Raw genomic sequence first — 459,463 nt, 5'->3', positions numbered from 1 at the left:
CGACGACCAGGATCACGTCGGGTCGGTCGCCGGCCGGGTCCATCTCAGGCCCCGGTCGTCGCACGTTCCGCCAGGCCGCGCAGCCGGCGGACCGCCTCGGCCGGGTCGTCGGCGCCGTAGACCGCGGTGCCGGCCACGAAGGCGTCGGCGCCCGCGGCGGCGGCCTGCTCGATGGTGTCCGCGGCGATCCCGCCGTCGACCTCGATGCGCAGCTCCAGGTGGCCGCTCGCGATGTGCTGCCGGGCGGTGCGCACCTTGTCGAGCAGTTGCGGGATGAACCGCTGGCCGCCGAAGCCGGCCTTGATCGTCATGATCAGCAGCGTGTCGAAGCTCGGCAGCAGGTCCAGGTACGGCTCGATCGGGGTGTCCCGGTCGATCGCCAGCCCCGCCTTCGCCCCGGCCGAGCGCAGGTCCTTGGCCAGGGCCACCGGGTCGTCGCACGCCTCGGCGTGGAACGTCACGTTGTACGCGCCGGCGTCGGCGTATCCGGGCGCCCACCGGCGCGGGTCCTCGATCATGAGGTGCACGTCGAAGGGCAGCTGGGTCGCCGCGCGCAGGCTCTGCACCACCGGCAGCCCGATGGTCAGGTTGGGCACGAAGTGGTTGTCCATGACATCCACGTGCAACCAGTCCGCGGCGTGCTCGACGGCGCGGACCTCGTCGGCGAGGCGGGCGAAGTCGGCGGCCAGGATGCTGGGCGCGACGATCAGCGGCGGTACGGTCACCGGGCCAGTGTACGAAGGCGGTCACCCGCCGTCCGCAGCGCGGCACCGCCGGAAGCCCGCTGTGACCCGGCCGTGACCCGCGGTGCAGAATCGGCCGGTCCGGCGCGGAAAGTCGGCACGAATAGGCATTCGCGACTGGCCGATCGCTCGAAACAGGGCGAAACTCCTACAGGGACTGTCACGTATGCTGCACGCCCGGCCGCGGGGAAACGTCGCACGGGCCGCGGCGACCGGCTGTCATCTCCCGGGAAGGGCGGACGATGCGACGGTGGCTCCTGGCGCTGGCGCTGGCCGGCACGGCGACGGTGGCCCTGACCGGCTGCGTCCCACCGCACCGGGCGGACGGCGACCTCACCGACGACTGGGCCGCGCTGCCGGCGCCGCGCCTGTTCGTTCCCGCCACGGACGCCTGCCTGCCCCGCCTGACCGCCGTGGTGCAGGCCGCCACCTACGAGACGGTCGACTGCGCGGGCAGCCACCTGGCCGAGTCGGTGCACGTCGGCACCTTCACCGGGCCGGCCGCGCAGGGCGCGCGGCCGGAGCCGGGCTCGCCCGCGCTGCGCACCGCCCGCGCCGAGTGTGACCAGCGCGCCCGCGAGGTGATCGGCGGGGACTGGCACTCCGCGCGGCTCACCCTGAACATCGCGCTGCCCCCGGTGACCGCCTGGGTGGCCGGCGCCCGCTGGTTCCGCTGCGATCTGGCCGAGACCGACAGCATCGACAACACCCGGCCGATCAACCGGGTGGGCAGCCTGCGCGGCGCCATGGTGGGCGACAGCCCGCTGGTGCACCGCTGCTTCGACCCGAAGCTGATCGGCGACAACCTGAACTACATGGCCCCCGTGCTGTGCACCGAGCCGCACCGCGCCGAGTTCGTCGGTGTCTTCGAGGAACGGGACATGAGCTGGGCGGACTTCACCCGGGCCGCCCCGCAGGTGCACCGCCGGTGCATGGCGCTGATCGCCGCCTTCGCCGCGGTGCCGAACAACGCCGAGCTGCCCTACCGGGCCGGTTCGATCTTCTACCCGCCGTCGCAGCGGGAGTGGGAGGAGGGCGACCGGGGGGTGCGCTGTTTCCTGTGGAGTGACGACCGGAAGCTGACCCGGTCGATGCGCGGGGCGGGTCCGGAGGGACTACCCGTCGGTTGAGCCGCCGGTGCCGTATGCTGCACCGCCGAGGCGTACCCGGCGCTCCGCGCCGGTGGGGCGACCAGGGACGACGGGGAGGTCGGTCGCGATGCGGCGATGGTGGGCGGCGGTCGCCGTGGGGGTCACGGCCGCGCTGGCGCTCGGCGGCTGCGGCGCGCCGGCCGGGGTCGACCGCGACCTGGCCGACGACTGGCCCGCCCTCGGCGCCCCGGTGGCGTTCGTGCCCCAGGCCGACGCCTGCCACACCACCATCCAGGACGTCGGCTACCTCAGCGGCTGGAACCCGGTCGACTGCTCGACCGCGCACCGCGCCGAGACGCTGCACGTGGGCACCCTGACCGGTCCGGACGCCGGCCGGGGCGCTCCCCCGCGCGCCGGGTCGGCCGGCATCCGGACCGCCCACGCCGAGTGCGCCAAGCAGGTCGACAAGGCGGTCGGGGCCGAGTGGCACTCGGGGCGGCTGCGGCTGTCGGTGGTCTTCCCGTCGGCCCTGGCCTGGACCGGCGGGGCCCGCTGGTTCCGCTGCGACGTCTCCGAGGTGGCCAGCCTGGACGACGGCAGTGTCGTGGCGCGCCACGCCAGCCTGCGGAACGCGTTGAAGGCCGGCTCGCCGCTGGCGCTGGGCTGCTTCAACCCGAAGCTCCGCAAGGACCACGTGGAGGAGATGAAGCCGGTCGCCTGCACCGCCAAGCACCACGCCGAGTTCGTCGGGGTCTACCACTTCCCCGACATCAGCTACGCCGAGTTCGACCGCACCCCGCTGCGGGCGCACAAGGGCTGCCGCGGGCTGATCGCGAAGTACGTCAAGGTGCCCGACAACGGCGACCTCGTCTACCGGGCCGGCACGATCATCTACCACCCCTACAAGGAGGAGTGGGCGGACGGCGACCGCGGCGTGCAGTGCTTCCTCTGGGTCTCGGACCGCACGCTGACCCGCTCGCTCAAGGGCGGCGGCACCAAGGCGCTGCCGATCACGTGAGCGCGGGCGGGGCGGGCCCGCGGGCCCACCCCGCCCGGGTCGCTCAGCCGACCTGGAGCGTCACGTCGTCGACGACGAAGCTGGTCTGGAGCGAGGCGTCCTCGACCCCGGTCCACTTCAGCGTGACGGTCTGCCCGGCGTACGCGGCCAGGTTGAAGCTGCGCTGCGCGTAACCGCTCGCCGCGTTGAGGTTCGAGTACGTCGCGAGGGTGGTCGAGCCGACCTGCACGGTCAGCTTGTCGTACGCGGTGCTCGTGGTGGTCTCGGCCGTGTCGATGTGCAGCCAGAACGACAGGGTGTAGCTGGCGCACCCGGCCGGGATGCTCACCGACTGCGACAGCGTGTCCGTGTGGGTGCTGCCGTAGCCGTCCAGCCAGGCCTTGTAGGAGCCGGTCCGGGCCGCCTGGCTCGACGAGTTCGTGACCACGCCCGAGGTGGCCGTCCACGAGGTGCTGCCCGACTCGAAGCTGCTGTTGGCGATGAGCTGGCCGCCGGTGCAGCCGCCGGTGCCGGTCACCGTGAGGGTGTAGCCGGCGCTGCGGGTGACCGAGCCGGTGCCGGTGACCGTGACGGTGAAGGTGCCGGTGGTGGCCGTCGCGGAGGCGGTGACCGTCATGGTGGCCGAGCCGCCCGAGGTGACCGAGGACGGGCTGAAGCTCACCGTCACCCCGCTCGGGGCGCCCGTGGCCGACAGGCTGACCGTCTGGGCGCTGCCGCTGGTGGTGGCGGTGCTGACCGTGGCCGTGGTGGAGCCGCCCCGGGCCACGCTGCCCGAGGTGGGGCTCACCGCGACGGAGAAGTCGTTGGTGGGGGTGCCGCCGCCGACCGCGAGCTGCCAGATCGCGTACGCCACACCGTCGGCGCTGCGGTTGAGCACCGTCGCGCTGATGTTGCTGGTCGTGTCGCAGGAGCGGTGGTAGCAGGAGTCGTACGCGGAGTTGGCCGTGCCGCCCCACTTGGCGGCCTGGGCGGTGGTCTTGCGGGCGCTGGCGCCGGCCGCGTAGCCGGAGGTGGGGATGCCGGCCTGCTGGAAGGAGTAGTCGTCGGAGCGGCCCTGGCCCTCGACGTTCTCCTCCGGCTGGAGGCTCAGCGAGTCCCAGTACGCCTTCAGGGGCGCCGCCGTGGTGGAGGTGAGCCGGTTGATGAAGTAGCCACCGTTGGTCGAGCCGACCATGTCGAAGTTGTAGTAGCCCTTGATGTAGCCGCGCTGGGTGGCGCTGAGCGAGTTGACGTAGAACTCCGAGCCGTTGAGGCCCTGCTCCTCGTCGGTCCACCAGGCGAAGCGGACCCGCTTGGTCATGCTCGGGTTCTGCTGGGCGAGGACCAGCGCGTTCTCCAGCAGGGTGGCCGAGCCGGAGCCGTTGTCGTTGATGCCCGGGCCGGCGGAGACGCTGTCCAGGTGCGCGCCGAACATGACCACCTGGTCGGCGGGGCCCTGCGGCCACTCGGCGATCAGGTTGTTCGACGGGTAGGTGCACGCGGAGCAGTACTGCTCGGTGACCGTGTAGCCGGCGGCCTGGAGCTTGGCCTTCACGTAGCTGACCGAGGCGGTGTAGCCCGCCGAGCCGGCCCGCCGGTTGCCGCCGTTGCTGGTGGCGATGCTGTTGAGCTGGGTGAGGTGGGCCTGGACGTTGGTCACCGAGATGTCCGGCGCGGCGGCGGCGAGCGCGGGGGCGGCGCTGACGGGCGCGGGGGCGGCGCCGGCCGGTGCGGGGGCGGCCAGGGTCGCCGTCACGGCGGCGAAGAGGGCGAGCGCGAGGCCCGCGGTCGGCGTTCTGCGTCTCATGGAGACTCCTCGTGGGGGTCGGCGGGACGTGCTGGCGGGGTGGCGCGACCCGTGGGCCCCGGTGGGAGCCCCGGCGTCGGCGGACCGGTGCTCGGACAGTTACATGTATCAATGTAAGAGTCAACGGGGATGTCACATGACACAAAGCGGGACCGGCGTCGCCGGTCCCGCTTTTGGGTTCACCTGTGGACATTCGGCCCGTCGGCCGCGTAAGCGCTCAGCCCTTGCGCAGCACCGCCAGGAACATCGCGTCCGTGCCGTGCCGCTGCGGCCACAGCTGGACCGTGGGGCCGTCGCCCAACCCGGGCATGCCGGCCGGCAGCAGCGGGCGGGCGTCGACGAAGTCGACCGGGAAGCCGCACCGGCGCGACGCCTCGGTCACCGTCACGTGCGTCTCCACCGTGTGCGGCGAGCAGGTCACGTAGGCGACCAGGCCACCGGGCCGGACCGCCCGCAGCGCGGCGGTGAGCAGCTCCCGCTGCAACCGGGTCAGCGGCGGCAGGTCCGAGGGCTGGCGGCGCCAGCGCGACTCGGGCCGCCGGCGCAGCGAGCCGAGGCCGGTGCAGGGCGCGTCGACCAGCACCCGGTCGAAGTGCCCCTCGGGCAGCTTCGGATCGGCACCGACCGTGCGTCCGTCGGTGTTCACCACGGCGACCGGCAGGCCCCGGGTGGCCTGGGCGACCAGCCGGGCGCGGTGCTCGGCGACCTCGACCGCGGTGAGCCGGGCGCCGCGCTCCGCGGCCAGGGCGCCGAGCAGGCCGGCCTTGCCACCCGGACCGGCGCACAGGTCGAGCCAGCGGCCGTCCGGGCCGTCCAGCGGCGCCACCGCGAGGGCGTTCGCCACGAGCTGGGAGCCCTCGTCCTGGACGTGGGCGCGCCCCTCGGTCACCGCCGCCAGCTCACCCGGCGCGCCGCCGGCCAGGTAGACCGCGTACGGCGAGAAGGCGCCCGGAGCCCCGCCGACCTCGTCGGCCAGCGCCACCGGGTCGGCCAGCCCCGGCCGGGCGCACAGGTGCACGGGCGGGCGCTCGTTGTCCTCGATGAGCAGCCGGGCGGTCTCGCGCAGGTCGCCGCCGAGCGCCTCGGCGAAGGCCCGGACGATCCACTGCGGATGGCTGTACGCCAGCGCCAGGTGGCCGATGGGGTCGGTCTCCTCGGACGGGGCGAGCTTGGCCACCCAACCGTCGATGTCCCGGCCGGCCACCTCGCGGAGCACCGCGTTGGCGAACCCGGTGGCGCCGGGCCCGACGGTCCGGACCAGGTCCACCGTGGACGACACGGCCGCGTGCGCCGGCACCCGGGTGTGCAGGAGCTGGTAGGTCCCGAGCCGCAGCGCGTCCCGCACCGGCGGGTCGATCCGCTGCACGTCCCGGCCGGCCGCGTCGGCGATGATCGCGTCCAGGGTGCCGGTGTGGCGCAGCGTGCCGTAGGTCAGCTCGGTGGCGAAGGCGGCGTCCCGGCCGGTCAGCCCCTCGTCGCGGAGCATCGCGGGCAGCACCAGGTTGGCGTACGCGTCGTCCCGGTGCACCGCGGCGATCGCCTGGTAGGCGACGTGCCGGGGCAGGTCCACGGCCGGCCGGGCCGGCCGCCGTGCGCCGCCACGGCGGTCGGCGCCGAAGCGCCCCTCGCGCGGCGGCCCGTCACCCCGGCGCGCGGGACGGTCGCCGCGCTCCGGCCGGCCGCGTTCGCGGGACCCGTCGCCGCCCGTGAACCGCCCGGCGTCGCCGGAACGGCCGCCGCGCGGACCGTCGGAGAAACGCCCGGGCTCGGAGGGCCCGGTCACGCGAGCACCTCGCCGGCGGCGACCCGGGCGCCGCGCGCCCAGTCGCCGGCCGACATGGCCCTCTTGCCGGCCGCGCGCACCTCGCCGAGCTGCACCGGGACGGTGCCCGTGCCGGCCAGCACGCGGGACTTCTCCACCAGCAGCTCGCCGGGCTTCAGCTCCGGGCCGTTGGCTACCGCGATGACCGGGCCGAGCTTGACCCGGTCGCCGCGGAAGGTCGTCCACGGGCCGGGCGCCGGGGTGCAGGCGCGGATGCGGCGGTCCACCGCGAAGGCCGGGTCGGCCCAGCGGACGCGGGCGTCCTCGACGCTGAGCTTCGGCGCGAGGGAGACCCCGTCGGCCGGCTGCGGCTCGGCCCGGGCCGTGCCGGCCGCCAGCGCGTCGAGCACGGCCACCAGCAGCCCGGCGCCCGAGTGGGCGAGCCGCTCCAGCAGGTCCCCGGAGGTGTCGGCGGGCCGCACCTCGTCGGTCACGGTGCCGTAGACGGGGCCGGTGTCCAGGCCCTCCTCCAACTGGAAGACGCTGGCCCCGGTCAGCTCGTCGCCGTGCAGCACGGCGTGCTGCACGGGTGCCGCGCCACGCCAGGCGGGCAGCAGCGAGAAGTGCAGGTTGATCCAGCCGAGCCGGGGGATCTCCAGCGCCGCCGGCGGCACCAGCGCGCCGTAGGCGACCACCGGCACGCAGTCCGGGGCCAGCTCGCGCAGCCGGTCGAGGAACTCGGGCTCGCGCGGCCGCGCCGGGGTGAGCACCTCGATACCGTGCGCGTCGGCCCACGCCCCGACCGGGGAACGAACCAGACCCCTCCCCCGGCCGGCGGGCGCGTCGGGGCGGGTGACCACGGCGAGCAGCTCGTGACCGGAGGCGGCGATGGCGTCCAGCGCGGGCACGGCGACGGCCGGCGTGCCGGCGAAGACCAGGCGCATCCGGGTCACCGCCCCAGGCCGAAGGGGTTGCCGGCGGCGTGCGGGCTGAGCTTGACGGTGGGCGGGGCGGCCTCGTCGTACCACTCGGCCTGGCGGATCGCCTTCATGGCCTCCTTGCGGCCGGCCGGGTCGAGCCGGTCGACGAAGAGCACGCCGTCGAGGTGGTCGGTCTCGTGCTGCACGCAGCGGGCCATGAGGCCGGTGCCGACGATCTGCAGCGGGTCGCCGTAGCCGTTGAAGCCCTTGGCGATCACGTTCTGCCGGCGCTTCGTGTCGAAATAGAGCCCCGGGATGGACAGGCAGCCCTCCGGGCCGTCCTGCTCCTCCTCGTCGGGGAACTCCAGCACCGGGTTGACCAGGTGGCCGAGGACGTCGTCGACGTCGAAGGTGAACACCCGCAGGCCCACCCCGAGCTGGGGCGCAGCCAGGCCGGCGCCGCTCTGCTCGCGCATCGTGTCGGTCAGGTCGGCGATGAGCTTGCGCAGCTCGGCGTCGAAGTCGACCACCGGGTCGGCCGGCGTGCGCAGCACCGGATCGCCGAACAGACGGATGGGCTGGACGGTCACGCGGAGTGGCTCCTTGTCTGGGACGGGTGGTGCCGTACCAGTCTACGGAGTCGATCCGGTCGCCCCGGCCGGCGTACCGCGATCGGTGACCCGCGACGCCCCGTCACCGACGGTGACCGGCAGGGTGGCGTAGCCGCGCAGGGTGAGCCGGATCCGCCGCTCGCCCGGCCCGGCCAGGGCGAGGCCGGGCAGCCGGCGCAGCAGCAGCGGGAACGCGACCTGCGCCTCCAGCCGGGCCAGGCCCGCGCCGAGGCAGTAGTGCGGACCCGCGCCGAAGGACAGCGGGTGCACCTGGGGGCGCCAGGGGTCGAACCGCGCCGGCTCCGGGTAGCGGCCGGGATCCCGGTTGGCCGCACCGAGCAGCACGATGAGCCAGCTCCCGGCGGGCAGGTCCACCCCGCCGTAGCGGGTGGGTTCGGTGCTCATCCGGGAGGTGAGCTGCACCGGCGAGTCGTAGCGCAGCAGCTCCTCGACGTAGCCGGGGGCGAACTCGGGGTGCTCCCGCAGGGCCGCGGCCGCGGCCGGGTGGTCGAGCAGCACCACGAGGCCGTTGCCGAGCAGGTTGGTGGTGGTCTCGAAGCCGGCCACCAGCAGGACGACGAGGTTCGACAGCAGCTCGTCGCCGGAGAGCCGGTCGCCGTCGGCCCTCATTCGGTCCGTAGCGCCGCCTGGCGGCGCGGAGGCCGAATTATGGCCGCCCGCGTCGTGGGCCTGCACCAGGGCCGTGGTCAGGTCGTCGGCCGGGGCGCGCCGCCGGGCCGCTACGAGGTCGGTGAAGTAGTCGCGCAGCTCGGTGGCGCCCCGGTCGGCGAGGGCCAGCTCGTCCGGGCTGATCTCCGGCTCCAGGACCCCGGTGAGGTCGGTGGCCCAGCGCCGGAACAGCGGCCGGTCCGCGGCCGGCACGCCGAGCAGCGCGCAGATCACCGCCACCGGCAGGGGGTACGCGAACTCGGCCATGAAGTCGACCGGCTCCCCCGCCCCGGCACGGGCCAGCATCCGGTCGACCAGCTCGTCGGCCTGCGCCTCCACGACGTCGCGCATGGCGGCGATCCGGCGCGGGGTGAAGGCGCCGGCGGCCAGCCGGCGCATCCGGCTGTGGTCGGGCGGGTTGGTGCGCAGCATCGAGCGGGAGATCGAGGCGACCGCCGGGCTCTCCCGCCAGCCGGGGAGGAACTGGTCGCGCAGGTCGTCGTCCATCACCCCGAACCGGGCGTCCCGCAGGATCGCATCGGCCTCCGAGTAGCCGGTGACCAGGTGGAACGCCGGCCCCGCCGGGACCACCGGGCCGTGGCCACGCAGCCGCTCGTAGGTCGGGTAGGGGTCTATCCGCCCCTGGGGGGACAGCAGCAGGGCGAGGGCGTCGGCAGGGTCCACGATTCGGCCTCCCCGGGCGTCGGAAGCCTCCATCATGCTCCCGCCGGCCCGATCCGGCGATCCCCCGGCCCGCCGGGGCGGCGCGCTCAGGCGCCGGTGCCCGGCTCCCCGGCCAGCACCGCGTCCCCGCCCAGCAGGGCGTGCTCGGGCAGCGGCAGCGCGAGGCCGTGCGCGGCCTCCCAGTCGTGGATCAGGCTGGGCCGGGCCTGGGCGGCAAAGAAGTCGACCGCGCTCAGCCCCCCGACCACGGGCTCGTCGACCTCGGCGACCAGCCGGGCGGGGACCAGCGGGAAGCCGCTCTGGAGGGCGGCGCTGAGCCGGCGGTGACCGTCGACCACGAAGAAGTACTCGCCGGTGTAGCCGATGGTCAGCGGCTCCAGGGCCTCGTCGCCGGACCCGGCCACGTCGCCGACGAACTCCGAGTCCCACAGCCCGCGCAGGGTGGCGATGTCCTCGGTCGGGTAGACCCGGGCCGGGTCGAGCAGCAGCAGCGGCTGGCCGTCCCGGAGCACGTCCGCGCCGATCCGCCCCTCGTAGACGTCGATGACGTGCTGGATCACCTGCTCCGGGGTGGCCCGGGTGGTGTCGCAGATCAGGTCGTAGTTGCGCAGCCGGGCCTTGTCGACGCCGTAGCGCACGATGAACCGGCCGCGCTCGCTCTCGCTGCGCTCGCGGAGCTTGGCCTTCGCCTCCTCCAGCGAGGTGTAGCTCTCGGCCGGGCCGGACGGGCGGGCCAGAACCCGCCGAGCCGCCTCCGTCGGCTCGGTGATCATGTGCACCTTGAGCGCGTTGGTGAAGAAGTGCCAGGCCAGCCGGCTGTCCATCACCAGGCTCTCGCCGGAGGCGGCGATGTCCCGCTGGAGCTGGTCGACGTAGCCGTCGACGGCCTGGTCCAGCTCGGCGTGCAGGTTGAGCTGGAGGGCGGTCATCTGCCGCTTCTGGGCCATCTCCCGGTAGAGGTCGCCGACGCTGACCCGGCGCAGCCCCAGCCGCTTGGCGATCTCGACGGAAACGGTGCTCTTACCGCTGCCGAGGTCACCGTTGAAGACGATCGACTGACGAACGGTCACGACTGGTCCACCCCTGATCACCGGCTGATTGACATCATCGAATCCGCGTCGGCTCGACGCACCCCCTGCGCCGCGCCGCGCCCGGGAGCCGTCGTGCGCCTGGGCATGACGGGCGATGCTATCACGCGTCTTCCACCCATTTGCCGGACGAGGTGTGCGGCAAACCCCAGCTCACGACCGTACGCGACGGCCCGGGTGCGCCACGTCACGGGTGGCGGGCCGGCTCAGAACAGGCTGAGCGGGTCGATCTGGAGCCGCACCGGGTCGGCCGCCTTGCGGGCGCTGCGCTGCCCGGCGGCCGCGTGCAGCGCACCGGCCAGGGCGGCGGCGCGGGCCCGGGGCACCCGGACCAGCATCCGCTCCCGTCCCTCGTCGGCCGGCACCGGGCCGAGCACCTCGGCGTCGTCCGGCAGCCGGGTGCCGGCCAGCAGGTCCGCCACCGCGTCGGCCACGCCGGTGACGCTGGCCATCCGCACCGCCGGCGGGAAACCCAGCTCGCGGCGCTCGGCCAGCTCCCGCGTGGCGAACCAGGCGGAGTCCCAGCGCAGGAGCGCCTGCACCGGCGCGAGGGCGCCGTCGGCGACCACCACGACCCGGCCGCCGGCCGACCCGGGCCGGGCCAGCGCGGCGGCGGCCAGCCAGCGCCGCAGCGCCTCCTCGCCGGCCCGCAGGTCGGCCCGGGTGAGCAGGGCCCACGAGTCGAGCAGCAGCACCGCCCCGTAGCCGCCCTCCGCGACCGGTTCCGCGCCGGGGGTGGCGATCACCAGGCCGGCGCCACCCGGCACGGTCGCGAGCACCTCCTCCCGCCCCGAGGTGCGCACGGGTACCCCCGGGAAGGCCCGGCCCAGCTCCTCGGCGGTCCGCCGGGCGCCGGTGACCGACGCCCGCAGCCGCCGCCCGCCGCACTCGGGGCAGGCGTACGCGGCGGCGACCCGGCCGCACCAGCGGCAGGCGGGCACCCCCTCGGCCGAGGGCAGGCCGAGCGGCCCGGCGCACTGCGGGCAGCGGGCCGGGGCCCGGCAGTCGGCGCAGGCCACCGAGGGCAGGTAGCCGCGGCGGGGCACCTGCACGAGCACCGGCAGGTCGGCGCGGAGCGCGTCCCGGGCGGTGGTCCACGCCAGGCTGGGCAGCCGGGCGGAGGCGGCACCGGGATCGCGGGCCAGGTGCGGGTCGTCGCCCGTCGGCGCGATGGCCGGCATCCGGGCCCGCACGGTCGCCCGGTCGGCGACCACCTCGCGGGCCCAGCCGGTCTCCACCAGCAGCTGGGCCTCGGCGGTGCGGGCGTGGCCGCCGACGAGGGCGGCGGCCCCGGCGAGCTGGGCGCGGGTGAGCAGCACCTCCCGGGCGTGCGGGTAGGGCGCCCGGGGCTCGGCGTGCAGGTCGTCGCCGTCGTCCCAGATCGCCACGAGGCCGAGCCGCTCGACCGGGGCGAACATGGCCGCCCGGGTGCCGATCACCACGGGCACGTCGCCGCGGCGGGCCGCGAGGAACGCGCGGTAGCGGCGGGCCGGTCCGGCCGCGGCGGACAGGCAGGCGTGCCGCCCCGGCCCGAGGACGGCGGTCAGGGCGGCGTCCAGGCGCTCCAGGTCCCGGGCGTCGGCCACCACCACCACGGCGCCCCGGCCGCCGGCCACGGTGGCGGCCACGGCGTCGGCGTACCGGTCGGCCCAGTCCTCGCCGGGCAGCGCGGACCAGACGGCGCGGGGGGCACGGCCGGCGGTGAGCGCGCGCAGCAGCGCCGGCCCGGCCGGGTAGTCCCGCCAGCCGCGCGGGTCGACCGGCCCGGCGGCGTTCGGGCCGCCGTCCACGGGCGCGGCCGGCGGGGCGTCGGCGGGGGCCGCGTCGGTCGCCGTCACGTCCTTCTCGACGCGGGCGTGCCGGGGCGGGACGGCGAGCCGGAGCACGTCGGCGAGGCTGCCGGCGTAGCGGTCGGCCACCGCGCGGGCCAGCGCGGCAACCTCCGGCGCCAGCACCGGAACCGGGGAGACGACCTTCTCCAGGTACGCCAGCTTCGGGTGCGCGGACTCCGCCACGCGCTCCAGCAGCCAGCCGTCGACGAGCTGGCCGGCGAAACGGACCTTCACCCGCACCCCGGGCCGGGCGTCGGCGTCCAGGGTGTCGGGCACCAGGTAGTCGAAGGGGCGGTCGAGGTGCGGCAGGGGCACGTCCACGCAGACGCGAGCGACCGGCGACCCCTCGGCGGGTCGCCGGTCGCCGCGCCTGGTGGCGGTCAGGCTCCCGCGGCCGACTTGAGGTCGGCGGCCCGGTCGGTGCTCTCCCAGGTGAGGTCCGGCAGCTCACGGCCGAAGTGGCCGTAGGCGGCGGTCTGCTGGTAGATCGGGCGGAGCAGGTTCAGGTCCCGGATGATCGCGGCCGGGCGCAGGTCGAAGACCTCGGCGACGGCCTTCTCGATCGAGGCGACCGGCACGGTCTCGGTGCCGAAGGTCTCGATGAACAGGCTCACCGGGTGGGCCTTGCCGATCGCGTAGGCGACCTGCGCCTCGCAGCGCTCGGCCAGGCCGGCGGCGACCACGTTCTTGGCCACCCAGCGCATGGCGTACGCGGCGGAGCGGTCCACCTTGGACGGGTCCTTGCCGGAGAACGCGCCGCCACCGTGCCGGGCGTAGCCGCCGTAGGTGTCGACGATGATCTTCCGGCCGGTGAGGCCGGCGTCGCCCATGGGGCCGCCGATCTCGAAGCGCCCGGTCGGGTTGACCAGCAGCCGGTAGCCCTCGGTGTCCAGGCCGAGGCCCTCCAGCTCGGGGGTGATGACGTGGTCGCGGACGTCCGGGGTGAGCAGCGACTCGAGCGAGATGTCCGCCGCGTGCTGGCTGGAGACCACCACGGTGTCGAGCCGGACGGGGCGCAGCCCGTCGTACTCGATGGTCACCTGGGTCTTGCCGTCGGGCCGCAGGTAGGGGATCGTGCCGTCCTTGCGGACCTGGGCCAGGCGGCGGGCCAGCCGGTGGGCCAGCGCGATCGGCAGCGGCATGAGCTCGGGCGTCTCGGAGCAGGCGAAGCCGAACATCATGCCCTGGTCGCCGGCGCCCTGCGCGTCGAGCGCGCTCTCCGACGAGCCGGTACGCAGCTCGAACGCGTTGTCCACGCCCTGCGCGATGTCCGGCGACTGGGCGCCGATGGAGACGCTCACGCCGCAGGAGGCGCCGTCGAAGCCCTTCTTCGACGAGTCGTAGCCGATCGACAGGATCGTGTCCCGCACGATGGTCGGGATGTCGGCGTACGCCTTGGTGGTCACCTCGCCGGCGACGTGCACCTGGCCGGTGGTGATCAGGGTCTCGACCGCCACACGGCTGTGCGGGTCCTGGGCGAGCAGTGCGTCGAGAATGCCGTCACTGATCTGGTCGGCGATCTTGTCCGGGTGGCCTTCCGTGACCGATTCGGACGTGAAGAGACGTGTCACGGCACTCCTAAGCATGTGAAGACTTTTAAAGGTCGCTCGGCGGCAGTTTAGCCATCGTGCTCCCAGGGTGACCCGGGGAACCGAGGGTGACCAACCGTCAGGATTGCTCACCTAGTCGAGCGACCACGAGATCCCAGACGGCGTCGGCCAGATCCTCCTTGGGCTGCTCGGGCATCCGGTGCACGGACCCGTCCGCCCCGATCACGGTGGCGGCGTTGGTCTCGGCCCCGAAGACCTTGTCCACGCCGACCTCATTGATCACGATGAGGTCGGCGCGCTTGCGGGCGAGCTTGGCGCGGCCGTTGGCCTCGGCGTCGCCGGTCTCGGCGGCGAAGACCACCAGCACCTGCTCCGGCCGCCGGCGCCGGCCCAGCTCGGCCGCGATGTCGGGGTTGGTGACCAGCTCGATGGTGGGCGCGCTGCCGTCGTCCGACTTCTTGATCTTACCTGGCGCGTAGGTCGCCGGGCGGAAATCGGCGGGCGCGACGGCCATCACCACGGCGTCGGCGTCGGCGGCCGCCTCCAGCGTCGCCTTGCGCAACTCCTCGGTGCTGCCCACCCGGACCAGGTCGGCGCCGGCCGGGTCGGCGAGCGCGACGTTGGCCGAGACCAGGGTGACCCGGGCACCCCGGGCCACTGCGGCCCGGGCGAACGCGTAGCCCTGCTTGCCGGAGGAGCGGTTGCCGAGGAAGCGGACCGGGTCGAGCGGCTCCCGGGTGCCGCCCGCGGTGACCACCACGTGCCGGCCGGCCAGGTCGGCGGGGGCCGCGCCACCGCGCGCGAGGGCCCGGCGGGCGACCGCGAAGATCTCGGCCGGGTCGGGCAGCCGGCCCTTGCCGGTGTCCTTGCCGGTGAGCCGGCCGACCGCGGGTTCGATCACGACGACGCCGCGGGACCGCAGGGTGGCCACGTTGGCGACGGTGGCCGGGTGCTCCCACATCTCGGTGTGCATGGCCGGCGCCAGCACCACCGGGCAGCGCGCGGTCAGCAGGGTGTTGGTGAGCAGGTCGTCGGCGAGGCCGTGGGCGGCCTTGGCGAGCAGGTCGGCGGTCGTCGGCGTCACCACGACCAGGTCGGCGTGCTGCCCGAGGCGGACGTGCGGCACCTCGTGCACCTCGGACCAGACGTCGTCGGCGACCGGCTGGCCGGAGAGCGCGGCCCAGGTCGGCGCCCCGACGAAACGGAGCGCCGACGCGGTCGGCACGACCCGGACCCGGTGACCCGACTCGGTGAAGAGCCGGAGCAGCTCACACGCCTTGTAGGCGGCGATGCCGCCGCCGACCCCGAGGACGATCTCGGCGGCCATCGGGGCGGGCGGGGCTTACGGCTGGTCGGTCGGCTCGGCGGTGAGCAGACCCGCGTTGATCTCGCGCATGGCGATGGAGAGCGGCTTCTCCTGGGGGGTGGTCTCCACCAGCGGGCCGACGTACTCCAGCAGGCCCTCACCGAGCTGGCTGTAGTAGGCGTTGACCTGGCGCGCGCGCTTGGCGGCGAAGATCACCAGCGCGTACTTCGAGGTGGTCTTCTCGAGGAGCTCGTCGATCGGCGGGTTGGTGATGCCTTCGGGGTTGGCGATGGATCCCACGAAATAACCTCTGCGTCGTTGTGCACCGCCCGGGGGCGGTGGCCTCTCAACCGCTCGGGCGCGGTCGGGCCGGAGCCAGGAAGGAAGAACCGAGCAAGCCTACCAGCTCATCGGCCGCGCGCTCGGTGCGGTCGTGCACCACGGCGTGTGCGAAGGCGGCCGCGAGGGCCGGGTCCGGCCGGTACGCGGGCGGGACGAGCAGCACCAACCGCGCGTCGGGCACCACGGCCCGGACCGCGAGCGCGCCCGGCAGGTCCAGCGGGAGCAGCACCGGCCGGCCCTCGGCGAGCCGGGCCCGCACGCCCGCGCGCGGCACCCCGCGCCGGTACGGCCCGACCCGGCTCCACTCCAGCAGCTCGTCGGCCGCGACCATCCGGTCGAAGTCGCCCGCGTCGAGGAAGAGCCGGTCGACGCCGTCCACCTCGCCGGGGCAGGCCGGCCGGGTGGTGGCGGCCACCGGCACCCACACGGACGGAAAGCGCGCCCGGACAAGCTCGACGACACTCTCCCCGCCGGCCCCCGAAGGTCCGGCCAGGACAGTGAGCCGAGCCGCCGGGCGCGCCTCGTCATCCGTGCTCACCGCTTGTTTCTACACGGTGGGCCGTTCAGTTGGCGGCGAACTCTCCAAGCAGCGCCTTGCGCTGCTGCTCGCCCAGGCCACGCAGCCGGCGGCTGTCGGCGATCTTGAGCTTCTCCATGATCTGGGTGGCCCGGATCTTGCCGATGCCCGGCATCGCCTGGAGCACGGCCGAAACCTTCAGCTTGCCCACGACGTCGTCGGACTCGGCCCGCTCGAGGACGGTGGCGAGGGTGGTCTTGCCCTGCTTGAGCTGCTCCTTCAGCTCAGCACGGGCCTTGCGGATCTCCGCGGCCTTCTCCAGCGCGGCAGCGCGCTGCTCGGGGGTCAGTGACGGGAGCGGCACCAGTTCTCCTCAGGTCCCTAGTACGGCGGGCGGGGCGCACCACCGCAGCTGTGAAACGTGGTGTCGCTGGCAACCAAAGGGGTCCGTGGTTCCCAGCGCGGGGAAAACTAGCGGTCAACGGCGTTTTCGGCAACGTGGACGCGCGAAGATCAACGGAAAGTGACCGAGCCGTCAGTCAGTCACGCGGTGGCCAGGGCGGCCCGGCACTCGCCCAGCACGCGGTCGGTGGCGGCCCGCAGGGCGGCCTCGTCCGGCCCCGCACCCAGCACCTCGCGGGAGTACGACGGCAGCACCGTGGGTAGGGCGGAGCCGAAGACGGTACGCAGGTCGGCGGCCGTCGCGCCCTGCGCGCCCAGCCCCGGGGCGAGCAGCGGACCGTTCACCGCGGCGAGGTCGTGACCGGTGTCACCGATCGTCGCGCCGACCACCAGCCCGAAGCTGCCGAGCGGCTCGGCACCCCGGTTGAGCTGGGAAATCTCGTCGATGACGGTCTGCGCGACGGTGCGCCCGTCGGCCCCCACGGCGCGCTGCACGGCGGCGCCCTCCGGGTTCGAGGTGAGCGCCAGGACGAAGACGCCGCCGCCGTGGGCGGCCGCCAGCTCGAACATCGGCGCGAGCGAACCCACCCCCAGGTAGGGACTCGCGGTGACCGCGTCGACATACAGCGGGCTGGATGGATCGAGGTACGCCGAGGCGTACGCGCTCACCGTCGAGCCGATGTCGCCGCGCTTGACGTCGAGGAGAACGAGCGAGCCCGAATTTCGCAACTGTCGGATAGTTGACTCAAGAATTCCGACACCACGGGACCCGAAGCGCTCGAAGAACGCCGACTGGGGCTTGACCACGGCCACCCGGTCGCCGATGGCCTCCACCACGATCCGGCAGAACCGGTCCAGGCCCTCGACGTCGTCAGGCAGCCCCCAGCGGGCCAGCAGCCCGGGGTGCGGGTCGATGCCCACGCAGAGCGGTCCCCGCTCGGCCACGGCCCGGTGCAGGCGGGCGCCGAAGGTCTCCATCGCGTCTCTCCCTCTCCTGGCGCGGCGTCGGGCCGCGTCGTGTCCGGCGGCGGCGTCCCGCCGCCGGTGGTGCCGTCCACCGGCCGGCGCGGGCGCCGTCCGGGGGGTGGAGTGGGCCGGCTCAGCCGGCCTTGACCGCCGCGGCCACGCCGGCCGCGATCCGCGCCACGTCCGCGTCGTCGCAGACGTAAGGCGGCATGGTGTACACGAGGTCCCGGAACGGCCGCAGCCAGACGCCCTGCGCCACCGCGGCGGCGGTCGCCCGGGGCAGGTCCACCTCGTGGTCGAGCTGCACCACGCCGATCGCGCCGAGCACCCGCACGTCGGCCACCCCGGGGGCGTCCCGCAGCGGCGCCAGGCCGGCCCGCAGGCCCTCGGCGATGTCCGCCACCCGGCCGGCCCAGTCCCCGGCCCGCAGCAGGTCCAGGGAGGCGTTGGCGACCGCGCAGGCGAGCGGGTTGCCCATGAAGGTCGGGCCGTGCGCCAGCACCCCGTCGGCGGAGATGGCCCGGGCCACCTCGGGGGTGCAGAGCGCCGCGGCCAGGGTGAGGTACCCGCCGGTGAGCGCCTTGCCGACGCAGAGCACGTCCGGGGCGACGCCGGCGTGCTCGGCGGCGAACATGGTGCCGGTCCGGCCGAAGCCGGTGGCGATCTCGTCGAAGACCAGCAGGATCCCGTGCGCCCGGGTCACCTCGCGCAGCACCCGCAGGTAGTGCGGGTTGTGGAAGCGCATCCCGCCGGCGCCCTGCACCACGGGCTCCACGATGACCGCGGCCAGCTCGCCGGCGTGCCGTTCGACGGCGTCCACCAGCGCCGCCTCGTACGCCGGGTCGGGCGGGGTGTCGAAGCCGGCGGGCGGCACCGGGGCGAACACCTGCCGGGGCAGCACGTCGCCCCAGAGGTGGTGCATGCCGCCCTCCGGGTCGCAGACGCTCATGGGGTGGAACGTGTCGCCGTGGTAGCCGCCGCGCCAGGTGCCCAGCCGGCGGCGTTCCGGCCGTCCCAGGGCCCGCTGGTACTGCAGGCACATCTTCACGGCCACCTCGACGCTGACCGAGCCGGAGTCGGCCAGGAAGACGTGCTCCAGGCCGTCCGGGGCCAGTTCCACGAGGGTCCGCGCGAGGCGTACCGCGGGCTCGTGGGTGAGGCCGCCGAACATCACGTGGCTCATCCGGCCGAGCTGGTCGGTGACGGCGGCGTCGAGCACCGGGTGGCGGTAGCCGTGGATGGCCGCCCACCAGGACGACATCCCGTCGACCAGTTCGCGGCCGTCGGCCAGCCGCAGCCGCACGCCCTCGGCACCGTCCACCACGTACGGTGGGCTGGCCGGCGGCAGGGCCGCGTACGGGTGCCAGACGTGCCGGCGGTCGGCGGCGAGGATCTCCTCGGGCGTCACGGTTCTCCTTCGTGGTCTCCGAGCGGTCAGCGCCGGGCGGCCGCCCGGGCCACCGACCGGACCAGGGCCGGGCCCCGGTAGATGAAGCCGGTGTAGAGCTGGACGAGGCTCGCGCCGGCGTCGAACATCCGGGCCGCGTCGTCCGGGTCGAGGATGCCGCCGACGCCGATCACCGGCAGCCGGCCGCCGGTCTCCCGGTGCACGAAGGCGACCATCGCACGGGCCCGGTCGGTCAGCGGGCGGCCGGAGAGGCCGCCCGTCTCCGCGCCCCGCGCCCGGTCGGCCGGGGCCAGCCCGTCGCGGGCCAGGGTGGTGTTGGTGGCGATCACCCCGGCCGCGCCGCGGTCGAGGCAGACCTCCAGCAGCTCGGCGACGGCCGGCTCGGTGAGGTCGGGGGCGATCTTCACGAGCACCGGCTTCTCCCCCACCAGAGCCGCGAGCAGCGCGTCCAGGTGGGAACGGTCCTGAAGGGACCGCAGCCCCGGGGTGTTCGGTGAGGACACGTTGACCGCGAAGTAGTCCCCGTGCCCCTTCAGGGCCCGGTAGGAGGCCAGGTAGTCCTCGACGGCCTCGTCCAGCGGGGTCACCTTGGACTTGCCCAGCGAGATGCCCAGCGGCACGCCGAGCGGGCGCGGCAGCGCCCCCAGCCGGGCCGCGAGGGCCTCCGCGCCCGCGTTGTTGAAGCCCATCCGGTTGACCACGGCCTCGCTGTCGCGCAGCCGGAACAGCCGGGGCCGGGGATTGCCCGGCTGGGCGTGCGCGGTGACGGTGCCGACCTCGACGAAGCCGAAGCCCAGAGCGGGCCACGCCGGCAGCGCCACCCCGTTCTTGTCCATCCCGGCCGCCAGCCCGACCGGATTCGGGAACTCCACCCCGAACACGGTCCGCGGCGCCGCACGGAAGTACCGCGCGTGCAGGGCGGCGAGAGCGGCCGGCCGCCGAGCCACCGAGGCCAGCCGCTCCAACGTCCACTCGTGCGCCACCTCAGCGTCCCCGCCCCCGAGGCGGAACAGCCGAGGCCGCACAACCCGCTCAAAGATCACCCCCGCCTCCCCGGGCCGGCTGCGGTGATCATGAGGTTGGCGGCGAAGTCGATCTCCTCGGCTGCCGCCAACCTCATGATCGACGGGATCAGGGCGGTCGGGGTGGTCACTCGCCGGCCCGGAGGGCGGCGTGGAGTTCCTGGAGGGGGCGGACGCGCATGTCTCCGCGGATTCGCGCTTCGATGCCCATCACCGCGGCTGCGGCGCCGGGCACCGTGGTGACGCAGGGGATGTCCGCCGTCACGGCGGCGCTGCGGATCTCGTAGCCGTCGGAGCGGGCGCTCGCGCCGGAGCCCTGCGGGGTGTTCACCACGAGGGCCACGTCGCCGCCGAGGATCAGCGAGACGGCGTCCTCGCCCTCGCCCGACTCGTAGTGCTTGCGGATCTGCTCGCAGGCGATGCCGTGCCGGCGCAGCACCTCGGCCGTGCCGGTGGTGGCGACGATCTCGAAGCCCAGGTCGGCCAGGCGCTTGATCGGGAAGATCATGCCGCGCTTGTCCCGGTTGGCCACCGAGACGAAGATCTTCCCGGCGGTCGGCAGCGACCCGTACGCGGCGGACTGCGACTTGGCGAAGGCGTGCCCGAAGTTGGTGTCGATGCCCATCACCTCGCCGGTGGACTTCATCTCCGGGCCGAGCAGCACGTCGATGCCCTTGCCGGACGGGGTGCGGAACCGCTTGAACGGCAGCACCGCCTCCTTGACCGCGATCGGGGCGTCGGCCGGCATGGTCCCGCCGTCCCCGGTGGGCGGCAGCATCCCCTCGGCGCGCAGCTCGGCGATGGTGGCGCCGAGCGCGATCCGGGCCGCCGCCTTGGCCAGCGGCACGGCGGTGGCCTTGGACACGAACGGGACCGTCCGGGAGGCGCGCGGGTTGGCCTCCAGCACGTACAGCGTGTCGCCCTGGAGCGCGTACTGGACGTTGAGCAGGCCCTTCACCCCGACGCCGCGGGCGATCTCCTCGGTGTAGCGGCGCACCTGCGCCAGGTGCGAGCCGGCCAGGGTGATCGGCGGCAGCGCGCAGGAGGAGTCGCCGGAGTGGATGCCGGCCTCCTCGATGTGCTCCATGACGCCGCCCAGGTAGACCGCGCCGTCGGCGTCGACCAGGGCGTCCACGTCGATCTCGATGGCGTCGTCGAGGAAGCGGTCCACCAGCACCGGGTGGTCCGGCGAGATGTCGGTGGCCCGGCCGATGTAGTCGCGCAGGGTGGCGTCGTCGTAGACGATCTCCATGCCCCGGCCGCCGAGCACGTACGACGGGCGGACCAGCACCGGGTAGCCGATCTCGTCGGCGATCGCCTTGGCCTCGTCGTACGACGTGGCCATGCCGTGCGCCGGGGCGCGCAGCCCGGCCCGGGACAGCACCGCGCCGAACGCGCCGCGCTCCTCGGCCAGGTGGATCGACTCCGGGGACGTGCCGACGATCGGCACACCGGCGTTCTTGAGCCGCTGGGCCAGGCCGAGCGGGGTCTGCCCGCCCAGCTGCACGACCACCCCGACCACGCCGGGGCCGCCGGCCGCCCGCCCGGACGAGTCCTCGGCGTGCCAGACCTCCAGCACGTCCTCGAAGGTGAGCGGCTCGAAGTAGAGCCGGTCGGCGGTGTCGTAGTCGGTGGAGACGGTCTCCGGGTTGCAGTTGACCATCACCGTCTCGTAGCCGACCTCCCGCAACGCCTGGACCGCGTGCACGCAGGAGTAGTCGAACTCGATGCCCTGCCCGATCCGGTTCGGCCCGGAGCCCAGGATGAGCACCTTCGGCCGGTCCGAGGGCCCGACCTCGGTCTCCTGGTCGTAGGTCGAGTAGTGGTAGGGCGTCGTGGCCTCGAACTCGGCCGCGCAGGTGTCCACCGTCTTGTAGACCGGACGGATGCCGAGCCGGTGACGCAGGGTGCGGACGCCGTCCTCGGCGGCCAGTTCGGGGCGCAGCGCGGCGAGCTGCCGGTCGGACAGGCCGGCCCGCTTGGCCTGGCGCAGCAGCTGGGCGTCGAGCACCGGGGCGGCCACGATCTCGGCCCGCAGCTCCACGAGCGCGGCGATCTGGTCCAGGAACCAGGGATCGATCCCGCCCGACGCCTCGGTCACCTCGGCGATCGACGCGCCCAGCCGCAGCGCCCGCTCGACCGTGTAGATCCGGCCGTCGTGCGGCATGCGCAGCGCCGCGAGGGTGTTCTCCCTCGTGGCGCCGGCCGGGTCGGGCCGGGTCCAGAAGCCGCCGCGCGTGGTCTCCATCGAGCGCATGGCCTTGTTCAGCGCCTCGGTGAAGTTGCGCCCGAGGCTCATGGCCTCGCCCACCGACTTCATGGTGGTGGTCAGCTCCTGGTCGGCGCCGGGGAACTTCTCGAACGCGAACCGGGGGATCTTCACCACCACGTAGTCCAGGGTCGGCTCGAAGGCCGCCGGAGTCTTCAGGGTGATGTCGTTGGGGATCTCGTCGAGGGTGTAGCCGATGGCCAGCTTCGCGGCGATCTTGGCGATCGGGAAGCCGGTGGCCTTCGACGCGAGGGCCGAGGAGCGGGACACCCGCGGGTTCATCTCGATCACGACGATCCGGCCGTCGGCCGGGTTCACCGCGAACTGGATGTTGCAGCCGCCGGTGTCGACGCCGACCTCGCGGAGCACCGCGATGCCGAGGTCGCGCAGGCGCTGGTACTCGCGGTCGGTCAGCGTCATGGCCGGGGCCACGGTGACGCTGTCGCCGGTGTGCACGCCCATCGGGTCGACGTTCTCGATCGAGCAGACCACCACCACGTTGTCGTGGCGGTCGCGCATGAGTTCGAGCTCGTACTCCTTCCAGCCGAGCACGCTCTCCTCGATGAGCACCTCGTGCACCGGGCTGGCGGCCAGGCCGGAGCCGGCGATCCGGGTCAGGTCCTCGTCGGTGTGCGCCATGCCGGAGCCGAGGCCGCCCATGGTGAACGACGGCCGGATCACCACCGGCAGGCCCAGCTCGCCGACCGTCTCGCGGACCTCGTCCATCGAGTGGCAGACCCGGGAGCGGGGCACCAGCGCCGACGGGTCGGAAAGGCCGAGGCGTACGCCGGCCTTGGCCACGATGTCCTTGAACAGCTGCCGGTCCTCGCCCCGGTTGATGGCGTCGATGTTGGCGCCGATCAGCTCGACGCCGTACTTCTCCAGGACGCCGGCCTCGTGCAGCGCGACCGCGGTGTTGAGCGCGGTCTGCCCGCCCAGGGTGGGCAGCAGCGCGTCGGGGCGCTCCTTGGCGATGACCAGCTCGACGAACTCCGGGGTGATCGGCTCGACGTACGTGGCGTCGGCGAACTCCGGGTCGGTCATGATCGTCGCCGGGTTGGAGTTGACCAGGCTGACCCGGATCCCCTCGCTGCGCAGCACCCGGCAGGCCTGCGTGCCGGAGTAGTCGAACTCGCAGGCCTGGCCGATCACGATCGGGCCGGAGCCGATCACCAGGACGTGCTTGAGGTCGGTCCGCTTAGGCATCCTTGCGCCCCTCACTCTGCTTCCGGTCGAGGCCGCGGCCTTCGATCAGCTCGGCGAAACGGTCGAAGAGGTAGTCCGCGTCGTGCGGGCCCGCCGCCGCCTCCGGGTGGTACTGGACGGTGAAGGCGGGCACGTCCTTGGCCCGCAGCCCCTCGACCACGTTGTCATTGAGGCAGACATGGGAGACCTGGACGCCGCCGAACTCGGTGTCGATCACCTGGTCGGGGACGACCACGCCGTGCGCCGCGCCCGGCACCTCGACGGCGAAGCCGTGATTGTGGCTGGTCACCTCGACCTTGCCGGTGGCCCGGTCGAGCACCGGCTGGTTGATGCCCCGGTGGCCGTACCCCAGCTTGTAGGTGCCGAAGCCGAGCGCGCGGCCCAGGATCTGGCTGCCGAAGCAGATGCCGAACAGCGGGATCCGCCGGCCCAGCACCTCGCGCGCCAAGGCGACCGGCCCGTCGGCGGTGGCCGGGTCGCCCGGCCCGGGCGAGAAGAAGACCGCGTCCGCGCCGGTGGCCAGCAGGTCCTCGATCGAGGAGCCCGCGGGCAGCACGTGGGTCGTGACGCCGCGGGCGGCGAGCCGGCGCGGCACGTTGCGCTTGATGCCCAGGTCCAGGGCCGCGACGGTGAAGCGGTGCTCGCCGACCGCCTCGACGACGTACGGCTTCTCGGTGGTCACCTCGGCGGAGAGATCCGCGCCGACCATCTGCGGCGCGTGGCGGACCCGGTCGAGCAGGGCGGCCGGGTCGTCGTCGACGCTGGAGATGCCGACCCGCATGGCGCCGCGCTCGCGCAGGTGCCGGGTGAGCGCCCGGGTGTCCACGCCGCTGATGCCGACCACGCCCTCGGCGGCGAGCCGGTCCTCCAGGCCGCCGGTGGCCCGCCAGTTGGAGCCGATCCGGGCCGGGTCGCGCACCACGTAGCCGGCCACCCAGATCCGGCCGGACTCGTCGTCCTCGCCGTTGACGCCGGTGTTGCCGATGTGCGGCGCGGTCTGCACCACCACCTGGCGGTGGTACGAGGGGTCGGTGAGGGTCTCCTGGTAGCCGGTCATGCCGGTGTTGAAGACCGCCTCACCGAAGGTCTCCCCGACGCTGCCGTACGCCTCGCCGTGGAACGTGCGCCCGTCCTCCAGGACGAGGATCGCGCTTCTGCGCTTCGCCATTTACTTGACAGCCTTTCCGTCCAGGACCGTCGGCTCGCCGCGCAGGAAGGTCGCCACGATGCGACCCGGCAGCGTCATGCGGGCGTACGGGGTGTTGCGACTGCGACTGGCCAGTTCCGCCGGCTCGACGACCCGGCGGGCGGCCGGGTCGACAAGGGTCAGGTTGGCCGGCACGCCGGGGGCCGGGTCGAGGCCGTGGCCGTCCAGCCCGGCGATCCGGGCCGGGGCGCGGGACATCCGCTCGGCGATGAGGTCCCACTGCGGCCCGAGCACGTCCAGCGCGATGGAGAGCGCCGTCTCCAGGCCGAGCATGCCCGGCCGGGCGTACGCCCACTCGCACTCCTTGTCCTCCACGGCGTGCGGCGCGTGGTCGGTGGCCACGATGTCGATCACGCCCTCGGCCAGGGCCGCCCGCAGCGCGGCGACGTCGGCCGCGGTGCGCAGCGGCGGGTTGACCTTGTAGACGGGGTCGTAGGAGGCCGCCTTCTCGTCGGTCAGCAGCAGGTGGTGCGGGGTCACCTCGGCGGTGACCTTCACCCCCCGCGCCTTGGCGTGCCGCAGCACCTCGACGCTGCCGGCCGTGGAGACGTGGCAGATGTGCAGGCGGCTGCCGACGTGCTCGGCCAGCAGCACGTCGCGGGCGATGATCGCCTCCTCGGCCACCGCCGGCCAGCCGGTCAGCCCGAGCCGCGTGGAGACCTCGCCCTCGTGCATCTGCGCGCCCTCGGTGAGCCGGGGCTCCTCGGCGTGCTGGGCGATCACCCCGTCGAACGCCTTGACGTACTCCAGGGCCCGGCGCATCAGCTTCGGGTCGGCGACGCAGTGCCCGTCGTCGGAGAAGATCCGCACCCGGGCGGCGGAGTCGGCCATGGCGCCCAGCTCGGCCAGGCGCTCGCCGGCCAGGCCGACGGTGACCGCGCCGATCGGCTGCACGTCGACCAGCCCGGCCTCCCGGCCGAGCCGCCAGACCTGCTCGACCACGCCGGCCGTGTCGGCCACCGGCGAGGTGTTCGCCATGGCGCACACCGCCGTGTAGCCGCCGAGCGCCGCGGCCCGGGAGCCGGACTCCACGGTCTCGGCGTCCTCGCGGCCCGGCTCGCGCAGGTGGGTGTGCAGGTCGACCAGGCCGGGCAGGGCCACCAGGCCGGTGGCGTCGAGCACGGTGGCGTCCGGCGCGGCCAGGCCGGCGCCGGTCTCCGCCACGACGCCGTCGCGGATCAGCAGGTCGGTCGGCGCGCCGCCGACCACACTCACGTTCCGGATCAGGTACGCGGTCACCGGTTGTTCCCTCCGAGCAGCAGGTAGAGGACGGCCATCCGCACGGAGACCCCGTTGGCGACCTGTTCGACGATGGTGGAGCGGGGCGAGTCGGCCACCTCGGGGGTGATCTCCATCCCCCGGTTCATGGGGCCGGGGTGCATGACGATCGCGTGACCGGGCAGCCGGCGCATCCGCGGCCCGTCCAAGCCGTAGCGGCGGGCGTACTCGCGGGCCGAGGGGAAGTAGGAGTCGTTCATCCGCTCCCGCTGCACCCGCAGCATCATCACCACGTCCACACCGGGAAGAACGGCGTCGAGGTCGTAGGAGACATCGGTGCCGGGAGCGAGGGCCGGCGAGATGTCGACCGGGATGAGGGTCGGCGGGCCGACCAGGGTGACCTTCGCGCCGAGGGTGGAGAGCAGGAGAACGTTCGAGCGGGCCACCCGGGAGTGCAGCACGTCGCCGACGATCGCCACGTGCAGGCCGTCCAGGCGGCCCAGCCGGGAGCGCATGGTGTAGGCGTCGAGCAGCGCCTGGGTGGGGTGCTCGTGGGTGCCGTCACCGGCGTTGACCACCGAGCCGTCCACCCAGTTGGCCAGCCGGTGCGGCGCGCCGGAGGCGGGGTGCCGGACGACCACCGCGTCGGCCCCCATGGCCTGGAGGGTGAGCGCGGTGTCCTTCAGGCTCTCCCCCTTGGCCACGCTCGAGCCCTTGGCGGAGAAGTTGATCACGTCAGCGCTGAGCCGCTTCGCGGCCGCCTCGAACGAGATCCGGGTCCGGGTGGAGTCCTCGTAGAAGAGGTTGACCACGGTCCGCCCGCGCAGCGCGGGCAGCTTCTTGACCTCGCGGCCGGCCACGGTGGCCATCTCGGCCGCGGTGTCCAGGATCTCGGTGGCGGTGGCCGCGTCCAGGTCGGCCCCGGAGAGCAGGTGGCGGATCATGCGGCGCCTCCGTGGAGCCGTACCTCGTCGGCACCGTCGGTCTCGGCCAGGGTGACCTTGACGCTCTCGGCGAGCGCGGTGGGGATGTTCTTGCCGACGTAGTCGGCGCGGATCGGCAGCTGGCGGTGCCCCCGGTCGACCAGGACGGCGAGCTGCACCGAGGCCGGGCGGCCGACGTCGCTGAGCGCGTCCAGGGCGGCACGCACGGTGCGGCCGGAGAAGAGCACGTCGTCGACGAGGATCACCCGCCGGCCGTCGATCCCGCCGGGGGGCAGCTCGGTGGGGCCGACCGCGCGGGTGGCGTGCCGGCGCAGGTCGTCGCGGTAGAGCGTGATGTCCAGCACGCCGACCGGGACGGTCACGTCCTCGAAGGTGCTGATCCGGGCGGCGAGCCGCCGCGCGAGCGGGACCCCGCGGGTGGGGATGCCGAGCAGCACGGTGTCGGCGGCGCCCTGGGTCTTCTCCAGGATCTGGTGGGCGATGCGGTCGACCACGCGCGTCACGTCGGCGGCGGCGAGGATCACCTTCACCGAGGGTTGTCGCGGCGGCGACGAATGGGCAGCCGGTGGGTAGGCCACGGCGGACCTCCTTCCCCGCCTCACGGGACGGGTCGTTAAAGGACGTCTGATCGACTCCGGCGGGCCGTGGAGGGCCCGGACCGGGGCTTCACGCCACGTTACCAGCGGTCACCGGACCGGCCGCCGCCGGTCCTGACCGGCGGGTCAGCGTGGAGAAATGCGGACAAGCCGTACGCCGGGACGACCGGGGACGTCACGAACACTTGACCGCGTGTCGCAATCCCCGTACCGTCACGCTCCGTAGCGATAGCTGGGAGAACCCCGAGCAGCACTGGGAGTGTCCGAATGCCCTCTGAATACGCCAAGTCGCTGGGCGCCCGCCTGCGCTCCATCCGCCAGCAGCAGGGCCTGTCCCTGCAGGGGGTGGAGGAGAAGTCGAACGGGCGGTGGAAGGCCGTGGTGGTCGGCTCGTACGAGCGTGGCGACCGCGCCGTCACCGTGTCCCGCCTGGCGGAGCTGGCCGACTTCTACCGCGTGCCCGTCTCGGAGCTGCTGCCCGACGGCAGCGGGGTGCGCCACGAGCCCACCAGCAAGATCGTTCTGGACCTGGAGCGGCTCTACGACGAGGCCTCCGAGGACCTGGCCTACGTCGCCCGGTACGCCCGCGCCATCCAGCAGCAGCGCGGCGACTACAACGGCCGGGTGCTCTCCATCCGCGCCGACGACCTGCGTGCGCTCGCGATCGTCTACGACGCCTCGCCGTCGGGCCTGATCGAGCGGCTGACCGAGCACGGCGTGCTGGTCGCCGACCCCCGGGCGTTCTTCGCATCCTGATCCGTTCACGACGAAGGGCCCGCGCCGTGTCGGCGCGGGCCCTTCGTCATGTCGGAGCCTCAGCGGGTGGCGTACTCGGCGATCCGGCCGAGGATGCCGTTGAGGAAGCGCGGCGAGTCGTCGGTCGACATCTGCCGGGCCAGCTCGACGGCCTCGCTGATCGCCACCGCGTCGTCGATCTCGTCGACGTAGAGCAGCTCGTAGACCGCGATGCGGGCCAGGTTGCGGTCGACCGCCGGCATCCGGTCCAGCGTCCAGCCCTCGGCGTAGCTGGCGATCACCTCGTCGATCCGGTCCAGGTGGGCCGCGACGCCCTCGACCAGGCCGACGGCGTAGCCGACGTGCTCGGGGCGGGGCTTCTCGATCCGCTCCAGGTAGCCGGCGAGCACCTCGGCCGGCGGCCGGTCCCGCAGGTCGGCCTCGAAGAGCACGTCCAGCGCCCGCTTGCGCGCCTTGCGGCGCGCCGGCATCTGCTGCTTGGGACCCTCAGCCATCAGGCTCGGCCGAGGTAACGGCCGTCGCGGGTGTCGACCTTGATCTTCTCGCCGGTGGTGATGAAGAGCGGCACCTGCACGGTCGCGCCGGTCTCGACGGTGGCCGGCTTGTTGCCACCGGTCGACCGGTCGCCCTGCAGGCCCGGCTCGGTGTAGGTGATCTCGAGCACGACCGAGGTCGGCAGCTCGATGTAGAGCGGCACGCCCTCGTGGGTGGCGACGGTGGCCTCGGCCTCGGGGAGGAGGTAGTTGGCCGCCTCGCCGACGGTGCCGCCGGGAACGGTGATCTGGTCGAACGTCTCCAGGTCCATGAAGACGTAGTCCTCGCCGTCGGCGTAGAGGTACTGCATGGTGCGCTTGTCGACGGTGGCGGTCTCGACCTTGGTGCCCGCGTTGAAGGTCTTGTCGACCACCTTGCCGGACAGCACGTTCTTCAGCGTGGTACGCACGAACGCACCGCCCTTACCGGGCTTGACGTGCTGGAACTCGACGACGGCCCACAGCTCGCCGTCGAGGTTGAGTACCAGGCCGTTCTTGAGGTCGTTGGTGGTGGCCATTTCCTGCCTTGATCATCAATTGGCGGACAGACCTGTGAAGTCTACTAGCTGTGTCGAACCGGGTCGCCGTGCTGCGCACCAGCCCCGACGTGCGGAACGTCACGCAGCGCAACCGAGCTGTGCGCCCCGGACCCACCCGCCGCCGCCTTTGCTCTGCAGCCATCGGCGCAGCGGTGACGCTCCGCGATCAGCGGCCACCGCGCTCCGCCCGACCAATTTCACGCCACCGCAGGTCAACCGCCCTGTGCGCCCATGGCTGCAGAGCAAAGCGAGGAGAAGGGCAGCGGGCCGGGCGGCGAGGAGTATCACCGTGGGTGACGTAGGAAACAAACACGGAGAGCCACAAACCCGGCCGCGGCTCACCCTGCCGGGACGGGACCCGCACCGGGACCGGCACGGGAACCGGTCGTCAGGCGGCCCCGTCGGCCAGGCGCTGGGCCAGGTGGTGCAGGGCCAGCCGGTAGCCGTCCACGCCCAGCCCGCAGATCACCCCGGTGGCCACCGCGGAGACCACCGAGTGGTGCCGGAACTCCTCGCGGGCGTGGATGTTGGAGATGTGCACCTCGACCAGCGGGCCGCGCAGCATGGCGCAGGCGTCCCGCACCGCGATCGAGTAGTGCGACCAGGCGGCCGGGTTGAGCACCACGGCCGCACCCTCGTCGGCCGCCTCGTGCAGCCAGCCCAGCAGCTCGTGCTCGGCGTCGGTCTGCCGGACCACCACGTCCAGGCCCAGCTCGCGACCGGTCTTCTCGCACATGGTCACCAGATCGGCGTAGCTGGTCACGCCGTAGACGTCGACCTGGCGGGTGCCGAGCCGGCCCAGGTTCGGCCCGTTGAGCACGTGGACCCTCATGCGCTGATCTCCTCGTACGCCCGCGCCAGCAGCTCGTCCGACGGCGCCTCCAGGATCGCCGGGCGGGCCAGGCCGTCCAGCACCACGAAGCGCAGCCGGCTGCCCCGGGCCTTCTTGTCCACCCGCATGGCGGCCAGCAGGTCCGGCCAGGCGTCGGCCCGGTAGCCCGTGGGCAGGCCGAGCGCCGCCACCACGGCCCGGTGCCGCTCCGCGGTCGCCGCGTCCAGCCGCCCGGCCAGCCGGGCCAGGGTGGCCGCGTAGACCAGGCCCACCGCGACGGCGTGACCGTGCCGCCAGCGGTAGCCCTCCACCTTCTCGATCGCGTGGCCCAGCGTGTGCCCGTAGTTGAGCACCTCGCGCACCCCGGACTCCCGCAGGTCACCGGAGACCACGTCCGCCTTGACCCGCACCGCCCGCTCGATCAGCTCGCGGGTCACCGGCCCGGCCGGGTCCAGCGCGGCGGCCGGGTCCCGCTCCACGAGGTCGAGGATCACCGGGTCGGCGATGAACCCGCACTTGACCACCTCGGCCATCCCGGCGGCCAGGTCGGCCGGCGGCAGGCTGTCGAGCGTGGCCAGGTCGCAGATCACCCCGGCGGGCGGGTGGAAGGCGCCGACCAGGTTCTTGCCGGCGGCCGTGTTGATGCCGGTCTTGCCGCCGACCGCGGCGTCGACCATGCCGAGCAGGGACGTCGCCACCGGCACCCAGCGCACCCCGCGCAGCCAGGTGGCCGCCACGAACCCGGCCAGGTCGGTGACCGCGCCACCGCCCACCCCGACCACCGCGTCGGTGCGGGTGAAGCCCGCCTCGCCGAGCCGGTCCCAGCAGGCCGCGGCCACGTCGACGTGCTTGCCCGCCTCGGCGTCCGGCACCTCCATGAGCAGCGGGGCCACCCCGGCCGTGCGCACCCGTTCGGCCAGCTCCTCGGCCAGCCCCTTGAGCGGGGGCGCGTGCAGGAAGGCCACCCGCTCGGCGTCGGGCAGCAGCCGGGGCGGCGGGTCGAGCAGGTCGCGTCCCACCAGCACGTCGTACGGCCGGTCGCCGCCGACCGGAATCCGGGTCACCTCGTCCATCGCGGGCAGCCTAGTCGAGCGGGCGGCGCCGGGGCGGCGTCTGTCCACTCCGTGGCCGGAGTCGGCATCACTGAGGGTTGACCGGACGGATGCCGACGGTAACTGTGGACGGAACCCCCAACGGCGGAAGGTGCAGGCATGACCCGACCAACCATCGACGGCGCGGACATCCGGGTGCCGGCCACGATCCTCGGGGTGGGGCTCGGCGGTTTCGCCGACGGCATCCTGCTCCACCAGTTGCTCCAGTGGCACCACATGCTCAGCAGCACCGACAGCGACCGGGTCGGGATCCGGCCCTACCCCGTCGACACGGTGCCGGGGCTGCAGATGAACACCGTCTGGGACGGGCTGTTCCACACGGTCACCTGGGTGGCGGTGCTGACCGGCCTGGCACTGCTCTACGCCCGCGTCACCCGGTCCCGGGGCCGGCTGTGGCGCTCCCCCGCGCTGTGGGGCTGGGCGCTGGTCGGCTGGGGCCTGTTCAACGTCGTCGAGGGGCTCGTCGACCACCAGATCCTCGGCATCCACCACGTGCACGGCGGCCCGCAGCAGCTCTGGTGGGACCTCGGCTTCCTGGCCCTCGGCGTGGTCCTCGTCGCGGTCGGCTGGGCGGTGCAGCGGAGCGCCTCCGCCGTCGACCTCTGCGCGCCGGAGCGGCCGTGAGCCTCGCCCACGCCGGGCACGCGGCCAGCGGCTTCCCGGCCGCCGCGCTCGTACCCCCGGTGCTGTTCTGGGCCTACCTGGCCGCGGCGCTGCGGCAGCGCGACCCGGGCCGGCCCGGGTGGGACCATCGGCGGACGGCGAGCTTCGGCCTCGGGGCCGCGCTGCTCGCCGCCGGGCTGCTGCTGCCCACCGGGGGCCTGCCGGGGCACATGGCGCAACACCTGCTGCTCGGCATGCTGGCGCCGCTGGCCCTGGTGCTCGGCGCGCCCGGCACGCTGGCGCTGCGGACGGTGGGCCGGCGGGCCGGCCGGGCGGCGCTGCGGCTGCTGCGGCAGCCGGCCCTCCGGGTGCTCGCCCACCCGGTGACCGGGTTGCTGCTCACCGCGGGCGGGCTCTGGCTGCTGTACCTCACCCCGCTCCACCGGGCCACCCTGACCCGTCCGGCGCTGCACGGGCTGGTGCTGCTGCACTTCGTGCTCAGCGGCTACCTGTTCACGTGGTCGATCGCCGGGCCGGATCCGGGCCCGCACCGGCCCCGGGTCCCGGTCCGGCTGGTCGTGCTCGGCGTGGGCGTGGCGGCGCACGCCGTGCTCGCCCAGCTCCTCTACGCCGGCGCGCTCGTGGACGTGCCGGCGACCGGAGACGAGCTGCGGGCGGGCGCCACCGTCATGTACTACGGCGGCGACCTGGCCGAGATCCTGCTCGCCCTCGCCCTGCTCGTCACCTGGCGGCCGGAGCGGGCGCCCCGGCCGGTCCCGGTCAGGGCTTGAGCAGGGCGGCGATCTCGCCGGCGATCTCCTCCGGGGTGCGCCCGTCGGTGAGCACGGTCGCGGTGGCCACCTCGGCGTAGAGCGGGCGGCGCTGCTCCATGAGGTGCTTGAGGGTGGCCCGCGGGTTGAGCGCCAGCAGCGGCCGGCCCGACCCGAGGCCGACCCGCTTGACCGCGTCGGGCAGCTCCACGGACAGGTGCACCACGGTGTGCCCGATCAGCGCGGCGCGGTTCTCCTCGGCGAGGACCGCGCCGCCGCCGAGGGCGAGCACCCCGGCGTGCGAGGCCAGGCCCGCCGCCACGGCGGCCCGTTCGAGGGTACGGAAGTGCTCTTCCCCCTCGTCCACGAAGATCTCCGCGATCGGCTTGCCGGCGAGCTGCTCGATGTCGGCGTCGGTGTCCCGGAACTCGACGCCGAGCGCCGCGGCGAGCGCCTGCCCCACCGTGGTCTTGCCGGAGCCGGGCGCCCCGACCAGCACGCAGACCGGCCGGGCGCTCACCGGATCACCAGGGCCTCGAGGTAGCCGGACAGGTTGCGGCGCATCTCGGCGACCGAGTCGCCGCCGAACTTCTCCACCGCCGCCTCGGCCAGCACCAGGGCCACCATGGCCTCGGCCACCACGGCCGCGGCCGGCACGGCGCACACGTCGGAGCGCTGGTTGATGGCGGTGGCCGGCTCACCGGTGAGCACGTCGACGGTGGACAGCGCCCGGTTCAGCGAGGAGATCGGCTTCATGGCCGCCTTCACCCGCAGCGGCTCGCCGGTGGTGATGCCGCCCTCCAGCCCGCCGGCCCGGTCGGTCACCCGGCGCACGCCCGTGGCGGTGGGCAGGATCTCGTCGTGCGCCTCGGAGCCGCGGGAGCGCGCCTGCTGCCAGCCGTCGCCGATCTCCACGCCCTTGATGGCCTGGATCGACATGAGCGCGGTGGCGAGCCGGGCGTCGAGCTTGCGGTCCCACTGCACGTGGCTGCCCAGGCCCGGCGGCACCCCGTACGCCAGCACCTCGACCACGCCGCCGAGCGTGTCGGCGGCCTTCTTGGCGGCGTCGACCTCGGCGACCATCCGGGCGCTGGCCTCGGGGTCGAGGCAGCGCAGCGGGTCGGCGTCGATCCGGGCGGCGTCCTCGGGAGCCGGGCGCAGGCCGGGCTTCACGGCGATCGGGCCCAGCTCCACCACGTGGGAGACGATCTCGACGCCGAGCGCCTGCCGGACCAGGGCCTTGGCGACCGTGCCCACGGCGACGCGGGCGGCGGTCTCCCGGGCGCTGGCCCGCTCCAGGATCGGGCGGGCGTCGGTGTGGCCGTACTTCTGCATGCCCGCCAGGTCGGCGTGCCCGGGGCGGGGGCGGGTGAGCGGGGCGTTGCGGGCCTGCCCGGCCAGCTCCTCCGCGTCGACCGGGTCGGCGGCCATCACGGTGCGCCACTTCGGCCACTCCGAGTTGCCCACCCGGATGGCCACCGGGCTGCCGATGGTCACCCCGTGCCGGAGCCCGCCGATGATCTCGATCTCGTCCTGCTCGAAGGACATCCGGGCGCCCCGGCCGTAGCCGAGCCGGCGCCGGGCCAGCTCGCCGGAGATCTCCGCGGTGGTCACCTCGATGCCGGCGGGCACCCCCTCCAGCAGCGCGACGAGGGCGGGTCCGTGCGATTCACCTGCAGTCAGCCAGCGCAACACAGCGGTCAGTCTGTCACGCCCGGTGTCCGAGACCTCGCACTGCCCACCGCGTCCCGCCCTGCGGACGCCAGCGCGGCGCGCATCGCCTCCCGAGGGGCGGACACGCCGGTGAACTGCTCGAACTGGCCGACCGCCTGGGCCAGCAGCAGGTCCAGCCCGGAGACCACCCGGCAGCCGGCGGCCAGCGCCGCCGCGGCGAGCGGGGTGGGCCACGGGTCGTAGACCACGTCGAAGAAGACCGTCGCCGGCCGCCAGTCGAAGTTGTCGGCGAGCGGGTCGGCCACGCCCCTGGGCACCGTGGAGACCACGAGGTCGGCCCGGGCGTGCGCCGGGTCGCCGTCCCAGGGCGCGCCGGCCAGCGGGATCCCGAGCGCCTCGGCCGTCGGAACCAGCTCCCGCACCGCCTCCGGGCGGCGGGCCACCACCGTCACCTCGGCCGCGCCGATCCGGGCCGCCGCCGCGACGGCCGCCCGGGCGGTGCCGCCCGCGCCGAGCACGGTGACCGTGGCGCCCGAGGCGCATCCGGCGGCGGTGAGCACGTCGACCATGCCGGCGACGTCGGTGTTGTCGGCGTACCAGGTGCCGTCCGGCCGGCGTACCAGCGTGTTGGCGGCGCCGACGGCGGCGGCGACCGGCGAGGCCTCGTCGGCCAGCGCGAGCGCGGCCTCCTTGCCCGGCATGGTCACCGACAGGCCGGCCCACTCGGGGCCCAGGCCCGCGACCAGGCCGGCCAGCTCGTCCGCCCCGCACTCGATCCGGGTGTACGACCACCCGGTCAGCCCGGCCGCGGCGTACCCGGCGTTGTGGATCACCGGGGAGAGCGAGTGGGCGATCGGCCGGCCGACCACGGCGGCCTTCATCAGGTGCAGTTCTCCCCGGTGAGCACCTTGTTGTCGCACATCTTCCGGATCAGCTGGCGGAACTCGGCGTCGTTCGAGCCGTAGCCCATCGTGCCCTTCTGGTCGATCGTCATGAAGAAGATCCAGTCACCGGGCGGCGGCTCCAGGGCGCCCTTGAGCGCGGCCTCGCCCGGGTTGCTGATCGGGGTGATCGGCAGGCCCGCCACGTTGTGCGTGTTGTACGGGTTCTTCAGGTCGTTGATCTCGCTCTGCAGCAGGTCGTCGGAGTCCTTCGGATCCTTGCCCTGAAGCCGGAGGTAGTAGTTGATGCCGCTGTCGATGCCGAGGCACTTGCAGCCGATCTTGCCGGCGTAGACCCGGTTGTAGATCACCCGGGACACCTTCGGCAGGTCCACCGCGTTGACCGACTCGGCCTCGGCGATGGAGGCGGTGATCAGCGCCTCGTACGGGGAGATCTTGCGTTCCTTCTGCGCCCGGTCGACGAAGTCGAGCTGCTGCGTGACGCGCAGGAACTCGTCCACCATCATCGACAGGATCTGCTCGGCGGTGGCCTTCGGCGGGATCTCGTAGGTCGACGGGTAGAGGAAGCCCTCGATGCTCTTCGGGCCCTTCTTGCCGTCCTCCCGGTTGAACCAGAAGGCGGGGACGCCCAGCTTGACCGGGTCCTTCGCGGCGTCCTGGAAGTCCTTGACCGGGATCTTCGTCTGCTTCGAGAGGATCTGGTAAATGTTCAAGGTGATCGTGCCCTCGGGGATGGTCACCCCGTTGATCACCCGGCTCTTCGGGTCGAGCATCAGCGTGATCACGTCCGCGGCCTTCATCTGCTTGCGGACCTTGTAGCGGCCGACCTGGATGTTCTTGCTGCGGGAGTTCGCGTCGGCGGCCTCGATGAAGGCCTTGGTGCTCTTGACCACCCCGGCGTCGTAGAGGCTGTTTCCGATGTCGGTGAGGGTGTCGCCGGCCTTCACCTCGACCAGCGCCTCGCCCGTGCCGGGGCCGTCGTAGTCGGGGGTGACGAAGTGGTTGCGGATCCGGTCGAAGCCGACGTAGGCGCCGCCGCCGATGCCGCCGAGCAGTACGAGCGCCATCAGCAGGGCGAAGATGGTCTTGCCGCGGCCGCCACCCGACTTGCCGTTGCGCTTGCGCACGGCGCTGCGGCGGTGCCGGCCCTTCTCCCCCCTCTCCGCCTCGTCGAAGCCCAGATCAAGATCGTCGATCATTGCGTCCGCCTCCGCTGCGCGTCCAGCCAGCTCTGCAGAATCTCCACCGCGGCGGCCTGGTCGACCACCGCCCGTTGGCGCTTACCCCGGACGCCCCGTTCGGCCAGCCTACGACTCGCCACGACGGTCGACATCCTCTCGTCCGTCAGCGTCACCGGAATCGTCCCCATTACATCGGCCAATCGGTCAGCGTACGCCGAGACGTTCGCCGCGGCCGGGCCATGCTTTCCGGCGAGGTTGACCGGCAGCCCCACCACGATCTCGACCGCCTCGTGCTCGGCGGCCAGCCGGACCAGCTCGGCCATGTCGGCGGGGACCGTCTCCGGCGCGGCCGTAAGGTCGCGGGCCAGGGTGACCAGCGGGGTGGCCAGGATGCCGTGCGGGTCGGAGCGGGCCACCCCGACCCGGACCTGGCCGACGTCGACGCCGAGCCGGACACCACGGGACACTTCAGCCATCTACCGGACACCTTTCCCCCGGTACGGGCCAGGGCGGACCGAGCGGTCCGCCCTGGCTTCCATCGGTGCGCACATCAGGCGTCGGCGATCGCCTTCTCCACGGTGGCCAGCAGGTTCGGCGCCTCCGCGGCGGGCAGGCCACCGCCCTGCGCGAGGTCGTCGCTGCCGCCGCCGCGGCCGGAGAAGGCCGCCTTCACCAGGTCCTTCGCGGTCAGGCCCCGGCCCCGGGCGGCCTGGTTCACGGCCACCACGAGGGACGCCTTGCCGCCCGCGCGGGCGGCCACCGCCACCACGGCCGGGCGGGCCGGGTCGATCCGGCCCCGGATCTCCTGCGCCAGGGTCCGCACGTCGTTGCCGGCCGCGCCCTCGGGCGCCTCGGTGCCGACGTAGGCGACGCCGCGCACGTCCTTCGCCTGCGCCGCCAGGGCCGCAGCCCCGCCCAGCACGAGCTGGGCGCGGAGCTTCTCCAGTTCCTTCTCCGCGTCGCGGAGCTGGGTGACGGTCTGCTCCACCCGGTCGGCGACCTGGTCGCCGGGGACCCGGAACAGCTCGGCCAGCCGGGAGACCAGCAGGTGCTCGCGGGCCAGGAAGCCGAAGGCGTCCATGCCCACCAGCGCCTCGATCCGGCGCACGCCGGAGCCGACCGACGCCTCGGAAAGGATCTTGACGAGGCCGAGCTGGGCCGAGCGGGCCACGTGGGTGCCGCCGCACAGCTCGCGGGCGTAGTCGCCGACCTCGACGACCCGGACCCGCTCGCCGTACTTCTCGCCGAACAGGGCCATGGCGCCGATCCGGCGCGCCTCCTCCTGCGTGGTGATGAAGGCGTGCACCTCCAGGTCGGCCAGGAGCACCTCGTTGACCTGCTGCTCCACGTCGTGCAGCACGCTCGGCGCCACCCCGGTCGGGGTGTTGAAGTCGAACCGCAGCCGGCCCGGCGCGTTCAGCGAGCCCGCCTGCGTGGCCGACTCGCCGAGAAAGTTGCGCATGGTCTGGTGCACCAGGTGGGTGGCCGTGTGCGAGCGGGAGATCGCCCGCCGGCGGGACACGTCGATCTCGGCGTAGCCGGTCTCGCCGGCGCGCACCTCGCCGCGCAGCACCTTGGCCCGGTGCACGATCAGACCGGGCACCGGCTGCTGCACGTCGAAGACCTCGAGCTGGCCGCCGCCGACCGTGATGAGGCCCTGGTCGGGCTGCTGGCCGCCGCCCTCGGCGTAGAACGGGGTGGTGTCGAGCACCAGCTCGACGGTGTCGCCCTCGACCGCCGCGGCCACCTGGGCGCCGCCGGCCAGCAGCGCGCGCACCCGGGACTCCCGGGTCAGCTCGGTGTAGCCGGTGAACTCCACCGCCCCGCCGCCGTCGAGCACCGACCGGTACGCCGACACGTCGGTGTGCCCGGTCTTGCGCGCCTGGGCGTCGGCCTTGGCCCGGCTGCGCTGGTCGGCCATCAGCCGGCGGAAGCCCTCCGCGTCGACCTGGAGGCCCTGCTCGGCCGCGATCTCCAGGGTCAGGTCGATCGGGAAGCCGTACGTGTCGTGCAGCTGGAACGCCTTGTCGCCGGAGATCGAGGCCTGCCCGGCGGACTTGGTCTCCGCGATGGCGGTGTCCAGGATCGTGGTGCCCGCCCGCAGGGTGGCGAGGAAGGCGTCCTCCTCGGCGTACGCGTACTGGGAGATCCGGCCGAAGTCCTCGGCCAGCTCCGGGTAGGACGGCGCCATGCAGTCCCGGGCCACCGGCAGCAGCTCGGGCAGCGCCCGGTCCTGGTAGCCGAGCAGGCGGACCGCCCGGATGGCCCGGCGCATGATCCGGCGCAGCACGTAGCCGCGGCCCTCGTTCGACGGGGTCACCCCGTCGCCGATCAGCATGAGCGCGGTGCGCACGTGGTCGGCGATCACCCGCAGCCGCACGTCGTCCGGGTGCGACTCGCTGGCCACGTGGCCGGAGTGCGCGCCGTAGCGCTTGCCGGTCAGCTCGGCGGCCCGGGCCAGGATCGGCCGGACCTCGTCGATCTCGTAGAGGTTGTCGACGCCCTGGAGGATGGAGGCCATCCGCTCCAGGCCCATACCCGTGTCGATGTTCTTCGCGGGCAGCTCGCCGAGGATCGGGTAGTCCTCCTTGCCGGTGCCCGGCCCCCGCTCGAACTGCATGAAGACGAGGTTCCAGAACTCCATGTAGCGGTCCTCGTCGACCGCCGGGCCGCCCTCGCGGCCGTACTCGGGGCCGCGGTCGTAGAACAGCTCGGAGCAGGGGCCGCAGGGGCCCGGGATGCCCATGGACCAGAAGTTGTCGGCCTTGCCCCGGCGGACGATCCGCTCGGCGGGAACGCCGACCGACCGCCAGATCTGGAACGCCTCGTCGTCGTCCAGGTAGACCGTCGGCCAGATCCGCTCCGGGTCCAGCCCGAAACCGCCCGCCTCGACCGGCTTGGTGACCAGGTCCCAGGCCAGCGGGATGGCGCCGTCCTTGAAGTAGTCGCCGAAGGAGAAGTTGCCGTTCATCTGGAAGAACGTGCCGTGCCGGCTGGTCTTGCCGACCTCGTCGATGTCCGGCGTCCGGATGCACTTCTGCACGCTGACCGCCCGCCGGTAGGGCGGGGTCTGCTGGCCCAGGAAGTAGGGGACGAACTGCACCATGCCGGCGTTGACGAACAGCAGGTTCGGGTCGCTGATGGCGGGCAGCGGAGCGGACGGCACCACGGCGTGGCCGTTGGCCTCGAAGTGGGCGAGGTACCGCCGCTTGATCTCCGCCGTCTTCATCGCTGGTGCTCCTCCGGGAAAATCTCTCGGTCACCGAACCGCGGGTCCTCCCGCAGCTCGGCGAACTGGTCGTCGTACGCCTCGCCGCGGGCGAAGGCCTCGTGGATCTCCTGCTCACGCTCGGCCATGCCGGCCCGGACGTCGTCCACGAAACTGCGGACCGACTCGACGAGACCGCCGGCCGACTCGGACAGCCCGCTGGCGATACCCGCCGGCGTGTACGCCTGCGCGGTGCGGGTGGCCTTGCGGACCACCAGCACGCCCACGGCAAGCCCGATGCCGAGCCAGAACAACCGCCTCATGCTCTCATCCTCCCGCTGTTCGCCGGCCGGGTCAGCGGTTGCCGCGCCTGGCGGCCCGGCGCTGCTGCTTGATGGTGTCGCGCACCTCGCGCTCGGTCTCCGCGTGCCGGCGGGCGGCGGCGGCCTTGCGCACGCCGTAGCCGAATGCGGCCACCTTGACCAGCGGGTTCGCGGCGGCGGCGGAGACCACGGCAGCGAGGTTCGCCACGTTGGCGGTGACGTTCTGCGCGTGGGTGGTCATGGTGTCCACCTTGGCGAGTTGCAGGTTGACCCCGTCGAGGGAGGTCTGCACCTGCTCCAGGGCGACGTTGACGTTCTTCACCGTGGTGTTGACGTCGGTGAGCAGGGGGGTGGTGCGGTCGTTCAGCTCGGTGATCATGCGGGTCGTCGCGTCGACGGTGTGCCGCAGCCGCAGGATCGGCACCGCCAGCACGAGCACCAGCATCAGGAACGCGCCGGCCAGGATCAGCCAGGCGATTTCTCCGCCACTCACGCGCATGTCCTCCTCAAGCAGGGTCCCGGGGCCCGACGCCCCGGGACGCGCGACCGTACCTACCCGGTCCGCCGCACGCCGACCCGGGACCGGTCAGCAGGCGCGGGCGGGCCCGCCAGCCCCAGACCCTACCGTCCGTGATGGAAACCGGCTCACGACGGTGACGCTGTCGGTTCACCGAGCGGGTCGTCGGTGAGGGTCGGGTACGGGTCCTCACCGGTGAGTGACGGATCGGTGGTCGGCTGCGGTCCGGTCCGCTCGTCGTCGATCGCGTTGCGCACCTTCACCGACACCAACGAGCCGGCGCACTCACCCGCTGCGGGCTCGGGCGCCGGAGACGGCGGGGCCGCACCCTCCGCCGCCGGCGGCACACAGGTGGGTTCGCGCACCCAGAGGTCGAGGGTGAGCTCGTCCCGCCGCCAGCAGGTGTAGCTGCCCTTGACCTTCTGCTCCGGGCAGCGGTCCACCTTCCAGCGCCGCCAGCCGTCCTCGGCGAGGGCCGCCTCGTAGGCCTGTGCGGTCTCCTTCCAGGCCTTCTCCGACTCGACGGTGCGTTCCCGCAGCCGACAGTCCTGGAGACACCACCGGCTCCCGCTGACGTTGTCCACCGTCTTCGTCGCCGCCCAGGCCGGCACGCTCAGCGCGTCGAGGGTGTCGAACACCGGGTCGTGGCTCAGCGTGCGCAGCCCGAAGTAGAGCGGCACGGCGCCGAGCAGCAGCACGCTGACCAGGGCGAGGATGCCCATCCGCAGCCGCCGCCGCTCACGCATCTGCCGGCGCAGCTCGGAACGGGCGCCCCGCAGGCCGCCCGCCGCGTCGTCGGCCTCCCCCGGCGCGGCCTCGGCCCGGCGCAGCGTCGGTCCGGCCCCGTCACCCGGTCCCGCCGGCTCCCCCGGCGGCACGACGGCGGCGGCCCGCGCCACGGCCGGCTCCCCCGGGGGTACGACCGCCGCGGCCCGCGCCACCGCGGGCGCGCCGGGTCCCTGCGGCACGCCGCCCGGCCCACCGGGGCCGGGCCGGGTGGGCTCCGCCGCGGACGGGTTCGGGCGGCCACCCGGCCGCTCGTCCGGCCCGGCGGGGCGAGCCACCGGGGCGGCCGCCCGGGCCACCGCCGGCCCACCGGCTGCGGCGTGCGGCTCGCCGGCCGGGTGGAGGTCACCGGCCCGCGCTCCGCCGGCCGGGCGGGCCGCGCCACGGGCGGGACCGCGCGCGTCGCCGCCGGCCGGACCCGCTCCGGCGCGTCCAGACGCGGCGGGGCGCCGGCCGACGTCGGGTCCCGTCCGCTCCGGCTCACCGCCGGTCGGGAAGCCACCGGTCCGGGCCGGGTCGCCGGTGGCGAAACCACCGGCACCGGCCGGACCAAGCCGGCCGGACCGATCGCCGGCCGGCAGGCCGCCGGTGCGCGCCGGGTCACCGCCGGCGGGGAACCCGCCGGTGCGCGCCGGGTCGTCGGTGGGCGGGCGTCCCCCGGGCCGCGGGCCGGCGGGCGGCAGCCCCCCGGTGGGGTCGCGGTCCGGCCGGGCCGCGCCGCGGGTGCCGTCGCCGTAAGCGGCCGGGGCGCCCGGCCGGGCCGCGCCGCGGGCGGGACCGGTCTGGTCGGGCTTCACCGGCGGTGCGGCAGCGCCACGGTCGGGGCCGGCCGGCCCACCGCGCCGCGCGGCGGCCGGATCGTCGGCGGGGCCGCCGGGGCGGTGGACGGCCGGATCCTCGGCGGGGCCGCCGGGGCGGCGGACCGCCGGCATGGCGGGGTCGCTGTGCGAGGTGCGGCCGGCCTGTCGAAGCCAGTCGGCGGGCCGCTCGGGCCGCTGCGGCCGGGTCTCGTCGGGGGCCTCGCGGGCCCCGCGTCGCGGGGCCGGCGGAGCGTCGCCGGGCGCACCGGATCCGGCCGGGGCGTCGGGGGCGGCACGGCGGCCGGCCGGGGCGTCGGCAGCGGCACGGCGACCCGTCGCCGGCGCATCGGCGGCGGCACGGCGGCCGGCTGCGGCGTCGGGGGCGGCATGGCGTTCGGCCGGCGCATCGGGCGCCGCACGGCGGCCCGGCCCCGGCGGGACGTCGCCGGGGGCCCGGCGGCCGGGTGCCGTGCCGTCGGGAGCACTCCGGCGGCCCGGCGCCGTCGCGTCGTCGGCGGCAGCCCGTCGGCTGGTCGGCATCGCCGTCTCGTCGGGAGCGGCCCGGCGGCCTCGGGGCGTGGCCGCGCCGTCCGGCCCGCCGCGCCCGGCGGCCGGTGGCGCGGTGTCGTCGGGAGCGCCCCGGCGACCGGGCGGGACCGCCGGGTCGTCGGGAGCCGCGCGGCGGCCCGGCGGGGCGGCACCGTCCCGCCGGCCGGCCGGCGGGACGTCGGCACCGGGGCGGGGGCCGGATGCGGCGCCGGCCGCGGCGCGGCGCGGGGTCGCGGTGGGGCCGTCGGGTCGGCGGTCGGCGTCGGGACCGGCGCCGGGCACCGACGGGGCGTTCCCGCTGCGCGGCACCACCGGCTGGTCCGGTTCCGAGGCGCGACGGCGGCCACCGGGTCGACCGCCGGCACCGTCCACGATGGGCGCGCCGGCGGTGGACGGATCGGGGCGCTGCGGGGCGCGGCCTCGGCGCGGCTGCGGGTCGCCGGGCTGGAGTCCTCCGGTCACCGGGTCGGTGGGGCCGCCGACGCCGGGCGCGGCGGCGCGCGCCGGGGGCACGCCGGTGCGACCGGGCTCGCCGGCGGCGCGCCGGCCGGCGCCGGAGACGGGCCGGACCGCGGGGTCGCCGGCGCCCGTGGCGGCCGGGCGGCCGACGGCGGGCGGCGCACCCTCGGGCGCCGCCCGTCGGCCACCGCCGGACACCGGCCGGACACCGGGGTCGACCTCGGGTGCGCCGCGACGGCCCGGTGCGGGCGCGCCGCCGTCGGGGGCTGACCGGCGACCGGCGCCGGAGACCGGGCGGGCGCCCGGGTCGGCGTCGTCGGGCAGGGCCCGCCGGCCGCCGCCGGAGACGGGGCGCGCCGCCGGGTCCACGCCAACGGGACGGGGGCCGGCCGGGCCGGCGGGCGCCTCGGCGCCGTGCCGGCCGCGCGGGGTGGGCGGAACCGCGTTCCGGGCACCGTCCGGGCCGGGCCAGGCGGGGTTCGGGCCGCCGTAACCGCGTTCGGGGACGGGGCCCTGCCCGGCACGGCCGGGCATCGGGCCGGCGGGTGGCGCGACGCGCGGACCGGTCGGGCCGCTCACCCGGCCGGCAGCCGGCGGCTGCTGGCCGGTCGGCGCGTCCGGGTTGCGGCGCGGCGGGCGGGACGCCTCGGCCGGGCCGCGGGTGGGCTCGGCGGGGCGCCGGGTCGGTTCGGGTGCGCCGGGCCAGGGGCCGTCGACGGGGCGGCGGGGGGCCGCCGGATCGGGGCCGCCAGGTCGGGGCGTGGCGGGCCCGGCCGGGCCGGCCTCGGGGGCACGGCGGGCGGGCGGGGTCTCCGGCCCGGGCCGGCCGGCTCCGGGCGGTGCCGCAGCGCCCGGGCGGGCAGCCGCGGGCGGTGGCGCCGCGGCCGGGTGGGCGGCCCCGGGCGGTTGCGGCGCGGCCGGGCCGGGCCGCGGCGCCGGAGCGGCGGGCGGCGGTCCGCCCCGCGCGGGCGGCACGGAGCCGGGCGCCTCTCCGTCCGGGCCGAGGTCGCTGCGCTGCTGCTTGGCCGTCCGCAGGTCGTCGATCCAGCCGAACTCCTCGCCGGCGGTCGCCTCGGCCGGCTCGGCGTCGGTCCTGCCCCGCCCCCACCGGCGGCCCTTGGCACGTGGGTCCCGCCGCTCGTCGGGGCCGTCCGCCGGCCGCTCCGGACCACGCGCCATCACTGCTGACCCTCCCCGACGGCGTCGCTGCCGCCCTCGTTCACGCCGTCGGCCCGCGCGGCGTCCGCCGGGCGGCCGCCGCTCACCGCGGCCTCGGCCCGCGCCGGCGGCGCGGGCAGCCCGCGCACGATCCGGCGCAGCAACGGGAGCCGGGTGGCCACCGCCCGCTCCGCGCCGTGCCCGCTGGGCTGGTAGTAGTCGGTCCCGACGAGGTCGTCCGGGACGTACTGCTGGGTGACCACCCCACGCTGGTCGTCGTGGGGGTAGCGGTAGCCGGCGCCGTGTCCGAGGCCCCGGGCGCCGGCGTAGTGGGAGTCGCGCAGCCCGCGTGGCACCGCCCCGCCGCGGCCGGCCCGCACGTCGGCGATGGCCGCGCCGATGGCGGTGGTGGCCGAGTTGGATTTCGGGGCGGTGGCCAGGTGGATGACCGCCTGGGCCAGGTTCAGCTGGGCCTCGGGCAGGCCAACGTATTCCACGGCGTGCGCGGCCGCGGTGGCGACGGTCAGCGCGGTGGGGTCGGCCATGCCGACGTCCTCGCTCGCGAAGATCACCATGCGCCGGGCGATGAAGCGGGCGTCCTCCCCGGCGACCAGCATCCGGGCCAGCCAGTGCAGCGCGGCGTCCACGTCCGAGCCGCGCATGCTCTTGATGAACGCGCTGGTCACGTCGTAGTGGGCGTCGCCGTCGCGGTCGTAGCGGACGGCCGCCACGTCGACCGCCTGCTCGGCGACGGCGAGGTCGATCCGGTCGGCGCCGCGCGCGGTCGCGGTGGCCGCCGCCGCCTCAAGCGCGGTGAGCGCCTTGCGGACGTCGCCGCCGGCGAGGCGGACGAGGTGGTCCTCGGCGTCGGTCGCCAGCGTGAGGGCGCCGCCCAGCCCGCGCTCGTCGGCGACCGCGCGGCGCAGCAGGCCGCGGACGGCGTCGTCGTCCAGCGGCTGGAGGGTCAGCAGCACGCAGCGGGACAGCAGCGGCGAGATGACCGAGAAGTACGGGTTCTCGGTGGTCGCCGCGAGCAGGGTGACCGTGCGGTCCTCGACGGCGGCGAGCAGGGAGTCCTGCTGCGTCTTGCTGAAGCGGTGCACCTCGTCGATGAAGAGGACGGTCGGCGGGCCACCGGCGCGGCGCTGGCGGCGGGCCGTCTCGATGACCGCCCGGACGTCCTTCACCCCGGCGGTCAGCGCCGACATGGCGACGAAGCGGCGGTCGGTGGCCCGGGCCACCAGGTGCGCGATGGTGGTCTTGCCGCTGCCGGGCGGCCCCCAGAGGATCACCGACATCGGGGCGGCGGACTCGACCAGCTGGCGCAGCGGCGCGCCCGGGGCGAGCAGGTGGTCCTGACCGACCAGCTCGTCGATGCTGGCCGGCCGCATCCGGACGGGCAGCGGCGAATCCGCCGCGGCGGCGGTGAACCCGTCGACGCCGCCGGAACCCGCGGAGGCGCTGGGCGCACCGGCGGGCTCGCCGAGGGTGAAGAGGGCGTCGGATTCCATCACGAGAACAGTACCGGGCCGGGCCGACGGCGCTGGAATCGCGCCGCCGGCCCGGCCCGGGTGGTCGTTTCCGGTCAGCCGCGACCCGGGCGCCGGCCCCGATACCAGCGGCCGCCGCCGGCGCCGCGCGGGCCGGAGCCCACCCCGGCCAGGTAGAGGGAGAGCAGCAGGAAGCCGATGAGCATGAGGGTGTGGGTGTTGAACAGGTCGGGCGCGCCGAGATTCGTGTTCAGGAAGTCGATCAACAGGGCGAAGCCGAACACGATGGCCGCGAGAATGGCGAGCATGGTCGTTCCTCCGGTGGGGGGTCCCAGTAGGTCGGCGACGGATGTACCCAATCGGTCTGTTCGTCAATCTCCACCGTGGAACGCCCGCTCGGCGGACAGCGGGTCGCGTCAGCGGTCGGTGGCGAGGATCGCGTACCGGGCCGAGTCCCACCAGGAGCCGCGGACCAGCAGGTGGTCCCGGCTGATCCCCTCCGGCCGCAGGCCGGCCTTCTCCAGTACCCGGACCGAGGCGACGTGGTCGGGCCGGGTGGTCGCCTCGACGCGGTGCAGGCCCACCTGCTCGAACGCGAGCCGCAGCAGCAGGCCGGCGATCTCGCCGCCGAGACCCCGGCCCCAGTGGTCGGCGTGCACCACATAGCCGATCTCCCCGCGCCGGTGCTGCGGGCTCTCCACGGTCAGGGTGCCCATCCCGACCAGCCGGTCGCCCTCCACGGCGGCCAGCCGGTACACCGGTCGCGGGTCGCCGTCGGCCTCGGCCCGCCACGCCGACACGGCGTCCCGGAGGTCGTCCGAGGAGGGCGGCTGCTCGTCGAGCACCCGGTCGAAGACGCGCGGGTCGGTCATCAGCGCGTACAGCGACGCGACGTCGGCGTCACCCAGTTCGCGCAGCACGCAGCGGGAACCGGGCAGCCGCACCGGTCGTACGGAGCGGACGGGGGTCATGGAAATCTCCTCTCGTAGGCTGGCCGTATGATCACTGCCGACCAGGTCCTGCGGGGCCGGGACACCCTGCTCGCCGCCACCGGCCACCACCCGTACGCCCGGCACGCCCTCTGGCGCGACCAGGAGGCGCGGGGCTGGCGGCGGGACGGCGCGGTCGGCTGGCTGCTCCCGCCGGAGCACGGGCCGGCCGGCGGTGCGCTCGGGGCGCCCGGGCCGGCGCTGGACGTCTTCGCGGGCCTGGTGGCGGACGGGACGCTGCGGGCCGGCCAGTGGCTTCACCTGCCGCGGACGGACCCCGCGGAGGTGGCCGACCGGCTCACCGTGGCCCGGCTCGACGAGTGGGACTTCCTCTGGACCACCGCCGCGCCGCCGGAGCAGCCGGAGGAGGAGCGGGTGGTCCGCCTCGCCGAGGCCGACCACCCCGCGCTGGCCGCGCTGATCGAGGAGGCCTTCCCCAGCACGACCTCCCGCCCGGGCGACCCGCGCGTCGTCGACTGGTACGGCATCCGCGACGGCGACCGCCTGGTGGCCTGCGGCGCCGACCGCAGCCGGGGCGACATCGGCTTCCTGGCCGGCCTGACCGTGGCGCCCGACCGCCGGGGTCGCGGGCTCGGCGCGGCGCTCACCGCCGGGATGACCCGTGCCCTGCTGGCCCGGCACGGCCAGGTGGCGCTCGGCGTGTACACCGCCAACGTGGGGGCGATCCGGCTCTACCGCCGGCTCGGCTACGCCGGCACCGAGCCCCGCACCTCGGTCCACCTGGGCTGACCCGCCGGCCATATCGCCCTGCCCGGCCGCGGCGTCGGTATCCACCCGCCGCCTCCGCTCAGTCCGACCGCGCGGGTGCCGCGGCGGCGGCCGGGACCGGGTCCACCGGGCCGGCGGGGTCCAGCGCCGGGCCGGGGAGCCCCGGGCCGGCGGCCGAGTCACCGGGCCGCTGCTCGGCCGCGCCGGGCTCCGCCGCCCGGCGCCCGGCCCGCCAGGCGGGCAGGTAGAGCGGGGCGGCCACGGCGAGCACCACGGCGCCGACCAGCATGGCGACGGTGACGCTGGTGGCGTCGGCCAGGGCGGTCAGCACCACGGCGCCGAGCGCGCCGGCCGGCTGGCCCATCATCGAGTTCAGCGAGAGCACGCTGGTCCGGTAGGGACCGTCGACCTGCCGGTGCAGCAGCCCCATGTGCAGGGGGTTCGACGCGCCGTGCACGGTGTAGCAGGCCAGGTAGGCGATGAGCACGCCGACCGGGCCGGCGAGCAGGCCCATCCCGACCACGGTGACGCCCTGGAGGATCCGCATGAGCGCGGCGGCGGGCGCGGCGCCGAGCCGGCGCAGCAGCAGCGGGGTCAGTGCGGCGCCGGCCGCGTTGGCCAGCCAGGCCGCCGAGCTGGCCGGGCCGAGCAGCGCGGCGGCCCGGTCGGCGCCGCCGACCACCTCGGCCAGGCGCACGGGCAGCAGCGACTCGAAGGTGATCATGCCGAAGCCCCAGAACAGCTCGACGGCGACCAGGGCGAGCAGCACCCGGTTGCGGCGCAGCAGGCCGACGGCCTGGCCGACCATCCGGGGCGCCTCGGCGACCGAGGCCCGCACCGCGGCGGCGCCCCGGGCCGGCCGGTGTTCCACCAGCAGCACGGTGAGCGCGACCAGCGCGGCGGCCTGGAGGGCGATGGCCACCAGCACGGGCAGGGTCAGCGCGCTGAGCGGCCCGACCGGCCCGAGCGCGACCAGGCCGCCGCCGAGCAGCGCGCCGGCGCCGATGGCGACGCCGATGACGGTGCCGGCCCAGCCGAGCCCGCGCTCGTACTCGGCCTCGGGGTCGGCGGCCAGGGTGGCGTCGACGTACCAGGACTCGAGCGGGCCGCTGTCGAGCGCCCGGTAGATCCCCTGCAACGCCCAGACCAGGAAGAACATCCAGAAGGTGTCGGCCACCGCGAAGAGCACCAGCGAGGCCAGGCAGACCACCCAGGCGACGACCAGCACCGGCTTGCGGCCCAGGGCGTCGGCGAGGCCGCCGGTGGGCAGCTCCAGCGCCAGCACGACGAGGCCCTGCGCGGTGGCCACCAGGCCGATCTGCGACAGCGACAGGCCGCGCTCCTGCATGAGCAGGATCATCACCGGGGTGAGCAGGCCGGTGGGCAGCCAGCGCAGGCCGTAGAGGGTGAGGTAGCGGAACCGGACCTGGCGTACGGAGAGCGCGGTCACCGGAACTCCTTGGGCAGCGGGTAGGTGGCGAGGAAGATCTGGACCGGCTCGGCGCCGGGCTCGGCCGGGTCGGCCTCGGCCCGGTGGCGTTCGAGCAACGCCCAGACCTCGGCGGTGATCGCCTCCAGCCGGTCGGCGGGGACGGTCATGAAGATGTCGCTCATGCCGAAGGCGTCCCGCCAGGCCGGCGCCCACTCGTGCTTGGTGGCGAACCACTGCTCGGCGTGCTGCGCCAGGAGACGCACCTGGTCACCCTGGATCCAGTCGATCGCGGCGCGGGCGTCCGGGTCGTCGTCGAAGTCGGTCGGCTCCCAGTTGGTGACGTCGTGCGCGGCGCGCCACCAGCGCTGCCGGCCGGTGCCCCGGTCCGGGTCCTCCACGACCAGCCCCACCTCGGCGAGCTGGCGCAGGTGGTAACTGGTGGCGCCGGTGTTGGTGTCGAGCATCCCGGCCAGCGCCGTGGCGGTGGACGGGCCCTTCACCCGCAGCGCGCCGACCAGGCGCATCCGCAGCGGGTGGGCCAGCACCCGCGCCTGTCGATGGTCCAGCCGCACCTCGCGCGGCTCGGGACGCGAGCCCTCGTTCTCCATGCACTGCACAGTATCTGTGCACAATTTCTGTGCACAAGAGTTGTGCACAGAAATTGTGCATGAGGTTAGGCCAGCACCTCGGTGATCCCCCGCAGCCGGGTACGCAGGAACCCGGCCGCCCGGGACGAGTCGAGGCGCACCTCTCCGGGGTGTTGTCGGCCCAGCGCGGCGGTGGTGGTCGTGGCGAGCGCGCCGGCGTCGAGACCGAGCTGACGGGCCACGAGCAGCCCCATCCCGGCGCGGCTGACCGCCTCCGGGCCGGCCACGTTGAGCGGACCGGCCAGGTCGGTGGGCACCAGTTCGAGCACCGCCGCGGCGAGGTCGGACACGTGCACCGGGCAGCGGGCCTCGTCGGTGAAGAGGACGGCACGGCCGGCCAGGGCGTCCCGGCAGAGCTGGATCTGCTTGCTTCCCTCCCCCACGATCAGCGAGGTCCGCACCAGCAGCGCCCCCGGATCCACCGCCCGCACCGCCGTCTCGGCGGCCGCCTTCGCCGCGCCGTAGGCGTTCACCGGCGTGGGCACGTCGTCGTCCAGATAGGGCGTCGGCCGGCCGGCGTGCAACGCGTCGCTGGACAGGTGCACCAGCCGCGCCCCCACCTCGGCGGCGGCGCACGCGATGTGGGCCGCCCCGTCCGCCGTGACCGCCCAGTCGCCGTACCGGTAGGGGGTGGCCACGACGGCGTCGGGGCGTACCTCGGTCAGCAGCGCGCGGACCGCGGCCCGGTCGGTGACGTCGAGCCGGCGCGCCGCGACGCCCGGCACCGCGACCGCGGCCGAGTGGTACGTGCCGACCACCCGGTGCCCGGCCGCGACCGCCTGCCGGCACACCTCGGCGCCGAGGAAGCCGCTGGCCCCCACCACGAGCAGGTTCATCCCGTCCTCCAGACGTCGAAAGCCCGCGCCATCATGGCGCGGGCGCTTCATCGAGTGAGGATCAGGTCGGCCAGCGGGCGCGCGGCGAGGTGCGGGCGACGCCGCCGAGGCCGACGCGACGTGTCCCGCGGCTGGCTCGTTGGTGCGGCGAGGGTGGACGGAGGCGACGATGGCGACGGGACGAGGTGCCGGCCTGCTGCGCCCTCCCGCGAGTTCGGGTCGTGCCACCTTCCTGGAACTCTTCTTCGACCTGGCCTTCGTCGTGGCCCTCACCCGGGTCACGCAACGGTTCGTCGACCTGAGCGATGACACCGGCTGGGCGCTCGTCGCGGGGCTCGGCCGCACCCTGCTGCTCTTCCTGGCGCTCTGGCTGATCTGGTCCCACACCGTCTGGATCACCAGTCGCTACGAACCAGAACGGTCGATCATCCAGGCCGTCGTCGTCGGCACCATGTTCGCCGGCCTGGTCATGGCGGTGACGCTGCCACGCGCCCTGGAGGAGCGAGCGCTGCCGTTCGCGGCCGCGTACCTGGTGGTGATGGTGGTGCGACCGCTGGTGGTCGCCGCCGCGCTGCGTGGCCACCCGCGACGTCTGGTGCCGTTCCGGCTTGCCGCATGGGCCGCGGCGAGCGCGCCGCTCTGGCTGGCCGGCGCGTTGGGCCCCGACGCACTTCGCCTGCCGCTGTGGGCTGCCGCCCTCGCTGTCGATTACCTCGCCTGGGCCCTGGGCTGGCCGGTGCCGCGGCTCGGAGCCTCGGCGGTGCACCGCTGGCGGATCGCCGGGACACATCTCGCCGATCGCCACCAACAGATGTTCCTCGTCTCACTCGGCGAGACGATCCTGGTCATCAGCATGGTTTTCGGCGGCACGGACTACTCCCCCGTGCGGGCCGCGGCCTTCGGGGTCGCGTTCGCCACCAGCGCGCTGCTCTGGCGGATCTACTTCCACCGCGCCGGCCTGCTGCTGCCCGAGGCGTTGGGCCGGGCGGGAATGCCCGGCCGGCTGGGCACGGTGTCGGAACGGGCGCACCTGCTGATCGTGCTCGGCGTGCTCGTCACCGCGGTCGGCTACGAGTTGGTGATCGATCATCCGTTCGGGCCGCCGCGGCCCGGTCTGCTCCTGTTCGTGGTCGGCGGCCCGGTGCTGTTCCTCGTCGCCCGTACGCTGCTGGAGTACGAGATCTTCGGCCGGGTCTCCGAGTCCCGGGTGATCGGCCTGGCGGCCCTGCTGCTGTTCACGCCGGCGTTGGCCCGCTGGGCACCGATGGTCGGGCTGAGCGTGGTGGCCGGAGTGCTGGCCCTGGTCGCGTTACTCGACGCGCTGCTGAGCCGGGGACGGCCGCTGGAGCCTTCCGCCTCGTCGGTCGCGCGGGAGGAGTCGGCGTCCGGCGATCGCGACTCCGAGGCGTGACCCGGCGACCTGCGGTCAGCGGCCGTTCGCCGGGTCAACTCACCTTCGCGGCGCGGCCGAGGCGGACGGCCGAGATGAGGAAGAAGATGGCGCCGGGGACGGCGTAGCCGATCGCGTTGGCCAGCGCCGGGTTGTCCGCCGAGGCGGCCGCGACGAACGACCCGCCGGCGAGCACGGAGAGCCCACCGCTGATGATCATCGGCCACTGGCCGCCCATGCTGCGACGGGTCACACCCACGATCAACTGCACCAGCCCGGCGACGATCGCCCAGCCACCCCAGACGCGCAGCATCGCCGGGATGCCGGACGTGCCGGCGACGGCCAGGCCGATCGCGGCGAGCAGGCTGACCACGATGTTCACGTACAGCAGGGCGGGCGACCCGGTGGCACGCGACGCGCGGGCGTCGACGACGGCGGCGGCCACGTCGAACAGCGGGTAGATCACGAAGAGCGTGACGGCGAGAGGGTCGAGGTCTCCGGCGAGCGCAAACGCCACGCCGGCCCAGACGACGGCGAAGGCGAAGCGGACGAAGTACAGCCGCCGCAGGGCGGACGCCGTCGTCGAGATGCCGGGGGCGGCAACGGTGGTCATGGTCATCCTTTCGGTGGCGCCGGAGGGGGCCGCGACCGGGAGGGCGGGCGGCCGGAACACCACCAGGTAGAACGAACGTTCTGTCTCCTGGTCAAGGTAGCGACCGGACGGCGCCTCGTCAAGACCGAACGTTCTACCCACCTGCCGGTCGGGAGCGGGGACCGAACGTTCTGTTCGTTAGGGTGGGCTCATGGCACGCAGTGAATCCGGCGCCCGCCCGTCCGAGGCGCGGCAGCGGCTTCTCGCCACCGCGACCAGGATTTTCTACGCGGAGGGAATCCACTCGGTCGGTGTCGATCGGATCATCGCCGAGGCGAAGGTGACCCGGGCCACGTTCTACCGCCATTTCCCGGGCAAGGAGGATCTCGTCCTCGCTTATCTGCGGGCGGCCGATCACGCCATTCGTAACCAGGTGGACCTGGCCCTCGCCGCCGACCTGCCGGCGACCGACGCCCTCCGGGCCGTCGCGGAGTCGATCGCCCGGGACATCCGGTCCGCCGGCTTCCGCGGCTGCGCCTTCCTGAACGCCGTGGCGGAGTATCCCGACCCGGACCATCCTGTGCACCAGGCCGTCCTCGCGCACCGACAGTGGTTCCTCGACACGATCAACACGGTGCTGGCGAGGATCCAGGAAACCGAGGCCGAGGCGGCCGCGCGGCAGTTCGTCATGCTCCGCGACGGCGCCATGGCGGCCGGCTGCCTCTTCGACCCGGCGCTGATCTCCGAGACCTTCCTCCGCGGTGTCGAGGGACTCATCCGCGCCCACTCCGCACGCCGGCCGTCCTGAGCTGCTCGGCTCTCCCGACCACCCCTCGCAGACGCCGATCATGAGGAGACCGGGACGGCCCCGGCCAACCTCATGATCGACGGCGAGGAGTGGCGGATCAGGTCGGGTCGGCCACCGGGGCGGCCGGGCCGGCGGTGCCGGCGTGCGGGCCCGTCGGGGCCTTCGGCTTGGCGTCGATGCCCGCCTCCGCGCGCTGCTGGGCGGTGATCGGCGTCGGCGCGCCGGTCAGCGGGTCGAAGCCGCCGCGGGTCTTCGGGAAGGCGATGACCTCACGGATCGACTCGGCGCCGGCCAGCAGCATGCAGACCCGGTCCCAGCCGAACGCGATGCCGCCGTGCGGCGGGGCGCCGTACTTGAACGCCTCCAGCAGGAAGCCGAACTTGTCCTGCGCCTCCGCGGCGGTGATGCCGAGCAGGTCGAACACCCGCTGCTGCACGTCGCCGCGGTGGATACGGATCGAGCCGCCGCCGATCTCGTTGCCGTTGCAGACGATGTCGTACGCGTAGGCCAGCGCCCGGTCCGGCGCCTCCTCGAACCGGTCCACCCACTCGGAGTTCGGCGAGGTGAACGGGTGGTGGACGGCGGTCCAGCCACCCTCGTCCGTCTTCTCGAACATGGGCGCGTCGACCACCCAGCAGAACGCCCAGGCGCTCTCGTCGACCAGCTTGGCCCGCTTGGCGATCTCGATGCGGGCCGCGCCGAGCAGCTCCTGCGCTTCCCGGGCGTTCGTGCCGGCGGCGAAGAAGACGGCGTCGCCCGGCTTCGCGCCGACCGCGTCGGCCAGGCCGGCCAGGTGCGCCTCGGAGAGGTTCTTGGCCACCGGGCCGCGGGGCTCACCGGTCTCCGCGTCGAGCACCACGTAGGCGAGGCCCCGCGCGCCGCGCGCCTTGGCCCAGTCCTGCCAGCCGTCCAGCTCCTTGCGGGTCTGGCTCGCGCCGCCCGGCATGACCACGGCGCCCACGTACCCGCCCGCGTCGATGGCGCCGGCGAACACCCGGAACTCGGTGCCGCGCAGGTAGTCGGTCAGCTCCGTCAGCTCGACGCCGTAGCGCAGGTCCGGCTTGTCGGAGCCGTACCGGGACATGGCGTCGTGCCAGGTGATCCGCGGGATCGGCCGGGGGATCTCGTAGCCGGCCAGGTCGGACCAGAGCGCCGACACGATCGCCTCGCCGAGGTCGATCACGTCGTCCTCGGTGACGAAGGACATCTCGATGTCGAGCTGGGTGAACTCCGGCTGCCGGTCGGCGCGGAAGTCCTCGTCCCGGTAGCAGCGGGCGATCTGGTAGTAGCGCTCCATGCCGCCGACCATGAGCAGCTGCTTGAACAGCTGCGGCGACTGCGGCAGCGCGTACCAGCTGCCCGGCTGGAGGCGCACCGGGACCAGGAAGTCGCGGGCGCCCTCCGGGGTGGAGCGGGTCAGCGTCGGCGTCTCGATCTCCAGGAAGTCCCGCTCGTGCAGCACCGCGCGGGCGAGCTGGTTGGCCCGCGAGCGCAGCCGCATGGCCTTCGCCGGGCCGCCGCGGCGCAGGTCGAGGTAGCGGTACTTGAGCCGGATGTCGTCGCCGGCCTCGATCTGGTCGTCGACCGGCAGCGGCAGCGCGGCGGCCTCGGAGAGCACCTCCAGCGCGGTGGCGGTCACCTCGACCTCGCCGGTCGGCAGGTCGGGGTTCTCGTTGCCCTCGGGGCGGCGGGTCACCTCGCCGGTCACCTTGACGCAGAACTCGTTGCGCAGCGCGTGCGCGTCCTCCTCGCGGAAGACCACCTGCACGACGCCGGAGGCGTCGCGCAGGTCGACGAAGATGACACCGCCGTGGTCGCGCCGGCGGGCCACCCACCCGGCGAGCGTCACCGTCGAGCCGGCGTCCGCGGCGCGCAGGCTTCCGGCATTGTGGGTACGGATCACGGCTTGCGTCTCCTCATCTGGTCCACGTCTGCTCCCCGCATTCTGTCAGGGCGGGCGGGCCGGCTCCCGGGCACCCGGCGGGACGGGCCGGGACGAACCCCGGGCCGGGGCCGGTCCGGGCGGTTACGGTGGCCGGGTGCGTGCCGTACCGAGCTGGGCCGTGGCCACGGCCGCTGCGGCGCCCGTCCTGCTGGTGGCGGGCTGGACGGTGGCCGGCGCCCGGCAGCCGCCCGGCTACGACCCGGTCCGCGACACGATCAGTGAGCTGGCCGGCGAGGGCGCCACCGACTCGTGGCTCATGGCGGGCTGCCTCGTGCTGCTCGGCTGCTGCTACCTGGGCACGGCGCTGGTCCTGCACGCGGCCGGGCTGCCCAGCCGGTTCCTGCTGGCGCTCGGCGGGATGGCCACCATCGCGCTCATCGCCTTTCCCCGCCCGCAGGTGGGCGGTTCACCGGCGCACGGGACGGTGGCCACGATCGCGGTGCTCGCCCTGTCGCTCTGGCCGGCCGGGTCGGCGCTGCGGCTGCCCCGGGCCGTGCCGCGCGGCGTGGCCGCCTCGCCCGCCGGCACACCGCCGTGGGCGTTCCGCCGCCCGGTGGCGCTGGCCGCGACCGCGCTGCTGCTGGTCCTCTTCGGCTGGTTCGTCGTCGAGGTGACCGGCGGCTCCCGGACCGGGCTTGCCGAGCGGGTGGCCGCGCTCGCCGTCGCGCTCTGGCCGCTGGCCGCCGTCCTCTCCGCCCGCCGGGCGCACCGCCGCTGGTCGGCACGGCGACCGGACCCGCCGGTGACCGACCCCGCCCGGCCGGACGCGCCGGTCACCTGACCCACCCCGCCGGCGGGGTGCGGTGCCGGTGGCCGGAGACGCGGAACGGGCCGCCGGTCGCCCGGCGGCCCGTTCGCGTGCGGTCGATCAGTAGACGCTGACGCCGTAGCGGCTCAGCACCTCGGTGACCGGCTGGAAGTAGGTGGTGCCGCCGGAGGAGCAGTTGCCGCTGCCGCCGGAGGTGAGGCCCAGCGCGGTGCTGCCGGCGAAGAGCGAGCCGCCGCTGTCACCGGGCTCGGCGCAGACGGTGGTGCGGATCAGGCCGGAGACGCTGCCCTCGGCGTAGTTGACGGTGGCGTTGAGCGCGGTCACCGAGCCGCTGCGCACGCCGGTGGTGCTGCCGGAGCGCCGCACGCTCTGGCCCACGTACGCGTTGCCCGCGGCGGTGATGTCCTGGTAGCTGCCGTTGTAGAGGTAGACGTTGCCCGGCTGCGCGGTGGTCTGGTTGCTGTACCGCACGATGCCGTAGTCGTTGCCGGGGAAGCTGGTGCCGTAGCGGCTGCCCAGCAGGCTGGTCTGGGCGGAGTTGCTGTACCAGCTCGACGAGATGTTGGTGCAGTGCCCGGCGGTGATGAAGTAGTAGGTGCTGCCGGCGCGCACGTTGAAGCCGAGCGAGCAGCGCCCGCCGCCGCCGGCGTAGATGGCGTTGCCGCCGGAGATCCGGGTGCTCAGCACGCCGGCCTCGGCCTCGATCCGGACCGCGCCACCGGTGCGGGCGGCGGCGGCCTTGACCCGCTCCAGCTTGGCGCCGGTGACGGTGCTGTCGACGGAGACGACGACCTGGTTGGTGGCCGGGTCGGTCCACCACGCGGTGCCCGGGATCTTGGCGGACCGCTCCAGCTCGCTCGTCGCGGCCCTGAGCTTGTCGGCGCCCCGGGTGACGAGCTTCGGGGTGGCGCCGGCGGCGCGGACCTGGCGGGCGGCCGCGGCGTCGGTCACCGCGACGACCATGGTGCCGCTGCTGTCGGCGTACGCGCCGGCGGCCCGGTCACCGAGCTTCGTGGCGAGGGCGGCGGCGGCGTCGGGGGACGCCGGCGAGGCGGGGGCCGCCTGGGCGGGTGCGCCGAGGAGCGATCCGGTGACCAGGGTGCCGGCCACAGCGACGACAACGGCGCGGCGGAGCGTGGACCTCGTGGGTCGCATGTAACAACCTCCGGATGGGGGTGACGGGCACTGTCATGCGGACGTGCCCGGGGACAACCCGGCCGACCTGGGGAAACCGGCCGGGCGACCCAAGTATTCACATATTTAAGATCGTAAGCAAGACGTGGCTTTGCCCGAATTCGCGGGGCCGCACGATGTAACCGCGAAGCAACATCATCGACATCGGCTGTCAGAGCCGGCCGATGCGCTCAGCCCCGGCGGCGGGCGCCCGGGCCCGGGCGCGGCAGCACGTCGCGCGGGTCGGTCACCTCGTGCCCCTCGGCGCAGCGCAGCGCCACCCGGACCTCGGCGCCGCAGTCGCGGTGGGCCACGGCCAGCGGCGGCCCGTCGGGGTCGGCCAGGTAGCGGTCGCCCCAGCCGAGCACCGCCACGAGCACCGGCCAGAGGTCGAGGCCCTTGTCGGTGAGCCGGTACTCGTGCCGCAGCCGGCTGCCCGGCTCCCGGTACGGCTCCCGGCGCAGCACCCCCTGCTCGACCAGCATGGCCAGCCGGTTGGTGAGCACCTGCCGGGGGATGCCGGTGCGCACCCGCATGTCGTCGAAACGGCGCACGCCGTTGAAGACCTCCCGGAGCACGACCAGGGTCCACCGCTCGCCGAGGACCTCCATGGCGCGGGCGATCGTGCAGTTCTCCACCGACCAGTCCAGTGCCGCGGGTCTCATGCCGACCAGGCTAGGTCTGATTGACAGACTCAGCAACGCGCTGCGAGGCTGAGTCCATGACACAGACGCAGGAGCGCAGCCGCACGTTCACCTGGTCCGACCCGGTCGCCGGGGCCGCCCACATCGGCCGGCGCGGCGGCCTGGAGCTGCTGCGCGCGATGATCGCCGGGGAACTCGCCGCGCCGCCCGTCATGCACCTCATCGACATGTCCCGGATGGAGGCCGACGAGGGCCGCGTCGCGGTCGAGCTGGTGCCGCAGGAGTTCCACTACAACCCGCTGGGCACCGTGCACGGCGGCGTGCTCTCCACGCTGCTGGACACCGCGGCCGCGTGCGCCGTGCACACCACCCTGCCGGCCGGCGTCGGCTACACCTCGCTGGACCTGAACGTGAAGTTCCTCCGCCCGGTCACCGTCGCCAGCGGCACCCTGCGCTGCGAGGGCACCGTGCTCCAGCGGGGCCGCCGCACCGCCCTGGCCGAGGCCCGGCTGACCGACGCGCGCGACCGGCTGGTCGCCCACGCCACGTCGAGCTGCCTGCTCTTCCCCCTCGACCAGCCCGCCTGAGCCGCCCGCGCTCAGCGCGCCGCGGCGAGGCGGGCGTCGCGGGCCGCGCGCTTCTCCTCGAACCGGGCCGCCTGGGTCTCCAGGCTCTCCAGCTGGGCGGCGATCTGGTCGCGGGCGGCCTCGCCGTCGGCGTCCAGCCCGGTCGCCTCGAACAGGTTCCACTGGCGCAGCACCGGGACCACCACCTCGTCCCGGTGCTGGCGCAGGTCGTAGATGCCGGCCAGGGCGATCGCCACCGACTTGCGGGCGAAGCCCTCGATGCCCACACCCGGCATCTGGAAGTCGGCCAGCACGTCGGCCACGGCCCGCATGGCCTGGCTCGGGGCCAGCTCGAAGGCGGCGCCGAGCAGGTTGCGGTAGAAGACCATGTGCAGGTTCTCGTCGGCCGCCACCCGGGCCAGCAGCGCCTCGCAGACCGGGTCGCCGGTCGCCCGGCCGGTGTTGCGGTGGGAGATCCGCGTCGCCAGTTCCTGGAACGAGACGTACGCCAGCGAGTGCAGCACCTCGTCGTCGTGGGCGTTCACGTAGCCGGCCGACATGTGCGTCATCCGGGCCCGCTCCAGGGCCACCGGGTCGACCGCCCGGGTCACCGTCAGGTAGTCACGGATGGCCGTGCCGTGGCGGCCCTCCTCGGCGGTCCACCGGTGCACCCAGGTCCCCCACGCGCCGTCCCGCCCGAACAGCGTCGCGATCTCGTGGTGGTACGAGGGCAGGTTGTCCTCGGTGAGCAGGTTGACGATCAGCGCGGTGCGGGCCACCTCGGGCAGCGTCGAGTCCGCCTCCGTCCACGGCTCGCCGTCGAGCGGGCCGGCGAAGGTCCGCCCCTCGCTCCACGGCACGTACTCGTGCGGGAACCACTCCTTGGCCAGCGACAGGTGCCGGTCGAGGTTCTTCTCGACGACGGGTTCGAGTTCGAGGAGCAGGGCGGTCTGGCTGAGCACGGTCACGGCGATCTCCCTACGGTGGCGTAACTTACGCCACCGTAGGTCCAATCGTCGTCAGGCGCCAGCGGCGGCCGGCCCCACCAGCGGCTTCAGGTCGGCCCGGGGCGGCGTCCACTCCCCCGCCGCGGCGGCCACCTGCTCGCCCGAGCGGATGTCCTTCACCTCGTCGCCCTCGGCGCCGGGGAACCAGACGTACGGGATGCCGCGCCGCTCCGCGTACCGGATCTGCTTGCCGAACTTGGCCGCGCTCGGCGACACCTCGGTCGGGATGCCCCGGGAGCGCAACGCCTCGGCGACCTTGTTGCTGGCCGCCCGCTCCTCCTCGGCGTTCACCGCGACCAGCACGCAGGTCGGCACGTCCCGGGAGACCGACAGTGCGCCCGCGCCGAAGAGCAGGCCGAGCAGCCGGGTCACCCCGATCGAGATGCCGACGCCGGGGAAGCGGACGTTGCCGGAGCTGGCCAGGTTGTCGTACCGGCCGCCGGAGCAGATCGAGCCGAACCGCTCGTAGCCGATCATCTGCGTCTCGTAGACCGTGCCCGTGTAGTAGTCCAGGCCCCGGGCGATCCGCAGGTCGGCCACGCAGAGACCGGGCGCGTGCGCGGCGGCGGTCTCCACCACCGCGGTCAGCTCGGCGATGCCCTCGTCGAGCAGCGGGTCGGTCACCCCGAGGGCGCGCACCGCGTCGGCGAACGAGGCGTCCGGCGCGGAGATCTCGGCGAGGGCCAGGCACGCCTTGGCCTGCGCCTCGCTCGCCCCGGCGGTCTCCGCCAGCAGCTCGGCGACCTTCGCCGGGCCGATCTTGTCGAGCTTGTCGACGGCGCGCAGCGCCGCCTCCGGATCGGTCAGCCCGACGCCCCGGTAGAAGCCCTCGCAGATCTTGCGGTTGTTGACCTGGATCCGCACCGGCGGGATCGGCAGCGAGCGCAGCGCGTCACCGATCACCAGCGGCATCTCGGCCTCGTAGTGGGCCGGCAGGGTGTCCCGGTCGACGATGTCGATGTCGGCCTGGAGGAACTCCCGGTAGCGCCCCTCCTGCGGGCGCTCGCCCCGCCACACCTTCTGGATCTGGTAGCGGCGGAACGGGAACTGGAGCTTGCCGGCGTTCTCCAGCACGTACCGGGCGAACGGCACGGTCAGGTCGAAGTGCAGGCCGAGCGCGTCGTCGCCGGCCGGGCCGTCGGTGTCGGCCTGGAGGCGGCGCAGCACGTAGACCTCCTTCGAGGTCTCCCCCTTGCGCAGCAGCTGGTCGAGGGGCTCGACCGAGCGGGTTTCGAGGGGCGCGAAGCCGTACAGCTCGAAGGTGGCCCGGATCCGCTCGAGCACGAACTGCTCGATCATCCGCTGGGCGGGCGTCCACTCCGGGAAGCCGGAGATGGGCGTGGGCTTGCTCATGGCGTACTCCTTGCGTCCCGCGCGGACCGCGCGGGGAGGTCGTGGGTGCGGCTACAGGCCGCGGGCGGGCGCGGCCGGGCGCGCGCCGCCGGTGCCCGACACCTCGACGAGGTACGGGTTGGTCGCGCGCTCGCGGCCGATGGTGGTCTGCGGGCCGTGGCCGGGCAGGACGACGGTGTCGTCGGCCAGCGGGAGGACCTTCTCCCGGAGGCTGGCCAGCATGCGGGGCATGCTGCCGCCCGGCAGGTCGGTGCGGCCGATCGAGCCGGCGAAGAGCACGTCACCGGAGAGGCAGATCTGCTCGGCCTCCCAGGGCGAGCCGGCGCCGGGCAGCCGGAACAGCACCGACCCGCCGGTATGGCCGGGAGCGTGGTCGACGGTGATCTCCAACCCGGCCAGCGACAGGGTCGCGCCGTCGGTCAGCTCCGCCACGTCGTCCGGCTCGGCGTAGGGCAGCCGCCCGCCGAAGAGCTGGGTGAGGTCCATCGAGAGCGCCTTGGCCGGGTCGGCCAGCAGCTCCCGGTCCTCCGGGTGGACGTATGCCGGGATGCCCCGCGCGCCGCAGACCGGGGCCACCGAGAAGGTGTGGTCGAGGTGGCCGTGGGTGAGCAGCACGGCGGCCGGGTGCAGGCGGTGCTCGGCGAGCACGGCGTCGAGCCGGTCGAGCACCCCGATGCCGGGGTCGACCACCACGCACTGCTCCCCCGGCGCGGTGGCCACCACGTAGCAGTTGGTGCCGAAGGCGTCCGCGGGAAAGCCGGCCACGAGCACGTCCGCTCCCCTTCCGTCCGGTTTCGTCGTCCCTGTGTGCAGCCTAGCCGCACGGGCGACCGGGTTTCGCCGACCACCGGCCCCAGTCGCCCCGGCAGGCACAGTGACAACGCCCGATAAACCGAGGCCGGACCTCGTACACCACTTTCCCAGCCGGTACCCGTACACTCTGGCGGGCGTGTGGCGTGGCGCACCCCCGCGACCGCGGGCGGGCAGCGCCCGGCGCCGGCGAGGACCAGGGTAGAGGAAGGGGAGCACGGGTGGCTTCCAGCAGGGACCGGCAGCGCAAACTGGCGCGGGCCAAGCTCGACCGGCAGCTCGCCCGGCGGGCCGCGGCCGCGAAGCGCCGCCGGCAGATCCAGGCCGGCGTCGGCGCCGCCGTGGTGCTCGCGCTCATCGTGGTCGGTTCGGCCTGGGCGCTCGGCGCCTTCGACTCCGATCCGAAGAAGCCGGCTGCCGAGGAGACCTGCCTCTGGACGCCGCAGGACGCCACGGCCAACACCAACCTCAAGGACGTGGGCACCCCGGCCACCACGGGCCTGCCCACCTCCGGCACCCGCACCATGACGGTCACCACCAACCAGGGCGGCCCGATCACCGCCGACCTGGATCTGGCCGCCGCCCCGTGCGGCGCGGCGAGCATCTCGTTCCTGGTCGGCAAGTCGTTCTTCGACAACACCAAGTGCCACGAGATCACCACCGAGGGGGCGCTGCGCTGCGGTGACCCGAGCGGAAGCGGCCTGGGCGGCCCGACCTACTCGTTCTACAACGAGAACGTCCCCACCACGCCGGAGGCCAGCCCGTCCGCCTCGCCGGCGCCGGCCCAGCCCCCGGCGTACCCGAAGGGCACCGTCGCCATGATCGGCAACCCGCCCGGCAGCAACGGCAGCCAGTTCCTGATCTTCTTCAAGGACTTCGCTCCGGCCACCCCGGCCTACACGGTCGTCGGCAAGGTCACCGGAGGCCTCGACACGCTGGAGAAGATCGGTGCCCTGCCGACCGTGGACAATGGGAGTGGCGCCAAGGTCAAGCCGAAGACGGACGTGGTGATCCAGAGCCTCACCGTCGGCGAGCCGAACGCCGCACCGGCCGCCACGAGCGCGCCTGCGGCGAGCCCCAGCGCCGGCTGACCCCGCCCCACCCTGAGCAGCGGCGAGCACCGCCGTACCCGAGAAGCATGTGAGGAGTGACCGTGACGTCCACGAGAGAGCGGCAGCGCGCGGCGGCGCGGGCCCGCCTCGAGCGGGAGATGGCCGAGCGCGCCACCAAGGCCCGCAAGCGCCGGCAGACCCAGGCCATCGTCGGCGCCGCGGCCGTGCTGGTGCTCGTCGTGGCGGGCACCGTCTGGCTCGCCACCTCGCTCGGCGGTGACGACAACAAGCAGAACACCGCGGGCGCCGAGGGGTTCTCCCAGTGCGCGTACAACGAGGTCCCCAAGGAGGGGCGCCCGAAGCAGATCAAGGACGTCGGGCTGCCCACGACCCAGCAGGCCAACAAGGGCACCCAGACGATGACGATCGACACCAACCTGGGCCCGATCACCGCGAAGCTCGACCGCAGCCTGGTGCCGTGCACCGCGGGCAGCTTCACCCACCTGGCCAGCAAGGGTTTCTTCGACAACACCAAGTGCCACCGGCTCGTCACCGAGGGCATCAAGGTGCTCCAGTGCGGCGACCCGAGCGCGACCGGCAACGGCTGGCGGGAGACCGACGGCACCGGCGGCCCGAGCTACAACGTGGGCGAGGAGAACCTGCCCACCGACAAGCGGCCCCCGTACCCGGAGGGCGTCATCGCGATGGCCAACTCCGGCCAGCCGGGCAGCACGGGAAGCCAGTTCTTCATCGTCTACGGCGACTCCCAGCTCGACCCGAACTACACGGTCCTGGGCACCATCACCGGCGGTATGGACCTCGTGAAGCAGGTGGCGGCGGCCGGTGACGACGGCGCCTTCGCCCAGCAGGCCGGTGGCGGTCACCCGAAGAAGGAGATCGTCATCAACAAGCTGAGCATGAGCGACATCCAGGGCGCCTGACCCGCCCGCACGACGACGAAGCGCCCGCCGGCATCCGCCGGCGGGCGCTTCCTTCGTGTGTGCCCTGGGTCAGGCGCCCGAGGTGACCCGGTAGGCGTCGAAGACGCCGTCGACCTTGCGGACCGCGGCCAGCAGGTGCCCGAGGTGCTTCGGGTCGGCCATCTCGAAGCTGAACCGGCTCACCGCCACCCGGTCCCGGGTGGTGGTGACCGTCGCGGAGAGGATGTTGACCCGCTCGTCGGAGAGCACCCGGGTCACGTCCGCGAGGAGCTTGTGCCGGTCGAGGGCCTCCACCTGGATCGCCACCAGGAAGGTCGAGGCCGAGGTGAGCTTCCAGCTCACCTCGACCACCCGCTCGCTCTGCGCCCGCAGGTCCTCGGCGTTGGCGCAGTCGTCCCGGTGCACGCTCACCCCGCCGGAGCGGGTGACGAAGCCGAACACCGCGTCCGGCGGCACCGGGGTGCAGCAGCGGGCCAGCTTGATCCACACGTCGCTGACCCCCCGGACCACCACGCCCGGGTCGGCGCTGCTCTGCCGGCTGCGCGGCGGCCGGGTGGCGACGGCGGTCTCGGCGATATCCTCCGCCGCGCCCTCCTCGCCGCCGTACGCGGCCATCAGCTTCTGCACCACCGACTGGGCGGAGACCTGGCTGTCGCCGACCGCCGCGTAGAGCGACGCCACGTCGGCCAGGTGCAGGTCCCGGGCGATCGCCATGAGCGCGTCGGAGGTGAGCATCCGCTGCAGCGGCATGCCCTGCTTGCGCATCGCCTTGACGATCGAGTCCTTGCCGGCCTCGATCGCCTCCTCGCGCCGCTCCTTGTTGAAGTACTGGCGGATCTTGGTGCGGGCGCGCGGGCTCTTGACGAAGCCGAGCCAGTCCTGCGTCGGGCCGGCCGTGTCGGACTTCGACGTGAAGATCTCGATCACGTCGCCGTTGGACAGCGTCGACTCCAGCGGCACCAGCTTGCCGTTGACCCGCGCCCCGATGCACTTGTGCCCGACCTCGGTGTGCACCGCGTACGCGAAGTCCACCGGCGTCGACCCGGTCGGCAGCGGGATGACGTCACCCTTCGGGGTGAAGACGTAGACCTCCTGGCTGGACAGGTCGAACCGCAGCGCGTCGAGGAACTCGCTCGGGTCGGCCGCCTCCCGCTGCCAGTCCAGCAGCTGGCGCAGCCAGGTCATCTCGTCGATGTGCGCCGGCGGGCCGACCACCGGGGTGCCCTTGTGCTCCTTGTACTTCCAGTGCGCGGCGATGCCGAACTCGGCGGTGCGGTGCATCGCGTAGGTGCGGATCTGCATCTCCACCGGCTTGCCGGTGGGCCCGATGACCGTCGTGTGCAACGACTGGTACATGTTGAACTTGGGCATGGCGATGTAGTCCTTGAACCGGCCCGGCACCGGCTGCCAGTTGGCGTGGATGACGCCCAGCGCCGCATAGCAGTCGCGCACCGTGTCGACCAGGATCCGCACCCCGACCAGGTCGTAGATGTCGTTGAAGTCGCGCCCCCGCACGATCATCTTCTGGTAGATCGAGTAGAGGTGCTTCGGCCGGCCGGTGGTCTCCGCCTTGATCTTGGCGGCCTTCAGGTCGGTGGACACCTTCTGGGTCACCTGGCGCAGCAGCGCCTCGCGCTGCGGCTGGTGCTCGCCGATCAGCCGGTTGATCTCCTCGAACCGCTTCGGGAACAGGGTGCCGAAGGCCAGGTCCTCCAGCTCCCACTTGATCGTGTTCATACCGAGGCGGTGGGCCAGCGGGGCGAGGATCTCCAGCGTCTCCTTGGCCTTCTGCTCCTGCTTGGGGCGGGGCAGGAAGGTCAGGGTGCGCATGTTGTGCAGCCGGTCGGCCAGCTTGATCACCAGGACCCGCGGGTCCTTCGCCATGGCCACGACCATCTTGCGGATCGTCTCCGCCTTGGCCGCGTCGCCCAGCTTGACCTTGTCGAGCTTGGTGACGCCGTCGACCAGCAGGGCGACCTCGCCGCCGAAGTCGGCGCGCATCTGGTCGAGGGTGTACTCGGTGTCCTCGATCGTGTCGTGCAGCAGCGCCGCGACCAGCGTGGTGGTGTCCATGCCCAGGTTCGCCAGGATGGTCGCCACGGCGAGCGGGTGGGTGATGTAGGGGTCACCGGACTTGCGGTACTGACCCGAGTGCCAGCGCGCGGCCGTGTCGAAGGCGCGCTGGAGCAGCCGGGCATCGGCCTTCGGGTGGTTCTCGCGGTGGGTGGCGATCAGCGGCTCCAGCACCTCGCTGACCTGCGAGGTCTGCCAGGGCGCGTTGAACCGGGCCAGCCGGGCGCGCACCCTGCGGCCGGTCGGCGCGTTGGAGAGGGCGAAGCCGCCGGCCGGCGTGGGGTCCGCCGCGCCGTCGGTCGGGAACGGCACCACGACCGCCCCGCCGTCCGCCTTCCCGTCGGGCGCGGTCAGCGGTGCCGGCGAGTTGCCGCTCCGCTCGGTCACCGAGCCGTCCGCGTCGCCTGTCGGGTGCACCGTGCCCTCCACCGGAGGGACGACATCGTGGGACACCGGCCTCCTCACCGCTCGCCGGGGTGCGCCGGCCGTGCGGCCGACGTCCTGTCCAACCGGCCGAGGGGCCGGAGTTGTTCCGCACCGGGCATCGGAACCTCGCGGCCCCGGCAGCCCCGCGCGCTGACCGGACGGTCACCCGGCCGGTCAAGCAAAGGGCAATGCTACCCGTACGCAGGGTACGCCGCCGCTCCGCCGGACGGACCGCACCGGGTCCGCCCGACGGGCCGGTCGGCTCAAACGGTCAGCAGGGCATGGACCGGACGCGGGGCGAGCCGCTCCCGGCCCTTGAGGAAGCCCAGCTCCATCAGCACGGTGAAGCCGGCCACCGTGCCGCCGGCCCGCTCCACCAGGTCCAGGGTGGCCTCGGCGGTGCCGCCGGTGGCGAGCACGTCGTCGAGGACCAGGACCCGGTGGCCGGCCGTGAAGGCGTCCTGGTGCACCTCCAGGGTCGCCTCGCCGTACTCCAGGGCGTAGGAGGCCGAGTGGGTGGCCCGGGGCAGCTTGCCGGCCTTGCGCACCGGCACCACGCCGACCCCGGTCGCGTACGCGACGGCCGCGGCCAGCACGAACCCGCGCGCCTCGATGCCCACCACCGCGTCGAACGAGTCCCGCCCGTGGTACGCGATGATCCCGTCGATCACCTCGCGGAAGGCGGTGCCGTCGGCGAACAGCGGCATGAGGTCCTTGAACATGACCCCGGGCTTCGGGAAGTCCGGCACGTCCAGCACCCGGCTGGCGACCAGTCGGGCGACCTCCGGGCCGCTGTCTCCCCGTACCCCGGCGGTGTGGGTCTCCGTCACGTGCGTCCCCATGTCCTCTCGAACGACGGCGGCGTCCGTCATGCCGCTTTTCACAGCATGGCGGACGCCGCCGGGTCGATCTCTACCGGGTGGGCGGTCAGCGGCGCTTCGCGCCACCGGGCCGGTTGCCCCCGCCGCCGGCGGGACGCCCGCCCCGGGCGCCGGTGGGGCGCTTGCCCGCCGGCCGGGCGCCGACCTTCGGGGCGGCGCCGGCCAGGGCGGCCGCCTCGGGGTCGATGGCCTCGTCGGCGGTGGCCGCCGCGGCCCGCGGCGCACCCTTCGGGGTGACCTCGCCGCGGGCGATGGCGCCCCGGCGGGCCAGCACCCGCTTGTTGTGGGCACTGATCCGCGGGTCCTGGTTCTTCAGCAGCACCAGCAGCGGGGTGGCCAGCAGGATCGAGGTCAGGAAGGCCACCGCCATACCGACGAAGAGCACCAGACCCAGGTCCTTCAGGGTGCCCGCGCCCAGCAGGCCGGCACCGATGAAGAGCAGGCCGCCGACCGGGAGCAGCGCGACCACCGAGGTGTTCAGCGACCGCATGAGGCTCTGGTTGAGCGCCAGGTTGGCGGCCTCGCCGTAGGTCTGGTTGTTGTTGGCGGTGATGCCCCGGGTGTTCTCCTGGACCTTGTCGAAGACCACCACCACGTCGTAGAGCGCGAAGCCCAGGATCGTGAGGAAGCCGATGATCGTCGACGGGGTGACCTCGAACCCGACCAGCGAGTAGATGCCGGCCGTGAGCGCCAGGTTGGTGAAGAGCGATGCGATCGCGGCGGCCGCCATCCGCCACTCGAAGCGGAGGATCAGGTAGACCGCGACCACCGCGAGGAAGATGAGCAGGCCGAGCAGTGCGCGCTCGGTGACCTGGCCGCCGAACGACGCGCTGACCTGGCTGGCACCGACCTGCTCGAACTTGAGCCCGAACTTCTGGGCGATCTCGGTCTTGACCTCGTTCGACTGGGTGGGCGTCAGCTCCGAGGTGCGCATCTCGTACAGGTCGGCACCGGTGCCGCCGACCTTCTGCGCGGTGGCCACCTCCGCCCCGCCGGCCTTGGCCCGCAGCACGTCGTTGACCTGCCGCTCGGTCTCATCCAGGGAACCGACGCTGGCCGGCACCTGCAGCGAGGTGCCGCCGGCGAACTCGATGCCGAGGTGGAAGCCCCGGACGGCGAAGCTGAGCACCGCGATCAGGACCAGCACACCGGCGACGGCGAACCACAACTTGCGCCGGCCGACGATGTTGAGATCGGCCTCGCCCCGGTAGAGCCGGGACGCCAGACCACTCTTAGCCATCTCAGGCCTCCTTGACGCGCGGGTTGCGGGCGGCGCCCGGCTCGGCCGACCGGGCCGGCAGGGCCCGGCCGAGACCGCTGACCCGCGGGGACAGGAACGCCCGGGTCCGGGCGAACATGGTCATGATCGGGTGGCGGAAGAGGAACACCACGACCAGGTCGAGGACGGTCGCCAGGCCGAGCGCGAAGGCGAAGCCCTTCACCGTGCCGACCGAGACGATGTAGAGCACCACGGCCGACATCAGGGTGATGGCGTTCGCCGAGATGATCGTCCGGCGGGCCCGGATCCACGCCCGCGGCACCGCGCTGCGGGGGCTGCGGCCCTCCCGGATCTCGTCCTTGAGCCGCTCGAAGTAGATGACGAACGAGTCCGCCGCCACACCGAGCGAGACGATCATGCCGGCGATGCCGGCGAGGGTGAGGGTGAAACCGATCGACCGGCCGAGCACCACCAGCGCGCCGAAGACCAGCAGCGCCGAGAGCACCAGGCTCAGGAAGATGACCGAGCCGAGCAGCCGGTAGTAGAAGAACGAGTAGATGATGACCAGCAGCATGCCGATGCCGGCCGCGAGCAGACCGGCACGCAGCTGGCTGTCACCCAGGGTCGCGGTGACGTTCTGCGACTCCGCCTGGTTGAAGGTCACCGGCAGGGCGCCGTAGCGCAGCTGGCTGGCCAGCTCGTTGGCGCTCTTGTTGTCGAAGCTGCCGGTGATCTGCGAGTCACCGGTCAGCACGCCCTGGATCTCCGGGGACGAGACGATCTCGTTGTCCAGCACCACGGCGACCCGGCACTTGCCGTCCTGGCCGAGCGCGGTCTGGTCGCAGGCCTGACCCTCGTTGTTGAACGCCTCGCGGGTCAGCGCGGTCCACTTCTCCTGGCCCTTGCCCGTGAAGTTCAGGCTGACCACCCAGGAGCTGGTCTGGTCGAGCACGGCGTTGGCGTCGTCGACGTCGGTGCCGAGAACCTTGGCCTTGTCGAGCAGGTACTTGGCGCCGGACTCACAGGCCACGGCCTGCTGGTTCTCGTCCTTGATCGACGCGGCGGGCCGCTTGTCGAGCTGGGCGCAGGTGATGGTCGGGACGTTGAACTGCATCCCGACCGGCAGCACCGCGATCTCCTGCGGGGAGAGCGTGCCGAACGGCTTGAGCTTGTCGGCCAGCGACGGGTCGGCGGTGAGGTCGGCCGGCGCCTGGAGGCCCGAGGCGGCGACCCAGGCGGGCGCGCCCACCTTCTGCTCGACGGCCTTGCGCTGCTGCTCGATGCTCTGCGGCACGGGCTCGGCGCTGGCGCTCGGGCTCGGCGCGGCGGCGCTCGGCGTGGCCGACGGGGTCGGCGCGGCGGCGCTGGCGCTCGGCGTCGGGGCCATACCGCCCTGGCCGCCGGCGCTCGGCGACGCGGTGGCCTTGGGCGCGGCGCTGCCGGACGGCTGCGGCGTCGCGCTGCCGGACGGGGCCTGGGTGGCGCTGCCGGAGGGAGCCGGGGTGGCGCTGGCGGTCGGGGCCGGCGTGGCGGCGGCGCCGCTGCCGTCGGTGGCCTTGAGCACCTTGCGGAAGCGCAGCTCGGCGGCGCTGCCGACGTCGGTCAGATCCCGGTTTTCACCGGGCAGGGAGATGACGATGTTCCGGTTGCCCTCGGTGACCACCTCGGCCTCGGCCACGCCGTAGGCGTTGACGCGGTTCTCGATGATCTGGCGCGCCTCTTCGAGGTTGGCGGCAGTCGGGGGCTTGCCGTCCACGCTGTTGGTGGCCTCGAGCGTCACGCGGGTGCCGCCGATGAGGTCCAGGCCGAGCCGGGGCTCCAGCCGGTCCTTCCAGCCACCGCTGGCGCCGCCCGAGAAGAACACCAAAAGATAGAGGACGACGAAGATGAACCCGAGCACGGCGAGCTGCCGTCCGGGGCGCATCTGTCCCTGAGGTGGTGCCACGGCTGTCCTGTCTCCCTGTACGGTCGCGCCGCTTCGGCAGCGGCGAGATGGTCGGGCCGGGGGTGTCCGCCCGACTGCTCCGGCGGGTCGGCGCCGCCGGACGGCACGCCTCCCCGGCGCACGACGCGGCGGCGTCGCGCGGGGTGCCTCGCGTGCCGGCGTCGAACGCCGACCCAACTATCCACTTGTGTGAGTGAATCCGCTGCCCCGTCCGGGGCCGGTGGTCACTCCTTGACCGGCTCGGCTTCCTCGGTGATCGTCTCGGCCTCGGGGGCCTCGACCCGCTTCACCACGCGGGCGATCGCCGGGCGCGCGTACCGGGTCTGCACGCCCGGGGCGACCTCGAGCAGGACGGTCTCGTCCTCGACCCCGGTCACCGTGCCGTAGAGACCGCCGATGGTGACCACCTCGTCGCCCACGCCGAGCGCCGACTGCATCTGCTCGGCCTCACGGCGACGCTTCTGCTGCGGGCGGATCATCATGAAGTACATGACGCCGAAGAGCAGAGCGATCATGAGGATCGGCGTCAGACCGCCGGCTCCCCCGCCACTCGCTGCTGCGTAAAGCACGGTTGTCGACCTTCCCATTGGCCTCCGCAACGCCCCGTGGGGCACCGGAGCGGAGGCGAGTTCTCACGTCCTGTACAAACCGCGGCGAAGTCTAATCCCTGCACCTGAGAACACCGAATGCGGCACAGATCACGTTCGGATCACGGCTGATCGGTCTGCGCCGAGAACAGATCGGGCACCGGAGCGGCATCCGCACCAAATGTACCATTCGGCGGGGTACGCCCCAGATGGTGCCAGGCGGCTGCCGTGGCGACCCGGCCGCGCGGCGTACGCGCCAGCAACCCGGCCCGGACCAGGAAGGGCTCGCACACCTCCTCGACCGTGTCCGGCTGCTCCCCGACCGCCACGGCGAGCGTGGAGAGCCCCACGGGGCCGCCCCGGAACGAGTCGACCAGGGCCGTGAGCACGGCGCGGTCCAGGCGGTCCAGGCCGAGCGCGTCGACGTCGTAGACGGTCAGGGCCGCCCGGGCCGTCTCCAGGTTGACCACGCCCTCGGCGCGGACCTCCGCGAAGTCCCGGACCCGGCGCAGCAGCCGGTTGGCGATCCGGGGCGTGCCCCGGGACCGGCCGGCGATCTCCGCCGCCCCCTCCTCCGTGATCGGCACGCCGAGGATCCGCGCCGAGCGGTGCAGCAGCGCCTCCAGGTCGGCCGGTGAGTAGAAGTCGAGGTGCGCCACGAAGCCGAACCGGTCCCGCATCGGGCCGGTGAGCAGGCCGGACCGGGTCGTCGCGCCGACCAGGGTGAACGGCTCGACGTCGAGCGGGATGGCGGTCGCCCCCGGCCCCTTGCCGACCACCACGTCGACCCGGAAGTCCTCCATGGCGCTGTAGAGCAGTTCCTCGGCCGGCTTGGCGATCCGGTGGATCTCGTCGATGAAGAGCACGTCGCCCTCGGCGAGGCTGGTCAGGATGGCGGCCAGGTCGCCGGAGCGCTCGATGGCCGGGCCGCTGGTCACCCGGATCCCCGAGCCCAGCTCGGCGGCCACGATGTTGGCCAGGGTGGTCTTACCGAGGCCGGGCGGCCCCGAGAGGAGGATGTGGTCGGGCGGGGAGCCACGCCGCATCGCGCCCTGAAGCAGCAGGTCGAGCTGGTCGCGGACCCGGTGCTGGGCGATGAACTCCTCCAGCCGCCGGGGCCGGACGCTGGCCTCCGCGTCCCGTTCCGCGTCGCTGACGTACGCCGAGACGAGGTTCTCGTTCGTCATCGGGTGCGGCCCAGGAGGCGGATGGCCTGCTTGAGCAGGACCGGCACGGGCGGGGTCTCCCCGTCGACGGTCTCCGCGACCGCGGCCACCGCCTGCTCGGCCTGCGCGGCGGTCCAGCCGAGCCCGACCAGCGCCTGGCGGACCTGCTCCGGCCAGGCGCCGCCGGTCACCCCGGCCGCGCCGTCGGCGCCCACCGGCACCGGGCCGATCCGGTCCCGCAGTTCGAGCACGAGCCGCTCGGCGCCCTTCTTGCCGATGCCGGGCACCCGGGTCAGCGCCGCGGTGTCGGCGTTGGCGATGGCCTTGCGGACCGCGTCCGGGGTGTGCACGGCCAGCACCGCCTGGGCCAGCCGCGGCCCGACCCCGCTGGCGGTCTGCAGCAGCTCGAACAGCTGCTTGGCGTCGTCGTCCGGGAAGCCGTAGAGGGTGAGCGAGTCCTCGCGGACCACCAGGCTGGTGGCCAGCCGGGCGGGCTGGCCGACCCGCAGTTCCGCGATGGTGCCGGGGGCGCACTGCACGGCCAGGCCGATGCCGCCCACCTCCACCACGGCGTGGTCCGGACCGGTCGCGGTCACCGTGCCGCGCACGCTGGCGATCATCGCACTCCTCCTCGTCGGGCCCGCTCGGCCGCGGCGGCCAGCTTGGACCGGGTGCCGCCGCGCCAGACGTGGCAGATGGCCAGGGCCAGGGCGTCGGCGGCGTCGGCCGGGCGGGGCGGCTCGGGCAGCCGCAGCAGCCGGGTGACCATGGCGGTCATCTGCGCCTTGTCGGCCTGGCCGGAACCGGTCACCGCCGCCTTCACCTCGCTCGGGGTGTAGGTCTGCACGGGCAGCCCGGCCCGCGCCCCGGCGAGCACGGCGATCCCGCTGGCCTGGGCGGTGCCCATCACGGTGCGGACGTTGTGCTGGCTGAAGACCCGCTCGACGGCCACGGCGTCGGGGCGGTGCTCGGCGACCAGGTCGGTGAGCGAGCGGTCCAGGTGCAGCAGGCGCAGCGGCAGGTCGTCGGCGGGATCGGTGTAGACCACGTAGTAGGCGACGAGGGTGCAGGGGCGGCCCGGCACGCCCTCGACCACGCCGACCCCGCACCGGGTCAGCCCCGGGTCGACGCCCAGCACGCGCACGCCGCCTCCTCCCCGAGCTCCAGCAGTACGTGTGTTCGACACCCTACTGGTGCGCCCCGACGCCCGACCGGCCGGACACGCCGGGAGCGGCGGACACGATCCGCGCCACACACTGAAGCGGTCGAGTATGTGTCGCCGCCCCATGTGCCGCCGGCCACACAGCTCGTAACTTCTTGCGCCATGACGGCAGAACCCGTGGCGGTCCCCCACGTCGTGAACGTCGACCTCTCCGGTCGCGCCGCGCTGGTGACCGGTGGTGGCAGCGGCATCGGACGGGCCTGCGCCCTGCGCCTGGCGGCGGCCGGCGCGGCGGTGCTGGTGGTCGACCGCAACGTGGAGGCGGCCAAGGCGGTGGCCGCGGAGGCGGGCGGCCGGGCGGAGGGTGTCGACCTGGCCGACGCGGAGGCGGTGGACCGGCTCGACGTCGACGTGGACATCGTGGTCAACAACGCCGGCCTCCAGCACGTCGCGCCGGTGCAGGACTTCCCCGTCGAGCGCTTCGAGTACATCCAGCGGGTGATGGTGGAGGCGCCCTTCCTGCTGATCCGCCGGGCGCTGCCCCGGATGTACGCGAACGGGTGGGGCCGGATCGTCAACATCTCCTCGGTGCACGGGCTGCGCGCCTCGCCGTACAAGGCGGCGTACGTCTCGGCGAAGCACGCCCTGGAGGGGCTGTCGAAGGTGGTGGCGCTGGAGGGCGCCGCGCACGGGGTGACCGCCAACTGCATCAACCCGGCGTACGTGCGGACCGCGCTGGTGGAGAGCCAGATCGCCGACCAGGCGGCCAGCCACGGCATCGGCGAGGACGAGGTGGTCGAGAAGATCATGCTGGCCCGGGCGGCGATCAAGCGGCTGATCGAGCCGGAGGAGGTGGCGGAGCTGGTCGCGTACCTGTGCTCGCCGCCCGCCGCGTTCATCACCGGCGCGTCGATCGCCCTCGACGGGGGCTGGACGGCCAACTAGTGGCCTCGCGCACAATGTCGGTCATGTCGTCGCCGGTCGAGTTCCTGGAGCTGCTGGCGCGGGAGGCCGCCGCGGTCGAGTTCGAGGGGCCGCTGGTCGCCGCCCGCGCCGCCGGCCTGCCCGCCGAGCGCCTCGCCGAGCTGGAGCAGGCGAAGCTGGTGGCGCTGCGGGTGCGCGCGCTGCTGGAGCGGCGCCGCCGCCGGGAGACCGAGCTCTCCGGCCTGTACGACACGGCCAGCGACCTGGCCGGGCTGCGTGACCTGGACGACGTGCTGCGGGCCATCGTGCACCGGGCGCGGATCCTGCTCGGCACCGACGTGGCGTACATGACGCTCAACGACGACGAGCGCGGCGACACCTACATGCGGGTGACCGACGGGTCGATCTCGGCGCGGTTCCAGCGGCTGCGGCTGGAGATGGGCGACGGCCTGGGCGGTCTCGTGGCGCAGACCGGCACCCCGTACGTCACCTCGAACTACCAGGAGGACGACCGCTTCAAGCACACCGGCGAGATCGACGGCGGGGTGGGCGAGGAGGGCCTCGTGGCCATCCTCGGTGTCCCGCTGCGGCTGGGGTCGAGCGTGATCGGCGTGCTGTACGCGGCCAACCGCTCCGCCCGGCCGTTCGCCCGGGAGGAGGTGTCGCTGCTGGTCTCGCTGGCCGCGCACGCCGCCGTGGCGATCGACACGGCCCGGCTGCTGGCCGAGACCCGGTCGGCGCTGGAGGAGCTTTCGGCGGCGAACAGCACGATCCGGGCGCACAGCAGCTCGGTGGAGCGGGCCGCGGCCGCCCACGACCGGATGACCGCCCTGGTGGTGCGCGGCGGCGGGATGGAGGACGTGGCGGCGGCGGTCACCGAGGTGCTCGGCGGGGCGCTGCTGGCGCTGGACGCCGAGGGGCGGCGGCTGGCCCGGGTGGGCGAGATCGAGGAGCCGGACCGGGCGGACATCGTCGAGGCGGTGGCCGCGTCCCGCACCGAGGGGCGCAGCGTCCGCCGGGGGCCGCTCTGGTACGCCGCCGTGGTGGCCGGCGCGGAGAACCTGGGCGCGCTGGTGCTGCGCCCGGACGGCGAGCTGGTCGACGCCGACCAGCGGATCCTGGAGCGGGCCGCACTGGTCACGGCGCTGCTGCTGCTGTTCCGCCGGACGGTGGCGGAGGCGGAGGGGCGGGTCCGGGGCGAGCTGCTGGACGACCTGATCGCCCGGCCGCTGCGGGACGCCGACGCGCTGCGCAGCCGGGCCCGCCGGCTCGGGGTGGACCTGGACGCCCCGCACGTGCTCGTGGCGGTCGGCGACGACGCGATCGCCGCCACCGGCTCGGCCCGGCAGCGGGTGCTGTCCTGGGCCACCACGTACGCCTCGACGCGGGGCGGGCTGGCCGCGGCGCGCGACGGGCGGGTGGTGCTCATGCTGCCCGGCCAGGACGCGGGCGGCGCGGCCCGGGCGGTGGCCCGGGACCTCTCCCGGGTGACCGGCCGGCCGGTGACCGCCGGGTCGAGCGGGCCCTCGACGGGGCCGGCCTCGCTGGCGACCACGTTCGCCGAGGCGGAGCGGTGCCTGACGGCGCTGGGCGCGTTGGGCCGGGCCGGGCAGGGGGCGAGCACCGCCGAGCTGGGCTTCGTCGGGCTGCTGCTGGGTGCGGTGGGCGACTCGGGCGACCGGGACGTGGCCCGCTTCCTCACCGCGACGGTGGGGCCGGTGGTCGACTACGACGCCCGGCGCGGCACGGCGCTGGTGAAGACCCTGGAGGCGTACTTCGGGGTGGGCGGCAGCCTGGCCCGCGCGGCGGAGCTGCTGCACGTGCACGTCAACACGGTGACCCAGCGGCTGGAGCGGGTCGGGCAGCTGCTCGGCGCGGACTGGCAGAAGCCGGAGCGCGCCCTTGAGGTGCAGCTCGCCCTGCGCCTGCACCGCCTGCGCACCCCGGCCGCCTGACGCGAGCGGCCGGGGCCCGGGGTCAGCGGGCGCGGAGGCCTTCGAGGACGCTGTCCACGACGCGCTCCGGAAGGATCCGCTCGTCCAGCTCGGGGTGCCAGCGCAGCACCCGCTGGAGCACCATGGGGCCGCTGAGCAGCGCCATGGCCAGCTCGATGTCGAGGTCGGCGCGGAGTTCGCCGCTGTCCACCCCGCGGCGCAGCACCTCCCGCATCAGCTGCCGGCGCGGCGCCACGATGTTCTGGTAGAGCTGGTAGTGGTCGGGGCTGCGGTTCACCTCGGGCACCAGGCAGGGCATGATCTTGGCGGCCCGCGGGTCGACGTTGTGGCCGACCGCGCCCACGAGCAGCACCAGGTCGTCGCGGACGGATTGCCCGGCGGGCTGGGGCGGCACCCCCTTGAGCCGGCGCAGCGCGTCCATGAGCAACGCGTCCTTGCCGGACCAGCGGCGGTAGATGGTGGCCTTGCCCACCCCGGCGCGGGCGGCGATCGCCTCGATGGAGAGCGCCTCGATGGTGCTGCCCTCGGCGAGCAGGTCGAGGGTGGCCTCCACGATCGCCTCGTCCGCGCGGATGCTCCGCGGTCGCCCGGGCGACCGCGGAGCATCAGCTGTGGAAGTCATGTCAGACATTGTCGCCGAACCTACGCGGTCCCGGCCAACTCCGGCTCGGTGGCCGGCTGGGCCTCGGGCTCGAGCACCGGTCGGCCCGGCATCCAGCGCAGCACAATGCCCATGCCGAGCAGCGCCACCAGCGCGGAGATCCCGGCCGCCCAGTGCATCGCCGAGACGAACGAGTCGTTCGCCGCGTCGATGAGCCGGGGCGCGCCGGCCCCGAGCCGGCCGGCCACGGCGTACGCCCCGGAGATGGACTCCTGGGCCGCGTCGCGGACGGGGGCGGGCAGGGCGGACACGGCCGAGGCCACGTCGTTGCGGTAGACGGCGGAGAGCACCGAGCCGAGCACCGCCACGCCGAGCGCGCCGGCCACCTGGCGGACGGTGTTGCTCACGGCCGAGCCCACGCCGGCCTTCTCCCGGGGCAGCGCCGACATGATCGACTCGGTGGCGGGCGGCATGATGTTGGCCATCCCGGCGCCCTGCACGAAGCCCAGCGCCGAGAAGATCCAGATCGGGGTGTCCGCGTCGATGAGCACGAACGCGCCGAGCGCGGCGGCGGTGAGCAGCAGCCCGACCCCGGCGACCGCCCGGCCGCCGTAGCGGCGGACCATGGCGGCGCTGCGCGGCGCGAAGATCAGCTGGGCGGCCGCGAAGGGCAGGAAGAGCAGGCCGCTCTCCAGCGGGCTGTAGCCGCGGACCAGCTGGAGGTAGAACGCGCCGAAGAACATCACGCCCATGGCCGCGAAGAAGACCAGGCCGACCAGCGCCACCGGGGCGGCGAACCGGGGCACCCGGAACAGCCGGACGTCCAGCGACGGGTGGTCGCTGCGCAGTTCGTGGGCCACGAACCAGCCGAGCACCGCGAGCCCGCCGACGACCGCCAGCCAGACCCGGGCCCGGTCGAAGCCGTGCTCGCCGCCGTCGATGATGCCGTAGGTGAGGGCGACCAGGCCGACCACCGAGAGCAGCACGCCGAGGAGATCGACCCGGCCCGGCCGGGGGTCCCGGGACTCCGGGACGAGGGCGGCGACGAGCACCACGCCGAGCGCCACGACGGGCACGTTGATGAGGAAGACCGAGCCCCACCAGTAGTGCTCGAGCAGGGCGCCGCCCAGCACCGGGCCGATGGCCACGGCCAGGCCGACCGCACCGGCCCAGACGCCGATCGCCTTGGCCCGCTCCCGCGGGTCGAAGACGTTGGAGATGATCGACAGGGTCACCGGCATGATGGCCGCGCCGCCGACACCCATCAGGGCGCGGGTGGCGATCAGCTGGCCCGGGTCCTGGGCGTACGCGGAGAGCAGCGAGGCCAGCCCGAACAGGGCCAGGCCGACCATCAGGAAGCGCTTGCGGCCGAGGCGGTCGCCGAGGACGCCGAAGGTGAACAGCAGCCCGGCGAAGACCAGGGTGTAGGAGTTGATCGCCCACTCCAGCTCGCCCTGGCTGGCCCCGAGGCCGTGCACGGGGTCGGCGAGGGTACGCAGGGCGACGTTGAGGATCGTGTTGTCGAGGACGACCACGAGGAGGCTGATCACCAGCACCCCCAGGATCGCCCACCTCCTCGGGTGTCCGGTGTTCTCGTGCGGTTCCACTCGGGTTCTCCCCCCGACTCACCCGCGTCAAATACGATACGGGACAGACTCGTAACGCAGACGAGCGTAGGTGAGAAGGTTTCGATACGGAACCGATCCGTATCGTTTGTGTCCCGCATCACCCCCCGTCGGGGACGTCGGCCGCGGGAGTCACCGCCCGCTCGGCACGTCTCCGGTGGACCAGCCAGAGCGCGGCGAGCGCGAAGAGCACCAGCACGGTCAGCGAGTAGGAGTCGGCGGCGAGCCACTTCGCCCGCCCCTCCATGTGGGCCGAGTTCCAGATCAGGCCCCGCGGGATGGTCTCGCCGGTCGGGATGGTGCCCGGCCACAGGAGGAAGGGCAGGGTCGCCGCGACCGCGACCACGCCGGCGACCACACGGGCCACGCCTCGCGAGCGCCGCACGACGTCGATGAGCACCACCGCCATCGGAGCGGTCCAGAGCCAGTAGTGCGACCAGCTCACCGGCGAGATGAGGAGCATCGTGCAACCCACGACCACGAGGGCCATCGCCTCCTCGCCGTTGCGCTGCAGCGCGGTCGCGAGTGCGAGCCCGGCCACCGCCACGACGACCACGGACAACATCCACCAGCTCGTGTTCAGCTCGTTGGTGTCGAGCTGACGGGCGACGAGACCCTGCAGGGACTGGTTGCCGGCGTACCGCGGGCCCGACCCGCCGAGCATCGGCTGGTTGTCGAACGCCCGGCCGGTCACCCAGTAGTCGAACGAGTTCCGCGGCTGGATGATCGCGCCCAGCAGGGTGAGGCCGGCGAAGGTGCCCGCCGCGACGACGGCCGCGCGGATCCGTCGCGTCAGCAGCAGGTAGACGACGAAGAGGCCCGGCAGCAGTTTGGTCGCGGTCGCCGCCCCGATGCCGATCCCCTTGAACCGGCTCCGGTCGGGCAGGGCGAGGTCGACCACGACCAGCAGCATGACGAAGATGTTGATCTGACCGAGGTGGAAGTTGCGCTGCAGAGGCTCGGTCCACAGCAGCACCGCGAGCACGGCGGCGGCGACACCGAGCCGGCCGCGGACGCCCTCGTAACCGGTCATCCTGGTGGTCAGCCAGACCACGGCGAGCATCGCCAGCAGGCCCGCGACGCTCCACACGTAGAGCGCGACGTTCTCGTCGAGCCAGGTCAGCGGGATCAGGAACGTCATCGTGACCGGCGGGTACGTGTACGGCAGGTTCAGCCCGGTGTAGCCGGCCCGGTAGACCGGATCACCGTCCAGGAACGTCCTGGTCGCTCCCAGGTACATGCGGAAGTCGGTCCCGGCCAGCGAATGGTCGCGCAGGTACAGGCCGTAGAACGCGAGCGAGACGGCCAGCGACGCCAGGCCGGGAACGAGTAGCCAGTTCGGGACGCGGACCCGCGGACGAGCCGGCTGCTCCGCCGGAACCTCGAGGGCGAGTCGGCGGATCTGCTGAATGATCATGGTGTCCGGATAGTAGCCCGCAGGCCGTCGCGGCGGGGTCCCGGCGCACCCGGCACCCCGCCGCCGACCCGCGCCGGGCTATCCCCGCCGCCGGGGGCGCCGCCAGCGCAGCGCCAGGGCGGCCACGCTGCCCCAGATGCCCCGCCGGAACAGCAGCACGACGAGCACGAAGATGCCGCCGGTGACCAGGCCGATGGCCTCGAAGCCGGAGAACGACAGCCAGTCCTCCAGGCGGACCACCAGGGCCGCCCCGAGCACGCCGCCCCAGAGGGTGCCGATGCCGCCGAGCACCACGACGATGACCGCCTTGCCGGACGTGGTCCAGTGCAGCACGTCCAGCGAGACGAACCGGTGGCCCACCGCGAAGAGCCCGCCGCCCAGCCCGGCCAGGAAGCCGGAGAGGACGAACGCGGTCAGCTTGTAGCGGTGCACCGGGTAGCCCAGCGCGCGGGCCCGGGCCGGGTTGTCCCGGATGCCGACCAGCACCCGGCCGAACGGCGAGTGCACGATCCGCCAGGCGGCGAGCAGGCCGAGCAGCACGATCGGCAGGATCGCGTAGTAGAAGTAGTAGTCGTCGGTCAGGTCGACCCCGAAGAAGGAGCGGGGCACGCCCTGGAGGCCGTTCTCGCCCTGGGTGACCGACCGCCACTCGTTGGCCACGTAGTAGACCATCTGGGCGAAGGCCAGCGTGACCATGGCGAAGTAGATGCCGGTGCGCTTGACCGCGAGATAGCCGATCGGCAACGCGAGCAGCGCCGCGGCCAGGGCGCCGGCCAGCACGGCCGCCGGGAACGGCAGGCCGGCGTGGATCGCCACCAGCCCGGTCACGTACGCCGAGGTGCCCCAGAACGCAGCGTGCCCGAAGGACATCAGCCCGGTGAAGCCGAGCAGCAGGTCCACCGAGACGGCGAAGAGCGCCCAGCACAGGATGTCCACGGCGACCGCCGGGTAGATGCCCCTGGGCAGCCAGAGCGCCACGATCAGGCCGGCGGCGAGCAGGGCGTACCGGACCCAGCCCGGTGCCCGGGCCACGGCGAGCAGCCCGGACGGCGGGGCGGGACGGGCCGCCTCCTCGGCGGGCGTGTCGACGGCACTTGTCATGCCGGTGCCTCCTCACGGCCGAACAGGCCGGCCGGCCGCCAGAGCAGCACCGCGGCCATCACCACGAACACGACGGTCTGCGACACGATCGGGAACTCCGACAGGTACGCCTCGCCCCAGGCCTGGATGAGGCCGATGCCGAAGCCGGCGGCCACCGAACCGAAGATCGAGCCGAGCCCGCCGATCACCACCACCGCGAAGACCACGATGATCAGGTCGGCACCCATGAGCGGGTTCACCGCCCGCATCGGCGCGGCGAGCACCCCGGCCAGCCCGGCCAGGGCGATGCCGAAGCCGAACACCGGGGTGACCCACCTCCCCACGTCGATGCCGAAGGCCCGGGTCAGCTCGGGACGCTCGGTGGCGGCCCGGACGACCATGCCGACCCGGGTCCGGCCGAGCACCCACCAGACCGCGACGCAGAGCAGCACGGTGAAGCCCAGGATGAAGACCCGGTAGGTGGGGAAGTCGAAGAGTCCGAAGTCGACCGTCCCGCTCAGCTCGGCCGGGGTGGCGTACGGGCTGGACTGCACGCCGTACCGGGACTTCACCAGGTCCTGCAGGATCAGCGTGAGGCCGAAGGTGAGCAGGAAGTTGTAGAGCGGGTCGAGCCGGGTCAGCCGGTGGATCACCGCCCGCTCCAGCACCATGCCGAGCAGGCCCAGCGCCAGCGGCATGATCACCAACGCGGCCCAGAACGGCACGCCCGCCTCGGCGAGCAGCACGTACGCCCCGAAGGCGCCGAGCATGTAGAAGGCGCCGTGGGCGAAGTTCACCACCCGGAGCATGCCGAAGATGACCGCGAGCCCGAGGGCGAGCAGGGCGTAGAACGCCCCGCCCACCAGCCCGTTGAACGTGTTCTGCAGGAAACCTGACATCAGCTCGTCACATCTTGCAGTCGGCCGACGGCGCACGGAACGCCTCAGCCGCCGGGATGGTCTTGAGGATCTTCACGTAGTCCCACGGCTCGCCCACCTCGGCCTGCGGCTTCACCTGGGCCAGGTACGCGTCGTGGATGACCCGGTGGTCCTCGGCGCGGATCTTGCCGTTGCGCAGGAAGAGGTCGTTGACCTCCTTGCCCTCCAGGGCCTTCACCACGGTGTCCGCGTCGTCGGTGCCGGCGGCCTGCACGGCCTCCAGGTACTGCATGGCCGCGGAGTAGTTGGCCGCGTGGGCGAAGGACGGCCGGGTGCCGGTCTCCTTCTGGAACTTGTCGGCCCACTCCCGGTTCTGCTGGTCGAAGTTCCAGTACCAGGCGTCGGTGTAGGTGGTGCCGGCGAGCGCGGCCGGGGTGAGCGAGTGGATGTCGGTGATGAACATGAGGCCCACGGCCAGCCCGACGCCCTTGTCCCGCAGCTTGAACTCGTTGTACTGCTTCACCACGTTGACCAGCTCGGCGCCGGCCTGCATGGTGCCGAGCACCTGCGGCTTCGGGTTCAGCGTCGGGGCCTTGAGCAGGAAGGAGGAGTAGTCGCCGCTGGTGTTCGGGAACGGCGCGCCGTCCTTGCCGACGACCTGCCCACCGGCGGCCGTGATGGCGGCGGAGAAGCTCTTCTCCATGTCCTGCCCGAACGCGTAGTTCGGGTAGAGGATGTACCAGTTCTTGCCGACCTGCTCGGTGGTCACCGTGCCGGTGCCGTGGGCCAGCATGTAGGTGTCGTAGGCGTAGTGGAACGTGTACTTGTTGCAGCTCTTGCCGGTCAGGTCGGTGGTCGCCGCGCCGATGTTGAAGTAGAGCTTCTTCTTCTCCTTGGCCACGTCCGCGACCTTGAGGGCGGCCGAGGAGGTCGGCACGTCGAGGATCGCGTCGACGCCCTTCCGGTCGTACATCTCCTGGGCCTTGCTGTTGGCCACGTCCGGCTTGTTCTGGTGGTCGGCGGTCTCCACGCTGATGTTCTTGGTGACCGCCTTGTCGCCGTACTTGGCCTTGAAGTCGGCGATGGCCATCTCCACGGCCTTGACCGAGTTCCGCCCGGACAGCTCCGAGTAGGCCCCGGACTGGTCGTTGAGGACGCCCAGCACGATCTTGTCGCCGGTCAGCTTCTGGTCGCCGCCGGACTGCGGGCCACCGCCGCCGCAGCCGGCCACCACGAGCACCGCCGCCGAGGCGGCGGCCACACCCACGCTTCTCCGCATGTCGAAATCCCTTCATACCGCGCGGTCCGCGCGGGTCAGCCGTCGTTTCAGATGCCGAGGTACGCCAGCAGCTCGCGCTCCCGCGAGCGCACCTCGGAGTTGTCCATCGCCTCCGCGATCCGTCCCTCGGCCAGCAGGTAGTGCCGGTCGGCGACGCCGGTGGCGAAGTGCAGGTTCTGCTCGACCAGCAGCACGGTCACGCCGTGCTTCTTGGCCTCCCGCAGCAGGTCGCCGACCTGCTGCACGAGCAGCGGCGACAGGCCCTCGGTGGGCTCGTCGCAGAGCAGCAGCCGGGCGCCCATCCGCAGCACCCGGGCCAGGGCGAGCATCTGCTGCTCGCCGCCGGAGAGCATGGTGGCCGCCGAGTCCCGCCGGCTGTAGAGGGCGGGGAACGCCTCGTACACCCGCGCAAGCGGCCACGGGTCGGGGCCGACCCGGGGCGGCAGGGTCAGGTTCTCGGTGACGGTCAGGGTGGCGTACGCGCCCCGGTCGTCGGGGACCCAGCCGAGCCCGAGCCGCGCCCGCTTGTACGCGGGCAGCTTCGTGACGTCGCGGTCCGCGAAGGTGACCCTGCCGCGCTGGCCGGCGTGCAGCCCCATGACGGAGCGCAGCAGGGTGGACTTGCCGGCGCCGTTGCGCCCGACAAGGGTGACCACCTCGCCGGCCGCCACCTCCAGGCTCACCTCCCGCAGCACCTGGGCCTCGCCGTACCAGGCGGAGAGGTTCTCAATGCGCAGCATCGGCGGCTCCCAGGTAGGCGGTGATGACCCGCTCGTCGGCGCGGACCTGCTCGTACGGCCCCTCGACCAGGACCTTGCCGGCCTGGAGGACGGTGACCGTGTCGGCCAGCCGGCCCACCACGCTCATGTTGTGCTCGACCATGACCACGGTCCGGCCCTCGCGGACCCGGGCGATCAGGTCGACGGTGCGGTCCACGTCCTCCAGGCCCATCCCGGCGGTGGGCTCGTCGAGCAGCAGCACCTTCGGGTCGAGGGCGAGCGCGATGGCCAGCTCCAGGGCGCGCTTGCGCCCGTACGCGAGGGCCTCGGCCGGGGCCTCGGCCAGCTCGGCGAGGCCGACCATGGCGAGCAGTTCGTCGGCCCGCTCGCGGTAACGGCGCATCAGCTTCGCCGAGCGCCAGAACCGCCAGCCCAGCCCGCTGGAGGCCTGGAGGGCCAGCTCGACATGCTCCCGCGCGCCGAGCTGGGGGAAGAGGCTGGTGATCTGGAAGGAGCGGGCCACGCCGAGCCGGGCGACCCGTTCCGGGGGCAGGCCCGTGACGTCCCGGCCGGCCAGCTCGATCCGGCCGGCGCTGGGCGGCAGGAAGCCGGTGAGCAGGTTGAACAGGGTGGTCTTGCCGGCGCCGTTGGGCCCCACAAGGGCGTGCACGGTCTCCGGCGCCACGTCGAGGTCGACCCCGTCGACCGCCCGGAAGCCCCGGAAGTCCCGGGTCAGCCCACGGGCCGACAGGATCGCTTGCCCGGCCATCGCCTCACCCTCCGCAGGTCCGTCCCACGCCGGCCAGGTCGGTGACCGGGGTCACAGGGCCGACGCGTGCAGGAAACCTACGGCGCACCGGCAGAGTCGAGCCATGTCGATTCCCCACACATTCACCCCCATTGGGACGGGCCCGCTCCCCATAGGGGGCGGGCCCGTCCGCCGGCCTCCGGGCGGATCGGCGGGTGTCGACATGTGGTGGCGCCACCGTCACCGGGCGGCCGCGTACTCCGGCAGATCGAGACCGTCGGCCTTGCTGAAGAACAGCCGGGTGGCGAGCCCGCGCAGCGGCCGGGAGGTCATGGCCCGCATCGACGCGTCGCGCATCCGGATCGCGGCCCGGCTCTCCGGCAGGAAGCCGCCGATGCCGCCGCCCGGCAGCTCCTGGCCGCGGGTCACGTGCGGTCGCAGCAGCTCCTCGTAGCGGCGGTAGGCCACCGCGTGGTCGCCCCGCGCCGCGCCCAGCTCGCCCGCCAGCAGGTACGCGCCGACCAGGGCGAGGCTGGTGCCCTGCCCGGTGAGCGGGGACGGGCACCAGGCGGCGTCGCCGAGCAGCGCCACCCGCCCGGTGCTCCACGAGTCCATCCGCACCTGGCCGTACCGGTCGAAGTAGAAGTCGCCGGCGTCCGGCGCGGCGGCCAGCAGGTCGGCGGCCCGCCAGCCGACGTCGGCGAAGCGCTCGGTGAGCAGCCGCTGCTGGGCGGCCCGGTCCCGCCGGTCCACGTCGAGTTCGCCGGAGCGGAAGCTGAAGAAGGCGGCGGTCCGGCCGTCGCGGGTCGGGCGGGTGCCGACCACCCGGCCGCCGGGGGCGTTGTGCAGCAGGAACCAGCCGGTCTCGTCCCGGTACGGGGTGGAGAAGTAGGCCAGGTACGCGCCGAGCGGCCGGACGTACGCCGACTCGGGGCCGAACGCGAGCGCCCGGGTGTGCGAGTGCGAGCCGTCCGCGCCGATCACCAGGTCGACGGTGCGCGGGGCGGACCGGGCGAAGGTGAGCCGCACCCCGTCCCCGCTCTGGTCCAGCGTCTCGATCGAGTCGTCGAAGACGTACTCGACCTCGTCCCGGGTGGCCTCGTACAGCAGCCGGGCCAGGTCGCCCCGCTCGATCTCGATGTCGGCGACGATCCCCTCCCCGTCGAAGGCGTGCACCGGCAGCCGGGCGCGCGTGGCGCCCCGCTCGTCGACGTACGCCATGCCCTTCTCCCGGACGGTCTCGGCCCGGATCCGGGCGGCCAGCCCCATCCGGTCGACCACCTCGCGGGCGGTTCCCCGCACGTCGACCGCCTGCCCGCCGGGACGCAGCCCGGGGGCGCGTTCCACCACGGTCACGGCGAAGCCGTGCCGGCGCAGCCAGAAGGCGAGGGCGGGGCCGGCCACGCCGGCGCCGGAGATGAGCACGGTCCTGTCGTTCATGGTGTTCTCCCGAGTTCGCGCGTACACCGTCCATCCGGTGCGGGTAGGACGCTAGGGTCCAGCGCGCCTGGACGCTCCCGGCGACCTAGTACGCTGCCCGTTCCGGCGTGTCCCACAGGGCGGGTGTACTAGTACGCTGCGGGGATGTCCGAGCGTGGCCGCGGCGAGGAGCCGCCGTACCGGCGGATCGCCGCGGAGATCCGCCGCCGCATCGACCTGGGCGAGCTGCGGCCCGGCGACCGGGTGCCCTCGGCCCGGCAGCTCACCCGCGAGCACGGGGTGGCCATCGCCACCGCGACCCGCGTGCTCGCCCTGCTCCGCGCCGAGGGGCTGGTGCTGACCCGGCCCGGTGCCGGCACCGTGGTCGCCCCGACACGGCGGGAGCCGGCGCGGGGGGAGCCGGAGCTGAGCCGGGAACGGGTGCTGCGCACCGCGCTGGCGCTGGCGGACGAGGGCGGCCTGGCGGCGGTGTCCATGCGGCAGATCGCCGCCGAGCTGGGTGTGGCCACCATGTCGCTCTACCGGCACGTGCGCGGCCGCGACGAGCTGATCCTGGCCATGGCCGACGCGGTGCTGGCCGACGCCCCGCTGCCGGTCGCCGAGCCGGCCGGCTGGCGCGCCCGCCTAGAGGTGCTGGCTCGGGCGCAGTGGGCCGTCTACCGGCGGCACCCCTGGGTGCCGCACGTCATCTCGATCGCCCGGCCGCAGCCGCTGCCGCACGGCATGGCGCACACCGACCGGGCCCTGCGGGCCACCGCGGGGCTGGGCCTGGACCGGCAGGTGCGCTGGCACGTGGCGATCACCCTGATGGCCTACGTGAAGGGCATCGCGACGAACCTGGAGATGGGCGCGCAGGCGGAGCAGGACACCGGCCTCACCCACGACCAGTGGGTGGAGCGCCAGCAGGCCACGTTCCAGCAGCTGATGGCCGGCGGCGGGCTGGCCACCATGGACGCCCTGACCAGCGGCGGCGTCGACGTGGATCTGGAGACGGTCTTCGACTTCGGCCTGCGCCGGCTGCTCGACGGGATCGCCGTGCTGATCGAGGGCGGGCCCGAGGTCAGTCCGGGAAGGTGACCACCCAGCGGGCGCCCTCGCCCCGGGCGAGCCGGTCCAGCGCCGCGGGCGCCTCGTCGAGGGGGATGGCGCCACTGACCAGGGGCGCCAGGTCCAAGCTGCCGTCGGCGAGCGCGGCCGCCAGCTCCGGCACCTCCCGGTCCGGGTCGGAGGAGCCGTAGACCGAGGAGCGCAGCGTGCGGGCCGAGTGGAAGATGTCCAGCGCCGACAGGCTCACCAGGTCATCCTTGCCGCCCATGCCGACCACGGTGACCGCTCCCCCGCGCCGGGTCGACCGCCAGGCGGCCCGGATGGTGACGGACCGGCCGACGCACTCGAAGGCGTGGTCGACGCCCCGGCCCTCGGTGCGCGCCCGGACCTCCTTGGCGAGGGTGTCGTCGGAGCGGAGGAAGTCGGTGGCTCCGGCGGCGAGGGCGAGGTCCCGCTTCGCCTCGGCCACGTCGACGGCGAGGATCGGCCCGGCGCCGGCCCGCCGGGCAGCGGTGAGCACGGCGAGGCCCACCCCGCCGAGGCCGATCACCACCACCGACTCGCCGGGGGCGACCCGGGCGGTGTTGCGGACCGCGCCGGTGCCGGTGAGCACGGCGCAGCCGAGCAGCGCGGCCTGCTCCGGCGGCAGGCCGGCCGGGACCTCGATGGCCGCCCGCTCGGGCACCACCACCTCCTCGGCCAGCGCGCCGAGACCCAGGGTCACCTGGAGCGGGCCACCGTCGGCGGTCTCGCCCCGGGCCACCGAGGCCCCGGTGTTGGCGGCGCAGAGCCAGGGCTCGCCGTGCCGGCAGTGCCAGCAGGCCCGGCAGGCGGGGGCCCAGTTGAGCACCACGGGCGTGCCGACGGCCAACCGGGTGCCGGGGCCGGCCTCGGCCACCACGCCGGTCGCCTCGTGCCCGAGCACCAGTGGGTACGCGGGCGCCACCGTGCCGTCCACCATGGCCAGGTCGGAGTGGCAGATGCCGGCGGCCCGGATCCGGACCCGCAGCTCGCCGGGGCCGGGGGCGGGCAGGCGGACGTCCTCGACGGCGGGGGTGGCGCCCCGGCCGCGGACCACGAGCGCCCTCACCGCTGGATCGCCTTCAGCTCGGTGAACTCCTCGATGCCGTAGCCGCCGAGTTCGCGGCCGAGCCCGGACTGCTTGTAGCCACCGAACGGGGCGAGCGGGTTGAACGCGCCGCCGTTGACGTCGACCTGGCCGGTACGCAGCCGCCGGGCCACGGCCAGCGCGGCCTCCTCGTCGGCGGACCAGACGGCGCCGGCCAGGCCGTACCGCGAGTTGTTCGCGATGGTGACCGCCTCGTCGGTGTCGGCGAAGGGGATGACCGCGAGCACCGGGCCGAAGACCTCCTCCTGCGCGAGGACGCTGTCCGGGTGCACGTCGGCGAAGACGGTGGGCGCCACGAAGTGGCCGCGCGGCGGCAGCGGCGCGTCCGGTCCGCCGGCGACGAGCCGGGCGCCGTCGGCGAGGGCGCGGTCGACGTGCCCGCGGACCCGCTCGGCCTGGGCGGCGGAGACCAGCGGGCCGAGCCGGGTGGCCGGGTCGAACGGGTCGCCCGGCCGGTAGCCGGCCACGGCCGCCGCCACCAGGTCGAGGGCCTCGGCGTAGCGGTCGCGGTGGACCAGCATCCGGGTCCAGGCGGTGCAGGTCTGGCCCGAGTTGAGCAGGGCGTTGCCGACCCCGACCTTGACCGCGGTGGGCAGGTCGGCGTCGGCGAGGATCACGTTGGCCGACTTGCCGCCGAGCTCCAGCGCGACCCGGGCGATCCGGTCGGCGGCCAGGTGGGCGATCCGCCGGCCGGTGGCCGTGGAGCCGGTGAACGAGACCAGGTCGACGTCGGGGTGGGCGGCCAGGGCCTCACCGACCACCGGCCCGGTGCCGGGCACCAGGTTGACCACCCCGGGCGGCAGCCCGGCCTCGGCGATCGCGTCGAAGAGCAGGTACGCCGTGAGCGGGGTCAGTTCGCTGGGCTTGAGCACCACCGTGCAGCCGGCGGCGAGGGCCGGTGCCACCTTGGCGACCACCTGGTGCAGCGGGTAGTTCCACGGCGTGATCGCGCCGACCACGCCGACCGGCTCGCGGACCACGAGGGAGTTGCCGACGGTCCGCTCGGCCGGCGGGTTCGCGGCCAGGTCGACCATGCCGCGCAGCACGGTCAGCGGCAGGCCGGCCTGCACCCGGGTGGCGAGCTTGAGCGGGGTGCCCAGTTCGAGCGCCACGGTGCGGGCGATGTCGTCGGCCCGGGCGGCGAGCGCGGTGTGCAGCCGGTCCAGGTGGGCGGCCCGCTCGGCGGGGGCGGTGGCGGCCCAGCCGGGGAAGGCGGCCCGGGCCGCGGCGACGGCCCGGTCCACGTCGGCCGGGGTGCCGGCGGGGACCTGCCCCACGATCTCGCCGGTGGCCGGGTTCTCGACCGGGATCGTCCCGCCGTCCGCCGGGTCGACCCAGTCTCCGGCGACGTGCAGGTGGCGGCGGACCAGCAGGGCGGGGGGCGCGTCGGCGAGATCCATGGCGTCCCTTCGGGGGCGGGAAACTAGCAGTGGGAGTTTTGACGCTACCCCGGACCGGTGCCGCGTTCCAGAGGGGTCACCGTCCGGGCGTACTCGGCGGCGAGGCCGTGCAGCAACGCGTCCAGGCCCAGGGTGAACGCGCCCTCGTCGACACTGCGCTGGTGGCCGCGGAGCCGGTGCGCCTGCGTGAGGTGCGGGTGGGCCGCGTAGAGCTCCGGGTCCTCGACGAAGCCGCGGGCGAACGAGCCGAGGGCCGAGCCCGCCACGAAGTAGCGCAGCGCGGCGCCGATGTGCGTGGCCCGGGCCGGCGGCCAGCCCGCCCGGACCAGGGCGCCGTAGACGGCGTCGGCCATGGCCAGGGCGGCCGGGCGCCGCCCCGGCCCCTGCGCCAGGTACGGGACGATGTTCGGGTGGACGGCCAGGGCCGCACGGTAGGACCGGGCCCAGCGACGCAGCGCCTCGGCCCAGTCGTACCGGTCGAAGACACCGACGTCGACGGACGCCGTGACGCTGTCGGCCACCGCGTCGAGGATCTCGTCCTTCGTGGCGAAGTGGTTGTAGAGCGAGGGGCCCTGCACGTTCAGCGCGGCGGCCAGCCGGCGGGTGGAGAACGCGCCGAGACCGTCGGCGTCGATCAGCGCGAGCGCGGTCTCGACGATCCGCTCGCGGTTCAGCAGGGCCTGACGGGGACGGGGCACGGTCAGACCACCCACGCCGGGCCGCGCGCCCCTCGCCGGTCGAATCCCGCCACGCCGCCTCCCCGTCGGAACACCTGCTCACGCACCCTAACCGGGGCCGGGGCCGCCGGACCTCACCGCGACAGCCGGAGAAGGGGTCTGGACGGATTAAAACTTACACCGCTAGTTTAAGAGCGACCGCCGCCGCCCGCGCCGGTCGCCACGCCGACCTGAGGGAGCAACGTGGACTTCGCACTGTCCGAGGAGGAACGGGCCGTCCGGGACACCGTGCGCGCCTTCGTCACCCGCGAGGTGCTGCCGCTGGAGCAGGAGGTGCTGCGCCGCGAGCGCGCCCACCAGCCCGGCCTGGACCGTTCCGAGCTGCGCGAGCTGCAGCTCAAGGCGAAGAAGTTCGGTTTCTGGGGCCTGGCCACCCCCGAGGAGTACGGCGGGATGGACCTGCCCGCGGTGCTCCAGTCGCTGATCTGGACCGAGCTGGGCCGCACCTTCGTGCCGTTCCGTTTCGGCGGCGAGGCGGACAACATCCTGTTCCACGCCAGCGAGGAGCAGAAGCGGGAGTTCCTCGTCCCCACCATCGAGGGGGAACGGATCTCCTGCTTCGCGATCACGGAGCCGGGCGCCGGCTCGGACGCCGCGAACATCAAGCTGCGCGCCCGCCGCGACGGCGACGACTGGGTCCTCGACGGCGAGAAGACGTTCATCACCAACGGCAACGACGCCGACTTCGCCATCGTGGTGGCCGTGACCGACCCGGAGAAGGGCGCCCGCAACGGCGGCGCGACCGCGTTCCTGGTGGACCGGGCGATGGGCTGGCGGTCGGAGTTCATCCAGACCATGGGCGAGGGCGGGCCGGCGTCGCTGATCTTCGACGGCGTACGCGTGCCGCACCGCAACATCCTGGGCGAGATCGGGCAGGGCTTCACGCTCGGCATGGAGTGGATCGGCAAGGGCCGCTACACGATCCCCTCGCACGCCATCGGCATCGCCGAACGGGCCCTCCAGATGGCCATCGACCACGCCAACACCCGGGAGACCTTCGGCGCGAAGATCGGCACCAACCAGGCGATCCAGTGGATGATCGCCGACTCGGAGACCGAACTGGAGGCGGCCCGCTGGCTGGTGCTGAAGTCGGCCTGGACCGTCGACCAGGGCCTGGACCCGCGGCACGCCTCGTCGATGGGCAAGCTCTACGGTGCCGGCATGGTCAACCGGGTGGTCGACCGGGTGCTCCAGATCCACGGCGGCATGGGCTACACGCGGGAACTGCCGATCGAGCGCTGGTACCGGCAGGTCCGGCTCTACCGGATCTTCGAGGGCACCGACGAGATGCAGCGGCTCATCATCTCGCGCGACCTGCTGCGCGGGTACACGAAGATCGGCGGCCACCTGGCCTGAGCCCCGGGGGTGGCTCCCGCCCGGTCCCGGGGCGGAAGCCACCCCCGGCCTCAGCCGGTGAGCGCCGCCAGGGCCAGGTCGACGTCGTCCTCGGTGGTGTAGAGGTGGAACGCGGCCCGGACCCGCCCGGCGCGGACCGCCGCCCGCACCCCGGCCCGCGCCAGCTTCTCCTGCGCGTCCGGCACCTCGACGACGACGATCGCGCTGTCGCCGGGCGGGCGGCCCAGCCCGGTGAGGAACCGGTTGGCCAGCGCCACGTCGTGGGCGTGCACGGCGGGCAGCCCGATCTCGGCGAGCAGTTCCAGGGCCGGTGCCGCGCCGACATAGCTGAACCAGGCCGGCGAGATGTCGAAGCGCCGGGCGTCGTCGGCCAGCCGCAGCGGCGGGCCGTAGTAGGACGACTGCGGGTCCTGACCCGCGTACCAGCCGGCCGCGTCGGGCCGCAGCCGCTCGCGCAGGGCCGGGGCCAGGTAGGCGAAGGCCGCGCCGCGCGGGGCCATCAGCCACTTGTACGCCGCCACCGCGACCACGTCGGCCAGCCCGGCGTCGAAGGGCAGCCAGCCGGCGGCCTGGGTGGCGTCGACCGCGACGAGGGCGCCGTGCGCCCGGGCCGCCGCGACGATCGTCTCGTACGGGGCGACGGTGCCGTCCGAGGACTGCACGAGGCTGAACGCGACCAGGTCGGTGTCGCCGTCGATCGCGTCGACCAGGCCGGCGAGCGGCACGGTGCGGACCCGCACGCCTCGCCCCTCCTGGACCAGCCAGGGGAAGAGGTTGGAGGTGAACTCCTCCGCGGGGACGACCACCGTCGCGCCGGCCGGGAGGGCCGCCGCCACCGGGGCGAGCAGCTGCGAGGCCGTGCTGCCGATCGCCACGTCCGCCGGGGCCACCCCGACCAGCCGGGCGAACGCGGTGCGGGCCCGGCCGACCGACTCGCCCCAGCCCTCGAAGGAGACCCGCCCGGCCCGCCAGTCGGCGAGCACGTCCTGCACCGCCGTCCAGGCCGGGTCGGGCGGCAGCCCGTAGGTGGCGGTGTTCAGCCAGCCGGGCTCCGGCTGCCACAGCTTCTGTGCCTGTTCCAGGTCCATGCCACCGACGCTAATGATCGTGGTCGGGCACCGGGACGGCCAATTCCCGCCTGGTGGTCCCACCCGGTCACGCCGGCCGGCCCGCCGGTCGGGTCCGACGGGCCGGGGTGGGCGGTCGGCTCAGGCCGGCGCGTCGGCCAGTGCGCCGGGACGCCCGGCCGGCTCGGCGCCCTCGTCGTCCGGCTCGTCGTCGAGCATGGTCGTCTCGTCGAACGGACGCTGCCCGCTGAGCACCGCCTGGGCCTGGGCCCGATCGAACTCGCCCGTCCAGGTGCCGACCAGCACGGTGGCCACCGCGTTGCCGGCGAAGTTGGTCAGTGCCCGGGCCTCGGACATGAAACGGTCGATGCCGACGATCAGGCCGACCCCGTCGACCAGGTCCGGCCGGTGCGACTGGAGGCCGCCGGCCAGGGTGGCCAGGCCGGCGCCGGTCACCCCGGCGGCGCCCTTCGAGGCGATGACCATGAAGGCCAGCAGGCCGATCTGCTCGCCGATCGCCATCGGCTTGCCAAGCGCGTCGGCGATGAACAGCGCGGCCATCGTCAGGTAGATGGCCGTGCCGTCGAGGTTGAAGGAGTAGCCGGTGGGGACGGTGATGCCGACCACCGGCTTGCTGACGCCGAAGTGCTCCATCTTGGCGATCAGGCGGGGCAGCGCCGACTCCGACGACGAGGTGGACAGGATCAGCAGGAACTCCCGGCCCAGGTAGCGCAGCAGGCCGAAGATCGAGACACCCGACACCAGGCGCAGCAGCGCGCCGAGCACCACGATCACGAAGATCAGGCAGGTGGCGTAGAAGCCGAGCATGATCTGGGCCAGGCTGGTCAGCGCGTCCACGCCGGTGGCGCCGACCACCGCGGCGATCGCGCCGAACGCGCCGATCGGGGCCACCCACATGATCATCGCGAGCACCTTGAAGACCAGGCGCTGGACGACCTCCACCGCACGCAGCACGGGCTCCCCGCGCCGGCCCATGGCCTGCACGGCGAAGCCGACCAGCAGGGCGACGAGCAGCGTCTGGAGCACCGAGCCCTCGGTGAGCGCGGAGAACAGCGAGGTGGGGATGACGCCGAGCAGGAACTCGACGGTGTCACCGCTCTCGCCGCCCGCGGCGGACTTGCCCGCGTCGGCCACCTCGGGGCCGAGGTTCAGGCCCGAGCCGGGATGGACGATGTTGCCGACCACGAGGCCGATGGCGAGCGCCACCGTCGACATGAGCAGGAAGTAGCCGAGCGCGAGGCCGCCGACCTTGCCGACCCGGGCGGCCTGCCGGACGGACCCGACGCCGAGGACGATCGTGCAGAAGATGACCGGGCTGATCATCATCTTGATCAGGTTCACGAAGCCGGTGCCCAGCGGCTTCAACTCCTTGCCGACCTCGGGCGCGGCGAGGCCGACCACGATGCCGGCGACGACGGCCACGATGACCGCCAGGTAGAGGAACCGGGTCCGGTCCCGGCGGGCCGGCCGGGCGGTCTCGGGGGTGGGTGTGGTGGTGGTCTCCATGCCCACAATGTGAGGCCGATCTCACTACGGGGCACGCTTGCGTTCATTCTGTTCACCCGCACAGCACACGGCCGAAACCGCACCGGCGGGTGCGCCAGACTTGCCGACGACCGGCGGAGGGAGGAGGGGAACGTGGCCCGACGGCAGTGGAGCATCGCGGGGCAGCTCTTCGCCCTCCAGGCGGTGGTGGTGACGCTGCTCGTGCTGGCCGGCGCGGCCGGCGCCGTCTGGCTGGCGCGCAGCGACTCCCAGCAGGCCGCGGAGGACGAGGTGCTGGCCGTCGCGCAGGCCGTGGCCGGCTCCCCCAACGTCCGCGCGGCCCTCACCGCGGCCGACCCGTCGGCCGCCCTCCAGCCCTACGCGGAGGCCACCCGGGTCGCCACCGGAACGGACTTCGTGGTGGTGATGGCCCCGGACCGGACCCGCTACTCGCACCCGAACCCGAAGCTCATCGGGCAGCCGTTCATCGGCGACATCGGCCCGGCGCTCTCCGGCGACCCGTTCACCATCACCAACGTCGGCACGCTCGGCGAGTCGGTGCGCGCGGTGGTCCCGGTGTACGACGGCGGGCACCGCATCATCGGGCTGGTCTCGGTGGGCATCACGACCAGGGCGATCAACCGGAAGCTGCTCGCCCAGGTGCCGGTGCTGCTCGGCGCCGCCGCGCCCGCCCTGGCCCTCGCGGCCACCGGGTCCTGGCTGCTCAGCCGCCGGCTCCGCCGGCAGACCCACGGCCTCGGCCCGAGTCAGATGACCCGCATGTACGAGTACTACGACGCCGTCCTGCACTCCGTCCGCGAGGGGTTGCTGGTGCTGACCCGGGACCGCCGGGTGGCGCTGGTCAACGACGAGGGCCGGCGGCTGCTCGGGCTGGCCGACGACGCCACCGTGACCGACCGGCCGGTCACCGGGATCGACCTGCCCCCGGCGGTGGCCGAGCTGCTCGACTCCGGCCGGGACGCGCACGACGAGCCGATCCTGGCCGGCGACCGGGTGCTGGTGGCCAACCAGCGGACCACCCGATTCGAGGGCGCGGTGCTCGGCACCGTGCTGACCCTGCGCGACCAGACCGAGCTGCGCAACCTGGCCAGCGAGCTCGACTCGGTCCGGGCCCTGACCGAGGCCCTGCAGGCGCAGACCCACGAGTCGGCGAACCGGCTGCACACCGTGCTCACCCTCGTGGAGCTGGGCCGCACCGACGAGGCCGTCCGGCTGGCCACCCGCGACCTGGCGATCGCCCAGCAGCTCACCGATCGGGTGGTCGGAGCGGTCACCGAACCGGCGCTGGCCGCCCTGCTGCTCGGCAAGTCGGCGCGGGCCGGCGAGCGCGGCGTGGACCTGGTGATCGACCCCGACTGCCGGCTCGACGACAGTCCCCTGCCCACCACCGACCTGCTCACCGTGGTCGGCAACCTGGTCGACAACGCCCTGGAGGCGGTCGCCGGCACCCCGCCGCCGCGCCGCGTGCAGATCTTCGTCGGTACGGTCGGCGGCGACCTGGTGGTCCGGGTCGGCGACAGCGGACCCGGGCTCGACCCAGACCGGGTGGCGGACGCGTTCCGGCGCGGCTGGTCCACCAAGAGCGCCGGCCGGGGGCTCGGCCTGGCGCTGGTCGGGCAGGTGGTCCGCCGGCACGGCGGCACGTCGGAGGTGGTCCGCACCGGCGACGGGGAGACCGTGTTCACCGTCCGGCTGCCGGTGGCGGGGGTGGAAGGATGAACGACGTCCGGGTGCTCGTGGTGGAGGACGAGCCGCTGCTGGCCGAGGCGCACCGGGCGTACACCGAAAGGGTTCCCGGTTTCGTGGTGGTCGGCGTGGCGCACACCGCGCGGGACGCGATGGCGGCGCTGCGCCGGCGCGGCGGCGCGGACGTCGACCTGGTCCTGCTCGACTTCCGGCTGCCCGACCTGCACGGCCTGGACGTGTGCCGGGCCCTGCGGGCGGCGGGCAGCAGCGTCGACGTGCTCGCGGTGACCTCGGCGCGCGACCTCGCGGTGGTCCGCACCGCGGTGTCCCTCGGGGTGACCCACTACCTGCTCAAGCCGTTCACCTTCGCCGCCTTCCGCGACAAGCTGGAGCGCTACGCCGAATACCGGCGGCAGGCCCTGGCCGACGGCGAGGTGGCCGCCCAGCACGAGGTGGACCGGATGTTCGCCACTTTGCGCGGCGCGACCCGGCACACCCTGCCCAAGGGCCTGGACGAGCAGACCCTGCACACCGTGCTGGCCGCCCTCGGCGACGGCGGGCTCTCCGCCACCGAGGTCGGCCACCGCACCGGGATCTCCCGGGTGACCGCCCGGCGCTACCTGGAGTACCTGGTGTCCGCCGACCGCGCCGTCCGGGCACCCCGCTACGGCACCCCGGGCCGCCCGGAGGTCGAGTACCGGCCGGTCTGACGCGGGGTGGAGCGCAGGGGCCGGGACGGCTAGCGTCAGGCCCTCAGCCACTCCGGAGGTCGTCGATGATTCTCGAGATCCGCACCTACCGCCTGAAGCCCGGCACGATCGACGAGTTCGTCCGGGTGATGCGGGAGGAGGCCGCGCCGCTGCTCGGCCGCTTCGGCATCCGGGTGGTGGCCGGCGGGGCGTCCCTGGCCCGCGAGGACGGCCACGAGGAGGCGTACCTGATCCGGGGTTTCCCGTCCCTGGCCGTGCGGGACGCGCAGGAGGAGGCCTTCTACGGCAGCGAGGCCTGGCGCGACGGCCCCCGCGACGCGATCCTGTCGCGCATCGAGAGCTACCACACCGTGGTGCTGGAGACCTCCGACGCCGCCGCCGACGTCCTGGGCGGTCAGCGGCTCTGAGTCACCCCTTCCCGCCGCGGCGACGCAGCAGCCGGCGCAGCCGACCGGCTTCGGCCTCCACCACCGAGGCCCGCGCCGGATCCGCCGGGTCGATGCCCGCATTCTCCAGTCGCTGTTCCAGCGCCTCGAGACCGTGCGCGTGGCGGAACGTCTTCTCGGCCCTGGTGATGGGCAGCAGCCAGAGCACCCGGACATGACCCTCGGGGAAAGCGCAGACCTCCAGCTCGGGGCCCCACAGGTACGGCAGGCTCACCAGCAGGTGGTCGCAGCGCGACCCGGGCTGCCACGGCCGCCCGATCGGGACGGTGTGTCCCAGGTCCAGCGTGTTCCGGCCACCCGCGGCGTGGTAGTACGCGTTCATCGTCACCGTCTCCACGTGCCGGTCGGACGGCTCAGCGGTGTACAGGACGAACTCGAGACCGTGTCCGTGGTGCTGGGTCGCATCCCACAGGCCGGCGCTCACGTACAGCCAGCCGCCCTCCCCCGGCCCCGGCGCGAGGCGGAAGACGTGGAAGTCGGGAACCCGCAGATGAATGGGCCCGGCGGCCGGCGGCAGCACGTCCAGCACCCGGGTGGGGAACAGGTTCCGCAGATGGTCCCGAAGGTGGACTGCGGAGGGCGGCAGTTCATGATCCACCGGCCGATCCTGCCACCGGACCGCCTCCGGTGGGAACGGGCAGGCCTGCCAGCGCGCCGCGGAGCTCCGCCCGGACCCGGGCCAGCGACCAGGAGGCGATCTCCGGCAGTGGATGGCGCTCCCGCAGCCGTCGCACCGCCGCCAGACCCACCAGGTAGCCGCAGCGCTTGGGCAGGTCCCGGGCGACCGGCGAGTCGCGCATGAGGAAGTAGGCCGCGTAGTGCTCCGGGTCGGTGGCATCGAGGTCGGCCGCGACCCGGCGCAGGATCTCCGGCCAGCGCCGGCGACAGTCGTCCAGCCACGAGCGGTGGCCGGGGTGGCCGAACCAGAGGTAGTCCTCGTCGGGCCGTCCGGGGTCGACCTCCGCCGACACCTGGGTGGCCAGTCCCTCGGTGAGCAGCCCGTTCGCCACCCCGTGCTCGGGCCAGTCGCGGATCCCGGCCCGGCGGTCGTGTACGACGTGCGCGGCCTCGTGCAGCACCAGAAGCCCGTCGTCACCGGGCGGACCCAGTTGCTCCACCGCGAGGAAGAGCGCGAACCGGCCGTCGAGTTCATCGGCCCAGCCGTTGGCCCGGTGCAGCCCGACCAGCACCACACACTCGACCGGGTCCCCGGCGTCCGACCAGTCCAGCGCGTCGCAAACCGCCGCCACGCCGGAGGGCAGCAGGGCGCGTACCGCCTCGGCGTGGGTGGTGAGATCCGCGGCCCGGTCGCGGAGCCTCAGCAGCACGTCCGCCAGATCCGACGCGCTGGACCAGGAGCCGTCCCTGTCCAGCGTCCGAAACACGTCCGGGTGCCGGCCCACGTAACGGCAGCGCCAGTGGTCGGACCAGTGTGACAGGGGTGCCTCGGCACACTCGTCGAGGCAGGCGAGGAAGTCCGGCACCAGATCGCGCACCCGGAGCAGATCGGTGGTGGGCACGTGCCGATGCTGCCGGGCCGTGCCCGGACCCGCCACCCCGACCGGGATGGGATCAGTCCGAACGCGGGGACTGTGGCGACCGGAGTCAGGCGGCGACGGGTGCCAGGAATCGGCGGAACACGGCGGTGACGAGCGCGATCAGCGCGGCGCTGAGGACGTTCACGGCGACGGCGATGAGTACCTGGCTCACGGGATGCTCCTGGGTCCGGCGGGCGGCGCACCGGGCGGCACGCCGCCGCCGAACCTAGGGCTCCCAGATGAAGTCGCCGTTTACTCTGCGTTATATCTGCTGGTCGCAGTCCTTCGCTGACTCGGTCAGCTCACGTTGGCCGGGCCGAGGACGCTCTTCAGGTCGCCCATGAGCGCGGTGGTGGCCGCCACCCGGAACGGGCCCAGGCGCAGCGTGGTGACCTTGCCGCCGTTGAGCAGCTTGACGTGCACCTCGGTGTCCCCCGGGTGCAGCACCAGGGTCTCCTTGAGCTTCTCGACCAGCGGCGGTGTGCAGCGGTGCACCGGGATGGTGAGGGTGACCGGCTTGTTCGCCGGGTTGCTGCTGATGTCGGGCATCTGCATGTCCATCGCCATGATCCGGGGCGTGTCGTCGCGGCGGTCCACCCGGCCCTTCACCACGACGATGGCGTCCTCGGCGATGTACTGCCCGATCACCTCGTAGGTGTTCGGGAAGAACAGCGTCTCCACCCCGCCGGCCAGGTCCTCCAGGGTGGCCGACGCCCAGGCCCGGCCCTGCTTGGTGACCCGGCGCTGCACCCCGGAGAGGATGCCGGCCAGGGTGACCACCGCGCCGTCGGGCACGCTGCCCTCCTCGGAGAGCGCCGTGATGGTGGTGTCCGCCGCCGCGCCGAGCACGTGCTCCAGCCCGAAGAGCGGGTGGTCGGAGACGTACAGGCCGAGCATCTCGCGCTCGAAGGCGAGCTTGTCCCGCTTGTCCCACTCCCCCTCGCCGATGACCGGCATCACTGTGGTGCTGCCGCCGGTGTCCGCGTCGCCGAAGCCGGCGCCGAACAGGTCGTACTGGCCGACGGCCTCCTTGCGCTTGACGTCGGCGTACGCGTCGATGGCGTCGGCGTGCACGGCGAGCAGGCCCTTGCGGCTGTGGCCCAGGGAGTCGAAGGCGCCCGCCTTGATCAGCGATTCGATGGTCTTCTTGTTGCAGGCGACCGCGTCCACCTTGGACAGGAAGTCGTAGAAGTCGGCGTAGTCGCCCTTCTCCTCGCGGCACCGCATGATCGCGGCCACCACGTTCGCGCCGACGTTGCGCACGGCGGCCAGGCCGAACCGGATGTCCTCGCCGACCGGGGTGAACGGCCCGGCCGAGGTGTTGACGTCCGGCGGAAGGACCTGGATGCGCATCCGGCGGCACTCGGAGAGGTAGAGCGCCATCTTGTCCTTGTCGTCGCCGACGGAGGTGAGCAGCGCCGCCATGTATTCGGCCGGGTAGTGCGCCTTGAGGTACGCGGTCCAGTACGACACCAGGCCGTAGGCGGCGGAGTGCGCCTTGTTGAACGCGTAGCCGGCGAACGGGACGAGGACGTCCCACACCGCCTGGATGGCCTCGTCGGAGTAGCCGCGCTCGCGGCAGCCGTCCCGGAACGGGATGAACTCCTTGTCGAGGATCTCCTTCTTCTTCTTGCCCATGGCGCGGCGGAGCAGGTCGGCCTGGCCGAGGCTGTAGCCGGCGAGGATCTGCGCGGCGCGCTGCACCTGCTCCTGGTAGACGATCAGGCCGTAGGTGGGGGCGAGGATCTCGCGCAGCGGCTCCTCCAGCTCCGGGTGGATCGGCGTGATCTCCTGGAGGTTGTTCTTGCGCAGCGCGTAGTTGGTGTGCGAGTCCACGCCCATGGGGCCGGGCCGGTAGAGCGCCAGCACGGCGGAGATGTCCTCGAAGTTGTCCGGCTTCATGAGCCGCAGCAGCGAGCGCATGGGCCCACCGTCGAGCTGGAACACACCCAGTGTGTCGCCGCGGGCCAGCAGCTCGTAGGCCGCCTGGTCGTCCAGCGGCAGGCCCAGCAGGTCCAGCTCCTTGCCGTGGTTGAGCTGGATGTTCTTGACCGCGTCGTCGATGATCGTGAGGTTGCGCAGGCCGAGGAAGTCCATCTTCAGCAGCCCGAGCGACTCGCACGTCGGGTAGTCGAACTGCGTGATGATGACGCCGTCGGAGTCCCGCCGCATGAGCGGGATGTGCTCGATGATCGGCTCGGCGGACATGATGACGCCGGCGGCGTGCACGCCGGTCTGCCGGATCAGGCCCTCGATGCCCTTGGCCGTCTCGATGACCTTCTTGACGTCCGGGTCGGACTCGTAGAGGCCGCGGATCTCGCCCGCCTCCGCGTAGCGCGGGTGCTTCGGGTCGAAGATGCCGGACAGCGGGATGTCCTTGCCCATCACGGCCGGGGGCATCGCCTTGGTGATCCGGTCGCCCACCGCGTACGGGTAGCCGAGCACCCGTGCCGAGTCCTTGATCGCGGCCTTCGCCTTGATGGTGCCGAAGGTGGCGATCTGCGCAACCTTGTCCTCGCCCCACTTGTCGGTGACGTAGCGGATCACCTCACCGCGCCGGCGCTCGTCGAAGTCGATGTCGACGTCCGGCATCGAGATGCGCTCGGGGTTGAGGAACCGCTCGAAGATCAGGCCGTGCGGGATGGGGTCCAGGTCGGTGATGCCCAGGGCGTACGCGACCAGCGAGCCGGCGGCCGAGCCCCGGCCCGGGCCCACCGCGATGCCCTGGCTCTTCGCCCACTGGATGAAGTCGGCGACCACGAGGAAGTAGGACGGGAAGCCCATCTGGATGATGACGCCCAGCTCGTACTCCGCCTGGACGACGTGGCCCTCCGGGATGCCGTTCGGGTAGCGGCGCTTCAACCCCGCGAAGGTCTCCTTGCGGAACCACGACTCCTCGGTCTCGCCCTCGGGGATCGGGAACCGCGGCATGAGGTTGTGGAACTCGAACATCCCGGCCGGGTCGACCTTCTCGGCCACCAGCAGGGTGTTGCGGCAGCCCTGCTGCCACAGCTCGGACGAGTCGACGGCGCGCATCTGCTCGGCCGACTTGACGAAGTAGCCGCCGCCCTCGAACCGGAAGCGGTTGGGGTCGGCGACGTTGCTGCCGGTCTGCACGCAGAGCAGCACGTCGTGCGCCTCGGCCTGCGCCTCGTGGGTGTAGTGCGAGTCGTTGGTGACCACCGGCGGGATGTCGAGCTTGCGGGCGATCTCGGTGAGCCCGTCGCGGACCCGGCGCTCGATGTCGAGGCCATGGTCCATGATCTCCAGGAAGTAGTTGTCCTTGCCGAAGATGTCCTGGTAGGCGGCGGCGACCTTGAGCGCCTCGTCGAACTGGCCGAGCCGCAGCCGGGTCTGCACGGCGCCGGAGGGGCAGCCGGTGGTGGCCATGATGCCCTCGGCGTGCTCGGCGATGAGCTCCATGTCCATGCGGGGCCACTTGACGTAGTGGCCCTCCATGGAGGCCCGCGAGTTCAGCTTGAACAGGTTGTGCAGGCCGTCGCGGTTCGCCGCCCACATGGTCATGTGGGTGATGGCGCCGTTGCCGGAGACGTCGTCGCTCTTCTGCTCGGGGCGGCCCCACTTGACCCGCTGCTTGTGGAAGCGCGACTCCGGCGCCACGTACGCCTCGACGCCGAGGATCGGCTTCACCCCGGCGGCCATGGCCTGCTTGTAGAAGTCGTTCGCGCCGTGCATGTTGCCGTGGTCGGTGATCGCCACCGCCGGCATGCCGAGCCGCGCGGCCTCGGCGAAGAGGTCCTTGAGCCGGGCCGCCCCGTCGAGCATCGAGTACTCGGTGTGTACGTGCAGATGCGCGAACGAATCGCCCATGCGTGGCGCCCCCCAGCTATGGATCTTGGGCGGTCGGAACCGACCGGGACCCACCCTACCGAGGTCAACTCCGCGGCTCCACCGGCCGCGCCGACGGTGGTCGACGTCTCCCCCACAGCGTTGTGCGCGGCACGACGCTATGCCGCTAGACAACAGTGTGTGCCACACAGTATCGTGTGATGCATGGTCGCCGACGAGATCCTCCGGACCCACCTCCAGGAACTGCGTCGGGGCACCGTCGTGGTGGCGAGCCTGGTCGCCCTGCGCCGCCCCGACTACGGCTACGCACTGCTGCAACGGCTCACCGGCCACGGCTTCCCGGTGGACGCCAACACGCTCTACCCGCTGCTGCGCCGCCTCGAGGAGCAGGGGCTGCTGACCAGCGAGTGGAACACCGAGGAGAGCCGACCGCGCAAGTTCTACCGGACCAGCGACGAGGGCGAGAGCCTGCTCCGGCGACTCCTCGACGACCTGGCCGCCGTCCAGACCTCTCTCACCAGCCTGATCGAAGGAGCGGAGCGATGAGCTCGCTGACCGACCGTTACCTGGCCGCCACCCTCCGGACGGTGCCGGCCGCCCGGCGCGCCGAGATCGAGACCGAGCTGCGCGGCTCGATCGAGGACATGATCGACGGCCGCCGCGCCGACGGCCGGGATGCCGACACCGCCGAACGCGAGGTCCTCACCGAGCTGGGCAACCCGGCGCAGCTCGCCGCCCGCTACGCCGACCGGCGCCTCCAGCTCATCGGCCCGACCTACTACCTGGCCTGGGAGCGGCTGATGAAGCTGCTGCTCAGCTTCGTCCCGGCCACCGTGGGGATCATCGTGGGCCTGCTGGAGGCCACCGACGGGAAGAACCCCGGCGGCGCGGTCGGCGCGGGCGTCGCCACCGCCATGGAGGTCGCGGTCCAGATCGCCTTCTGGGTCACGCTGGTCTTCGCGGTGCTCGAGCGGACCAACACGTCGCTGAACCTGCCGGCGTGGAGCGTCGACCAGCTCCCCGAGGTGCAGGCCAACCGGCAGATCACCCTGGTCGACGTCACCGCCGCGATCGGCTGGCTGGTGCTGGTCATCGCCTACCTGCCGATCCAGCACTTCCACTCGTTCGTGCCCGCCGGCGGCGACGACAACCTGCCGATCCTCGACCCGGCACTGTGGAGCTTCTGGCTGCCGTTCCTCATCGCCGTGCTCGTCGCCACCATCGGCCTGGAGATCGCCAAGTACCGGGCCGGGCGGTGGACGTGGCCGCTGGTCGCCGTGAACGCGGTGCTCGACCTGGCGTTCGCGGTGCCGGTCGTCTGGCTGATGTCGACCGACCGGCTGCTCAACCCCGACTTCGTCGACCGCTTCGAGTGGCTCGGGCGCGAGGAGAACCTGAACACCGTCGCCACGATCGTGGTGGCCGGCACCGTCCTGGTCGTGGTCTGGGACATCGTCGACAGCGCGATCAAGGCCTACCGCAACCGGCACTGAGCCCGGCGACCGGTGCGGCCCGGCACCCACGCGGGTGCCGGGCCGCGCCGGTTCAGTCGTTGGCGGATCGGGCCCGCCACTCGCGGTCGAGCAGGGCGTACACGGCCTCGTCGGTCCACTCGCCCTTGACGAACTCGTTCTCCCGCAGGTGCGCCTCGCGGCGCATGCCGAGGCGCTCCAGCACGCGGGCCGAGGCGGTGTTGCGGGCGTCCAGCCGGCCGACGATCCGGTGCAGCCCGAGGCCCTCGAAGCCGAGCCGCAGCATCTCCCGGGCGCCCTCGGTGACGTACCCCCGGCCGGTGTGGTCCGGGTGGGCGACGTAGCCGATCTCGCCCTGCCGGTGCTCACCGCTGGTCCAGCTGAGCAGCACGTCGCCGACGAACTCCCCGGTCGCCGCCACGACGAGGGCCAGGTTGAGCACGTCACCCGGCGCGCGCAGCGCGGTGCGCCGCACCATCCGGTCCACCGCCGCCCGCGCGGCGGCGTCGTCGTAGGGCTCGTGGTAGAGGAACCGGGTGACCTCCGGCCGGCCGCGGTAGTCGCGGACCACGGCCAGGTCGTCGGGGGTGAAGGCGCGCAGCAGCAGGCGGTCGGTGCGCAGCGGCAGGTCGGGAACGAGCATGCCGGCAGGGTACGGGCGCGCTGGCCGGCCGGTCAGCCGGGTTTCCCCGGTGGGCGGCCCAGAGTTGCGTCGGCTGCCGGACTCGTCCGGGGCGTCCGGGCGGCGGCGGGAATAGCCTGGAGGCCCGGCCCACCGGCGAGCACTGGACGAGCTGATGCCTCTCCCGGACGGTACCGACGCCCTGGCCCGGTCGGCCGCGCGCGGCGACCCGCGGGCGCTCGACGCGCTGCTGGTCGCCGTGCGGCCCGAGGTGCTGCGCCAGTGCGCCCGCCTGCTGCCCCACCGGCAGGACGCCGAGGAGGCCTGCCAGGACGCGCTTCTGGCACTGGCCCGGGGGATCACCCGGTTCGAGGAGCGGTCGTCGTTCCACACCTGGCTCTACCGGCTCACCGCCAACCGGGCGCGCTCCACCTACCGGGTCCTGCGCCGGCGCTGGCAACTGGAGGCCGGCGGCGTGCCGCTGCCCGACCCGCCCGATCCGCGGCGGACCAGCGTGGTGGCCGGCACCCGGATCGACCTGCTCGACGCGCTCGACGCGGTCCCGCCCGAGCTCGCCGAGGCGGTGACCCTGCGGGACGTGCTCGGGCTGAGCTACCGCGAGATCGCCGGCCTGCTCGACCTGCCCGAGGGAACCGTCAAGTCCCGGCTGCACGAGGCCCGCCGGCAGGTCCGGCAACGGATGTCCGATGGCTGAGCCGCCGCGCCGGGACGAGGTCCGCGCCAAGCACCAGGCCCGCGGATCACGAGCCGCCGCCCTCGCCGCCCTCGCCGTCCTCGGCGCTGTGCCGGGCTGCGCCGACCGCCCGGTCTCGCCGTTGCCGGTCCGGCCACCGACCCCCGCCGCCACCACCGTCGGCGCCGCCGCGCCGCCCACGACCGCCGGTCCCGCCCCGGCGCCGTCGACGGCCGCGCCACCGACCCGGAGCCCCGCGCCGACCCGGAGCCGGACGCCCCGGCCGACCCCGTCGTCGGCGTCGGCCGCGCTGCCGGGCGCCTGCCTCGGGGCGGTGCGCTACGACCTGGTCCTCGCCGAGACCGAGCTGGCACTGCTGAAGTCGCTCTGTCTCGCGACCGGCGGGGTGCTGCGCATCCGCGGCATCGGGCCGGGTCAGGTCACCGTGGACCGGGAGGATCTGGTGTCCCGCAGCTACGAGGCCGGCGTGGTGGACATCCGGTTCGTGCGGGCCGGCACCGTCGTGGTGACCATCCCGCAGGAGGGCCGGGCGTACCCGATCACGGTCGTGGTGGTCTGACCGGGCGCCCTACCGGACCCGCACCCCGGCGAGCAGGGCGTCGACGAAGTCCGCGCCGCTGCCCCGCGGCGGGGTGAGCTGCACGTAGAGCAGGCCGGCCGGGCCGGCCGCCCGCCCGGCGGCCTCGACGACCAGCGGCCGGCCGACGGGGCAGGCGAACGCGGCGATCACCCATTCGACGCCGCCCTGGCGGCTGCGCCGCACCGGTGCCGCGGCGCAGTCCGCGTGCGGGCGTTCGGCGAGGAAACCCTCGGGGGTGGTGCGGCGGGCCGTGCCGGCGGAGAGTCCGACGAAGGCGCCGGGCACCGCCGGATCCGCCGCCCAGCGGCCCGGGTCCGGTGACACCACCAGGGCCGGTTCCAGCTCGCCGTCGTCGCCGTACTGTCCGGCCCAGCCGGTGCCGCCGGCCCGCCAGCCGGCCGGGAGGGCGACGGTCAGCGGCCCGCTGCGTCCCACGGCCGGGGTGTGGCCGGCGGCGTCGCCCGCGGTGGCGACCGGGGCGACGAGCAGCACCGCGACCGCCGCCGAGGCGGCGAGCCGCCGCCGGCGCCGCCGGGGCGCGGCGCCACCGGCAGGCCCGGCGGCGGTTGCCGCGGCCTGCCCGGTGGGGGCCGTCGCGGCGTGCCGGAGGGCGGCCCGGAACGCCGCCGCGTCCGGGTAACGGTCGGCCGGCCGCGCCGCGGTGGCGGTACGGAGCACGGCGGCCACCCCCGGCGGCACGCCCACCCGCAGCCGCGGCAGGGCCCTCCCGGCGCGCCGGTCGTCCCGGACGGGCGCCGGCACGGTGGCGTCGCCGAGCAGCCGGAGCCCGAGACGCCCCAGCCCGAACACGTCCGCACGGGTGTCGACCACGGCGAACGGGTCGTCCTGCTCCGGCGCCATGTAGCCGGGGGTGCCCGCCCGCGCGGTCAGCCCGGAGGCGGCGGCGAGCGCCTTGGCCAGACCGAGGTCGGCGATGAGCACCCGCTCGTGGCCGGGCCCCGTCCGGAAGAGGATGTTGCCCGGCGTCAGGTCACGGTGCACCACCCCGTGCCGGTGCAGCACCGCGACCCCCGCCGCGATCTCGTCGAGCAGCGTCACGGCCTCGGCCACCGGCGGTGTGCCACGGGCCAGCCGGTCCCGGAGGCTGCCGCCGTCCGCCCAGGCCAGCACGGCGTACGGGCGGCCGTCGGGCAGTTCACCCACGGCGTGCACCCGGACCAGGCGGTCGTGGTCGAGCCGCCGCAGCAGCCGGGCCTCGTCCAGGAAGCGTTCCCGTACCCGCAGGTCGTGGCTCCAGTTCTCGGCCAGCACCTTGATGGCCACCCGGCCGTCGAGCACCGGGTCGTGCGCGAGCCAGACCGTGGCGAAGGACCCCGCCCCGAGCAGTCGTTCCACCCGGTAGGCCCCGATCCGCGTCGGCGCGGTCATCGCATCACCCCCGGGATCGTCACCCCGGCCGCCCGTCGACTCGACGGTAGACGCCGCAGCCGGGCGGCGGCACTCCCGGAACGCCGCAGCCGGGCGACCGGCGGTCGGGAACCCGACGAACCGAATCCGCCGGACCGGAGACCAAGAGGGCAGGAGAACCGCACGGAAGGAGACCCACCATGAACCAGCTCTGGCCCACCATCCTCGCCGGGGTGCTGGCCCTCACCGCCATCCCGGTCACCGTCACCGCTCCGCCCGCAGCCGGCGCCCCGGCGGCCCGGGCGACCGCCGCCGCCCCGGCGGCCCGCGCGACCACCGACCGCGCGCCGGCCGACCGCCCGGCGGCCGCCAGGAAGGTCGCGGTGCTCAGCGTCGGGGGCGCCGGACCGTACCGGATCGGCGCCCGGCTGGACCGGCTCGCGGCGGCCGGCCTGATCGACTGGACGGCGCCGGGCTGCACCGGGGTGCTCACCGCCGGCGCGACCGGGGCCTGGGCCGGGGTGATCATGCTGGCCTTCCGGGACGGCCGGCTGGTGTCGGTGGGCACGGCCACCGTCCCGCCCCGCTCTCCGGCCGGCGCGTCGGTCGGGATGTCCTTCGCCGAGCTGGAGCGCATCTACGGGCCGCGCGGGGGCCTGATCCGCAACGACGCCGGGGACGCCGAGGCGTACCTGGTGCGGTTCGGGTCCAGGGTGGAGCTGTTCACCGGCCACCCGATCCGCCCGGGCGTCGGCTGGTACGAGGCCGGGGTGGCTTCCCACGTCGAGCGGGCCTTCCGGCAGGGGACGTCCTGCTGAGCGGGGCCGGAGACGAGGTCGCGCCGGGCGACCAGGTCGCCCGGCGCGAAGCGCGTACGCGGTCGGGTCAGCCGACGGCGGCCATGACCTCGTCGGAGACGTCGAAGTTGGCGTAGACGTTCTGCACGTCGTCGCAGTCCTCGAGGACGTCGATCAGCTTGAAGATCTTGCGCGCGCCCTCCTCGTCCAGCGGCACGTTGACGCTGGGGATGAGGGACGACTCGGCCGACTCGTACTCGATGCCGGCGTCCTGCAGGGCGGTGCGGACCGGGATGAGGTCGGTCGGCTCGGAGACCACCTCGAACGCCTCACCGAGGTCGTTGACCTCCTCGGCGCCCGCGTCGAGCACGGCCATCATGACGTCGTCCTCGGTGGTGCCGGCCTTCGGGACGATCACGACGCCCTTGCGGGAGAACATGTACGACACCGAGCCGGCGTCGGCGAACGAGCCGCCGTTGCGGGTGAGCGCGGTGCGCACCTCGGTGGCGGCGCGGTTGCGGTTGTCGGTGAGGCACTCGATGAGCAGCGCGACGCCGTTCGGGCCGTAGCCCTCATACATGATCGTCTGGTAGTCGGCGCCGCCGGCCTCCAGCCCGGAGCCGCGCTTGACCGCGCGGTCGATGTTGTCGTTCGGGACGGAGTTCTTCTTCGCCTTCTGGATGGCGTCGAAGAGGGTCGGGTTCCCGGCGGGGTCCCCGCCGCCGGTCCGGGCCGCGACCTCGACGTTCTTGATCAGCTTGGCGAACATCTTGCCGCGCTTGGCGTCGATGACGGCCTTCTTGTGCTTGGTGGTCGCCCACTTTGAGTGGCCGGACATCTCATACCTCCGTCTGTTGACTCACGCCTGCGTCGACTGTCCGCGCCCGCGCCGAACCGGGACCGCCGGGCGGTCGGCTGGGGGGCGGCGGCGGGCGGTGAGCCCTGCCGAACCGCCGCAATCCTACCGAGGTCGCGTCCCCGCATGTCACACCCGCACCCGGGGCGGGGCCGGGGGCGCCGCCCGAGGAGACCCGAACCGTCCCGGAGGAATGCCGCAACAAGGCGAAAAGGTGGCGGCGTAACGGTCAGGCGGCGGCCCGGACCAGGTCCACGAAGTAGCGGTGCAGCCGCAGGTCGCCGGTGAGTTCCGGGTGGAACGAGGTCGCCAGCAGGTGGCCCTGCCGCACCGCGACGATCCGGCCGGCGGCCGGCCCGGACGACGACTCCAGCCCGGCGCGTCGGACGCCAGGCTGCGACCTGGAGTCGTCCTCGGTGACCCGGCCGAGCACCTCGACGCCCGCGCCGACCCGCTCGACCCAGGGGGCCCGGATGAAGACCGCGTGGAACGGCTCGCCCTCGACGCCGGTGATCTCGACGGGCGCCTCGAACGAGTCGACCTGCCGGCCGAACGCGTTGCGCCGGACGGTCATCTCGATGCCGGCGAAGCCACGCTGGTCGGGGCGGCCGTCGAGCACCTCGGCGGCCAGCATGATCATGCCGGCGCAGGACCCGTAGACCGGCATGCCGCCGGCGATCCGCTTGTCGATCGGCTCGCGCATCTCGAAGATGTCCGCGAGCTTGCTCATGGTGGTCGACTCGCCGCCCGGGATCACCAGGCCGTCGACCGCGTCCAGCTCGGCCGGGCGGCGCACCGGACGAGCGTCCGCGCCGGCCCCGGCCAGGGCGGCCAGGTGCTCGCGCACGTCGCCCTGGAGGGCGAGCACACCGATGACGGGTGTGGTCACCTCTCGCTCCTCTCGCTCGTCGGACGGGGCCCGGTCCGGGCCCCGTCCGGTCGCCGTCACCAGCCGCGCTCGGCCAGCCGGTGCGGCTGCGGGATCTCGTCGACGTTGATGCCGACCATCGCCTCGCCCAGGCCGCGGGAGACCTTGGCCAGCACGTCGGGGTCGTCGTGGAAGGTGGTGGCCTTCACGATCGCGGCGGCGCGCTGGGCCGGGTTGCCCGACTTGAAGATGCCCGAGCCGACGAAGACGCCCTCGGCGCCGAGCTGCATCATCATGGCCGCGTCCGCCGGGGTGGCGATGCCGCCAGCGGTGAACAGCACGACCGGCAGCTTGCCGGTCTCGGCGACCTCCTTGACCAGCTCGTACGGCGCCTGGAGCTCCTTGGCGGCCACGAACAGCTCGTCGGCCGGCAGCGACTGGAGCCGGCGGATCTCCTTGCGGATCTTCCGCATGTGGGTGGTGGCGTTGGAGACGTCGCCGGTGCCGGCCTCACCCTTCGAGCGGATCATGGCGGCGCCCTCGGTGATCCGGCGCAGCGCCTCGCCCAGGTTGGTCGCGCCGCAGACGAAGGGGACGGTGAAGGCCCACTTGTCGATGTGGTTCTCGTAGTCGGCCGGGGTCAGCACCTCGGACTCGTCGACGTAGTCGACGCCGAGGGCCTGGAGGACCCGCGCCTCGACGAAGTGGCCGATCCGGGCCTTGGCCATCACGGGGATGGAGACGGCGTTGATGATGCCGTCGATCATGTCCGGGTCGCTCATCCGGGAGACGCCGCCCTGGGCGCGGATGTCGGCGGGCACCCGCTCCAGCGCCATGACGGCGACGGCGCCGGCGTCCTCGGCGATCTTGGCCTGCTCGGGGGTGACCACGTCCATGATCACGCCGCCCTTGAGCATCTCGGCCATGCCCCGCTTGACGCGGGCGGTGCCGACGACCGGGTTGGCGTTGGTGTTCGGGGAGGTGGATTCGGGCACGGGTCATCGCTCCTTGGACGGGCTCGGGGGTGGCTGCCAGAAGGCTACGACGGGGTCAACGCCGGTCCGACAGCCAATCAGACCCCCGGTGGCCTGCTCTGTGGTCGGCGTCACCGGGGGTTCCGTCCCGCCCGCTCAGCCGGTGGTGACGTCCGTCCGTGGGGTGAGCGTGGGGTCGTCGACGTCGAAGTAGCGGGGCCACTCCCGGCCGCGCCCCATCCGCAGCAGGCGGACCAGCGGGCGGCTGCGGGCCGCCCGGGCGTCGCGGACCAGGTCGGTGTGCACCTGCCGGGCCAGGGCCAGCCGCCGGCTGGCCGCGATGACCGCCTCGCAGGCCGGGTCCTCCGGGTCCAGTTCGACCGTGCGCAACTGCCGGGTGAGGTCGTTCTCCGCGGCCTCCCGCTCCTCGCCCACGGCGTCCAGGGCGATCCGGGCGGCCGAGTACAGCTCCACGCCGTAGCGCTGTTCGGCCAGCACCGCGGCGGCGGCCGCGCGGCGCAGCAGGTGCGCGTCGAGCGCCCGGGCCGCCGACTCCGCGCGGGCCTGCAGGCGCTCGACCCGGCCGGCGGTCCAGATCAGGTACGCCGAGACCAGCCCGAGCACCAGCGCGCCGCCCACCACCCACCACATGCCCGGCATCGTAGTGCTGCTCCTCATCCCGCCCGGCCGGCGCGGGCACCGGTCGACGCGCTCGTCACAGCGGCCCCACCGGCCACCGGGTTCAGCCCAGCCCCGCCCATTCCTGGTCCATGACCCGGCCGTCGGTGGCCTCGATCGCCGCTGCGTATACCTCCAGAACGCGGCGGGCAACCACGGGCCAGTCGAAATTCGCCACCACCTGGTCGCCGGCGGCGGTCAGCCCGGCCCGCTGCCCCGCGTCGTCGAGCAGCTCCGCCACCGCCGTACGCAGCGCCGCCGCGTCCCCGGTCGGGAAGAGCCGGCCGGCCCGCCCGCCGTCCAGCACCCGGCGGAACGCGTCCAAATCGCTGGCCACCACGGTGGTGCCGGCGGCGAGCGCCTCGGTGAGGATCATCCCGAAGGACTCCCCTCCGGTGTTCGGTGCGACGTAGAGGTGCAGGCTGCGCAGCATGCGAGGTTTGTCGGCCTCGGAGACCATGCCGAGGAAGGTGACCCGGTCCCGCAGGTCGGCCGGGAACTGGTCGTAGAGGTCGTCGGCGTCGCCCGGCCCGGCGACCAGCAGGCGCAGCCCGGGCCGGTGCGGGGCCAGCGCGACGAAGGCGTCCCGCAGGATCGGGAAACCCTTGCGCGGCTCCGTGAACCGGCCCAGGAAGCCGAGCGTCCCGCCGCTGCCGGGCGGGCACTCCCCCGGCCACCCCGGCAGCGGTTCGACGCCCGCGAACTTCGCCACGGCCACGCCGTTGGGGATCTCCACGGCGCCGCCGTCCATGTGCTCCACCTGGACCTTGCGGGCCAGCGCGCTCACGGCGATCCGGGCGGTGATCCGTTCCAGCAGGATCTGGAGCACTCCCTGCGCGGCGGAGAGCACCCGCGACCGGGTCATCGCGGTGTGGAAGGTGGCCACCACCGGGCCCCGGGCGCAGAGCACGGCCAGCATCGACAGGCTGGGGGTGAGCGGCTCGTGCACGTGCAGCACGTCGAAGTCGCCCCGGGTGATCCAGCGCCGCACCCGGGCCGTGGAGACCGGGCCGAAGGCGATCCGGGCCACCGAGCCGTTGTACGGCAGGGGCACCGCCCGGCCGGCCGACACCACGTACGGCGGCAGCGGCGAGTCCTCGTCGGCCGGGGCCAGCACGCTCACCTCGTGGCCGAGCCCGAGCAGCGCCTCGGCCAGGTCCATGACGTGGTTCTGCACCCCGCCCGGGACGTCGAAGGAGTACGGGCACACGATGCCGATCCGCATTGCGCCCCGCTCCCTCAGATCGTCCCGGTGGTGGCCGGCGGCTGCGACATGGTGCCGTCGGTGCGCTGGTCCAGCCACATCCGCTGCAACATGTGCCAGTCTTCCGGATGCCGGGCGATGCCCGCCGCAAGACGGTCGGCAATCCGCTGGGTCACCTCGCGCACCCGGGCGTCCAGCGGGGCGCTGTCGGGATCGGGCAGCTCCAGCGGGCCCTCGATGGCGGCGTGGGCGCGGTCCGGCGCGTACCACAGCGAGGCCACGTAGAGCGGCGCGCCGGTACGGATGGCCAGCAGCGCCGGGCCGGGCGGCATCCGGGTCCGGCCGCCGAAGAACTCGACCTCCACGCCCCGGGCGGAGAGGTCCCGGTCGGCGAGCAGCGGCACCACGGCGCCCGCCCGCACCCGGTCCAGCAGCACGTCGAACGCCGGCCGGTCACCGCCGGAGGTGGGCAGGATCTCCATGCCGAGGCTCTGCCGGAAGGCGAGGAAGCGCTCGTAGAGGCCCTCCGGCCTGAGCCGCTCGGCGACCGTGGTGATCGGCCACCCGGTGGCGGCCACCCAGGCGCCGGCGGCGTCCCAGTTGCCGGCGTGCGGCAGCGCGACCACCGCGCCCCGGCCGGCCGCCACGTCGGCGCCGAGCTTCTCCTCGCCGTCCAGGTGGAACCCGGCGAGGATCTCCTGCCGGCTCAGGCTGGGCAGCCGGAACGCCTCCAGCCAGTACCGGGCGTACGACCGCAGGCCGGCGCGGACCAGCCGCTCCAGCTCCGCCTCGGGCAGGTCGGGGCCGACCACCCGGCGCAGATTGTCCCGCAGCCGCCGCGTACCCCGGCCGTTGCCCCGGTGGGCGCGGTCGGCGCCCGCCCGGAAGGCGGCGGCGACCACGGGCCGGGGCAGCGCCCGGACCAGGCGCCACCCGGCGACGTAGCCCGCCTCGGTGAGGTTCACTCCCGGCCGACCAGCTGCGCCTGCCGGTACACGTGGGCCATCCGCTGCCCGACCGTGAAGATCGAGACGGCGGCGAGCAGCCAGAGCGCGATCTCCAGGGCCGGGTCGACGCCGAGGCCGGTGAGCAGGCCGCCCACCCCGACGATCAGCAGCCGCTCGGTGCGCTCGGCGATGCCCACGTTGCAGGTCATCCCGAGCCCCTCGGCGCGGGCCTTCACGTAGGAGACCAGGCCGCCGGCGGCCAGGCAGAGCAGCGCGGCGGCCACCCCGGAGTGGTCGTGCTGGCTGGCCAGCCAGTAGGCGACCGCGCCGAAGACCGCGCTGTCGGCGATCCGGTCCATGCTCGAGTCGAGGAAGGCACCGAACCGGGTGGAGCCGCCGCTCATCCGGGCCATCGTGCCGTCGAGCAGGTCGGTGAGCGCGAAGACCGTGACGATCAGCGCACCGGCGACGAGGTGACCGCGGGCGCCGAAGCCGAGCGCGCCGACGAGCACGCCGACGGTGCCGGTCACCGTGACCGCGTTGGGGGACACACCGGCGCGGAGCAGACCGCGCGCGACCGGCTCCACGACGCGGGTCATCCCCGCGCGGGCCGACACTTGGAAGATCTTCGCCATGGCGGTCCCACGATAACGGCCGGCAGCGACCGGGAACACAGCCGGTCGTCCCGACCCGCCAGGCGCTCTTGTGCCGGCCCCGTTACGGGTGTGAGATCGAGCGTGGAAGGTGAGCCAGCTCACCGGATCACCCGTCCGCCCACCCGTCGTCCAGGAGATCACCGGAAGATATCGCCGCGGTGCCCGCCCGGGCCGCTTCCCCGTCGCGCGCGGCGGTCGCCACCACCACCGGTTGAGGGAGGTGCGCCGCGATGGCGCAGAAGAATCAGGAGAAGGGTGTCACCGGCGGCGCGCCGGTGGTGACCGAGCCCGGCAGGGTTCGCAACGTGGTGCTCGTGGGGCACTCCGGAGCGGGCAAGACGACGCTGGTGGAGGCGCTGCTCGCCGCCAGCGGCACGATCGGCCGGGCCGGCAGCGTCACCGAGGGCACCACCGTCTGCGACCACGATCCCGCCGCCGTGCGCCAGCAGCGCTCGGTGAGCCTGGCCTGCGCCCCGCTGCTGCACCGCGACGTCAAGGTCAACCTCCTGGACACCCCCGGGTACGGCGACTTCGTCGGCGAGCTGCGCGCCGGGCTGCGGGCCGCCGACGCGGCGCTGTTCGTGGTCTCCGCCGTCGACGGCATGGACGCCGCCACCGCCGCCCTCTGGGAGGAGTGCGCCGCCGTCGACATGCCCCGCGCCGTCGCGGTGACGCGGCTGGACCACCCGCGCGCCGACTTCGACGAGGCGGTGGCGCTCTGCCAGCGGGTCTTCGGCGACAACGTGCTCCCCCTCTACCTGCCGATGCTGGGCGACGACGGCGAGTCGGTCGCCGGCCTCATGGGCCTGATCACCCGCCGGGTCTTCGACTACTCCCAGGGCCTGCCGGCGGCGGTACGCGAGCCGGACCCGGAGCACCTGCCGGCCATCCTGGAGTCCCGCAACGAGCTGATCGAGGGGATCATCGCGGAGAGCGAGGACGAGACCCTCATGGACCGCTACCTCGGCGGCGAGGAGATCGACACCGAGGTGCTCATCACCGACCTGGAGACGGCGGTCGCCCGCGGCCACTTCTACCCGGTGGTGCCGGTCTGCGCGGAGACCGGCGTCGGCCTGGACGCGCTGCTGGACGGCCTGGTGGCCGCGTTCCCGTCGCCGCTGGAGCACGAGCTGCCCGCGGTCACCGGGGTCGACGGCTCGCCCCGGCCGCCGCTGGCCTGCGACCCGGACGGGCCGCTGGTCGCCGAGGTGGTCAAGACGACGGTGGACCGGCACGTCGGCCGGGTCTCCCTGGTCCGCGTCTTCTCCGGCACGCTCCGCCCCGACCAGGTGGTCCACGTGTCCGGCCACGGCATGGCCGAGCGCGGTCACCCCGACCACGACGCCGACGAGCGGGTCGGCCACATCTACAGCCCGCTCGGCGCGACGCTGCGCGAGGTGCCCACCGCGGTGGCCGGCGACATCTGCGCGATCACCAAGTCGGGCAGCGCGGAGACCGGCGACACCATCTCCGCCAAGGAGGACCCGCTGCTCGTCGCCCCGTGGGAGATGCCGGAGCCGCTGCTGCCGGTGGCCATCGTGGCGAAGAGCCGGGCCGACGAGGACGCCCTCGCCCGCAACCTGGCCCGGCTGGTGGCCGGCGACCCGACGCTGCGGCTGGACCGCAACCCCGAGACCCACCAGCTCGTGCTCTGGTGCATGGGCGAGGCGCACGCCGACGTGGTGCTCGACCGGCTGCGCGCCGGCGGGGTGGAGCTGGAGACCGAGCCGGTGCGGGTGGCGCTGCGCGAGACGTTCACGGTCGCCGCCAAGGGCCACGGCCGGCACGTCAAGCAGTCCGGCGGCCACGGCCAGTACGCGGTCTGCGACATCGACGTGACGCCACTGCCCCGGGGCGCCGGCTTCGAGTTCGTGGACAAGGTGGTCGGCGGCGCGGTGCCGCACAACTACATCCCCTCGGTGGAGAAGGGCGTCCGGGCACAGATGGAACGCGGCCTCGTCGGCGGCTACCCCGTGGTGGACCTGCGGGTCACCCTGTTCGACGGCAAGGCGCACAGCGTCGACTCCTCCGACGCGGCCTTCCAGACCGCGGGCGCGCTCGCCCTGCGGGACGCCGCCGAGAAGGGGCAGCCGACGCTGTTGGAGCCGGTCGACGAGATCACCGTCCGGGTGCCCGACACGTCGGTCGGCGCCGTGATGGGCGACCTGTCCGGCCGGCGCGGCCGCGTGCTCGGCACCGAGCCGGACCCGGAGGCCGAGGGCCGCACGCTGGTCCGCGCCGAGGTCCCCGCCACCGAACTGCTGCGCTACGCGGTCGAGCTGCGCTCGATGACCGCCGGCACCGGCACCTTCCGCCGCGAGTTCGCCCGTTACGAGCCGATGCCCGCCCACCTCGCCGAGCAGGTCCGGAAGGAGGCCGGCGCCCGGTCCTGACCGCGACAGCGGCGGTCCCGACCGCCGCACCCCCCGGCCCGTCCCGCCCCTGCGGGTGGCGGGTCAGGGGCGGGCTGCGGGGACGGGCGGCATGGGCCAGTGCGGGCGGTCGGCGTCGCGCAGGGCGGCCGCGCGCAGGGCGGCGAGCTGCCGCTCCACCTCGGCGAACTGGTCAGGGGCGAGCGGGCCGCGGTCCAGCGCGGCGGCGTTCTCCTCCACCTGGGCGACCGTGCGGGCGCCGGGGATCGGCACGGCCCGGCCGCTGCGCGCCCAGATCCAGCCGAGCGCGCCCTGGGCGAGGGTCCGGCCGTCGGCGGTCAGGGCGCCGCGGACGGCGGCGACCCGGCGCAGCCACTCCGGGGCGGGCCGGCCGCTGCGGAACCACTCCAGCCAGTTCGGGGCGGTGCCGCGCACGTCGTCGCGGGGCAGCGTGGACTCCGGGGTGTACTTGCCGGTGAGCAGCCCCATCCCGAGCGGCCCCCGGGCCACGCTGGCCAGGTCGTGCTTCTCGCAGACGGCCAGCATGGCCGGGGCGTCCCGCAGCACCGACAGGCCGTGCTGCACGGCGGCGGCGCCCCGGGCGACCTGCGCGAAGGCGGCGGCCCGGTCGGCCCGGTCGGTGCTCCAGCCGTACGCCCGGACCAGGCCGTCGGCGACCAGGTCCTCCAGGGCGCCGATCAGCGCCTCGGCCCGGGGCACCGGCAGGTCGGCGAGGTGCAGCTGGTAGAGGTCGATCCGGTCGGTGCCCAGCCGGCGCAACGAGTCGACGACCGCCCGCCGCAGGTACTCCGGCGAGGCGTCCTCCCCGGTGGCCTGCCGGGTCCGCTCGTCGAAGGTGTAGCCCCACTTGGTGGCGATCACCGCCTCGTCACGCCGGCCGGCGAGGGCCCGGCCGAGGATCCGCTCGCCGTGCCCGGCGCCGTAGGTGTCGGCGGTGTCGAAGAGGGTCACCCCGAGGTCGAGGGCGCGGCGGACCGCCCGGATCGACTCGTCGTCGTCCACGGCGCCCCAGCCCAGCGGCCGGGAGCCCTCGGCCCACGGGCCGCCGATCGCCCAGCAGCCCATGCCCAGGGCGCTGACCGCGATGCCGCTGCGGCCCAACGGCCGCGTGCTCACTGCCATCGCCGCATCCTGCCACCTTCCCGTGAGCCGTGGGCGGCTTCCTCACCCCGGGTGCCGGGCCGACCGGCACACGGTCAGCGGGCGCCTGGCTGCCCGGGTCGCCCGCGCGCCCGGCCGCGCCGGCGGGCGGTCAGCGGGCGTAGGCCAGCAGCACCGGGTCGGCCTGGCCCGCCCAGGAGCCGGTCAGCCGGGCCGGCGCCGGGGCGTCGGCCGGGGCCGGCCGGCGGACCAGGGCCAGCTCCACGCCACCGGCGCGGATCAGGGTCGGGTCGCCGTCGACCACCTCGTCGACCGTGCCGAACGCCGGCGCGGTGTCGGCCCGGCCGCCGGTCAGGGTCACGCTCGGGGCGCGCACCTCGCGCCGGCCGTCGACCTCGAAGTACTCCTCCGCCTGGCCGGCGTCGGCGAGGACGGCGGCGGCCAGGGCCGGCGCGTAGACCGGGTCGCCGCAGGCGTCGTAGACCCAGCGCGGGCCGAGCACGGAGTGGTCGGTGGTGCCGACCAGCCACCGCTCGGCGCCGGCCAGCGGTGCGGCCCGGTAGGTCAGCGGCACCTGGAGGACCGGCCCGTCCCCGGCCCGGACCAGGATGGTCTCGATGCCGACCTCGCCGGCCGGGTCGTCGAACCGGTAGGACGCCACGCGGGTGGCCTCCGCGCCCGGGGTGCCGGCGAACCAGGGCCGGCCGGGCAGCCAGGCGGTGAGCAGGTCGAGCTTCGAGGGGCGCAGTTCCGCGCGGTGCAGCAGGGCCATGCGCAAGATCGTACTGTCCGCGGGCGGGTTGCCGGTGTCGCCGACCTCGGCGGCCCGCGGCGGTCAGGCCGGCCAGGCCTTGGCCAGCAGGTCCCGGGTGTCGGCGAGCAGCTGCGGCAGCACCTTGGTGCGGCCGATGACCGGCATGAAGTTGGCGTCGCCGCCCCAGCGCGGCACCACGTGCTGGTGCAGGTGCGCGGCGATGCCCGCCCCGGCCACGCCGCCCTGGTTCATGCCCAGGTTGAAGCCGTGCGCGTTGGAGACGTGCCGGACCACCCGCATGGCGTCCTTCGTGAACGCGGCCAGCTCGGCGGTCTCCGGCGCGTCCAGCTCGGTGTAGTCGGCCACGTGCCGGTACGGGCAGACCAGCAGGTGTCCCGGGTTGTAGGGGTAGAGGTTGAGCACCGCGAAGACGTGCTGGCCCCGGGCCACCACCAGGCTCTCGTCCGGCGGCAGGCCGGGGGCGAGGCAGAACGGGCAGCCGGCCGGCTTCTCGTAGCCGCCCTCGGGCCGGTCCTCGCCCGAGATGTAGGTCATCCGGTGCGGCGTCCAGAGCCGCTCCAGCCCGTCCGCCAGACCGTTGTCGCCGCCGCTGCCGGCGCCGTCGAAGTGCCGTTCCGCCCCAGTCACACGCCGATCCTACGGTCACCGCGCCGTCTCCCACCCGTCCGGACCGGCCGGGTGGGAGACGGGTGGCTCAGGTGTTGGGCGTGCCCTCCGCCGACGGGCCGGAGTTGGTGCGGGACTCGGCGACGTCCCGCACGTGGGCCACCGCCTCCTCGATCGGCACGCCGTTGCGCTGCGACCCGTCCCGGTAGCGGAAGGACACCGTGCCCGCGGCCACGTCGTCGTCGCCGGCGATCACCATGAACGGGATCTTCTGCTGCTGGGCGTTGCGGATCTTCTTCTGCATCCGGTCGTCACCCGCGTCGACCTCGGCGCGGATGCCCTGCTTCCGCAGGGTGGTGACGAAGTCCTGGAGGTAGTCGGTGTGGTCCTCGCGGATCGGGATGCCGACCACCTGCACCGGGGCGAGCCAGGCCGGGAACGCGCCCGCGTAGTGCTCGGTGAGCACCCCGATGAACCGCTCGATCGACCCGAACTTGGCGCAGTGGATCATCACGGGCTGCTGCCGCGTGCCGTCGGCCGCCTGGTACTCCAGCCCGAAGCCCTTCGGCTGGTTGAAGTCGTACTGGATGGTCGACAGCTGCCAGGTGCGGCCGATGGCGTCCTTGGCCTGCACGGAGATCTTCGGGCCGTAGAAGGCCGCGCCGCCCGGGTCCGGCACCAGGTCCAGCCCGGTCTCCCGGGCGCACTGCTCCAGCACCGCGGTGGCGGTCGCCCAGTCCTCGTCCGAGCCGACGAACTTGTCGAGCCGGGCCTCGTCGCGGGTCGACAGCTCCAGGTAGAAGTCGTCGATGCCGAAGTCCTTCAGCAGGCTCAGCACGAAGTTGAGCAGGTGCTTGATCTCGGCCGGCGCCTGCTCGCGGGTGCAGTAGGAGTGCGAGTCGTCCTGGGTCAGCCCGCGCACCCGGGTCAGCCCGTGCACCACACCCGACTTCTCGTAGCGGTAGACCGACCCGAACTCGAACAGCCGCATCGGCAGCTCACGGTAGGACCGTCCGCGCGACCGGTAGATCAGGTTGTGCATCGGGCAGTTCATCGCCTTGAGGTAGTAGTCCGCGCCCTCGAGCTCCATGGGCGGGTACATCCCGTCGGCGTAGTACGGCAGGTGGCCCGAGGTGTGGAACAGGCCCTCCTTCGAGATGTGCGGGGTACCGACGTACTGGAAGCCCTCCTCGATGTGCCGGGTCCGGACGTAGTCCTCCATCACCCGCTTGAGCACGCCGCCCTTGGGGTGGAAGACCGCCAGGCCGGAGCCGATCTCGTCGGGGAAGCTGAACAGGTCCAGGTCCGCGCCGAGCTTGCGGTGGTCGCGCCGGGCGGCCTCCTCCAGCAGCCGGAGGTACGCCTTCAGCTCGTCCCGGGTCGGCCACGCGGTGCCGTAGACCCGCTGGAGCTGCGGGTTCTTCTCCGAGCCCCGCCAGTAGGCGGCGGCCGAGCGCATGAGCTTGAACGCGCCGATGAGCCGGGTGTTCGGCAGGTGCGGGCCGCGGCACAGGTCCGACCAGCAGACCTTGTCCTCGGTGGCGGCGAGGTTGTCGTAGATGGTCAGCTCGCCGCCGCCCACCTCCATCACCTCGGAGGAGTCCAGCCCCTCACCCTTGACCTCGATCAGCTCCATCTTGAACGGCTCGGCGGCCAGCTCGCCGCGCGCCTCGTCGAGGCTGTTGAAGCGGCGCCGGCGGAACCGCTGGCCGGACTTGACGATCTCCTGCATCCGCTTCTCGAGCTTCGCCAGGTCGTCCGGCTGGAACGGCTTGGCCACCTGGAAGTCGTAGTAGAAGCCGTTCTCGATCGGCGGGCCGATGCCGAGCTTGGCCTCCGGGAAGACGTCCTGCACGGCCTGGGCCAGCACGTGCGCGGTGGAGTGGCGCAGCACGTTCAGCCCGTCCGGGCTGTCGAGGGCGACCGGCTCGACAGCGGTCTCCTCGGCCGGCTTCCAGTCCAGGTCGCGCAGCACGCCCTGCGGGTCACGGACCACCACGATCGCCTTCGGACCGTTCATCGGCAGCCCGGCCGCGGCCACCGCGTCGGCCGCCGTCGTCCCGGCGGCGACGACGACGGGGTCGGCCACGATCGGGGTACGGGGTGCGGACACGGTGACTCCTGTCGTCGACGGGTTCGGATGTGCCGGGTACCGGCCCCTGCGATGCTATCGGTCGCCCCGACCCGCGCCGTCGGCGACGCCGCGCTCCCCCGGCGATCAGTTCCGTCCCGCGTTGAACCTTTCCGTCCCCGCGCCCGAACTACCGGGTGGGGCCGGAGCCGGACCGGCCGCGTCGACACGGATGGGGACGACCATGACCATGACCCGTCGGGGCCGGTGGTGGGCGATCGCGCTGCTGGCCGCCGCGGTCGGCGGCACGCTGGGCTGGCCCGGCGCCGCGAGCGCCGCCGAGGTGACCGTCACGACCTCCCCCGCCCAGGTGCACCAGGGCGACGCCATCGAACTGGCCGTCGTGCTGCCCGAGGAGCGGGCCGGCAGCCGGACCAGCCGGATCGAGCTGCGGATGCCCGCGGACGCCCCGATCGGCGAGGTCTACCCGCTCTCCGTGCCGGACTGGGCGCCGTCCATCACGACCCGCACCCTCGACCGGCCGGTCGCCGGCATCCACTCGTCGGAGCTGAACCAGGTGACCGACGCGGTGACCTGGATCCGGATGCCCGGCACCACCGGGCCGGCCCGGCTCTCGCTCGGCATGGGCCCGATGCCGGCCACCGACCGGCTGACCTTCACGGTGATCCAGACCTACGCCGACGGCACCGTGGTCCGCTGGACCGACCCGCCCGGTGGCGCCCACCCCGCCCCGACGGTCGCCCTGCTGCCCCCGCCGCCGGGCGCCGCCGTCCACGGCGACCCGGCCGCCGGGCCGCCCGGCCACGCCGGCCACGGGAACCCGGCCCCGGGGGCGCCGGCCGAGGCGGCCACCCCGGCGCGACCCGCCGACGACGGACCGAGCGCCGACCTGCTGCTGGGCGGCGGGCTGCTCGCCGGGCTGGCCGGCGGCGCGGCCCTGGGCTGGCTCCTGAGCCGCCGCCGCGCCGCCCTCGCGCTGCCACCCGACCCCTCCGCGCCGACCGGCGGCGACCCCACCCCCGCCGGCGACACCTCCGAGGAGGACCCTGCCGAGCCGTGCCCCGCCGCCACGAAAACGGCACCCCTGACGGCCTCGGGCTCCCGCTGAGCGCTCCGCGCGCGGAGATCTTGGCGACTTGCCGTTCGTGGCGAACGACAACTCGCCAAGATCCGGAAGCCACAACTCCGGACGGCGCGCTGGCCGCTGCCGGTCGCGCGGTTCCTACCCGGGCAGATCCACCCGGACCCGATGCGGGACGGGCCGCGGGTGCGAGGTCGCGGGGGCGGTCAGGCGGGGGCGGTGAGCCAGGGCGGGAGGGGTTCGCGGGCGGCGAGCCAGCCGTCCGGCACGCCGCCCGGGGTGCCGACACCCGTGTGAGCGGCGACCACGCCACCGACGATCGCCGCCGTGGTGTCGACGTCCCCGCCCGCCTCGACGCAGGCGCGGATCGCGGCCGGGTAGTCGTGCAGGTGGGTCGCGGCGGCCCAGAGCGTGAAGGGGACGGTGTCCTGCGCGGTCACCCGGGAGCCGTTGCCCAGCGTCTCGGCGACCTCCCCGGCCGGGTGGCCGAGCAGCGCGGCGGCCCGGCGTATCCCCCGGTGCACCTCGCCGGCCGGGTCGAGGGCGCCGGCCACCACGGCGAGCAGGCGGGCCGGCTCGGGCCGGTCCCCGTCGAGCCGGGCCCGGGCGGCCAGCGAGGCGGCCACCGCCACGGCGACCGCCCCGGCGACCCCCTCCGGGTGGGCGTGGGTCACCTCGGCGGAGGCGCGGGCCTGGTCGGCGGCACGCCGGGTGGAGTCGGCGTACCAGGCGCCGAGCGGGGCCACCCGCATGGCGGCGCCGTTGCCGCAGGAGCCCTGCCCGTCGAACGCGGACGCGGCGGCCACCGGCCACGGCGTGCCGGCGCGGATCAGTTCGAGCAGTTCCACGGCGCCGGCGCCGTAACGACGGGCCGGGTCGTAGTGCGCCGCGAAGGCGAGCGCGAGGGCGTCCCGGTCCACCCGGCCGTGCGCGGCGAGCACGGTCAGCACCGAGCAGGCCATCTCGGTGTCGTCGCTCCACGGCCACGGGCCGGGCGGCAGCGCGTCGGCCCAGGCGGCGACCGCGCTGCCCGGGACGAAGAACCGCGCGCCGAGGGCGTCGCCGACCGACAGGCCGGCCAGCGAGTCGCGCGCCAGCGTCAGGCGGGTGTCGGGGTAGAGAGTGAACGTCATCGTCGTCCCAGCTTGCCCGGTTCGCAGGAGCGCCGCAACGCGATCAACTTGCCACGCCGAGTACGGTGCTGACGTGGCAACCGTCCTCCTGGTCGAAGACGATCACGTCGTCCGCGGCGCGATGCTGCGGTCCCTGACCGACCGGGGGCACGCCGTGCACGCCGTCGGCACGGCGCTGGACGCGCTGCGCCGGGTCGCCGCCGAGACCCCCGACCTCGTGGTGCTCGACCTCGGCCTGCCCGACCTGGACGGCTCCGACGCGCTGCGGATGCTGCGCGGCATCACTGACGTGCCGATCATCATCGCGACCGCGCGCGACGACGAGCAGTCGGTGGTGCGGCTGCTCCGCGCCGGCGCCGACGACTACATGGTCAAGCCGTTCACGGGCGCCCACCTGGACGCCCGGATCACCACCGTGCTGCGCCGGGCGGGCCGGGCCAGCCGGACCGTCCAGCCCGCCGTGCACACGGTCGGCGGCCTGCGGGTCGACGTGGGTGAGCGCAGCGCGGTGCTGGACGGTGAGCCGCTGGCCCTGACCCGCAAGGAATTCGACCTGCTGGCGTATCTCGCCGCACGTCCCGGCCGGGTAGTGTCCCGGCGGGAACTCTTGGAGGAGGTATGGCGGCAGCCCTCGGTCGGCGAGGACCAGACCATCGACGTTCACCTCTACTGGCTGCGCCGCAAAATGGGCGAGTCCGCGGCGAAGCCGCGCTACCTGCGCACCGTGCGGGGGGTCGGCTTCCGGCTGGTGGCGCCGGACTGAGGCGGGCGCTGGCCTGGCTCACGGCCGGCATGTGCAGCCTCGTCGCGCTCGCCTTCCTCATCCCGCTCGGGATCACCCTGTCCGACCAGGCGCGCGAGGAGAAGCTGGCCGACGCGGCCCGGCGCAGCGCGCTGGTCACCGGGGCGCTCGCCGTCAGCACCGACCCGGAGATCGTCCGCCGGGCCGTGGCGGCCAGCGGCGACGACCCGGCGCTGCGGCCCGTCGTACACGGGATCGGGGTCGACGAGGGCGCGGGCCGTGCCGACGCGGCGGCGCTGGACCGGGCGGCCGCCGAGCGGCGCTCCGTGATCACCGACGTGCCCGGCGGTGTCCTCCGGCTGGACCCCGTGGTGCTCGGCGACCGGGTCGCCGTGGTGGAGGTCTTCGTCCCCGAGGAGGTGCTCGACGAGGGCGCCGGCGGGCGGTGGCTGCTGCTGCTCGCCGTGGCGGTGGCGCTGGTCGGCGCCGCCGTGATCGTGGTCGACCGGGTTGCCGCCCGGGCCGTCGACGCGACGGGCGAGCTCGTGAAGGCGGCCCTCGCGGTGGGCGACGGCGAGCTGGGCGTCCGGGTCGAGCCGACCGGGCCGCGGGAGCTGGCCGAGGCCGGGCACGCCTTCAACCGGATGGCGGAGCGGCTGGTCGCGCTCCGCGCCGACGAGCGCGAACTCGTCGCCGACCTGTCGCACCGGCTGCGGACGCCGCTGACCGCGCTGCGGCTGGACGCCGAGGCGCTGGAGTCCGACGACACCAGCATCGGCACGTTCAGCGAGGCGGAGCTGGACCGCCGCCGCGGCATCCGGCGGATCCGGCAGGCCATCGTGACGCTGGAGGGCGAGGTCGACCAGCTGATCACGACCACCCGCAAGGCGGTCAGCCAGGAGACCGGGCCGGCGACCTGCGACGTCAGCGAGGTGGTCCGGGACCGGATGGTCTTCTGGTCGGCCCTCGCCGGCGACCAGAACCGGCCGCACCGGGTGGTCGGCGCGCAGCTGCGGATCCCCGCGCCGGTGCCCCGGGCCGAGCTGGCCGCGGCGCTGGACGCCGTGATCGGCAACGTCTTCCGCTACACGCCGCAGGGCACCGCGTTCGAGGTGGCGGTGAGCCGGCGGGACGGCTGGGTGGCGATCCGGATCGACGACGCCGGCCCGGGCATCACCGACCCGGACCGGGCGCTGCGTCGCGGCGCCAGCGACCAGGGCTCCACCGGGCTGGGGCTGGACATCGCGAAGCGGGTCGCGTTGCAGGCCAACGGCTCGGTGAGCATCGACCGGGCCCGGCTCGGCGGGGCCAGCGTCGTGATGCTGCTGGCCGATCCGGAGGCGACGCCCCGGCAGGTCAACCGCTTCGGCCTGGTCGGGCGGATGGCGCGCGACGCCCGGGAGCCGAAGGCCGGCCGGCGCTGGCCGCGCCCGCGCTGAGCCGGCGGTTGTGGGCCGGCGCAAGTCTTCCTTAGGAGTCGGTTAACGACGGCCGCGGCGGCGGGCCGGGCTGTCAGGATCAGGACCGAACCCATCGGTTCCGTCGGCCGGGACGCCCCGTAACACCTCCGGTCGGCGGAGCAGTGCGCGCGGCGGGAGTTCGGTCCCCCCACACCTCGCTCCCGCCGCGCGCCGCTTCTCCCCGCCGAGCCGCACCCCGGGCGTGAGGTGACCGTGATGACGCCACGCGTGAGCCGCCTGCTCCGCTGGGCCGCCGTGATCGGCCTCGGCGTCGCCCTCACCCTCGCCGCCTGGCAGGACCCGGTGCTCGCGGCCGGCCCCGACCGGTCCGCCGACGACCTGCCCGCCACCGCCGTCGCGGTGGCCGCGATGGCCGGGTTCGGGCTGGCCCTGGCCGGGCGGCGCCGGCCGCTGCGGGTGTCCCGGCGGCCGGTGCCGTCCCGTCCGCTCAGCGCGTCGCGCCCGCCAGATAGGCGTCGATCTCGCCGCTGATCCGGGCCCGCTCCCCCGGCTCCAGGAACGCGGCGGTGACCGCGTTGCGAGCCAGTGCCGCCACCCCGGCCGGGTCGAGGCGCAGCAGCCGGGCCGCCACGGCGTACTCGTCGTTGAGCGTGGTGCCGAACATCGGCGGGTCGTCGGAGTTGACGGTGACCAGCACGCCGGCCTCGACGAGCTGGGGCAGCGGGTGCTCCTCGATGGTGGCCACGGCCCGGGTCCGCACGTTGGAGGTGGGGCAGACCTCCAGCGGGATCCGCCGCTCGGCCAGGTGGGCGAGCAGCGCCGGGTCGAGGGCCGCGGAGATGCCGTGCCCGATCCGCTCGGCGCCCAGCTCGCGCAGCGCGTCCCAGACGGTCTCCGGGCCGGTCGTCTCGCCGGCGTGCGGCACCGACCGCAGCCCGGCCGCGCGCGCCTGGTCGAAGTACGGCTTGAACTGCGGCCGCGGCACCCCGATCTCCGGGCCGCCCAGGCCGAAGCTGATCAGCCCGTCCGGCCGCTCGTCGAGGGCGATCCGCAGGGTCTGCTCGGCGGCCGGCAGGCCGGCCTCGCCGGGGATGTCGAAGCACCAGCGCAGCGCGATGCCGAAGTCGGCCTCGGCCCGCTTGCGGGCGTCCTCGATCGCCTCGCAGAACGCCGGCGCCGGGATGCCCCGGTGCACGTGGGAGTACGGCGTGACGGTCAGCTCGGCGTACCGGACCTGCTGGCGGGCCAGCTCCCGGGCCACCTCGTGGGTGAGCAGCCAGACGTCCTCGGCGTCGCGGATCAGGTCCACCACGCTCAGGTAGACCTCGATGAAGTGGGCGAAGTCGCGGAACGCGAAGTAGTCGGCGAGCGCCTCCGGGTCGGCCGGGACGGGGCTGCGCCCCTCGTGGCGGGCGGCCAGCTCGGCCACGATCCGGGGCGAGGCGGAGCCGACGTGGTGCACGTGCAGCTCCACCTTGGGCAGTCCGGCGATGAAGGTGGGCAGGTCGGTCACAGATTCTCCTCTGCGCGGGCGCCGGTGCGGGCCACCACGAAGATCCGGCGGAACGGGAAGTACACCTGACCCTGCCGGACCGGGTACGCCTCGGCGAGGCGTACCCCCAGCTCGGCGCGGAAGTCGGCCCAGCCGGCGTCGTCGAGCGCGGCGCGGACCGGGCGCAGCGCCGTCCCCTCCATCCAGGCCAGCACCGGATGGTCGGCGCCGGCGGCCGGGAGCAGGTGCACGTAGGTAGTCTCCCAGGCGTCGACGGCGCAGCCGGCACCGACCAGCAGCGCGGCGTAGTCCACCGGCTCCTCGACCGGGGCCTCGCGCAGCAGCGGGGCGAGGGTGTCCCGCCACCGCTCCCGCCCGGCCACCTCGCGCAGCGCCCGGTGCGACGGCGCGGCGAAGTTGCCCGGCACCTGGAACGCCAGCGAGGCGCCCGCCGGCAGCGCGCCGGCCCAGCGGGTGAGCAGGTCCTGATGGCCGGGGACCCACTGGAGCACCGCGTTGCACACGACCACGTCGACGTCGGGCTCCGGCTGCCAGTCGCGCACGTCGCCGACCGCGAAGGCGACCGGCTCCAGGACCCCGGTTCCGGCGGCCAGGCCGCGGACCCGTCCCAGTGCGCGGGCCCGCGCGATCATCTCCGGTGAGGAGTCCAGGCCGCTGATCCGGCTGTCCGGCCAGCGGCCGGCGAGGGTCGCGGTCAGGGTGCCGGGGCCGCAGCCCAGGTCGACGACCGCGCGGGGCCGCTCCGCCGGGACCCGCGCCACGAGGTCGTGGAAGGGGCGGGAGCGTTCGTCGCCGTAGCGCAGATAGGTGCTCGGATCCCACATGGCCGCCTCCAAACCGTACGTACGTCTTGTTGGAAGATACGGCCCGGCGAGCGTCCCGGCAAGCGGCTCACTAGGCTCGACCGGGTGGAACAGCGCAGCTTCGACCGGCTCGGCCGGCACGTCGGCATCATCGGACTCGGCGCGTGGCAGCTCGGGGCCGACTGGGGCGAGGTCAGCGAGAGCGCGGCCCTCGACGTGCTGGGCGCCGCCGTCGACTCGGGCGTCACCTTCCTGGACACCGCCGACGTCTACGGCGACGGCCGCAGCGAGCAGCTCATCGGCCGCTTCCTGCGCGAGCGCCCCGGGCACGGCCTGACCGTGGCCACCAAGATGGGCCGGCGGGTGCCGCAGACGCCGGAGGCGTACACCCTGGACAACTTCCGGGCCTGGACCGACCGGTCCCGGGCCAACCTCGGCGTGGACACCCTCGACCTGGTGCAGCTGCACTGCCCGCCCACCGCGGTCTTCGCCGACGACCGGGTCTTCGACGCGCTGGACACCCTCGTCGCGCAGGAGCGGATCGCCGGGTACGGCGTCAGCGTCGAGACCTGCGACCAGGCGCTCACCGCCATCGCCCGCCCCGGCGTGGCCAGCGTGCAGATCATCCTCAACGCGGTGCGGCACAAGCCGCTGGAGCGGGTGCTGCCCGAGGCCGCGAAGGCCGGGGTCGGCATCATCGCCCGGGTGCCCCTGGCGAGCGGCCTGCTCTCCGGCCGGTACGACGAGCGCACCACCTTCCCGGCGGACGACCACCGGAACTTCAACCGGCACGGTGAGTCCTTCGATGTCGGCGAGACCTTCTCCGGGGTCGACTACGACCTCGGCCTGTCCGCCGTGCGCCGGCTCGCGCCGCTGGTCGGCGAGGGCCGGACCATGGCCCAGTTCGCGCTCCGCTGGATCCTCGACCAGCCCGGCGTCACCGTGGTCATCCCGGGCGCCCGCAACGCCGAGCAGGCCCGGCGCAACGCCGCGGCGGCCGGCCTGCCGCCGCTGACCGAGGTGGAACTGGCCGCCGTGCGCGCCACCTACGACGAGCTGATCCGGCCGCAGGTGCACGACCGGTGGTGATCCCGGACCGGCGGCCCCCCGGCGCGGCGTCGCCGCGGGCCGGCGCCCACGGGCATGCTGGAGCGGGGCGCGCGTCGGCGGAGGGGGAACGATGAGGGGCTGGTTCCGGCTCACCGTGGGGCTGCTCGCCGTCGTGCTCGGTGCCCTGTGGACCGTCACGGGCCTGGGTTACGTCGACGGCAGCGTGCTGACCGACCAGCGGATCTGGGCGGCCGTCGGCCCGGTGCTCGTCCTCATCGGACTCGTCGCGCTCTGGTTCGGCATGCGGGCCCGGCGCCGGCGCGGCTGAACACCGGGAGTCCACAATGCGGAAAAGCCCCGCCTCCCGGAAGGGACGCGGGGCTTCTGCACACCGGCCGGCGCGGCCGGTGCTCCGACAGCTCAGATGGGGCGGACCTGCTCGGCCTGCGGACCCTTCTGACCCTGGGCGATCTCGAACTCCACCCGCTGGTTCTCCTCCAGCGTGCGGTAGCCGCTGGTCTGGATGGCCGAGAAGTGGACGAACACGTCAGCACCCCCGCCGTCGACGGTGATGAAGCCGAAGCCCTTGTCAGCGTTGAACCACTTCACGGTTCCCTGCGCCATGTGTATCTCCTTCTAAAACTGGCGGCCGAGCACGCCGTGCGGCCGATTGGCCGTTTTCGAGCAGCGGCGCCTGAGGCGGCCCCCATCGAAGGAGACTTCTCTCAACCCACGCGTCTCTCAACAGCGTGAGACAGCAAACCACGTACGCAAAAACTTCGCACAGCCTACCCGACGAAATTCTCCGACATGTGACCTGACGGTTGCGGCAGAGCCACTGGCCGGGCCGGCCGGGCCATGCGAAAGGCCCCTGTCCGACGAGGCGGAAAGGGGCCTTTCGTGCGTATGGAATCAGTCGGGCCAGCGGCCGGTGAGCCGGCGTACGCCGACCGCGCCGCCACGGTCCACGGCGGCACGGACGACCGCGAAGATCGCCCCCTGCAACGCCGCAGCGGCGAGGATCTCGCCCCAGCGGCGGTCCTCGTCGGTGGCGCTGGGCGCCTCGCCGTCACCGGCCGTGATCTTCCAGACCTGCCGGAAGATGACCCCGGCGACGGTGCCGGCGGCCAGACCGAGCAGCACCCCCACGGGCTTGTAGGCGGCCTTGCCGATCCTGTTGCTCACCTGCGCCTCCCCCGGATGATCAGCAGCACCACCGCGGTGGCCAGGGCACCGGCCGCGACCGTCGCCCACGGCACCGGGTTGCGCCCGACCGCGCCGCCCTTGTCGTACGCCTGCGCCCGGACCAGCCGGGCCTTCTCCGCCGCCTGCCCGCGCACCCGGGCCACGGTCAGCGCCGCCTGCTCGCGCATCCGCACCTTCGCCTGCTCGGCGGAGTGCCGCACCAGCGCCTTGACGTCTGCCCTGGCGGCCAGCAGCTCCATCGTCTCACCCAGCTCCACCCGGGTCCGGCGGATCTCCTCCCGGAGCGCCGCCACGTCCCCGGTCCCGTTGCCGGTCATGCCCGCCTCCCGTCCTTCACCGCGGCGGTGACGGTGTCGACGTCCGCCCGGACGCTGCGGACCGTCGCCTCCGGCACCGGCGGGACGGCACGGCTGACCTGCTTCTTGCCGACGAGCGCCAGGATGCCGGCGAGCAGGAAGAGCGCGACCGCCACGATCAGCGCGGCCAGCCACGCCGGCATGACCAGATCCAGCAGCAGGATCACCGTGGCGACCAGCGCGCCGGCGCCGTAGAGGGCCATCACCCCGCCGCCGCCGAACAGACCGATCCCGATCCCGGCGTGCTTGCCCTTCTGCGTCAGTTCCGCCCGGGCCAGCGCCAGCTCGTCCCGCACCAGGCGGGTGACCTGTTCGGTGGCCCGCTGCACCAGCTCCGCGGTGGACGGCTCGTGCCCGGTCCGGGACGCGCTGCGACTCGCGACGTCAGCCATGCTGTCCTCCTTTCATCATCACCGCGCTGTATGCCCGGAGTCGCCGCCCGTCAATCCTGCGCGGAGCGGCCGGTCGGCCCGGCCGCGCACCATCGCCTCTCCCGGCCGCCGGGCGGCGGCCGGATCCGGGGCGTGCGCAGCAGGTCCCCCGTCATGCGCCGATCAAACGCGGACGGCCCGAACGGCCGCGGTGGCGCCGCCGTTCAGGAGGTGCAACGGGCCGGCCGAGGGCGAGGTCACGAGGACGCGGCCGACGCGCGGAGCCCCCGGCGCCACGTTCGACCATGATTCGGCCTCCGCGCCGCCAGGCGGCGCTACGGACCGAATGAGGGTCGGCGGCCGGGGGCTCCGGAACGGGGGTACGCGAAGTCAGCGGCGGGCGTCGGCGTGCTCCTCGCGGCCGACGAACGCCTCGCTGCGGGCCTCGCCGTCGTCGCTGCCGCCGAAGACCCGCGCGTCGTCGGGTACCTCGGTGTCGGGCCGCCGGCGGGCCGGCCGGCGTGGCTGCACCGCCTGCCAGGGCAGGGGGCCGCCGGTGTCACCCACCTCGGCGCGCAGGCGGGGCAGGGCGGTGGGGCGCTGGTCGCGCACCCAGGCGACCAGGTGTTCGCGCACCAGGCAGCGCAGGTCCCACAGGCTGCCCGCGTCGGCCGCGCTGACCAGGGCCCGGACCTTGACCATGCCGCCGGTCGCGTCGGTCACCTGGAGCACGCAGACCCGGCCGTCCCAGAGCTCGGTGCCCTCGCACAGCCGCCGCAGCTCCTCCCGCATGGCCTGCACCGGGATGGCCCAGTCCAGGTCGAACTCGGCGGTGCCGAGCACGGCGGCCTCGGTCCGGGTCCAGTTCTGGAAGGGGGTGCTCGTGAAGTAGGAGGTGGGCAGGATGAGCCGCCGGTCGTCCCAGATCTGCACCACCACGTAGCTGAGGGTCAGCTCCTCGATCCGGCCCCACTCCCCCTCGACCACCACCACGTCGTCGAGGCGTACGGCGTCGCTGAAGGCGAGCTGGAGGCCGGCGAAGACGTTGCCCAGCAGGCTCTGCGCGGCCAGGGCGGCGACCACACCGACCACACCGGCGCTGGTCAGCACGCCGGCGCCGATGCCGCGGACGGCGGGGAAGGTCATCAGCATCACGCCGAGGGCGAGCACCACGATGACCGCGATGGTCAGCCGGCGCAGCAGCACCACCTGGGTACGCACCCGCCGGGCGTGCCGGTTGTTCGGCACGTCCACCCGGAACCGGGCCAGCGCGGTGTCCTCCGCCACGACCAGCAGCGAGGCCACCAGCCAGGCGGTCGCGGCGATGAGGGCGAGCACCAGGGCGTGCAGGACGACCTGCCGCCACGGGCTGCCCACGGCGTACAGGGTGGTGAACCGGACGGCGAGCTGCACGGCGAGCACGGTGGCGGCCACCTGGAACGAGCGGTGCGAGTGCTCGGTCAGCTCGGTCATCAGCAGCGAGCGCCGGCCGAGCCGGCGGGTGGCCCGGTGCACCACCTCGACCAGCAACAGCGCGACCGCCGCCGCGGCGAGCGCGGCGGCGGCGGTCACGAGGTAGGTCTGCACGTTCTCTACTCTCCCTCCGGCCGGGCGGGAATCGGGCAAAGGCCCAATGGTGCCCGGACTATCGCGTATCGACCAGGATCACACCCGGCGGTAGCGCGACTGGAAGAAGCAGTAGACGCCGAAGGCGGCGATGCCCAGCGCCATGAGCGCCAGCAGCACCGGCCCGTACGACTGGTCGCGGAGGGTACGCAGGGCCGCGTCCAGGCCGCGGGCCTTCTCCGGGTCGTACTTCACGGCGGCGGTCACGATCAGCAGGCCGGCGATGGCGAAGACGGCGCCGCGGGCGGCGTACCCGGCCATGCCGAGGCGGCGGGTCAGGGTGCGCGTCCTCGGGCTCATCTCGCCGGTCTTCAGGTTGCGCTCGAACTCCTTCTTCAGCCCGTAGATCACCATGCCGATGCCGACGGCGGCGAGCACGAGGCCGGCCAGCCCGACCAGCCACCGGCCGCCCTCGGAGGCCATCAGCTTCTCGGTGAACTGCTGCTGCTGGTCGGCGGCGTTGCTGCTGGCGTCCTGGAAGACCTTGATGGCGGTCCAGCCCAGCCAGACGAAGACGATCACGCGGACGACGGAGGCGATCCGCTCGAAGAGCTTCTCCCTGCCACGCAGGAAACGGTGGCCGATGACCGCCTCGAACGCCTGCCAGATGGCCATGGCGAAGAGCCCGATGGCGATGGCGACGAGGAGGAACTTGCCGAGCGGCTGGGCGCCCAGGGTGCGCAGGGCGCCGTTCTGGTTGCCCTCCTCCCCCGACTTGCCGAAGGCGATCTGCACGGCCAGCCAGGCGAACAGGAGGTGCACGATCCCGTAGCCGATGAAGCCGGCCCGGGTCAACAGTTCGAGCCACCTGCTGTTCGCGGCCTGGGCGGCGGTGGCTCCGGCGTTCCGGGTGAGAGACATGGCGCCTCAATCTCCCGGTGCGAAGATTTCCAAACGTGGGCCGCCGCCGCCCGGCCCCGCGATCAGCTGTTGGGGTCGTGCGCCACCCGGATGACGACCTGCTGGTCGGTGACGCTGTCCAGGGTCACCGAGAAGCCGCCGACCTGGGTGGCCTGCTGGCCGACGGTGAGCGAGAGCTGCTCCCCGGCCACCTCGACGGTGACCTGGTCGCCCTCGGCGCCGACCAGCTTCGCCTCGACCCCGAGGACGGTGGCGCTGGCGTCCACGCCCCGGTCGAAGGTGACGGTGCAGGCGTCCAGGCCGCAGTCGGTGGAGGCGTTCTCCGAACTGCAGCCGGCCAGCAGCGCGGCGCCGAGCGCGAGGCCGGCCAGCAGGCCGGCGGCCCGGCGGGTGGGGGTCAGCAAGGGGGAAACGCGTCGGTTCGTCACCCGGCCAAGGGTACGAGACGCCGGCCACAGCGCCACCCGCCGGTGACCGTTGCGGGGCGGGTTAGGGTCCCGGCATGCCCTTCGACATCGCCCGCACCCGGGCCGCCTACCCCGCCCTGACCGAGGGTTTCGCCCACTTCGACGGCGCCGGCGGCACCCAGACCGCCCGGCCGGTGATCGAGGCGGTCGCCGCCGCCATGACCGCCGCCACCGGCAACCGGAGCACCGCGTTCGTACCGGGCCGGCGGTCGCTGGATCTGGTGGCCGCGGCGCGCGCCGCGGTGGCCGACCTGCTCGGCGCGGAGCCCGGCGGCGTGGTGCTGGGTCCGAGCGCCACGGCGCTGACGTACACCCTGGCCCGGACGCTCGGCGCGGGCTGGCGGCCCGGCGACGAGGTGGTGGTCTCCCGGCTCGACCACGACGCCAACGTCCGGCCGTGGGTGCAGGCGGCCGAGGCCGCCGGTGCGACGGTGCGCTGGGCCGAGTTCGACCCGGCGACCGGTGACCTGCCCGCCGGCCAGTACGCCGACCTGGTCACCGAGCGCACCCGGCTCGTGGCGGTGACCGCCGGCAGCAACGCGATCGGCACCGTCCCGGACGTGGCGGCGATCGCCAAGACCGCGCACGCGGCCGGCGCGCTGGTCTGCGTGGACGGGGTACACGCGGTGCCGCACGGGCCCACCGACCTGGCGTCGCTCGGCGCGGACTTCCTGGTGACGAGCGCCTACAAGTGGTCCGGGCCGCACCTGGCCGCCATGGCCGCCGACCCGGCCCGCTGGGCGGCGCTGCGCCCGGCCAAGCTCATCCCCTCCTCCGACGCGGTCCCGGACCGGTTCGAGTACGGCACGCCGAGCTTCCCGCTGCTGGCCGGGGTGGTCGCGGCGGTGGACCACCTGGCCACCCTCGACCCGGCCGCGACCGGCAGCCGCCGGGACCGGGTCCGGGCCGGGCTGGCCGCCGCCCAGGCGCACGAGGAGGCCGTCTTCGAGCGGCTGCTCGCCGGCCTGGCCGACCGCCCCTGGATCGCCGTCCACGGCTCGCCGGCCCGGCGCTGCCCCACGGTGTCGTTCCGGGTGGCCGGGTCGGCCCCGGCGGAGACCGCCGCGGCGCTGGGCGCGGCCGGTGTCTGCCTGTCCTCCGGCGACTACTACGCCTACGAGTACTTCCGGACCATGGGCCTGCGGGACAGCGGCGGCGCGGTCCGGGCCAGCGTCTACCACTACAACACCGCCGAGGAGGTGGACCGCTTGCTGGCCGAACTCGACCGGCTGGCGGCGACCGGGGAGAGAATGGCCGGGTGAGCTTCCTGGTCGAGGAGAACCCCGCGCGGCACCGCTTCGAGATCCTGGTCGACGACGCGCTGGCCGGGTCCACCGAGTACGTGCCGCGCGGGGAGGTGCTGGTCTTCACGCACACCGAGGTGGACAAGCGCTTCCAGAACATGGGGGTGGGCTCGGCGCTGATCCGGGGCACACTCGACCAGATCCGCGAGCGGGGCGGTCGCGTCGCCACGCAGTGCCGCTTCATGGCCGCGTTCATCGAGCGCCACCCCGAGTACGCCGACCTGGTGGTCCCCGAGCCCTGACCGGCGCCGGGCCCCGCCGGGGTCAGCGGGCGCCGGCGAGCAGCTCGGCGGTGGCGAGGGCGGCGGCCCGGGTCGCGCCGTGGGTGGCCACGTGCACCGCGCCGGTGACCAGCTCGGGCACACCCAGCTCGACCACCACCGCGTCCGGGCGGCTGGCCAGGGCGTGGGACACGGCGTCCCGCATCCAGTCGTGCCGGTGCAGGTCCCGCACCACCAGCACGAGTGGACGGCCGGCGGCGCCGGCGGCCGGGTCGGCCGGGACCTCGTCCCGGGCGTACCGGGCGGTCGTGGTGCCGGGCGCCAGGTCGGTCAGGGGCACGGCGATCCCCCACGGGGTCTCGTCGCCGATGGCCATGTTGTGCGGCGGGGCGAACTCCACCACGTGCGCCGGGCCGGCCAGCGGCAGCAGCCCGCCCGCGGTGGCGACCACCCGCAACGCCCGGCGGGCGGCGGCCAGCCCGATCGCCGAGCCGGCCTCGCCGGGCCGGACGCCGGTCCGGTCGGCGCGGGCGGCGACCGCCCAGGAGGCGAGCTGCCCCACCCGCTTGGCCGCCTCGGCCAGGCGCTCCTCCGGCAGCTCCCCGGCGATCACGGCGGCCACGATGGCGTCGCGCAGCTCGCGGGCGTCGGCCTCGGTGGCCCGCTCGCCACCCACGCAGATCGCGTCCGCACCGGCGGCGAGCGCGCGGACCGCGGCACCCGCGAAGCCGTACCGGTCGGCGACCGCCCCCATCTCCACGGCGTCGGTCACCACCACGCCGCCGAACCCCAGCTCCTCGCGGAGCAGGCGGCCCAGGATGCGCGGGCTCAGCGTGGCCGGCAGCTCCGGATCCAGCGCCGGCACCAGCAGGTGCCCGGTCATGATCGCCTGCGCCCCGGCGGTCACCGCGGCCCGGAACGGGGCCAGCTCGACCGCGTCCAGCCGGGCCCGGTCGCCGCCGATGCGGGGCAGATCGTGGTGGGAGTCGACCCGGGTGTCGCCGTGTCCCGGGAAGTGCTTGGCACAGGCGGCGACGCCACCGGCCTGCAGGCCGCGGATCCAGGCGGCGGTGTGCCGGGCGACCAGGGCCGGGTCGGCGCCGAACGAGCGGACCCCGATCACCGGATTCTCCGCGTTCGAGTTGACGTCGGCGTCCGGGGCGTAGTTGAGCGTGACGCCCACCGAGGCCAGCTCGGCGCCCAGGTCCCGGGCCACCTCCTCGGTCAGGGCCGGGTCGTCGACCGCGCCGAGGGCGAGGTTGCCGGGCCGGGAGCTGCCCCGGGCCGACTCGATCCGGGTGACGTCGCCGGCCTCCTCGTCGATCGCGACGATCACGTCGGACCGCTCGGCGCGCAGGGTGGCGGTGAGCGCGGCGACCTGCTCGTGGTCGACGACGTTGCGGGCGAAGAGGACCACCGAGCCGAGCCCCTCGCCGAGCCAGCGGCAGACCCACGGCGGCGGCGTGGTGCCGACGAACCCCGGTTGCAGGACGGCGGCCGCCAGGGCCGCCAGGTCACCGGTCGCTCCCACGATCCGCTCGCTCATGCGCTGTCGTACCCCCGTCTTCCCCACGGCCCGCCAGCCCGGCGGTGCTGCCATGGTCACACCGCGTCCCGAAATAGTCAACAATCCTTACTGTTAGCGGCTGGCACCGCCGGACGACCCGTGGGAGAGTGCGAGCATGCCTCCCGCCCTGCTCGCCGACGCCACCAGCGCCGCGGACATCCCCGGCGTACGCCTGCTCGGCCTGGTGGTCGGCGGGCTGTTCCTGCTGATCGCCATCCGGGCGATGTTCCGGCGCTGACCCGCCGCGTTCGGACCACGTCTCCCCGGGGTAGGGCTCTCGTTGTCCGTGCGTGCGCCCGGCACGCGGACGCGGCGAGGGGGAACGATGAAGATCGGCTACTTTCTGTCCAGTGAGGAGTACACCCCGGCGGAGCTGCTGGACCAGGCGCGCGGCGCCGAGCGGGCCGGCTTCGAGGCACTGTGGATCTCCGACCACTACCACCCGTGGGTCGACGCGCAGGGCCAGAGCCCCTTCGTCTGGTCGACCATCGGCGCCCTCAGCCAGGTCTGCCGGCTGCCGGTGACCACCGCGGTCACCTGCCCGACCGTCCGCATCCACCCCGCGGTGATCGCCCAGGCCGCGGCCACCAGCGCGGTGCTGCACGAGGGGCGCTTCGTGCTCGGGGTGGGCAGCGGCGAGGCGCTGAACGAGCACATCTTCGGCGACCCGTGGCCGCAGGCCGACGTCCGGCTGGAGATGCTGGAGGAGTCGATCGAGGTGATCCGCAAGCTGTGGGCGGGCGACTTCGTCAACCACCACGGCAAGCACTACGCCGTCGAGCACGCCCGGATCTACACCCGGCCCGACACGCCCCCGCCCATCTACGTCTCCGGCTTCGGCGCGAAGTCGATCGAGCTGGCCGCCCGGATCGGCGACGGCTACGTCAGCACCATGCCCGACGCCGACATGGTGCGCCGGTTCCGCGACTCCGGCGGCGGCGACAAGCCCTGCCAGGCCGGGTTCAAGGCCGCGTACGCCGACAGCGAGGACGAGGGCGCGCGGATCGCGTACGAGCGGTGGCCCAACGCCGGCGTGCCGGGCGAACTGTCCCAGGTGCTCCCGTCGCCCCGCCACTTCGAGCAGGCCGCGCAGCTGGTCAAGCCGGAGATGATGAAGGAGTCGTTCGTCTGCGGCAAGGACGCCGACGCGCACCTGGAGATGATCGACAAGTACGCCAAGGCCGGCTTCGACGAGATCTACGTGGCCAACACCGGCCCGCACTGGCAGGGCCTGTTCGACCTCTACCAGCGCGAGGTGCTGCCCCGGCTGCGCTGAAGCTGCTCAGGTCGGGGCGCCGGAATTTCGGGTGCGAGTCGCCGCGCCAATTCCGATCATGGTGGGCGTGCATTCCGCCCTGACGGTGACCCCGGCCGAGCTGCCCACGCTGCTGCTGCACGTGGCGGTGGTCCGGCCCGTCTTCGTCTGGGGACCGCCCGGCATCGGCAAGAGCTCGCTGGTGCAGGCCTTCGCCGACTCGCTCGGCCTGCCCTGCGTGACCCTGGTCGGCACCCAGCTCGCCGCGGAGGACCTGATCGGAGTGCCGGAGCTGCGCGACGGGCGCAGCCGGTTCGCGCCGCCCGAGTCCATCGCCCGCGACGAGCCGTACTGCCTCTTCCTGGACGAGCTCAACTCCTCCAGCCCGGAGGTGCAGAAGGCGTTCTACTCGCTGATCCTGGACCGCCGGATCGGCTCGTACGAGCTGCCGGCCGGATCGATCGTGATCGGCGCCGGCAACCGGGCCACCGACAACGCGCTCGCCCGGCCGATGGCGTCCGCGCTGGTGAACCGGCTCGTGCACGTGCACCTGCGGGCCTCGGCGACGGACTGGCTGGCCTGGGCGGCCGGCGCCGGGGTGCACCCGTGGGTGCGGGACTACCTGACCGAGCGCCCGGACCAGCTCTGGGTGGCCCCGCCGAAGACCGAGGAGGCCTTCTCCACCCCGCGCAGCTGGCACATGCTCTCCGACGCGCTGCACTCGTTCGGCGACGACGTCGACGAGACGACCGTGCGGCTGCTGGCCGGTGGCACCCTCACGGGGCAGCACGCCGCCGGCTTCGCCGCATACGTCAAGACGGTGCGCCACCGGTACGGCCTGGACGCCATCGTGCGGGGTGACACGGGCTGGCCGCGGGCCCCGCACGACCGGGACCTGCTCTACTTCTTCGCCGAGGCGTTCCGGGCCCGGCTGGTCAAGGAGCTGCCCGCCTCCCGGGAGCACGCCTCCCCCGCGGTGCGGGACTTCTCGATCCGGGCCAAGGGGCTGCTGGTGGAGCTGGCCGAGATCTCCCTGGAGTGCGCCCAGCTCGTCGTCGCCACCGATGACGACGGCATGCCGGTGCTGCCGGCCTGGTTCCTGGTCGAGGTGACCCGGGACCTGCCCCGCCTGGTCGCGGCCCGGGCCTGAGCGGTGGCGACACGACGCCGGGGCGGACGCCGGCCGGACCCGAACGAGGAGGCGTTCGACCAGGCCGCGAAGCGCGCGTACGACCATCCGATGTTCCGGCCCCTGCTCGCCGACGGCTATCCCCGCGCCCGGTTCCGCTGGATCGACGGCGACGCGCCGGCGGACGGGCGGGGCTGGGCCCGGGTGGCCGCCGACGGCGAGATCCGGGTCCATCGGCGGCGGCGCGCAGACGCCGACGAGTGGTGGTGGGTGGTGGCCCACTGCCTGCTGCACCTCGGGTTCGGTCACCTCGAACCGGACCGCGCCGGCCGGACCGACCAGGCGGCGGAGGTCGCCGCCTGCGTGGCGGTGAGCCGCTTCCAGCTCGACGCGAAGCTGGGCCGGCCGCCCCGCCTGCTGCCTACCCCGCTGCCCGGCGGGGCGGAGGAGCGGCTGGCCGCCGACTGGCGCCACCGCGGCATTCCGCCGGAGTACCTGGACTGCGGCGTCGCCGGCCACGGCGGCGACCTGGCGGTCCCCGCCGCGCCCGCCCGGTCCGGGGCCCCGACCGTCACCGGCTTCAGACAGCAGACCTGGCCGGAGCGCTTCGCCGTGGGCCTGGCGGCGGCCGCCACGGCGGCCGTGGAGGCGGCGGGCGCCCCGAAGCCGGGACCGGGCGGGGTCACCCGCGACAATCCCTGGGAACGGGCCCGGCGCTGGTTCGTCTCGTCGTACCCGCTGCTCGGCGCGCTGGCCGCGGGGTTCCGGATCGTCGCCGACGTGGAACTGGCGCGCTCGTGGGACATCGCGGTCGCCGCCGTGAACGCCGACGCCGGGGAGATCTACGTCAACCCGCTCCGGGTGTTGCCGGAGGCACAGTGCCGTTTCGTGCTGGCGCACGAGATGCTGCACGCGGCGCTGCGGCACGGCGACCGGGTGGCGCACCGCGACCCGTACCTGTGGAACGTCGCCACCGACTACGTCGTCAACGGCTGGCTCGTGGAGATGGCGGTCGGCGAGATGCCCGAGGGCCTGCTGTACGACCCGCAGCTGCGCGGCCTCTCGGGCGAGGCGGTGTACGACCGCCTCGCCACGGACCTGCGCCGCCACCGCAAGCTCGCCACCCTGCGCGGCCCGGGGCGGGGGGACATCCTGGGCCACGGCACGCCGGGACCGGGCGAGGCCCGTCGCGGCGTCGACCTCGACGAGTACTACCGGCGGGCGCTCACCGGCGGGCTCGCGTACCACGAGTCGGCCGGGCGAGGGCTGCTCCCGGCCGGGTTGGTCGCCGAGATCCGCGTGCTCGACGAACCCCCACCGCCGTGGGACGTTCAACTAGCCCGCTGGTTCGACGAGCGGTTCCCCGCGCGGGAGCGGGTGCGCTCGTACGCCCGGCCGTCGCGGCGGCAGGCGGCCACCCCCGGCATCCCGCGTCCCGGCTGGCACCGGCCCGAGGTGGAGGAGCGCCGGCCGACCTTCGGTGTGCTGCTGGACACGTCCGGGTCGATGGGCACCCGGCTGATGGGGCGGGCGCTCGGCGCCGTCGCCGCGTACGCCCTCGCCCGGGACGTGCCCGCCGCTCGCGTGGTGTTCTGCGACGCGGTGGCCTACGACGCCGGCTACCTGCCGGTGGAGGAGATCGCCGGGCGGGTGCGGGTGCGGGGCCGCGGGGGCACCGTGCTGCAGCCGGGCGTCCGCCTTCTGGAGAATGCCGCCGACTTCCCGGCCGACGGTCCGATCCTGGTGATCACCGACGGCGAGTGCGACGTGCTGCGGATCCGCCGGGATCACGCGTTCCTGGTGTCCCGCGGTGCCCGCCTGCCGTTCACGCCTCGCGGCCCGGTGTTCCGGATGACCTGATGGACGCGGTTTCGGCGGTGATCGGCAGGGGTACCTGCGGCCACTGATGAAACTGACCAGGCACTCGACGACCCTGCGCCGCGCGGCCAAGAGCCTCTTCGGCTGGACCGCCCTCCGGCCCAACCAGCTGGCCGCCATGCGGGCGGTCATGAAGCGCCGCGACGCCCTGGTGGTGCTCCCCACCGGCGCGGGCAAGTCGGCGATCTACCAGATCCCGGCGAGCCTGATCCCCGGTCCCACGGTGGTCATCTCCCCGCTGCTCGCCCTCCAGCAGGACCAGATCGCCGCGCTCAACGAGCGGCAGCGCCCCGAGCTGCGGGCGGTCCGGATCAGCTCCGACGAGAGCGCGGCCCAGCAGGCCCAGGCGATCGAGGAGATCCGGGCGGGCCGGGCCGAGTTCCTGTTCATCACCCCGGAGGCGCTCAGCAACCCGGAGCGGCTGGCCGAGGTCCGGGCGCTACGGCCGGCGCTGGTCGCGATCGACGAGGCGCACTGCATCTCCGCCTGGGGCCACGACTTCCGCCCGGACTACCTGGCGCTCGGCCACCTGATCGAGGGCCTCGGCCGGCCGCCGGTGGTGGCGCTCACCGCCACGGCCTCCCCGCCGGTGCGCGACGACATCGTCGCCCGGCTGCGGCTGCGCGACCCCGAGGTGGTGGTGTCGGGGCTGGACCGGCCCAACCTCTTCCTGGAGGTGGCCCACTGCCCCACCGACGACTACCGGTGGCGGCGGCTGGTCGCCCTGCTCCGCGACGACGAGCGGCCGGGCATCATCTACGTGCCGACCCGGCGGGCGGCCGAGGAACTCGCGCAGCGGCTCACCGACGCGGGCTTCCCGGCGCAGTACTACCACGGCGGGATGCCGACCGGTGCCCGCAACGAGCTGCACGAGGCGTTCCTCGCGGACCAGGTGCCGATCATGGTGGCCACCTCGGCGTTCGGCATGGGCATCGACAAGCCGAACATCGCCTGGGTGGTGCACATGGCGCTGCCCGACTCGCCGGACAGCTACTTCCAGGAGATCGGCCGGGCCGGCCGGGACGGCGCGCCCGCCCGGGTGCTGCTGCTCTGGCGCGCCGAGGACGTCGGCCTCCAGCGGTACTTCAGCGGCGGCCTGCCCGACGAGAAGGAGCTGGCGGAACTCGCCGCCCTGCTGCGCAAGCAGGCCCGCACCAAGAAGGAGCTGCGCGAGCTGACCGGCCTCGGGCCGCGCAAGCTCGGCCAGTACCTGTCCCTGCTGGAGCAGGTGGGCGCGGCGGAACCCCGGGCCCGGCAGCGGATCGCCGCGCCCCGGTACGCTCCGGCGGCCGCCGAGTCCGGCCGGGCCGCGCTCGCCGAGGCGGAACGGCAGCAGACGGTGACCCGGTCGCGGACCGACATGATGCGCGCCTTCGCGGAGACCACCGGCTGCCGGGGGCAGGCGCTGCTGGCGTACTTCGGCGAGCAGATGCACGAGGTCTGCGGGCACTGCGACAACTGCCACGCCGGCACCAGCGTCGCGGCCGACGGCGCGGTCGGGCCGTTTCCCGTGCACAGCCAGGTGCGCCACCCGGAGTGGGGCGCCGGCCTGGTGCTGAGCTACGAGGAGGACCGGATGACGGTGCTCTTCGACGAGGTGGGCTACAAGACCCTGTCCGTCCGCGTGGTGTCCGAACAGGGCCTGCTGGAGCTGGACTAACCTGACCCGGGCGCCGCGGAGGCGGTGCCCGTCGACAACGACCACCACGGCGAAAGGGGCTTGATCGTGATCGAGCAGCCGGCGTACACCGGGTTCGGTTTCTCCGACGAGGAGTGGGGGCTGCTGGTCGGGCTGCCGCAGTCGGTCCTCGCCGCGGCGGCCGCGGCCGAGTCCGACGGCACCCGGCGCACCATGGCCGAGAACGCCGCCGGGCTGGAGACCATCGCGGCGGGCCGCGAGTCGGCCAGCCCGCTGGTGGCCGCGGTCGCCGGCGAGGTCGTCTCCCGGGTGGGCGACCCGGAGATCGGCGCCGAGCTGCCGGTCATCACCCCCGACGACCCGCAGGCGATGATCGACGACGTGCTCGCCCGGGCCGGGCAGGCGTCGGCGCTGCTGGCCGGCAAGATCGACGAGGGGCAGGCCGGCGCGTACCGGCACTGGCTCGTGGAGATCGCCGAGCAGGTGGTGGGCGCCGCGTCCACGGGCGGCATCCTGGGCCTGGGCGGCGACGTGGTGAGCGACTCGGAGCGGCGCTTCCGCGACCGGCTCGCCCACGTGCTCAACGACTGAACGGCCTGTTAACAGAAGATTTCACATCCGTCAATGTCGGATATGTCACGCCCCACGAGTGCCAACTCCCGGCCTCGTGGGGCGTCCTGCTTCATGGAGGGGTGACGAACCAGCGGGGGTTGGCCATGGACACAGAACTGAAGCGGCAGGTCTTCGACACGGAGCAGGTGCCCGCCGCCGAACGCTTCGGGCTGTGGCTGGACATGCTCGCCAGCACGCCCGGCCTCATGCGGGTCCGCACCGAGCACGCCGACAACTTCGTGGCGCGGTCGGAGTTCCTCGACCTGGGTCCGATGCAGCTGGTCCGCCACCGTTACCCCTCGCTGGACGGGGTCCGGACCCGGAAGCTGATCCAGCGCACCGACGCCGACTACTACGTGCTCGCGTTGACGCTCGCCGGCACCGGCATCGCGGACCAGGAGGGGCAGCGCGGGATCTGCCGCCCCGGCGACTTCACCTTCTACGACTGCGCCCGGCCGCAGGAGCTCAGCCACCACGGCGACGACGGCGACCAGCCCCTCAGATCGATCGTGGCCTTCATCCCGTACGAGGCGCTGCCGCTGCCGAACCGCCGGCTCGCCCCGCTGTTCGCCGGGCGGATGTCCGGCACCGACGGGATCGGGGCCCTGCTGGCCGACTACCTCATCCGGCTCACCAACCACCCCGAGCAGTACCATGCGGCGGACGCGGAGCGGCTGGGCGGGGTCGGGCTCGACCTGGTGTCCACCATGCTGGGCCGGCACCTGGTCAGCGAGGACGCGGTACCCACCGAGGTACGGCGACGGGCCCTGCTGGCCCAGGTGCGCTCGCACGTCCGCCAGCACCTCGGCGACGCGGCGCTGACCCCGCAGTCCATCGCCGACGCGCACCACGTCTCGGTCCGGTCGCTGCACCGGCTCTTCGAGGCCGAGGAGACCACGGTGGCGGCGTACATCCGGGACGAGCGGCTGGAGCGGTGCCGGCGCGACCTCGCCGACCCGGCGCTGGCCGACCGGCCGATCCAGCTCGTCGCCGGCCGCTGGGGCTTCCGGGACAAGGCCCACTTCAGCCGGGCGTTCCGGGCCGCGTACGCGGAGACTCCGCAGGCGTACCGGGCGCGTCACCTCGAAGCGGCACGGATCGTCAACACGGCGGCGTCCGCAGTCAACTCCGGCCCGACATACTGAATGCGGGCCGGCAGCCGGGCGACCGGCGCGGCCCACTGGTATCGGGGGGCCGCGGCGAGGCGCCCGCGGCGGTTGGCCGCGGGCGGCCGCCCGGTGGCGACCCCCGGCACGGCCGTCGGCGGCCGACACCGGTTTCCGACCCCGCCGTCGTGGTTCCCCCCCAGGACCGACGGCGGGGCCGGTCAGCCCGCCTCCTCCTCCTCCAGCAGCACCAGGACGGCCTTCTCCGCGGCCTCGCGCGGCATGTCCGGCTCCACCGGCGCCAGCACCCCGTCGTGGTAGAGGTCGACCACCCGCGGGTCCACGTAGGACGTGCGGGCCACCGTGGGGGTGTTGCCGAGCAGCTCGGCGACCGAGCGCATGACCGCCGCCACCGCCCGCCTGCGGGCCGTCGTGGAGCGCTGCGGGCCGACCGTGGCCAGCTCGGTGGCGGCCAGCACCGTGGCGTGCCAGGTGCGGAAGTCCTTGGCGGTCATCTCCCCGCCGCTGGCCTCGCGCAGGTAGTCGTTGACCTCGTCGCTGCGCACGTCCCGCCAGGTCCGGCCGTCCCAGTAGCCGAACAGGCGCTCCTCGGCCCGCCGGCGGCGGCGCAGGTTGGTCAGCACCCGGCACAGCTCCGGGTCCTCGATCCGGCGGACCTGCTCGATACCGCCCTTCGCGGGGAACTCGAAGACCACGCAGCCGCCCCGCGACCGGGCGTGCTCGGGGCGCAGCGTGGAGACGCCGAAGGTGGCGTCCTCGCCGGTGGCGTACTGGTCGTTGCCGACCCGGAACGTGCCCATGTCGAGCAGCCGGGCGACGGTGGCCAGGATCCGCTCCCGCCGCAGGCCGCGCAGCGCGAGGTCGTGCTCGACCCGGTCGCGCAGCACGGGCAGGCGGTGGGCCACCTCCAGCACGTGGTCGAACTTGGCCTCGTCCCGCTTCTCCCGCCACTTCGGGTGGTAGAGATACTGCTTGCGGCCGGCCGCGTCGATCCCGGTGGCCTGGATGTGCCCGTTCCGGTGCGGCGAGATCCACACGTCCTGCCAGGCCGGCGGGATCACGAGGTCGCGCAGCCGGGCCAGCTCTTCCGGGTCGCGCACCGGTTCGCCCTTCGCGTCGACGAAGAGCCAGCCCTTGCCGCGCCGCCGGCGTCCGTACCCCGGCCGGCCCGGATCGCTACGCCGCAATCGCACCGGACACCCGCACCGCCCGTTCCGCCTCGTCCACGGCGGTCACCACCTCGTCGACCTCGATGGCCGCCAACGTCGGGTGCGTTCCTACCCCGCCGGGGCCGGGCCAATCCCGGTCCGTCCCGGCCCGGCCGGCGACGCCGAGCACCCGGTGCCGGGGCCGGTCGGCCGGCGGGCCCCAGTGCGCCGGCGGCACCGGCCCGAAGAGCACCACCGACGCCGTGCCGTAGCCGGTGGCCAGGTGGGCGACCCCGGTGTCCCCGCTGACCACCAGCCGGGCGTCGGCCACCAGGGCGGCCAGCTCGGCCAGGCCGGTGCGGCCGGCGAGCACCGCGTCCGGTGGCAGCCCGGCGTCCCGGGCCACCCCTGCGGTCAGGTCCCGCTCGTCGGTCGAGCCGGTGAGCACCACCCGGTGCCCCCGGTCGGTGAGGATCCGGGCCAGCGCGGCGAAGCGGTCCGCCGGCCAGCGCTTCGCGGGGATCTTGCTGCCGGGGTGCAGCAGGGTGGCCCCGGCCGGGACGGCGGCGGCGGGCGGGCGGCGCAGCGCCAGGTCGCCGGGGTCGGCCGGGAGGCCGTACCAGTGCAGCAGCCGGCACCAGCGGCGCACCTCGTGCTCGTCGTCGTCCCAGGCCGGTCCGGCGACGTGCCCGGCCTCGGCGTTGCGGTAGGCGAGGAGCCGACCGGGCCGGGCGGCGGCGAGCATCCGGTGCGACTGCGGTCCGCGCCCGTGCAGGTTGACGGCCACCTCCGGCGGCGGGTCGGGCCAGGCCGGCCGGTCGGTCAGCCCGGTGGTGGGCAGCACCCGGTCGACCGCCCCGGTCAGCTCGGCCAGCGGCGCCAGCCAGGCCGGCGCGGCCAGCACCAGTTCCCGGCCCGGGAAGCCGGCCCGCAGGCCGCGCAGCACCGGGACGGCGGTGGCCAGGTCGCCGACCCCGAGCGCCCGCAGCACCAGGATCACGGGTACGAGGACTCCTGCTCCGCGCAGACCACCATCTCGCGTACGGCGCAGCCGGCCGGCTGGGAGAGGGCGAACATCACCGCGGCGGCCGTGTCGGCGGGCTCGTTGAGCACGGCGTCCGGGCCGGGGCGGTACTGGGCGTCCCGCTGGTCGAAGAAGGCGGTGCGCATGCCGCCGGGGATGAGCAGGGTGACCCCGACCGCGCCGGCCAGTTCGGCGGCGAGCGCCCGGGTAAAGCCGACCACACCGAACTTCGCCGCGCAGTAGGCGGTCGCGTCGCTGACCGCCTTCACGCCGAGCGTGGAGGCGATGGTGACGATGCTGCCCCGGGACGCCTCCAGGAAGGGCAGCGCGGCCCTGATCACGGCGGCGGTGGCGAGGAGGTCCACGGCGACGATCCGTTCCCAGGTCTCCGCCGGCACGTCGATGAGCTTCCCCGGCACGTCCATCCCGGCCGCCGTGACCACGGCGTCGAGCCCACCGGAACGTTCCGCGAGGTCCCGGGTGGCGGCCTCGGCGGCCCGGGTGTCGGCCAGGTCGCACTCCACCCAGGGCACCCCGTCGGCGGGCCGCTGCCGGTCCAGCACCAGCGGGCGGCCGCCGGCCCGGGCCACCGCGGCGACCACCGCCGCGCCGAGCCCGCTCGACCCGCCGGTGACCAGCACGGTGGGGCCGGCCCCGGGTGGACTGCTGCTCATGCCGCTCCCTCCGCCGTGGACCGGACGATCGCCGGAACCCCGGACGCCGGCCAGCCCGCCGTGCCGCGCCCGGCACGGGCCGCCGCGATCATGTCGGTGGTGGACCGGCCGTCCAGGTACGGCACGACCACCGTGTGCCCGCCCCAGCGGGCCAGGATCTCCGCCTCCGGGAGCGTCTCCGCGCCGCCGCCGCTGGCGTAGTCACCACCCTTGACCCAGATGTCCGGCCGCAGCCAGGACAGCGCCGCGTGCGGGGTGGGCTCGTCGAAGATCAGCACGGCGTCCACGCAGCCCAGCGCGGCGAGCAGGCGCCCCCGGTCGCCCTGCGGCACGACCGGCCGCTCCGGCCCCTTCAGCCCGGCCACGCTGGCGTCGGAGTTCAGGCAGACCACGAGACAGTCGCCGAGCTGCCGGGCCGCCTGGAGGGTGGCCACGTGCCCGGCGTGCAGCAGGTCGAAGCAGCCGCCGGTGGCCACCACGGTGCCGCCCGCCGCGCGTACCCGGGACACCACCTCGCCGGCCGCGGCGGCGCCGATCCGGTCCCCGCCGCCGACGACCACCGCCGGGGCGGCGGTCCGGACCGGGGCGGGCAGCGCGGTGGCCACTCCCCCGCCGGCCACGTACGCGGACGCCTCGGCCACCGCCTCCTGCACCGCCTCGGAGACCAGCGCGCCCCGGGCCAGCGCCAGGGTGGCCGCGGCGGCGAACCGGTCCCCGGCGCCGCAGGTGTCCCCCTCGGCGGCCGGGGCGGGCACCACCAGCGGGGTGGAGCCGGCGTGGCAGAGCAACGCGCCGTCCCCGCCCAGGGTCACCGCCACCGCGCCGGCCTGCCAGCGCCGGCGCAGCGCCTGCGCACCCCGGGAGGCGGTGACCAGCCGGGACGAGCCCGGCGGCGCCTTGGCCAGTTCGCGTGCCTCGGACTCGTTCGGCGTGGCCAGGCTGACGCCGGGCACCGCGGCCGGGCCGCGCGGGTGCGGGTCCCAGACCACCGGCGCCCGGGTCGCGGCGAGCGCGGCGCGCAGTGCCGGGTGCCGGGCGACGCCCCGGCCGTAGTCGCTGACCAGCACGGCGGAGGCCGTGGCGAGCAGGCGCAGCACGGCCTCGCTCGGCTCGCCCGGGTCGCCGGCCGGGCCGCCCCGGTCGTGGCGCAGCAGCACCCGGCCGCGGGCGTGCAGCCGGATCTTCTCCGGGGTGGCCCCGGCCAGCGGCAGCGCGTACAACTGCACGCCGGCGGCGGCGAGCAGGGTGCCCAGGCGGGCACCGCCGGCGTCGTCGGCGACCGCGGTGACCAGCGCGACCTCGGCGCCCTGCGCGGCGGCGAAGACGGCGGCGAGGCCGGCGCCGCCGGGGCGGTCGACGTGCGTGGTCTCCTCGAGCACCGGCACCGGGGAGTCCGGGCAGAGCCGGTTCACCACTCCCTCGACGTCCCGGTCCAGCAGCGTGTCACCGAGCACCACCACGGGTCCCGTCATGCTCGACCTCCTCATCGGGCCTGCACCTTCCCGTCCGGGCCGTCGCCGAGCACCACCTCGACGCCGGCGCGCACCGTGTCGGCCGGCGCCGGTTCGGCCGCGCGGGCGGCGAGCGCCGCCGGCAGCGCCCGGTCGACGTACTCGCAGAGCACGTGGGTCGCGACCAGGTGCAGCTCCTGCACGACCTGGCTGTCCGGCGAGTCGATGGCGAGGGTCTCGTGGCAGGACCCGGCGAGCGGGTTGGGGGCGGGGCCGGTGAAGGCCCAGCAGCGCAGGCCGGTGTCGTGGGCGGCCTGGGCGGCGGTGAGGAGGTTGGTGCTGGTGCCGCTGGTGGACAGGAGCAGGAGGATGTCGTCGGGTCGGCCGTGGGCGCGGACCTGGCGGGCGAAGACCTCGTCGTAGCCGTAGTCGTTGCCGATGGCGGTGAGGGCGGAGGTTTCGGCGTGCAGGGCGATGGCGGAGAGGGGTTCGCGGTCGTCGCGGAGTTTGCCGACGAGTTCGGCGGTGAGGTGCTGGGCCTCGGCGGCGCTGCCGCCGTTGCCGGCCACCAGCAGCCGCCCGCCGGTGGCCAGCCGGTGCGCCAGCTCCCCGCCCCAGCGGGCCAGCAGCTGCTCCGCGTCGCGCAGCGGCAGCAGCGCGGCGGCCAGCCGGGTGAGGTGGTCCTCCAGCACCGTCCCCCCGACGGCCGGTGTGGGCGCCGCCATCAGGCGACCACCCGGGTGGGCCGACGCACGGTGGCCACCTCGGCGTACAGCGCGCCGAGCCGATCGGCCGTGGTGGACCAGGAGTAGCGGGTGCGGGCCCGCTCCAGGGCCGCGGTGGCGTAGGCGAACCGGCGGATCCGGTCGCCGAGCAACGCGCGGATCGCCGCGCCGAGAGCCGCCGGGTCGCGGGCGGGCACGAGGTCGCCGGTCCGGCCGGGCACCACCGTGTCGATCAGCCCGCCGACGGCGGTGCCGATCACGGGTACGCCGCACGCCATCGCCTCCAGCGGGGTGAGCCCGAACGGCTCGTACCAGGGTGCGGCCACCAGCACGTCCGCCGACCGGTACCAGCGGCCCATCTCCTCCCGGGGCACCGCCCCGATCAGCTTCACCCGGTCGGCGATGCCACGGGACCGCGCGAGCGCGCGCAGCCGCAGCGCGTACGGGTCGGTCTCCAGCAGCCCGGCCGGCGGGCCGCCGACCACCACGCACTCGGCGTCCGGCACCAGGGCCGTGGCCCGGATGACGTCCTGGAAGCCCTTGCGCTCGACCAGCCGCCCGACGGTGAGGATCCGGGGCCGGGCGCCGTCCCGCTCGGCGACCGGGCCGAGCGGCGCGAAGGTGGACAGGTTCACCCCCGACGGCACGACGGTCATCCGGGACCGGGGCACGCCCATCCGGACCAGCTCGGCGACCTCGTCCTGGCACTGGGCCACCACCCGGTCGACGGCGCGGCCCAGCCGGCGCTCGTGCGCGACCCGGCCCGGCGGGCTGGTGTCCTGCGCGCCCTGGTGCCGCCGCTTGACCGTGCCGAGCGCGTGGTAGGTCTGCACCACCGGCACTCCGGTGCGCCGCGCGGCGGCCAACCCGGCCAGGCCGCTCATCCAGAAGTGCGCGTGCACCACCTCGGGCTGCCAGTCGCCGCTGCGCCACCGCTCGGCCAGCCACTCCCCGAACGCCGGCATGTACGGCAGCAGGTCGTCCTTCGCCACCGGCTCGGCGGGCCCGGCGGGCACGTGCACCACGTCGTACCCGTCCGGGGTGCGGACCGTCACCGGCAGGTCCACCGCGTCGAGCCGGGTGTACACCCGCACGTCGTGACCGGCGGCCGCGAGCGCGGCGGAGAGCTCCGCGACATGCGTGTTCTGGCCGCCGGCGTCCTCCCCGCCGAGGACGGCGAGCGGGCTGGCGTGTTCCGAGATCATCGCGATGCGCATACTTCCTCCTCCAGCAGCCGGTCCCAGTCGGCGAGGAAACGCTCCAGGCCGTAGCGGTCGCGGGCGGCGGTCCGGGCCGCGGCGCCCGCCCGGCGGGCCGCCGCCGGGTCGTCCAGCAGGCCGCGGGCCGCCTCGACCAGCACGTCGACCCGGGTGGAGAGGGCGCCGGCGGACGGCGGCACCGCCTCCACGGCCTCGGTGGTGGCCAGCGCGACCACCGGCATGCCCATAGTCATGGCCTCGACGAGGCTCAGCCCGAGCGAGGTCCACCGGCACAGGTGCAGGTACGCCCGCCGCTTCGCCAGTTCGCCGTGCATGGCGTGCTGCGGCACGTCGTCGTGGCTGGTCAGCCGGTCCGCCGGCAGGCCCAGGTGGTCGGCGAGCCCGGCCACCTTCATGCCGTAGACGTCCAGCGGGGCCAGCTCGGCGAACCGGGCCAGCAGGTCGGTTCCGGTGACCCGCCAGCGGCGGACCGGCTCGTTGATGACCACGGCGAGCCGGTCCAGCTCGCCGGTCCACTCGACGGCCGGGGCGACCACCCCGTGCTCGACCACGGCGGTGCGGGTGCCGCCGTTGTCCCAGAACAGCTCGTTGAAGTGGGTGACGTGGGTGAGCAGCAGGTCGTCCCGGTCGGCCATGGGATGCCGGCTGTTCGGCACGTCGCCCTTCGGGGTGTTGTGCTCGACGTAGATCGCCGGCACGTCCCGGCCGACCCGACGGCCCAGCCACTCGCAGGCCAGGTCGAACTCCTCGGGCCGCTGGAGCAGCACGACGTCCACGTCGGCGCGGCGCAGCTCCGCCGGGGTCACCTCGACGGCGCTGTCCGGCCAGGGGTAGGTCCGCGCCCGGCCCAGCCCGTACGCGCCCCGGTCCGGGGTGACCGGCACCAGGTAGCGGTGCTTACCGTGCACGAACGACGTGGTCCAGGACCCGTGCACGTGCCACACGAGGATGTTCATCCGACCACCCCGCCGGGGACGGTGACCAGCGGCTCCGGCGCGTCGGCGGGCACCCCGAGCAGCCGCAGGGCCTCCAGCACCCGGCCCGGCTCGACGGCGGAGAGGCAGGGGTGGCCGGGGACCGGGCAGCGCATGGCCCGGGTGTCCCGGCAGGCCGCCCCGGCGTCGCCGAGCCGCACCGTGGGCACCCGGTAGGGTCCCCACTGTCCGAACGGGACGGTCGGGGCGAAGAGGCTCACGACCGGCACGCCGAGCGCCGCCGCCAGGTGGGCGGGCCCGGTGTTGCCGACCACCAGCGCGCCGGCCCGGGCGACCACGGCGGCCAGCTCACCGAGGCCGGTGCGCCCGCCCAGGTCGAGACCGCCCGCGGCGGCCACCTGCGCGGTCAGCTCGCGCTCGTCGGGCCCGCCGGTGACCACCACCCGGTAGCCGGCGGCGCTGAGCACCCGGACGATCCGGGTGGCCAGCTCGAACGGGCAGGCCCGGGTCTCCACCGAGGAGCCCGGGTGCAGCACCACGTAGCCGGGCTCGCCGGCCGCGGGCGCGGGCGGCAGCCGGTCGGCGCGCAGCCGCAGCCCCGGCTCGTCCCCGGCCGGCAGGGCGAAGCCCGCGGCCGCAGCGAGCGACAGCGCCCGCTCCGGTTCGGGCACCCCGACCGGCACCCGGTGTCGCACGTCGAGCAGGGCGCCCGGGTAGTCGTCGCTGATCGCGCTGATCCGCGGTACGCCCGCCATCCGCAGCAGCAGGGCGAGGGGCAGCGCCGACTGGTGGAAGGAGGTGAAGACGACCGCCTCCTCGGCGCGGGCCGCGGCGATCCGGTCGACCAGGGCGCTCATCCGGGCCGGGTCGACCCGCGGGGCCGGGGCGTCGATCCACGGCAGCGGCCACTCGATGATCTCGTCGACGCCGGGCAGCAGCTCCGCCGCGGCCCGGCCGCGTGGCCCGCAGAGCAGCACCACCCGTTCCGCCCCGGCCGCCACCGCGCGGATCCCGGGGCCGGTGACCAGCACGTCGCCGGCCGCGTCGCTGCGCGCCACCAGCACGGTGCCCCGCCGGGGCGCCGGCTCCGGCGCGGCCACCAATCGCATCCGGGCGAGGATGGTGCCCACCGCGTCCGGCAGGTCGGCGGCGACGGTCGGCGCCGCGGCCACCTCGGCGGCCCGGGTGGCCGGGGTGGGGACCAGGATCCCGGCGGCGCCGGCCGCCGCGGCGGCGGCCATGTCGGCGCCGATGTCACCGACCAGCACGCAGCGGGTCGGCGTGGTGCGGAGCGCCCGGGCGGCGGCGTGCACCAGCCCGGGGGCCGGTTTCCGGCAGGCGCAGCGGTCCGGCTCACCGTGCGGGCAGATCTGCCAGGTGTCGAAGGGGCCGAGCAGCTCCTCCACCCGGGCGTTGACCCGGCGCAGGTCGTCGGCCGTGAAGCAGCCCCGGGCCAGGCCGGACTGGTTGCTGACCACCGCGAGGCGCAGCCCCGCCGCGCGCAGCCGGTCCAGCGCCTCCCGGGCGCCGGGCACCGGGCGGACCTTCTCCGGGTCGCCGTTGTACGGCACGTCCTCGATGAGCGTGCCGTCCCGGTCCAGCAGCACCGCGTCGTACAGGCCGGACGGGAACCGGTCAGCACCCGGGTCAACCCGGGCTGACCTGCACTGATCCCGCTCGTGGTCCCGTCGCACGGGCGGCGGGTTCCCGACCCCCCGAGGAGTAAACATCAACTTCGGCGGAGCCGCCTCCGCCGGTGCCGCACGGCCGGTCCGCACCGCGCTTCCCACCGGCCCGGTCCGGCGTTACCCGCCGCCCCTGAGAAGCTAACCCGACCGTCCGTTAGCGGCGACCGGGGCGGGGGTATGGGGTTCCGGTGGCGATTGTGGAGAAAGTGATCGACGCGCCCCCGCAGCAGGTCTTCGACGTGCTCGCCGACGGGTGGACGTACAGCGACTGGGTGGTGGGCACGGTGCACGTCCGGGACGTGGACGACACCTGGCCCCGGGTGGGCAGCCGGCTGCACCACAAGGCCGGCCCGTGGCCGCTCTCGCTCCAGGACACCTCCACCGTGCTGGAGTGCGACGCCCCCCACCGGTTCGTGGTGCGGGCCGGGTTGTGGCCGGCCGGCGAGGCGATCGTGGTGTTCCAGCTGCAACCGCTGGGCGACGGCCGGACGCGGGTCACCATCGGCGAGGACTTCGCCGCCGGGCCGCTGCGCTGGATCCGGAACAAGCTCAACGACCTGGTGCTGCATCAGCGGAACAAGGAGACGTTGAGCCGGCTCTCCGACATCGCCACCCGGCAGAAGGCGGACCAGTGACGCAGCGGGTCGTGATCACCGGGGCGAGCGCGGGTGTCGGCCGTGCGGTCGCCCGGGCGTACGCGGCACGCGGCGCGCGGCTGGCCCTGCTGGCCCGGGGCGCGGCCGGGCTGGCCGCCGCGGAGCGGGACTGCCGCCGGCTCGGCGCCACCGACGTGCGGACCTACCGGGTGGACGTCGCCGACGCGGGTGCGGTGCAGCGGAGCGCCGACGACGTGGTGCACCACTACGACGGGATCGACGTCTGGGTGAACGACGCGATGGTCTCGGTCTTCGCGCCGGCCTGGGAGATCACCGCCGCCGAGTTCCGCCGGGTCACCGAGGTCAACTACCTGGGCACGGTGCACGGCACGCTGGCCGCGCTGCGCCACATGCGCGCCCGCGGCCGCGGGGCGATCGTGCAGGTCGGTTCGGCGCTGGCCTACCGGGGCATCCCGCTGCAGTCGGCGTACTGCGCGAGCAAGCACGCGGTGCAGGGTTTCAACGACTCGCTCCGGGCCGAGCTGCTGCACGACTGCCCCGGGGTGAAGCTGTCGATGGTGCAGCTCCCGGCCGTCAACACCCCCCAGTTCTCCTGGGTACGCACCCGGCTGCCCCGGCATCCGCAGCCGGTGCCGCCGATCTTCGCGCCCGAGGTGGCCGCGCGGGCGGTCGTCTGGGCGGCCGACCGCGGGCCGCGGGAGCTGAACGTGGGCGGCCCGACCTGGCAGGCCCGGCTGGGCAACGTCCTCTTCCCCGGGCTGCTGGACCGGAAGCTGGCCCGGGACGGCTACGACAGCCAGCAAACCGACGAGCCGATCGACCCGGCCGCCTGGCGCGACAACCTGGACCGGCCGGGCGACGACGAGCAGGACCGGGGCGCCGAGGGCGCCTTCGCCGACCGGGCCAGGGGCCACTCCGCGGCACTGTGGGTGAGTACGCACAAGCGCGCGGTGTCCGTGCTGGCGCTCGGCGGGTTGCTGACGGCGGCGGGCGGGCTGACCCGTCGGCTACGGTGACCGCCCGTGCCGGCGGATGCTCCAGAATCCTCCGCCCGGGCGTCTGTGCGGACCGCGCGGAGAGGACTGGCTACCCTCTCAGGTGAACCTGTCGGCCGACCGAGGATGTCCGTGATGATCGAACCCGTGCAGTTGCCCTCCCCGTGGCGCGACGCACGCCTGACCGTCGTCGTTCCGACCTACAACGAGGCGGGCAACCTCCCGCTGCTGGTCGAGCGCCTCCTCGCGCTGCCGCTGCCCGGGTTGAAGGTGCTCGTCGCGGACGACAACTCCCCCGACGGCACCGGCGAGGTCGCCGACAAGCTGGCCATCGAGCACCCGGACCGGGTGCTCGTGGCGCACCGCCCGGGCAAGGAGGGCCTCGGCCGGGCGTACGTGGACGGCATCGGGCGGGCGCTCGACGACGGCGCCGAGTACGTCGCACAGATGGACGCCGACCTGTCGCACCCGCCGGAGGCGCTGCCCGGCATGCTCGGCGCGCTGCTCTCCACCCAGGCCGGCGTGGTCATCGGCTCGCGCTACGTGCCGGGGGGCGAACTGGACGAGAACTGGCCGCTCTACCGGCGCGCCCTCAGCGGCTGGGCCAACCTCTACGTGCACACCCTGCTGCGGGTGCGGATCCGCGACCTCACCGCCGGCTTCAAGATCTGGCGGGCCGACGCGCTGCGCGACATCGGCCTGCAGCGGGTGCAGTCCAACGGCTACAGCTTCCAGGTCGAGATGCACTACCTGGCCACCAAGCTGGGGCACACCATCCTGGAGGTGCCGATCCGCTTCGAGGAGCGCCGCGAGGGTGCCTCGAAGATGACCACCGCCACCAAGATCGAGAGCGCGCTCATGCCGTTCAAGCTGCGGACCCGCCACCGCAACCTGGACACCTGACCCGCGCTCGCCGTTCGCACGGACACCGGCCTCACGCTGCGTCGTTGACGCAGCGTGAGGCTTCCGGCCGCAGAGCAAAGGCGGCGTGGGCGGGGTGCCGGCCGGCGGGCATCGGTCACCAACGGTGACGAGAAGCGAAGCGTGGTCCTGCCGGGTGGCCGGTCACCGGTAGACGGTGCGGTGCGCCGCGCCGATCACGCCCGCGTACAGGTCGCCGGTGAGGGCCCGGTCGCGGGCCAGGGCCGCCCGGGCGGCGTTCGCGCCGGGCGCGCCGTGCACGCCGCCGCCGGGATGCGCCGAGGCGCTGGCCAGGTAGAGCCGGTCCACCGGGGTGTCCGCGCGGCCCAGGCCGGGGATCGGCCGCAGGAACAGCTGCTGGTACGCGGCCGCGGTGCCGCCGCCCAGCGCGCCGCCGACCAGGCTCGGCTCGGCGGCCTCCAGGTCGGCCGGGCCGGCCACGTGCCGCCCCACGATCAGCGAGCGGAAGCCCGGGGCCGCCTCCTCCAGCACCTCCTCCATCCGCTCCACGTGCCCGGCGACCTCCTCGGCGCGCCAGTGCCGGCGGAACGGCAGGTGGGTGTACGACCAGAGCGACTCCGTGCCCGGCGGGGAGTGGCTCGGGTCGGCCACCGACATCTGCCCCACCAGCAGGAACGGGTCCCGGGGCACCTCGCCGCGGGCCAGCTCCCCCGCGTACGCCGTGAGCCCGTTCAGGTCGGCGCCGAGGTGCACCGTGCCGGAACCGGCCACCGCCCGGTTCTTCCACGGCACGGGCGCGGAGAGCGCCCAGTCCACCTTGAGCGTGGAGCCGTCCCAGCGGAAGTGCGCCAGGTCCTCGACCAGCCGGGGCGGGAGTGCCGCCGGGCCGACCAGGTCCAGGTAGAGCGCCGGGGCGGGCACGTCGGCGAGCACCGCCCGCCGGGCCCGCCAGTCGGTGCCGCCGGCGGTGCGCACCCCCATGGCCCGGCCCCGGGCGGTGAGCACCCGGTCGACGCGGGCGCCGTACTCGATCCGGCCGCCCCGCTCGACGAGCCGGGCGACCAGCGCGTCGGTGATCCGCTGCGCGCCGCCGACCGGCACCGGCCAGCCGACCTGCTGGCCGAGCATGGCCAGGAGCCAGCCGTACACCCCGGAGCCGGCCTCCTCGGGCGACAGGTCGGTGTGCAGCGCGCAGCCGGCCAGCAGCGCCGGCCCGCCCTCGCCCGCGAAGAGTTCGTCGCCGAGCTTGCGCACCGGCACCACGAGCCGGCGGCCCAGCCGCAACGCGCCGGAGACCTTGAGCCGGCGCAGCAGGGCCAGGCCACCGCGCACCGGCGGGAAGGGGCTCGTGATGGTGTCGAGCATCGGCTCGGCCACCTGGCACCAGTCGGCGTACGCCTGCCGCCAGCGGTCGCCGTCGCCGGGCGCGAACGTCTCCAGCGAGGCGGCGGTGACGTCGAGGTCACGGTTGACCACGGCCGCGCGGCCGTCCGGCAGCAGGTGGGCCAGCACGTCAGGGGCGTGGGTCCAGGACAGCCCGTGCCGCTCCAGGCCCAGGCCGCGCAGCACCGGCGAGGCGTAGCCGAGCGGGTAGAAGGAGCTGTAGAGGTCGCTGAGGTAGCCGGGGGCGGTCACCTCGGCGGAGCGCACCGCCCCGCCGGGGACCTGCGTGGCCTCCAGCACCAGCACGTCCCAGCCCGCGTCGGCCAGCAGGTTCGCGGCCACCAGCCCGTTGTGCCCGGCGCCGATCACGACGGCGTCCGCGGTCGAAATCATCCGATCCGCCTACCCGGCCGGTTACCGGGCGAAACGCGTTTGCCTCGCCCGGGTCGGGGCATCCACTGCCGCATGTACACGGTTGCGCAGCTCATAGGTGGAGTCTGGGGTGCCGGTGGTGAGGGGGGCGAGCTGGTCGTACACGATCCGGTCGACGGCTCCCCGGTGACCACCGTGCCGGTCGCGACGGCGGACGAGGTGGGCAAGGCGGTCGAGGCGGCCCGGGGCGCGGCGGCCGAGTGGGCGGCGACGGCCCCGGCGGAGCGGGCGGCGGCGCTGCACCGCGCGGCGGACGCGGTCGAGGCCGTCGCCGACGAGCTGGCGCAGGCCACCACGGCCGAGATGGGCAAGCCGCTGGACGACGCGCGCGGTGGCGTGGCGGCGGGCATCGGCACCCTGCGACAGTACGCCGAACTCGGTCCGGTGCGGGGCGGTCGGACGCTGCACGGCGCCCATTCCGCGCTGGACTTCATGGCGCCCGAGCCGCGCGGCGTGGTCGCCGCGATCACCCCCTGGAACGACCCGGTGGCGGTCTCCTGCGGCCTGCTCGGCGCGGCCCTGGTCACCGGCAACGTGGTGCTCTACAAGCCCAGCGAGCGCACCCCGGCGACCGGCTGGCTGCTGGCCCGGGCCCTGGACTCGGCGCTGCCGGCCGGGGTGCTGTCCCTGCTCACCGGCGGCGCCGACGTGGGCGCGGCGCTGGCCGGGCAGGAGGTGGACGTGGTCGCCCACGTGGGCTCGACGGCCACCGGCCGGGCGATCGCCGCCGCGGGCGCCCGCACCGGTGCGAAGGTGCTGCTGGAGAACGGCGGCAGCGACCCGCTCGTGGTGGACGCGGACGTGGACCCCGTGTGGGCGGCCGAGCAGGCCGCGCTGGGTTGCTTCGCCAACGCCGGGCAGATCTGTGTCGCCGTGGAGCGGATCTACGTGCACCGGGACGTGGCCGAGGACTTCGTCGACGCGCTGGTGGAGCGGGCCGAGGCGCTGGTCATGGGCCCGGGCCGGGACCCGGGGACCCAACTCGGGCCGCTGGTGGACCGGCGTCACCGGGACCACGTGCACGGGCAGGTCACCGCGGCGGTGGCCGAGGGCGCACGGCTGCGCACCGGCGGCCTGGTGCCGGACGGTCCGGGCGTGTTCTACCCGGCGACGGTGGTCAGCGACTGCCGGCACGAGATGGCGCTGGTCCGCGAGGAGACCTTCGGACCGGTCGCCCCGGTCGTCGTGGTCGACTCGTACAGCGAGGGGCTGCGCTGCGCGGCCGACTCCCCGTACGGGCTGGCCGCCACGGTGCTGACCGGCTCGATGAGCCACGCCCACCGGGCCTGGCGGGAGCTGCCGGTGGGCACCGTGAAGGTCAACGCGGTGTTCGGGGGCGCGCCGGGCGGTGCCGCGCAGCCGCGCCGCGGCAGCGGCCAGGGCTTCGGGTACGGCCCGGAACTGCTCGACGAGTTCAGCACGGTGAAGGCCGTGCACATCGAGGCGCCGGGCGGCGGACACTGGTGAGCCGCACGACGGGAGCCCGGGACCTGGGCGGTCCCGGGCTCCCGTGTCGTCGCGGGCCGGTCAGCGGCCGCCGCGCGCCTCGCGGGTGGCCTTGTCGTTCGCCTTCTCGATCGCCTTGACCAGCTCCGGCTTGGTCATCCGGGACCGGCCCGGCACGTCGAGCTTCTTCGCCACCTCCATGAGGTGTTCCTTCTTGGCGTTGGCGTCCACCCCGGCGGCCGTGGGAGCCCGCCGGGCCGGGCCGCCGCCGGCCGCCTGCCGGTCGCTGGGGCCCTTGCGCCCCTTCGGCTCCCAGTGGTCGCCGACCTTCTCGAACTCGTGCTTCACGGCGGCGAAGGCGGTGCGGTGCGCCCGCTCCCCCTCGCCGTACGTCTCGACCGCCGAGTCGTGCGTCTTCTCCCAGGTCCGCTGCGCCTTGTCCGGAGAGCGCTTCAGCGTGCTGGGCAGTACCTCGCGCCCGGGCATCTCGTCCTCCTCCGTCTCCGTGGGATCCACTACGAATTCCCGCACCGGTCCGCGGCAAACCGGCCCCGGTTTGTCGGCTTCCCCCACCGGGTACCGCCCGGCCACCTGCCGGAGGTGCGCCCGGCGGCGCGGAGGAGGCGGTCATGACGGCGACGGATGCGGCGGCCGGCGGCCGGCAGCGGGCCCGGATCCCCCGGCGGGTACGCCAGTTGAGCTGGGCCACCTGGCGCGGGGTGCTGGTCCGCTCCGCACGCAACTTCGTCAAGGACAACTGCGCCGACTGGGCCGCCGCGCTCACCTACTACGGGGTGCTGGCGCTCTTCCCCTCGACCATCGTGGTGGTTGCCCTGGTCGGGCTGGTCTCCGACGGGCCGCGCACGGTGGACACCGTGATCGACCTGGCCCGGGAGATCGGCGCCGGCTCGGTGGTCGGCAACGACGCCTTCGTCACGGTGGTACGCAACGTGGTGGAGCAGCAGGGCTCGGCGAAGGTGCTGCTGAGTTTCGGCCTGCTCGGCGCGCTCTGGTCGGCGTCCGGCTTCATCGGCGCGTTCACCCGGGCCTCCAACGCGATCTACGGCGTGGAGGAGGGGCGGCCGTTCTACCGGCTGCGGCCGGTGCAGATCGGGCTCGCCGGGGTGTCGCTGGTGCTGCTCGCCGTGGTGGCCCTGGGGCTGATCGTCAGCGGCCCGGTCACCGACTTCGTGGGTGACCGCCTGCACGCCGGGGGGCTCACCCGTCAGGTGTGGACGGTGGCGAAGTGGCCGCTGCTCGCCCTGGTGGCCATGACCCTGCTGTCGCTGCTGTTCTGGATCGCCCCGAACGTGCGGCAGCCCCGGTTCCGCTGGCTCACCCCGGGCGGCGCGCTGGCCCTGCTCGCCTGGGTGCTCGCCTCGTTCGGCTTCGGCCTCTACGTGGCCAACTTCGGCTCGTACGACGTGACCTACGGCAGCCTCGGCGCGGTCATCGCCTTCCTGGTCTGGCTCTACCTGTCCAACTGCGCGCTCATGCTCGGCGTCCAGGTCAACGCGGAGCTCCAGCGGGGCCGGGTCATGCAGGCCGGTGTCGAGGAGCCGAGCGAGCCCGTCCTGCCGCCCCGCGCCCCGGCCGATTCCTGACCGGCTTCGCCCGGTTCGGGGGGCGATGACCGGACCGGCTGACCGCCGTCGGTTTACCGGCGGCCCCCTCGGGCATGTCTGACGGCATGGAACGAGTCAGCAGCAAGCACTCGCCCAGGGTTGACGACAACATGGCTCAGGACGTCAGCGGCCTGGTCCAAGGACCGGGTGCCGGTGGCTCGCGCGTCGAGGAGTCCCGCCAGCCGGAGCCGGCCGGCGAGGACCAGCCGGAGCCGAAGACCATGACGGCCGGCGCGAGCCGGGGCGGCAACCCGCAGGGAATGAGCATGGACGACGTCGAGGGACGCAGTCGGCTCGGCCGGTTCATCACCATGAGCGCCCTGCCCGGCGACCGCGACACGCTGGTGGCCAACGCACGGGAGAACCAGGCGCCGGCCGACATCGTCGCCGCCCTGGAAGGACTTCCCGAGGGCACCCGTTACCAGACGGTTTCCGAGGTGTGGGCCGCGCTCGGGCACAAGAACGAGACGACGCGCTGGTGAGCGGACCGGCCCGCGGTCCGCGAGCAGCACCGGCGGGACAGGAGGAACACTGATATGAGTGGCGTTATGGAGCACGTGGACGTGGCCGTCCCCGTCCGCACCGCATACGACCAGTGGACGCAGTTCGAGGAGTTTCCGCACTTCATGGAGGGTGTGCAGGAGGTCCGGCAGCTCTCCGACACGATGACCCACTGGACGGTGGAGATCGCCGGCGTGAAGCGCGAGTTCGACGCCGAGATCACCGAGCAGTTGCCCGACGAGCGGGTGGCCTGGCGCTCCACCGGGGGCACCCAGCAGGCCGGTGTGGTGACCTTCCACCGCCTGGACGAGGGCAACACCCGGGTCACGCTGCAGATGGAGTTCGAGCCGCAGGGCGCGGTCGAGAAGGCCGGCGACAAGCTGGGCGTGGTCGACCGCCGGGCCAAGGGCGACCTGGCGCGGTTCAAGCAGTTCATCGAGCGGCGCGGTCAGGAGACGGGCGCCTGGCGCGGCACGGTCGACCGGCCGACCCCCTGATCGTCCCCCGAACACGGACCCCGATGGCCGCCGGAGCACCGGCGGCCATCGCCGTGTCCGAGGTCGTTTGCGATCATCGGGCCCGGGTACCGCAGGGGAATGACCGACAACGACAGTCACGTGTGGCGCGACGAGGAACGCACTCCCCTGCACGAGCTGGACCGGGCGATCGCCCGGTCGACCCTCGACGGGCAGGCGGACGACGCCACGGGCAACGACGCCGGCGAGGAGGCGGCGTTCGGCCACGGCCCGGAGGCGGTGGACCGGGGCGCCGGCCCGGAGGCCGAGCGGCGGGAGATGACCGACGCCGACCGGGCGTACCGGCCGTCGACCACCGGCCGGACCGGCCCGGACAACATGTGAGCTCGCCCGGGACGACCGGGTTCAGCCGGGACGGCGGGCCTGCCGGGCGCCGGCGGCGTGCAGGGCGATGAGCCCCACGGCGAGCGCCACCAGCGCCGGGCCGAGCGCGGCCACCGAGACCCGGGCCAGCAGCAGCCCGACCGCGGCCGGCACCAGGGCAGCGCCCAGCCCGGCCGCGCCGATCTGGAGGCCGATGGTCCGGTCCGCGTGATCGCGGCCCACCCGTTCCGCCGTGGTGAGGGTGAGCAGCGGGAAGACCGGCGCCGCCGCGAAACCCACCACGAGCAGGCCGGCGACGGTCACCCAGCCCGGGGCGGGCAGCGCGATCAGCACCGCTCCCGCGGCCATGCCGAGCAGGCTGCCCCGCAGCACGCGGGCGCTGCCCAGTCGCTCCGCCACCAACCCCTGCACCACCCGCCCCACGAAGAGGCTCCCCCAGTAGCCGGAGACGCAGAGCCCGGCCACCCCGGCGGAGAGCCCGCGCCCCTCGGTGAGCAGCAGGAAGGCCCACAGGCCGGTGGACACCTCGATCGCCACGTAGACGGCGAAGGCCGCGCCGCCCAGCCACACGGCCGGCAGCCGCAGCGTCGCGCCGATCGAGGCCCGCCGCGCCGGCGCGGCCGGGGCGGGCTCGCCGGGAACCACCTGCGGCGCGATCGGATCGGGCGGCAGGGCCGCGCCGGGCGCCGGGTCGCCGCGCCAGAGCCGCACGGTGAGCGCGAACGCGGTGGCCAGGGCGAGCTGGGCGACGGCCACCAGGGCGTATCCCCAGCGCCAGCTCAGGCCGGCGCCGAGCACCCCGGTCATGATGAGCGGCCCGATCGCCACCCCGAGCCCGAAGAACGCGTGCATCCAGTTCATGTGCCGGGGGCCGAAGGCGGCGGCCGCGTACGCGTTGAGTCCGGCGTCGATCGCGCCGGAGCCGAGCCCGAGCACCAGCGCGAAGCCGACCATGACGGCGAGCGCGGGGGTGGACGCGTACCCGGTCAGGGCGACTCCGGCCAGCAGGGTGCTGCCGGCGAGCAGCCAGCCGACGCCGAGCCGGGCCAGGGTGAACCCGGCGAGCACGCTGGAGGTGAGGTACGCCACGGTGCCCGCGGTGAGCACCACGCCGACCGCCTCGGTCGGCACGTCCAGGTCGAGCCGGATGGAGGGCCAGCCCACACCGATGAGGCCGTCGGGCAGCCCGAGGCTGACGAAGGCCAGGTAGGCCAGGAGCAGCAGGGACGGGCGCGGCGGAGCGGGGGCGTGGGACACGAGGCACCATCCTGCCGAAGCCCGCACCGGCCCTTGCGGACCGGTCGGACGGCCGGTGACGTGGCGCTCAACCGAACCGACAAAAAGTAAGATACGGACGGTTGGGAAAACGGACAGCCCATCCAGAATCGGCCGAACGGCTGACGGCGATGCCCCTGGCCCGCGTAAGACTTTCGGGATGCAACAGGGCTCCGGTTTCCTCTCCCAGCGTCAGCGCCGCCTGGCGTGGCTCGGCTTCCTGCTCGCCGCGATCCAGGCGCCCGTCGCCGCCAAGCTGGTCGACGACAGCTCCTGGCTGTTCAGCCTCGTGGTGGCGCTCATGGTGGCGACCGTGATCATCGCCGACGACGGCGTACGCCGCACGGCGCAGGCCCGCTCCTCCGACTGATCAGCCCTCGGCGGGGCGCGCCTCGTGCCCCGGCCGCCCCGGGCTCCGGCGGCGTTCCTTCATCTCCGCCTCGTAGAGGTGCCGCCGGCCGCCGACCAGCTCGTCGCGGGCCCGCCGGTCCAGCTCCCGGAAGAGCGCGTAGTACCCGTCGTCGAAGTCCTCGACGATCTGGAAGGTCCAGCGTCCCGCGATGACGTTGCGGCCGAGCAGGTCCTCCTCGATCCGCCCGGCCAGCTCCGGGTGCCCGGCGGAGCGGAAGAGCGTCACGGCGTCGTCGAGCATGAGGTCGGCGTGCCCGATCAGCTGGTGCAGCGAGTAGAGGTGCCCGCGAGCCCGCTCGACGCACTCCAGTGCCTCGCTGAGCTTGCCCAGGGCCTCGACCGTGGCGTCGCTCACGCCCGCCGGCCGGCGGTGCGCCCGGTCCGGTCCGTCGACCTGCTGTCCCATTCCGTTCCTCCACGGGGTCGGCTGCGCCCTCTGCGCGGTTTCCCTTCTGCCCCGGGACGCACGGCTCAATCCCGGCGGATGGGGCAGGGCGTCACCAGGACGACCCGGGCATCGGCCGGTCGGCCGAGGTCGGCCCGCTCCCGGCGGGGCTAGCCTCGGTCACCATGCGTGTGCCGAACAACCGGGTGGCGACCCGTTCCGCGGCGGTGGCCGCGAGGTCCAGCCTCACCACGCTCACCGCCTCCGTCGGCACCGCCGGCCTCGCCGCGGCCGCCGCCAACCCCGGCCTGCTCGCCGCGGTCGACCAGCACGCCGCCGGCGTCCGCGACAGCCTGGACGGCGACCGCCGCCCGCTGACCGTGGCGGCGCTGGCCGGCTACGCCGACGGGGTGCGCGACGCGGCGCGGGAGCACGGCTGGGAACCGCCGGCCGAGCCGGTCGACTGGGCCGAGCCGGACTGGGTGCTCACCCGCCTGCTCGCGGTCTGCCTGCTGACCCGCGCGCTGGACCCCCGCGACCTGGCCTGAGACACGGCGAAGGGTGCCCGCGATCGCCCCGCGGACACCCTCGTCGCCCCTGTCTCTCAGCCGTTCGGCCGGCGGAACTGCTGGGTCTCGTCGCCCACGTTGCCGGACCGGTACGTGCCCTGCGCCCCCGACATCGACGTCTGCGGCGCGGCCGGTGCGGGCTGACCGCCCCGGTCGGCCATCTGCCGCTCGTAGTCGCTGCGACCGGCACCCTGCGCCTGGCGCTGCTGCTGGAACGCCCGGGACTCCTCGGCGGCCCGGTTGAGCCACCCCTCCCAGCGGTTCTGCATCGGCTTGATGAGACCACCGCCCACGCCGACCACCAGGATGCCGGCGATGGTGCCGAGGAACGCGATCAGCACCGGCGTGGTGACCGTGGTGGCGATGCCCACCTGGTTCAGCGCGGCGATCACGCCGAGCGCCAGGATGAAGACCGCCGTCAGGTCGGCCAGCACCCGGCCGTACGAGAGCCCACCGAGGGCACCCGAGACCAGGTCCCGCACCGCGTTGGCGATGGCGGCGGCGATGACCACGATGACGATCGCCACGAAGGCCCGCGGCAGCCAGGACACCACACCCCGGATCAGGTCACTGATCGCGTTGGGTCCCCACACCCCGAAGGCGAACTGCAGGGTGAACAGCAGGACCGCGTAGTAGGCCAACTTGGCCAGGATGTCGCTGGCGTCGTATCTCGTGCGTTCGAGCGCGCGTTTGATGCCGCCACGTTCGACGGCGCGGTCGAATCCCACCCGTTCCAGTGCCGCGTCCACGATTTTGAGGACGGCTCGGGCGATGAGCCAGCCCACCACGAGGATCGCGATGAACGCGATGGCCCTCGGGATGAAGAGCAGCACCGACCTCCAGAAATCGGTCAGGGCGTCACCGATGTCGGCCTGCCCGACCGCGAGGGTTTTCGGCATGTTGTCCCTCCTGTCGCGTGAACTGCGCCGCCCGCATACCCGGTCGTGTCGGCGGCACGCCGAGCCGACCCGGGGCAATTTCCCGACATGCCCGGTCTAACCGGCCTTGACCTGCCGTAACACCCGCTCGCGGGCCGCGCGGCCGCCGACGCGCGCGCGTGCTCGAAACCTGACCGCCAGGCTCCGGTTAGGCTGCGGTCATGCCAGGCACCGTCGGGCGGGTCCCCTCGCCATCAGCGCCCACCCCGGGAGCGCCCGCCGGACCGGGCGGAACCGGGTCCGGCGCGGCCGCCGTCCTGGCCCATCCGTGGGCGGACACGCCGCTCGGCCCGCCGGACAGCTGGGACCCGGCGGTCCGCGCCGTGGTCGACCTGGTGCTGGCCTCCCCCGTGCCGATGGCCCTGCTCTACGGCGAGGACCTGGTCCTGCTCTACAACGACGGGTACGCGGAGCTGATCGGCGAGCGGCACCCGGCGGCGCTGGGCCGGCCGGCGGCGGAGGTGTTCGCCGACCTCTGGCACGATCCCGACGTCGGCGAGGTGGTCACCCGGGTCTACCAGCGGGGCGAGCCCTACCTGGCGCGGGAGGCGGTGCTGCCGGTCGACCGGCAGCAGGGGGGTCCCGCCGAGCCGGCGGTCTTCACCCGCGGCTACTCCCCGATCCGCGACTCCACCGGGCAGATCATCGGCGTGCTCACCGTGGCCGCCCAGACCACCCAGGTCACCCAGCAGCTGCAGAGCCTGAGCGACTTCGCGGCGGCGCTCTCCGGCACCCTCACCCTCGACGACGTCGCCCGGGTCACGCTGCGCTACTGCCTGCACTCCTTCGACGCCGACCGGGTCTCGTTCGTGGTCGACGAGGGTGCCGCCTGGCGGATGGTCCGCCGGGTCCGGGGCGAACTGCTGGACGAGGCCGACGAGCGGCTCCCGCCGCTGTGGCGGCGGCCGCCCGCCGAGGGGCTCCCGATCGTGGTCACCGCCCGCAGCGGTGTGTCGTCCTTCATCACCGACGGCCAGCCGCTGCGGGACGCCGCGGCGGACCGGCACGACCAGAAGATCCGGGCGCTCGCCTCGCTGCCGCTGCGCTCGACCGTCGTCCGCGGCGCGCTGACCGTCGGCTACCAGACCGCACACCCCTGGTCACCCGCGGAACGCGCGCTGCTCGCCGCCTCGGCGGAGCTGGTCGGCCAGGCCGCCGAGCGGGCCCGCCGCTTCGAGACCCAGCACGGAACGGCCCAGCTGTTGCAGCGCAGCATGCTCCCGGAGCAGCTGCCCGACCTGCCCCGGCTGCGGATCGCCGCCCGCTACGACCCGGGCGTCGACGGCAACGCCGCCGGTGGCGACTTCTACGACGCGTTCGTGCTGCCCACCGGCGCGCTCGGCGTCGTTCTCGGCGACGTGGCCGGGCACGACGTGCAGGCCGCCGCCCGGATGGGCCAGGTACGCGCCGCGCTGCGCGCGCTGGCCCTCTCCGACCCCCGGCCGGACGCGGTGCTCGGCGGCCTGGACCGGCTGGTCGCAAGCCTGGGCACGGAAGGTGGCACCCAGGAACTCTTCGTGACCGTGGTGTTCGGCGTGATCGAGGCCGACCGGGAGCGGATCGTCCTGGCCAGTGCCGGGCATCCCGCCCCGCTGATCCGGCGCTGCCCGGCCGAGGGCGAGCCGGCCGCCGAGTACGTCGAGGTGCCGCCCGCGCCGCCGCTGGGCCTCGGGGGCCACCCGCGGACGGTCACCGTGCCCTTCCGCCCCGGCGACACCCTGCTGCTGTTCAGCGACGGGGTGGTGGAGCGGCGCTGGCAGGATCTCACCGCCGGGCTCACCGGGCTGGGCGCCGCCGTGACCGCCGCGAGCAGCGGCGACCCCCGGGCGCTCTGCGCGGTGGCGACCGCCGCCGTGCCCGGCGCGACCGAGGACGACGTGGCCGTGCTGGCCGTCGAGCACGCGGTCCGGCCGAGCCGGTCGGCCAGCATGGAGGTGCCGGCCGAGCCGACCGCGCCGAGCCGGGTCCGGCACTGGATGACGGCCCAGCTCACCGACTGGCAGGTGCCCGAGGCGGTGGTGGGCGCGGCGGTGCTCTGCACCAGCGAGCTGACCACCAACGCGCTGCTGCACGCCGGCACCGCCGCCCGCGTCGAGATCGACCTCAGCTCGGAGCGCCTGCTGGTCTCGGTCGCCGACTACGGCACCCGCGGTCAGGTGACCCGGGCGCAGACCGACACGCTGAGCAGCCGGGGGCGCGGGCTGGGGCTGATTGAGGAGCTGAGCGACGCCTGGGGCACCGACCCCACGGTGCGCGGCTCGACGGTCTGGTTCGAGATCCTCATCCCCGCGGACTGAGGCACGCGTCGCCGCGGACCCGGGCGGGTAGGAGGAGTGCCATGCCTGACGACAACCGCTGCGGCGTCCTGTTCGACGTGGACGGCACCCTGGTCGACACCACGTACCTGCACACGGTGAGCTGGTGGGAGGCGCTCCGCCAGGGCGACCACCGGGTGCCGATGGCGCGGATCCACCGGGCCATCGGGATGGGTTCGGACAAGCTCCTCGACCACCTGCTCGGCGCGGAGCGGGACCGGGACGCGGACGGCAAGCTGCGCGACACGCACGACGCGCTGTACGCCGAGTACTGGGAGCGGCTGGTGCCGCTGCCCCGGGCCGTGGATCTGCTGCGCGCCTGCGCGGCGCGCGGGCTGCGGGTGGTGCTGGCCACCTCGGCGGCCGAGCACGAGGTGGCCGCGCTGCGGGCCGCCCTCGACGCGGACGACGTGATCGACACGGTCACCTCCTCGGCGGACGCGGAGGAGAGCAAGCCGGCGCCGGACATCCTGGAGGCCGCGCTGGCCCAGTCGGGGCTGGCCGCCGAGCGGGTCGTCTTCGTCGGCGACTCGGTCTGGGACGTCGCCGCCGCCGGCAAGCTGGACGTGCCCTGCATCGGTCTGACCTGCGGCGGCACCAGCCGCGGTGAGCTGGCGGGCTCGGGCGCGGTGGCCGTCTACGACGACCCGGCCGCCCTGCTGGACGGCCTCGCCGACAGCGCGATCGCCGCCCTCACCGACCCGGCGAGGTCGGTGCGGGCCCCCCGCCGGGCCGGTGCGACGGTGACCGGTCCCACCGGGGAGAAGACGGACGCGGAGGCATAGCCGGCACCGCTTCGGGGCACTGGTGACCACCTGCCCGACACCGTGGGCGGCGGAAGGGTGGTGCCGTGGAACCGGTCGATGTCGCGTTCGCGCTGCTGGGCGTCGGGGCGCTGCTGGCGGGCATCCTGCCCCGGCTGCTGGAACGCCGGCCGCTGTCGATGCCGATCGCGTTCCTCGGCCTCGGCATGGTGGTCTTCCTGCTGCCCACCGGGCTGCCGACCCCCGACCCGCTGCGCTGGCCCGAGCTGACCACCCACCTCACCGAGGTCGGCGTGATCGTCGCGCTGATGGGCGCCGGCCTCAAGATCGACCGGCCGTTGAGCTGGGCGCGCTGGTCGTCGACGTGGCGGCTGCTGGCGATCGCCATGCCGCTGTGCATCGCCGCCGTGGCGGTGCTCGGCTGGTGGTGGGCCGGCCTGGTGCCCGCCGCGGCGCTGCTGCTGGGGGCCGCACTCGCCCCGACCGACCCGGTGCTCGCCTCCGACGTGCAGGTGGGCGAGCCGACCGACGTGGAGGACTCGGAGGACGAGGTGCGCTTCGCGCTCACCTCGGAGGCCGGGCTGAACGACGGCCTGGCCTTCCCCTTCGTCTACGCGGCCATCGCGATCGCCACCACGAGCCTCGCCCCGGCGGACTGGCTGGCCCACTGGCTCGCCGTCGACGTGCTCTACAAGCTGGCCGTCGGGGTGGGCGGCGGGCTGCTCGTCGGCTGGCTGCTCGGCAAGCTCTTCTTCCGGGCCCCCAGCAACCTGCGGCTGGCCCGGCACGCGGAGGGCTTCCTGGCCCTCGCCGCGACCTTCCTGGCGTACGGGCTCGTCGAGGTGGTCGGCGGGTACGGCTTCCTGGCCGTCTTCGTGGCCGCCCGGGCGATCCGGGCCGCGGAACGCACCCACGAGTTCCACTCCGTGCTGCACGACTTCGCCGAGCAGGTCGAGCGGCTGCTCACCGTGCTGTTGCTGCTGCTCTTCGGGGGCGCGGTGATCGGCGGCCTGCTCGCCCCGCTGACCTGGCCGGCGGCCCTGGTCGGGCTGGCCCTCGTGTTCGTGGTCCGGCCGCTGGCCGGCTGGCTGTCGCTGCGCGGTGCGCCGGGCCGTCCGGCCGAGCACTGGGTGATCTCGCTGTTCGGCATCCGCGGCGTGGGCTCGTTCTTCTACCTGGCGTACGCCACCAGCAGGACCGAGTTCCCGCAGGCCGAGCTGGTCTGGGCCACCGTCGGCCTGGTCGTGGTGGTCTCGGTGGTGGTGCACGGGATCGCCGCCACCCCGGTCATGCAGCTGCTCGACCGGGAGGGCGAGCGGACCCGGGACGCCTCAGAGCGGGGTCGGACGGACGAACCCGCCCTGGACGGCGTCCGGGGCTGACCGCGGCGCCGGCACCCGGGCGGCCGGCAGCTCCAGGTGCAGCCGCACGGTGGTGACCCCGTCGGCGACGTGCACGTCCACCAGGTCGCAGAGCCGGTGCACCAGCAGCAGGCCCCGGCCGCGCACGCCGGTCGGCGGCGGCGGGATCCGGCCGGCCAGAGGATCGGTCAGCTCGCCCGGGCCGCTCACCTCGCAGACGAGGTCGCCGGCGGCGGCCCAGCACCGGGCGGTGGCCGGGCCGGTGCCGTGGGTGAGCGCGTTGGAGGCCAGCTCGGTGACGGCGATCCGCAGGTCGTCGACCCGTTCGGCGGCGAGCCCGGCGGCCTCGGCGACGGCGGCCACCGCGGCGCGCAGCGACCCGAGGCGCTCCGGCCGGACGGGCTCGGCGAGCGCGTCGCCGGGCGGCGGGGGCAGCGGGCGGGCCAGCCGGCGCAGCACGGACCGGGGCGGCCGGTAGCCGGCGCTGAGCCGGGCCACTCCCCCGCTGACCAGCCAGGGATGGGTCCCGGCAACGTCCGCCAGCGTCCCGGCCGGCAGCCGGGACCGGTCGAACAGGCAGCGCAGTGTGAGCGGCTGGTCGGCGAGGCCGAGGTTGATGATCGCTTCGTGCTCGACGCAGTGCCGGTACGCGGCCGGCCGCCGGCCGGGCCAGAGCGACTCCGCGACGACGCGGACCCGGCGGCCCGGGAACCGGTGGACGAAACTCCGCAGCGTGGTGGCGATGATGGCCGCCGGGTTCCGCCCGATCACCGCCATGTCGGCCAGCTCGACACCGTCGAGCGGGTCGACCACTGGCCGGACCAGGGGCAGCCGGTCGGTGGGCACGGCGACCAGCACCGGCTCACCGACGGCCCGGCCGGCCTCGACGAACTCCTCGACGGCGGCGCGGTAGTCCCGGTCACCGGCGTAGAACAGCGCGTCGTGGCGCAGCCCACCGTCCGGGAACGGAGACCGGTCCACCCCGGTCGTGCCGTCCCCCGGCCGACCGCCGGCACCGTTCACTGCGCGTACACCTCCGCGACGAAGAATACCCGTGGGTGACGGGCCGCCTGCGCGCAGTGGCACCGGTCAGCCACGGTCCGCGAGGAGTCGGGCGGCCAGGGCCCGGCCCAGGTCGCGGCCGGAGCGCCAGGCGCCCTGCACCCGCGGCCGCCCGAAGGCGTCGCCGGCCAGGCCGATCCCGTCGTCGTCCAGGTGGTAGGCGCCGTCGCCGCCGGTGGCCGGGCGGGCGTACGTCCAGCGGTGGACATGGGTCAGCTCGGCCGGCTCGGGCAGGCCGAACAGGTCGCGGACGGCCTGCTCGATCGCCGGGCCGGCGGCGGTGGGCTGGAGCAGGTGCCCGGCGGCGAACTCGGAGGTGGTGTGCGCGACCAGCACCGGGGCGCCGTCGCCGCGCCGGTCGCCGTCGTCGCACACCGAGCTCAGCACGGGATGCCCGTTGACGAACGCGCCGCGGAAGCCGGGCCAGCGGCGGGCCGGGAAGCGCAGCACCCCGGCCAGCGCGGAGGACCAGCGCTGGGCCGCGACCGCCCGGGTGGCCGCCTCGAGCGCCGGGTCGAGCAGCAGGGCGGCCTGCGGACCCGGCATGGCGAGCACCACGGCCTCGGCGGCCCGCCCGTCCACCCGGGGGCCCGGCTCGACCGTCATGACCAGCCGGTTGTGTGCCACCGGCAGGTCACCGGCCAGGTGCTCCACCAGCGAGCGGAGCCCCCGCGGGGCCGCCCAGCGCACCGGCCCGGTGACGTCCTCGCGCCCCTGCGGCCCGTACGCGACCAGCGTGTCGGTCCACTCCCGGGCCAGCCCGGCGGCGCGCCATGCCTCGACCACGGCGGCGAAGTCGGGGTCGTCGACGGTGAAGTAGGCGGCGCCCAGGTCGGCGGGGCGGCCGTCGAAGCGCTTGCTGGCCATCCGCCCGCCGGTCACCCGCGCCCGTTCCCGGACCTCCACCGGGATGCCGGCCCGGGCCAGCTCGGTCGCGCAGGCCACTCCGGCGATGCCCGCGCCGACCACCACCACACCCGCACGGTCCGCCGTCACGCCGATGATCGTAGGCGGCGGCCGGCATGAAGGGCGCGGGACGGGGGTAGTGGTACACGTGTTCGAGGAGAGGTGATCACCATGGCCGACCGCAACAACGGCAGCAAGGCCCCCGTCAACCCGGACGCCGCCGTCAAGGATCCGGACGACTGGGTCACGGGCGACGAGCCGCCGACCGCGGCGCAGGAGTCGTACCTGCACACCCTGGCCCGGGAGGCGGGCGAGGAGGTGCCGGACGGGCTGACCAAGGCCGAGGCGTCCCGCCGGATCGACGAGCTCCAGGCGGAGACCGGTCGGGGCCGGTGAGATCAGCGCGGGGGCAGGCGGTGCAGTTCGACCCGGTCGAGCCGTCCCGCCGCCACCCGCGCGGTCAGGTAGGTCGCGTGGGGCTGGGCCCGCCGGTCGGTGGGCGAGCCGGGGTTGAGCAGCCGCAGGCCACCCGGGGCCACCGTGTCCCAGGGGATGTGGGAGTGCCCGAAGACCAGCAGGTCGCAGTCACCGAAGGCGACGGCGCAGCGCTCCTCCCGGCGGGTCTTCGGCCCGGTCTCGTGCACCACGGCGACCCGCAGCCCGTCCAGCTCGACCCGGGCCACCTCCGGCAGCCGGGCGCGCAGCGGCGGGCCGTCGTTGTTGCCGTACACCCCGACCAGCCGGCGGGACCGGGCCTCCAGAGCGTCCAGCAGGGACACGTCCACCCAGTCGCCGGCGTGCAGCACCACGTCGGCGGCCTCGACCGCCGCCCAGAGCGGTGCCGGCAGGTCCCGCGCCCGCTTCGGCACGTGCGTGTCGGCCATGATGACCAGCTCCATCCCCCGATCCTGCCCGCCGCCCGCCCCGCTGTCGCGCGGGCGCGCCCCACCGTGGCCGGGCGCCGAACTCACGCGCCGGGCATGAAGCCGCTCGGCACGGCCGACCGGCCGCCGAGCCGCGCGGCGGCCGCGGTGATCCGGCCCGCGGCGTCGATCAGCCCGATGTGCGAGAAGGCCTGCGGGAAGTTGCCCAGCTGCTCACCGGTGGCCTCGTCGACCTGCTCGGCGTAGAGGCCCAGGTCGTTGACCCGCCCGGCGAGCTGCGCGAACAGCCGCCGGGCCCGGTCCAGCTCGCCGGCCTCGGCGAGGCCGGCGGCCAGCCAGAAGGAGCAGATGAGGAAACCCGCCGGGTCGTCGTTCCAGCGGCGCAGCAGGCCGTTGCGGGACAGCCGGCGCTCCACCACGTCGATCGTGGCGCGCATCCGCGGATCGGAGGCGGGCAGGAAGCCGACCAGCGGCATGATCAGGACCGAGGCGTCCAGTTCGTCGGAGTCGAAGGCGCCGGTGTACGCGCCGACCCGGTCGTTCCAGCCCCGGCGGAGCACCGCCGCGCGCACCTCGTCGCGGGCGGCCGCCCAGCGCGCCAGGTCGGCGGGCGCCCCGATCCGGGAGCCGAACCGGACGGCCCGGTCCAGCGCGGTCCAGCACTGCACCTTGGACGACAGGTAGTGCCGCTCGGCGCCGCGCGCCTCCCACATCCCGGCGTCGGGCCGGCGCCACTGCTCGGCCGCCTGGTCGGCGAGGGCGTGCAGGAGCTGCCGAACGTCCGCCGACATGGGGTCGAGGTAGTGGCGCATCAGCCACGCCGCGTCGAGGACCTCGCCCAGCACATCGCTCTGCCGCTGCCGCCAGGCGTCGTTGCCGACCATGACCGGCCGGCTGCCGGCGTACCCGGCGAGGTGGTCGAGGTCGTGCTCGGTGAGGTCCCGCTCGCCCTCGACGCCGTACATGATCGGCACCGGCGCGTCGTCGATCCGGCCCATCGCCCGGGCCACCCAGGTGAACTGCCGGTCCGCCTCGTCCGGGCAGGCCGCCAGCCAGAGCGCCTGGAGCGTGAGGCTGAAGTCGCGCAGCCAGACGTAGCGGTAGTCGTAGTTGCGGTCGCCGCCCAACTCCTCGGGGATCGAGGTGGTGGCCGCCGCGACCACCGCCCCGCTGGGCCCGTAGGTCATGCCCTGCACCACCATGGCGCTGCGGCGGACCAGGTCGCGGTAGTCACCGTCGTACTGGTGCAGGTCGGCCCAGGACCGCCAGCCGGTGACGGCGTCGGCCAGCACCTGGTCGGCGTCGGGCAGGGCCGGCGCGCCGCCGCGGTAGGTCGGGGCGTACCCGAGGGTGAAGTGGTGGGTGCTGCCGGCGCGGGCGGTGAACCGCCCGGAGGCGGCGCCCGCACCGCAGGTCAGCGGCACGTTGGCGCGCAACTCCAGCCGGCATCCGCCGGCCGTCGCTCCGATCACCCCGTCGTCCTCGCTGAGGTAGGCGTTGACCCGGCCGTACTCGAAGCGCGGCGCGTAGTCGACCCGCATCGGCACCTCACCCGCGAGCCCCTCGACCACCCGGGCGAGCACCCGCGGCGACCGCCGCCCGATCTCGTGCCCGCGCGCGCCGGGCTCCAGCGCCAGGGCGTCGGTGACGGCCGCCGTCCCGGTGGCGGTGGTGAAGACGGTACGCAGCACGAGCGTGTCGTCCAGGTAGGACCGCGTGCTGGTGAACTCGCCCAGGGGCCGGATGCTCCAGTGCCCGGCCGTGTCGTCGAGCAGCCGCCCGAACACCGACGGCGCGTCGAAGCGGGGCGGGCACCACCAGTTGACCGAGCCGGCGGAGTCCACGAGGGCCGCGCTGTGCCCGTCGGCGAGGAATCCGTGGTCGCTGATCCGTCCGGTCCGCACCCGGATGGCTACCCGGACCGGCGGCCACCATGCGCGGCCATCGGTCGGCGCGGGCGCGTTACCGCCCGACGGGGGTGGGAACGCGGCGGGTTGACGAAGGAGGATGCTCATGACCAGTTCCTCGAGTCCGACCGCGGCCTGGCGGCCCGGGATGCCGGGCAGCGACAACCTCCCGTCCGGTCCGGGCGGCCGTCCGTTGCCGCCGAGCGGGGACGGACACGGGCCCCAGACCGGCCCGCCGACCGTCACCATCGGGTCGTACCCGGACTATCCGTCCGCCCAGCGGGTGGTGGACTATCTGGCGGACAACCGTTTCCCGGTGGAACGGACCGCCATCGTGGGCACCAACCTCACGCTGGTCGAGACCGTGATGGGCCGGCTGACCACGGGCCGGGCCGCCCTGGTCGGCGCGGGCACCGGCGCGTGGTTCGGCCTGTTCATCGGGTTGCTGTTCGGCATCTTCACCGCGGGGAACTGGCTCGCGGTGATCCTGGTGGGCCTGGTGATCGGCGCGATCTGGGGCGCCGTGTTCGGCGCGGTCGCCCACGCCATGACCGGGGGCCAGCGGGACTTCACCTCGGCCAGCTCACTGCGGGCCAGCCAGTACGCGGTCACCGTCGACGCGGACGTGGCCGACCAGGCCCGGCAGCTGCTCGGCCGGATGCACCTGACCCCGACCGGCACCACCGCCCGCTGACCGGTCGGCCCCGACGCCCCGGCGCACCGTCGCGCCGGGGCGTCAGCCGTTTCCGTGGTACGACCGCTCGCCGGCGCGGATCGGCACGTCGACCCGGTTCTCCGGCGGGGCCAGCGGGCAGGCCCAGCGGTCGTCGTAGGCGCAGCTCGGGTTGTATAGGTAGTTGGCGTCGAGCCGCACCCGGTTGCCGGGCAGCACGGTCAGGCCGCGCCCGAAGGTGCCCTTCACCGTGTCGGTCAGGTAACGCCCGCCGCCGTACGCCTCCGCGCCGCAGGTGGCGTCGCGCACCGGCAGGAACAACCCGCCCCCGTACGCCTCGATCCACCACAGGGTGAGCGGCCCCCAGGGCGTCTCGGCGACCGCCACCCGCCGGTAGCGCACCACGCCGTCGGGGCCGCCGGTGTCGATGGTCTCGGTGCCCGAGGCGGGGCGCAGCGGCGCCTCGACCACGGCCCCCGGGTCGGGCGGGAACCAGCGCAGCCCGGTGAAGGCGGGCCGGTCGGCGGCCGGCACGGGGCTGCTGGGGTGGCTGCGGAACAGCTCGTCCCGGGCGGCCCGGAAGCCGGCCAGATCGAGGTCGGAGAGGTAGAGCCGGGCCACCCGCTCACGCCAGTCCTGCACGTCGAGATCATCCACACTCCGACCCTAGCCCGGCATCCTGGTTCAGAGTCGAAAATCACCGCCGGACGACACCAGTGTTGCGCGGCTCACCACCGCGCTGGAGGTCTTGTTTAAATTTTAAATAGTGCTAGTCTCGTGGCCATGACGGAGAGCCTGGACGCCGAGCGGCTGGCCTGCTGGCGCGCCTACATCGAGGCGAGCCAGCGGCTGTTCACCCAGCTCGAGGACGACCTGCGCGACGACAGCCGGCTGAGCTTCGCCGACTACCACGTGCTGGTGCTGCTCTCCGAGGCGCCCGGGCAGCGGTTGCGGATGGGCGAGCTGGCCGGCCGGCTGGTGTTCTCGCCGAGCCGGCTGACGTACCAGATCTCCTCGATGCAGAAGCGCGGCCTGGTGGCGCGGGAGTCCTGCCCGGACGACCGGCGCGGCAGCGAGGCGGTGCTCACCGCCGCCGGGCTGCTGACCCTGCGCGAGGCCGCGCCGCACCACCTGCGCTCCGTGCGCGCCCACCTCATGGACGACCTCGACGACGCCGAGGTCGCCTGCCTCACCCGGGTCTTCGAACGGCTCGGCCGGCGCCTGCGCGCCGACCGGAACGTGTCGTCCACCCCGGCCGACAAGTAAGGAGTCCCGAGATGCCCGCGATCACCGTCGACGACGTCCTCGTCCTGCCCCGCCTGCCGGAGCTCGGCGAGTCCACCACCTACCGGCCGGTCCGCCGGCTGACCACCGCCCCCAGCGGCTTCGAGGGCGAGGGCTTCCCGGTCCGCCGGGCCTTCGCCGGGGTCCCGATGACCGAGCTCGACCCGTTCATCCACCTCGACCAGATGGGCGAGGTCGACTACGCCCCGGGCGAGCCGAAGGGCACCCCGTGGCACCCGCACCGGGGCTTCGAGACGGTGACCTACATGATTGACGGGATCATGGACCACCAGGACTCGCAGGGCGGCGGCGGCACCATCACCGACGGCGACACCCAGTGGATGACGGCCGGGCGCGGCCTGCTCCACATCGAGGCGCCGCCGGAGCACCTGGTGATGAGCGGCGGCCTCTTCCACGGCCTCCAGCTCTGGGTCAACCTGCCCCGGGTGGCGAAGATGAACCCGCCGCGCTACCAGGACATCCGCGGCAAGGAGTCGGCGCTGCTGACCACGCCCGACGGCGGCGCGCTGATCCGGGTGATCGCGGGCGAGATCGCCGGGCACCGCGGCCCGGGCTCCACCCACACCCCGATCACCATCGCGCACGTGACGCTCCAGCCCGGGGCCGAGCTGAGCCTGCCCTGGCGGCCGGACTTCAACGCGCTGGTCTACGTGCTGGCCGGCCGGGGCACGGTGGGCACCGACCGGCGGCCGGTCCACCTCGGCCAGCTCGCCGTGCACGGGCCGGGCGACGCGCTGCGGGTCACCGCGGACGCGCGGCAGGACGCCAACACCCCGGCGCTGGAGCTCTACATCATGGGTGGCCAGCCGATCCGTGAGCCGGTGGCGCACTACGGCCCGTTCGTGATGAACACCCGGGCCGAGCTGGTCCAGGCGGTCGAGGACTACCAGGCCGGCCGGCTCGGGGTGATCCCGGCCGAGCGGATGCCGCACAGCGGCGGCGAGGGCGACCGCCCCTGACCGTTCGATCCGGCGGGCGTCCCGGTTCTCCGGGGCGCCCGTCGGCGGTCTCAGGAGACGGCGAAGATGCCGGCCACCCCGAGGATCACCATCAACAAGACCGCCACGAGCGCCCCCCGTTCCCCCTCCACCGCCTGCTCGCGGTATTCGGTCACGGTGTTCGGCGTCTCGGCGGGCATGCTATGGCCTCCTCGGTTTCGCGATCCAGGGGTCGGTGCACCCCCACGCGAGCGCCCCGCCGACCGAAACGGTCGGCGTGCGGGGCCGTGCCGGGGGTCCTACCGTGAGGACGTTGTCGACCTCGGGGGGCTGGAACGTGACGATGCGACAGTGGTTCCTCTCCGCACAGGAACGCGCCAACCCACGGTCTGAGTTACCCGTCTGGACGAGCGGAAACCTCGCCGAGCCGTTAATTCACGGCGGCGCGTACTTCGACCGGCTGGTGAGCGAGGTGGAGCAGCTCCGGGCCGGCGACCACCTCTTCTTCACCGACTGGCGCGGTGACCCGGACGAGCGGATGCGGCCGGACGGCCCCACCGTGGTGCAGCTGTTCGCCCAGGCCGCCCAGCGCGGGGTGGTCGTCAAGGGCCTGATCTGGCGCTCCCATCTCGACGCGCTCTCCTACAGCGAGGAGGAGAACCGCGACCTCAGCGAGGCGATCTGCGCCGCCGGCGGGGAGGTGCTGCTCGACCAGCGGGTCCGCCGCGGCGGCTCCCACCACCAGAAGCTCGTGGTGCTGCGCCGCCCCGGCGCCCCGGAGCGGGACATCGCCTTCGCGGGCGGGATCGACCTCTGCCACAGCCGGCGCGACGACGCGGCGCACGGCGGCGACCCGCAGGCCGTGGCCATGTCTCCCCGGTACGGCCCGCACCCGCCCTGGCACGACGTCCAGCTCGCGCTCCGCGGCCCGGTCGTCGGGGCGCTGGACACCACCTTCCGGGAGCGGTGGACCGACCCCATGCCGCTGGACTCCGAGAACCCGATGGCCTACCTCCGGGACCGGCTGCGCGGCTCGGACCTGAGCCCGGACCCGCTGCCCGACCAGCCCGCCGACCCGCCGCCCTGCGGCCCGCACCACGTGCAGGTGCTGCGCACCTACCCGGCGGTCCGCCCGCGCTACTCGTTCGCCCCGGACGGCGAGCGGACCGTGGCCCGCGGCTACACGAAGGCGGTCCGGCGGGCCCGCCGGCTGATCTACCTGGAGGACCAGTACCTCTGGTCGACCGAGGTGGCCGACCTCTTCGCCCGGGCCCTGCGCGAGCAGCCGGAGCTGCACCTGGTGGCCGTCGTCCCCCGGCACCCGGACGTGGACGGCCGGCTGGCGCTGCCACCCAACATGGTCGGCCGCGCCCAGGCCCTCGCGCTCTGCCACCAGGCCGCCCCGGACCGGGTGCACGTCTTCGACGTGGAGAACCACGACGGCATCCCGGTCTACGTCCACGCGAAGGTGTGCGTGGTGGACGACGTCTGGGCCAGCGTGGGCAGCGACAACTTCAACCGCCGCTCGTGGACCCACGACAGCGAGCTGTCCTGCGCGGTGCTGGACGAGACCCGGGACGAGCGGGCCCCGGCCGACCCGGCGGGCCTCGGTGACGGCGCCCGGGTGTTCGCCCGGGAGCTGCGGCTGCGGTTGTGGCGCGAGCACCTGGACCGGGATCCGGCCGGCGGCGAGGACCACGACCTGCTCGACCCGGCCGACGCGGTCGCGGCCATCACCTCGGCCGCCGCCGAGCTGGAGCGGTGGCACGAGTCCGGGCGGGTCGGGCCCCGCCCGCCGGGGCGGCTGCGACCGCACCGGCCGGAACGGCTGCCCTGGCGCACGCGACTCTGGGCGCTGCCGGCGTACCGGCTGGTCTACGACCCGGACGGCAGGCCGCTGCGCGCCCGGCGTGCCGGCACCTGGTGAGCCGCCGCGACCGGTTCCGCCGCGGGCAGCGGCTCGTCCAGCGCGTTCGGTCGCGCCGGGTACGCGAACGACACCCGGGGCGAGTAGAAGCCCCAGCAGACCTGTAGCGGGTTGGCCGGCCGGAGCGCGTAGACCGGGTGCTCCGGGGCGAGGAACTCCACCGACTCGACCTCGAACGGCGACACCGGCTCGGCCACGTACGGGTAGTCCGCGACGATCAGCTCGCCGTCACGTGCCGTGAGGTAGCGGTGGTGGCCGTTGTGCGCCTCCGTGCCGGTGTGCCCGACCCGGGCGGTGACCTGGATGAGCGGCCGCCCGTCGGCCCACGTCTCGGCGGTGAGCCGCCCGCCCCGGACGTCGAGCAGGGTCTCCCCCGGCTCCGCCGGGGCGCCCCGGGCGGACGCGTACTGCCGGACGCGCGGGCTGGAGGCGAGGTAGTGCGTCCACCAGCCGCCGGGCGTCTCACCGTCGGGCGGGTCCATGTCCGTGAGTGAGACACCGAGGAAGGTGAGCGAGTACGCGCCGAACCCCGAGGTCTGGGTCTCGTCGTCCACCACGTACTGGCAGAGGAACACCTCACGGTCGGGGTGCGGGCGGAGGCCGGCCGGGACGAGCGCCGCGACCGCGTCGGGGTCCGCCGGGAGCCAGCTGAACAGCAGCGTCCGGGCGTTGACGACGAGTTGCGGAGCGGCGGGATCCAGCACGGTGCCTCCGTAGACGTGTACCACCCTGGACGCTACGGAGGTCCCGTCAGTGGGACAACGACGGAAAGGCGACAGTCTGAGCCGACTGTCGGGTTTCACGTTGACCGGTCGGCCCCCGGGTTCATCCGTCCGGTCAACCGGCCCCGACGGCCACCTGAAGGGCTTCTGTCCTTCTTCGTGGGCTTTAAGACTGAGACACGGCTTAAGTACATCGTACTTTCGGCTAGATTTCCTCCGGCCGATCAGGTTAAGGTGGCTTCCGAACGGCCTAACTGAAGCTAAACCGAAGCGTCACGTCTTTTTTGTTTCGCGGACGAGGTGCAGGGAGGACCACCCATGACCGCGCACACGCTCAGCGAGCCGGCGACGACAACGCCGTCCACCTCCGAGAAGCTCGACCCGAGGGCGCTCACCGACAGCGCCGCCGACCTGCTCAACGCGATGGCGGCCCTGCCCGCCCACCACCCCTCGCGCGCCGCCCTGCGCGACCGGGCGATCGAGGCCTGGCTGCCTCTCGCCAACCACCTGGCCCACCGCTACAGCGGCCGGGGCGAGCCCACCGACGACCTGGCGCAGACCGCCGCCGTCGGCCTCATCAAGGCGATCGACAAGTTCGACCCGTCCCGCGGCGTCGACTTCGCGGGCTACGCCATCCCGACCATCATCGGCGAGCTGAAGCGCCACTTCCGCGACCGCACCTGGGACATCCGGGTGCCGCGCCGCCTCCAGGAGCTGCGGCTGGCCATCTCCGACGCCAACAGCACGCTGCTGCAGACCCTCGGCCGCTCGCCGACCGTCGCCGACATCGCCGGCCACCTCAACCTCACCGAGGAAGAGGTCCTGGAGGGCCTGGAGGGCGCCCGCGCCTACAACGCGGTGTCGCTGTCCACCCCGACCGGCGACGGCGACCGGGCCACCGAGCTGGGCGACATGCTCGGCGGCGAGGACGGCGAGTTCGAGCTGGCCGAGCTGCGCGTCGCCCTCGGGCCGGCGCTGGCCACCCTCGACGAGCGCGAGCAGAAGATCCTCACGCTGCGCTTCTACGGCAACCTCACCCAGTCGCAGATCGCCGAGCAGATCGGCGTCTCCCAGATGCACGTGTCCCGGCTGCTGGCCCGGGCACTCACGAAGCTGCGGGGGCAGCTCGACGGAACGTACTAGGGGGTGGCGGCGGTGGCCGGGTCGGCGGGCCCGGCCACCGTTCGACGTCCACTCCGGCCCGGTCGGCGGTGCGCCGGCCGGGCCGTTCCGTTCAGCGCAGCACCAGCAGGTCCAGCGCGTCGACCACCGGGGCGTCCGGGGTCCGCCGCGCCGCCGCGCGCAGCCGGCGCATCCCCCGGTCGTAGTCGGCGTCGTCGAGCAGCGCCAGCGGGGTGTGCGCGGCGCGCCGCAGCCCGTCGGCCGCCGCCGCGAGCGAGGGGGCGGTGACCTGCGGCACCGGCTCCAGCGCGACCGGGGCGAACCCGGCCGGCTCGAACGCCGCGCAGACCTCGGCCACCGACGGGTAGGCCTCCAGCACCCGCAGCGCCTCCGGGAACCAGCGGAACAGCGTGACGCCACCGCCCCGGCCGGCGAAGACCGACCGGATCAGCACCGGCGCGCCGGGCCGCAGCACCCGGCGCAGCTCGGCGGCGACCGCGGGCAGGTCGGACAGGTGGTGCACCACGGTGGAGAGCCACGCGCCGTCCAGGCCGGCCGCCGCGAGGGGCAGCGCCTCCGCCCGACCGGCCACCATCCCCGGGTACGCCGAGCGGGCCCGCATGGCCGCCGCCGGCTCGATCGCCAGCACGCCCACCCCGTACCAGGCCCGGAAGGCGGCGGCCCACGCGCCGGTGCCCGCGCCCACGTCGAGCACCCGGTCACCGGGCCCGACGGGCAGGTGCCGGGCCACCGCGGCGCGCCAGCTCGCCAGGCCGCAGGCCGGCACGTGCCGGGTCGCCGCGAAGGCCTCGGCCGACGTCTCGTCGTACGCCATCATCGCCATGACCGTCACTCCACGCGAGGCAGCGGTCACGGTCAAGGTGAGAAATCGAACAGGACCCGACGCCGGACGCCCGGCCCGGGGTGCGAGAGTGGGTCCGTGCTCTCCGACGTCTCGCTGGACCTGCCGGTCCGGCCGGTGCTGCCGGCGCTGGTCGAGGCGCTGGACGCGGCCGGCGCGGCGGTCCTCGTGGCACCGCCGGGCACCGGCAAGACCACCCTCGCGCCGCTCGCGGTGGCCGACGAGGTTCCCGGCCGGGTCGTGATCGCCCAGCCCCGCCGGGTGGCCGCGCGGGCCGCCGCGCACCGGATGGCCGCCCTGCTCGGGGAGCGGGTCGGCGACCGGATCGGGTACGCGGTGCGCGGCGAGCGCCGCGTCGGTCCGCGGACCCGGATCGAGGTCGTCACCACCGGCCTGCTGGTCCGCCGGCTGCACCACGACCCGGAGCTGCCCGGCGTCGGCGCGGTGCTGCTCGACGAGTGCCACGAGCGGCAGCTCGACGCCGACCTCGCACTGGCGTTCAGCGTGGAGGCCCGCGGCACGCTCCGGCCGGATCTGCGGCTGCTGGCCATGTCAGCCACCCCGCAGGCGGACCGGTTCGCCGCGCTGCTCGGCGGTGACGCCGCCGCGCCGGTGGTCCGGGCCGAGGCCGCCCTGCACCCGGTGGACCGGATCTGGGCGCCCCCGCCGCGCCCGGTCGCCGCGCCCGGCGCGGGCCGGGTCGACCGCGGGCTGCTGGACCACGTGGCCGCGACGGTGCGCCGGGCGCTGCGCGAGCGGGACGGGGACGTGCTGGTCTTCCTGCCCGGAGCCGGCGAGATCACGGCCGTGGCGGGCCGCCTGGCCGACCTGCGCGACGCGGTCGCCGTGCTGCCCCTGCACGGCCGGCTCCCGGGCGCCGCGCAGGACGAGGCACTGACGCCGCTGCCGGGCCGGCGCCGGGTGGTGCTGGCCACCGCCGTGGCGGAGAGCAGCCTGACCGTGCCGGGGGTCCGCGTCGTGGTGGACGCCGGGCTCAGCCGCGTGGCCCGCACCGACCTGGCCCGCGGGCTGGGCGCGCTGGTCACCGTGCCGGTGTCGCGCGCGGCGGCCACGCAGCGGGCCGGTCGCGCGGGGCGGGAAGCGCCGGGCGCGGTCTACCGGTGCTGGTCCGAGGCGACCCACGCCCGGCTCGCCCCGCAGCCCGAGCCGGAGATCGCCGCCGCCGACCTGACCGGGTTCGCGCTGGAGCTGGCCGCCTGGGGCACCCCGGACGGGGCCGGCCTGGCGCTGCCCGATCCCCCGCCGCCGGCCGCGCTGGCCGTCGCCCGGGACACGCTGGCCACGCTCGGCGCGGTCGACGCCGACGGCCGGATCACCGCCCGGGGGCGCGCCATCGCGGCCGCCGGCGCGCATCCCCGGCTGGCCCGTGCGCTGCTCGACGGCGCGGAACGGGTCGGCGCCGACCGGGCCGCCGAGGTCGTGGCGCTGCTCGCCGAGGAGACGCTGGGCGGCGCCGGGGACGACCTCACCGCCCTCTGGCGCCGGCTGCGCACCGGCGTCGACCCGGCCGCCACCGCCCGCTGGCGCGCCGAGGTACGCCGCCTGCGCACCGCCGTTCCCGCCGCTCGCCCCGGGCCGGACCGCCTGCCCGACGATCTCGCCGCGGGGCTGCTGGTCGGGCTCGCGTACCCGGAGCGGTTGGCGCGGGTGCGGCGGGCGGGCGGGTCCGCGTACCTGATGGCCGGTGGGACCGCCGCGGAGGTGGCGGCCGGGTCGGGGCTGGTGGGGTCCGAATGGCTGGCGATCGCCGTGGCCGACCGCTCCCCCGGCGCGCCGACCGCGCGGGTCCGGCTGGCCACCCCGGTGGACGAGGCGACCGCCCGGGAGGCCGGTGGGCCGCTGCTGCGCGACGCCCGCGAGGTCGGTTGGTCCGGTGGGGACGTGGTGGCCCGGGAGGTGGTGCGGCTCGGCGCCATCGAGCTGGTCGACCGGCCCCTCACCGCACCCGATCCGGCGCGGCTCGCCGAGGCGGTGCTCGCGGGGCTGCGCCAGGAGGGCCTGGCCCTGCTCACCTGGACGCCGGAGGCCACGACGCTGCGCCGGCGGCTGGCCTTCTGCCGGCAGGCGCTCGGCGACGAGTGGCCGGACGTCTCCGACGCCGCTCTGCTCGCCGCGGCGCCGGCCTGGCTCGGCCCCGAGCTGGCCCGCGCGCGCCGCCGGGCGGACCTGGCCCGGGTCGACGTGGCGGCGGCGCTGCGCCGGCTGCTGGACTGGCGGCAGGCGGCGCGGCTGGACGAGCTGGCGCCGGAGCGGCTCCCGGTGCCGAGCGGATCGCGGATCCGCCTCGACTACGCCGACCCGGCCGCCCCGGTGCTGGCGGTGAAGCTCCAGGAGACGTTCGGCTGGCCGGCCGCCCCGCGGATCGCCGACGGCCGGGTGCCGGTGCTGCTGCACCTGCTCTCCCCCGCCGGCCGGCCGGTGGCGGTCACCGCCGACCTGGCGTCGTTCTGGCGGACCGGCTACCCGCAGGTGCGGGCCGAGCTGCGCGGGCGCTATCCGCGCCACCCGTGGCCGGAGGACCCGGCCGGCGCCGAGCCCACCCGGCGGGCCAGCCCGCGCCGGCGCTGACTCCGGCTATTCCTCGACCACGTCCGCGATGACCACGGTGACGTTGTCCGGGCCGCCGGCCCGCAACGCCAGGTCGATCAGCTTGGCCGCGCATGCCTCCCGGTCGGGTTGGCCGCCGAGCACCTCGGCGAGGGTGTCGGGACGGACCACGTTGGAGAGCCCGTCGCTGCACAGCAGCCAGCGGTCGCCGGCCCAGGGCACCATCGTCGCGTAGGTCGGGGAAACCTCGTCGCCCTGCAACGCCTGGGTCACCACGGCCCGGCGGGGGTGGCTGCTCGCCTGTTCGGCGGTGATCACGCCCTGGTCGACCAGCATCTGCACGAAGGTGTCGTCCCGGGTGACCTGCTTCAGCACGCCCTCCCGGAACAGGTAGGCCCGGGAGTCGCCGACGTGCGCCAGCGCCAGGCAGCTGCCCGTGCGGGCGAACAGCAGCGCCGTGAGGGTGGTGCCCATGCCCTGGCGTTCCGGGTCCTCCTCGACCGCCTGCCGGATCCGCGCCGTGGCCAGCTCGATGCCGCCCTGGAGGGCCGCGACCAGCCCGTCCTCGGGGGTCTCCACGTCCAGCGGCGTGACCGCGTCCATCGCGATGCGGCTGGCCAGGTCACCGGCCGCCATGCCGCCCATGCCGTCGGCCACGGCGACGAGCCACCTGCCGGCGTGCTGGGCGTCCTGGTTGCCACTGCGGATCAGCCCACGGTCGCTCGCCCCGACGGAACGAAGCTTCAGGGTCATGGGACGCAGCCTGCCAGTTGGAGGGTTCGGTTGTCTCTAGGAGATCAGGACCATGCTACGTGGCGCGGTGAATCTCACTGTCGGCGCGGCACGCGTCCATCGGACCGGATCGATTGACAGCGGTCGAGCGCGCTGGGAGCATCGATCCGACATTGGGAGCGCTCCCAGCTTCCGGACCCGTCCCCCGCGCACGGAAGGAACCTCCGTGACCCCATCCCGACGCCGGCTCACCGCCCTCGCCGCGGCCACCACCCTCGCGCTCGCCGGCGGCCCCGCCGCTCCGGCCCGCGCCGAGGTGCCGCCGGACGCCCCCGAACAGCTGCGCAACGGCGACTTCAGCGCCGGCACCTCCCCCTGGTTCTCCTACGGCACCGGCGAACTCGGCGTCACCGACGGCCGGCTCTGCACCACCGTCCCCGGCGGCCTGGCCAACCCCTGGGACGCCGGCATCGGGCAGGACGCCGTGCCGCTGATCGCCGGCGCCGAGTACGCGCTCTCCTTCGACGTCTCCGCCACCCCCGGCGCGGCGCTCCGGGCGGTGCTCCAGCTCGGCAGCGCGCCCTACACGACGTACGCGAGCGTGGACGCGACCGCGACCGGCGCCGCCCGGCACGTCACCACGACGTTCACCGCCCCGGCCGACAACGCCGGCGCCCAACTGATCTTCCAGGTCGGCGGCAGCGCGGAGGCGCAGGCGTTCTGCCTGGACAACGTGTCCCTGCGGGGCGGCGAGGCCGCCCCGCCCTACGAGCCGGACACCGGGCCGCGGGTGCGGGTCAACCAGGTCGGCTACCTGCCCGGCGGGCCGAAGCACGCCACCGTGGTCACCGACGCCGCCGAGGCGCTGCCGTGGCAGCTGCGGTCGGCCGCCGGGACCGTCGTGGCGGAGGGGAACACCACGCCGCGCGGCGCCGACCCGGCGTCGGGGCAGCCGGTGCAGACCATCGACTTCTCCGCGTACCGCACCCCGGGCACCGGCTACACCCTGGTCGTCGACGGGGAGGCCAGCCACCCCTTCGACATCTCCGGCACCCTCTACGACCGGCTGCGCGCCGACTCGCTCCAGTTCTTCTACGCCCAGCGCAGCGGCATCCCGATCGACGGTGACCTGATCGGCGCCGGCTTCGCCCGCCCGGCGGGCCACCTCGGCGTGGCACCCAACCAGGGCGACACCGACGTGCCCTGCCAGCCCGGCGTCTGCGACTACTCCCTCGACGTGCGCGGCGGCTGGTACGACGCCGGCGACCACGGCAAGTACGTGGTCAACGGCGGCGTCGCCACCTACCAGCTGCTCAACGCGTTCGAGCGGACCAGGACGGCGGAGACGGCGGCCGGCGGCGCGGCGCTGGGCGACAGCACCCTGCGCGTGCCCGAGCGCGGCAACCAGGTCCCCGACATCCTCGACGAGGCCCGGTGGGAGCTGGAGTTCCTGCTGCGCATGCAGGTGCCGGCCGGGCAACCGCTGGCCGGGATGGTCCACCACAAGATCCACGACCGGAACTGGACCGGCCTGCCACTCGCGCCGCAGGACGACCCGCAGCCCCGCGAGCTGCACCCGCCGTCCACCGCCGCCACCCTCAACCTGGCCGCCGTGGCCGCACAGTGCGCCCGCCTCTTCGCCCCGTACGACGCCGCGTTCGCGGCCCGCTGCGGCGCCGCCGCGAAGACCGCGTACGCGGCGGCCAAGGCCCACCCGGCGGTCTACGCCCCGGCGACCGACAGCACCGGCGGCGGCGCGTACGACGACACGAACGTCACCGACGAGTTCTACTGGGCGGCCGCCGAGCTGTGGCTCACCACCGGCGGATCGCCGTACCTGGCCGACCTCACCGCGTCGCCCCTGCACACGGCCGACGTCTTCGCTCCGGGCGGCGCGTTCGGCTGGCAGAGCGTGGCCGCGCTGGGCCGGCTCGACCTGGCCACCGTGCCCAACGGCCTGCCGGCCGCCGAACGGACCCGGATCCGCGCCTCGGTGACCGCCGCCGCCGACCGCTACCTGGCCACGCTGCGGGACCAGGCCTACGGGCTGCCGCTGCCCGGCGCCGCCGACGCCTACGTGTGGGGCAGCAACAGCAACGTGGTCAACAACGCCATCGTGCTGGCCACGGCGTTCGACCTGAGCCGGGACGCGAAGTACCGGGACGGGGCGGTGCAGAGCGCCGACTACCTGCTCGGCCGCAACGCGCTGAACATGTCCTACGTGACCGGCTGGGGCGAGCAGCACGCGCGCAACCAGCACAGCCGGATCTTCGCCCACCAGCTGAACCCGGACCTGCCGAACCCGCCGGCCGGCTCGCTGGCCGGTGGCCCGAACGCCGCCCTCCAGGACCCGTACGCGGCCAACCTGCTCGCCGGCTGCGCACCGATGTTCTGCTACGTCGACGACATCAACTCGTACGCGACCAACGAGGTGGCGATCAACTGGAACTCGGCGCTGGCCTGGCTGGCGTCGTTCCTCGCCGACCAGGGCGACGCGGGCGCCGTGCCGGCGCCGACCTGCGCGGTCGCGTACACCACCCACGGCAGCTGGCCGGACGGCTTCACCACCCAGGTGACGGTGCGCAACACCGGCCCGTCGGCGGTGAACGGGTGGAGCCTGCGGTGGGCCTTCACCGGGGACCAGCGGGTCGCGAGCTACTGGTCGGCGAAGGTCACCCAGGCGGGAGCGACGGTCACCGCGCGCAACGAGTCGTGGAACGCGCGGATCGCGCCCGGCGGCACGGTCACCTTCGGCCTCAACGGGTCGACGGCCGGCGGCCCCAATCCCCGCCCCGACCTGGTCACCCTGAACGGCACCGCCTGCGCGATCTCCTGAGATGGTTGTGGCGCCGTCCCTCCGGCCGGCGCCACAACTCCATGACTCCCGTCGCCCCGGTACGGTCCCGGGATGGCGTACGTGTTCCTGCTGGCCGCGATCACCGCCGAGGTGATCGGCACCAGCCTGCTCAAGGCGACCGACGGCTTCACGCGGCTCTGGCCGACGCTCGGCCTGGCGGTGGCGTACCTGTCGGCGTTCGGGTTGCTCTCGCTCGCGGTGAAGGACATCCCGGTCGGGGTGGCCTACGCGGTCTGGTCCGGGCTCGGCACGGCGGCCATCATGGCGATCGGCGCGGCGTTCCTGGGTGAGCCGCTGAGCGTGGCGAAGGTCGTCGGGGCCGGCCTGGTGATCGCGGGCGTGGTCGTGCTCAACCTCGGCGGGGCGCACTGAATTTCCGCGAGCGTGTCGGATCGGGGCGGCGGCGTGCGTAGCAGGGGTGAACGGCGGCCCGCGGGGGCCAGCCCACGACAGGAGATGATCCCGATGGCGCAGTACCTGATGTCCGTTCTCAACGAGACGGCCCTTCCCACCGACGAGGAGCAGGCCGCGATCGATGTCTTCAACGACAGGCTCCGGGCCGACGGCCACTGGGTGTTCGCCGGCGGCCTCGCGTCGCCCGCCACCGCCACCGTGGTCGACGGCCGCGACGGGGATCCGGTGTTCACCGACGGGCCCTACGTGGAGTCGAAGGAGCACGTCGTCGGCTTCTGGATCATCGAGGCGCCCCACCTCGACGTGGCGCTCCGGCTCGCCGCCCTCGGGTCGAGGCACTGCAACCGCCGGGTCGAGCTCCGGCCGTTCCTGGGTTGATGACCGACGTCGGTGAGGTGCTCACCCGGGTCCACCGCGAGGAGTGGGCCCGGGTGGTCGCGACCCTGGCCCGGCGCCTCGGCGACCTCGACGTCGCCGAGGAGATGGCCGCCGAGGCGTTCGCGACCGCCGTCGAGCGCTGGCCGGCCGACGGGGTCCCGCCGAATCCCGGCGCCTGGCTCACCACCACCGCCCACCGCAGGGCCATCGACCGCCTCCGGCGGGAGGTCAGGCGCGAGGAGTGGCACCGGGAGGCGCTCATGCTGGCCGACACCCCCGAGCCGCTCGGCGCCATCGACGACGACCGGCTCCGCCTCGTCTTCACCTGCTGCCACCCCGCCCTCGCCATGGAGGCGCGGATCGCGCTGACCCTGCGGATGGTCGGCGGGCTCACCGTGCCCGAGATCGCCCGCGCGTTCCTGGTCCAGGAGGCCGCCATGGGCCGGCGGATCACCCGCGCCAAGGAGAAGATCAGGGCGGCGCGGATCCCCTACGGCGTACCGTTGCGCGAGGATCTCCCGGCCCGCGTCACCGGGGTGCTCGCCGTCCTCTACCTGATCTTCAACGAGGGCTACCTCGCCTCCGACCCCGGCAAGGAGGCCGTCCGGGGTGACCTGACCGCGGAGGCCATCCGCCTGACCCGGCTGGTCCGGGCCCTGCTGCCGGCGGACGGCGAGGTCGCCGGACTCCTGGCGCTGATGCTCCTGACCGAGGCTCGCCGGGCCGCGCGGGTCTCGGCGAGCGGTGAGCTCGTCGCGCTGGGCGAGCAGGACCGCGGCGCGTGGGACCGCGACCTGATCGCCGAGGGCCACGCCCTGGTCCGCGCGCGCCTCGCCACCGGCCAGCCGCCGGGCCGCTACCAGGTCCTCGCCGCGATCAACGCCGTCCACACCGACGCCCGCGACGTCCGGGACACCGACTGGTCGCAGATCGTCGCGCTCTACAACCAGCTGGTGCGCCTCGACCCCTCACCCATCGTGCGGCTCAACCGGGCCATCGCGGTCGCCGAACTGGACGGCCCGGAGGTCGCCCTGGCTCAGGTGGACGGTCTGCCGCTGGAGGGCTACCACGCCTACCACGCCACCCGCGCCGAGCTGCTGCGCCGGCTGGGCCGGAGCGACGAGTCGCGGGCGGCGTACGACCGGGCCATCGAGCTGGCCGGCAACACCGCCGAGACGGCGTACCTCATCCGCCGCCGCGACCAACTGGCCCGCCCGTGAACCCACCACCCTCCGGCGACGGCTCCTACCCCGGTCGCCGTTGAAGCGGGGTCAGCCGACCGTCCGGCGCATGGCGATGCGCTCGGCGGGGTCCAGCCCGAGTGCCGCCTCGGCGGCCAGCAGCCCGGCCAGCCCCGGGGTCACCTCGACCCCGGTCAGCTCGCGGAACCCGCAGCGGGCGTAGTACGGCCCGTTCCACGGCACGCTGCGGAACGTGGTCAGGGTCAGCGCCGGCAGTCCCGCCCCGGCGGCCCACCCGGCCACCTCGTCGAGCAGGCCCCGCCCGATCCCCCGCCGGGCGTACGCCGGGTCGACGCTGAGCTGCTGCACGTGCGCGCAGCCGTCGACCAGGTCGAGCACCGCGAAGCCGACCGGCCGGTCGGTGGCGTCGACCGCCACCCTGACGCGCCCGTCGCGCTGGGCGGCGGCCAGCACGTCCAGCGGCAGTGGTGGCATGTCGGCGACGTCGGTCATGCCGATCTCCCGGAACGGGGCGCCGGAGGCCACCTCGATCCGCTGCACCTCGGTCAACTCGTCGGCCCGGGCGGTCCTGCTGTGCGTCACGGCCCCGACCCTGGCAGAGCCCGCACGCCCGGGCGAGCGGATTACCGCCCGCCGGGTGTGACGGGGGTCGCCCGGTTCGGGACCGCCGGCCCGGCGAGGCTCTGCCTAGGGTCGAGATCATGACCATCGGCGTAGATCTCGGCGCGGTGCGGGCCGCCGTCGCCCGGCAGGCCGCCCGGGTGACCGAGGGCATCGCCGACATGGAGCGCTACCTGGCCGCGCAGGTGGCCGACGAGTCGCACCGGGAGGTGACCGGGCCGCTGCTGCCGGGCACCGGGGCGAGCGGCGTGATCCGGCACCGGGGCGAGGTGCTCGCCACCTGGGGCGACCCGGCGACGCCGGAGATGCTGTTCAGCGGCACCAAGGCCGTCGTCGCCACCGTCGCCGGGGTCGCCTTCGACCGGGGCCTGCTCGACCCGGACGCGCCCGTGCGGGACACCGTCGACCACCCGTTCCTCGCGGGGCTCGGGATCGACGGGATCACCTGGGCGTACCTGCTCCAGCAGACCAGCGGCTGGACCGGCGAGCTGTGGGGCAAGCCGACCGCGGTGGACGCGCAGAGCCGCCGCGAGGGCTTCGAGCGGGAGGGCGCGCCCGGCACCGGCTGGGCCTACAACGACGTACGGGTCAATCTGCTCTGCCTGGCGCTGACCCTGCTGTTCCGGCGGCCGCTCGGCGAGGTGCTGCGCGAGGCCGTGCTCGACCCGCTCGGTGCCTCGCCGTCGTGGTCCTGGCACGGGTACGCGGACGCGGTGGTCGACGTCGACGGCGTCCGGGTGCCGGTGGTGAGCGGCGGGGCGCACTGGGGCGGCGGGCTCTGGATCTCCGCGGCCGACCTGGCCCTGCTCGGCGAGGTCCATCGGGGCGGCGGGGTGTGGGAGGGCCGGCGGCTGCTGAGCGCCGAGTGGATCCGGCGGGCCTGGTCACCGTGCCCGCTGAACGCCGACTACGGCTACCTCTGGTGGCGCAACGACTCGGGAAGGGTGCAGCCCGGCGCGCCACGGACGGGGCGCTGCGCGCGCGGCAACGGCGGCCGGCACCTGCTCTGGGTCGACCCCGACCGGGTCCTGGTCATCGCCTCGCACTGGGGCGACCGGGTCGCCCAACTGCTCACCGAGGTGTCCGAGGCGGTCCCACCGGTCCACCGGTCGGTGTGATCAGGTGCCGGATGGCAGCATGACCGGCATGACGGACCAGCAGACCATCGCCATCCGCCCCGGCGGGCCGGACGACGCCGCCACCGTGCTGCGTCTGCTCGACAGCGCCACCGCCTGGCTGGTGGCGCGCGGCCGGACCGGCCAGTGGGGCACCGAACCCGCGTCGACCGACCCGCGCCGGATCGCCCAGACCGACGTGTGGACCACCGGCGGCGGGCTGTACCTGGCGATGCTCGGCGACACCGAAGTGGGCGCCCTCGTGGTGGGGTCGGCCACCGCGTACGTGCCGCCGGCCACCGAGCCCGAGCTGTTCGTCAACCTGCTGGTGACCGACCGGGCGTACGCGGGGCACGGGATCGGGGCGCGCCTGCTGGCGTACGCGGCGGAGCTGGCCCGGGAGCGCGGCCTGGGGCTGCTCCGGGTGGACTGCTACGGCGGGGACGACCGGGCGCTGGTCCGGTTCTACGAGGGCTGCGGGTTCACCGCGACCGACCGGTTCACGGTCGAGCGCCCGGGCCGGGAGCCGTGGCCGGGGCAGGTGCTGGAACGCCGCCTCGGCTGAGCGGTCAGCCGATCTCCTCGTCGACGAAGCACCAGCGCCAGGCCTCGCCGGGCTGGACCGAGCGCATCACCGGGTGCCCGGTCGACGCGAAGTGCTTGCTGGCGTGCTGGTAGGGCGAGGAGTCGCAGCAGCCCACGTGCCCGCAGGTGAGGCAGCCCCGCAGGTGCACCCAGTCGTCGTTGCCGATGGCCACGCAATCCGGGCACTCGGTCGTGGTCGCGAACTCGGCGTCGCCCGCCTCGGTAAGGTGTGCACAGCTCACTCGTCGGCCTCCTGTCGCAGCAACGACTCCTCCAGGTCCAGGTCGCGGTAGGCGCGGACCAGCACCTCCTCCGGGATCTTCCCGGAGTCGCGCGCGGCCCGGAACACCTCCCGCTCCGCGTCGATCATCTCCTGCCGCAACCGACCGTACGCCCGGGAGGGGGTCTCCCGCTCCTCGCCCCCGAGCCGTTCCCACGCCAGGTTGGTGCGGCTCTGCACCAGCCCGCGCAGCCGTTCCACGACGGCGTCCGGCGCCCCACCGGCGAGTTCCTCCAGCCGGTCCCGGGCGGCCCGGCTGGCCTGCTGCTGCACGGCGGCGGCGGACAGCGCGTCCTGCACCGGGTCGTCCGGCGGCAGTTTCGCCGCGCGGGCCACCGCCGGCAGGGTGGCGCCCTGCGCGACAAGGGTCACCACGATCACCGCGAACGCCAGCCAGATGAACAGCTGCCGCGGGTAGGCCCGGTCGTCGGCCAGGGTGAGCGGCAGTGCGAGCGCGGCGGCGAGGGTGACCACGCCGCGCATCCCGGCCCAGCCGATGACGAGGGGGACCTGCACCGGGGTCGACGTCTCCCGGCGGCGCGCGCGGGGCACCAGCCGGCCCAGGTAGGTGGCCGGGAGGAGCCAGACGAACCGGGTCAGCACGACGGCGGCCAGCACCGCGGCGGTGATCCCGACCAGCCGGCCGGCGGGCTCGTCCAGGTCGCGGAGCACCTCGGGCAGTTGCAGGCCGACCAGCAGGAACACCAGGCCCTCCAGCAGGAACTGGATCAGTCGCCAGAACGCGCCCACCTGGAGCCGGGAGGCGGCCGACATGAGCAGCGGCTGCTTGTGCCCGATGCCCAGCCCGGTCACCACCACGGCGACCACGCCGGAGGCGTGGATCTCCTCGGCGGCGAAGACCACCGTGAACGGCACGATCAGCGACAGCGCGTTGTCCAGCACCGGGTCGGTGATCCGCTTGTGCAGGGCGCCGAAGACCACCACGCCGAGCAGCCCGACGAGGACGCCGCCGCCGGCCGAGACGAGCACCTCGCGGGCCACCGCGCCGACGCCGACGTGACCGCCGGCCGCGGTGGCCGCGGCGACCGCCACCCGCAGCAGCACCAGCGCCGTGGCGTCGTTGACCAGGCTCTCGCCCTCCAGGATCGTCACGATCCGCCGGGGCAGGCCCACCCGCCGGGCCACCGCGGTCGCGGCGATCGCGTCGGGCGGTGCCACCACCGCGCCGAGGGCCAGGCAGATCGAGTACGGCACCTCGGGCAGGATCAGGTGGACGACGGTGCCCACGACGAGCGCGGTGAAGAGCACCAGCCCGACGGCGAGCAGCAGGATCGGCCGGAGGTTGAGCCGGAACGCGGGAACCGACGTCTTCAGCGCGGCCACATAGAGCAGCGGCGGCAGGATGCCCACCAGCACCAGTTCCGGGTCGAGGCGGACCTGCGGGAAGCCGGGCACGAAGGACAGGCCGAGGCCGAGCACGACCAGCAGGATCGGCGCCAGCAGGCCGAGCCGCCGGGCCAGCGCCGCGCCGAAGGTCGCGATCGCGAGAAAGACCACGACCTCGATCAGAGCTTCCATGGGGTACGAGCCTAGGCGGCCGGGGGCCGCGGCGTGATCACGAGGCGGTACGGAGTTTCGGCAGCACCTCGGTGCCGAACGCGTCGATGAAGGCGCGCTGCTCCTGCCCGACGTGGTGCAGGGCGATCTGGTCGAAGCCCAGCGCCACGTACCCCTCCAGCCAGCCGACGTGCCGGCCGAGGTCGGCGGAGACGTTGACCACCGAGGCGACCCTCTCCATGGGCACGTCCTCGCTGACCTTGTCGAAGTGGTCGGCCAGTTCCAGGTCCCAGCAGACCGGCGGGGCGAAGACGTTGCTGCGCCACTGGTCGTACGCGACGGCCTCGGCCTCGGCCTGGTCGGGGGCCCAGCTCACGTGCACCTGGAGGTGCAGTGGCCCGCGCCCGCCCGCGTCGCGGTAGGCGTCGATCATCCGCCGCAGGTGCGCCACCGGCGCGTTGACCGTGATGAGTCCGTCGGCCCACTCGGCGCACCACCGGGCGGTCTCGACGCTGACCGCCGCGCCGATCAGGGCGGGCGGCTGCTCGGGCCGGGTCCACAGCTTCGCCCGGTCGACGGTGACCAGGCCGTCGTGGCTGACCTCCTCGCCCGCGAGCAGCGCCCGGATCACGTCCACGCACTCGCGCAGCCGGGCGGCACGGACGTCCTTGCGCGGCCAGCCGGTGCCGGTGATGTGCTCGTTGCTCGCCTCGCCGGTGCCGAGGGCGGCCCAGAACCGGCCCGGGTACATGGCGGCGAGGGTGCCGATGGCCTGCGCGATGATGGCCGGGTGGTAGCGCTGGCCGGGCGCGTTGACCACACCGAACGGCAGGTTGGTGGCCTGGAGCGCGGCGCCGAGCCAGGACCAGGCGAAGCCGGAGTGGCCCTGCCGGGCGCTCCACGGCGAGAAGTGGTCCGACGACATGGCGGCGTCGAAGCCGGCCCGTTCGGCGTGGGTCACCGCCGCCAGCAACTTCGCCGGGTGGATCTGCTCGTGGGACGCGTGGAAGCCGAACACCGTCATGGGCGGATGTCCTACCCATGACGGTGTCCGGCCAATCGCGACTACTCGGAGTGCGCCCCCGCTCCGGCGCCGACCTTCCCCTCGCCGACCCAGACGGTCTTGGTGTTGCAGAACTCGCGCATGCCCACGGCCGACAGCTCGCGCCCGTACCCGGAGTTCTTCACACCGCCGAAGGGCAGCTCCGGATAGGACGTGGTCATGCCGTTGATGAAGACGTTGCCGGCGTCCAGGTCGACGGCGAAGCGCTCCTGCTCGGCCGGATCGGTCGTCCAGGCGTTGGAGCCGAGGCCGAAGTTGGTGCCGTTGGCGACCTCGATGGCCTCCTCGTAGGAGCCGACCCGGTAGAGGCCGGCCACCGGCCCGAACACCTCCTCGGACCACATCCGCATGCCCGGCCGCAGGTCGGTGACCACGGTCGGCGGGTAGTACCAGCCGTCGCCGGACGGCTTCTCGCCGCCGCAGAGCACGGTGGCGCCGTTGTCGACCGCGTCCTGCACCTGGGCGTGGATCTCGTCCCGGCCGCCCTCGCTGGCCAGCGGGCCGACGTCGGTGTTCCCGTCCATCGGGTCGCCGACACGCAGCGCCGACATCCGGGCGGCGAACTTCTCGGCGAAGGCGTCGAAGACGTCGGTGTGCACGATGAACCGCTTGGCGGCGATGCAGGACTGGCCGTTGTTCTGGCAGCGGGCCGTGGTGGCCACCTCGGCGGCCTTGTCCAGGTCGGCCGAGGGCATCACCACGAACGGATCGCTGCCGCCCAGCTCCAGCACGGTCTTCTTGAGTTCCCGCCCGGCGGTCTGGGCGATCGAGCGGCCGGCCCGCTCGCTGCCGGTGAGCGTGGCGGCCCGGACCCGGGGGTCGCTGAGGATCCGGTCCACGGCGTCGGAGCCGACCAGCAGGGTGGTGAACGCGCCCTCCGGGAACCCGGCGCGGCGGAACAGCTCCTCCAGGTAGAGGGCCGTCTGCGGGACGTTGGAGGCGTGCTTGAGCAGCCCGGTGTTGCCGGCCATGAGGGCCGGCGCGGCGAACCGCATCACCTGCCAGAGCGGGAAGTTCCACGGCATCACGGCGAGCACCGGGCCGATCGGCTGGTGGCGGACGTACGCCCGCTTGGCCTTGACCGCGACGGCGTCGGCGGGCTCGTCGGCGAGCATCCGCGGGGCGTTGTCGGCGTAGAAGCGGCAGGCGACGGCGCACTTGGTGACCTCCGCCTTCGCCGCCGCGTACGTCTTGCCCATCTCGGTGGTCATGAGCCGGGCGGTCTCGTCCCGCTCGGCCTCCAGCAGGTCGGCCGCGGCGATCATCCACCGGCCGCGCTGGGCGATCGTGGTCTCCCGCAACTGCCGGAAGGCCAGGTCGGCCCGTTCGATCGCCGCGTCGATCTGCTCGTCCGACATCGGGTCGTACGTCTTGAGCACCTGTCCGGTGGCGGGATTGGTGGTGGCGATGGGCATGTCGTACTCCTGTCACTCGAACAGCGAGTGCCGCACGCCCGGCTCCTCGCGGCGGCGCGCGGCGCGGCGGCGCTGGATGACGAACAGGTCGACCACGGCCACGACGGCGAGGATCGCGCAGACGACGCCCAGCCAGGTCACGCCGGCGGCGAACGCGAGCACCGCGAAGACGGTCATGATGACCAGGCCGAAGAGGGCGAGGGCGAGCCGCAGGTTCAGCGCGCTGTACGCGTGGCCGACCGTGCCGCGGGCACGGCGGGGCTGTGATCGCGTCATTCCTCCGGCCTACCCCGGCACGGCCCGCGCTAACCGGCTCCCCGCGCGCGGCCGGTGATCCCGCACACGAAGCGGGTACGCGCCGGATGCGTCCGACCCGGCCGTGCGTTACACCGGTCTGCCCGGACCGGCGGAGATCCCGGCGGCGGCGGAGAGGATGGGCATGACCACGACGCACGCGGTACCCGTGACCGTCGCCGTCTCGCGGCGCGCCGACCCGGCGCGCACCGACGAGATGGTGGCGTGGATGCGGGCCGGTACGGCGCTGGCCGAGAGCTTCCCGGGATTCCTCGGTGCCGGGTTCGTCCGCAGCGCACCGGGCTCGCCCGAGTGGCACGTCATGTACCGCTTCGCGAACCAGGACACGCTGCGCGGCTGGGAGGACTCCCCGCAGCGGCACTGGTGGCTCAGCTCGGCGCAGGGCATCGTCGAGCACACCCGGGTCGAGCGCCGCACCGGCATCGAGGGCTGGTTCGACCCGCCGGTGGACCACGTGGTCGAGACGTTCGCGGCCGGCGACGCCGAGCCGGCGGCCACGCCGGCCGCGCCGGCCGCGCCGCCGCGCTGGAAGCAGGCGGTCACCATCTGGCTGGCGTTCTTCCCGCTCAGCCTCACCACGACCCTGCTCACCGCGCGGTTCCTCGCCGACGTGCCGCTGGCGGCGCGGACGCTGCTCATGACGCTGTGCCTGACGCCGCTCATGACCTACCTGGTGCTGCCCCGGATCACCCGCGCGCTGCACTGGTGGCTGCACGGCCAGCCGGCGCCCTGGCGGCGCTGACGCCCGTTCACGAACCGTCCGCCCGACGGCGGGCGTCGGTGCCGGAAGGGCCGTCCGGCGCGGTCAGGGGCGGCGCGGGACGGGCAGCTGGCGCGGGCCGCCCCGGTAGAGGGCGCGGGCCCGGTCGGCGAGATCCCTGGTGGCCGACGAGTTGGCCCAGGTGCCGAGGATGATCGCGGCGCCGGGGATCACCTTGGCGAACAGCCGCTTGGCGGCGCGTACCCCGGCCATCCGGGCCAGCCGGACGCCGAGCTGGAGCATCACCCGGCCAAGCGGGTTCTGCCCGCCCATGCCGAACAGCGCGCCGGCCCGTTCCCGACCGGCGGCCACCCCGAGGGCGAGTCGGGCGCTCTCGGCGACCTTGTGCACCCGCTGGAGCACGAGCAGGTCGGTGGCCCGGTCGGGGTGGACCGGGTCGACGCCGTACGCGGCGGCCACGTGCAGCACGAGCCGGGCCTGGGTCCAGGCCAGCACGCCCACGTCGATCACCGCGCCGGGCAGCCCGGCCGCCCCGGAGACCGCGCCGGAGAGCCGGGCGTGGTTGACGAACTTGCGCACCGCCTGGTCGGCCAGCTCGTCGGCGGGGACGTCCGGCCGCTGCGCCCGCTCCCGCTCGGCCCACTGCGCCGCCTCCGGCCCGAGCCGGCGCACCGCCTCCAGGGCCAGGTGCTCCGGCGCGTACTGCGGGTCGTCCCGCATCCGGTCCCAGAGCCGGGCCGGCGGCGCCTCGGGCGCCTCCACCGGCGCGGCCGGCTTCGGGGGGACGGTGGGTTCGCCGTCGACGGGGGCGGAGTCGGTCACGAGGGGGCTCCCGGGGGTCGTTGCTGCGGGGGCGGAGCGGTCAGCGCCGGCGGGACGACAGCCGGTTGGCGAGCTGCTTGAGCTTCGCCTGGTTCTCCGGCTTGGCCAGCTCGCGCCGGCCACGGTCGACCAGCTGCTGACCGCGGGGTGACCGCAGGAAGGCGCTGAGCCGTTGCATCAGTGACATGACGTCCTCCTGTCCGCGGTCCCCCCTCATGTGTACCCGGGACCGGCAAGTCCCTGGTACCCGGATCGGCCCCGCGGCAACCCGGGACGTGGTCAGCCCAGGATCTCCTTGACGACCTCGTTGGCCCGCCACTCGTGCTGCGCGTACGCGTCCGGGAACGCCGAGACCTGGACGGCCTGGGCGGCGACCGTGAGCGGCAGGTCCTGCCAGCCGGGGATCTCCTCCAGGGCGGAGAGGAACGCCTTGGTGGCGTACTCCGGGTCCATCAGTTCCTCGACGGTGCCCCAGCCGCTGCTCGGGCGCTGCTGGAACAGGCCGACCGAGTCGTGGTCCCAACCGATGGCCTGGTGCGGGTAGTTCTGCGACTCGGGCAGCACGGCGCTGGCGTAGTTGAGCAGGGTGCTCTCCTGCATGGCGGTGGCCACCGCGATGACCAGGCCGCGACGCGGCACGCCCATCTCCCGGCCGGCCTGCACGATCTTCTTGGCGTTGTTCATCTGGGTCTGGTCCAGGCCGGCGACCGGGACGATCCGGCGGGGCTTGGGCTTCGCCTTCGGCTTCGGCTTCGCCGTGGCCGAGGGGGTGGACGAGGGGCTGGCGCTCGGGGTGGTCGGGGCGGTGCTCTCGCGGGCCAGGCCGCGGGAGGCGGCGTCGACGGCCGCGCGCTCGGCCATCTCTGCCGAAGCGGCCGGGTTCGGGGTGTCGCCGGCCGGGCGGGCGCCGATCTGGGTGAAGCCGCCCACCAGGCCCAGGCAGCAGACCGCGCCGGTGGCCATGGCCATCTTCGTCCGGCCGGGCCGGGCCGCGAAGGGGTTCAAAAGGGCGTTGAAGCGGGTACGCAGGGAACCGCGGGCCGTGGGTGCCTCGGTGCAAGCGGTCGACTGAACGGGCGAGGGGGTATCGTCCGAACGGTCAGCCGAGCCGTCGAGGCCGTACTGGTCGTCGAGGGTGCCGTCGTCACGCATTCGACGAGGCTAGGCAGGGCAAACCGGGATCACCCAGGCTCATCGGGTGGCCCTCGCCACAGTTCGTGCCCACCGAACCGGACATCGGTCGCCGTCGCGGGTCGCCCGGTGACGGACCTCGCGACCCGGGAATACCTCCGGTCCGGCCAGCCTCGCACCGCCCCGGGCAGGAACCTCGCAGCCTCCGCCGGGTCGCCCAGTGATCGACTAACTCGTCCTTTCGGTGGATCCCCACCCGGACCGGGAGGTGGAGCCGATCCGGGGCCGTCGCCGAATTGTGATCATCAGTCGGCCCGTAACGGAATGGACCACGACGGCCGGTACGTTGGCCGAACGGGGAGCCGTGCACGCACGGCCCACCCGTACGCGTCGACAGGAAGGTCCGAACCGGTGCTCGACCCACACGAGCTCTACGAACTCACCGACGATCTGCCCGATCTCGGCCAACCGGTGCTGATCCAGGCGCTCACCGGCTTCGTCGACGCCGGCAGCGCCACCCGGCTGGCCCGGGAGCAGCTGCTCACCTCCCTGGAGGCGCGGCCCATCGCCCGCTTCGACGTCGACCAGCTCTTCGACTACCGCTCCCGGCGGCCCGTGATGACCTTCGTCGAGGACCACTGGGCCGAGTACGACGCCCCCGCACTGGAGCTGCACCTGCTGCGCGACGACGACGAGACCCCGTTCCTGCTGCTCACCGGCCCCGAGCCGGATCTCCAGTGGGAGCGCTTCGTGGCCGCCGTCGCCGCGCTCTGCACCCGGCTCGACGTCCGGCTCACCGTCGGGCTCAACTCGATCCCGATGGCCGTCCCGCACACCCGGCCCAGCGGCGTCACCGCTCACGCCACCCGGCGGGACCTGATCTCCGGCTACGAGCCCTGGCTCCAGAAGGTCCAGGTGCCCGGCAGCGTCGGCCACCTGCTGGAGTACCGCCTCGGCGAGCAGGGCCGCGACGCGCTCGGCTTCGCCGCGCACGTGCCGCACTACGTCGCCCAGACCGAGTACCCGGCCGCCGCCGAGGCGCTGCTCGCCGCGGTGTCCCGCAGCACCGGCCTGCTGCTGCCCCGCGACGGCCTGGGCGCCGCCGCCGAGGTGGTGCGGGTGGAGATCGACCGCCAGGTCGCGCAGACCGAGGAGGCGGCCACCCTGGTCCAGGCCCTGGAGGAGCAGTACGACGCGTTCGCCCGCGGCCGCGGCGAGAAGAGCCTCCTGGCCCCGGAGACGGGGCCGCTGCCCACCGCCGACGAACTCGGCGCCGAGCTGGAACGCTTCCTCGCCGAGCAGACCCGTCCCGGAGACACCGACACCCCGCGGGGGTGACCCGGCGGGGTGGCCGCGGATGGGGCAGGCTGGAGACATGCGCCTGGCGACCTGGAACGTCAACTCGGTGAAGGCCCGCCTCCCCCGCCTGCTCGACTGGCTGGCCACCACGAAGCCCGACGTCGTCTGCCTGCAGGAGACCAAGTGCCCCGACGGGGCCTTCCCGGTCGCCGAGGTGGGCGAGCTGGGCTACGAGGCGGCCAGCCACAGCGACGGCCGGTGGAACGGCGTGGCCATCCTGTCCCGCGTGGGCCTGGCCGACGTGGCGGTCGGCTTCCCCGGCGAGCCGGGCTTCCCGCTGCCCGAGGCCCGCGCCATCTCGGCCACCTGCGCCGGCCTGCGGGTCTGGTCGGTGTACGTACCCAACGGCCGCTCCCCCGACGACCCGCACTACGTCTACAAGCTGGCCTGGTTCGCGGCGCTGCGGGACGCCCTGGAGCCGGAGGTGGCCGGCGGGCTGCCGCTCGCGGTCTGCGGTGACTTCAACGTCGCACCGACCGACGACGACGTCTGGGACCCGAAGCTCTTCGTCACCTCCACCCACGTCACCCCGCCCGAGCGGGCCGCCCTGGCCGCACTGCGCGACCTCGGCCTCAGCGACGTGGTGCCGACCCCCATGAAGGGCCCGCACCCCTACACCTACTGGGACTACCGGGCCGGCATGTTCCACCAGAACAAGGGCATGCGGATCGACCTGGTCTACGCATCCGCGCCGTTCGCCCGCGCGGTCACCTCCGCGTACGTGGACCGGGAGGCCCGCAAGGGCAAGGGCCCGTCCGACCACGCACCGATCGTGGTCGACGCCGACCTCGTGCCGGCCGTCGAGACGTTCTGAGCCGGATCGTTAGGGTGGAACCATGGCAGTCGTGAAGATCAACGCGATCGACGTCCCGCCGGGTGCCGGCGAGGAGCTGGAGAAGCGGTTCGCCGCCCGGGCCGGCGCGGTGGAGAACTCCCCCGGCTTCCTCGGCTTCGAGCTGCTCCGCCCGGTCGCCGGGGAGAACCGGTACTTCGTCTACACCCGCTGGGAGACGGAGGAGGCGTACCAGGCGTGGGCGCAGGGGCCGTCCCGGGCCGCGCACGCCGGCGGCGAGGGCGGGGAGCCCCGCAAGCCGGTCGCCACCGGGGCCACGCTGCTGGAGTTCGAGGTCGTCCAGCACGTCCCCGGCAAGGGCTGACCACTCCTACTTCTGGAACATGGTCGACGCCACGTCGGCCATGAGCTTGAGGGCCCAGTCGAGCTGTGGGCAGGTGTCCCGGTCGCGGCACTCCAGGCAGCCACCGGCCCGCCACGGCTGGTCGAGGGCCCGGGTCCAGTGCGTGTCGATGATCCGCATCATCACGAACAACTCGTCGGCGGGCGTGATCTCCCCTTCATCCATCGGCATGGCCGACGCCTTTCACCAGATCCAGGTGGTGCTTCACGGCACGGCCCCAGCGTTTGCCGAACGAAGGACCCGCTGCCGGACAGCTTAGAGACCTTTAGTACCTAAGGCAATGTTGGTGTTGAAGGTGGATGCCGCTCATGATCCGATGGGAGGTGCCGAACGAAGGAACCTCCACATGCCAATCCCCACCACCGGCTATCGCGAGGTGGCCGAGGACATCGCTGCCCGCATCAGGAGCGGCGAGTACCCGCCCGGCGAGCGGCTGCCGACCTACAAAGAATTCGCTGACCTCTACAGCGTCAGCGTCACGACCGTGCAGCGGGCGATCATCATCCTCCAGGATCGCGGACTGGTCGTCGGGCTCCAGGGCCGCGGCCTCTGGGTCGCCGAGCAGACACCCCGCTGACCGCCGCCGGCGCGATCCTTTCGGATCTTGGCGAGTTGCCGTTCGGTGCTGACGGAAGGTCTCCAAGATCTCGTGCGCCGTCCGGGTTCGGTGGCTGTCGGCGCGCGCGGCGGCTCTGAGTCGTTGCCGACATCAGCTCGAAAGGCGCCCGCGGATGCCCGCCCCGGTCGCCGCTCCCTCTCCAGCGCCTACGAACTTGATGTCGCAGATGGATCAGCCTGGTGCTGCTGCCGCCAGAGGTGACTCGTCCACGTCATCAAGTTCGTAGCGGCTCGTGGACCATCGCCGACCCGCCACGGCGCCGATCGCGGCCCGGCGCGCAGGATCCGCGTCAGGGATTGCGGGTGTCGAGCAGGGAGGCGAAGGCGATCACGTTGTCCTCGTAGCCGGTGTGGCCGCCCACCCACTCGCCGCCGCAGGTGATCAACCGCAGCTCCGCGGGGCCGGACTCGCCGTAGACGCGGTCGGCGGGGAGGTTGGCCTTGTCGAAGTACTCGACGGTGTCGACCTTGAAGGTGACCACGCTGCGGTCCGACCGGGTCACCTCGATGCGGTCCCCCGGCTTCAGGTCGTGCAGCCGGTAGAACACGGCCGGCCCGCTCTTGGTGTCCACGTGCCCGACGATGATCGCCCGTCCGGGGTCGCCGGGCACCGACCCGCGGTTGTACCAGCCGGTCTGGTTGTGCTCGGTCAGCGGCGGGACGTCGATCGAGCCGTCGCGCGCCTGGCCGACCGGGGTGACCGGGGCGGTGACCTTGATGGCCGGCACGGCGAGGCGGACCGGGAGGCTGGCGGGCTCCCGCGCGCGGGCCGGCTCCGCGGTGCGCCGGCTGGACCCGGTCGCCACGTCGGCCCAGTCGAACGGCCCGGCGGTCCGGCCCAGCCCGGCGCCGGTGGCGAAGACCCCGACCAGCACCAGCAGCACGGCGAGCGGCACCGACCACGGGCTGCGGCCGGCCGTCCGGGCCGACCGGGTGGTGGACTGGGCCGCCCGGGTGGCGGGCTGAGGGGTGGGGTCCGTGGCCATGGCGGGGCTCAGCGCCGGGCGGCGCCACGGAGGAGACGGGGCTGTCGGCGGGACGCGACCACGCCGACCACCGCGCCGGCCACGGTCAGCGCGAGCCCGACCGGCACGAGCAGCCCGCCGAACCCGCCGCCGGCGGTGCCGCCGAAGCCGGTCGCCGGGCCTCGGCTGGGCTGCACCCGCTTGACCACCTGGAGCATGGTCGACGCGGTCTGCCCGCCCGGGCACTCCAGCTTGACCCGGTAGTTGCCCGGTCGCGTGCGGTCCCGGACCATCGGCGAGGCGGTGAGCAGGCCCCGCTGCGGCTGCACCTGGACCCGGCCGAACGCGTCGGAGACCACGGTGGCCGGCACCGAGTTGTCCCGGCAGCTCGCCCGGATGCCGACCAGGAAACCGGCCTCGACGGTGCTCGGGGTCACCTCCACGAAGATCACGTCGGCGGGCGACGGCTGGGTCTCCGGCTGGCCGGGCACGGGCTCGGCGGCGACCACCGAGCCGGCAGACCCGAGGGCGGCAGACCAGAGGGCGGCAGCGGGCGGGGCGGCGTGGGCGGGCACCGCGCCGACCAGGGGGGCGGTGCACGCGGCGGCCGCGACCAGCAGCGCCGCACGTCCGGTGACTGACACCATGCCCCCTCCCGGCCTCAGCGGTGTCGGGCGGCGGGCCACCCGTCCTGCCGTACGGGATGAATCCTCTCACCCCCGGCCGTCCGTCACATCCGATCCGCTCCGCCGGTCGCGTACGCTCGGGTCGCTGTGACCTCCACCGACTTCAGCGCCGCGCCGCCGGCCCACGCCTCCCGTATCCGCACCTTCCACCCGCGGCGCGGGCGGATGAGCGACCGGCAGCGCGACGCGCTGGCCCGGCTCTGGCCCGCGTACGGCCTGGAGATCGACGACCTGGACGGGCCGTGCGATCCGGCGGCGCTGTTCGGACGGCGGGCGCCGCTGGTGCTGGAGATCGGCTCCGGCATGGGCGACGCCACCGCGGCGATGGCGGCCGCCGACCCGGACCGACACTATCTGGCGGTTGAGGTGCACACGCCCGGAATCGCCAACCTGCTCGACCTGGTCGAACGGCACGGCCTGGACAACGTGCGGGTGGCCAAGGGCGACGCGCTGGACCTGGTGCGGGCCATGCCGGAGGGCTGCCTCGACGCGGTCCACGTCTTCTTCCCCGACCCGTGGCCGAAGACCCGCCACCACAAGCGGCGGATCATCCAGCCGGCGCACGTGGCTCTGCTGCGCTCCCGGCTGGTCCCCGGCGGGACGCTGCACTGCGCGACCGACTGGGCCGAGTACGCCGAGTCGATGCGGGAGACGCTGACCGCCGACCCGGAGCTGATCGACGTGCACGGCGGTTTCGCGCCCCGCCCGGCGCACCGGCCGGTGACCAAGTTCGAGCGGCGGGCGCTGACCGCCGGGCGGGAGATCTTCGACCTGGTGCACCGGCGGCGCTGAACCCGGTTGGCGCGGCGGCCCATGATCCAGGCACGATGGGAGCCGCCATGACTCTCACCGCCGCGCTGCCGAAGAGCGCCGACCCCGACACCCTCTACGACGCGTTCGCCGGCTGGGCGTCCGAGCGCGGCTTCGCCCTCTACCCCCACCAGGAGGAGGCGGTCATCGAGATCGTCTCCGGCGCGAACGTGATCATGAATACGCCGACCGGCTCGGGCAAGAGCCTGGTGGCGATCGCCGCGCACTTCGCCGCGCTGGCCGACGACCGCACCACCTTCTACACCGCGCCGATCAAGGCCCTGGTCTCGGAGAAGTTCTTCGCCCTCTGCGAGGTCTTCGGCGCGGAGAACGTCGGCATGCTCACCGGCGACGCCAGCGTCAACGCCGACGCCCCGATCATCTGCTGCACCGCGGAGATCCTGGCCAACCTGGCGCTGCGCGAGGGCGCCCGGGCCGACGTCGGCCAGGTGATCATGGACGAGTTCCACTTCTACGCCGAGCCCGACCGGGGCTGGGCCTGGCAGGTGCCGCTCATCGAACTGCCGCAGGCCCAGTTCGTCCTGATGTCCGCCACGCTCGGCGACACCACCCGCTTCGTGGACGACCTGACCCGGCGCACCGGGCGGCCGACCGCCGTCGTCCGCTCGGCCGAGCGGCCGGTCCCGCTCCTCTTCTCGTACGCGATGACGCCGCTGCACGAGACCCTCGAGGAGCTGCTGAACACCAAGCAGGCCCCGGTCTACGTCGTGCACTTCACCCAGGCCGCCGCGCTGGAGCGCGCCCAGGCGCTGATGAGCGTGAACGTCTGCACCCGGGCCGAGAAGGACATGATCGCGAGCGCGATCGGCAACTTCCGGTTCACCTCGGGCTTCGGCAGGACCCTGTCCCGGCTGGTGCGGCACGGCATCGGCGTGCACCACGCCGGCATGCTGCCCAAGTACCGCCGCCTCGTCGAGACCCTGGCCCAGGCCGGGCTGCTCAAGGTCATCTGCGGCACCGACACGCTCGGCGTCGGCATCAACGTGCCGATCCGCACCGTGCTCTTCACCGGCCTGTCGAAGTACGACGGCACCCGGACCCGGCTGCTCAAGGCCCGCGAGTTCCACCAGATCGCCGGCCGGGCCGGGCGGGCCGGGTTCGACACCCTGGGCCGGGTCGTGGTGCAGGCCCCCGAGCACGTCATCGAGAACGAGAAGGCCCTCGCCAAGGCGGGCGACGATCCCAAGAAGCGCCGCAAGGTGGTGAAGAAGAAGCCGCCGGAGGGCTCGATCGGCTGGGGCGAACCCACCTTCCAGCGCCTGGTCGAGGCCGAGCCCGAGCCGCTGACCTCCAGCTTCCAGGTCAGCCACTCGATGCTGCTCAACGTCATCGGCCGCCCCGGCGACGCGTTCGCGTCGATGCGGCACCTGCTCACCGACAACCACGAGGACCCGGCCGCGCAGCGCCGGCACATCCGCCGGGCCATCGCCATCTACCGGGCGCTGCGGGCCGGCGGCGTGGTCGAGGAACTGCCCGAGCCGGACGAGCAGGGCCGGCGGGTGCGGCTCACCGTCGATCTCCAGCTCGACTTCGCGCTCAACCAGCCGCTCTCCCCGCTCGCCCTGGCCACCGTCGAGCTGCTCGACCGGGAGTCCCCGTCGTACGCGCTCGACGTGCTCAGCGTGATCGAGTCGATCCTGGACGACCCGCGTCAGGTGCTCTCCGCACAGCAGTTCAAGGCCCGCGGCGAGGCGGTCGCCGCCATGAAGGCCGAGGGCATCGAGTACGAGGCCCGCCTCGAACTCCTCGACGAGGTGACCTGGCCGAAGCCCCTCGCCGAGCTGCTGGAGTCGGCGTACGAGATGTACCGGCAGGGCCACCCCTGGGTCGCCGACCACCAGCTCTCCCCCAAGTCCGTGGTCCGCGACATGTACGAGCGGGCCATGACGTTCACCGAGTACGTCCAGTTCTACGGCCTGTCCCGCTCCGAGGGGCTGGTGCTGCGCTACCTCGCGGACGCGTACAAGGCGCTGCGGCAGACCGTCCCCGAGGACGCCCGGACCGAGGAGCTGGCCGACCTCATCGAGTGGCTGGGCGAGCTGGTGCGCCAGGTCGACTCCAGCCTGATCGACGAGTGGGAGCGGCTGCGCAACCCGTCCGACGTCGCGGAGGTGGCCGCGTCGCTGGACGACCGGCCGCCGGCGGTCACCCGCAACGCCCGGGCCTTCCGGGTGCTGGTGCGCAACGCGCTGTTCCGCCGGGTCGAGCTGGCCGCGCTGCGGCGCTGGGACCTGCTCGGGGAGCTGGACGGCGAGAACGGCTGGCACGCGGACGCGTGGGCGGACGCGCTGGAGCCGTACTTCGAGGCGTACGACTCGATCGGGGTGGGGCCGGACGCGCGCGGGCCGGCGCTGCTGATGATCGAGCAGGGCCGGGAGAAGTGGACCGTACGCCAGATCCTGGACGACCCGGAGGGCGACCACGACTGGGGCATCAGCGCTGAGATCGATCTCGCGGCCTCCGACGAGGCGGGCGCCGCCGCCGTCCGGATCACCGACGTCGGGCAGCTGTAGGCCAGCGCCCGGACGGCCGCCCTACGAGCAGAACGGTGGGGGGTCGTCCGGGTCCTTCGGGATGCCCAGCGTCGCGCAGTCGAACGCGCTGCCCTGCCCGTGCACCCGCCAGCCGTGGCTGGTGCTGTACCGGAACAGGTACATGCCGTCGCCCTGCTGGTGAGGGTCCCAACCCGTGGCCCAGCCCTTCCAGCAGTCCACGGTGTCCGCGGCGATCCGGTAGCCGCCCGGCAGCCCGGGCACCCGATCCAGCGTCGCCGCCGTGACCGGGCAGCCACCCTCGGGACGCTCACTCGCCGTCGTGGTGGGCGGCCCGGACGGGGACGTCGACGCCGGACGGGACGGGGACGGTGACGTGGAGGTCCGGTGCGGCGAGGGCTCGGTGGTGGGGGCAGCCGGCGGTGCGTCGGCGCCCGGTGGCGGGGTGGGGCCGGGGACGCCGGCCGACAGGGCCGCGCCGGTGACGACCGCCGCCACGCCGGCGGCTGCGGCGGCCCCCGTGGCGATGGCGCGGCGCCGGCGCAACCGGCGGGACGTGTGCAACGCGCGCTCGTACAGGTCGGGGCTGCCGCCGTGCTCGGCCAGCTCGTTCATGGCGCCGCGCAGCCGGGTGAAGTCGTCGGTCATCGGGACCCTCCCTTCGGCTCCGCGGCGGGCAGCAGCTCGGGCGCGACCGTCCGCAGCCGTGCCAGGGCCTTGCTCGTCTGGCTCTTGATCGTGCCGACCGAGCAGGACAGCAGGTCGGCGGCCTCGGCCTCGGTGCGGTCCTCGAAGAAGCGCAGCACCAGCACCGCGCGTTGGCGGCGGGTGAGCTGGGCCAGTGCCCGGTGCAGCGAGATCCGCAGGTCGACGCGACCCGCGTGATCACTGTCCGGTTGGGCCAGGTCGGCCAGTTCTCCGGGCAGGCTCTCGGCGAGCCGGGTCCGCCGCCAGCGACGGATGTGCAGGTGGTACATCGCGGTGCGGGTGTAGGCCTCGAAATGTCCCTCGTCGGCGAGCCGGTGCAGCGCCCGATGGGTGCGTGCCAGCGCATCCTGCACCAGGTCCTCGGCGAGGTGCCGATCGCCGGTCAGGAGGAACGCCGTGCGCTGCAGCGCCGGCGTCCGGGCCCGGACGAACGCGCAGAAGTCGGCCTCGGCCGGATCCTCCGGTCCGATGCGCTTCCTCATCATCGGGGCAACCCGATCCGCCGCTGGTCGGCCACCATCGCTCCGGTCCGCCGTCGTCGGAACACGCACGGACATTGAACTATCCCCGCACCACTAGCCGCCGAACGAGCAGAACGGTGGGGGGTCGTCCGGGTCCTTCGGGATGCCCAGCGTCGCGCAGTCGAACGCGCTGCCCTGCCCGTGCACCCGCCAGCCCTGGCTGGTGCTGTACCGGAACAGGTACATGCCGTCGCCCTGCTGGTTCCGGTCCCAACCCGTGGCCCAGCCCTTCCAGCAGTCCACGGTGTCCGCGGCGATCCGGTAGCCGCCCGGCAGCCCGGGCACCCGATCCAGCGTCGCGGCCGTGACCGGGCAGCCACCCTCGGGACGCTCACTCGTCGCCATGGTGGGCGGCCCCGACGGCGAGGTCGACGCCGGACGGGACGGGGACGAGGACGGTGCCGGTGGCGCGGAGGCGTCCGGCCGGGCGACGGTGCAGCCGGCCGCCGCGGCGACCGCGACGAGAGCAGCGGGTACGAGAATCCGTGAGCCGATGAGGTGCGTCATACCCCTGTCCAGCCCTCGCGCGCCCGAAGGGTTGCCGGCCCGGAACAAGATTTTCCGCCGCCTTCTGAGAGCCCGCCTCCATCCCTGGGCGATGTCAGACCCGTCGATTAGAATGTATGTACTAATCGAGCTTTTGACCTGGGAGGATGCTCGTGACCGCGCCCACCTCCGCCGCCCCCGTCACCCCCTACGCCACCCTCCTCGGGTTCACCCGCTACGTGGACCGCACCGGGCCCACCAAGGCCACCTTCGTCGGCGGCCTGCGCAAGCAGCGGGCGAGCCGGCACGGGTTCAACCCGCACGGCCAGTTCGTCAAGGCACTCAAGGCCGACGTCGCCTTCCACACCGGCGGCACGCACCTGGCCCAGGTGGCCGACCTGGTCAAGCCGCGCTGGCGCCCGCTCTACGAGGCGCTGGTGCCCGGTGCGACCACGTGGCTGCACTCGCTCGGCGAGCCGGCCGGCGTCGACCTGGCGCAGACCCGCGACGCCCTCGCGATGCTGGGCGACCTGCCCGTGAAGATCAACCCGCAGTTCGGCGTGCGCTACGCCGACGGTCGCGCCGAGGCGATCCGTCTGCACTTCGACGAGGCCCCGCCGAGTGAGGAGACCACCCTCGCGACCCTGCACCTGATGGCCCGGCACATGGACGCGGTCCTGCCGCACGCCGAGCCGGTGCTGGTCGACGTCCGGCGCGGCGAGTCCCACCGGATGCCGGCCGACGTCAAGCCGGAGCAGGTCGAGCAGTGGCTGGCGGGCGAGGCCGCGGCGTTCCGCGCCATCTGGTCCACCGCCGCCTGACCCCGCACCGCGCCCGGCGCCGTCACCGGCGCCGGGCGCGGTGCAGCAGGTACGCGGTCACCAGGCCACCGGCCAGCACGGCCGCCGCACCCACGGTCTGCCCGGTCTCCAGTGCCACCCGGAAGGCATCCCGGACGAGCGCGCGCTCGCCGTCGGTGCCGGCGGCGGCCAGCGCGGCCGGGAACGAGCCGGCCCCGGCCACCGCGGCGGGCAGCAGGGCGGCGAAGCGCGCGTTCAGCACCGCGCCCAGCACCGCGACACCCAGGCTGCCGCCGACCTCGGTCATCGTGCCGTCGACACCCGCCCCGGCGCCGGCCCGCTCCGGCGGCAGCGCGCTCACCACCGCCTCGACGATCGCCGGATTGGCCAGCGCGCAGCCGGAACCCATGAGCAGCAGGCCGCCGAGCAGCACCGGATACCCGTCGCCGGGGGTGTACGTGACGGCCAGCAGGCCGACGGCGAGCAGTGCCATCCCGACGGCGACCGCGGCCGGCCGTCCCATCCGGCGGATCAGCGCGGCGGCCACCCCGGTGAGGTTGAGCACCACGATGGACAGCGCGAACGGCGCCATCCGAAGCCCGGCCTCCCAGGCCGGATAGCCGCGGACGAACTGCAGGTGCTGGGTGAGCAGGAACAGCGCGCCGGTCGCACCGAAGGTGATCAGCACGACCCCGGAGACCGCGCCGGTGAACCGGGGGTCGCGGAACAGCCCCATGTCCAGCATCGGGTCGCTGACGCGGTGTTCCCAGGCGACGAAGAGGCCGAGCAGCACGGCGCCCGCGACGGCCGCGGCGAGCACCGCCGGAGCGACCCAGCCCTCCTCCGGCCCGGCGGTGATCGCCCAGACCACACCGGTGAGCCCGGCCGTCGACAGCAGCACGCCGAGCACGTCGAGGCGGCCGGTGACCGCCTTACGGGACTCCGGCACCAGCAGCCGGACGGCCACCAGGCAGACCAGCACCACCGGCACGTTCACCAGGAAGATGGCCTGCCACGGCAGGTGGGCCAGGATGGTCCCGCCGACCGGTGGCCCGACCGCGAAGCCCAGCGCGCTGGTCGCCGCCCAGACCCCGATGGCCCGCTGCCGCGCCGGCCCCTCGAACACCTGCACGGCCACCGCCAGGGTGGCCGTGACCAGCAGCGCGCCGCCGACACCCATCCCGGCCCGGGCCGCGATGAGCTGGCCGGTGGTGGTGGCCAGCCCGGCCGCCAGCGAGCCGGCCCCGAACAGCACCAGCCCGGCCAGCAGCATCCGCCGCCGGCCGTACCGGTCGGCCGCGCTGCCGGCGCTGATCAGCAGGCCGGACAGGACCAGGGCGTACGCGTTGATGATCCACTGGACCTCGCTGGTGCTGGCGCCCAGCTCGGTGGTGAGCACCGGCACGGCCACGGTGAGCACGGTGTTGTCGAGCACCACGGTCACCTGGGCCAGGCAGAGCACGGCCAGGATCCACCAGCGGTGCCGCAGCACCGCCGGCCCGACCGGGGCGACCGGCGCGGCGAGGGCGCTCACGGCTGCGGGGCGTACGGGGCGAGGGGGTTGGCCAGCGTCCCGACGAACTGGAGCGCCGCCGACGGGTCCGCGAGGTCGACCATCTGCTGGTTGTTGCGCAGTTGCAGCCGGTTGAGGCAGGAGAGCACGAACTCCGGGGCGAACAGGTCGTGCCGCCCGGCCAGGTGCGGCACCGACGCCGTGTAGGCGCCGACGCACTCGGCCACGGTCCGCCAGAACATCTCCTCGTCGAGGATCCCCTCGGTGGCCAGGATCGCGTTGAGGTGGCGCAGGAACGAGTCGAACACGTCGGTGAAGACGCAGAGCACCTTCTCGTCCTCGGGCACGGCGGCGCGGATCCGGCCCACCGCGTCGGGCAGGTCGGCCGACGGGTCCATCACCACGACTTCCTCGGCGATGTCCTTGAAGATCACCCGCTCCACCACGCCGTCGCGGAGCACCAGGATGACGTTCTCGCCGTGCGGCATGAACGCCAGGTCGTACGCGAACAGGGCGTGCAGCACCGGCACCAGATAGGCGTCCAGGTAGCGGCGCAGCCAGTCGGCCGGGGCCAGCCCGGACCCGGCGATCAGCGCACCGGCGAGGGAGCGGCCGGCCCGGTCGACGTGCAGCAGCGACGCCATGGTGGCCGGCCGGCGGCCCGGCTCCAGCCCGGGCACCGGGCTCTCCCGCCAGAGCGCGGCGAGCATCTTCCGGTACGGCGAGTACCGGTCGGTGGCCGCCTCGAACTGCCGGTGCCGGTAGCCGATGGCCGCCCGCTCCCGGATGATCGACAGCCCGGTCCGCCCGAACACCGGGTCGGCGGCGATCAGGCCGGCCAGCCAGTCGTTGATGGCCGGGGTGTGCTCCATGTACGCGGCGGACAGCCCGCGCATGAAGCCCATGTTGAGCACCGAGAGCGCGGTCTTCACGTAGTGCCGGTGCGGGTCGGTGAGGTTGAAGAAGGTGCGCACCGACTGCTGGGCCAGATGCTCGTCCGGCCCCTCGCCGAGCGGCACCAGGTGCCGCCGTGCCACCTCGCCGGCGAAGGTGACCGCCAGCTTGTTCCACCACTGCCACGGGTGCACGGGCAGCAGGAGGTAGTCGGCCGGGTCGAGGCCGAGCCCGGTGAGGGTGCGGGCGAACCCGGCCAGGGTCTCGTCGCCCAGTTCGGCCCGGACATGGGTGTCGTAGTCCAGGTCGGCGGCGCAGGTGAACGTGGTGTGGTCGCGGTGCGCGGCGAGCCAGAGCAGCCGGACCGGCTGGCCGGCCTCCGGGGCGTACCGGTGGTGGTCGTGCACGCCCCAGCCGATCCGCCCGCTGTTGGCCACGAAGCACGGATGGCCCTCGGTCATGGCCGTCTCGATCTGCTGGAAGTCCGCCCCGACCAGCTCCGCCGCCGTCAGCTCGGGCCGGGCCGACTTGTAGGCGAGCCCGGCCAGGGTGGAGGTGATCTCCTCCAGGTAGACGGGCAGGACGGCGTCGGTGAGGCCGAGCGCGCCGCGCAGCTCCAGGCAGAGGTCGACCGCGTCCAGCGGGGCCTCCCGCCCGTCGACGTGCCGGGTCAGGCCGGCGGGGTCGATCCACCAGTGGTTCAGGCTGAGCCGCCGGGCCGCGAAGCGGTACTCGACGGTGCCGTCGTCGCTGCGTACCCGGTAGTGGCCGGGGCCCTGCCGCTCGGGGGTGATGAGCCGTTCGTGGGCGAACTCGGCCAGGGCCTTGCGGACCAGCCGGCGGTTGGCGGCGGCCCACAGGTCGGGGGTGAGGTGGTCGACGGCGGCGGAGGGGGTGGTCACGCGGGGTACCTCTCAACGGGTGGCGGCGAACTGCTCTCGGGTGCAGACGCTGAGCAGGGCGGTCTTCTCGGGCTTGGCGATCGGGCCGACGACGCGGAAGCCGACGGCCGCGTTCAACGCGTGCACGGCGGTGTTGCGCACGTCGGGCTCGACCACCACCCGGCGGGTGGCCGGGTCGGCGAAGAGCCAGTCCAGCACCGTGGTGATCACGGCGAGGGTGAAGCCGTGCACCGGCGCCTCGGTGGGCGCGCAGAGGAAGTGCATCCCGACGTCGCCCTCGGCCGGGTCGTAGAGACCGACCAGCTCGACCCGGGCCGGGTCGTAGCGCTCGGCCAGGAACGCGGGCCGGCCCTGCCAGCACCCGAGGTACGCGTCGTGGTGCGGGTGCGCGGCGATCCGCCGGTACTCCTCGGCCACCCGGGCGACGTCGGCGTCCTGCATCATCCAGAACACCGCCTTCGGGTGGGTGACCCAGCCGTGCAGCAGCGCGGCGTCGGCGTCCGGGTCGAGCGGGCGGAGGCTGAACTCCCCGAGGCGCGGGTCCACCCGGTGGTGCGTCGGCATGGTCATGAGGCCACCCCGGCCGGGGCGCCGAACTCCTGGAAGGCGATGCTCTTCTCGATCGGGTAGTGCTCGCGGCCGGTCAGCTCGCGGATGATCCACGAGTTGCGGTAGGGCCCCATGCCCAGGTCGGGCGAGGTGACGCTGTGCGTGTGGGTGCCGGCGTTCTGGAGGAAGACGCCCCGTCCCGTGTGGTCGATGCTGTAGTTGCGGGCCACGTCGAAGCGGCCGTGCCCGTCGAAGCGGAGCCGGTCCCGAATGGGGTCGAGGAAGGCGGGCACCCGGTAGTGGTAGCCGGTGGCCAGCACCAGGCCCTCGGTCTCCAGGGTGAAGTCGCGGCCCTGCTCGACGTGGCGCAGCCCCAGCGTGTACGCGCCGCGCGCCGGGTCGTGGGCGGCCTCGGTCAGCTCGGTGTTGGTGAGCAGCCGGGTGGGCACCGGTCCGCCCACGGTCTTCACGTAGAGCAGGTCGAAGATCGCGTTGATCAGCTCGGCGTCGATGCCCTTGAACAGCCCCTTCTGCTCCGCCTCGAGGCGGTAGCGGGTCGGCTCGGGCAGGGCGTGGAAGTAGTCCACGTAGTCCGGAGAGGTCATCTCCAGGGTGAGCTTCGTGTATTCGAGCGGGAAGAAGCGCGGCGAGCGGGTGACCCAGGTGAGCTGGTAGCCGTGGGTGTCGATGTCGGCGAGCAGGTCGTGGTAGATCTCGGCGGCGCTCTGCCCGCTGCCGACCACGGTGATGCTCCGCTTGCCGCGCAGCGCCGCCCGGTGCTCCCGGTACCGCGAGTTGTGGATCACGTCGCCGCCCAGCCCCGCGCAGGCCGGCGGGACGTGCGGCGGGGTGCCGGTGCCGAGCACCAGCCGGCGGGCCCGGTGGGTGACCTCGCGGCCGTCCACCCGGGCGCGCACCACGTACCGGTCGTCCGTGGCGTCGTACTCGATCGCGGTGACCTCGTGTCCGAACCGGACGTTCGGCAGCTTGGCGGCGGCCCACCGGCAGTAGGCGTCGAACTCGCTGCGCAGCGGGAAGAAGTTCTCCCGGATGTAGAACGGGTAGAGCCGGCCGGTCTCCTTGAGGTAGCTGAGGAAGGAGTACGGCGAGGTCGGGTCGGCCAGCGTGACCAGGTCGGCGAGGAACGGCGTCTGCAGGTGCGCGGTCTCCAGCAGCATGCCGGGATGCCAGTCGACGTCGTCGCGGGCCTCCAGGAAGAGGCCGTCGAGGTCGGCGATCGGGGCGGTCAGGCAGGCCAGGCCGAGGTTGTACGGGCCCAGCCCGACGGCGATGAAGTCGTGGGTCGACATGGTTCTCCAGAACGGGCCGTCAGCCGACCGGGCAGGTCAGCTCGTCGGCGGTGCGGGTGCGGGCGTACCAGCCGGCATGTTCGGCGATCAGGTCGAGGACCGCGGCGACGTCGTCCCCGGTGGTCTCGGGGTTCAGCAGGGTGAACTTCAGGTGGTGGGCGCCGTCGACCCGGGTACCGGCGACGAGCGCGGCGCCGGAGGCGGCGAGGGCCTCGCGGGCGTACAGGTTGGCGTCGTCCACGAGGTCGGCGGCCAGGCCGGCGGGGCGCCAGCGGAACACCAGGGTGCTCAGCGTCGGCCGGGTCACCACCTCGAAGCGGGGGTCGGCGTCGAGCAGGTGCCAGGCCTCGCCCGCGCGGTCGACCACCTCGTCGAAGAGCGCGCCGACCGCGTCCGCGCCCATGATCCGCAGGGTGAGCCAGAGCTTGAGCGCGTCGAAGCGGCGGGTGGTCTGGAGGCTCTTGTCGACCTGGTTGGGGATGCGCTGCTCGACGGCACGGGCCGGGTTGAGGTAGTCGGCGTGCCAGGTGGCGTGCCGCAGGGTGCGGCCGTCGCGCACGAGCACGGCGCTGGAGCTGACCGGCTGGAAGAAGGACTTGTGGTAGTCGACGGTCACCGAGTCGGCCCGCTCGATGCCGTCGAGCAGGTGCCGTCGGGTCGGTGAGACCAGCAGCCCGCAGCCGTACGCGGCGTCGACGTGCAGCCACACGCCGGCCGCCGCGCAGATGTCGGCGACCTGCGGCAGCGGGTCGATGCTGCCGAAGTCGGTGGTGCCGGCGGTGGCGACGACGGCCATCACCAGCAGCCCGTCCGCCCGGCAGCGGGCGATCTCCCGGGCCAGCGCGTCGGGGCGCATCCGGCGCTGCGCGTCGGTGTCGACGGTGCGCACCGCGTCCGGGCCGAGGCCGAGCAGCCGGGCGGCCTTCTGCACGCTGAAGTGGCCGGCGGCCGAGGTGAGCACCCGGAGCCGGGACAGCGCCCCGGGTCCGGGCCGCAGGCCGGCCCGTGCCCGGGTCTCCTCGCGGGCCAGCAGCAGCGCCTGGAGGTTGGAGTGGGTGCCGCCGCTGGTGAACACCCCGTCGGCGGCGGGGCCGAGCCCGATCCGCTCGGCCGTCCAGTCGACGAGCCGGCGCTCGATGAGCGTGCCGCCGGCGCTCTGGTCCCAGGTGTCCAGCGAGGAGTTGACGGCGCTCAGCACCGCCTCGCCGAGCAGGGCCGGGATCACCACGGGGCAGTTCAGGTGGGCCAGGTAGCGGGGGTGGTGGAAGTAGACGGCGTCGCGCAGGTAGATGTCGTGCAGTTCGTCGAGGGCCGCGCCGGTGTCACCGAGCGGCCGGTCGAGGTCGACGGCCGCGACGCGCGGGGCGAGGTCGTCCGGGCCGACCCCGGTGAACGGCCGGTCGGCGGTCGCGACCCGGCGGGCCACCCGTTCGACACCCTCGGCCAGCACGCCGCGGTAGCGGTCCAGCGTGCGGGCGGTGAACAGGTGGTCCCGGGCGGCGGCCGGACCGGCGCCGGCCGAGGGGGCCGGAACGGTTGCTCCGGGCAGACTCATGGGCAGTCCTCAGTGGTCGGAAGCGGACACAACGGCGACGGTGCGACGGCACGGACGGTCCGGAGTTGATCGTAACTTAGGTTACCCTAACCTAACTTGCCGGGGTCAAGAGGTCGGGTGCCGCCACGCCGGAATCGGCCCGGCCGACGGCCGCCGGCCCCGCGGGGAAGCGTCGCTGGTGGAGCACGCCGGTCACTACGGCGAGGCCGACCAGCACCACGCAGCCCAGGGCGACCGCGGGGTAGCCCAGCCGGTCGGCCGCGGCCAGGCCGGCCGAGGCCGCCACGAACGAGCAGACCAGCCCGAACGAGGAGAGCACCGTGAAGTCGGTGCCGCCGGTGTCCGGCCGGGAGTAGTCCATGTTGACCGTGTAGAGCACCACGTTGGCCACCGTGTACGCGGCCAGGAACAGGCCGAGCGCGACCACCGTCCCGGCCAGCGGCGCGCGGCCGGTCAGCAGCGGCAGCAACAGCAGCGTGGACACGGCGAGGGAGGCGCCGGCCACCACCAGCACCCGGGACCGGCCGTACCGGCCGATGCCGAGCCCGGCCAGCAGGCCGGCCGCGATCGCGGGCACGCTCGTCACCACGCCGGTTATCACGCCGATCCGCGCGAGCGTCCAGCCGGCGTCGACCAGCGCCGGGGTTACCAGCGCGTACGCCGCGCCGGCCCCGACGTAGAGCAGGGGCACCACGCCGAAGGTCCACCACCGGCAGCCCGGCTGGGCAAACACGGACAGCAGCGCCCGGTACGCCTGCGCCGTGGAGGGCACCCGGTCGGTGCGGGGCGGCTCGCGGAACCGCCACACCACCAGCAGGCCGGCGGCGGTCAGCGCGGCCAGCAGCAGGATCGCCGGCTGCCAGCCGTACCGGTCGTAGACCACCACGCAGGCGCCGCCGCCGAGCAGGTTGCCCAGGTAGCTGGCGGCGACCTGGATGCCGTTGCCGGTGCCGCGGGAGCGGGCCGGGAGCAGCCGCACGGCCACGGCGTCCACCGCGATGTCCTGGGTGGCGGAGAGCAGTACGTACGCGAGGCAGACCGCCACCACCGGGCCGAGCCGGTCGGCGGGGCGGTCGAAGGGCAGCAGCGCGGCCAGCGCCAGCACCAGTCCGGTCTGGAGCACCAGCAGCCAGGAGCGGTAGTGGCCACGGTGGCGCGAGCCGTACCGGTCGAGGATCGGGGCCCAGAGGAACTTGACCGGCCACACCAGACCGACGATCTGGAGCAGGGCCAGGGTCTCCAGGGACGTGCCGCCGTCGCGCAGGATCGCGGTCAGCCCGACGGTGATGAACCCCACCCCGAGGTACTGGGTGACGTAGAGCGTGGTCAGCGTGCCGAGGCGGCCGGTCACCGGGCGCTCCAGTAGCCGAGCGAGGTCACCTGGTGCTTGCCGACGCCGAGGGTGCGGCGCAGGTGCCGGGTGATGTCGCGGGTGCTGGCCGCCTCGGCGGCCACCCAGTAGTGCGCGTCGTCGGCGGCCGGCAGCGCGTCCCGGACGGTCTTCACGAGGCCCTCGCCGTCCCCGCCGCGCGGGATCCAGGTGACCTCGTGGTGGTTCCGGGCACGCGGCGCCAGCGCCCGCTCGCCGTCGTGGGCGTACTCCAGCCAGACCGTGGCCGGCACGTCGGCGGCGGCGTCGAGCAGGCTGTTCACCGCCGGCAGCGAGGCGGCGTCGCCGACCAGGTAGAGGTGGCGCGGGGCCGGCTCGGGCAGGGCGAAGGCGCTGCCCTGCACGGTGGCCTCGACGGTGTCGCCGGCGGCCGCGGTCTCCGCCCACCGGGCGGCGCACCCGTCGTGCAGGGCGAACTCGAGGTGGAACCGGCCGGTGGCCGGATCGGGGTCGACAAGGGTGTACGCCCGCTGGTGCGGCTTGCCGGCGTTGTCGAACCAGAGCCGGATCCACATGGTGGGGTGCACGCCGCAGGCGTCCAGCAGGCCGCCCCCGTCCACCAGCAGCCGCCGGTACCGGTCGCCGACCGGCTCGTTGTCGAGCACGGTGAGCCGGAAGTTCCGCCCGCCCATGGCCCGAAGCACCAGCGCTTCCCAGTTCCGCTTCAACGTGACCCCTCCAGTAAGGTCTGGCTTAGTTAGGGGAGGGTAACCTAAGTTGATGTTCATGATGTGGCCGGCCGGTGACGTCTCCGCGACGGCCGGCCGGTGAGCGGCATCCGGCGCGACGCCTGGGGTGTCCCGCAGCTGTGGGGGGACGACGTCGACGAGCTGGCCCGGCTCCAGGGCCGGGCGGCCGCACTGGACCGGGCCTGGCAGATCGAGGTCGAACGCTGGCGTGCCGAGGGGCGGCTGGCCGAGCACCTCGGCCCGGCCGAGCTGGGCTGGGACCGGTTCGCCCGGCGGGTCCGCCTCGCCGACACCGCCGCCCGCTGCTTCCGGCGGCTCTCCCCCGCCACCCGCCGCTGGGTCACCGCGTACGTCGACGGGGTGAACGCCGGGCTCGCGGAGGGTGCGGCCGGCGCGCCCGAGTTCGCGGCGACCGGCTGCGCCCCCGGCCGGTGGCGGCCATGGTCCCCGCTCGGCGTCTTCCTGGTCCAGCACATCCTCTTCGGCACCTTCCCCAACAAGCTCTGGCGCGCCCACGTCGAGGCCACCCTCGGCCCGGTGGCGACCGGCCTGTTCGCGGTCGAGGGACCGGGCGGGTCGGGCAGCAACGCCTGGGTGGTGCCCGGCGACCCGGCCGCCGGCCGCGGGCCCGTGCTGGCCGGCGACCCGCACCGGGTGCTGGAACTGCCCGGCGTCTACCAGCAGGTCCGGCTGGCCTGCCCCGAGTTCGACGTGCTCGGGTTCGCCTTCCCCGGCGTGCCGGGGCTGCCGCACTTCGGTCACGCTGGCGAGGTGGCCTGGGCGGTCACCAACGCGATGGCCGACTACCAGGACGTCTATCGCGAGCAGGTGCGCCGCGAGGGCGGGCGGGTGCTGGTGCGGGACGCCGACGGCTGGCTACCTGCCCGCCACCACGTCGAGCGGATCCGGGTGCGCGGCAGGGCCCCCGAGCCGGTCGAGGTGATCGAGACCCCGCGCGGACCGGTCATCGACCACGACCGGCACACCGGCGAGGCGCTCAGCCTGCGGATCCCCGCCCGGGTCGAGGCGGACCTCGGCTTCGACGCGCTGCTGCCGCTGCTGCGGGCGCGGACCGTCGACGACGTCAGCGAGGCGCTGCGCGGCTGGGTCGAGCCGGTCAACAGCGTGCTGGTGGCCGACCGGCACGGCGGCGTACACCAGCTCGTGGCCGGGCTGGTGCCGCTGCGCGACGACCGCTGCCGGTGGGTGCCGACACCCGGCTGGGAGCCGCGCTACCGGTGGTCCGGCCGGTACGCCGAGACCAAGCCGGTCGAGGTGGCCGGGATCGCGGTCTGCGCCAACGACCGCCGCGACGACGTGGCCGACCTCGGCGTCGACTTCGCGCCCCCGCACCGCGCCGCACGGATCCGGGACCTGCTCGCCGCGGACGTGCCGTCCCACGCCGTGCACGTCGACACCCGCCTCGCGGCCGGGCCGCTGCGGGCGGTGCTCGACCGGCTCGACCCGGCGACGCTCGACCCGGGGGCACGGGCGCTGCGGGAACGGCTGCGCGCCTGGGACGGCCGGATGGCCGCCGACAGCACCGACGCCGGCGCCTGGGCGGCCTGGCGGACCGCGCTCGTCCGCCGGCTGCACGACCACCCCCGGCTGCGCCCGCTGCGCACCCCCGCCCGGTACGACGAGCTCTTCGCGCCGTGGACCGACCCCCTCGCGCGGCTCGGCCACGCCCTCGACGGGCTGGTGAGCGGGGCGGGCCGGCTCGGGGTGGACGTCGACGCGGTCGCCGCGGCGGCGCTGGCCGAGGTGGCGGCGGCCGGCCCGGCCCGGGCCTGGGGTGAGCGGCACCGCCTGCAGCCCGTGCACCTGGGCGCGGCCCCCGAGGTCGACGCCGCCGTGGCGGCGATGCGCGACCGGGTGGCCCTCGGCGGCGACACCGACTCCGTGCTCGCCACCTCCAGCGTCCCCGGAGTCTCCGACGCCTGCTGGCGCGGCCCGGTGGCCCGCTACGTCTGGGACCTCACCGACCGCTCGCGCAGCCGCTGGGTGGTGCCGTTCGGCGCCTCGGGCCGCCCGGGCGACCCGCACTTCGACGACCAACTGCCGCGCTGGGCGGCCGGCGAGCTGATCCCGGTGCCCGACGCGGACCTCAGGCGAGAAGGAGACCCGTCATGACGTACCAGGAGAAGTTGCCCGACCTCGGCGAGCTGCGGCTCGTCCCGGTCGACCCGGCGGCGGACGCGGCGCTGCTGCACGGCTGGGTGACCCAGCCGTGGGCCCGGTTCTGGGGCATGGGCGAGCACACCGAGGCGGAGGTGCGGGAGGTCTACACGTTCCTCGACGGGCTGGCCACGCACCACGCGTACCTCATCACCCTGGACGGTGCGCCGGTCGGCCTGTTCCAGACCTACCGGCCCGAGGCCGACCCGGTCGGCGAGCGCTACCCCGTCCGGCCCGGCGACGTCGGGATGCACCTGCTGCTCGCGCCCGGCCGGCAGCTCCCGGGCCTCACCTCGGCGGTCGGCCCGGCCCTGGCCCGGTACCTCTTCAACGACCCCACGCGGCAGCGCATCGTCGTCGAGCCGGACGTGCGCAACGAGCGCGCGCTGCGCCGGCTGGAGCGGGAGGGCTTCACCTTCGCCGCCGAGATCGACATGCCCGACAAGCGGGCCCAGCTCGCCTTCCTCACCCGCGACCGGTTCGAGGCCGACCACCCGGCCTGACGAACGACAGCGCCCGCCCGGCACGGGGCCGGGCGGGCGCGGACGGTCGGTCGGCTCAGGCGGCCAGGTACTTCTCCAGGTCGTCCAGGATCTTGTTGGCGGCGCCGACGCCGATGCCGGTCATCCAGACCTCGTCGGAGACCACGTGCGCCTTGCCCGCCTTCACCGCGGACAGGCCCTGCCAGAGGCTGCCGGCCGTGACCTTGGCCTGCTCGGCGGCGGCCTTCTCGCCGTACGCGGTCACGAAGACCACGTCGCCGTCGACCTCGTTCACCCGCTCGGCGCTGACCAGGTCGAAGCGCTTGTCCTCCTTGCCCTCCAGCAGCTGCCGCTGCGGGCGGCCCAGCCCGGTGTCGCCGACCACGATGCCCGAGAACGAGTCCGGGCCGTATACCCGGATGTTGCCCGGGATGAAGCGCACGATGGAGATCTTGCGCGACGCGGCGTCGCCGAGCTTCGCGCCGAAGTCCTTGGCCCGCTTCTCGTACGCGGCCAGCTGGTCCTTGGCCTCCTGCTCCTTGCCAAGCGCCTTGCCGTCGAGGAGGAAGTTCTCCTTCCAGGTGATGCCCACCTTCTCGGTGAACACGGTCGGGGCGATGGCCGACAGCTCGTCGTAGAACTTCTCCTGGCGGAACTTGCTGCCGAGGATGAGGTCCGGCTTGAGCGCGTTGATCGCCTCCAGGTCGGGCTCGGTGAGGACCCCGACCTCCTTGATGCCGGCGAGCTTGTCCGCGCCGAAGTAGGTGGGCCAGCTCTTCGCCTCGCCGGCGGTGGCCGCGCCGACCGGGGTGACGCCCAGCGAGAGCGCGGTGTCGATCTTGTCGGTGTCGAGCACCACCACGCGCTTCGGCTCGGCGGGCACCTTGGTGGTGCCCATCGCGTGGGTGATCTCCCGGGTCTCCCCGGCGCTGGTGCCGGAGACGGGATCGCTCTCCCCGCAGGCGGTGAGGCCCACGCCGAGGGCGAGGGCCGCGGTGAGAGCGGCGGCGAGACGACGCATCAAGGGTCCTTTCATGACGGGTACGGGCCGGCGCGCGGTCAGGCGTCGCCGGCGGAGGCGCCGGCCGGGGCCGGCGTGGCGGCCGGAGCGGCCGAGGTGTGGGTGAGGGCGGGCACCACGAGCGGCGCGCCGGTGACCGGGCAGGGCACGACCACGCAGTCCAGCCCGAAGACGTCGCGGACCAGCTCGGCGGTGAGGATCTCGCGGGGCGGCCCGGCGGCGACCACCGCGCCGGCGCGCATGGCGACCAGGTGGTCGGCGTAGCGGGCGGCCTGGTTCAGGTCGTGCAGCACGGCGACCACGGTCCGGCCGCGCTCGGCGCGCAGCCGGTGGAGCAGGTCCAGCACCTCCACCTGGTGGGCCAGGTCGAGGAAGGTGGTCGGCTCGTCCAGCAGCAACGCCTCGGTGTCCTGGGCCAGGGTCATGGCGATCCAGACCCGCTGCCGCTGCCCGCCGGACAGGGTGTCGACCGGCCGGTCGGCGAGCTCGGCCACGTCGGCCATCGCCATGGCGGCCTCCACGGCCCGGCCGTCCTCCGCGGACCACTGCCGCCACCAGCGCTGGTAGGGCTGGCGGCCCCGGCCGACCAGGTCGGCCACGGTGATCCCTTCGGGCACCAGCGGGCTCTGCGGCAGCACGCCGAGCCGCCGGGCCACCTCGCGGGTGGGCAGGTCGCGGATCGCCGTGCCGTCGAGCAGCACCGCGCCGCGGCGCGGGGTGAGCAGCCGGGCCATGGTGCGCAGCAGGGTGGACTTGCCGCAGGCGTTCGGCCCGACGATCACCGTGAACGCGTCGGCGGGCAGGTCGAGGTCCAGCCCGTCCAGCACGGTCCGGGCCTCGTAACCGACGACCAGGTCGCGGGTGGACAGCATCGCGGTCACGACCGCCTCCCTCGGGTCCGCAGCAGCAGGAAGATCAGGTAGGGGCCGCCGATCGCCGCGGTGAGCACGCCGGCCGGAAGCTGGGTGGGGGCGAACAGCCGGCGGCCGGCCAGGTCGGCGAGCACCAGGAGCAGCGCTCCGAGCAGGGCGGCGCAGAGCAGCGGCGGCCGCTCCGCGCGGACCAGCCGCCGGGCCACCTGCGGGGCGACCAGCGCCACGAAGTCCACGGCGCCGACCTGGGCGGTGACGGTGGCGGCGGCCAGCACGCCGGTGGCGGCCAGGCCGACCCGGCGGGCCACCGGGCGCAGCCCGATGCCCCGGGCCGTGTCGTCGTCCAGCGCGGTGCTGCGCAGCGCCCAGCCGGCCCAGAGCAGCACGGGCAGCAGCGCGGCGAGCGGGCCGGCGATCCAGGCCGCCTCGGTCCAGCCCTTGCCGGCCAGGGTGCCGATCAGCCAGAGCTGGGCGCGCAGCCCGTCGATCGGGTCGGCGGAGAGCATCACGACCTCGGTCAGCGCCCGGAGCGCGAACGCCACCGCCACGCCGGCCAGCACGAAACGCTGCGCGGCCAGGCCGTGCCGCGCGCCGAGGGCGAAGACCAGGACGGCCGCCACCAGGCCGCCGAGCAGCGCGGCCGGCGCCACCAGGACCGCCGCCGCGCCGCTGGTCAGCGCCACCGTGGCGGCCAGGCCCGCGCCCTGGGTGACGCCGATGACGTCGGGGCTGGCCAGCGGGTTGCGGGCCACGCTCTGGATCAGGGTGCCGGCCACGCCGAACGCCGCCCCGGCCAGCGCCGCGAGCACCGCGCGGGGCAGCCGCAGGTCGAGCACCACGAGGTCGTACGGGGTGCCGGCGCCGGAGAGCGCGCGCAGTACGTCGACCGGGGCCACGTACGGGGTGCCGAGCGAGAGGCTGAGCACCACGGCACCGGCGAGCAGCACGAACAGCACGACCGCGACCACCACCGGGCGCCGGCGCAGCGGCACGGCCAGCGGGCCGACCCGCAGCAGCGACCGCCCGGGCAGGGCGGGCGACGAGGCGGTCATGCGGTCACCACCTTGGCGCGGCGGACCAGGAAGGCGAGCAGCGGTGCGCCGACCAGCGCGGTGATGATGCCGGCCGGGATCTCGCCGGGCGGGGCGACCAGCCGGCCCACCACGTCGGCACCGAGCACCAGGGCCGGCCCGAGCAGCCCGGCGACCAGCAGGGTCCACCGGTGGTCGGCGCCCACCAGGGCCCGGGCCAGGTGCGGCACGGCCAGCCCCACGAAGGCGATCGGCCCGGCGGCGGCCACCGCGGCGCCGGTGAGCAGCACCCCGCCGAACCCGGCGGCGAGGCGGACCAGGGCGATCCGGTGACCGAGGCCGCGGGCGACGTCGTCGCCGAGGGCGAGCGCGTCGAGCCCGCGGGCGGCCAGCGCGGCGAGGGCCACGCCGGCGAGGACGAACGGGAGCACCTGCCCGGCGACGCCGACGTCCCGGCCGGTGAGGCCGCCCACCACCCAGAACCGGTACTCCTCGAAGGTGCGGGCGTCGATGCTGAGCAGCGCGTACACGACGGCGCCGAGACCGGCGTCGAGCGCCGCGCCGACCAGCGCGAGGGTGACCGGGCTGGCACCCTCGCGGGTGCGGTTGGCGACGGCGAAGACCAGCAGGCCGGCGAGCAGCGCGCCGGCGATGCCGAACCAGACGTACCCGGTGAGCGTGCTCACGCCGAAGACGGCGATGGCCAGCACCACCCCGAAGGACGCGCCGGCGCTGACCCCGAGGATGCGCGGCTCGGCGAGCGGATTGCGGGTGACGGCCTGGAAGAGCACCCCGGCCAGGGCCAGGGCGACCCCCACGACCAGCCCCAGGGCGGTACGCGGCAGCCGCAGCTCGCGGACCACGGTGGTGGCGTCGCCGCCGTCCGGGGCGACCAGTGCGTGCCACACCTGGTCGACGGGGAGGTGGCGGCTGCCGAGCGCCAGGCTGGCCAGCAGCGCGGCGACGAGCAGGAGCGCCGCCGCCAGGGTGACCGCGAGGCGACGGGATACGCCGCGGCGGGTGGGGGCGTCGGCCCGGGCGGGCCGGACGGCGACGGTGGTCACAGGGGGTGCTCGCCTCTCGGATTAGGTACGCCTTACCTTAACCGAGCTGGTTAGGCAGGCCTAACTCGGCTGTGTCGATGTGCGGGTTGCGCCTCCACCGGGGGGAGGCGGCAGGGTGGGCGCCATGGACGGTGCGACCCACTACTCGATCGGCGACCTGGCCCGGCGGACCGGGCTGCCGGTGAAGACGATCCGCTTCTGGTCCGACCGCGGGATCGTGCCGCCGACCGACCGCGGCCCGACCGGGCACCGCCGCTACGGCCCGGCCGCCCTGGCCCGCCTGGAGCTGGTCCGGACCCTGCGTGAGCTGGGCGTCGACCTTCCGACGGTGCGCCGGGTGGTGGAGCGGGAGGTCGGGCTGCCCGAGGTCGCCGCGGCGCACGCCGACGCCCTGGCCGCCCAGATCCGGCTGCTGCGCCTGCGCCGCGCCGTGCTGACGGTGGTGGCCCGGCGCGGCTCCACCGCCGCGCAGGCCGAACTCCTGCACCGGCTGGCCGGGCTCGCCGAGGCGGAGCGGCGGCGGCTGGTCGACGAGTTCCTCGACGCCGCGTTCGCCGGCCGGGCCGAGCCCGGGTTCGCGGGGATCCGCCGGTCGCTCACCCCCGAACTGCCCGACGACCCGACGGACGGGCAGGTCGAGGCCTGGGTGGAACTGGCCGAGCTGACCCTCGACGCGGACTTCCGGGCCGGCCTGCGGCGGCTGGCGGACCAGCACGCGGCCGACCGGGCCGGCGCGCCGGGCGTCCGCCGGGACGCGGTCGCCGTGGTCCGGGAGGAGGTCGCCCCGGCGCTGGCGGCCGGCGTCGACCCGGCCTCACCCCGGGCCGACGGGATCGTCGCGGCGGCGACGAGCCGGTACGCGCTGCTCTGCGGCCGCCCGGACGACGCCGGCCTGCGGCGGCGGCTGCTGGACCGGCTGGAGGCCGCCGGCGACCCGCGCCGGGAGCGCTACCTGCGGCTGCTCTCGGTGGTCAACGGCTGGCCGCCGCCGGAGAGCCTGGCGCCGGTGCTCGACTGGTCGATCCGGGCGCTGCGGGCCCGGCAGCCCCTACCCTGAAGGGCATGCGATTCGACCAGCACACCGTGGTGCTCCTGGTCCGGCCGGACGACGCGCCCGACCTGCCCCAGGACGCGCTCGACCGGCTCCAGGACGCGCACCTGGCCCACCAGGCCGGGCTGGCCGAGCAGGGCGCCGTGCTCGCGGCCGGCCCCTTCCTCGGCGGCGACGACGAGCGGATCCGCGGCCTCGTCGTGCTCTCGGTCGACCCGCAGATGGCCCGCGAGCTCTACGCGAACGATCCCGCCGTCCGCGCCGGGCGGCTGCGGGCGCAGGTGCTGAGCTGGATGGTGCCGGAGGGCAACCTGCGCTTCGAGCAGGTGCCGGTGCCCCGCTCGATGCTGGAGGCCGCCGCGGGCGACTGACCGCCCGTGATCGGCACGGGTGCGCGGGGGCGTCAGTCCTCGGCGGCCTGGCGGCTGCCCGGCACCACCGGCATGGGCCACACGCCGGTGCGCGGCGGCCCGACCGGGACCTCCACCTGGTGGTCCGACCAGACGTACGTCTCGGGCAGCAGGTCGGTGACGGGGACCGCGCGCAACGCGTCGGGCGGGCCGACGATCACCCGGATCGACGGGAAGTAGTCGAGCAGCACCTGCCGGCACCGGCCGCAGGGCGGGATGACACCCCGCCCCCGGTCCCCCACCGCGACGATGGTCTCCAGGTCCCCGGCGCCCTGGGTGGCGGCCGCGCCGATGGCCACCACCTCGGCGCACGGGCCGCCGGTGAAGTGGTAGACGTTCACGCCGCTGAAGACCCGGCCGTCGGTGGTGCGCGCGGCGGCGGCCACGGTGTGGTTGTCGCTGCGGCAGCGCAGCTTGGCCACGGCCATCGCGGCCTGCACCAGCGCCCGGTCGGTGTCGCGCATGATCATCCCGTCCCCGTCGTCGACCTCGCCTCGGCGGAAACTCTAGCCGGGCCACCCGTCCCCACCTGGGAGGGCGCGCGGGGGCCGTGGTCGCCGGTAACCCGGGGGCGCTCCGCCGTGCGCCTGCCTATCCTTGGCGACGACATGCAGAATCCAGCCGTACCCGCCGCACCCGAGACCGTCCGCGACCTGCACCGCCGCCTCCCCGCCCTGATGTTCCGCGACCAGCGCCGGCTCCAGCGGCGGCTGGACGGGGTGCGCAGGCTGCGCGACCCGCAGCGGCGGGAGTCGGCGCTCACCGAGATCGCGGCCGACGTGGCCCGGGCCGAGGCGCGGCTGGCCGCCCGGCGGGCCGCTGTGCCGGCGATCACCTATCCGGCGCAGCTGCCGGTCAGCGAGCGCAAGGACGACATCGCCGCGGCCATCCGCGACCACCAGGTGGTGATCGTGGCGGGTGAGACGGGCTCCGGCAAGACCACCCAGCTACCCAAGATCTGCCTGGAGCTGGGCCGCGGTGTCACCGGTCTGATCGGCCACACCCAGCCGCGCCGGCTCGCCGCCCGGACGGTGGCGGACCGGATCGCCGAGGAACTGGGCACCGAGCTGGGCGACGTGGTCGGCTACAAGGTGCGCTTCACCGACCAGGTCGGGGAGAACAGCCTGGTCAAGCTGATGACCGACGGCATCCTGCTGGCCGAGCTGCAGACCGACCGGATGCTGCGCCAGTACGACACGTTGATCATCGACGAGGCGCACGAACGCAGCCTCAACATCGACTTCATCCTCGGCTACCTCCGGCAGCTCCTCCCCCGCCGCCCCGACCTCAAGGTGGTCATCACCTCGGCGACCATCGAGACCGACCGGTTCGCGAAGCACTTCGCCGACGCCGAGGGCAACCCCGCGCCGGTGGTCGAGGTGTCCGGCCGGACCTATCCGGTGGAGGTGCGCTACCGGCCGCTGGTCGAGGTCGTCGAGGCCGAGGAGGAGGAGGACGGGGACGAGGAGTACGTCCGGGACCAGATCCAGGCCATCGGGGACGCGGTCGAGGAACTGGCCGCCGAGGGGCCCGGCGACATCCTGGTCTTCCTCAGCGGCGAGCGGGAGATCCGGGACACCGCCGACGCCCTCGGCAAGCTGGTGCAGAAGAGGCGCTCGCTGCTCGGCACCGAGATCCTCCCGCTCTACGCCCGGCTCTCCACGGCCGAGCAGCACCGGGTCTTCGCCCCGCACGCCGGGCGCCGGGTGGTGCTCGCCACCAACGTCGCGGAGACCTCGCTGACCGTGCCCGGCATCAAGTACGTGGTGGACCCGGGCACGGCCCGGATCTCCCGCTACTCCAGCCGGCTCAAGGTGCAGCGGCTGCCGATCGAGCCGGTCTCCCAGGCCTCGGCCAACCAGCGCAAGGGGCGCTGCGGGCGCACCTCGGACGGCATCTGCATCCGCCTCTACGACGAGCAGGACTTCGCGAACCGGCCCGAGTTCACCGACCCGGAGATCCTGCGCACCAACCTGGCCTCCGTCATCCTCCAGATGACCTCGATCGGGCTGGGCGACATCGCCGCGTTCCCGTTCATCGACCCGCCGGACCGGCGCAACGTCACCGACGGCGTGAACCTGCTGCACGAGCTGGGGGCGCTGAACCCGGCCGAGACCGACCCGGAGAAGCGGCTCACCGCGCTCGGCCGCCGGCTGGCCCAGCTCCCGGTCGACCCCCGGCTGGCCCGGATGGTCCTGGAGGGCGAGCGCAACGGCTGCGCCACCGAGGTGGTCGTGATCGCGGCCGCGCTGTCCATCCAGGACCCGCGCGAGCGGCCGGTGGACAAGCAGGCCCAGGCCGACCAGGCGCACGCCCGGTTCGCCGACAAGGAGTCGGACTTCGTCGCGTACCTGAACCTGTGGCGCTACCTGCGCGAGCAGCAGCGGACCCTGTCCTCCAGCGCCTTCCGCCGGATGTGCAAGGCGGAGTACCTGAACTACCTGCGGGTGCGCGAGTGGCAGGACATCGTCAGCCAGCTGCGCCAGGTGCTGCGTACGGCCGACAAGGGTGAGGGCCGGCGCGGGGCCGGCGCGGACCTGCCCGAGGAGATCGACACCCCGAAGGTGCACCAGTCCCTGCTGCCCGGCCTGCTCTCCCACCTCGGGCTCAAGGACGCGCAGAAGCACGAGTACCTGGGGGCGCGCGGGGCGAAGTTCGCAATCTTCCCGGGCTCGGCGCTGTTCCGGAAGCCGCCACGCTGGGTGATGGCCGCCGAGCTGGTGGAGACCTCCCGGCTCTGGGGCCGGGTGGCCGGCCGGGTCGAACCCGAGTGGGTCGAGCCGCTCGCCCAGCACCTCGTGAAGCGCAGCTACAGCGAGCCGCACTGGGAGAAGAAGCAGGCCGCCGTGATGGCCTACGAGAAGGTCACGCTCTACGGCATCCCGATCGTGACCTCCCGCAAGGTCAATTTCGGCCGGATCGACCCGGTGCTGAGCCGGGAGCTGTTCATCCGGCACGCCCTGGTCGAGGGCGACTGGCAGACCCACCACCGGTTCTGGGCGGACAACCAGCGGCTGCTGGCCGAGGTGGAGGAGCTGGAGAACCGGGCCCGGCGGCGGGACATCCTGGTCGACGACGAGACGATCTTCCAGTTCTACGACCAGCGGATCCCCGCCGACGTGGTCTCCGGCCGGCACTTCGACACCTGGTGGAAGAAGACCCGCCGGGAGCAGCCGGACCTGCTCACCTTCACCCGCGAGCTGCTGGTCAACGCCGGCCGCGGCGGGGTGGACGAGACCGACTACCCGGACGAGTGGCGGGCCGACGGGGTCGCCCTGCCGCTGACCTACACGTTCGACCCGGGCACTCCCACCGACGGCGTCACCGTGGACATCCCACTGCCCCTGCTCAACCAGGTGCCGGCGGAGAGCTTCGACTGGCAGGTGCCGGGCCTGCGCGAGGAACTGGTGATCGCGCTGATCCGGTCGCTGCCCAAGGCGATCCGGCGCAACTTCGTCCCGGTGCCCGACTACGCCCGGGCGGCGCTCGCGCAGCTGCCGGCCGGCGAGGAGCCGCTGCTCGACGCGCTCACCCGGCAGCTGCGCCGGATGACCGGGGTGACCGTCCCGCCGGACGCCTGGGACGTGGGCAAGCTGCCGCCGCACCTGCGGGTCACCTTCCGGGTGCTCGGCGAGGACGACAAGCCGGTCGCCGAGGGCAAGGACCTGCCGGCCCTGCAACGCGAGCTGCGCCAGGAGGTACGGCAGGTGGTCGCCGCCGCCGCGCCGGACGTGGCCCGCACCGGGCTGACCGGGTGGGACATCGGCACCCTGCCGCGCACCATCGAGCAGGTCCGCGCCGGGTACGCGGTGACCGCGTACCCGGCCCTGGTCGACGAGGGCACGACCGTCGGGGTGAAGGTGTTCGACTCCCCCGCCGAGCAGGAGGCCGCGCACTGGGCCGGCACCCGGCGTCTGCTCCGCCTGACCGTGCCCTCCCCGGCCAAGTTCCTCCAGGGGCGGCTCAGCAACGAGGCCAAGCTGGCGCTGTCCCGCAACCCGCACGGCGGGGTGCCGGCGCTCATCGAGGACGCGGCCGGCGCGGCCATCGACAAGCTCATGGCGGACGCGGGCGGCCCGGCCTGGGACGCCGACGGCTTCACCGCCCTGCGGGAGCGGGTGCGCGCGGACCTGGTCGACACCGTCGTCGAGGTGATGGGCCGGGTGCGGCAGGTGCTCGCCGCCGCGTACGCCGTCGAGCAGCGGCTCGGCGCCACGCGGAACCTGGCCGTGGTGGCCGCCCTGGCCGACATCCGCAACCAGCTCGGCGGCCTCGTGCACAAGGGCTTCATCACCGAGGCCGGGTACGCCCGCCTGCCCGACCTGCTGCGCTACCTGACCGCCATCGAGCGGCGGCTGGACCGGCTGCCCGGCAACCCGCAGCGGGACAAGCAGCAGCAGGACCGGATCGCCGTGGTGCAGAAGGAGTACCAGGACATGCTGGCCGCGCTCCCGCCCGCGAAGCGGCAGTCCGGGGCGGTCCGGCAGATCCGCTGGATGATCGAGGAACTGCGGGTGAACGTGTTCGCCCAGGCGCTCGGCACCCCGTACCCGGTGTCGGAGCAGCGGATCTACCGGGCCATGGACGACGCCGAGGGCCGCTGACCGTCGGCCGTCCCCGCCGGCGCGACCGTCGGGGCGGGCCGGGCGCCGCGCAGCACCCGCAGCGCGACGCCGGGGGCGAGCAGCCGCGCGGGCGGGTCGATGAGGTTGAGCACGCGCAGGAAGGCGGCCCCGAGCGCGGGATCGGCGGTGGCGGCGGCGTGCAGCCGGTTGACGTACGCGTTGACGAACCGCACGGCCGGGGTGCGCCGGCCGGTCACCCCGGGGAACCGCAGATCGGTGCCCACGGAGATCGACCAGGGCCCGTCGATGACGCGGGCCGCCCGGCGGAAGAACCGGCGGGCCAGCCGGTCGTCGCCGCGGCGCAGCAGCGTCCCCAGCAGGTGCGCCTCCAGCGCGGCCACGGTCATGCCCTGGCCGTACACCGGGTTGAAGCTGCACAGGGCGTCACCCATCACCAGGTAGCCGGCGGGAAACCGGCGCAGCCGCTCGTACCGGCGGCGCACGCTCGCCGGGAACCGCATCCGGGCCGGCTCGCCGGCCGGCGTGGCCGTGCGCAGCAGCTCGGCGATCTGCGGGGCGGGGAGCGCGGCGGCGAAGGCCGCCATGCCCCGGTCGTCGGTCGGCGGCTGCTCGCCGAGCATGCCGCTGAGCGCCACCGCGAACCGGTCCCCCTCCTGCGGTGCGACGATGCCGCCGCGGGGCTGGCCGGGCATCGCGTTGGCGAGCGCGCCGAGCAGCCCGTCGAGCTGGCCCGGCTCGCGCCGGTAGCTGCGGGTCACGTAGGTCACCCCCACGTCGACGCGCTCCTCGGCGGCGGGCCGGTAGCCCAGCTCGGTGAGCCACAGCGGACTGCGGCTGCCCCGCCCGCCGGTGTCCACCACGAGGTCCGCGGCGAGCGTCCCGACCGCCCCGTCGCCGAGCCGGGTGCGGACCCCGGTGACGCGCCGGTGGTCGTCGGTGGCGGTCAGGCCGGTCACCTCGACCTCGGTGACGATCCGCACCCCGGCCAACGCGGCGACCCGCTCGCGGACGGCGTCCTCGAGCAGCGGCCGGCTCATGCCGAACGCGTGCAGCGTCGACGGCGCCCGGCGCATCCGGTGCCCGTCGTTGTACCAGTGCACCTCGCCGTGCAGGTCGACCGCCGGCGCGCCCCGGCGGGACAGCTCCGCGCCGAGGCCGGGAAACAGCTCCTCCAGGACCTGTCGCCCGCGGGCCAGGAGCACGTGCAACTGGCGGCCCTGGGGTACGCCGCGGCGGGCGGCGTACCCCACGGGTACGCCGCCGCGGGCGGCCGGCCCGGCCGGGAGGCGGTCGCGGTCCAGCAGGACCACCTCGGCGCAGGTTTCGCTCAGCGCCCGGGCGGCCAGCAGGCCACCGATGCTCGCCCCGATCACGACGGCCCGTCCGGCAGCTGCCATGTGGCTCAGCGTAGGGAGGCGGCCGCGGTCGACGCCTCTTCGAGCGTGCGCAGTCCGGGCGTCTACAGCGGTTCGACGCCGGCGGGGAGCTGGTCGGCGGCGGTGGCGTCGTGGACGTACTCCAGCAGGATGCGGCGCAGCTCGCGGCCCGCGTGGGTGGGCACCACGTCGCGGCGGCGGGCCACCGCGATGGTCCGGCGGACGCCGGGCGGGACGAGCCGGGTGACCCGGATGCCCGGCCGGCGGGTGACCGCGATGCCGGGCACCAGGGCCGCGCCGAGCCCGGCCTCGACGAAGCTGAGCACGGCGTCCAGCTCCCCGCCGTCCACCGAGAGGGTCGGCTCGAAGCCGGCCTCGCGGCACGCCTGGAGGGTGGCGTCGCGCAGGTCGTAGCCCTGGCGGAACATCACGAGGGGCTGGTCGCGCAGGTCGACGATGCGCACCTCGCCCCGCTCGGAGGCGGCCGGGAGCGGGTCGACCGAGGCGACCACCAGGCTCTCGCGCAGGATCGGGTCGGCGCGCAGCCCGGGGTCGGTGCCGGCCGAGGGCATGATGATCAGCGCCAGGTCGAGGTCGCCGCGGAGCAGGTCACGCACCAGGTCCTGGGACCCGCCCTCCTCCACCCGCAGGTCGACGGTGGGGTGGGCGTCGCGGAAGCGGCGCAGCACCGGGGGCGCCAGCGAGGTGGCCAGGCTGGGCGTGGCGCCGAGCCGCACCCGGCCCCGGCGCAGCCCGACCAGCTCCTGCACCTCGCGGGTCGCGGTGTCCACGTCGGCGAGGATCCGCTTGGCCAACGGCAGCAGCACCTCGCCGGCCGCGGTGAGGGCGATGTTGCCCCTTACCCGCTCGAAGAGCGGGGCCCCCAGGTCGGTCTCCAGCGCGTGAATTTGCTTACTCAACGAGGGCTGCGTGATGCCCACGAGGTCGGCAGCTTGGGTGAAATGTCGTACTTCTGCGACCGCGACGAAGTACCGGAGCTGATGGAGCTGCATCTCTATAGCTTATGGCTATCAAGACTGCGAGGTCGATGCATTGGACGACTGATCAAACTGCTCCTAGCGTCGGTCGCGTGGTAATCACGAAAACTCGGTCGCCCATCCGCTCCAATGTCGGCCTGAAGGCCGTCATGGCGGTGACGGGCATCATCCTGGTGCTGTTCCTGATCTTGCACATGCTCGGCAACCTGAAGATCTTCACGGGTGAGACCTCGTTCGACCACTACGCGCACTGGCTCCGCGAGATCGGGACGCCGCTGCTGCCGTCGACCTGGTACCTGTGGATCCAGCGCACCGTGCTCACCGTGGCCGTCGTGGCGCACATCGTCTCGGCCACCGTGCTCGCCGTGCGCGCCCGCGCCGCCCGCCCGGTGGCGTACGCGCACCGCAGGAAGATCCACGTGAACTACGCGGCCCGGACGATGCGCTGGGGTGGTGTGATCATCCTGCTCTTCGTGATCTACCACATCCTGGACCTGACCACGGGTCACCTGAACCCGCAGGGCGACCCGGCCAACCCGTACGGCAACGTGGTCCAGGACTTCGCGGCGGACCGCTGGTACGTCACGCTCTTCTACACCCTGGCGATCGTCACGCTCGGCTTCCACCTGCGGCACGGCGCGTTCAGCGCGTTCCGCAGCCTCGGCCAGCAGACCCCCAAGGGCGAGCGCCGGGCGCGCGCCGCGGCCCTCGTTTTCGCCGTCGCGCTCTGCGTCGGCTACCTGGTGGTCCCGTTCGCCGTACTCACCGGATTGGTGGCCTGACATGGATCTCTTCACCACCGGCGACCCGATCGCCGACACCAAGGCTCCCGACGGCCCCATCGAGACCCGCTGGGACCGCCACCGGTTCGAGATGAAGCTGGTCAACCCGGCGAACCGGCGGAAGCTGACCGTGATCGTGGTCGGCACCGGCCTGGCCGGCGGCTCCGCCGCGGCGACCCTGGCCGAGCAGGGCTACCACGTGAAGTCCTACTGCTACCAGGACAGCCCGCGCCGGGCGCACTCGATCGCCGCGCAGGGCGGCATCAACGCCGCCAAGAACTACCGCAACGACGGCGACTCGGTGCACCGGCTCTTCTACGACACCGTCAAGGGCGGCGACTTCCGCTCCCGGGAGTCGAACGTGCACCGGCTGGCCGAGGTCTCGGTCAACATCATCGACCAGTGCGTCGCGCAGGGCGTCCCGTTCGCCCGCGAGTACGGCGGCCTGCTGGACACCCGCTCCTTCGGTGGCGCGCAGGTGCAGCGCACCTTCTACGCCCGGGGCCAGACGGGACAGCAGCTGCTGCTCGGCGCGTACCAGGCGCTGGAGCGGCAGATCGGCCTGGGCAACGTGGAGATGAACGCCCGGCACGAGATGCTCGAACTGGTGATCGTCGACGGCCGGGCCCGCGGCATCGTGGTCCGCGACCTGGTCACCGGCGAGATCAGCACCGAGATGGCCGACGCCGTCGTGCTCGCCTCGGGCGGCTACGGCAACGTCTTCTACCTCTCCACCAACGCCAAGGGCTGCAACGTGACCGCCTCCTGGCGGGCGCACCGCAAGGGCGCGTACTTCGCGAACCCCTGCTACACGCAGATCCACCCGACCTGCATCCCGGTCTCCGGCGACCACCAGTCGAAGCTGACCCTGATGAGCGAGTCGCTGCGCAACGACGGCCGGGTGTGGGTGCCCAAGGCCAAGGGCGACGCCCGCAGCCCGAAGGACATCCCCGAGGACGAGCGGGACTACTACCTGGAGCGGATCTACCCCTCCTTCGGCAACCTGGTCCCCCGCGACATCGCCTCCCGCGCCGCGAAGAACGTCTGCGACGAGGGCCGCGGCGTCGGCCCCGGCGGGCTCGGCGTCTACCTCGACTTCGCCGACGCGATCAACCGGCTGGGCCGCAAGGCCATCGAGGCGAAGTACGGCAACCTCTTCGAGATGTACGAGCGGATCACCGGCGAGGACCCGTACGAGGTCCCGATGCGGATCTACCCCGCCGTGCACTACACGATGGGCGGCCTCTGGGTCGACTACGACCTCCAGTCGACCATCCCGGGCCTGTTCGTGATCGGCGAGGCGAACTTCTCCGACCACGGCGCGAACCGGCTCGGCGCCTCGGCGCTCATGCAGGGCCTGGCCGACGGCTACTTCGTGCTGCCGAACACCATCGCCAACTACCTGGCGTCCGGCGGGCTGGAGAAGGTCGACGCCAGCCACCCGGAGGCGGTCGCCGCGCGGACCGAGGTCGAGGAGCGGCTCCAGCGGCTGCTGGCGATCAACGGCGACCGCACCGTGGACTCGTTCCACCGGGAGCTGGGCCAGATCATGTGGGAGCACTGCGGCATGGAGCGCTCCGAGGCCGGGCTGCGCAAGGCGATCGACGAGATCCGCACGCTGCGCGACGAGTTCTGGCAGCGGGTCCGCGTCCCGGGCGACGGCGAGGGGCTCAACCAGTCGCTGGAGAAGGCCGGCCGGGTGGCCGACTTCTTCGAGCTGGCCGAGCTCATGTGCATCGACGCCCTGCACCGCGAGGAGTCCTGCGGCGGCCACTTCCGGGCCGAGCACCAGACCCCCGACGGTGAGGCGCAGCGCGACGACGACCGGTTCTCCTACGTGGCGGCCTGGGAGTACACCGGCACCGGCCAGCCCGTGCTGCACAAGGAAGACCTGACCTTCGAATACGTCCACCCCACGCAGCGGAGCTACAAGTGAACCTGACCCTGCGCATCTGGCGCCAGAAGGGCCCCGAGGACAAGGGTCAGATGGTGACCTACCCGGTGCAGGACGTGTCCCCGGACATGTCCTTCCTGGAGATGCTCGACGTGCTCAACGAGCGGCTGATCCTCGACGGCGAGGAGCCGGTCGCCTTCGACCACGACTGCCGCGAGGGCATCTGCGGCATGTGCAGCCTCATGATCAACGGTGAGGCGCACGGCCCGCAGCGCGGCACCACCGCCTGCCAGCTGCACATGCGGCAGTTCTCCGACGGGGACACCATCGACATCGAGCCGTGGCGCGCCCGGGCCTTCCCGGTCGTCAAGGACCTCGTGGTCAACCGCAACGCGTTCGACCAGATCATCGCCGCCGGCGGGTACGTCACCGCGCCGACCGGCAGCGCCCCCGAGGCCCACTCCACGCCGGTGGCCAAGGCCAACGCCGACGCCGCCTTCGAGTCGGCCGCCTGCATCGGCTGCGGCGCCTGCGTGGCGGCCTGCCCGAACGGCTCCGGCATGCTGTTCACCGCCGCCAAGATCACTCAGCTCTCGCTGCTCCCGCAGGGCCAGCCCGAGCGCTACACCCGGGTGATCGGCATGGTGGACGCGCACGACGAGGCCGGCTTCGGCGGCTGCACCAACATCGGCGAGTGCGCGGCGGCCTGCCCGAAGGGCATCCCGCTGAACACCATCGGCCGGCTCAACCGGGACTACCTCAAGGCGACGGCCAAGCGCGCCGGCACCCCGGGGTCCTGAGCCCCGCCGCCCGACCCACGCGACCGCCGCGCCCCGCACCGGGGGCGCGGCGGTCGCCCCTTTCCGGGGTACGCGCGGGCGCCACGCCGCCGGTTCAACCCCTCCCCTCCGGGTAGCAGTCCCATGGACGGCACCGAAGAGGGGACTTTCCGGCATGAAGGCACTGACCTGGCAAGGCAAGCGTGACGTCCGCGTCGAGGACGTACCGGACCCCCGGATCGAGGAGCCGACCGACGCGGTCATCCGGATCACCTCGACCGCCATCTGCGGCTCCGACCTGCACCTCTACGAGGTGCTCGGGCCGTACCTGAAGCCCGGCGACGTGCTCGGGCACGAGCCGATGGGCATCGTCGAGGAGGTCGGCCCCGGGGTGACCCGGCTCAGGCCCGGCGACCGCGTGGTCGTCCCGTTCAACATCTCCTGCGGCTCGTGCTGGATGTGCGACCGCCGGCTCTACGCCCAGTGCGAGACCACCCAGGTGACCAGCGAGGGCAAGGGCGCGGCGCTGTTCGGCTACACCTCGCTCTACGGCTCCGTCCCGGGCGGGCAGGCCGAGTACCTGCGGGTGCCGCAGGCCCAGTTCGGCCCCATCAAGATCCCGGAGACCGGGCCCGACGAGCGCTGGCTCTACCTCTCCGACATCCTGCCCACCGCCTGGCAGGCCGTGAAGTACGCGGACACCCCGCCCGGCGGCACCCTGGCCGTGTTCGGCCTCGGCCCGGTCGGGCAGTTCTGCGCCCGGATCGGCCGGCACCTCGGCGCGGGCCGGGTGATCGGGCTGGACCTGGTGCCGGAGCGGCTGGAGATGGCCCGCCGGCACGGCATCGAGGTGCTCGACGTCAGCGAGCTGGACGACGTGCCCGGTGCGCTCATCGACCTGGTCGACGCGCGCGGCCCGGACGCGGTGATCGACGCGGTCGGCATGGAGGCGCACGGCGCGCCGCTCGGCAGGGTCGCCCAGACCGCCGCCGGGCTGCTCCCGGACAAGCTGGCCCAGACCATGACCGACAAGGCCGGCGTCGACCGGCTCGTGGTGCTGCACGCCGCGCTCAGGGCGGTCCGGCGCGGCGGCACCGTGTCGATCTCCGGTGTGTACGGCGGCGAGCAGGACCCGATGCCGCTCATGGAGATGTTCGACCGGGGCGTCCAGCTGCGCATGGGGCAGTGCCACGTGAAGCGCTGGATCGACGACATCATGCCGCTGCTCGCCGGCGACGACGACCCGCTCGGCGTCGAGGACCTGCGCACCCACCGGGTGCCGCTGGCGCGGGCGCCGCAGGCGTACGAGATGTTCCAGAAGAAGCAGGACGGCTGCGTCAAGGTCGTGCTCGAACCGTGAGCCGCACGGTGGTCGTCACCGGCGCGACGAGCGGCATCGGCCGGGCGGCGGCCCGGGAGTTCGCCGGCCGCGGGGACCGCCTGGTCCTCGCGGCCCGCTCCCCCGCCACCCTCGCCGAGGTACGCGACGAGTGCCGGGCGGCGGGCGCCGACGTGCGGACCGTACCCATGGACGTCACCGCGCCCGGCGCGGTGGCCGCGCTGGCCGACACGGCCGAGGCGGAGTTCGGCGGCATCGACGTCTGGGTGCACACCGCCGCCGTGATGGCCTACGGCCGCTTCGACGAGACCCCCGCCGAGGTCTTCGACCAGGTGGTCCGCACCGACCTGCTGGCCGCCGCCGAGGTGGCCCGGGTGGCGCTGCGCCGCTTCCGGGCCGCCTCGGGCGGCACGCTGATCCTCACCGGCTCGGTCCTCGGGCACATCACGGCGCCCTACATGAGCGGCTACGTGGCGGCCAAGTGGGGCCTCCAGGGACTCACCCGGGCGCTCCAGCAGGAGGCCCGGGAGACCTCCGGCGTGCGGATCTGCCTGGTCAACCCGGGCAGCGTCGACACGCCGGTCTACCGGCAGGCGGCCAACTACCTGGGCCGGATCGGCCGCCCGCCGCCGCCGGTCACCACCCCCGAGCGGGTGGCCCGGGCCATGGCCGACTGCGCCGACCGGCCCCGCCGCGAGGTCTCGGTGGGGCGGCTCAACGTCGTCATGCGATTCGGCTTCACCGTGCTGCCCGGGGTGTACGACGTGCTGGTGGGGCCGCTGATGCGGCGCGCCGGGCTGACCGACCGGCCGGTCGCGCCGCACCCGGGCATCGTCTTCGCCCCGAACCCGGCCGGCGAGGCGGTCCGGGGCGGCTGGCGGCCCGACCTGTCGCGGGCGGTCCGGTCGGTGAGCGGGGTGACCGCGGCGGCCGGCTCGGCGCTGCTGCGCCGGCTCCGGTGAGCGGGCGCGGGCCGGGTGCGTCGTCGCCCGCGCGGGGTGGCGGGCGGATGGCTACCGTGTACTGCGGGACACGGCGGAGGGACGGGACATGCGGCGACCGGCAGACCGGGAACTGGAACGCGCGGCCGGCGGGCGGCGGTGGCGGATGGCGGGGCTGGCCGCGGTGGCAGGGCTGGCCTGGGCGGCGCGGGACGTGCCCGCCCAGCTCGGCGGCCGGCTCTCCGGCGCCCGCGCGGAACGGGCCGCCCGCTCGCCGCGCTTCCGGGACGGCACCTTCCACAACCCGTCGGGCACCCGCAGCACCATGGTCGCCGACCCCGGTCGCAACCTGGTCAAGGAGCTGATCTTCGGCAAGCAGAAGCGGCGGCCCTCCGCGGCGGTCCCGCTGCTGCGGCCGGCCGAGGTGGCACCCGGCGACGCCGACGCGCGCACCGAGCTGAACATCGTCTGGTACGGGCACGCCTCCACGCTGGTCGAGATCGAGGGGCACCGGGTGCTGCTCGACCCGGTCTGGAGCGACCGCTGCTCCCCGTCGGCGCTGGTCGGCCCGCGCCGCATCCACGAGCCGCCGGTCCGCCTCGAGGAGCTGCCCCGGCTCGACGCCATCCTCATCTCGCACGACCACTACGACCACCTGGACATGGCCACCGTCCGCGGGCTGCTCGAACACCAGTCCGCGCCGTTCCTCGTGCCGCTCGGCGTCGGCGCCCACCTGGACCGGTGGGGCGTGCCCGAGGAGCGGATCGTCGAGCTGGACTGGGCGGAGAGCCACCGGATCGGCGAGCTGACCCTCACCGCGACCGCGGCCCAGCACTTCTCCGGCCGCGGGCTGCGCCGCGACGGCACGCTCTGGAGCTCCTGGGTGATCGCCGGGGCGCAGCGGAAGGTCTTCTACACCGGCGACTCCGGCTACTTCGACGGCTACGCCGAGATCGGCGCGGAGCACGGCCCGTTCGACGCCACGCTCATGCAGATCGGCGCGTACGACCGGGCGTGGCCGACCATCCACATGTTCCCCGAGGAGGCGGTCGCCGCTCACCTCGACCTGCGCGGCGGGCTGTTCCTCCCGGTGCACTGGGCCACCTTCAACCTGGCCCTGCACGACTGGTCCGAGCCGGTGGACCGGCTCTGGGCCGAGGCGAAGGCCCGGGACGTCCGGCTGGCCGTGCCGCGGCCCGGCGAGCGGGTGGTGGTGGACGAGCCGCCGGCGGTCGACGGCTGGTGGCAGGCCGTCGCCTGACCGCGCGCCTCAGAGCACGAAGGCGTCCGTCCAGAGGGCGCCGGAGCGGCCGGACAGCGCGTCCAGCATCGCCACCGCCTGCCCGTCGGTGAGCTGCGCGACGAAGTCGACGATCGCCCGCCCCCGGGCCCGGCCGATCCGGTCCGGGGTGCGCGGGTGCAGCTCGGCCTCGGCCAGCTCGACCAGGTCGTGCAGCCGGCGGGGCAGCCGGGACTCCTCCTCCGGGTCGAGCAGCCACTCCCACAGCGCCTCCACCAGGGTGCCGAGCAGCCGCGCCTGGCCCCGCTGGTGGAGGGCCAGGTCCGGGCGGGCCAGCACGAACCGGTGGTGCACGAACTTGAGCACCTGCACCTCGTGCCACTGCGGCTTGGCCAGCAGCACGTACCCGGAACGGACGTCCGGCTCCGGGGTCACGGTGATGGCGTCGACGAACCGGGTGGACCAGCGGGCGGAGAACCGGGCCACGTACTGCTCGGCCTCGATCGAGCCGTCGAAGGGCAGCGCCAGCAGCCCCTCCACCAGTTCCTCGCGGACATGCTCGACGGCGGCGGCGAACGCCCCGTCGTCGGCGATCCAGGCGTCCTTGCGGTGCAACTGCCGGCGCAGCCGCTCGATCGCCGCGCCGGGCCGCCGGCCCGCCGCGGCCAGCGCCGAGGCGGTGATCGCCCGGAAGTGCCCGCACTCCCGCTGCCAGGCCATCAGCTCGGCGGCCACCGCGCCCTGCTGGAGCACGCCGACCCGGTAGAAGTCCTCCACGTCGTGGATGGCGTACGCGATGTCGTCGGCGGTGTCCATGATCGACGCCTCGGGCGTCTGCTGCCAGTCCGGGATCCGGCCGGCGAACGGCTTTCGGGCCTGCCGCAGGTCGTCCAGCTCGGTCCGGTACGCGCCGAACTTCGCCGACCCGCTCTCCGGGTCGTCCGGCGGGGCGGCCGCGCCGCGCGGCGCCGGGTCCAGGTGCCGCGGGTGCGGGTCGGGGTGGTCCAGCCGGGTCCACGGGTACTTCAGCATCGCCGCCCGGACCGCCGCCGTCAGGTCCAGGCCGGTGGTCGCCGCGCCGCGGATCTCGGTGCTGGTGACGATCCGGTACGACTGGGCGTTGCCCTCGAAGCCGTCGGCCAGCCCGAGCCGCTGCCGGGCCAGCCGGTCCAGCACCCGCTCCCCCAGGTGCCCGAACGGCGGGTGACCGAGGTCGTGCGCGAGCGCGGCGGCCTCCACCACGTCCGGGTCGCAGCCGCCCAGCTTCTCCAGCAGGTCCCGGTGCGCAGGGTCGGCGCTCAGCCGCTCGGCGACGGCCCGGGCCACCTGGGCCACCTTCAGGCTGTGGGTGAGCCGGTTGTGCACGAGCAGCCCTGACCCGCCCGGGCTGATGACCTGGGTCACCCCGTTGAGCCGGGCGAAGAAGGGTGACCCCACGATGCGGTCCCGGTCGGCCCGGAACGGGCTGACGGCGAGGTCACCGAGCGCTCGGGCGCTGCCGCCGAAGAGCCGCCGGGCCCGCGGGTCCGCAGGTAGTTCCATGATCGCCACGCTAGCGCAGCGTCCCGGAGGTCGCGATGCGCCTGTCGCCCGCTGGGACCGGTGTGCCGGACGGGGCGCGGCGGGTGCCGCGCGGCCGGCCGGGGCGCGCCCGGCACAATGGCTGCCGAACCCACCCGAGAAGGCGGATCAGATCGTGACCCAGTCTGTGCACCAGCGGATCGCCGAGGAGCTCGGCGTCGCCGAACGGCAGGTGCGGGCGGCCGTGGAGCTGCTCGACGGCGGCGCCACCGTGCCGTTCATCGCCCGCTACCGCAAGGAGGCCACCGGCCTGCTCGACGACGCGCAACTGCGCACCCTGGAGGAGCGGCTGCGCTACCTGCGCGAGCTGGACGAGCGGCGCGCCGCGGTGCTGGAGTCGATCCGCGGCCAGGGCAAGCTCGACGAGGCCCTGGAAGCACAGATCATGGCGGCCGACTCGAAGTCCCGGCTCGAGGACATCTACCTGCCCTACAAGCCGAAACGGCGCACCCGGGCCCAGATCGCCCGCGAGGCGGGGCTGGAGCCGCTCGCCGACACGCTGCTGGCCGACCCGGCGCGGGACCCCCGGGACACCGCCGCCGGCTACGTCGACGCCGACAAGGGGGTCGCCGACGCCGCGGCCGCACTCGACGGCGCCCGGGCCATCCTCGTCGAGCGCTTCGCCGAGGACGCCGACCTCATCGGCACGCTGCGCGAGCAGATGTGGTCGCGGGGCCGGCTGGTCTCCCGGGTACGCGAGGGCCAGGAGACCGCCGGCGCCAAGTTCGCCGACTACTTCGACTTCGCGGAGCCGTACCCGAAGCTGCCCTCGCACCGGATCCTCGCCATGTTCCGGGGCGAGAAGGAGGGCGTGCTCGACCTGACCATGGACCCGGAGGCCGAGGGCGACTCCGACGCCGTGGTCACCGGCCCCACGCGCTACGAGGCGGCCATCGCCGGCCGGTTCGGGGTCAGCGACCAGGGGCGGCCCGCCGACCGGTGGCTGACCGACACGGTGCGCTGGGCGTGGCGTACCCGGATCCTCATCCACCTCGGCGCCGACCTGCGGCTGCGGCTCTGGCAGGCGGCCGAGGAGGAGGCCGTCCGGGTCTTCGCCACCAACCTGCGCGACCTGCTGCTCGCCGCGCCGGCCGGCGCCCGCCCCACCATGGGCCTCGACCCGGGCCTGCGTACCGGCGTGAAGGTGGCCGTTGTCGACGCCACCGGGAAGGTGGTCGCCACGGACACGATCTACCCGCACGAGCCGCGCCGGCAGTGGGACGCCTCGGTGCACACGCTGGCGACCCTGGCCGCCGCGCACGGCGTCGAGCTGGTCGCCATCGGCAACGGCACCGCCAGCCGGGAGACCGACAAGCTCGCCGGGGACCTGATCAAGCGGCACCCGGAGCTGAAGCTGACCAAGGTGGTCGTCTCCGAGGCCGGCGCGTCGGTCTACTCCGCGTCCGCGTACGCCTCGCAGGAGCTGCCCGGGCTCGACGTGTCGCTGCGCGGTGCGGTCTCCATCGCCCGCCGCCTCCAGGACCCCCTCGCCGAGCTCGTGAAGATCGACCCGCGTTCGATCGGCGTCGGGCAGTACCAGCACGACCTGTCCGAGGTGAAGCTGTCGCGCTCCCTCGACGCCGTGGTCGAGGACTGCGTCAACGCGGTCGGCGTGGACGTCAACACCGCCTCGGCCCCGCTGCTCACCCGGGTCTCCGGCATCGGCGCCGGGCTGGCCGAGAACATCGTGCTGCACCGGGACGCCAACGGGCCGTTCCGCACCCGGGCCGAGCTGAAGAAGGTGTCCCGGCTCGGGCCGAAGGCCTTCGAGCAGTGCGCGGGCTTCCTGCGCATCCCGGGCGGCGACGACCCGCTCGACTCCTCCAGCGTGCACCCCGAGGCGTATCCGGTCGTGCGCCGGATCCTCGCCCACACCGGGCAGGATCTGCGCGCGCTCATCGGGAAGTCGGCCATCCTGCGCGGCCTCCGGGCGACCGAGTTCGTCGACGACACCTTCGGCCTGCCCACCGTCACCGACATCCTCGCCGAGCTGGAGAAGCCCGGCCGCGACCCGCGCCCGGAGTTCCGGACGGCCACCTTCGTGGAGGGGGTCGAGAAGATCAGCGACCTGACGCCGGGGATGGTGCTGGAGGGCGTGGTCACCAACGTGGCCGCGTTCGGCGCGTTCGTCGACGTGGGCGTGCACCAGGACGGCCTGGTCCACGTCTCCGCCATGTCGCACACCTTCGTGAAGGACCCCCGCGACGTGGTGAAGTCCGGCGACGTGGTCCGGGTCCGGGTGCTCGACGTCGACGTGCCCCGCAAGCGGATCTCGCTGACCCTGCGGCTGGACGACGAGGCCCCCGCCGGGCGCCCGCAGGGTGGCGACGGCCGCCGCGACCGCGGCGCTGACGCGGGCGGCCCGGGTGCCGGTCAGCGCGGCGGCCGGAGCGGTCAGGGCGGTAGTGGCCAGGGCGGCAGCGGGCCGCGCGGTGGCCAGAGCGGCGGCGGTCAGGGCCGTAGTGGTCAGGGCGGCGGCGGTCAGGGCGGCGGCGGGCCGCGCGGTGGTCGTGAGGAGCGTGGCGACCGGGGTGGCTCGCGCGGCGGGCCGCAGCAGCGGCAGGGCCGCGGCGGCGGCGCTCCGGCGCCGGCCAACAGCGCCATGGCGGACGCGCTGCGGCGCGCCGGCCTGGCCTGAGGTTGCGCGACGCTGTCGAGCTGACGTCACGAACGACTCAACCCGACAGCGCACCCGCCGCGCGAACGGTTGGCACTCCGTCGAGATCTTGGACAGTTGTCGTTCGCCTCGAACGGCAACTGTCCAAGATCCAGGTACCTTGACCGCCCGACGATGATCTTCTGCGCCGCCAGCGGGAGCGCTCGGCAGGTCGCGGCCTGACGTCGCCGGCGACTCAGCTCGACAGCGTGACCGTGGATGGCCCGGTGGAAGCGTCGAGGGGGTGGCGCGCGGGGGCGCGTACCCTCGCGGGCGTGAGTGGCGACGACGGCCTGGAGTGGCGGGAACGGCAGCGCCGCGCGGTGCGGGCGCACGCGGCGGCCGACGCCCGGCAGCGCGCCGCCGAGCAGGCGGAGGCCGCGGAGCTGGTGGCCCGGTTCGCCGCCGAGGCGCTGCGGCGCGGGCTGCGCACCGAGCGGCTGACGGCGGCCGGCTACGACGGACGCGGCCGGTACCGCACCCGGATCACCGGCTGGTACGTGGACCGGGCGCACAGCCGGGCCGTGGACACCGACGGCCGCTTCTACCTGCTCACCGTGCCGCCGAGCCTGCGGTCGCGGCTGTTCGGGGCCGACCCGGAGCCCGCGCCGCCGCCACTCGTGGTCGGGCGGGGCGGCCGGGACGGTGAGTCGGTGCCTCTGGGGACGCTGCTCAGCCTGCGTCTCGAGGCGGGCGACGACTGGCGCTGACCGGCACCGAGCGGTCGGCCCGCTGCCGGGGCACGCCGCGCGTGGACCGCCGCTCCACCCGTCGCCACCAGCTGAGCTGCAGGACCAGGGTGAGCAGGCCGGCCAGCACGATGGCGGCCAGGTTGATCACGAGCTGGAGGGCGGAGCCCGCCGCCTCGTGCCAGACGCCGTAGGCCGCCGCGACCGCCACGTTCGCCGCCGCCGGCACGGTGGTCACCGAGATCAGCACGCCGACCAGCGAGCCGGACTTCTTCGAGGTCAGCGAGAGCATGCCGGCGATCCCGGCGAGCACGCCGACCACCCACGACAGCGCGTCCGGGCGCCAGATGAAGTCGGTGAGCGGCCGGTCGGCCAGCAGCATGCCCCGGCTGACCAGCCCGGCGGCGGTGAGCGCCCAGGTACTCAGGACGGTGGCCACCATCGCCACGAGGAAGCCGACCACGAGGGCCTGCACCGAGCGGCCGATGACGTGCGGCTGCCGGCGCAGGAGCGCCACGCAGAGGGCCGCGAGCGGGCCGAACTCCGGGCCGACCACCATGGCGCCGACGATCAGGATGGGCTGGTCGAGCAGCACGCCGATGCCGGCGATCATGGTGGCCACGACGATCAGCGCCAGGAAGGTGCCGGTGAGCACGGTCTGCTCCCCGGTCTTCGCGGCGATCTCGTCCCAGACCACGGCGTCGTCGCCGTGCCCGGGGGCGTCCTCCGCGGCCTTGTCCGCCGCCGCGGACAGGGTCAGCTCGACGTCGTCGGCCGCGATGGCCCCCTGCGCCTCGACGCCCAGGTCCTGGAGCTTGCGCAGCACGCCGTCGGCGCTCTCCCGCACCACGTCACAGGTGACGTAGTCACCGGCCGGCTGGCGGGCGGCCCCGGCCAGCACGACGAGGTGGGTGACGCCGGGATCGGCCGCCAGCAGGTCGACGACGGCGCTCGACCGATCGGGGGGCGCGATCACCCTCAGGTGCAGCACCGGCCACCTCCCCTGCGTTGCGGCGGCCCAGCACCGCCGGCCGCCGCACTCTACCGGTCCGGCCCGGCCGCGGCAGCCGCACGGAAGCGAGCGAGGAACGCGAAAGGGATCTTCGTTGGCATTAGGGCAACACCGGCCATCAGGTGCCTCGTTGACCTTCCCGGAGGCAGCGGGACGACTCCCGCCGACAGACCCGGGGGCTGAGGATGGCGGTAGGCGGACAGGACGACACTCAGCGGCCGACCGGCGGTGGGCACGAGCGCGTACTGCTCTCGCCGCCCGACGTCGGGCCGCTGGAGGAGTCCTACCTGCTCCGCGCGCTGCGCTCGGGCTGGGTGGCACCGGTCGGCCCCGAGGTCGACGCCTTCGAACGCGAACTCGCCGAGCGGGTGGGCACCGCCCATGCCGTCGCGCTGTCCTCCGGCACCGCCGGGCTGCACCTGGCCCTGATCGCCCTGGGCGTCCGGCCCGGAGACGCGGTGATCGTCCCCACCCTGACCTTCGTGGCGACCGCCAACGCGGTGGTCTACACCGGAGCCGAGCCGGTCTTCGTCGACTGTGAGCCCGAATCCGGCAACCTGGATCCCGAGCTGCTCGACCGCGCCCTGCGCGAGCTGCGCCACGCGGGCCGGCGGGTCGCCGCGGTGCTGCCCGTGGACATGTTCGGCTCCTGCGCCGACTACGGCCGCATCCTGCCCATCTGCGCCGCCGCCGGCGTACCCCTGGTGGAGGACGCCGCCGAGGCACTGGGCGCCACCTTCGACGGGCGGCCCGCCGGATCGTTCGGCCGGGCCGGGGTGCTCTCGTTCAACGGCAACAAGATCATCACCACCTCCGGTGGAGGCATGCTGGTCACGGACGACGGCGACCTCGCCGACCGCTGCCGCTACCTCTCCACCCAGGCCCGCCAGCCGGTGCCGCACTACGAGCACACCGACACGGGCTACAACTACCGGTTGAGCAATCTCCTGGCCGCGGTCGGTCGTGCCCAGCTGCGCCGGCTCGACTCGATGATGGCGCGGCGACGCGCCCACCGGTCGCGCTACGCCGCGCTCTTCGCGCAGACCCCGGGGGTACGCCTGCTCGGAGCCGGTGACCCGGCCGCCAACTGCTGGCTGACCAGCATCCTGGTCGACCCGGAGGCGGCCGGCTGGCGGGCCGGTGAGCTGGCGGCCCACCTGGCCGCGGCGGACATCGAGACCCGGCCGGTGTGGAAGCCGATGCACCTTCAGCCCGTCTTCGCCGGCGCCCGCACGCTGCTGACCGGTGCCGCCGAACGGCTCTTCGCGACCGGCCTGACCCTGCCCAGTGGATCCGGCATGACCCCGGAGCAGGTGGACCGGGTCTGCGCGCGGATCGACGACTTCCTGCGCCGATCGTCGAGGGGTGCCGACCCCGACCTGCCAGCGGTCCGACGGGCTCACGTCGCCGAGTCGGTCGGTGCCCCGGTCCCCACCTCCTGACCCACCGGGACACCGTTCGCCACCGTCTCCACACCTGCCTGGACCCGGAGGTCTGCCATGGACACCCAGCACCGCCGTCGGCGGGTGGTCGTCCTCAACCAGTACGCCCAGCCCCTGTCGCGCGCCGGGGGCACCCGGCACGTGGAGTTGTTCAGCCGCCTGCGCGGCTGGGACTGGTCCATCGTCGCGGCGTCGTGGGACCACTTCAGTCACAGCGACCTCGCCGCCGACGACCCGCACTTCGTCACGGTTCCGGTGACCCGCTACACCGGCAACGACCACCGGCGCGTGCTGAGCTGGCTCACCTACGCCCGCAACGCGTGCCGCGCCGTCCTGCGCGGGCCACGCCCCGACGTCGTGTACGCCTCCTCGCCGCACCTGCTCACCCCGGTGGCCGGGTGGCTGGCGGCCCGGCTGCGCCGGTCCCGGTTCGTGCTCGAGGTCCGCGACCTCTGGCCCGAGGCCATGGTCAGCACCGGCTTCCTCCGCCGGAACTCGCCGACCCACCGGCTGCTGCGGGCGCTGGAACGCTGGCTCTACCGGCGGGCCGACCGGATCGTCATCGTCGCCGCCGGCTGGCGCGCGTACTTCGCCGCGGCCGGAGTGCCGGACGCGAAGCTGGAGTGGATCAGCAACGGCGCCGAACCGGAGGACTTCGACCTCCGCCCCGACCGGTACCAACCGCTGCGCCGGCGGGTGCCGGTGCGGGGCCGGCTGCTGGTGTTCGCCGGCTCGCACGGGGCGATCAACGGGCTGCACCGGCTGCTGGACGCCGTGGCCGAGGTGCCGGAGCACACCTTCGTCCTCATCGGCGACGGCCTGGAGAAGCCCGAACTCGTGGCCCGCGCGGCGGCCGAGGGACTGACCAACGTGCACTTCCTCGACCGCGTCCCGAAGCAGGAGCTGCGGGGCATCCTCGGCGACGCCGACATCGGCATCCACGTGCTCGCGCACAGCCCCGTGTACGACCTGGGCGCCAGCCCGAACAAGCTGTACGACTACCTCGCGGCCGGCCTGCCCGTGGTGAACAACTGCCCGGGCGAGCCCGAGGACATCCTGCGGGCCGCCGACTCCGGGCTCACCGTCCCGACCGCCGATCTCGCCACCGGCCTGCGGGAACTCGCCGCGCTGGAGCCGGAGAAGCTCGCCGCGATGGGCCGGCGCGGACGCCGGTACGTCGAGGAGAACCGGTCCCGCACCGTGATGGCGGCGAAGCTGCAGCGCTTGCTGGACGGCCTGGTGGAGGAAATCCCGCCCGTTCGGCCTTGAATACGTGGAATGTCACCTATGAGGTGGTTTGACCGTTTATAACGGTTGGGGCGTTCAACGCCGCCGCTCGTACCCGAAGCCCTCAGCAAGGAGCCTCCATGCCGCTCAGCGCCCGTACTTCCGCCCCGACCAGACCCACCGCCGACAGGTGGCCCGGCTTCGCCCTGGCCGACGCCGCGGCGTGGTTGGTCGGCGTCACGGTCGCCACCTGGGCCCGCTACGAGTTCGACCTGACCGCGGCGCAGATCCTCGGGGCGGCCGGCCTCGGACTTCTGCTCGCCGTGCTGCACCAGGGGTTCGGGTGGTACCGGCGGCTGCGGTGGGGACGCCACCCGGTCGGGAGCCTGGAGGACGCCCGGTCGCTGGCCGCCGTCGCCGGAGTCGTCGCCGTGGTCGGGACCCTGGTGGACCTGACACTGCCCGGCCGTCCGGTGCCGGCCAGCGCGCCGATCCTGGGCGCCGCCGTGGCACTGGTGGGCATGCTGACCGCCCGCTGGGCTCACCGGCACCGCCGCGACCGCACCCTCCGTCCCGACCCGCGGTCGGCCACCCCGGTGCTGCTGTTCGGGGCGGGCGAGGCCGGGCACGCCCTGCTCCGGGCGATGCTCAGCGACCCCCAGGGCCGCTACCTGCCGGTCGGCCTGCTGGACGACGACCCGGCCAAGCGCGGCCTGCACGTCATGGGCGTACGGATGCTGGGCAACCGCAACGCCATCGGGGCGGCCGTGCGCCGCACCGGCGCCACCACGGTGATCTTCTCGGTGGCGACCGCCAGCGCCGAGGAGATCCGCGAGGTACGGGCCCTGACCGTCGCCACCGGCGCCGACTTCAAGGTCCTTCCGCCCGTACGCGAGCTGGTCGACCACCGGATCACCGTCACCGACGTGCGCAGCCCGGACATCGCGGACCTGCTCGGGCGCCGGCAGGTGGTCGCCGACCTGGCGACCGACGGAGGCCTGCGCGGCCAGCGGATTCTCGTCACCGGGGCGGGCGGCTCGATCGGCTCGGAGCTGTGCCGGCAGATCATGCGCGCGGAGCCGGGTGAGCTCATGATGCTCGACCGCGACGAATCGGCCCTGCACGCCCTGCAGCTGTCCCTGAACGGCCGGGCGCTGCTCGACGGCAACGAACTGATCCTCGCCGACCTGCGCGACGACGAGGGGATCCGGCGGATCATCCGGGAGCGGCGCCCCGACGTCATCTTCCACGCCGCCGCACTCAAGCACCTGCCCCTCCTGCAGCGGCACCCGGGCGAGGCGGTCAAGACCAACATCTGGGGCACCCTGTCCGTGCTGGACGCCTGCCAGGACGTCGCCAAGTTCGTCAACATCTCCACCGACAAGGCCGCCGACCCGGTCAGCGTGCTCGGTTACTCCAAGCGGATCACCGAACGGCTGACCGCGCACGCGGCGCAGTCGTATCCCGGGACCTTCCTCAGCGTCCGCTTCGGCAACGTGCTCAGCAGCCGGGGCTCCGTGGTCACGGCGTTCCGCGCCCAGGTCGAGGCCGGCCTCCCCATCACGGTGACCCACCCGGAGGTCACCCGGTACCTGATGACCGTGCAGGAGGCCGTACACCTGGTCCTGCAGGCCGCCGCGATCGGCCGGGACGGTGAGGCGCTCGTGCTCGACATGGGCGAACCCGTCCGCATCGACGACCTCGCGCGCCAGATCGCCGCCCAGTCCGCGGGCGAGGCCCGGATCGTCTACACCGGGCTGCGGCCCGGCGAGAAGCTGCACGAGGACCTCCTGGGTCGGGACGAGACCGACATCCGGCCGCTGCACCCACTGATCTCCCACGTGACGGTGCCGCCGTTGGACCCGGCCGAGACCTCCTCGCTGGACCCGTACGACGACCCGGAGAAGACCATCGAACGCCTGGCCTGGCTCTGCCGGCAACCGGCCGGCATTCCGGCGGAGCTCGACAGCGTCGCGCTCGGCACCCGCTGACGTCCCGGCCGGCGGCCCGGGCCGCCGGCCACATCCCGCGACCCACCATCATCCGGAGGTCCTGACGATGATGCCCTCGACCGTGGCCCTGGCAAGGGTCCCCGTCGACCGCGCCACCGGTTACGAACGACGCAAGCGACTCTTCGACATAGCGGTCGCGGCGGTGCTGCTGGTTCTGCTGGCGCCGCTCGTGGCCCTGGTGGCGGCGCTGGTCGCCCTGCGACTCGGCCGGCCGGTCCTCTTCCGCCAGATCCGCCCGGGACGGCACGGGCAGCCGTTTCTCATGGTCAAGTTCCGCACCATGCGGATCGACGACTCCGCCGTCGGGCCGAGCGGGGACGAGCAGCGGCTCACGCCGTTCGGGCACCTGCTCCGCTCCACCAGCCTCGACGAGCTGCCCTCGCTCTGGAACGTGCTCAGGGGCGACATGAGCCTGGTCGGCCCCCGACCGCTTCTCACCGAATACCTCGATCGTTACTCACCGGAACAGGCCCGCCGCCACGAGGTGCGGCCGGGCATCACCGGGCTGGCCCAGGTGCGCGGCCGCAACGCGGTGAGCTGGGAGGAGAAGTTTGCCCACGACACGTGGTACGTCGACAACCGCTCCTTCCGGCTGGACCTGCGAATCCTGCTGGCCACCGTCACCACCGTGCTGACCCGTCGGGGCATCGCAGCCGCCGGCACCCGGACCGCGCACGAGTTCCACGGCTCCGGTTCGTCGACGAGGCAGCTGGAGGACGTGTCCCTCTGAGCCGGCCGGCTACCGCCGGTCCCGCCCACACCCGCCCGGAAGAAGGCCGATGACCACACTGCCGCAACTCCTGTTCCGCCCTGGCTTCCCCTCGGTCGGTCGCGTCGCACCGCCGACGGCTCGCGGATCGGAGGGCGTACCGGCATGAGCACGGATGTCGTGATCGTGGGTTGTTCCGGCCACGGACGGGAGGTGTACAGCATCGTCCAGGCGGTCAACGAGACCGGCGCCCGCCAGGAGGCGGTCCGGGTGCTCGGTTTCGTCGACGACGCGCCGTCCGAACGCAACCTCAAGCTGGTGCAGCGCCTGGACGTGGCGTACCTCGGGCGGGTCGACTGGCTGCGGACCGCACCGGCGGGCACCCACGTGCTGCTCGGCCTCGGCCACCCGGGTGTGCGCCAGCGGCTCGGCCGGCGGATCGACGGCTACGGGCTGCCCGCCTTCAGCGTCGTCCACCCGGACGCCACGGTCGGGCGCGACCTGGTGCACGGCGAGGGCCTCGTGGTCTTCCCCGGCGCCCGGGTCACCACGAACGTCACCCTGGGCCGGCACGTCCATCTCAACCAGAACGCCACGGTCGGCCACGACTCGGTGCTGGAGGACTACGTGTCCGTCAACCCGTCGGCGGCGGTCTCCGGCGACTGCCACCTGGCCGAGGCGGTGCTGATCGGCACGTGCGCCGCCGTCCTGCAGGGCCGGCGGGTCGGCCCGGGCGCCACCGTCGGGGCGAGCGCCTGCGTGGTCCGGGACGTGCCGGACGGGACGGTGGTGAAGGGGGTGCCGGCCCGATGAGCACCGGATACACCGCCTCCGGCGCACTCGCCGGGACCTCGCGGCGGCTCCGCCGCACCGCCCTGCACGCCGCTCCCACGACCACGCGGGCCGACGGGCACTCCGGCGACCGGTCCCGCACCCGAGCGCTGATCAGCGCCACCGCCGGCACCGCCGGCACCCGCATCGGCACACTCCTGGTCAGCCTCGTCGCGGGGGTGGTCGCGGCGCGCGCGCTCGGCCCGCACGACCGGGGGCTGCTGGCCGTCGCGATCGCCTCGTCCGCGGTGTTCAGCACGATGTTCGCGCTCGGCATCGACACGGCGAACCTCCGGTTGGCCGGTCGCTCGGCCGAACTGCACCGGTACGCGGCCCTGACCAGCGTCCGCTACGCGCTGCCGCTCGGCGCGGCGGCCGGCGCCGTGTGGGGGCTGGTCGGCTACCTGGGCGGCCCGACGGCGCGGCTCGGACTCGACCTCGCGACCTTCCGGTTGACACTGGCGCTGTGCCCGGTGGTCCTGCTGGCCGCGTTGCTCGGCGCCGCGGAGATCGGCCGGGGACGGGCCGCCACGTACAACCTCACCGTCATCGGCTCGCTCGTGGCGTACCTGGCCGCGCTGGTGGTGCTGGTGACGGTGGACCGGGCCAGCCCCGCCACGGTGCTCGGCGCCTACCTGCTCGGCCAGGTCGGTGGGCTGGTGGTGCTGCTGCGGCAGGTCGTCGGCGGCCGGCACCTGGCCCGCCCCGCCCCGGAGACCCGCCGCGAGTACTGGTCGTCGGCGCGCCGGGGCTTCGCCCCCAACGTCGCCCATTTCAGCATGGTGCGGGTGCAGGTGCCGCTGACGCAGGTGCTGGTCGGTGCGAGCGCCGTCGGCGTCTACTCGGTGGCCCTCGCGCTGGCCGAGACACTGCTGATCGTGCCGATCGCGTTGAGCCTGATCCTCGTTCCCACGGTGGCCAACGGGCACGCCGACTGGCACCAGGTCGCCCGGCTCGCCGGGCGGTCGCTGGTCGTCACGGTGCTCAGTGCCGCGGCACTGGCCGCCGCCGGTCCGCTGCTCGTCGCCACCCTGTACGGCGATCGCTTCGCCCCCGCCGTTCCGGTCCTGTGGGCGCTTCTGCCGGGGGTCGTCATCTTCGCCCTGGCGCGGGTGGCGCAGAGCTATCTGACCGCGACCGACCGGCCCGCAGGCACCCTGGTCGCCGCCGTCGCGGCCTCGGTCGTCGGGTGCGGCCTGATGGTGGCGCTGGTGCCGCGGTTCGGCGCGGTGGGCGCCGGGGTCGCGGCCTCGGCGGGATTCGTCGTCTACGCGACCGTCATCGCGGCGGTCTTCCTCCGACTGAACCCGGCTCGCCGCGCGGTCACGGCAACGACCCCCGGGACGACGCTCGGCGGGTCCGTGCCCACCGGTGAACGCACGCCCCGTCGGGGCGGGACGCCGCCGGGCGGCTCCTGGAACGGCTGGTTCCTGGCACTGGTGCTGGCCGTCGGTGGCGGGGCCGTCGCCGGTGTCACGGTGTCTCTCGGATCCGGCCTCCCGATGTCGACCGTGCAGCTTGCCGGCGCTGTCGTGGTCGCCGTTCTCGCCACCCTCCTGCCCGGCGCCGGCCTCTACGGGCTGGCGCTGCTGGCTCCGCTGAGCCAACTGCCCGCGCTCCCGCTGCCGGCCGTCCCCGCCATGCTCCTGTGCGGCCTCTGCTGCCTGTTCGGCACGGTGCTGCGGCGGCGGCTTCCGGTCGGCAACCGTGTGGGGGCCGCACTCCTCGTCGCCCTGGTGAGCTGGCTCCTGATCAGCATCACCCTGATCAATCCCGACGTCACGCTGCCCCGGGCCTTCTCGGTGGTGGCGGTGGTGGCACTGCCGCTGGTGGTGCTCCCGCTGGTGGCTCCCGGGGGCGGCCTCGGCGGGCGGGTGATGCTCGCCTTCGCGTTCGCGACGGCCGGTGTCGGACTGGTGCGGCTGGTTACGGTCGCCCGCGAGGGCGATCTCGCCTCGGCGGGTCCGCTGGCCGGGGACGCGCCCACGTACAACCACAACGCCTGGGGCTGTCTCCTGGTGATCGCACTGGCGGTGCTGCTGGCGCGGCTCGCCGCGACGAGCCGGGCACCGTTGCGCGTCCTGACGCTCGCCGCGGTCCTCCTGACCCTCGTGTCGATCGGCTACTCGTACAGCAGATCCGCATATCTGGGGGCGCTGGCCGTGGTGGTGGGCTTCGCGTTGCGCCGGCCGGCGCGCAGCGTCGCCTGGGCCGGCCTGCTGGCAGCCGTCACGCTCGCCCTCGGTGTCACCAGTGCGTTGCTGCCGTCCACCATCGTGGACCGGATCACCGGCACCGCCACCGGCGACACCCTCGACCTCTCCTCGTCGATCCGGCTCGATCTGTGGACGGCGGCGCTGCGGATGGCGGCCGACCATCCGGTGATCGGGGTCGGGTACCTCAACTTCAACACCCGGCTGGCCGAGTACTTCGTCCCCACCCAGACCGACGCGCACGCCTACACCGGCCTGGAGTGGAGCCAGCTCGCCCACCCGCACAACCAGTACCTGATGCTCCTCACGGAGACCGGCCTCGTCGGCACGGTGCTCGTCGGTGGCCTCCTCGTCCTCACGGTGCGGTCGGTCTGGCGCCGCTATCGCGCCCGCGTCGAGTGGACCGCCGAGGCAGCGCTGCTCGCCCTGCTGGGAGTAGGTATCGCCAGCCTGACCGGCGAGCCACTGCTGGCGCCCGCGGTCCTCGTCCCGTTCGTGCTGCTGCTCAGCACCGCTACCCGGAAGACGACACCATGACGACCCGAGCACCGGCCGACGACCGGCCCCTCCGCATCCTCCAGGTCACCACCACGCCCACCGGAGGTGACTGGTTCCTGGACCAGGTGACCGGGCTGCGTGACCGCGGGCACGACGTGCTGGCCGTGGTGCCCGGCGAGGGGCCGCTCGCCACTCGGCTCCGGCAGGCGCAGGTACCGCTGCGGATCGTTCCGCTCGCCGGCTGGCACCCGCACAAGCTGCCCCGGGTCGCCGCGGCGGAGCTGCGGCTCGTCCGGCTGATCCGGCAGTTCCGGCCCGACGTGGTGCACGCACACCTGCTCAAGGCCAACGTCGCCTGCCGGGTGGCCAGCCTGCTCGCCGGCCGGCCACTGCACGTCAACCAGGTGACCGGCATGATCCACCTGCACAGCCCGTGGCTGCGCCGGATCGACATGACGACGCTCTCCCGCGCCGACGTGCTGATCACCTCGTGCCGCGCGTTCGCCGAGCGCTACCGGACCTTCGGGGCCCGGGAGGTCGCCGTCAGCTACTACGGCTGTGACGTGCACGCACTCGACCCGACCGCCTCCGGGGAGCCGTTCCGCAAGGAGTTCGGCCTGGCCGCGGACACCCCGACCGTCGGGATGGTGGCGCACATGTACCCGAGCCGGATCCGGGCGTACCGCGAGGTGGGGGTGAAGGGGCACGAGGTGCTCATCGACGCGGTGCCGGATCTGCTGTCCCGGGTGCCCGACGCGCACGTCTTCGTGATCGGCGACCAGCTCGTGGGCGACGGGGCGTACCGGCGGTTGCTCGAAGAACGGGCCCGGCGGCGGGGCGTGGACGGCAGGGTGCACTTCACCGGCCACCGGGCCGACAAGCAGCACGTCATCGCGGGGCTGGACGTGCTGGTCAGCCCGTCGCTGGAGGAATCGGCATGCTACGCGATGGTGGAGGCGCTGCTGATGGAGAAGGGCGCGGTGGCCAGCGACGTCGGCGGGCTGCCGGACACGGTGCAGCACGAAGAGACCGGACTTCTCGTGCCACCGGCCGACCCGCACGCCCTGGCCGCGGCGGTGGCCGAGCTGCTGTCGGACCCGGATCGGCGCCGGAAAATGGGGCGGCTCGGCCGCACCCGCTGCCTGGCCCGGTTCGACATCTCCCGGACGGTGGCCCAGGTGGAGAGCATCTACCGGTCCGCGCTCGTCGGGTCGGCGAGGGCCGGCCGATGACCGGGCTGCGAACCCTCGTCGCCAACGGCCTACGTGACCTGCAGGTCCGTGACTACCCGGTCGCCGCCGATGCCCGCCCCGACGGCCGCGGACCGTACCCGCTGTTCTGGGACCATCTCCCGCACGGCACGCGGCTGGACCCGGCGGGCGTCGTGCAGGCGGCTCGCCCGGACGGCGGCTGGTACCCGAACCCGGTCTCAATGTGTCTGTACGCGCTCGGCCGGCACAACCGGGTGGTGGCCGCACGGCGGCCCGAGCCGCGGGCGGATGCTCCGCTGCTCACCCAGGCGGCCTGGCTCCGCGCACATCAGGACGGCGCGGGTGGCTGGCGCTATCCGGTGCCGGCACCCCGGTACGGTGTGGCGGCCGGCTGGTACTCCGGCATGGCCCAGGGCATGGCGGCCTCGGTGCTGCTGCGAGCCGCCGACCTGACCGGGGACCGCTCCTATCTGGACGCCGCCGACGGAGCGGTCGAGCTGCTGCTACGCCCCGTGAGCGCGGGCGGTTGCGCGCACTACGACGAGACGGGCCGCCCGTTCCTGGAGGAGTGCCCGGCCGAGCCGGCGAACCACATCCTCAACGGCGCGGTCTTCGCGCTGTTCGGCCTGATCGAGCACCAGTACCGGCAGGGCGGCTCCGCGCACCTGGCCGCCCAGGCCCGGCTCGCCGAGGAGCTGCCCCGGTTCGACCTCGGGTACTGGTCCCGCTACGACCTGCGCTGGCCGTGGCCGGCGACGGTCAACTACCACGCGCTGCACGTCTCGCTGCTGTCGGCGCTGGGGCGGCTGACCGCGAACCCGGCATTCACCGGCATGTCGGCGCGCTGGGCCCGGACGCTGCGGAACCCGCGCCACCGGTTGCGGGCCCGGATGGTGAAGGCCACCGGGATCTGGAGGCATCAGCGTGGCTGACCGGGCGGCGGTGGGCGACCCTCGTACGGTCGTGCTGCTCGGCGCCGGGCAGTCCGTGCACGTCCGCCGCTGGGCCACCGCCCTGGCCGCCCGCGGCCACCGCGTGGTGGTCACCTCGTGGTTGCCGGCCGATCCGCTGCCGGACGTGGACATCCGCAGCCCCGGGACGGCGGGCGGAGTCGGCGGCCCGGCCGGGCGGGTCTGGCGGATGCTGCGCACCGCCCGGTGGCTCCGTCGGGAGATCCGGCGGATCGCTCCGGAGGTCGTCCACGTCCACTCGGTGGGGCGGGCCGGGTTGCTCTCCCTGGCGGTCCCCCGGACCACCGCTCGGGTCGTCACCCCCTGGGGCAGCGAGCTGCGGTTCGCCTCGCGGTCCCGGTGGCGTGCCCGGGTGGCCCGGAGCGCCCTGCGGCGAGCCGCCCTGGTGGTGCCCACCTCCCGGTCCGTCGCCGGGGAGGTGGTCGACAGGTACGGCGTTCCGGCCAGCCGGGCGGTCACGGTGTCCTGGGGAGTCGACGACGAGTTCCTGCGGATGCGGGACGGGGTCGACCGGGCCGCCGTGCGGGCGGGCCTGGGTGTCCCGGCGGACGCTCGGGTGGTCCTGTCGATGCGGGGCGCCGGTCAGGTCTACCGGACCGACGACATCCTGCGCGCCTTCGCCGCCGCCGCGCCGGACCAGCCGGACCTGCACCTGGTTGTCCTCGCCGGTCACGAGCCGGCCGACGCGGCAGCGGCTTCGGCACGGGCGGAGTGCCTGGGCCGGGTCAGGGCGGCGGTTGCCGCCCTGCCGGGCCGGATCACCCTGGTCGACCGGACGCTGCCACCGGCCGACGTGTTCCGGCTGATGCGCGCCTCGGACGTCGCCGTCTCGACGCCGAGCTGGGACCAGCGCAGCTCGGCCGTGCTGGAGGCGGCGCTGGCCGGTTGCCGGCTGCTCCTGGCCGATCTGCCGCCGTACCGGGAGATGATCGCCGACGGGCTGGTCGCGGAGCTGCTCGAGGATCCCCTCGCCGACCGGCTGGCCTCCCGGCTCGCCGCCGCCGGGCCGCTGCCACTCGCCGAGCAGCAGCGCAACCGGTCCTTCATCGAGGACTCCGAGCTGTGGTCGCGCCAGGTCGAGGTGATGCGGGGGCTGTACCGGCTGATCGCCGAGACCCCGTCGGGCCTGCCGGCGGCGGTCCCCGCGCCGTCGTGCCTGCCCGTACGCCCCGCCGACCGGCCCGGGATGTGGTGAGCTGTACGGGTGGCGGGGATGGGTCTGGTGCTGCACCCCACCCGGGACGTCTCCGAGGTGGTCGGGATCATCGAGCGGTGGGCGTCGCGCCATCGCAAGACGCTGCTGGTCCGGGCCGAGGACGAGCACCGGGTGCCGTCCGGCGTCGAGCCGGTCCCCGCCGACGAGCTGGCCGAGCGCGCCGACGCCCTGATCAGCATCGGCGGTGACGGCACCATGCTGGGCGCCCTGCGCATGGCGGTGCGGGACCCGAAGCCGGTGCTCGGCGTACACCTGGGCCGGCTCGGTTTCCTCGTCGAGGTCGAGCCGCCGGACCTGCCGGAGGCGCTGAGCCGGCTGGTTTCGAAGGACTTCACCGTCGAGTCGCACGCCTGCCTCGCCTGCGACGTGTGCGGCGACGACGTGGTGGCCTTCAACGACATCGCGCTGGTGCGCCAGCCCGGCTCCGGGTTCGTCACCGCCACCCTGGCCGTCGACGGCCAGCGGTACGGCTACTACCGCTGCGACGCGCTGGTGGTCAGCACGCCGACCGGCTCGACCGCGTACAGCTACGCGGCGGGCGGGCCGCTGATCTCGCCCGCGGCGGACGCCGTGGTGGTGACCCCGTCGTCGCCGATGGCGGGCATCTCCCGGGCGGTGGTGCTCGCCCCGTCGGAGAGCATCCGGCTGGACCTCCGGCCGCAGACGGCGGCGGTGGCCGTCGAGATGGACGGGCTGGTGATCAAGGAGGCGGCGACCGAGGGCGCGGTGGAGATCCGCTACCGGCGGGACGCCGGCCGGGTGGTCCGCTTCGACCCGCAGCGCTACCAGGAGCGCAACCAGTTGAAGCTGAGCCTGCTCGACCTGCCCTTCCTGCCCGACCAGCTCCGCGAGCTGCTGCCCGAGGAGCTGCGGCGCGAGCGCGACCAGCGGGAGCTGGAACCGCCCTGCTGACCGGCGGGTCAGGCCTTGCTGAGCACCTCGGAGACCAGCGCCCGCGCCTCCTCCTGGATCCGGGTGAGGTGCTCCGGGCCCTGGAACGACTCGGCGTAGATCTTGTAGACGTCCTCCGTGCCGGACGGCCGGGCCGCGAACCAGCCGGACGCCGTGCTCACCTTGAGCCCGCCGATCGGCGCGCCGTTGCCGGGCGCCGTGGTCAGCGTCGCGGTGATCGGCTCGCCGGCCAGTTCGGTCGCGGTGACCTGCTCGGGCGACAGCTTGGCCAGCACCGCCTTCTCCTCCCGGCTGGCCGGGGCGTCGATGCGGGCGTACGCGGGCGCGCCGAAGCGCTCGGCCAGCTCGGCCCAGTGCTCGCTCGGCGTCCTCCCGGTGGTGGCGACGATCTCGGAGGCGAGCAGGCAGAGCAGGATGCCGTCCTTGTCGGTGGTCCAGGTGCCGCCGTCGCGGCGCAGGAAGGAGGCGCCGGCGCTCTCCTCGCCGCCGAAGCCGACCGCCCCGTCGAGCAGGCCGGGCACGAACCACTTGAAGCCGACCGGCACCTCCAGCAGCGGCCGGCCCAGGTCGGCGGCGACCCGGTCGATCATCGAGGAGGAGACAAGGGTCTTGCCGACGGCCGCCGCCGGCCCCCACTGCTCCCGGGTGCGGAAGAGGTGGCGGATGGCCACGGCCAGGTAGTGGTTGGGGTTCATGAGGCCGCCGTCGGGCGTGACGATGCCGTGCCGGTCGGCGTCGGCGTCGTTGCCCGTGGAGATCTGGAACCGCTCGCGGGCCGCGATCAGGGAGGCCATGGCGTTCGGCGAGGAGCAGTCCATCCGGATCTTGCCGTCGCCGTCGAGGGTCATGAACCGCCAGGTCGGGTCGACCGTCGGGTTGATCACCGCGAGGTCGAGGCGGTGCCGTTCGGCGATCTCGCCCCAGTACGCCACGCTCGCCCCGCCCATCGGGTCGGCGCCGATGCGCACCCCGGCGTCCCGGATCGCGTCGATGTCCAGCGCGGCGGGCAGGTCGTCGACGTAGCGGGCGAGGAAGTCGTAGTCCCCGGTGGTGTCGGCGGCGCGCGCCCGCGCGTACGGGATGCGCTTCACCTCCTTGAGCCCGGCGGCGAGGATGCTGTTCGCGCGGTCCTGGATCCACTTCGTGACGTCGCTGTCGGCCGGCCCGCCGTGGGTGGGGTTGTACTTGAAGCCGCCGTCGTCCGGCGGGTTGTGCGACGGGGTGATCACGATGCCGTCGGCGAGCCCGGCGGTGCGCCCGCGGTTGTGGGTGAGGACGGCGTGCGACAGCGCCGGGGTGGGGGTGTAGCCGTCGCGGCTGTCCACCAGCACGGTGACGTCGTTGGCCGCGAGCACCTCCAACGCGCTGGCCTCGGCCGGCGCGGAGAGCGCGTGGGTGTCCCGGGCCAGGAAGAGCGGGCCGTCGAGCCCCTGCTCCCGCCGGTAGTCGCAGAGCGCCTGGGTGACGGCGAGGATGTGGTCCTCGTTGAAGGCGTTGCGGAGGCTCGACCCGCGGTGCCCGGACGTGCCGAAGGAGACCTGCTGCGCCGGGTCGCTCGGATCCGGGTGCCCGGCGTAGTAGGCGGTGACCAGCCGGGGCACGTCGACGAGGTCGGCGGGCTCGGCGGGCTGGCCGGCACGGGGGTGGGCCACGGTGGGAACCTCCTGAGCTGGTGCGGGTGGATCAGGCCTCGACGCGCTGGCCCTTGCCGATGACGACGATGCCGTTGTCGGAGACGGTGTACCGCTGGCGGTCCTTCTCCAGGTCGACGCCGATCTCGGCGCCCTCCGGAACGTAGACGTTCTTGTCCAGGATGGCCCGCCGGACCACGGCGTGCCGGCCGATCTCGACACCCTCCATGAGCACGGCGCCGTCGACGTGCGCCCAGGAGTGCACCTTCACCTTCGGCGAGACGATCGAGTTCTCCACCAGCGAGCCCGAGATCACCGCGCCCGGCGAGACCATCGAGCCGACCGCCCGGCCGACCCGCTCGCCCCACTGGTGGACGAACTTCGCCGGCGGGTACGGCGGCTGCATGCTGTAGATCGGCCAGTCAAAGTTGTAGAGGTTGAACACCGGGTGCACGTTGATGAGGTCCATGTGGGCGTCGTAGAAGGAGTCGAGCGTCCCCACGTCGCGCCAGTAGCCGCGGTCCCGGTCGGTGCTGCCCGGCACCTCGTTGTCCTTGAAGTCGTAGACGTTGGCCTCGCCCCGCTCGACCAGCATCGGGATGATGCTGCCGCCCATGTCGTGCTTGCTGGTCTTGTCCTCGGCGTCGCGCTCGACGGCCTCGCAGAGCGCCTTCGTGCTGAAGACGTAGTTGCCCATCGAGGCGTAGATCTGGTCGGGGGCGTCGGGCAGCCCCACCGCGTCGGTGGGCTTCTCGCGGAACGCCCGGATCCGCCGGCCGTCCTCGCCGACCTCGATGACGCCGAACTGGTCGGCCATCGACAGCGGCTGACGGATGCCGGCGACCGTGACGGCGGCGCCGGAGGCGATGTGGTCCTCCACCATCTGCCGCGGGTCCATCCGGTAGATGTGGTCGGCGCCGAAGACGATCACGTGATCGGGCTGCTCGTCGTTGATGAGGTTGAAGCTCTGGTAGATCGCGTCGGCCGAGCCGGCGAACCACCACGGGCCGCGGCGCTGCTGCGCCGGCACCGGGGTGACGTAGTTGCCGAGCATCGTCGACATCCGCCAGGTCTGGGTGATGTGGCGGTCCAGCGAGTGGGACTTGTACTGGGTCAGCACGACGATCTTCAGATAGCCGGCGTTCGCCAGGTTGGAGAGGACGAAGTCGACCATGCGGTACATCCCGCCGAAGGGGACGGCCGGCTTCGCCCGGTCGGTGGTGAGGGGCATCAGGCGCTTGCCCTCCCCGCCGGCAAGGACGATCGCGAGCACCTTGGCAGCCATGCTCAGACGCTATCCATACCGCACCGACTTCACCACTCGTACGGGCACGTTTCCGCACCCGGTGCGGGGCGCGAAAGCGCGCTAGGGTGCCGGGCATGAGCGATTCCGCACGGCTGCGCGTCGACCTGCTGACCCGGGAGTACCCGCCGGAGGTCTACGGCGGGGCCGGGGTGCACGTCGAGTACCTGGCGCGCGAGTTGCGCCGCCTCGCCGACGTGCGCGTGCACTGCTTCGGCGGGCCCCGCGACGAGCCCGGCGTCACCGCGTACGCCGAGCCGGCGGCGCTGGCCGGCGCGAACCCCGCGCTGCGCACCATGGGCGTCGACCTGGAGATGGCCGCCGGCACGGCCGGCACCGGCGTGGTGCACAGCCACACCTGGTACGCCAACCTGGCCGGGCACACCGCGAAGCTGCTGCACGGGGTGCCGCACGTGGTGACCGCGCACAGCCTGGAGCCGCTGCGCCCCTGGAAGGCCGAGCAGCTCGGCGGCGGATACGCGCTCTCGTCGTGGTGCGAGCGGGTCGCGTTCGAGGCCGCCGACACGGTCATCGCGGTGAGCGAGGGGATGCGGCGCGACGTGCTGACCGCGTACCCGGAGGTCAACCCGGACCGGGTGCGGGTCGTCTACAACGGCATCGACACCGTGCAGTACGCCCCGGACACCGGCACCGACGTGGTGGACCGGCTCGGCATCGACCCGGCCCGCCCCAGCGTGGTCTACGTCGGCCGGATCACCCGGCAGAAGGGCCTGCCGTACCTGCTGCGCGCGGCCCGGGAGCTGCCCGCCGACACCCAGCTCGTGCTGCTGGCCGGCGCTCCCGACACCCCGGAGATCGCCGCCGAGGTGGAGGGCCTGGTCGCCGAGCTGCGGGCCGGCCGCTCGGGCGTGATCTGGATCGCCGAGATGCTGCCCAAGCACGAGGTGATCCAGGTGCTCACCCACGCCACGATCTTCGTCTGCCCGTCCGTCTACGAGCCGATGGGCATCGTCAACCTGGAGGCGATGGCCTGCGAGACGGCCGTGGTGGCCACCGCCACCGGCGGCATCCCCGAGGTGGTCGCCGACGGCGAGACCGGGCTGCTGGTCCCCATCGAGCAGGCCGGCGACGGCAGCGGCCGGCCGCTGGACCCGGAGCGCTTCGTGGCCGACCTGGCGGCGACCATCAACGACCTGCTGGCCGACGAGAAGCGGGCGGAGGAGTTCGGTCTCGCCGGCCGCCGCCGAGCCGTCGAACACTTCTCCTGGGACACCATGGCGCAGCGGACGCTGGAGGTGTACCGGTCGGTGGGCGCCGCCGGCTGACTTGAGCGCGAAGCGATCTCGGGCAGTAGGTTGAACCGGTGACTGGACGGTTCCCGATCGAAGACGTCTCCCCCGTCGTCGCCTGCGGTCGCTACCCGGCCAAGGCGGTGGTCGGCGAGATCGTGCCCGTGTCGGCCCGCGCCTACCGCGAGGGCCACGACGCGCTCGGGTGCAACGTGGTCTGGCTCGGCCCGGACGGCGCCGCCCGCCCGTTCACCCGGATGCGCCCCGGCGAGCCCGGCCAGGACCGCTGGCACGCCACCATCCGCCCCGACGCGGTGGGCACCTGGCGGTTCACCGTCGAGGCGTTCCAGGACCCGTACCTGACCTGGCAGAACGCCGTCACCAAGAAGGTCGCGGCCGGCCAGGGCCCGGCCGAGCTGGCCAACGACCTGGCCGAGGGCGCCCGGGTGCTGGAGGCCGCCCTCGACCTCGTGCCGGCCGCCGACCAGCAGCGGGTCCGGGCGGCGGTGACCGCGCTGCGCGACGACGACGCCGAGCTGCCCCGGCGGGTCGGCCCGGCGCTCGACCTGGCCCCGCTGCTCTGGGACCACCCGGTGCGCGAGCTGGTCACCACCGGCGACGAGCACACCCTCTGGGTCGACCGGCCGCGGGCGCTCTTCTCCGCCTGGTACGAGTTCTTCCCCCGTTCCGAGGGCGCGATTCCGGCCACCGTCGACGCGCCCGCCCGGTCCGGCACCTTCGTCACCGCCCTGGAACGCCTGCCCGGCGTCGCCGCCATGGGCTTCGACGTGCTCTACCTGCCGCCGATCCACCCCATCGGCCGGGTCAACCGCAAGGGCCCCAACAACGCGCTCACCGCCGGGCCGGACGACGTCGGCTCGCCGTGGGCCATCGGCGCGGCCGAGGGCGGCCACGACGCCATCCACCCCGACCTGGGTACGCCGGACGACTTCCGCGACTTCGTCGCCGCGGCCGCCGAGCAGGGCCTCGAGGTCGCCATGGACCTGGCGTTGCAGTGCGCCCCCGACCACCCGTGGGTGACCGAGCACCCGGAGTGGTTCACCACCCGGGCCGACGGCAGCATCGCGTACGCCGAGAACCCGCCGAAGAAGTACCAGGACATCTACCCGCTGAACTTCGACAACGACCCGGAGGGCATCCGGGCGGAGATCCTGCGGGTGGTGCTGCACTGGGTCGGCGAGGGGATCCGGATCTTCCGCGTCGACAACCCGCACACCAAGCCGTTCGACTTCTGGCACTGGCTCATCTGGGAGGTCAAGAAGGTCGACCCGGACGTGCTCTTCCTCGCCGAGGCGTTCACCCGCCCGGCGATCATGCACGGCCTCGGAAAGATCGGCTTCACCCAGTCGTACACCTATTTCACCTGGCGCACGTCGGCGGCCGAGATGCGGGAGTACTGCACGGAGCTGGTCGCGGCGGCCGACTACATGCGACCCAACTTCTGGCCCAACACCCCGGACATCCTGCACGAGTCACTGCAGCACGGCGGCCCGCCGATGTTCAAGATCCGGGCGGTGCTGGCCGCGCTGCTCTCCCCCTCCTGGGGCATGTACGCCGGCTACGAGCTGTTCGAGCACGTCGCCCGCCCCGGCGCCGAGGAGTACCTGGACAACGAGAAGTACGAGTTGCGCCCCCGGGACTGGGCCGGCGCGCAGGAGCACGGCCGCTCGCTGGCCCCGTTCATCGCCACGCTCAACCGGGTCCGCCGGGACAACCCCGCCCTGCACCGGCTGCGCAACCTGCGCTTCCACGACATCGACAACCCGGCCCTGCTCTGCTGGTCCAAGCACGACCCGGACACCGGCAACACGGTGATCGTGGTCTGCTCGTTCGACTCCCGCGCCGTGCAGTGGGGCAACACCACGCTGGACATGCCGGCGCTCGGCTTCGACTGGCACGAGCGGTTCACCGTGCACGACGAGCTGACCGGCGCCGACTACGACTGGGGGCAGCGCAACGCGGTGCGGCTCGACCCGTACCTGCAACCCGCGCACGTGTTCACGGTGCGGCGGCCCGCCGCGCCGCCCGAGCCCGAAGCCGCGCCGCCGGCCCCCGCGGCGGCCGACCTGACCGTCGAAGACGTACCCGCCGACCTCTCCGGCGGCACCGCCCCGACCGCACCGGCCGCGAAGGACGACGCACGATGGAGCAGCTGATCGCCGGCCAGGCCCACGACCCGCACGCCGTGCTCGGCGCGCACCCCGCCGGTGGGCGCACCACCATCCGCACCCTGCGCCGGGGCGCGGCCGACGTGACCGTGCTCGCCGGCGACGAGCGGCACCCCATGAAGCGGGTGCACGACGCGGGCGTCTTCGAGGCCGTGCTGCCCGGCGAGGTGCTCGACTACCGGGTCGACGTCGACGGCGCGGTGCACGACGACCCCTACCGTTACCCGCCCACCCTCGGCGAGCTGGACCTGCACCTCATCGGCGAGGGGCGGCACGAGCGGCTCTGGGAGGCGCTCGGCGCCCGGGTGTTCGACGAGGGCGTCGCCTTCACCGTCTGGGCGCCCAACGCGCGCGGCGTGCGGGTGGTCGGCGACTTCACCGGCTGGGGGCCCGACGACGGCTGGCCGATGCGCTCGCTCGGCTCCAGCGGGGTGTGGGAGATCTTCGTGCCCGGCGCCGCCGTCGGCAGCCGGTACAAGTACCGGATCCTCGGCGCCGACGGGCACTGGCGGGACAAGGCCGACCCGCTCGCGGCCCGCACCGAGGTGCCGCCGGCCACGGCCTCCGTGGTGCACCATTCCCGGTACGCCTGGGGCGACGGCGACTGGCTCACCCGCCGAGCCCGGCGGCAGCCGCACCAGGAGCCCATGAGCGTCTACGAGGTGCACCTCGGCTCGTGGCGCCCCGGCCTGGGCTACCGGGAACTGGCGGAGCAGCTCACCGCGTACGTCACCGAACTCGGCTTCACCCACGTCGAGTTCCTGCCCGTGATGGAGCACCCGTTCGGCGGCTCCTGGGGCTACCAGGTCACCGGCTACTACGCCCCCACCGCCCGGTTCGGCGACCCCGACGAGTTCCGTCACCTGGTCGACCGGCTGCACCAGGCCGGCATCGGGGTGATCCTCGACTGGGTGCCGGCGCACTTCCCCAAGGACGAGTGGGCCCTCGCCCGCTTCGACGGCACCCCGCTCTACGAGCACCCCGACCCGCGTCGCGGCGAGCACCCCGACTGGGGCACGTACGTCTTCGACTTCGGCCGCCGCGAGGTGCGCAACTTCCTGGTCGCCAACGCCCTCTACTGGCTGGACGAGTTCCACGTCGACGGGCTGCGGGTCGACGCGGTCGCCTCGATGCTCTACCTGGACTACTCCCGCCAGGAGGGGCAGTGGGCGCCCAACGTGCACGGTGGCCGGGAGAACCTGGAGGCCATCGCGCTGCTCCAGGAGGTCAACGCCACCGTCTACAAGCACCACCCCGGGGTGCTGATGGTCGCCGAGGAGTCCACCGCCTGGCCGGGCGTCACCCGCCCGACCGCCGAGGGCGGGCTGGGCTTCGGCTTCAAGTGGAACATGGGCTGGATGCACGACACCCTGCTCTACACCTCCAAGGACCCGATCTACCGGCAGCACCACCACCATCAGCTCACCTTCTCCCTGGCGTACGCCTGGAGCGAGAACTACGTGCTGCCGATCAGCCACGACGAGGTGGTGCACGGCAAGGGTTCCCTCGCCGGCAAGATGCCCGGCGACACGTGGCAGCGGCTCGCCAACGTGCGGGCGCTGCTCGCGTACATGTGGGCGCACCCCGGCAAGCAGCTGCTCTTCATGGGCTGTGAACTCGCCGACGACCGCGAGTGGAGCGAGGAGCGCGGCCTCGACTGGTACCTGCTGCACGACCCGGCGCGCGCCGGCGTGCAGCGCCTCGTCGGCGACCTGAACCGGGTCTACCGGGAGACCCCGGCGCTCTGGGCGCAGGACACCGACCCCGCCGGCTTCCGCTGGATCGCCGGGGACGACGTCGCCAACAACACCGTCTCGTTCATCCGGATCGCCCCCGACGGCCAGACCCTGGTCTGCGTGGCCAACTTCTCCGCGCTGCCGCTCGAGGGCTACCGGGTCGGCCTGCCTGCCGGCGGCACCTGGACCGAGCTGCTCAACACCGACGCCCACCACTACGGCGGGTCGGGGGTGGGCAACCTCGGGTCGGTACGCGCCGAGAGCGTGCCGTGGCACGGCATGCCGGCGTCGGCGGCCCTGCGCGTGCCGCCGCTGGGCGTCCTCTGGCTCCGCCCCGCCTGAGCCGGCGGCACCGCTGGTCGGTGCGCGGTGCTCGGCGCGGTGCTCGGTGCTCAGTGCTCGGTGCTCGGTGCCTGGTGCTCGGTGCTCGGTGCTCGGTGCTCGTGCCGGATCTTGGCGAGTTGCCGTTCGTGGCCGACGGTAACCCGCCAAGATCTCTCGACATCGCGCCCGAGATGCACAGTGAGTAACGCCGTCCCCCGCAATCCCTACGCTGAGTGGAGAAATTGCGCGGTCCCGCCCCCGCGCTGAACGGACGGGCGTCACCCTCCGTACCGCTGAACGGTTGCCGGACACCGTGACGGACGAGGCGGAGGAGCTTCGATGGCGTGGAGCAGAGGCACAACCGGGCGACGCGGAACGGGGCACCCGTCCCGGAACCGGAAGATCGCCGCCGGCGTCGCGCTGGCGCTGACCGCCGGGACGGCGTTCGCGGTCGCGACCGGGGTCGGTCAGGCCGCGGAGAACTGCCAGGGCCTGGACACCGCCCTGCGCAACAACCTGACCTTCATCGCCGACCAGCGCCGCAACCCGGACGCCAACTCGGTGGCCCGGATCGCCAACCGGCAGGCCGTGGTCGACCTCATCCAGCAGCGCCGGGCCGCGGCCGGCTGCACCGGCACGGTCGAGGTGGCCGGGGCGGCCTGCCCCGAGGTGCCGTGGGAGCAGGCGATGGCCACCCAGCTCGACCGGGCCTGGGCGGTCACCGGCCAGATGACCGGCGAACGCTCCGGCCAGCTCGTCGACCCGCAGGTGACCGAGGCGCGGGTGAAACGGCTCGCCGGTTTGTTCGGCGGCGTTCGCGGCATCGTGCAGGGCGCTCAGGACGCACAGGCCGGTAAGTCCGGCGCTGCCGGTGGTTCGGCCGGCGGGGCTGGGGCGCCCGGTGCCGCGGCCGGCGGAGCCGACCAGGCCGGTGGGGCTGCCGAGGCCGGTGGCCAGGCCGGAGGAGCCGGTAAGGCCGGTGGAGCCGACGAGGCCGGCGGCCAGGCCGGAGGAGCCGGTAAGGCCGGTGGAGCCGGCAAGGGCGGTGGAGCCGGCAAGGGCGGTAGCCAGGCTGGTGGAGCCGGTGGCGCGGCTGGCGCTGCGGCGGGTGGCGCGGAACGGGCCGCTGCCGTCATCAGCGCGATCAGCGGACTACTCGGGCAGATCGCCAACATCGTGCAGGCCGCGCTGGAGGGCCAGCAGGCGGGCGGCAGCGAGCAGGCCGGCGGCGCGCAGGATGACCAGCAGGCGGGCGACGAACAGGCCGGCGACGAGCAACAGGACGGCGACGCCCAGGATGAGCAGCAGGCCGGCGACGACCAGCAGGCCGGTGACGGACAGGCCGGTGACGGACAGGCCGGTGACGGACAGGCCGGTGATGCCTCGGGCGGCGAGCAGGATGCCGGTGGCCAAGAGGGCGCGGACCAGCAGGGCGCGGCCGGGCAGGACGAGGATCAGGCGGCGAACGGTCAGCAGGGCGCGGACGGGCAGCAGGCCGGGAACGCCGGAGCGCGGGTCGCGGAGCGGCTCCAGCAGATCCGGGCGCGCATCCAGCAACTGCGGGCGATCGTCCAGCAGATCCGCGCCGCCCGCCAGGCCGCCGACGACCAGCGCGGCCCGGGCCAGAACGCCGGCCAGGGCCGGGGCAAGGGCGTGGGCCAGGGTCAGGACGCCGAGCAGGCGGGCGGCGGACAGGACGCCGGCTCGGGCATGAACCAGGCGGATCAGGACCAGGGCACGAACCAGGCCGGCCAGGGCATGGATCAGGAAAACCAGGGCCAGGGGAACCAGGGCCAGGGCAAGGGCCAGAGCAACGGCCGGGGCCAGGCCGGCCAGAAGCAGGGCATGAACCAGGCGGGCCAGAATCAGGGCCAGGCGTACATGGTGGCCGACCCGAGCGTGCCGGGCTGCGCCCCGGGCGACCCCGGCCAGGACGCCGGCGCCGGGAGCGCCGGCGCCGACCAGCAGGACGGCTCGGAAGCAACCGGCATGACCCCCGACCCGGCCAAGGAAGGCACGGCCCAACCCACCACCAACTAACCCAGCCGCTCGCCCACCGCGACAAACCCGTCGTCATCCCCGATCGATCATGAAGTTGGCGGCACCAGAGGAGATCAACTTCGCCGCCAACTTCATGATCGACGGCGGAGAGCGGGATCGACGGCGGAGAGCGGGATCGACGGCGGAGAGCGGGATCGACGGCGGAGAGCGGGATCGACGGCGGGGAGCGGGATCGACGGCGGGGAGGGGTCCCGCAGGGCAGCGGGGAAGGCGAGGGTCAGACCAGGCCGGCTTCGCGGAGGAGTTTCCAGAGGCCGGCGCCGTCGGGGGCGGCCAGCCACTTCTGGCCCACCGGGCCGGCGGACGGGCGGCCCGCGGGCGTGGGCAGGCTGCCCGCGAGGACCGACTGGGTGGGCGAGAGCCGGCGGATCGCCACCCCGGCCACGTTGTCCGGGTGGGCGGCGGCGAACTCGCGGTAGATCTCCTGGTCGTGCTGCCCGTCGTCGCCGATGAGCAGCCAGCGGACGTCGGGGAACTCCCGCGCCAGCCGGGCCAGGGTGGCCCGCTTGTGCTCCCGGCCGCTGCGGAACCAGCGGTCGGCGGTCGGCCCCCAGTCGGTGAGCAGCAGCGGCCCGGCCGGGTAGAGGTGCCGGGACAGGAACCGGGTCAGCGTGGGCGCGACGTTCCAGGCGCCGGTGGAGAGGTAGAAGACGGGTGCGCCGGGGTGGGCGGTGACCAGCCGCTCGTACAGCACCGCCATGCCGGGGACGGCGGCCCGGGCGTGCTCGTCGAGGACGAAGGTGTTCCACGCGGCGAGCAGCGGCCGGGGCAGCGCGGTCACCATGACCGTGTCGTCGATGTCGGAGAGGATGCCGAAGCGGACCTCCGGGTCGAGGATGCGGACCAGCGCCTCCACCGGCTCGGCGTCGGGCACGCTGAGGCGTACGCAGCCCCAGCCCGGGGTGAAGTCGGCCTTGATGACGGTGTCCACGAAGCCGCTGCGGTCCGCGGTCGTCTCCTGGCTGACGCCGCCGGCCTCGATGGTGACCTTCGCGTACTTGGCCGGCAGGGTGGTGAAGCTGCGCCAGCCCCGGACCTTCTCCAGCCGGCCGCGCTGCCGGGTGTCGGGGCGGCCGAGCAGCACCCGGCAGAGGACCCGCGCCCAGCCCGGGGCGCCGTACCCGGCGTACGCGATGATGTTGATCTGCCACCCGGTGCGCCGCAGCCGCCGCGCCACCAGGTTGTGCAGGGCATCCTCGATCCGCGCGGCGTGGTGCAACTGCGGCACGGCCAGTTGGTCCGGTGGTGTGGGTGGCACGCTGTCACCCTGCCACAACCCGGGCAGGCCGGCCACGCGAGTGGTCTGCGCCGATCCACCCCGCCGCCCGGCGCCCCCGTGACAGACTGCGGTCGAGGCGACGACGGGGGCGTTGGTCGTGTCGACACCAGAGCGGGACCCGGGACGGTGGCGTCCGGCGCTGGACCGGCCGGCGCTGGTGGCGCTGGTGCTCGGCGTCGCCGGGGTCGGCTACCGGCTGGTGCTGACGCTGCTCACCCTGCCCACCTCGAACAGCGACGAGGCCACGTTCGGGCTGGCGGCCCTGCACATCGCCACCGGGGACGAGCGGCCGGTCTTCCTCTACGGCCAGCGCTACATGGGCGTGCTGGAGTCCTACCTGGCGGCCCCGCTGGTCGGCTGGGCGGGGGCGAGCTGGCCGCTGCTGCGGCTGCCGCTGCTGGCGCTGTTCGCGGTGTTCCTGTGGCTGGCGTACCGGTTGACCCGCCGGCTCTTCTCGCCCTGGCTGGCCACCCTCGTGGTGGGCCTGCTGGCGCTCGGCTCCGAACGGGTCGTCCGCGACCAGCTCACCGTGGTCGGTGGCCGGCCGGAGGTGAAACCGGCGGTGCTGGCCATGCTGCTGGTCGCGGTCGCCCTCGGCGAGCGCCGGGTCCGGCACCGCTGGCTGGCCACCGGACTGTTCGGGCTGCTGGCCGGGCTGGCGCTCTGGTCGGACTGGCTGATCGTGCCCTACCTGGCGGTGGCCGGGCTGGTGCTGGTGTGGGCCGCGCCCCGGGACCTGGTGGGCTGGCCGGGGGTGCTGCTGGCGGCGGGCTTCCTGGTCGGGGTCGCGCCGGTGATCAAGGACAACCTGGTCGCCCCGGACGGGCAGGACTCGCTGTCGGTGTTCCGGGAGATCAGCACCAAGGACGGCGCGACGCCGTCGGTGTCGGAGCGGCTGCACGGCGGGCTGCTGGAGGGGGTGCCACTGGCCTCCGGGCTCTGCCCCATGGACGGCTGTGCCCGCTGGGCCGAGTGGTTCGGGCTGCTCTACCCGGTGCTGCTGGTGGCCGCCGCCGTGCTCGGGCTTGTCGCGTTCCGCCGGGCCGGCGACCCGGCCGCGCGGGTCCGGGCCGTGGCGATCCTCGCCCTGGTCGTCGGCGCGGCGTTGACCCTGCTGGCGTACGTGCGCAGCCCGCTGGCCGCGACCGATCCGCTGGGCAACTCCCGGTACCTGTCGGTGCTCCAGATCTCGCTGCCGGTGGTGCTCTGGCCGCTGTGGCGGGCGGCCGCGTACGCGGTGCGGGCCACGGCGGGCGGGGTGGCGCGGGCGGGCGGCGCGCTGGCCGCGCTGGTGCTGGCCGCGCTGGTGGCCGCCACGCTGGCCGGCACGGTGGCGTTCGTGGCGGACGCCCCGGCGCTGCGGGCCGAGGAGCGCCAGGCCCGGGCGCTGGCCGACGCGGTGCGCCGGGCCGGCCTGCGCGAGGTGTACGGGGACTACTGGACCTGCAACCGGCTGATCTTCAACACCGACGAGGCGGTGGTCTGCGGGGTGCTCGACGGTGACCTGAGCCCCGGGCAGAACCGCTACCCGGCGTACTGGAAGCGGGTGGGGCGGGCGGCCCGGCCCGGGTACGTGGTGGCCGTCGGCTCGTCGGCCGAGCGGGCGCTGCGCCGGCTGCTCGGCGACCGGGCCGACGCCGCGGTGGTGGCCGAGGTCGGCGGCTATCGGGTGTACCACCCGGATGCCGCCGTGCGGCCGTGGCGCTGAACCCGCGCCGTACGCTGTGCCGATGCTCATCCTGCTGCCCCCGTCGGAGGGGAAGGCCGAGGCCGGCACCGGCCGGCGGCTGGACCTGTCGAAGCTCTCCCTGCCGGAGCTGAACCCGGCGCGGGAGGCGGTGCTGGCCGCCCTCGTCGACCTGTGCGCCGGCCCGGACGAGGCGGCGGCCCGCGACGCGCTGGGCCTGAGCGAGGGTCAGCGCGGCGAGCTGCGGCGCAACGCGCGGCTGCGGGCGGCGGCCACCGCACCGGCCGGGCGGATCTACACGGGTGTGCTCTACGAGGCCCTCGACCTGGCCACGTTGCCGCCGGCGGCGGAGCGGCTGGCCCGCCGCTCGGTGCTGATCAGCTCGGGCCTCTGGGGCGCGGTACGCCTCACCGACCGGATCCCGCCCTACCGCTGCCCGGTCGGGGCGCGGCTGCCGGGGATCGGGGCGCTGGGGGCGTACTGGCGCCGGTCGCTGGCGGAGGCCATGGCGACGGCCGCCGGAAGCGGCCCGGTGCTGGACCTGCGCTCCGGCGCGTACGCGGCCACGTGGACGCCGCGCGGGACGGTCGCCGAGCGCACCGTGACGGTGCGGGTGCTGCACGAGCGTGCGGTGGACGGGGTGCCGACCCGGTCGGTGGTCAGCCACTTCAACAAGGCCACGAAGGGCCGGCTGGTCCGCGACCTGCTCACCGCCGGCGCCCGCCCGCGTACCGCCGACGCGCTGGTGGCGGCGCTGCGCGAGCTGAAGTACGCCGTCGAGGAGCAGCCGCGGGTGGCCGGCCGGCCCCGGCAGCTCGACGTGGTGGTCACCGAACTCTGAGCGCCCGTTGCCGCAAATTTTGCTCAAGGCTCGGTCGCAGCGGTTTCGCGGCGCGGACGCCGGGGGTCACGGTTAGGGAGCCCCGCCGACCGACCAAGGAGCTGTTCCGATGGCCCCCGAGTCCGCCACCCTGCTCGACCGGCCCCGCCGGTCGTCGCCGCCCCCGCCGCTGGACTGGCTCACCCTGGCCGACGCCTTCGAGGTCGCCTGCCTGCTGCGCTGCACCCCGCCGCCGGCCGCCGACGCCCGTCGGGGCGACGCCGGGACGTACCGGGGCGGGATCGCCGAGTTCAACCGCCAGGACACGGCGCACCGGATGCGGCAGCTGCTGCAGCGGCTGGACGTGCCGGTGGAGCACGAGCTGACCACGGGCGGCCTGCGCCGCCGGTACGAGCTGCACCGGCTGTCGGTGCCCCGGGAGCACCGGTCGGCGTACGCGGCGATGCTGGAGGCCGGCTGGCGGCAGGGGCGCCGCGAGCTGCTCGGCGGGCCGTTCCCCGGCGCCTCCACGGCCCGCCGGGTGTGGCGGCCCCGGCTGGCGGCCGCGGCGTGGCGGGCGGCGCTGCTGGCCGGCGGGCGGCACGTGCGGCGGCACAGCCTGGGCATCCGGCTGGCCGACCGGGACCTGGCCGCGGTGCTGGTCCGGAGCGCGGCGCTGCTGGAGGTTCCCGCGGTGCTCCGGCCCGGCTCGGGCTGCTTCCTGGTGAGCGTGGCCAACGGCGCGCACCGGGCGCGGATCACCGAGAGCGCGGCGCTGGCCCCGGCGGCGGCCTGCTGACCCCACCCCTCCACGGCGCCATCCGGCCTGCCCCCCGGTCACGGCGGCGCCGCGATACGCGGCCGGGCTTGCGCGGCGGGTGCTCCGCAGCGCAGAGTGCAGCCCGTGAGCCGACACTGGTCTGTGCGCGGCCGGCGCCGGACCGCGGCCCCGCTGGCGCTCCTGCTGCTGCTCGTGGCCGGCCTGGCCGGTTGCCGGGACGAGCCCGCCGGGTCGGTGCCGATCCGGATCGCCACGGGCAGCCCCACGGCGGTCTACCACGCCTTCGGTCAGTCGCTGGCCGCCCTGCTCAACCGCGAGCTGCCCGGCGTGCAGGCCAGCGTGGTGGTCACCGCGGCGTCCGCGCAGAACGTCCGGCTGGTCGGCTCGGGCGAGGCGGAGCTGGGCTTCACCCAGGCCGACGTGCTGCCGCCCCACACGCCGGAGCACCCCGCGGTGCTCGCCGTGGCCCGGGTCTACGACGACCTGCTGCACCTGGTCACCACCGCCGGCGGCCCGGTGCGCACCCTCGCCGACCTGCGGGGCCGGCGCGTGTCGGTGGGCGCGGACGGCTCCGGCACCGAGGTCACCGCCCGGCGGCTGCTGGCCGTGGCCCAGCTCGGTGCTCAGGTACGCCAGGAGCACCTGGGCCTGGACGACTCGGTGGCGGCGCTGCGCGCCGGCCGGATCGACGCCTTCTTCTTCTCCGGCGGCCTGCCGGTACGCGGTGTCGCGGAGCTGGCCGGCAGCACCTCGGTGCGGATGGTCGACCTGGGCGACTGGACCGAGCCGCTGCGCCGCGGGTACGGGGAGGTCTACGTCACGCGGGACATTCCCCGCTCGGTCTACGGGGCGGACCCCGTCAGCACGGTGGCGAACCCGAACTACCTGATCGCCCGCGCCGACCTGCCGGCGGCGCTGGTGCGCGAGGTGACCCGGCTGCTGATGGAACGCCGGGAGGAGCTGGCCGCCGCGCATCCCGCGGCCGGCCGGATGAGCCCCCGCGCGGCGATCGTCACCACCCCGCTGCCGCTGCACCCCGGCGCGGCCGACTGGTACCGGGCCACCAAGCCCTGAGGCGCGCTCAGCGGCGCCCGGCCTCGGAGCCGACCGGCTCGACCGGGTCGTCGCCGAGCGCCCCGGCGGACCCGTCCGGCTCGGGCAGGTCGTCGTCCGGGGCCGGGAACCACAGCTCGGCGACCAGCCCGCGCGGGTCGCCCTGACGCATGGTCAGCCGGCCGTCGGAGGCGTCGACGAGCACCGCCACGATGGTCAGCCCGAGGCCGGCGCCGTCCACGTTCTGCACGTCCGGGGCCCGCCAGAACCGCTCGGTGGCCTGGTCGAGCTGGCTGGCCGTCATGCCGGGGCCGGTGTCCCGCACCTCCAGGGTGATCCCGCCGTCGGCCGGCCGCACGGTCACCGTCACCGCTCCCCCGGCGCCGCTGAACTTGACCGCGTTGTCGATCAGCGCGTCGAGCGCCTGGTCGATCGCGGTCGGCACGGTCCGGGCGTACGCGGGGGACCCGGTGCCGCGAAGCGCGAGGGTGACCGACCGGTGCCGGGCCAGCGGCAGCCACGCCGCGACCCGCGAGGCGGCGGTCGCGGCGGCGTCCACGGTGACCCGCTGGTTCTCCTCCCGCTCGGCGCGGGCCAGGGTGAGCAGCGCGTCGAGCACGGTGGCCAGGCGGTCGGTCTCCTCCAGCGCCAGGCGGTGCTCGGCCTGGCCGTCGGCGTCGGTCAGGCTCGGCCCCAGCTCCTCCACCCGCAGCCGCAGCGCGGTCAGCGGGTTGCGCAGCTGGTGGCTGGCGTGCGCGACGAACGCCCGCTGCCGGTCCATCACGTCGGAGACCGCGTCGGCCATGTCGTTGAAGCTGGTCGCCAGCCGGCGCAGCTCGGGCGGGCCGAGCCGGGGACGGACCCGGGCCCGCCGGTGTCCCCCGGCGATCTCGTGGGTGACCGCGTCCAGCTCGGTGACCGGGCGCAGCACCCAGCCGGCCAGCCCGAACGCGGTGGAGACGCAGGCGAGCACCGCGAACAGGCCGATGCCCGCGAGCAGCAGCCACCAGGCCGTGACGGTGCGGCGCACCTTGGTGGCCGGGGTCGTGGTGACCACGGCGCCGAGCACCTCGCCGCCGTCGTTGATCGGGACCGCCACCACCAGCGGCCCGTCCACCCAGGGGCGGACCGCGTCCGGCCGGCTGAACTGCTGCCCGGCCAGCGCGGTGTCCAGCGCCAGGTCGGTGCCCGCGCCGACCGCCCAGCGGGTCGAGGCGACCACGGTCCGGCGGTCCCGGTCCACCACCGCCGCGCCGACGCCGTAGAGGTCGTCGTAGGCGGCCAGTTCCGCGTCCAGCGGGCCGGGGGTGCCGCCGCGCAGCGCCGGGCCGGCCAGCGAGGCGAACCGGGTGGCGTCGGCGAGCCGGTCGGCACGGACCCGCTCGGTCTCCCGGGTGGCCAGGGTGGCCGCCAGCGGGGTCTCCAGGGCGAGCAGCACGAGCACCATCAGCAGCAGGTAGCTGATCACCAGTCGGCGGCGCACATCCGGCTCCTCACTCGCCGCGGAGCCGGTAGCCGACCCCGCGGACGGTCTCCACCAGCGTCGGGTCGCCGAGCTTGCCGCGCAGCGAGCCGACGTGCACCTCCACCGTGTGCCGGTCTGCCCAGGTGGTGCCCCAGACGTCGAGCAGGATCCGGTCCCGCGGCACGGCGACCCCGGGCTGACGGGCCAGGGAGAGCAGGATGTCGAACTCCTTGCGGGTGAGCGCCACCGGCCGGCCGGCCACCGTGACCGTCCGGCCGCCCACGTCGATGCGGACGGGCCCGGCCTCGATGAGGGTGCGCTCCGGCGCGGTGTGCGCGGCCCGGCGCAGCACCGCCTCGATCCGCGCCTGCAGCTCGACCATCGAGAACGGCTTGACCACGTAGTCGTCGGCGCCCAGCCGCAGCCCGAGAACCCGGTCGCGTTCCTCGCCCCGGGCGGTCACCGCGATGATGCCGAGCTGGCTGCTGCGCCGGCGCAGCTCCCGGCACAGGTCGGTGCCGTCCCCGTCGGGCAGGGTCAGGTCGAGCAGCACCAGGTCGCAGGGCGCGGCGGAGAGCGCGGCCCCGACGGTGGCGGCGTGCTCCACCTCGTATCCACGCCGGGTGAGCGCGGACGACAGGGCGGCGGCCACCCGACGATCGTCCTCGACCAGGAGGATCCGCACCCGTGCCTCCATCCGCTCGACGTGCTGCCCTGCGAATGGTGGCAGACGGGGCGGCGGGACGGGAGGGCCGGTGGCGGGTCGGGCCTCTAGGCTGCGATGGTGATCTACAAGATTCTGGCCGACAGCGAGTGGGAGCAGGCGCGGGCGGCCGGGCGGTTCACCGGCACCGCCATGGACCGCCAGGACGGCTACATCCACCTGTCCGCGGCGGACCAGGTGGTGGAGACGGCCCGCCGGGTCTTCGGCGGGGCCACCGGCCTCACCGTGCTGGCGGTGGACGAGGCGCGGCTCGGCGACGCCCTGCGCTGGGAGGTGTCCCGGGGCGGCGCGCTCTTCCCGCACCTCTACGCGGCGCTGCCGGTCGACGCGGTGGTGGCCGCGCACCCGCTGCCCGCCGACCGACCCGCCGCCGACGCGGTGGCCGAACTGGTGGCCTGACGGCTCGCTATGCTCGTCGAGCCCGCGCGCCGGCTCCGGGAGCCCGGCGCGACCGGGTGGTCCTGGCCCGGCCGGGGCGCGCGCGGCGGTCCGCCGGCGCGGCCGTCCGGCACCGACGGCGCGACGACGCGCCCTGCGACGATGCGAGTTGACATGACTGACACCAACGACCGGTCCGCCTCCGTCTTCGTGCACCCGACGGCCGACGTGGAGCCCGGCGCCGAGGTCGGCGACGGCACCAAGGTCTGGCACCTGGCCCACATCCGGTCGAGCGCGCACGTCGGCGCCGGCTGCGTGATCGGCCGCAACGTGTACGTCGACGCGCACGTCACCGTCGGCGACCGGGTGAAGATCCAGAACAACGTGTCGGTCTACCAGGGCGTGACCATCGAGGACGAGGTCTTCGTCGGTCCCTGCGCGGTGTTCACCAACGACTTCCGCCCGCGTGCCCAGAACCCGGACTGGACCATCACCCCGACCATGGTCCGCCGGGGCGCCTCGATCGGGGCCAACGCCACCCTGGTCTGCGGCATCGAGGTGGGCGAGTACGCGATGATCGCCGCCGGCTCGGTGGTGACCCGGGACGTCAAGCCGTACCAGCTGGTGGCCGGCAACCCGGCCCGGCCCAAGGGCTGGGTCGACGAGAAGGGCGAGGTCGTCTCCCGGGACGTCGACAACCCGCCGCACCAGGGCTGAGCACGCGGCGGGGGCGACGACCGGACCGGTCGTCGCCCCCGTTCCGCCGTGGCGGTCAGCCGCAGAGCCGGCCGATCTCTTCCCGGAACCGGTCCATGGGGTTCGACCCGGCCGGGCCGAGCAGGTATTCCTTCAGCTCCCGCCGCGCCTCGGTCATCGGGTCGTTCCCGGCCCGGGTGACGGCGAGGACCTTCGGCAGCTCACCGCAGTCCCGGGAGAGCAGGTACGCGGCCCGAGCCGTGGGGTAGGTGCGGCGGAACTCGTCCTCCGGCAGGCCGGCCGGGTTGGCCACCACGTACGGGCGCTCGCTCTGCACGAAGTCGGAGACCACGCTGGACACGTCGCTGATGAGCAGGTCGGTGACGTTGAAGCAGTCGAACAGGCCCGGGGTCCGGCCGGTGACCACCAGGTGCGCGGTGCCGTCGAGCGCGGTCGCGTCGGTCTGCCCGCCCGCGGCGCGGAGCCGGGCCACGATCCGCTCGTGCACCGCCCGGGCCTGCTTGGAGCGGGTGCCGGTCAGCGGGTGCGGCTTGTAGATCAGCCGGAGGTTGCCGGCGGCGAGCAGCCCGGACACGATCCGCTCCCCCATCAGCACCAGCGAGGTGTGGTAGGGGTCGTCGTCCAGCCAGCCCTCCCAGGTGGGGGCGTAGAGCACCGTGAAGACGTGGTCGGCGGCGCCGGAGCCGAAGGTGTGCACCCCGGCCAGCTGCGGCCGGCCGATCTCCACGATGTCGCGGTCCAGCACGCCCACCCCGGCGCGGGCGTACCGCTCCCGGCCGGCCGGCCCGGCCACCCAGACCTCGTCGTAGACCTTGCTGTACGGGTTGACGCTCGCCTGCTTGTCGCTGTCGCCGTGGCCGATGAAGACGTGCGTCACGCCCGGCTCGCGCAGCATGTGGATGTTGGCGCCGACGTTGGCGACGTACAGGGCCACCCGGATCGCGCCGAGGTCGAGGTTCATGAAGTCCACGCCGGCCGGTACGCAGATCACCGGCAGCCGGGTGTCGGCGAGCTCGTGGAACGCGTCCTCGCTGCGCAGCAGCACCACGGCGCGGCGGCCGGCCGCCTCGACCGGCGCCAGCCACATGTTGGCCTGGTAGACGTCCTTGGCCGGGCCGGCGAAGTAGAGGGCCACCTCGGGCCGCTCCCGGGCCAGCCAGTCGTGCACGGCGGGCAGCACGCCGGGGGCCGTCCCGCGCCCGCGCACGAGGGTGAGCGCCAGCACCGCGGCGGTGACCAGGCCGGCGGCGAGCGTGACCAGGCCGGTGACCACCACGGGGGCCACCCGGTCGGCCACCGCGGCCACCACGGCGGCCGGAACGAGCAGCACGTTGAGCAGCGGCAGCCGCAGGCCGGCCAGGTGCCGCGCCCAGACCGGCGGCACCAGCACCCGGCGCAGCGTGCCGAGGTCGAGGTTGCGGGTGAGGGCCGGGGTGGCGGCCCGCCCGTCGACCACCCTGGTCAGCACGGTGGTGCCGACGGCCACGGTCCAGAGGGCGGCCGGCAGCAGCAGCACCGCGAGGGTGCCGGCCACGCCGGGACGCACCGTGCTCAGGACCAGCAGCACCACGGACAGGTCGCGGACCAGCCGCCGGAAGACCAGCCCGAGGCCGGCCTTGCGGACCAGCCGGCCGGTCTCGACGTACCGGGTGGCGAGGGTCAGCTCACCGGCGATGACCACCAGCGCGGCGACCGCGTACGGGACCACCAGACCGAGGACGCCGGAGAGGATCATGACCCCGTAGCCGAGCAGCGTCAGGCCGACGGTGGCGTAACCCTGCTGGCTCCGTACCCTGCTGAACAACCCCATGCTCCCTGTCTGCCCATCGGCGTCGAGGTCACCCGATATCGGGCAGCTCGGAACGGGGCGACCAGCACCAGTATTGCCGGGGTTCGGCCGGACGGTCCCACAAAGCGGGCCCCGGCCGTCGGAACGGCCGGGGCCCGCGAGCGGGGAGATCGGTCAGCCGCCGATGACCACCCGGCGGACGCCGGTCCAGCGCGCGGGGTCGGTGACCCGGCGGCCGTCGACCAGGACCGTCACGCCCGGCAGGTCCGCCGGGGTGAGGTTCCGGTACTCGGCGTGGTCGGCCTGGATGACCGCGGCGCCGACCGGCTCGCCCTCGTAGCCGGGAAGGCCGTGCGCGGCCAGCTCCTCGTTCGTGTACATCGGGTCGGCGACGTACGGGACGGCGCCCCGCGCGCGCAGCGCCTCGACGGTCGGGAAGACGCCGGAGAACGCGGTCTCCTTGACGCCGCCCCGGTAGGCCGCGCCGAGCACCAGCACGCCCACCCCGGTCAGGTCCCCGTACGCGGCGGCGAGCAGGTCGACGGCGTAGTCCGGCATGGCGGCGTTGGCCTCGCGGGCCGAGCGGACCACGGTGGCGGCCGGGTCGTTCCACAGGTACATCCGCGGGTAGATCGGGATGCAGTGGCCGCCCACGGCGATGCCCGGCGAGTGGATGTGGCTGTAGGGCTGGGTGTTGCAGGCCTCGATGACCTTGGTGACGTCGACGCCCACGGTGTCGGCGAAGCGGGCGAACTGGTTCGCCAGGCCGATGTTGACGTCGCGGTAGGTCGTCTCGGCGAGCTTGGCCAGCTCGGACGCCTCGGCCGAGCCGAGGTCCCAGACGCCGTTCGGGCGGTCGAGGTCGGCCCGCTCGTCGAAGTCGAGCACCGCCTCGTAGAAGCGCACGCCGTGCTCGGCCGACGCCTCGTCGATGCCGCCGACCAGCTTCGGGTAGCGGCGCAGGTCGGCGAAGACCCGGCCGGTGAGCACCCGCTCCGGGCTGAACACCAGGTGGAAGTCCCGGCCGGCGGTGAGGCCGGAGCCCTCCTCCAGCATCGGCGCCCAGCGGTTGCGGGTGGTGCCGACCGGCAGGGTGGTCTCGTAGCTGACGAGGGTGCCGGGCTTGAGGCCGCGCGCGATGGCCCGGGTGGCGTCGTCCATCCAGCCGAAGTCCGGCACGCCCTCGGCGTCCACGAAGAGCGGCACGACCACGACGACGGCCTCGGACTCGGCGACCGCGGCAGCGGTGTCGGTGGTGGCCGACAGCAGCCCGGCGGCGACCGCCTCCTTGAGCTTGACGTCCAGGTCGGCCTCGCCGGGGAACGGCACGGCACCGTCGTTGACCAGCTGGACGACCCGCTCGGAGACGTCGGCACCGATCACGCGGTGCCCCTTCGAGGCGAACTGCACGGCGAGCGGCAGACCGATCTTGCCGAGCGCGACGACGCAGATGTTCATGAAACTACTTTCCTCCAGAGGGCCAGATTCGGCGCAGGCGGGCAAGGAACCGACCGGCGGTCACCGGCGTGATCGCGACGATCACCTGGCCCTTGTGGTTGGTGGTGGGCGTGACGAGGTGGAACCGGACGCCGTGCCGGGCCAGCCGCCTGGGCGCCGCGACGCGGCGCTCCGTCCGCAGCGGCGCCGAGCCGGTCCCGCCCAGCGCGGTCACCTCGGCACGAACCACCCGACGCTCGCCGTTCGCCGCGACGACCGCGAGCAGCCGGTCCACCGCGAAGTCCGTCCGTACGACGGTACCGGTGCCGTCGGGCGCGACCGACGTCACACCCGTCAACTCGCCGACGCTCACCCGGAGCACGTCGGCGGACAACTCGGCCCAGCGGCTGCGGGCGGTGACCACCAGCACCCGGGCGCCCGCGGCGTCCCGCCCCCAGGCCAGCTCGGTCGCGGTCAGCTTCGCCAGCACCTTCGCGGCCTGGTCGGTCACGTCGTACCAGTCGTCCGGGTAGCCGAACGCCGGGTCGCGGAAGCCGACGTGGTGGGCGTACCAGCGGCCGTCGGCGATGGTGACCTCCGGCAGCGCCTTGTCGGCCTGCTGCCCGATCAGCTCGCGGAGCTGGGCCAGGTCGCCGTCCCGCGCGATCACGAGCCGCAGCCGCAGGTCGGGCGCCATCCGGGCCAGGATCCCCTCGGTCAGGTAGGCCTCGGCGAGCTTGCGGATCCGGTCGTGGACGTGCTGCTGGACGTCCGGGGAGAGGTCCAGGAACTCCCGCCGGAGCAGCTTCGCCACCTCCCAGCTGAAGTGGCGCAGCAGCACCGCGTCCCGGCGCGGACCCGGCTCGACGAGCCCGGCCACGAAGGCGACCAGCTCCTCGGCGCAGCGCAGCCGCTCCTCGAAGCGGCTCGCGTAGGTGATGTTCTGGGCGTTCTCCCGCCTGACCGCGTAGTAGTACTCGTAGTCGGCGAGCACGGAGATCTTCTTCGCCCGGAAGCAGGCCTCCAGCGTGAACGGCTGGTCGCTGCCCATCCGCATGTCGGTGCGGAACCGCAGGCCGTGCCGCTCGACCAGGTCCCGCCGGAACAGCTTCGTGTTCGACAACGACCAGGGCAGCGGGCTGTCGAACAGGTCGAGCCGTTCCTGCGTGCTCGCGTAGGCCGCCTGGTGCACGTAGCGCTTGTTGGTGCCGACCATCCGGCCGAGCACCACGTCGGAGTCCCACCGGTCGGCGGCGGCCACCAGGCGCTCCAGCGCCTCCGGGCCGAGGTGATCGTCGGAGCCGATGAAGAAGACGTACCGGCCGCGGGCGTGGTCGAGGGCGACGTTGCTCGGCGCGGCCGGGCCGCCGGAGTTGGCCTGGTGCAGCACCCGGACCGTGTCCGGGTAGCGCTCGGCGTACCGGTCCAGCTCGGCGCCGCTGCCGTCGGTGGAGCCGTCGTCGACAGCGACGACCTCCAGCCGGTCCAGCCCGATGGTCTGCCCGACCAGCGAGTCCAGGCAGGTGGTCAGGTAGGGCATCGTGTTGTAGACGGCGACGACCACCGTCACGTCCGGCTGCCGGCTCACGCGCCCACTCCCACCGACGTCGGGGCCGCGCCGGGGGCCGGGTCACCGGCCGGTGCCGGCGGGGCGTCGGGCACCAGCCGGGAGTAGACGCCGTCGAGCACCTGCGCCTGCGCCTCCCAGGTCCAGCCGGCCAGCAGACCGGGCCGGTCGTACGCGGCGCGGTAGCGCGCCGGGTCGGCGAGCACCGCGGTGACCGCCCGGACGAAGTCGGCCACGTCCTCGGCCGTGAACACCTCACCCTGCCCGGTCTCGCGGACAGTCTCCGCCATGGTCTGCACGTCGGAGACGACCAGCGGGAGGCGGGCGTGTGAATATTCGAAGAACTTGGTGATCAGCGCGATCTCGTGGTTGGGCCAGTGCTGGATCGGGATGACGCCGACCTGCGCGCCGGAGAGGAACCGCACCACCTGGTGGTGCGGCACGTAGGGCAGCACGTGCACCCGGTCCGCCACGCCCAGCTCGCCGGCCCGGGTGACCAGGCCCTTGACGTACGCCGAGGTGGGCTTGTTGACCACAAACGCGACATGCGCGCCGGACAGCCGGGGCAGCGCCTCGACCATCACCCCGAGGCCGCGCTTGGCGGCGGCCACCCCGCTGTAGACCAGCAGCGGGGTCTCCGGGCCGATGCCGCAGAGCGCGCGGATGTCCGGCACCGGCTCGCCCGCGTCGGCCGGCAGCTCGGCGACCGCCGGGGCGTTGAGCACCACCGCCGGGCGCTCCGCCAGCCCGTGCTCCCGCTGGAGCAGGTCGGCCAGGCCGCCGGAGACGGTCATCGCGGCGTCCGCGTACGGCACGTACTCCCGCTCGTGGGCCACGTTGCCGGGCAGCCAGCGGGCGTTGTCCCGCCACGGCTGCACGCCCGGCAGGTACTCGTGGGCGTCCCAGACCAGCGCGATCCGGCGGCCCTTGGCGGCGGCCCGGACCTTCGCGCGGGCGCCGACGCCGATCATCCGGAAGTCGTTCGCGTGGATCAGGTCCGGAGCCAGCTCGTCGACGACCGGGCCGTAGGCCAGCTCGTAGTCCCACAGCCCCGGCTCGAGCCGGCGCCACGCGCCGTCGCCGCGCAGCCGCTGCCAGAACAGCGTGTACGCCCGGTCCCAGGGGCCGTCGAGCTTGCGGCCCTTCCGGGCCTGGTTGAGCTGCCGGTTGCGGAAGCCCACCCACTTGCGGGTCAGGCCGGCGAGCTTCTCCTCGGCGCGCAGCGCGGCCCAGGGCAGGCCACCGGGCCGGCCGGCGCCGGACTCCCGGGCCGCGGTGGTCAGGGCCGCACGCCGGACCGCGAGGTCGGCCCGCCAGGCCTTCACGGCCTGGGTGCGGTGGGCGGCGATGCCGGAGGGCGGGTAGGCGAGCGGCCGGCGCAGCCAGACCCGCCGGAACTCGTGCCGACGCCGGGCGAGCGGCTCGGGCATCGGGACCAGGCGGACCTCGGCCTCGCCGAGGCGCCAGCTCTGCGGCTGCCCGACCGGCGCGCGGCCGAGAAGGACGACCTCCCAGCCCGCCTCCGCCGCGGAGCGCGCCGCCTTCTGCACCCGGGAGTCCCCGATGACCCCGTTGTCCACCAGCATGACGACTCGTCCCCGGGAGGCCGCCGGGGCGGTCGTGCCGTCAGATCCCATCCCTGCCCGTTTCCGTCGTCGCCAGCACCGCACCCGCGGGACCCGAGCGAGTCTACGACAACGGATCGGCGGGAAACGCCCGCCGCGGTCGGCGGTCCGCGCCCGCGTGGGCCGGTTGCTACCCTCCATGCTGTTCAACGACCGGTGACCTCGTCGGATGGCGGGCCGGGCCGGCGTCGAGCCTCCCGACGGACCCGGCGGCCCGCCGGATCACCCCAGCTCAGCGCGGACAGGATCGCACAATGGACGTGGTGACCACCGAGGAACCGAGCCGGCCGGCGCCGGCCCCGTCCGCGGAGCCGGCGAGCCCGCCGCCGGGCCACGCGGGCCTCGGCGTACGACTCCGGAACGCCGCCCGGCAGGCGCTGCCCGCGCTCGCGGCCTACGCCGTGATCCGCCTGATCGGTGTGCTGGCCGTCTATGTCTGGGCCCGCAACCTGGGCGTGTCCCCGGGTCAGCGGCTCACCAGGTCGGATGCGACCTACTACCTCTCGATCGCCCAGCACGGCTACGACGGGTACGCCAAGACGCAGAGCGACATGGCGTTCTTTCCGCTCTACCCCGGCCTCGTCGGCGTCCTGGAACGGATCGTTCCGCTCAGCCCCCGCGACGTGGCGCTGATCGTGGCGTGGCTGGGCGGCCTGGCGGCCGCCTGGGCCCTGTTCGCGATCGGGGCGTACCTGCACGATCGGCGCACCGGGGTGCTGCTCGCCGCACTCTGGGCCGCGCTGCCGCACGCGATCGTGGAGTCGATGGCCTACAGCGAGACCCTGTTCACGGCCCTGACCGCCTGGTCGCTCTACGCGCTGCTGCGCCGCCAGTGGCTCGCCGCGGGCGTGCTCTGCCTGTTCGCCGGCCTGACCCGGACGACGGCCTCGTCGCTGATCCCGGTGGTCGGGTTGGCCGCGCTGATCGCGGTCGTCCGGCGCCGGGACGGCTGGCGGCCCTGGGCGGCCATGCTGCTGGCGCCGGCCGGCTGGCTCGCCTACCTGGCCTGGGTGGGCGTGCAGACCGGGCGGCCGGACGGCTGGTTCCACATCCAGTCCGCCGGGTGGGGCAGCAGCTTCGACTTCGGCGTCTACACCTTCCAGCGGGGGCGGGAGGTGCTGGCCCAGCCGGCGGCGCCACAGATGCTGGTGGTGAGCGTGGTGGCGCTGCTCGCGGTGATGTTCTTCGTGCTGAGCGTGCTCGACCGGCAGCCCTGGGAGTTGCTGCTGTACAGCGGGTTGCTGCTGGTCACCACGCTGGGCTCGGCGGGCTACTACCACTCCAAGGCACGGTTCCTGCTGCCGGCGTTCGCGCTGCTGCTCCCGGCGGCCGTCGGCCTCGCCCGGGCCGGCCGGGCCCGGGCGGTCACCGTGCTGGTGGCGGTGACCGCCTTCTCCACGTACTTCGGCGGCTACTTGCTGCTGATCTGGACGAGGTCGCCGTGACCGGCACGCGGTGGCGGCGACCCGCCGTCACCGCGTGAACGGCCGGACGTCCCACAGCCAGACGTCGTCCACCCGCTGCCCCGGGCCGTACAGCGCGTCCAGCACGACCTTGAGGTTGTCGTGCCCCCGCGCGCCCCGGTCGGGCAGCGCCACGGCGTCGGCCTTCCAGTACCGGACGTCGGACCGGGCCTGGGCGATGTCCGCCGGGCCGACCGTGGTGTCCCGTTCGCCCCGCGACACGGCGGTGAGCAGCTTCGCGGTCGGCTGCGGCTCCACACCCCAGCGACCGGTGGCGTCGGTGGCCGAGACCGGGCCGAGGAAGTAGCCCTCGGGCACGGCGAAGCCGGCCACCGCGGCGGAACTCCAGTAGAGCGAGGTCATGCCGCTGACCGGCACCGGCACCAGGGTGCGGCCGGGCGCCACGTGGTCGCGCCACGCGCCGCTGGTGACGAAGTCGGGGACGGGCACCCGGCCGCGGGCCTCCAGCGGGGTCGGCAGGATCGGCAGCAGCGCGGCCAGCGCCGCCACGGCGGCCAGCCGGGGAACCAGGCGGGCCTCGCCCGCGTCGGTCGCCCGGATCCGGGCGAGGCGGTCCCCCGCGACCGCGAACAGCACGCCGAGCGCCGCCGTGGTGATCAGCGCGAACCGGGAGACCACCACCGAGTCGAAGACCGGCAGATCGGTCACCAGCGCGAACGGCGCCGGCACGTCGGTACGCCGGGTGCCCCAGGTCCAGGTGGTGCCGATCGAGAAGACCGCGGAGATCGCGATCACCACGGCGAGCACGCGGACCACGATCTCCCGGCGCAGCCACCAGCAGGCGGCCAGCGCCAGGACCACGACCGACCAGCCGTAGAAGCTCGACTGCTCGGTGGTGTTCGGGCCCCAGCGCAGCGCGCTGGTGGGGCTGCCGGCCACCGACTCGGTGGCGTAGCGCACGAACGAGCCGACGGTCAGCGCGTAGACGTCGGGGTTGCCGGGGTGCCCGACCCGGTGCTGCGGCCCGGCGAACTGCATCCACAGCGGGTACGCGGCGGCGGCGCCGACCAGCACGCCGGTGATGGCCAGTCCGCCCAGCAGCGGCCGGGCGCGCCGCAGCGCCTCGCGGGGCCGGAAGATCAGGTAGCCGACCACCATCATGAGGCAGCCGAGCGCGGCCAGGAAGAGGATCTCCAGGCTCACGAAGAACTGCGCCACCACGAGCCCGCCCAGCACCAGACCGTCTCGGACGACGTGGCCGCCGCGGGCCAGCCGGACGACCCGCCACAGGATGAACGGCACCAGCCACTGGGCGGTGATGTGCGGGTGCCCGTTGCTGTGCGAGACGAGGGCCGGCGCGAAGGCGCAGAACAGGCCGCCGACGAAGGCCGCGGCCCGGGACGACACCAGGTGCCGGGAGAGCACGTGGTACCAGGCGTACGCGGTGCCGGCCAGGTTGAGCGTGATGAACAGCAGGTAGGAGAAGGAGGCGCCGAACAGCAGGGTGAACGGCGACAGGACCAGGCCGGGCAGCTGCATCCCGACGTTGGTCATGAGGTTGATGCCCGTCGGGGCGTTCTGCAGCGTGGTGAAGAACGGGTTCTCCAGGTGGCTGACCGCGTGCGCGCCGTAGGCCAGCATCCACTCGTTGAAGCCCTGGTCGTTGGGGCGGCTGCCGAGCAGCCGGCCGCTGTGGTCGAGCCAGCCGCGGGCGGTCACCCACAGGGCGCCGGCCAGGTAGACCGCGGCGACCAGCAGGTCCGGGCGCAGCCGGCGCCAGCGGGCGGGGCCGGTCGTGGCCGCCGGCTCGCGCTCCTCCGCGCCGGCCGGTGGCTCCGCCCCCTCGGGGGCCTCAGCGGTGGCGCGGGCGGTGGCGTCGGTCACCGGTTCGCCGTCGGCGGAGGTGCGGGTACGGATGTCGGGGCCCGGGGCGGTCATGGCGCCGTAGTGTACGCAAGCCACGCGCCGCCTCCCGGCCAGGCTCGCCCCGCCCGGCGGCACACGTCCCCCGCCCGGCGGCCCGGAGGTGCGGGTCGTGAACTGTCCGGGAAGATCCCCCGTCGGTGCGGCGAACGGGACGCAACGCCCACCCGGCGGTCCGGCGACCTCCGCCGGCCTTCCGGCCGCCACGGCGCCGGTGAGGCGCGGACGACCGGCCACGGTCGGTTAGGGTGGTGCGCTGTGTCCCGGCCCGCGCCACTCGTCGCATCCGCCCCGCTCGGGGCACCGATGACCGGATCCACCCGGTGGCGCTCGGCACGATTCGCCACCGGCCGCCACCACGTCCGTCGTCCGTCACCGGCGGGGGCACTACTATTCCTAGGGCCGCCCGCCCACGACCCGGGCCTCCGCGACCGGCGCGCCCGATCCACCCGCAGTCCCCGTCGCAGATCACGAGGAGTCACGCAGTGAAGGTCGTCAGCATCGTCGGCGCCCGTCCGCAGTTGGTGAAGCTGGCGCCCATCGCCGCGGCCTTCGCCGAGGACGGGTGCGAGCACGTGATCGTGCACACCGGCCAGCACTACGACGCGGACCTGTCCGACGTGTTCTTCTCCGGCCTCGGCATCCCCGACCCGGACGTGCACCTGGGCATCGGCTCCGGCAGCCACGGCGTGCAGACCGGCAACACGCTGGCCGCGCTGGACCCGGTGCTCGCCGCCGAACGGCCGGACTGGGTGCTGGTCTACGGCGACACCAACTCGACCCTGGCCGGCACGCTGTCGGCGGTGAAGCAGCACCTGCGGGTGGCTCACCTGGAGGCCGGGCTGCGCTCGTTCAACCGGCGCATGCCGGAGGAGCACAACCGGGTGCTCACCGACCACGCCGCCGACCTGCTGCTCGCTCCCACCGAGGAGGCGATGCGGCACCTCGCTTCGGAGGGCCTGGCGTCCCGCTCCCACCTGGTGGGCGACGTGATGGTGGACGTCTGCCTGCGGGTCCGGGACGACGTGTCGCAGGGCGGCCAGCCCCGGCCGGCCCTGCCCGAGGGGATCGACCCGGACGCCCCCTACCTGCTGGCCACCCTGCACCGCGCGGAGAACACCGACGACCCGCAGCGGCTCGCCACGCTGCTCGACGCGCTGGCCGACCTGCCCGTGCCGGTCGCCCTGCTGGCCCACCCGCGGCTGGTCGCCCGGGCCGAGGAGCACGGCCTGAAGCTGTCCCGGGGCTCGCTGCACGCCGGCCGTCCGCTGCCGTACGCCGCCATGGTGGCCGCCGTGGTCGGGTCCGTCGGCGTGGTCACCGACTCGGGCGGCCTCCAGAAGGAGGCCTACCTGCTGGACCGCCCGTGCACCACCCTGCGCACCGAGACGGAGTGGGTGGAGACCCTCGCCGACGGCTGGAACGTCCTCGTTCCCGACCCGCGCGAGCTGGGCGCGCAGTGGGCGACGACGGCGACCCGCCCCGCCCCGGAGGCGCCCCGCGGCACCCCGTACGGCGACGGCCGGGCGGCCCACCGCGTCGCCGAGACGCTGCGCCGGCACCTGGCATGACCGCGCGTCCCCTCTTCACGATCGGCTACCTGCGATGAGCAATCGAGTTCTCCCCCTCCCCCGGTCCGGCGGCGGGAAGCGACCGCACGCCATCTACCTGGCGATCGGCTTCCCGCCCGCGGCGAAGAGCAGCGCCTACCGGCTGCGCGAGACAGCGAACCAGTTCGTCGCCCTGGGGTGGGACATCACCGTCATCACCATCTGCCAGGAGGCCTGGGAGCGGGAGTACGGCCTGGACCACACCCTCTCCGAGAAGGTCGACCCGCGGGTCAAGGTGGTGGAGCTGCCGCTGATCCGGGAGGACCTGGAGACCGACATCCGGGCCTTCTCGGAGGAGCGCTCGCTCGACCCCGCAGGGTGGATCAAGCGCCTGCGCCAGCGCGAGCAGAAGGTCTTCCCGGAGCCGGTCTTCGGCGGGTGGCGGTACGACCTGGAGCAGGCGGTGCTGCGGGTGCACCGTGAGCACCCCGCCGACCTGCTGCTCGCCTCCTGCGCCCCGTACGTGAACCTGGCCGCCACGTGGAAGCTGTGGGAGGAGCACAAGGTCCCCTACGCCGTCGACTTCCGCGACGGCTGGTCGCTGGACGTCATCGGCGGCGGCGAGGCGTTCACCCGGGACTCGGTCTCCGGTCGCTGGGAGTCCAAGGTGCTGGAGCACGCCGTCGCGGTCTGGTGCGTCAACGACCCGATCGCCGGCTTCTACCGCGAGCGGTACCCGCACCTCGCCGACCGGGTGCACGTCGTGCGCAACGGCTACGACGAGGACAGCCTGCCGGACGTCAGCGGCCGGTCGCCGGACCCGGCCGCCGGGCTGACCTTCGGCTACCTCGGCTCGGTCAACTTCACGCCGGCCTTCCTCGAGTCGGTGCTCGACGGGTGGCGGATCGCCCGGCGGGACGACCCCGTGCTGGCCAGCTCCCGGTTCGAGGTGCGCGGCCACATCGGCGCCGGCCCGGCCCGCGAGGCCAACCGCCACATGGACCTGCTCAAGGAGGCCGCCGTCGACGGGGTCAGCTTCGGCGGCCCGGTGCCGAAGGCCGACCTGGCGGCGACGTACGGCTCGTGGGACGCCCTCGTCCTGATGCTGGTCGGCGGCCGCTTCGTCACCTCCGGCAAGGTGTACGAGTTCATGGCCACCGGCCTGCCGGTGCTCTCCGCCCACGACGTCGACCACGACGCGACGAACATCCTGGCCGGGCATCCGCTGTGGACCGGGGCCGTCGGCCTGGACCCGCACCGCCTCGCCAACTCCTTCAGCGAGGCCGCCCGGATGGCCCTGAAGGCCACCGACGCCGACCGGACCGCCGCGCGCCGGCTCGCCCGCCGGTTCGCCCGGCCGGCGGTGCTCGGCCCCGCCGTGCGTCACCTCACCGAACTCGTCCGGCCCACCACGGCCGGCGATTCCGCCCCGGCCGCTTCGACGGAGGATGTCCAGCTGTGACCACCGTGCTCATCGTGGCCGCCACCGCGCCGAAGCAGCCGGCCGTCCTGATCGAGGCGCTCGAGCGCTTCCGTGCCCGGGGCGCCAGCGTCACCGTGGCGTGCTTCTTCAACAGCGCGGACCTGCCGGTCGACCCGGCGCTGGCGGAGGTGCGCACCTTCGCCGTGCCCGGGGAGAAGCGCGACGCCCGGCTCCGCAAGGCGCTCGGCCGCGCGCCGGCCAACCGGAAGGTGTGGCTGCACGCCCGGCGCAACGCGTGGCTGCGGCAGCTCTACCGGAAGGCGGACCTGCTGGTCGCCCTCGACGCCCGCGCCGTGCACACCGTGTGGGAGATGGCCCAGCGCAACACCCGGGCCGGCGCCTACTACGGGCTCGTGCCGGCGCAGCGGGCGCTCGACGCCCGGCGGCCGGAGTCGGTGGGCCGGCGGCTGGAGCGTCAGGTCTCCGCGGCGGCGGGCATCGGTGCCCGGGGCGCGCGCCGGGCGGCGACGCAGACCGTCCGGACCACGTTGCGCAAGGCCACCGGGCAGACGGTCATGAGCAACCCGGCGGGCGCCTGGTTCTGGACCCGCGCCGTGGCGGCTCCCCGCGTGCCGGACCGCTTCCGCAGCAAGCTCGCCGTCCGGCTGCACGACAGCGCGGTGAAGGCCGGCCGGCCGGCCGTCGCGGCCCGGGCCGCCTCCGCCGCGGTCAGCCGGATCAGCAGCGCCGGCACCCGCGCGGACGTGCTCACCAAGGCGGCGCAGGCCGAGCTGGCGCTCGGCCGGGTGCCGACCGGCCTGCACGACGCGATCCGGGCCCAGCTGGCGCTGGCGGACAGCCTGCTCCCCCGGGACAGCAAGAAGGCCGCCGCAGCCGTGTCCAGGGCGTGGAGCCTGGCCTCCAACCGGGTGCTGCACTTCGACCGGCTCTCCTCGCCCATGAGCGAGGACCCGGGGGCCTTCCTGGCGCCGTTCCGGGAGAGCACCGCGGCCCGGAAACTGTCCGCGAAGCGGGGCCGGCTCGCCCCGGCCGCCCCGGTGCCCGCCGACCGGCCGCTGCGGCTGCTGGTCACCACGCTCATCAACGACAACTTCCTCCAGGAGATCCTGGAGCGCTACCGGGCGATGCCGAACGTGGAGGTCCGGTTCCTCGACCTCTACGACGACCCGGTGACCCGGCCGCTGGCCCTGAGCGGCAGCACCGTCATGGAGCACCTGCTGGCCGGCGAGTCGTCGTACGGCGCCAAGATCGAGGAGTGGCTGCGGCCGCACCTGGACTGGGCGGACACCGTCTTCGTCGACTGGTGCCAGGCCACCGCGGCGCTGTTCACGCTGCACGACCCGGGCACGGCCCGGATCATCGTGCGGCTGCACAGCTTCGAGGCCTTCAACTTCTGGCCGCACCTGGTGGACTTCTCCCGGGTCGACGACGTCGTCTTCGTCTCCGAGCACCTCAAGGACCTGTCCACCGCGGTGCTGCCCCAGCTCACCGAGGCGGACGGCCCCCGGCTCCACGTCATCGACAACGCCATGGACCTCCAGCGGTACCCCCGCTCGAAGCCGGCGGACGCCCGGTTCACCCTCGGCATGGTCGGGTTCAGCTCGGTGGCCAAGGACCCGCGCTGGGCGATCGAGGTGCTGCGCAGGCTGCGCGAGCGGGACGAGCGCTACCGGCTCACGCTCATCGGCAGCGACTTCAACAACCGGACCAGCAAGCCGGCCAAGGACTACGGCAAGCTGTTCAGCAAGGACCTGGCCGAGCTGGAGCCGCTCGGCGCGGTCCGGCGGTACGGGCAGACCGACGACGTCCCGGCCGCGCTCCAGGAGGTGGGGATCATCCTCAGCGCCTCGGTGCGCGAGAGCTTCCACTGTGGCCTGGTGGAGGGCGCGGCCAGCGGGGCGGTGCCGGTGGTCCGCGACTGGCCGTTCTTCGCCGGGAAGCCGCACGGCGCCCGTAGCCTCTTCCCCGCCGACTGGGTGGTCGCCACCCCCGAGGAGGCCGCGGAGCGGATCCTCGCCGCCACGGCCACCGAGGAGCGGTGGGCGGAGGCCGGGCGGGCCGCGTCCGAGCACGTCCTGAAGACGTGGGACTGGACCGTCACCCAGTCCGGCTACGACCGGCTGCTGCTGGACGACTGAACCGCCCGGACCGCCCGCCGGCGGAGCACAGGCGAACGAGAAGGGGCCCGGCCGATCGGCCGGGCCCCTTCTCGTGAGCGCGCGTCAGCGGACGGGCACCGCCGACCGTTGCGTCGGCAGGGACGGGGTGGCGGGATCCGTGGTGACCGCCTTCGGGTGGTCGGGCAGCAGGCGGGTGTAGACCTCGTCCATCACCCGGGCCTGCGCCTCCCAGGTCCACTGCTCCAGCACGCCCGGCCGGTCGTAGGCGGCACGGTACCGCTCGGGGTCGTCCAGCACCGCGCGCACCGCGCGCAGGTAGTCGTCCAGGTCCTCGGCGCGGAACACCTCACCCTGGCCGGTCGCCCGGGTCGCCTCGGCCATGGTCTTGACGTCGCTCACCACCATGGGCAGCCGGCCGTGGGCGTACTCGAAGAACTTGGTGATGAGCGCGATCTCGTGGTTCGGCTTGTGGTGGATCGGGATGACGCCGAGGTCGGCCGGGGCCACGAAGGCCGACACCTGCCAGTGCGGCACGTACGGCAGCAGGTGCACCCGGTCGGCCACGCCGAGCTCGGCGGCGAGCTCCTCCAGCTCGTACATGATCGGCACCCGGCCGTTCGGATGCACCGACACCAGCGCGACGTGCGCGTCGGGCATCCGGGTGAGGCCGCGGATCATGATGTCCACCCCGCGCGACGGGTTGATGCCGCCGCAGTAGACCAGCAACGGGGTCGTCGCGTCGATGCCGCAGAGCCCCCGGATGTCCGGCACCGGCACGGCCCGCTGCTCCGCGGTCAGCGCGGCGGGCGGGGCGTTCAACACGACGGCCGGCTGCTCGGGCAGGTCGTGGGTCTCCCGGAGCAGATCGGCCAGCGTCGAGGAGACGGTGATGACGGCGTCGGCGTAGGGCGCGTGCTCCCGCACGTAGGCGATCTGGGCCGGCAGCCAGCGCAGGTTGGTGGGCCGGCCGATGATGCCGGGGACGAACTCGTGGGCGTCCCAGACCAGCTTGACGTCGCGACCGCCGGCCCGGGCCCGCATGGCGGCCCGCGCCCCGACGCCGAGCATCCGGAAGTCGTGCGCGTGGATGAGGTCCGGCTTCAGCTCGTCCACGACCGAGGCGAAGGCCAGCTCGAAGTCCCACAGCTCCGGGTCCAGCCGGCGCCAGGCGCGGTCACCCTGCAGGCCCTGCCAGAACCGCAGCGCCGCCCGGTCGAGCCGGGAGTTCGGGTCCTGCTGCTGCTCCTGCAGCCGCTTCAGCTCCCGCGAGCGGAGCCCGACCCACTTGAACATGACCTTGTTGAGGAAGTACGGCGACGCCAGCCGGGCCTTGCCGGTCAGCTCGGCCCAGCGCGGCCCGCCGCCCTGCCGTGTCACCTTGATCTCGGAGAGCCGGAAGTTGAGGTCGTCCCGCCGGGCCTTGAGCTTGTTCAGCTTCCGCTTCGCCTCGGGCCCCGGCTTGTAGGCGAGCGGGCGGCGCAGCAGGGCCCGACGATAGGTGATCGGGTGCGGGAGCCGCCTGGGCACCCGGATAAGGCGCACCTCAGCGTCACCGAGCCGCCAGTTCTCCTCCGCGGCGGTGCCCTTCAGGATGCCGACCAGGATCACCTCCCAGCCGGCCTCGGCGGCCGACCGGGCGGCCTTCTGCACCCGGGAGTCGCCGTGGACCCCGTTGTCGACGAGCATCACCACCCTCCCCCGGGTCGGTCGGGCGTCGGTGGACGGCACAGCTCGCATCGGGTGCTTCTCCTCGTTCACAGGTCTGGCACGGTCGGTCCGGCTCCCCCCGCCGGTCGTCCGGAGACGACCGGCGCGGGTCACCGGAGGAAGGCGTCGAAGACCTCGGCGGTCCGCCGACCGTCGTGCTGATCACGGACGTAACCGGGCCCCTCGGCGGCGAGCGCCGTCGCGGCGGCGCGGTCGTCGAGCAGCGACTCGATCGCCTTCACCAGCGTGGTGGGCGTCGCGTTCACGATCGGTGGCTGGACGCCGACCGCCCGGTGGGCAGCCTCGCTGAGGTAGGCCACCACCACCTTGCCGGCGGCCATCCCCTCACAGGAGAACGTGCCGTAGCTGCCGATCACGAGCTGGTCGACGACGATGTCGGCGTCCTGCACCTGGCGGCGCATCTCGCTGTACGGCAAACCTTCCACCAGCCGCAACTCGATGATCCGCCGGTCGTGCAGCTCCTGCAACTGGGGCAGGAGCCGGTCGGTGCCCTTGGTCCAGCGGTTGGACGGGGCGTGCAGCACCACCGGGCGGGCCCGCTCCAGCACCGGACGGTCGCACGCCCAGCCGTCGACGTCGACCACCAGCGGGGCCCAGGTGGCGAAGGGCACGTCGTCCAGCAGGTCGGGGGTGGTGACGAACAGCGGGAGGCCGCTCTCCTCGGCGGTGCGCCGGTTCCGCTCGGCCACCACGGTGAGCCGCTCCCGCAGGTCCTCCGGGGCGTCCCGGAACGCCGACTCGGCGTGCCGCTCCAGGTGCGCGCCCGGGTGGCGGATCTCACTGCCGTGCGCCAGCAGCGCGACCTTGATCCGGGCCCGGCGCAGTGCGGGCAGGTCGGCCGCCACATCGTCGCCGTTGAGCCGGCCGAGCACCGGGCGGAAGGCGTCGACGATCAGGTGGGTGTACGCGCCGAGCACCCGCCGGATCTGGTCCAGCTGCACGTCGAGCTGGTGCTCGGCCGGGAAGTGCAGGTAGCGGTCCGCCGGGTACCGGAAGGTCGCCGGTGGCTTGGCCACGACCAGCTCCACGCCGACGTCCGGGCGGGCGGCGCTGATCGCGGCGGCCAGCGCGGAGAGCTGGCCGGCGTAGTTGGCGGTGCCCAGGCCCAGCCGGACGGGCCCGGCGCCCAGGGCCCGCCAGGGACCCGGTGTGCCGGCCTCGAACGGTGCCACGGTCGGCTCCGCGGCCTCGGGCGCCTCCGCGGTGCGGTCCCATGCCCGCTCGACGGCCTTCACGAAGGACGGCACCGAGCCGGGCACGAACAGTTCGCCGGCCCGGTGCCGGGCCAGGTACTCGCGTACCGGCCGGGCGTTGCCGGCCACGATCCGCAGCCCGGCGGCCCGGTAGGCGTCGAGAACGGCGGGCACCGGCGCGGGCTGGTCCCCCTCCGGGGCGAACCCGAGCACGGCCAGGTCCGCCGAGGCGAGGAAGGCCGGCGTCAGCCGACGCGGGCGGGGCACCTCGTGCACCCTCCGGCGTGCCTTGCCAGCGCGGCGGATCAGCTCCTGCACGGCCGCCCCGTCCGCGTCGGTGCGGACGAGGGCCAGGTGGAACTCCGGCAACCGGGCCAGGGCGGCGAGGATGCCGCCGAGCGCCCGGTCGTCCGCGATCCCGCCCGCGTGCACGAGCAGCGGCGTGGTGGCGGGGAGCTCGCAGAGCTCACGTACCGAAGGTGTCTCCCAGGGCCGGTCGCCGGCGGCGGCCCGGCGGAGCGCGATGCGCCACCGCCGGGGGAGCCGCCGCTTCACCGCGGAGACCGTCCGCCGAACCGGCGCCGGGCTCATCGCAGTGCCGGCTCCGCGTCGCTCCCGGCGGGCGCGACGGAGACGACCTTGCCGTCGGACGCGGACTCGAGGAGCCCGGCGGCCACCTGCACGGTCCGCAGACCCTGCCGCAGCGTCACGATGTCGCTCTGCTTGCCCTCGACGGCGTCGCGGAAGCGCTCGTGCTCCACCAGCAGCGGCTCCCGCTTCGGGATCGCGTAGCGGACCATGTCGCCCTCGGCCACACCGCGGAACGCGCGCAGCGCCTCCCACTCGGTGTCGATGGCGGCGTTGGCGTAGAAGGTCAGGTCGGCGGTGAGGGTGTCGGCGACGAAGCAGCCCTTGTCGCCGGTGACCACCGTCGACCGCTCCTTGAGCGGGCTCAGCCAGTTGACCAGGTGGTTGACCATCGTGCCGTCGGAGAGCTGGCCGACCACGGCGACCATGTCCTCGTGCAGCCGGCCGCTGCGGGAGACCGTCCGGGCCGACACCGAGGTGTATTCCCGGCCGGTGACCCAGGCGGTCAGGTCGATGTCGTGGGTGGCCAGGTCCATGACCACGCCGACGTCGGCGATCCGGTGCGGGAACGGGCCCTGGCGCCGGGTGACGACCTGGAACACCTCGCCCAGCTCGCCGGCCTCCAGCCGGGTACGCAGGCTCTGCAGCGCCGGGTTGTAGCGCTCGATGTGGCCGACGCCGGCGACCAGACCGGCGGACTCGAAGGCCTCCACCAGCTTGGTGGCGGCCTCGACGGACTGGGCCAGCGGCTTCTCGATGAGCGCGCCGACCCCGTTGGCGGCCAGCTCCAGGCCGATCTGCTCGTGCAGGGCGGTCGGGCAGGCGACGACGGCGTAGTCGATGCCCAGGGCCAGCAGGTCCTCCAGCGCGGGGACCACCGGCGCGCGGAGCGTGCCGGTCACGTCGCCGGCCGGGTCGACCACGCCGACCAGTTCGACGCCGTCCAGGTTGGACAGCACCCGGGCGTGGTTGCGCCCCATGGCGCCCAGGCCGATCAGGCCGGCGCGCAGCTTGCGGGCCTCGCTCATCGGGCACCCCCGGCGAGGTTCGCGCCCTCGGCGATCCGCTCCAGGTCGGCCGGGCTCAGCGACGGGTGCACCGGCAGCGAGACGACCTCGGCGGCCGCGCGCTCGGTCTCCGGCAGGTCCCACGGGCCGGGCTTGCCGTCGGCGTCGAGGTAGGGCTTGAGGCGATGGATCGGGGTCGGGTAGTAGACCGCGTTGCCGATGCCCAGCTCGGTGAGGCGGGCCATGGCGGCGTCGCGGTTGCCCTGCACCCGCACGGTGTACTGGTGGTAGACGTGCTTGGCCGCGTCGGCCACCGGCGGGGTGACCATGCCGGTGATCTTCGAGTCGAGGAACTTGGCGTTGGCGCGGCGCTGCTCGGTCCACTCGGCGAGCTGGGTGAGCTGCACGCGGCCGATCGCGGCGGCGACGTCGGTCATCCGCATGTTGGCGCCGACGATCTCGTTGGCGTACCGCTGCTCCATGCCCTGGTTGCGCAGCAGCCGCAGGGTGCGGGCCAGCTCGGCGTCGGCGGTGGTGACCATGCCGCCCTCCAGGGCGTGCATGTTCTTCGTCGGGTAGAAGCTGAAGCAGCCGGCGGTGCCGAACGCGCCGACCGGGGTGCCGTTCAAGGTCGCCCCGTGCGCCTGGGCGGCGTCCTCCACCACGGCGAGGTCGTGCCGCTCGGCGATGGCCATGATCTGGTCCATGGCGGCCGGGTGACCGTAGAGGTGCACCGGCATGATGGCGACGGTGCGCGGGGTGACCGCGGCGGCGACCGCCTGCGGGTCGACACAGAAGCTGCCCGGCTCGATGTCCACGAAGACCGGCTCGGCGCCGACCAGCCGGACGGCGTTGGCGCTGGCCGCGAAGGAGAACGAGGGCACGATGACCTCGTCACCCGGGCCGAAGCCGAGCGCCATCAGGGTGAGCTGGAGCGCGGAGGTGCCGGAGTTGACGGCGACGCAGTGCCGGCCGGCGACCAGGTCGCCGAACTCCTCCTCGAACGCCGCGACCTCGGGGCCCTGCACGACCCGGCCGCTCCGCAGCACCCGGACAGCCGCCTCGATCTCGGCCTCACCGATGATCGGTCGTGCTGGGGGAATGAACTCTGGATGCGGCCCGACCATGGGGCTTCCTCCTGTCGACACGTTGCTCAGTGGGGGAACGTTCTGGGGATGGTAGCGGTTTGTGACGAAAACAACCTGGTCGCGTTCAATGTCCGGCCAGTTGTGTCCTGCTGTTCATGATCGACGGGCCGGCCGCCGACGACGCGACCGGGGGTCAGACTTCCACCTCGTCGCGGACAGGCCCCAAGCATGCTACCCGCAGGGCCGCGACGATCGCGGAGGCCAGTCGGGGCACCTCGTCGAGCTCCAGCGGCGCCCGGGAGATGGCCATCCGCCAGTAGACCGGACCGACGATCAGGTCCACGGCGGCACGCCGGTCGGTGTCCGGGGAGAGCTCTCCCCGCTCGACCGCCCGGCCGATCAGGATGCGGCCCACGGCCTGCTGGTAGTCGTCCAGGGCGGCCTGGAGCTTCTCCGCGATCTGCGGGTTGCGGGCCGCCTCGGCCAGCAGGTCCGGGATGATCTGCGAGGCCAGCCGGTGACGCAGCGCACGGGCCATCACGTGGAGCAGGATCTCCAGGTCGCCCAGGAGGCTGCCGGTGTCCAGCAGCGGCAGGTTGCGGCCCGCCGCCGCGGAGACCATGTCCAGCACGAGGTCGAGCTTCGAACGCCAGCGACGGTAGATCGCGGTCTTGCTGACCCCGGCCCGGCGGGCCACGGCCTCGATGGAGAGGCGGCCGTAGCCGACCTCGGCCAACTCCTGCATCACGGCGGCGCGGATGGCACTGGTGATCTCCCCGCGCAGCACCGCCGCGCCGGCCGGGGCACGCCTCTTCTCGGTCGTCACGTGGGACAATGTAGCGCAACGACGATACGGTTGCGTCCCGACGTGTTTTGGACTACCTTTCCGGCAGCAGCGAGGCACCCTCCCCGCCCGGCCGCGCTAGATTTCCACGCCGCGACACATCTTCCTGCTCCCCATCGGCACAAAAGATCGGAGCGCCTGACCATGGCCAACACCGCGGTGGCCGACCCCGATTCCGGGCTGACCCGGGCCCAGCTCGCCCAGCGGTACGGGCTGCGGGTCGCCGGGGAACGCCCACCCCTGGCCGAGTACGCCCGCCGGCTGTGGGCGTACCGACACTTCATGACCGCGTACTCGCGGGCGAAGGTCGCCTCCTCGCTGAGCAACACCCAGCTCGGCCAACTCTGGCAGGTGCTGACACCGCTCACCAACGCGGCGGTCTACTACCTGATCTTCGGCGTGATCCTGTCCCAGCACCGGAGCGTGTCGAACTTCATCGCGTACCTGTGCACCGGCGTGTTCATCTTCATGTTCACCCAGACCGCGGTGCAGAACGGCACGAGCGCGATCACCGGCAACCTGGGGCTGATCCGGGCCCTCCAGTTCCCCCGGGCCGCGCTGCCGATCACCGTCACCCTGGTGCAGCTCCAGCAGCTGCTCATGTCGATGATCGTGCTGGCCGCCATCGTGCTGTTCACCGGCGAGCCGATCACCTTCCGCTGGCTGCTGATCGCTCCCATGCTGCTCCTGCAGACCATCTTCAACGTCGGGCTCACCATGGTGATGGCCCGGCTCGGCTCCAAGGTCACCGACCTCAAGCAGGTCATGCCGTTCGTGATGCGGACCTGGCTGTACGCCTCCGGCGTGCTCTACCCGGTCTCCCTGTTCCGGGAGCACCTGCCGAACTGGGCGGCGTCCGTCCTGGAATGGAACCCGCCGCTGGTCTTCATCGAGCTGGCCCGGTACTCGCTGCTCGACTCGCACCAGGCGAACCTGGTGAGCTCCCCCCTGCGGCTCTGGGCGCTCGGCCTGTTCTGGGCAGTCGTCATGGGCATCGGCGGGTTCGTCTACTTCTGGCGCGGAGAAGAGGAGTACGGCCGTGGCTGACCTCACGCAGCCGGCGGGCAGCGCCGCCGTGACGGACTCGGGGCGCGTCCCCACCGTCGTGGTGGACGACGTGCACGTGATCTACCGGATCCACAAGGGCGCCACCGGCGGCACCACCCCGGTCTCCGCGCTCAAGCGGATCGTGTCCCGGACCACGGCGCCGACCATCCGCGAGGTGCACGCGGTCAAGGGCGTCAGCTTCACCGCGTACGAGGGTGAGGCCATCGGCCTGATCGGCAGCAACGGCTCCGGCAAGTCGACCCTGCTGCGGGCCATCGCCGGCCTGCTCCCGCCGGCCCGGGGCGCGGTCTACACCCAGGGCCAGCCGTCCCTGCTCGGCGTGAACGCGGCGCTGCTCAACGACCTGTCCGGCGAGCGCAACGTGGTGCTCGGGTGCCTGGCCATGGGCATGCCGCCGGAGGAGGTCAAGCGGCTGGCGCCGGAGATCATCGAGTTCTCCGGGATCAACGAGCGCGGCGACTTCGCCTCGCTGCCGATGCGCACCTACTCCTCGGGCATGGGCGCGCGGCTGCGCTTCGCCATCTCCTCGGCGAAGAAGCACGACGTGCTGCTCATCGACGAGGCGCTGGCCACCGGTGACCGCAAGTTCCGCGCCCGCAGCGAGCAGCGGGTGCGCGAGCTGCGCGACAGCGCCGGCACCGTCTTCCTGGTCAGCCACTCCATCGGCTCGATCCGGGACACCTGTGAGCGGACCATCTGGCTGGAGAGCGGCGTCCTGAAGATGGACGGCCCCACCCAGGAGGTCTGCGACGCCTACGAGAACCAGAAGTAGCCGGCCGGAGCGCACCGGTTCCGGCCTCGTCCGGAGTCGGTGCGCTCCGTCGTACGCGTTAAGGTTCACCTCGGCGCCGACCAAAGTTCACCACCCGGTCACCGACGCGCAAAACCCCCCACCCACCGCAGAAGTGAGGAACGGCAATGACGCAGGACCGCACCCCCGCACCGGACGCCCAGCCGGCGAGCCCGGCACCCTGGCGGCCGTCGCGGACGGTCGCGGTGATCCTCGCCGGGGGGACCGGGACGCGTCTGGGGCTGGGCATCCCGAAGCAGCTGCTGAAGATCGCCGGTAAGCCGATCATCGAGCACACCCTGGCGGTGTTCGAGGCCGCGCCGGAGATCGACGAGATCATCGTGCTGATGGCCGCCGGCCACGTGCCCGACGCCGAGCGGATCGTCGCCAACGCCGGCTTCCGCAAGGTCAGCAAGGTGATCGAGGGCGGCGACACCCGCAACGACACCACCCGGATCGCGCTGGACGCCGTCGGCGACGGTGATGTCAACATCCTCTTCCACGACGCCGTGCGCCCGCTGGTCAGCGCCCGGATCGTGCGGGAGTGCGTGAACGCGCTCTGGACCTACGCGGCCGTGGACGTGGCCATCCCGTCCGCCGACACGATCATCCAGGTCGACCAGGACGACTGCATCACCGACATCCCGGTCCGCGCCAGCCTGCGCCGCGGCCAGACCCCGCAGGCGTTCCGCTCCGGCACCATCCGTGAGGCGTACCGGCGGGCCGAGGGCGACCCGAACTTCGCGGCCACCGACGACTGTGGCGTGGTGCTGCGCTACCTGCCCGGCACGCCGATCAAGGTGATCGACGGCTCGGACGAGAACATCAAGGTCACCCACCCGGTCGACGTGCACCTGGCGGACAAGCTCTTCCAGCTCGCCGCGGCCCAGGTGCCCAAGCTCAGCGACCACCGCAGCTACACCGAGGAGCTCGCCGGCCGCACCATCGTGGTCTTCGGCGGCAGCTACGGCATCGGTCACGACCTCACCGAGCTGGCCCGGCGCTACGGTGCCCAGGTCTTCCCGTTCAGCCGCTCCACCACCGGCACGCACGTCGAGCGGTCCGAGGACGTGTCCGCCGCGCTGAAGACCGCCTTCGAGGCGACCGGCCGGATCGACCACGTGGTGGTCACGGCCGGGATCCTGGAGAAGGGCGCCCTGTCCGAGATGGACGAGGAGACGATGGAGCGGCTCCTGCACGTCAACTTCGTCGGCCCGGTCACCATCGCCCGACAGGCGCTGCCCTACCTCCAGCAGACCAAGGGCCAGCTGCTGCTCTACACCTCCAGCTCCTACACCCGGGGCCGGGCGCGCTACGCGCTCTACTCGGCCACCAAGGCCGCGCTGGTCAACCTGACCCAGGCGCTCGCCGACGAGTGGGCCGAGTTCGGCGTACGGGTCAACTGCGTCAACCCCGAGCGCACCGCCACCCCGATGCGCACCAAGGCGTTCGGGGAGGAGCCGGAGCACACCCTGCTCTCCTCCGAGGCGGTCGCCCAGGCCTCCCTGGACGTGCTGATCTCCGAGCTGACCGGCCAGGTGATCGACGTCCGCCGGGCGCCGGGCGAGCCGGTCGCCGCGGTGCCGGCCCAGCCCGGCCCGGATCCGGCCGAGCAGCTGTCCACCGGCGTCGACGCCTGAGCCGCGGGACGGGGACGAGCCAGATGCGTGGTGACCTGGTCCGGAAGCTGCTCGCCCGGGTGCTGACCACCGGGCTGGCGGTGCTGGCCTTCCTCGTCGTGGCCCTCACCGGGGCGACCGGCTGGGGGCTGGCGGTCGCGGTCACCGCGCTCGCCGCCGCCACCTGGGAGCGCCGCGTCCGCCCGACCGCCGACGGCCTCGCCGAGTCGGTGCTGGTCGCCGCCGGCATCCTGGTCGGCTACGCCCGGCGGCTGGACGCCGGCTTCGACCCGGCGCTGGCGGCCACCGCGCTGGTCCTGCTCGGCCTGGTGCTGCTGGTCGGCCCGCTGCGTGACGCCGGCGCCCTGGAGATCCGGGCGGCCAACCTCCCGGTCCGGTCCTGGACGCCGCTGGTCGCCGCCCGCCTCGGCGACGCGCTGCTGGTGCTGCTCGCCCTGGTGGCACTCGCCGCCGGCCTGGCCCTGCCCGCCTGGGTGGCCCTGGTCGCCGCGCTGCTGGTCGGGGCGGGCTGGGGCGCGGTCGGCCTCGACCTGGCCCGGCGCCGGTTCCGGCCGTCGCCCGGCGGTGGGCCGGTGGGCCGGGCGCTGCGCCGGCACCAGCCCGAGTTCCTGCTGTACTTCTCCGCCCCGCCCGGCTCCGAGTACCAGGTCACCATGTGGCTGCCCTACCTGGAGCGGATCGGCCGGCCGTTCCTGGTGCTGCTGCGCGAGCCCGAGTTCCTGCCCACGGTGGCCGCCGCGACCCGCGCTCCGGTGGTCTTCTGCCCCACCCTGAAGACCATGGACGAGGCGCTGGTGCCGAGCCTGCGGGCGGCCTTCTACGTCAACCACGGGGCGAAGAACAGCCACTGCATCCGCTTCTCGCAGCTCACCCACGTGCAGCTGCACCACGGCGACAGCGACAAGGCGCCCAGCGCGAACCCGGTCTCGGCGATCTTCGACAGGATCTTCGTGGCCGGTCCGGCCGCGATCGAGCGGTACGCCCGGGCCGGCGTGGAGATCCCCGCCGAGAAGTTCGTCGTGGTCGGCCGCCCCCAGGTCGAGGCCATCGAGGTACGCCGGGAGCCGGTCACCGGCCTCGCCCACCCGACCGTGCTCTACACCCCCACCTGGACCGGTCACCACGCCGACGCCGACTACTGCTCGCTGCCGGTGGCCGAGACGGTGATCCGCCGGCTGCTCGACCGGGGCGCGACGGTGATCCTGCGGGCGCACCCGTACACCACCCAGAACCCGGCCTCGGCGCGGCAGCTCGCCCGCCTCACCGAGCTGCTCTCCGCCGACCGGGCCAGGACCGGCCGGTCGCACCTGTGGGGCGCCGCCGCCGGCCGCGAGCTGACCCTCACCGAGTGCGTCAACCGCGCCGACGCGCTGGTCTCGGACGTCTCCGGGGTGATCTCCGACTGGCTCTACTCGGGCAAGCCCTACGCGGTCACCGACATGGGCGTCGATGGCGAGCACTTCGTCGAGCGGTTTCCGCTGGCCGGCTCCGGGTACGTGCTGCGCCGGGACATGTCCAACGTGGACGAGGTGCTCACCGAGCTGCTGGACACCGACCCGAAGGTGGCGGCCCGCTGGGCCACCCGGTCCCGCTACCTGGGCGACTTCCCCGCCGGGTCGTACGCCGAGGTGTTCCTCGACGCCGCGCGGCGGGAGCTCGCGCCGGACCGGACGGCGCCCGCCCCGCGGGCCGGTGCGTCGCTCCCCTCCCCCGCCGCCTGACCGGCGGTCACAGGTGGTCGTCGAGGAGGGCGAGCACCGCCGCCGGATCCTCGACGTGCGCGTTGTGGCCGAGGCCGGGCAGGGTGGCGACCGGGACGCCCAGCTCCTTGAGCTGCGCGTCGGTCACCATCGGATCCAGCTCCCCACGGGCCAGTAGCACCGGGACGTCGACCGCGGCGAGCAACGCTGGCAGCCGGGGTTCCCCCACCGCGAAGGCGGCCGGGTCCATGGCCAGCCGCCAGCGGCCGTCCTCGCGGCGCAGCCCCGCCTCCACCACGGGATGGTCGGGGGCGAACAGCCCGGCCAGCCCGGAGACCCGCAGGTAGCGGCGGGCCGCCTCGTCCCGCGTGGCGAACCAGGTGACCGGACGGTCGGCCAGCTCGCGGGCCCTCTCCAGCTCGGCCGGGGACCAGACGGCCTTGATGCCGAGCCCCACCACCGCGTCGACGGGCAGGCGCCGCGACCGCGCGGCCAGTGCCAGCGCCACCACACCGCCGAGCGAGTGGCCGAGCAGTACGAGCCGGTCGCGGGGACCGAGCCGCTCGGCCACCGGGCCGAGCCCCTCGACCAGCCGCCGGGCCAGGCCGTCGAAGGAGTACCCGGGCAGCGGGGGCGACCAGCCGTGACCGGCCAGGTCGGGGGCGAGCCAGCGCCCGGCCCAGGAGCGCTCCAGCAGCGGCGCCCAGGGCAGCCACACCTCACCGGTGGCGCCCATGCCGTGGAGCAGCAGCAGATGGCGGGTACCCGTCGCGTCACCCATAGGCCGCAGTCTGCCACCGGACGGACACCACGCGCGAGAGCAGGCGGTACGACGACGTCGGGCACCGGCTCGGTGGAGCCGGTGCCCGACGGGGGGAAGCTGCGGTCAGGCGGAGTAGCCGCGGGTGGCGGCCCAGTTCGCCAGGTCGATGGTGCTGATCCAGTACTCGGGCAGCGCCGGGTTCGCCGAGTCGGCGATCCGGACGATCCGGCCGTCGTTCTTGTAGCCGATGACGGCGATGTAGTGGCCGCCCGGGAAGGAGTGCCAGCCGCCGTCGGTGTCGGTGGCGTCGCCGGCGATGTTGACCACCACGCCCCGGCCGTCGGTGATCGCCTTGACCACGTCCGCCTGGAGCTGGTCCATCTCCGCCGGGCTCGCCGAGCCGCCGAACATGTGGGTCCGGTACGGGTTGCCCTTGACCATCTGGTTCAGGCCCCGGGTGGTGTCCTCGGCCGAGTTGGTGCCGTTCTCGCCGGCGTTCAGCGGGGCGATCATCGCGTCCTGCGTGGTCTCGACGCCGCTCGCGCTGAGCGCGTTGCGCACCGCGGCCGGGCCGCAGTTCCAGTAGGCGGTCTGCGCCTCGTAGGTGTAGTCGAGCACCTTGGTCGACGGCGGCTTCGGCTTCGCCTTCGGGGTGGTGTCCGGGTCGGTGGTGGCCTTGACCGCGACCTTCGCGGCCGACGGCGACGCGCTCGGCGAGGCGGACGGCGCCGGGACGGCGGCGCGGGCCTCACCCCGGCTGGCCACCTCACCGAGGCGGGAGCCCAGCTCGGCCACCGCGGCGGTGTTCTCCTGGCGGACCGGGGCGTCGCCGGTGGCGGCGAGGGCGGCGCTGGTGCCGCCGGCCAGCACGAGCGCCGCGGCGGAGCCGGCGATGATCTGGTACGGGCGTTCGGTCGCGAGACGCCGCAGCTGACGCTTCAGGTGGTGCTTCACGGGTTCCTCCACGGGGGCGTGCGCGGCACACACCGCCCACACGCGCGGAGGAACTCACGCGCGCTGGCGGGGCGGGTCGCCGCGGAAAGGGAACGCCCGGGGAGCCGGGCGGTCGGGGCGGTTGCCGGGTCCGGTCGCCGTCAGGCGAGCGCCGGCACCACGATGCCGTGGAGGCGGGGGGACGAGCGGGGGGTGATGAGCACGAGGAATGGCACTCCTTCCAAGACCGCCGACCGGGTTAGCTGACGGATTCGGGCGGGAAGTTCGCCCTACCGCGGGCCGTGGGGCCCGCGGATTCACCCCGGTGTTGCTGTGGGTCCCCGGTTCGTGGAAGCACGATTAGGCGGGTCGGCGCGGCGTCGCCACTTGCGATCGGAAACCGCTCCGGACGCGCCGACACTACCGGTGGGTATGCCGCCTGCCAAGCGCTCCACCTGCGTAAACCTCGTGCACGACTACGGATATCGGAACAGTCGGTCACTGACTTCACTCAATGGGACGAGCAGTTACGGCGGCACCGCGCGGCGAAAAGCGGACATCCGGTGTCGGCCCTCCCGGAATTGCGGGGGTCGATCGCCCTGCCTGCTCCCGATGACCGTTTCCCCGGGCCGGGTGACCGGGCTCACGGTTTTCGGATAACGATTCGGCGGATTCGCGGCTCCGCCGGAGCCGATCCGGCGGGTCAGCCGGCGCGGGCCGGACGCCAGCGGGCGCCCGCCACGGCGGCCGGCGCCGGGACCGGAGCCGGTGCCGGGGTGCCCTCGCTCGCGGGGGCGGGGCGGAGGGCGCCGGTGGCCGCGTACGCCTCGGCGGCCAGGGTGCGGGCCGCCTCGGCGGCCAGCTCGGCGTCCCGCCACGCCCGCCGCTCCCGCTCGGCGGCCGCCGCCCAACCGGCCCGGCGGCTCTCGCGTACCGCCCGGGCCAGGACGATCTCCTGCTCGGCCGGGTGCCGGCGCGGATCCCACCCGTTGCGGTGGGCCAGCACGTCGGCGAGCTGCCGGGCGCTCAGGTCGCCCCGCCAGTGCGCCGTCATGGCGGCGTGGTGCAGCCAGCGCTCCCGGGCCGCGTACTCGGCCGGCGTGCGCGGCGTCTGCGGCGCGGGCAGGGCGCCGGCGGCGGTGAAGCGGCGGGCGGCGGTGTCGGCCTCGTCGTACGCCCGCCAGGCCCGGTCGGCCTCGTCCTGGGCGGCGAGCCACTGCTCCCGGCGGCGCCGGGCGGTCTGCCGGGCGCCGGCGGCGGCCACCGCCACCTCGTCGGCGAACCGGCGCAGGTCGGCCCGGAGGGCGGCCTCCTCGGCGGCCGGGTCGGCCGGCGGCTCGGCTGCGGCGTCCCGCTCGGGGCGGGCGACCAGCACGGCGAGCACGCCGAGAGCGAGCACGAGCAGGGCCGACCAGATGGCGGCGGCCTCGGGGACCTCGGTCAGGAAGTGGTAGAGAACGGTCTGCGGCATGGCGCACCTCACGGAGGAGATCGTGGTGGAGAGGTGTCCGCACGACCCGGAAAGCGGCGGGCGCAGCGGCGACACGTGCCGCCGGACCGCTCACGGGTGGGTGCGGGGGTGAGGTTCGGTGCGTGCGGAGGGCCAGGGGCCCGCAAGAGGGTCAGCGGGCGGGCGGTGCCCGGGAGCCGACGGTGGCCGGGACCAGCCCCGCCAGGATGAGAGACCGGCCGGCCACGGCGGGCGCGGCCACGGGCCGGTCCACCGCGCGGGTGACGGCCACGAGTGCCACCGGCCCGGGCTCGGGCTCATCGGCCGGTCGAGCCGGCCCGTCAGCGGCGTCGCCCCGGAGGGCCGGGGCGACGGCGGCGGCCCGGAGGGCCGGACCCTCGACGGAGGCCGTCGCGGCGGGCGCCGCCGATGCGGTCGCGCCGAGCGGCAGCGTCGCGGTGCCGAACGAGCAGGCGACGAGCACGGCCAGGGTGGCCAGCGTCCGGGCGGTCCAGCGCGCCACCCACCACACGGGACAGGTGAGCGCGATCGGCAGCACGGGTACAAACTACCGCCGATGCCGCCACACCGCACCGCCGCCGCGCGTGTCGCACCGGCCCGGTCACGCGGCACCGGCCAGGGTGGACAAGTGGCGGGTGCGGCGGCGCCGGGAGGGATGTGCCCGGCTCAGCCCGGGTGGCGCCGCCCGGCGTACTCGATGGGTCTGGCAGTGGTTTCCGGTGCCGCGCGTGGGGCGGGGACGGCGGGCGCCGGCGCGGCGGCGGCCGGCGCCGGACGGGCCCGGCGCGACGGGCCGAGGCGGCGCATCATCGGCATCTCCACCCAGCGGTGCAGCGCCGCGGCGAGCAGGAGATTCAGCAGCAGGAAGCCGAGCACCGCGAGCGGCCCCCACCACCCGCGCAGGCCGGTGCCCCAGTCGCCGGTGAGCCGCAGCACGGTCTTCATGACCAGCACGTGGACCAGGTAGAAGGCGAACGAGACCTCGCCGAGCCACACCATGGGGCGGGACCGCCACGGCGTGCGCCGGCCCCGCACGTCGGCGTCCGCCGCCGCGGTGATGACCAGGAGGTACGCCGCCGCGAGCAGGGCCGCCCAGAACTCGGCGCGGATCCACAGCGCGGCGACCGCCCAGGTGGCGACGAACAGCAGGCTGGCCACGGTCAGGTTCGGCCCGCGCCAGCGGCCCCGGCGCAGCAGTTCCGCGGCGGCCACGCCCATCCAGAACTCGAAGGAGCGGGTCACCGGGAAGACCTGGGTGAACCACCAGCGGCTCTCCTCGGGCACCAGCAGCTGGGCCGGCCAGAGGGCCAGGATGAGCAGCGGCACGGCGACCACCACGGCCCGGAGCGCCCCGGTGCGGGCCCGGCGCAGCCACGGGAGCACCAGCGGCAGGCACAGGTAGAAGGCCAGTTCGCAGGAGAGTGACCAGCTCACGTTGTTGACGCTGTAGAAGTAGCCGTCGAGGGGGATCCAGGCCTGCACCAGGAAGAGGTTGCCGAGCGCGGCCCACGGAGCGACCGGGTCGAGGAACCAGAACGCGACGACCAGCGCCGCCACGAAGGTCACCAGGTGGTTCGGGTAGATCTTGGCGAGTCGCCGGCGCAGGAAGGTGCGGCGTGGCTCGCCGTCGCGGTAGGACCAGACCAGCACGAATCCACTGAGGATGAAGAAGAACTCCACCCCGGAGAGGCCGAGGCTGAAGACCTTGCTCACCACCGCCCGGAGATCGGGCTCGGCGACGATCCCCATGGTGCCGACGTGGAAGCCGAAGACCAGCAGGGCGGCGATCCAGCGCAGCCCGGTCAGCGACGGCAGCCGGGTGGCGCGGGTGGCCGGGGCGCTTGTCACCCGGGGCACCCTACCGGGTGGTACGCCGGGTCGCCGACCGGAGCAGATCCTCGTACGCCTGTTCGATCAGGGGGTACGATCGGCGGCGTGTCCGACGTCGCATACCAGCCCTCGATGCTCGACTTCGCCGCGCAGGGTCCCACCCTGGGCCCGCTCGCCGGCCGGCTGCGCCGCCACGAGCTGAGCCGGGGCGCCTGGGTCGACCACCTGCCCGGCTGGGTGGCGGGCTCCGACGCGGTGCTCGACACGCTGCTGCACGAGGTGCCGTGGCGGGCCGAGCGCCGCACCATGTACGACGCCGAGGTCGACGTCCCCCGCCTGCTGTGCTGGTACGGCGCCGGCCGGCCGCTGCCCCACCCGGTGCTCACCACGGCGCGCGACATGCTCACCCGGCACTACGCCGACGAGCTGGGCGAGCCCTTCGTCACGGCCGGGATGTGCCTCTACCGGGACGGCCGGGACAGCGTGGCCTGGCACGGTGACACGCTGGGCCGCTCCGCGCACACCGACACCCTGGTGGCCATCGTGTCGTTCGGCTCGCCCCGGCCGCTGCTGCTGCGCCCCCGCGGTGGCGGCGGGACCAGCCTGCGCTTCCCGCTCGGCCACGGCGACCTCGTGGTGATGGGCGGGTCCTGCCAGCGCACCTGGGAGCACGCGATCCCGAAGACCGCGCGGCCGGTCGGCCCGCGGGTCAGCGTCCAGTTCCGCCCCGCCGGGGTGGCCTGACGCCGGTCCGGCCCCGGGCCGAGGCCGCCGCCGTGCTAGAAACAACTCTCAGGGTCGATCACGCCCCCGTCACCTGACGACGCGAAGGGCGACCCATGACCCAGTCCCCCACCTCCCGCTGGTCCCCCTGGGCCCTGCACGGCGACGGACGCTCCGTCACCCCCGGCGACGTGGTCCACCCCGACGAGCGGCTCTCCTGGCCGCGGACCGTCGGGGTCGGCGTGCAGCACGTGGTGGCCATGTTCGGCGCCACCTTCACGGTGCCGCTGATCACCGGCTTCCCGCCGGCCACCACGCTCTTCTTCTCCGGGCTGGGCACGCTGCTGTTCCTGCTGATCACCGGCAACCGGCTGCCCTCGTACCTGGGGTCGTCGTTCGCCTTCATCGCCCCCGTCCTGGCCGCCAAGACCGACGGCGGCATCGGCGCCGCGCTCGGCGGCATCGTGGTGGCCGGCGCCGCGCTGGCGCTGGTCGGCGTGGTGGTGCAGCTGGCCGGGGCGCGCTGGATCGACGCCCTCATGCCGCCGGTCGTGACCGGCGCCATCGTGGCGCTGATCGGGCTCAACCTGGCCCCGGTGGCCTGGGACGGCGGCGGCAGCGGCACCGGGTTCAAGGCCCAGCCGCTCATCGCGCTGATCACCCTGGTCGCGATCCTGGTCACCACGGTGCTGTTCCGCGGCTTCCTGGCCCGGCTGTCGATCCTGCTCGGCGTGGTGGTCGGCTGGGTGCTGGCGGCGCTGCTCGGCCAGCTCGACCAGACGGCGGTCACCACGCTGAAGGAGGCCGCCTGGGTGGGCCTGCCGCAGTTCCACACGCCGAGCTTCAGCCTGCGGGCCGTGGTGCTGGTCATCCCGGTGATCCTCGTGCTGATCGCGGAGAACGCCGGGCACGTCAAGGCGGTCGCCGCGATGACCGGCCGGAACCTGGACCGGGACATGGGTCGCGCGTTCCTCGGCGACGGCGTGGCCACCGTGCTGGCCGGCTCCGGCGGCGGCTCGGGCACCACCACGTACGCGGAGAACATCGGCGTGATGGCGGCGACCCGGGTCTACTCGACGGCCGCGTACTGGGTGGCCGGGTTCGCGGCGGTGCTGCTCGGGCTGTGCCCCAAGTTCGGCGCGCTGATCCTCACCGTGCCGGCCGGCGTGCTGGGCGGCGCCACCACGGCCCTGTACGGCCTGATCGCCGTGCTGGGCGCCCGCATCTGGATCGAGAACCGGGTGGACTTCCACGACCCGGTCAACCTCATGACCGCCGCGGTCGCCGTGATCGTCGGCGCCGCCAACTACACCCTGACCGCCGGCGACCTCTCGTTCAACGGCATCGCCCTGGGCACCGCCGCCGCCCTGGTCGTCTACCACGGCATGCGCCTCATCGCGCACCTGCGCGGCACCACCCCCACCTCCCGGCGAGGCCCCGAACCGGAACTCTGAACCGGATCGCGGTACGGCAGAGGCCCGGCGGTGGCTGCCGCCGGGCCTCTGCGCGCCGGGTCAGTCGCGGTCGATCTGGTGGCCGATCACCGTCGGGCCGAGCATCACGGCGAAGCCGGAGCCGTCGCGGCGGGGGTCGGCCGGCGGCAGCTCGACGGGGTCACCGGTGGCGGTGGCGCCGACCGGGCGCGGGCCGATCCAGGCCACGGCCAGGTCCAGCTCGCCCTTGAGGAACCGCTGGGCACGCACGCCGCCGGTCGCCCGGCCCTTCGCCGGGTACGCCTTGAACGGCGTCACCTTGACCGTGGCGCCCGTCGAGGTGACCACCATCGGCTCGCCGTGGCCCGGGTCGTCGGTGCGGATCGCGCCGAAGAAGACCACCCGCGCCCCGGCCGGCAGGTTGATGCCGGCCATGCCGCCGCCCTTGACGCCCTGCGGCCGGACGGCGGACGCCGCGAACCGCAGCAGCGACGCCTCGGAGGACACGAACGCCAGCGTCTCCGCACCGTCGGTGAGCCAGGTCGCTCCGACCACCTCGTCGCCGTCGCGCAGCGAGATCACCTCGAACTCGTCCGAGCGGACCGGCCAGTCGGGGGCGCAGACCTTCACCACGCCCTGCCGGGTGCCGAGCGCCAGCCCGGGCGAGCCCTCGGCGGGCGGGCCGAGCGGGGCCAGACCGACCACCGTCTCGCCCTGCTCGAGCGGCACCAGCTCGGCGGCGGACATGCCGCCGCGCAGCGACACCGTGCCGGACTGCTCGGGCAGCACCGGCAGCGGCAGCACGTCGATCTTGAAGGCGCGCCCGGCGCTGGTCACCAGGAGCACCCGGCCACGGGCCGTGGAGTGCACGACGGCACGTACGGCGTCGTGCTTGACCCGGCCGCTGCGCCGGCGCGCCTCGGCGGCCTCCTCCGACTCGGCGGCGGTGCGGGCGACCAGCCCGGTGGCGGAGAGGATCACCTGGCAGGGGTCGTCGGCGACCTCCAGCGGGCCCGCCGGCACCGAGGCCGCCAGGACCTCCTTGAGATCGCCGTCGACGAGCGTGGTGCGCCGGTCGGCGGCGAACTGCTTCACCACGGCGGCGAGCTCGTCGGAGACCAGCTTCCGCAGCACCTTCGGGTCGTCGAGGATCTTCGACAGCTCGGCGATCTCACCGCGCAGCTTCTCCTGCTCGGCCTCCAGCTCCAGCCGGTCGTACTTCGTGAGCCGGCGCAGCGGGGTGTCCAGGATGTAGGTGGCCTGGATCTCGGAGAGCTTGAACTTCTGCATGAGGCCGTCCTTGGCGGCCTGGGCGTCGTCGCTGGCCCGGATGAGCCGGACCACCTTGTCGATGTCGAGCAGGGCGATCAGCAGGCCGTCGACCAGGTGCAGCCGCTCCTCGCGCCGGCGCTTGCGGTACGCGCTGCGCCGGGTGACCACCTCATAGCGGTGGTCGAGGAAGACCTCCAGCAGCTCCTTGAGGCCGAGGGTCTGCGGCTGCCCGTCGACCAGGACCAGGTTGTTGACGCCGAAGGACTGCTCCAGCGGGGTGAGCCGGTAGAGGTCGGCCAGCAGCGCCTGCGGGTTGACCCCGACCTTGCACTCGATGACCAGCCGGGTGCCGTTCTCCCGGTCGGTGAGGTCCTTGACGTCGGCGATGCCGGTCAGCCGCTTGGTCTTGTTGACCTCGTTGGTGATGGCGGCGATGACCTTCTCCGCGCCTACCCCGTAGGGCAGTTCGGTGACGGTGATGGCCTGCCGGCCGCGGCTGCCCTCCAGCGGGCCGGTCTGCACCCGGGCCCGCATCCGCACCACGCCGCGCCCGGTCTCGTAGGCCCGGCGCACCTCGTCGAGGCCGAGCAGCAGGCCGCCGGTGGGCAGGTCGGGGCCGGGGACGAACTCCATGAGCTTGTCCAGCGTGGCGTCCGGGTGGTTGATCAGCCAGCGGGCGGCCTGGACGACCTCGGCCAGGTTGTGCGGGATCATGTTGGTGGCCATGCCGACCGCGATCCCGGAGGCGCCGTTGACCAGCAGGTTGGGGAAGGCCGCCGGCAGCACGGTGGGCTGGGTCAGCGAACCGTCGTAGTTGGGCTCGACGTCGACCGTGTCCTCGCCCAGCTCGCCGACGAGCAGCATGGCCTCGCGGGACATCCGGGCCTCGGTGTAGCGGGCGGCGGCCGGGCCGTCGTCGGGCGAGCCGAAGTTGCCGTGCCCGTCGATCAGCGGCGCGTTGAGCGAGAAGTCCTGGGCGAGCCGGACCATCGCGTCGTAGATCGCCGCGTCGCCGTGCGGGTGGTACTTACCCATGACGTCGCCGACGATCCGGGCCGACTTCACGTGCCCCCGGTCGGGGCGGTGGCCCTGCTCGTGCATCGACCAGAGGATGCGCCGGTGCACCGGCTTGAGCCCGTCGCGGGCGTCGGGCAGGGCGCGGGAGTGGATGACCGAGAACGCGTACTCCAGGTAGGAGTCCGACACCTCGTTGACCAGCGGGTTGTCGAAGACCCGGGCGCCGGCCTGGTCGAAGGCGGAGAGATCCGCCTTGGCGCGGTCGTCCTTGCGGCGTGCCATGGTTCAGCTTTCCCTTCGAAGAACCCGGTGGTCAGGCGTCGATGGCGTCGCGGTCGACCAGGTCGGCCGACTCGATGAGCCAGTTGCGGCGGGGCTCGACCTTCTCGCCCATGAGCAGTTCGAGGATCCGCTCGGCGGCCTCGACGTCGTCGAGGGTGATCCGGCGGACCGCCCGGGTCGCCGGGTTCATGGTCGTCTCCCAGAGTTCGTCGGCGTCCATCTCGCCGAGACCCTTGAACCGCGGGATGGGCGTGACGATCTGCTTGCCGGCCTTCTCCAGCTTGCGGACCGTCGCTTCCATCTCGGCCTGCGTGTAGGTGTAGACGGTCTGCGGGTTGCGCCCCCGGGTGGTGATCTTGTGCAGGGGCGGCATGGCCGCGTAGAGCCGGCCGGCCTCGATCAGCGGCCGCATGTAGCGGGCGAAGAGCGTGATGAGCAGGGTGCGGATGTGCGCGCCGTCCACGTCGGCGTCGGCCATGATGAGCACCCGGCCGTAGCGCAGCGCGGAGAGGTCGAAGGTGCGCCCCGAACCGGCGCCGAGCACCTGCACGATCGCCGCGCACTCGGCGTTGTCGAGCACCTGCTGGAGGTTCGCCTTCTGCACGTTGAGGATCTTGCCGCGGATCGGCAGCAGGGCCTGGTATTCCGACGAGCGGGCCATCCGGCTGGTGCCGAGGGCGCTGTCACCCTCCACGATGAACAGCTCGCTGCGGTCCACCCCGGTGGCCCGGCAGTCGACCAGCTTGGCCGGCATCGACGCGCCCTCCAGGGCGGTCTTGCGGCGGGCGGCGTCCTTCTGCTGCTTCTGGGTCAGCCGGACCCGGGCCGCGTCGACGATCTTCTGGAGCACCGTGCGGGCCTCGGCCTTGGTCTTCCGGTCCTCCAGCCAGGCCTTGAGGTGCGCCTCGACCAGGCCCTGGAGCACCTTGGTGATGCCCGCGGTGGAGAGCTCGTCCTTGGTCTGCGAGGTGAACTGCGGCTCCGGGATCCGCACGTGCACCACGGCGGTCATGCCCTCCAGGACGTCGTCCAGGGTGGGCGCGTCCTCCTTGGGCTTGAGCAGGCCACGGGTGTTGCGGGCGGCCTCGGCCAGGGTGCGTGCCAGGGCCCGCTCGAAGCCCTTGCGGTGGGTGCCGCCGTGGGCGTTGCGGATGGTGTTGGTGAAGCACTCGACGGTGCGCTCGTAGCCGGTGCCCCAGCGGAACGCCACCTCGACCTCGGCCCGGCGCTGCACGTTGGACTGCATGACGCCGTTGGCGTCGGCGGCGTTCTCCCGGTAGGTGCCCTCGCCGGCGACCAGCAGGGTGCCCGAGACCGGGCGGTCGCCGGCCGGCGCGAGGTATTCCACCATGTCGGTGAGGCCGTTCGGGAAGTGGAAGCTCTCCTCGACGGGCTTCTCGCCGGTCTCGTCGCGCAGCCGGTAGGCCACGCCGGGGACCAGGAAGGCGGTGTTGCGCAGCTTGAGCCGGACCGCCTCGGTGTCGAGCGCCGCACCGGTCTCGAAGTAGCGCGGGTCGTGCCACCAGCGGATGGAGGTGCCGGTGCGCTGGCCGCGCTTCATGGCGCCGACGATCTGGAGGCCGGGGCCGGGGGTGAAGGGCGCGTCCGGGCCGGCACCGTCGAAGATTCCGGGGACGCCGTGCCGGAACGACATCGAGTGGATCTTGCCGCCGCGGCGGACGGTGACGTCGAACCGCCGGGAGAGCGCGTTCACCGCCGAGGCGCCCACGCCGTGCAGGCCGCCCGAGGTCTTGTAGCCCGAGCCGCCGAACTTGCCGCCCGCGTGCAGCCGCGTCAGCACCAGCTCGACGCCCGAGATGCCGGACTTGGCGTGCACGTCGGTCGGGATGCCGCGGCCGTCGTCGTCCACCTGCACCGAGCCGTCGGCGTGCAGGATCACGTCGACCTTCTTGGCGTGACCCGCGACACCCTCGTCGGTCGAGTTGTCGAGGATCTCGTTCACGAGGTGACCCACGCCACGGCTGTCGGTCGAGCCGATGTACATGCCGGGGCGCTTCCGGACGGCGTCGAGGCCCTCCAGGTGCGTCAGGTCGTCGGCCCCGTACAGGGTCTCAGGCTGTGCGGTCAACTGGTCGTACTCCCAGGTCTCGGCGGTGTGGTGCCGTTCACCGTGCGATCCCCCACGTCGATCGCCTGGCGCGGCGCGCCCGAGCGAGCCTAGCCCGGCACTCCGACAGAGCCGTGGCACCCGGTGCGGTGCGGCGTCACGTGCCGCACGCCCGGAGGCGAGGAGGCGTCCGTGCAGGACAACGACATGCCCGCCCGGTGTCTTCCCGAACCCGGACGGCGATCGCCCGGGCCGATCTCCATCCATTGACGGGCGTCACACGCGCGTGATCTGATCGCCTCCTTGGAGAATCTTTCACATTTCGATGTGTGAGGGGGTCGGGCCATGTCCCTGTTCCGACGTGCCGCGCTCGCGGCGGCGCTGGCCGTCGCCTCGGTGGCGCTGCCGGCCGCCGTGGCACCCGCCGGGCCGGCCGCGGCCGCCCTGCCCACCGCCGCCGTGGCGCTGGGCGACAGCTTCATCAGTGGCGAGGGCGCCGGGGCGTACGCGCCGGTGGTCGACGTCAACGGGGTGGCCCAGGGCTTCCCCGGCTGGTCGGCGCCGAACAGCAACGCGTACTTCTGCCACCGCTCGCCGAACGCCTCGCTGTTCCAGGCCGACCTGCCGGGCATCGCCGCCCGGTTCAACCTGGCCTGCTCGGGCGGGCAGCCCTACGACATCGCCGCCGCCTCGGCGAGCCGGACGAAGGGGCGGCAGGTCGCCGCCCAGCTCGACCAGCTCCGCGCGGTGGCCCGGACCCACGACATCGACCTCGTGCTGGTCGGCCTCGGCTCGAACAACAGCTCGTTCACCTTCGGCAGCGTGGCGGAGAAGTGCGCCAACCGGTTCATCGCCGACGCCTGGACGGGCTGGTGGGAGTTCTGGGCGTACCTCGGCGGGCCGGTCGAGCAGGAGCCCTGCACGGACGCCGACCTCGCCACCGCCGCGCAGGTCAGCGCCGCGACCGCGGAAACCACGGCGGCGGTCCGGCAGCTGCTCACCACCCTCGACCAGGTCGACGCCGACGGCCAGCACCGGGTGGTGTTCCAGGACTACACCAACCCGCTCCCCGCCGAACTGGCCTCCGGCTACTGGACCGAGGACGACCGGGACGACACCCGGGACAAGTTCCGCGCGCTCGGCGCCGAGCGGTACGCGGCCGGCTGCCCGATCCACCGGGGCAGTCTCGCCCCGGGCCAGCGCTTCTCGCAGGGCCTCGGCACCCTGGTCAGCTCGGTCCGGACCACCCTGGCCGCCGAGTTCCCGCAGGACGACCTCGTCTACCTCAACGTGCAGCGCGCCTTCGACGGCGCCCGGCTCTGCGAGTCGGCGGGCAGCCCGGGCAACGCCCTGGCCACCCCGATCCGGCTCATGGACGGCCCGACCGGCGTCTTCGTGACCAGCCTGTCCGGCTACGACAAGCTCGACATCCAGCGGATCGCGAACGCCTGTGGCACCTACTTCCAGACGTGCCAGGAGTCCTGGCACCCGAGCGCCGCCGGCCACCGGGTGCTCGGCCGGTGCCTGACCGGCGCCGCCGCGACGGGCGCCCGGGCGGTCTCCTGCGTCCGCTCCCCCGACGGCACCATCACGGTGAGCTGACCCACCACCACCGCGAGGCGTCCCCGTTCCCGGGGGCGCCTCGCGTGGTCAGTCGCGGACGGCCGCGCCGAGCACGTGCGGGGACGCGGGCCCGGACATCCCCGTCGACGGGAAGCGGAACCGGTCCAGCTCGACCACCGTGAAGCCCGCGGCCCGGATCGCCCCGACCGTGTCCCGTGCGGTGTGGCAGCCGGCGCAGCACAGCGGCCAGAGTGTGGCGTCCGCCAGCCGCTGGGCCCGGCGCAGGCCGGGGGTCTCCGCCACGACGTGCTCGTAGAAGCGGAGCTGCCCGCCCGGGCGGAGCACCCGGCGCGCCTCCCGCAGCGCCACGGCCTGGTCCGGCACCGAGCAGAGCACCAGCGAGAGCACCACGGCGTCGGCGCTCGCGTCGGCGACGGGCAGCGCCTCGGCGAGGCCGGCGGCCACCGTCACCGGCACCGGCGCGTCGCGCGCGGCGGCCCGGACGAGGGCGCGCAACCGCGGCTCGGGCTCCACGGCGAGCACCCCGGTCACGCCCGGCGGGTAGTGCGGGAGGTTTCGCCCGTTGCCGGCGCCCACCTCGACCACCCGGCCGTCCAGCCCGGCGACCAGACGGCGCCGGTGGGCGGCGGCGCCGGCCCGGTCCATGGCAACGCTGGCCCGGGCGAAGACCCGGGCGAAGACCGGATGCGAGATCGCCATCAGCGGGCTGCCGGCGGGGCGCCGAGCGTGAGCAGAAGGGGACCGGCCGCGCCGTCGACCAGTTCGCCGAGGCGTACCCCGTCGAGCACGGCGAGGAACGCGGCCTGGGCGCGGCGCAGCTCGCCCCGCAGCCGGCAGCCCGCGACCAGCGGGCAGGCCGGCTGCTCGCAGTTGACCACCTCGGCGTCGCCCTCGAAGGCCCGCACCACGTGGCCGACCGTGAGCCCCCCGGCGTGCTCGGCGAAGGCCACCCCGCCGGAGCGGCCCCGGGTGGTCACCAGCACACCGAGCCGCTGCAACCGCTGCACCACCTTGGCCACGTGGCTGCGCGGCAGCGCGAGCTGGGTGGCGAGTTCGTCCACGGTGGACCGGGCCGGGGACGCGGCGGTCAGCATGGCGATCCGCAGGGCCATGTCGGTCGACCGGTTGAGCTTCACGTCTCGACCCTAACCAGCGCGCGCCCGCCACGACACGGGCCGAGCAGCCCGTTCGGCGCGGTGATCCAGGCCACGGCGGTCCCGGGACCTTCGGCCCTGAAGGGGAATCTTGAAATCCGGTTTCGTGGTGTCGACCCGTTCGACGCCCGAAGGAGTAATCGTGCTCTCGGAATCCTCCGCAGCCGTGGTGACCGCGACCCTGCCCGCCGTGCAGGCCAACGGCGAGGCGATCACCGGCCGGTTCTACGAGCGGATGTTCGCCGCCCACCCGGAGCTTCTGAACATCTTCAACCGGAGCAACCAGGCCACCGGCACGCAGAAGGCGGCGCTGGCCGGCGCCGTGGTCGCGTACGCCGAGCACCTGACCGGGGGCAGCGCGGCGCCGTGGGGGCCGATCCTGGACCGCATCGCGCACAAGCACGCCTCTCTGGGGATCACCGCCACCCAGTACACCGTCGTCGGCCGGCACCTGATGGCCGCGGTGGCCGAGGTGCTCGGCGGGGCGGTCACTCCCGAGGTCGCGGCGGCCTGGGACGAGGTGTACTGGCTGCTCGCCTGCGAGCTGATCGCCCGGGAGGCGCGCCTCTACACCGAGGCCGGGGTGCCGGAGAACGGCTCGGTGTGGCGCGAGTGGCGGGTCACGGAGAAGACCGTGGAGACCCCGGACGTGGTGTCGTTCACCCTGGTCCCCGCCGACGGCGGGCCGGTGCCGGGCTTCACCGCCGGCCAGTACACCTCCGTCGCGGTCGACCTGGGCGGCGGTCGTGGCCAGCAGATCCGGCAGTACAGCCTCTCCGGCCGGCCGGGCGCCGACCACTGGCGGATCACCGTGAAGCGGGTACGCGGCACCGCCGGAGCGCCCGACGGCATGGTCTCCGGCTTCCTGCACGAGCGGGTGGCCGTCGGCGGCACGCTCCGGCTCAGCCCGCCGTTCGGCGAGGTGAGCGCGCTCGGTGGCGAGGAGCCGCTGCTGCTGGTCAGCGCCGGCATCGGGCTGACCCCGGCCATGTCGGCGCTGGCGCACCTGGCGGCCACCGACCCCGAGCGGCCGGTGACGCTGGTGCACGCCGACCGCGCCGGTGCCGCGCACGCGCTGCGTCACGAACTGCCCGCGCTCCAGGAGCGGCTGCCGAACCTGTCGGTGCGCCTCTGGTACGAGGACGCCGCCGGCGGCGAACTGCCCGGGGTCAAGGCGGAGATCGCCGAGGGGCTCGTCGACCCGGCACTGGTTCCGCTCGCCCCCGGCGCGTACGTGCACCTGTGCGGGCCGGTGCCGTTCATGGCCCTGGTCCGCGGCGGCCTGCTGCGCCGGGGGGTGGCGGCCGAGCGGATCGCGTACGAGGTGTTCGGTCCGGGCATGCTGCGCTGAGGCGCGACCGGGGCCGGTGTCGGGCAGCGCCCGGCACCGGCCCCGCGGCCATGCCGGCGGACCCGGAGCTGAGCCGCCCCTTCCGCCTGGCTCGCACCACGAGCCGCGACCGCGTGCCGACAGGGTCACGTTCAGTGAGAACAGCCGCACCCCGACACCCAGTGCCAGACTCGCTTTGCTCTGCAGCCGCATACGCAGCGATCACCGAGGGTTGCCGATGCGTATCGGGCTGCAGAGCAAAGGCGGCGGCGGGGTTGGTGCGGCCGGGGAATCGCGGTGCGCATTTGTGCTGCTCAGACCAGCGGTGACTCGTGGCGGCCACGGAGGCGGTGCCCACCAGGCCCGTCACGCCTCGTGACCGCGGGGGTCGGAGGCGGCTGTCACCCCGGGTAGCCAGGGCGCGGCTCTCCCGGTCGGACGGCTGCGGCCGCTTTGCCCAGCTTCGCCACTTCCTACCGTGCCGACCAGGGGCTTTGGTCGCGAAACGGGAGGCTCCACAGCGGAGACCCGACTTCTCAGAGAAGTCGATGATCTACCGGTTAGGCCGTGGTCGCCAGGGTAGGGACCACTCATGCGCGTCCTGGGAATAAACGCGATCTTCCACGACCCCGCGGCTGCCCTGGTGGTCGACGGCCGGGTGGTGGCCGCCGCCGAAGAGGAGCGGTTCAGCCGCCGCAAGCACGGCAAGCGTCCGGTCCCCTTTTCCGCCTGGGAGCTGCCCGAGCTGTCCGCCGCGTGGTGCCTGAGCAGCGCGGGGATCGACGTGGACAGCCTCGACGCGGTGGCGTACTCCTTCGACCCCGGCCTCTGCCGCGACGCGGCCGAGCTGGGCCTCGGTGACCCGTGGGACTGGCTGCGGGTCGACTACGCCCGGCGGGCCCCGCAGTTCCTCGCGGCCGCGCTGCCCGGGCTCGACCCGGACCGGGTGCGGTTCGTGCCGCACCACGTCGCGCACGCCGCCTCCGCCGGCCTCGCCGCCCCGCCGGCCGGCGACGACACCGCGGTGCTGGTGCTCGACGGCCGAGGTGAGGTGGCCAGCCACCTGGCCGGCGTCTACCGGGACGGCCGGCTCACCCCGCTGTACTCCCAGGAGCTCCCCCACTCGCTCGGCCTGCTCTACGAGGACCTCACCCGGCACCTGGGCTTCCTGCACTCCAGCGACGAGTACAAGGTGATGGCTCTGGCCTCCTACGGCCGGCCGAAGCACCTCGGCCTGCTCCGTGACCTGGTGCGGGTCACCGACGACGGGGGCTTCCAGGTCGAGCGGATCGACTGGGCCGGCATGGCCAAGGCGGTCGCCGCCGGCGGCGAGCTCACCGAGGAGCACGCGGACCTCGCGTCCAGCGTCCAGGCGCGGCTGGAGGAGGTCATCCTCGACCTGTCCCGCTGGCTCCACGACGCCTCCGGCGGCGCCACCACCCTGGCCATGGCCGGCGGGGTGGCGCTGAACTGCGTGGCCAACGCGCGGATCGCGGCCGAGGGGCCGTACCGGAACGTGTGGGTGCAACCGGCGGCGGGCGACGCGGGCACGGCGCTCGGCGCGGCGCTGCACGTGGCCGGTGAGCTGGGCGACCGGTCCACCCCGATGGCCGGCGCGGACCTGGGCCGGGGCTGGTCGGACGAGGAGCTGGAGGCAGAGCTGCGGCGGGCGGCGCTGCCGTACACGCGGCCGGCGTCGATCGCCGCCGAGGCCGCCCGGGTGCTCGCCGACAACGGCATCGTCGCCTGGTATCAGGGGCGCAGCGAGTACGGCCCCCGGGCGCTCGGCCACCGGTCGCTGCTGGCCCACCCCGGCGACCCGGACACCACCCGCCGGATGAACGACGTCAAGGGCCGCGAGCAGTTCCGGCCCATCGCCCCGATGGTCCGCGCGGAACGCTTCGCGGAGCTGTTCGACGGGGTCTACCCCAGCCCGTACATGCTCTTCGTGCACCGGGTGAAGCCGGAGTGGCGGGACCGGATCCCGGCGGTCACCCACGTCGACGGGACCGCCCGGGTGCAGACCGTGCACCCCGAGACCGAACCGCTGGTGGCCGAGCTGCTGGCGGAGTTCGAGCGGCGCACCGGGCTGCCCGTGGTGGTGAACACCTCGCTGAACACCGCCGGGCGGCCCATGGTGGACACCCCGCGCGAGGCCATGGAGCTGTTCGGCTCCGCCCCGGTGGACCTGCTCGCCCTCGGCCCGTTCGCGGTGCACCGCCGCGCCCTGGCTGGTGACCGGTGATCAGCCTCGTGGTGCCCACGCTGGGGCGGCCGAGCCTGGCCACCCTGCTGGACGCCCTCGCCGGCCAGCTCGACGAGCTGCCCGAGGTCGAGCTGCTGCTGGTCGACGACCGGCGCGACGACACCGGGGAACTGGCCGTGCCGGGGGCGCTCGCGGCGTACACGAAGGTGCTGACCGGGCGCGGCGCGGGCCCGGCGGCCGCCCGCAACCTGGGCTGGCGGGCCGCCCGCGGCGAGTGGGTGGTCTTCCTCGACGACGACGTGGTGCCGGCGCCGGACTGGGCCCGCCGGCTGCGCGCCGACCTCGCGACGGCCGGCGGAGTCGGCGGCGTGCAGGGCGTGGTGGACGTGCCGCTGCCCGCGCACCGGCGCCCCACCGACTGGGAACGCGGCACCGCCGGCCTGGCCGAGGGGCGCTGGATCACCGCGGACATGGCCTACCGCCGCGCGGCCCTGGCCGCGGTCGGCGGGTTCGACGAGCGCTTTCCGCGCGCCTACCGGGAGGACGCCGAGCTGGCCCACCGGGTCCGCCGCGTGGGCTGGAAGCTGGTCCGCGGCCGGCGCCGGGTGACCCACCCGGTCCGCCCGGAGAACCGCTGGGTCAGCCTACGCACCCAGCGCGGCAACGCCGACGACGCGCTGCTGCGCCGGCTCTACGGCCCGGGCTGGCGTGCCGGCCTCGACCTGCCGCCGGGGCGGCGGCCCCGGCACGTGGCGGTCGCTGCGGCCGGCGCGGCGGCGCTGGCCGCCGGGGCGCTGCGGGCCGCTCCCCTGCCCTCCGCCCGCGCCCGACGGGCAGTCCGCGTGGCCGGCGGCCTCGCCGCGCTCGGCTGGGCGGCCGGCACCGCCGAGTTCGTCCGGGCGCGCGTCGCACCCGGCCCGCGCACCCCCGACGAGGTCGCCACCATGCTGGTGACCAGCGCACTCATCCCGCCGCTCGCCGTCGTCCACTGGGTACGCGGCTGGTGGCGCGCCCGTGCCGTCCCGGCCGGGTCCGTGGTCACTGCGCCGGGGACGGAACGGTGCTGACCCCCCTGTACGACGCGGTGCTGCTCGACCGCGACGGCACCCTCGTCGAGGACGTGCCCTACAACGGCGACCCGGAGAAGGTCCGGCCGCTGCCCGGCGCCCGGGCGGCGCTGGACCGGCTGCGCGCGGCCGGGGTCCGGCTGGCCGTGGTGACCAACCAGTCCGGCCTGGCCCGGGGCTACTTCACCGAGCGGCAGATGCACGCCGTGCACGCCCGCATCGAGGAGCTGCTCGGACCCTTCGACCACTGGGCGGTCTGCCCGCACGACGACACCGACGGCTGTGCCTGCCGCAAGCCGGCCCCCGGGCTGGTGCACGAGGCGGCCCGGGCGCTCGGCACCGCGCCCCGGCGCTGCGTGCTGGTCGGCGACATCGGCCGCGACATGGCCGCCGCGCTCGCCGCCGGCGCCACCGGGATCCTGGTGCCCACCCCGGTCACCCGCCCCGAGGAGGTCGCCGAGGCGCCGGCCGTCGCCCGGGACCTGCCCGGCGCGGTGGCCGAGATCCTGCGCCGGGCGCGGGCGGTACGACCGGTGGTGCCACGGGCCGGGCGGGCCGGCACGGTGCTGGTGGTGCGCAGCGACTCGGCCGGCGACGTGCTGGTCACCGGCCCCGGCATCCGCGCGGTGGCGGCCGGGGCGGAACGGGTGGTCCTGCTCTGCGGGCCACGGGGCCGGGCCGCGGCGGAGCTGCTGCCCGGCGTCGATGAACTGATCGAGTGGCGGCTGCCCTGGATCGACGGCTCTCCCGAGCCGGTCGACCCCGACGACATGCGCCGGCTCACCGCCCGGCTCGCCGCCGTGGGCGCCGACGAGGCGGTCGTCTTCACCTCGTTCCACCAGTCGCCGCTCCCCCTGGCCCTACTGCTGCGGATGGCCGGCGTCCCGCGGGTCAGCGCCATCAGCGACGACTACCCGGGGTCCCTGCTGGACGTCCGGCACCGGGCGCCGGTCGGGGTGCCCGAACCGGAGCGGGCGCTATCCCTGGCCGCCGCCGCCGGCTTCGCCCTGCCCGCGGGTGACGAGCCGGTGTTGCGGCTCCGCGCCGGCCTGCCCGCGCCGGCCGTGGACCTGCCCGCCGGCGGCTACGTGGTGGTGCACCCGGGCTCCTCGGTGCCGGCCCGGGCCTGCCCGCCCGAGCGCTGCACCGAGATCGTGGCCGCCCTCGCGGCCGACGGGCACCGGGTGCTGGTCACCGGCGGCCCCGGCGAGCGGGAGCTGACCGCCCGGGTGGCCGCCGCCGGCGGCACCGACCTGGGCGGGACGACCGACCTGGCCGGGCTCGCCCGGATCGTCGCCGGGGCCCGCTGCCTGGTCGTCGGCAACACCGGGCCGGCCCACCTGGCCGCCGCCGTCGGCACCCCGGTGGTCAGCCTCTTCGCCCCGACCGTCCCGTTCGGACAGTGGGGACCCTACCGGGTGCCCACCGTCCGGCTCGGCGACGCCGGGGCGGCCTGCCGGGACACCCGGGCGGCCACCTGCCCGGTCGCCGGGCACCCCTGCCTGGGCGGCGTCGACCCGGCCGCGGTGGTCGCGGCCGTCCGCCGGCTCGCCCCCGGTTGACCCCACCGCCCGCCCCACCCTGTCCCGCACAGTCGCCGACGAGGAGAGAGATGAACGTTCTGGTGTGGCACGTGCACGGCTCCTGGACGACGTCGTTCGTGCACGGGAGACACCGGTACCTGGTGCCGGTCACGCCCGACCGCGGCCCGTACGGGCTGGGTCGGGCGCGGACCTACGCCTGGCCGGGGAACGCCGTCGAGGTGACCCCGGAGGAGCTGGGGCGGACGCAGGTCGACCTGGTGATCCTGCAACGGCCCGAGGAACTGGAGCTGGCCGGACGGTGGCTGGGCCGGCGGCCCGGCCACGACGTGCCGGCGATCTACGTCGAGCACAACACCCCGAAGGGCGACGTGCCGAACACCCGCCACCCCATGGCCGACCGCGACGACCTGCTGCTCACCCACGTCACCCACTTCAACGAGCTGTTCTGGGACAACGGCGGCACCCGCACCGCCGTCGTCGAGCACGGCATCGTGCCGCCCACGGTGGAGTGGACCGGCGAGCTGGACCGGCTCGCCGTGGTCACCAACGAGCCGGTCCGCCGCTGGCGCGTCACCGGCACCGACCTCATGCCGCGCTTCGCCGCGGTCGCCCCGCTGGACGTCTTCGGCATGGGGGTCGCCGGGCTGCCCGAGCGGCTCGGCCTGCCGGCGGACCGGCTGGCCGTCCACGACGACGTGCCGCAGGACCGGATGCACGCCGAGGTGGCCCGGCGGCGGGCGTACCTGCACCTGTGCCGCTGGACCTCGCTCGGGCTGAGCCTCATCGAGGCCATGACCATGGGCATGCCGGTGGTCGCGCTGGCCACCACCGAGGCGGTGGACGCCGTACCGCCCGACGCCGGTGTGCTCGCCACCCGGGTGGACACGCTCGTCGAGGCGGCCCGGTGGCTCACCGAGGACCGCGACGCCGCGTACCGGCTGGGGGCACGGGCGCGCGAGGTGACGAAGGAACGCTTCGGGCTCGACCGGTTCCTCGCCGACTGGGACCGGATCATGGAGGAGGAGACATGCGCATCGCGATGATTTCGGAGCACGCCAGCCCGCTCGCCGTCCTCGGCGAGGAGGACGCCGGCGGCCAGAACACCCATGTGGCGGAACTCGCGTCCGCGCTGGTCGGCGAGGGGCACGACGTCCGCGTCTACACCCGCCGCGACTCCACCGCCCTGCCCGACGCGGTGTCCACGGCGGACGGCTACCAGGTGTGCCACGTGCCGGCCGGCCCGGCGCGGCGGGTGCCGAAGGACGAGCTGCTGCCGTACATGGGTGAGTTCGGCAGCTGGCTCGCGGACACCTGGCGGCGCGGCGGCTGGACCCCGGACGTGGCGCACGCGCACTTCTGGATGAGCGGGCTGGCCACGGTGCACGCCGGCCGGCGGACCGGGGTGCCGACGGTGCTCACGTACCACGCGCTCGGCACGGTCAAGCGCCGGCACCAGGGCGCCAAGGACACCAGCCCGCCAGGGCGGATCGGCTACGAGCGGACGCTCGGCCGGGCCGTGGACCGGGTGATCGTGCAGTGCGAGGACGAGGTGGGCGAGCTGGTCCGGATGGGCGTGCCCCGGTCCCGGATGGCGCTGGTCCCGTCCGGCGTCAACCAGTCGGTGTTCCGTCCCGACGGCCCGGTCGCACCGCGCGACCCGGCCCGTCCCCGCATCCTCACCGTCGGCCGGATGGTCGAACGCAAGGGCTTCCTGGAGGTGGTGCGTGCGCTGCCCGCGGTGCCGGACGCCGAGTGCGTGGTGGTCGGCGGCCCGCCGGCCGACCTGCTCCCCGCCGACGCGTTCGCCCGGCGGTTGTCCGCGCTGGCCGAAGCGTGCGGCGTGGCCGACCGGGTGAAGCTGGTCGGCGCGGTGCCGCGCGAGGAGATGGGCGCCTGGTACCGGTCGGCGGACGTGCTGGTGGCCGCCCCCTGGTACGAGCCGTTCGGGCTCACCCCGCTGGAGGGGATGGCCTGCGGCGTGCCGGTGATCGGCACCAACGTCGGCGGCATCGCGGACACCGTCGTGAACGGGCTCACCGGCGACCTGGTGCCGCCACGCGACCCCCGGGCGCTCGGCACCGCCCTGCGCCGGCTGCTGGCCGACAAGGTGCGCCGCTTCGCGTACGCCACGGCGGCGCTGGACCGGATCCGCAGCCGGTACTCCTGGAAGCGCTGCGCCGAACAGCTCGGCGCGGTCTACTCGGCGCTGACCACGGTGTCCCGGCCCGCGCCGGCGGTGGCCTGATGACCCGTCACGACACCCTCGACGCCCACCTCTCGGGGCTGGCCGCGGCGCTGCTGCCCTATCGGCGCGAGGCCGAACGGCTGGCGAGCTGGGGCACCGAGCTGGCCTGGACGCTGGCCCGGGGCGGGCGGCTGCTGGTGGCCGGCAACGGCGGCAGCGCCGCCGAGGCCCAGCACCTCACCGCCGAACTCGTCGGCAAACTCCGCGACGACCGCGAACCCCTCTCCGCCATCGCCCTGCACGCCGAAACCTCCGCCCTCACCGCCATCGGCAACGACTACGGCTACGACGAGGTCTTCGCCCGCCAGGTCCGCGCCCACGGCCGACCCGACGACATCCTCCTGCTCCTGTCCACCAGCGGCACCAGCACCAACCTCCTCACCGCCGCCCAGGCCGGCCACGACACCGGCCTGCGCTGCTGGGCCTTCACCGGCCCCGCCCCCAACCCGCTGGCCGACCGGTGCCACGACGTGCTCGCCGTGCCGTCCCCGGACAGCCAGGTCGTGCAGGAGCTGCACCTGGTCTCCACGCACCTGCTCTGCGAGTACGTCGATCAGGCGCTGCCGCTGATCCGGCAGCTGCCGACCGCGTCCGTCCCCGCGCCCCGGGCCGGCACCTTCGCCCGCTGGGCGCCGCCACCCGTCCCCACCGGCACGGGCCGGGACGGCGCCAACGGACACCCGACCAACGGGCACGGCGCCAACGGGCACGGGTCGACGGGCACCGGGTGGGTGCGATCGTGACCCGCCCGCTCGTCGTGGTCGGCGACGCGCTGCTCGACCGGGACGTCACCGGAGTGGTCGGCCGGGTCGCCCCGGACGCGCCGGTGCCGGTGCTCGACGAACGCTCCGCCACCGAACGGCCGGGCGGGGCCGGGCTGGCCGCGCTGCTCGCCGCCGCGCAGGACACCGAGGTGGCGCTGGTGACCGGGCTGGCCGACGACGCCGGCGCGGCCCGGCTCGCGGACCTGCTCACCGGGGCGGGCGTCGAGATCTATCCGATCCCGCTGCCCGGCGCCACGGCCGAGAAGATCCGGCTCCGGGCCGGCGGGCAGACCCTGCTCCGGCTGGACCGGGGCGGCGACCCCCAGCCACCGGGCGAGCCGCCGGAGGCGGTGCTGGAGCTGCTGGCCCGGGCCCGGGCGGTCCTGGTGAGCGACTACGGTCGCGGGCTGCTCCGGCAGCCGACGCTGCGGGCGGCGCTGGCCGACGCCACCGCCCCGGTGGTCTGGGACCCGCACCCGCGTGGCCCGGCCGCCGTGCCCGGGGTCCGGCTGGCCACGCCCAACCTGGCCGAGCTGCGCCAGCTCACCGGCGACGCCGGGGCCGGATCGGCGCTCTCCACCGCCACCCGTGCCGGGCAGGAGCTGCGCCGCCGGTGGCGGGCCGGCGCGGTCGCCGTGACCACGGGCCCGGACGGCGCGGTGCTCTGCCACTCGGGCAGCGCGCCGCTGGTCGTGTCGCCGCCGTCCACCCTGGAGCACGTCGAGGACACCTGCGGCGCCGGGGACCGGTTCGCCGCCACCGCCGCACTGGCGCTGGCCGGCGGCGCGTCGGTCGCCGAGGCGGTGCAGGCGGCGGTCGAGGCCGCGTCCGCGTACGTGGCCGCCGGCGGGGCGGCCGGTCTGCACCGGGCGCCGGAGCGGCCGCGGCCCGTGGCGGCCGCGCGCACCGCCGAGGAACTCGTCGCGACGGTACGCGCCGACGGCGGCACCGTGGTGGCCACCGGCGGCTGCTTCGACATCCTGCACGCCGGTCACCTGGCGACCCTCCAGGCCGCCCGTCGACTCGGCGACTGCCTGGTGGTCTGCCTCAACTCCGACCGCAGCGTCCGGGGGCTCAAGGGGCCCGAGCGCCCGGTCAACCCGGAGGCGGACCGGGTGCGGCTGCTGGCCGCCCTGGACTGCGTCGACGCGGTGGTGGTCTTCGACGAGCCCACCCCGCACCAGGTGCTCGCCCGGCTCCGCCCGGACGTCTGGGCCAAGGGCGGCGACTACGCCGGGGACGGCGCCCCCGAGCTGCCCGAGGCGGAGCTGGTGCGCCGCTGGGGCGGGCGGGTCGTCACCGTGCCCTTCCTGGCCGGGCGGTCCACCACCGGCACCATCTCGGCCGCGCGCCAGCGCGGCCTCCACCTCGTCAAGGGAGCGGTATGAGCAGGGATCTGAACGGGCGGGCGGTCCTCGTGACCGGCGGGTCGAGCGGCCTCGGCGCGGCGGTGGTGACCGCGGTGGCGAAGGCCGGTGGGCGGCCGTACGTGCTGGACCGGAAGGCGCCGGCCGACGGGGTGCCGTGGGTCGGGTGCGACCTCGCCGACACGCGGGCCGCCGAGGCGGCCACCCGGCAGCTCGCCGAGCAGGCCGGTGGCCTCGACGGCGTGGTGACCGCCGCCGGCATGGACGTGCCCGGCCGGCTGGCCGACGTCGACGGCGTGACCTGGGACCGGATCGTGACGATCAACCTGCTCGGCACCGCCGCGGTGATCCGGGCCGCGCTGCCGCACCTGGAGCGGACGCACGGCACCGTGGTGACCGTGGCGTCCACGTTGGGCGTCAAGGCGGTCAGCGACGCGACCGCGTACTGCGCCGCGAAGTTCGGGGTGGTCGGCTTCACCCGGGCGCTCGCCGCCGAGCTGGCCGGGACGGTCGGCGTCACGCTGCTGATCCCGGGTGGGATGCGGACGGCGTTCTTCGACGATCGCGACGAGCGGTACAAGCCCGGCCCGGACGCGATCCTCAACGACCCGGCCGACACCGCCGAGGCGGTCCTGTTCGCGCTCGCCCAGCCGCCCGGCTGCGCAGTACGCGAACTGGTGGTCTGCGCCGAGCAGGAGTCGTCGTACCCGTGATCCTCGTGCTCCGCGCGCTCGGCGTCGGCGACCTCGCGACCGGGGTGCCGGCGCTGCGCGCGCTGCGTGCCGCGTACCCGGGTGCCGAACTGGCGCTGGTCGCGCCGCGCTGGCTGGCCCCGCTGGTCGAGCTGGTCGGCGGTGTGGACCGGCAGGTCTTCGCGGACGGGTTGGGCCGCCTCGGGTGGTCCGGCCCGCCGCCCGCGGTGGCCGTGAACCTGCACGGCCGGGGCCCGCAGTCGCACCGGATGCTCGCGGAGGCCCGGCCGGGGCGGCTGCTGGCCTTCGCCAACGCCGGGGCCGGGTGGCACGACGGTCCACCGTGGCGGGCCGGGGAGCACGAGGTGGACCGGTGGTGCCGGCTGCTCGGCTGGTACGGCATCCCGGCCGACCGCACCGACCTCGCGCTGCGCCGGCCGGCGTCCGGCGGGCTGCCGACCGGCGTCACGATCGTGCACCCGGGTGCCAAGGCGGCGCAGCGGCGCTGGCCCCCGGAGCGTTTCGCGGCGGTGGCCCGGGAGCTGGCCGGACGGGGCCACCGGGTGGTCGTCACCGGCAGTCCCGGCGAGCGGGACCTCGCCGCCGGGGTTGCCCGCCGGGCCGGGTTGCCGGCCGACGCGGTGCTGGCCGGCGCGACCGACGTCGGCGGGCTGGCCGCGCTGGTCGCCCACGCCCGCCTGGTGCTCGGCGGGGACACCGGCATCGGTCACCTGGCCACCGCCTACGCCACCCCGTCGGTGCTGCTCTTCGGCCCGGTGCCGCCCGCGGAATGGGGGCCGCCGCCGGACCGGCCGTGGCACGAGGCGCTCTGGGTCGGGCCGCGCCCGGCCGGGGACGGACCGGCGGTGCATCCCGCGCTGGCCGAGCTGGACGTGCCGGCCGTGCTGGCGGCGGTCGACCGGGTGACCGCAGCGGCCGCATCGGTGGCCGGGCAGCGGATCCCGGCGCAGGCGGCGACCGGCCGCCCCCTTGCTACCCGCCGGTAGCCTGCCGCCGTAGGCTGGGCCGGTGAGCGGGGAGTACACGCAGGAGTTCGTGGACGTCGACGGGGCGCGCATCGGCGTCCAGAGCTACCCGGAGCCGGACGGGCCGCCCGGGGCGCCCGTGGTGGTGATCTGGCCTGCCATGGGCGTCCGCGCCCGCTACTACCGGCCGTTCGCCACCGCGCTGCGCGACGCCGGCCTGGCCGTCGTCGTGGCCGACCTGCGGGGCACCGGCGAGAGCACGCCGGCACCCTCCCGCACCTGCCGCTACGGCTACGCCGAGCTGGCCGCCGACGTCGACGCGGTGCTCGACGCGCTCAAGCCCCGGCTGGACGGCCGGACCCGGCTGCTGCTCGGGCACTCGCTCGGCGGGCAGGTCGCGGTGCTGCACCAGGCGCTGCACGACGCCGACCGGGTGGACGGGCTGGCTCTCGTCGCGGTGGGCATCCCCTGGTGGCGCGGGTACCCGGGACGGCGCGGCTGGGGTGTGCTGCCGTACACCCAGGGCATCGCCGCGGTGGCCCGGCTGCTCGGCGTCTGGCCGGGCTGGGGGTTCGGCGGCCGGCAGGCGCGCGGGGTGATCCGGGACTGGGCGTACACGGCCCGGACCGGGCGCTTCCCGGTGCTCGACGGGGTCGACGTCGAGGCGGCCGTCCGGCGGGTCCGCACCCCGGTGCTCGCGGTCAGCGTCGACGACGACCAGTACACGCCGCACGAGACGATGGACCACCTCTGCGGCAAGCTCGCCGCCGCCGACGTGCGCCGGCACCGCTACACCGTCGCCGAGGCGGGCGCCCCGCTGGACCACTTCACCTGGGTACGCGCCGCCGCCCCGCTGGCCGCCCGGATCGCCGCGTTCGCCGCCGCGCTGCCGCCCCGCTGAGCCGTACGACCCGGACGGCACGGCCGGAATTGGGGCGCTTAGGTTCGCGGAACGTGGGTAAGCCGCACCGCCCGAACACGGCGGAGGGGGATCAGATGTCCGAACGGCACACCGCGTTGCGATCGATGCACGACCTCGGCCTGGCGGCCTGGTTCGGCGGCTCACTCATGGGTGCGCTGGGTGTCAACGGCGCGGCGGCGAAGATCGACGACTCGACTCAACGGCTGCCGGTCGCCTCGGCCGGCTGGGCCCGGTGGACACCGGTCAACGCGGCGGCGATCGGCGCGCACCTCGCCGGCGCCGTCGGCGAGTTGATCACGGAAAGTCCACGCGTGGCCGCCCAGCGCGGGGTGGGAAGGATGAGCACGCTGAAAACCGCGCTGACCGTCGGCGCGCTGGCGGTGACCGGCTACAGCCGGCTGCTCGGCATGCGCCTGCAGAAGGCGGGCGGGCCGCCCGTCCAGGGGGCCACCGAGCCGAGCTACCAGACGCCCTCGAACGTCGCCTCCTCACAGCGGCAGATGAGGCTGCTCCAGTGGGCGATCCCGGCGATGACCGGCGCCCTCGTGGTGGTGTCGGCGTACATGGGTGAGCAGCAGAAACCGGGACAGGTGTTCCGGGGCCTGCTCAACCGGGCCGGCGGGATGGCGATGGCGCCGAAGAGCATCGGCAAGGTCGCCGGGATGGCCGGGATGGCCGGGACGAAGCGACCGATGGCCATGGCCGGCAGGTGAGCCACGCACGACGACGCCCGGGGTGCTGAACGCGCCCCGGGCGTCGCCGCGTCGCTCGTCCGGTCAGGAACCGGTGCCGTCCTCCCCCGGCCGGCCCAACGCCGACGGCTCGTTGTCCGGCACGGGTGGTTCGGCCACCGGGTGGCCGGTGTCGTCCACCAGACCCGGGGCCATGCTGCCGCCGTGCGCCTCCTCGGCCTCCCGGATCGCCCGGGGGTCCCGGCCGTCCCGGGTCAGGCCACCGGGCTCGTCCCGCCGCTCGTCCACGCGTCCCCCTCGCTGTCGGTCCTCGGCACCGCCGGTACCCGCGGGGTGCCGGCGGAAACCTCAGGCGGGCGCGGTGGCGGGCGCGACGCCGAGCAGCGCGGCGAGCCGGGCGGCGTCCCGCTGGGCCTGGTCGCCGCAGCAGTTGTTCAGCAGCACGTGCAGCTCGGCGCACTGGTCGGCGAGTTCGCGCAGCAGCACGGACCAGCGCCGCAGCTCCTCGTGGCCGTAGGCGTAGCGGAACTTCTCCTGCTTGTCGCCGCTCTCCCACGCCGTGCTGTGCCCGTGGAACCGGACCACGGCGAGATCGGCGGTGGCGACGAGGATCGGCGGCACCGAGGATTCGTGCCCCTGCGGCATGTCCACGCAGGCGTACCCGAGCCCGTGCTCGCGCAGGAAGGTCACGGTCTCCACCACGGCGTCCTCGGTGAACCAGGAGGAGTGCCGCAGCTCGACGGTCACCGGCCAGGGCCGGCACCGCCGCGCCGCGGACAGGATCCGCTGCCGGGCCGCCTCGCCACGGGCCAGCCAGGGCGGGAACTGGAGCAGCACGGCGCCGAGCCGGTCGGCCGCCGCGAGGGGCGCCAGCGCCGCGTGGAACCGGTCCCAGAGCGCGTCGTACGCCCCGGCGGACAGGTCGCGCCAGCGGATCCGGCTCGGGCCGCCGGCCGGACGCAGCTCCCGGGGCAGCGCGTCGACCGGGGTGTGGTGGCCGGTGAAGAGGCGGAACGCCTTGACGTCGAAGGTGAAGCCCGGCGGGGTGGCGGCCGCCCAGCCCTCGGCGGTCTCGGGTGCCGGAATCGCGTAGTAGGAGGTATCCACCTCGACCAGACCGAACCGCTCCGCGTACCAGCCGAGCCGGCCCGCCGGCGTGTTGACCGCACGGGGATACCAGCCCGAGCGGACCAGCATCTGGTCGGCCCAGGAGGACGTGCCCACCTTGATGACACCCATGTAATTCAGTGCACCGCGATCCGGACGAAACGGCAACTCGGGTCGTCCGGTGTGGAGCGGGGAAACTGTCGGTGACGGGTCGTACCGTGTCCCGGTCCCCAAGCGAAAGGCGGGCGGCATCGACGGGGCGAAGACCATGGGCTGACCCCGCGACGGTGACCGAGGTCACCCGCCCAACGGGGGCAGGCGGGGGTCTCTCGTGTGACGCCACGACCGGTGGCGGCGCTGAGGGACACGAGATGAACGGACACCGCATGGACCAGGAGACCGTCGAGCGCCTGCTCGTCGGTCCCGTCAGCGACCCGCAGGACGGTCCGCAGGCGCTCGTCCGGTTCCTCGCCGCCGTCCGCGCCGATCCCCACCCGCAGGAGCTCAGCGGCGAGGGGGCCGCTCTACAGGCCTTCCGCCGGGCGCGGGCCGGCGACGCGGTCCCGGTGGCCGTGTCCCCGCCCCGGCGACGCCTCCGCACCGGGCTGCTCGGCGCCAAACTCGCCCTGGGCGCCCTGCTCGCCACCGCCACCGGTGGGGTCGCCCTGGCCGCCGTCACCGGCAACCTGCCCGGCCCGCTGGGCGGGGGTGGCGGCACGCCGGTCACGCCGTCCCCCGGCGCGGGCACCGACCGGCCGGCCGCGCCGACCCCCGGCCCGAGCCGTCCGGTCGCCCCGAGCGCCGGCCCGACCGACGTTCCGGGCACCCCGTCCGGGCTGGCCGGGCTCTGCACCGCCTACCGGGCGAAGAAGAACGCGGACCGGGGCCATGCCCTGGAGGCGCCTCCCTTCGCCGCCCTGGTCGCGGCGGCGGGCGGCCGCGACAAGGTCCCCGGCTACTGCGACGGGCTGCTCGACGGGAAGGGCAAGCCGACCAGATCCGGCGGCGACCCGACCGCGCCGCGGCCGAGCGAAGATCCGACGCGGGGCACCAGCACCGGGCCAACCGCCCGCGTCACCGGTCCGCCGGAACCCGCGCCCAGCAGCCCGGCGGCCAGTCTCGCGACGACCACCCATCCGGACAACCGGCCGGCGGAGAAACCCGACTCGGTCCGCCCCTCCTCGCGCCCACGGTGACCGGCCGCGGCCGGCCGGATGCTGTGCTGCCGCCGGCTCGCGTCGATGATCGGCACCGGACGGGTTGGTAGCGTGCCCCGGTGACTCCACGGCGTCGCCGACTGGCGATCCCCTTCCGCCTGACCGTCGTGCTCTGCGTGGTGGCCGGCATCGTGCTCACCGCGCTCGGCCCGGCCACGGTGACCGGCCTGCTGCCGTACTTCACCATCCAGAGCAACGTCGCCGTCGGCGTCTTCGCCGGATACGCCGCCTGGCGGGCCTGGCAGGGCCGTCCCGAGCCGCCGAGCGCGCTCAAGGGCGCCGTGACCCTCTACATCACCATCACCGGCACGGTCTACCACCTGGTGCTGGCCAACCCGGCCAGCCCGTTCGCGATGGTCCAGCCGGACCGCGCACCGGGCGAGTGGTGGGGCAACCAGTTCCTGCACACCGTGGTGCCGCTGCTGGCCGTCGCCGACTGGGCGCTGTTCGACCGGCGCGGCCGGCTGCGCCCCCGGTACGCGGCCTGGTGGCTGGCGTTCCCGATCGCGTACCTCGCCTTCGCCCTGGTGCGGGGGCTCGTCGTGCACCGCTACCCGTACCCGTTCCTCGACGTCCGGCAGCTCGGCTACGGCGGGGTGGGGTTCAGCGCGCTCTTCTTCGCCGTCACGTTCTGGCTGCTCGGGCTCCTGTTCGTCGGCGTCGACCGGGCGCTGGCCCGGCGTGGCCGTGATGTGCCGGCGGAGCCCGCCCCGGCGCCGGTCGCCGCGCCGGAGGGGAGCGCGGCCGGGCGCTGACCGGACCGTCGCCGGTCACCCGTCGCCACGCCGCCCACCGTCCGCGCCGCCGACCCGGACCCGCCGGCCGGTGGTGCGGTCACGGCCGTAGGCGTCGGCCCGCCCCCAGCGCCCCGGCACGTCGAGCAGCTCGATCCGGCCGTAGCCGTCCGGGACGTACGGGTTCACCAGCAGGTTGTCCCCGCACGGGCGCAGCCCGAGCATGGTGGCGAGCAGCATGAGGAGCCCCCCGGACGCCCACGACTGGGGCCGGCCGGCCACCGGCAGCTGGACCGGGTACTTGGTGAGGTCGCGCGGGTAACCGGCGATCACCTCCGGCACCGAGCCGCCGAGGGTCTCCGCCACGGCGAACATGCCGGCCACGACCTGGGCCGCCTCGGCGTCGTACCCGTAGCGGCGCAGGCCCGCCGCGATGAGCGCGTTGTCCGACGGCCAGACCGCGCCCAGGTGCGCCCCGACCGGGTTGTACGGCCGCTGCCCGGCGGCGTAGGTGCGCACCCCCCAGCCGGAGAAGAGTTCGGGGCCGCACAGGTGCGCGGCCAGCGCGTCGGCCCGCGCCGGCTCGACGATGCCGCTCCACAGCAGGTGCCCGAGGTGGGAGGTCAGCGCGTCCACCGGCTCCCCGTCGGGGGTGAGCGCCAGCGCGTAGTAGCCCCGGTGCGGCAGCCAGAAGTCCCGGTTGAACCGCTCGCGCAGGCGCGCGGCCTCGGCCTCCAACCGGTCGGCGTAGTCGGGGTCGTCCCAGAAGTCGCGGGCCAGCCGGGCGCCCCGGACCTTCGCGTCGTACGCGTACCCCTGCAGTTCGCAGGTCGCCCGGGGGAACGGCGGCGCGACGGCGTGCCGGTCGACGATGGCCTCCGGCGAGTTGCGCCAGGTCTGGTTGGCCACCCCGTTGACCGTGTTGCGCGGCTGGTACCGCAGGTAGCCGTCGCCGCACAGGTCGCCGTACTCGTCGATCCAGTCCAGCGCCATCCGGGCCGGGTGCCGCAGTTGCCGGACCAGGTCGGCGTCGCCGGACCAGCGCTCGTACTCGTCGAGCAGGATCACGAACAGCGGGGTGGTGTCGGCCGCGCCGTAGTAGAACGCGGTGGGTTGTTCACCGAAGGCGGCCGACTCGCCGTACCGCAGCTCGGAGAGGATCTTCCCGGGCTCCTCGTCATGGAAGTCGTCGAGCCGCCCGCCCTGGAGCAGGGCCAGCAGCCGCAGCGTCGCCGGCGTCAGCTCGGGGGTGAACGGCAGCGTCTCCAGGCAGGTGATGAGGGCGTCCCGGCCGTACAGCGCCATGGCCCAGGGCAGGCCGCCCACCGGCACCCGATCGGTGTACGACAGCGGCGTGTACCGCAACGAGGCCAGGTCGGTCAGTGCCTGCTGGTACGCCGCGGTCAGCGCTTCCCGCTCGGCGAGGAGCTGTGGCGCGTGGTCGAACCAGCGGGCCAGGTCCTCCCGCATGTCGTGGTGGACGAGGTGGCGGTGGGACTGGAGGCTGGACCGCAGGTCGCGCCCTCCGGCGCCGTGGATGATCATGCCGACGTGGAGGTCGGTGTGCCAGGTCCCGTTCGGGGCGACCTGGATCCGGAACGTCATGCCCCGCTGGTCGACGTCCACCGGGGCGGTGCTGGAGACGATGGTCTCCCGGGCGAAGCGGTCCCGTTCGTGGCAGATCCGCAGCTGCCGGTGCGCCGTGTCGGCGACGACCAGCGGCCGGCGCGGCCCGGGCCGGAGGATCTCGGAGGTGTCGGCGAAGTCGCTGCCGATCTCCACCCGCACGGTGAACTCGGCGGCCTCGGCGGAGTGGTTGAGCACGGTGAGCCGCTCGTTGAAGCTCTGGTCGATGGACCGGTGCCGGAGCACCGAGACGTCGGCGTCGACATAGTGGCTGGCCGTGCCGGGGACCAGCACGAAGCGGGTCTCGAAGTATTCCAGCTCGTCCCGGGACAGGGCGTTCAGCCGCTCCCCGTTGACGGTGAGCACCCAGGTCGACAGGAAGCGGGTGTCGAAGGAGAACAGGCCGATCGGTGCGTACGGCTCGACCTCCATGTCGCCGTGCGCGTCGCTGAGCGCGAACACGTTGCCGGCGAGGACGCCCACCAGCTCCTTCATCGCGTCCCCACCCGGGCGCAGCCCAGCTCGCGGGGGTGCCGGGCGTCGGCGGGGCCCGGGAAGAGCCGCCGCAGCGACAGCAGCAGCCGCAGGTCGCCCTGCGCGGTGAGGTCGTTGCGCAGCAACGCCGCGGCCGCGTTCAGCCGGCCGGCGGCGATCCGGTCGAACACCTCCCGGTCGGCGCGGACCACCAGGTCGGCGTCCGCCGAGATGCGGTCCACCCGCACCTCCTGGTGATCGATCGTCAGGTACCAGTGTTCGGTCCGCGCCCCGTCCCCCAGGTCCAGCCGGATCGTCCCGCGGGTGTTCTCCGGCAGGTCGGGGTGCCGGCCGTCGACCCCCCGGGTCAGGTACTCCGCCGCGCAGGCGCTCATGGGTCCCTCCCCGTGTCCGTCGTTCACGGTGCGGTCGCCGGGCGGCACCGCCCGCCCCCGCAGGGTCCCCGCCGGTGGGGTGAGTCCAACTCACCTCCTGCGGGTGAGCCGGGCCGGTGCGCCGGGCTGGTGCGCCGGGGCGGAAGTCGGGTACTGCGGAGGAATGGGGATGACCGGGGACGCCACGACCGACCGGGTGCTCGCCGCGCTGCTGACCATGCAGCGCCAGTCGTGGGAGCAGGGGGTGACCGGGCAGGCCGTGCTCGACCTCGGGCTCGGCGAGCTGGCCCTGCTGGTCGCCGACGCGGCGGTGACCCGGCAGCACCCGGACGGGCGGCTCGGCGACGTGTCCGGCGAGGCCGGCGCCGTCAACGGCGCGGCGTGCGGCGAGGCGGTCCGCCACGCCGCCACGACCGCCGGGGATCCGCGCTACGCCACCGCCCTGGACGCGCAGCTCGACTGGCTGGTCACCCGGGCGCCCCGGGCCGCCGACGGCACCCTGTTCCACCTGCTCGACAGCCGCCAGGTGTGGGCGGACACGGTGTACATGGTGGTGCCGCTGCTCGCGCTGGCCGGCCGGACGGACCTCGCCGCCGCGCAGGTCGAGGGGCACCGCCGCCGGTTGTTCGACCCGCGCACCGGCCTCTACGCGGCCCGCTGGGACGAGGACCGGGGGGAGCTGGACCAGCCGCGCCCGTGGGGCACCGGCAACGGCTGGGTGGTGGCCGGAATCGCCCGGGCGCTGCGCCTCGCGCCGGGCTGGCCGGCCGGGCCCCGCGCCGAGCTGGCCGGGCACGCCCGCACGGTGCTGGACGCCTGCCTGAGGTACCGGACCGACGACGGGCTCTTCCCCGACGTGCTGGACGACCCCCGCTCGTTCCGGGAGGCGAACACCGCCCAGCTCCTCGGGTACGCGGCGCTCACCGGGGTGGCCGACGGCTGGCTGCCGGCGTCGTGGCTGGACACCGGCGCCGAGCTGCTGGCGGCCGCGGGCCGGCGGGTGGACCGCCTCGGCCGGGTGACCGGGGTCAGCGGGGCGCCGGACTTCACGGGGCCGGGCACCTCTCCGGAGGCGCAGGCGTTCCACCTGCTCGGACAGGCCGCGCTGCGCCGCGCCCGGGCGGCCGTCAGCCCCGCTGGATGAGCCCGCGCACGTAGGCGGCCTGGCCGACGTGCTGGAGGTCGTCGTCCAGCACGCTCACCAGCCGCACCCCGAGGGTGACCGGCGGGTCCCAGTTCTCGTCGACCACCCGGTCCAGGTCGGCCGGACGCAGCCCGCGCAGGTACGCCAGGGTCCGGTCCACCACCGCCCGGTGGTAGTCGAGCAGCACCTGGCCGTCCTCCGGCCGCACGCGGGCGACCTGCTCGGGGCCGTACCCGTATCCGGTGTCGTCCGGGTCGGCGGTCAGCCCGCAGCGCCTCGCCCAGTCGCCGCCGACCCACAGCTGCTGCTCCCCCATGACGTCGCTGACGTGGTGGTCCTGGAGCCGGGTGAGGTGCCACACCAGCCAGGCCACCGGGTTCGCCCCGGCGGCCGGCGCCTGCCGCAGCTGTTCCGGGCTCAACCCGTCGAGCGCACCCGCCACCAGGTCAGGCAACCGGCCGTACGCATCGGTCAGCAGGTCGTTCACGTCCACGGGTCCCACGCTCCTCCACCGTCGGTGCCACCGGAGGCAGTACCGCCCAGGCCGGGCGGCAAACCTCACCCCCTTAGGGTGATCGCGTGGTCGCGGCGCTGGAGCTGTATCTCGACACCGACGCCACCCGGCGGATCCGGGTGCTCTGGGACGCGTTGGAGGCCGAGGGCGTGCAGAGCATGAAGTCGCTGCTGGAGCAGCGGCACCGGCCGCACGTCTCACTGGCGGTCGCGCCGCGCCTCGACCCGCACCGGGTCGCCGAGGCGCTGGCCGGGACGGTGGTGGCCGCCCCGCTGCGGCTGGAGTTCCAGCACGCGGGGCAGTTCGTGGGGCGGGTGCTCTGGCTCGGTCCGGCCCCCACGCCGGAGCTGCTGGCCCACCACGGCGCGGTGCACGAGCGGCTGGCCCGGGCCGGCATCGACCTGGTGGAGCACTACCGGCCGGGCCGCTGGGTGCCCCACTGCACGCTGTCCATGCGGGTGCCGAACGCGCTGATGGCTGCGGCGGTGCGCCGCTGCCTGGAAGTGCTGCCGCTCACCGCCACCGTGGTCGGCGCCGCCGTCACCGACCACGCCCGGGGGATCTCCCACCCGCTCGCCTGACTCCCTGGCGGGCGCGACGGTCAGCGCGGCCCCAGGTCGACCAAGAAGGTCGGGTAGTCGGGCTGCGGGCAGGGATCGCCGCGGTGGCCCAGCCGCTCGTAGAAGGGCGCCGCCCGCTCCCGGTGGGCCTGCCACTCCAGGTGCCGGGCCCGCCCGGCCGCCCACTCCGACACCGCGGCCAGCAGCGCGCGGCCGGCGCCGCACCGGCGCCGGTCCGGGCGTACGTACAGGTCGTGCAGGCGCACGGTGCGGTGCGCGTCGCCGGAGCGCAGGTGCGGCCCGTGGTCCTGGGCGGCCGCGTACCCGCTCAGCCCGCCGTGGTCGACCGCGCCGAGCAGCGCCCAGCGGGGATCGGCGAGCAGGAGCAGGAAACGCTCCCGGTGGACCTCGGCGGGCTCGTCGCCGACGCCCATGTCGCGCAGCATCGGCCACAGCCCCGGCCAGTCCGCCCCGGTCAGCTCACGCACGGTGATCGACACGCGGTACAGCATGCCGGCCGGACCGGGTTTTGCGCCATCTGCCGCCGCTGATGGCGATGCCGCCGGAACGGCGCAATCTAGTAAAAGAGCAGGTCAGAGCCGTCCTGGCCACCCGAGGACGTGCGGCCGGAGCGCCAACGAGCACGCCCGGAGGAGGCATCCCATGGCCGCACCCGTCATCCGTTCCGTCACCGCCGACCCGTCCGTCCTGCTGCCCGGCCAGTCCACCACCGTCCGAGTTGATGCTTATCATCCCGATTCGCGACTGCTGACCCTGTCCGGCCGGGTCAGCGACCCGACCGGCGCGTCCTGGGACAGCCCCGTCCGGGTGGATCTCAGTGTGCCGCTGACCGTGCAGCTCGGCAGCACGGCGCCCGGCGTGACCGTCACGCCCAACCCCACCGACCCGACCCGCTTCGCGGTGACCGTGCTGGCCGGCCGGGGCACGGTCACGCTGACCGCCACGGCCCGGGACGCCGCGGGCCGGACCGGCACCGCCGCCACCACCCTGACCGTGCCACTGCTGGTCGGGATGAGCACCGAGAAGGGAGCGCGGACCCAGCGGGTGGTGGCCGAGTACCCGGGCATCCGCTACATGCGCGACTTCGGCACGGACGGCGGGGACGCGGACGCCCTGCCGGAGCTGCCGCCGCTGAACGCCGGCAAGTTCGTCGACGCGCCGGCGGCCGTCATGCACGTGTCCTGGAAGGACGACGTCGAGCAGCTGACCGGCTGGCTGGACGGGCTGAACCGGCCGGTCTACCTCACCTGGTACCACGAGCCGATGGGTGACGTGGCGCCGGCGACGTACCGGACCACCGCGACGCGGGTGGCGCAGATCCTCGCCGCCCACCGGAACCGGCGCTGGGTCCTCGGGCACGGCCCGATCGTCACCCGCTACTGGCTCGACGAGGGGCGGGGCAACCCGGCCGACTGGGGTTACCCGGGCATGACCCACTACGGCGTGGACTGCTACTCGCGGGACACCGAGACGTACTGGCCGGTGTCGCGGATGTTCGGGGTGGCGTTCGGCAAGGTGCGCGCCGCGTACCCGGGGATCCGGCTGCTGGTGCCCGAGTACGGGCTGAGCCGCACCACGGCCGACACCACCGGCGCCGGGCGGGCGCAGGCGATCCGGGACCACGTGACCTGGCTGCGGCAGCAGAACGACGTGGACGCGGTCGCCTACTGGAACAACTGGGCCGAGTACCAGCTGGGCGACCCGCCGCTGGAGTCGACAGCCTGGCGGAACCTCCAGCTCGGCTGACGCCCCCGCCCGGCCACGCGGGCAGCGCACGGTGGCCGGAAGGTGGCCGGGCCGGGGTGGACCTAGACTGGCCCGGTGAGGCGGGCCGAGTGACCAGCATGAGCACGTCGTCGACGACGTACGGTCACCTCTGCCTGGCCTACGACGACCCGGCGGCGCTGGACGCCCGGGCGGTCGCCCACCTGGCCGCGGGCCTCGCGGCCGGCGAGCAGGTCTGGCTGGTCGGTCCCGGCGACCCCGACGCCCTGGCCGGCCGGCTGGAGCGCCTCCCCGGTCGCGACGCCGCGCTGAGCCGGCGCGCGCTCCGGCTGGTCCCGGTCGAGCAGGCGTACCGCCACGACGAGGTCGTCGACCCGGAGAAGCAGGTCCGGGCCTACGCGGCGGCCACCCGCGACGCGCTGGCCGCCGGCTACACCGGCCTGCGGGTGGTGGCCGAGGCCACCACCCTGGTCCGCTCCACCGCACAGCGGGAGGCCTTCGCCCGGTACGAGCACCTCATCGACCGCTGGATGCGCCGGCACCCGATGTCGGCGATCTGCGCCTACGACCGGCGCGAGCTGAGCGACGCGGCGATCGCCGAGCTGGCCTGCATGCATCCCGAGACGAACGCCGACGTGCTGTTCCGGCTGCACGCCGGTGGCGGGGACGCGGTCGCCGAGCTCGGCGGCGAGCTGGACCCGTCCAACCACCGGCTCTTCGCCGCCGCGCTGGACCGGGCCGACCCGCGACCGGTCGGCGGCCGGCTCGTGCTGGAGGCGGCCGGGTTGCGCTTCGTCGACCACCGCTGCCTGCTGCACCTGCGCGAGCACGCCCGCCGGCACGACGCCACCGCCGTGCTGCGCACCTCACGCTCCGCCGCGGCGCGACTGGTCGAGCTGCTCGACCTGAGCGAGGTGCGGGTGGAGGTGGTCCGATGAGGACGGGAGCCGCCGCGGGGCACGTGGGCTACTACCACGAGGCGATCCTCTACGACTCCGACGAGCACCTCCTGGCCGTGGTGCTGCCGTTCCTGCTCGGCGGGGTCGAGGCCGGGGAGCCGACCGTGGTCGGCCTGGCGGAGCGCAACGCCGAACTGGTCCGCCGGGCCCTGCCCACCGGCACCGAGGTCACCTTCCTGCCCGGCGGCGACCTCTACGCCCGCCCCACCGCCGCGATCCGCGCCTACCGGAAGCTGCTGGGCTCATACGTGGCCGAGGGCGCGCGGCAGATCCGCATCGTCGGCGAGCTGCCGCCGGCCGTGCTCGGCGCCACCTGGGACTGGTGGGCCCGCTACGAGTCGGCCATCAACCACGCCTACGACGACTTCCCGCTCTGGAGCATGTGCGCGTACGACGTCGGCGCCACCCCGTCCCGGGTGCTGGCGGACGTGGTGCGGACCCACCCCCGGGTGGCGATGCCGGACGGCAGCCACGTGCCGACCGACGGTTACACCGAGCCGGCGGCCTACCTGGCCGAGCGCCGCCTCATGCTGCCCGACCCGGTGGAGCGGACGGCACCGGCGGTCGAGCTGGTCGACCCGGCCCCGGCGCAGGCGCGCGACGCGGTACGCGCCGCACACCGGGGCCAGCTCCCGGCCGACCACCTCGACGACCTGGTCGTCTCGGTCAGCGAGGTGGTGAGCAACGCGCTGCGGCACGGCGTGCCGCCGGTGCGGATGCGGCTGTGGAGCGCGCCGGACCGGATGGTGGTGACCGTGCAGGACCGCGGTCCCGGCCCCACCGACCCGTACGCCGGGCTGCTGCCAGCGGGCAACGGCGCCGCCGGTGGCCTCGGGCTGTGGATCAGCCACCAGTCGTGCAACCACGTGGCGCTGCACCGGGACGCCGACGGCTTCACCGTCCGGCTGACCGCCGGAAACCCGTACTTCCCGGTCTGAGTCGGACCGCCCGGCGGCCCGGGTCGACCCGAGTTCACGGTCGCGGGCGGGGCGGGGCGGAACCCGCGCGCCGACGGCGGTACCGTTGCGCCTCATCATGCCCTGCGGGGCGGTCATCCGCCGGCCTGGCGCTGGCGAACCGACGGAGGATGGCGCATGTCCAACGGCGAGGAACCGTTCGCACCCCACGACGACGTGTCCGCACGACCCAGGTTCGACCAGGCGTTGCGCGGCTACGACAAACGCCAGGTGGACCGGTACGTCGAGCAGATGGACGGTGAGCTGACCGCCGCGACGGCCGACCGGGACCGCGCGTACGCCCAGGTGCGGGAGCTGACCGCGCAGGCGCAGCGGGCGCAGACCGAGGCCGCCGAGCTGCGCCAGCGACCGACGCAGGTGGACCGGGCGTCCTTCCGCGACCTCGGGCCCATGGTGGACCAGATCCTCGACCTCGCGGAGAAGCAGGCCGGGCAGATCACCGAGGCGGCCACGAAGCGCGCCGGCGAACTCCAGGCGCAGGCGGAGAAGGTGCTGGCCGTCGCGCGCGACGAGGCGGACCGGGAGCGGCGCGAGCTGGCCGAGGAGCTGTCCACCCGCAGGGCCGAGCAGGAGAAGGCGGACGAGGAGCGGCACGCCGCCGCGCAGGCGGAGCTGACCGCTGTCCGGGAGCTGACGGAGAAGCTGCGCGTCGACGGCCAGGCCGCCCACGACCGGGCCCAGCACGAGGCGAAGCGGATCGCCGAGCAGAGCGCCCAGCAGGTCGAGCAGGCCCGCTCGGCGTCCGAGGCGCTGGTGAAGGCGGCGCGCACCCAGATCCAGCAGGAGGTGCAGGCCAACCGCAGCAAGGCCCAGCAGGAGCTGGCCCAGTGGCAGGCCACCATGGCCCGCGAGCTGGACGAGCAGCGGGCCGCGGCCGAGCAGGAGCTGGCCGACCGGGCCGCCGCCGCCGAGCGCGACATCGCCGCCCTGGTCGCCGAGGCCCAGCAGTACGCGACCGAGGTGCGCGAGCGGGCCGACGAGGAGACCGCAGCGCACCAGGAGCAGCTCGCCACGGTGCAGCAGGAGGTCCAGCAGCGGCAGGAGGCGCTCACCCAGCTCCAGGCCGAGCTGGAGACGGTCGGCCAGGAGCTGGAGCAGAGCCGCCGGGACATCGCCGCGGTCGAGGAGCAGGGCGCCGCGCTGGAGGAGCAGCTGGTCGCCGTACGCCGGGACCTGACGGCGGAGACCAAGCGGCTGGAGGACGCGCGGCGCGCGGCGGACCTCGCCGAGCAGCACGCGAAGGAGACCCGGGCCCGGGTGCAGCGGGAGGCCAAGCGGGTCGCCGACCTGGCCGCGGCGGCGGTGATGGCGGCCGCCGCCGGCGGTGTGGAGACGGCCGAGTACCCGATGGTGGCGCCGCGGCCCGCCGGAACGCCGGCGGAGCCCACCCCTGTGGTGGTGCCCGCACCGGCCGCGCCGGCCGCGGTGGCCGCCCCGGCGACGGATCCGGAGCCCGGCGAGCGGGCCGACGGCGAACGGCCCAGCGCCGAGCCGTTCCTGGAGCGGGCCTCCCTGGACCGGCCGAGCTTCGACGCGTTCGCGGTGCGCGCCCCGGCGCAGCGGCCCGCCCCCGAGGCGGAGGCCACCGGCGAGCCGGCCCCCGGTCCCGACGGCGGTGTCCCCGCCAACGCCTGACCCGTCCCGCCGCCAGGCCCGCCACACCGGCGGGCGCGGGCGGCCGGCCCGCGGTCGGGCTGGTCAGTCGCGCGCGAGGGCGGCGGCGAGGTCGGCGAGGTAGCGGGCGACCGGCCCCGCGGTGAGCACGCCGCTGCCGGCGCCGGCCAGCTCGTCGGCGGCGGGGCTCAGGGCGGCGTGCAGCCGGGCCATGGTCGCGCGGTCGCCGAGGTCGACGGCGGCCCGGGCGGCGACGCAGAGCCGGGCCTCGCGCAGCAGGTCGTGGGGCGACTCGGGCAGGGCCCGCAGCGCGGCGCCGGCCTCGTCCCGGCGTCCCTCGGCGAGCAGGGCCAGCGGCCGGACCCACGGCGCGTACGGGCCGGCGTGGGTGGCCTCGGCCAGCGCCGGGCCGGGGTCGCCGCCCGTGGACAGTCGCAGGCAGAGCAGGGCGAACGGCAGCAGCCCCGCGGCCATGCCCGGCATCTGCCCGGCGTCGAGCCGGACGGCCGCCGCCCGGTACGCCGCCTCGGCCTCGGCGCGGCGTCCGGCGACGGCCAGCCGGAGTGCGGCGTACCAGGCGGTGAAGACGCCCACGAGGGGCAGCTCGTAGCGCGCGGCGAGACGGTCGGCGGCGGCCGCGTGGACGTCGGCGGCGGCCAGGTCGGCGCGGGCGCAGCACGCCTGGAGCACGATGAGGTGCCCCAGCACCTCGAAGGTGACCAGCCCGTGCCGGACGGCCAGGTCGACCAGTTCGGCGCCGATGCGGCCGCGTTCCGGGGCCTGGCCGGCCCGGTCGACGGCGTGCATGAAGCGGGCGTTGAGCGCGAAGGCCAGCAGGGCCGGGTCGCCGAGGCCGCGGGCGATCGCCTCGGCCTCGGCGGCCGCCCGCCGGCCCCGGTCGCCGGTGTCGCCGCGCAGCTCCAGGGCGAGGGTGCAGAGGAGCCGGGCCTGCCGGGCCGCCTGGTCGGCGGGTAGCGCGGCGAGGGCGGCCTCGGCGGCGGCCACGATGCGCCGGGACAGCTCCTCGTCGTCGTTGCGGGGCCAGACGGCCGGCACGTCGAACGCGGCCAGCACGTCGGCGGCGAGCTGCGGGTCCGCGAGCCGTTCCACCGTGGCGACGGCCTCGACACGCAGCCGGCGGGTCCGGTCGAGGTGGCCGGTGACGGCGAGGGCACGGCCCCAGCCGATGACGGCGGCCAGCCGGCCGCGTACGTCGTCGCCGGCCCGGTCGTGGGCGGCGACGGCCTGCTGCCAGAGCCGGGCGGCCTCGTGCGGGTGGCAGCGCCGCTCGGCCCGCACGGCTGCGGCCGCGGCGTACCGGGCGGCCCGGGCTGCGGCGTCGGGACCGGGGGCCTGTCCGAAGTGGTGCGCGAGGCCCGTGACGTCGTCCGGCCGGAGCCGTTCGAGCGCGGCCCCGGCGGCGGCGTGCCAGCGGGCCCGGCGCGGCGCCGACAGGTCGGTGTAGAGGGTGTCGCGGACGAGGATGTGGGCGAAGCGGGTGCCGTCGGGGGTGAGGAACCCGGCCTGCGCGGCCCGGTCCACGGCGTCGAGCATCGCGTCCTCGCCGACCAGCGCGGCCAGCACGTCCGGGTCGAGGTCCCGGCCGAGCACCGCGGCCCGCCGCAGCACCGTCCCGGTCGACGCGGGCAGCTGCGCCAGGCGGTGCCGGATGACGTCCCGCACCCCGGCCGGTACGCGCTCCAGCGCGGTGGCCCCCTCGGCGGCGAGCAGCCGGGCCAGTTCCCGGACGAAGAACGGGTTGCCGCCGCTGCGCCGGTGCAGCGCCCGCACGGTGTCGGGGTCCGCCGCACCGGCCACCGCCCGGACCAGGTCGGCGGTCTCCGCCTCGGCGAGACCGCCCAGGTAGACCCGGACCGGTTCGGTGCGCGCCAGCCGGGCCAGGGCGCCGGTCAGCGCCGGGGTGATCGCGGTGGAGCGGTACGTGCCGACCACCAGCACCGGCCCGGTCACCGGCTCCGGGCCGGTGAGCAGCGCGGTCAGCAGGTCGAGGGTGTCCTCGTCGGCCCGGTGCAGGTCGTCGAGGACGAGCAGCACGGGCCCGCGCCGCGCCGCCGCGCCCACCCGGGCGCCGGCCGTGCGGTGCAGGCGGTAGCGGGCCACGGCCGGCTCCCCGGCGCCCGGCCCGTCCGCCGTGGTGTCGCCGGAGAGGCCGCCGGGAACCGGCGCGCCGGACAGTCCGCCGGTGGCCGCGGGCGCCGCCCCGGTCGCCGGTGCCTCCGCCTCGGGCAGGGCGGCGGCGAGCTGCGTCCAGGGCCAGGCGGCCGGTGCGCCCTCGTACTCCGGGACCCGTCCGACGGCGCAGGTCCAGCCGGCGGCGGCGAGCCGGTCGGCCAGCGCCTCGACGAACGCCGTCTTGCCCGCGCCGGCGTCCCCGGAGACCAGGGCGAGGGCGGGCCGGCCGCGCCGGGCCACCCGCTCGGCCAGCCCCGTCAGGCTCGCCAGCTCGGCGTCGCGCCCCACGAAGGGGCGCCGCTCCTTCCCCGCTCCCCCGGTCGGTGGCGCGGGCGGAACGGCGACCGGGGCCGGGACGGCGGCCAGGGCCGGGTCGAGGTGCGGGGCCTGGGCGAGGATGTCGGCCTCCAGCCGGCGCAGTCGGGGCCCGGGATCCACCCCCAGTTCCCCCACCAGCACGGCGCGGGCCTCCCGGAGCGCGGCGAGCGCGTCGCCCTGCCGGCCCGCCCGGTAGAGGGCGACCGCGAGCAGGCGCCAGGTCTCCTCGCGCAACGGCTGGGCGGCGGCCTGGGCGCGCAGGTCGCCGGCGGCCTCGGCGGCCCGGCCCAGGGCCAGCAGCGCCTCGGCGCGCCGCTCGACGGCGAGCATCCGCAGCTCGTCCAGCCGGTCGATCTCCGCCCGCGCCCACGGCTCGGCGGCGAACTCCGCGTAGGCGGGGCCGCGCCAGAGGGCGAGCGCGTCGTCCAGGGCCGCCAGCGCCGGTCCGGCACGCCCGGCGGCCAGCGACTCCCCCGCCGCCCCGACGGCCGCCTCGAACCGGCCCGCGTCGACCGCGTCGGTGGCGGCCGCCAGCGCGTACCCGGGCGGGGCGGTGACCAGCAGCCGGGCCGGCCGGCGCGGCGGGCGGTCGGGCTCCAGGGCCCGGCGCAGGTCGGCCACGAAGGTGCGCAGCGCGCCGACCGCGCCCTCCGGCGGCTCCGCCCACAGGTCGCCGACGAGCCGGTCGACCGGCACCACGCGGCCCCGGGCGACCAGCAGGCGGGCCAGCACGGCACGCTGCCGGGCACCCCGGAGCGCCACCGGCCCCCGCGGGCCGGCCGCCACGAGCGGCCCGAGCACCCCGAAGGTCACCGGGGGTACGCGCGGCGGCTCGGTCACCCCGCCCACTCTAGGCAGCCCGGTACGTGCGCACCGGCGGCCCGACCAGGTCACTCATCCGCTGCTGATCGGCCGCTGACCGGCACCGGGGAGGCTCGACGCGGACCCGAGCACACCACGAGAGGACACCTCATGATCAACGGATTCGAGTCGCGCCGCGTCACCGTCGCCGACGGCGTCGCCCTGCACGCCGCGGTGGGCGGCGCCGGCAGCCCGGTCGTGCTGCTGCACGGCTTCCCGCAGACCCACCTCATGTGGCGGCACGTCGCCGCGGACCTGGCCGCCGACCACACGGTCATCTGCCCCGACCTGCGCGGCTACGGCGACAGCGACAAGCCGGCGGACACCGACGGGACCGCGTACGCCAAGCGCACCATGGCCGCCGACGTGGTGGCGCTGGCCCGGGCGCTGGGGCACGAGCGGTTCGCCCTGGCCGGGCACGACCGCGGCGCCCTGGTGGCGATCCGCGCCGGCCTGGACCACCCGGAGACGATCACCCACCTGGCCGCGCTGGACGTGCTGCCCACCCTCGACACCTGGGAGGTGATGCACGGCGTCACCGCCGCGGTCGGCTTCCACCTCTATCTGATGGCCCAGCCGCCGGGGCTGCCCGAGCGGCTGATCGGCGCCGCGCCGGACGAGTTCTTCGGGCACTTTCTCGACCTCTGGACCGGCGACCCGGACGCGATCCCCGCCGACGTGCGGGCCGCGTACCTGCGGGCCTGCCGGGCGGCGGTCCCCTCGATCGTCGCGGACTACCGGGCGTCGGCCGGCGTCGACCTCGCGCACGACGAGGCGGACCGGGCGGCGGGGCGAGTGCTGCGGATGCCGGTGACCGTGCTCCAGCAGGACTGGGGCGCCGCGCTCGGCTTCGACGCGGCGGCGCGCTGGCGGGCCTGGGCGCCCGACCTGCGGCACGTGCCGGTGTCGTACGGGCACTTCATGGCCGAGGAGGCCCCCGCCGAGGTGGTGAAGGAGCTGCGCGCGCTGCTGGCCCGGTGAGATGAGGGCGTGCGCACCCTTGCCCGGGACGGTGGAAGATGCAAATATTCTGATCACTTTACGTGTGGGGGTACTCACGTTCGGGGGTTGATCGACATGCGGAAGTTCTCCTCGATCTCGGCGGCGGTCACACTGACGGTCGGCTGCACCGGTGTCGCGGTGGTGACCGCCGCCGCTCCGGCGAGCGCGACCTGCAGCCACGCGCACTCCAACATCGACACCAAGCTCGGCACGCTCTTCAACGCCAGCAACGTCAACATCCGCACCGGCCCGCACACCACCTGCGGTTCCCTCGGCTACGGCCAGCTCAGCCACAGCGTCGACTTCCACTGCTACACCAACGGCGACCGGGTCAGCGCGAACGGGCACACCACCTACACCTGGACCTACCTGCGGGACAGCACGACCGGGGTGTCCGGCTGGGTCGCCGACGCCCTGCTCGACAACCTCGGCAGCAGCGTCGCCTGCTGACCGTCCCCGCACGACCGGCCCGGAGCGGGCAGGATGGTCCGGCATGACCGAGCCGCGCCTGTACCCGCCCGTCGAGCCGTACGCCACCCACCGGATCGCGGTGGGCGACGGCCACGAACTCCACGTGGAGGAGGTGGGCCGGCCGGACGGCGTACCCGTGGTCTTCCTGCACGGTGGGCCGGGCGGCGGGCTGGTGCCGGCGGCGCGGCGGTTCTTCGACCCGCTGCGCTACCGCGCCGTGCTGTTCGACCAGCGCGGCGCGGGGCGCAGCACCCCGTTCGGTGAGCTGCGGGGCAACACCACCTGGCACCTGGTGGCCGACCTGGAGACGATCCGCGAGCGGCTCGGGATCGACCGCTGGCTGGTGTTCGGCGGGTCGTGGGGGGTCACTCTGGGCCTGGCGTACGCCCAGACCCACCCGGACCGGGTCACCGGGCTGATCCTGCGCGGCGTGCTGCTGCTGCGGCGCAGCGAGCGGGACTGGTTCTACCAGGGCGGCCTGCGCCACCTCCAGCCCGACGAGTGGGAGCGGTTCGTCGCCCCGATCCCCGGCGCCGAGCGCGACGACGTGCTGGCGGCGTACCACCGGCGGCTGCACGGGCCGGACGAGGCGCAGGCCCGGGCGTGCGCGGTCGCCTGGGGGCGCTGGGAGGCGGTCAACTCCTCGCTGCGCCCCGACCCGGGGGTGCTCGCCCACTTCACCGGCGAGGAGCAGGCGCTGCCGATCGCCCGGATCCTCTCCCACTACGCCGTGCACGGCGGCTTCCTCACCGAGACGCAACTGCTCGACGGCGTGGACCGGATCCGGCACCTGCCCGCCGTCATCGTCAACGGCCGCTACGACCTGTGCTGCCCGCCGGTGTCCGCGTACGACCTGGCCCGGCGCTGGCCCGAGGCCGAGCTGCGGATCGTGCCCGACGCCGGCCACTCGGCCGCCGAGCCGGGCATCGCCCGGGAACTGCTCCGCGCCACCGACCGGTTCGCCGACCTGCTCAGCTGACCCGCCCCGCCTCGGCGAGCAGCGCCCGGACCGGGTCGCCGACGGCCGGGTCGACCGGGAACCGGGCCGCCAGCCAGTCGAGCGTGGCCCGGGCGGCCGCCGCGTTGTGCCGGTACCCGGGCACCATGGCGGCCAGGGGCAGCACCTCCGGCGGGTACGCCTGCTCGACCCGGCGGCTCGGGTCGAACGGGTCCCGCCGGTGCGCCGCCGACGGCTCGGTGAGCCGCAGCAGGGCGAGCACGCGGTCCACCGCGTACGACTGGATGAACCGCGCGGCGGTGAGCCGTTCCCCGCGCAGTTCCCGGTGCAGGCCGACGTAGAGGTTGGTGAGCGCCTCGTTGAGGTGGAACTCGACGGTGTCGTACGGCGTGGCGGGGCGCGGCGGCGCGCCGCTCTCGGCCAGCCCGGCCGGGGCGTCGGGGCGCCGCCAGACCACCCGGGCGCCGGTGAACGGCAACCGGGCCAGCTCGGCCACGGTGAAGACGGCGTACTCCACGAAGATCCCGTCGGCGTAGCGCGCCTTGCGGCCGTTGCGCTCGTTGGCGAAGCTGTACGCCACCGGGCAGGGCGCGGCCAGCCAGTCGGTCGAGTCGACGTAGCGGCCCACCGCGCCGTCGGCGACGACGAGGAAGAAGTCCAGGTCGGAGTGCTCGTCGAGCCGGTCGTGATCGGCGCCGGCCGAGCCGAGGCCGAGCAGCGCCACGGTGTCCGGCCGGGTGGCGAGGTGGGCGGCGAGGTCGTCGAGCCGACGCAGCATCGGGTGCATGCCGTCGCCCCTTCCGTGAAGAGTCGACGTTTCAGCCCGTGCGGCCCTGCGCCGCCGCCGGGGTCGCGACACCGATGCCCGCCATTCTGCGTCGGACCTGCGACACCGTTCAAGTCCGCGCCTACCGATCCGGCGTCGGCGCTGGCAAGATCGACGGGGTGACGGGTGCGCTGTTCGCGGTCAGTGACCTCCACGTGTCGTACGCCGAGAACCGGACGGTCGTGGACGGCCTGCGGCCGGAGTCGCCGGACGACTGGCTGATCGTGGCCGGTGACGTCGGCGAGGTGTTCGCGGACGTCGAGCGGACCCTGCGGCAGCTCCGCGACCGGTTCGCCCAGGTGGTGTGGGTGCCCGGCAACCACGAGCTGTGGACCCACCCGGCCGACCCGGTGACGCTGCGCGGCCGGGCCCGCTACGACGCGCTGGTCGGCATGTGCCGCGACCTGGGCGTGCTCACCCCGGAGGACGACTATCCGGTGTGGCGCGGCGCGGGCGGGCCGGTCACCGTGGCGCCGCTGTTCCTGCTCTACGACTACTCGTTCCGCGCCCCGGGCACGACCAGCAAGGACGAGTCGCTGCGCGCGGCGTACGCGGCGGGGGTGGTGTGCACCGACGAGGTGCTGCTGCACCCCGACCCGCACCCGGACCGGGAGTCCTGGTGCTGGGAGCGGGTCGCCGAGACCGAGCGGCGGCTGGCGGCCGCCGACCCGGCGCTGCCGACCGTGCTGGTCAACCACTGGCCGCTGGTCCGCCAGCCCACCGACGTGCTCTGGTACCCGGAGTTCGCCCAGTGGTGCGGCACCGACCGCACGGCCGACTGGCACCTGCGGCACCGCGCCGCCGTGGCGGTCTACGGGCACCTGCACATCCCCCGCACCACCCACCACGACGGGGTGCGCTTCGAGGAGGTGTCGCTGGGCTACCCGCGCGAGTGGGGCCGGCGGGGCGGCGAGCCGCGGCCGATGCGGCGCATCCTCGGCGGTGCCACGTGATCGAGACCCTGCTCCCGCCGGAGGCGGCCGCCGTCGAGGCGTTCTCCGACATCCCGGGCGAGGCCCCGTGGCCCGGCGAGGAGGACCTGCTCGCCCGCGCCGTGGAGGCCCGCCGGCGCGAGTTCGTCACGGCCCGCCGCTGCGCCCGGGAGGCCCTGTCCCGCCTCGGGTACGCCCCGGCGCCGATCCGCCCCGGCCCGAAGCGGGAGCCGCGCTGGCCGGCGGGCGTGGTCGGCAGCATCACGCACTGCGCCGGCTACCGGGCCGCGGCGGTCGCCCGGGACACCGCGCTGGCCGGGCTCGGCATCGACGCCGAGCCGCACGAGCCGCTGCCCGACGGCGTGACCGGGGTGGTCACCACGGCCGGCGAGCCGGAGTCGCTGGCCGGGCTGCGCGCCGCCCACCCGGCCGTGCACTGGGACCGGCTGCTGTTCAGCGCCAAGGAGTCGGTCTACAAGGCGTGGTACCCGCTGACCGGCCGCTGGCTCGGTTTCGAGGACGCCGAACTGTCCGTCGACCCGGCCGCGGGCAGGTTCACGGCCCGGGTGCTGGTCGACGCCACCCGCGCCGACGGCGGCCCGCCGCTGGCCGCGCTGCACGGCCGGTGGCTGGTCGCCGACGGCCTGGTCCTCACCGCGGTGGCCGTGCCCCGCTGATCGGCGTTTGCCGCCTGCGGCTCAGGGTAGGGCCCTGAGGACCTGGTCATTTCGCCGCATGGAGGACAGGTCCTGATGGATTCCAGCAAGCCCGCCAAGGTCGTCAAGGATGTCGTGGAGGCCGCCGCGGGAAAGGTCACCGACGTCCTCACCCCGGACGTGCCGGGCGCGCCGGGCAGCGCCCCGCCACCGTTCGACGAGCCGACGACGCCGCACGGTCCGCTGCCGCCGAAGGAGGAGCAGGGCGCCCCGGACACGCGCACCCCGACGGGTGCCGAGACCGGCGTGCCGAAGATCGCGAAGGGGCAGCAGGGCGCCTTCCTCACCACCGCCAACGGGGCCCGGCTCCGCGACACCGACCACTCGCTCAAGGCCGGCCCGCGGGGCCCGGTGCTGCTCCAGGACCACCACCTGCGCGAGAAGATCACCCACTTCGACCACGAGCGCATCCCGGAGCGGGTGGTGCACGCGCGTGGCGCCGGCGCGCACGGCGTGTTCGTCGCCTACGGCACCGCCGAGGAGGTCACCCGGGCGGGCTTCCTGAAGAAGGGCACGGAGACCCCGGTCTTCGTCCGCTTCTCCACGGTGCTCGGCTCGCGCGGGTCGGCGGACACGGTCCGCGACACCCGCGGCTTCGCCACCAAGTTCTACACCGACGAGGGCACCTTCGACCTGGTCGCCAACAACATGCCGGTGTTCTTCATCCAGGACGCCATCAAGTTCCCGGACATCATCCACGCCGGCAAGCCGCACCCGGACCGCGAGATCCCGCAGGCGCAGAGCGCCCACGACACCTTCTGGGACTTCGTCTCCCTGCACACCGAGGCGCAACACCACACCATGTGGAACATGTCCGACCGCGGCATCCCCCGCTCCTACCGGACCATGGAGGGCTTCGGCGTCCACACGTTCCGGCTGGTCAACGAGGCCGGGGCGACGGTGCTGGTCAAGTTCCACTGGAAGCCGAAGCTGGGCGTGCACTCCCTGACCTGGGAGGAGGCGCAGCTGATCGGCGGCATCGACCCGGACTTCCACCGCCGCGACCTCTACGACGCCATCGAGTCCGGCGCGTACCCGGAGTGGGAGCTGGGCATCCAGGTCTTCCCGGACACCCCGGAGGAAACCTTCGCCGGGATCGACCTGCTCGACCCCACGAAGATCGTTCCGGAGGAACTGGCGCCGGTGCAGGCGGTCGGCCGGCTCACCCTCAACCGGACGCCGCGGAACTTCTTCGCCGAGACCGAGCAGGTCGCCTTCCACCTCGGGCACCTGCCGCCCGGCATCGACGTCACCAACGACCCGCTGTTGCAGGGCCGGCTCTTCTCGTATCTCGACACGCAGCTCACCCGGCTGGGCGGCCCGAACTTCACCCAGATCCCGATCAACCGGCCGCACGCCGAGGTCAACGACATGCTCCGGGACGGTTTCCACCAGCACGCGGTGCACGCGGGCGTGGCGCCCTACCGGCCGAACTCGCTCGACGGCGGCAACCCCTTCCCGGCCGGCGACCGGGAAAACGCTTTCGTCGACACGCCGGTCACGGTCGCGGAGGCCCCGAAGGTACGGGCGGCCCCGGCCTCGTTCGACGACCACTACAGCCAGGTACGGCTGTTCTGGCTGAGCATGTCGCCGGTGGAGAAGGAGCACATCATCCGGGCGTACACCTTCGAGCTGGGCAAGTGTTACCACCAGGCGATCAAGGAGCGCCAGCTTCAGTGCCTGGCCAACATCGACCCGGTGCTGTGCGAGCAGGTCGCCACCGGCCTGGGCCTGCCGGCGCCGAAACCCACCGTGCCGCTCGCCGAGGTGCAGCCGAGCCCGGCGCTGTCGCAGGTCGGCCGGGAGTGGCCGGCGGACGGCCGGATGGTCGGCATCGTGGTGGACGCGGACAGCGACCTCGACGGGGTGAGCGAGGTCCGCCGGGCGGTGTTCGCCGCCGGCATGGTGCCGCTGCTGGTCGCCGCGCACGGCGGCACGGTCGGCGACCTGCCGGTGCAGCGCACCTTCGCCACCGGCCGGTCGGTGGAGTTCGACGCGGTCCTGCTGGCCGGTGCCCCGGCGCCGGCGCCCGACGCGCTGCCCGCCCGGGACGACAAGGCGGGCGCGGCCCGCTCCACCACCGTCGACCCGCGGGTGCTGCTGCTGGTGGAGGAGGCCTGGCGGCACGCCAAGGCGATCGGCGCCTGGGGCGCCGGGGCCGAGGTGCTGCGCCAGGCCGGGGTGGCCGGCACGCCCGGCGTGGTCACCGGCGATGCCGGCGCCGAGGTCTTCGGCGCCGTGCAGCAGCTGATGGGGGCGCACCGGGTCTGGGAACGGTTCCCCGCCTCGGTCTCCTGACCCCTGCCCGAAGGGGCGGCTCCGGACGGGGGCCGCCCCTTCGGCGTGCCGCCGACGTTTGTGCCCGGGTCCGGCGGGAAGGACGGGGGCCTCACAGTCAGGAGCGGCGGATGAACGGGCCCATGGGCGACGAGCCGGTCGGCGATCTCGAACTCGTGCACACCTTCACCGGGCCGATGCCCACCGGCGTGAGCGTGTCGCACACCGGCCGGGTCTTCGTGAACTTCCCGCAGTGGGGGGACGAGGTGCCGGCCACCGTCGTCGAACTGCGCGACGGCCGGGAGGCCCCCTACCCGGACGAGGCCTGGAACAGCCCGTCCGGGGACGACGACGCGAACGCCTTCGTCTCGGTGCAGAGCATCGTGGTGGACCCGGCCGACCGGCTCTGGGTGGTCGACACCGGCAGCCCGATGTTCCAGCCGACGAAGCCGGGCGGGCCGAAGCTCGTCCGGGTCGACCTGGACACCGACACCGTCGGGCAGGTGATCACCTTCCCGACCGACGTGGCGCTGCCCACCACCTACCTCAACGACGTGCGCTTCGACCTGCGCCGGGGCGACGCCGGCCTCGCCTACCTCACCGACTCCTCCGACTCCGGCCCGAACGGCATCGTCGTGGTGGACCTGGCCACCGGCGCGTCGTGGCGACGCCTGCACGACCACCCGTCCACCAAGGCCGAGCCGCTGCACTCCTTCCGGCCGGTCGTGGAGGGGCGGCCGCTGCTGGAGCGCCCGGCCGACGGGCCGCCGAAGCCGATCGCCATGGGCTCGGACGGCATCGCCATCTCCGCCGACGGCTCCCGGCTGCACTACTGCCCGCTCGCCTCACGCCGCTGGTACAGCGTGGCGACGGACGCGCTCGCCGACCGGACCCTGCGCGAGGAGCAGGTGGCCGCCACGGTGGTGGACGAGGGCGACAAGGGCGGCGGCTCGGACGGCCTGGAGACCGACGACTCCGGCGCGTTCTACCTGACCTCCTACGAGCACAACGCGGTGCTGCGGCGGCGGGCCGACGGCGAGTTCGAGACCGTGGTGCACGACCCGCGGCTGCTCTGGCCCGACACGATGTCCGTGGCCGCCGACGGCCACCTCTACGTCACCGCCAACCAGCTGCACCGGCAGGCGAAGTACCAGGGCGGCACGGACCTGCGGCGCAAGCCGTACGCGCTGTTTCGCGTCCGCATCGACGCCGGTCCGGTCCGCCTGCGCTGAGCGTCCCCGCCGATTCATCGAGGGCCATCATTGACGGCTTAGTTAATACTCTTTAATATTTGGTCCACCTCGAGGAAGACCGTCCCCCGTCCGACCCGTACCGCCCGCCGGCGCCGGCCCCGACCAGCGCCGACGGGCGCTACGGCGCCCCCTGCACCGGGAAGGCCCTCGATGTCCGCACCACACCCCCGCCGCCGCTCCCCCGTGGCCGCCGGCCTGCTCGCGCTCGCCACCGCCGCCGCCACGCTCGCGCTGACCCCGACCGCCGCCGAGGCCGTCGTGCTGCCGAACAACTTCAAGAGCGTCGGCTACATGCCGTCCTGGAGCGGCAGCGTCAACAGCATCCAGTACGGCAAGCTCACCCACATCAACTACGCGTTCGTGCTGCCCAACAACGACGGCAGCCTGCGTCCGGTGGAGAACCCCAGCAAGCTCTCCTCGCTGGTGTCGCTCGGGCACGCCGGCAACGTCAAGGTGTCCATCGCCATCGGCGGCTGGAACGACGGCAACGACTCCGCGTTCGAGGCGCTCGCCGCGAACTCCGGCGCCCGCGGCGCCTTCGTCACCAACGTGGTCAACTTCGTCAACCAGTACAACCTCGACGGCGTCGACATCGACTGGGAATATCCCGACCCGGGCGCCTCGGCCAACAACTACACACTGCTCATGCAGCAGCTCGGCAGCGCGCTGCACAGCCGCGGCAAGCTGCTCACCGCGGCCGTGGTCTCCGAGGGCTACTACGTCGACGGGGTGCAACCGGCGGTCTTCGGCGCCGTCGACTGGCTGAACATCATGGCGTACGACGGCGGCAGCCCGCACGCCAACTACGACTGGTCGATCAGCAGCGTCAACGGGTGGAAGTCGCGCGGCCTGCCGGCCGCCAAGGCGGTGCTCGGCGTGCCCTTCTACAGCCGGCCCGGCTACTACACCTACTCCGCGCTGGTCGGCATGGACCCGGCCAACGCCAACCGCGACTGCACGACGGTGAGCGGCGCGCAGCAGTGCTACAACGGCGTGCCGACCGTGAAGCGCAAGACCCAGTGGGCGCTGGCCAACGCCGGCGGGATGATGAACTGGGAGCTGTCCCAGGACACCACGGGCTCCACCTCGCTGGTCAGCGCGATCTACGACACCGTCATGGGTGGCGGCACCCCGCCGCCGAGCGGGCGGACCGGCCCGATCACCGGCATCGGCGGCAAGTGCGTCGACGTCGCCGCGGCCGGCACCGCCAACGGCACGGCGATCCAGCTCTACACCTGCAACGGCACGGCCGCGCAGAGCTGGACGGTGGCCGGCGACGGCACCCTGCGGGCGCTGGGCAAGTGCGCCGACATCGCCAGCGGCTCCACCGCCAACGGGGCGAAGGTACAGCTCTGGGACTGCAACGGCACCGGCGCCCAGGTCTGGCAGGCCCAGTCCAACGGCACCCTGCGCAACCCGCAGTCGAACAAGTGCCTCGACGCCACCGACAACAGCTCCGCCAACGGCACCCGGCTGCAGATCTGGGACTGCTTCGGCGGCGCCAACCAGGTCTGGCGGCTGCCGGCCTGAGCACCGGCCGTGATCCCCGCCGCGCCGGCCCGGGCGCGGCGGGGATCCGCCGTCACCAGCGGTTGCGGGCCTCCTCCGCCCAGCCGACCAGGCCGTCGAGGTCCACCCGCTCGCCGTCGTCGGTGGCGGCCCACCCGGTGAAGTGCCCGAAGCACTGGTGGGTCTCCCCCGCCAGCACGCCGAGGTTGGTGCGCGCCACGCGCTCGTGGAACGGGTGGAACGTGACGTCCACGCGGTCGCCGGCGACGCGCCACGGCCGCAGCCAGTCGGCCCGGTCGTAGCTCCAGGCCAGGTCGGCGCCGATCTTGTGGAGCCGCCCGTCGACGAAGACCGCGTTCTCGGTCGCGCCCGTCCCGTCGGTCCACTTGCCACCGAGCTGGATGGCGCGGCCCGGTGCGCTGCCGGCCGCCCAGTTCCAGCTCACCGCGTACCGCCACTTGCCGCGCCCGTGGTCGAGCGCCGCGAACGACTCGGCGCCCACCGGGTACGCGGTGCCGTCCACCCGGAGCGTGCCGCGCACCGGCCGGCCGATGTCCTTGTGGGTGTACTGGAACCGGCGGGTGCTCCACGGCACCACCACGCCCAGCGACTCGTGCCCGGGCGGCAGCGGCACCACCAGGTCCACCTCGACGCCCGGTGCGGTGGCCCGGATGGCGCTGCCGTCGGGGCGCTGGTCGATCTCGACGATCAGGCCGCCGCCGCGGGCCCGCACGGCGCCCGCCCCGCTGACCGGCGGCAGCACCGCGCCGCGGGCGAACGGGACGACGGCCTCAGTCGTCCGCTCGATCCCGGTGCGGCGGTCGAGCAGGTAGAGGCTGTGCACGCCGGCGTAGTCCAGCGACGACGCCACCAGGCCGAGGATGTGGGTCGGTGTGACGACGCCCCAGTGCTCCCAGCGCTTGGCCCGACCCCAGCCGCGCAGGTTCGCCCGGTGCAGCGGCCGCCGGCTCCAGCCCACCGCCGCCGGGTTCAACCGCCCGTCCGGCCGGCACAGGTCGACCGGCTCGGTGATCTCCCGCTCGTGCGTCATCGACGCAGGCTACCGGCTCGGGCCGCGCCCGAGACCGGTCAGCCGACCCGGTTCAGGTTCGGCCGGCCGGTGCGGGACCGCTGCCGGTCCGCGGGAATCCGCGGGCCCTCCGCGGCGAGCAACCGGTCGGCCGCCGCCAGCCCGGTCAGCGCGGCGCCGTAGGCGGCCAGCTCGCGCTGGAAGTGCTCCACCTTGGCGTACCAGAACTTCAGCTCCGGGTTCAACGCCTTGGCGTTGACGTAGCCGACGATGTCGGTGTCGGGGGTGATGCCCCGGCGCGCGTAGCGGCGGTCGAAACCGGCCTTGGTCCGCTCGTACCGCTCGCTCATCGCCGTGAGGCCGGCCTCGGCCTCCAGCAGCCGGTCGCGCAGGTACCGCACGTACATGGGCGGGACGCCGGCCGGTGGCGGGGTGGCCCTCCGCTGTCCGTCGGCTCCGTCGGGGAACGGCATGACCGCCTCCTTCCCGCGGTCGAGATGCAGAGACGTCCTTCTACCCCCGATTCGGACGGATCATGCCAGCCCTCTCATCGAAGTGATTTCCGTCAATGCTTGATATCGATGTAAGCCGATATATAGGCTGGGCCGGTCCCCGCTCGACCCCGTCCCACAAGGAGCGTGAGCGATGCGTCTGCCCAAGGTCACCCGGTTCCTCGCCACCGTCGCCACCGCGGCACTGGCGGCGCTGGGCGCCGTCAGCGTCGACGCGGCGCCGGCCGCCGCGGCCGTCCGCAACGTCTGCTACAACACCAGCCAGGCCGGGCCGTTCGCCAGCTACGCCGTCCAGGCCGCCTCGATCTGGAACAACCGCACGAACAACATCAACATGGCGCAGTGCGGCTCGAACCTGATGATCTACTACACCTACGGCGGCGGCTCCTACGCCCAGCGCACCAGCCTCGGCAACGGCCGCGTCGTCATCGACTACTACCAGGCGCAGCAGTACTCGCCGTTGCGCATCATGACCCACGAGATCGGGCACATCCTCGGCCTGCCCGACAACTACAACGGCAACTGCGCGATCCTGATGTCCGGCGGCAGCGCCGGCACCAGCTGCACCAACCCGTACCCGAGCACCACCGAGGCCGCCCGGGTCGACTCGCTGTTCGGCTTCGCGGCCCGCAGCGCGACGACGCCGCAGGTCTTCACCGGCAGCTGGCCGGCCCCCGTCGCGGCGGGCGCCCAGCGCTGACCGGTTCCACGAAAGGACGCCCGGCCGGGCGGCGGAGACGCCGACCGGCCGGGCGCTTCCGGTTCGGGACCGGACCCCGGGGGTCAGCGGCCCCGGGTGGCCTTGCAGATCTCCACGGGCAGGGCCGGTGCGCCGTCGACCGGCGCCGGGTCCTCCGGCGTGGCGGCGATCCCGCCGGCCGCGATCCGGTCCAGGGTGGCCAGCCCGGCGGCGTCGATGGTGCCGAAGACGGTGTAGTTCGGGCGCAGCGCCGAGTCGGACTGGACCAGGAAGAACTGGCTGCCGTTGGTGTCCGGGCCGGCGTTGGCCATTGCCAGGGTGCCCCGCGCGTAGAGGCGGCGGACCCCGGTCGGGTCGGTCGGCGCCGGCGGCAGGTCGGTCGGCAGCTCGTCGCGGTACCGGTAGCCCGGCCCGCCCTCGCCGGTGCCGGACGGGTCGCCGCACTGGAGCACCTTCAGCGTCGGGTACGCGGTGAGCCGGTGGCAGTTCGTCCGGTCGTAGAACTTGTGCCGGGCCAGGTGCAGGAAGCTCTGCACGGTGCACGGGGCCTGCTCGCGGTCGAGGGTCAGCCCGATCGGCCCCTGGTTGGTGCGCAGCGTGATGCGGACCGTGCCCCGGTCGGGGGTGCGGCGGGGGTCCGGCGGCAGCGGCACCGGCCGGGCCGCCGGCTCGTCCGGCGTCGGCGTGTACGCGCACGGGCCCTTCGTGGGCGCCGGGTCGGCGGGCGCCGCGCTCGCGGCGGCGCCGCCGGTGGCGACCAGCGCGGCGGAGACCATCGCCACCCCGGCGAGGCGGGCCAGCAGGGGCGGTGCGGCGTGCGGTCGGATGTCGCTCGACACGTGGGTCCTCCCTGGACTCGTGGTACCAGAAAGACCGGAGTCTATGGAGGTGCCGACCCGATGTCGATGATGGTCGACGGGCCCGGGAAAAATGGGCATGATGGCGCCGAGCAGGCCGGTGCTCCAGGCGAGAAAGTGGCTGCCCATGGCGTCGTTCCAGGCGAGGACCTCCCGTGAGCCGGGCCGGACGGTGATCCGGCTGGCCGGAGAGTGTGACCTGGCCGTCCGGGAGCGGTTGACCGGCACGTTGCTGGCCGCCGTGGACGCCGCTCCGGTCGTGGTGGTCGACCTGGCCGCCGTCGAGTTCCTCGACTCCACCGGGATCCACGCCCTGGTGGCCGCGCACCACCGGGCACGGGCGGCCGACGGCCGGCTCTATCTGGTGAACGCCGCCGGATCGGTGGCCGCCCTGCTGGAGCTGACCGGCGTCGGCGAGCTGCTCCGGCACCCCGGCGAAGCGACCGACTGACCGGCACCACGGCGGAGCGACCGGCTGACCGGCGCCGCGCGCCGCGGACGGTCAGGGCAGCACGCGGACGGCCAGGGTGCACGTGTCGTCGTGCGGGCTCGGCCGGTGCAGCGTGTCGCGCAGCCGGGCCAGGTGTTGGGGCCCCGGCCGGCCGGAGAAGCGCGACAGGGCCGCCCGCACCGCCGCCACCCGGTCCTCCGGGTTGCCGGCGCGGCGTTCGGTCAGCCCGTCGGTGTAGAGCAGCAGCACGTCGTCGCCGCGCAGTTCGGTGGTGACCACCGGGTAGCCGGCGGTGGGATCGGCGCCCAGCAGCATCCCGGCGGGCCGGCCGAGGTCGCCGGTCGCACCCGCCCGGGACAGCATCGGCAGTGGGTGCCCGGCCCGCGCCCAGGCCAGGCACCGGGTCGCCGGGTCGAACACCGCGAGCACCGCGGTGCCGGTGACGGCCAACTGGCCGCAGAGCCGGTTCATGTGCGCGAGCAGCACGGCCGGGTCGCGGATGCCGATCGAGAGCCAGGCGACGAGCGCGAAGCGCAGGTGGGCCATGCCGCTGGCCGCCTCCAACCCGTGCCCGGCCACGTCGCCGACCGCCAGCACGACCGACCCGTCCGGCAGCGTCTCGGCGTGGTACCAGTCGCCACCGACCCGCAGCGCGCTCTCCGCCGGCAGGTAACCGACCAGCACCTCCAGCCCGGCCAGGGTGATCGGTTCGCGGGGGACGGGCTGGATGAGGTTCTGGAGCTGGCCGGCGAGGCGGTGCTCGGCGAGCGCGGTCGTCTCCCGGGTCTGCAGCTGGTCGCGCAGCTGCTCGATGGCGCTCCGCGAGTCCTCCCGCGCGGTCACGTCCTGGACCACCGCGTAGATCTTCACCGGCGCGCCGCCCTCGTCGCGGGCCACGTCCGACAGGATCCGCAGGTGCTTGACCGTCCCGGCCGCGCGGAACCGCACCGTGACGTCCGACGCCGCGCCGCTGTCCAGCGTCTGCCAGGCGGTCTCGCGCAGGCCCTGGTCGTCGGGCAGGAGCGCGGCGGCCTGGTCGGCCCGGGACAGCGGCCCCAGCGCCGGATCCCGCTCGAAGATGCGGTACATCCCCGGGGACCACTCGCTGCGGCCGGTGACCAGGTCGTACTCGGCCCAGCCCAGGCTGCCCAGCAGCTCGGTGCGGGCCAGCCGGAGCCGGTGCTCGTCCAGCCGCTGCCACCAGACCAGCAGGCCGCCCAGCACCCGGTGCACGCTCACGTCGAAGACGGAGTCGGCGACGACCCCCGCGCCGTGGCCGGCGTACCGGAAGTCGGGCAGGTGCGCGGGCTCGCCGGTGGCCAGCACCTCGTGGTACGCCCGCCACAGCGGGCCGGCGACCATGCCGGGATAGAGCGCGCTGAGCTGTCGGCCGACCCGCCCGGCGCCCCGGCCGTGGACGTCCCGCCCCTGCGCGCTGGTGGCGGCGACCAGGAAGTCGACGACCGCGCCGTCGGCCCCCCGCACCGGCAGCAGCCAGGTGCAGCCCGCGGGTATCCCCGCCAGCACCTGCCGGACCGCCGCCACCACGGGGTCGGCGATCGACGGGTACGCCGGCTCGGCGACCGACGGTGCGGCCGGCTCGGCGGCCGACGGTGCGGCCGGCTCGGCGGCCGCGCGCGGCAGGGCCTCGTCTGCCATGCGGGCAGCCTAACCAGCTCCGGCCGCGGATCCGAGCCCCGCCATGCGCGGGAACGCGCCTGCGGATCAGTGGGCCGGCGACGGCCGCTCCGGCGCACGGCCGGCCGCGTGCCGGGCGTCGGCGACGGCGACGCCCAACAGGACCAGCAGGGCCACCACCGCGGCGGCCAGCGGCTCGGCGAAGTACAGGGGCACCGCGGTGACCGCCAGGGTGGCGATGGCGACGACCCGCCGGAGCGACAGCCGGTTGAACACCACCCGCTCCAGGCGGATGCGGCCGTACAGGAAGAACGCCGGGCCGCCGAGGATCGCGGCCAGCCAGACCGCCTGGTGCCGCCCCGGTGGGATGCGTCATGACGACCTCGAAGCCCACGGCGGTGGCGACGATCCCGATCACCATGACGATGTGCGCGACACCGGTGGCGCGTCCGGCGGCGAGCCGGTCCCGGGCCTCGGCCACGGCCTCGGCGAGCACCTGCCCGGAGCGGTAGAAGTAGATGCGCCACATGAGCACCGTCGAGACGTACGCGATCACCAGCGTGGCCGCGGTGTCCGGGCCGATCGGCTGGTCGGTGAAGGTGACGCCGATGGCGAGGAGGGTCTCGCCGAGGGCGATCAGCAGCAGCTGCTGGTAGCGCTCCGGCAGGTGGTGCCGGCTGTCCATGGCCCACGCGCTGACCGGCGGGCGGGCCATTCCCGGCACGGGCCACCGGAGCTGCGCGGCGACGATGTCCACGGTCACCGCGATCCCCCACAGCGCGGCCCGGGCGCTGCCGCTGAGCGCCGCGCCGGCGAACCAGAGCACCGCGGTGCCGCCGCACCAGAGCATCGAACGCACGTAGAGCCGGCCGAGCGGGTGGCCGCGCAGTCCCGGCAGGAGGACCAGCGGCCGGCCGCACTGGAGGATCACGTACGGCAGGACGAAGGCCAGACCGCGGCCGACGAACGCGGCCGGCAGGGACGCCGCCATGACCAGCAGGCCGAAGGCGCTGGCCAGCACCAGCCACTGGATCTTGCGGCGGCGGGGGTCGAACCAGCTCGTGATGTGGGCCGTGGTGATCCACAACCAGATGAGCGGCATGGCCAGCACCAGCAGGTAGGTCAGCGACCGCCAGCGGACGACCGCGTCCTCGGCGGTGATGTCGCGGACCACGCGGCTCACCACGCCGGACAGGGCGAACACCAGCACCAGGTCGACGAACAGCTCCAGGAAGTTGGCCTGCCGCACGTCCTCGCGCCGCTGCAGGAGGTCCTGGCCGCCGCCTGCCCGAATTCCCATGCCGCCCATCGTCGCCCGCACCCGCGCCCGGCCACCGTGGGATCGGCGCCCGCCACCCGCAGGAACGCGGCGGCATGGCGCCGCCGGCAGCGGGTACCGCGCCGGGATGGGACGCTACGACGCCGAGGTGGCCGCGCTCGCGGCACCGCTGACCGACCCGGGCGGCCTGGACGCGCTGCTGGACCGGGTCGGCGACGCCCGGGTGGTGATGCTCGGCGAGGCCACCCACGGCACGCACGAGTTCTACACGTGGCGGGCGGCGGTCACCCGCCGGCTCGTGCGGGAGCGGGGCTTCTCGTTCGTCGCCGTCGAGGGCGACTGGCCCGACTGCGACCGGGTGGACCGCAGCGTCCGCTGCCGCCCCGGGGCACCGGCCGACCCGCGCGCCGCCCTCGCCGCGTTCGAGCGGTGGCCGACCTGGATGTGGGCGAACGAGGAGGTCGTGGACTTCACCCGCTGGCTGCGCGAGCACAACGCGCGGGTGGACGAGGCCGACCGGGTCGGCTTCCACGGCCTGGACGTCTACTCGCTGTGGGAGTCGCTCCGGGAGATCCTCACCTGGCTGCGGGAGCACGACCCCGGGCAGGTGCCGGCCGCGCTGGCCGCGTACCGCTGCTTCGAGCCGTACGACGAGGACCCGCAGCGGTACGCGCTCGCCACGCGCCTGGTCCCGCAGGGCTGCGAGGAGGAGGTGGTCGCGCTGCTGGCCCGGCTTCGGGAGCGGGCCGCGGCCCCGGAGCGCTTCGGCACCTGGCAGAACGCCGAGGTGGTGGCCGGCGCCGAGCGCTACTACCGGGCGATGGTCCGGGGCGGCCGGGAGTCGTGGAACGTCCGCGACCGGCACATGGACGACACCCTGGCCCGGCTCCTGGACCATTACGGCCCGGCCTCCCGGGCGGTGGTCTGGGCGCACAACACCCACGTCGGTGACGCCCGGGCCACCGACATGGTGGACGCCGGGGAGGTCAACATCGGGCAGCTGGCCCGGGAGCGGTACGGGCCGGAGCGGGTGGTGCTGGTGGGGTTCGGCACCCACTCCGGCACGGTGACGGCCGGCCCGGCGTGGGGCGCGCCCATGGCGACGATGACCGTCCCGCCGGCGCGCCGCCACTCGCTGGAGGAGGCCCTGCACGCCGCCGCACCGGACCGGGCGCTGCTGGTCTTCCCCCGCGACGGCCGGCCCGACCTGCTGACCCACGAGATCGACCACCGGGCCATCGGCGTGGTCTACCGCCCGCAGCGGGAGAGCCCGGGCAACTACGTGCCCACGGTGCTCGGGGACCGCTACGACGCGTTCTGCTGGTTCGACACCTCCCGGGCGGTCCGGCCCCTGCCCGTCCGGCCGGTGCCCGCCGAGCCCGAGACCTGGCCGTCCGGCGTCTGACCCGCCGCGACGGGTGGTTTGAGCGGGAGCGTCCGTCCGCTCGTGCCGTCCGAGAGGGGCGGGTGGACGTTCGCCGTGCCGCTGCCCGGGTAACCGCGCCGGAGCCGACCAGGGGGCCGCGCAGGGCCCCTCGCCCGGGCTCGACCGCCGGGGCGGATCCGCGCGACGGAGAGCCCATGCTGCGTCCACCGCTCACCCCGATGCTCGCCGCGCCGGTGGCGGACCTGCCCACCGGCCCCCGCCTGGCGTACGAGCCGAAGTGGGACGGCTGGCGGACCCTGGCGTTCCGCGACGCGGCCGGGGTGCACCTGCAGTCCCGGGCCGGCCGGGACCTCACCGGCTACTTCCCGGACGTGACCCGGACGCTGCGGCCCCTGCCGGCCGGCACGGTGCTCGACGGCGAGCTGATCGTGTGGGCGGAGGGCCGCACCGACTTCGCGCTGCTCCAGCGGCGGGTGACCGCCGGACGCGGCCTGGCGGCGCTGGCGGACCGCCATCCCGCCCACTTCGTGGCCTTCGACCTGCTCAGCGGCCCGGACGGGGAGCCGCTGCTCGACCTCCCGCTGGCCGAGCGGCGCGAACGGCTGGCGGGGCTGCTCGCCGACGCACCCGCGGGGCTCGTCCTCTGCCCGCAGACGGGCGACCCGGCCGAGGCCCGCGAGTGGCTCCGCACCTGGACCGACGCCGGTGTCGAGGGGATCGTCGTCAAGCGGTGCGACGGGCGGTACGAGCCGGGCCGGCGGGGCTGGCAGAAGGTCCGCGCACACCGCACCGTGGAGACCCTCGTGGGCGGCGTCACCGGCCCGGTGACCGACCCGGAGACGCTCCTCGTCGGCCGGTGCGACGACCGGGGTCGCCTGCGCTACCTGGGGCGGACCCACCCGCTGCGCCCGCCGCAGCGCCGCGAGCTGGCCGGGCTGCTCCAGCCGACCGCCGCGCCGGGTCACCCCTGGCCGCAGCCGCTGCCCGGCGGGTGGACCGGCCAGCTCAACCCGGCGCCGCCGCTGCCGTACACACCGGTGCGTCAGGACCTCGTCGTCGAGGTGGAGGCCGACACGGCCTACGAGCACGGCCGCTGGCGGCACCGCGTCCGGCACCTGCGGCCCCGGCTCGACCTGGCCGCCGGGGACCTGCCCGTGCTGACCGACGGCCCGGAGGCGCTGGGCGGCGACGCGGGCGGTGTAGCGGCGGACCGGTCGGGTAGGCGCAGCGGGTGAGCGACCGGCAGAGGCTGCTCGTCCGCCGACACTCCGCTGTGGATGGAATCGCAGGGTCAGTTCGGGACGGCGGCCGGGGCCGAGAAGATCGCAGCGTCATCCGACCCCTACGGTGCGTAATATGAACAGCTCGTTAACGACTCGTCTATTGACTGCCGGTTGACCCAGGTCATTGAATTTCGACGTGGTGAGCGGCCCGGGGTCGGGGGCACGGTGGACGGTGGAATGAGGGAGCGCCGCCGCCGCACGCTGCTCAGCGCGGCGCTGCACGCCGTCTCCCACGCGGTCGCCGTCGTCTACTGCCTCCTGACGCTCACCGCGCCGAACCGGGAACTGATGCTCACGGCGTACGGCTGCGGTCTGGCCGCCGGTGTCGTGGGGACGTGGGCGGCCACCCGGGTGACCACCAAGGCGTCCGGCTACCGGGTCTCGTTCACCCTCCTGATGATCACCCTGGTGATGGCGGCTCTCGGCGCGTACTGGGACGGCGGCGTGACGTCGCCGGCCGCCCTGGGGTTCGTGACCACCGCCGTGTTCGTGGCCTGCTACACCCCGCACCTGCGACTCATGGTGGGGCTGGAGGTGCTCACCTTCGGGTCGTACGTCGCCGTCGCCGTCACCGGCCCGCCGGCCCCCGCCGGTCACGTGTTCGTCTACCTGGCCGGCATGCTCGTCCTGGCCTCGGTCTGCTCGACGCAGACCCGGGCCCTCGCCCGGCAGCGGTCCCAGCTGCGCGCCCTGGCGTCCCTGGACCCGCTCACCGGCGCCCTGAACCGGCGCGGCCTGGCCGAGCTGGCGACGTTCCTGTTCCACGCCGGCTGCCGACCCGGCCCGTCGCTGCTCTGCCTCGACCTGGACGACTTCAAGCTGGTGAACGACCGCCTCGGGCACGCTGCCGGCGACGATCTGCTCCGCCGGGTGGTGGCGGCCACCCGGAACGTGCTGCGGGCCGAGGACGCCCTCGCCCGGATCGGCGGCGACGAGTTCGTGGTGGTGCTCTCCGACGCCGACCGGGAGTCGGCGCGGGCCGCGGCGGCCCGGATCGAGGCCGCCGTGCGCGGGCTGGCCGGCGTCAGCGTCGGCTCGGCCACCGCACCCTACGACGGCGACAGCCTCGACAGGCTGCTGCACGTCGCCGACCAGCGGCTCTACCTGGTCAAGCAGCAACGCCGCCGGACCGCGGGCCGGCTGCTCGCCGACGGCACCGGGCGCGGCTGAGAGCGCAGGGGCCGGCGGGCCGCCCCGGCTCCGGCGACGAAGACGCAGAAGGGGTGGCCGGCCGGGTCGGCGTACACCCGGGGCCGGATACCGTTGCCGCGGCGCGGGTGGCCGCGCTGACCGTCGAGGGGTGGGAGGGGCCGGGATGCGGCTGCACGTGGGCTGCGCCATGTGGACGCACCGGGCCTGGCAGGGGCGGTTCCTGCCGCACCCGCTGCCGGCACACGAGCGGCTGCGCGCCTACGCCGAGTGGTGCACCGCGGTCGAGGGGAACACGACCTTCTACGCCACCCCGAGCCGGGAGACGGTGGCGTCCTGGGCCCGGCAGACCGATCCCGGTTTCCGCTTCGTACCCAAGCTGCCGAAGGTCGTCACGCACGAGCGCCGGCTCACCGGCGCCGACGCGGAGCTGCGCGCCTTCCTCGACGCCGTCGAACCGCTGGGCCCGCGGGCGCACGCCCTCTGGGTGCAGCTGCCCGGCTCGTTCGGCCCGGGTGACGTGCCCGCGCTGGCCCGCTTCCTGCGCGGCCTGCCCACCACCCACCGGTACGCCGTCGAGGTCCGCCACCCCGCGTTCTTCACCGACCCCGGCGCGGCGCGCGCCCTGGAGGAGACGCTCGCCCGGGTCGGTGCCGAGTGGATCCCCTTCGACACCACGGCGTTCTTCCGCACCCCGCCGACCAGCGACGCGGAGCGGGACGCGTGGCTGAAGAAGCCGCGCACCCCGCTGCGGACCCGCGCGCTGACCGACCGGCCCATCGTCCGCTACCTCGGCCGGGACGACCCGGCGCGCACGGTCGAGGGCTGGCAGCCGTGGCTCGACGTGGTGACCGGCTGGCTGCGGGAGGGCCGCTCACCGACCGTGTTCGTGCACACCCCGGACAACGCCGACGCGCCCGACCTCGCCCGCCGCTTCCACGACCAGGTCCGGGCGCGCCTGCCCGACGTCGCGCCGCTGCCCCGGCCGGTGCCGGTGGAGCCGTCGACGCTGTTCTGACCCGACCGGTCAGGCCGGCGACAGCGGCAGCAGCACGACGAACCGGGTGTCACCCGGCACCGACCGCACCCGGATGTCACCGTGGTGCTTGTTGACGACGATCCGGTAGGAGATGTCCAGCCCGAGCCCGGTGCCCTCGCCGACCGGCTTCGTGGTGAAGAACGGCTCGAAGATGCGCGGCCGGATCTCCGGCGGGATGCCGCCGCCGGTGTCGCCGACCTCCACGAGGAGCCGGTCCTCCTTGCGGCCGGTCCGGATGGTCAGCGTGCCGCTGCCGGCCATCGCGCCGAGCGCGTTGTCGATGAGGTTGGTCCACACCTGGTTCAGCTCGGCCGCGTACGCGGGAACGGGCGGCACGCTGCGGTCGTACTCCTTCACCACCCGCACGCCGGCGGGGATCTTGGCCTGGAGCATGACGAGCGTGGCGTCGAGCAGGTCGTGCACGTCCACCGTCTGGTAGGGCGCCCGGTCGAGCTGGGAGTACTGCTTCGCGGCGCCCACCAGCCCGGACACCCGGCCGACCGCGTCGTCGATCTCGCCCATGAGCAGCTCGGTGTCGATGGTGTAGGTGATCCAGTGGATCGCCGACTCCAGGTCGTCGGCGCCGACGGCGGCGTCGACCTGGGCCAGCCAGCCGCTGTCGATGCCCCCGGCGACCAGCGTCGGGGCGAGTTCCCAGGCCCCCCGGACGCCGTGCTCGTCGAGCCAGTCGGCCAGCTCGTCCTCGGCGTCGCTGGCCGCGAGCGGGGTCAGCGCCGGGGCGGCGGCGGCCCGCTTCACCGCCTCCTCCTGCAGGGCCACGAGGTCGTGCAGGCGCCGGCCGTCGAGCCGGCCGTCGGCGATCATGGCGAGCTTGTGCCGCATCTTGGCGACCCGGCCGCGCAGCGCCGAGGTGGCCCGCACGGCCGCCGCCGCCGGGTTGTTCAGCTCGTGGGTGAGCCCGGCCGAGAGGGCGCCCAGGGCCAGCAGGCGTTCCCGCTCGCCCACGATGGTCTGCGTGTTGCGCATCCCGACGAACAGCCCCTCCAGCAGGTGGGTGGCCATCGGGAACCAGCTGCGCATCGCGTCGGCGATGATCTGGGCGGGGAGCGCGAAGACCGCGCAGTCGGTCACCGCGAAGAGGCTGTTCAGGTAGCGCTGCTCGGCCAGGTCGCCCACGTACGCCTGCATGGCACCGCCGTAGACGCCGGGCTGGCTGGTGCGGCTGAGCTCCACGTCGTCGCCCTGAACCCGGCGGTGCAGTGTCACCGTGCCGTCGAGCAGCACGTAGAAGCAGCTCGCCGGCTCGCCCTCGACGTAGACGGCCTCGCCCGCGGTCCGCCGCTCCACCCGGCCGTGCTCGGCCAGGTGCGCGAGCTGCTCCGGGCTGAGCGACTCGAAGAGGAAGAGACGCCGCAGGTCGTCCGGGGCGAGCCGGTCGCTGTCGGTGCTCACTGTGCCTCCCTGGTTCGCGACTGCGGGGCTCGCAAACCCGGCTCACTCCTCGCGCTCACTGTGCCTCCAGGTAGCGGTGCACGAGCGAGACCGCCATGGCGCCCTCGCCCACGGCCGAGGCCACCCGCTTCACCGACTCGGCCCGCACGTCACCGGCGGCGAAGACGCCCGGCATGCTGGACTCCAGGTGGTACGGGTCGCGGGGCAGGGCCCAGCCGGCCGGCCGCCGGCCGCCCCGGGTGAGGTCCGGTCCGGTGAGGACGAAGCCCCGGTCGTCCCGGGCGACCGCGCCGTCGAGCCAGTCGGTGTGCGGCTCCGCGCCGATGAACACGAACAGCCACGAGGTGTCGACCCGCCGCGTCTCGCCGGTGCGGGTGTCGCGCAGGGTCACCTCCTCCAGGTGCTCCTGACCGGCGCCGCCGACCACCTCGGTGTGCGGGTGGACCTCGATGGTGTCGATCCGGGCGATCTGCTCGATCAGGTAGCTGGACATCGAGCGGGTCAGGTCGTCACCGCGGATCAGCAGGTGCACCCGGCGGGCGTACCGGGAGAAGTGCACGGCGGCCTGGCCGGCGGAGTTCGCGCCGCCGACGATGTAGACGTCCTCCCCCGAGCAGCTCGGCGCCTCGCTGGCCACCGAGCCGTAGAAGCAGCCCCGCCCGGTCAGCTCCGCCAGCCCGGGCGCGGGCAGCATCCGGTAGGAGACGCCGGTGGCGAGCACCACCGTGTGCGCGGCGACGCTGCTGCCGTCGGCGAACCGCAACACCCGCGCCGCCCCGGCGTCCTCCAGGGAGACCACCTCGCGGGCGCTCAGCAGCTCGGCGCCGAACCGCAGCGCCTGCCGGCGGGCCCGGTCGGTCAACTGGGCGCCGGAGACCCCGTCGGGGAAGCCGAGGTAGTTCTCGATCCGGCTGCTCTGCCCCGCCTGGCCACCGGTGGCCCGCCGCTCGATCAGCACCGTCCGCAGCCCCTCCGAGGCGCCGTAGACGGCGGCGCCGAGCCCGGCCGGGCCCGCGCCGACGACCACCAGGTCGTAGAAGTCCGCGGCCGGCGTCGTGGCCAGCCCGACCTGCGCGGCCAGGTCGGCCGTCGTCGGCTGCACCAGCGACTTGCCGTCGGCCGTCACCACCAGGGGTACGTCGTTCGCCGTCACCCCGGCCGCCGCCAGCAGCTCGGCGCCCTCCGGCTCGTCGGCGAGCACCCAGCGGAACGGCACCAGGTTGCGGGCCAGGAAGTCCCGGGCCTTGAACGACGGGGCCGACCAGCGGTGCCCCACCACGCGCAGCTCGGCGGCGGCCGTGGCCGCACTGGCCGTCCACGCCGCCAGCAGCTGGTCCAGCACCGGGTAGAGCTTCTCCTCCGGCGGGTGCCACGGCTTCAGCAGGTAGTGGTCGAGGTCGACCACGTTGATGGCGTTGATGGCGGCGTCGGTGTCGGCGTACGCGGTGAGCAGCACCCGGCGCGCGGCCGGGAAGAGGTCCATGGCGGCCTCGAGGAACTCGATGCCGTTCATCTGCGGCATCCGGTAGTCGGCGATCAGCACCGCCACCTGCTCGCCGCGGAGCTTCAGCTCGCGCAGCGCCTCCAGTGCCGCCTCGGCCGAGTCGGCCCGCACCACCCGGTAGCGGTCGCCGTAGCGGCGCCGGAGGTCCCGGGCGACCGCCCGGGAGACGGCCGGGTCGTCGTCAACGGTGAGGATCGCGGGGTTGGGCATGGCGTCTACTAAAGCACCCTCGCCGGCCGATCCCCACTGCGCGCCGTGGCGGCCCCGCTCACCCGGGCCGCCCGCGCTCGGCGGGCGGGACCGGGTCGGCGTACGCCCCGGGCGGTCCGCTGTAGCGCCGGCCCTGCGGGTAGGGCAGCGCGTTCGGCGTGCAGCCGTGCAGGCCCAGCGTCTGCTGCTGCATCACCGGCGCCGGCCGGCCCCGCCCCGGGCAGCGTTCGTGCCCATGGCCGAGCCGGTGGCCGACCTCGTGGTTGACCATGTACCGGCGGTAGGTGGCCAGGCTCGCGCCGTAGGCCGGCACGCCACCGGCCCACCGGGCGACGTTGAGCACCACCCGGTCGCCACGGCGGCAGGAGGTGTAGCCGTCCGACCCGTCCCGGCACAGTTCGTCCCGGGTGCCGGGGGTGGCGAGATAGACGGTGAAGTCGGCGGGCTGGTCGCGCCCGACCCGGCGCAGCGCGAGGGTGCCGTCGGCGGTCCAGCCCCGCGGGTCGGTCAGGGTGCGGGTGACCTCCGCGGCGAAGTCGGCCGGCGGCACCCCGCCGATGTCGCCCTCCACGGCGACCCGGTAGCGCAGCAGCCGGCCCGTACCCCCGGTGGTGGCGGGCTCGGCCGCGGCGAACCGCCACCGGCCGTGGCCGGCCGCGGGATAGCTGATCCGGACCGGCTGCTGCCGGACGGGCACGGGCGCCGCCGCGGGCACGGTGGCGGCGGCGGGACCGGCCGGCGGGGCGGCGGCCCGGCCGGCCCCGGGTGCCGTGCAGCCGGACAGCAGCGCGGCCAGCAGTAGCATCGTCCCGCCACCGCGAGCCCGGCCCACCGTCGTCGTCATCCTCGTCGCTCCCCTCGCCGTGCCGGTCGTGCGCAGGGAGGAGGACGGGTGACCCGATGACAAAGTTGGTCCGGCGGGGACTCAACCTTTCGCCCGCCTCACCCGTCCTGTTCCAGGTGAGCTGTCGAGAGGGCGGGCATGGCCCGGGGTGACGCGGAGTTCGTCGAGTTCGCCACGGCGGCGTCGGCGCGGCTGGTGCACGCCGCCTTCCTGATGACCGGCAACCATCACCAGGCCGAGGACGCGGCCCAGACGGCGCTGGTCCGCACCTACGCGTCGTGGTCCCGGATCCGTGGCGGCGACCCCTACGGCTACGCCCGGTCGGTGCTGGTCAACCACCTCGTCGACACCTGGCGGCGGCCGATCCGGGAGTACCCCACCGAGGACCTGCCGGAGCGGCACGGCGGCGACGTGGCCGACGAGGTGGCCACCCGGCGCTGGTTGCTCGGCATCCTCGGCACGCTCACCCCGCGCGAGCGGGCCGTCGTCGTCCTGCGCCACTACTTCGACCTTCCGGAGGCCCAGGTGGCCCGCGAACTCGACGTCTCGGTGGGGACGGTCAAGAGCACCTCCTCCCGGGCCCTGGAGAAGCTGCGCGCCGCGGGCCTGACCGCGCCGGAGCCGCAGGGGAGCCGGCGGTGAACGAGGTGGACGAGCTGCGCCGCGCCATGCGCGTGACCGAGCGGGCCGACCGGACCGGTCTCGACCTGGCCGGCATCATGCGGGAGGGCCGGCGGGTGCGCCGCCGCCGGCGGGTCGCCGGGACCGGGGCGGTGGCCGTGGCGGTGGCCGCCGTGGTCATCGGCGGCGGCGCCGTGGCGCGGATCCACCCGCCGGAGCCGCCCGCGCCCGGGCCGGTCGCCACCGCGCCCGTCGTCGACCCGACGACCGGCGGCCCCGGCCCGACGGCGACCGCGGACTCCGGCCCGGTGGAGCCCCGGCCCCGGCCGGTCGGCGCCGTGGTGGGCACCGGCATCCGGTACGGCGACGACGAGCGGGTCTTCTACGTCGTTCCCGTCGACGTGCCCGAACTGCCCGGCGTGACGATCGGCCTGGCCGCCGGCCGGCGCTCCCCCACCGGCGGGCTGACCACCGACTACCTCGTCAACGACGTGGCGGGCAGCGACCGCCGGCCGGGCTTCCACGAGATCGGCTACGACCCGCAGGGACGGGTGCCATCCGTCACCCCGGTGCCCACCTTCGGGTACTTCGTCGGGCCCGCCGCACGGATCGTGGGCACCGTCGACGGCCGCCACGTCGAGGCCCGGCTGGCCCGGTGGAGCGAGGACCCGCAACTGGTGATCTTCTGGTTCGACCCGGGGGTGCTGACCCCCGCGACGCCCCTGGACGGGATCGTCGCCCGCGACGCCCGGGGCGGACGGCTGTGACCGGCCACCGGTGGTGGCCGCCGGCCCGGACGGTTCTAGGCTGGGGCGGCAACGCCGAGCTTTTGACCAGGGAGGGAACGCCATGAGCCAGACCGAGCGGACCGACATCGCCGACGAGTGGAACGTGGCCGAGGACGACGGGGTCCTGGACGCCTCGGACACCCTGGACGACGACCGGGTCGGCGATCCCCTCGACACGGGCATCGTCGCCGCCGACCACTGGACGGCGGCGAACCGGTTCGGCACCACCCCCGCCGAGGAGCGGGCCGGCGAGTCCCTCGCCCAACTGCTCGCCCAGGAGGAACCGGACATCGACCCGTACGCCGAGGTGGGCGACGACGAGGACGAGCTGACCCGCCGGGGCTACGAGCGGGAGGCGCGGACCGGCCGCCTGGTCGCCGAGGACGCGGGCCTCGGCGAGGACGAGGAGGCGGACGCCGTCGCCTGGGACGCCGGCATCGACGGGGGCGGGGCCAGCGCCGAGGAGGCCGCCATGCACCTGGTCGACGACCCGAACGGCCCCGGGGACGGCCCCCTGCGCTGACGGTGGGCCGGGTGGGGCCGGTTCAGCAGCGCTCGGCGAAGACCTTCATCACGCCCACCACGCCGGCCGGGGTGCAACTCGCCTCCGGAGTGCCGCTGGTCAGGCGGGGCCGCGGGCGGCCGTGGTCGACCGGGCCGGCGGCTCGACCAGCGTTGGCACATCGCTCGCGTTCCGGACACGTCCGGTCCATCTGGCGCCAATAACGTGCACCCGCCAATCGTTCGGCGTCAGGCAAGGTGGGTTTCAGTCATGGCACAGGTCGACCGTCGGAATTTCCTGAAGATGATGAGCGCTCCGGTGGCGGCGGCCGCCCTGCCGGTGGACTTCAGCAAGGCCCTCGCCATCCCGGCGAACAACCGCACCGGTTCCATCGAGGATGTCGAGCACGTCATCATCCTCATGCAGGAGAACCGCTCCTTCGACCACTTCTTCGGCACCCTGCGCGGCGTCCGCGGCTTCGGTGACCCGCACCCGGTGACGCTGCCCTCCGGCCGGAGCGTCTGGCACCAGCCGAACGGCTCGGCCGACCTGCTGCCCTTCCGGCCCGAGGTGCCGGACCTCGGGCAGACCTTCCTCCCCGACCCGCCCCACGGGTGGGCCGACACCCACGGCGCCTGGAACGGCGGCCGGTACGACAAGTGGGTGCCCAACAAGGGTGTGGTCACCATGACCCACCACACGCGCGGCGACCTGCCGTACCACTTCGCCCTGGCCGACGCCTTCACCGTCTGCGACAACTACCACTGCTCGGTGCTCGCCTCGACCGACCCCAACCGCTACCACATGTGGACCGGCTGGGTCGGCAACGACGGCAAGGCCGGCGGCCCGGTCATCGACAACGCCGAGGCGGGTTACGACTGGTCGACCTACCCGGAGCGGCTGGAGCGCGCCGGCGTGTCCTGGAAGGTCTACCAGGACGTCGGCCTGGGGCTGACCGCCGAGGGCTACTGGGGCTGGACCGGCGACCCGTTCATCGGCAACTACGGCGACAACTCGCTGCTCTACTTCCACCAGTACCAGAACGCCCGGCCCGGCAGCCCCCTCGCCGACCGGGCGAAGACCGGCACCGAGATCTCGACGCAGGACCGCTCCCCCGAGGCGCTGCTGGCCGACTTCCGCCGCGACGTGGCGAACGGGACGCTGCCGCAGGTGTCCTGGATCGTCGCGCCGGAGGCCTACAGCGAGCACCCGAACTGGGGCCCCGACTACGGCGCCTGGTACATGTCGCAGGTCGTCGACATCCTGGCCAGCCACCCCGAGGTGTGGAGCCGGATGGCGCTGTTCATCACGTACGACGAGGAGGGCGGCTTCTTCGACCACGTGGTGCCGCCGACGCCGCCGCAGAGCCGCGCCGAGGGCCTCTCCACGGTGGCCACCACCAACGAGATCTTCCCCGGCGACGCACGGCGCGCGGCCGGCCCGTACGGCCTCGGCATCCGGGTGCCGATGATCGTCGTCTCGCCGTGGACCCGGGGCGGTTGGGTCAACTCGCAGGTGTTCGACCACACCTCGCTGATCCGCTTCCTGGAGGCCCGGTTCGCCAAGGGCAATCCCGACCTCGTCGAGGCGAACATCACGCCGTGGCGTCGCGCGGTGGTCGGCGACCTGACCAGCGCGTTCGACTTCCGGACCCCGAACGCCTCGCCGCGGGTGAAGCTGCCGGACACCGCCGACCTCAAGCCGGTCGACCTCACCCGCCAGCCCGACGAGGTGCCGGTGCCGCCGGCCGACCCGGCCCTGCCCCGCCAGGAACGCGGGGTACGGCCCGCGCGGGCCATCCCGTACACCCTGCACGTGGACGGGCGGGCGGCCGGCACGTCGTTCCACCTGGACTTCCGCAACTCCGGGGGCGCCACCGGTGTCTTCGGCGTCCGTTCTGCCGACCCGGCCCAGCCGCCCCGCACCTACACCGTGGAGCCGGGCCGGCAGGTGAGCGACACCTGGGACGCCACCGCCGGGTACGACCTCGAGGTCCACGGGCCGAACGGCTTCTTCCGCCGCTTCACCGGCGGCGCGGGCGCCGGGGTGGACGTCCGGGCGCGGTACGACGAGCGCGACCACCACGTCGGCCTGACCCTGGTGAACCAGGGCACGAAGCGGGTCGAGGTGACGGTCGCCGACCGCTACTCGTCGCGGCGGACGAGGCTGTCGCTCAAGCCCGGTGAGACGGCGTCTCCCACCTGGTCGCTGTCGCGCTCGCACGGCTGGTACGACCTGACCGTCACCCTCTCGGCCGACGCCGCCTTCACGGTCCGGTACGCCGGTCACGTCGAGAACGGCAAGCCCAGCATCAGCGACCCGGCCATGGGCGGCCTGGTCTGATCCGCCCCGGGGTGACCGTCGCGCCTCCGATCGGAGGCGGGACGGTCACCCCGGCCACCCGTGCGGCGTCGCCTATCCGACGCCGGTGTTCCCCCGCGCGGCCGTCACGTCGTTCACTGTCGCCACGCCGGACCAGGGGAAGGGGTCTCGACATGACGATCAGCCACTGCACGGTCGGTCACGGGCCGCACCGGGTGCTGGCCCTGCACGGGTGGTTCGGCTCGGCGCGGGGCTGGGGCTGGCTGCCGGAGCTGATCGACGCCGAGCGCTTCACCTGGGCGTTCCCGGACTACCGGGGCTACGGCGAGCGCACCGGCGTGGCCGGCGAGCACACCATGGCCGAGATCTCCCGCGACGCCCTCGAACTGGTCGACTCCCTCGGCTGGGACACCTTCTCGGTGGTCGGGCACTCCTTGGGCGGCAGCGCGGCCCAGCGGGTCCTCGCCGACGCCCCCGGGCGGGTGACCCACCTCGTCGGCGTCAGCCCGGTCCCGGCCGGCGGCGTGCCGTTCGACCTCCAGGCCTGGACGCTGTTCGACGGCGCGGCCGCCGAGCCGGCCAACCGCCGGGCGATCATCGACCTCACCACCGGCAACCGGCTGTCCGGCCGGTGGCTGGACGAGATGGTCCGGTTCTCCCTGAACCACTCCACCCCGGAGGCGTTCGGCGCGTACCTCACCGCGTGGGCGCGTACCGACTTCACCGACGAGGTGAAGGGCCACCCAGTGCCGGCGCTCGCCGTGGTCGGTGAGCACGACCCCGCGCTGGGCGCCGACACGATGCGCGAGACCTGGCTGCGTCACTACCCCAACGCCCGGCTCGAGGTCCTCGCCAACGCGGGGCACTACGCCATGTACGAGACCCCGGTACGGCTGGTCACGGTGATCGAGGACTTCCTCGGGCGGTGACGCCGGTCCGGCGCTCACGGCGTCGCCGGCCGCCGCCCGCGGGTCGACACGAACTGGTACGACATCACGGCGAACTTCGGGTCCCGCAGCAGCCGGCGGAACGCCTCCAGCTGGCCCGGCGACACACCGGCGTCGAGCAGCTCCGGCTCCAGCTGCCGGGAGTTCGTCCCGTACAGCGACGCGCCGAGGGAGCCGGCGGGCCAGCTCTGCGCGTGGGTGACCGTGTCCACCTCGACCAGCCCCGCCGCCACCAGTTCGCCGTGCACGTCCTGCGCCCAGGCCAGGTCGGCGCCGTGGCTCTGCAGGATGTCGAGCATCGCGTCGGTCACCTGGGCGAAGAGTTTCGCCGCGTCGTCGCTCGGCGCGGTCAGCACGCGCAGCGGCACGGTGCAGTCGAACTCCTCGACGACCAGCCACCCGCCGGGGGCCAGCGCGCCGGCCAGGGAGGCCAGCACGCGCCGCCGCTCCGGCAGGTGCAGCAGCACGAGCCGGGCGTGGATCAGGTCGAAGGCGTCACCGGGCGGCGGGTCGGTGCGCACGTCGTGCCGGCGCACGTCGAGGTTGCCGCCGGGCGTGAGGTGGGCGGTGTCGAGGTCGGTGGCCACCACCCGGCCACCCGGGCCGACCGCCCGGGCCAGGCTGCGGGCGACCGAGCCGCCGCCGGCGCCGACCTCCCAGCACGCGCCGCCCGGGGTGAGCACCGGCGGGGCGATCCGGCGCGCGGTGATCGGGTCCAGGAAGGACTCCAGCGCCCGCAGCTGGGGCACGGCCTCGGGAGCACCGTTGTCGAAGGCGTAGTGGGTGTCGTGGACGTGGGTCGGCATCGTTCCTCATCCCTGTCGCAGCGGGTCGGGGTCAGTGCCCGGCGTCGGACCAGAGCCCGGGCACCGGTCGGGGAGCCGGCGGCTCCGGGACCGCGGCGACGCTGAGCATCGCCGCCAGGACGTCCGGGTCGGCCCGGACCTCGTGCACCGGCCGGTCGTAGACGACCCGGCCGTATTCCAGCACCGCGATCCGGTCCGCCAGCTCGACGGCGTGCCGGAGCTGCTGTTCGACGAGCAGCACGGTCAGCCCGGTGCGGGCCAGCGTGCCGACGAGCTCGCGCACCCGGGCCGCCAGGTCGGGGGTGAGCCCCTCGCACGGCTCGTCCAGCAGGAGCAGCCGGGGCTGGCCGAGCAGGGCCCGGGCGATGGCCAGCATCTGCTGCTCGCCACCGGACAACTGGTCGCCGCGGTGGCGAAGCCGGGAGCCCAGCCGGGGCAGCAGGTCCAGGATCCGGGCCACCGTCCAGCCCTCGCCGCCGGGCGTCGCGGCCCGCCACGGCGCGGCGGCCAGGGCTAGGTGCTCGGCCACGGTCAGCCGGGAGAAGACGCGCCGGCCCTGCGGGACCAGGCCGACCCCGGACCGGGCGATCCGGTGCGGCGGCCGGCCGGCGACCGGCACGCCGCCGATCTCGACCCGGCCCGCGTACGGGCGCACCAGACCGGCGACGCTGTGCACGAGCGTGCTCTTGCCCGCGCCGTTGCGCCCCACCACCGCCTGGACGGTGCCGGTGCGCACCTCCAGGCTCACCTCGTGCAGCACGGTGCCGCCCGCGTAGCCGGCGCAGAGCCGGTCGATCCGCAGCATCAGGCCACCCCCTCGGCGTACGCCTCCCGGACCGGGCCGGAGGCGCGGATCTCGGCGGGCGTCCCGGTGGCCAGCGTCCGGCCGTCGCGCAGCACGGTCACCGTGTCGCAGAGCGCGTAGACCAGGTCCAGCCGGTGCTCGACCAGCAGCACCGCGACGGCGCGGGGCAGTGCCCGCAGGAACTCCAGGAGCCAGCCCACCTCGACGGCGGACAGCCCGGCGGCCGGCTCGTCGAGCAGCAGCAGCCGGGGCCGGCCGGCCAGCCCCACGGCGATCTCCACCTGCCGGCGCTGCCCGTGCGCCAGGTGCCCGGCGGGAACCGCGGCGATCCCGGTCAGGCCCACCCGCGCCAGCAGCGCGTCGGCCGTCCGCTCGGCCGCCCGCCGCCGCGCCGACGGGTGCCACCGGCCCGGCCGCACGGCCCGCGGCAGCGCGGCGACCAGCACGTTCTCCCGCACGGTCAGCGTCGACCAGACCGCGGGGCGCTGGTGGATCCGGCCGATGCCCCGGCGGGCCCGGGCCGCCGGACCCAGCCGGGTGACGTCCCGGCCGCCCAGCAGCACCCGGCCGCCGCCGGCCCGGGTGGACCCGGCGAGCACGTCCAGCAGCGTCGTCTTGCCGGCGCCGTTGGGCCCGATCAGCGCGTGCCGCTGACCCGCCGCGATGCGCAGGTCGACGCCGTCCAGAGCGGCCAGCGAGCCGTACCGCACGGTGATCCCGTCAGCGGACAGCAGCGGGGTCATGCGCGTACTCCCGTCGGTGTCGGGCGGTCCTGCGCCGCCCGGCGGGCCGGGACGGCCGGGAGCAGGCGGCCGCGTACCGGGGGCCGGCGCCCGCCGTCGGGCAGCAGGTGGACGGCGGCCACGAAGGCCAGCCCGAGCACCAGCGGCGCCTGCCCGGGGAGGACGCCGAACAGCCAGTCCCGGGCGGCCACCACGAGCGCGGCGCCGATCAGCGCGCCGCCCACCGACACCGTGCCGCCGATCACCACGCCCAGCAGGAGCAGGGCGGAGGTGTCGAAGCCGAAGTCGGCCGGCGAGACGAACTGCTGGGCGACCACCAGCAGGGAACCCGCGGCGCCCGCGACCGCGCCGGCCGCGACGTGGACGCCGGCGACGTGCACCGGCACCCGGTGGCCGCTGGCGCGCAGCCGCGCCTCGTCGTCCCGGCCGGCCCGCAGCAGGAGCCCGACCCGGGTACGCAGGACCAGCAGCACCACGCCGACCAGGGCGGCGACCACCACCAGGGTGTAGAGGTAGCGTGCCCGGTCGGTGGCGAGCAGCGGCATCCCCCACAGTGGGCGGGACGCGGGGACGCCGGCCAGCCCGTCGGTGCCGCCGGTCACCGACCGCCAGCGCCCGACGACCGTGACCGCGAGCTCGCCGACCGCCAGGGTGATCATCAGGAGCACCACGCCCCGCGCGGAGACCACCAGCGGCACGGTCACGGCGGCCAGCGCCGCGCCGGCCGCCGCGGCCACGCCCAGGTGCACGAGGCCCACGTCGGACAGGTGGCTGCCCACGACCGCGCTGGCGTAGGCGCCCGCCGCGTAGGGCGCGGTCTGCCCGAGGGTGGGCAGCCCGGCGACGCCCGTGAGCAGCCCGACGCTCACCGCCACGAGGCCGAGCGCCAGCGTGCGGGCGAGCAGCGCGACGGTGTAGTCGTCGACCGTCCACGGCGCCAGCACCAGGGCGGCCACCACCGCGGCGGCGACACCGCGGCGCAGCGCACGGACGGCTCCCTGCCTCACGTCGCGCTCCGGACCGTGGCCAGGCCGCGTGCCCGCACCGCGAGCACGAGCGCCATGGCGGCGAAGAGCAGGAACGGGGCCGCCGACGGGGCCAGCGCAACGCCCAGGGTCTGGATCTGCCCGACGGCCAGCGCGGCGAGCAGCGTGCCGGTCATCGAGCCGAGGCCGCCGAGGACGACGACCACCAGGGACAGCAGCAGCACGGCGTCGGCGGTGTCCGGCCCGGGGCCGATGATCGGCGCGCCGAGCACGCCCGCGGCGCCGGCGAGCGCCCCGGCGGCCGCCAGCACGCCGACCCGGATCCGCGCCGGGCTCACCCCGAGGACGGCGACCATCTCGGCGTCGTCGACGGCCGCGCGGACCAGCATCCCGGCCCGGGTGCGCCGCACCACGAGGTGGAGCAGGCCGGCGAGCAGCGCGGCCACCACGATGAACACCAGCCGGTACGCCGCGTAGCGGTGACCGGCCACCGCCACCGACCCGTCCAGCGCGGCGGGGACCCGCACCGGCGGGTCGTCCGGGCCGAAGGCGCCCACGAGCAGGCTCCCGCCGGCCAGCGCCACCCCGAACGTCAGCAGCGCCTGGGTGAGGTGGCTGCGTGCGGCGACCCGGGTGAGCAGCCCGGCGACCAGCGCGCCGGACGCGGTGGCGGCGACCACCCCGACGGCCAGCGCGAGCGCCAGGCTCGGCCAGCCGCCGTCCAGCAGCGCGGCCGCGGTGTAGCCGCCGATCGCGTAGAGGGTGCCGTGCGCCAGGTTCAGGATGCCGGCCACGCCGAAGCAGAGCACCAGCCCCGCGGCGGCGACGAAGACCAGCAGCCCGTAGGCGACCCCGTCCAGGGCGGGGACGACGTACGGGTCGAACCGGATGCCGGCGGCCACCGCGGTCACCCGCCGACGGTGGCGAGGTCGCCCACCACGGTGTTGGACAGCGCCCGGCCGTCCTGGCGCACCTGGCGCAGGTACCACTTCTGCACGGGTGCGTGGGTGGTCGGCGAGAACTGCCAGGTGCCGCGTGGGCTGGCGATCTGGCCGAGCTGGCCGATGGCGGCGTTGACGCGGTCCGGGGTCACGTCGTCCCCGGCTGCCGCGATGGCCCGGTCCAGCACGGCCGCCGCGTCGTAGGAGGCCATGGCGTACGTCGTCGGGGAGCCGTCGTGCTCGGCCTTCCAGGCGGCCACGAAGGCGCGGTTCTCCGCGTTGTCGAGGTCGGGCGAGTAGTTGAGCACGGAGTAGATGTCGCGGGCGGCCTCGCCCTGCGCGTTGAGCACGCCGCCCTCGGTGAGGAACCCGGCGGCGTAGAGCGGCAGGTCCTTCACCTCCGACTGGGCGTACTGCTTCACGAAGTCGACGGCGGCGCTGCCGGCGTAGAACGTGTAGACGGCGTCCGCCCCGGAGGCCTTGATCCGCGCGAAGTACGGGGTGAAGTTGGTGGTCGCCGGGAACGGGGTGAAGGTGGTCTTGCCGTCCGGGTTGGCCAGCTTGCCGCCGGCCTTGGCGAAGGCCTCGGTGAAGCCGCGCAGCTCGTCCCAGCCGCCCTGGTAGTCGGGGCCGATGGCGTAGACGCTGCCCTTGACGTCGTCGCGCACGTGCTGGGCGATCGCCTCCCCCGGCTCGTCGGACAGGTAGGAGGTGTGCCAGACCCGGGAGACGTCCTTCAGCTCGGGCCGGCCGTTGGAGCCGACGAACGGCACCTTCGTCTCGGCGAGCAGCGGGGAGACCGCCGCCACCGAGCCGCCGCCGACGACGCCGGTCAGCGCGACCACGCGGTCCTGCTTGAGCAGCTTCGTGGCGGCGGGCACCGCGGTCGCCGCGCCGTTGCCCTCGTCGGCGACCACGAGTTCCACCTCCCGGCCGCCGAGCTTGCCGTCGTGGGTGGACAGGTAGAGCTGGAAGCCGTCGCGGATGTCCTTGCCGACTGCCTGGTAGGTGCCCGACAGCGACGCCAGCAGGCCGATCCTGACGGGTGCGCCGGGGCCGGCGCCGCCCTCGCCGTCGGCGCACGCGGGTGCGGCGAGCAGGACGAGGGCGAGCAGCGCCGCGGTGCGGGCGCGGCGGTGCCGGGACGTGGTGAGGGACATGTGTGCTCCTGGATGAGGGGGTGGGGGTTCGGCGTGGGGGCGCCGACGGTCAGCGGCTGCGGCTCAGGGCCGCCCGGGCCGCGGGGGTCAGGGCGTCGCCGATGCGGTTGGCCAGCTCGGTCATCTCGTAGGAGACCTTTCCGACGTCGCACTGCGGGTCGGCGAGCACGAGCAGGGAGGCGCCGTCGTTGAAGGCCATGGAGAACATGAAGCCGCCCTCGAGCTGGGTGACGTTGGAGATGACCGCACCGGCGTCGAAGAAGGCGGCCGCGCCGCGGAGCAGACTCACCAGCCCGCTACCGGTGGCCGCGAGCTGGTCGGCCCGGTCGGGCGGGAGCCCCCGGGTGGCGGCCACCATGAGGCCGTCGCTGGAGATGGCGAGGGCATGGCTGACCTCGGTCGCGCGCTCGGCGAAGGCGTCCAGCAGCCAGCCGAGATCCTGGTGGTCGGTCACGTGCACTCCCTGTCGATCAGTTGTTGATCAGATTGGGCCGGCGGCCGGCGACCCCCCGGGCGTACGCGGCCATCGCGGTGGCCACCCGCGTCGGGTCGCGGTGCTCGGAGCGCTGCCGCGGCACCGTGACGCCGCCCGGCACCAGGTGCTGCTGCGGCTGCCGCTTCGGCAGGCCTGAGTTGGTCGTGCCGGCGACCTCGGGCGAGTCGGCCCGGGCCGCCGTACGCCAGGCGTCGTCGGCGGGGCTGGCCCACGGCGTGCCGTTCGCCGCGCCCGGACGGTCGGCCTGGAACCAGTGGTTGACCTGGTGGTAGATGACGAGTTCCTCAGCGGGCACGGGACTCTGGTCCGGTGCGGGAGCGGGCTGGAAGACGGGCGCGACGGGCAGCACCGGGTCGGCCGGAGGGCTGCCGGCCCACGGCTCCGGCGCCGCCCGGTAGGGCGGTGCGACAGCGGTCCGCGCCGCCCGCCGGGACGGCCGGGCGGGCGTGAGAAGGAACTCCTCCGGGGGGAGCGGCCGGATGATCGTCCCCGGGAGCGCCACCTCGGCGATGGTGCCGCGGCGTGGGCCCGGCCGGAGCTGCACGGCCACGTCGAGCCGCTTGGCGAGCTGCCCCACCACGACCAGACCCATGGCCCGCACCGCGGCCACGTCGATGGCGGGCGGGCGGGCGAGCAGGTCGTTGAGCTGCTGGCGCCGCTGCGGGGACAGTCCGACACCCTCGTCGCTGATCTGGACGATCACCCGGTCGCCGAGGCTGCGGCCGGTCACCCAGGTCTCGGTGCCCGGCGGCGAGTAGCCGGTGGCGTTCTCCATGAGCTCGGCCAGCAGGTGCACGACCTCGTCGACGGACTCGGCGCCCACGGCGACGTCGCCGTCGACCAGGCCGAGACGGATGCGGGCGTAGTGCTCGATCTGGCTCTGCGCCGCCTGGAGCACCTGTTGCAGCGGCACGTCGTGGTGGCGTACGCGCCCGACGCCGACACCGCCGAGCACGAGCAGGCTCGCGTTGATCCGTCCCATCCGGGTGGCCAGGTTGTCCAGCGTGTAGAGCTGGTGCAGCCGGTCCGGGTCGGTCTCGTCCTTCTCGACCCGGTCGACCTGGGCCAGCACGGCGTCGACGAGGCGCTGCTCGCGCCGGCTCAGGTGGATGAAGATCTCGGCGGTGTTGGCCCGCATCACCGCCTGCTCGGCCGCCGTCCGCACCGCCGCCCGGTGCACCGCGGTGAAGGCCTGGCCCACCTCGCCGATCTCGTCGTCGCTGGACGGCTCCAGCGCGTCCCCGGCCTGCCGCCGGGCCAGCTCGTCGGGATCCACCGAGGAGCTGTCCGGCTGTTCGAGGCGGGCCACCACCTGGGGCAGCCGCTCGAACGCGACCGCGTTGGCCGCGTCGCGCAGCCGGCGCAGTCGCCGGGTGATCTGCCGGGCCACCGCCCAGGTGACCAGCGTGGTGAGCACCAGGGCCACCACGACGGCCGCCGCCTCCACCACGGTGCGCTGCCGCTGGTCGGCATGGGCGGTACGCACGTCGTCGAGCACCACCACGTCGACCCGCTGGCGCAGCTCGGCCAGGCGCACGGACCACTGCCGGGTGGCCGTGACCCAGGTGTCGAGGTCGAGTTCCAGCGGGCTGCCGGCGACACTGCGGGACACCTGGTCCTGCATCCGTTGCAGCAGCAGCGCGCTCTCGCCGCTGGCGGCCTGCTCCCACCAGCCCCGCCAGGCGGGCCGGGCGAGTGCCAGGAAGGCGAGGCCCTGCTCGGTGAGGCCGGTCCGGGCGGCGGTGATGTCCTGCTGCATGGCGGGGGTCAGCTCGTCGGCGGCGATCGCGCGCAGGACGGCGACCTGCTGCTGGCCGATCGCCTCGGCCACCTTGGACAGCGCCGCGGAGGCCCGGATGCCGTCCGCGATCCGTGCGTTGACCACGCCGAGGGTGACGCTCTCGCGCAGGCTGAGCAGGTCGGCGATGACGATCCGGTAGCTGAAGGTCATGGCCGACACCGAGGCGCGCTCCGCCGTGCGCACCTGAGCGCGCAGCGGCGGCAGGCCGGCCAGCCCCGCGTCGATGCGCGGCAGGACGGCCTGGTCGGCGGCGGAGCCGCCGGGCAGCTTCGCCCGGTGCCGGCGGTAGTGGGCGACGGCGGCGTCGGTGGCCGTGGTGGCGTCGGCGAAGGCGTCCTGCTGCTCCGGCCCGCCCCGGGTGAGCAGGTCGGCGGCGACGATGCGCTCGTTCTGCAGCCGGTGGGCCAGGTCGCCCGCCTCGGCACCGAGCTGGGCCAGGAGGCCGAGGTCGCTGGCGCGGGTGGTCTGGCGGGCGCTCTCGGTCAGGGCCAGGCCGGCGAAGCCCAGCACGGCGACCAGCGGAGCCGCGACGATGAGGCGCATCCGGGCGGCAATCTTCCAGCCGCGGCGGCGGGTCGGGTAGGGTCGGGCCGCGTGGGACCTCGTGCTCGACGCCAAGGCTGACTCCCCGCACTCATCAACAACGGTCTATCTGCATTTGCGGATTGCACGTTTCATTGCGCCGGAAGCCGTGCGCTCAGGCCAGACCTGTCGGTGGTACAAACAGCCCGTACCAGCATCTGTACCCAGAGTTGGCAGCGCCGGCGGCGCGCGTGCCGCCCAGCCCCTTCCGGGCGTCAGCGCCGCGCGGGCGGCGCGGACGGCGGGCCGTCGACCTCCGGCTGGCCGAGCACCTGACCGATGAGCTCCCGCAGCTCGTCGATGGCCGCCACCACGGCCCCCGGGTCGCGCGCGTCCCGCCGCGGGGCCGGCGGGTCGTCCAGCCGCGCCACCTCGCCGAACCGGGGCCCGCGCCGGCCGTCCGCGGCCAACTGCTCCGCCGCGACCTGGGGCCACAACGCCGCCAGCCGGCCACCGGTGCCGAGCACCTCGTCGCACCGGACGGCGAACTCCTGGCTGCCGAACCGGCGGCCGGACTCGACGGCGGCGACCGTCTCCCGGCTGAACCGCACCCGCTCCGCCAGCGCCCGCTGGGTCAGCCCCTGTCGCGTCCGCCACCGGCGCAACTCCGCGCGAAAGCGATGGCTGGCGGCGGAGTGAGCGGCGCTCGACGGGGGCGTGCGATCCATGTGCTCACCTTCGCGACGCCGGCGCGGCGTCGACATGAGATCCGGGCGGGGTGATGACTGGGCATTCGCAGGGGACAATTCTTAACCCATCGACCGACGGGTGTGAAGACATGACTCCGCTCCGTGACGGCGCGCGCAGCTCAGCGCCCGGCACGGCCACGCCGGTCAGGCCGCCGTCTGCTGGACGGCCGGCGCCGCCGCCTCGACCACGACCGGCAGGCCCCGGTGCGCGCGGAACGCCACGTTCGGCTGGTACGACCGGCGGTGCCCCGGCGCCAGCCGCAGCCCGGGCACGGCCGCGGCGAGCCGGGTGAGGGCGATCCCGGCCTCCAGCCGCGCCAGTGCGGCGCCGATGCAGAAGTGCGGCCCGTGCCCGAACGAGAGGTGGTCGGTCGCGTCGGTCCGCTGCGGGTCGAACCGGTCGGGGTGGGCGAACACCGCCGGATCCCGGTTCGCGGCGCCGATGAGCAGCAGGCAGCGCGCCCCGGCCGGGATCGTGACGCCGTCCAGCGTGACCGGCCGGCTGGTCACCCGCAGCCAGCCGTCGATGGCGGGCGCGAAGCGCAGGGTCTCGGTGAGGAACGCGGGCACCCGGTGCGGCTCGGCAGCGATCGCCGGCCAGCGGTCGGGGTCGGTGAGCGCCTGGTCCAGCGCGTGGGCGAGCAGCCCCGCGGTGGTCTCGTGCCCGGCCACGAGCAGGTTGAACACGATGCTCGACACCTCGGCGACCGTGAGCACCTCGTCGTCGCCGCCCCGGTACGCGATCAACTGGTCGACGTAGCCGTCGCCGGGGCCGCCGCCGTCGAGCCGGTCACGCACGAGCGCCTGGCAGTAGCGCCAGAACTCCAGCAGGCCCTGGGCGAGCCGGACCTGCTCCGCCGGCTCGGGCCGCCCCCACACCAGGGCGATCTGCCCGTCGGCCCAGGCCCGGACGCGGGCGATGTCCCGCTCGGGCACGCCGAGCAGGTCGAGAAGCACCAGCAGGGGCAGTTCGGTGGTGAACTCCGACACGAGGTCGACCTGCTGGCCGGCGCGCGCGACGAGGCGGGCGACCAGTTCGTCGACCCGGCGCCGGACGATCGCGCCGTACCGCTGCTCGACCCGGTCGGCGGTGTTCGCGAAGGTGGCCCGCAGCGCCCGGCGGGTGCGCGGATGCACCGGCGGGTCGGCGGCGGCCGTGGTGGGCGGGGCGTCGATCTGCAGGATGACGGCCAGCGCCTCCGGGCAGACGTCGTAGACCGGCGCGAGGGTGAGGGCGTTGCGGAAGCTCTCGGTGTCGCCGAGCGCCCGGCGCACGTCGGCGTGCCGGGTGATCAGCCAGAGCCCGAGGGCCTCGTCGTGGTGCACCCCGCCCGGGGAGTCGAGGAGCCCTCGCCACACCTGCGCCGGATCGGCGAGGTACGCGCCGGTGAACGGATTCCACCGCATGACCGCCTCCTGACCTGGCGACCCGGCGACCCGTCGGTGCCGGCACCTTTCACGGTGCGCCATTCCGCGAATCAAGTCAAGATTTGTCGACGTCAATAGAATTTGCTTGGGAATTGCGTTCCTGGCGCCTTGCGAATTCCTCGCCCGTCTGCAAATTGCGACCTGCCCGTTGCGCATCGACACCGGCCATGAGCAGCCCGAACGACCCTACGCCGAGCAGGTGATCAGAGGGGATTCGGCCATCAACCAGCCGTCGCGGAAATGGACGGCCATTCGTCAAGCACCGGCACCGGGCAGCAGCCGGCGGAACAGTTCGACAAGGGTCGCCGCGTGGGTGCCGTCCGGATCCAGGTCGGGCCGGAAGTCGGCGATGCTCACGCCGAGCAGCCGGGGCCCGGCGACGAGTGGCGCCAGCAGGTCGGCCACCTGCCCGGCCGTCGGCCCGCCGGGTTCCGGGTAGCTGACGGCCGGCATGGCCGCCGGGTCGAGCACGTCGCAGTCGACGTGCAGCCAGACACCCCCGTCGACACCGGCGAGCAGGGCCGCGGCGCGCTCCCCGCACCGGCGTGGCGCGCCGACGACCGCGGGAGCGTCGATGCGCCGGATACTGTCGGGCAGCCGGGCCACCTCCGCTGCGGCCTCCGGGTCGAGGTCACGGGTGCGGTGGCCGACCAGCACCACGTCGGCGGGCGCGACGAGCGGGGCGGTCGACCCGGCCGGCGCCGTGAGCCGCTCGGGCCCGGAGCCGGTGAGGAGAGCCAGGTCCATGTCGGCGGTCTCCCCCGTCGGCGAGGAGGGACCGTCGAGGTAGTCGGGGTGCCCGTCGACGAACCAGAGCCCCACCCGGCCCCGGCTCCGCCGCAGCCAGGGCAGGACACCCAGCAGCAGGCTGCAGTCCCCGCCGACCACGAGCGGCCGGTGGCCGGGCCGGCGCCCGGCGGCGGCGTCGAGCCAGTCGGCGAGCACGGTCGCCGCCCGGGTGGTCTGTTCCAGGGCGCGTACGCCGGTGGCGTCGTCCCGCCGGTCGTCGTCGATGACGATCGGGGCGTCCCCGGCGTCGTCGGGGACGAGCTCCGACAGCCCGGCCGCCCGCAGCGCGGCCGGCGCGAGCCGCTCACCCCGGCCGAGCCCCGAGCAGTCCCACGGCGCCCCCGCCAGATACCAGCCCTGCGCTGTCACGCCCCCATGGTGGCATCCCGGGCCGTGCGGAGCGGCGGTATCGGGCGGCCACCCGCACCGGCCGGCTGGGCGGGCGGCGTGTGAGGATGCCGTCATGCGTGCCGTGATCTTCGACGAGTTCGGTGCCCGGCCCGAGGTCCGCGAGGTCCCCGACCCCGTGGCGCCGCCCGACGGCGTGGTGATCCGGGTCGAGGCGACCGGGTTGTGCCGCAGCGACTGGCACGGCTGGCAGGGGCATGACCCCGACATCCGCCCGCCGCACATCCCCGGGCACGAGTTCGCCGGCGTCGTCGCGGCCGTGGGCGCGGGCGTCCGCGGCTGGCGGCCCGGCGACCGGGTCACCGCGCCCTTCGTCTGCGCCTGCGGGCAGTGCCCCGCCTGCCTGGCCGGCGACCAGCAGGTCTGCGAGCGGCAGACGCAGCCCGGCTTCACCCACTGGGGCTCGTTCGCCGAGTACGTGGTGGTGCGGCAGGCCGACGTCAACCTGGTCCGCCTCCCCGACGACCTGGACCACCCGACCGCCGCGGCGCTCGGCTGCCGCTTCGCCACGGCGTTCCGGGCCGTGGTCGGCCAGGGCCGGGTGGCGGCCGGCGAGTGGGTGGCGGTGCACGGCTGTGGTGGGGTGGGCCTGTCGGCCGTGATGATCGCGGCGGCCTGCGGCGCACGGGTGGTGGCCGTCGACATCGCCCCCGGCGCGCTGGACCTCGCCCGGCGCTTCGGCGCGACGGTCTGCCTGGACGGCGGTGAGTTCAGCGGACCGGGTGCGGTGGCCGCGGCCGTCCGGGAGGCGACCGGCGGCGGGGCGCACCTCTCCCTCGACGCGCTGGGCAGTCACGCGACCTGCGTGGCGTCCGTCGAGAGCCTGCGCCGGCGCGGCCGGCACGTCCAGGTCGGCCTCCTCCCCGTCGCCCAGGGTCGCCCGGCGCTGCCCATGGAGCTGGTGATCGCGTACGAGCTGGAGCTGCGGGGCAGCCACGGCATGGCGGCGCACGCCTACCCGGAGCTGCTCCGGCTGGTCACGGCCGGGGTGCTGCGCCCCGGCGAGCTGATCACCCGCACCATCGGCCTCGACGCGGTGCCCGAGGCGCTGACCACCATGGACGGGCCGGGGGCCGGCGGGATGTGCATCGTCGTACCCCGCTGAAAGCGCCGCGGACCGGGCCGGCCCCGGAGGGCCGGACCGGTCCGCGGCCGGGCTCAGTTGACGGTCACCGAGACGGTCCTCGGCGGCTGCTGCACCTGCCCGTAGTTGTCGACGCCCCGGATCGAGACCGTGTAGGTGCCCGCCGGGATCGCCGGCGAGGTGTACGCGAAGTTCGACCCCGGGGAACCCGGGCTGGTGAGGAAGGACGCGATCCACGGGAAGTTGCCCGGGGTGCCCGGCGTGCTGAACGTGCCGGCGGCGTTCATCCCCTGACCCGCGCTGTTGGAGATCTGGATGTCCACCCGCAGCATCCCGATGTCGTCGACGGCCCGGCCGGTGACCACGATGCGCCCGCCGGTGTAGACCTCGCCCTCGACCGGGGTGATGCTCGGCTCCAGCCGCGGGTCGAGGTCACCCGGGTAGACCAGGTACCGCGCGGTCGCGCCGGAGGTCGACCCGTCCTGCTGGCCCGCCGTGTCGACGGCCCAGGCCTCGACGCTGTACTCGCCCTTGGTCGGCAGGTCGATCGACAGGGTGAACGCGGTGCTCGTCGCGCCCGGCGCGGCCAGCGTGGCGTTCACCGTGGCGAAGGCGGCGGCCATGGTGCCGTTCGGCTGGACGTACCGGCCGGTGTCCAGGTCGCGCAGCGCCACCCGGACGCTCTGCACGCCCTTGTCGTCGGTCGCCGTGCCGGCCAGGTTGAGGTGCAACTGGTCGACGTTCTGGTCGACACCGGTGAAGCTGAGCCGGCCGTCGGGGAACGCGTCGCCGGGCACCTGCGCGGTGACGGTGAGCCGGCCCATGTTCGTGCCCGACGTGGTCAGGCCCAGGCTGTCGGTGGCGCGTACCCGGAAGTCGTAGACGCCCGGGGTGAGCGGCACGCTGGTGTACGACCAGGCGTACGACGGGGCGCTGAGGTTGGTCGGGGAGATCCGGTGGTAGGCCGCCACCGAGTCGGCGCCCCATGTGCCGTCGGCGGCCAGCGACTCCCGGGTGGTGTTGTTGCGCAGGTAGATCTCGACCGACCGGACGGCGTCGTCGTCCTGTGCGGTGCCGGAGAAGGTGATGGTGCCGCCCGGCCCGACGGTGACCGGTGCGGCCGCGGTCGGCGGGGTCATCGGCACCGGCGCCGTGATGGCGACCGTCGGCGGGACGCCGGTCGACGAGACGGTCCAGTCGCGGGTGTCGCCGCGCAGGTCGCTCTGGCCGGCGGTGTCGGTGGCCGTGGCGGTCATCTTCCACTGGCCCTCGATGGGCAGGGCCACCTCGAACTGCCAGGTGGTCGACAGCGCGCCGATCACGTCCGGCTCGCCGCGGAAGGTGTTGTAGACCGGCGCCACCGAGCCGTCGTCCTGGAGGTACCGGTTGTCGGGGGTGCGGAACGAGTAGGTCAGGGCGCTGACGCCCTTGTCGTCGGTGGCGGTGCCGGTGGCCACGAAGGTCTTCGTGGCGAGCAGCCCGCCGGGCGGCGAGTCGATCCGCGTCGACGGCGGCAGGTCGTCGAACCGGAACGTCTCGATCTTCTTGACCGCCTTCGTGGGGTCGCTGGTGCTGTTGCGGCCGAAGGTCTTCGCCTGGATCTGGTAGACGCCGGAGGGCAGCGACACCGGGAGCGTCCACGTCGTCGAGGTGGCGTTCACGGCGGCGACCGTGGCGTTGATGCTGTTGGACGCGCCCCACGTCGTCATGTCGTCCTGGAGGTACTGGCTGGTGTTCCGGTTCTGGATCTCGATCTGGACCCGGGTGACGCCGGCCGGGGCGAGCGCCTGGCCGCCCAGCGTGAACGACTCGTTGGCCTGCTTCACCGCGCCCTCGATGGGCGTGACGATGGTGGTGTCCACCGCCGACGGCGCCGGCACCGTGTTCAGGTCGAAGAAGCCGACCCGGCCCACGGTCTTGCCGCCCTTGACGTTGCCGTCGCCGCCGACGAGGAGACCCCGCGCGGTGGCCAGCATGGCCTTCTCACCCTCGTACGAGTTGGAGCCGGGGTTCCACTCCAGCGCGGTGCCGGTCTTCGGGTCGAGCGCGCCGAGATGGTCGCGGCGGACCACCTGGTCGCCGAGGCCGTAGCCGCTCAGGCCCTGGCCGGTGCCGTAGCCGACGTTGTCCAGGCCGGGCCAGGGGACGTTGGAGGTCGGCGACTCCTGCCAGCTGAAGTGGCCGCCGACGTAGACGGCGGTGGCCGTGATGGCGACCGAGTAGACGCTGTCGAAGTGCCGCGACACCCAGAGCGGCTGGACGTTGTCGGCGCCGGTCAGCGGGTACGCGATGGCGGTGTCGTTGATCGGCGGGCGGTCGCCGCCCGAGCCGCTGGTGACGACGAAGTAGGAGTCGTCCGGCGCGATGTCACCGGCGAACACCCGCTGGATGCCACCGACGAAGGAGAGGTTGTCCTCCCAGAGCCGGGTACGCCACGGCAGCAGGGCCTTGGTGGCGGTGTTGATCAGGGCGACGCCGTAACGGTCCTGGCCCGCGATCTGCCGGCCGGTGTGGACGACGAGCAGCTTGCTCCGGTCGTGGGTCAGCTTGAGCTGCTGCACGGTGAGCATGCCGCCGACGCCGATGCCACCGGTGAGCGGCAGGTTGAAGCCGGTGTCCACGGCGCCCGTGATCGGGTTGAGCGCGACCAGGCCGGGGCGGCTGACCCCGTTGACCGTGGTGAACTGGCCGCCCACGTAGACCGCGGTGCCGCTCACGGCCAGCGCGGTCGCGCGGGCGTTCGCGGTCGCCGTGAACGCCGCGATCGGCGCGCCGGTGGTCGGGTTGAGCTTCACGATCTTCCGCTTCGTGACGCCGCCGACCGTGTTGAAGGACCCGGCGACGTAGAGCGCCGACCCGTCGGGCGCCGCCTCGACGGCCTCGACGGACCCGTCGAACGTCGGCTTGAAGCCGGTGTCGACCTTGCCGGTGTCCAGGTTGTACGAGGCCAGCGACTTCTGCGCGATGGTCGCCCCGCCGACGTTGGCGATCGAGGTGAAGGTGCCGGCGATGAAGACCCGGTTGCCGATCACCTCCAGGTCCTTGATCTCGCCGTTGGTGATCCGCGGCGTGTCGGTACGCGGCGCCGTCGGCACCAGCCGGGTGTCACCCGGCACCACCTGCGCCGCGGTGGCGACCGTGCGCGCCGCGCCCAGTGCGGCGCCGCCGCTCATCGCCGCCGCGCCGGTTTGCACGGTGCTGCCGGCGCCCGTGGCGGTGAGCTTCGTCGCCACGGTGCCCGCGACCGCCGGTACGCCCATCACCACGACGGCCCCGGCGACCAGACCCGCGACGGTGCGACTCCAGACCTGCATCCAGTCAACTCCCTGTGAACGCCCGATACGGCACCACCGGGTCGGTCCCCGGCAACGTCCACCCGCCCGCGTGCCGGACGTCACCGTAGAAGGCAAGGTCCTCTCGCGGTACCGCGCCGCACCCGGATTCCACCGCACGGCCCCAATTCCGGCCACACCGGCGGGCCGCCCCACCTTCCGATGCAGGCCCGTTCCCCCGATCGGATGGCGGAGCCCTGCTCACCGGAGCCCCGGCCGCCTGATCGGCGGATCAACCGGCGGGATCGACGTGGTCCCGCCAGGAGTGCCGCGGCTCGTAGCCCAGCACCCGGCGGGCCTTGTCGATGCTCAGCAGCGTCTCGTGTTCCCCGAGCTCCCCGCGGATCTCGACGCCCGGGTAGACCTCGGCCATGAGGCCGGCACTGGACCTGGTCATCACGGTGTCGGCGTTGGCGATGATGAAGACGTCGGCGCCGGGGTGGTCGTGGGCGAGCGCCCGCTCGACCGCCTGGGCGCCGTCGCGGGCGTCGATGTAGCCCCACAGGTTCCAGCGGCGCAGCCGTGGGTCGGCCTGGAAGGCGGGGAACGCCGCGTAGTCCTCGACGTCCATCACGTTGGAGAAGCGCAGGCCGACCATCACCAGCTCGGGGTCCCAGCGGCAGAAGTGCCGCGCCATCTCCTCCTCAAGGGCCTTGTTGAGCGAGTAGGTCGACTCCGGGCGCGGCGGGTACTCCTCGTCCACCGGCGCGTACCGCGGCGGGGTGTCGAACGGCAGGCCCAACACGGTCTCGCTGGACGCCCACACGACCCGCTTGATCCCGGCCGCCCGGGCGGCGGCGAAGACGTTGTAGGTCGCGGCCGAGTTGTTCGCGAAGGTCACCGCGTTGGGCAGCAGCCCGGGCGCCGGGACCGCCGCCAGGTGCACCACCGCCCCGACGCCGCCGGCGTGCTCGTCGGCGCCGCCGGTGAACGCCTCCACCACCTGCCCGTAGTCGGTGAGGTCGACCTGGAGGAACTCGCCGTCGACGTCGCGCGGGTCGCGCCCGCCCGCACGGTCGACGGCGAGCACGTCGACGCCCGCCGCGCGCAGGTGCGCGACCACCGCGCGACCGAGCTTTCCGGCGGCGCCGGTGACGACGACCCGCGTGGGAACAACTGCTTCGTGACCACTCATGGTCACATCCTCCCCCGCACCGAGGACCGCCATCCCTTGACCACACGACGGCACCGCACGCCTCGCCCGCCACGGTCCCAGTTCGTCACCGAACTGCCGGAAATGCTCATGGGGAGCCCGTCTCCTGAAATGCCTGCGTCAAGTCGACATAGGAGTGGCACAGACGCATAGGGAGGATATGGCCGTGTGCATCCGGCCAAAACGCACCGACGGGACACCCACGGCCCCGGAGTCGGATTGTCAACAGTGGTGCCAGCGAGCCGTGACAGGGCCGGCGACACCGCCCTCCGGGCCTGCCCGACGAGGTCAAATCCCCTGGTACGGGCGGTGTGGCGACCATTCGGAGGCGAGGTCGACGGGCCCGTGCAGTCGCCTAGGTTACCGCCGCCGAAAAAATAGACGAACGTGCGAGCCCGTCGGCCGAACGCATCGACGGCCGTCCGATCCGGGGATCCCGCCGAAGATCACCGCTGCCGATGATGTGGACAGGAAATTCCTATCGAGGGATCTGCACCTGTCTTATGAAAACACTGATCACAAGGGTCGACGCCGGCAATTTTCTGGCCGACGCGACTCCTGCTCCGGCCTCCGCGGCACAACACCAGATGTGGCAGCTGAGCCGACTCGACCCGGGGACGACCACCTACCTGGTGCCGCTGGCGTACCGGCTGCACGGCCCGCTGGACGTGGCGGCCCTGTCGGCCACCTTCGACGACCTGGTCGCCCGGCACGCCGCCCTGCGTACCACCCTCGCCCCGGCGGGCGACGGCGCGCCCGGCGACGACGCGGGGCACCTGGTCCAGGTGGTCCACGAGGCCCGCCCGGGGCTCCTGCGCGTGCACGACCTGAGCGGGCTGCCCACCTGGCAGCGCGACCAGGAGCTCCAGGCCCGGATGCACGCCGAGGCGCACACCCCCGTGGACCTCGAGCGCGGCCCCGTGGTCCGCGCCCTCCTGCTGCGGTGCGCCCCGGAGGAGCACGTCCTCCTGCTGACCTTCCACCACGTCGCGGTCGACGAGTGGTCGCTCGGGCTCCTGCACGACGAGTGGGAACGGCTCTACGCCGCGCACCGCGCCGGCCGGCCGGCGCACCTCGACCCCGTCGAGGCCGACTGCCGCGACCACGCGGTCCGGCAGCGGGAGTGGCTCGACGGTCCGGAGGCGGCCGCCCAGCTCGACCACTGGCGCACCGAGTTCGCGGACGCGCCGGCCGTGCTGGAGCTGCCCACCCGGGCGCCGCGTCCCACCGTTCCGTCCAGCGCGGGAGCCACCCTGTCGGTGCCGCTCGACGTCGACGCCGAGGCGCTCGCGGCGCTGTGCCACCGGGCGCGGGTCTCCCCGTACATGGTCCTGCTGGCCACGCTGCACGTGCTGCTGGCGCGGTGGACGGGGCAGCGCGACATCGTGGTGGGCACGCCGGTGGCCAACCGGCGGCGGCCCGAGACGCAGCGGCTCGTCGGGCTGCTGCTGAACACCGTCGCCGTCCGGGCCCGCCTGGACGACGACCCGTCGTTCGAGACGCTGCTCGGGCGGGTGCGCACCGCCGCGCTGGAGGGCCTGAGCCGGGAGGAGCTTCCCTTCGGGACGGTGCTGGAGGCGCTGCGCCCACCCCGCCGGCCCGGCTACACCCCGCTGTTCCAGGTGATGTTCGTCTACGGCCGCGAGGCCACGCCCCCGCGCCTGGACGACCTCCAGGTCACCCCGGTCGAGGTGCCGATCGACACCGCCAAGTTCGACCTCACGGTCGCGGTCCGCGAGAACGCCGACGGCCTGCGCACGGCGCTGGAATACCGCACCGACCTGTTCGACGCCGACGCCATGGCCCGCCTCGCCGGGCACTTCCGGACGCTGCTGCGCTCGCTGCTGGCCGACCCGGGCGCGCCGGTCGGCGCGGCCGCGATGCTCACCCCCGACGAACACCGGCAGCTCGTGGGCGAGTGGAACCGCACGGCCACGCCCGCCGAGCCCGACGACCTGGTCCACCTGCTGATCGAGCGACAGGCGCGGGAGACCCCGGCCGCCGTGGCGGTGACCGACGGCTCCGCCGCGCTGAGCTACCAGGAGCTGCACACCCGGGCCGAGGCGCTGGCGGAGACGCTGCGCGGGCGGGGCGTCGGCATCGGCAGCCTGGTGGGGGTGCTGCTGCCCCGCGCGGTCCCGTTCGCCGTGGCGGTCCTCGCCGTGCTGCGGACCGGCGCCGCCTACGTACCCATGGATCCGGCCAACCCGCCGGCCCGGCTGCGGTACCTGATCGCGGACGCCGCCGCGCCGGTCGTGCTGACCTGCGCCGAGCTGGCGCACCTGGTGCCCGACGGCACGGCGCTTCTGGTGCCGGGTCCCGACACGCCGGTCCCAGCCGTCGAACCGGCCCGGAACGGCGGGCCGCGGCGGCGCGCCCGCCGCCGGCCGCAGCCGTCGGCGGACGACCTGGCGTACGTCATCCACACCTCCGGCTCCACCGGCCGCCCCAAGGGTGTCATGGTCACCCACCGCGGCGTGTGCAACTACGTGCGCTGGGCCGCCCAGGCCTACCGGCTGCGGCCCGGTGACGTCGTCCCGCTGCACTCGTCGATCGGGTTCGACCTGACCGTGACGAGCCTGCTGGTTCCGCTGGTCAGCGGGGCGACCGTGCGGATGATCGGCGAGCACCTCGGCCCCGAGGCACTGGGCGAGGCGCTGCGCGAGCAGCGGACCCCGTTCGGGCTCGTCAAGATCACCCCGGCGCAGCTCGACCTGGTCCGCCACCAGCTCCGCCCCGCCGAGCTGGCCGGCCGCACCCGGTGTTTCGTGATCGGCGGCGAGAACCTGCGCGCCGACCAGGTGGCGCCGTGGCGGGCCCACGCGCCCGGCACCGCGCTGGTCAACGAGTACGGGCCGACGGAGACCGTGGTGGGCTGCGCCGCGTACGAGGTCGATCCCGCCTCGCCCGAGGACGGCTCCGTCCCCGTCGGACGGCCGATCGCCAACACCCGGCTGTACGTGCTCGACGCGTGGCGGAACCCGGTCCCGGCGGGCGTGGTCGGCGAGCTGTACGTCGGCGGGGCCGGCGTGGCGCGCGGCTACCTGAACCAGCCGCGGTTGACGGCCGAGCGGTTCGTCCCGGACCCGTTCTCGGCGGTGCCCGGCGCCCGGCTCTACCGCACCGGCGACCTGGTCCGCCTGCGTCCGGACGGGCACCTCGAATACCTCGGCCGCACCGACCGCCAGGTCAAGCTGCGCGGCTACCGCGTGGAGTGCGGCGAGATCGAGGCGGCCGTCCGCCGCTGCCGGCCGGAGCTGGACGTGACGGTGCAGCTGCGCCGGGACGATCCGGACGACCCGCAGCTCGTCGCGTACCTCGCGGGCGGGACCGGGACCGACGTCGCGGACCTGCGCGCGGCGCTCGCCGCCGACCTGCCGTCCTATCTGGTGCCCGCCGCGTTCGTCCGGCTCGACGCGCTGCCGCTGACCGGCAACGGCAAGGTGGACACCGCAGCGCTGCCCGCTCCCGGACGCGCGGCGGACGTGCCCCGGCAGCGGTCCGCACCCGAGCCCCGGCCGGTCGCCCCCGCACCGCCGGCACCCGCGCCCGACGGGTGGGACGCGGCCCGGGTCCGCCTGGAGCGGCTGGTCATGGACGTGTGGCGCGACGTGCTCGGCGTCGACCGGGTCGGGGTGCGGGACACCTTCTTCGACCTCGGCGGCCACTCGATGCGGCTGCTCGCCGTCCTCGAACGGCTGCGCGACCGGCTCGGCGACGTCGTCACGGTCACCGACCTGTTCCGGCACCCCACGGTCGAGTCCCTGGCCACGTTCCTGACCACCGCCACCACCGGGGCGCCCGCGCCGGCCGCAGCGCCGGCCCCGGCCGCCCGCGTCGGCGCCCACGAGGACACCGGCCGGCCGGGCGGCCTCATCGCCGTCGTCGGCATGGCCTGCCGCTTCCCCGGCGCGCGCACCGTCGACGAGTACTGGCACAACATCCGCACCGGCGTCGAGTCGGTCCGGGAGTTCAGCGTCGAGGAGATGCTCGCCGCCGGGGCGGACCCCGACCGGCTGGGCGACCCGGCGTACGTCCGGGCCGGCACCTGGCTGCCGGGCATCGACGAGTTCGACGCGGCCTTCTTCGGGATCACGCCCCGGGAGGCGCAGACCCTCGACCCGCAGCACCGGCTGCTGCTGGAGTGCGCCTGGCACGCGCTGGAGCACGCCGGCCACGACCCGTCCCGCCGTCCCGGCCGGGTCGGCCTCTTCGCCGGATCGGGACGCAGCAGCTACCTGCTCGACCACCTGAGCGGCCACCCCGAGCTGGCCGGCACCATCGGCGAGCACCAGCTCTCGATCAGCAACGACAAGGACTTCCTGCTCAGCCGGGTCGCCTACAAGCTCGACCTCACCGGCCCGGCGGTCACCGTCGCCACGGCCTGCTCGACGTCGCTGGTGGCTGTGCACCTCGGCCGGCAGAGCCTGCTGACCGGCGAGTCCGACCTGGTCCTGGCCGGCGGTGTCAGCATCTTCCCGGCCCAGCGCCGCGGCTACCTCTACCACGACGGCGGGATCTACTCCCCCGACGGGCACTGCCGCCCGTTCAGCGCGGACGCGCGCGGCAGCATCGAGTCCAGCGGGGTCGGCATCGTCGCGCTGAAGCGGCTGGAGGACGCGGTCGCCGACGGCGACACGGTCTACGCGGTGATCCGCGGTTCCGCGATCAACAACGACGGGGCGCGCCGCACCGGCTACACGGCGCCCGGCGTCGCGGGCCAGGTCGAGGTGGTCAGCAGCGCGCTGGCCACGGCCGGCGTGGACCCCCGCTCGGTGAGCTACGTCGAGGCACACGGGACGGGCACCAGCCTCGGCGACCCCATCGAGGTGGCCGCGCTGACCGAGGCGTTCCGGCGCGGCACGGACGACCGCGGCTTCTGCGCCCTCGGCTCGGTCAAGGCCAACATCGGGCACACCGACGCCGCCGCCGGGGTGGCCGGTCTCATCAAGACGGTCATGGCCCTGTGGAGCCGTACGCTGCCGCCGGCGATCAACGTGAGCGAGCCCAACCCGGCGATCGACTTCGCGGGCAGCCCGTTCTACCTCACCGACAGCGCCCGTCCGTGGACCGTCGACGGCCCGCGCCGGGCCGGGGTCAGCTCGTTCGGCATGGGCGGCACCAACGCGCACGTGGTGCTGGAGGAGCCGCCGGCCACACCGGCGCCGCCGGTCGAGCCGGTCGCGGGGCCGCACCTGCTGGTCGTGTCGGCGCGTACCGGTGAGGCGCTGGACCGGCAGGCCCACCGGCTCCGCGACTGGCTCGCCGGGCGGCCCGAGGTGGAGCTCGCCGACGTCGCGGCCAACCTGGGCCGCCGCCAGTCCATGCCCCACCGGCGGTTCCTCGTCGCGGCGGACCGCGCCGACGCGCTGGCCGCCCTCGACACGCCGCAGCGGCAGTTCACCGGCGTGCACCCCGGCGGCCGGCGGCCGCTCGTGTTCGCCTTCCCCGGGCACGGCGCCCAGCACGTGGCGATGGGCGCCGGCCTCTACCGCGACGAGCCGACCTACCGGGCCGTGGTGGACGAGTGCGCCGACCTGGTCCGCGACGACCTGGGGCTGGACCTGCGCACGGTGCTCTGCCCGGCACCGGACGGCCACACCGGGGCCGAGCGGCTGCTCGCGCAGCCCCGGCTCGTGCAGCCCGCGCTCTTCGTCACCGGGTACGCGCTCGCCCGGTCGCTGCTCGCCCGGGGCGTGACCCCGGACCTCATGGTGGGGCACAGCCTCGGCGAGTACGTGGCGGCCTGCCTGGCCGGCGTCTTCTCGCTGGAGGACGCGCTGCGCCTGGTCTGCGCCCGGGGCGCGCTGGTCGAGCGGACGCCGGCCGGGGCGATGCTCGCCGTGAGCCGGCCCGAGGCCGCGGTGGCCGTCCTGCTGGACGACCGGATCGCGCTGGCCGCCGTCAACGCCCCGGAGCTGTGCGTGGTCTCCGGTGACCCGGAGGCGGTCGGGGCGCTGCGGGAGCGGCTCATCGCCGACGGGGTCGACTGCCGGCCCCTGCGGGTCGCCCGCGGCTACCACTCGGCCCTGCTCGACCCGGTGCTCGACGAGTTCGCGGAGCACGCCCGCCGGGTCACCTACCACGAGCCGGAGCGCCCCTACCTGAGCAACCTCACCGGCGGCCCGGTCACCCCGGGGCAGGTCACCGACCCGGCGTACTGGGTGCGGCACATGCGCGAGCCGGTGCGGTTCGCCGAGTCGGCCGCGCTCCTCGCCGAGCAGGACGTGGTCCTCGCGGAGCTGGGCCCCGGGCACGCCCTCGGGGGCCTGGCCCGGCTGGCCGGCCTGCGACCGGGCCAGGCCGTGGCGGCCATGCGGCACCCGCGCGGCGACGCCGACGACCTCACCACGCTGCTCGACGCGGTCGGCCGGCTGTGGCTGGCCGGCGCGCCGGTCGACTGGGCCCGGTTCCACGGCGGCGGGCGCCGCCGGCTGGCCCTGCCCGGCTACCCGTTCGAACGGCGGCGGTACTGGGTGGACGCGGCCCCGCGCTCCGGCGCGGCGACCCTCCCGGGGCCCGAAGCACCGGACGCGCCGGCCGCCCCCGAGCCCGTCGACGCCGGCAACCGGCCGGCCCTGAGCACCGCCTACGTCGCCCCCGGCACGCCGGCGCAGGAACGCGTGGCGGAGATCTGGGCCGAACTGCTCGGCATCCGGCCGATCGGGGCACACGACAACTTCTTCGAGCTGGGCGGGCACTCCCTGCTCGCCACCCAGGTCGTGGTGCGGCTGCGGGCCCGGCTCGGCGTGGCGCTGCCGCTGGAGACGGTCTTCGCCCAGCCGACCGTCGCCGGGATCGCGGCGGCGCTGCCGGCGACCGTCGGCGCGCCCGCCGCGCCCGCCGTGGCCGAGCCGGCCCCCGCCGCGCCCGTGGAACCGGCCATCCCCCGCGCCGATCCCGGCGCCGGTCCGGCGCCGCTCTCCTCCGGCCAGCACCGCCTGTGGTTCCTCGACCAGGCGTACGCGCAGAACGCGTACACGGTAAGCACCGCGCTGCTGCTGGACGGGGACCTCGACGTCGGCGCGCTGCGCGGGGCCCTCGCCGAGCTGGTCCGGCGGCACGAGTCGCTGCGTACCGTGTTCCCGCCCGGCCCCGACGGCGACCCGGTCCAGGAGGTCCGGCCGGCCGGACCGGTCGACCTGCCGGTGCTGACCGCCCCCGACGACGCGGACGACGCGCCGGCCCCGCGGAGCATCGTGGAGCCGGCGGTCGCCGACGCGCTGCCCGGCTGGGTGCACGCGGCGCTGGCCGCCGACGTCCGGCGCCCCTTCGACCTGGCCGCCGGGCCGCTGTTCCGGGCCGTGCTGCTCCGCGTCGCCGACGACCGGCACGTGCTCTCGCTGACCATGCACCACAACGTCTCCGACGGGTGGTCGCTCGGTATCATCGCCGGCGAACTCGCGACCCTCTACGACGCCGCCCGGGAGGGCCGCCCCGCGCCGCTGCCCGACCTGGCCGTGCAGTACGGCGACTACGCGCGCTGGCAGCGCGGCCGGCTGGCCGACCCGGACAACGACGACCTGCGCTGGTGGCGCGGGCAGCTCGACGGGGTGGCGAGCGTGCTGGAGGTGCCCACCGACCGGCCCCGCCCACCCGTGCAGACCTTCGACGGCGCGGTCAGCACCCGGCTCCTGCCGGCGGGGGCCGCCGACGGGCTGCGCCGGTTCAGCCAGGCCCGGGGCGCCACCCTGGCCATGACCGTGCTGGCCGCGCTGAAGGCCCTGCTCTGGCGCTACACCGGGCAGCGCGACATCTGCGTCGGCACGCCGGTCGCCGGGCGGGTCCGCGCCGAGCTCGAACCGATGGTCGGCTTCTTCGTCAACATGCTGCCGCTGCGCACCGTGCTCGACGGCGACTGGACCTTCGCCGAACTGCTCGGCGAGGTGCGGCGCACGGCGCTGGGGGCGTACGACCACCAGGAGGTGCCGTTCGAGCGGCTCGTGGACCTCGTCGACGCGCCCCGCGACCTCAGCCGGAACCCGCTGTTCCAGGTGATGTTCAACCTGCTCAACGTGCCCGAGCAGCGGGAGCTGGGCACGACCGGGCTGCGGATGGTCCCGTTCGCCGTCGAGCCGGGCATCGCGCAGCAGGACCTGGCCCTCTACGCGTACGAGGTGGACGAGGGGCTGCGGTTCCGGCTGGAGTACAACACCGCGCTGTACGACGCCGGGACCGCCGAGCGGATGATGGGGCACCTGGAGACGCTGCTGGCCGCGGCCGTCGCCGACCCCGACGTCCGGCTCGCGGACCTGGCCGTGCTCACCCCCGCCGAGCGGGACCGGTTCGCCGGGTGGAACGACACCGCCACCGAGCCGGGCTGGCCGGTGCCGGGCCGGCCCACCCTGGTGGACCTGATCGCCCACCAGGTCGCGACGCGGCCCGACCGCCCCGCCGTGGCCTTCGGTGCGACCACGCTCAGCTACGCCGAGCTGAACGCCCGTGCCAACCGGCTCGCGCACCGGCTCCGCCGGGCGGGCGTCGGGCCGGACGTCACGGTGGCGGTCTGCCTGCACCGCTCGGAGGAACTGCCGGTCACCCTGCTCGGCGTGCTCAAGGCCGGCGGCGCGTACGTGCCGGTGGACCCCGACTACCCGGTCGAGCGGCAGCGGTACGTGCTGGCGCACAGCGACGCCCGGGTGCTGGTCACCGAGGCGGGCCTGGCGGACCGGTTCACCGGTTTCGCGGGCGAGGTGGTGTGCGGAGGCGCGGCGCTGGACGCCGAGCCGGCGACCGACCCCGAGGTGGCGGCCGGTCCGGACGACCTCGCGTACGTCATCTACACGTCCGGCTCGACGGGCCGCCCCAAGGGGGTTCGGGTGAGCCACGGCGCCGTGGTGAACACCCTGGCGACCATGCGCGAGCGGCCCGGCCTGACCGGCGACGGCACCATGCTCGCGATGGCGAGCTTCGCCTTCGACATGTCGGTGCCGGAGCTGTTCCTGCCCCTGGTGGTCGGCGCCCGGATGCTGCTGGTGGGCCGCGACGTCGCCTACGACGCGCCCCGGCTGGCCGGCCTGCTGCGCACCGAGGGGGTCACCCTGGCCCAGGGCACCCCGGCGACCTGGCGGCTGCTCATCGAGTCCGGCTGGGCCGGGACGCCCGGCCTGACCGCGGTGTGCGGCGGCGAGGCGGTGTCGGCGCCGCTGGCCCGGCAACTGGCCGAACGGGTGGACGCGCTGTGGAACCTCTACGGCCCGACCGAGGCGGCCGTCTGGTCCACCATGGAGCGGATCGAGCCGGGCTTCACGCGGCTCACCATCGGCCGCCCGATCGGCAACATGCGCGTGCACGTGCTCGACGCGCGGCTCGCCCCCACCCCGGTGGGCGTGCTGGGTGAGCTGTACCTGGGCGGCGCCGGGCTGGCCCGCGACTACCACGGCGACGCGGCGCTGACCGCCCAGCGTTTCGTGCCGGACCCGGACGGCGGCGGACGGCTCTACCGCACGGGCGACCTCGGCCGGCGGCTGGCCGACGGCCGCATCGAGTTCGTCGGCCGCACCGACTCGCAGGTCAAGGTGCGCGGGTTCCGCATCGAACTGGGCGAGATCGAGGCGGTGCTGCGCCGCCACGAGTCGGTCCGCGACGCCGCCGTGGTGGTCCGCGAGGACGGCGACGAGAAGTCCATCGTGGCGTACCTGACCCTGACCGGCCCCGGCGGCGACGCCGGCCCGGAGCCGCCGGAGGTCACCGCGGACTTCGATGTCGACGCAGCGCCGTGGCGGGCCTTCGCCCGCACCTACCTGCCGGACTACATGGTGCCGTCGGCGTTCGTGGTGCTCGACCGGATGCCGCTCAACGCCAACCGCAAGGTCGACCGGTCGGCCCTGCCCGCGCCCCGCCGCGGTGGGGCCGCCGTCGGCGCCGCCCCGCCGGACACCCCGCTGCGCAGGGCCCTGGCCGAACGGTGGGCGGCGGTCCTCGGGTACGGCAGCGTCGGCATCGACGACGACTTCTTCGACCTCGGCGGCGACTCGTTCAAGGCGATCAAGGCCCTGGCCGGCAGCGACCCGGCGATCAGTGTCCTCGACCTGTTCCGCCACCCGACGATCCGGGGCCTGACCGAGCACCTGGCGGCGACCGGGGGCTCCGTCGGGCGCCTGCTGCACGAGCTGACCCCGGCTCGGCCGGGCACGCCGACGACGCTCACCCTGGTCTGCGTACCGTTCGGTGGCGGCAGCGCCGTCACGTTCCAGCCCCTGGCCGACGCGTTGCCGGCGGGTGTCTCGCTCCACGCCCTGGAGCGCCCCGGCCACGACGTGAACCGACCGGACGAGCCCCTGCTCGGCCTGGACGAGCTGGTCGACGGCTGCGTGGCCGAGGTGGTCGAGAACATCACCGGCCCGGTGGCGGTGTACGGGCACTGTGTGGGCGGCGCCGAGGCGGTCGAGCTGGCCCGCCGGCTGGAGGTGGCCGGCGTCGAGGTGACCGGCGTGGTCATCGGGGCCCACTTCCCCGCCCCGCGGCTGCCCGGCCGGGTGTTCGGCTGGCTGCGGCGGTGGTTCCCGGTGGAGCGCTGGACGTCGAAGCGGCGCACCCTGGAGTCGCTGCGCGCCATGGGCTTCTTCACCGAGGTCTTCGACGAGAACGAGAAGGACTTCGTGATGCGCGTGGTCCTGGCCGACTCGGCGAAGGGCGAGGACTACTACACCGACGCCTACGCCGGGGGCCTGCCCCGGAAGCTGTCGGCGCCGCTGGTCAGCGTCGTGGGTAGCGGCGACCGTGCCACGGAGTTGTACCAGGAGCGGTACCTGGAGTGGGAGTTCTTCGCCGACCGGGTGTCGCTGGAGGTCATCGAAGGCGCCGGCCACTACTTCGCCAAGCACCAGCCGGCCGAACTGGCGGACATCATCCTGGCGCACTGCGCCGCGCCGCCCGTGACGCCGGAGGCCGCGCCCGGGCCCGAACCCGCGCCCGCGCCACCGCGCGAGCAGCCGGCGGCCCCGCGCCGCGCCATGCCGAGCCTGGCGGTGTTCTACCTCATCGCGATCGGTCAGCTCGTCTCGCTCATCGGCAGCGGGCTCACCGGTTTCGGCATGAGCCTGTGGGTCTACCAGCGCACCGGGTCGGTGTCGCTGTTCGCCACGGCCACCGTGCTGGCGCTGCTGCCCGCCGTGGTCCTGTCCCCCGTCGCCGGCGCGCTCGCCGACCGGTGGGACCGCAGACGCATCATGATCCTCGCGGACTGCCTGGCCGCCACCGGCACGGTGAGCCTCGCGCTGCTGCTCTGGCTCGGTCAGCTCCAGCTCTGGCAGGTGTTCACGGCGATCACCGTCACGGCGGTGGCCACCGCGTTCCAGCAACCCGCCTACCTGGCGGCCGTCACGCAACTGGTGCCGAAGCGGTACTACGGGCGGGCCAACGGCATCGTCTCGCTCGGCACGGCCACCAGCACCGTGCTGGCGCCACTGGTCGGTGGCGCGCTGGTGATCGCCGTCGGGCTGCGCGGGATCGTCGTCATCGACCTGCTCACCTTCGCCGTGGCGGTGCTCGTCACCCTGTCGGTCCGCTTCCCGGACACCCTGTTCGTCAAGCGGGAGGAGCCGTTCCGGCGGGAGGTCCTCGGCGGCTGGCGGTTCATCGTCCGCCGGCACGGCCTGGTCGCCCTCGTGGTGCTGGTCGCGTCGCTGAACTACTTCTTCGCCATGGTCGAGGTCCTGGTCACCCCGCTGACGCTGTCCTTCGGCGACCCGGCGGTGCTCGGCCGGGTGCTCGCCGCCAGCGGCGTGGGCATGGTGGTCGGCTCGGTGCTCATGGGCGTGTGGGGCGGCACGGCCCGGCGTACCACCGGGATCCTGGCCGGCGTCGTGCTGCTGGGCGTCTCGCTGCTCACCGTCGGCCTGCGTCCCAGCCCGCTGTTCCCGGCGCTCGGCCTGTTCGGCATGGGCCTGGCCACGGCGCTCGTGAACACCCACTGGCTCGCCATCGTGCAGGCCAAGGTGGGGCTCGAACTCCAGGGCCGGGTGCTGTCCATGGGGCAGATGCTGTCCTGGCTCATGGTGCCGGCCGGCTTCCTCAGCGCCGGCCCGCTCGCCGAGCACGTCTTCGCCCCGCTGGCCGCTCCCGGCGGCGTGCTGGCCGGCGTCGTCGGCACCGGCCCCGGACGCGGCATGGCCCTCGCGGCGATCGTGGCCGGGCTGTGCGCGCTGGCCCTGGCCGCCGCGGGCATCGCCTACCGGCCGATCCGGAACGTGGAGGACGAACTGCCCGACAACGACCCCGGCACGATCATCCTGGCCGACAAGGACCGGCTCCAGGAGGAGGCCGATCGGCGGCTCGCGCTGCTGCGCAGCGAAGGGGCCCGCCGGTGAGCGCCCCCACCCGGCCCGCCGGCCCGACCCGCCGGAGCACCGGCCGCCGCGCGACCGGCGGTCCGGCCACCGTGGACTGCCTGCACCGGATGGTGGCCGCGCAGGCCGCCCGCACCCCGGAGGCCGAGGCGGTCCGGCACGGCGACCACGCACTGTCCTACCAGGAGCTGGACGAGGCGGCGAACCGCCTGGCCCGGGTGCTGCTGCGGCGCGGGGTGACCCGGGAGGACCGGGTGGGCGTCTGCCTGCCGCGGACCCCCGAGCTGGTGGTCGCCCTGCTCGCCGTGCTCAAGGCCGGCGCCGCCTACGTGCCGCTGGACCCGGCGTACCCGCCGGCCCGGGTGGCGTTCATGACCGCCGACTCCGGCGTGCGGCTGGTGCTGACCCGCACCGACCTCGCCGGCCGGTTCCCCGAGACGGCCGTCCCCGTCGACCGGCTCGACCCGGTCGAGGACCCGACCGACCCGACGGCGCCCGTCACACCGGCGGACCTGGCGTACGTCATCTACACCTCGGGATCCACCGGACGGCCCAAGGGTGTGGCCATCGAGCACCGCTCGGCCTCAGTGCTCATGCACTGGGTCCGGCAGACCTTCGACGACGCCGAACTGGGCGGCCTGCTCGCCGCCACCTCGGTCTGCTTCGACCTGTCGGTGTTCGAGATCTTCGGCCCGCTCTGCTGGGGCGGCCGGGTGCTGCTGGTCGACGACGTGCTGGCGCTCGCGGCCCCCGGCGCCGAGCGGCTGCCGGTCACGCTGGTCAACACCGTGCCCTCGGCCATGGGCGAACTGCTCACCGCGGAGGCCCTGCCGGCGAGCGTGCGCACCGTCTGCCTGGCCGGCGAGCCGCTGACCGCCGCACTGGCCGCCCGCGTCTGGTCCCGCCCGCACGTCCGCCGGCTCTGCAACCTCTACGGCCCGTCGGAGGACACCACCTACTCGACCTGGGCCGAGGTGCCGCCGGACGCCGATCGGCCGGCCGCTGCCGCGGACCCGCGCCTACGTCCTCGACCCGGCCGGCCAGCCGGTCCCGCCCGGCGAGCCGGGCGAGCTGCACCTGGCCGGGGCGGGCCTGGCCCGGGGCTATCTCGACCGGCCGGAGGAGACCGACGCCCGGTTCCTGCCGGACCCGTTCCGGCCCGGCGAGCGGATGTACCGCACCGGAGACCGGGTCCGGCTGCGGCCGGACGGGCAGCTCGCGTACCTGGGCCGGCTCGACGACCAGGTGAAGCTGCGGGGCTACCGGATCGAGCTGGGCGAGGTGGCGGCCCGCCTCGCCGCCCTGCCCGGCGTACGCGAGGCGACCGCCGCCGTGCGGCCCGGACCGAGCGGAGACCCGCTGCTGGTCGGCTACCTGGTGGGCGAGCGGCGCGACGACGTCCGCGCCCGGCTGGCCGAGGCGCTGCCCGCCCCGCTGGTCCCCGCGGCCGTGGTGTGGCTGGACCGGCTGCCCACCCTGCCCAACGGCAAGGTGGACCGCTCGGCCCTGCCCGCACCGGCCCTCGGCGACGGCACATCCGCCGCGCTCGACGGCACGGCCGGCACGGTGGCCACGGTCTGGCGGGAGCTGCTCGGGGTGCCGGTGACCGGCGCCGACAGCGACTTCCTCGCCCTCGGCGGGGACTCCCTGCTCGCGGTCCGCTGCGCCACCCGGCTGGCCGCCGCCACCGGCCGGCCGGTCCGGCCGGGCGACCTCTTCGCCCACCCGACCGTCGCCGCGCTGGCCGCCCACCTCGACGGGCTGGCCGAGGGCGCGGAGCCGGTCGCCGAGCCGGCCGGCCCCGCGCCGGCCGGTCCCGCCCCGCTCTCCGCCGCGCAGACCCGGCTCTGGTTCCTCCACCGGCTCGACCCGGCCGACACCTCCTACCTGCTGGCCTTCGCGGTCCGGTTCGCCACGCCGCTGGACCCGGACCGGCTGGCCCGGGCGCTGCGCCGGGTGGTGGACCGGCACCCGGCGCTGCGCACGGTCTTCCCGTCCGGCCCGGACGGGCCGGTGCAGCACGTCCGCCCCGCCGCCGGCACCGCGCCGGTCCTCGCGCCCGCCGATCCGGGCGCGCCGCTCGACGCGCGGCTGCGCCGGCTCGCCGCCGGGGCCACCCGGGCGCCCATGGACCTGGCCGCCGGCCCGCTGCTCCGCGCCCACCTCGTGCCGGACGGCACCGGCCGGGCGCTGGCGCTGCTGCTGGTCGTGCACCACATCGTCTGCGACGACTGGTCGTTCGGCGTGCTCGTGCGGGACCTCGCCGAGGCGTACGACCGCGCGGGCGACCCGGCGGCGGCGCCCGACCGGCCGGCGGTCGGCCCGGCGGCGTTCGCCGTTGCCCAGCGCGACTGGCTGGCCGGGCCGGCCGGTCGGCGGGCGGTCGCCGAGGTGCTGGACGAGGTGCGCGGCGCCCCCGACCTGCTCGACCCCCCCACCACCCCACCGCGGCAGGGTTGGACCGCTCCGGCCGCCGCGCCGACGCGGAACACGCCGCCCGCCGGCCGACCCGGCGACGGCTCGCCACCCGGCGCCGCGCCACGGACCACCCTGGACGCACAGGACGGCCCGCCGCCCGGTGCCGCGCTGCGGACCACCCTGGACGCCGCCACCGCCGGAGCGGCCCGCGACCTGGCCCGGGCCGGGCGCGCCAGCCTGCACATGGTCGGGCTGGCCGCGTTCGCCACCCTGCTCGGCGCCGCCACCGGCCGGCGCGACCTGCTCGTCGGTGTCGCCTTCGCGGGACGGACCAGCCTCGCTGCCGAGCAGAGCGTCGGCTGCCACGTCAACACCCTGCCGCTGCGGCTGCGGCCGGCCCCCGGGCGCAGCTTCGCCGACCTCCTCGCCGAGGCCCGCCGGGTCACCCTGTTCGCCGCCGCCCACCAGGACGTGCCCTTCGACCTGCTGGTGGAGCGGCTGCGGCCCACCCGCCGGCCCCGGCGCAACCCCCTCGTCCAGGTGGCCTTCGGGGTGCAGAACGCCCCGCCGGCCCGGCACCGGGGCGCGGCCGGAATCGAGTTCACCGGTGTGGAACTCACCCCGGACACCGCCCGGCTCGACCTGACCCTCTGGCTCGACGAGCGGCGGGACGGGCTCGAGGCGCTCTGGACCTACCGCACCGACCTGTTCGACCACGACGGCGTGGTCGCGTGGCACCGCCGCTTCGGCGCGGTGCTGGGTACCGCCGCCGCCGACCCCCGGCGCAGTCTCGCCGACTGCGCCGACACCGCTGGAGAGTGAGAGATGACTGAGCAGAACCGGGTCGCGCGGACCATCCCCCGGCGCGGCCGCGAGCGGAACCTGGTGGACGTGCGCCCCGACTGGCCCGGCGGGCCGCTGCCGGCGCTGGTGCGGGCCAACGTGCCCGACGTCGACCTCCCCGGCTGGCTGGCCGGCCACCGCGACGAGGTCGACGAGCTGGCCCGGCGGGCCGGGGCGGTGCTGTTCCGCGGCTTCGCCGTGGCCGGCGCCGACGACTTCCGCACCGTGATGGCCGCCCTCTCCGACGACGTGCTCTCCTACGGCGAACGCTCCTCACCGCGCAGCCAGATCACCGAGGGGGTGTACACCTCCACCGAGCACCCGGCCGACCAGCCGATCGTGCTGCACAACGAGCAGTCGTACACGGTGAACTGGCCGCTGCGGATCGTCTTCCACTGCGAGGTCGAGCCGGGCGCCGGCGGGCGTACCCCCCTCGCGGACAGCCGCCGGGTGCTGGCCCGGCTCCGCCCCGGGACGGTCGCCGAGTTCGAGCGGCGCGGCGTGCTCTACCGGCGCAACTACCTGCCCGGCATCAGCCTCTCCTGGCAGACCGCGTTCCAGACCGAGCGGCGCGAGGAGGTCGAGGCGTACTGCGCCCGGGCGCTCATCGACGTGGAGTGGGTGGGCAACCGGCAGCTGCGCACCCGGCAGGTCCGTCCCGCGGTGCGCCGCCACCCCGTCACCGGGGAGCGGACCTGGTTCAACCACGCGCTGTTCTTCCACGTCACCTCGCTGCCCGACGACGTCAGCGCCGGCCTGCGCGCCGCCCTGAGCGACGAGGACCTGCCCTACCAGACCGCGTACGGGGACGGCACGCCCATCCCCGACGACGTGCTGGCCGAGCTGCGGGCCGCGTACGCCGCGGAGACCCGCTCCTTCGCCTGGCAGCGCGGCGACGTGCTGCTGGTGGAGAACATGCTGGCCGCGCACGCCCGGGAGCCGTTCACCTCGCCCCGGCGGATCCTCACCGCGATGTCCGACCCGGTCGCCGCGCCCGAGCTGACCGGGGCTCTGGATGCGGGCGCCGTGGCGACCCCGGCGGGAGGCCGGGCGTGAGCGGGCCGGGGCCGCGGCGGCGCGCCACCGGCACGGTCACCGCACCGGTGACCCGGCGGGTGCTCGTGGACGAGGAGTTCGTGCTGCTCGTCGAGGCCGCCGTGCCCGACCTCGACCTGGCGGCCTGGCTCGCCGGCCGCCACGACGAGCTGCTGGCCGACCTGGACCGCCACGGCGCGGTGTTCTTCCGCGGCTTCGAGGTGCGCACCCCCGACGACTTCAGCCTGGCCGCCCGCGCGGTCAGCCCGGACCTGCTCGGCTACCTGGAGCGGGCCGCCCCCCGGCACGAGGTCGCCGACCGGGTGTTCACCTCCACCGAGTTCAACGCCGAGCAGTGGATCCCGCTGCACCACGAGATGTCGTACTCGCACAACTGGCCCACCCTCCTCTACTTCTGGTGCGCGCAGCCGGCCACCGGCAGCGGCGGGGCCACCCCGCTGGCCAGCGAGCGGGTCATCACCCCGCTGATCCCGGCCGACGTGCGGGAGCGGTTCCTCCGCGCCGGCGTCAGCTACGTGCGCAACTACGGCCCGCACCTGGACCTGCCCTGGCAGGAGGCCTTCCAGACGACCGACCGGGCCGAGGTGGAGGCGTACTGCGCCGCCTCGGCGACCGAGTTCACCTGGCTGGGCGGGGACGGGCTGCGGACCCGGGCCCGGCGGCAGGCGGTCGCCACGCACCCGCGGACCGGGGAGACGGTCTGGTTCAACCACGCCCACCTGTTCCACGTCTCCAACATGCCGGCCGAGGTGTCCGGCGCGCTGCTGCGCGAGTACGGCCCGGACGGCCTGCCGCGCAACGCCTACTACGGCGACGGCGAGCCGATCCCCGACGAGGTGGTCACCGGCATCCGTGAGCTGTACCGGCAGCACGCCGTCTCGGTGCCCTGGCAGCGCGGCGACGTGCTGGTGGTGGACAACTTCCTGGCCACCCACGGCCGGGAACCCTTCAGCGGCGACCGGCAGATCCTGGTCGCCATGTCCGACCTCTACGTCAATCGGAGTGTGGTGTGAACGGATACCGTCTGTCGCCGATCCAGCGCCTGGCCTGGGCCGGGAAGCAGGACCTGGTCCGGGCGCGGGTCCGGCTCGGCCGGCCGCTGGACCGGGCCCGGTTGCAGGCCGCCGTCGACACGGTGGTGGCCCGGCACGAGGCGCTGCGGCTGACCCTGGTGCACCACCCCGGGCTGCGGGTGCCGCTGCAGGACGTGGACGACGCCCGCGCCGTGACGGTCGGGGCCCAGGGCGACCTGTCGGTCACGCTGACCGACGACGCGCTGGAGCTGGCCGCCACCCCGCTGATCGCCGACCCGGCGAGCCTCCGGCTGGTCCTGGCCGACCTGGCTCAGGCGTACGCCGGCGAGGTGCTGCCGGAGGACCCGGAGGCGTTGCAGTTCCTCGACGTCGCCGAGTGGCAGCTGGAGGAGCGGGAGCAGGCGCCGGCCCGCGCGCCGGCCGCGCCGGCCGCCCGGCTGGTCACGCCGGCCGGGGACGACCCGAGCGCGATCGTCACCGCGACGGTGCCGGCCGCCGCGCTCGCCGACGCGGCCCGGGCCGCGGGCGTCGAGCCGGGCACCGTGCTGCTCGCCGCCTGGGCTGTCGCCGTGTCCCGCCGGGCCGAGGCGCCGGACGGGGCCGACGAGGCGGACCTGGTGCTGGCCCGGTGGAGCGACGGCCGGCAGGCCGACGGCACCGCCGGGGTGGTGGGCCCGCTGGGCGGCTACGGCCCGCTGCGGCTGGCCCTGCCGTTGCCGGCCGCCCCCGCCGACCTGCTGGCCGGCGTCCGCGCCGCCGAGGTCGCCGCCGAGGAGACGTTCCACCTGGTCGACCCGGTGGACGAGCAGTCCGGGGCGGTCGCCGGTTTCGCGCTGCTGCCCGCCGTGGACGCGTCCACGGTGGCCGGTCTCGGCGCCGTGCAGGTGACGGTCGCCGACCCGGCACCGGCTGCCGGCCCGCAGCTCACCGCGCTGGCCGAGGGCGACCGGGTCGTCCTGCGGGTGATCGGCGGGCAGTGGCTGCTCGACGCGCTGCTGGCCGTCCTGCGCAGCCTGCCCGCCGCGCTCACCGACGGCGCCCCGCTCGCCGTCCTCGGCGACGGGGAGGCCAGCTGGCTGTCCGACGCGGCCGGAACCCCCTCCGAGGTGGCCGCGCGTACCCTCGTGGACCTGCTGGACGCGGGCCTCGCCGGGATGGCCGCGGATGCCCCGGCGGTGGTCGCCGCGGACGGCGCGTACACCGCCGACGAGCTGCGCGAACGGGCCGGCCGGGTGGCCGGTGCCCTCGCGGCGCGTGGCCTCGCCGGCGCTCCGGTCGGGGTGCTGGCCGCCCGGTCCCGGGAGACCGTCGTGGCGTTCCTCGGCGTGCTGCGGGCCGGGGCCGTGTTCGTGCCGCTGGACCCGGACGCCCCGGCGCCGCGCCTGGCCGCCCAGCTCCGGGCGGTCGGCGCGGAGGTCGTCGTCGGCGCCGGCGGCCCGGCGACCGTGAGCGTCGCGGACCTGGTCGCGGCCGGCGGTCCGCCGCCCGCCGCGGCGCCGGTCCCGGCCGACCCGGCGTACGTGATCTTCACGTCGGGTTCCACCGGCACGCCCCGCCCGGTCCAGGTGTCGCACGGCGCCGCGGCGCACCTCGCCGGCGCGCTGGAGCAGACCGTGTACGCGGGCAGCCACCCCGGCCTGCGGGTGGCCGTGAACGCCCCGCTCACCTTCGACGCCTCGGTCAAGCAGCTCGTGCAGCTCGGCCACGGCCGCAGCCTCTACCTGGTGCCCGAGGAGGTCCGCCGGGACGGCGCGGCGCTCGCCGCCGCGCTGGCCGGCAACGGCGTCGACGTGCTCGACCTGACCCCCGCCCAGCTGCGCATCCTGCTCGCCGGTGCCGGGGACACCCGGCTGCCCGGCCTGCTGCTGCTCGGCGGCGAGGCGGTCCCGCCGGACCTGTGGGACACGGTCGCGGCGCTGCCCGGCGTCCGCGCCGTCAACCTGTACGGCCCGACCGAGTGCACCGTGGACACCAGCGCCGCGGAGATCCGCGCCGGGGACGCCCCGACCATCGGCCGGCCGCTGCCGGGCGTCCGGGTGTGGGTGCTGGACGAGCGCCTGCGGCCGGTGCCGCCGGGCGTGGCCGGCGAACTCTGCGTCAGCGGCCCGCAGCTCGCCGACGGCTACCTGGGCAACCCGGAGGCCACGGCCCGGCGCTTCGTCGAGGTGGCCTTGCCGTCCGGTGGCACCGCGCGGGTCTACCGGACCGGCGACCGGGTCCGTTTCGACGCCGACCGGCGGCTGCGCTACCTGGGCCGCCTGGACGACCAGGTGAAGATCCACGGGTTCCGGGTGGAGCCGGGCGAGGTCGCCGCCGTCCTGCGCGGGCACCCCGAGGTCGCCGACGCCGCGGTGGTCGCCCGCGACGACGACGGGTACGGCGACCGGCTCGTCGCCTACGTCCGGCCCGGCGAGCGGCCGGCCCCGGCCGTCGACGTCGACCGGATCGCCGGGGTCAACCCCCACGAGACCCGCTACCTGTACGACGAGATCTTCGTGCAGCAGGTCTACCTGCGCGACGGCATCGTGCTGCGGCCCGGTGCGACAGTGCTCGACGTGGGCGCGAACATCGGCATGTTCTCGCTCTTCGTCCACGCCGTCTGTCCGGACGCGACGATCCACGCGTTCGAGCCGGTGCCGTCGGTGGTGGACGTGCTGCGCCGCAACGTCGCCGAGTTCGGCGTGCCGGCCACCGTGCACGGGTTCGGGCTGGCCCGGGCGGCCGGGGAGGTGTCCTTCACCTACTACCCGGGCTACTCGATGATGTCCGGCCACGCCGCCTACGCCGACCCGGACGCCGAGGTCGCGGTGATCAAGCGGTACCTGACCAACGAGCGCGACGCCGGCGCGGACGAGCGGGACGTCCTGCTCGGCCGGGTGGACGAACTGCTCGCCGAGCGCTTCGCCGGCCGGCAGCTCACCGTGCCGGTGCGGCCGCTCTCGGCCGTCCTGGACGAGCTCGCCCCGGAGCGGATCGACCTGCTGAAGATCGACGTGCAGCGGGCCGAGGCGGACGTGCTGGCCGGGCTGGAGGACCGGCACTGGCCGCTCATCGCGCAGGTCGCCATGGAGGTGCACGACGCGCCCGGTGCCGACACCGCGGGCCGGCTCGCCGAGCTGGTCGCCCTCTTCGAGGCGCGTGGCTTCACCGTGGTCACCCGGCAGGACGACCTGCTGGCCGGCACCGACCGGCACACGCTGCACGCCGTGCGTCCCGGGTACGCCGACGACCCGCGACCCGCGGTGGTCACGGCGGCCGCACCGGCGGGCGGCCCGCTGTCCGAGCGGCTGTCCGGCTGGCTGGCCGACCGGCTTCCCGCCCACCTGCTCCCGGCCGCGGTCGTGCTCCTCGACGAGCTGCCGCTGACCCGCAACGGCAAGCTCGACCGCGCGGCGCTGCCCGCGCCACGCCTCGGCCGGCCCGGCGCGGGCGTCTCCCCCGCCAACCGGGCCGAGGAGATCCTGGTCGAGGCGTGGCGCGAGGTGCTCGGGGTGGCCGACTTCGGGGTGACCGACAGCTTCTTCGCCCTGGGCGGGGACTCGATCCGCAGCATCCAGATGCAGGTGGCGGCGCAGAAGCGCGGGCTGTCCTTCCAGCTCAACGACATCTTCACCCACCAGACGATCCGGGAGCTGGTCGAGCACGGGCAGCTCAACCTCGACGGCGTCGAGACCGGGCCCGGCGTGGCGGAGACCGGGCGGTTCGCGCTGGTGTCCGCCGCCGACCGGGAACGGCTGCCGGGCGGGCTCGCCGACGCGTACCCGATGACCGCGCTCCAGCAGGGCATGGTCTACCACGGCGAGCTGACCGGCGACCCGGCCATGTACCACAACGTCACGGCGCACCGGGTCGCCGCACCGCTGGACGCGGCGGCGCTGCGCCGCGCGCTGGCCGGGCTGGTGGCCGCCCATCCGGTGCTGCGGACCGGGTTCGCGCTGGGCGCGTACTCCGAGCCGTTGCAGCTCGTGCACGCGGACGTGCCGGTCGAGGTGCCGGTGACCGACCTGGCCGGCGCCGACCCGCAGGCCCGCCGGGCGCGCATCGACGACCTCGTCGCCGAGGAGCGGGCACGCCCGTTCGACTGGGCCCGCCCGCCGTTGCTGCGCCTGCACGCCGTGCGGGAGGACGACGACGCGTTCACGCTGATCGTCGCCGAGTACCACGGCATCCTCGACGGCTGGAGCCTGCACCGGTTCCTCACCGACCTGCTCGCCGCGTACGACGGTGAGCGGGCCGGCCGGGCCCGCCCGGCCGATCCCGGCCTGCCGTTCCGGGAGTACGTGGCGGCGGAGCGGCGCGCCCTGGCCGACCCGGCCACCCGCCGGTTCTGGCTGGACGGGGCCGGCTCGGCACGGCCGCTGCTGCTCGGCGGGGCGCAGCCGCGGACCACCACCACCCAGCGGGTGCCGCTGCGGGCGGGCACCACGGAGGCCGTCGGCGCGGCGGCCCGGGCAGCCGGCGTCCCGGTCAAGTCCTGGCTGTTCGCCGCCCACCTGCGGCTGATCGGCGAACTGGCCGGCCGGGACGACGTGGTCAGCGGCCTGGTCGTCGGCGGCCGGCCGGAGGGCGAGGGCAGCGACGCCACCCTGGGCCTGTTCCTCAACACCCTGCCGGTGCGCGTGGCGCTGGGCACCCGGTCCCCCGCCGAACTGGCCGCCGAGGTGTGGCGGGCGGAACGGGAGCTGATGGGGCACCACCGGTTCCCGCTCGCCGAGATCGTCCGCGCGGGCGGCGCCGGCCCCCGCTTCGACCACTTCTTCAACTGGACGCACTTCCCGCACGGTCCCGCCGACGGCGGCAGCCGCATCGTGGACAGCCGGGGCATCACCGTCGACGTGGCGTTCAGCCTCGCCGTCGACGCCGAACTGGACGCCGGGACCGGCCGGCTGGCCCTCACCGTCCAGTACGACCACCGGCACGTTCCCGCGGAACGGGTGGACGCCCTGGCCGACGGCTTCCGCCGGTTGCTGGCCGCCGACCCGGCCGCGCCCCTGCCGCCCGTCGCCCCCGCCGGGCCGGCGGCCGGCGACGCGCGCGGCGAGTGGGCCACCCGGGTGGCGGGCGCCTGGCAGGAGGTGCTCGGTGCCGCGCCGCGTGATCCGGGCACCGACTTCCTGGCCGCCGGCGGGGACTCGCTGCGCGCCCTGCGGCTGGTCACCGTGCTGCGGCAGCGCCACGGCAGCGACCTCACGCTGCCCGAGTTCACGGCGCTGGGCAGCTACGGGGCGCTGGTGGACCGGGTGGCGCGCTCATGACCGGCCCCGGCACGGCCGCCGTGCACGGCGACGACGGCCTGGTCCCCGGTGGGGCCGTGGCGCCGCCGATCGTGCAGAGCGCGACGTTCAGCGCCGAGTCCGACGAGCGGTTCACCGAGATCGCCACCGAGGCCCGGGGCAGCGCCTTCTACACCCGCTACGGCAACCCGAACCACGCCCAGGTGGCGGCCGTGGTCGCCGAGCTGGAGGGGGCGGAGACGGGCCTGGTCACCGCCTCCGGCATGGGCGCGATCAGCACGATCGCCCTGGCCCTGCTCTCCGCCGGCGACCACGTGGTGGTGCAGCGCAGCACGTACGGCGGCACCACCTCGCTGGCCACCGGCCTGCTGCCGCGCTTCGGGGTGTCCTGCACCCAGGTCGACCAGACCGACAGCGGGGCGTTCGAGCGGGCGCTGCGCCCGGAGACCCGCCTGGTGCTGGTGGAGACGCCGAGCAACCCGCTGCTGGAGCTGACCGACCTGGCGGCGGTGGCCGCCTCGGCCCACGCGGCGGGCGCGCTCGTGGTGGTCGACAACACCTTCGCCACGCCGGTCAACCAGCGGCCGCTGGGCGCCGGGGCGGACCTGGTCTGGCACAGCGGCACCAAGTTCCTCGGCGGTCACTCCGACGTGTCGGCCGGCGTGGTCGTCGGCCCCGCCGGGCTCGTCGAGCGGGTGTGGCGGACGTCGATCGTCACCGGCAGCACGCTCGGCCCGGTGGACGCCTGGCTCCTGCTGCGCGGCATCCGCACGCTGCCGCTGCGGGTGCAGCGGCACAACGACAACGCCCTCGCCCTGGCCCGGGCCCTGGAGGGGCACCCGGCGGTGGCCCGGGTCCGCTACCCCGGGCTGCCGTCGCACCCCCAGCACGACCTGGCGCGCCGGCAGATGACCGGTTTCGGCGGGGTGCTCGGCGTCGACCTCGCGGCGGGCCGGGCGGGGGCCGCCGCCCTGCTGGCCGGGCTGCGGCTGGCGAAGCGCGCGGCCAGCCTGGGCAGCGTCAGCACGCTGGTGGTGCATCCCCGGTCGATGTGGGCGGGGATCGTGGACGCCGGCCAGCTGGCAGCCACCGGCATCGGGGAGGGGCTGGTCCGCGTGTCCACCGGCATCGAGGACACGTCCGACCTGGTGGACGACTTCCGGGCGGCGCTGGACACCGTACCGACCTGACGCGGGGCGGGCGCCGGTGCATGGTCCGGGCGGCAACGGGAATCGGAGTGCCGCCAGCAGCACCGACGGACGCCAGGAGCCACGCCATGACGGACCTCTCGCCCACCGGGTCGCCGCCGCAGGCGGGCGACGGCGGCTTCGCCGTCGTGGAGATGTTCACCTCGCAGGGCTGCGAGAGCTGCCCGCCCGCCGAGGAGGTGCTGACCGAGATCGAGCGGGACGCCCGCCGGCGGGGCGAGCCCGTCTTCGCCCTCGGCTTCCACGTCGACTACTGGGACCACCTGGGCTGGCCCGATCCCTACGCGGCCGCGGCGTACACGGCCCGGCAGGAGGCGTACGCGCGGGCGTTCGGCACCGGGCACCTCTACACGCCGCAGATGGTGGTCAACGGCACCGCCGAGTTCGTCGGCTCCGACCGGCGGCGGGCGGCCGACGCGATCACCTCCGCGCTGTCGGCGGCGGCCACCGCGCCGCTCGCCCTGACGGTCGGGAACGCGGGCGGCGGGCACGTGGCCGTGGACTACCGGGTCGACCGGCCGCCCGCGCGGGGCATGCTGCACGTGGCGGTCGTGGAGCGCGGCCTGGAGAACGACGTGCCCCGGGGCGAGAACGCCGGCCGCCGGTTGCGGCAGGACAACGTCGTGCGGGCCTTCACCTCGGTCGGCCTGAACGCCGAGGAGGGCCGGGTGGAGCTGTCCGTGCCGCCGGACCTCGATCCCGCGCAGGCGTCGGTGATCGGCTACGTGCAGCAGGAGGGGGAACGGGCCGTCGTCGGCGCCGCGGCCGTCGACGTGTCCGCCTGAGCCCGGCCGCGCGCCGCACACCCGAGGAGCACTGCCTGATGAGCATCGGCCAGCAGCAGCGCCTCACGCCGGACGTCGCCCTGTTCCTGCTCGCCTCGATCATCGTGTCGTTCGTCGCCGCGTCGACGGCCCCGAGCCCCCTGTACGGGATCTACCAGGCGCGCTGGCACTTCTCGTCGATCACCACCACCCTGGTGTTCGCCGTCTACGCCGCCGCGGTGCTGGCGTCCCTGCTCACCGTGGGCAAGCTCTCCGACCATGTCGGGCGGCGCCCGGTCCTGCTCGCCGCGATCGCGGTCCAGATGATCTCGCTGGTCATCTTCGTCCTCGCCGGCGGCGTACCCGAGCTGGTGGCCGCGCGCGTCGTCCAGGGCATCGCGGCCGGCGCCGCCACCGGCGCGGCGGCCGCCGGCATGCTCGACGTCGACCGGTCCCGCGGCACGCTCGCCAACTCGATCGCCCCAGGGATCGGCACCGGCGTCGGTGCGCTGCTCTCCGCGCTGCTCGTCCAGTACCTGCCCGCACCGACGCGTCTGGTGTACCTCGTCCTGCTCGTGGTCCTGCTCATCCAGGGCATCGGGGTCCTGCTGATGCCGGAGACGGTCACACCGATGGCGGGAGCCCTGCGGAGCCTGCGGCCGGAGATCCGGCTGCCCCCCGCGGTACGCGGGCCCCTGCTGGCCGTCGCCCCGGTCGCCTTCGCCGTCTGGGCCCTCGCGGGGTTCTTCGCCGCGCTCGGCCCGGCGCTCGTGCGTGCCCTCATGAACTCCTCGATCGTGCTCGGGGGCCTGAGCATCTTCGTCTTCGCCGTCTTCGGGTCCGCCGCCATCCTCGTGCTGCGCGACCGGCCCGCGCGAACCGTCATGCTCACCGGCGTCGCCGCGCTCGTCGTCGGCATGGTCATCACGCTGGTGTCGGTCTCCGCCGATTCCATCGCCGGCTTCTTCGTCGGTCTCGCGTTCGGGGGCGTCGGCTTCGGTGGCGGCTTCCAGGGCAGCCTCAAGACCGTCACGCCGCTGGTCGAGGCGCACGAGCGCGCCGGCGTGCTCTCGCTGCTCTACATCATCTCCTACGTCGGCTTCGGCCTGCCCACGGTGATCGCCGGGTTCCTCGTGGTCCACGGCGGCGGCCTGCGCCGGACCGCCGAGGAGTACACGGTCGCCGTCCTCGTGCTCGCCGTGGTCGCCCTGCTCGCGCTGCGCCGCACGGGCCGGGAGACGCGGGTCGGCGCGCGATAGCGTCAGGGGGATGCACAACCCGTCCGGACCCGCCGCCCTCACCACGGCCGAACGCGCGATCGACGCCCGCTTCCGGGCGGTGCTCGCCCGGCTGCCCCGGCGCGGGCCGGCCGGCTGGCTCACCGAGTTCGCGGTCTTCGGGTTCAAGCAGGCCTGGGCCTGCGTCTTCGGTGGGGCGATGCTGGCGGTCATCTTCGCGGCGCATCTGTGGTACCCGGGCGACGCCGCGTTCGCCCGCAACGACTTCCTGACGCTCGCGGCGGTCGCCATCCAGATCGCCATGGTGGCCGGGCGCCTGGAGACCCTGCGCGAGCTGCGGGTGGTGGTGCTGTTCCACCTCGTCGGCACGGCCATGGAGTTGTTCAAGACCGAGGTGGGCTCCTGGTCCTACGCGCCCGAGGGCGTGCTGAGGATCGGCGCGGTGCCCCTCTTCAGCGGCTTCATGTACGCCGCGGTGGGCTCCTACCTGGTCCGGGTGTACCGGCTGTTCGACCTGCGTTTCACCCGCTACCCGAGGCGCTGGGTGACGGCGGTGCTGGCCGCCGCCATCTACGCCAACTTCTTCACCAACCACTACCTGTTCGACGTGCGGTGGCTGCTCATCGCCGCCGTCGCGCTCGTGTTCGGGCGCTGCGTCATGCAGTTCCGCATCTTCCGGTTCCGGTGGCGCATGCCGCTGCTGCTGGCGTTCCTCCTGGTCGCCTTCTTCATCTGGCTCGCCGAGAACATCGCCACCTGGTCCAACGCCTGGCTCTATCCCAGCCAGCTGGGCGGCTGGCACCTCGTCTCGCCCGCGAAGCTCGCGTCGTGGTTCCTTCTCATGATCATCTCGGTGGTGCTGGTCACCTGGATCTCCCCGCCGCAGCCGCCCGACGAGCCGCAGCCGGCCACGGCGAGGGACCCCGGCCTGGCCGACGCGGCGACCGGACCGGCCACCGTCACGCGACCGGCGCCGGGGCGCTGAGCGGGCCCTGGTTGCCGCTGCGGTCCAGCCCGGCGACGCAGTAGGTGAGCGGCTGGCCGGCCGGGGCGGCCGGGTCCACCCAGTCACCTCCACGGGTGGTGCCGACGAGCCGGGCGACGCCGCCCTCGACGCGGTAGACGGCGAAGCTCACGGCGGCGTCGCCGCGCCAGGTCAGCGCCACCCCGCCGGTGTCCGGACGCCGGGCGCCGGTGATCGCGGGTGCGGGCGGCGGCGCGACCGGCAGCTGGGCCATCGTGGGCGGCAGCGCGGGAGCGGCGTAGTGCGCCCGGCTGTACCGGCTGACCGCACCGAGCTTGTCGGCGCGCACCTGCCGGGCGCTGAAGTGCACGCTCCCGCTCACCCCGTACCGCCGGTTCAGGGCGAGCTGGCGGTCCAGCTCGGCCGGATCCCGCCAGGCGCCGCGCTCACCGACCCGGTAGTCGGCCTGGCCGATGTAGAGCTGCACCCGGGTGCCCCGGACCGTGGCCGCCCACCACGGCAGCAGCTTGGCGTAGTCGGCCTTGCCGAAGCCGATGTGCCAGTAGAGCTGCGGCACCACGTAGTCCAGCCACTGCCGGCGTACCCACAGCCGGGTGTCGGCGTAGATGTCGTCGTAGCTCTGCAGGCCCGCGGTGGGCGAGCCGGCCGGGTCGGTGCGCTCGTTGCGCCAGATGCCGAACGGGCTGATGCCGAACTTCACCCACGGCTTCATCGCCTTGATCCGCTCGCTCATCTCGCGGACCAGGGTGTTCACGTTGTCCCGGCGCCAGGCGTGCCGGTCGGCGAACCCCCGGCCGTAGCGGGCGAACGCCGCGTCGTCCGGGAAGTCCTGCCCCGCCTCCGGATAGGGGTAGAAGAAGTCGTCGAAGTGCACCCCGTCGACGTCGTACCGCTGGACCGCCTCCAGCATGGCGTCCTCGACGAACTTGCGCGCCTCGGGGATGCCGGGGTTGAAGTAGAGGCGACTGCCGGGCCGGTCGGCGCTGGGGTAGGTCACCACCCAGTCGCGGTGCCGTCGCAGCGGGTGGGTCGGCGCGAGCTGGTCCAGCCGGGGGCCCGGCCCGCCCACCGTGGCCGGCTGGCCGCCGCGGTAGGGGTTGAACCAGGCGTGGAACTCCAGGTTGCGGGCATGGGCCTCGGCGACCATGAACTCCATCGGGTCCCAGCCCGGGTCGCGGCCGTCGCGGCGCCCGGTCAGCCACTCCGACCACGGCGCGTAGGCCGACGGCCAGAGCGCGTCCCCACTCGGCCGCACGTGCACGAAGACCGCGTTGTGGTTGCGGCGCACCGCCAGGTCGAGCCAGCCGCGGAACTCGGCCCGCGCCGCCTCGGCCGGCAGCCCCCGCCGGCTCGGCCAGTCGATGTTGTTCACCGTCGTGATCCACATGCCGCGCACCTCGCGGGTCGCCCGGACCGGCCGGCCCGCGCAGTCCCGGCCACCGCCCGCCGCGGCGACCGCGGCCGCGTCAGCCGGTTCCGCCCGGCCACCGTCGCCGGTGACCCGGTCCCGCAGCGACCAGGCACCGACCGCGGCCACCACGGCGAGCGCGACGACCACCGCGACGAGCGCCCGGGTGCGGCGGTGGGGAACGGGCGGTACGGACGGATCGGCGGAGGGCATCGCCCCAGTCTGCCAGCGCCCCCCGACGGATGAACCGGCCGGAACCGCTTCTTAACGGCCACCTAAGGCGCCGGCGTGGGCCGGTCCCCTGTGGACCGGCCCACGCTGGTCGCCTCAGCCCTGGATGAGCGAGGCGCCGTAGTAGGTCAGCGAACCGATCTGCGCGTCACCGACCGGCCGCAGCAGCGGGGCGTACCAGACGGTCCGGGAGCCGTTGGGGCTCACGCCGGGGCAGACCGCCGTGCCGGTCACCCCGGCGGAGACGGTGCCACGCGCGTCGATCCGCCCGTCCGACCGGTACGAGTAGACCGGCCCGCCGCTGTCGCCCGGCGCGGCGGCGCAGCCCCCGGCGACGATGTGGTTGGCCTGGGTCACCGGCCCGATCACGTAGCCGACGTTGACGAACTGGTTGACCACGTCGACCCGCAGGCTGCAGTGCTCACCGCTGGAGGAGCCGCCGGTGCACACGTAGTTGCCGACGTAGTCCGAGGCGGCCCCGCCGACGCCGATGCTGGTCGCCGCGTTGTACGCCCCGGTGTAGATCCGGCCGCCCGCCGCGACCCTGATCATCAGGGTGTCCCGCGGGTTGTTGTCGTTGATGATCGGGCCCATGGTGTTGGTGGGGCCACCACCGTCGTAGGCGACCTGGCCGTTCGCGCCGCAGTGCCCGGCGCTGAGGATCTGCCGGGCGTCGTTCCAGTAGACCCCGAAGCCGGTGGTGCAGCCACCGCCCGCGTAGTACCGCGCCCCGCCCCAGTAGGGGGCGAAGTCGTTCTGGCGGTTGAGCAGCGTGGCGCTCGGCGTGGTGCGCACGCTCAACGGCAGCCGCGCGGTGCCCAGGAGGTCCCGCTTGCCGGACGCGAGCGCCTTGCCGGTGACGGTCACGGCGAGCCCGCTGCCGTCGACCTTGGCGGCCACCGAGACGGCCCGCGGGTCGGCGGCGAGCCGCCGGGCCTCGGCGTCCATCTCGCGCTGGTGGAACCGGGCCGGCTTGAACGTCACCGGCACGTCGAGCCGCTCGGCCAGGTCGCGGACGGCCCCGGGCACCCGTCCCTTCCAGTAGACGGTGAGCCTGCGGGACTCCGGCGCGGCCACCACGCCCGCGAAGCCCGCGCCGCGCGCGGCCGTGATCTCGCCGGCCGCCGCGTTGAGCCGGTCCTGCGCCGCGAACAGCGCGCGCCAGCTGGCGAACCCGCCCGGCACGGCCTCGGCCGGCTGGGCCGACGGCGTGACGGGTTTGCCGTCGGCCACCGCCGGGGCCGCGAGGGCGCCGGTGGCGACGATCGCGGCGGCCAACGCGAGAATGGTACGGCGCATGACCGTACCTCCGCGTCCGCCCGATGTCATGTGACTCATGGAGACGTACCTCCTGCAGATGAGAGCCGCCGGGGTGACAATTCCCCCGGTCGACTCGAATTCTGCGGCGGTGAATCCCATTCACCAGGCTCCTGCTGCCAAACGGACTCAGCCATTTACTTCAAAGGGGGCGCCGTGCGACCATTGCCGGTTCGTTGACCTGGGAAGATGCCTTGGCAATGCCATCATCTGCAATTTCGCCGGACTGTCGGGAATACGTGCCGGGATTAGACAACTGCTCGCCTTTCCCGGGCACCGTCGCGCAAATTTCACCAGCTATTCGCAAACCCCTTCCCGTCCTTTCCGGCAAGCGACCCCGCCACGTCGCACGGCCGGCCGTGGTGCGGCACCGTGTTCGTGTCGGCCGGCGACCTGCCGCCCGGCACCCGGACCCCGTCGGGACGACCGCGTGAGCGTCGGCACCGCCTGAGCTCGACGCCCGGCCGGGGTCCGGCCGTGCGGCTATGGTCGGGCGGTGGATGAGCTGTTCGAGGCGGCCGGGACGCTCCGCGCGGCGTACCGGGGGGTCGACTGGGCGTCGACGCCACTGGGTGCGGCGTCCGGCTGGAGTCCGACGCTGCGCGCCGCCGTCGACCTCACCCTGCACTCCCGGTTCCCGGTGACGCTGTTCTGGGGCCCGGAGTTCGTCATGGTCTACAACCAGGCCTACGTCGAGATGATCGGGCACAAGCACCCGGCCGCGCTCGGCGCCCCGGCGGCGCGGGTGTTCGCCGAGATCTGGGACGTCATCGGGCCGATGCTCCGCTCGGTGCGGTCGACCCGGCGCGCGACCTGGACGCAGGACATGCGGCTGCTGATGGACCGGCGCGGCTACCCCGAGGAGTGCTTCTTCACGTTCTCCTACTCCGCGGTCCGCAACCCGGACGGCGAGGTCGAGGGCGTCATCGACATCGCGACCGAGACCACCGCGCAGGTGCTGTCGCAGCGACGGTTGATCATGCTGGTCGGGCTCAGCGACGCCCTGAGCAGCCTCGACGACCCGGCGGAGATCCTCGAACGGGCGGTGCGGGTGCTGCGCAGCGACCCCGAGGACCTGCCGGACGTCGACATCCTCGTGCCGGACGCCACCGCCGGCGCCGGTCGCCCGCCCCTGCCCGCCGTGCCGTCGACGATCTTCCGGGATGGGGACTTCGTGCTGGAGACGACGGCGGATGTCCCCGTGCTGCGGGTGCGGCTGCCGGGCCCGCCGCCGTACGCGGAGACGGTCCTGGTGGCGCGGCTGAGCCAGCACCTCCCCCTCGACGACGGCTATGTCGGGTTCGTGCGGCTGGCGGGTGCGACGGTGGCGCAGGCGCTGCAGCGGGCGCAGACCCGGCAGGCCGAGCGGCGGGTCGCGACCCTGGAACGGGACCTGTCGGAGCGACTCCAACGCAGCCTGCTGACCCCACCCGCCCAGCCGCCGGGGACGGAGGTGGCGGTCCGCTACCAGCCGGCGATCGAACGGGCGCGGATCGGCGGTGACTGGTACGACTCGTTCCAGGAGAGCGACGGCTCGCTGACGCTGGTGATCGGCGACGTGGCGGGCCACGACCAGCAGGCCGCCGCGACCATGGCGCAGATCCGCAACCTGCTCCGCGGCGTCGCGTACGCGGCGCGGAAGCCACCGGGCGGGGTGTTGGAGGGCCTGGAGGCGACGATGCGGGGCCTGGGCGTGGACGCCCTGGCGACTGCGGTCCTGGCCCGGGTGGAACAGGACGAGGCGCGGCCCCGGGACGGCACCCGCACCCTGACGTGGTCCAACGCCGGCCACCTGCCACCGGTGCTCGTGACGCCCGACGGGGCCGCGACGCTGCTGCGCACGCCGCCGGAGATGCTGCTGGGTGTCCGGCCCGGTGTCGCGCGGAGTGCTCACCGGGTCACCCTCGCGCCCGGCTGCGCCGTCGTCCTGTACACCGACGGCCTGATCGACCGGCGCGACGCGATCATCGACGACGGGCTGGCGGCGCTGGTGGGCAGCCTCACGGGCCGGCACGGGTCGACCGCCGAGCAGCTCTGCGACGAGCTGCTGGCCCGCTTCGCCCCCGGCAGCGACGACGACATCGCCCTGGTCGTGCTGCGGATTCCGCCGGAGCCCCCCGGCGTCCCCGGGTAGGGCGGGCGCCGCCGGGGTGCCGCCCGGCAATATCCGGAATGCAGGTAGCCTCTTTTGCCATGGGCGGTTTCGGGCCGCCGGCCGGGATCAACTCCACGAGGGCCGGGCACACGCGACGCGAGGCCTCGTCGCTGCTCTCCCGGGACTTCACCTCCGCCACCATCACCGAGCTGCGGCACGCCGTCACCGCGGCCGTCGCGGCGGCCGGGCTGGCCGGCGCGCGGGCCGAGGACTTCGTCCTGGCCGTCCACGAGCTGGTCACCAACGCGGTACGCCACGGCGGCGGCACGGGTCACCTGCACCTCCGCCGGCAGGGCGACCTCCTGACCTGCGACGTCGTCGATCACGGTCCGGGTGTCGAGGCACCGCCGATCCGGCAGGTCGCCGGCGACGCGGCCGGCGGCCGGGGCCTCTGGCTGGCCGACCACCTGGCCGACTCACTGTCCCTCCACCGACGCGCCGACGGCACGACCGCCACCGTGACCATGGCGCTGAGCTGACCGGACCCCGCGCGGTACCGACGCGGCCTCAGTCGACGTCGACCCAGTCGAGGGTGCGGCCCACCGCCTTCTTCCAGCGGGCGTAGCCGGTCTCACGCTGTTCCGGCGACCAGGTCGGCTGCCAGCGCCGGCTCTCGTTCCAGTTCTCCCGCAGTTCGTCGGTGCTCTTCCAGAACCCGACGGCGAGCCCGGCCGCGTAGGCCGCGCCGAGGGCGGTGGTCTCGGCGACCACCGGCCGGCTGACCGGCACGCCGAGGATGTCCGCCTGGAGTTGCATGCACAGGTCGTTGACGGTGACGCCGCCGTCGACCTTCAGGCACTCCAGGGGCACCCCGCAGTCCTGCTCCATGGCCTCGGCCACGTCCCGGCTCTGGTAGCAGATCGCCTCCAGGGTGGCCCGGGCGATGTGCGCGTCGGTGTTGAACCGGGACAGCCCGACGATGGCGCCGCGGGCGTCGGAGCGCCAGTACGGGGCGAACAGGCCGGAGAACGCCGGCACGAAGTACACCCCGCCGCTGTCCTCGACCTGGCGGGCCAGGATCTCGCTCTGCGCGGCCGTGCTGATGATCTTGAGCTGGTCGCGCAGCCACTGCACCGCCGAACCGGTGACCGCGATAGAGCCCTCCAGCGCGTAGACCGGCGCGTCGTCACCGAACTGGTAGCAGACCGTGGTGAGCAGCCCGGCCTTCGACCGCACGATGTCGGTGCCGGTGTTGAGCAGCAGGAAGTTGCCGGTGCCGTAGGTGTTCTTCGCCTCGCCCGGCGCGAAGCAGACCTGCCCGACCGTGGCCGCCTGCTGGTCGCCCAGGTCACCGGTGATCCGGACCGGCCCGGTGAACGGCCCGTGCGGCACGGTGCTGCCGTACGAGCGCGGGTCGGAGGACGGCCGGATCTCCGGCAGCATGGCCCGCGGGATGCCGAAGAACGAGAGCAGCTCGTCGTCCCAGTCCAGCGTCTCCAGGTTCATGAGCATGGTGCGGCTGGCGTTGGTGGGATCGGTGACGTGCACGCCGCCCTCGGTGCCGCCGGTCAGGTTCCAGAGCAGCCACGTGTCGGTGTTGCCGAAGACGGCCTCGCCCCGCTCGGCGGCCTCCCGGACCCCGTCGACGTTCTCCAGGATCCACTGGATCTTCCCGGCCGAGAAGTACGTGGCCGGCGGCAGTCCCGCCCTGCGCCGGATCACGTCGCCCTTGCCCTCGCGTTCCAGCGCCGAGGCGATCCGGTCGGTGCGGGTGTCCTGCCAGACGATCGCGTTGTGGTAGGGCCGGCCGGTCCGGCGGTTCCACACCACCGTGGTCTCGCGCTGGTTGGTGATGCCGAGCGCGGCCAGGTCGGAGCCGGCCAGGCCGTGCTCGTTCATCGCGGTCTGGATCACCGTCTGGGTCCGTTCCCAGATCTCCAGCGGGTTGTGCTCGACCCAGCCCGCCCGCGGCATGATCTGCTGGTGTTCGAGCTGGTGGCGGCCGACCTCGTTGCCACCGTGGTCGAAGATCATGAATCGGGTGCTGGTCGTGCCCTGGTCCACGGCGCCGACGAAGTCAGCCATGCGGGGGTCTCCTCACTGCGGGCGGCGCGGGCGTCATCGTGAGGTGAACCGTAGGAAACATCGCGATGCCGGGTCAACGAGAGTCGGTCGGCAGGAGTGGGCGCATGAAGGTGCGCTCGTAGCGGAGGACGCAGCCCGAGTCGTCGCGGATGCGGTCGGCCGCCACGAACTCCGGGTCCGCACCGAACCGTGCGCGGTAGCGCTCGTACGCCGCCAGGCTGTCGAAGCTGAACAGCGCCTCGGCCCGGTCGCTGGCGCCCTCGGCGGGCAGGAAGTAGCCGTGGTGCACGCCGCCGTGCTTGGCGACCAGCCGCATCCACTCGCTGGCGAAGCGTTCGAACGCCTCGATCTGCGCGGGGTCGATGGTGTAGTGCACGACGCAGGTGATCACGGCCCCACCCTACGGGCCACGCCGGCACCCACCAGGCGCGAGTGCCGGCGTGGCCGGGTTGGTCAGGCGCAGCCCAACGCCTGGTCGTAGCCGCGCGGCAGGTCTCCGGCCGCGACCTTGTCGGCGGTCTCCCAGAACACCTCCGGCCAGTCGCCCTCGTCGTTCATCTGGTGCAGCACCTGCCACTTGTGGCTGCTGCGCAGCGCGTCGGCGGCCCGCCGGAGGGCGGCGTCGTCGCCGGCCCGTTTCGCGCGCTGCCATTCGGCGATCCAGGCGCAGCCGACCCGGGACGTGACCTGCGCGCCGAACTGGTACGCGTCGTTGGTGCCGAGGCCGGCCAGCGCGGCCCGGTCGAAGTCCGGTGGCAGCGGAATGTCGGCGAGCACCTTCGCGGCCTGCTCGTCCACCCGGGCCGGCGTGACGATCTCCGGCGGGAGCGCGGCCAGCCAGGTACGCACGTCGACGCGGACGACGTGGGTGAGGAGCCGGTCGAACTCGGTGCGGTTCCCGCCCCCGGCGCGCAGTTCGACGAAGACGCCGTCGCGGGGGCGGAGCAGGACCGCGAAGTCCTCGGCGCTGTAGCGGAACAGGTCACCCGACCATCCGTCCACCTTCACCGCCTCCGGGGCGCTGACGTTGCGCCGGTCCGCGTGGTAGCCGGCGTACTGGTCCGCCGGGTACCAGTTCATGTCCATCTGCTGTCCGCCGTTGCGGAACGCGATGGTGCCCTGCTTCTCGGCGAACCCGTAGACGGTGGTCACCTGCCAGCCGGGCTCGTCGATCAGCAACCGGGGGTTCTCCTCGGCGGCCTTCAACGCCACGGGCGAGAACACGATCGACGTGGTCGGCCCGGCGCTGGTCGGCGCGACCGTCTCCGTGGGAGCCGCCCGACGGTCGCCCGGAGGCTCGCCGTAGACGGTGACCACCGCGAGGACGCCGATGAGTGCCGCGGCCGCGGTCAGCGGGCCGGCGAGGCGGCGAACCAGGCCGCGGCGCGTCCGGGAGCGGCGCGGTGCATCGGCGACGCGGTCGGGCGTCGGTTCGGACATGATCTCCTCCAGGAGAGCCTGCTCGGCCCCGTCGAGGTGCCTGATGACCTCGGGCCGGTAGGGGTCGGCGTCGCGGACCAGCCGGTCGACGTGCTCCTCGGTCATCTGCCCTCCTTCGGGGCGGGTGCGGTCAGGACGTCGAGTACATGTCCGGGTGGGCCCAGGTCGTCACCGACGAGTTCGCGGAGCCGGGACCGCGCCCGCGACAGGCGGGTGCGGACCGCGGCCGGGCTCACCCCGAGGACCTCGGCGGCCTCGCGCGGTTCCAGGCCCTCCCACACGGTGAGCAGCAGCACCTCGCGGTCCAGGTCGCCGAGCCGGGCGAGCGCGGCCCGGACGGCGAGCCGTTCCGGCACCTCGCTGCCCGGGTCGCCACCGAGCACCGCGGTGATCCGCTGGCGGAGCCGCTCCCCCAGCCGCTGCCGGCGTACGCCGCCACGGTGGTGGTTGGCGAGCACGCGGCGGGCGACGCCGTAGAGCCAGAGCCGGGCCTCGCCGTCGGCCGGCAGGTCGCGTCTTCGGCGCCAGGCGACGAGAAAGGTCTCGGCGACGACGTCGGCCGCGTCCTCGGGGTCCGCGACGCGGCGCAGGGCGTACGCCAGCAGCGGCTCGAAGTCGGCGGCGTAGGCGCGTCGGAAGCGGTCCTCGTGCGCGGTCCCGGGGCTCACGTCCATCCCATGTCCGGTCGGGCACCGATCGTGACAGGAAACCCGTCAGCCGGGACGCAGGTGGGTGCGGCGGGTCTTGCGCCCCGCCTCGTACGCGGCCCGGGCGGCCCGCCCCTGATCCGTGGTGGAGACCTCGGCGACCGGCACGTCCCACCAGGCGCCGGCGTCCGGACCCGCCTCGAACCGGTCGGTCCGCACGTGCACCACGGTGGTCCGGGTGGCCGCCGTCGCCGTGGCCAGTGCCGCCCGCAGCTCCTCCATGGTGGACACCCGGATGAGGTCGGCGCCGAGGCTGGCCGCGTTGGCGCCGAGGTCGATCGGCAGCGGCTCCCCGGTGCGGTCGACGTAGGCGGTGCCGAGCCGGTGCGCGCCGACGCTCTCCGACAGCCGGCCGATCGAGGCGAAGCCCGCGTTGTCGACCAGCACCACGACGAGCTTGACACCCTCGGCGACCGCGGTCGCCAGCTCGCTCGGCAGCATGAGGTAGGACCCGTCACCGACCAGCACGAACACCTCGCGCTCGGGCGCGGCCAGCTTCACCCCGATCCCGCCGGCGATCTCGTAGCCCATGCAGGAGTAGCCGTACTCGACGTGGTAGCTCTTGGGGTCGCGGCTGCGCCACAGCCGGTGCAGGTCACCGGGCATCGACCCGGCGGCGCACACGACCACGCCGCGGGGGCCGGCGGCGTCGTTGACGGCGCCGATGACCGCGGTCTGGGTGGGCGGCGCGTCCGGGTCGGCGTGCCGGGCGGAGTCCGCCACGGCCGTCCAGCGCTCGCGCAGCCGGGCCACCGACTCCCGGTACGCGGGCTCGGTGCCCCAGCCGGCGCAGGCCCCGTCGAGGGCCGTGAGGCTCTCCCGCGCGTCGCCGACGACCTGCGTGCCGGACAGCTTCGCCGCGTCGAAGCGGGTGACGTTGAGGTTGACGAAGCGCGCCCCGTCGCCGAAGAGGGTGCCGGAGGCGGTGGTGAAGTCGCTGTAGCGGGTGCCCACCCCGATGACCACGTCCGCGCCGGCCGCGATCTCGTTGGCCGCCGTGGTGCCGGTGACGCCGATCGCGCCGAGGGCGAGCGGGTGGCCGTGCGGCAGCGCGCCGGTGCCGGCCTGGGACTCGGCCACCGGCACGCCGTGTTCCTCGGCGAACCGGCGCAGCGCCCCGGTGGCGCCGCTGTAGATCACCCCGCCGCCGGCCACCAGCAGGGGGCGGCGGGCCGCCCGCACGATGTCGGCGGCCCGGATCAGCGCCGCCTCGTCGGCGCGGGGGCGCGGCACGTGCCAGACCCGTTCGGCGAACAGCTCGTCGGGCCAGTCGTACGCCTCGGCCTGCACGTCCTGCGGCAGCGCGAGGGTGACCGCGCCGGTCTCCGCCGGGTCGGTCAGCACCCGCATGGCCGCCAGCAGCGCCGCCGGCAGCTGTTCCGGCCGGTTGATCCGGTCCCAGTAGCGGGAGACCGGCCGCAGCGCGTCGGTGACGCTGACGTCGTGCGAGCGGGGGTCCTCCAGTTCCTGGAGCACCGGGTTGGCCACCCGGGTGGCGAAGAGATCGCCGGGCAGCAGCAGCACGGGCAGCCGGTTGATGGTGGCGCCGGCGGCCCCGGTGACCAGGTTCGTGGCGCCGGGGCCGATCGAGGTGGTGCAGGCCAGGGTGCTGAGCCGGTCGGTCATCCGGGCGTACGCCGCCGCGGTGTGCACCATGCCCTGCTCGGTGCGGCACAGGTGGTAGGGCAGGTCCGCGCCCGCGGTCGCCAGGGCCTCGCCGAGCCCGGCGACGTTGCCGTGGCCGAAGATGCCGAAGCAGGCCGGGATGAGTCGTTGCCGCCGCCCGTCGCGTTCGGAGAACTGCCGGGCCAGGAAGGCCACCACCGCCTGCGCCACCGTCAACCTGGGCATCACGCCTCTTTCGTTCCGGGCCGGGTCAGCGGCAGTCGCGGGTCCACCGCCTGGTCGGCCCAGCTGCCCCGGATCCAGCCGTGCCGGGGATCGTCCACACAGGCCATGGTCCGGGCGGCCCCGGGTCCGGCCAGCACGTTCAGGTAGTAGAGGTCGTAGCCGGGCGCGGCCATCGACGGCCCGTGGTAGCCGTACGGGACGAGCACAACATCGCCGGTGCGCACCTCGGCGAGCACGTCGATCGGCCGGTCGGCGGTGCCGTAGACCCGCTGGTAGCCCACCGGACCGTCGCCGGGATCGCCGCCGGCCACCTCGAAGTAGTAGACCTCCTCCAGCGCGGCCTCGACCCGCCCGTCGTCGTACGCCCGGTCCTGCTCGTGCTTGTGGGGCGGGTACGACGACCAGTTCCCCCCGGGCGTGAGCACCTCCACGGCGACCAGCCGGTCGCAGTCGAAGGCGTCCGGCGCGCAGAAGTTGTTGACCTGCCGGCTGGCCGCCCCGGCGCCGCGCAGTTCCACCGGCACGTCCCGGGCCGCGCCGTAGCGGGGCGACAGGCGGCGGGTGGCCCGCGCCGACGGCAGCGCGAAGCGGCCGGTGCCGCTGATCGTCACCTCGGCGTCGCGGGGGAGGTAGGCGAAGTCGGTGACGGCGGCGAACACCGACGCCCGCCCGGTCAGGGCGAGCCGCAACCCGTCGCACCGCACGGTGGCGGCGCCGGACAGCGGCAGCACCAGCATCTCCTCGTCGCCGGTGGCGAAGCTGACCTCGCCACCGGTCGGCAGGGTGAGCACCCGCAGCCCGGCGTAGGTCCAGCCGGCCCGCTCGGGGGTGACCTCCAGCGCCCACGGCCCACGGGCGGTGCCGCCCCAGGGCAGGTGGGCGTCGGGGGTCCTCACGCGTCCTGCCCGGTGGGCAGCAGCGAGCCGGCCAGGTCCACGGCGGCGGCCACGTCGTCGTCGGGCGGGTAGAGCAGCGCCCGGCCGACCACCAGGCCGCGCACGCCGGGCAGCCGCAGTGCCCGCGCCCACCGGGCGTACACCACGTCGGGCGCCTCCACCGGGTCGCCGCCGAGGAGCAGGACCGGCAGCGTGGTCGCGGCCATCACCCGCTCCATCTCGTCGACGGCGGGCAGCTTCAACCAGGTGTACGCGCTGGTTGCGCCGAGCGCCTGCCCGACGCTCACACCCTTGATGACCGACTCCGGGCGCAGGTCGGCGCTCACCCGGCCCCCGTCGCGGGCCACCCACAGCGGTTCGACGAGGGCCACGGTGCGGTGCGCGGCGAGCGCGGTGACCGCCTGGGCGCAGGCCTGGAGGGTGGCGGCGGTGGCCGGGTCGTCCGGGTCGATCCGGCAGAGCATCTTGCCGCCGTCGTAGCGCATCGCGGCGATGCTGTCGGCGTCGTAGGCGGTGAACCGGTCGTCGAGTTCGAAGGCGGCGCCGGAGAGGCCGCCACGGTTCATCGAGCCGATGGCCAGGCGGTTCTCCAGCGCGCCGAGCAGCAGCAGGTCCTCCAGGATGTCGGGGGTGCCGAGCACGCCGTCGACGCCGGGCCGGGACAGCGCCACGCGCAGCCGGTCGAGCAGGTCGGCGCGCCCGGCCATGGCCATCGGCCGGTCCCGCACCCCGAGGGCGCCGCGGGCCGGGTGGTCGGCGGCGATGACGAACAGCGGCCGGCCGGGTTCGGGCCAGGGCCGGCGGGTACGGCGGGCGGCGGCTTCGGCGATCGCCTGCGGCCGGTGCGCGCGGGTGCGGGTCAGCGCGTCGTACTCGGTGCTCACCGGTCTTCTCCTGTCAGGACGGCGGTCGGCGACGCGGCGTCCCCGGCCAGCGCCGCGGTCTCGGCGTAGTCGGGCATGGCGGCGGAGCAGGCCAGCCGGGAGGCGACGATCGCGCCGGCGGCGTTGGCGAAGCGGATGGTCCGCTCCAGCGGCCAGCCGCGCAGCAGCCCCAGGCAGAGCGCGCCGCCGAAGGCGTCGCCGGCGCCCAGGCCGTTGACCACGTCCACCGGCACCGGCGGCACCCGCACGCTCTGCTCCGCCGTGCGGGCCAGCACGCCCGCGGGGCCGAGCTTGACCACGGCGAGCCGGGGGCCGCGTTCGAGCAGCAGGTCGGCGGCCCGGTCGGGGTCGCGGGTGCCGACCGCGATCTCCACCTCGTCGAGGTTGCCGACGGCGACGGTGACCCGGGGCAGCGCCTCGGCCACGGCCGCGGTCGCGGCCGCCGGGTCCGGCCAGAACATCGGCCGGTAGTCCAGGTCCAGCACCGTGTGCGGGCGGCCGGCCCGGGCGGCGAGCGCGGCGGTGTGCGCGTCGCGGCTGGGCTGCTGGCACAGGCCGGTGCCGGTCAGCCAGAAGACGCGTGCCGACGTGATCGCGTCGAGGTCCAGCTCCTCGGGGCGGATCTGGAGGTCCGGCGCGGTGGGGGTGCGGTAGAACCACAGCGGGAAGTGGTCCGGCGGGAAGATCTCGCAGAAGGTGATCGGGGTGGGCAGCCCGTCGACGGGCTGGACCTGGCTGTCGTCCACACCGAACTCACGCAGCGCCCGGTGCACGTAGCCGGCGAAGGCGTCGGCGCCGGTGCGGGTGATCAGCCCGGCGCGCAGGCCCTGGCGGCTGGCCGCGACCGCCACGTTGGTGGGGCTGCCGCCGAGGAACCGGCCGAACGTCTCGACCTCGGCCAGCGGCGTGGCGACCTGCAACGGATAGATGTCCACCCCGACCCGGCCGATGGTGAGCACATCGAGCATGCGGCGCCCTCCGTCCCGGCCGGCGTCGGCGTGTCCGCCAGCTCGACTCCGTCCCTGATTGGTAACAGTGCTCTGCGAGTTGTGTCAATGTGTTGTCATGACATCCGTGCTCTGCGCTCCGTGATCGCTTCGGTACAGTGGCGCGCATCAGCACGCCCGATCCCGCTCAGCCGCAGCGAGGAGGTTTCCGTGACCGGTCCCGAGATCGCGGTCGACCGCAGCAGCCCGGTCCCGCTCTACTTCCAGGTCGCGGAGCAGTTCGCCGCGGCGATCCAGCGGGGTGAGCTGGCCCCGGGTGACCGCCTGGACAGCGAGCTGCAACTGGCCGACCGGCTGGGGCTGTCCCGGCCCACCGTGCGGCAGGCGATCCAGCACCTCGTCGACAAGGGACTGATCATCCGCCGCCGGGGCGTGGGCACCCAGGTGGTGCGGGGCGAGGTGCGCCGGGCCGTCGAGCTGACCAGCCTGCACGACGACCTGGTCCGGGCCGGTCAGCGGCCGTCCACCTCGGTGCTGGAACTGGCCACCGTGGCCTGCCCGCCGGCGGTCGCCGCGGCGCTCGGCGTGCCACCCGGCGGCGAGGTGCAGCACCTGCGCCGGCTGCGGTTCTCCGACGGGGAACCCCTGGCTCTGATGGAGAACTGGCTGCCGGTCGACCTGCCGCGGATCACCATGGCGGCGTTGCAGGCCGACGGCCTCTACGCGATCCTGCGGGCCGGCGGACGGCGGATCCGGGGCGCCAACCAGCGGATCGGCGCCCGGGCCGCCACCGCCGCCGAGGCGCAGATGCTCGGCGAGCGGCGCGGCGCGCCGCTGCTCACCATGACCCGCACCGCCTACGACGACCAGGGCCGCTATGTCGAGCACGGCGCGCACATCTACCGCGCCAGCCGCTACTCCCTCGAGGTGACCGTCGCCGAGCGGTGACGGTGGATGTTTCGCGCTCATTTCAGTGACAGGTATTTACGTCGTCAGGCTGTCATGACATTGTGGCCGCAAGCACCGCCGGCGGCGGACCTGCGGCCGACGGGGCGACCCGCGAGTCTCTTCGAAGTTCCTCCTTGCGAAGGGAAACAGCCCATGTCAGCCAAGCCGAGACGCGCCGCCGGCGTGCTCGCCGCGTTCACCGCCGTCGCCCTCGCCGCCACCGCCTGCGGCGGCTCCGACGAGCCCGCCGGCAAGGACGCCAAGAACATCACCCTCACCATCTCCGCCAACTCGATCGTCGGCGGTAAGAACTCCGCGGGCGCGGAGTGGATCGAGAAATGGGTCATCCCCAAGTTCATCGAGGCGCAGAAGGCCAAGGGCGTCACCGCCAAGGTGACGTTCACGTCCAGCGGCGTCGACGACGAGGTGTACAAGACCAAGCTGGCCCTCGACCTGCGCTCCAAGGGCGGCGCCGACGTCATCGCCGTCGACGGCATCTGGGTCGGCGAGTTCGCCCAGGCCGGCTACCTCAAGCCGCTGTCCGAGGTCGCCGGTGACCAGGTCGACTCCTGGGAGGGCTGGTCCCAGATCCCGGACAGCGTCCAGGGGCTCGGCTCCTTCGAGGACAAGCGCTACGCCATCCCGCTCGGCACCGACGGCCGGGTCCTCTACTACAACAAGAAGCTCTTCGCCCGGGCCGGCCTGCCCGCCGACTGGCAGCCGAAGAGCTGGCAGGAGATCCTCGACGCGGGCGCCAAGCTCAAGGCGCTGCCCGGGGTGACCCCGATCCAGATCAACGCCGGCACCGCGATGGGCGAGGCGACCTCGATGCAGGGTGCCCTGCCGTTGCTGGTCGGCGCCGGCGGCGAGGTCTACAAGGACGGGAAGTGGTCCGGCGCCACCCAGCCGGTGAAGGACATGCTCGACTTCTACGGCAAGGTCTACGGTGGCGGCCTGGGCGACCCGAAGCTCCAGCAGGAGGCCAAGGGTCGCGACAAGTCGTTCGCCGAGTTCGCCGCCGGCAAGATCGGCATCCTCGCCGAGGGCGACTATTTCTGGCGCAGCGTCATCAACCCGAAGGACGGCATCGCCAAGATGGCCGACCGGGACACCACCGTCGGGTACGCGATGATCCCGGCCAAGCAGCCCGGCGCCGGCATCCGCGGCCAGGACTTCGTCAGCATGTCCGGCGGCGGGGTGCGGACGATCAACCCCAACTCCAAGTTCCCCGCTCAGGCCTGGGAACTGCTGTCGTTCATGCACTCGGCGGAGGCGGTCAAGGCCGAACTCGCCGGCGAGGCGCGGATCACCGCGCGGCAGGACGTCAACAAGGAGGTCCTCGCGGGCGACCCGATGCTCAGCTTCATCACCGAGAAGGTGCTGCCGCTGACCGCGTACCGGCCGCCGCTGGCGGTGTACCCGCAGGTGTCGGTGGCGCTCCAGGAGGCCACCGCCGCCGCCACGGCGGGCAAGAGCCCCGACGAGGCGGCCGCCGAGTACCAGAAGAAGGTCGAAGGGTTCGTCGGTGGTCCAGGTAACGTCACCTCCTGACGAGGTGGTCGAGGGAGCGCGCCCGGTCACGGGCGCCTCCCCGGCCCCCGACGCCGCCGGGCTCGGCCGGGCCCGGGCCACCGGGTTCCTCGTCCCGGCCATGGTGCTCATCCTGGTCTTCCTCGTGGTGCCGGCCGCCTGGACCATCTACCTGGGCGTGACCAACTACCGGCTCACCGGCCTGGCCGCCGCCCACCCCGAGGTGGTCGGCCTGGACAACTACACCCGGGCACTCGGCGACGAACGGTTCCGCACCTCCCTGCTGCTGACCCTGCAGTTCGTCCTCGGCTCGGCGGTCATCGGCCAGGCCGGGCTCGGCTTCGCCATCGCCTTCGCGCTGCGCGACCGCCGCGGCCCGCTGCGCCGGGTGGTCGAGGGGTTCGTGCTGCTCTCCTGGATCCTGCCCAGCTCGGTGGTGGCCTTCCTGTGGATCGCCCTGCTCGACCGGGACGCCGGCACGCTCAACGCGCTGCTCGGCATCCCCGGGACGGCGTGGCTGCTGGACCACCCGATGCTGTCGATCATCGTCTTCAACACCTGGCGCGGCACGGCGTTCTCGATGATGCTCTACGCCGCCGCGCTGGAGAACGTCCCCCGCTCACACCTGGAGACCGCCCGGCTGGCCGGTGCCTCGACCTGGCAGCAGCTGCGCGACGTGGTCTTCCCCCGCATCCGCGGGCACGTGCTGACCAACCTGCTGCTCATCAGCCTCTGGACGTTCAACGACTTCGCGCCGTTCCTCATCACCGCGGGCGGGCCCGAGCAGCGCTCGGAGATCCTGCCGGTCTACGTCTACAAGGTGGCGCTCTCCGGCGGCGAGCTCGGCTTCGGCGCCGCCATCTCGTTCGTCATGCTGCTGATCAACCTGGTCATCGCGCTGGTCTACCTGCGCATGCTGGGCCGGCGGAAGGAGTCGGCGTGACCACCGACACGGCGACCGTCGAGCCGACCCGGCCCACCGTCGCGGTACGCCACGTGCTCGCCCGGATCGGCCGCTACACGTTCCTCTGCGCCGTGCTGGCGTTCTTCGCGCTGCCGCTGCTGTGGCTGGCCACCGCCCCGTTCGACGACACCCCGACGGTCACCGCCTCGCTGCCGCGGTTCACCCTGGACAACTTCCGGGCGCTGCTGGACAACCCGTACGCGCTGGGCTCGCTGCTCAACTCCGTCTACCTGGCGGCCGGCACCGCGGCGCTGGTGGTGACCTTCGCGGCGCTCGCCGCGTACGCGCTGAGCCGGGTCCGGGTGCCCGGCCGCGACGCGCTGCTCTACGGGCTGCTGCTGCTGTCGTCGATCGTCACGGGCACCGCCACCATGGTGCCGCTGTTCGAGCTGGCCTTCCGGCTCAACCTGATCGACTCCCGGCTCGGCGTCATCCTGATCCTCAGCGGCGGGCTGCTGCCGGCGGCCATCTTCATCCTCAAGGACTTCATGGACTCCACCCCGACGTCCTACGAGGAGTCGGCCCGGGTCTTCGGCGCCAGCCCGTTGCAGATCATGCGGCACATCGTGGTGCCGCTGGTCCGCCCCGGCCTGGCCACCGTCGGGGTGTGGGCCGTGGCCAACGTCTGGGGCAACTTCCTGGTGCCGTTCCTGCTGCTGCGCGGGCCGGACAAGGCCCCCGCCGCGGTGATCATGTACACGCTCTACACCGAGGGCGGGCAGGCCGACCTGCGGCTGCTCTCGACCTTCTCCCTGCTCTACTCGCTGCCGGTGGCGCTCATGTTCGTCTTCGTCAGCAGCCGGTACGGATTCCGCTTCCACGGAGGGATCAAGCGCTGATGTCCGCCATCACGATGCGGGAGCTGACCAAGGTCTACCCCGGCGGGGTACGCGCCCTGGACGCCCTCGACCTGGAGATCGCCGACGGCGAGTTCTTCGCCCTGCTCGGCCCGTCCGGCTGCGGCAAGACCACCCTGCTGCGCACCATCGCCGGTCTGGAGGTCGCCTCCGCCGGCAGCGTGCGCATCGGCGGGCGCGACGTCACCAACCTGCCGCCGGGCAAGCGCGACGTGGCCATGGTCTTCCAGGACTACGCGCTGTTCCCGCACATGACCGTGCGGGACAACATCGCCTATCCGCTGCGGATCAAGAAGGTCGACCGGCGCAGCCGGGGCAGCAAGGCCGCCGACACCGCCGACGAGCTCGGCCTGTCCGGGCTGCTGGAGCGCCGCCCCGGGCAGCTCTCCGGCGGCCAGCAGCAGCGCGTCGCACTGGCCCGGGCGATGGCCTGCCACCCGCAGGTGTTCCTGCTCGACGAGCCGCTGTCCAACCTCGACGCCCGGCTGCGGCTGGAGGCCCGGACCTTCCTCAAGCGTCTCCAGCGGGAGCTGGGCGTCACCACCGTCTTCGTCACCCACGACCAGGCCGAGGCGCTCGCCCTGGCCGACCGGATCGCCGTGATGGAGGGCGGCCGGATCCGCCAGGTCGGCACCCCCACCGAGGTGTTCCGCCGGCCCGCCAACACCTTCGTGGCCGGCTTCATCGGCTCCACCCCCATGAACCTGATCGACGCGCGGGTGCACGGCGACGAACTGGCCGTGGCCGGTGCCCGGCTGCCGCTGCCCGACGGCGCACCCGGCCAGGTCAGCGACGGCGAGCGACTGGTCTACGGCATCCGCCCCGAATACCTCGACTACTCCCCCACCGCGGTCCCCGGCGCCCTGACCGGCGAGGTCGTCGTCGTGGAGAACCTGGGCAGCGTCTCCCTGGTCTCGCTGGACGTGCCCGGCGACCACGCCGGGGCGAGCGACGAGGCCGGGGCGGGCGACGACAGCGGCGCGGGCCGCACGAGCGTGCAGGTCGTCGTGCCCGAGGGAGGTGAACCCGAACCGGGCGACACCGGCTGGGCGGTGCCCCGTCCCGGCCGGTCCCTGCTCTACCGGGACGGGAACCTCGTCACCGCCGCGGCCGGCGTGCCGGCCCCACGCGCCGACGCCACCGTGCGGAGCTGAGCGTGGTCGTGCACCGTGGCAGGTGGACCCTGCAGGACCGGGCCGACGACGTGCTGCGCGCCCTGCCGGTCACGGTCGCGCCGGGCACCGCCGCGCTCACCGTCCGGCTGGACTATCCCCGCGAGGCCGGGGTGCTCGACCTGGGCTGCGTCGGGCCGGACGGCTTCCGGGGCTGGTCGGGCGGCGCCCGCGACGGCTACACCGTCGCCGCCGACTGGGCCACTCCCGGCTACCTGCCCGGCGAGCTGGAACCCGGCGAGTGGCAGGTGCTGCTGCGGTTGCACCGCATCCCGCCCGACGGGCTGGCCTACGAGGTCACCGCCACCACCAGCACCACGCCGCCGCCCGCGCCGGCGGCACCGGCGGCGCCGCCCCGCCCCGACCGCCCGCCCCGGCGCGACCTGCCCGCCGTCGACGGCCGGCACTGGCTCGCCGGCGACCTGCACGCGCACACCGTGCACAGCGACGGCAGCCAGACCATCGACGAGCTGGCCGCGCTCGCCGCCGGCCGCGGCCTGGACTTCCTCGCCGTCACCGACCACAACACGGTGAGCCACCACCCGTGGCTGCCGGCCGCCTCCGACCGCTACGACATCACCCTGCTGCCCGGTCAGGAGGTGACCACCGATCGGGGGCACGCCAACGTGTTCGGTCCGGTGAGCTGGGTCGACTTCCGCCGCCCGCCGGACGAGTGGCTCGCCGGAGCCCGGCGCGACGGCGGGCTCATGTCGGTCAACCACCCCCTCGGCGGCGACTGCGCCTGGCGGCAGCCGCTGACCGAGCGCACCACGCTGGTCGAGGTGTGGCACTCCGGCTGGTGGGACCGCACCTGGGGCGCCCCGCTCGCCTGGGCGCGGGCCTGGCGGCCGGACGTCGTGGCGATCGGCGGCAGCGACTTCCACCGCCCCGGTAACGACGCGCCGCCCGGCTCCCCCACCACCTGGGTGCTCGCCGACCGCGACGAGGCACCCGGCGACGCCGTGCTGGGCGCCCTGCGCGGCGGCCGTACCGCGATCTCCGCCGACCCCGGCGGGCCGCTGCTGCTGCGCCTCGGTGACGAGCTGCTGGCGCTCGACGCCGACGGCGCGCTGCTGGCCTACCCGGACGGCCGGCACCGGCTGGTCCGCGGCGACCGGTGCCTGCTGCCGGCCGGCGACGGGCTGCACGTCCTGGAGTCCCACCGCATGGAGGTGATCGCACTGTGCAGCTGACCGCACGCACACGGGTGGCCGGCGCCCCCGTCAACTACGGCATCTACCAGCCCACCGGCGCACCCGTCGGCCCCGACGAGCTGCTCGCGGCGCTGGCCCGCGACGGCTACACCGGGGTGGACTCCGGCCCGATCGGCTACCTCGGCACCGGCGAGACCCTCGCACGCCGGCTGGCCACGGCCGGCATCGGCCTGGCCGGCGGCTGGGTCGACCTGCGGTTCGCCGACGCGGACGGCTTCGCCGAGGACCTGGCCCAGCTCGACGCCGCGCTCGACGTGTTCACGGCCGCGCCGGTCGACGACGCCCGGTTCGCGCCCCGGCCGACCCTGGCCTGCCCCGGCAACCCGGGCCGGATGGCCCGCCCGGGCACACCGACCGACCTGGCGTCGGCGCTGCCCGCCGCTGCCTGGCCGGACTTCGCCGCCCGGGTGCAGCAGGCCGCCGACCGGTGCCGGGAGCGCGGCCTGGAACCGGTGTTCCACTACCACCTCGGCACCGACGTGGAGACGGAGGCGGAGGCCGACCGGCTGCTCGACCTCACCGACATCGCCGTCTGCCTGGACACCGGCCACCTGGCGCTGGCCGGCGGCGACCCGGTGGCCGCCGTACGCCGCTGGGCCGGCCGGATCGGCCAGGTGCACCTGAAGGACGCCGACCTCGCCGCCCACGCGCGGGCCCGGGAGGCCGGCGGGGGCCTCATGGACGTGGTCGCCGCCGGCGGCTTCTGCGCCCTGGGCCGCGGCGACGTCGACTTCGCCGGGGTGTTCGCCGCCCTCGACGACATCGGCTACACCGGCTGGCTGGTCGTCGAGCAGGACGCCCCCGAGGGCGGGGACCTCGACCGGATCCGCGCCGACCAGCACGAGAACCGGCGGTGGCTCGAGGAGGCGCTGCGATGACCGAGCCGGGCAAGCGGATCCGGATCGCGGTTGCCGGGCTGGGCATCATCGCCCGCACCGTGCACCTGCCGCTGCTGCAGCGCCGGAGCGACCTGTTCGAGATCGTCGCGCTGGCCGACCTGTCGCCGTCCCGGATGACCGAGCTGGGCGAGCGGTACGGCGTCGAGCCCGCCCGCCGCTACACCGACGCGGCCCGGATGGTGACCGACGGCGGCTGCGACGCCGTGCTGCTGGCCACGTCCGGCTCGCACGGCGACCTGGCGGCGCTGGCGCTGCGCGCCGGCCTGCCCGTGCTGTGCGAGAAGCCGCTGGCCTACACGCGCGCCGAGACGGCCCGGCTGGCCGAGCTGGGCGCCGGCAGCCCGGCGCTGATGGTCGGGTACATGAAGCAGTACGACCCGGCGGTGGCCGAGGCCGCGCGGCTGCTGGCGGAACTCGGCGGACCGGAGCTGGTGCACGCCGTGGAGGTGACCGTGCTGCACGCCGGTGGCGACCGGCAGCTGCGCTTCGCCAACCTGCCACCGGCCGCCGGCGACGTGCCGGCCGAGGAGGTGGCCCGGTTCTCCGCCGCCGACCGGGCGCTGCTCGACGCGGCCGTCGGCACCGACCCGGGCGCCCGCGCCCTCTACCAGATCCTGATCAACAGCATCTCCCACGACCTGTCCCTGCTTCGGCTGTTCACCGGCGCACCGGCCACCGTGGAGCAGGTCGCCACCTGGCCGCTCACGCCGGACGGCCCGGCCGAGCCGTCGGTGGAGATCAGCGGGCGGCTGCCGGACGGTGCCCGCTACGGCATCCGGTGGCTCAACCTGCCCGACTACCCCGCCTACCGGGAGACGGTCACCCTGCACCACGCGCGCGGCTCGCTGGAGCTGGTGTTCCCCTCGCCGTACCTGCTCAACGCGCCGACCACGCTCACCGTGGTGGACGAGCACGGCGGCGGCGAGCGGCGGACCGCGTACCGGTCGGTGACCGAGGCGTTCGAGCAGGAACTTGTCGCGTTCCACGCGATGGTCACGGCGGGCGCCGCGCCGCTCACCGGCATCGCCGAGGGCGCGGCCGACGTACGGACCAGCCAGCAGGTGGTACGCCGCTACGGTGAGCTGACCGGGGCGGCGATCGGCGGAGAGGCGGCGAGCTGATGACGCGACCGACCGAGATCATCGTGGTGCCGCACACCCACTGGGACCGGGAGTGGTACGAGCCGTTCCAGCGGTTCCGGCTGCGGCTGGTGGCGCTGCTGGACGACGTGTTCGACCGGATGGAGCGCGACCCGCGGCAGCGGTTCACCCTCGACGGGCAGCTCGCCGCGGTCGACGACTACCTGGAGGTCCGCCCGGAACGGCGGGAGCAGGTGATCGATCTGGTCCGGGCCGGCCGGCTGTCGGTGGGTCCCTGGCAGATCCTGCTCGACGAGTTCCTCTGCTCCGGCGAGAACATCGTCCGCAACCTGGAACGCGGGCTGGCCCGCAGCGCCGACCTGGGCGGCGCCATGCCGGTCGGCTACCTCCCCGACATGTTCGGCCACATCGCCCAGATGCCGCAGATCCTGGCCGGCGCCGGGCTGGCCCACGCGTGCGTGTTCCGCGGCGTGCCCGAGCGGGTGCACCGGCACGCCTTCGCCTGGCAGGCGCCGGACGGCACCACGATCCGCACGCAGTACCTGCCCGGCGGCTACGGCAACGCCGCCGGCCTCATGGACGACGCCGCCCAGGTCACCCGCCGGGCCGGCGACCTCGCCGACCGGCTCGCCGGCTGGCGGCCGGCCGGCGACGACACCCCGGTCCTGGCCATGTACGGCACCGACCACGCCGCACCGGCGCCGGACGCCCCCGACCTGCTGGCCACCGCCGACGTCCCCGGCACCCGCCTGCGGCTGGGCACCCTCGCCGAGTACTTCGCCACCCAACCGGCCACGGTCGACGGCCTGCCCGTCGTGCGCGGCGAGCTGCGCTCGCACGCCCGGGCCAACATCCTGCCCGGCGTGATCTCCGTCCGCGCCCACCTCAAGCAGGCCATGAACCGCGCCGAGCGGCGCGTCGAACGGTACGCCGAACCGCTCGCCGCGCTCACCCACGACGGGACCGTGCAGCGCTTCCTCGACATGGCCTGGACCCGGCTGATCGACGCGAGTTGCCACGACTCGGTGACCGGCTGCGGCTGCGACGAGACCGCCGAGCAGGTCGCCGCCCGGCTCGCCGAGGCCGACCAGCTCGGCCGCGCGGTCTGCGACCTGGTCGGCGCGCGGCTGTCGGCCGCCGTGCCCCCGGACGGCTACCTGCTGTTCAACCCCTCCCCGGCGGCGCGTACCGCCCTGGTGCGCCTCGACGTGGCGCTGCCGGACGACGGCGGTGTGGCGCTCACCGACGCCGCCGGCCGCAGCGTCGCCGCACAGGTCCTCGACCGGGGCCGCACGCTGCTCGCCGACGACGTGGTGCCGGCGGCCGACCTGCCGGCCGTGCTCACCCGCGTGCACGGCCGGGAGCTCTACGGCCAGGAGGTCACCGCCTGGTCGGTGTCGCCCGAGGACGCCACTCTCACCTTCCACGTGGCCCGGCACGGCGATCCGGCCTTCGACGTCGAGGACGTGCGGCTGACGCTCGCCGCCGCCGGCCGGGCCGACCGGTGGCGGGTGCGCATCCTCGCGGCCGCCCGGGCCACCGTCGCCGCCCTGGTCGACGTGCCGCCGCTGGGGCACGCCGCGGTCCGGCCCGCGCCGCTCCCGGCGACCGGCACGCCCGCGTCGGACCCGGTCACGGTGGCCGGCCGCAGCCTCGACAACGGCCTGCTCCGGGTCGACGTCGCCGAGGACGGCACCCTGACCCTGGCCACCCCGGACGGGGTGACCGTGGACGGGGTCGGCCGGATCGTCGACGGCGGCGACGTGGGCGACAGCTACAACTACGCCCCGCCGGCCGCCGACGAACTGGTCGACAAGCCGCGGGCGGTGCGGACCGTGGTGCGCCACGACGGGCCGCTGGTGGCCGTCCTCGACGTGGTACGCGAGTACCGCTGGCCGGTGGCCGCGGACGTCGACGCCGGCTCCCGCGCCGTGGACCGGGAGCCGAGCACCGTGACCACCCGGGTCGAGCTGCGCCGCGGCGAGGCCTTCGTCCGGCTGCGCGTCGAGTTCGACAACCGCTGCGACGACCACCGCGTCCGGCTGCACCTGCCGCTGCCGTCGCCGGCCGACACCTCGTACGCCGAGGGGCAGTTCGCCGTCGTGGCGCGCGGCCTGACGGCCGAGGGCGGTGGCGGTGAGGTGCCGCTGCCCACCTTCCCGGCGAACGGTTTCGTGGCCGCCGGCGGGCCGGACGGCGCGCTCGCCGTGCTGCTGACCCAGCCCACCGAGTACGAGCTGACCGACGCGGGCCGCGAGCTGGCGGTCACCGTGCTGCGGTCGATCGGGATGCTGTCGCGCAACCGGCACGCGCTGCGCGACGAGCCCGCCGGTCCGCAGGTGCCCACGCCCGAGGCCCAGTGCCGCGGCCTCCGCACCGTCGAGCTGGCGGTGCTGCCGTACCGGGGCGCCTGGCACGAGGCCGGTGTCCTGCCGGCGGCCGAGGCGTACCGGCACGAGCTGCTGGCGTTCCCCGGCACCGCCGACCCGGCCACGGCGCTGCCCGCGCCGGCGGTCGGGCTCTCCGTCGACGGTCCCGGGGTCGCGCTGACCAGCGTGCGGGACCGAACCGGCCGCACCGAGGTACGCGTGGTGGCGCAGACCCCGGTCGACACCACCGCCGTGCTCGGCGGCGCGACGATCCGCGGGGCGTGGCGGGCCGACCTGCTCGGCCGGACGGGCGAGCCGATCACGGTCGACGGTGACGGGCTGGTCCGGCTGCCGCTGCGGGCCTGGGAGATCGCCACGGTCCAGCTCGACCTGGCCTGACCGCCGCCCGGCTCACCTCGCCCGGGGCGCTGACCGGTCGGCTCGCTGCGGCACGGCGTTGTCGACGTCGAGCAGACCGGCGTCGACAACGGCCCGGCTCAGCGGCCGGGTCAGCTCGGCGAGCCGGGTGCAGCCGTCGGCGCCGAGCACCGCGTACGCGGGCGTGGCGAGCCGGTCGGTGGCCGCTTCGAGCGACGCGCGCTGCGCCCGTCCACGGTCGGTCAGGGTCGGCTCGTCGCCCTCGACCAGCCCGCGCCCGCGCAGCCGCTCGACCGCGTCCGCCCACTGCTCGCCGGTCCACCCCCGGGTGCGGCGCAGGAAGCGGACCGACGCCTCGCCGGAGGCGGCGTGCAGCACCAGCGCCTCCAACCCGGTCAGGCCGGCGAGCACCAGGGCGGCCACGTGCCCGTCGCCGCGGAACTCCCGGAGGAGCGTCTGGGCCTGCCAGAGGACCAGGTGCGGCTGGTCCGGCCAGGGCAGCGCGGCGTGGGCGGCGAACAGGGGCCGCCCCTCCGGGTGGGCGGTGGCGGCCTCGGCGGCGCGCCGGGCCAGCTCGGCGGCCGCGGCCACCTCCGGGGCCCGCACCGCGTCGCCGAGCGCGCGGGTCAGGGCCGCGTCGGCGGCGTCCCGCCGGGCGGCCAGCACGGCGGCCGGCGTCGCCCGCTCCCAGGCGGCCGGCAGCACCCGGCCCACGAGGTCCGGGCTGAAGTTGAAGAAGGTGGCCACCACCGGCGCGGGGCCGACCGGTCCGAGGGCGGCCGCGCGGGATGCGAAGTAGCCGGCCGGCGCGGGGAGGCCGAGGGCGGCGTACCGCTCGTGCGCCTCGGGCACGAAGTAGATCATCGCGTGCAGGGGCTCGGTCACCCGCCACGCGCGGCGCACGAGGGCCGGGTCGAGCGCCGCCGGCTGCTGGGCGCCCGGATCGGCCAGCGCTGTCAGGTCCGCCATGTCACTGCCTTCCGCCGAGGACGTTACCGACGGGTAGGTTCCCATGCCAGCGGCGGCCTGTCACCCGCCGGGGGCGAACGCTGCCTGATGGGTTCTTCTCCTCAGGTCAACGGCGTGTTCTCATACGGGACGACGATGTCACGGACCGGCCGGCGGGCGACCCCTGTCCACTCCGGTCGGTGGCTCCATCCCGGCGAAAGGTGCAAGGATGCACAGAAGATCCACCTTCCAGCTGGCGGTCCTGACCGCCACCGCGGCGACGTTCCTGGCGTCCGGCGGCGCGTCCGCGGCGGCGGGCACGGCGGCACTCGCGACCGCCTCCCCCGGCGTGGCGGCGTGTGCGCCGGGTGAGGGCCACGGCGCGGCGCGCGTGGCCGAGGGTGCCACCGCCCAGGAGCCCGAGCTGTACTCCAAGAACGAGGCGAACGCCTACGGCGTGATCAAGGACTCGCCGCGCCTGCCCAACGGCAGCGTCACCATCCCCACCGTCTTCCACATGGTCTCCGACCACGCCCTCAGCGCGGCCGAGACGACCAGGTGGAACACCCTCATCGCGGCCCAGATGAAGGTGCTCAACGACTCGTTCGCGGGCCAGACGGCGGCCGACGCCTCCGACACGCCGTTCCGGTTCACGCTCGTCGACACGACGTGGACCGTGAACAGCGACTGGTACACGGTCGTGCCCGGCAAGAACGAGCGCGACATGAAGAAGGCGCTGTACACGGGCGACGCCCGCACCCTCAACGTGTACGCGGCCAACATCGGCGGCGGCCTCCTCGGCTGGGCGTACTTCCCCAAGGGCTACAACAACGGCCGGGACTACATCGACGGCGTCGTGATGCTCGACGAGTCGATGCCGGGCGGCACGGCGGGCAAGTACGCCCTCGGCGACACGCTCACGCACGAGGTCGGGCACTGGCTGATGCTGGAGCACACCTTCGCGCACGGGTGCTCCGCCTCCGGCGACTTCGTCGCGGACACCCCGCGTGAGGCGGCGCCGCAGTTCAACTGCCCGGTCGGCGCGGACACCTGCACCGCACCCGGGCTCGACCCGATCCACAACTTCATGGACTACACGCAGGACTCCTGCATGGACATGTTCACCGCCGGCCAGGCGGACCGGATGAGCGACGCCTGGGTGGCGTTCCGGTCCGGCGGCGGCAAGTAGGCAGCACGGCTGAAGGGGTCGACGGGCCGCTGATCGGCGGCCCGTCGACCCCTTCCGTGTACGACGCCGCGAAATGCCGCCCGGCGTCCGCGGCCCGCCGCGGCCGGTGCCCGATGCTGGGGCGGTGACAGAACCTGCCCGCAGGCCCGAAAGGTCATCCCCGTTCGGCGTGGAGCGGGATCCCTCGCGGGTCGTCGCGTTCAGCGACGCGGTGATCGCCATCGCCGTCACGCTGCTCGTCCTGGAGATCCGGCCGCCGGAGGACAGCGCACACCTGTTGCACGGCCTCGTCACGCTCTGGCCGTCCTACCTGGCCTATGTCGTCACGTTCATGTTGATCGGCCAGGTGTGGGCCAACCACCACGTCATGTTCGACCAGATCCGTGTCGCCGACCGCACGGTGCTGTTCCTCAACACGGTGCTGCTCATGGACATCGCGTTCCTGCCCTTCGCCGCCTCGGTGCTGTCCCAGGCGTTCCGCGACGGGCAGGGCGAGCGCGTCGCCGTCGCCCTCCACGGCCTCACGTTCGAACTTGCGGCCGTCCTGTTCAACATCATCTGGGCGTACGCGCGCCGGCACCCCCGGCTGCTCGTGAGCACCCTCGACGCCGCGGGTGCCGGAGCCATCGGCCGGCGCTTCCGGCTCGCCCTCACCTGGATCGCCGCAGGGACGCTGCTGGGTGTCCTGGTCCCCGCTCTGGGCGTCGCGGTGATCGCCGCGTTCATCCCGTTCTACTGGCTGCCCATCCGGGGCGAGACCGACCGGGCACGACCCCGCCGGGGCCGGCCCGGCCCGGCGTGACGGGCCGGATGGTCCGGACGACGGTCTCACCCGGACGGCGGCGAAGTTCCGAAATGTCCCGAACTGCCGGTGTCGCGCGCTCATCATGACAACGAGACGGGACGCGAGAGCCGGGAGGCAACGACATGAGGCGTCGACGGAGCAGGCGGCGATCGCTGCTGCAGGCAGCGGTGATCTCAGTGACGGCACTGGTGGCGGCGGCAGCGGTGGTGCGCGCCGGGCGCCGGCAGGCCGGGAAGGACAGCGCGGCGGGCCTGCCGGCCCGGGGAGGCACGGACACCCGCATCTCCCCGTTCGACGCGGCGCTCCCGGGCCACCGGGACGGCGCGACGCCGGCGGTGCTGACCCGCTCGGCGGACTGAGGCCGCTATCTGACCTTGCGGGTCGAGCGGGCGACGATGCCGTCGTACTCGGGATGCTTCTCCAGCCAGCTACTCAGGAAGGGGCAGATCGGCACGACGGTCCGCCCGTTCGCCCGCGCGTCGTCCATCACCGCGCGGGCCAGGAGCGAGCCCACGCCCTGCCCCTCGAACTCCGGGGCGACCTCGGTGTGGGTGTAGGCGATGATGTTGCCGGTCAACTGGTAGGTGACCAGGCCGGCCGTCGTGCCCGTCTCGTCCCGCGCCTCGAACCGTTCCCGCTCGGGCACGTCCGTCACCGTGAAACCCATCCCGCCATCCAACCACGCCCCGACGGGATCCACCGCCGATCGTGACCGCGGCGACAGCCGGTCCTGGACAGCTACAGTTAACAAACCTAATAATTGTGCATCCGTCGATACGTCCGACGGCCCACCCCGTACCGGGAGGACCGGATGCACCGCACCGCCCGTACCCCCGTCCTGGCCGCTCTCGCGGCGCTCGCCACCGCCGCCGCGGTCACCGTGGCCTTCGCCGGCCCGGCGCTGGCCGCCGGCCCCACCGCCACGTTCGTCAAGACCTCCGACTGGGGCAGCGGTTGGGAGGGCAAATACACCATCACCAACGGCGGCGCCAGCACCATGACCGGCTGGCAGGTCGCCTTCACCCTGCCGGCCGGCACCACCCTCGGCTCCTACTGGGATGCCACGGTCAGCAGCGCCGGCCAGCGGCACACGTTCACGAACCGGTCCTGGAACGGCACGATCGCCCCCGGCGCCTCGGTGTCGTTCGGCTTCCTGGCCACCGGCTCGGGCTCGCCCACCGACTGCACGCTGAACGGCGCCCCGTGCGGCGGCGGCACCCCGACCACCCCGCCGACGACCACGGCACCGCCCCCGACCACCCCGCCGCCCACCACGCCCCCGCCCACCACGCCACCGCCCACGACCCCGCCGCCCACCGGTGGGCTGCCGAAGCACGCGTTGATCGGCTACCTGCACGCCAGCTTCGCCAACGGCTCCGGCTACGTCCGGATGGCCGACGTGCCCGCCGACTGGGACGTGGTCAACCTCGCCTTCGGCGAGCCCACCTCGGTCACCTCCGGCGACATCCGCTTCCAGCTCTGCCCGGTCGCCGAGTGCCCGAACGTCGAGAGCGAGGCGGAGTTCACCGCCGCCATCCGGGCCAAGCAGCAGCAGGGCAAGAAGGTGCTGCTGTCCATCGGCGGCCAGAACGGGCAGGTGCAGCTCACCACGACCGCCGCCCGGGACACCTTCGTCCGCTCGGTGTCCGCGATCATCGACCGGTACGGCCTCGACGGGCTGGACATCGACTTCGAGGGCCACTCCCTCTACCTGAACACGGGCGACACCGACTTCCGCAACCCCACGACCCCCGTGGTCGTCAACCTGATCGCGGCGATCCGGACCCTCAAGCAGCGCTACGGCGCCGGCTTCGTCCTCACGATGGCCCCGGAGACGTTCTTCGTGCAGCTCGGCTACCAGTTCTACGGGTCCGGCCCGTGGGGCGGGCAGGACCCCCGCGCCGGGTCGTACCTGCCGGTGATCCATGCCCTGCGCGACATCCTCACCGTGCTGCACGTGCAGGACTACAACTCCGGCCCGATCGTGGGGCTGGACAACCAGTACCACACCATGGGCGGCGCGGACTTCCACATCGCGATGACCGACATGCTGCTCGCCGGCTTCCCGGTCGCCGGGAACGCCAACGCCGTGTTCCCGGCGCTGCGGGAGGACCAGGTCGCCTTCGGCGCGCCGTCGTCGACCAGCGCCGGCAACGGCTACGTCGCCCCGGCGGGCGTGCAACAGGCGGTCACCTGCCTGGTCAAGGGCCAGAACTGCGGCGGTTACACGCCGCGCAGCGGCACCAACCCGGGCTTCCGTGGCCTCATGACGTGGTCGATCAACTGGGACCGGTACTACGGCTGGGAGTTCCGCCTCCAGCACGGCCCGTTCCTGAAGGCCCTGCCCTGACCGCACGCCGGTCGCCCCGGCCGCACGGCCGGCCGGGGCGACCGGCCGGCATTCGTCCGCCGAAAATGCGAAAAAGACCCGCCGAAAATCAAAAAGAAGGGAGCGCCTGCTCCCTTCCACCTTCAACATATATCGCACCTGGGGGCTTGCGGCAAGACCCCGGTCGTGCCGCAGAATCACCGGCCTGAGCCAGCAACCTGCGAAAACGGGGTGGCGGAATGGCGCCGGTGATCCGGCGACACCGCCGCGGCCCCAGATCGGAAATGGTGCGTTGAATCCCGTGACCAGCAGCGTGTTCAACCTTCCCGACCGTCTCGCCGCCAAGGCCGATCCGGCGCTGATCGGCCGCGACGAGGAGCACTTCGCGGCCATGGCGGAAAACCTCGAACGGGTGGCCGCCGACCTGTCCGACCGCCTCGACACCGCCCGCCGGGCGCCCGGCGGCAAGGGCCGGCAGGCGTCGGACCGGGACATGGAGGTCCGCCGGCTGGCCACCCGGCTGCGCACCCTGCGCCGCTACGGCGTGGACCTGTGCCTGGGACGCATGGTGGGCGCGGACGGCGGCGACCCCGTGTACATCGGACGACGTGGCCTCACGGACAGCGAGGGCCGCCGGCTGTTGCTCGACTGGCGCTCCCCCGCGGCCGAGCCGTTCTTCGGTGCGACCCACGCGAACCCCATGGGCCTGGCGAGCCGCCGCCGGTACCGCTGGACCCAGGGCCGGATCACCGACTACTGGGACGAGGTGTTCACCTCCGACGGGTGGGAGGGGCACGCGGCACTCGACGACCAGTCCGCGTTCATCGCCAGCCTGGGCGGCAGCCGGTCGAGCCGGATGCGGGACGTGCTCGGCACCATCCAGGCCGACCAGGACGCCATCATCCGGGCGGGTTCCCGCGGGGCTCTGGTCGTGGACGGCGGTCCGGGCACGGGGAAGACGGTCGTCGCCCTGCACCGCACCGCGTACCTCCTCTACGCCGACCCTCGCCTCAACCAGCGCCGGGGCGGCGTGCTGTTCGTGGGTCCGCACCAGCCCTACCTCGCCTACGTGGGCGACGTCCTGCCCAGCCTCGGCGAGGAGGACGTGCAGATCTGCACCCTGCGCGACCTCGTCCCCGAGGGCGCCGCGGCGACCGTCGAGACCGACCCGGACGTGGCGCGCCTGAAGTCGTCCGCGGACCTCGTGACGGCCATCGAGGCGGCCGTCCGGTTCTACGAGGAGCCGCCGGCCAGGGGGATGACGGTCGCCACCGAGGACTCCGACATCCGGCTGAGCGCCGACGACTGGGCCGCGGCGTTCGACGCACCGGATCCGGGCACCCCGCACAACGAGGCGCGCGACCAAATCTGGGAGGAGTTGCTCACGATCCTCACGGACCGGTACGACGGCGACGAGCCGACGGACCGGCTCCGCCGGTCGCTGCTGCGCAACCGGGAGCTGCACAGCGCCTTCAACCGCGCGTGGCCGGTGCTGAGCGCGACCGATCTCGTGGGAGACCTGTGGTCGGTCCCGGCCTACCTGCGCAAGTGCGCGCCCTGGTTGAGCCCCGACGAGATCCGGGCGTTGCAACGGGCCGACGCCCAGGCGTGGACGGTGTCCGACCTGCCGCTCCTGGACGCGGCGCGGCAGCGGCTCGGCGACCCGGAGTCGGCCGGGCGCCAGCGCCGGCACGAGGCCGCCGTGGCCGCCGAACGCGCGCGCATGGCCACGGTCGTCGACGAGCTGATCGAGGCCCACGCCTACGACGACGGGGAGGGGGTGCTGTCCAGCCTGCGTCAACTGGATCTCCAGGATGCCCTCGTCGACGAGGCCGCGCTGCCCAGCGCCACCCCGGACCTGCTCGCCGGCCCGTTCGCGCACATCGTCGTGGACGAGGCCCAGGAACTGACCGACGCGGAGTGGCAGATGCTGCTGCTCCGGTGCCCCTCCCGAAGCTTCACCATCGTCGGGGACCGCGCCCAGGCCCGGCACGGGTTCACCGAGTCCTGGCGGGAACGCCTCGAACGGGTCGGGCTCGACCGGATCGACCTGGCCACCCTGACCATCAACTACCGGACGCCGAAGGAGGTCATGGCCGAGGCCGAACCGGTCATCCGGGCCGTGCTCCCCGACGCCAACGTGCCGACCTCCATCCGCGGCGGCGTTCCCGTCGTACACGGATCGGTGTCCGACCTGGGCTCGGTCCTCGACGGCTGGCTCGCCGCGCACGCCGATGGTGTCGCCTGCGTCATCGGCGACCCCACGTTCCCGGCGACGTCCCGCGTCCGGTCGTTGACCCCCGAGTTGTCCAAGGGGCTCGAGTTCGACCTCGTCGTCCTCGTCGATCCCGAGGAGCTCGGCGACGGCATCGAGGGAGCCGTCGACCGCTACGTCGCCATGACCCGGGCCACCCAGCAACTCGTCGTCCTCACCAGTTCCTGACCGCTGAGCCCGGGAGTGGCCGCCGCGCGTGTAGGTCGGCGCAAAGCGGGTACTCCCGGGCGCTCAGCCGCCGCGCCGATGTATTCAGGGGGATGCGTGTTCGCCAATCCCGAGGAACTGCAGCGTTACCTCAAGAACGAGGACGTGAGGTTCGTCGACGTTCGTTTCTGTGACCTGCCCGGCGTGATGCAGCACTTCAACCTGCCGGTCGAGTCCGTCGACGACAGCCTGTTCACCGACGGCCTCGCGTTCGACGGTTCGTCGATCCGCGGCTTTCAGGCGATCCACGAGTCGGACATGCTGCTGCTGCCGGACGTGGCGACCGCCTTCATCGACCCGTTCCGGGCGCAGAAGACCCTCGCGCTCAACTTCTTCATCCACGACCCGTTCACCCGCGAGGCCTACTCCCGGGACCCGCGCAACGTGGCCAAGAAGGCCGAGGCGTTCCTGGCGGCGAGCGGCATCGCCGACACCGCCTACTTCGGCGCCGAGGCCGAGTTCTACATCTTCGACTCGATCCGCCACGAAACCTCGGCGCACCAGTCGTTCTACTACATCGACTCCATCGAGGGCGCCTGGAATTCCGGCCGTGAGGAGGCCGGTGGGAACCGGGGTTACAAGACCGCCTACAAGGGCGGCTACTTCCCCGTGCCGCCGGTGGACCACTACGCCGACCTGCGCGACAGCATCGTGCGTCGCCTGGTCGACACCGGCTTCACCGTGGAGCGCTCACACCACGAGGTCGGCACCGCCGGCCAGTCGGAGATCAACTACAAGTTCTCCACCCTGCTGCACGCCGGTGACCAGCTGCAGCTGTTCAAGTACATCGTGAAGAACGAGGCGTGGGCCAACGGCAAGACGGCCACGTTCATGCCGAAGCCGCTGTTCGGGGACAACGGCTCGGGCATGCACACCCACCAGAGCCTCTGGCTGGGCGGCGAACCCCTGTTCTACGACGAGACCGGCTACGCCGGCCTGTCCGACACGGCCCGCTGGTACATCGGTGGTCTGCTGCACCACGCCC

The 459,463-nt window shown here is 74.4% G+C and carries 399 protein-coding genes, 2 pseudogenes and 1 riboswitch (1 of these 402 cut by a window edge); of the genes and pseudogenes, 185 read left to right on the top strand and 216 right to left on the bottom strand.

What is annotated here, in order from left to right; genetic code table 11:
• Together GA0070214_RS16705 and rpe are read right to left on the bottom strand one after the other, a co-directional pair.
• A protein-coding gene (locus GA0070214_RS16705) for a GGDEF domain-containing response regulator (protein ID WP_091263806.1) crosses the window boundary here: on the bottom strand, nt 1–43 show its start. It extends 914 nt beyond the left edge of the window; the window shows 43 of its 957 coding nt (coding positions 1–43); its start codon is at nt 41–43; its stop codon lies beyond the left edge, outside the window.
• A gap of 1 nt (nt 44) precedes the next feature.
• Nucleotides 45–725 (bottom strand): ribulose-phosphate 3-epimerase, encoded by a 681-nt coding sequence (rpe, locus tag GA0070214_RS16700; protein ID WP_091263805.1) that lies wholly within the window; start codon nt 723–725, stop codon nt 45–47.
• A gap of 260 nt (nt 726–985) precedes the next feature.
• Between rpe and GA0070214_RS16695 the strand changes: the two genes are divergently transcribed.
• Entirely contained in the window at nt 986–1,873 is an 888-nt protein-coding gene (locus tag GA0070214_RS16695) for a septum formation family protein (RefSeq protein WP_091263803.1), read from the top strand.
• A gap of 88 nt (nt 1,874–1,961) precedes the next feature.
• Entirely contained in the window at nt 1,962–2,852 is an 891-nt protein-coding gene (locus GA0070214_RS16690; protein ID WP_091263801.1) for a septum formation family protein, read from the top strand.
• A gap of 43 nt (nt 2,853–2,895) precedes the next feature.
• Here the strand turns inward: GA0070214_RS16690 and GA0070214_RS16685 are convergent, their stop codons facing one another.
• The 20 genes from GA0070214_RS16685 to pyrR all read right to left on the bottom strand — a co-directional run bounded on the left by GA0070214_RS16685 (nt 2,896) and on the right by pyrR (nt 27,139).
• Nucleotides 2,896–4,638 carry a M28 family metallopeptidase gene (locus GA0070214_RS16685; protein WP_091263799.1) on the bottom strand — a complete coding sequence of 581 codons (1,743 nt, stop codon included), beginning with the start codon at nt 4,636–4,638 and terminating at the stop codon, nt 2,896–2,898.
• Between the two features lie 217 nt (nt 4,639–4,855).
• Nucleotides 4,856–6,421: an RsmB/NOP family class I SAM-dependent RNA methyltransferase gene (locus GA0070214_RS16680; protein ID WP_091263796.1), complete on the bottom strand. Its 1,566-nt coding sequence runs from the start codon at nt 6,419–6,421 to the stop codon at nt 4,856–4,858.
• Nucleotides 6,418–7,344, bottom strand: coding sequence for a methionyl-tRNA formyltransferase (gene fmt, locus GA0070214_RS16675; protein ID WP_091263794.1), 927 nt, complete (start codon nt 7,342–7,344; stop codon nt 6,418–6,420). Before fmt ends, GA0070214_RS16680 begins: the two co-directional genes overlap by 4 nt.
• Nucleotides 7,345–7,349: 5 nt before the next feature.
• Nucleotides 7,350–7,910 (bottom strand): peptide deformylase, encoded by a 561-nt coding sequence (gene def / locus GA0070214_RS16670; RefSeq protein WP_091263792.1) that lies wholly within the window; start codon nt 7,908–7,910, stop codon nt 7,350–7,352.
• 42 nt (nt 7,911–7,952) lie between these two features.
• A complete protein-coding gene (locus GA0070214_RS16665; RefSeq protein WP_208602797.1) occupies nt 7,953–9,284 on the bottom strand; it encodes a cytochrome P450 in 1,332 nt (443 codons plus the stop codon).
• Between the two features lie 86 nt (nt 9,285–9,370).
• Nucleotides 9,371–10,354 carry an AAA family ATPase gene (locus tag GA0070214_RS16660; RefSeq protein WP_091263790.1) on the bottom strand — a complete coding sequence of 328 codons (984 nt, stop codon included), beginning with the start codon at nt 10,352–10,354 and terminating at the stop codon, nt 9,371–9,373.
• A gap of 224 nt (nt 10,355–10,578) precedes the next feature.
• Nucleotides 10,579–12,525, bottom strand: a complete 1,947-nt coding sequence (locus tag GA0070214_RS16655) for a primosomal protein N' (protein ID WP_091263788.1) — start codon at nt 12,523–12,525, stop codon at nt 10,579–10,581.
• Nucleotides 12,526–12,584: 59 nt separating this feature from the next.
• The gene (metK, locus tag GA0070214_RS16650; RefSeq protein ID WP_091263785.1) at nt 12,585–13,790 is read right to left on the bottom strand and encodes a methionine adenosyltransferase; all 1,206 of its coding nucleotides are present in this window, start codon (nt 13,788–13,790) and stop codon (nt 12,585–12,587) included.
• Nucleotides 13,791–13,872: 82 nt separating this feature from the next.
• Nucleotides 13,873–15,081, bottom strand: a complete 1,209-nt coding sequence (coaBC, locus tag GA0070214_RS16645; protein WP_091263784.1) for a bifunctional phosphopantothenoylcysteine decarboxylase/phosphopantothenate--cysteine ligase CoaBC — start codon at nt 15,079–15,081, stop codon at nt 13,873–13,875.
• Between the two features lie 15 nt (nt 15,082–15,096).
• Complete coding sequence (gene rpoZ, locus GA0070214_RS16640) at nt 15,097–15,360, bottom strand: DNA-directed RNA polymerase subunit omega (protein WP_007075826.1); 264 nt, start codon at nt 15,358–15,360, stop codon at nt 15,097–15,099.
• A 46-nt stretch (nt 15,361–15,406) separates the two neighbouring features.
• On the bottom strand, nt 15,407–15,940 hold the full coding sequence (locus GA0070214_RS16635) for a nucleoside/nucleotide kinase family protein (RefSeq protein WP_091263782.1): 534 nt from the start codon (nt 15,938–15,940) through the stop codon (nt 15,407–15,409).
• A gap of 25 nt (nt 15,941–15,965) precedes the next feature.
• A complete protein-coding gene (gene mihF, locus GA0070214_RS16630) occupies nt 15,966–16,283 on the bottom strand; it encodes an integration host factor, actinobacterial type (protein WP_013285515.1) in 318 nt (105 codons plus the stop codon).
• Between the two features lie 179 nt (nt 16,284–16,462).
• Nucleotides 16,463–17,299: an orotidine-5'-phosphate decarboxylase gene (gene pyrF, locus GA0070214_RS16625; RefSeq protein ID WP_091263780.1), complete on the bottom strand. Its 837-nt coding sequence runs from the start codon at nt 17,297–17,299 to the stop codon at nt 16,463–16,465.
• Nucleotides 17,300–17,420: 121 nt separating this feature from the next.
• On the bottom strand, nt 17,421–18,695 hold the full coding sequence (locus GA0070214_RS16620; RefSeq protein ID WP_091263778.1) for an adenosylmethionine--8-amino-7-oxononanoate transaminase: 1,275 nt from the start codon (nt 18,693–18,695) through the stop codon (nt 17,421–17,423).
• Nucleotides 18,696–18,721: 26 nt separating this feature from the next.
• A complete protein-coding gene (locus GA0070214_RS16615) occupies nt 18,722–19,738 on the bottom strand; it encodes a quinone-dependent dihydroorotate dehydrogenase (RefSeq protein WP_091263776.1) in 1,017 nt (338 codons plus the stop codon).
• Nucleotides 19,739–19,844: 106 nt separating this feature from the next.
• A complete protein-coding gene (gene carB / locus GA0070214_RS16610; protein WP_091263774.1) occupies nt 19,845–23,192 on the bottom strand; it encodes a carbamoyl-phosphate synthase large subunit in 3,348 nt (1,115 codons plus the stop codon).
• The gene (carA, locus tag GA0070214_RS16605) at nt 23,185–24,360 is read right to left on the bottom strand and encodes a glutamine-hydrolyzing carbamoyl-phosphate synthase small subunit (protein WP_091263772.1); all 1,176 of its coding nucleotides are present in this window, start codon (nt 24,358–24,360) and stop codon (nt 23,185–23,187) included. Before carA ends, carB begins: the two co-directional genes overlap by 8 nt.
• Complete coding sequence (locus GA0070214_RS16600; protein ID WP_091263770.1) at nt 24,361–25,638, bottom strand: dihydroorotase; 1,278 nt, start codon at nt 25,636–25,638, stop codon at nt 24,361–24,363. It abuts the gene before it with no gap.
• A complete protein-coding gene (locus GA0070214_RS16595) occupies nt 25,635–26,561 on the bottom strand; it encodes an aspartate carbamoyltransferase catalytic subunit (protein WP_091263768.1) in 927 nt (308 codons plus the stop codon). Before GA0070214_RS16595 ends, GA0070214_RS16600 begins: the two co-directional genes overlap by 4 nt.
• Nucleotides 26,558–27,139: a bifunctional pyr operon transcriptional regulator/uracil phosphoribosyltransferase PyrR gene (gene pyrR, locus GA0070214_RS16590; RefSeq protein WP_091263766.1), complete on the bottom strand. Its 582-nt coding sequence runs from the start codon at nt 27,137–27,139 to the stop codon at nt 26,558–26,560. Before pyrR ends, GA0070214_RS16595 begins: the two co-directional genes overlap by 4 nt.
• 285 nt (nt 27,140–27,424) lie before the next feature.
• Here pyrR and bldD point away from each other — a divergent pair, with 285 nt between their 5' ends.
• Complete coding sequence (gene bldD / locus GA0070214_RS16585; protein WP_013285505.1) at nt 27,425–27,913, top strand: transcriptional regulator BldD; 489 nt, start codon at nt 27,425–27,427, stop codon at nt 27,911–27,913.
• A 59-nt stretch (nt 27,914–27,972) separates the two neighbouring features.
• Here bldD and nusB read toward each other — a convergent pair whose 3' ends face one another.
• The 4 genes from nusB to aroB form a co-directional block, all read right to left on the bottom strand.
• The gene (gene nusB / locus GA0070214_RS16580) at nt 27,973–28,383 is read right to left on the bottom strand and encodes a transcription antitermination factor NusB (RefSeq protein WP_192579747.1); all 411 of its coding nucleotides are present in this window, start codon (nt 28,381–28,383) and stop codon (nt 27,973–27,975) included.
• Nucleotides 28,384–28,406: 23 nt separating this feature from the next.
• Nucleotides 28,407–28,964 (bottom strand): elongation factor P, encoded by a 558-nt coding sequence (efp, locus tag GA0070214_RS16575; RefSeq protein ID WP_007075814.1) that lies wholly within the window; start codon nt 28,962–28,964, stop codon nt 28,407–28,409.
• Between the two features lie 409 nt (nt 28,965–29,373).
• On the bottom strand, nt 29,374–29,817 hold the full coding sequence (gene aroQ, locus GA0070214_RS16570) for a type II 3-dehydroquinate dehydratase (protein ID WP_091263759.1): 444 nt from the start codon (nt 29,815–29,817) through the stop codon (nt 29,374–29,376).
• Nucleotides 29,814–30,890 carry a 3-dehydroquinate synthase gene (aroB, locus tag GA0070214_RS16565; RefSeq protein WP_091263757.1) on the bottom strand — a complete coding sequence of 359 codons (1,077 nt, stop codon included), beginning with the start codon at nt 30,888–30,890 and terminating at the stop codon, nt 29,814–29,816. The genes aroQ and aroB overlap by 4 nt, the downstream gene beginning before the upstream one ends.
• Nucleotides 30,891–31,028: 138 nt before the next feature.
• On the opposite strand from aroB, the gene GA0070214_RS16560 reads away from it, so the two are divergent.
• Nucleotides 31,029–31,553, top strand: coding sequence for a DUF2243 domain-containing protein (locus GA0070214_RS16560; RefSeq protein ID WP_091263755.1), 525 nt, complete (start codon nt 31,029–31,031; stop codon nt 31,551–31,553).
• On the top strand, nt 31,550–32,323 hold the full coding sequence (locus tag GA0070214_RS16555) for a cytochrome c oxidase assembly protein (protein WP_091263754.1): 774 nt from the start codon (nt 31,550–31,552) through the stop codon (nt 32,321–32,323). Before GA0070214_RS16560 ends, GA0070214_RS16555 begins: the two co-directional genes overlap by 4 nt.
• On the opposite strand, the gene GA0070214_RS16550 is transcribed toward GA0070214_RS16555, so the two are convergent.
• The 12 genes from GA0070214_RS16550 to GA0070214_RS16495 form a co-directional block, all read right to left on the bottom strand.
• Nucleotides 32,313–32,822 (bottom strand): shikimate kinase, encoded by a 510-nt coding sequence (locus tag GA0070214_RS16550; protein ID WP_091263752.1) that lies wholly within the window; start codon nt 32,820–32,822, stop codon nt 32,313–32,315. The genes GA0070214_RS16555 and GA0070214_RS16550 overlap by 11 nt on opposite strands.
• On the bottom strand, nt 32,819–33,997 hold the full coding sequence (gene aroC / locus GA0070214_RS16545; RefSeq protein WP_091263750.1) for a chorismate synthase: 1,179 nt from the start codon (nt 33,995–33,997) through the stop codon (nt 32,819–32,821). The genes GA0070214_RS16550 and aroC overlap by 4 nt, the downstream gene beginning before the upstream one ends.
• A gap of 5 nt (nt 33,998–34,002) precedes the next feature.
• Nucleotides 34,003–34,857 (bottom strand): shikimate dehydrogenase, encoded by an 855-nt coding sequence (locus tag GA0070214_RS16540; RefSeq protein ID WP_091263749.1) that lies wholly within the window; start codon nt 34,855–34,857, stop codon nt 34,003–34,005.
• The gene (gene mltG / locus GA0070214_RS16535; RefSeq protein WP_091263747.1) at nt 34,857–36,077 is read right to left on the bottom strand and encodes an endolytic transglycosylase MltG; all 1,221 of its coding nucleotides are present in this window, start codon (nt 36,075–36,077) and stop codon (nt 34,857–34,859) included. Before mltG ends, GA0070214_RS16540 begins: the two co-directional genes overlap by 1 nt.
• On the bottom strand, nt 36,074–36,535 hold the full coding sequence (ruvX, locus tag GA0070214_RS16530; protein ID WP_091263746.1) for a Holliday junction resolvase RuvX: 462 nt from the start codon (nt 36,533–36,535) through the stop codon (nt 36,074–36,076). Before ruvX ends, mltG begins: the two co-directional genes overlap by 4 nt.
• Before the next feature lie 74 nt (nt 36,536–36,609).
• Nucleotides 36,610–39,288 carry an alanine--tRNA ligase gene (gene alaS, locus GA0070214_RS16525; RefSeq protein WP_091263743.1) on the bottom strand — a complete coding sequence of 893 codons (2,679 nt, stop codon included), beginning with the start codon at nt 39,286–39,288 and terminating at the stop codon, nt 36,610–36,612.
• Nucleotides 39,285–39,590, bottom strand: a complete 306-nt coding sequence (locus GA0070214_RS16520) for a DUF6167 family protein (protein WP_091263741.1) — start codon at nt 39,588–39,590, stop codon at nt 39,285–39,287. Before GA0070214_RS16520 ends, alaS begins: the two co-directional genes overlap by 4 nt.
• Before the next feature lie 31 nt (nt 39,591–39,621).
• Nucleotides 39,622–40,083, bottom strand: a complete 462-nt coding sequence (locus tag GA0070214_RS16515; RefSeq protein WP_091264044.1) for a DUF948 domain-containing protein — start codon at nt 40,081–40,083, stop codon at nt 39,622–39,624.
• Nucleotides 40,084–40,235: 152 nt separating this feature from the next.
• On the bottom strand, nt 40,236–40,853 hold the full coding sequence (locus GA0070214_RS32915; RefSeq protein WP_091264040.1) for a hypothetical protein: 618 nt from the start codon (nt 40,851–40,853) through the stop codon (nt 40,236–40,238).
• Nucleotides 40,854–43,879: 3,026 nt separating this feature from the next.
• Complete coding sequence (locus tag GA0070214_RS16505; protein WP_091263739.1) at nt 43,880–45,370, bottom strand: replication-associated recombination protein A; 1,491 nt, start codon at nt 45,368–45,370, stop codon at nt 43,880–43,882.
• Nucleotides 45,371–45,444: 74 nt separating this feature from the next.
• Entirely contained in the window at nt 45,445–45,657 is a 213-nt protein-coding gene (locus tag GA0070214_RS16500; protein ID WP_091263738.1) for a hypothetical protein, read from the bottom strand.
• Between the two features lie 108 nt (nt 45,658–45,765).
• Entirely contained in the window at nt 45,766–46,320 is a 555-nt protein-coding gene (locus GA0070214_RS16495; RefSeq protein WP_091263736.1) for a GNAT family N-acetyltransferase, read from the bottom strand.
• Between the two features lie 27 nt (nt 46,321–46,347).
• Here GA0070214_RS16495 and GA0070214_RS16490 point away from each other — a divergent pair, with 27 nt between their 5' ends.
• Nucleotides 46,348–47,088 carry a GNAT family N-acetyltransferase gene (locus GA0070214_RS16490; protein ID WP_091263734.1) on the top strand — a complete coding sequence of 247 codons (741 nt, stop codon included), beginning with the start codon at nt 46,348–46,350 and terminating at the stop codon, nt 47,086–47,088.
• Nucleotides 47,089–47,146: 58 nt separating this feature from the next.
• Here GA0070214_RS16490 and GA0070214_RS16485 read toward each other — a convergent pair whose 3' ends face one another.
• From GA0070214_RS16485 to GA0070214_RS16475, 3 genes are all read right to left on the bottom strand, one after another.
• Nucleotides 47,147–48,517, bottom strand: a complete 1,371-nt coding sequence (locus tag GA0070214_RS16485) for an MFS transporter (RefSeq protein ID WP_091263732.1) — start codon at nt 48,515–48,517, stop codon at nt 47,147–47,149.
• Nucleotides 48,514–49,107 (bottom strand): winged helix-turn-helix domain-containing protein, encoded by a 594-nt coding sequence (locus tag GA0070214_RS16480; protein ID WP_091263730.1) that lies wholly within the window; start codon nt 49,105–49,107, stop codon nt 48,514–48,516. Before GA0070214_RS16480 ends, GA0070214_RS16485 begins: the two co-directional genes overlap by 4 nt.
• A gap of 65 nt (nt 49,108–49,172) precedes the next feature.
• Nucleotides 49,173–49,982, bottom strand: coding sequence for a sugar nucleotide-binding protein (locus GA0070214_RS16475; protein ID WP_091263729.1), 810 nt, complete (start codon nt 49,980–49,982; stop codon nt 49,173–49,175).
• A 169-nt stretch (nt 49,983–50,151) separates the two neighbouring features.
• Here GA0070214_RS16475 and GA0070214_RS16470 point away from each other — a divergent pair, with 169 nt between their 5' ends.
• A complete protein-coding gene (locus tag GA0070214_RS16470; RefSeq protein WP_091263727.1) occupies nt 50,152–51,393 on the top strand; it encodes a low temperature requirement protein A in 1,242 nt (413 codons plus the stop codon).
• 34 nt (nt 51,394–51,427) lie between these two features.
• Here the strand turns inward: GA0070214_RS16470 and GA0070214_RS16465 are convergent, their stop codons facing one another.
• On the bottom strand, nt 51,428–51,985 hold the full coding sequence (locus tag GA0070214_RS16465; RefSeq protein WP_091264037.1) for a hypothetical protein: 558 nt from the start codon (nt 51,983–51,985) through the stop codon (nt 51,428–51,430).
• A 190-nt stretch (nt 51,986–52,175) separates the two neighbouring features.
• Between GA0070214_RS16465 and GA0070214_RS16460 the strand changes: the two genes are divergently transcribed.
• Entirely contained in the window at nt 52,176–52,772 is a 597-nt protein-coding gene (locus GA0070214_RS16460; protein WP_091263725.1) for a TetR/AcrR family transcriptional regulator, read from the top strand.
• 97 nt (nt 52,773–52,869) lie between these two features.
• On the opposite strand, the gene aspS is transcribed toward GA0070214_RS16460, so the two are convergent.
• Complete coding sequence (gene aspS, locus GA0070214_RS16455) at nt 52,870–54,675, bottom strand: aspartate--tRNA ligase (protein WP_091263724.1); 1,806 nt, start codon at nt 54,673–54,675, stop codon at nt 52,870–52,872.
• Nucleotides 54,676–54,811: 136 nt separating this feature from the next.
• Between aspS and GA0070214_RS16450 the strand changes: the two genes are divergently transcribed.
• A complete protein-coding gene (locus GA0070214_RS16450) occupies nt 54,812–55,498 on the top strand; it encodes a DUF998 domain-containing protein (protein ID WP_244167735.1) in 687 nt (228 codons plus the stop codon).
• A gap of 87 nt (nt 55,499–55,585) precedes the next feature.
• Here GA0070214_RS16450 and GA0070214_RS16445 read toward each other — a convergent pair whose 3' ends face one another.
• Both GA0070214_RS16445 and GA0070214_RS16440 read right to left on the bottom strand, forming a co-directional pair.
• Nucleotides 55,586–56,641 (bottom strand): S1 family peptidase, encoded by a 1,056-nt coding sequence (locus GA0070214_RS16445; protein ID WP_091263719.1) that lies wholly within the window; start codon nt 56,639–56,641, stop codon nt 55,586–55,588.
• A gap of 209 nt (nt 56,642–56,850) precedes the next feature.
• Nucleotides 56,851–57,324, bottom strand: a complete 474-nt coding sequence (locus tag GA0070214_RS16440; RefSeq protein ID WP_091263717.1) for a winged helix-turn-helix transcriptional regulator — start codon at nt 57,322–57,324, stop codon at nt 56,851–56,853.
• 56 nt (nt 57,325–57,380) lie between these two features.
• Between GA0070214_RS16440 and GA0070214_RS16435 the strand changes: the two genes are divergently transcribed.
• Complete coding sequence (locus tag GA0070214_RS16435) at nt 57,381–57,890, top strand: PaaI family thioesterase (protein ID WP_091263715.1); 510 nt, start codon at nt 57,381–57,383, stop codon at nt 57,888–57,890.
• Between the two features lie 11 nt (nt 57,891–57,901).
• Here the strand turns inward: GA0070214_RS16435 and GA0070214_RS16430 are convergent, their stop codons facing one another.
• Genes GA0070214_RS16430 through GA0070214_RS16420 form a run of 3 tightly spaced genes read right to left on the bottom strand, consistent with a single transcriptional unit; the run spans nt 57,902 to nt 61,000 of the window.
• Nucleotides 57,902–58,837, bottom strand: coding sequence for an acyl-ACP desaturase (locus GA0070214_RS16430; RefSeq protein WP_091263713.1), 936 nt, complete (start codon nt 58,835–58,837; stop codon nt 57,902–57,904).
• Nucleotides 58,838–58,888: 51 nt separating this feature from the next.
• Nucleotides 58,889–60,229 (bottom strand): histidine--tRNA ligase, encoded by a 1,341-nt coding sequence (hisS, locus tag GA0070214_RS16425; RefSeq protein WP_091263711.1) that lies wholly within the window; start codon nt 60,227–60,229, stop codon nt 58,889–58,891.
• A 51-nt stretch (nt 60,230–60,280) separates the two neighbouring features.
• A complete protein-coding gene (locus tag GA0070214_RS16420) occupies nt 60,281–61,000 on the bottom strand; it encodes an MBL fold metallo-hydrolase (RefSeq protein ID WP_091263709.1) in 720 nt (239 codons plus the stop codon).
• Nucleotides 61,001–61,260: 260 nt separating this feature from the next.
• Between GA0070214_RS16420 and GA0070214_RS16415 the strand changes: the two genes are divergently transcribed.
• Nucleotides 61,261–62,130 (top strand): peptidylprolyl isomerase, encoded by an 870-nt coding sequence (locus GA0070214_RS16415; RefSeq protein WP_091263707.1) that lies wholly within the window; start codon nt 61,261–61,263, stop codon nt 62,128–62,130.
• Between the two features lie 62 nt (nt 62,131–62,192).
• A complete protein-coding gene (locus tag GA0070214_RS16410; protein WP_091263705.1) occupies nt 62,193–63,032 on the top strand; it encodes a peptidylprolyl isomerase in 840 nt (279 codons plus the stop codon).
• 69 nt (nt 63,033–63,101) lie between these two features.
• Here GA0070214_RS16410 and GA0070214_RS16405 read toward each other — a convergent pair whose 3' ends face one another.
• The 8 genes from GA0070214_RS16405 to ruvC all read right to left on the bottom strand — a co-directional run bounded on the left by GA0070214_RS16405 (nt 63,102) and on the right by ruvC (nt 72,473).
• On the bottom strand, nt 63,102–65,534 hold the full coding sequence (locus GA0070214_RS16405) for a RelA/SpoT family protein (protein WP_208602806.1): 2,433 nt from the start codon (nt 65,532–65,534) through the stop codon (nt 63,102–63,104).
• A gap of 260 nt (nt 65,535–65,794) precedes the next feature.
• The gene (locus tag GA0070214_RS16400) at nt 65,795–66,361 is read right to left on the bottom strand and encodes an adenine phosphoribosyltransferase (protein ID WP_091263701.1); all 567 of its coding nucleotides are present in this window, start codon (nt 66,359–66,361) and stop codon (nt 65,795–65,797) included.
• A gap of 97 nt (nt 66,362–66,458) precedes the next feature.
• Nucleotides 66,459–67,652: a protein translocase subunit SecF gene (secF, locus tag GA0070214_RS16395; protein WP_091263699.1), complete on the bottom strand. Its 1,194-nt coding sequence runs from the start codon at nt 67,650–67,652 to the stop codon at nt 66,459–66,461.
• A 1-nt stretch (nt 67,653) separates the two neighbouring features.
• Nucleotides 67,654–69,576: a protein translocase subunit SecD gene (secD, locus tag GA0070214_RS16390; RefSeq protein ID WP_208602796.1), complete on the bottom strand. Its 1,923-nt coding sequence runs from the start codon at nt 69,574–69,576 to the stop codon at nt 67,654–67,656.
• A 224-nt stretch (nt 69,577–69,800) separates the two neighbouring features.
• The gene (gene yajC / locus GA0070214_RS16385; RefSeq protein ID WP_187399590.1) at nt 69,801–70,145 is read right to left on the bottom strand and encodes a preprotein translocase subunit YajC; all 345 of its coding nucleotides are present in this window, start codon (nt 70,143–70,145) and stop codon (nt 69,801–69,803) included.
• A 140-nt stretch (nt 70,146–70,285) separates the two neighbouring features.
• Nucleotides 70,286–71,350 (bottom strand): Holliday junction branch migration DNA helicase RuvB, encoded by a 1,065-nt coding sequence (ruvB, locus tag GA0070214_RS16380; RefSeq protein ID WP_091263688.1) that lies wholly within the window; start codon nt 71,348–71,350, stop codon nt 70,286–70,288.
• The gene (ruvA, locus tag GA0070214_RS16375) at nt 71,347–71,949 is read right to left on the bottom strand and encodes a Holliday junction branch migration protein RuvA (RefSeq protein ID WP_091263686.1); all 603 of its coding nucleotides are present in this window, start codon (nt 71,947–71,949) and stop codon (nt 71,347–71,349) included. The genes ruvB and ruvA overlap by 4 nt, the downstream gene beginning before the upstream one ends.
• The gene (gene ruvC / locus GA0070214_RS16370) at nt 71,946–72,473 is read right to left on the bottom strand and encodes a crossover junction endodeoxyribonuclease RuvC (protein ID WP_091263684.1); all 528 of its coding nucleotides are present in this window, start codon (nt 72,471–72,473) and stop codon (nt 71,946–71,948) included. Before ruvC ends, ruvA begins: the two co-directional genes overlap by 4 nt.
• Before the next feature lie 180 nt (nt 72,474–72,653).
• Here ruvC and GA0070214_RS16365 point away from each other — a divergent pair, with 180 nt between their 5' ends.
• A complete protein-coding gene (locus GA0070214_RS16365; protein WP_091263682.1) occupies nt 72,654–73,436 on the top strand; it encodes a 3-hydroxybutyrate dehydrogenase in 783 nt (260 codons plus the stop codon).
• Between the two features lie 14 nt (nt 73,437–73,450).
• Entirely contained in the window at nt 73,451–75,370 is a 1,920-nt protein-coding gene (locus GA0070214_RS16360; RefSeq protein WP_091263680.1) for a helix-turn-helix domain-containing protein, read from the top strand.
• Between the two features lie 22 nt (nt 75,371–75,392).
• Here GA0070214_RS16360 and GA0070214_RS16355 read toward each other — a convergent pair whose 3' ends face one another.
• The 9 genes from GA0070214_RS16355 to GA0070214_RS16315 all read right to left on the bottom strand — a co-directional run bounded on the left by GA0070214_RS16355 (nt 75,393) and on the right by GA0070214_RS16315 (nt 85,157).
• On the bottom strand, nt 75,393–76,001 hold the full coding sequence (locus GA0070214_RS16355) for a TetR/AcrR family transcriptional regulator (protein ID WP_091263678.1): 609 nt from the start codon (nt 75,999–76,001) through the stop codon (nt 75,393–75,395).
• 11 nt (nt 76,002–76,012) lie between these two features.
• Nucleotides 76,013–77,578: an MFS transporter gene (locus GA0070214_RS16350; protein WP_091263677.1), complete on the bottom strand. Its 1,566-nt coding sequence runs from the start codon at nt 77,576–77,578 to the stop codon at nt 76,013–76,015.
• A 118-nt stretch (nt 77,579–77,696) separates the two neighbouring features.
• Nucleotides 77,697–79,013 carry a glycosyltransferase family 87 protein gene (locus tag GA0070214_RS16345; RefSeq protein ID WP_091263675.1) on the bottom strand — a complete coding sequence of 439 codons (1,317 nt, stop codon included), beginning with the start codon at nt 79,011–79,013 and terminating at the stop codon, nt 77,697–77,699.
• Between the two features lie 78 nt (nt 79,014–79,091).
• A complete protein-coding gene (locus GA0070214_RS16340; protein WP_091263672.1) occupies nt 79,092–80,114 on the bottom strand; it encodes a branched-chain amino acid ABC transporter permease in 1,023 nt (340 codons plus the stop codon).
• Nucleotides 80,111–80,992, bottom strand: a complete 882-nt coding sequence (locus tag GA0070214_RS16335; protein WP_091263670.1) for a branched-chain amino acid ABC transporter permease — start codon at nt 80,990–80,992, stop codon at nt 80,111–80,113. The genes GA0070214_RS16340 and GA0070214_RS16335 overlap by 4 nt, the downstream gene beginning before the upstream one ends.
• 7 nt (nt 80,993–80,999) lie before the next feature.
• The gene (locus GA0070214_RS16330; RefSeq protein WP_091263668.1) at nt 81,000–82,250 is read right to left on the bottom strand and encodes an ABC transporter substrate-binding protein; all 1,251 of its coding nucleotides are present in this window, start codon (nt 82,248–82,250) and stop codon (nt 81,000–81,002) included.
• A 47-nt stretch (nt 82,251–82,297) separates the two neighbouring features.
• On the bottom strand, nt 82,298–82,990 hold the full coding sequence (locus GA0070214_RS16325; RefSeq protein WP_091263666.1) for an ABC transporter ATP-binding protein: 693 nt from the start codon (nt 82,988–82,990) through the stop codon (nt 82,298–82,300).
• A complete protein-coding gene (locus GA0070214_RS16320) occupies nt 82,977–83,738 on the bottom strand; it encodes an ABC transporter ATP-binding protein (RefSeq protein WP_091263664.1) in 762 nt (253 codons plus the stop codon). Before GA0070214_RS16320 ends, GA0070214_RS16325 begins: the two co-directional genes overlap by 14 nt.
• A gap of 219 nt (nt 83,739–83,957) precedes the next feature.
• A complete protein-coding gene (locus tag GA0070214_RS16315) occupies nt 83,958–85,157 on the bottom strand; it encodes an FAD-dependent monooxygenase (protein ID WP_091263662.1) in 1,200 nt (399 codons plus the stop codon).
• A 144-nt stretch (nt 85,158–85,301) separates the two neighbouring features.
• Here GA0070214_RS16315 and GA0070214_RS16310 point away from each other — a divergent pair, with 144 nt between their 5' ends.
• Complete coding sequence (locus GA0070214_RS16310; RefSeq protein WP_091263660.1) at nt 85,302–86,234, top strand: TetR/AcrR family transcriptional regulator C-terminal domain-containing protein; 933 nt, start codon at nt 85,302–85,304, stop codon at nt 86,232–86,234.
• Here GA0070214_RS16310 and GA0070214_RS16305 read toward each other — a convergent pair.
• The 3 genes from GA0070214_RS16305 to GA0070214_RS16295 are packed head-to-tail and all read right to left on the bottom strand — an operon-like array spanning nt 86,218 to nt 89,431.
• On the bottom strand, nt 86,218–87,294 hold the full coding sequence (locus GA0070214_RS16305) for an alcohol dehydrogenase catalytic domain-containing protein (RefSeq protein WP_244167734.1): 1,077 nt from the start codon (nt 87,292–87,294) through the stop codon (nt 86,218–86,220). The genes GA0070214_RS16310 and GA0070214_RS16305 overlap by 17 nt on opposite strands.
• Nucleotides 87,291–88,733 (bottom strand): aldehyde dehydrogenase family protein, encoded by a 1,443-nt coding sequence (locus GA0070214_RS16300; protein ID WP_091263658.1) that lies wholly within the window; start codon nt 88,731–88,733, stop codon nt 87,291–87,293. The genes GA0070214_RS16305 and GA0070214_RS16300 overlap by 4 nt, the downstream gene beginning before the upstream one ends.
• 44 nt (nt 88,734–88,777) lie before the next feature.
• Complete coding sequence (locus GA0070214_RS16295) at nt 88,778–89,431, bottom strand: TetR/AcrR family transcriptional regulator (RefSeq protein WP_091264031.1); 654 nt, start codon at nt 89,429–89,431, stop codon at nt 88,778–88,780.
• A 222-nt stretch (nt 89,432–89,653) separates the two neighbouring features.
• Between GA0070214_RS16295 and GA0070214_RS16290 the strand changes: the two genes are divergently transcribed.
• Complete coding sequence (locus GA0070214_RS16290) at nt 89,654–90,826, top strand: acyl-CoA dehydrogenase family protein (protein WP_091263657.1); 1,173 nt, start codon at nt 89,654–89,656, stop codon at nt 90,824–90,826.
• 50 nt (nt 90,827–90,876) lie between these two features.
• Here the strand turns inward: GA0070214_RS16290 and GA0070214_RS16285 are convergent, their stop codons facing one another.
• Nucleotides 90,877–91,914, bottom strand: a complete 1,038-nt coding sequence (locus tag GA0070214_RS16285; RefSeq protein WP_091263655.1) for an aminotransferase class V-fold PLP-dependent enzyme — start codon at nt 91,912–91,914, stop codon at nt 90,877–90,879.
• Nucleotides 91,915–92,034: 120 nt separating this feature from the next.
• Entirely contained in the window at nt 92,035–93,420 is a 1,386-nt protein-coding gene (locus tag GA0070214_RS16280; protein ID WP_091263653.1) for a cation:dicarboxylate symporter family transporter, read from the bottom strand.
• A 132-nt stretch (nt 93,421–93,552) separates the two neighbouring features.
• On the opposite strand from GA0070214_RS16280, the gene GA0070214_RS16275 reads away from it, so the two are divergent.
• The 3 genes from GA0070214_RS16275 to GA0070214_RS16265 all read left to right on the top strand — a co-directional run bounded on the left by GA0070214_RS16275 (nt 93,553) and on the right by GA0070214_RS16265 (nt 96,223).
• The gene (locus GA0070214_RS16275; protein ID WP_091263651.1) at nt 93,553–95,139 is read left to right on the top strand and encodes an ATP-binding protein; all 1,587 of its coding nucleotides are present in this window, start codon (nt 93,553–93,555) and stop codon (nt 95,137–95,139) included.
• Nucleotides 95,136–95,816 carry a response regulator gene (locus tag GA0070214_RS16270; protein WP_091263649.1) on the top strand — a complete coding sequence of 227 codons (681 nt, stop codon included), beginning with the start codon at nt 95,136–95,138 and terminating at the stop codon, nt 95,814–95,816. The genes GA0070214_RS16275 and GA0070214_RS16270 overlap by 4 nt, the downstream gene beginning before the upstream one ends.
• A 65-nt stretch (nt 95,817–95,881) precedes the next feature.
• Entirely contained in the window at nt 95,882–96,223 is a 342-nt protein-coding gene (locus tag GA0070214_RS16265) for an NIPSNAP family protein (protein ID WP_091263647.1), read from the top strand.
• 1 nt (nt 96,224) lies between these two features.
• Here GA0070214_RS16265 and GA0070214_RS16260 read toward each other — a convergent pair whose 3' ends face one another.
• The 3 genes from GA0070214_RS16260 to dnaE form a co-directional block, all read right to left on the bottom strand.
• Entirely contained in the window at nt 96,225–96,860 is a 636-nt protein-coding gene (locus GA0070214_RS16260; RefSeq protein ID WP_208602795.1) for a suppressor of fused domain protein, read from the bottom strand.
• Nucleotides 96,850–97,782: a DUF2268 domain-containing putative Zn-dependent protease gene (locus tag GA0070214_RS16255; RefSeq protein WP_091264028.1), complete on the bottom strand. Its 933-nt coding sequence runs from the start codon at nt 97,780–97,782 to the stop codon at nt 96,850–96,852. The genes GA0070214_RS16260 and GA0070214_RS16255 overlap by 11 nt, the downstream gene beginning before the upstream one ends.
• A 315-nt stretch (nt 97,783–98,097) precedes the next feature.
• Nucleotides 98,098–101,631 carry a DNA polymerase III subunit alpha gene (dnaE, locus tag GA0070214_RS16250; protein ID WP_091263643.1) on the bottom strand — a complete coding sequence of 1,178 codons (3,534 nt, stop codon included), beginning with the start codon at nt 101,629–101,631 and terminating at the stop codon, nt 98,098–98,100.
• 183 nt (nt 101,632–101,814) lie between these two features.
• On the opposite strand from dnaE, the gene GA0070214_RS16245 reads away from it, so the two are divergent.
• On the top strand, nt 101,815–102,156 hold the full coding sequence (locus GA0070214_RS16245) for a PadR family transcriptional regulator (protein WP_091263641.1): 342 nt from the start codon (nt 101,815–101,817) through the stop codon (nt 102,154–102,156).
• The gene (locus GA0070214_RS16240) at nt 102,153–103,103 is read left to right on the top strand and encodes a permease prefix domain 1-containing protein (RefSeq protein WP_091263639.1); all 951 of its coding nucleotides are present in this window, start codon (nt 102,153–102,155) and stop codon (nt 103,101–103,103) included. Before GA0070214_RS16245 ends, GA0070214_RS16240 begins: the two co-directional genes overlap by 4 nt.
• 52 nt (nt 103,104–103,155) lie before the next feature.
• On the opposite strand, the gene GA0070214_RS16235 is transcribed toward GA0070214_RS16240, so the two are convergent.
• Nucleotides 103,156–103,725: a GNAT family N-acetyltransferase gene (locus GA0070214_RS16235; RefSeq protein ID WP_091263638.1), complete on the bottom strand. Its 570-nt coding sequence runs from the start codon at nt 103,723–103,725 to the stop codon at nt 103,156–103,158.
• Nucleotides 103,726–103,879: 154 nt separating this feature from the next.
• Here GA0070214_RS16235 and GA0070214_RS16230 point away from each other — a divergent pair, with 154 nt between their 5' ends.
• Both GA0070214_RS16230 and GA0070214_RS16225 read left to right on the top strand, forming a co-directional pair.
• A complete protein-coding gene (locus GA0070214_RS16230) occupies nt 103,880–104,419 on the top strand; it encodes an RNA polymerase sigma factor (protein WP_091263636.1) in 540 nt (179 codons plus the stop codon).
• Entirely contained in the window at nt 104,412–104,978 is a 567-nt protein-coding gene (locus GA0070214_RS16225; RefSeq protein WP_244167733.1) for a hypothetical protein, read from the top strand. The genes GA0070214_RS16230 and GA0070214_RS16225 overlap by 8 nt, the downstream gene beginning before the upstream one ends.
• Before the next feature lie 9 nt (nt 104,979–104,987).
• Here GA0070214_RS16225 and GA0070214_RS16220 read toward each other — a convergent pair whose 3' ends face one another.
• On the bottom strand, nt 104,988–106,388 hold the full coding sequence (locus GA0070214_RS16220; protein WP_091263634.1) for a serine/threonine-protein kinase: 1,401 nt from the start codon (nt 106,386–106,388) through the stop codon (nt 104,988–104,990).
• A gap of 179 nt (nt 106,389–106,567) precedes the next feature.
• Between GA0070214_RS16220 and GA0070214_RS16215 the strand changes: the two genes are divergently transcribed.
• Entirely contained in the window at nt 106,568–107,185 is a 618-nt protein-coding gene (locus GA0070214_RS16215) for a hypothetical protein (protein WP_091263632.1), read from the top strand.
• A 67-nt stretch (nt 107,186–107,252) separates the two neighbouring features.
• Here the strand turns inward: GA0070214_RS16215 and GA0070214_RS16210 are convergent, their stop codons facing one another.
• From GA0070214_RS16210 to pgsA, 7 genes are all read right to left on the bottom strand, one after another.
• A complete protein-coding gene (locus GA0070214_RS16210) occupies nt 107,253–108,002 on the bottom strand; it encodes a YebC/PmpR family DNA-binding transcriptional regulator (protein WP_091263631.1) in 750 nt (249 codons plus the stop codon).
• 247 nt (nt 108,003–108,249) lie between these two features.
• The gene (pdxT, locus tag GA0070214_RS16205) at nt 108,250–108,909 is read right to left on the bottom strand and encodes a pyridoxal 5'-phosphate synthase glutaminase subunit PdxT (protein WP_091263629.1); all 660 of its coding nucleotides are present in this window, start codon (nt 108,907–108,909) and stop codon (nt 108,250–108,252) included.
• Between the two features lie 56 nt (nt 108,910–108,965).
• A complete protein-coding gene (pdxS, locus tag GA0070214_RS16200) occupies nt 108,966–109,883 on the bottom strand; it encodes a pyridoxal 5'-phosphate synthase lyase subunit PdxS (RefSeq protein WP_091263627.1) in 918 nt (305 codons plus the stop codon).
• Nucleotides 109,884–110,018: 135 nt separating this feature from the next.
• On the bottom strand, nt 110,019–110,522 hold the full coding sequence (locus GA0070214_RS16195; protein ID WP_091263625.1) for a hypothetical protein: 504 nt from the start codon (nt 110,520–110,522) through the stop codon (nt 110,019–110,021).
• 82 nt (nt 110,523–110,604) lie between these two features.
• A complete protein-coding gene (locus GA0070214_RS16190; protein ID WP_091263623.1) occupies nt 110,605–111,765 on the bottom strand; it encodes a glycosyltransferase family 4 protein in 1,161 nt (386 codons plus the stop codon).
• A gap of 14 nt (nt 111,766–111,779) precedes the next feature.
• The gene (locus GA0070214_RS16185) at nt 111,780–112,709 is read right to left on the bottom strand and encodes a phosphatidylinositol mannoside acyltransferase (RefSeq protein ID WP_091263621.1); all 930 of its coding nucleotides are present in this window, start codon (nt 112,707–112,709) and stop codon (nt 111,780–111,782) included.
• The gene (gene pgsA, locus GA0070214_RS16180) at nt 112,706–113,326 is read right to left on the bottom strand and encodes a phosphatidylinositol phosphate synthase (RefSeq protein ID WP_091263619.1); all 621 of its coding nucleotides are present in this window, start codon (nt 113,324–113,326) and stop codon (nt 112,706–112,708) included. The genes GA0070214_RS16185 and pgsA overlap by 4 nt, the downstream gene beginning before the upstream one ends.
• A 251-nt stretch (nt 113,327–113,577) precedes the next feature.
• Here pgsA and GA0070214_RS16175 point away from each other — a divergent pair, with 251 nt between their 5' ends.
• Nucleotides 113,578–115,740 (top strand): elongation factor G-like protein EF-G2, encoded by a 2,163-nt coding sequence (locus GA0070214_RS16175; RefSeq protein WP_091263617.1) that lies wholly within the window; start codon nt 113,578–113,580, stop codon nt 115,738–115,740.
• 63 nt (nt 115,741–115,803) lie between these two features.
• On the opposite strand, the gene GA0070214_RS16170 is transcribed toward GA0070214_RS16175, so the two are convergent.
• The 4 genes from GA0070214_RS16170 to thrS all read right to left on the bottom strand — a co-directional run bounded on the left by GA0070214_RS16170 (nt 115,804) and on the right by thrS (nt 120,335).
• Nucleotides 115,804–116,862: an aldo/keto reductase gene (locus GA0070214_RS16170; protein WP_091263615.1), complete on the bottom strand. Its 1,059-nt coding sequence runs from the start codon at nt 116,860–116,862 to the stop codon at nt 115,804–115,806.
• A gap of 130 nt (nt 116,863–116,992) precedes the next feature.
• Nucleotides 116,993–117,613 carry a CG0192-related protein gene (locus GA0070214_RS16165; RefSeq protein WP_091263613.1) on the bottom strand — a complete coding sequence of 207 codons (621 nt, stop codon included), beginning with the start codon at nt 117,611–117,613 and terminating at the stop codon, nt 116,993–116,995.
• Nucleotides 117,614–117,676: 63 nt separating this feature from the next.
• Nucleotides 117,677–118,243, bottom strand: coding sequence for an HIT family protein (locus tag GA0070214_RS16160; protein ID WP_091263611.1), 567 nt, complete (start codon nt 118,241–118,243; stop codon nt 117,677–117,679).
• Nucleotides 118,244–118,310: 67 nt separating this feature from the next.
• Complete coding sequence (gene thrS, locus GA0070214_RS16155) at nt 118,311–120,335, bottom strand: threonine--tRNA ligase (RefSeq protein ID WP_091263609.1); 2,025 nt, start codon at nt 120,333–120,335, stop codon at nt 118,311–118,313.
• 202 nt (nt 120,336–120,537) lie between these two features.
• Here thrS and GA0070214_RS16150 point away from each other — a divergent pair, with 202 nt between their 5' ends.
• Nucleotides 120,538–121,422 carry a DUF1775 domain-containing protein gene (locus tag GA0070214_RS16150; protein WP_091263607.1) on the top strand — a complete coding sequence of 295 codons (885 nt, stop codon included), beginning with the start codon at nt 120,538–120,540 and terminating at the stop codon, nt 121,420–121,422.
• A gap of 179 nt (nt 121,423–121,601) precedes the next feature.
• On the opposite strand, the gene GA0070214_RS16145 is transcribed toward GA0070214_RS16150, so the two are convergent.
• Entirely contained in the window at nt 121,602–122,528 is a 927-nt protein-coding gene (locus GA0070214_RS16145) for an ADP-ribosylglycohydrolase family protein (protein WP_091263605.1), read from the bottom strand.
• Between the two features lie 73 nt (nt 122,529–122,601).
• On the opposite strand from GA0070214_RS16145, the gene GA0070214_RS16140 reads away from it, so the two are divergent.
• From GA0070214_RS16140 to GA0070214_RS16130, 3 genes are all read left to right on the top strand, one after another.
• Complete coding sequence (locus tag GA0070214_RS16140; protein ID WP_089155714.1) at nt 122,602–123,291, top strand: response regulator transcription factor; 690 nt, start codon at nt 122,602–122,604, stop codon at nt 123,289–123,291.
• Between the two features lie 29 nt (nt 123,292–123,320).
• Nucleotides 123,321–124,709 (top strand): HAMP domain-containing sensor histidine kinase, encoded by a 1,389-nt coding sequence (locus GA0070214_RS16135; RefSeq protein ID WP_091263603.1) that lies wholly within the window; start codon nt 123,321–123,323, stop codon nt 124,707–124,709.
• Nucleotides 124,710–124,946: 237 nt separating this feature from the next.
• Nucleotides 124,947–125,222: a hypothetical protein gene (locus GA0070214_RS16130; RefSeq protein ID WP_139141865.1), complete on the top strand. Its 276-nt coding sequence runs from the start codon at nt 124,947–124,949 to the stop codon at nt 125,220–125,222.
• Here GA0070214_RS16130 and GA0070214_RS16125 read toward each other — a convergent pair.
• Entirely contained in the window at nt 125,179–126,204 is a 1,026-nt protein-coding gene (locus GA0070214_RS16125) for an adenosine deaminase (protein WP_091263599.1), read from the bottom strand. The genes GA0070214_RS16130 and GA0070214_RS16125 overlap by 44 nt on opposite strands.
• Nucleotides 126,201–127,028, bottom strand: a complete 828-nt coding sequence (locus tag GA0070214_RS16120) for a trans-aconitate 2-methyltransferase (RefSeq protein WP_091263598.1) — start codon at nt 127,026–127,028, stop codon at nt 126,201–126,203. Before GA0070214_RS16120 ends, GA0070214_RS16125 begins: the two co-directional genes overlap by 4 nt.
• Nucleotides 127,029–127,112: 84 nt before the next feature.
• On the opposite strand from GA0070214_RS16120, the gene GA0070214_RS16115 reads away from it, so the two are divergent.
• Together GA0070214_RS16115 and GA0070214_RS16110 are read left to right on the top strand one after the other, a co-directional pair.
• Entirely contained in the window at nt 127,113–128,096 is a 984-nt protein-coding gene (locus GA0070214_RS16115; protein ID WP_091263596.1) for an aldo/keto reductase, read from the top strand.
• A 91-nt stretch (nt 128,097–128,187) separates the two neighbouring features.
• Nucleotides 128,188–128,385: a hypothetical protein gene (locus GA0070214_RS16110; RefSeq protein WP_091263594.1), complete on the top strand. Its 198-nt coding sequence runs from the start codon at nt 128,188–128,190 to the stop codon at nt 128,383–128,385.
• 92 nt (nt 128,386–128,477) lie between these two features.
• Here the strand turns inward: GA0070214_RS16110 and GA0070214_RS16105 are convergent, their stop codons facing one another.
• The 7 genes from GA0070214_RS16105 to GA0070214_RS16075 form a co-directional block, all read right to left on the bottom strand.
• Entirely contained in the window at nt 128,478–128,681 is a 204-nt protein-coding gene (locus GA0070214_RS16105; protein WP_007075740.1) for a cold-shock protein, read from the bottom strand.
• Between the two features lie 288 nt (nt 128,682–128,969).
• The gene (locus GA0070214_RS16100; protein WP_091263592.1) at nt 128,970–129,242 is read right to left on the bottom strand and encodes a DUF4235 domain-containing protein; all 273 of its coding nucleotides are present in this window, start codon (nt 129,240–129,242) and stop codon (nt 128,970–128,972) included.
• Complete coding sequence (locus tag GA0070214_RS16095) at nt 129,239–129,580, bottom strand: DUF3618 domain-containing protein (RefSeq protein WP_091263591.1); 342 nt, start codon at nt 129,578–129,580, stop codon at nt 129,239–129,241. Before GA0070214_RS16095 ends, GA0070214_RS16100 begins: the two co-directional genes overlap by 4 nt.
• Nucleotides 129,577–130,011 carry a phage holin family protein gene (locus tag GA0070214_RS16090; protein ID WP_091263589.1) on the bottom strand — a complete coding sequence of 145 codons (435 nt, stop codon included), beginning with the start codon at nt 130,009–130,011 and terminating at the stop codon, nt 129,577–129,579. The genes GA0070214_RS16095 and GA0070214_RS16090 overlap by 4 nt, the downstream gene beginning before the upstream one ends.
• Nucleotides 130,012–130,380: 369 nt before the next feature.
• Nucleotides 130,381–131,577: a mechanosensitive ion channel family protein gene (locus tag GA0070214_RS16085; protein WP_091263587.1), complete on the bottom strand. Its 1,197-nt coding sequence runs from the start codon at nt 131,575–131,577 to the stop codon at nt 130,381–130,383.
• 78 nt (nt 131,578–131,655) lie between these two features.
• Entirely contained in the window at nt 131,656–132,477 is an 822-nt protein-coding gene (locus tag GA0070214_RS16080) for a DUF1206 domain-containing protein (protein ID WP_091263585.1), read from the bottom strand.
• 62 nt (nt 132,478–132,539) lie between these two features.
• The gene (locus GA0070214_RS16075; RefSeq protein ID WP_091263584.1) at nt 132,540–132,905 is read right to left on the bottom strand and encodes a hypothetical protein; all 366 of its coding nucleotides are present in this window, start codon (nt 132,903–132,905) and stop codon (nt 132,540–132,542) included.
• A gap of 74 nt (nt 132,906–132,979) precedes the next feature.
• Here GA0070214_RS16075 and GA0070214_RS16070 point away from each other — a divergent pair, with 74 nt between their 5' ends.
• Nucleotides 132,980–134,206 (top strand): cysteine desulfurase-like protein, encoded by a 1,227-nt coding sequence (locus GA0070214_RS16070; RefSeq protein WP_091263582.1) that lies wholly within the window; start codon nt 132,980–132,982, stop codon nt 134,204–134,206.
• Complete coding sequence (locus GA0070214_RS16065; protein ID WP_091263579.1) at nt 134,203–134,490, top strand: GNAT family N-acetyltransferase; 288 nt, start codon at nt 134,203–134,205, stop codon at nt 134,488–134,490. Before GA0070214_RS16070 ends, GA0070214_RS16065 begins: the two co-directional genes overlap by 4 nt.
• A 22-nt stretch (nt 134,491–134,512) precedes the next feature.
• Here GA0070214_RS16065 and GA0070214_RS16060 read toward each other — a convergent pair whose 3' ends face one another.
• On the bottom strand, nt 134,513–136,015 hold the full coding sequence (locus tag GA0070214_RS16060) for a glycoside hydrolase family 3 protein (RefSeq protein ID WP_091263577.1): 1,503 nt from the start codon (nt 136,013–136,015) through the stop codon (nt 134,513–134,515).
• 136 nt (nt 136,016–136,151) lie between these two features.
• On the opposite strand from GA0070214_RS16060, the gene GA0070214_RS32820 reads away from it, so the two are divergent.
• The 7 genes from GA0070214_RS32820 to GA0070214_RS32815 all read left to right on the top strand — a co-directional run bounded on the left by GA0070214_RS32820 (nt 136,152) and on the right by GA0070214_RS32815 (nt 143,694).
• The gene (locus GA0070214_RS32820; protein WP_255474570.1) at nt 136,152–136,274 is read left to right on the top strand and encodes a hypothetical protein; all 123 of its coding nucleotides are present in this window, start codon (nt 136,152–136,154) and stop codon (nt 136,272–136,274) included.
• An 87-nt stretch (nt 136,275–136,361) separates the two neighbouring features.
• A complete protein-coding gene (locus tag GA0070214_RS16055; RefSeq protein ID WP_091263575.1) occupies nt 136,362–137,312 on the top strand; it encodes a TIGR03557 family F420-dependent LLM class oxidoreductase in 951 nt (316 codons plus the stop codon).
• 85 nt (nt 137,313–137,397) lie between these two features.
• A complete protein-coding gene (locus GA0070214_RS16050; RefSeq protein ID WP_208602805.1) occupies nt 137,398–138,441 on the top strand; it encodes an ATP-binding protein in 1,044 nt (347 codons plus the stop codon).
• Nucleotides 138,442–138,444: 3 nt separating this feature from the next.
• Complete coding sequence (locus GA0070214_RS16045) at nt 138,445–140,280, top strand: vWA domain-containing protein (protein ID WP_425255708.1); 1,836 nt, start codon at nt 138,445–138,447, stop codon at nt 140,278–140,280.
• A 46-nt stretch (nt 140,281–140,326) separates the two neighbouring features.
• A complete protein-coding gene (locus GA0070214_RS16040; RefSeq protein ID WP_091263573.1) occupies nt 140,327–141,958 on the top strand; it encodes a RecQ family ATP-dependent DNA helicase in 1,632 nt (543 codons plus the stop codon).
• A 66-nt stretch (nt 141,959–142,024) separates the two neighbouring features.
• A complete protein-coding gene (locus tag GA0070214_RS16035) occupies nt 142,025–142,528 on the top strand; it encodes a hypothetical protein (protein WP_091264019.1) in 504 nt (167 codons plus the stop codon).
• Nucleotides 142,529–142,653: 125 nt separating this feature from the next.
• A complete protein-coding gene (locus GA0070214_RS32815; RefSeq protein WP_091263570.1) occupies nt 142,654–143,694 on the top strand; it encodes a helix-turn-helix domain-containing protein in 1,041 nt (346 codons plus the stop codon).
• A gap of 182 nt (nt 143,695–143,876) precedes the next feature.
• Here GA0070214_RS32815 and GA0070214_RS16025 read toward each other — a convergent pair whose 3' ends face one another.
• Genes GA0070214_RS16025 through GA0070214_RS15990 form a run of 8 tightly spaced genes read right to left on the bottom strand, consistent with a single transcriptional unit; the run spans nt 143,877 to nt 152,583 of the window.
• Nucleotides 143,877–144,869: a DNA topoisomerase IB gene (locus tag GA0070214_RS16025; RefSeq protein WP_091263569.1), complete on the bottom strand. Its 993-nt coding sequence runs from the start codon at nt 144,867–144,869 to the stop codon at nt 143,877–143,879.
• The gene (locus GA0070214_RS16020; RefSeq protein WP_091263567.1) at nt 144,853–145,824 is read right to left on the bottom strand and encodes a glycosyltransferase family 9 protein; all 972 of its coding nucleotides are present in this window, start codon (nt 145,822–145,824) and stop codon (nt 144,853–144,855) included. Before GA0070214_RS16020 ends, GA0070214_RS16025 begins: the two co-directional genes overlap by 17 nt.
• The gene (locus GA0070214_RS16015; RefSeq protein ID WP_091263565.1) at nt 145,821–146,522 is read right to left on the bottom strand and encodes an SDR family oxidoreductase; all 702 of its coding nucleotides are present in this window, start codon (nt 146,520–146,522) and stop codon (nt 145,821–145,823) included. Before GA0070214_RS16015 ends, GA0070214_RS16020 begins: the two co-directional genes overlap by 4 nt.
• The gene (locus GA0070214_RS16010) at nt 146,519–147,994 is read right to left on the bottom strand and encodes a PfkB family carbohydrate kinase (protein WP_091263563.1); all 1,476 of its coding nucleotides are present in this window, start codon (nt 147,992–147,994) and stop codon (nt 146,519–146,521) included. Before GA0070214_RS16010 ends, GA0070214_RS16015 begins: the two co-directional genes overlap by 4 nt.
• 11 nt (nt 147,995–148,005) lie before the next feature.
• Complete coding sequence (locus GA0070214_RS16005) at nt 148,006–148,698, bottom strand: D-sedoheptulose-7-phosphate isomerase (RefSeq protein ID WP_091263561.1); 693 nt, start codon at nt 148,696–148,698, stop codon at nt 148,006–148,008.
• Entirely contained in the window at nt 148,698–149,915 is a 1,218-nt protein-coding gene (locus tag GA0070214_RS16000; RefSeq protein WP_091263560.1) for a glycosyltransferase, read from the bottom strand. The genes GA0070214_RS16005 and GA0070214_RS16000 overlap by 1 nt, the downstream gene beginning before the upstream one ends.
• The gene (locus GA0070214_RS15995) at nt 149,900–150,874 is read right to left on the bottom strand and encodes a glycosyltransferase (RefSeq protein ID WP_091263558.1); all 975 of its coding nucleotides are present in this window, start codon (nt 150,872–150,874) and stop codon (nt 149,900–149,902) included. The genes GA0070214_RS16000 and GA0070214_RS15995 overlap by 16 nt, the downstream gene beginning before the upstream one ends.
• Nucleotides 150,871–152,583: an HAD-IIIA family hydrolase gene (locus GA0070214_RS15990; protein ID WP_167364279.1), complete on the bottom strand. Its 1,713-nt coding sequence runs from the start codon at nt 152,581–152,583 to the stop codon at nt 150,871–150,873. Before GA0070214_RS15990 ends, GA0070214_RS15995 begins: the two co-directional genes overlap by 4 nt.
• 146 nt (nt 152,584–152,729) lie before the next feature.
• Between GA0070214_RS15990 and GA0070214_RS15985 the strand changes: the two genes are divergently transcribed.
• The 3 genes from GA0070214_RS15985 (at nt 152,730) to GA0070214_RS15975 (ending at nt 155,056) form a co-directional block, all read left to right on the top strand.
• Nucleotides 152,730–153,176 carry an SRPBCC family protein gene (locus GA0070214_RS15985; protein WP_091263555.1) on the top strand — a complete coding sequence of 149 codons (447 nt, stop codon included), beginning with the start codon at nt 152,730–152,732 and terminating at the stop codon, nt 153,174–153,176.
• On the top strand, nt 153,173–154,174 hold the full coding sequence (locus GA0070214_RS15980; protein WP_091263553.1) for an SDR family oxidoreductase: 1,002 nt from the start codon (nt 153,173–153,175) through the stop codon (nt 154,172–154,174). Before GA0070214_RS15985 ends, GA0070214_RS15980 begins: the two co-directional genes overlap by 4 nt.
• Before the next feature lie 114 nt (nt 154,175–154,288).
• Nucleotides 154,289–155,056, top strand: a complete 768-nt coding sequence (locus tag GA0070214_RS15975; protein WP_091263550.1) for a polyprenol monophosphomannose synthase — start codon at nt 154,289–154,291, stop codon at nt 155,054–155,056.
• A 162-nt stretch (nt 155,057–155,218) separates the two neighbouring features.
• Here GA0070214_RS15975 and GA0070214_RS15970 read toward each other — a convergent pair whose 3' ends face one another.
• Nucleotides 155,219–156,811 (bottom strand): phytoene desaturase family protein, encoded by a 1,593-nt coding sequence (locus GA0070214_RS15970; protein ID WP_091263548.1) that lies wholly within the window; start codon nt 156,809–156,811, stop codon nt 155,219–155,221.
• Nucleotides 156,812–156,883: 72 nt separating this feature from the next.
• Here GA0070214_RS15970 and GA0070214_RS15965 point away from each other — a divergent pair, with 72 nt between their 5' ends.
• The gene (locus GA0070214_RS15965) at nt 156,884–158,317 is read left to right on the top strand and encodes an aldehyde dehydrogenase family protein (protein ID WP_091263546.1); all 1,434 of its coding nucleotides are present in this window, start codon (nt 156,884–156,886) and stop codon (nt 158,315–158,317) included.
• 60 nt (nt 158,318–158,377) lie between these two features.
• Here the strand turns inward: GA0070214_RS15965 and GA0070214_RS15960 are convergent, their stop codons facing one another.
• Nucleotides 158,378–158,782 carry a ChaB family protein gene (locus tag GA0070214_RS15960; protein ID WP_091264016.1) on the bottom strand — a complete coding sequence of 135 codons (405 nt, stop codon included), beginning with the start codon at nt 158,780–158,782 and terminating at the stop codon, nt 158,378–158,380.
• 143 nt (nt 158,783–158,925) lie between these two features.
• On the opposite strand from GA0070214_RS15960, the gene GA0070214_RS15955 reads away from it, so the two are divergent.
• The 4 genes from GA0070214_RS15955 to GA0070214_RS15940 all read left to right on the top strand — a co-directional run bounded on the left by GA0070214_RS15955 (nt 158,926) and on the right by GA0070214_RS15940 (nt 161,282).
• The gene (locus tag GA0070214_RS15955) at nt 158,926–159,900 is read left to right on the top strand and encodes a YihY/virulence factor BrkB family protein (protein WP_091263544.1); all 975 of its coding nucleotides are present in this window, start codon (nt 158,926–158,928) and stop codon (nt 159,898–159,900) included.
• An 86-nt stretch (nt 159,901–159,986) separates the two neighbouring features.
• Nucleotides 159,987–160,403 carry a DUF2795 domain-containing protein gene (locus tag GA0070214_RS15950; protein WP_091264014.1) on the top strand — a complete coding sequence of 139 codons (417 nt, stop codon included), beginning with the start codon at nt 159,987–159,989 and terminating at the stop codon, nt 160,401–160,403.
• A 54-nt stretch (nt 160,404–160,457) separates the two neighbouring features.
• Nucleotides 160,458–160,919, top strand: a complete 462-nt coding sequence (locus tag GA0070214_RS15945; protein ID WP_091263542.1) for an SRPBCC family protein — start codon at nt 160,458–160,460, stop codon at nt 160,917–160,919.
• A 99-nt stretch (nt 160,920–161,018) separates the two neighbouring features.
• Complete coding sequence (locus tag GA0070214_RS15940; RefSeq protein WP_091263540.1) at nt 161,019–161,282, top strand: hypothetical protein; 264 nt, start codon at nt 161,019–161,021, stop codon at nt 161,280–161,282.
• A gap of 21 nt (nt 161,283–161,303) precedes the next feature.
• On the opposite strand, the gene GA0070214_RS15935 is transcribed toward GA0070214_RS15940, so the two are convergent.
• A complete protein-coding gene (locus GA0070214_RS15935; protein ID WP_244167731.1) occupies nt 161,304–162,539 on the bottom strand; it encodes an MFS transporter in 1,236 nt (411 codons plus the stop codon).
• Between the two features lie 178 nt (nt 162,540–162,717).
• Between GA0070214_RS15935 and GA0070214_RS15930 the strand changes: the two genes are divergently transcribed.
• Nucleotides 162,718–162,927, top strand: coding sequence for a hypothetical protein (locus GA0070214_RS15930; RefSeq protein ID WP_091263536.1), 210 nt, complete (start codon nt 162,718–162,720; stop codon nt 162,925–162,927).
• On the opposite strand, the gene GA0070214_RS15925 is transcribed toward GA0070214_RS15930, so the two are convergent.
• Nucleotides 162,928–163,374: a hypothetical protein gene (locus GA0070214_RS15925; protein ID WP_091263534.1), complete on the bottom strand. Its 447-nt coding sequence runs from the start codon at nt 163,372–163,374 to the stop codon at nt 162,928–162,930. It lies immediately after the preceding gene.
• A gap of 164 nt (nt 163,375–163,538) precedes the next feature.
• On the opposite strand from GA0070214_RS15925, the gene GA0070214_RS15920 reads away from it, so the two are divergent.
• Entirely contained in the window at nt 163,539–163,901 is a 363-nt protein-coding gene (locus tag GA0070214_RS15920; RefSeq protein ID WP_091263527.1) for a DUF6401 family natural product biosynthesis protein, read from the top strand.
• A 56-nt stretch (nt 163,902–163,957) separates the two neighbouring features.
• Here GA0070214_RS15920 and GA0070214_RS15915 read toward each other — a convergent pair whose 3' ends face one another.
• Nucleotides 163,958–164,821 (bottom strand): mechanosensitive ion channel family protein, encoded by an 864-nt coding sequence (locus GA0070214_RS15915; protein WP_091263526.1) that lies wholly within the window; start codon nt 164,819–164,821, stop codon nt 163,958–163,960.
• A 200-nt stretch (nt 164,822–165,021) separates the two neighbouring features.
• Between GA0070214_RS15915 and GA0070214_RS15910 the strand changes: the two genes are divergently transcribed.
• The 3 genes from GA0070214_RS15910 (at nt 165,022) to GA0070214_RS15900 (ending at nt 169,321) form a co-directional block, all read left to right on the top strand.
• Nucleotides 165,022–167,157 (top strand): ATP-binding SpoIIE family protein phosphatase, encoded by a 2,136-nt coding sequence (locus GA0070214_RS15910; protein ID WP_091263524.1) that lies wholly within the window; start codon nt 165,022–165,024, stop codon nt 167,155–167,157.
• A gap of 41 nt (nt 167,158–167,198) precedes the next feature.
• Nucleotides 167,199–167,960 (top strand): HAD family hydrolase, encoded by a 762-nt coding sequence (locus GA0070214_RS15905; protein WP_091263522.1) that lies wholly within the window; start codon nt 167,199–167,201, stop codon nt 167,958–167,960.
• A 65-nt stretch (nt 167,961–168,025) separates the two neighbouring features.
• Nucleotides 168,026–169,321, top strand: coding sequence for a cation:proton antiporter (locus tag GA0070214_RS15900; protein ID WP_091263520.1), 1,296 nt, complete (start codon nt 168,026–168,028; stop codon nt 169,319–169,321).
• Here the strand turns inward: GA0070214_RS15900 and GA0070214_RS15895 are convergent.
• Together GA0070214_RS15895 and GA0070214_RS15890 are read right to left on the bottom strand one after the other, a co-directional pair.
• Complete coding sequence (locus GA0070214_RS15895) at nt 169,271–170,323, bottom strand: anti-sigma factor RsbA family regulatory protein (protein ID WP_167364278.1); 1,053 nt, start codon at nt 170,321–170,323, stop codon at nt 169,271–169,273. The genes GA0070214_RS15900 and GA0070214_RS15895 overlap by 51 nt on opposite strands.
• A 66-nt stretch (nt 170,324–170,389) precedes the next feature.
• Nucleotides 170,390–171,337, bottom strand: a complete 948-nt coding sequence (locus tag GA0070214_RS15890) for an NAD(P)/FAD-dependent oxidoreductase (RefSeq protein WP_091263516.1) — start codon at nt 171,335–171,337, stop codon at nt 170,390–170,392.
• Nucleotides 171,338–171,439: 102 nt separating this feature from the next.
• Between GA0070214_RS15890 and GA0070214_RS15885 the strand changes: the two genes are divergently transcribed.
• On the top strand, nt 171,440–171,664 hold the full coding sequence (locus GA0070214_RS15885) for a DUF3072 domain-containing protein (protein ID WP_091264012.1): 225 nt from the start codon (nt 171,440–171,442) through the stop codon (nt 171,662–171,664).
• A gap of 2 nt (nt 171,665–171,666) precedes the next feature.
• On the opposite strand, the gene GA0070214_RS15880 is transcribed toward GA0070214_RS15885, so the two are convergent.
• Both GA0070214_RS15880 and GA0070214_RS15875 read right to left on the bottom strand, forming a co-directional pair.
• The gene (locus GA0070214_RS15880; protein ID WP_091263515.1) at nt 171,667–172,167 is read right to left on the bottom strand and encodes a metallophosphoesterase family protein; all 501 of its coding nucleotides are present in this window, start codon (nt 172,165–172,167) and stop codon (nt 171,667–171,669) included.
• A 68-nt stretch (nt 172,168–172,235) separates the two neighbouring features.
• Entirely contained in the window at nt 172,236–174,056 is a 1,821-nt protein-coding gene (locus tag GA0070214_RS15875; protein WP_091263513.1) for a glycoside hydrolase family 15 protein, read from the bottom strand.
• A 109-nt stretch (nt 174,057–174,165) separates the two neighbouring features.
• Between GA0070214_RS15875 and GA0070214_RS15870 the strand changes: the two genes are divergently transcribed.
• Complete coding sequence (locus GA0070214_RS15870; protein ID WP_091263512.1) at nt 174,166–174,753, top strand: general stress protein; 588 nt, start codon at nt 174,166–174,168, stop codon at nt 174,751–174,753.
• A gap of 42 nt (nt 174,754–174,795) precedes the next feature.
• Here the strand turns inward: GA0070214_RS15870 and GA0070214_RS15865 are convergent, their stop codons facing one another.
• The gene (locus GA0070214_RS15865; RefSeq protein ID WP_091263509.1) at nt 174,796–175,389 is read right to left on the bottom strand and encodes a DUF1684 domain-containing protein; all 594 of its coding nucleotides are present in this window, start codon (nt 175,387–175,389) and stop codon (nt 174,796–174,798) included.
• Nucleotides 175,390–175,515: 126 nt separating this feature from the next.
• Here GA0070214_RS15865 and GA0070214_RS15860 point away from each other — a divergent pair, with 126 nt between their 5' ends.
• Nucleotides 175,516–175,998, top strand: a complete 483-nt coding sequence (locus GA0070214_RS15860; RefSeq protein ID WP_091264009.1) for a MarR family winged helix-turn-helix transcriptional regulator — start codon at nt 175,516–175,518, stop codon at nt 175,996–175,998.
• Nucleotides 175,999–176,009: 11 nt separating this feature from the next.
• The gene (locus GA0070214_RS15855; protein ID WP_091263506.1) at nt 176,010–176,996 is read left to right on the top strand and encodes a pirin family protein; all 987 of its coding nucleotides are present in this window, start codon (nt 176,010–176,012) and stop codon (nt 176,994–176,996) included.
• 50 nt (nt 176,997–177,046) lie between these two features.
• Here GA0070214_RS15855 and GA0070214_RS32810 read toward each other — a convergent pair whose 3' ends face one another.
• Nucleotides 177,047–177,175 (bottom strand): hypothetical protein, encoded by a 129-nt coding sequence (locus tag GA0070214_RS32810; RefSeq protein WP_255474581.1) that lies wholly within the window; start codon nt 177,173–177,175, stop codon nt 177,047–177,049.
• 137 nt (nt 177,176–177,312) lie between these two features.
• Here GA0070214_RS32810 and GA0070214_RS15850 point away from each other — a divergent pair, with 137 nt between their 5' ends.
• On the top strand, nt 177,313–178,902 hold the full coding sequence (locus tag GA0070214_RS15850) for a phospholipase D family protein (RefSeq protein WP_091263504.1): 1,590 nt from the start codon (nt 177,313–177,315) through the stop codon (nt 178,900–178,902).
• Here GA0070214_RS15850 and GA0070214_RS15845 read toward each other — a convergent pair.
• A complete protein-coding gene (locus GA0070214_RS15845; RefSeq protein WP_091264004.1) occupies nt 178,851–179,606 on the bottom strand; it encodes an acetoacetate decarboxylase family protein in 756 nt (251 codons plus the stop codon). The genes GA0070214_RS15850 and GA0070214_RS15845 overlap by 52 nt on opposite strands.
• Before the next feature lie 336 nt (nt 179,607–179,942).
• Here GA0070214_RS15845 and GA0070214_RS15840 point away from each other — a divergent pair, with 336 nt between their 5' ends.
• Nucleotides 179,943–180,767 (top strand): SigB/SigF/SigG family RNA polymerase sigma factor, encoded by an 825-nt coding sequence (locus GA0070214_RS15840; RefSeq protein WP_091263502.1) that lies wholly within the window; start codon nt 179,943–179,945, stop codon nt 180,765–180,767.
• A gap of 91 nt (nt 180,768–180,858) precedes the next feature.
• Here the strand turns inward: GA0070214_RS15840 and GA0070214_RS15835 are convergent, their stop codons facing one another.
• Nucleotides 180,859–181,590 (bottom strand): class I SAM-dependent methyltransferase, encoded by a 732-nt coding sequence (locus tag GA0070214_RS15835; protein WP_091263499.1) that lies wholly within the window; start codon nt 181,588–181,590, stop codon nt 180,859–180,861.
• Between the two features lie 96 nt (nt 181,591–181,686).
• On the opposite strand from GA0070214_RS15835, the gene hrpB reads away from it, so the two are divergent.
• The gene (hrpB, locus tag GA0070214_RS15830; RefSeq protein ID WP_091263497.1) at nt 181,687–184,197 is read left to right on the top strand and encodes an ATP-dependent helicase HrpB; all 2,511 of its coding nucleotides are present in this window, start codon (nt 181,687–181,689) and stop codon (nt 184,195–184,197) included.
• A 6-nt stretch (nt 184,198–184,203) separates the two neighbouring features.
• Here the strand turns inward: hrpB and GA0070214_RS15825 are convergent, their stop codons facing one another.
• On the bottom strand, nt 184,204–184,929 hold the full coding sequence (locus GA0070214_RS15825; protein WP_091263495.1) for a PP2C family protein-serine/threonine phosphatase: 726 nt from the start codon (nt 184,927–184,929) through the stop codon (nt 184,204–184,206).
• Nucleotides 184,930–185,134: 205 nt separating this feature from the next.
• Between GA0070214_RS15825 and GA0070214_RS15820 the strand changes: the two genes are divergently transcribed.
• The 4 genes from GA0070214_RS15820 (at nt 185,135) to GA0070214_RS15805 (ending at nt 189,777) form a co-directional block, all read left to right on the top strand.
• Nucleotides 185,135–187,744, top strand: coding sequence for a glycoside hydrolase family 9 protein (locus GA0070214_RS15820; protein WP_091263493.1), 2,610 nt, complete (start codon nt 185,135–185,137; stop codon nt 187,742–187,744).
• 72 nt (nt 187,745–187,816) lie between these two features.
• Nucleotides 187,817–188,137 carry a DMT family transporter gene (locus tag GA0070214_RS15815; RefSeq protein ID WP_091263491.1) on the top strand — a complete coding sequence of 107 codons (321 nt, stop codon included), beginning with the start codon at nt 187,817–187,819 and terminating at the stop codon, nt 188,135–188,137.
• 93 nt (nt 188,138–188,230) lie between these two features.
• A complete protein-coding gene (locus GA0070214_RS15810; protein WP_091263999.1) occupies nt 188,231–188,557 on the top strand; it encodes a YciI family protein in 327 nt (108 codons plus the stop codon).
• Nucleotides 188,557–189,777: an RNA polymerase sigma factor gene (locus tag GA0070214_RS15805; protein ID WP_091263489.1), complete on the top strand. Its 1,221-nt coding sequence runs from the start codon at nt 188,557–188,559 to the stop codon at nt 189,775–189,777. Before GA0070214_RS15810 ends, GA0070214_RS15805 begins: the two co-directional genes overlap by 1 nt.
• Nucleotides 189,778–189,828: 51 nt before the next feature.
• On the opposite strand, the gene GA0070214_RS15800 is transcribed toward GA0070214_RS15805, so the two are convergent.
• Entirely contained in the window at nt 189,829–190,383 is a 555-nt protein-coding gene (locus GA0070214_RS15800) for a GNAT family N-acetyltransferase (RefSeq protein WP_091263487.1), read from the bottom strand.
• 77 nt (nt 190,384–190,460) lie between these two features.
• On the opposite strand from GA0070214_RS15800, the gene GA0070214_RS15795 reads away from it, so the two are divergent.
• Together GA0070214_RS15795 and GA0070214_RS15790 are read left to right on the top strand one after the other, a co-directional pair.
• Nucleotides 190,461–191,498, top strand: coding sequence for a serine hydrolase domain-containing protein (locus tag GA0070214_RS15795; protein WP_208602793.1), 1,038 nt, complete (start codon nt 190,461–190,463; stop codon nt 191,496–191,498).
• A 28-nt stretch (nt 191,499–191,526) separates the two neighbouring features.
• Complete coding sequence (locus tag GA0070214_RS15790; RefSeq protein WP_091263991.1) at nt 191,527–192,060, top strand: GNAT family N-acetyltransferase; 534 nt, start codon at nt 191,527–191,529, stop codon at nt 192,058–192,060.
• Between the two features lie 4 nt (nt 192,061–192,064).
• Here the strand turns inward: GA0070214_RS15790 and GA0070214_RS15785 are convergent, their stop codons facing one another.
• Genes GA0070214_RS15785 through GA0070214_RS15765 form a run of 5 tightly spaced genes read right to left on the bottom strand, consistent with a single transcriptional unit; the run spans nt 192,065 to nt 196,632 of the window.
• Nucleotides 192,065–192,322, bottom strand: a complete 258-nt coding sequence (locus tag GA0070214_RS15785) for a UBP-type zinc finger domain-containing protein (RefSeq protein WP_091263485.1) — start codon at nt 192,320–192,322, stop codon at nt 192,065–192,067.
• On the bottom strand, nt 192,319–193,899 hold the full coding sequence (locus GA0070214_RS15780) for a Na+/H+ antiporter (protein WP_091263483.1): 1,581 nt from the start codon (nt 193,897–193,899) through the stop codon (nt 192,319–192,321). Before GA0070214_RS15780 ends, GA0070214_RS15785 begins: the two co-directional genes overlap by 4 nt.
• Before the next feature lie 37 nt (nt 193,900–193,936).
• Nucleotides 193,937–194,902, bottom strand: a complete 966-nt coding sequence (locus tag GA0070214_RS15775) for a TIGR03885 family FMN-dependent LLM class oxidoreductase (RefSeq protein ID WP_091263481.1) — start codon at nt 194,900–194,902, stop codon at nt 193,937–193,939.
• A gap of 41 nt (nt 194,903–194,943) precedes the next feature.
• Nucleotides 194,944–196,356 carry an NADP-dependent succinic semialdehyde dehydrogenase gene (locus tag GA0070214_RS15770; protein WP_091263479.1) on the bottom strand — a complete coding sequence of 471 codons (1,413 nt, stop codon included), beginning with the start codon at nt 196,354–196,356 and terminating at the stop codon, nt 194,944–194,946.
• A gap of 12 nt (nt 196,357–196,368) precedes the next feature.
• Nucleotides 196,369–196,632, bottom strand: coding sequence for a DUF6343 family protein (locus GA0070214_RS15765; protein WP_091263478.1), 264 nt, complete (start codon nt 196,630–196,632; stop codon nt 196,369–196,371).
• 163 nt (nt 196,633–196,795) lie between these two features.
• Between GA0070214_RS15765 and GA0070214_RS15760 the strand changes: the two genes are divergently transcribed.
• The gene (locus tag GA0070214_RS15760) at nt 196,796–197,413 is read left to right on the top strand and encodes an antibiotic biosynthesis monooxygenase (RefSeq protein ID WP_091263476.1); all 618 of its coding nucleotides are present in this window, start codon (nt 196,796–196,798) and stop codon (nt 197,411–197,413) included.
• 63 nt (nt 197,414–197,476) lie between these two features.
• Here GA0070214_RS15760 and GA0070214_RS15755 read toward each other — a convergent pair whose 3' ends face one another.
• The 3 genes from GA0070214_RS15755 to GA0070214_RS15750 form a co-directional block, all read right to left on the bottom strand.
• Nucleotides 197,477–198,214 carry an EcsC family protein gene (locus tag GA0070214_RS15755; protein ID WP_091263474.1) on the bottom strand — a complete coding sequence of 246 codons (738 nt, stop codon included), beginning with the start codon at nt 198,212–198,214 and terminating at the stop codon, nt 197,477–197,479.
• Between the two features lie 40 nt (nt 198,215–198,254).
• Entirely contained in the window at nt 198,255–198,401 is a 147-nt protein-coding gene (locus GA0070214_RS31855) for a hypothetical protein (protein ID WP_167364277.1), read from the bottom strand.
• 92 nt (nt 198,402–198,493) lie between these two features.
• Entirely contained in the window at nt 198,494–199,366 is an 873-nt protein-coding gene (locus tag GA0070214_RS15750) for a peptidase M23 (protein ID WP_091263472.1), read from the bottom strand.
• 390 nt (nt 199,367–199,756) lie between these two features.
• Between GA0070214_RS15750 and GA0070214_RS15745 the strand changes: the two genes are divergently transcribed.
• The 3 genes from GA0070214_RS15745 to GA0070214_RS15735 are packed head-to-tail and all read left to right on the top strand — an operon-like array spanning nt 199,757 to nt 201,861.
• On the top strand, nt 199,757–200,683 hold the full coding sequence (locus GA0070214_RS15745; protein WP_091263470.1) for a proteasome assembly chaperone family protein: 927 nt from the start codon (nt 199,757–199,759) through the stop codon (nt 200,681–200,683).
• 37 nt (nt 200,684–200,720) lie between these two features.
• Complete coding sequence (locus GA0070214_RS15740; protein ID WP_091263469.1) at nt 200,721–201,518, top strand: exodeoxyribonuclease III; 798 nt, start codon at nt 200,721–200,723, stop codon at nt 201,516–201,518.
• A 22-nt stretch (nt 201,519–201,540) separates the two neighbouring features.
• Complete coding sequence (locus GA0070214_RS15735; RefSeq protein ID WP_091263467.1) at nt 201,541–201,861, top strand: antibiotic biosynthesis monooxygenase family protein; 321 nt, start codon at nt 201,541–201,543, stop codon at nt 201,859–201,861.
• 6 nt (nt 201,862–201,867) lie between these two features.
• Here the strand turns inward: GA0070214_RS15735 and GA0070214_RS15730 are convergent, their stop codons facing one another.
• Complete coding sequence (locus GA0070214_RS15730; RefSeq protein WP_091263465.1) at nt 201,868–202,071, bottom strand: hypothetical protein; 204 nt, start codon at nt 202,069–202,071, stop codon at nt 201,868–201,870.
• Between the two features lie 175 nt (nt 202,072–202,246).
• On the opposite strand from GA0070214_RS15730, the gene GA0070214_RS15725 reads away from it, so the two are divergent.
• Entirely contained in the window at nt 202,247–202,477 is a 231-nt protein-coding gene (locus tag GA0070214_RS15725; RefSeq protein WP_091263463.1) for a winged helix-turn-helix domain-containing protein, read from the top strand.
• Between the two features lie 331 nt (nt 202,478–202,808).
• On the opposite strand, the gene GA0070214_RS15720 is transcribed toward GA0070214_RS15725, so the two are convergent.
• A complete protein-coding gene (locus tag GA0070214_RS15720; protein WP_091263461.1) occupies nt 202,809–203,504 on the bottom strand; it encodes a class F sortase in 696 nt (231 codons plus the stop codon).
• A gap of 8 nt (nt 203,505–203,512) precedes the next feature.
• Nucleotides 203,513–204,130 carry a hypothetical protein gene (locus GA0070214_RS15715; protein ID WP_091263459.1) on the bottom strand — a complete coding sequence of 206 codons (618 nt, stop codon included), beginning with the start codon at nt 204,128–204,130 and terminating at the stop codon, nt 203,513–203,515.
• Nucleotides 204,131–204,256: 126 nt separating this feature from the next.
• Between GA0070214_RS15715 and trmB the strand changes: the two genes are divergently transcribed.
• Nucleotides 204,257–204,961: a tRNA (guanosine(46)-N7)-methyltransferase TrmB gene (gene trmB, locus GA0070214_RS15710; RefSeq protein ID WP_091263458.1), complete on the top strand. Its 705-nt coding sequence runs from the start codon at nt 204,257–204,259 to the stop codon at nt 204,959–204,961.
• Between the two features lie 47 nt (nt 204,962–205,008).
• Nucleotides 205,009–207,513, top strand: coding sequence for a DEAD/DEAH box helicase (locus tag GA0070214_RS15705; RefSeq protein WP_091263456.1), 2,505 nt, complete (start codon nt 205,009–205,011; stop codon nt 207,511–207,513).
• Nucleotides 207,514–207,534: 21 nt separating this feature from the next.
• On the opposite strand, the gene GA0070214_RS15700 is transcribed toward GA0070214_RS15705, so the two are convergent.
• From GA0070214_RS15700 to GA0070214_RS31525, 3 genes are all read right to left on the bottom strand, one after another.
• A complete protein-coding gene (locus tag GA0070214_RS15700) occupies nt 207,535–208,140 on the bottom strand; it encodes a hypothetical protein (protein WP_091263453.1) in 606 nt (201 codons plus the stop codon).
• Nucleotides 208,137–208,685 carry a SigE family RNA polymerase sigma factor gene (locus tag GA0070214_RS15695; RefSeq protein ID WP_244167729.1) on the bottom strand — a complete coding sequence of 183 codons (549 nt, stop codon included), beginning with the start codon at nt 208,683–208,685 and terminating at the stop codon, nt 208,137–208,139. Before GA0070214_RS15695 ends, GA0070214_RS15700 begins: the two co-directional genes overlap by 4 nt.
• 90 nt (nt 208,686–208,775) lie before the next feature.
• Nucleotides 208,776–209,066 (bottom strand): hypothetical protein, encoded by a 291-nt coding sequence (locus tag GA0070214_RS31525; RefSeq protein WP_139141864.1) that lies wholly within the window; start codon nt 209,064–209,066, stop codon nt 208,776–208,778.
• 314 nt (nt 209,067–209,380) lie between these two features.
• Here GA0070214_RS31525 and GA0070214_RS15685 point away from each other — a divergent pair, with 314 nt between their 5' ends.
• On the top strand, nt 209,381–210,028 hold the full coding sequence (locus GA0070214_RS15685) for a hypothetical protein (protein WP_091263986.1): 648 nt from the start codon (nt 209,381–209,383) through the stop codon (nt 210,026–210,028).
• A 22-nt stretch (nt 210,029–210,050) separates the two neighbouring features.
• Here GA0070214_RS15685 and GA0070214_RS15680 read toward each other — a convergent pair whose 3' ends face one another.
• The 7 genes from GA0070214_RS15680 to GA0070214_RS15650 form a co-directional block, all read right to left on the bottom strand.
• Nucleotides 210,051–211,541, bottom strand: coding sequence for an MFS transporter (locus GA0070214_RS15680; protein ID WP_091263450.1), 1,491 nt, complete (start codon nt 211,539–211,541; stop codon nt 210,051–210,053).
• A complete protein-coding gene (locus tag GA0070214_RS15675) occupies nt 211,538–213,316 on the bottom strand; it encodes an IucA/IucC family protein (RefSeq protein ID WP_091263448.1) in 1,779 nt (592 codons plus the stop codon). Before GA0070214_RS15675 ends, GA0070214_RS15680 begins: the two co-directional genes overlap by 4 nt.
• Before the next feature lie 12 nt (nt 213,317–213,328).
• The gene (locus tag GA0070214_RS15670; protein ID WP_208602804.1) at nt 213,329–213,880 is read right to left on the bottom strand and encodes a GNAT family N-acetyltransferase; all 552 of its coding nucleotides are present in this window, start codon (nt 213,878–213,880) and stop codon (nt 213,329–213,331) included.
• A gap of 2 nt (nt 213,881–213,882) precedes the next feature.
• The gene (locus GA0070214_RS15665) at nt 213,883–215,175 is read right to left on the bottom strand and encodes a lysine N(6)-hydroxylase/L-ornithine N(5)-oxygenase family protein (protein ID WP_091263444.1); all 1,293 of its coding nucleotides are present in this window, start codon (nt 215,173–215,175) and stop codon (nt 213,883–213,885) included.
• A gap of 19 nt (nt 215,176–215,194) precedes the next feature.
• Complete coding sequence (locus tag GA0070214_RS15660; RefSeq protein ID WP_091263442.1) at nt 215,195–216,730, bottom strand: pyridoxal phosphate-dependent decarboxylase family protein; 1,536 nt, start codon at nt 216,728–216,730, stop codon at nt 215,195–215,197.
• 91 nt (nt 216,731–216,821) lie between these two features.
• Nucleotides 216,822–218,081 (bottom strand): MFS transporter, encoded by a 1,260-nt coding sequence (locus tag GA0070214_RS15655; protein ID WP_091263440.1) that lies wholly within the window; start codon nt 218,079–218,081, stop codon nt 216,822–216,824.
• The gene (locus tag GA0070214_RS15650) at nt 218,078–218,788 is read right to left on the bottom strand and encodes a siderophore-interacting protein (protein WP_091263439.1); all 711 of its coding nucleotides are present in this window, start codon (nt 218,786–218,788) and stop codon (nt 218,078–218,080) included. The genes GA0070214_RS15655 and GA0070214_RS15650 overlap by 4 nt, the downstream gene beginning before the upstream one ends.
• A 99-nt stretch (nt 218,789–218,887) precedes the next feature.
• On the opposite strand from GA0070214_RS15650, the gene GA0070214_RS15645 reads away from it, so the two are divergent.
• Both GA0070214_RS15645 and GA0070214_RS15640 read left to right on the top strand, forming a co-directional pair.
• Nucleotides 218,888–220,942: a penicillin acylase family protein gene (locus tag GA0070214_RS15645; RefSeq protein ID WP_139141863.1), complete on the top strand. Its 2,055-nt coding sequence runs from the start codon at nt 218,888–218,890 to the stop codon at nt 220,940–220,942.
• Nucleotides 220,939–221,490 (top strand): GNAT family N-acetyltransferase, encoded by a 552-nt coding sequence (locus GA0070214_RS15640; protein WP_091263438.1) that lies wholly within the window; start codon nt 220,939–220,941, stop codon nt 221,488–221,490. The genes GA0070214_RS15645 and GA0070214_RS15640 overlap by 4 nt, the downstream gene beginning before the upstream one ends.
• A gap of 55 nt (nt 221,491–221,545) precedes the next feature.
• Here the strand turns inward: GA0070214_RS15640 and GA0070214_RS15635 are convergent, their stop codons facing one another.
• The 4 genes from GA0070214_RS15635 to GA0070214_RS15620 are packed head-to-tail and all read right to left on the bottom strand — an operon-like array spanning nt 221,546 to nt 225,457.
• On the bottom strand, nt 221,546–222,490 hold the full coding sequence (locus tag GA0070214_RS15635; protein WP_091263436.1) for an ABC transporter substrate-binding protein: 945 nt from the start codon (nt 222,488–222,490) through the stop codon (nt 221,546–221,548).
• 38 nt (nt 222,491–222,528) lie between these two features.
• Nucleotides 222,529–223,371: an ABC transporter ATP-binding protein gene (locus GA0070214_RS15630; RefSeq protein ID WP_377463223.1), complete on the bottom strand. Its 843-nt coding sequence runs from the start codon at nt 223,369–223,371 to the stop codon at nt 222,529–222,531.
• Nucleotides 223,368–224,414 carry a FecCD family ABC transporter permease gene (locus GA0070214_RS15625; RefSeq protein ID WP_244167728.1) on the bottom strand — a complete coding sequence of 349 codons (1,047 nt, stop codon included), beginning with the start codon at nt 224,412–224,414 and terminating at the stop codon, nt 223,368–223,370. Before GA0070214_RS15625 ends, GA0070214_RS15630 begins: the two co-directional genes overlap by 4 nt.
• Entirely contained in the window at nt 224,411–225,457 is a 1,047-nt protein-coding gene (locus GA0070214_RS15620; protein ID WP_091263434.1) for a FecCD family ABC transporter permease, read from the bottom strand. Before GA0070214_RS15620 ends, GA0070214_RS15625 begins: the two co-directional genes overlap by 4 nt.
• Nucleotides 225,458–225,581: 124 nt before the next feature.
• Here GA0070214_RS15620 and GA0070214_RS15615 point away from each other — a divergent pair, with 124 nt between their 5' ends.
• Together GA0070214_RS15615 and GA0070214_RS15610 are read left to right on the top strand one after the other, a co-directional pair.
• Nucleotides 225,582–226,514: a MerR family transcriptional regulator gene (locus tag GA0070214_RS15615; protein WP_091263978.1), complete on the top strand. Its 933-nt coding sequence runs from the start codon at nt 225,582–225,584 to the stop codon at nt 226,512–226,514.
• Between the two features lie 5 nt (nt 226,515–226,519).
• Nucleotides 226,520–226,879 carry a YciI family protein gene (locus GA0070214_RS15610; protein ID WP_091263432.1) on the top strand — a complete coding sequence of 120 codons (360 nt, stop codon included), beginning with the start codon at nt 226,520–226,522 and terminating at the stop codon, nt 226,877–226,879.
• Between the two features lie 32 nt (nt 226,880–226,911).
• On the opposite strand, the gene GA0070214_RS15605 is transcribed toward GA0070214_RS15610, so the two are convergent.
• Nucleotides 226,912–227,382, bottom strand: coding sequence for a cytidine deaminase family protein (locus GA0070214_RS15605; protein WP_244167727.1), 471 nt, complete (start codon nt 227,380–227,382; stop codon nt 226,912–226,914).
• Between the two features lie 144 nt (nt 227,383–227,526).
• Here GA0070214_RS15605 and hrpA point away from each other — a divergent pair, with 144 nt between their 5' ends.
• On the top strand, nt 227,527–231,522 hold the full coding sequence (gene hrpA, locus GA0070214_RS15600; protein WP_091263428.1) for an ATP-dependent RNA helicase HrpA: 3,996 nt from the start codon (nt 227,527–227,529) through the stop codon (nt 231,520–231,522).
• Here hrpA and GA0070214_RS15595 read toward each other — a convergent pair.
• Nucleotides 231,489–232,901 (bottom strand): FAD-dependent oxidoreductase, encoded by a 1,413-nt coding sequence (locus GA0070214_RS15595; protein WP_091263426.1) that lies wholly within the window; start codon nt 232,899–232,901, stop codon nt 231,489–231,491. The two genes, hrpA and GA0070214_RS15595, sit on opposite strands and share 34 nt — an antisense overlap.
• Nucleotides 232,902–232,963: 62 nt before the next feature.
• Nucleotides 232,964–233,899, bottom strand: a complete 936-nt coding sequence (locus GA0070214_RS15590; protein ID WP_208602803.1) for a LysR family transcriptional regulator — start codon at nt 233,897–233,899, stop codon at nt 232,964–232,966.
• 29 nt (nt 233,900–233,928) lie between these two features.
• Between GA0070214_RS15590 and GA0070214_RS15585 the strand changes: the two genes are divergently transcribed.
• The 6 genes from GA0070214_RS15585 (at nt 233,929) to GA0070214_RS15560 (ending at nt 240,874) form a co-directional block, all read left to right on the top strand.
• Nucleotides 233,929–234,660: a succinate dehydrogenase cytochrome b subunit gene (locus GA0070214_RS15585; RefSeq protein WP_208602792.1), complete on the top strand. Its 732-nt coding sequence runs from the start codon at nt 233,929–233,931 to the stop codon at nt 234,658–234,660.
• Nucleotide 234,661: 1 nt separating this feature from the next.
• Nucleotides 234,662–236,596, top strand: a complete 1,935-nt coding sequence (locus GA0070214_RS15580; protein ID WP_091263422.1) for a fumarate reductase/succinate dehydrogenase flavoprotein subunit — start codon at nt 234,662–234,664, stop codon at nt 236,594–236,596.
• Nucleotides 236,593–237,354, top strand: a complete 762-nt coding sequence (locus GA0070214_RS15575) for a succinate dehydrogenase/fumarate reductase iron-sulfur subunit (RefSeq protein ID WP_091263420.1) — start codon at nt 236,593–236,595, stop codon at nt 237,352–237,354. Before GA0070214_RS15580 ends, GA0070214_RS15575 begins: the two co-directional genes overlap by 4 nt.
• A 154-nt stretch (nt 237,355–237,508) precedes the next feature.
• Nucleotides 237,509–238,693, top strand: a complete 1,185-nt coding sequence (locus GA0070214_RS15570; protein WP_091263418.1) for a zinc-dependent alcohol dehydrogenase — start codon at nt 237,509–237,511, stop codon at nt 238,691–238,693.
• On the top strand, nt 238,690–239,634 hold the full coding sequence (locus tag GA0070214_RS15565; protein ID WP_091263416.1) for an SDR family NAD(P)-dependent oxidoreductase: 945 nt from the start codon (nt 238,690–238,692) through the stop codon (nt 239,632–239,634). The genes GA0070214_RS15570 and GA0070214_RS15565 overlap by 4 nt, the downstream gene beginning before the upstream one ends.
• Before the next feature lie 88 nt (nt 239,635–239,722).
• Nucleotides 239,723–240,874, top strand: a complete 1,152-nt coding sequence (locus GA0070214_RS15560; RefSeq protein WP_091263414.1) for an MBL fold metallo-hydrolase — start codon at nt 239,723–239,725, stop codon at nt 240,872–240,874.
• 9 nt (nt 240,875–240,883) lie between these two features.
• Here GA0070214_RS15560 and GA0070214_RS15555 read toward each other — a convergent pair whose 3' ends face one another.
• Complete coding sequence (locus GA0070214_RS15555; protein ID WP_091263970.1) at nt 240,884–242,395, bottom strand: deoxyguanosinetriphosphate triphosphohydrolase family protein; 1,512 nt, start codon at nt 242,393–242,395, stop codon at nt 240,884–240,886.
• A 154-nt stretch (nt 242,396–242,549) separates the two neighbouring features.
• Between GA0070214_RS15555 and GA0070214_RS15550 the strand changes: the two genes are divergently transcribed.
• Entirely contained in the window at nt 242,550–245,072 is a 2,523-nt protein-coding gene (locus GA0070214_RS15550; RefSeq protein WP_091263413.1) for a Tex family protein, read from the top strand.
• A gap of 293 nt (nt 245,073–245,365) precedes the next feature.
• The gene (locus tag GA0070214_RS15545; protein ID WP_091263411.1) at nt 245,366–245,800 is read left to right on the top strand and encodes a hypothetical protein; all 435 of its coding nucleotides are present in this window, start codon (nt 245,366–245,368) and stop codon (nt 245,798–245,800) included.
• On the opposite strand, the gene GA0070214_RS15540 is transcribed toward GA0070214_RS15545, so the two are convergent.
• On the bottom strand, nt 245,763–246,770 hold the full coding sequence (locus GA0070214_RS15540; RefSeq protein ID WP_091263409.1) for a DUF389 domain-containing protein: 1,008 nt from the start codon (nt 246,768–246,770) through the stop codon (nt 245,763–245,765). The genes GA0070214_RS15545 and GA0070214_RS15540 overlap by 38 nt on opposite strands.
• Nucleotides 246,771–246,976: 206 nt before the next feature.
• Between GA0070214_RS15540 and GA0070214_RS15535 the strand changes: the two genes are divergently transcribed.
• From GA0070214_RS15535 to GA0070214_RS15490, 10 genes are all read left to right on the top strand, one after another.
• The gene (locus GA0070214_RS15535; RefSeq protein WP_091263407.1) at nt 246,977–248,233 is read left to right on the top strand and encodes a DegT/DnrJ/EryC1/StrS family aminotransferase; all 1,257 of its coding nucleotides are present in this window, start codon (nt 246,977–246,979) and stop codon (nt 248,231–248,233) included.
• A gap of 57 nt (nt 248,234–248,290) precedes the next feature.
• Nucleotides 248,291–249,502: a glycosyltransferase family 4 protein gene (locus GA0070214_RS15530; RefSeq protein ID WP_091263405.1), complete on the top strand. Its 1,212-nt coding sequence runs from the start codon at nt 248,291–248,293 to the stop codon at nt 249,500–249,502.
• A 98-nt stretch (nt 249,503–249,600) separates the two neighbouring features.
• Nucleotides 249,601–251,451 (top strand): polysaccharide biosynthesis protein, encoded by a 1,851-nt coding sequence (locus GA0070214_RS15525; RefSeq protein ID WP_091263403.1) that lies wholly within the window; start codon nt 249,601–249,603, stop codon nt 251,449–251,451.
• Between the two features lie 67 nt (nt 251,452–251,518).
• A complete protein-coding gene (locus GA0070214_RS15520; RefSeq protein ID WP_244167725.1) occupies nt 251,519–252,202 on the top strand; it encodes a sugar transferase in 684 nt (227 codons plus the stop codon).
• 144 nt (nt 252,203–252,346) lie between these two features.
• Nucleotides 252,347–252,994 (top strand): acetyltransferase, encoded by a 648-nt coding sequence (locus tag GA0070214_RS15515; RefSeq protein ID WP_091263401.1) that lies wholly within the window; start codon nt 252,347–252,349, stop codon nt 252,992–252,994.
• Complete coding sequence (locus tag GA0070214_RS15510; protein WP_091263399.1) at nt 252,991–255,762, top strand: O-antigen ligase family protein; 2,772 nt, start codon at nt 252,991–252,993, stop codon at nt 255,760–255,762. The genes GA0070214_RS15515 and GA0070214_RS15510 overlap by 4 nt, the downstream gene beginning before the upstream one ends.
• Nucleotides 255,759–256,955, top strand: coding sequence for a glycosyltransferase family 4 protein (locus GA0070214_RS15505; protein WP_091263397.1), 1,197 nt, complete (start codon nt 255,759–255,761; stop codon nt 256,953–256,955). Before GA0070214_RS15510 ends, GA0070214_RS15505 begins: the two co-directional genes overlap by 4 nt.
• Nucleotides 256,952–257,866: a D-glucuronyl C5-epimerase family protein gene (locus GA0070214_RS15500; RefSeq protein WP_091263395.1), complete on the top strand. Its 915-nt coding sequence runs from the start codon at nt 256,952–256,954 to the stop codon at nt 257,864–257,866. Before GA0070214_RS15505 ends, GA0070214_RS15500 begins: the two co-directional genes overlap by 4 nt.
• Nucleotides 257,859–259,100, top strand: a complete 1,242-nt coding sequence (locus GA0070214_RS15495; RefSeq protein ID WP_167364276.1) for a glycosyltransferase family 4 protein — start codon at nt 257,859–257,861, stop codon at nt 259,098–259,100. The genes GA0070214_RS15500 and GA0070214_RS15495 overlap by 8 nt, the downstream gene beginning before the upstream one ends.
• Before the next feature lie 18 nt (nt 259,101–259,118).
• Nucleotides 259,119–260,033 carry an NAD(+)/NADH kinase gene (locus tag GA0070214_RS15490; protein ID WP_091263390.1) on the top strand — a complete coding sequence of 305 codons (915 nt, stop codon included), beginning with the start codon at nt 259,119–259,121 and terminating at the stop codon, nt 260,031–260,033.
• Between the two features lie 8 nt (nt 260,034–260,041).
• Here GA0070214_RS15490 and pgm read toward each other — a convergent pair whose 3' ends face one another.
• Both pgm and glgC read right to left on the bottom strand, forming a co-directional pair.
• Complete coding sequence (gene pgm / locus GA0070214_RS15485; RefSeq protein ID WP_091263388.1) at nt 260,042–261,685, bottom strand: phosphoglucomutase (alpha-D-glucose-1,6-bisphosphate-dependent); 1,644 nt, start codon at nt 261,683–261,685, stop codon at nt 260,042–260,044.
• A 31-nt stretch (nt 261,686–261,716) separates the two neighbouring features.
• Entirely contained in the window at nt 261,717–262,949 is a 1,233-nt protein-coding gene (gene glgC, locus GA0070214_RS15480; RefSeq protein ID WP_091263386.1) for a glucose-1-phosphate adenylyltransferase, read from the bottom strand.
• Between the two features lie 95 nt (nt 262,950–263,044).
• On the opposite strand from glgC, the gene glgA reads away from it, so the two are divergent.
• From glgA to GA0070214_RS15460, 4 genes are all read left to right on the top strand, one after another.
• Nucleotides 263,045–264,253: a glycogen synthase gene (glgA, locus tag GA0070214_RS15475; protein ID WP_091263383.1), complete on the top strand. Its 1,209-nt coding sequence runs from the start codon at nt 263,045–263,047 to the stop codon at nt 264,251–264,253.
• A gap of 38 nt (nt 264,254–264,291) precedes the next feature.
• Nucleotides 264,292–266,394, top strand: a complete 2,103-nt coding sequence (locus GA0070214_RS15470; protein WP_091263381.1) for an alpha-1,4-glucan--maltose-1-phosphate maltosyltransferase — start codon at nt 264,292–264,294, stop codon at nt 266,392–266,394.
• The gene (gene glgB, locus GA0070214_RS15465) at nt 266,382–268,484 is read left to right on the top strand and encodes a 1,4-alpha-glucan branching protein GlgB (RefSeq protein WP_091263379.1); all 2,103 of its coding nucleotides are present in this window, start codon (nt 266,382–266,384) and stop codon (nt 268,482–268,484) included. Before GA0070214_RS15470 ends, glgB begins: the two co-directional genes overlap by 13 nt.
• A 321-nt stretch (nt 268,485–268,805) precedes the next feature.
• Nucleotides 268,806–270,506: a putative sodium/potassium/calcium exchanger gene (locus GA0070214_RS15460; RefSeq protein ID WP_091263377.1), complete on the top strand. Its 1,701-nt coding sequence runs from the start codon at nt 268,806–268,808 to the stop codon at nt 270,504–270,506.
• Between the two features lie 238 nt (nt 270,507–270,744).
• Here GA0070214_RS15460 and GA0070214_RS15455 read toward each other — a convergent pair whose 3' ends face one another.
• The gene (locus tag GA0070214_RS15455; protein WP_244167724.1) at nt 270,745–271,785 is read right to left on the bottom strand and encodes an App1 family protein; all 1,041 of its coding nucleotides are present in this window, start codon (nt 271,783–271,785) and stop codon (nt 270,745–270,747) included.
• Between the two features lie 118 nt (nt 271,786–271,903).
• Between GA0070214_RS15455 and GA0070214_RS15450 the strand changes: the two genes are divergently transcribed.
• The 4 genes from GA0070214_RS15450 to GA0070214_RS15435 all read left to right on the top strand — a co-directional run bounded on the left by GA0070214_RS15450 (nt 271,904) and on the right by GA0070214_RS15435 (nt 276,168).
• Nucleotides 271,904–273,514, top strand: a complete 1,611-nt coding sequence (locus GA0070214_RS15450; RefSeq protein ID WP_091263964.1) for a hypothetical protein — start codon at nt 271,904–271,906, stop codon at nt 273,512–273,514.
• Between the two features lie 22 nt (nt 273,515–273,536).
• Complete coding sequence (yaaA, locus tag GA0070214_RS15445) at nt 273,537–274,334, top strand: peroxide stress protein YaaA (protein WP_091263961.1); 798 nt, start codon at nt 273,537–273,539, stop codon at nt 274,332–274,334.
• A 109-nt stretch (nt 274,335–274,443) separates the two neighbouring features.
• Nucleotides 274,444–275,112 (top strand): hypothetical protein, encoded by a 669-nt coding sequence (locus GA0070214_RS15440; RefSeq protein WP_091263373.1) that lies wholly within the window; start codon nt 274,444–274,446, stop codon nt 275,110–275,112.
• 105 nt (nt 275,113–275,217) lie between these two features.
• Entirely contained in the window at nt 275,218–276,168 is a 951-nt protein-coding gene (locus tag GA0070214_RS15435) for a TAXI family TRAP transporter solute-binding subunit (protein ID WP_091263957.1), read from the top strand.
• A gap of 7 nt (nt 276,169–276,175) precedes the next feature.
• On the opposite strand, the gene GA0070214_RS15430 is transcribed toward GA0070214_RS15435, so the two are convergent.
• Both GA0070214_RS15430 and GA0070214_RS15425 read right to left on the bottom strand, forming a co-directional pair.
• Complete coding sequence (locus GA0070214_RS15430; protein ID WP_091263371.1) at nt 276,176–277,630, bottom strand: sensor histidine kinase; 1,455 nt, start codon at nt 277,628–277,630, stop codon at nt 276,176–276,178.
• Between the two features lie 10 nt (nt 277,631–277,640).
• Complete coding sequence (locus tag GA0070214_RS15425; RefSeq protein WP_208602791.1) at nt 277,641–278,309, bottom strand: response regulator transcription factor; 669 nt, start codon at nt 278,307–278,309, stop codon at nt 277,641–277,643.
• An 87-nt stretch (nt 278,310–278,396) separates the two neighbouring features.
• On the opposite strand from GA0070214_RS15425, the gene GA0070214_RS15420 reads away from it, so the two are divergent.
• On the top strand, nt 278,397–278,735 hold the full coding sequence (locus GA0070214_RS15420) for a DUF952 domain-containing protein (protein ID WP_091263950.1): 339 nt from the start codon (nt 278,397–278,399) through the stop codon (nt 278,733–278,735).
• Between the two features lie 153 nt (nt 278,736–278,888).
• On the top strand, nt 278,889–279,431 hold the full coding sequence (locus GA0070214_RS15415) for an acyltransferase (protein WP_091263369.1): 543 nt from the start codon (nt 278,889–278,891) through the stop codon (nt 279,429–279,431).
• Nucleotides 279,432–279,486: 55 nt separating this feature from the next.
• On the opposite strand, the gene GA0070214_RS15410 is transcribed toward GA0070214_RS15415, so the two are convergent.
• The 4 genes from GA0070214_RS15410 to GA0070214_RS15395 all read right to left on the bottom strand — a co-directional run bounded on the left by GA0070214_RS15410 (nt 279,487) and on the right by GA0070214_RS15395 (nt 285,810).
• Nucleotides 279,487–281,235: a CDP-glycerol glycerophosphotransferase family protein gene (locus tag GA0070214_RS15410; protein WP_091263368.1), complete on the bottom strand. Its 1,749-nt coding sequence runs from the start codon at nt 281,233–281,235 to the stop codon at nt 279,487–279,489.
• A 159-nt stretch (nt 281,236–281,394) separates the two neighbouring features.
• On the bottom strand, nt 281,395–282,678 hold the full coding sequence (locus GA0070214_RS15405) for a nucleotide sugar dehydrogenase (RefSeq protein WP_091263366.1): 1,284 nt from the start codon (nt 282,676–282,678) through the stop codon (nt 281,395–281,397).
• A 4-nt stretch (nt 282,679–282,682) separates the two neighbouring features.
• Nucleotides 282,683–284,245, bottom strand: coding sequence for a glycosyltransferase family 2 protein (locus tag GA0070214_RS15400; RefSeq protein WP_279615661.1), 1,563 nt, complete (start codon nt 284,243–284,245; stop codon nt 282,683–282,685).
• Complete coding sequence (locus GA0070214_RS15395) at nt 284,242–285,810, bottom strand: glycosyltransferase family 4 protein (protein WP_091263364.1); 1,569 nt, start codon at nt 285,808–285,810, stop codon at nt 284,242–284,244. The genes GA0070214_RS15400 and GA0070214_RS15395 overlap by 4 nt, the downstream gene beginning before the upstream one ends.
• 293 nt (nt 285,811–286,103) lie before the next feature.
• Between GA0070214_RS15395 and GA0070214_RS15390 the strand changes: the two genes are divergently transcribed.
• Nucleotides 286,104–287,294, top strand: a complete 1,191-nt coding sequence (locus GA0070214_RS15390) for a hypothetical protein (RefSeq protein WP_091263362.1) — start codon at nt 286,104–286,106, stop codon at nt 287,292–287,294.
• Nucleotides 287,295–287,321: 27 nt separating this feature from the next.
• On the opposite strand, the gene GA0070214_RS15385 is transcribed toward GA0070214_RS15390, so the two are convergent.
• Entirely contained in the window at nt 287,322–289,211 is a 1,890-nt protein-coding gene (locus GA0070214_RS15385; protein WP_091263360.1) for a DUF6311 domain-containing protein, read from the bottom strand.
• A gap of 470 nt (nt 289,212–289,681) precedes the next feature.
• On the opposite strand from GA0070214_RS15385, the gene wecB reads away from it, so the two are divergent.
• From wecB to GA0070214_RS15370, 3 genes are read left to right on the top strand one after another with little or no spacing between them, the layout of a single operon-like run.
• Entirely contained in the window at nt 289,682–290,767 is a 1,086-nt protein-coding gene (wecB, locus tag GA0070214_RS15380; protein WP_091263358.1) for a non-hydrolyzing UDP-N-acetylglucosamine 2-epimerase, read from the top strand.
• A 34-nt stretch (nt 290,768–290,801) separates the two neighbouring features.
• Nucleotides 290,802–292,208 carry a glycosyltransferase family protein gene (locus tag GA0070214_RS15375; RefSeq protein ID WP_091263356.1) on the top strand — a complete coding sequence of 469 codons (1,407 nt, stop codon included), beginning with the start codon at nt 290,802–290,804 and terminating at the stop codon, nt 292,206–292,208.
• Nucleotides 292,205–294,328, top strand: coding sequence for a glycosyltransferase family protein (locus GA0070214_RS15370; RefSeq protein WP_208602789.1), 2,124 nt, complete (start codon nt 292,205–292,207; stop codon nt 294,326–294,328). The genes GA0070214_RS15375 and GA0070214_RS15370 overlap by 4 nt, the downstream gene beginning before the upstream one ends.
• Nucleotides 294,329–294,412: 84 nt before the next feature.
• Here GA0070214_RS15370 and GA0070214_RS15365 read toward each other — a convergent pair whose 3' ends face one another.
• The 5 genes from GA0070214_RS15365 to GA0070214_RS15345 form a co-directional block, all read right to left on the bottom strand.
• Nucleotides 294,413–296,047: a glycosyltransferase family 4 protein gene (locus GA0070214_RS15365; RefSeq protein WP_244167722.1), complete on the bottom strand. Its 1,635-nt coding sequence runs from the start codon at nt 296,045–296,047 to the stop codon at nt 294,413–294,415.
• 80 nt (nt 296,048–296,127) lie between these two features.
• Nucleotides 296,128–297,786, bottom strand: a complete 1,659-nt coding sequence (locus tag GA0070214_RS15360; protein WP_244167721.1) for a glycosyltransferase family protein — start codon at nt 297,784–297,786, stop codon at nt 296,128–296,130.
• Between the two features lie 32 nt (nt 297,787–297,818).
• The gene (locus GA0070214_RS15355; protein WP_091263352.1) at nt 297,819–298,847 is read right to left on the bottom strand and encodes a Gfo/Idh/MocA family protein; all 1,029 of its coding nucleotides are present in this window, start codon (nt 298,845–298,847) and stop codon (nt 297,819–297,821) included.
• Nucleotides 298,844–299,953: a DegT/DnrJ/EryC1/StrS family aminotransferase gene (locus GA0070214_RS15350; protein WP_091263350.1), complete on the bottom strand. Its 1,110-nt coding sequence runs from the start codon at nt 299,951–299,953 to the stop codon at nt 298,844–298,846. Before GA0070214_RS15350 ends, GA0070214_RS15355 begins: the two co-directional genes overlap by 4 nt.
• 154 nt (nt 299,954–300,107) lie before the next feature.
• Entirely contained in the window at nt 300,108–300,740 is a 633-nt protein-coding gene (locus GA0070214_RS15345; protein ID WP_091263348.1) for a TetR/AcrR family transcriptional regulator, read from the bottom strand.
• 162 nt (nt 300,741–300,902) lie between these two features.
• Here GA0070214_RS15345 and GA0070214_RS15340 point away from each other — a divergent pair, with 162 nt between their 5' ends.
• From GA0070214_RS15340 to GA0070214_RS15325, 4 genes are all read left to right on the top strand, one after another.
• On the top strand, nt 300,903–301,805 hold the full coding sequence (locus tag GA0070214_RS15340) for an ABC transporter permease (protein WP_091263346.1): 903 nt from the start codon (nt 300,903–300,905) through the stop codon (nt 301,803–301,805).
• The gene (locus GA0070214_RS15335; protein WP_091263344.1) at nt 301,798–302,598 is read left to right on the top strand and encodes an ABC transporter ATP-binding protein; all 801 of its coding nucleotides are present in this window, start codon (nt 301,798–301,800) and stop codon (nt 302,596–302,598) included. The genes GA0070214_RS15340 and GA0070214_RS15335 overlap by 8 nt, the downstream gene beginning before the upstream one ends.
• Before the next feature lie 146 nt (nt 302,599–302,744).
• Nucleotides 302,745–304,256: a bifunctional cytidylyltransferase/SDR family oxidoreductase gene (locus tag GA0070214_RS15330; RefSeq protein ID WP_091263343.1), complete on the top strand. Its 1,512-nt coding sequence runs from the start codon at nt 302,745–302,747 to the stop codon at nt 304,254–304,256.
• Nucleotides 304,257–304,279: 23 nt separating this feature from the next.
• Nucleotides 304,280–305,977 (top strand): CDP-glycerol glycerophosphotransferase family protein, encoded by a 1,698-nt coding sequence (locus GA0070214_RS15325; protein ID WP_091263341.1) that lies wholly within the window; start codon nt 304,280–304,282, stop codon nt 305,975–305,977.
• Between the two features lie 7 nt (nt 305,978–305,984).
• Here the strand turns inward: GA0070214_RS15325 and GA0070214_RS15320 are convergent, their stop codons facing one another.
• From GA0070214_RS15320 to GA0070214_RS15300, 5 genes are all read right to left on the bottom strand, one after another.
• Nucleotides 305,985–306,737, bottom strand: a complete 753-nt coding sequence (locus GA0070214_RS15320) for an alpha/beta fold hydrolase (protein WP_091263339.1) — start codon at nt 306,735–306,737, stop codon at nt 305,985–305,987.
• 105 nt (nt 306,738–306,842) lie between these two features.
• Nucleotides 306,843–307,685 (bottom strand): C39 family peptidase, encoded by an 843-nt coding sequence (locus GA0070214_RS15315; protein ID WP_208602788.1) that lies wholly within the window; start codon nt 307,683–307,685, stop codon nt 306,843–306,845.
• 200 nt (nt 307,686–307,885) lie between these two features.
• A riboswitch (cyclic di-AMP (ydaO/yuaA leader) is annotated at nt 307,886–308,029 on the bottom strand.
• A 326-nt stretch (nt 308,030–308,355) separates the two neighbouring features.
• Nucleotides 308,356–309,123 carry a hypothetical protein gene (locus tag GA0070214_RS15310; RefSeq protein WP_091263335.1) on the bottom strand — a complete coding sequence of 256 codons (768 nt, stop codon included), beginning with the start codon at nt 309,121–309,123 and terminating at the stop codon, nt 308,356–308,358.
• Between the two features lie 151 nt (nt 309,124–309,274).
• Nucleotides 309,275–309,661, bottom strand: coding sequence for a hypothetical protein (locus tag GA0070214_RS15305; protein ID WP_091263333.1), 387 nt, complete (start codon nt 309,659–309,661; stop codon nt 309,275–309,277).
• A 128-nt stretch (nt 309,662–309,789) separates the two neighbouring features.
• Nucleotides 309,790–310,971 (bottom strand): acyltransferase family protein, encoded by a 1,182-nt coding sequence (locus tag GA0070214_RS15300; protein ID WP_091263331.1) that lies wholly within the window; start codon nt 310,969–310,971, stop codon nt 309,790–309,792.
• A gap of 87 nt (nt 310,972–311,058) precedes the next feature.
• On the opposite strand from GA0070214_RS15300, the gene GA0070214_RS15295 reads away from it, so the two are divergent.
• Both GA0070214_RS15295 and GA0070214_RS15290 read left to right on the top strand, forming a co-directional pair.
• Nucleotides 311,059–311,697 carry an alpha-ketoglutarate-dependent dioxygenase AlkB gene (locus GA0070214_RS15295; protein ID WP_091263329.1) on the top strand — a complete coding sequence of 213 codons (639 nt, stop codon included), beginning with the start codon at nt 311,059–311,061 and terminating at the stop codon, nt 311,695–311,697.
• 95 nt (nt 311,698–311,792) lie between these two features.
• Entirely contained in the window at nt 311,793–313,130 is a 1,338-nt protein-coding gene (locus tag GA0070214_RS15290) for a uracil-xanthine permease family protein (RefSeq protein WP_091263327.1), read from the top strand.
• Nucleotides 313,131–313,190: 60 nt separating this feature from the next.
• Here the strand turns inward: GA0070214_RS15290 and GA0070214_RS15285 are convergent, their stop codons facing one another.
• Entirely contained in the window at nt 313,191–315,680 is a 2,490-nt protein-coding gene (locus tag GA0070214_RS15285) for a DNA gyrase/topoisomerase IV subunit A (protein WP_091263325.1), read from the bottom strand.
• A 31-nt stretch (nt 315,681–315,711) separates the two neighbouring features.
• Nucleotides 315,712–317,769 (bottom strand): DNA gyrase/topoisomerase IV subunit B, encoded by a 2,058-nt coding sequence (locus tag GA0070214_RS15280; RefSeq protein ID WP_091263323.1) that lies wholly within the window; start codon nt 317,767–317,769, stop codon nt 315,712–315,714.
• Between the two features lie 324 nt (nt 317,770–318,093).
• Here GA0070214_RS15280 and GA0070214_RS15275 point away from each other — a divergent pair, with 324 nt between their 5' ends.
• Nucleotides 318,094–319,350, top strand: a complete 1,257-nt coding sequence (locus GA0070214_RS15275) for an SGNH/GDSL hydrolase family protein (RefSeq protein WP_091263321.1) — start codon at nt 318,094–318,096, stop codon at nt 319,348–319,350.
• A gap of 48 nt (nt 319,351–319,398) precedes the next feature.
• Here GA0070214_RS15275 and GA0070214_RS15270 read toward each other — a convergent pair whose 3' ends face one another.
• Both GA0070214_RS15270 and GA0070214_RS15265 read right to left on the bottom strand, forming a co-directional pair.
• The gene (locus tag GA0070214_RS15270) at nt 319,399–320,031 is read right to left on the bottom strand and encodes a class I SAM-dependent methyltransferase (RefSeq protein ID WP_091263319.1); all 633 of its coding nucleotides are present in this window, start codon (nt 320,029–320,031) and stop codon (nt 319,399–319,401) included.
• Nucleotides 320,031–320,468, bottom strand: coding sequence for an RrF2 family transcriptional regulator (locus tag GA0070214_RS15265; RefSeq protein WP_091263317.1), 438 nt, complete (start codon nt 320,466–320,468; stop codon nt 320,031–320,033). Before GA0070214_RS15265 ends, GA0070214_RS15270 begins: the two co-directional genes overlap by 1 nt.
• Before the next feature lie 160 nt (nt 320,469–320,628).
• On the opposite strand from GA0070214_RS15265, the gene GA0070214_RS15260 reads away from it, so the two are divergent.
• The 12 genes from GA0070214_RS15260 to GA0070214_RS15205 all read left to right on the top strand — a co-directional run bounded on the left by GA0070214_RS15260 (nt 320,629) and on the right by GA0070214_RS15205 (nt 334,322).
• On the top strand, nt 320,629–321,837 hold the full coding sequence (locus GA0070214_RS15260) for a globin domain-containing protein (RefSeq protein WP_244167720.1): 1,209 nt from the start codon (nt 320,629–320,631) through the stop codon (nt 321,835–321,837).
• 571 nt (nt 321,838–322,408) lie between these two features.
• Complete coding sequence (locus GA0070214_RS15255; protein WP_091263314.1) at nt 322,409–324,061, top strand: carbamoyltransferase family protein; 1,653 nt, start codon at nt 322,409–322,411, stop codon at nt 324,059–324,061.
• On the top strand, nt 324,058–325,089 hold the full coding sequence (locus GA0070214_RS32805) for a glycosyltransferase family 2 protein (RefSeq protein WP_091263312.1): 1,032 nt from the start codon (nt 324,058–324,060) through the stop codon (nt 325,087–325,089). Before GA0070214_RS15255 ends, GA0070214_RS32805 begins: the two co-directional genes overlap by 4 nt.
• Complete coding sequence (locus GA0070214_RS15245) at nt 325,026–326,651, top strand: HAD-IIIA family hydrolase (RefSeq protein ID WP_377463224.1); 1,626 nt, start codon at nt 325,026–325,028, stop codon at nt 326,649–326,651. The genes GA0070214_RS32805 and GA0070214_RS15245 overlap by 64 nt, the downstream gene beginning before the upstream one ends.
• 50 nt (nt 326,652–326,701) lie before the next feature.
• Nucleotides 326,702–327,676: a glycosyltransferase gene (locus GA0070214_RS15240; protein ID WP_091263310.1), complete on the top strand. Its 975-nt coding sequence runs from the start codon at nt 326,702–326,704 to the stop codon at nt 327,674–327,676.
• Nucleotides 327,661–328,878: a glycosyltransferase gene (locus GA0070214_RS15235; RefSeq protein WP_091263308.1), complete on the top strand. Its 1,218-nt coding sequence runs from the start codon at nt 327,661–327,663 to the stop codon at nt 328,876–328,878. The genes GA0070214_RS15240 and GA0070214_RS15235 overlap by 16 nt, the downstream gene beginning before the upstream one ends.
• Nucleotides 328,875–329,621: a D-sedoheptulose-7-phosphate isomerase gene (locus GA0070214_RS15230; protein ID WP_425255726.1), complete on the top strand. Its 747-nt coding sequence runs from the start codon at nt 328,875–328,877 to the stop codon at nt 329,619–329,621. The genes GA0070214_RS15235 and GA0070214_RS15230 overlap by 4 nt, the downstream gene beginning before the upstream one ends.
• Complete coding sequence (locus tag GA0070214_RS15225; RefSeq protein WP_091263933.1) at nt 329,618–331,030, top strand: PfkB family carbohydrate kinase; 1,413 nt, start codon at nt 329,618–329,620, stop codon at nt 331,028–331,030. The genes GA0070214_RS15230 and GA0070214_RS15225 overlap by 4 nt, the downstream gene beginning before the upstream one ends.
• Nucleotides 331,027–331,722, top strand: coding sequence for an SDR family oxidoreductase (locus GA0070214_RS15220; RefSeq protein WP_091263304.1), 696 nt, complete (start codon nt 331,027–331,029; stop codon nt 331,720–331,722). The genes GA0070214_RS15225 and GA0070214_RS15220 overlap by 4 nt, the downstream gene beginning before the upstream one ends.
• Nucleotides 331,719–332,708, top strand: coding sequence for a glycosyltransferase family 9 protein (locus tag GA0070214_RS15215; RefSeq protein WP_091263302.1), 990 nt, complete (start codon nt 331,719–331,721; stop codon nt 332,706–332,708). Before GA0070214_RS15220 ends, GA0070214_RS15215 begins: the two co-directional genes overlap by 4 nt.
• Nucleotides 332,709–332,730: 22 nt before the next feature.
• On the top strand, nt 332,731–333,588 hold the full coding sequence (locus GA0070214_RS15210) for an alpha/beta hydrolase family protein (protein WP_091263300.1): 858 nt from the start codon (nt 332,731–332,733) through the stop codon (nt 333,586–333,588).
• Nucleotides 333,589–333,683: 95 nt separating this feature from the next.
• Entirely contained in the window at nt 333,684–334,322 is a 639-nt protein-coding gene (locus tag GA0070214_RS15205; RefSeq protein WP_091263298.1) for a hypothetical protein, read from the top strand.
• Between the two features lie 63 nt (nt 334,323–334,385).
• Here GA0070214_RS15205 and GA0070214_RS15200 read toward each other — a convergent pair whose 3' ends face one another.
• Both GA0070214_RS15200 and GA0070214_RS15195 read right to left on the bottom strand, forming a co-directional pair.
• Nucleotides 334,386–334,589 carry a GTPase activator gene (locus GA0070214_RS15200; RefSeq protein ID WP_091263295.1) on the bottom strand — a complete coding sequence of 68 codons (204 nt, stop codon included), beginning with the start codon at nt 334,587–334,589 and terminating at the stop codon, nt 334,386–334,388.
• Between the two features lie 60 nt (nt 334,590–334,649).
• Nucleotides 334,650–335,540, bottom strand: a complete 891-nt coding sequence (locus GA0070214_RS15195) for a DUF72 domain-containing protein (RefSeq protein ID WP_091263293.1) — start codon at nt 335,538–335,540, stop codon at nt 334,650–334,652.
• Between the two features lie 239 nt (nt 335,541–335,779).
• Between GA0070214_RS15195 and GA0070214_RS15190 the strand changes: the two genes are divergently transcribed.
• Both GA0070214_RS15190 and GA0070214_RS15185 read left to right on the top strand, forming a co-directional pair.
• Nucleotides 335,780–336,604, top strand: a complete 825-nt coding sequence (locus GA0070214_RS15190) for a hypothetical protein (protein ID WP_139141862.1) — start codon at nt 335,780–335,782, stop codon at nt 336,602–336,604.
• A gap of 80 nt (nt 336,605–336,684) precedes the next feature.
• Nucleotides 336,685–337,380, top strand: coding sequence for a Pr6Pr family membrane protein (locus tag GA0070214_RS15185; protein WP_091263289.1), 696 nt, complete (start codon nt 336,685–336,687; stop codon nt 337,378–337,380).
• A gap of 15 nt (nt 337,381–337,395) precedes the next feature.
• On the opposite strand, the gene GA0070214_RS15180 is transcribed toward GA0070214_RS15185, so the two are convergent.
• Nucleotides 337,396–339,480, bottom strand: a complete 2,085-nt coding sequence (locus tag GA0070214_RS15180; protein WP_091263287.1) for an amylo-alpha-1,6-glucosidase — start codon at nt 339,478–339,480, stop codon at nt 337,396–337,398.
• Nucleotides 339,477–339,854 (bottom strand): SCP2 sterol-binding domain-containing protein, encoded by a 378-nt coding sequence (locus tag GA0070214_RS15175; RefSeq protein WP_091263285.1) that lies wholly within the window; start codon nt 339,852–339,854, stop codon nt 339,477–339,479. The genes GA0070214_RS15180 and GA0070214_RS15175 overlap by 4 nt, the downstream gene beginning before the upstream one ends.
• Before the next feature lie 169 nt (nt 339,855–340,023).
• Between GA0070214_RS15175 and GA0070214_RS15170 the strand changes: the two genes are divergently transcribed.
• Complete coding sequence (locus GA0070214_RS15170) at nt 340,024–340,998, top strand: glycoside hydrolase family 88 protein (RefSeq protein ID WP_244167719.1); 975 nt, start codon at nt 340,024–340,026, stop codon at nt 340,996–340,998.
• Here the strand turns inward: GA0070214_RS15170 and GA0070214_RS15165 are convergent.
• Nucleotides 340,982–341,491: a mycothiol transferase gene (locus tag GA0070214_RS15165; RefSeq protein WP_091263283.1), complete on the bottom strand. Its 510-nt coding sequence runs from the start codon at nt 341,489–341,491 to the stop codon at nt 340,982–340,984. The two genes, GA0070214_RS15170 and GA0070214_RS15165, sit on opposite strands and share 17 nt — an antisense overlap.
• A gap of 86 nt (nt 341,492–341,577) precedes the next feature.
• Here GA0070214_RS15165 and GA0070214_RS15160 point away from each other — a divergent pair, with 86 nt between their 5' ends.
• Nucleotides 341,578–342,093: a 2'-5' RNA ligase family protein gene (locus GA0070214_RS15160; RefSeq protein WP_091263282.1), complete on the top strand. Its 516-nt coding sequence runs from the start codon at nt 341,578–341,580 to the stop codon at nt 342,091–342,093.
• Between the two features lie 20 nt (nt 342,094–342,113).
• On the opposite strand, the gene GA0070214_RS15155 is transcribed toward GA0070214_RS15160, so the two are convergent.
• Entirely contained in the window at nt 342,114–342,572 is a 459-nt protein-coding gene (locus tag GA0070214_RS15155; protein WP_244167718.1) for a GNAT family N-acetyltransferase, read from the bottom strand.
• A 163-nt stretch (nt 342,573–342,735) separates the two neighbouring features.
• Between GA0070214_RS15155 and GA0070214_RS15150 the strand changes: the two genes are divergently transcribed.
• From GA0070214_RS15150 to GA0070214_RS15135, 4 genes are all read left to right on the top strand, one after another.
• Nucleotides 342,736–343,839 (top strand): glycoside hydrolase family 26 protein, encoded by a 1,104-nt coding sequence (locus GA0070214_RS15150; RefSeq protein ID WP_091263280.1) that lies wholly within the window; start codon nt 342,736–342,738, stop codon nt 343,837–343,839.
• Between the two features lie 98 nt (nt 343,840–343,937).
• Entirely contained in the window at nt 343,938–344,756 is an 819-nt protein-coding gene (locus tag GA0070214_RS15145; protein ID WP_244167739.1) for an MEDS domain-containing protein, read from the top strand.
• A complete protein-coding gene (locus GA0070214_RS15140) occupies nt 344,753–345,715 on the top strand; it encodes a sensor histidine kinase (protein ID WP_091263278.1) in 963 nt (320 codons plus the stop codon). The genes GA0070214_RS15145 and GA0070214_RS15140 overlap by 4 nt, the downstream gene beginning before the upstream one ends.
• A gap of 156 nt (nt 345,716–345,871) precedes the next feature.
• Complete coding sequence (locus tag GA0070214_RS15135) at nt 345,872–347,389, top strand: coiled-coil domain-containing protein (RefSeq protein WP_091263277.1); 1,518 nt, start codon at nt 345,872–345,874, stop codon at nt 347,387–347,389.
• Between the two features lie 63 nt (nt 347,390–347,452).
• Here GA0070214_RS15135 and GA0070214_RS15130 read toward each other — a convergent pair whose 3' ends face one another.
• Nucleotides 347,453–350,719, bottom strand: a complete 3,267-nt coding sequence (locus GA0070214_RS15130; RefSeq protein WP_208602787.1) for an ATP-binding protein — start codon at nt 350,717–350,719, stop codon at nt 347,453–347,455.
• A gap of 132 nt (nt 350,720–350,851) precedes the next feature.
• Here GA0070214_RS15130 and GA0070214_RS15125 point away from each other — a divergent pair, with 132 nt between their 5' ends.
• The 3 genes from GA0070214_RS15125 (at nt 350,852) to pip (ending at nt 353,192) form a co-directional block, all read left to right on the top strand.
• Nucleotides 350,852–351,721 carry an alpha/beta fold hydrolase gene (locus GA0070214_RS15125; RefSeq protein WP_091263276.1) on the top strand — a complete coding sequence of 290 codons (870 nt, stop codon included), beginning with the start codon at nt 350,852–350,854 and terminating at the stop codon, nt 351,719–351,721.
• A gap of 96 nt (nt 351,722–351,817) precedes the next feature.
• Nucleotides 351,818–352,192: a hypothetical protein gene (locus GA0070214_RS15120; protein WP_091263926.1), complete on the top strand. Its 375-nt coding sequence runs from the start codon at nt 351,818–351,820 to the stop codon at nt 352,190–352,192.
• A gap of 43 nt (nt 352,193–352,235) precedes the next feature.
• Complete coding sequence (gene pip, locus GA0070214_RS15115; protein ID WP_091263275.1) at nt 352,236–353,192, top strand: prolyl aminopeptidase; 957 nt, start codon at nt 352,236–352,238, stop codon at nt 353,190–353,192.
• On the opposite strand, the gene GA0070214_RS15110 is transcribed toward pip, so the two are convergent.
• Complete coding sequence (locus tag GA0070214_RS15110) at nt 353,185–353,958, bottom strand: hypothetical protein (protein WP_091263274.1); 774 nt, start codon at nt 353,956–353,958, stop codon at nt 353,185–353,187. The genes pip and GA0070214_RS15110 overlap by 8 nt on opposite strands.
• A 158-nt stretch (nt 353,959–354,116) precedes the next feature.
• On the opposite strand from GA0070214_RS15110, the gene GA0070214_RS15105 reads away from it, so the two are divergent.
• From GA0070214_RS15105 to GA0070214_RS15085, 5 genes are all read left to right on the top strand, one after another.
• Nucleotides 354,117–354,950, top strand: a complete 834-nt coding sequence (locus GA0070214_RS15105; protein ID WP_091263922.1) for a metallophosphoesterase family protein — start codon at nt 354,117–354,119, stop codon at nt 354,948–354,950.
• Nucleotides 354,947–355,606, top strand: a complete 660-nt coding sequence (locus GA0070214_RS15100) for a 4'-phosphopantetheinyl transferase family protein (RefSeq protein ID WP_091263273.1) — start codon at nt 354,947–354,949, stop codon at nt 355,604–355,606. The genes GA0070214_RS15105 and GA0070214_RS15100 overlap by 4 nt, the downstream gene beginning before the upstream one ends.
• A 75-nt stretch (nt 355,607–355,681) precedes the next feature.
• Nucleotides 355,682–357,943 (top strand): catalase, encoded by a 2,262-nt coding sequence (locus tag GA0070214_RS15095; protein ID WP_091263272.1) that lies wholly within the window; start codon nt 355,682–355,684, stop codon nt 357,941–357,943.
• Nucleotides 357,944–358,053: 110 nt separating this feature from the next.
• Nucleotides 358,054–359,154, top strand: coding sequence for an L-dopachrome tautomerase-related protein (locus tag GA0070214_RS15090; RefSeq protein ID WP_091263271.1), 1,101 nt, complete (start codon nt 358,054–358,056; stop codon nt 359,152–359,154).
• A 171-nt stretch (nt 359,155–359,325) separates the two neighbouring features.
• A complete protein-coding gene (locus GA0070214_RS15085; RefSeq protein ID WP_091263270.1) occupies nt 359,326–360,705 on the top strand; it encodes a glycosyl hydrolase family 18 protein in 1,380 nt (459 codons plus the stop codon).
• Nucleotides 360,706–360,757: 52 nt separating this feature from the next.
• Here the strand turns inward: GA0070214_RS15085 and GA0070214_RS15080 are convergent, their stop codons facing one another.
• Complete coding sequence (locus GA0070214_RS15080; protein WP_091263269.1) at nt 360,758–361,735, bottom strand: DUF2804 domain-containing protein; 978 nt, start codon at nt 361,733–361,735, stop codon at nt 360,758–360,760.
• Between the two features lie 38 nt (nt 361,736–361,773).
• Nucleotides 361,774–362,187, bottom strand: coding sequence for a hypothetical protein (locus GA0070214_RS15075; protein ID WP_139141861.1), 414 nt, complete (start codon nt 362,185–362,187; stop codon nt 361,774–361,776).
• A gap of 172 nt (nt 362,188–362,359) precedes the next feature.
• Here GA0070214_RS15075 and GA0070214_RS15070 point away from each other — a divergent pair, with 172 nt between their 5' ends.
• Nucleotides 362,360–362,926: a snapalysin family zinc-dependent metalloprotease gene (locus GA0070214_RS15070; RefSeq protein ID WP_091263267.1), complete on the top strand. Its 567-nt coding sequence runs from the start codon at nt 362,360–362,362 to the stop codon at nt 362,924–362,926.
• An 83-nt stretch (nt 362,927–363,009) separates the two neighbouring features.
• Here the strand turns inward: GA0070214_RS15070 and GA0070214_RS15065 are convergent, their stop codons facing one another.
• Nucleotides 363,010–363,765 carry a peptidylprolyl isomerase gene (locus GA0070214_RS15065; RefSeq protein ID WP_091263266.1) on the bottom strand — a complete coding sequence of 252 codons (756 nt, stop codon included), beginning with the start codon at nt 363,763–363,765 and terminating at the stop codon, nt 363,010–363,012.
• Nucleotides 363,766–363,865: 100 nt separating this feature from the next.
• On the opposite strand from GA0070214_RS15065, the gene GA0070214_RS15060 reads away from it, so the two are divergent.
• Complete coding sequence (locus GA0070214_RS15060) at nt 363,866–364,234, top strand: STAS domain-containing protein (RefSeq protein ID WP_244167717.1); 369 nt, start codon at nt 363,866–363,868, stop codon at nt 364,232–364,234.
• Nucleotides 364,235–364,285: 51 nt separating this feature from the next.
• Here GA0070214_RS15060 and GA0070214_RS15055 read toward each other — a convergent pair whose 3' ends face one another.
• The 3 genes and pseudogenes from GA0070214_RS15055 to GA0070214_RS33035 form a co-directional block, all read right to left on the bottom strand.
• Nucleotides 364,286–365,893, bottom strand: coding sequence for a PP2C family protein-serine/threonine phosphatase (locus GA0070214_RS15055; RefSeq protein ID WP_091263264.1), 1,608 nt, complete (start codon nt 365,891–365,893; stop codon nt 364,286–364,288).
• A gap of 66 nt (nt 365,894–365,959) precedes the next feature.
• On the bottom strand, nt 365,960–366,148 hold the full coding sequence (locus GA0070214_RS15050; RefSeq protein ID WP_139141860.1) for a hypothetical protein: 189 nt from the start codon (nt 366,146–366,148) through the stop codon (nt 365,960–365,962).
• Nucleotides 366,149–366,287: 139 nt separating this feature from the next.
• Nucleotides 366,288–367,172 (bottom strand): annotated as a pseudogene (locus GA0070214_RS33035) (low temperature requirement protein A); the annotation flags it as partial.
• 106 nt (nt 367,173–367,278) lie between these two features.
• On the opposite strand from GA0070214_RS33035, the gene GA0070214_RS15040 reads away from it, so the two are divergent.
• From GA0070214_RS15040 to GA0070214_RS15025, 4 genes are all read left to right on the top strand, one after another.
• Nucleotides 367,279–368,556, top strand: a complete 1,278-nt coding sequence (locus GA0070214_RS15040; protein WP_091263261.1) for an erythromycin esterase family protein — start codon at nt 367,279–367,281, stop codon at nt 368,554–368,556.
• 176 nt (nt 368,557–368,732) lie between these two features.
• The gene (locus GA0070214_RS15035; RefSeq protein WP_244167714.1) at nt 368,733–369,773 is read left to right on the top strand and encodes an ATP-dependent DNA ligase; all 1,041 of its coding nucleotides are present in this window, start codon (nt 368,733–368,735) and stop codon (nt 369,771–369,773) included.
• A gap of 225 nt (nt 369,774–369,998) precedes the next feature.
• Nucleotides 369,999–370,991, top strand: coding sequence for a GGDEF domain-containing protein (locus GA0070214_RS15030; protein WP_091263259.1), 993 nt, complete (start codon nt 369,999–370,001; stop codon nt 370,989–370,991).
• A gap of 169 nt (nt 370,992–371,160) precedes the next feature.
• Nucleotides 371,161–371,988, top strand: coding sequence for a DUF72 domain-containing protein (locus tag GA0070214_RS15025; protein ID WP_208602800.1), 828 nt, complete (start codon nt 371,161–371,163; stop codon nt 371,986–371,988).
• 9 nt (nt 371,989–371,997) lie between these two features.
• Here GA0070214_RS15025 and GA0070214_RS15020 read toward each other — a convergent pair whose 3' ends face one another.
• Genes GA0070214_RS15020 through GA0070214_RS15010 form a run of 3 tightly spaced genes read right to left on the bottom strand, consistent with a single transcriptional unit; the run spans nt 371,998 to nt 375,980 of the window.
• Complete coding sequence (locus GA0070214_RS15020; protein WP_091263255.1) at nt 371,998–373,422, bottom strand: ATP-binding protein; 1,425 nt, start codon at nt 373,420–373,422, stop codon at nt 371,998–372,000.
• A gap of 55 nt (nt 373,423–373,477) precedes the next feature.
• The gene (locus GA0070214_RS15015) at nt 373,478–375,136 is read right to left on the bottom strand and encodes an NAD(P)/FAD-dependent oxidoreductase (protein ID WP_091263253.1); all 1,659 of its coding nucleotides are present in this window, start codon (nt 375,134–375,136) and stop codon (nt 373,478–373,480) included.
• A 58-nt stretch (nt 375,137–375,194) separates the two neighbouring features.
• Nucleotides 375,195–375,980 (bottom strand): DUF3152 domain-containing protein, encoded by a 786-nt coding sequence (locus tag GA0070214_RS15010; RefSeq protein WP_091263251.1) that lies wholly within the window; start codon nt 375,978–375,980, stop codon nt 375,195–375,197.
• 138 nt (nt 375,981–376,118) lie between these two features.
• Between GA0070214_RS15010 and GA0070214_RS15005 the strand changes: the two genes are divergently transcribed.
• The 5 genes from GA0070214_RS15005 to GA0070214_RS14985 all read left to right on the top strand — a co-directional run bounded on the left by GA0070214_RS15005 (nt 376,119) and on the right by GA0070214_RS14985 (nt 381,142).
• Entirely contained in the window at nt 376,119–376,622 is a 504-nt protein-coding gene (locus tag GA0070214_RS15005) for a SigE family RNA polymerase sigma factor (protein ID WP_091263249.1), read from the top strand.
• Complete coding sequence (locus GA0070214_RS15000; RefSeq protein WP_091263247.1) at nt 376,619–377,368, top strand: hypothetical protein; 750 nt, start codon at nt 376,619–376,621, stop codon at nt 377,366–377,368. Before GA0070214_RS15005 ends, GA0070214_RS15000 begins: the two co-directional genes overlap by 4 nt.
• 82 nt (nt 377,369–377,450) lie before the next feature.
• The gene (locus tag GA0070214_RS14995) at nt 377,451–377,912 is read left to right on the top strand and encodes a DUF5709 domain-containing protein (protein WP_091263246.1); all 462 of its coding nucleotides are present in this window, start codon (nt 377,451–377,453) and stop codon (nt 377,910–377,912) included.
• A gap of 249 nt (nt 377,913–378,161) precedes the next feature.
• Complete coding sequence (locus GA0070214_RS14990) at nt 378,162–380,234, top strand: phosphocholine-specific phospholipase C (RefSeq protein ID WP_091263244.1); 2,073 nt, start codon at nt 378,162–378,164, stop codon at nt 380,232–380,234.
• A 152-nt stretch (nt 380,235–380,386) separates the two neighbouring features.
• Nucleotides 380,387–381,142, top strand: a complete 756-nt coding sequence (locus tag GA0070214_RS14985) for an alpha/beta fold hydrolase (protein ID WP_091263242.1) — start codon at nt 380,387–380,389, stop codon at nt 381,140–381,142.
• A 14-nt stretch (nt 381,143–381,156) separates the two neighbouring features.
• Here the strand turns inward: GA0070214_RS14985 and GA0070214_RS14980 are convergent, their stop codons facing one another.
• From GA0070214_RS14980 to GA0070214_RS14935, 11 genes are all read right to left on the bottom strand, one after another.
• A complete protein-coding gene (locus GA0070214_RS14980; protein ID WP_091263240.1) occupies nt 381,157–381,966 on the bottom strand; it encodes a class I SAM-dependent methyltransferase in 810 nt (269 codons plus the stop codon).
• Between the two features lie 31 nt (nt 381,967–381,997).
• Nucleotides 381,998–382,771, bottom strand: a complete 774-nt coding sequence (locus GA0070214_RS14975) for an ABC transporter ATP-binding protein (RefSeq protein ID WP_091263238.1) — start codon at nt 382,769–382,771, stop codon at nt 381,998–382,000.
• A complete protein-coding gene (locus tag GA0070214_RS14970) occupies nt 382,771–383,514 on the bottom strand; it encodes an ABC transporter ATP-binding protein (protein WP_091263236.1) in 744 nt (247 codons plus the stop codon). Before GA0070214_RS14970 ends, GA0070214_RS14975 begins: the two co-directional genes overlap by 1 nt.
• Entirely contained in the window at nt 383,511–384,521 is a 1,011-nt protein-coding gene (locus GA0070214_RS32130) for a branched-chain amino acid ABC transporter permease (protein ID WP_208602785.1), read from the bottom strand. Before GA0070214_RS32130 ends, GA0070214_RS14970 begins: the two co-directional genes overlap by 4 nt.
• Nucleotides 384,518–385,411, bottom strand: coding sequence for a branched-chain amino acid ABC transporter permease (locus tag GA0070214_RS32125; RefSeq protein ID WP_208602784.1), 894 nt, complete (start codon nt 385,409–385,411; stop codon nt 384,518–384,520). Before GA0070214_RS32125 ends, GA0070214_RS32130 begins: the two co-directional genes overlap by 4 nt.
• Nucleotides 385,408–386,601, bottom strand: a complete 1,194-nt coding sequence (locus GA0070214_RS14960; RefSeq protein ID WP_091263234.1) for an ABC transporter substrate-binding protein — start codon at nt 386,599–386,601, stop codon at nt 385,408–385,410. The genes GA0070214_RS32125 and GA0070214_RS14960 overlap by 4 nt, the downstream gene beginning before the upstream one ends.
• 49 nt (nt 386,602–386,650) lie before the next feature.
• Nucleotides 386,651–387,055, bottom strand: a complete 405-nt coding sequence (locus tag GA0070214_RS14955) for a roadblock/LC7 domain-containing protein (RefSeq protein ID WP_091263914.1) — start codon at nt 387,053–387,055, stop codon at nt 386,651–386,653.
• A 16-nt stretch (nt 387,056–387,071) separates the two neighbouring features.
• On the bottom strand, nt 387,072–389,441 hold the full coding sequence (locus tag GA0070214_RS14950) for a sensor histidine kinase (RefSeq protein ID WP_091263232.1): 2,370 nt from the start codon (nt 389,439–389,441) through the stop codon (nt 387,072–387,074).
• A gap of 254 nt (nt 389,442–389,695) precedes the next feature.
• The gene (locus GA0070214_RS32450; RefSeq protein WP_244167713.1) at nt 389,696–390,148 is read right to left on the bottom strand and encodes a helix-turn-helix transcriptional regulator; all 453 of its coding nucleotides are present in this window, start codon (nt 390,146–390,148) and stop codon (nt 389,696–389,698) included.
• Nucleotides 390,149–390,313: 165 nt separating this feature from the next.
• A complete protein-coding gene (locus tag GA0070214_RS14940; RefSeq protein ID WP_091263230.1) occupies nt 390,314–391,576 on the bottom strand; it encodes a cytochrome P450 in 1,263 nt (420 codons plus the stop codon).
• Nucleotides 391,577–391,852: 276 nt separating this feature from the next.
• Nucleotides 391,853–392,755: an arginase family protein gene (locus GA0070214_RS14935; protein WP_091263228.1), complete on the bottom strand. Its 903-nt coding sequence runs from the start codon at nt 392,753–392,755 to the stop codon at nt 391,853–391,855.
• A 94-nt stretch (nt 392,756–392,849) separates the two neighbouring features.
• Here GA0070214_RS14935 and GA0070214_RS14930 point away from each other — a divergent pair, with 94 nt between their 5' ends.
• Nucleotides 392,850–393,899 (top strand): zinc-dependent alcohol dehydrogenase family protein, encoded by a 1,050-nt coding sequence (locus GA0070214_RS14930; protein WP_091263226.1) that lies wholly within the window; start codon nt 392,850–392,852, stop codon nt 393,897–393,899.
• 53 nt (nt 393,900–393,952) lie between these two features.
• On the opposite strand, the gene GA0070214_RS14925 is transcribed toward GA0070214_RS14930, so the two are convergent.
• Both GA0070214_RS14925 and GA0070214_RS14920 read right to left on the bottom strand, forming a co-directional pair.
• Nucleotides 393,953–397,192 (bottom strand): delta-60 repeat domain-containing protein, encoded by a 3,240-nt coding sequence (locus GA0070214_RS14925; RefSeq protein ID WP_091263223.1) that lies wholly within the window; start codon nt 397,190–397,192, stop codon nt 393,953–393,955.
• Nucleotides 397,193–397,442: 250 nt separating this feature from the next.
• On the bottom strand, nt 397,443–398,345 hold the full coding sequence (locus tag GA0070214_RS14920; protein WP_091263221.1) for an NAD-dependent epimerase/dehydratase family protein: 903 nt from the start codon (nt 398,343–398,345) through the stop codon (nt 397,443–397,445).
• Between the two features lie 476 nt (nt 398,346–398,821).
• Here GA0070214_RS14920 and GA0070214_RS14915 point away from each other — a divergent pair, with 476 nt between their 5' ends.
• The 10 genes and pseudogenes from GA0070214_RS14915 to GA0070214_RS14870 all read left to right on the top strand — a co-directional run bounded on the left by GA0070214_RS14915 (nt 398,822) and on the right by GA0070214_RS14870 (nt 425,433).
• A complete protein-coding gene (locus tag GA0070214_RS14915; protein ID WP_091263217.1) occupies nt 398,822–410,674 on the top strand; it encodes a hybrid non-ribosomal peptide synthetase/type I polyketide synthase in 11,853 nt (3,950 codons plus the stop codon).
• A gap of 89 nt (nt 410,675–410,763) precedes the next feature.
• A pseudogene (locus GA0070214_RS33030) lies at nt 410,764–411,703 on the top strand (AMP-binding protein); the annotation flags it as partial.
• A gap of 120 nt (nt 411,704–411,823) precedes the next feature.
• A complete protein-coding gene (locus GA0070214_RS32115; protein ID WP_208602782.1) occupies nt 411,824–413,893 on the top strand; it encodes a condensation domain-containing protein in 2,070 nt (689 codons plus the stop codon).
• 3 nt (nt 413,894–413,896) lie between these two features.
• Nucleotides 413,897–414,970, top strand: coding sequence for a TauD/TfdA family dioxygenase (locus GA0070214_RS14900; protein WP_091263215.1), 1,074 nt, complete (start codon nt 413,897–413,899; stop codon nt 414,968–414,970).
• Nucleotides 414,967–415,983, top strand: a complete 1,017-nt coding sequence (locus GA0070214_RS14895) for a TauD/TfdA family dioxygenase (RefSeq protein ID WP_091263213.1) — start codon at nt 414,967–414,969, stop codon at nt 415,981–415,983. Before GA0070214_RS14900 ends, GA0070214_RS14895 begins: the two co-directional genes overlap by 4 nt.
• Complete coding sequence (locus tag GA0070214_RS14890) at nt 415,980–421,259, top strand: non-ribosomal peptide synthetase (protein WP_091263211.1); 5,280 nt, start codon at nt 415,980–415,982, stop codon at nt 421,257–421,259. The genes GA0070214_RS14895 and GA0070214_RS14890 overlap by 4 nt, the downstream gene beginning before the upstream one ends.
• Complete coding sequence (locus tag GA0070214_RS14885) at nt 421,256–422,428, top strand: trans-sulfuration enzyme family protein (RefSeq protein ID WP_091263208.1); 1,173 nt, start codon at nt 421,256–421,258, stop codon at nt 422,426–422,428. The genes GA0070214_RS14890 and GA0070214_RS14885 overlap by 4 nt, the downstream gene beginning before the upstream one ends.
• Nucleotides 422,429–422,514: 86 nt before the next feature.
• Nucleotides 422,515–423,231 carry a DUF1223 domain-containing protein gene (locus tag GA0070214_RS14880; protein ID WP_167364274.1) on the top strand — a complete coding sequence of 239 codons (717 nt, stop codon included), beginning with the start codon at nt 422,515–422,517 and terminating at the stop codon, nt 423,229–423,231.
• Nucleotides 423,232–423,269: 38 nt separating this feature from the next.
• Entirely contained in the window at nt 423,270–424,469 is a 1,200-nt protein-coding gene (locus tag GA0070214_RS14875; protein WP_091263205.1) for an MFS transporter, read from the top strand.
• A gap of 10 nt (nt 424,470–424,479) precedes the next feature.
• Nucleotides 424,480–425,433 (top strand): DUF817 domain-containing protein, encoded by a 954-nt coding sequence (locus GA0070214_RS14870; protein WP_091263203.1) that lies wholly within the window; start codon nt 424,480–424,482, stop codon nt 425,431–425,433.
• On the opposite strand, the gene GA0070214_RS14865 is transcribed toward GA0070214_RS14870, so the two are convergent.
• Both GA0070214_RS14865 and GA0070214_RS31850 read right to left on the bottom strand, forming a co-directional pair.
• On the bottom strand, nt 425,408–427,054 hold the full coding sequence (locus tag GA0070214_RS14865; RefSeq protein ID WP_091263201.1) for a glycoside hydrolase family 10-like protein: 1,647 nt from the start codon (nt 427,052–427,054) through the stop codon (nt 425,408–425,410). The two genes, GA0070214_RS14870 and GA0070214_RS14865, sit on opposite strands and share 26 nt — an antisense overlap.
• A gap of 114 nt (nt 427,055–427,168) precedes the next feature.
• Nucleotides 427,169–428,371, bottom strand: coding sequence for a S1 family peptidase (locus GA0070214_RS31850; protein WP_091263198.1), 1,203 nt, complete (start codon nt 428,369–428,371; stop codon nt 427,169–427,171).
• 514 nt (nt 428,372–428,885) lie between these two features.
• On the opposite strand from GA0070214_RS31850, the gene GA0070214_RS14855 reads away from it, so the two are divergent.
• On the top strand, nt 428,886–430,523 hold the full coding sequence (locus GA0070214_RS14855; protein WP_091263196.1) for a SpoIIE family protein phosphatase: 1,638 nt from the start codon (nt 428,886–428,888) through the stop codon (nt 430,521–430,523).
• Between the two features lie 59 nt (nt 430,524–430,582).
• Entirely contained in the window at nt 430,583–431,023 is a 441-nt protein-coding gene (locus tag GA0070214_RS14850) for an ATP-binding protein (protein WP_167364273.1), read from the top strand.
• Nucleotides 431,024–431,051: 28 nt separating this feature from the next.
• On the opposite strand, the gene glpK is transcribed toward GA0070214_RS14850, so the two are convergent.
• The 8 genes from glpK to iolC form a co-directional block, all read right to left on the bottom strand.
• The gene (glpK, locus tag GA0070214_RS14845) at nt 431,052–432,569 is read right to left on the bottom strand and encodes a glycerol kinase GlpK (protein WP_091263194.1); all 1,518 of its coding nucleotides are present in this window, start codon (nt 432,567–432,569) and stop codon (nt 431,052–431,054) included.
• A 73-nt stretch (nt 432,570–432,642) separates the two neighbouring features.
• A complete protein-coding gene (locus GA0070214_RS14840; RefSeq protein WP_091263192.1) occupies nt 432,643–432,960 on the bottom strand; it encodes an NIPSNAP family protein in 318 nt (105 codons plus the stop codon).
• 62 nt (nt 432,961–433,022) lie between these two features.
• Complete coding sequence (locus GA0070214_RS14835; RefSeq protein ID WP_091263190.1) at nt 433,023–434,114, bottom strand: hypothetical protein; 1,092 nt, start codon at nt 434,112–434,114, stop codon at nt 433,023–433,025.
• Nucleotides 434,111–434,683: an RNA polymerase sigma factor gene (locus GA0070214_RS14830; protein ID WP_091263188.1), complete on the bottom strand. Its 573-nt coding sequence runs from the start codon at nt 434,681–434,683 to the stop codon at nt 434,111–434,113. Before GA0070214_RS14830 ends, GA0070214_RS14835 begins: the two co-directional genes overlap by 4 nt.
• A gap of 39 nt (nt 434,684–434,722) precedes the next feature.
• Entirely contained in the window at nt 434,723–436,567 is a 1,845-nt protein-coding gene (gene iolD / locus GA0070214_RS14825; RefSeq protein WP_091263910.1) for a 3D-(3,5/4)-trihydroxycyclohexane-1,2-dione acylhydrolase (decyclizing), read from the bottom strand.
• On the bottom strand, nt 436,567–437,463 hold the full coding sequence (gene iolB / locus GA0070214_RS14820; protein ID WP_091263186.1) for a 5-deoxy-glucuronate isomerase: 897 nt from the start codon (nt 437,461–437,463) through the stop codon (nt 436,567–436,569). The genes iolD and iolB overlap by 1 nt, the downstream gene beginning before the upstream one ends.
• Nucleotides 437,460–438,347, bottom strand: a complete 888-nt coding sequence (locus tag GA0070214_RS14815; protein WP_091263184.1) for a Cgl0159 family (beta/alpha)8-fold protein — start codon at nt 438,345–438,347, stop codon at nt 437,460–437,462. Before GA0070214_RS14815 ends, iolB begins: the two co-directional genes overlap by 4 nt.
• On the bottom strand, nt 438,344–439,315 hold the full coding sequence (iolC, locus tag GA0070214_RS14810) for a 5-dehydro-2-deoxygluconokinase (protein WP_091263182.1): 972 nt from the start codon (nt 439,313–439,315) through the stop codon (nt 438,344–438,346). The genes GA0070214_RS14815 and iolC overlap by 4 nt, the downstream gene beginning before the upstream one ends.
• Before the next feature lie 189 nt (nt 439,316–439,504).
• Between iolC and GA0070214_RS14805 the strand changes: the two genes are divergently transcribed.
• The 9 genes from GA0070214_RS14805 (at nt 439,505) to GA0070214_RS14765 (ending at nt 450,746) form a co-directional block, all read left to right on the top strand.
• A complete protein-coding gene (locus tag GA0070214_RS14805; RefSeq protein ID WP_244167711.1) occupies nt 439,505–440,242 on the top strand; it encodes a GntR family transcriptional regulator in 738 nt (245 codons plus the stop codon).
• A gap of 153 nt (nt 440,243–440,395) precedes the next feature.
• Complete coding sequence (locus GA0070214_RS14800) at nt 440,396–441,793, top strand: extracellular solute-binding protein (protein ID WP_091263178.1); 1,398 nt, start codon at nt 440,396–440,398, stop codon at nt 441,791–441,793.
• A 4-nt stretch (nt 441,794–441,797) separates the two neighbouring features.
• Entirely contained in the window at nt 441,798–442,715 is a 918-nt protein-coding gene (locus GA0070214_RS14795) for a carbohydrate ABC transporter permease (RefSeq protein ID WP_208602780.1), read from the top strand.
• Nucleotides 442,712–443,575 (top strand): carbohydrate ABC transporter permease, encoded by an 864-nt coding sequence (locus GA0070214_RS14790; protein ID WP_208602779.1) that lies wholly within the window; start codon nt 442,712–442,714, stop codon nt 443,573–443,575. The genes GA0070214_RS14795 and GA0070214_RS14790 overlap by 4 nt, the downstream gene beginning before the upstream one ends.
• On the top strand, nt 443,575–444,747 hold the full coding sequence (locus GA0070214_RS14785; protein ID WP_091263176.1) for an ABC transporter ATP-binding protein: 1,173 nt from the start codon (nt 443,575–443,577) through the stop codon (nt 444,745–444,747). The genes GA0070214_RS14790 and GA0070214_RS14785 overlap by 1 nt, the downstream gene beginning before the upstream one ends.
• 2 nt (nt 444,748–444,749) lie before the next feature.
• On the top strand, nt 444,750–445,958 hold the full coding sequence (locus GA0070214_RS14780) for a CehA/McbA family metallohydrolase (RefSeq protein ID WP_208602778.1): 1,209 nt from the start codon (nt 444,750–444,752) through the stop codon (nt 445,956–445,958).
• Nucleotides 445,949–446,857, top strand: coding sequence for a sugar phosphate isomerase/epimerase family protein (locus tag GA0070214_RS14775; RefSeq protein ID WP_208602777.1), 909 nt, complete (start codon nt 445,949–445,951; stop codon nt 446,855–446,857). Before GA0070214_RS14780 ends, GA0070214_RS14775 begins: the two co-directional genes overlap by 10 nt.
• A complete protein-coding gene (locus tag GA0070214_RS14770; protein WP_091263170.1) occupies nt 446,854–447,999 on the top strand; it encodes a Gfo/Idh/MocA family protein in 1,146 nt (381 codons plus the stop codon). Before GA0070214_RS14775 ends, GA0070214_RS14770 begins: the two co-directional genes overlap by 4 nt.
• A complete protein-coding gene (locus tag GA0070214_RS14765; protein ID WP_091263169.1) occupies nt 447,999–450,746 on the top strand; it encodes a glycoside hydrolase family 38 N-terminal domain-containing protein in 2,748 nt (915 codons plus the stop codon). Before GA0070214_RS14770 ends, GA0070214_RS14765 begins: the two co-directional genes overlap by 1 nt.
• Nucleotides 450,747–450,758: 12 nt before the next feature.
• Here GA0070214_RS14765 and GA0070214_RS14760 read toward each other — a convergent pair whose 3' ends face one another.
• Nucleotides 450,759–451,694: an SCO6745 family protein gene (locus GA0070214_RS14760; protein WP_244167710.1), complete on the bottom strand. Its 936-nt coding sequence runs from the start codon at nt 451,692–451,694 to the stop codon at nt 450,759–450,761.
• A 208-nt stretch (nt 451,695–451,902) separates the two neighbouring features.
• Between GA0070214_RS14760 and GA0070214_RS14755 the strand changes: the two genes are divergently transcribed.
• The 3 genes from GA0070214_RS14755 (at nt 451,903) to GA0070214_RS14745 (ending at nt 454,026) form a co-directional block, all read left to right on the top strand.
• Nucleotides 451,903–452,862, top strand: a complete 960-nt coding sequence (locus tag GA0070214_RS14755) for a zinc metalloprotease (RefSeq protein ID WP_091263167.1) — start codon at nt 451,903–451,905, stop codon at nt 452,860–452,862.
• Nucleotides 452,863–453,031: 169 nt separating this feature from the next.
• Entirely contained in the window at nt 453,032–453,664 is a 633-nt protein-coding gene (locus GA0070214_RS32110) for a TMEM175 family protein (protein WP_244167709.1), read from the top strand.
• A 179-nt stretch (nt 453,665–453,843) separates the two neighbouring features.
• Nucleotides 453,844–454,026: a hypothetical protein gene (locus GA0070214_RS14745; protein WP_091263165.1), complete on the top strand. Its 183-nt coding sequence runs from the start codon at nt 453,844–453,846 to the stop codon at nt 454,024–454,026.
• A gap of 5 nt (nt 454,027–454,031) precedes the next feature.
• Here the strand turns inward: GA0070214_RS14745 and GA0070214_RS14740 are convergent, their stop codons facing one another.
• The gene (locus GA0070214_RS14740; RefSeq protein WP_091263163.1) at nt 454,032–454,334 is read right to left on the bottom strand and encodes a GNAT family N-acetyltransferase; all 303 of its coding nucleotides are present in this window, start codon (nt 454,332–454,334) and stop codon (nt 454,032–454,034) included.
• Between the two features lie 144 nt (nt 454,335–454,478).
• Here GA0070214_RS14740 and GA0070214_RS14735 point away from each other — a divergent pair, with 144 nt between their 5' ends.
• From GA0070214_RS14735 to GA0070214_RS14725, 3 genes are all read left to right on the top strand, one after another.
• The gene (locus tag GA0070214_RS14735; RefSeq protein ID WP_091263161.1) at nt 454,479–456,017 is read left to right on the top strand and encodes a chitinase; all 1,539 of its coding nucleotides are present in this window, start codon (nt 454,479–454,481) and stop codon (nt 456,015–456,017) included.
• Between the two features lie 280 nt (nt 456,018–456,297).
• Complete coding sequence (gene helR, locus GA0070214_RS14730) at nt 456,298–458,439, top strand: RNA polymerase recycling motor ATPase HelR (RefSeq protein ID WP_208602775.1); 2,142 nt, start codon at nt 456,298–456,300, stop codon at nt 458,437–458,439.
• Nucleotides 458,440–458,535: 96 nt separating this feature from the next.
• The coding region (locus GA0070214_RS14725) for a glutamine synthetase beta-grasp domain-containing protein (RefSeq protein ID WP_091263157.1) at nt 458,536–459,463 on the top strand (928 nt) is incomplete at its 3' end.

It is taken from the genome of Micromonospora chaiyaphumensis (assembly GCF_900091435.1).
GTDB lineage: Bacteria > Actinomycetota > Actinomycetes > Mycobacteriales > Micromonosporaceae > Micromonospora > Micromonospora chaiyaphumensis.
The sequence above is the reverse complement of the archived record's forward strand: the minus strand, read 5'-3'. Positions and strand labels throughout refer to the sequence as shown.

Coding starts and splice junctions, on each gene's coding strand:
- GA0070214_RS16695 (WP_091263803.1), top strand. CDS start 986: ATGCGACGGTGGCTCCTGGCGCTGGCGCTGGCCGGCACGGCGACGGTG.
- GA0070214_RS16690 (WP_091263801.1), top strand. CDS start 1,962: ATGCGGCGATGGTGGGCGGCGGTCGCCGTGGGGGTCACGGCCGCGCTG.
- GA0070214_RS16685 (WP_091263799.1), bottom strand. CDS start 4,638: ATGAGACGCAGAACGCCGACCGCGGGCCTCGCGCTCGCCCTCTTCGCC.
- fmt (WP_091263794.1), bottom strand. CDS start 7,344: ATGCGCCTGGTCTTCGCCGGCACGCCGGCCGTCGCCGTGCCCGCGCTG.
- metK (WP_091263785.1), bottom strand. CDS start 13,790: ATGCTTAGGAGTGCCGTGACACGTCTCTTCACGTCCGAATCGGTCACG.
- coaBC (WP_091263784.1), bottom strand. CDS start 15,081: ATGGCCGCCGAGATCGTCCTCGGGGTCGGCGGCGGCATCGCCGCCTAC.
- pyrF (WP_091263780.1), bottom strand. CDS start 17,299: ATGGAGACCTTCGGCGCCCGCCTGCACCGGGCCGTGGCCGAGCGGGGA.
- carB (WP_091263774.1), bottom strand. CDS start 23,192: ATGCCTAAGCGGACCGACCTCAAGCACGTCCTGGTGATCGGCTCCGGC.
- carA (WP_091263772.1), bottom strand. CDS start 24,360: ATGGCGAAGCGCAGAAGCGCGATCCTCGTCCTGGAGGACGGGCGCACG.
- GA0070214_RS16595 (WP_091263768.1), bottom strand. CDS start 26,561: ATGATCCGCCACCTGCTCTCCGGGGCCGACCTGGACGCGGCCACCGCC.
- bldD (WP_013285505.1), top strand. CDS start 27,425: ATGCCCTCTGAATACGCCAAGTCGCTGGGCGCCCGCCTGCGCTCCATC.
- nusB (WP_192579747.1), bottom strand. CDS start 28,383: ATGCCGGCGCGCCGCAAGGCGCGCAAGCGGGCGCTGGACGTGCTCTTC.
- efp (WP_007075814.1), bottom strand. CDS start 28,964: ATGGCCACCACCAACGACCTCAAGAACGGCCTGGTACTCAACCTCGAC.
- aroQ (WP_091263759.1), bottom strand. CDS start 29,817: ATGAGGGTCCACGTGCTCAACGGGCCGAACCTGGGCCGGCTCGGCACC.
- aroB (WP_091263757.1), bottom strand. CDS start 30,890: ATGGACGAGGTGACCCGGATTCCGGTCGGCGGCGACCGGCCGTACGAC.
- GA0070214_RS16560 (WP_091263755.1), top strand. CDS start 31,029: ATGACCCGACCAACCATCGACGGCGCGGACATCCGGGTGCCGGCCACG.
- GA0070214_RS16540 (WP_091263749.1), bottom strand. CDS start 34,857: ATGAAGGCCGCCGTGGTCGGCCGGCCGATCGCCCACTCGCTCTCCCCG.
- mltG (WP_091263747.1), bottom strand. CDS start 36,077: ATGATCGACGATCTTGATCTGGGCTTCGACGAGGCGGAGAGGGGGGAG.
- ruvX (WP_091263746.1), bottom strand. CDS start 36,535: ATGGCTGAAGTGTCCCGTGGTGTCCGGCTCGGCGTCGACGTCGGCCAG.
- alaS (WP_091263743.1), bottom strand. CDS start 39,288: ATGAAGACGGCGGAGATCAAGCGGCGGTACCTCGCCCACTTCGAGGCC.
- GA0070214_RS16520 (WP_091263741.1), bottom strand. CDS start 39,590: ATGAGGCGGTTGTTCTGGCTCGGCATCGGGCTTGCCGTGGGCGTGCTG.
- GA0070214_RS32915 (WP_091264040.1), bottom strand. CDS start 40,853: ATGCGTGAGCGGCGGCGGCTGCGGATGGGCATCCTCGCCCTGGTCAGC.
- GA0070214_RS16505 (WP_091263739.1), bottom strand. CDS start 45,370: ATGGAATCCGACGCCCTCTTCACCCTCGGCGAGCCCGCCGGTGCGCCC.
- GA0070214_RS16500 (WP_091263738.1), bottom strand. CDS start 45,657: ATGCTCGCCATTCTCGCGGCCATCGTGTTCGGCTTCGCCCTGTTGATC.
- GA0070214_RS16495 (WP_091263736.1), bottom strand. CDS start 46,320: ATGACCCCCGTCCGCTCCGTACGACCGGTGCGGCTGCCCGGTTCCCGC.
- GA0070214_RS16490 (WP_091263734.1), top strand. CDS start 46,348: ATGATCACTGCCGACCAGGTCCTGCGGGGCCGGGACACCCTGCTCGCC.
- GA0070214_RS16480 (WP_091263730.1), bottom strand. CDS start 49,107: ATGGAGAACGAGGGCTCGCGTCCCGAGCCGCGCGAGGTGCGGCTGGAC.
- GA0070214_RS16475 (WP_091263729.1), bottom strand. CDS start 49,982: ATGAACCTGCTCGTGGTGGGGGCCAGCGGCTTCCTCGGCGCCGAGGTG.
- GA0070214_RS16470 (WP_091263727.1), top strand. CDS start 50,152: ATGGCGACGGGACGAGGTGCCGGCCTGCTGCGCCCTCCCGCGAGTTCG.
- GA0070214_RS16465 (WP_091264037.1), bottom strand. CDS start 51,985: ATGACCACCGTTGCCGCCCCCGGCATCTCGACGACGGCGTCCGCCCTG.
- GA0070214_RS16460 (WP_091263725.1), top strand. CDS start 52,176: ATGGCACGCAGTGAATCCGGCGCCCGCCCGTCCGAGGCGCGGCAGCGG.
- GA0070214_RS16445 (WP_091263719.1), bottom strand. CDS start 56,641: ATGCGACCCACGAGGTCCACGCTCCGCCGCGCCGTTGTCGTCGCTGTG.
- GA0070214_RS16440 (WP_091263717.1), bottom strand. CDS start 57,324: ATGAGACCCGCGGCACTGGACTGGTCGGTGGAGAACTGCACGATCGCC.
- GA0070214_RS16435 (WP_091263715.1), top strand. CDS start 57,381: ATGACACAGACGCAGGAGCGCAGCCGCACGTTCACCTGGTCCGACCCG.
- hisS (WP_091263711.1), bottom strand. CDS start 60,229: ATGAGCAAGCCCACGCCCATCTCCGGCTTCCCGGAGTGGACGCCCGCC.
- secF (WP_091263699.1), bottom strand. CDS start 67,652: ATGGCTAAGAGTGGTCTGGCGTCCCGGCTCTACCGGGGCGAGGCCGAT.
- ruvB (WP_091263688.1), bottom strand. CDS start 71,350: ATGACGAACGAGAACCTCGTCTCGGCGTACGTCAGCGACGCGGAACGG.
- ruvA (WP_091263686.1), bottom strand. CDS start 71,949: ATGATCGCCAGCGTGCGCGGCACGGTGACCGCGACCGGTCCGGACCAC.
- GA0070214_RS16365 (WP_091263682.1), top strand. CDS start 72,654: ATGACGGCAGAACCCGTGGCGGTCCCCCACGTCGTGAACGTCGACCTC.
- GA0070214_RS16360 (WP_091263680.1), top strand. CDS start 73,451: ATGTCGGTCATGTCGTCGCCGGTCGAGTTCCTGGAGCTGCTGGCGCGG.
- GA0070214_RS16355 (WP_091263678.1), bottom strand. CDS start 76,001: ATGTCTGACATGACTTCCACAGCTGATGCTCCGCGGTCGCCCGGGCGA.
- GA0070214_RS16345 (WP_091263675.1), bottom strand. CDS start 79,013: ATGATCATTCAGCAGATCCGCCGACTCGCCCTCGAGGTTCCGGCGGAG.
- GA0070214_RS16340 (WP_091263672.1), bottom strand. CDS start 80,114: ATGACAAGTGCCGTCGACACGCCCGCCGAGGAGGCGGCCCGTCCCGCC.
- GA0070214_RS16335 (WP_091263670.1), bottom strand. CDS start 80,992: ATGTCAGGTTTCCTGCAGAACACGTTCAACGGGCTGGTGGGCGGGGCG.
- GA0070214_RS16330 (WP_091263668.1), bottom strand. CDS start 82,250: ATGCGGAGAAGCGTGGGTGTGGCCGCCGCCTCGGCGGCGGTGCTCGTG.
- GA0070214_RS16325 (WP_091263666.1), bottom strand. CDS start 82,990: ATGCTGCGCATTGAGAACCTCTCCGCCTGGTACGGCGAGGCCCAGGTG.
- GA0070214_RS16320 (WP_091263664.1), bottom strand. CDS start 83,738: ATGGCCGGGCAAGCGATCCTGTCGGCCCGTGGGCTGACCCGGGACTTC.
- GA0070214_RS16315 (WP_091263662.1), bottom strand. CDS start 85,157: ATGAACGACAGGACCGTGCTCATCTCCGGCGCCGGCGTGGCCGGCCCC.
- GA0070214_RS16310 (WP_091263660.1), top strand. CDS start 85,302: ATGTCCGAGCGTGGCCGCGGCGAGGAGCCGCCGTACCGGCGGATCGCC.
- GA0070214_RS16300 (WP_091263658.1), bottom strand. CDS start 88,733: ATGGATCTCGCCGACGCGCCCCCCGCCCTGCTGGTCCGCCGCCACCTG.
- GA0070214_RS16285 (WP_091263655.1), bottom strand. CDS start 91,914: ATGGACCTGGAACAGGCACAGAAGCTGTGGCAGCCGGAGCCCGGCTGG.
- GA0070214_RS16280 (WP_091263653.1), bottom strand. CDS start 93,420: ATGGAGACCACCACCACACCCACCCCCGAGACCGCCCGGCCGGCCCGC.
- GA0070214_RS16270 (WP_091263649.1), top strand. CDS start 95,136: ATGAACGACGTCCGGGTGCTCGTGGTGGAGGACGAGCCGCTGCTGGCC.
- GA0070214_RS16265 (WP_091263647.1), top strand. CDS start 95,882: ATGATTCTCGAGATCCGCACCTACCGCCTGAAGCCCGGCACGATCGAC.
- dnaE (WP_091263643.1), bottom strand. CDS start 101,631: ATGGGCGATTCGTTCGCGCATCTGCACGTACACACCGAGTACTCGATG.
- GA0070214_RS16245 (WP_091263641.1), top strand. CDS start 101,815: ATGGTCGCCGACGAGATCCTCCGGACCCACCTCCAGGAACTGCGTCGG.
- GA0070214_RS16240 (WP_091263639.1), top strand. CDS start 102,153: ATGAGCTCGCTGACCGACCGTTACCTGGCCGCCACCCTCCGGACGGTG.
- GA0070214_RS16235 (WP_091263638.1), bottom strand. CDS start 103,725: ATGCTCGTTCCCGACCTGCCGCTGCGCACCGACCGCCTGCTGCTGCGC.
- GA0070214_RS16230 (WP_091263636.1), top strand. CDS start 103,880: ATGCCTCTCCCGGACGGTACCGACGCCCTGGCCCGGTCGGCCGCGCGC.
- GA0070214_RS16225 (WP_244167733.1), top strand. CDS start 104,412: ATGGCTGAGCCGCCGCGCCGGGACGAGGTCCGCGCCAAGCACCAGGCC.
- GA0070214_RS16220 (WP_091263634.1), bottom strand. CDS start 106,388: ATGACCGCGCCGACGCGGATCGGGGCCTACCGGGTGGAACGACTGCTC.
- GA0070214_RS16215 (WP_091263632.1), top strand. CDS start 106,568: ATGAACCAGCTCTGGCCCACCATCCTCGCCGGGGTGCTGGCCCTCACC.
- GA0070214_RS16210 (WP_091263631.1), bottom strand. CDS start 108,002: ATGTCCGGCCACTCAAAGTGGGCGACCACCAAGCACAAGAAGGCCGTC.
- GA0070214_RS16195 (WP_091263625.1), bottom strand. CDS start 110,522: ATGCCGGGCATGTGGTGGGTGGTGGGCGGCGCGCTGGTGCTCGGGCTG.
- GA0070214_RS16190 (WP_091263623.1), bottom strand. CDS start 111,765: ATGCGGATCGGCATCGTGTGCCCGTACTCCTTCGACGTCCCGGGCGGG.
- pgsA (WP_091263619.1), bottom strand. CDS start 113,326: ATGGCGAAGATCTTCCAAGTGTCGGCCCGCGCGGGGATGACCCGCGTC.
- GA0070214_RS16175 (WP_091263617.1), top strand. CDS start 113,578: ATGGCGCAGAAGAATCAGGAGAAGGGTGTCACCGGCGGCGCGCCGGTG.
- GA0070214_RS16170 (WP_091263615.1), bottom strand. CDS start 116,862: ATGGCAGTGAGCACGCGGCCGTTGGGCCGCAGCGGCATCGCGGTCAGC.
- GA0070214_RS16165 (WP_091263613.1), bottom strand. CDS start 117,613: ATGGCCCTGCTGCACCGCGCGGAACTGCGCCCCTCGAAGCTCGACCTG.
- GA0070214_RS16150 (WP_091263607.1), top strand. CDS start 120,538: ATGACCATGACCCGTCGGGGCCGGTGGTGGGCGATCGCGCTGCTGGCC.
- GA0070214_RS16145 (WP_091263605.1), bottom strand. CDS start 122,528: ATGACGTTCACTCTCTACCCCGACACCCGCCTGACGCTGGCGCGCGAC.
- GA0070214_RS16135 (WP_091263603.1), top strand. CDS start 123,321: ATGTGCAGCCTCGTCGCGCTCGCCTTCCTCATCCCGCTCGGGATCACC.
- GA0070214_RS16130 (WP_139141865.1), top strand. CDS start 124,947: ATGACGCCACGCGTGAGCCGCCTGCTCCGCTGGGCCGCCGTGATCGGC.
- GA0070214_RS16120 (WP_091263598.1), bottom strand. CDS start 127,028: ATGTGGGATCCGAGCACCTATCTGCGCTACGGCGACGAACGCTCCCGC.
- GA0070214_RS16110 (WP_091263594.1), top strand. CDS start 128,188: ATGAGGGGCTGGTTCCGGCTCACCGTGGGGCTGCTCGCCGTCGTGCTC.
- GA0070214_RS16105 (WP_007075740.1), bottom strand. CDS start 128,681: ATGGCGCAGGGAACCGTGAAGTGGTTCAACGCTGACAAGGGCTTCGGC.
- GA0070214_RS16095 (WP_091263591.1), bottom strand. CDS start 129,580: ATGACCGGCAACGGGACCGGGGACGTGGCGGCGCTCCGGGAGGAGATC.
- GA0070214_RS16090 (WP_091263589.1), bottom strand. CDS start 130,011: ATGGCTGACGTCGCGAGTCGCAGCGCGTCCCGGACCGGGCACGAGCCG.
- GA0070214_RS16080 (WP_091263585.1), bottom strand. CDS start 132,477: ATGTCTCTCACCCGGAACGCCGGAGCCACCGCCGCCCAGGCCGCGAAC.
- GA0070214_RS16070 (WP_091263582.1), top strand. CDS start 132,980: ATGCCCTTCGACATCGCCCGCACCCGGGCCGCCTACCCCGCCCTGACC.
- GA0070214_RS16060 (WP_091263577.1), bottom strand. CDS start 136,015: ATGAGCGAGCGGATCGTGGGAGCGACCGGTGACCTGGCGGCCCTGGCG.
- GA0070214_RS32820 (WP_255474570.1), top strand. CDS start 136,152: ATGCCTCCCGCCCTGCTCGCCGACGCCACCAGCGCCGCGGACATCCCC.
- GA0070214_RS16055 (WP_091263575.1), top strand. CDS start 136,362: ATGAAGATCGGCTACTTTCTGTCCAGTGAGGAGTACACCCCGGCGGAG.
- GA0070214_RS16040 (WP_091263573.1), top strand. CDS start 140,327: ATGAAACTGACCAGGCACTCGACGACCCTGCGCCGCGCGGCCAAGAGC.
- GA0070214_RS32815 (WP_091263570.1), top strand. CDS start 142,654: ATGGACACAGAACTGAAGCGGCAGGTCTTCGACACGGAGCAGGTGCCC.
- GA0070214_RS16015 (WP_091263565.1), bottom strand. CDS start 146,522: ATGAGCAGCAGTCCACCCGGGGCCGGCCCCACCGTGCTGGTCACCGGC.
- GA0070214_RS16010 (WP_091263563.1), bottom strand. CDS start 147,994: ATGACGGGACCCGTGGTGGTGCTCGGTGACACGCTGCTGGACCGGGAC.
- GA0070214_RS16005 (WP_091263561.1), bottom strand. CDS start 148,698: ATGGCGGCGCCCACACCGGCCGTCGGGGGGACGGTGCTGGAGGACCAC.
- GA0070214_RS16000 (WP_091263560.1), bottom strand. CDS start 149,915: ATGCGCATCGCGATGATCTCGGAACACGCCAGCCCGCTCGCCGTCCTC.
- GA0070214_RS15995 (WP_091263558.1), bottom strand. CDS start 150,874: ATGAACATCCTCGTGTGGCACGTGCACGGGTCCTGGACCACGTCGTTC.
- GA0070214_RS15990 (WP_167364279.1), bottom strand. CDS start 152,583: ATGTTTACTCCTCGGGGGGTCGGGAACCCGCCGCCCGTGCGACGGGAC.
- GA0070214_RS15975 (WP_091263550.1), top strand. CDS start 154,289: ATGATCGAACCCGTGCAGTTGCCCTCCCCGTGGCGCGACGCACGCCTG.
- GA0070214_RS15970 (WP_091263548.1), bottom strand. CDS start 156,811: ATGATTTCGACCGCGGACGCCGTCGTGATCGGCGCCGGGCACAACGGG.
- GA0070214_RS15965 (WP_091263546.1), top strand. CDS start 156,884: ATGTACACGGTTGCGCAGCTCATAGGTGGAGTCTGGGGTGCCGGTGGT.
- GA0070214_RS15960 (WP_091264016.1), bottom strand. CDS start 158,782: ATGCCCGGGCGCGAGGTACTGCCCAGCACGCTGAAGCGCTCTCCGGAC.
- GA0070214_RS15955 (WP_091263544.1), top strand. CDS start 158,926: ATGACGGCGACGGATGCGGCGGCCGGCGGCCGGCAGCGGGCCCGGATC.
- GA0070214_RS15950 (WP_091264014.1), top strand. CDS start 159,987: ATGGAACGAGTCAGCAGCAAGCACTCGCCCAGGGTTGACGACAACATG.
- GA0070214_RS15945 (WP_091263542.1), top strand. CDS start 160,458: ATGAGTGGCGTTATGGAGCACGTGGACGTGGCCGTCCCCGTCCGCACC.
- GA0070214_RS15940 (WP_091263540.1), top strand. CDS start 161,019: ATGACCGACAACGACAGTCACGTGTGGCGCGACGAGGAACGCACTCCC.
- GA0070214_RS15930 (WP_091263536.1), top strand. CDS start 162,718: ATGCAACAGGGCTCCGGTTTCCTCTCCCAGCGTCAGCGCCGCCTGGCG.
- GA0070214_RS15925 (WP_091263534.1), bottom strand. CDS start 163,374: ATGGGACAGCAGGTCGACGGACCGGACCGGGCGCACCGCCGGCCGGCG.
- GA0070214_RS15920 (WP_091263527.1), top strand. CDS start 163,539: ATGCGTGTGCCGAACAACCGGGTGGCGACCCGTTCCGCGGCGGTGGCC.
- GA0070214_RS15915 (WP_091263526.1), bottom strand. CDS start 164,821: ATGCCGAAAACCCTCGCGGTCGGGCAGGCCGACATCGGTGACGCCCTG.
- GA0070214_RS15910 (WP_091263524.1), top strand. CDS start 165,022: ATGCCAGGCACCGTCGGGCGGGTCCCCTCGCCATCAGCGCCCACCCCG.
- GA0070214_RS15905 (WP_091263522.1), top strand. CDS start 167,199: ATGCCTGACGACAACCGCTGCGGCGTCCTGTTCGACGTGGACGGCACC.
- GA0070214_RS15885 (WP_091264012.1), top strand. CDS start 171,440: ATGGCCGACCGCAACAACGGCAGCAAGGCCCCCGTCAACCCGGACGCC.
- GA0070214_RS15880 (WP_091263515.1), bottom strand. CDS start 172,167: ATGGAGCTGGTCATCATGGCCGACACGCACGTGCCGAAGCGGGCGCGG.
- GA0070214_RS15870 (WP_091263512.1), top strand. CDS start 174,166: ATGACCAGTTCCTCGAGTCCGACCGCGGCCTGGCGGCCCGGGATGCCG.
- GA0070214_RS15860 (WP_091264009.1), top strand. CDS start 175,516: ATGACGGAGAGCCTGGACGCCGAGCGGCTGGCCTGCTGGCGCGCCTAC.
- GA0070214_RS15855 (WP_091263506.1), top strand. CDS start 176,010: ATGCCCGCGATCACCGTCGACGACGTCCTCGTCCTGCCCCGCCTGCCG.
- GA0070214_RS32810 (WP_255474581.1), bottom strand. CDS start 177,175: ATGCCCGCCGAGACGCCGAACACCGTGACCGAATACCGCGAGCAGGCG.
- GA0070214_RS15840 (WP_091263502.1), top strand. CDS start 179,943: ATGACCGCGCACACGCTCAGCGAGCCGGCGACGACAACGCCGTCCACC.
- GA0070214_RS15835 (WP_091263499.1), bottom strand. CDS start 181,590: ATGGCGATGATGGCGTACGACGAGACGTCGGCCGAGGCCTTCGCGGCG.
- GA0070214_RS15825 (WP_091263495.1), bottom strand. CDS start 184,929: ATGACCCTGAAGCTTCGTTCCGTCGGGGCGAGCGACCGTGGGCTGATC.
- GA0070214_RS15815 (WP_091263491.1), top strand. CDS start 187,817: ATGGCGTACGTGTTCCTGCTGGCCGCGATCACCGCCGAGGTGATCGGC.
- GA0070214_RS15810 (WP_091263999.1), top strand. CDS start 188,231: ATGGCGCAGTACCTGATGTCCGTTCTCAACGAGACGGCCCTTCCCACC.
- GA0070214_RS15805 (WP_091263489.1), top strand. CDS start 188,557: ATGACCGACGTCGGTGAGGTGCTCACCCGGGTCCACCGCGAGGAGTGG.
- GA0070214_RS15795 (WP_208602793.1), top strand. CDS start 190,461: ATGACCATCGGCGTAGATCTCGGCGCGGTGCGGGCCGCCGTCGCCCGG.
- GA0070214_RS15790 (WP_091263991.1), top strand. CDS start 191,527: ATGACGGACCAGCAGACCATCGCCATCCGCCCCGGCGGGCCGGACGAC.
- GA0070214_RS15780 (WP_091263483.1), bottom strand. CDS start 193,899: ATGGAAGCTCTGATCGAGGTCGTGGTCTTTCTCGCGATCGCGACCTTC.
- GA0070214_RS15775 (WP_091263481.1), bottom strand. CDS start 194,902: ATGACGGTGTTCGGCTTCCACGCGTCCCACGAGCAGATCCACCCGGCG.
- GA0070214_RS15770 (WP_091263479.1), bottom strand. CDS start 196,356: ATGCCCATCGCCACCACCAATCCCGCCACCGGACAGGTGCTCAAGACG.
- GA0070214_RS15765 (WP_091263478.1), bottom strand. CDS start 196,632: ATGACGCGATCACAGCCCCGCCGTGCCCGCGGCACGGTCGGCCACGCG.
- GA0070214_RS15760 (WP_091263476.1), top strand. CDS start 196,796: ATGACCACGACGCACGCGGTACCCGTGACCGTCGCCGTCTCGCGGCGC.
- GA0070214_RS31855 (WP_167364277.1), bottom strand. CDS start 198,401: ATGTCACTGATGCAACGGCTCAGCGCCTTCCTGCGGTCACCCCGCGGT.
- GA0070214_RS15750 (WP_091263472.1), bottom strand. CDS start 199,366: ATGCGTGACGACGGCACCCTCGACGACCAGTACGGCCTCGACGGCTCG.
- GA0070214_RS15740 (WP_091263469.1), top strand. CDS start 200,721: ATGCGCCTGGCGACCTGGAACGTCAACTCGGTGAAGGCCCGCCTCCCC.
- GA0070214_RS15735 (WP_091263467.1), top strand. CDS start 201,541: ATGGCAGTCGTGAAGATCAACGCGATCGACGTCCCGCCGGGTGCCGGC.
- GA0070214_RS15730 (WP_091263465.1), bottom strand. CDS start 202,071: ATGCCGATGGATGAAGGGGAGATCACGCCCGCCGACGAGTTGTTCGTG.
- GA0070214_RS15725 (WP_091263463.1), top strand. CDS start 202,247: ATGCCAATCCCCACCACCGGCTATCGCGAGGTGGCCGAGGACATCGCT.
- GA0070214_RS15720 (WP_091263461.1), bottom strand. CDS start 203,504: ATGGCCACGGACCCCACCCCTCAGCCCGCCACCCGGGCGGCCCAGTCC.
- GA0070214_RS15715 (WP_091263459.1), bottom strand. CDS start 204,130: ATGGTGTCAGTCACCGGACGTGCGGCGCTGCTGGTCGCGGCCGCCGCG.
- GA0070214_RS15705 (WP_091263456.1), top strand. CDS start 205,009: ATGACTCTCACCGCCGCGCTGCCGAAGAGCGCCGACCCCGACACCCTC.
- GA0070214_RS15700 (WP_091263453.1), bottom strand. CDS start 208,140: ATGACCGACGACTTCACCCGGCTGCGCGGCGCCATGAACGAGCTGGCC.
- GA0070214_RS15695 (WP_244167729.1), bottom strand. CDS start 208,685: ATGATGAGGAAGCGCATCGGACCGGAGGATCCGGCCGAGGCCGACTTC.
- GA0070214_RS31525 (WP_139141864.1), bottom strand. CDS start 209,066: ATGGCGACGAGTGAGCGTCCCGAGGGTGGCTGCCCGGTCACGGCCGCG.
- GA0070214_RS15670 (WP_208602804.1), bottom strand. CDS start 213,880: ATGCCGACGCACCACCGGGTGGACCCGCGCCTCGGGGAGTTCAGCCTC.
- GA0070214_RS15665 (WP_091263444.1), bottom strand. CDS start 215,175: ATGTCGACCCACGACTTCATCGCCGTCGGGCTGGGCCCGTACAACCTC.
- GA0070214_RS15660 (WP_091263442.1), bottom strand. CDS start 216,730: ATGAGTCTGCCCGGAGCAACCGTTCCGGCCCCCTCGGCCGGCGCCGGT.
- GA0070214_RS15640 (WP_091263438.1), top strand. CDS start 220,939: ATGACGTACCAGGAGAAGTTGCCCGACCTCGGCGAGCTGCGGCTCGTC.
- GA0070214_RS15635 (WP_091263436.1), bottom strand. CDS start 222,490: ATGCGTCGTCTCGCCGCCGCTCTCACCGCGGCCCTCGCCCTCGGCGTG.
- GA0070214_RS15625 (WP_244167728.1), bottom strand. CDS start 224,414: ATGACCGCCTCGTCGCCCGCCCTGCCCGGGCGGTCGCTGCTGCGGGTC.
- GA0070214_RS15615 (WP_091263978.1), top strand. CDS start 225,582: ATGGACGGTGCGACCCACTACTCGATCGGCGACCTGGCCCGGCGGACC.
- GA0070214_RS15610 (WP_091263432.1), top strand. CDS start 226,520: ATGCGATTCGACCAGCACACCGTGGTGCTCCTGGTCCGGCCGGACGAC.
- GA0070214_RS15605 (WP_244167727.1), bottom strand. CDS start 227,382: ATGCGCGACACCGACCGGGCGCTGGTGCAGGCCGCGATGGCCGTGGCC.
- hrpA (WP_091263428.1), top strand. CDS start 227,527: ATGCAGAATCCAGCCGTACCCGCCGCACCCGAGACCGTCCGCGACCTG.
- GA0070214_RS15595 (WP_091263426.1), bottom strand. CDS start 232,901: ATGGCAGCTGCCGGACGGGCCGTCGTGATCGGGGCGAGCATCGGTGGC.
- GA0070214_RS15585 (WP_208602792.1), top strand. CDS start 233,929: ATGCATTGGACGACTGATCAAACTGCTCCTAGCGTCGGTCGCGTGGTA.
- GA0070214_RS15580 (WP_091263422.1), top strand. CDS start 234,662: ATGGATCTCTTCACCACCGGCGACCCGATCGCCGACACCAAGGCTCCC.
- GA0070214_RS15570 (WP_091263418.1), top strand. CDS start 237,509: ATGAAGGCACTGACCTGGCAAGGCAAGCGTGACGTCCGCGTCGAGGAC.
- GA0070214_RS15560 (WP_091263414.1), top strand. CDS start 239,723: ATGCGGCGACCGGCAGACCGGGAACTGGAACGCGCGGCCGGCGGGCGG.
- GA0070214_RS15555 (WP_091263970.1), bottom strand. CDS start 242,395: ATGGAACTACCTGCGGACCCGCGGGCCCGGCGGCTCTTCGGCGGCAGC.
- GA0070214_RS15535 (WP_091263407.1), top strand. CDS start 246,977: ATGGCGGTAGGCGGACAGGACGACACTCAGCGGCCGACCGGCGGTGGG.
- GA0070214_RS15530 (WP_091263405.1), top strand. CDS start 248,291: ATGGACACCCAGCACCGCCGTCGGCGGGTGGTCGTCCTCAACCAGTAC.
- GA0070214_RS15525 (WP_091263403.1), top strand. CDS start 249,601: ATGCCGCTCAGCGCCCGTACTTCCGCCCCGACCAGACCCACCGCCGAC.
- GA0070214_RS15520 (WP_244167725.1), top strand. CDS start 251,519: ATGATGCCCTCGACCGTGGCCCTGGCAAGGGTCCCCGTCGACCGCGCC.
- GA0070214_RS15515 (WP_091263401.1), top strand. CDS start 252,347: ATGAGCACGGATGTCGTGATCGTGGGTTGTTCCGGCCACGGACGGGAG.
- GA0070214_RS15510 (WP_091263399.1), top strand. CDS start 252,991: ATGAGCACCGGATACACCGCCTCCGGCGCACTCGCCGGGACCTCGCGG.
- GA0070214_RS15505 (WP_091263397.1), top strand. CDS start 255,759: ATGACGACCCGAGCACCGGCCGACGACCGGCCCCTCCGCATCCTCCAG.
- GA0070214_RS15500 (WP_091263395.1), top strand. CDS start 256,952: ATGACCGGGCTGCGAACCCTCGTCGCCAACGGCCTACGTGACCTGCAG.
- GA0070214_RS15490 (WP_091263390.1), top strand. CDS start 259,119: ATGGGTCTGGTGCTGCACCCCACCCGGGACGTCTCCGAGGTGGTCGGG.
- glgC (WP_091263386.1), bottom strand. CDS start 262,949: ATGGCTGCCAAGGTGCTCGCGATCGTCCTTGCCGGCGGGGAGGGCAAG.
- glgA (WP_091263383.1), top strand. CDS start 263,045: ATGAGCGATTCCGCACGGCTGCGCGTCGACCTGCTGACCCGGGAGTAC.
- glgB (WP_091263379.1), top strand. CDS start 266,382: ATGGAGCAGCTGATCGCCGGCCAGGCCCACGACCCGCACGCCGTGCTC.
- GA0070214_RS15460 (WP_091263377.1), top strand. CDS start 268,806: ATGGCGTGGAGCAGAGGCACAACCGGGCGACGCGGAACGGGGCACCCG.
- yaaA (WP_091263961.1), top strand. CDS start 273,537: ATGCTCATCCTGCTGCCCCCGTCGGAGGGGAAGGCCGAGGCCGGCACC.
- GA0070214_RS15440 (WP_091263373.1), top strand. CDS start 274,444: ATGGCCCCCGAGTCCGCCACCCTGCTCGACCGGCCCCGCCGGTCGTCG.
- GA0070214_RS15425 (WP_208602791.1), bottom strand. CDS start 278,309: ATGGAGGCACGGGTGCGGATCCTCCTGGTCGAGGACGATCGTCGGGTG.
- GA0070214_RS15415 (WP_091263369.1), top strand. CDS start 278,889: ATGACTGACACCAACGACCGGTCCGCCTCCGTCTTCGTGCACCCGACG.
- GA0070214_RS15405 (WP_091263366.1), bottom strand. CDS start 282,678: ATGAACATCTGCGTCGTCGCGCTCGGCAAGATCGGTCTGCCGCTCGCC.
- GA0070214_RS15395 (WP_091263364.1), bottom strand. CDS start 285,810: ATGCTGGTGGACAACGGGGTCATCGGGGACTCCCGGGTGCAGAAGGCG.
- GA0070214_RS15390 (WP_091263362.1), top strand. CDS start 286,104: ATGGACGTGGTGACCACCGAGGAACCGAGCCGGCCGGCGCCGGCCCCG.
- GA0070214_RS15385 (WP_091263360.1), bottom strand. CDS start 289,211: ATGACCGCCCCGGGCCCCGACATCCGTACCCGCACCTCCGCCGACGGC.
- GA0070214_RS15375 (WP_091263356.1), top strand. CDS start 290,802: ATGAGCAATCGAGTTCTCCCCCTCCCCCGGTCCGGCGGCGGGAAGCGA.
- GA0070214_RS15365 (WP_244167722.1), bottom strand. CDS start 296,047: ATGCGAGCTGTGCCGTCCACCGACGCCCGACCGACCCGGGGGAGGGTG.
- GA0070214_RS15355 (WP_091263352.1), bottom strand. CDS start 298,847: ATGAGCGAGGCCCGCAAGCTGCGCGCCGGCCTGATCGGCCTGGGCGCC.
- GA0070214_RS15350 (WP_091263350.1), bottom strand. CDS start 299,953: ATGGTCGGGCCGCATCCAGAGTTCATTCCCCCAGCACGACCGATCATC.
- GA0070214_RS15340 (WP_091263346.1), top strand. CDS start 300,903: ATGGCCAACACCGCGGTGGCCGACCCCGATTCCGGGCTGACCCGGGCC.
- GA0070214_RS15330 (WP_091263343.1), top strand. CDS start 302,745: ATGACGCAGGACCGCACCCCCGCACCGGACGCCCAGCCGGCGAGCCCG.
- GA0070214_RS15325 (WP_091263341.1), top strand. CDS start 304,280: ATGCGTGGTGACCTGGTCCGGAAGCTGCTCGCCCGGGTGCTGACCACC.
- GA0070214_RS15320 (WP_091263339.1), bottom strand. CDS start 306,737: ATGGGTGACGCGACGGGTACCCGCCATCTGCTGCTGCTCCACGGCATG.
- GA0070214_RS15310 (WP_091263335.1), bottom strand. CDS start 309,123: ATGCCGCAGACCGTTCTCTACCACTTCCTGACCGAGGTCCCCGAGGCC.
- GA0070214_RS15290 (WP_091263327.1), top strand. CDS start 311,793: ATGACCCAGTCCCCCACCTCCCGCTGGTCCCCCTGGGCCCTGCACGGC.
- GA0070214_RS15285 (WP_091263325.1), bottom strand. CDS start 315,680: ATGGCACGCCGCAAGGACGACCGCGCCAAGGCGGATCTCTCCGCCTTC.
- GA0070214_RS15275 (WP_091263321.1), top strand. CDS start 318,094: ATGTCCCTGTTCCGACGTGCCGCGCTCGCGGCGGCGCTGGCCGTCGCC.
- GA0070214_RS15270 (WP_091263319.1), bottom strand. CDS start 320,031: ATGGCGATCTCGCATCCGGTCTTCGCCCGGGTCTTCGCCCGGGCCAGC.
- GA0070214_RS15255 (WP_091263314.1), top strand. CDS start 322,409: ATGCGCGTCCTGGGAATAAACGCGATCTTCCACGACCCCGCGGCTGCC.
- GA0070214_RS15240 (WP_091263310.1), top strand. CDS start 326,702: ATGAACGTTCTGGTGTGGCACGTGCACGGCTCCTGGACGACGTCGTTC.
- GA0070214_RS15235 (WP_091263308.1), top strand. CDS start 327,661: ATGCGCATCGCGATGATTTCGGAGCACGCCAGCCCGCTCGCCGTCCTC.
- GA0070214_RS15220 (WP_091263304.1), top strand. CDS start 331,027: ATGAGCAGGGATCTGAACGGGCGGGCGGTCCTCGTGACCGGCGGGTCG.
- GA0070214_RS15205 (WP_091263298.1), top strand. CDS start 333,684: ATGTCCGAACGGCACACCGCGTTGCGATCGATGCACGACCTCGGCCTG.
- GA0070214_RS15195 (WP_091263293.1), bottom strand. CDS start 335,540: ATGGGTGTCATCAAGGTGGGCACGTCCTCCTGGGCCGACCAGATGCTG.
- GA0070214_RS15190 (WP_139141862.1), top strand. CDS start 335,780: ATGAACGGACACCGCATGGACCAGGAGACCGTCGAGCGCCTGCTCGTC.
- GA0070214_RS15180 (WP_091263287.1), bottom strand. CDS start 339,480: ATGAAGGAGCTGGTGGGCGTCCTCGCCGGCAACGTGTTCGCGCTCAGC.
- GA0070214_RS15175 (WP_091263285.1), bottom strand. CDS start 339,854: ATGAGCGCCTGCGCGGCGGAGTACCTGACCCGGGGGGTCGACGGCCGG.
- GA0070214_RS15170 (WP_244167719.1), top strand. CDS start 340,024: ATGACCGGGGACGCCACGACCGACCGGGTGCTCGCCGCGCTGCTGACC.
- GA0070214_RS15150 (WP_091263280.1), top strand. CDS start 342,736: ATGGCCGCACCCGTCATCCGTTCCGTCACCGCCGACCCGTCCGTCCTG.
- GA0070214_RS15145 (WP_244167739.1), top strand. CDS start 343,938: ATGAGCACGTCGTCGACGACGTACGGTCACCTCTGCCTGGCCTACGAC.
- GA0070214_RS15140 (WP_091263278.1), top strand. CDS start 344,753: ATGAGGACGGGAGCCGCCGCGGGGCACGTGGGCTACTACCACGAGGCG.
- GA0070214_RS15135 (WP_091263277.1), top strand. CDS start 345,872: ATGTCCAACGGCGAGGAACCGTTCGCACCCCACGACGACGTGTCCGCA.
- GA0070214_RS15125 (WP_091263276.1), top strand. CDS start 350,852: ATGATCAACGGATTCGAGTCGCGCCGCGTCACCGTCGCCGACGGCGTC.
- GA0070214_RS15120 (WP_091263926.1), top strand. CDS start 351,818: ATGCGGAAGTTCTCCTCGATCTCGGCGGCGGTCACACTGACGGTCGGC.
- pip (WP_091263275.1), top strand. CDS start 352,236: ATGACCGAGCCGCGCCTGTACCCGCCCGTCGAGCCGTACGCCACCCAC.
- GA0070214_RS15110 (WP_091263274.1), bottom strand. CDS start 353,958: ATGCACCCGATGCTGCGTCGGCTCGACGACCTCGCCGCCCACCTCGCC.
- GA0070214_RS15095 (WP_091263272.1), top strand. CDS start 355,682: ATGGATTCCAGCAAGCCCGCCAAGGTCGTCAAGGATGTCGTGGAGGCC.
- GA0070214_RS15090 (WP_091263271.1), top strand. CDS start 358,054: ATGAACGGGCCCATGGGCGACGAGCCGGTCGGCGATCTCGAACTCGTG.
- GA0070214_RS15085 (WP_091263270.1), top strand. CDS start 359,326: ATGTCCGCACCACACCCCCGCCGCCGCTCCCCCGTGGCCGCCGGCCTG.
- GA0070214_RS15080 (WP_091263269.1), bottom strand. CDS start 361,735: ATGACGCACGAGCGGGAGATCACCGAGCCGGTCGACCTGTGCCGGCCG.
- GA0070214_RS15075 (WP_139141861.1), bottom strand. CDS start 362,187: ATGCCGTTCCCCGACGGAGCCGACGGACAGCGGAGGGCCACCCCGCCA.
- GA0070214_RS15070 (WP_091263267.1), top strand. CDS start 362,360: ATGCGTCTGCCCAAGGTCACCCGGTTCCTCGCCACCGTCGCCACCGCG.
- GA0070214_RS15060 (WP_244167717.1), top strand. CDS start 363,866: ATGGCGCCGAGCAGGCCGGTGCTCCAGGCGAGAAAGTGGCTGCCCATG.
- GA0070214_RS15055 (WP_091263264.1), bottom strand. CDS start 365,893: ATGGCAGACGAGGCCCTGCCGCGCGCGGCCGCCGAGCCGGCCGCACCG.
- GA0070214_RS15040 (WP_091263261.1), top strand. CDS start 367,279: ATGGGACGCTACGACGCCGAGGTGGCCGCGCTCGCGGCACCGCTGACC.
- GA0070214_RS15035 (WP_244167714.1), top strand. CDS start 368,733: ATGCTGCGTCCACCGCTCACCCCGATGCTCGCCGCGCCGGTGGCGGAC.
- GA0070214_RS15030 (WP_091263259.1), top strand. CDS start 369,999: ATGAGGGAGCGCCGCCGCCGCACGCTGCTCAGCGCGGCGCTGCACGCC.
- GA0070214_RS15025 (WP_208602800.1), top strand. CDS start 371,161: ATGTGGACGCACCGGGCCTGGCAGGGGCGGTTCCTGCCGCACCCGCTG.
- GA0070214_RS15015 (WP_091263253.1), bottom strand. CDS start 375,136: ATGCCCAACCCCGCGATCCTCACCGTTGACGACGACCCGGCCGTCTCC.
- GA0070214_RS15010 (WP_091263251.1), bottom strand. CDS start 375,980: ATGACGACGACGGTGGGCCGGGCTCGCGGTGGCGGGACGATGCTACTG.
- GA0070214_RS15005 (WP_091263249.1), top strand. CDS start 376,119: ATGGCCCGGGGTGACGCGGAGTTCGTCGAGTTCGCCACGGCGGCGTCG.
- GA0070214_RS14995 (WP_091263246.1), top strand. CDS start 377,451: ATGAGCCAGACCGAGCGGACCGACATCGCCGACGAGTGGAACGTGGCC.
- GA0070214_RS14990 (WP_091263244.1), top strand. CDS start 378,162: ATGGCACAGGTCGACCGTCGGAATTTCCTGAAGATGATGAGCGCTCCG.
- GA0070214_RS14985 (WP_091263242.1), top strand. CDS start 380,387: ATGACGATCAGCCACTGCACGGTCGGTCACGGGCCGCACCGGGTGCTG.
- GA0070214_RS14980 (WP_091263240.1), bottom strand. CDS start 381,966: ATGCCGACCCACGTCCACGACACCCACTACGCCTTCGACAACGGTGCT.
- GA0070214_RS14975 (WP_091263238.1), bottom strand. CDS start 382,771: ATGCTGCGGATCGACCGGCTCTGCGCCGGCTACGCGGGCGGCACCGTG.
- GA0070214_RS14970 (WP_091263236.1), bottom strand. CDS start 383,514: ATGACCCCGCTGCTGTCCGCTGACGGGATCACCGTGCGGTACGGCTCG.
- GA0070214_RS14960 (WP_091263234.1), bottom strand. CDS start 386,601: ATGTCCCTCACCACGTCCCGGCACCGCCGCGCCCGCACCGCGGCGCTG.
- GA0070214_RS14950 (WP_091263232.1), bottom strand. CDS start 389,441: ATGCGCCTCATCGTCGCGGCTCCGCTGGTCGCCGTGCTGGGCTTCGCC.
- GA0070214_RS32450 (WP_244167713.1), bottom strand. CDS start 390,148: ATGGATCGCACGCCCCCGTCGAGCGCCGCTCACTCCGCCGCCAGCCAT.
- GA0070214_RS14940 (WP_091263230.1), bottom strand. CDS start 391,576: ATGCGGTGGAATCCGTTCACCGGCGCGTACCTCGCCGATCCGGCGCAG.
- GA0070214_RS14930 (WP_091263226.1), top strand. CDS start 392,850: ATGCGTGCCGTGATCTTCGACGAGTTCGGTGCCCGGCCCGAGGTCCGC.
- GA0070214_RS14925 (WP_091263223.1), bottom strand. CDS start 397,192: ATGCAGGTCTGGAGTCGCACCGTCGCGGGTCTGGTCGCCGGGGCCGTC.
- GA0070214_RS14920 (WP_091263221.1), bottom strand. CDS start 398,345: ATGAGTGGTCACGAAGCAGTTGTTCCCACGCGGGTCGTCGTCACCGGC.
- GA0070214_RS14915 (WP_091263217.1), top strand. CDS start 398,822: ATGATGTGGACAGGAAATTCCTATCGAGGGATCTGCACCTGTCTTATG.
- GA0070214_RS32115 (WP_208602782.1), top strand. CDS start 411,824: ATGTACCGCACCGGAGACCGGGTCCGGCTGCGGCCGGACGGGCAGCTC.
- GA0070214_RS14900 (WP_091263215.1), top strand. CDS start 413,897: ATGACTGAGCAGAACCGGGTCGCGCGGACCATCCCCCGGCGCGGCCGC.
- GA0070214_RS14885 (WP_091263208.1), top strand. CDS start 421,256: ATGACCGGCCCCGGCACGGCCGCCGTGCACGGCGACGACGGCCTGGTC.
- GA0070214_RS14880 (WP_167364274.1), top strand. CDS start 422,515: ATGACGGACCTCTCGCCCACCGGGTCGCCGCCGCAGGCGGGCGACGGC.
- GA0070214_RS14875 (WP_091263205.1), top strand. CDS start 423,270: ATGAGCATCGGCCAGCAGCAGCGCCTCACGCCGGACGTCGCCCTGTTC.
- GA0070214_RS14870 (WP_091263203.1), top strand. CDS start 424,480: ATGCACAACCCGTCCGGACCCGCCGCCCTCACCACGGCCGAACGCGCG.
- GA0070214_RS14865 (WP_091263201.1), bottom strand. CDS start 427,054: ATGCCCTCCGCCGATCCGTCCGTACCGCCCGTTCCCCACCGCCGCACC.
- GA0070214_RS31850 (WP_091263198.1), bottom strand. CDS start 428,371: ATGCGCCGTACCATTCTCGCGTTGGCCGCCGCGATCGTCGCCACCGGC.
- GA0070214_RS14850 (WP_167364273.1), top strand. CDS start 430,583: ATGGGCGGTTTCGGGCCGCCGGCCGGGATCAACTCCACGAGGGCCGGG.
- glpK (WP_091263194.1), bottom strand. CDS start 432,569: ATGGCTGACTTCGTCGGCGCCGTGGACCAGGGCACGACCAGCACCCGA.
- GA0070214_RS14835 (WP_091263190.1), bottom strand. CDS start 434,114: ATGACCGAGGAGCACGTCGACCGGCTGGTCCGCGACGCCGACCCCTAC.
- GA0070214_RS14830 (WP_091263188.1), bottom strand. CDS start 434,683: ATGGACGTGAGCCCCGGGACCGCGCACGAGGACCGCTTCCGACGCGCC.
- iolD (WP_091263910.1), bottom strand. CDS start 436,567: ATGCCCAGGTTGACGGTGGCGCAGGCGGTGGTGGCCTTCCTGGCCCGG.
- iolC (WP_091263182.1), bottom strand. CDS start 439,315: ATGCTCGATGTGCTCACCATCGGCCGGGTCGGGGTGGACATCTATCCG.
- GA0070214_RS14800 (WP_091263178.1), top strand. CDS start 440,396: ATGTCAGCCAAGCCGAGACGCGCCGCCGGCGTGCTCGCCGCGTTCACC.
- GA0070214_RS14785 (WP_091263176.1), top strand. CDS start 443,575: ATGTCCGCCATCACGATGCGGGAGCTGACCAAGGTCTACCCCGGCGGG.
- GA0070214_RS14770 (WP_091263170.1), top strand. CDS start 446,854: ATGACCGAGCCGGGCAAGCGGATCCGGATCGCGGTTGCCGGGCTGGGC.
- GA0070214_RS14765 (WP_091263169.1), top strand. CDS start 447,999: ATGACGCGACCGACCGAGATCATCGTGGTGCCGCACACCCACTGGGAC.
- GA0070214_RS14760 (WP_244167710.1), bottom strand. CDS start 451,694: ATGGCGGACCTGACAGCGCTGGCCGATCCGGGCGCCCAGCAGCCGGCG.
- GA0070214_RS14755 (WP_091263167.1), top strand. CDS start 451,903: ATGCACAGAAGATCCACCTTCCAGCTGGCGGTCCTGACCGCCACCGCG.
- GA0070214_RS14740 (WP_091263163.1), bottom strand. CDS start 454,334: ATGGGTTTCACGGTGACGGACGTGCCCGAGCGGGAACGGTTCGAGGCG.
- GA0070214_RS14735 (WP_091263161.1), top strand. CDS start 454,479: ATGCACCGCACCGCCCGTACCCCCGTCCTGGCCGCTCTCGCGGCGCTC.